This is a genomic window from Pseudomonas wenzhouensis (assembly GCF_021029445.1).
Taxonomy (GTDB): domain Bacteria; phylum Pseudomonadota; class Gammaproteobacteria; order Pseudomonadales; family Pseudomonadaceae; genus Aquipseudomonas; species Aquipseudomonas wenzhouensis.
The window spans coordinates 3,598,162-4,044,026 of the sequence record NZ_CP072610.1 but is presented as its reverse complement, the minus strand read 5'-3'; the positions used below and the strand labels follow the sequence as shown (position 1 = coordinate 4,044,026).

General features: G+C 62.1%; 437 protein-coding genes, 7 tRNA genes, 3 rRNA genes, 3 pseudogenes and 3 riboswitches (2 of these 453 only partly in view). Of the genes and pseudogenes, 253 read left to right on the top strand and 197 right to left on the bottom strand.

Going from position 1 to position 445,865, the window contains the following annotated elements; genetic code table 11:
* From J7655_RS18900 to istB, 6 genes are all read left to right on the top strand, one after another.
* Positions 1-165, top strand: partial view of a DUF262 domain-containing protein gene (locus J7655_RS18900; RefSeq protein ID WP_230925729.1) — the final stretch only. It extends 1,245 nt beyond the left edge of the window; only the last 165 of its 1,410 coding nucleotides appear in the window; its start codon lies off the left edge, out of view; its stop codon occupies positions 163-165.
* Entirely contained in the window at positions 158-2,131 is a 1,974-nt protein-coding gene (locus J7655_RS18895) for a GmrSD restriction endonuclease domain-containing protein (RefSeq protein WP_230925728.1), read from the top strand. The genes J7655_RS18900 and J7655_RS18895 overlap by 8 nt, the downstream gene beginning before the upstream one ends.
* A gap of 19 nt (positions 2,132-2,150) precedes the next feature.
* Positions 2,151-5,303, top strand: coding sequence for a type I restriction endonuclease subunit R (locus tag J7655_RS18890; protein WP_230925727.1), 3,153 nt, complete (start codon positions 2,151-2,153; stop codon positions 5,301-5,303).
* Complete coding sequence (locus J7655_RS18885; RefSeq protein WP_230925726.1) at positions 5,303-6,019, top strand: M48 family metallopeptidase; 717 nt, start codon at positions 5,303-5,305, stop codon at positions 6,017-6,019. Before J7655_RS18890 ends, J7655_RS18885 begins: the two co-directional genes overlap by 1 nt.
* An 837-nt stretch (positions 6,020-6,856) precedes the next feature.
* Positions 6,857-8,371, top strand: coding sequence for an IS21 family transposase (gene istA / locus J7655_RS18880; protein WP_230925725.1), 1,515 nt, complete (start codon positions 6,857-6,859; stop codon positions 8,369-8,371).
* A 17-nt stretch (positions 8,372-8,388) separates the two neighbouring features.
* Positions 8,389-9,144 carry an IS21-like element ISPpu7 family helper ATPase IstB gene (gene istB, locus J7655_RS18875; RefSeq protein ID WP_230925724.1) on the top strand — a complete coding sequence of 252 codons (756 nt, stop codon included), beginning with the start codon at positions 8,389-8,391 and terminating at the stop codon, positions 9,142-9,144.
* A gap of 801 nt (positions 9,145-9,945) precedes the next feature.
* Here istB and J7655_RS18870 read toward each other — a convergent pair.
* The 3 genes from J7655_RS18870 to J7655_RS18860 are packed head-to-tail and all read right to left on the bottom strand — an operon-like array spanning position 9,946 to position 11,533.
* On the bottom strand, positions 9,946-10,341 hold the full coding sequence (locus J7655_RS18870) for a DUF6957 family protein (RefSeq protein ID WP_230925723.1): 396 nt from the start codon (positions 10,339-10,341) through the stop codon (positions 9,946-9,948).
* A gap of 3 nt (positions 10,342-10,344) precedes the next feature.
* On the bottom strand, positions 10,345-11,070 hold the full coding sequence (locus J7655_RS18865; RefSeq protein WP_230925722.1) for a phage antirepressor N-terminal domain-containing protein: 726 nt from the start codon (positions 11,068-11,070) through the stop codon (positions 10,345-10,347).
* A 4-nt stretch (positions 11,071-11,074) separates the two neighbouring features.
* Positions 11,075-11,533: a hypothetical protein gene (locus tag J7655_RS18860; protein WP_074856358.1), complete on the bottom strand. Its 459-nt coding sequence runs from the start codon at positions 11,531-11,533 to the stop codon at positions 11,075-11,077.
* Between the two features lie 96 nt (positions 11,534-11,629).
* Between J7655_RS18860 and J7655_RS18855 the strand changes: the two genes are divergently transcribed.
* Positions 11,630-11,890, top strand: coding sequence for a helix-turn-helix domain-containing protein (locus J7655_RS18855; RefSeq protein WP_033981640.1), 261 nt, complete (start codon positions 11,630-11,632; stop codon positions 11,888-11,890).
* A 20-nt stretch (positions 11,891-11,910) separates the two neighbouring features.
* On the opposite strand, the gene J7655_RS18850 is transcribed toward J7655_RS18855, so the two are convergent.
* The 5 genes from J7655_RS18850 to rpsU all read right to left on the bottom strand — a co-directional run bounded on the left by J7655_RS18850 (position 11,911) and on the right by rpsU (position 17,100).
* On the bottom strand, positions 11,911-12,255 hold the full coding sequence (locus J7655_RS18850) for a hypothetical protein (protein ID WP_230925721.1): 345 nt from the start codon (positions 12,253-12,255) through the stop codon (positions 11,911-11,913).
* Between the two features lie 375 nt (positions 12,256-12,630).
* Positions 12,631-12,707, bottom strand: a tRNA-Ile gene (locus J7655_RS18845).
* A gap of 127 nt (positions 12,708-12,834) precedes the next feature.
* Entirely contained in the window at positions 12,835-14,682 is a 1,848-nt protein-coding gene (gene rpoD / locus J7655_RS18840) for an RNA polymerase sigma factor RpoD (protein ID WP_230925720.1), read from the bottom strand.
* A 67-nt stretch (positions 14,683-14,749) separates the two neighbouring features.
* Entirely contained in the window at positions 14,750-16,753 is a 2,004-nt protein-coding gene (dnaG, locus tag J7655_RS18835) for a DNA primase (protein WP_230925719.1), read from the bottom strand.
* Positions 16,754-16,884: 131 nt separating this feature from the next.
* Positions 16,885-17,100 (bottom strand): 30S ribosomal protein S21, encoded by a 216-nt coding sequence (rpsU, locus tag J7655_RS18830; protein ID WP_003290642.1) that lies wholly within the window; start codon positions 17,098-17,100, stop codon positions 16,885-16,887.
* Between the two features lie 203 nt (positions 17,101-17,303).
* Between rpsU and tsaD the strand changes: the two genes are divergently transcribed.
* Positions 17,304-18,329, top strand: coding sequence for a tRNA (adenosine(37)-N6)-threonylcarbamoyltransferase complex transferase subunit TsaD (gene tsaD / locus J7655_RS18825; protein ID WP_230925718.1), 1,026 nt, complete (start codon positions 17,304-17,306; stop codon positions 18,327-18,329).
* Between the two features lie 54 nt (positions 18,330-18,383).
* Here tsaD and plsY read toward each other — a convergent pair whose 3' ends face one another.
* The gene (gene plsY / locus J7655_RS18820; protein ID WP_230925717.1) at positions 18,384-18,953 is read right to left on the bottom strand and encodes a glycerol-3-phosphate 1-O-acyltransferase PlsY; all 570 of its coding nucleotides are present in this window, start codon (positions 18,951-18,953) and stop codon (positions 18,384-18,386) included.
* 74 nt (positions 18,954-19,027) lie between these two features.
* Between plsY and folB the strand changes: the two genes are divergently transcribed.
* Both folB and folK read left to right on the top strand, forming a co-directional pair.
* Complete coding sequence (gene folB, locus J7655_RS18815; protein ID WP_074856350.1) at positions 19,028-19,384, top strand: dihydroneopterin aldolase; 357 nt, start codon at positions 19,028-19,030, stop codon at positions 19,382-19,384.
* A complete protein-coding gene (folK, locus tag J7655_RS18810) occupies positions 19,375-19,908 on the top strand; it encodes a 2-amino-4-hydroxy-6-hydroxymethyldihydropteridine diphosphokinase (protein WP_084340927.1) in 534 nt (177 codons plus the stop codon). Before folB ends, folK begins: the two co-directional genes overlap by 10 nt.
* Positions 19,909-20,173: 265 nt before the next feature.
* On the opposite strand, the gene J7655_RS18805 is transcribed toward folK, so the two are convergent.
* The 11 genes from J7655_RS18805 to J7655_RS18755 all read right to left on the bottom strand — a co-directional run bounded on the left by J7655_RS18805 (position 20,174) and on the right by J7655_RS18755 (position 34,339).
* Positions 20,174-21,394, bottom strand: a complete 1,221-nt coding sequence (locus tag J7655_RS18805) for a multifunctional CCA addition/repair protein (RefSeq protein WP_230925716.1) — start codon at positions 21,392-21,394, stop codon at positions 20,174-20,176.
* Between the two features lie 112 nt (positions 21,395-21,506).
* The gene (locus J7655_RS18800) at positions 21,507-23,072 is read right to left on the bottom strand and encodes a SpoVR family protein (RefSeq protein WP_230925715.1); all 1,566 of its coding nucleotides are present in this window, start codon (positions 23,070-23,072) and stop codon (positions 21,507-21,509) included.
* A gap of 9 nt (positions 23,073-23,081) precedes the next feature.
* Complete coding sequence (locus tag J7655_RS18795) at positions 23,082-24,353, bottom strand: YeaH/YhbH family protein (RefSeq protein ID WP_230925714.1); 1,272 nt, start codon at positions 24,351-24,353, stop codon at positions 23,082-23,084.
* 74 nt (positions 24,354-24,427) lie between these two features.
* Positions 24,428-26,350: a PrkA family serine protein kinase gene (locus J7655_RS18790; protein WP_230925713.1), complete on the bottom strand. Its 1,923-nt coding sequence runs from the start codon at positions 26,348-26,350 to the stop codon at positions 24,428-24,430.
* A 283-nt stretch (positions 26,351-26,633) separates the two neighbouring features.
* Positions 26,634-26,963 carry a thiosulfate sulfurtransferase GlpE gene (gene glpE, locus J7655_RS18785; RefSeq protein ID WP_230925712.1) on the bottom strand — a complete coding sequence of 110 codons (330 nt, stop codon included), beginning with the start codon at positions 26,961-26,963 and terminating at the stop codon, positions 26,634-26,636.
* A gap of 32 nt (positions 26,964-26,995) precedes the next feature.
* The gene (locus J7655_RS18780; RefSeq protein WP_230925711.1) at positions 26,996-27,814 is read right to left on the bottom strand and encodes a symmetrical bis(5'-nucleosyl)-tetraphosphatase; all 819 of its coding nucleotides are present in this window, start codon (positions 27,812-27,814) and stop codon (positions 26,996-26,998) included.
* The gene (gene apaG, locus J7655_RS18775; RefSeq protein ID WP_230925710.1) at positions 27,814-28,194 is read right to left on the bottom strand and encodes a Co2+/Mg2+ efflux protein ApaG; all 381 of its coding nucleotides are present in this window, start codon (positions 28,192-28,194) and stop codon (positions 27,814-27,816) included. The genes J7655_RS18780 and apaG overlap by 1 nt, the downstream gene beginning before the upstream one ends.
* Positions 28,195-28,223: 29 nt before the next feature.
* Positions 28,224-29,033: a 16S rRNA (adenine(1518)-N(6)/adenine(1519)-N(6))-dimethyltransferase RsmA gene (gene rsmA / locus J7655_RS18770; RefSeq protein ID WP_230925709.1), complete on the bottom strand. Its 810-nt coding sequence runs from the start codon at positions 29,031-29,033 to the stop codon at positions 28,224-28,226.
* A 118-nt stretch (positions 29,034-29,151) separates the two neighbouring features.
* Complete coding sequence (gene pdxA, locus J7655_RS18765) at positions 29,152-30,144, bottom strand: 4-hydroxythreonine-4-phosphate dehydrogenase PdxA (protein ID WP_230925708.1); 993 nt, start codon at positions 30,142-30,144, stop codon at positions 29,152-29,154.
* A gap of 96 nt (positions 30,145-30,240) precedes the next feature.
* A complete protein-coding gene (locus J7655_RS18760; RefSeq protein ID WP_230925707.1) occupies positions 30,241-31,533 on the bottom strand; it encodes a peptidylprolyl isomerase in 1,293 nt (430 codons plus the stop codon).
* Entirely contained in the window at positions 31,514-34,339 is a 2,826-nt protein-coding gene (locus J7655_RS18755; protein WP_230925706.1) for an LPS-assembly protein LptD, read from the bottom strand. Before J7655_RS18755 ends, J7655_RS18760 begins: the two co-directional genes overlap by 20 nt.
* A gap of 124 nt (positions 34,340-34,463) precedes the next feature.
* Between J7655_RS18755 and J7655_RS18750 the strand changes: the two genes are divergently transcribed.
* Genes J7655_RS18750 through J7655_RS18740 form a run of 3 tightly spaced genes read left to right on the top strand, consistent with a single transcriptional unit; the run spans position 34,464 to position 36,919 of the window.
* On the top strand, positions 34,464-35,489 hold the full coding sequence (locus tag J7655_RS18750) for an aminoglycoside phosphotransferase family protein (RefSeq protein WP_230925705.1): 1,026 nt from the start codon (positions 34,464-34,466) through the stop codon (positions 35,487-35,489).
* Positions 35,486-36,157: an N-acetylmuramate alpha-1-phosphate uridylyltransferase MurU gene (gene murU, locus J7655_RS18745; RefSeq protein ID WP_230925704.1), complete on the top strand. Its 672-nt coding sequence runs from the start codon at positions 35,486-35,488 to the stop codon at positions 36,155-36,157. Before J7655_RS18750 ends, murU begins: the two co-directional genes overlap by 4 nt.
* Positions 36,158-36,919, top strand: a complete 762-nt coding sequence (locus tag J7655_RS18740; RefSeq protein ID WP_230925703.1) for a TerB family tellurite resistance protein — start codon at positions 36,158-36,160, stop codon at positions 36,917-36,919.
* Between the two features lie 2 nt (positions 36,920-36,921).
* Here J7655_RS18740 and J7655_RS18735 read toward each other — a convergent pair whose 3' ends face one another.
* Positions 36,922-37,911, bottom strand: a complete 990-nt coding sequence (locus J7655_RS18735) for an alpha/beta hydrolase family protein (protein ID WP_230925702.1) — start codon at positions 37,909-37,911, stop codon at positions 36,922-36,924.
* A gap of 113 nt (positions 37,912-38,024) precedes the next feature.
* Between J7655_RS18735 and J7655_RS18730 the strand changes: the two genes are divergently transcribed.
* The 9 genes from J7655_RS18730 (at position 38,025) to trpE (ending at position 49,229) form a co-directional block, all read left to right on the top strand.
* Positions 38,025-40,430, top strand: coding sequence for a PAS domain-containing sensor histidine kinase (locus J7655_RS18730; RefSeq protein WP_420850896.1), 2,406 nt, complete (start codon positions 38,025-38,027; stop codon positions 40,428-40,430).
* Positions 40,427-41,056: a response regulator gene (locus J7655_RS18725; protein ID WP_230925701.1), complete on the top strand. Its 630-nt coding sequence runs from the start codon at positions 40,427-40,429 to the stop codon at positions 41,054-41,056. The genes J7655_RS18730 and J7655_RS18725 overlap by 4 nt, the downstream gene beginning before the upstream one ends.
* 260 nt (positions 41,057-41,316) lie before the next feature.
* Positions 41,317-42,414, top strand: coding sequence for an ABC transporter ATP-binding protein (locus J7655_RS18720; RefSeq protein ID WP_230925700.1), 1,098 nt, complete (start codon positions 41,317-41,319; stop codon positions 42,412-42,414).
* Between the two features lie 53 nt (positions 42,415-42,467).
* Positions 42,468-43,499: an ABC transporter substrate-binding protein gene (locus J7655_RS18715; RefSeq protein WP_230925699.1), complete on the top strand. Its 1,032-nt coding sequence runs from the start codon at positions 42,468-42,470 to the stop codon at positions 43,497-43,499.
* Between the two features lie 154 nt (positions 43,500-43,653).
* The gene (locus J7655_RS18710) at positions 43,654-44,901 is read left to right on the top strand and encodes an ABC transporter permease (protein WP_230925698.1); all 1,248 of its coding nucleotides are present in this window, start codon (positions 43,654-43,656) and stop codon (positions 44,899-44,901) included.
* 168 nt (positions 44,902-45,069) lie between these two features.
* The gene (locus J7655_RS18705; RefSeq protein WP_230925697.1) at positions 45,070-45,897 is read left to right on the top strand and encodes an ABC transporter permease; all 828 of its coding nucleotides are present in this window, start codon (positions 45,070-45,072) and stop codon (positions 45,895-45,897) included.
* 294 nt (positions 45,898-46,191) lie between these two features.
* A complete protein-coding gene (gene rpe / locus J7655_RS18700) occupies positions 46,192-46,866 on the top strand; it encodes a ribulose-phosphate 3-epimerase (protein ID WP_075750042.1) in 675 nt (224 codons plus the stop codon).
* A complete protein-coding gene (locus J7655_RS18695) occupies positions 46,863-47,543 on the top strand; it encodes a phosphoglycolate phosphatase (RefSeq protein WP_338052677.1) in 681 nt (226 codons plus the stop codon). Before rpe ends, J7655_RS18695 begins: the two co-directional genes overlap by 4 nt.
* Positions 47,544-47,750: 207 nt before the next feature.
* Positions 47,751-49,229 (top strand): anthranilate synthase component I, encoded by a 1,479-nt coding sequence (gene trpE, locus J7655_RS18690; RefSeq protein WP_230925696.1) that lies wholly within the window; start codon positions 47,751-47,753, stop codon positions 49,227-49,229.
* 132 nt (positions 49,230-49,361) lie between these two features.
* On the opposite strand, the gene J7655_RS18685 is transcribed toward trpE, so the two are convergent.
* From J7655_RS18685 to J7655_RS18665, 5 genes are read right to left on the bottom strand one after another with little or no spacing between them, the layout of a single operon-like run.
* On the bottom strand, positions 49,362-51,095 hold the full coding sequence (locus tag J7655_RS18685) for an acetyl/propionyl/methylcrotonyl-CoA carboxylase subunit alpha (protein ID WP_230925695.1): 1,734 nt from the start codon (positions 51,093-51,095) through the stop codon (positions 49,362-49,364).
* Positions 51,092-52,705 (bottom strand): 5-oxoprolinase subunit B/C family protein, encoded by a 1,614-nt coding sequence (locus J7655_RS18680; protein WP_230925694.1) that lies wholly within the window; start codon positions 52,703-52,705, stop codon positions 51,092-51,094. Before J7655_RS18680 ends, J7655_RS18685 begins: the two co-directional genes overlap by 4 nt.
* Before the next feature lie 9 nt (positions 52,706-52,714).
* On the bottom strand, positions 52,715-53,521 hold the full coding sequence (locus J7655_RS18675) for a putative hydro-lyase (RefSeq protein ID WP_230925693.1): 807 nt from the start codon (positions 53,519-53,521) through the stop codon (positions 52,715-52,717).
* Positions 53,518-54,288: a LamB/YcsF family protein gene (locus tag J7655_RS18670; RefSeq protein ID WP_230925692.1), complete on the bottom strand. Its 771-nt coding sequence runs from the start codon at positions 54,286-54,288 to the stop codon at positions 53,518-53,520. The genes J7655_RS18675 and J7655_RS18670 overlap by 4 nt, the downstream gene beginning before the upstream one ends.
* Before the next feature lie 16 nt (positions 54,289-54,304).
* Complete coding sequence (locus J7655_RS18665) at positions 54,305-55,540, bottom strand: NRAMP family divalent metal transporter (RefSeq protein WP_230925691.1); 1,236 nt, start codon at positions 55,538-55,540, stop codon at positions 54,305-54,307.
* Between the two features lie 275 nt (positions 55,541-55,815).
* On the opposite strand from J7655_RS18665, the gene J7655_RS18660 reads away from it, so the two are divergent.
* The 5 genes from J7655_RS18660 (at position 55,816) to J7655_RS18640 (ending at position 60,739) form a co-directional block, all read left to right on the top strand.
* Positions 55,816-56,478: a GntR family transcriptional regulator gene (locus J7655_RS18660; RefSeq protein WP_230925690.1), complete on the top strand. Its 663-nt coding sequence runs from the start codon at positions 55,816-55,818 to the stop codon at positions 56,476-56,478.
* A gap of 270 nt (positions 56,479-56,748) precedes the next feature.
* On the top strand, positions 56,749-57,345 hold the full coding sequence (locus tag J7655_RS18655) for an aminodeoxychorismate/anthranilate synthase component II (RefSeq protein WP_004373486.1): 597 nt from the start codon (positions 56,749-56,751) through the stop codon (positions 57,343-57,345).
* Positions 57,342-58,388, top strand: coding sequence for an anthranilate phosphoribosyltransferase (gene trpD / locus J7655_RS18650; protein WP_230925689.1), 1,047 nt, complete (start codon positions 57,342-57,344; stop codon positions 58,386-58,388). Before J7655_RS18655 ends, trpD begins: the two co-directional genes overlap by 4 nt.
* A complete protein-coding gene (gene trpC / locus J7655_RS18645) occupies positions 58,385-59,224 on the top strand; it encodes an indole-3-glycerol phosphate synthase TrpC (protein WP_230925688.1) in 840 nt (279 codons plus the stop codon). The genes trpD and trpC overlap by 4 nt, the downstream gene beginning before the upstream one ends.
* Positions 59,225-59,326: 102 nt before the next feature.
* Positions 59,327-60,739: an IS1182 family transposase gene (locus J7655_RS18640; RefSeq protein WP_230925687.1), complete on the top strand. Its 1,413-nt coding sequence runs from the start codon at positions 59,327-59,329 to the stop codon at positions 60,737-60,739.
* Positions 60,740-60,863: 124 nt separating this feature from the next.
* Here J7655_RS18640 and crp read toward each other — a convergent pair whose 3' ends face one another.
* Complete coding sequence (gene crp, locus J7655_RS18635) at positions 60,864-61,508, bottom strand: cAMP-activated global transcriptional regulator CRP (RefSeq protein WP_230925686.1); 645 nt, start codon at positions 61,506-61,508, stop codon at positions 60,864-60,866.
* Between the two features lie 233 nt (positions 61,509-61,741).
* Between crp and J7655_RS18630 the strand changes: the two genes are divergently transcribed.
* On the top strand, positions 61,742-62,164 hold the full coding sequence (locus J7655_RS18630; RefSeq protein WP_160019906.1) for an OsmC family protein: 423 nt from the start codon (positions 61,742-61,744) through the stop codon (positions 62,162-62,164).
* Positions 62,165-62,210: 46 nt separating this feature from the next.
* On the opposite strand, the gene coq7 is transcribed toward J7655_RS18630, so the two are convergent.
* Positions 62,211-62,858 carry a 2-polyprenyl-3-methyl-6-methoxy-1,4-benzoquinone monooxygenase gene (coq7, locus tag J7655_RS18625; protein WP_230925685.1) on the bottom strand — a complete coding sequence of 216 codons (648 nt, stop codon included), beginning with the start codon at positions 62,856-62,858 and terminating at the stop codon, positions 62,211-62,213.
* Positions 62,859-62,919: 61 nt separating this feature from the next.
* On the bottom strand, positions 62,920-63,747 hold the full coding sequence (locus tag J7655_RS18620; RefSeq protein WP_230925684.1) for a formylglycine-generating enzyme family protein: 828 nt from the start codon (positions 63,745-63,747) through the stop codon (positions 62,920-62,922).
* A gap of 122 nt (positions 63,748-63,869) precedes the next feature.
* On the opposite strand from J7655_RS18620, the gene J7655_RS18615 reads away from it, so the two are divergent.
* Positions 63,870-65,351, top strand: a complete 1,482-nt coding sequence (locus tag J7655_RS18615) for an AAA family ATPase (RefSeq protein WP_230925683.1) — start codon at positions 63,870-63,872, stop codon at positions 65,349-65,351.
* Here J7655_RS18615 and J7655_RS18610 read toward each other — a convergent pair whose 3' ends face one another.
* From J7655_RS18610 to hemJ, 5 genes are all read right to left on the bottom strand, one after another.
* Positions 65,352-66,140 carry an SDR family NAD(P)-dependent oxidoreductase gene (locus tag J7655_RS18610; protein WP_230925682.1) on the bottom strand — a complete coding sequence of 263 codons (789 nt, stop codon included), beginning with the start codon at positions 66,138-66,140 and terminating at the stop codon, positions 65,352-65,354.
* 9 nt (positions 66,141-66,149) lie between these two features.
* Complete coding sequence (locus J7655_RS18605) at positions 66,150-67,118, bottom strand: DUF805 domain-containing protein (RefSeq protein WP_230925681.1); 969 nt, start codon at positions 67,116-67,118, stop codon at positions 66,150-66,152.
* 119 nt (positions 67,119-67,237) lie between these two features.
* Positions 67,238-68,500 carry an alanine racemase gene (locus tag J7655_RS18600; RefSeq protein WP_230925680.1) on the bottom strand — a complete coding sequence of 421 codons (1,263 nt, stop codon included), beginning with the start codon at positions 68,498-68,500 and terminating at the stop codon, positions 67,238-67,240.
* On the bottom strand, positions 68,497-69,459 hold the full coding sequence (locus tag J7655_RS18595; protein ID WP_230925679.1) for an NAD(P)H-dependent flavin oxidoreductase: 963 nt from the start codon (positions 69,457-69,459) through the stop codon (positions 68,497-68,499). The genes J7655_RS18600 and J7655_RS18595 overlap by 4 nt, the downstream gene beginning before the upstream one ends.
* A 10-nt stretch (positions 69,460-69,469) precedes the next feature.
* The gene (gene hemJ, locus J7655_RS18590) at positions 69,470-69,898 is read right to left on the bottom strand and encodes a protoporphyrinogen oxidase HemJ (RefSeq protein WP_128578658.1); all 429 of its coding nucleotides are present in this window, start codon (positions 69,896-69,898) and stop codon (positions 69,470-69,472) included.
* Positions 69,899-70,033: 135 nt separating this feature from the next.
* Here hemJ and argC point away from each other — a divergent pair, with 135 nt between their 5' ends.
* From argC to erpA, 4 genes are all read left to right on the top strand, one after another.
* Positions 70,034-71,068, top strand: coding sequence for an N-acetyl-gamma-glutamyl-phosphate reductase (gene argC, locus J7655_RS18585; RefSeq protein WP_230927754.1), 1,035 nt, complete (start codon positions 70,034-70,036; stop codon positions 71,066-71,068).
* Between the two features lie 62 nt (positions 71,069-71,130).
* On the top strand, positions 71,131-71,808 hold the full coding sequence (locus tag J7655_RS18580) for a DUF6776 family protein (protein ID WP_230925678.1): 678 nt from the start codon (positions 71,131-71,133) through the stop codon (positions 71,806-71,808).
* Complete coding sequence (locus J7655_RS18575) at positions 71,798-72,208, top strand: bactofilin family protein (protein WP_230925677.1); 411 nt, start codon at positions 71,798-71,800, stop codon at positions 72,206-72,208. The genes J7655_RS18580 and J7655_RS18575 overlap by 11 nt, the downstream gene beginning before the upstream one ends.
* 126 nt (positions 72,209-72,334) lie before the next feature.
* On the top strand, positions 72,335-72,685 hold the full coding sequence (erpA, locus tag J7655_RS18570; protein ID WP_230925676.1) for an iron-sulfur cluster insertion protein ErpA: 351 nt from the start codon (positions 72,335-72,337) through the stop codon (positions 72,683-72,685).
* 49 nt (positions 72,686-72,734) lie between these two features.
* Here erpA and J7655_RS18565 read toward each other — a convergent pair whose 3' ends face one another.
* Both J7655_RS18565 and J7655_RS18560 read right to left on the bottom strand, forming a co-directional pair.
* Complete coding sequence (locus tag J7655_RS18565; protein ID WP_230925675.1) at positions 72,735-73,826, bottom strand: anhydro-N-acetylmuramic acid kinase; 1,092 nt, start codon at positions 73,824-73,826, stop codon at positions 72,735-72,737.
* Positions 73,827-73,829: 3 nt separating this feature from the next.
* A complete protein-coding gene (locus tag J7655_RS18560) occupies positions 73,830-75,257 on the bottom strand; it encodes a peptidoglycan DD-metalloendopeptidase family protein (RefSeq protein WP_230925674.1) in 1,428 nt (475 codons plus the stop codon).
* 181 nt (positions 75,258-75,438) lie between these two features.
* Here J7655_RS18560 and tyrS point away from each other — a divergent pair, with 181 nt between their 5' ends.
* From tyrS to bfr, 56 genes are all read left to right on the top strand, one after another.
* Entirely contained in the window at positions 75,439-76,641 is a 1,203-nt protein-coding gene (tyrS, locus tag J7655_RS18555) for a tyrosine--tRNA ligase (protein WP_230925673.1), read from the top strand.
* 579 nt (positions 76,642-77,220) lie between these two features.
* Positions 77,221-78,756 (top strand): 16S ribosomal RNA (locus J7655_RS18550).
* An 85-nt stretch (positions 78,757-78,841) separates the two neighbouring features.
* Positions 78,842-78,918: transfer RNA gene (locus J7655_RS18545), tRNA-Ile, on the top strand.
* 22 nt (positions 78,919-78,940) lie between these two features.
* Positions 78,941-79,016, top strand: a tRNA-Ala gene (locus tag J7655_RS18540).
* A 261-nt stretch (positions 79,017-79,277) separates the two neighbouring features.
* Positions 79,278-82,171: ribosomal RNA gene (locus J7655_RS18535) — 23S ribosomal RNA — on the top strand.
* A 138-nt stretch (positions 82,172-82,309) separates the two neighbouring features.
* Positions 82,310-82,425: ribosomal RNA gene (rrf, locus tag J7655_RS18530) — 5S ribosomal RNA — on the top strand.
* Together the 16S, 23S and 5S rRNA genes with 2 tRNA genes alongside form the textbook arrangement of a ribosomal RNA operon.
* Positions 82,426-82,813: 388 nt before the next feature.
* On the top strand, positions 82,814-83,779 hold the full coding sequence (gene birA, locus J7655_RS18525; RefSeq protein ID WP_230925672.1) for a bifunctional biotin--[acetyl-CoA-carboxylase] ligase/biotin operon repressor BirA: 966 nt from the start codon (positions 82,814-82,816) through the stop codon (positions 83,777-83,779).
* Positions 83,769-84,515 (top strand): pantothenate kinase, encoded by a 747-nt coding sequence (locus J7655_RS18520; RefSeq protein WP_230925671.1) that lies wholly within the window; start codon positions 83,769-83,771, stop codon positions 84,513-84,515. The genes birA and J7655_RS18520 overlap by 11 nt, the downstream gene beginning before the upstream one ends.
* Positions 84,516-84,523: 8 nt before the next feature.
* Positions 84,524-85,204 (top strand): SPOR domain-containing protein, encoded by a 681-nt coding sequence (locus tag J7655_RS18515; RefSeq protein WP_230925670.1) that lies wholly within the window; start codon positions 84,524-84,526, stop codon positions 85,202-85,204.
* Between the two features lie 141 nt (positions 85,205-85,345).
* Positions 85,346-85,430, top strand: a tRNA-Tyr gene (locus tag J7655_RS18510).
* A 24-nt stretch (positions 85,431-85,454) separates the two neighbouring features.
* Positions 85,455-85,528 (top strand) — tRNA-Gly (locus tag J7655_RS18505).
* 6 nt (positions 85,529-85,534) lie between these two features.
* Positions 85,535-85,610: transfer RNA gene (locus J7655_RS18500), tRNA-Thr, on the top strand.
* A gap of 84 nt (positions 85,611-85,694) precedes the next feature.
* Complete coding sequence (tuf, locus tag J7655_RS18495; protein WP_230925669.1) at positions 85,695-86,888, top strand: elongation factor Tu; 1,194 nt, start codon at positions 85,695-85,697, stop codon at positions 86,886-86,888.
* A 53-nt stretch (positions 86,889-86,941) separates the two neighbouring features.
* Positions 86,942-87,017 (top strand) — tRNA-Trp (locus tag J7655_RS18490).
* Positions 87,018-87,059: 42 nt separating this feature from the next.
* Positions 87,060-87,428, top strand: coding sequence for a preprotein translocase subunit SecE (gene secE / locus J7655_RS18485; RefSeq protein ID WP_230925668.1), 369 nt, complete (start codon positions 87,060-87,062; stop codon positions 87,426-87,428).
* A gap of 9 nt (positions 87,429-87,437) precedes the next feature.
* On the top strand, positions 87,438-87,971 hold the full coding sequence (gene nusG / locus J7655_RS18480) for a transcription termination/antitermination protein NusG (RefSeq protein ID WP_004373446.1): 534 nt from the start codon (positions 87,438-87,440) through the stop codon (positions 87,969-87,971).
* 119 nt (positions 87,972-88,090) lie between these two features.
* Complete coding sequence (gene rplK / locus J7655_RS18475) at positions 88,091-88,522, top strand: 50S ribosomal protein L11 (protein ID WP_230925667.1); 432 nt, start codon at positions 88,091-88,093, stop codon at positions 88,520-88,522.
* Positions 88,522-89,217, top strand: coding sequence for a 50S ribosomal protein L1 (rplA, locus tag J7655_RS18470; protein WP_230925666.1), 696 nt, complete (start codon positions 88,522-88,524; stop codon positions 89,215-89,217). Before rplK ends, rplA begins: the two co-directional genes overlap by 1 nt.
* A gap of 211 nt (positions 89,218-89,428) precedes the next feature.
* Positions 89,429-89,929 (top strand): 50S ribosomal protein L10, encoded by a 501-nt coding sequence (gene rplJ, locus J7655_RS18465; protein ID WP_230925665.1) that lies wholly within the window; start codon positions 89,429-89,431, stop codon positions 89,927-89,929.
* 80 nt (positions 89,930-90,009) lie between these two features.
* The gene (gene rplL / locus J7655_RS18460; RefSeq protein WP_074861137.1) at positions 90,010-90,378 is read left to right on the top strand and encodes a 50S ribosomal protein L7/L12; all 369 of its coding nucleotides are present in this window, start codon (positions 90,010-90,012) and stop codon (positions 90,376-90,378) included.
* A 220-nt stretch (positions 90,379-90,598) separates the two neighbouring features.
* Positions 90,599-94,672, top strand: coding sequence for a DNA-directed RNA polymerase subunit beta (rpoB, locus tag J7655_RS18455; protein WP_230925664.1), 4,074 nt, complete (start codon positions 90,599-90,601; stop codon positions 94,670-94,672).
* A 63-nt stretch (positions 94,673-94,735) separates the two neighbouring features.
* Positions 94,736-98,935, top strand: a complete 4,200-nt coding sequence (rpoC, locus tag J7655_RS18450; RefSeq protein WP_230925663.1) for a DNA-directed RNA polymerase subunit beta' — start codon at positions 94,736-94,738, stop codon at positions 98,933-98,935.
* 146 nt (positions 98,936-99,081) lie between these two features.
* Positions 99,082-99,453, top strand: a complete 372-nt coding sequence (rpsL, locus tag J7655_RS18445; protein ID WP_004373429.1) for a 30S ribosomal protein S12 — start codon at positions 99,082-99,084, stop codon at positions 99,451-99,453.
* A gap of 104 nt (positions 99,454-99,557) precedes the next feature.
* The gene (gene rpsG / locus J7655_RS18440; protein WP_003246741.1) at positions 99,558-100,028 is read left to right on the top strand and encodes a 30S ribosomal protein S7; all 471 of its coding nucleotides are present in this window, start codon (positions 99,558-99,560) and stop codon (positions 100,026-100,028) included.
* 30 nt (positions 100,029-100,058) lie between these two features.
* Positions 100,059-102,194, top strand: a complete 2,136-nt coding sequence (gene fusA / locus J7655_RS18435) for an elongation factor G (RefSeq protein WP_230925662.1) — start codon at positions 100,059-100,061, stop codon at positions 102,192-102,194.
* Positions 102,195-102,224: 30 nt separating this feature from the next.
* Entirely contained in the window at positions 102,225-103,418 is a 1,194-nt protein-coding gene (gene tuf / locus J7655_RS18430) for an elongation factor Tu (protein WP_147810603.1), read from the top strand.
* A gap of 155 nt (positions 103,419-103,573) precedes the next feature.
* Positions 103,574-103,885 (top strand): 30S ribosomal protein S10, encoded by a 312-nt coding sequence (gene rpsJ, locus J7655_RS18425; protein WP_003243886.1) that lies wholly within the window; start codon positions 103,574-103,576, stop codon positions 103,883-103,885.
* Positions 103,886-103,968: 83 nt separating this feature from the next.
* Entirely contained in the window at positions 103,969-104,598 is a 630-nt protein-coding gene (gene rplC, locus J7655_RS18420; protein WP_148119084.1) for a 50S ribosomal protein L3, read from the top strand.
* Positions 104,599-104,612: 14 nt separating this feature from the next.
* Entirely contained in the window at positions 104,613-105,215 is a 603-nt protein-coding gene (gene rplD, locus J7655_RS18415) for a 50S ribosomal protein L4 (protein ID WP_230925661.1), read from the top strand.
* Positions 105,212-105,511 carry a 50S ribosomal protein L23 gene (gene rplW / locus J7655_RS18410; RefSeq protein ID WP_003243891.1) on the top strand — a complete coding sequence of 100 codons (300 nt, stop codon included), beginning with the start codon at positions 105,212-105,214 and terminating at the stop codon, positions 105,509-105,511. Before rplD ends, rplW begins: the two co-directional genes overlap by 4 nt.
* A gap of 14 nt (positions 105,512-105,525) precedes the next feature.
* Positions 105,526-106,350: a 50S ribosomal protein L2 gene (gene rplB / locus J7655_RS18405; RefSeq protein ID WP_159973770.1), complete on the top strand. Its 825-nt coding sequence runs from the start codon at positions 105,526-105,528 to the stop codon at positions 106,348-106,350.
* Positions 106,351-106,366: 16 nt separating this feature from the next.
* Entirely contained in the window at positions 106,367-106,642 is a 276-nt protein-coding gene (gene rpsS / locus J7655_RS18400) for a 30S ribosomal protein S19 (protein ID WP_003243896.1), read from the top strand.
* An 11-nt stretch (positions 106,643-106,653) separates the two neighbouring features.
* Positions 106,654-106,986, top strand: coding sequence for a 50S ribosomal protein L22 (gene rplV / locus J7655_RS18395; protein ID WP_003103908.1), 333 nt, complete (start codon positions 106,654-106,656; stop codon positions 106,984-106,986).
* Between the two features lie 13 nt (positions 106,987-106,999).
* Complete coding sequence (rpsC, locus tag J7655_RS18390) at positions 107,000-107,686, top strand: 30S ribosomal protein S3 (RefSeq protein WP_230925660.1); 687 nt, start codon at positions 107,000-107,002, stop codon at positions 107,684-107,686.
* Between the two features lie 12 nt (positions 107,687-107,698).
* Entirely contained in the window at positions 107,699-108,112 is a 414-nt protein-coding gene (gene rplP / locus J7655_RS18385) for a 50S ribosomal protein L16 (protein WP_003243901.1), read from the top strand.
* Complete coding sequence (gene rpmC, locus J7655_RS18380) at positions 108,112-108,303, top strand: 50S ribosomal protein L29 (protein ID WP_003243902.1); 192 nt, start codon at positions 108,112-108,114, stop codon at positions 108,301-108,303. The genes rplP and rpmC overlap by 1 nt, the downstream gene beginning before the upstream one ends.
* Before the next feature lie 2 nt (positions 108,304-108,305).
* Positions 108,306-108,572, top strand: a complete 267-nt coding sequence (gene rpsQ, locus J7655_RS18375) for a 30S ribosomal protein S17 (RefSeq protein WP_230925659.1) — start codon at positions 108,306-108,308, stop codon at positions 108,570-108,572.
* Between the two features lie 23 nt (positions 108,573-108,595).
* Entirely contained in the window at positions 108,596-108,964 is a 369-nt protein-coding gene (gene rplN / locus J7655_RS18370) for a 50S ribosomal protein L14 (protein ID WP_003243907.1), read from the top strand.
* A gap of 11 nt (positions 108,965-108,975) precedes the next feature.
* The gene (rplX, locus tag J7655_RS18365; RefSeq protein WP_003463290.1) at positions 108,976-109,290 is read left to right on the top strand and encodes a 50S ribosomal protein L24; all 315 of its coding nucleotides are present in this window, start codon (positions 108,976-108,978) and stop codon (positions 109,288-109,290) included.
* Positions 109,291-109,309: 19 nt separating this feature from the next.
* Positions 109,310-109,849, top strand: coding sequence for a 50S ribosomal protein L5 (rplE, locus tag J7655_RS18360; protein WP_230925658.1), 540 nt, complete (start codon positions 109,310-109,312; stop codon positions 109,847-109,849).
* A gap of 15 nt (positions 109,850-109,864) precedes the next feature.
* Entirely contained in the window at positions 109,865-110,170 is a 306-nt protein-coding gene (gene rpsN, locus J7655_RS18355) for a 30S ribosomal protein S14 (protein ID WP_003463288.1), read from the top strand.
* Between the two features lie 185 nt (positions 110,171-110,355).
* Positions 110,356-110,748, top strand: coding sequence for a 30S ribosomal protein S8 (gene rpsH / locus J7655_RS18350; protein WP_003243915.1), 393 nt, complete (start codon positions 110,356-110,358; stop codon positions 110,746-110,748).
* Between the two features lie 12 nt (positions 110,749-110,760).
* On the top strand, positions 110,761-111,294 hold the full coding sequence (gene rplF, locus J7655_RS18345; RefSeq protein ID WP_003463285.1) for a 50S ribosomal protein L6: 534 nt from the start codon (positions 110,761-110,763) through the stop codon (positions 111,292-111,294).
* A gap of 11 nt (positions 111,295-111,305) precedes the next feature.
* Positions 111,306-111,656 carry a 50S ribosomal protein L18 gene (rplR, locus tag J7655_RS18340; RefSeq protein ID WP_003463284.1) on the top strand — a complete coding sequence of 117 codons (351 nt, stop codon included), beginning with the start codon at positions 111,306-111,308 and terminating at the stop codon, positions 111,654-111,656.
* 3 nt (positions 111,657-111,659) lie between these two features.
* Positions 111,660-112,160, top strand: coding sequence for a 30S ribosomal protein S5 (gene rpsE / locus J7655_RS18335; protein WP_084342128.1), 501 nt, complete (start codon positions 111,660-111,662; stop codon positions 112,158-112,160).
* A gap of 2 nt (positions 112,161-112,162) precedes the next feature.
* The gene (gene rpmD / locus J7655_RS18330; protein WP_003243922.1) at positions 112,163-112,342 is read left to right on the top strand and encodes a 50S ribosomal protein L30; all 180 of its coding nucleotides are present in this window, start codon (positions 112,163-112,165) and stop codon (positions 112,340-112,342) included.
* 2 nt (positions 112,343-112,344) lie between these two features.
* Positions 112,345-112,776, top strand: a complete 432-nt coding sequence (rplO, locus tag J7655_RS18325) for a 50S ribosomal protein L15 (RefSeq protein ID WP_230925657.1) — start codon at positions 112,345-112,347, stop codon at positions 112,774-112,776.
* Positions 112,777-114,105, top strand: a complete 1,329-nt coding sequence (secY, locus tag J7655_RS18320; RefSeq protein WP_104730402.1) for a preprotein translocase subunit SecY — start codon at positions 112,777-112,779, stop codon at positions 114,103-114,105. It begins immediately after the preceding gene.
* A gap of 28 nt (positions 114,106-114,133) precedes the next feature.
* Entirely contained in the window at positions 114,134-114,250 is a 117-nt protein-coding gene (gene rpmJ, locus J7655_RS18315) for a 50S ribosomal protein L36 (RefSeq protein WP_002555468.1), read from the top strand.
* Positions 114,251-114,383: 133 nt separating this feature from the next.
* Entirely contained in the window at positions 114,384-114,740 is a 357-nt protein-coding gene (rpsM, locus tag J7655_RS18310) for a 30S ribosomal protein S13 (protein WP_012019780.1), read from the top strand.
* 30 nt (positions 114,741-114,770) lie between these two features.
* A complete protein-coding gene (rpsK, locus tag J7655_RS18305) occupies positions 114,771-115,160 on the top strand; it encodes a 30S ribosomal protein S11 (RefSeq protein ID WP_003243933.1) in 390 nt (129 codons plus the stop codon).
* A 17-nt stretch (positions 115,161-115,177) separates the two neighbouring features.
* Positions 115,178-115,798, top strand: a complete 621-nt coding sequence (gene rpsD, locus J7655_RS18300; RefSeq protein WP_024309654.1) for a 30S ribosomal protein S4 — start codon at positions 115,178-115,180, stop codon at positions 115,796-115,798.
* 22 nt (positions 115,799-115,820) lie between these two features.
* The gene (locus J7655_RS18295) at positions 115,821-116,822 is read left to right on the top strand and encodes a DNA-directed RNA polymerase subunit alpha (protein WP_003243938.1); all 1,002 of its coding nucleotides are present in this window, start codon (positions 115,821-115,823) and stop codon (positions 116,820-116,822) included.
* A 44-nt stretch (positions 116,823-116,866) separates the two neighbouring features.
* The gene (gene rplQ / locus J7655_RS18290) at positions 116,867-117,253 is read left to right on the top strand and encodes a 50S ribosomal protein L17 (protein ID WP_230925656.1); all 387 of its coding nucleotides are present in this window, start codon (positions 116,867-116,869) and stop codon (positions 117,251-117,253) included.
* 250 nt (positions 117,254-117,503) lie between these two features.
* Complete coding sequence (gene katG / locus J7655_RS18285) at positions 117,504-119,654, top strand: catalase/peroxidase HPI (RefSeq protein WP_230925655.1); 2,151 nt, start codon at positions 117,504-117,506, stop codon at positions 119,652-119,654.
* Between the two features lie 117 nt (positions 119,655-119,771).
* Positions 119,772-120,236 carry a bacterioferritin gene (bfr, locus tag J7655_RS18280; RefSeq protein WP_230925654.1) on the top strand — a complete coding sequence of 155 codons (465 nt, stop codon included), beginning with the start codon at positions 119,772-119,774 and terminating at the stop codon, positions 120,234-120,236.
* Positions 120,237-120,309: 73 nt separating this feature from the next.
* Here bfr and uvrA read toward each other — a convergent pair whose 3' ends face one another.
* Positions 120,310-123,144: an excinuclease ABC subunit UvrA gene (gene uvrA, locus J7655_RS18275; protein WP_230925653.1), complete on the bottom strand. Its 2,835-nt coding sequence runs from the start codon at positions 123,142-123,144 to the stop codon at positions 120,310-120,312.
* Between the two features lie 135 nt (positions 123,145-123,279).
* On the opposite strand from uvrA, the gene J7655_RS18270 reads away from it, so the two are divergent.
* Together J7655_RS18270 and J7655_RS18265 are read left to right on the top strand one after the other, a co-directional pair.
* The gene (locus J7655_RS18270; RefSeq protein WP_230925652.1) at positions 123,280-124,674 is read left to right on the top strand and encodes an MFS transporter; all 1,395 of its coding nucleotides are present in this window, start codon (positions 123,280-123,282) and stop codon (positions 124,672-124,674) included.
* A 9-nt stretch (positions 124,675-124,683) separates the two neighbouring features.
* Positions 124,684-125,175 carry a single-stranded DNA-binding protein gene (locus J7655_RS18265; protein WP_003463262.1) on the top strand — a complete coding sequence of 164 codons (492 nt, stop codon included), beginning with the start codon at positions 124,684-124,686 and terminating at the stop codon, positions 125,173-125,175.
* Between the two features lie 106 nt (positions 125,176-125,281).
* On the opposite strand, the gene J7655_RS18260 is transcribed toward J7655_RS18265, so the two are convergent.
* From J7655_RS18260 to J7655_RS18200, 13 genes are all read right to left on the bottom strand, one after another.
* Positions 125,282-125,983, bottom strand: a complete 702-nt coding sequence (locus J7655_RS18260) for a TadE/TadG family type IV pilus assembly protein (RefSeq protein WP_230925651.1) — start codon at positions 125,981-125,983, stop codon at positions 125,282-125,284.
* Positions 125,980-126,399 (bottom strand): tetratricopeptide repeat protein, encoded by a 420-nt coding sequence (locus tag J7655_RS18255; protein ID WP_230925650.1) that lies wholly within the window; start codon positions 126,397-126,399, stop codon positions 125,980-125,982. Before J7655_RS18255 ends, J7655_RS18260 begins: the two co-directional genes overlap by 4 nt.
* Complete coding sequence (locus tag J7655_RS18250) at positions 126,381-126,734, bottom strand: DUF192 domain-containing protein (protein ID WP_230925649.1); 354 nt, start codon at positions 126,732-126,734, stop codon at positions 126,381-126,383. Before J7655_RS18250 ends, J7655_RS18255 begins: the two co-directional genes overlap by 19 nt.
* On the bottom strand, positions 126,731-127,609 hold the full coding sequence (locus J7655_RS18245; RefSeq protein WP_230925648.1) for a type II secretion system F family protein: 879 nt from the start codon (positions 127,607-127,609) through the stop codon (positions 126,731-126,733). The genes J7655_RS18250 and J7655_RS18245 overlap by 4 nt, the downstream gene beginning before the upstream one ends.
* Position 127,610: 1 nt before the next feature.
* Positions 127,611-128,468: a type II secretion system F family protein gene (locus J7655_RS18240; protein WP_230925647.1), complete on the bottom strand. Its 858-nt coding sequence runs from the start codon at positions 128,466-128,468 to the stop codon at positions 127,611-127,613.
* Positions 128,461-130,119 carry a TadA family conjugal transfer-associated ATPase gene (locus J7655_RS18235; RefSeq protein ID WP_230925646.1) on the bottom strand — a complete coding sequence of 553 codons (1,659 nt, stop codon included), beginning with the start codon at positions 130,117-130,119 and terminating at the stop codon, positions 128,461-128,463. The genes J7655_RS18240 and J7655_RS18235 overlap by 8 nt, the downstream gene beginning before the upstream one ends.
* Positions 130,120-130,126: 7 nt before the next feature.
* Complete coding sequence (locus tag J7655_RS18230; protein ID WP_125835279.1) at positions 130,127-131,566, bottom strand: type II and III secretion system protein family protein; 1,440 nt, start codon at positions 131,564-131,566, stop codon at positions 130,127-130,129.
* Between the two features lie 65 nt (positions 131,567-131,631).
* Positions 131,632-133,662, bottom strand: a complete 2,031-nt coding sequence (gene cpaB, locus J7655_RS18225) for a Flp pilus assembly protein CpaB (RefSeq protein ID WP_230925645.1) — start codon at positions 133,660-133,662, stop codon at positions 131,632-131,634.
* 56 nt (positions 133,663-133,718) lie between these two features.
* Positions 133,719-134,693 carry a hypothetical protein gene (locus J7655_RS18220; RefSeq protein ID WP_230925644.1) on the bottom strand — a complete coding sequence of 325 codons (975 nt, stop codon included), beginning with the start codon at positions 134,691-134,693 and terminating at the stop codon, positions 133,719-133,721.
* A 2-nt stretch (positions 134,694-134,695) separates the two neighbouring features.
* Positions 134,696-135,361 (bottom strand): hypothetical protein, encoded by a 666-nt coding sequence (locus J7655_RS18215; RefSeq protein WP_125835282.1) that lies wholly within the window; start codon positions 135,359-135,361, stop codon positions 134,696-134,698.
* Positions 135,354-136,349, bottom strand: a complete 996-nt coding sequence (locus tag J7655_RS18210; protein WP_125835283.1) for a hypothetical protein — start codon at positions 136,347-136,349, stop codon at positions 135,354-135,356. The genes J7655_RS18215 and J7655_RS18210 overlap by 8 nt, the downstream gene beginning before the upstream one ends.
* Positions 136,346-138,358: a hypothetical protein gene (locus J7655_RS18205; protein ID WP_230925643.1), complete on the bottom strand. Its 2,013-nt coding sequence runs from the start codon at positions 138,356-138,358 to the stop codon at positions 136,346-136,348. The genes J7655_RS18210 and J7655_RS18205 overlap by 4 nt, the downstream gene beginning before the upstream one ends.
* 21 nt (positions 138,359-138,379) lie before the next feature.
* Complete coding sequence (locus J7655_RS18200; protein WP_230925642.1) at positions 138,380-138,637, bottom strand: Flp family type IVb pilin; 258 nt, start codon at positions 138,635-138,637, stop codon at positions 138,380-138,382.
* Positions 138,638-138,972: 335 nt separating this feature from the next.
* Between J7655_RS18200 and J7655_RS18195 the strand changes: the two genes are divergently transcribed.
* From J7655_RS18195 to J7655_RS18170, 6 genes are all read left to right on the top strand, one after another.
* Entirely contained in the window at positions 138,973-139,503 is a 531-nt protein-coding gene (locus J7655_RS18195; RefSeq protein WP_230925641.1) for a putative pterin-binding protein, read from the top strand.
* Complete coding sequence (locus tag J7655_RS18190) at positions 139,503-140,555, top strand: response regulator (RefSeq protein WP_230925640.1); 1,053 nt, start codon at positions 139,503-139,505, stop codon at positions 140,553-140,555. Before J7655_RS18195 ends, J7655_RS18190 begins: the two co-directional genes overlap by 1 nt.
* 59 nt (positions 140,556-140,614) lie before the next feature.
* Positions 140,615-141,907, top strand: a complete 1,293-nt coding sequence (locus J7655_RS18185; RefSeq protein WP_230925639.1) for a sensor histidine kinase — start codon at positions 140,615-140,617, stop codon at positions 141,905-141,907.
* Positions 141,908-142,056: 149 nt separating this feature from the next.
* Entirely contained in the window at positions 142,057-142,941 is an 885-nt protein-coding gene (locus tag J7655_RS18180) for a sugar nucleotide-binding protein (RefSeq protein ID WP_230925638.1), read from the top strand.
* Complete coding sequence (locus J7655_RS18175) at positions 142,934-143,854, top strand: NAD-dependent epimerase/dehydratase family protein (protein ID WP_230925637.1); 921 nt, start codon at positions 142,934-142,936, stop codon at positions 143,852-143,854. The genes J7655_RS18180 and J7655_RS18175 overlap by 8 nt, the downstream gene beginning before the upstream one ends.
* Positions 143,855-143,941: 87 nt before the next feature.
* The gene (locus J7655_RS18170) at positions 143,942-145,315 is read left to right on the top strand and encodes an IS1182 family transposase (protein WP_230925636.1); all 1,374 of its coding nucleotides are present in this window, start codon (positions 143,942-143,944) and stop codon (positions 145,313-145,315) included.
* A gap of 811 nt (positions 145,316-146,126) precedes the next feature.
* Here J7655_RS18170 and J7655_RS18165 read toward each other — a convergent pair.
* The gene (locus J7655_RS18165) at positions 146,127-146,819 is read right to left on the bottom strand and encodes an OmpW/AlkL family protein (RefSeq protein WP_230925635.1); all 693 of its coding nucleotides are present in this window, start codon (positions 146,817-146,819) and stop codon (positions 146,127-146,129) included.
* A 193-nt stretch (positions 146,820-147,012) separates the two neighbouring features.
* Here J7655_RS18165 and J7655_RS18160 point away from each other — a divergent pair, with 193 nt between their 5' ends.
* Genes J7655_RS18160 through J7655_RS18135 form a run of 6 tightly spaced genes read left to right on the top strand, consistent with a single transcriptional unit; the run spans position 147,013 to position 151,881 of the window.
* Positions 147,013-147,786 carry a DUF3450 domain-containing protein gene (locus J7655_RS18160; protein WP_230925634.1) on the top strand — a complete coding sequence of 258 codons (774 nt, stop codon included), beginning with the start codon at positions 147,013-147,015 and terminating at the stop codon, positions 147,784-147,786.
* Positions 147,783-149,132 (top strand): MotA/TolQ/ExbB proton channel family protein, encoded by a 1,350-nt coding sequence (locus J7655_RS18155; protein ID WP_230925633.1) that lies wholly within the window; start codon positions 147,783-147,785, stop codon positions 149,130-149,132. Before J7655_RS18160 ends, J7655_RS18155 begins: the two co-directional genes overlap by 4 nt.
* Entirely contained in the window at positions 149,125-149,673 is a 549-nt protein-coding gene (locus tag J7655_RS18150) for a MotA/TolQ/ExbB proton channel family protein (protein WP_230925632.1), read from the top strand. The genes J7655_RS18155 and J7655_RS18150 overlap by 8 nt, the downstream gene beginning before the upstream one ends.
* 11 nt (positions 149,674-149,684) lie before the next feature.
* Positions 149,685-150,095: an ExbD/TolR family protein gene (locus J7655_RS18145; protein ID WP_125874146.1), complete on the top strand. Its 411-nt coding sequence runs from the start codon at positions 149,685-149,687 to the stop codon at positions 150,093-150,095.
* Positions 150,095-150,781 (top strand): TonB family protein, encoded by a 687-nt coding sequence (locus J7655_RS18140; protein ID WP_230925631.1) that lies wholly within the window; start codon positions 150,095-150,097, stop codon positions 150,779-150,781. Before J7655_RS18145 ends, J7655_RS18140 begins: the two co-directional genes overlap by 1 nt.
* 2 nt (positions 150,782-150,783) lie before the next feature.
* A complete protein-coding gene (locus J7655_RS18135; RefSeq protein WP_230925630.1) occupies positions 150,784-151,881 on the top strand; it encodes a tetratricopeptide repeat protein in 1,098 nt (365 codons plus the stop codon).
* A gap of 182 nt (positions 151,882-152,063) precedes the next feature.
* Here the strand turns inward: J7655_RS18135 and J7655_RS18130 are convergent, their stop codons facing one another.
* The 4 genes from J7655_RS18130 to J7655_RS18115 form a co-directional block, all read right to left on the bottom strand.
* A complete protein-coding gene (locus J7655_RS18130; RefSeq protein WP_074858092.1) occupies positions 152,064-152,585 on the bottom strand; it encodes a DUF3299 domain-containing protein in 522 nt (173 codons plus the stop codon).
* A gap of 58 nt (positions 152,586-152,643) precedes the next feature.
* The gene (locus J7655_RS18125) at positions 152,644-154,050 is read right to left on the bottom strand and encodes an ABC transporter permease (protein ID WP_230925629.1); all 1,407 of its coding nucleotides are present in this window, start codon (positions 154,048-154,050) and stop codon (positions 152,644-152,646) included.
* A 1-nt stretch (position 154,051) separates the two neighbouring features.
* Positions 154,052-154,759, bottom strand: a complete 708-nt coding sequence (locus tag J7655_RS18120) for an ABC transporter ATP-binding protein (protein WP_230925628.1) — start codon at positions 154,757-154,759, stop codon at positions 154,052-154,054.
* Positions 154,760-154,834: 75 nt separating this feature from the next.
* On the bottom strand, positions 154,835-155,401 hold the full coding sequence (locus J7655_RS18115; protein WP_230925627.1) for a DUF2796 domain-containing protein: 567 nt from the start codon (positions 155,399-155,401) through the stop codon (positions 154,835-154,837).
* A 113-nt stretch (positions 155,402-155,514) separates the two neighbouring features.
* On the opposite strand from J7655_RS18115, the gene J7655_RS18110 reads away from it, so the two are divergent.
* On the top strand, positions 155,515-155,856 hold the full coding sequence (locus J7655_RS18110; protein WP_230925626.1) for a hypothetical protein: 342 nt from the start codon (positions 155,515-155,517) through the stop codon (positions 155,854-155,856).
* Positions 155,857-155,914: 58 nt separating this feature from the next.
* Here J7655_RS18110 and trxA read toward each other — a convergent pair whose 3' ends face one another.
* From trxA to J7655_RS18095, 3 genes are all read right to left on the bottom strand, one after another.
* Positions 155,915-156,787 carry a thioredoxin gene (trxA, locus tag J7655_RS18105; RefSeq protein WP_230925625.1) on the bottom strand — a complete coding sequence of 291 codons (873 nt, stop codon included), beginning with the start codon at positions 156,785-156,787 and terminating at the stop codon, positions 155,915-155,917.
* Between the two features lie 137 nt (positions 156,788-156,924).
* Positions 156,925-157,584 carry a class I SAM-dependent methyltransferase gene (locus J7655_RS18100; RefSeq protein ID WP_230925624.1) on the bottom strand — a complete coding sequence of 220 codons (660 nt, stop codon included), beginning with the start codon at positions 157,582-157,584 and terminating at the stop codon, positions 156,925-156,927.
* Positions 157,581-158,009, bottom strand: a complete 429-nt coding sequence (locus tag J7655_RS18095; RefSeq protein WP_230925623.1) for a hypothetical protein — start codon at positions 158,007-158,009, stop codon at positions 157,581-157,583. The genes J7655_RS18100 and J7655_RS18095 overlap by 4 nt, the downstream gene beginning before the upstream one ends.
* 145 nt (positions 158,010-158,154) lie before the next feature.
* Here J7655_RS18095 and nrdR point away from each other — a divergent pair, with 145 nt between their 5' ends.
* The 13 genes from nrdR (at position 158,155) to J7655_RS18030 (ending at position 167,997) form a co-directional block, all read left to right on the top strand.
* The gene (nrdR, locus tag J7655_RS18090) at positions 158,155-158,622 is read left to right on the top strand and encodes a transcriptional regulator NrdR (protein WP_003243991.1); all 468 of its coding nucleotides are present in this window, start codon (positions 158,155-158,157) and stop codon (positions 158,620-158,622) included.
* Positions 158,619-159,734 carry a bifunctional diaminohydroxyphosphoribosylaminopyrimidine deaminase/5-amino-6-(5-phosphoribosylamino)uracil reductase RibD gene (gene ribD, locus J7655_RS18085; protein ID WP_230925622.1) on the top strand — a complete coding sequence of 372 codons (1,116 nt, stop codon included), beginning with the start codon at positions 158,619-158,621 and terminating at the stop codon, positions 159,732-159,734. The genes nrdR and ribD overlap by 4 nt, the downstream gene beginning before the upstream one ends.
* A gap of 62 nt (positions 159,735-159,796) precedes the next feature.
* Positions 159,797-159,951, top strand: a riboswitch (FMN riboswitch).
* 127 nt (positions 159,952-160,078) lie between these two features.
* Complete coding sequence (locus tag J7655_RS18080; protein ID WP_230925621.1) at positions 160,079-160,741, top strand: riboflavin synthase; 663 nt, start codon at positions 160,079-160,081, stop codon at positions 160,739-160,741.
* A gap of 12 nt (positions 160,742-160,753) precedes the next feature.
* Entirely contained in the window at positions 160,754-161,833 is a 1,080-nt protein-coding gene (ribBA, locus tag J7655_RS18075) for a bifunctional 3,4-dihydroxy-2-butanone-4-phosphate synthase/GTP cyclohydrolase II (protein WP_230925620.1), read from the top strand.
* 280 nt (positions 161,834-162,113) lie between these two features.
* Positions 162,114-162,590, top strand: coding sequence for a 6,7-dimethyl-8-ribityllumazine synthase (gene ribH, locus J7655_RS18070; protein WP_074858119.1), 477 nt, complete (start codon positions 162,114-162,116; stop codon positions 162,588-162,590).
* Positions 162,587-163,066 carry a transcription antitermination factor NusB gene (gene nusB, locus J7655_RS18065; protein ID WP_230925619.1) on the top strand — a complete coding sequence of 160 codons (480 nt, stop codon included), beginning with the start codon at positions 162,587-162,589 and terminating at the stop codon, positions 163,064-163,066. The genes ribH and nusB overlap by 4 nt, the downstream gene beginning before the upstream one ends.
* A 90-nt stretch (positions 163,067-163,156) precedes the next feature.
* Entirely contained in the window at positions 163,157-164,110 is a 954-nt protein-coding gene (thiL, locus tag J7655_RS18060) for a thiamine-phosphate kinase (RefSeq protein ID WP_230925618.1), read from the top strand.
* 15 nt (positions 164,111-164,125) lie between these two features.
* Positions 164,126-164,653, top strand: coding sequence for a phosphatidylglycerophosphatase A family protein (locus J7655_RS18055; protein WP_090337659.1), 528 nt, complete (start codon positions 164,126-164,128; stop codon positions 164,651-164,653).
* Between the two features lie 14 nt (positions 164,654-164,667).
* Positions 164,668-165,396 carry a substrate-binding periplasmic protein gene (locus J7655_RS18050; protein ID WP_230925617.1) on the top strand — a complete coding sequence of 243 codons (729 nt, stop codon included), beginning with the start codon at positions 164,668-164,670 and terminating at the stop codon, positions 165,394-165,396.
* 18 nt (positions 165,397-165,414) lie between these two features.
* Positions 165,415-166,059, top strand: coding sequence for a retropepsin-like aspartic protease family protein (locus tag J7655_RS18045; protein ID WP_230925616.1), 645 nt, complete (start codon positions 165,415-165,417; stop codon positions 166,057-166,059).
* Positions 166,060-166,170: 111 nt separating this feature from the next.
* Positions 166,171-166,791, top strand: a complete 621-nt coding sequence (gene ribA, locus J7655_RS18040) for a GTP cyclohydrolase II (protein ID WP_230925615.1) — start codon at positions 166,171-166,173, stop codon at positions 166,789-166,791.
* Positions 166,788-167,201, top strand: a complete 414-nt coding sequence (locus J7655_RS18035) for an MFS transporter (RefSeq protein WP_074858134.1) — start codon at positions 166,788-166,790, stop codon at positions 167,199-167,201. Before ribA ends, J7655_RS18035 begins: the two co-directional genes overlap by 4 nt.
* Position 167,202: 1 nt before the next feature.
* On the top strand, positions 167,203-167,997 hold the full coding sequence (locus J7655_RS18030) for a cobalamin-binding protein (protein WP_230925614.1): 795 nt from the start codon (positions 167,203-167,205) through the stop codon (positions 167,995-167,997).
* Positions 167,998-168,061: 64 nt separating this feature from the next.
* On the opposite strand, the gene J7655_RS18025 is transcribed toward J7655_RS18030, so the two are convergent.
* The 7 genes from J7655_RS18025 to J7655_RS17995 all read right to left on the bottom strand — a co-directional run bounded on the left by J7655_RS18025 (position 168,062) and on the right by J7655_RS17995 (position 178,844).
* Complete coding sequence (locus tag J7655_RS18025; RefSeq protein WP_230925613.1) at positions 168,062-169,909, bottom strand: TonB-dependent receptor domain-containing protein; 1,848 nt, start codon at positions 169,907-169,909, stop codon at positions 168,062-168,064.
* An 88-nt stretch (positions 169,910-169,997) separates the two neighbouring features.
* Positions 169,998-170,203, bottom strand: a riboswitch (cobalamin riboswitch).
* A gap of 72 nt (positions 170,204-170,275) precedes the next feature.
* Positions 170,276-172,171: a 1-deoxy-D-xylulose-5-phosphate synthase gene (dxs, locus tag J7655_RS18020; RefSeq protein ID WP_230925612.1), complete on the bottom strand. Its 1,896-nt coding sequence runs from the start codon at positions 172,169-172,171 to the stop codon at positions 170,276-170,278.
* Positions 172,172-172,253: 82 nt separating this feature from the next.
* The gene (locus tag J7655_RS18015) at positions 172,254-173,204 is read right to left on the bottom strand and encodes an alpha/beta fold hydrolase (protein WP_230925611.1); all 951 of its coding nucleotides are present in this window, start codon (positions 173,202-173,204) and stop codon (positions 172,254-172,256) included.
* A 178-nt stretch (positions 173,205-173,382) separates the two neighbouring features.
* Positions 173,383-176,655, bottom strand: coding sequence for a carboxyl transferase domain-containing protein (locus J7655_RS18010; RefSeq protein WP_230925610.1), 3,273 nt, complete (start codon positions 176,653-176,655; stop codon positions 173,383-173,385).
* A 125-nt stretch (positions 176,656-176,780) separates the two neighbouring features.
* The gene (locus J7655_RS18005; protein WP_230925609.1) at positions 176,781-177,668 is read right to left on the bottom strand and encodes a polyprenyl synthetase family protein; all 888 of its coding nucleotides are present in this window, start codon (positions 177,666-177,668) and stop codon (positions 176,781-176,783) included.
* On the bottom strand, positions 177,665-177,907 hold the full coding sequence (locus tag J7655_RS18000) for an exodeoxyribonuclease VII small subunit (RefSeq protein ID WP_147812355.1): 243 nt from the start codon (positions 177,905-177,907) through the stop codon (positions 177,665-177,667). The genes J7655_RS18005 and J7655_RS18000 overlap by 4 nt, the downstream gene beginning before the upstream one ends.
* A 163-nt stretch (positions 177,908-178,070) precedes the next feature.
* Positions 178,071-178,844 carry a sulfite exporter TauE/SafE family protein gene (locus J7655_RS17995; protein ID WP_230925608.1) on the bottom strand — a complete coding sequence of 258 codons (774 nt, stop codon included), beginning with the start codon at positions 178,842-178,844 and terminating at the stop codon, positions 178,071-178,073.
* 146 nt (positions 178,845-178,990) lie between these two features.
* On the opposite strand from J7655_RS17995, the gene pcaQ reads away from it, so the two are divergent.
* The 24 genes from pcaQ to J7655_RS17875 all read left to right on the top strand — a co-directional run bounded on the left by pcaQ (position 178,991) and on the right by J7655_RS17875 (position 203,498).
* Positions 178,991-179,923: a pca operon transcription factor PcaQ gene (pcaQ, locus tag J7655_RS17990; protein ID WP_230925607.1), complete on the top strand. Its 933-nt coding sequence runs from the start codon at positions 178,991-178,993 to the stop codon at positions 179,921-179,923.
* A gap of 93 nt (positions 179,924-180,016) precedes the next feature.
* On the top strand, positions 180,017-180,736 hold the full coding sequence (gene pcaH / locus J7655_RS17985) for a protocatechuate 3,4-dioxygenase subunit beta (RefSeq protein ID WP_230925606.1): 720 nt from the start codon (positions 180,017-180,019) through the stop codon (positions 180,734-180,736).
* 12 nt (positions 180,737-180,748) lie between these two features.
* Positions 180,749-181,357, top strand: a complete 609-nt coding sequence (pcaG, locus tag J7655_RS17980; protein WP_230925605.1) for a protocatechuate 3,4-dioxygenase subunit alpha — start codon at positions 180,749-180,751, stop codon at positions 181,355-181,357.
* A complete protein-coding gene (gene zapE / locus J7655_RS17975; RefSeq protein ID WP_230925604.1) occupies positions 181,347-182,366 on the top strand; it encodes a cell division protein ZapE in 1,020 nt (339 codons plus the stop codon). Before pcaG ends, zapE begins: the two co-directional genes overlap by 11 nt.
* Positions 182,360-183,307, top strand: coding sequence for an AEC family transporter (locus tag J7655_RS17970; protein ID WP_230925603.1), 948 nt, complete (start codon positions 182,360-182,362; stop codon positions 183,305-183,307). The genes zapE and J7655_RS17970 overlap by 7 nt, the downstream gene beginning before the upstream one ends.
* 225 nt (positions 183,308-183,532) lie before the next feature.
* On the top strand, positions 183,533-184,378 hold the full coding sequence (locus tag J7655_RS17965) for an IclR family transcriptional regulator (RefSeq protein ID WP_230925602.1): 846 nt from the start codon (positions 183,533-183,535) through the stop codon (positions 184,376-184,378).
* A gap of 266 nt (positions 184,379-184,644) precedes the next feature.
* Complete coding sequence (locus J7655_RS17960; protein ID WP_230925601.1) at positions 184,645-185,601, top strand: AraC family transcriptional regulator; 957 nt, start codon at positions 184,645-184,647, stop codon at positions 185,599-185,601.
* Between the two features lie 259 nt (positions 185,602-185,860).
* Positions 185,861-187,222, top strand: coding sequence for a benzoate 1,2-dioxygenase large subunit (gene benA, locus J7655_RS17955; RefSeq protein WP_230925600.1), 1,362 nt, complete (start codon positions 185,861-185,863; stop codon positions 187,220-187,222).
* Entirely contained in the window at positions 187,223-187,711 is a 489-nt protein-coding gene (gene benB, locus J7655_RS17950; protein WP_230925599.1) for a benzoate 1,2-dioxygenase small subunit, read from the top strand. It begins immediately after the preceding gene.
* Positions 187,712-187,791: 80 nt separating this feature from the next.
* On the top strand, positions 187,792-188,802 hold the full coding sequence (gene benC, locus J7655_RS17945) for a benzoate 1,2-dioxygenase electron transfer component BenC (protein ID WP_230925598.1): 1,011 nt from the start codon (positions 187,792-187,794) through the stop codon (positions 188,800-188,802).
* 165 nt (positions 188,803-188,967) lie between these two features.
* The gene (locus J7655_RS17940) at positions 188,968-189,732 is read left to right on the top strand and encodes a 1,6-dihydroxycyclohexa-2,4-diene-1-carboxylate dehydrogenase (protein ID WP_230925597.1); all 765 of its coding nucleotides are present in this window, start codon (positions 188,968-188,970) and stop codon (positions 189,730-189,732) included.
* 130 nt (positions 189,733-189,862) lie between these two features.
* Positions 189,863-191,203, top strand: coding sequence for an MFS transporter (locus tag J7655_RS17935; protein WP_230925596.1), 1,341 nt, complete (start codon positions 189,863-189,865; stop codon positions 191,201-191,203).
* Positions 191,204-191,261: 58 nt separating this feature from the next.
* A complete protein-coding gene (locus J7655_RS17930; protein ID WP_230925595.1) occupies positions 191,262-192,383 on the top strand; it encodes a muconate cycloisomerase family protein in 1,122 nt (373 codons plus the stop codon).
* A gap of 16 nt (positions 192,384-192,399) precedes the next feature.
* Positions 192,400-192,690 carry a muconolactone Delta-isomerase gene (catC, locus tag J7655_RS17925; RefSeq protein ID WP_092377842.1) on the top strand — a complete coding sequence of 97 codons (291 nt, stop codon included), beginning with the start codon at positions 192,400-192,402 and terminating at the stop codon, positions 192,688-192,690.
* 30 nt (positions 192,691-192,720) lie between these two features.
* Entirely contained in the window at positions 192,721-193,662 is a 942-nt protein-coding gene (catA, locus tag J7655_RS17920; RefSeq protein WP_230925594.1) for a catechol 1,2-dioxygenase, read from the top strand.
* A gap of 233 nt (positions 193,663-193,895) precedes the next feature.
* A complete protein-coding gene (locus J7655_RS17915) occupies positions 193,896-195,110 on the top strand; it encodes a benzoate/H(+) symporter BenE family transporter (protein WP_230925593.1) in 1,215 nt (404 codons plus the stop codon).
* 199 nt (positions 195,111-195,309) lie between these two features.
* Positions 195,310-196,590 (top strand): OprD family porin, encoded by a 1,281-nt coding sequence (locus J7655_RS17910; protein ID WP_230925592.1) that lies wholly within the window; start codon positions 195,310-195,312, stop codon positions 196,588-196,590.
* Positions 196,591-196,734: 144 nt separating this feature from the next.
* Entirely contained in the window at positions 196,735-197,586 is an 852-nt protein-coding gene (locus J7655_RS17905) for a CoA transferase subunit A (RefSeq protein ID WP_230925591.1), read from the top strand.
* The gene (locus J7655_RS17900; RefSeq protein WP_230925590.1) at positions 197,586-198,368 is read left to right on the top strand and encodes a CoA-transferase subunit beta; all 783 of its coding nucleotides are present in this window, start codon (positions 197,586-197,588) and stop codon (positions 198,366-198,368) included. Before J7655_RS17905 ends, J7655_RS17900 begins: the two co-directional genes overlap by 1 nt.
* Complete coding sequence (pcaF, locus tag J7655_RS17895) at positions 198,365-199,570, top strand: 3-oxoadipyl-CoA thiolase (protein WP_230925589.1); 1,206 nt, start codon at positions 198,365-198,367, stop codon at positions 199,568-199,570. Before J7655_RS17900 ends, pcaF begins: the two co-directional genes overlap by 4 nt.
* Before the next feature lie 162 nt (positions 199,571-199,732).
* On the top strand, positions 199,733-201,085 hold the full coding sequence (locus J7655_RS17890; RefSeq protein WP_420850895.1) for a 3-carboxy-cis,cis-muconate cycloisomerase: 1,353 nt from the start codon (positions 199,733-199,735) through the stop codon (positions 201,083-201,085).
* A 9-nt stretch (positions 201,086-201,094) separates the two neighbouring features.
* Positions 201,095-201,883 (top strand): 3-oxoadipate enol-lactonase, encoded by a 789-nt coding sequence (gene pcaD, locus J7655_RS17885; RefSeq protein WP_230925588.1) that lies wholly within the window; start codon positions 201,095-201,097, stop codon positions 201,881-201,883.
* A gap of 87 nt (positions 201,884-201,970) precedes the next feature.
* A complete protein-coding gene (pcaC, locus tag J7655_RS17880) occupies positions 201,971-202,366 on the top strand; it encodes a 4-carboxymuconolactone decarboxylase (RefSeq protein WP_230925587.1) in 396 nt (131 codons plus the stop codon).
* A 262-nt stretch (positions 202,367-202,628) separates the two neighbouring features.
* Positions 202,629-203,498: a helix-turn-helix domain-containing protein gene (locus J7655_RS17875; protein WP_230925586.1), complete on the top strand. Its 870-nt coding sequence runs from the start codon at positions 202,629-202,631 to the stop codon at positions 203,496-203,498.
* A gap of 129 nt (positions 203,499-203,627) precedes the next feature.
* On the opposite strand, the gene J7655_RS17870 is transcribed toward J7655_RS17875, so the two are convergent.
* The 7 genes and pseudogenes from J7655_RS17870 to J7655_RS17845 all read right to left on the bottom strand — a co-directional run bounded on the left by J7655_RS17870 (position 203,628) and on the right by J7655_RS17845 (position 212,036).
* Complete coding sequence (locus J7655_RS17870) at positions 203,628-205,322, bottom strand: FAD-dependent oxidoreductase (RefSeq protein ID WP_230925585.1); 1,695 nt, start codon at positions 205,320-205,322, stop codon at positions 203,628-203,630.
* 227 nt (positions 205,323-205,549) lie between these two features.
* On the bottom strand, positions 205,550-206,413 hold the full coding sequence (locus J7655_RS21145) for a methyl-accepting chemotaxis protein (protein WP_420850957.1): 864 nt from the start codon (positions 206,411-206,413) through the stop codon (positions 205,550-205,552).
* A pseudogene (locus J7655_RS21140) lies at positions 206,405-207,403 on the bottom strand (methyl-accepting chemotaxis protein); the annotation flags it as partial. The gene J7655_RS21145 and the pseudogene J7655_RS21140, both read right to left, overlap by 9 nt.
* A gap of 178 nt (positions 207,404-207,581) precedes the next feature.
* Positions 207,582-208,847: an OprD family porin gene (locus tag J7655_RS17860; RefSeq protein WP_230925583.1), complete on the bottom strand. Its 1,266-nt coding sequence runs from the start codon at positions 208,845-208,847 to the stop codon at positions 207,582-207,584.
* Positions 208,848-208,968: 121 nt separating this feature from the next.
* Positions 208,969-209,970 carry a tripartite tricarboxylate transporter substrate binding protein gene (locus J7655_RS17855; RefSeq protein WP_230925582.1) on the bottom strand — a complete coding sequence of 334 codons (1,002 nt, stop codon included), beginning with the start codon at positions 209,968-209,970 and terminating at the stop codon, positions 208,969-208,971.
* A 68-nt stretch (positions 209,971-210,038) separates the two neighbouring features.
* Entirely contained in the window at positions 210,039-211,553 is a 1,515-nt protein-coding gene (locus tag J7655_RS17850; protein WP_230925581.1) for a tripartite tricarboxylate transporter permease, read from the bottom strand.
* Between the two features lie 12 nt (positions 211,554-211,565).
* The gene (locus J7655_RS17845; protein WP_230925580.1) at positions 211,566-212,036 is read right to left on the bottom strand and encodes a tripartite tricarboxylate transporter TctB family protein; all 471 of its coding nucleotides are present in this window, start codon (positions 212,034-212,036) and stop codon (positions 211,566-211,568) included.
* 548 nt (positions 212,037-212,584) lie between these two features.
* Here J7655_RS17845 and J7655_RS17840 point away from each other — a divergent pair.
* From J7655_RS17840 to J7655_RS17815, 6 genes are all read left to right on the top strand, one after another.
* A complete protein-coding gene (locus J7655_RS17840) occupies positions 212,585-213,361 on the top strand; it encodes an IclR family transcriptional regulator (RefSeq protein WP_230925579.1) in 777 nt (258 codons plus the stop codon).
* 290 nt (positions 213,362-213,651) lie between these two features.
* Positions 213,652-214,701, top strand: a complete 1,050-nt coding sequence (locus J7655_RS17835; protein WP_230925578.1) for a Gfo/Idh/MocA family protein — start codon at positions 213,652-213,654, stop codon at positions 214,699-214,701.
* Positions 214,702-214,714: 13 nt separating this feature from the next.
* Positions 214,715-215,530 (top strand): sugar phosphate isomerase/epimerase family protein, encoded by an 816-nt coding sequence (locus J7655_RS17830; protein WP_230925577.1) that lies wholly within the window; start codon positions 214,715-214,717, stop codon positions 215,528-215,530.
* A 127-nt stretch (positions 215,531-215,657) separates the two neighbouring features.
* Entirely contained in the window at positions 215,658-216,542 is an 885-nt protein-coding gene (locus tag J7655_RS17825) for a DMT family transporter (RefSeq protein WP_230925576.1), read from the top strand.
* Between the two features lie 184 nt (positions 216,543-216,726).
* Positions 216,727-218,634 carry a 3-dehydroshikimate dehydratase QuiC gene (gene quiC, locus J7655_RS17820; protein WP_230925575.1) on the top strand — a complete coding sequence of 636 codons (1,908 nt, stop codon included), beginning with the start codon at positions 216,727-216,729 and terminating at the stop codon, positions 218,632-218,634.
* Between the two features lie 98 nt (positions 218,635-218,732).
* A complete protein-coding gene (locus tag J7655_RS17815; protein ID WP_230925574.1) occupies positions 218,733-219,404 on the top strand; it encodes a TetR/AcrR family transcriptional regulator in 672 nt (223 codons plus the stop codon).
* 53 nt (positions 219,405-219,457) lie between these two features.
* On the opposite strand, the gene J7655_RS17810 is transcribed toward J7655_RS17815, so the two are convergent.
* From J7655_RS17810 to J7655_RS17790, 5 genes are all read right to left on the bottom strand, one after another.
* Positions 219,458-220,459: a Bug family tripartite tricarboxylate transporter substrate binding protein gene (locus J7655_RS17810; RefSeq protein ID WP_230925573.1), complete on the bottom strand. Its 1,002-nt coding sequence runs from the start codon at positions 220,457-220,459 to the stop codon at positions 219,458-219,460.
* A gap of 94 nt (positions 220,460-220,553) precedes the next feature.
* Complete coding sequence (locus tag J7655_RS17805) at positions 220,554-222,311, bottom strand: FAD-dependent oxidoreductase (RefSeq protein WP_106733457.1); 1,758 nt, start codon at positions 222,309-222,311, stop codon at positions 220,554-220,556.
* A gap of 66 nt (positions 222,312-222,377) precedes the next feature.
* On the bottom strand, positions 222,378-222,698 hold the full coding sequence (locus tag J7655_RS17800; protein WP_106733458.1) for an NIPSNAP family protein: 321 nt from the start codon (positions 222,696-222,698) through the stop codon (positions 222,378-222,380).
* Between the two features lie 3 nt (positions 222,699-222,701).
* A complete protein-coding gene (locus tag J7655_RS17795) occupies positions 222,702-224,444 on the bottom strand; it encodes an FAD-dependent oxidoreductase (RefSeq protein WP_230925572.1) in 1,743 nt (580 codons plus the stop codon).
* A gap of 10 nt (positions 224,445-224,454) precedes the next feature.
* Complete coding sequence (locus tag J7655_RS17790) at positions 224,455-225,264, bottom strand: shikimate dehydrogenase family protein (RefSeq protein WP_230927752.1); 810 nt, start codon at positions 225,262-225,264, stop codon at positions 224,455-224,457.
* Between the two features lie 144 nt (positions 225,265-225,408).
* On the opposite strand from J7655_RS17790, the gene J7655_RS17785 reads away from it, so the two are divergent.
* The gene (locus J7655_RS17785; protein WP_230925571.1) at positions 225,409-226,179 is read left to right on the top strand and encodes an IclR family transcriptional regulator domain-containing protein; all 771 of its coding nucleotides are present in this window, start codon (positions 225,409-225,411) and stop codon (positions 226,177-226,179) included.
* Between the two features lie 48 nt (positions 226,180-226,227).
* Here J7655_RS17785 and J7655_RS17780 read toward each other — a convergent pair whose 3' ends face one another.
* The 5 genes from J7655_RS17780 to J7655_RS17760 form a co-directional block, all read right to left on the bottom strand.
* Complete coding sequence (locus J7655_RS17780; protein ID WP_230925570.1) at positions 226,228-227,082, bottom strand: shikimate dehydrogenase; 855 nt, start codon at positions 227,080-227,082, stop codon at positions 226,228-226,230.
* A 5-nt stretch (positions 227,083-227,087) separates the two neighbouring features.
* Positions 227,088-227,528 (bottom strand): type II 3-dehydroquinate dehydratase, encoded by a 441-nt coding sequence (gene aroQ / locus J7655_RS17775; protein WP_230925569.1) that lies wholly within the window; start codon positions 227,526-227,528, stop codon positions 227,088-227,090.
* 316 nt (positions 227,529-227,844) lie between these two features.
* Complete coding sequence (gene ppa, locus J7655_RS17770) at positions 227,845-228,372, bottom strand: inorganic diphosphatase (protein WP_230925568.1); 528 nt, start codon at positions 228,370-228,372, stop codon at positions 227,845-227,847.
* Positions 228,373-228,450: 78 nt separating this feature from the next.
* A complete protein-coding gene (locus J7655_RS17765; protein WP_230925567.1) occupies positions 228,451-229,278 on the bottom strand; it encodes a M90 family metallopeptidase in 828 nt (275 codons plus the stop codon).
* Positions 229,279-229,359: 81 nt separating this feature from the next.
* A complete protein-coding gene (locus tag J7655_RS17760; RefSeq protein ID WP_106733470.1) occupies positions 229,360-229,815 on the bottom strand; it encodes a GNAT family N-acetyltransferase in 456 nt (151 codons plus the stop codon).
* A gap of 248 nt (positions 229,816-230,063) precedes the next feature.
* On the opposite strand from J7655_RS17760, the gene mpl reads away from it, so the two are divergent.
* From mpl to J7655_RS17745, 3 genes are read left to right on the top strand one after another with little or no spacing between them, the layout of a single operon-like run.
* A complete protein-coding gene (mpl, locus tag J7655_RS17755) occupies positions 230,064-231,419 on the top strand; it encodes a UDP-N-acetylmuramate:L-alanyl-gamma-D-glutamyl-meso-diaminopimelate ligase (RefSeq protein ID WP_230925566.1) in 1,356 nt (451 codons plus the stop codon).
* On the top strand, positions 231,420-232,049 hold the full coding sequence (gene ubiX / locus J7655_RS17750) for a flavin prenyltransferase UbiX (RefSeq protein ID WP_230925565.1): 630 nt from the start codon (positions 231,420-231,422) through the stop codon (positions 232,047-232,049).
* Positions 232,042-232,338, top strand: a complete 297-nt coding sequence (locus tag J7655_RS17745; protein ID WP_230925564.1) for a YceK/YidQ family lipoprotein — start codon at positions 232,042-232,044, stop codon at positions 232,336-232,338. The genes ubiX and J7655_RS17745 overlap by 8 nt, the downstream gene beginning before the upstream one ends.
* Positions 232,339-232,552: 214 nt before the next feature.
* Here the strand turns inward: J7655_RS17745 and J7655_RS17740 are convergent, their stop codons facing one another.
* A complete protein-coding gene (locus tag J7655_RS17740; RefSeq protein ID WP_147810360.1) occupies positions 232,553-233,032 on the bottom strand; it encodes a YbaK/EbsC family protein in 480 nt (159 codons plus the stop codon).
* Between J7655_RS17740 and J7655_RS17735 the strand changes: the two genes are divergently transcribed.
* The gene (locus J7655_RS17735) at positions 233,031-233,192 is read left to right on the top strand and encodes a hypothetical protein (RefSeq protein WP_230925563.1); all 162 of its coding nucleotides are present in this window, start codon (positions 233,031-233,033) and stop codon (positions 233,190-233,192) included. The genes J7655_RS17740 and J7655_RS17735 overlap by 2 nt on opposite strands.
* Before the next feature lie 5 nt (positions 233,193-233,197).
* Here the strand turns inward: J7655_RS17735 and J7655_RS17730 are convergent, their stop codons facing one another.
* The 5 genes from J7655_RS17730 to J7655_RS17710 form a co-directional block, all read right to left on the bottom strand.
* Positions 233,198-234,064, bottom strand: coding sequence for an MBL fold metallo-hydrolase (locus J7655_RS17730; RefSeq protein ID WP_230925562.1), 867 nt, complete (start codon positions 234,062-234,064; stop codon positions 233,198-233,200).
* Positions 234,065-234,102: 38 nt separating this feature from the next.
* Positions 234,103-235,281 (bottom strand): acetyl-CoA C-acetyltransferase, encoded by a 1,179-nt coding sequence (locus tag J7655_RS17725; RefSeq protein WP_230925561.1) that lies wholly within the window; start codon positions 235,279-235,281, stop codon positions 234,103-234,105.
* A 281-nt stretch (positions 235,282-235,562) separates the two neighbouring features.
* Positions 235,563-237,335: an acyl-CoA dehydrogenase C-terminal domain-containing protein gene (locus J7655_RS17720; RefSeq protein WP_230925560.1), complete on the bottom strand. Its 1,773-nt coding sequence runs from the start codon at positions 237,333-237,335 to the stop codon at positions 235,563-235,565.
* Between the two features lie 57 nt (positions 237,336-237,392).
* On the bottom strand, positions 237,393-238,766 hold the full coding sequence (locus J7655_RS17715; protein ID WP_230925559.1) for a solute carrier family 23 protein: 1,374 nt from the start codon (positions 238,764-238,766) through the stop codon (positions 237,393-237,395).
* Between the two features lie 100 nt (positions 238,767-238,866).
* Positions 238,867-240,486, bottom strand: a complete 1,620-nt coding sequence (locus J7655_RS17710) for an acyl-CoA synthetase (protein ID WP_230925558.1) — start codon at positions 240,484-240,486, stop codon at positions 238,867-238,869.
* 141 nt (positions 240,487-240,627) lie between these two features.
* On the opposite strand from J7655_RS17710, the gene J7655_RS17705 reads away from it, so the two are divergent.
* On the top strand, positions 240,628-242,553 hold the full coding sequence (locus J7655_RS17705; protein WP_230925557.1) for a sensor histidine kinase: 1,926 nt from the start codon (positions 240,628-240,630) through the stop codon (positions 242,551-242,553).
* A gap of 30 nt (positions 242,554-242,583) precedes the next feature.
* Positions 242,584-243,222 carry a response regulator transcription factor gene (locus tag J7655_RS17700; protein ID WP_230925556.1) on the top strand — a complete coding sequence of 213 codons (639 nt, stop codon included), beginning with the start codon at positions 242,584-242,586 and terminating at the stop codon, positions 243,220-243,222.
* 4 nt (positions 243,223-243,226) lie between these two features.
* Here J7655_RS17700 and J7655_RS17695 read toward each other — a convergent pair whose 3' ends face one another.
* The 6 genes from J7655_RS17695 to J7655_RS17670 all read right to left on the bottom strand — a co-directional run bounded on the left by J7655_RS17695 (position 243,227) and on the right by J7655_RS17670 (position 249,974).
* Positions 243,227-245,815 carry an EAL domain-containing protein gene (locus tag J7655_RS17695; RefSeq protein WP_230925555.1) on the bottom strand — a complete coding sequence of 863 codons (2,589 nt, stop codon included), beginning with the start codon at positions 245,813-245,815 and terminating at the stop codon, positions 243,227-243,229.
* Positions 245,816-245,923: 108 nt separating this feature from the next.
* A complete protein-coding gene (locus tag J7655_RS17690; protein ID WP_230925554.1) occupies positions 245,924-246,535 on the bottom strand; it encodes a class I SAM-dependent methyltransferase in 612 nt (203 codons plus the stop codon).
* A gap of 3 nt (positions 246,536-246,538) precedes the next feature.
* On the bottom strand, positions 246,539-246,883 hold the full coding sequence (locus tag J7655_RS17685) for a DUF5629 family protein (protein WP_230925553.1): 345 nt from the start codon (positions 246,881-246,883) through the stop codon (positions 246,539-246,541).
* 16 nt (positions 246,884-246,899) lie between these two features.
* Positions 246,900-247,541 carry an oxidoreductase gene (locus tag J7655_RS17680; RefSeq protein WP_230925552.1) on the bottom strand — a complete coding sequence of 214 codons (642 nt, stop codon included), beginning with the start codon at positions 247,539-247,541 and terminating at the stop codon, positions 246,900-246,902.
* A gap of 113 nt (positions 247,542-247,654) precedes the next feature.
* A complete protein-coding gene (locus tag J7655_RS17675; protein ID WP_230925551.1) occupies positions 247,655-249,379 on the bottom strand; it encodes a C13 family peptidase in 1,725 nt (574 codons plus the stop codon).
* A 139-nt stretch (positions 249,380-249,518) separates the two neighbouring features.
* Positions 249,519-249,974 carry a MaoC family dehydratase gene (locus J7655_RS17670; RefSeq protein WP_064494975.1) on the bottom strand — a complete coding sequence of 152 codons (456 nt, stop codon included), beginning with the start codon at positions 249,972-249,974 and terminating at the stop codon, positions 249,519-249,521.
* A 251-nt stretch (positions 249,975-250,225) separates the two neighbouring features.
* On the opposite strand from J7655_RS17670, the gene J7655_RS17665 reads away from it, so the two are divergent.
* Genes J7655_RS17665 through J7655_RS17655 form a run of 3 tightly spaced genes read left to right on the top strand, consistent with a single transcriptional unit; the run spans position 250,226 to position 251,946 of the window.
* Positions 250,226-250,585 (top strand): CidA/LrgA family protein, encoded by a 360-nt coding sequence (locus J7655_RS17665; protein WP_147810355.1) that lies wholly within the window; start codon positions 250,226-250,228, stop codon positions 250,583-250,585.
* Positions 250,582-251,298, top strand: coding sequence for an LrgB family protein (locus tag J7655_RS17660; RefSeq protein WP_230925550.1), 717 nt, complete (start codon positions 250,582-250,584; stop codon positions 251,296-251,298). Before J7655_RS17665 ends, J7655_RS17660 begins: the two co-directional genes overlap by 4 nt.
* Positions 251,299-251,358: 60 nt before the next feature.
* Positions 251,359-251,946 (top strand): LON peptidase substrate-binding domain-containing protein, encoded by a 588-nt coding sequence (locus J7655_RS17655; protein ID WP_230925549.1) that lies wholly within the window; start codon positions 251,359-251,361, stop codon positions 251,944-251,946.
* A 19-nt stretch (positions 251,947-251,965) separates the two neighbouring features.
* On the opposite strand, the gene J7655_RS17650 is transcribed toward J7655_RS17655, so the two are convergent.
* The gene (locus tag J7655_RS17650) at positions 251,966-253,282 is read right to left on the bottom strand and encodes a bifunctional DedA family/phosphatase PAP2 family protein (protein WP_230925548.1); all 1,317 of its coding nucleotides are present in this window, start codon (positions 253,280-253,282) and stop codon (positions 251,966-251,968) included.
* Positions 253,279-253,995 carry a DNA-3-methyladenine glycosylase gene (locus J7655_RS17645; protein WP_230925547.1) on the bottom strand — a complete coding sequence of 239 codons (717 nt, stop codon included), beginning with the start codon at positions 253,993-253,995 and terminating at the stop codon, positions 253,279-253,281. The genes J7655_RS17650 and J7655_RS17645 overlap by 4 nt, the downstream gene beginning before the upstream one ends.
* 233 nt (positions 253,996-254,228) lie before the next feature.
* Here J7655_RS17645 and J7655_RS17640 point away from each other — a divergent pair, with 233 nt between their 5' ends.
* The 11 genes from J7655_RS17640 (at position 254,229) to lipB (ending at position 264,373) form a co-directional block, all read left to right on the top strand.
* Complete coding sequence (locus tag J7655_RS17640; RefSeq protein ID WP_230925546.1) at positions 254,229-255,494, top strand: glutamate-5-semialdehyde dehydrogenase; 1,266 nt, start codon at positions 254,229-254,231, stop codon at positions 255,492-255,494.
* Positions 255,495-256,154: a nicotinate-nucleotide adenylyltransferase gene (nadD, locus tag J7655_RS17635; protein WP_230925545.1), complete on the top strand. Its 660-nt coding sequence runs from the start codon at positions 255,495-255,497 to the stop codon at positions 256,152-256,154. It begins immediately after the preceding gene.
* A gap of 65 nt (positions 256,155-256,219) precedes the next feature.
* Positions 256,220-256,573 (top strand): ribosome silencing factor, encoded by a 354-nt coding sequence (gene rsfS / locus J7655_RS17630; protein WP_026042034.1) that lies wholly within the window; start codon positions 256,220-256,222, stop codon positions 256,571-256,573.
* Complete coding sequence (rlmH, locus tag J7655_RS17625; RefSeq protein WP_230925544.1) at positions 256,573-257,040, top strand: 23S rRNA (pseudouridine(1915)-N(3))-methyltransferase RlmH; 468 nt, start codon at positions 256,573-256,575, stop codon at positions 257,038-257,040. The genes rsfS and rlmH overlap by 1 nt, the downstream gene beginning before the upstream one ends.
* 10 nt (positions 257,041-257,050) lie before the next feature.
* Positions 257,051-258,943, top strand: coding sequence for a penicillin-binding protein 2 (gene mrdA / locus J7655_RS17620; protein ID WP_230925543.1), 1,893 nt, complete (start codon positions 257,051-257,053; stop codon positions 258,941-258,943).
* A 38-nt stretch (positions 258,944-258,981) separates the two neighbouring features.
* The gene (gene rodA / locus J7655_RS17615; protein WP_230927751.1) at positions 258,982-260,085 is read left to right on the top strand and encodes a rod shape-determining protein RodA; all 1,104 of its coding nucleotides are present in this window, start codon (positions 258,982-258,984) and stop codon (positions 260,083-260,085) included.
* A gap of 19 nt (positions 260,086-260,104) precedes the next feature.
* A complete protein-coding gene (gene mltB, locus J7655_RS17610; protein ID WP_230925542.1) occupies positions 260,105-261,115 on the top strand; it encodes a lytic murein transglycosylase B in 1,011 nt (336 codons plus the stop codon).
* The gene (locus J7655_RS17605) at positions 261,112-262,125 is read left to right on the top strand and encodes a septal ring lytic transglycosylase RlpA family protein (RefSeq protein ID WP_230925541.1); all 1,014 of its coding nucleotides are present in this window, start codon (positions 261,112-261,114) and stop codon (positions 262,123-262,125) included. The genes mltB and J7655_RS17605 overlap by 4 nt, the downstream gene beginning before the upstream one ends.
* Before the next feature lie 108 nt (positions 262,126-262,233).
* The gene (locus J7655_RS17600) at positions 262,234-263,409 is read left to right on the top strand and encodes a D-alanyl-D-alanine carboxypeptidase family protein (RefSeq protein ID WP_230925540.1); all 1,176 of its coding nucleotides are present in this window, start codon (positions 262,234-262,236) and stop codon (positions 263,407-263,409) included.
* 62 nt (positions 263,410-263,471) lie between these two features.
* The gene (locus J7655_RS17595) at positions 263,472-263,750 is read left to right on the top strand and encodes a DUF493 domain-containing protein (RefSeq protein WP_003463006.1); all 279 of its coding nucleotides are present in this window, start codon (positions 263,472-263,474) and stop codon (positions 263,748-263,750) included.
* A 5-nt stretch (positions 263,751-263,755) separates the two neighbouring features.
* Positions 263,756-264,373, top strand: coding sequence for a lipoyl(octanoyl) transferase LipB (lipB, locus tag J7655_RS17590; RefSeq protein ID WP_230925539.1), 618 nt, complete (start codon positions 263,756-263,758; stop codon positions 264,371-264,373).
* A gap of 160 nt (positions 264,374-264,533) precedes the next feature.
* Here lipB and lipA read toward each other — a convergent pair whose 3' ends face one another.
* The 6 genes and pseudogenes from lipA to leuS form a co-directional block, all read right to left on the bottom strand.
* The gene (gene lipA, locus J7655_RS17585) at positions 264,534-265,586 is read right to left on the bottom strand and encodes a lipoyl synthase (RefSeq protein WP_230925538.1); all 1,053 of its coding nucleotides are present in this window, start codon (positions 265,584-265,586) and stop codon (positions 264,534-264,536) included.
* Positions 265,587-265,725: 139 nt separating this feature from the next.
* Positions 265,726-266,982 carry a lytic murein transglycosylase gene (locus J7655_RS17580; protein ID WP_230925537.1) on the bottom strand — a complete coding sequence of 419 codons (1,257 nt, stop codon included), beginning with the start codon at positions 266,980-266,982 and terminating at the stop codon, positions 265,726-265,728.
* 81 nt (positions 266,983-267,063) lie between these two features.
* A pseudogene (arfA, locus tag J7655_RS17575) lies at positions 267,064-267,210 on the bottom strand (alternative ribosome rescue factor ArfA); the annotation flags it as partial.
* Positions 267,211-267,431: 221 nt separating this feature from the next.
* Entirely contained in the window at positions 267,432-268,460 is a 1,029-nt protein-coding gene (holA, locus tag J7655_RS17570; protein WP_230925536.1) for a DNA polymerase III subunit delta, read from the bottom strand.
* Between the two features lie 54 nt (positions 268,461-268,514).
* Entirely contained in the window at positions 268,515-269,126 is a 612-nt protein-coding gene (locus tag J7655_RS17565; protein WP_230925535.1) for an LPS-assembly lipoprotein LptE, read from the bottom strand.
* Between the two features lie 54 nt (positions 269,127-269,180).
* Positions 269,181-271,793, bottom strand: coding sequence for a leucine--tRNA ligase (gene leuS / locus J7655_RS17560; protein WP_230925534.1), 2,613 nt, complete (start codon positions 271,791-271,793; stop codon positions 269,181-269,183).
* A 177-nt stretch (positions 271,794-271,970) separates the two neighbouring features.
* On the opposite strand from leuS, the gene J7655_RS17555 reads away from it, so the two are divergent.
* A complete protein-coding gene (locus J7655_RS17555) occupies positions 271,971-272,399 on the top strand; it encodes a hypothetical protein (RefSeq protein ID WP_230925533.1) in 429 nt (142 codons plus the stop codon).
* Positions 272,400-272,423: 24 nt separating this feature from the next.
* The gene (locus tag J7655_RS17550) at positions 272,424-273,194 is read left to right on the top strand and encodes a YdcF family protein (RefSeq protein WP_230925532.1); all 771 of its coding nucleotides are present in this window, start codon (positions 272,424-272,426) and stop codon (positions 273,192-273,194) included.
* Positions 273,195-273,374: 180 nt separating this feature from the next.
* On the opposite strand, the gene lnt is transcribed toward J7655_RS17550, so the two are convergent.
* From lnt to J7655_RS21135, 10 genes are all read right to left on the bottom strand, one after another.
* Positions 273,375-274,898: an apolipoprotein N-acyltransferase gene (lnt, locus tag J7655_RS17545; RefSeq protein WP_230925531.1), complete on the bottom strand. Its 1,524-nt coding sequence runs from the start codon at positions 274,896-274,898 to the stop codon at positions 273,375-273,377.
* A 192-nt stretch (positions 274,899-275,090) separates the two neighbouring features.
* Complete coding sequence (locus tag J7655_RS17540) at positions 275,091-277,244, bottom strand: phage tail protein (RefSeq protein WP_179574112.1); 2,154 nt, start codon at positions 277,242-277,244, stop codon at positions 275,091-275,093.
* Positions 277,234-277,473, bottom strand: coding sequence for a hypothetical protein (locus J7655_RS17535; RefSeq protein ID WP_230925530.1), 240 nt, complete (start codon positions 277,471-277,473; stop codon positions 277,234-277,236). The genes J7655_RS17540 and J7655_RS17535 overlap by 11 nt, the downstream gene beginning before the upstream one ends.
* Positions 277,470-277,712 carry a hypothetical protein gene (locus tag J7655_RS17530; protein ID WP_179574111.1) on the bottom strand — a complete coding sequence of 81 codons (243 nt, stop codon included), beginning with the start codon at positions 277,710-277,712 and terminating at the stop codon, positions 277,470-277,472. The genes J7655_RS17535 and J7655_RS17530 overlap by 4 nt, the downstream gene beginning before the upstream one ends.
* A 10-nt stretch (positions 277,713-277,722) precedes the next feature.
* Positions 277,723-278,544, bottom strand: a complete 822-nt coding sequence (locus J7655_RS17525; RefSeq protein ID WP_230925529.1) for a phage BR0599 family protein — start codon at positions 278,542-278,544, stop codon at positions 277,723-277,725.
* Positions 278,534-280,234, bottom strand: coding sequence for a hypothetical protein (locus tag J7655_RS17520; RefSeq protein WP_230925528.1), 1,701 nt, complete (start codon positions 280,232-280,234; stop codon positions 278,534-278,536). The genes J7655_RS17525 and J7655_RS17520 overlap by 11 nt, the downstream gene beginning before the upstream one ends.
* Positions 280,234-281,100, bottom strand: coding sequence for a hypothetical protein (locus J7655_RS17515; protein ID WP_179575905.1), 867 nt, complete (start codon positions 281,098-281,100; stop codon positions 280,234-280,236). The genes J7655_RS17520 and J7655_RS17515 overlap by 1 nt, the downstream gene beginning before the upstream one ends.
* On the bottom strand, positions 281,100-281,960 hold the full coding sequence (locus J7655_RS17510) for a hypothetical protein (protein WP_179575904.1): 861 nt from the start codon (positions 281,958-281,960) through the stop codon (positions 281,100-281,102). Before J7655_RS17510 ends, J7655_RS17515 begins: the two co-directional genes overlap by 1 nt.
* Entirely contained in the window at positions 281,960-285,433 is a 3,474-nt protein-coding gene (locus tag J7655_RS17505; protein WP_230925527.1) for a phage tail length tape measure family protein, read from the bottom strand. The genes J7655_RS17510 and J7655_RS17505 overlap by 1 nt, the downstream gene beginning before the upstream one ends.
* Before the next feature lie 85 nt (positions 285,434-285,518).
* Entirely contained in the window at positions 285,519-285,923 is a 405-nt protein-coding gene (locus J7655_RS21135) for a formyltransferase family protein (RefSeq protein ID WP_420850956.1), read from the bottom strand.
* On the opposite strand from J7655_RS21135, the gene J7655_RS17500 reads away from it, so the two are divergent.
* Entirely contained in the window at positions 285,843-286,076 is a 234-nt protein-coding gene (locus J7655_RS17500; protein ID WP_230925526.1) for a hypothetical protein, read from the top strand. The two genes, J7655_RS21135 and J7655_RS17500, sit on opposite strands and share 81 nt — an antisense overlap.
* Positions 286,077-286,123: 47 nt before the next feature.
* Here J7655_RS17500 and J7655_RS17495 read toward each other — a convergent pair whose 3' ends face one another.
* The 26 genes and pseudogenes from J7655_RS17495 to J7655_RS17370 form a co-directional block, all read right to left on the bottom strand.
* Entirely contained in the window at positions 286,124-287,248 is a 1,125-nt protein-coding gene (locus J7655_RS17495; protein WP_230925525.1) for a GNAT family N-acetyltransferase, read from the bottom strand.
* Entirely contained in the window at positions 287,245-287,394 is a 150-nt protein-coding gene (locus J7655_RS17490; RefSeq protein ID WP_230925524.1) for a hypothetical protein, read from the bottom strand. The genes J7655_RS17495 and J7655_RS17490 overlap by 4 nt, the downstream gene beginning before the upstream one ends.
* Positions 287,366-287,572 carry a Com family DNA-binding transcriptional regulator gene (locus J7655_RS17485; RefSeq protein ID WP_230925523.1) on the bottom strand — a complete coding sequence of 69 codons (207 nt, stop codon included), beginning with the start codon at positions 287,570-287,572 and terminating at the stop codon, positions 287,366-287,368. Before J7655_RS17485 ends, J7655_RS17490 begins: the two co-directional genes overlap by 29 nt.
* Positions 287,573-287,691: 119 nt before the next feature.
* Positions 287,692-287,868, bottom strand: a complete 177-nt coding sequence (locus J7655_RS17480; protein ID WP_230925522.1) for a hypothetical protein — start codon at positions 287,866-287,868, stop codon at positions 287,692-287,694.
* 157 nt (positions 287,869-288,025) lie between these two features.
* A complete protein-coding gene (locus tag J7655_RS17475; RefSeq protein ID WP_230925521.1) occupies positions 288,026-288,541 on the bottom strand; it encodes a DUF6631 family protein in 516 nt (171 codons plus the stop codon).
* A 2-nt stretch (positions 288,542-288,543) separates the two neighbouring features.
* The gene (locus J7655_RS17470) at positions 288,544-289,317 is read right to left on the bottom strand and encodes a phage tail tube protein (RefSeq protein WP_230925520.1); all 774 of its coding nucleotides are present in this window, start codon (positions 289,315-289,317) and stop codon (positions 288,544-288,546) included.
* An 11-nt stretch (positions 289,318-289,328) separates the two neighbouring features.
* Complete coding sequence (locus J7655_RS17465) at positions 289,329-289,538, bottom strand: DUF7210 family protein (RefSeq protein WP_230925519.1); 210 nt, start codon at positions 289,536-289,538, stop codon at positions 289,329-289,331.
* Positions 289,535-289,975: a phage tail terminator protein gene (locus J7655_RS17460; RefSeq protein WP_230925518.1), complete on the bottom strand. Its 441-nt coding sequence runs from the start codon at positions 289,973-289,975 to the stop codon at positions 289,535-289,537. The genes J7655_RS17465 and J7655_RS17460 overlap by 4 nt, the downstream gene beginning before the upstream one ends.
* The gene (locus tag J7655_RS17455) at positions 289,975-290,490 is read right to left on the bottom strand and encodes a gp436 family protein (RefSeq protein ID WP_230925517.1); all 516 of its coding nucleotides are present in this window, start codon (positions 290,488-290,490) and stop codon (positions 289,975-289,977) included. Before J7655_RS17455 ends, J7655_RS17460 begins: the two co-directional genes overlap by 1 nt.
* Positions 290,491-290,493: 3 nt before the next feature.
* Positions 290,494-291,282, bottom strand: coding sequence for an HI1506-related protein (locus J7655_RS17450; protein WP_230925516.1), 789 nt, complete (start codon positions 291,280-291,282; stop codon positions 290,494-290,496).
* A gap of 12 nt (positions 291,283-291,294) precedes the next feature.
* Positions 291,295-292,188, bottom strand: a complete 894-nt coding sequence (locus J7655_RS17445; RefSeq protein ID WP_230925515.1) for a Mu-like prophage major head subunit gpT family protein — start codon at positions 292,186-292,188, stop codon at positions 291,295-291,297.
* A gap of 14 nt (positions 292,189-292,202) precedes the next feature.
* Positions 292,203-292,610 (bottom strand): hypothetical protein, encoded by a 408-nt coding sequence (locus J7655_RS17440; RefSeq protein WP_230925514.1) that lies wholly within the window; start codon positions 292,608-292,610, stop codon positions 292,203-292,205.
* A gap of 3 nt (positions 292,611-292,613) precedes the next feature.
* Positions 292,614-293,720: a phage protease gene (locus tag J7655_RS17435; protein WP_230925513.1), complete on the bottom strand. Its 1,107-nt coding sequence runs from the start codon at positions 293,718-293,720 to the stop codon at positions 292,614-292,616.
* A 218-nt stretch (positions 293,721-293,938) separates the two neighbouring features.
* A complete protein-coding gene (locus J7655_RS17430; protein ID WP_230925512.1) occupies positions 293,939-294,502 on the bottom strand; it encodes a phage virion morphogenesis protein in 564 nt (187 codons plus the stop codon).
* 2 nt (positions 294,503-294,504) lie between these two features.
* The gene (locus J7655_RS17425) at positions 294,505-295,734 is read right to left on the bottom strand and encodes a PBECR2 nuclease fold domain-containing protein (RefSeq protein WP_230925511.1); all 1,230 of its coding nucleotides are present in this window, start codon (positions 295,732-295,734) and stop codon (positions 294,505-294,507) included.
* Entirely contained in the window at positions 295,724-297,295 is a 1,572-nt protein-coding gene (locus J7655_RS17420) for a DUF935 domain-containing protein (RefSeq protein WP_230925510.1), read from the bottom strand. The genes J7655_RS17425 and J7655_RS17420 overlap by 11 nt, the downstream gene beginning before the upstream one ends.
* Entirely contained in the window at positions 297,289-298,947 is a 1,659-nt protein-coding gene (locus J7655_RS17415; protein WP_230925509.1) for a hypothetical protein, read from the bottom strand. Before J7655_RS17415 ends, J7655_RS17420 begins: the two co-directional genes overlap by 7 nt.
* Positions 298,947-299,495, bottom strand: a complete 549-nt coding sequence (locus J7655_RS17410; RefSeq protein WP_230925508.1) for a phage protein Gp27 family protein — start codon at positions 299,493-299,495, stop codon at positions 298,947-298,949. Before J7655_RS17410 ends, J7655_RS17415 begins: the two co-directional genes overlap by 1 nt.
* 2 nt (positions 299,496-299,497) lie before the next feature.
* A complete protein-coding gene (locus J7655_RS17405) occupies positions 299,498-299,794 on the bottom strand; it encodes a VpaChn25_0724 family phage protein (RefSeq protein ID WP_230925507.1) in 297 nt (98 codons plus the stop codon).
* A gap of 7 nt (positions 299,795-299,801) precedes the next feature.
* The gene (locus J7655_RS17400; protein ID WP_230925506.1) at positions 299,802-300,137 is read right to left on the bottom strand and encodes a DUF2730 family protein; all 336 of its coding nucleotides are present in this window, start codon (positions 300,135-300,137) and stop codon (positions 299,802-299,804) included.
* On the bottom strand, positions 300,137-300,760 hold the full coding sequence (locus J7655_RS17395) for a septation ring formation regulator EzrA (RefSeq protein ID WP_230925505.1): 624 nt from the start codon (positions 300,758-300,760) through the stop codon (positions 300,137-300,139). Before J7655_RS17395 ends, J7655_RS17400 begins: the two co-directional genes overlap by 1 nt.
* Before the next feature lie 213 nt (positions 300,761-300,973).
* Positions 300,974-301,597, bottom strand: a pseudogene (locus tag J7655_RS17390) (transglycosylase SLT domain-containing protein); the annotation flags it as partial.
* Positions 301,598-301,677: 80 nt separating this feature from the next.
* Complete coding sequence (locus J7655_RS17385) at positions 301,678-301,980, bottom strand: putative holin (RefSeq protein WP_230925503.1); 303 nt, start codon at positions 301,978-301,980, stop codon at positions 301,678-301,680.
* Between the two features lie 163 nt (positions 301,981-302,143).
* Complete coding sequence (locus tag J7655_RS17380) at positions 302,144-302,461, bottom strand: hypothetical protein (protein ID WP_230925502.1); 318 nt, start codon at positions 302,459-302,461, stop codon at positions 302,144-302,146.
* Positions 302,462-302,476: 15 nt separating this feature from the next.
* Positions 302,477-303,046 (bottom strand): hypothetical protein, encoded by a 570-nt coding sequence (locus J7655_RS17375; protein WP_230925501.1) that lies wholly within the window; start codon positions 303,044-303,046, stop codon positions 302,477-302,479.
* Positions 303,047-303,049: 3 nt separating this feature from the next.
* Entirely contained in the window at positions 303,050-303,526 is a 477-nt protein-coding gene (locus J7655_RS17370) for a helix-turn-helix domain-containing protein (protein WP_230925500.1), read from the bottom strand.
* A gap of 83 nt (positions 303,527-303,609) precedes the next feature.
* On the opposite strand from J7655_RS17370, the gene J7655_RS17365 reads away from it, so the two are divergent.
* From J7655_RS17365 to J7655_RS17270, 20 genes are all read left to right on the top strand, one after another.
* Positions 303,610-303,822, top strand: coding sequence for a DNA-binding protein (locus tag J7655_RS17365; RefSeq protein WP_230925499.1), 213 nt, complete (start codon positions 303,610-303,612; stop codon positions 303,820-303,822).
* Between the two features lie 35 nt (positions 303,823-303,857).
* Positions 303,858-304,409 (top strand): hypothetical protein, encoded by a 552-nt coding sequence (locus J7655_RS17360; RefSeq protein ID WP_230925498.1) that lies wholly within the window; start codon positions 303,858-303,860, stop codon positions 304,407-304,409.
* Positions 304,410-304,509: 100 nt separating this feature from the next.
* The gene (locus tag J7655_RS17355) at positions 304,510-304,989 is read left to right on the top strand and encodes a hypothetical protein (RefSeq protein WP_230925497.1); all 480 of its coding nucleotides are present in this window, start codon (positions 304,510-304,512) and stop codon (positions 304,987-304,989) included.
* Positions 304,986-305,213: a hypothetical protein gene (locus tag J7655_RS17350; RefSeq protein WP_230925496.1), complete on the top strand. Its 228-nt coding sequence runs from the start codon at positions 304,986-304,988 to the stop codon at positions 305,211-305,213. Before J7655_RS17355 ends, J7655_RS17350 begins: the two co-directional genes overlap by 4 nt.
* The gene (locus J7655_RS17345; protein ID WP_230925495.1) at positions 305,210-305,518 is read left to right on the top strand and encodes a helix-turn-helix domain-containing protein; all 309 of its coding nucleotides are present in this window, start codon (positions 305,210-305,212) and stop codon (positions 305,516-305,518) included. The genes J7655_RS17350 and J7655_RS17345 overlap by 4 nt, the downstream gene beginning before the upstream one ends.
* 16 nt (positions 305,519-305,534) lie before the next feature.
* The gene (locus J7655_RS17340; RefSeq protein ID WP_230925494.1) at positions 305,535-305,810 is read left to right on the top strand and encodes a hypothetical protein; all 276 of its coding nucleotides are present in this window, start codon (positions 305,535-305,537) and stop codon (positions 305,808-305,810) included.
* Positions 305,810-306,763, top strand: a complete 954-nt coding sequence (locus J7655_RS17335) for a hypothetical protein (RefSeq protein ID WP_230925493.1) — start codon at positions 305,810-305,812, stop codon at positions 306,761-306,763. Before J7655_RS17340 ends, J7655_RS17335 begins: the two co-directional genes overlap by 1 nt.
* 3 nt (positions 306,764-306,766) lie before the next feature.
* Positions 306,767-308,542 (top strand): integrase, encoded by a 1,776-nt coding sequence (locus tag J7655_RS17330; protein ID WP_230925492.1) that lies wholly within the window; start codon positions 306,767-306,769, stop codon positions 308,540-308,542.
* Positions 308,542-309,741, top strand: coding sequence for an AAA family ATPase (locus J7655_RS17325; RefSeq protein ID WP_024308351.1), 1,200 nt, complete (start codon positions 308,542-308,544; stop codon positions 309,739-309,741). Before J7655_RS17330 ends, J7655_RS17325 begins: the two co-directional genes overlap by 1 nt.
* Positions 309,742-309,744: 3 nt before the next feature.
* Positions 309,745-310,170: a host nuclease inhibitor protein gene (locus J7655_RS17320; RefSeq protein ID WP_230925491.1), complete on the top strand. Its 426-nt coding sequence runs from the start codon at positions 309,745-309,747 to the stop codon at positions 310,168-310,170.
* A gap of 2 nt (positions 310,171-310,172) precedes the next feature.
* The gene (locus tag J7655_RS17315; RefSeq protein WP_125878660.1) at positions 310,173-310,523 is read left to right on the top strand and encodes a hypothetical protein; all 351 of its coding nucleotides are present in this window, start codon (positions 310,173-310,175) and stop codon (positions 310,521-310,523) included.
* Complete coding sequence (locus J7655_RS17310; RefSeq protein ID WP_024308348.1) at positions 310,520-310,774, top strand: hypothetical protein; 255 nt, start codon at positions 310,520-310,522, stop codon at positions 310,772-310,774. The genes J7655_RS17315 and J7655_RS17310 overlap by 4 nt, the downstream gene beginning before the upstream one ends.
* Positions 310,774-310,956, top strand: a complete 183-nt coding sequence (locus J7655_RS17305; protein WP_179577077.1) for a hypothetical protein — start codon at positions 310,774-310,776, stop codon at positions 310,954-310,956. Before J7655_RS17310 ends, J7655_RS17305 begins: the two co-directional genes overlap by 1 nt.
* On the top strand, positions 310,949-311,569 hold the full coding sequence (locus tag J7655_RS17300) for a DUF3164 family protein (protein WP_179577076.1): 621 nt from the start codon (positions 310,949-310,951) through the stop codon (positions 311,567-311,569). Before J7655_RS17305 ends, J7655_RS17300 begins: the two co-directional genes overlap by 8 nt.
* A 2-nt stretch (positions 311,570-311,571) precedes the next feature.
* On the top strand, positions 311,572-311,946 hold the full coding sequence (locus J7655_RS17295) for a hypothetical protein (protein WP_179577075.1): 375 nt from the start codon (positions 311,572-311,574) through the stop codon (positions 311,944-311,946).
* A 1-nt stretch (position 311,947) separates the two neighbouring features.
* The gene (locus J7655_RS17290) at positions 311,948-312,193 is read left to right on the top strand and encodes a hypothetical protein (protein ID WP_179577074.1); all 246 of its coding nucleotides are present in this window, start codon (positions 311,948-311,950) and stop codon (positions 312,191-312,193) included.
* Positions 312,190-312,411 (top strand): hypothetical protein, encoded by a 222-nt coding sequence (locus J7655_RS17285; RefSeq protein WP_179577073.1) that lies wholly within the window; start codon positions 312,190-312,192, stop codon positions 312,409-312,411. Before J7655_RS17290 ends, J7655_RS17285 begins: the two co-directional genes overlap by 4 nt.
* The gene (locus J7655_RS17280; RefSeq protein ID WP_179577072.1) at positions 312,411-312,977 is read left to right on the top strand and encodes a gp16 family protein; all 567 of its coding nucleotides are present in this window, start codon (positions 312,411-312,413) and stop codon (positions 312,975-312,977) included. The genes J7655_RS17285 and J7655_RS17280 overlap by 1 nt, the downstream gene beginning before the upstream one ends.
* Positions 312,977-313,525 carry a hypothetical protein gene (locus J7655_RS17275; RefSeq protein ID WP_179577071.1) on the top strand — a complete coding sequence of 183 codons (549 nt, stop codon included), beginning with the start codon at positions 312,977-312,979 and terminating at the stop codon, positions 313,523-313,525. The genes J7655_RS17280 and J7655_RS17275 overlap by 1 nt, the downstream gene beginning before the upstream one ends.
* Positions 313,522-313,890, top strand: a complete 369-nt coding sequence (locus J7655_RS17270; protein ID WP_230925490.1) for a Mor transcription activator family protein — start codon at positions 313,522-313,524, stop codon at positions 313,888-313,890. The genes J7655_RS17275 and J7655_RS17270 overlap by 4 nt, the downstream gene beginning before the upstream one ends.
* A 283-nt stretch (positions 313,891-314,173) precedes the next feature.
* Here J7655_RS17270 and J7655_RS17265 read toward each other — a convergent pair whose 3' ends face one another.
* The 4 genes from J7655_RS17265 to miaB form a co-directional block, all read right to left on the bottom strand.
* Complete coding sequence (locus J7655_RS17265; RefSeq protein ID WP_230925489.1) at positions 314,174-315,013, bottom strand: HlyC/CorC family transporter; 840 nt, start codon at positions 315,011-315,013, stop codon at positions 314,174-314,176.
* 6 nt (positions 315,014-315,019) lie between these two features.
* Positions 315,020-315,499 carry an rRNA maturation RNase YbeY gene (gene ybeY / locus J7655_RS17260; RefSeq protein WP_230925488.1) on the bottom strand — a complete coding sequence of 160 codons (480 nt, stop codon included), beginning with the start codon at positions 315,497-315,499 and terminating at the stop codon, positions 315,020-315,022.
* Positions 315,492-316,484 (bottom strand): PhoH family protein, encoded by a 993-nt coding sequence (locus tag J7655_RS17255; RefSeq protein WP_230925487.1) that lies wholly within the window; start codon positions 316,482-316,484, stop codon positions 315,492-315,494. Before J7655_RS17255 ends, ybeY begins: the two co-directional genes overlap by 8 nt.
* An 87-nt stretch (positions 316,485-316,571) precedes the next feature.
* Positions 316,572-317,915, bottom strand: coding sequence for a tRNA (N6-isopentenyl adenosine(37)-C2)-methylthiotransferase MiaB (gene miaB / locus J7655_RS17250; protein WP_230925486.1), 1,344 nt, complete (start codon positions 317,913-317,915; stop codon positions 316,572-316,574).
* A 169-nt stretch (positions 317,916-318,084) separates the two neighbouring features.
* Here miaB and J7655_RS17245 point away from each other — a divergent pair, with 169 nt between their 5' ends.
* On the top strand, positions 318,085-318,408 hold the full coding sequence (locus J7655_RS17245; RefSeq protein WP_004424773.1) for a DUF1820 family protein: 324 nt from the start codon (positions 318,085-318,087) through the stop codon (positions 318,406-318,408).
* Positions 318,409-318,498: 90 nt separating this feature from the next.
* Here the strand turns inward: J7655_RS17245 and J7655_RS17240 are convergent, their stop codons facing one another.
* From J7655_RS17240 to J7655_RS17215, 6 genes are all read right to left on the bottom strand, one after another.
* Entirely contained in the window at positions 318,499-319,047 is a 549-nt protein-coding gene (locus tag J7655_RS17240) for a tetratricopeptide repeat protein (RefSeq protein WP_230925485.1), read from the bottom strand.
* A 105-nt stretch (positions 319,048-319,152) separates the two neighbouring features.
* Positions 319,153-319,785 (bottom strand): DUF6962 family protein, encoded by a 633-nt coding sequence (locus J7655_RS17235; protein ID WP_230925484.1) that lies wholly within the window; start codon positions 319,783-319,785, stop codon positions 319,153-319,155.
* Positions 319,785-321,074, bottom strand: coding sequence for a glutamate-1-semialdehyde 2,1-aminomutase (gene hemL, locus J7655_RS17230; protein ID WP_230925483.1), 1,290 nt, complete (start codon positions 321,072-321,074; stop codon positions 319,785-319,787). Before hemL ends, J7655_RS17235 begins: the two co-directional genes overlap by 1 nt.
* Positions 321,075-321,086: 12 nt before the next feature.
* Positions 321,087-321,722, bottom strand: a complete 636-nt coding sequence (locus tag J7655_RS17225; RefSeq protein WP_230925482.1) for a PIN domain-containing protein — start codon at positions 321,720-321,722, stop codon at positions 321,087-321,089.
* A gap of 14 nt (positions 321,723-321,736) precedes the next feature.
* Positions 321,737-322,357, bottom strand: a complete 621-nt coding sequence (thiE, locus tag J7655_RS17220) for a thiamine phosphate synthase (RefSeq protein WP_230925481.1) — start codon at positions 322,355-322,357, stop codon at positions 321,737-321,739.
* Positions 322,354-323,151, bottom strand: coding sequence for a hydroxymethylpyrimidine/phosphomethylpyrimidine kinase (locus J7655_RS17215; protein WP_230925480.1), 798 nt, complete (start codon positions 323,149-323,151; stop codon positions 322,354-322,356). Before J7655_RS17215 ends, thiE begins: the two co-directional genes overlap by 4 nt.
* A gap of 143 nt (positions 323,152-323,294) precedes the next feature.
* Here J7655_RS17215 and J7655_RS17210 point away from each other — a divergent pair, with 143 nt between their 5' ends.
* The 5 genes from J7655_RS17210 to J7655_RS17190 all read left to right on the top strand — a co-directional run bounded on the left by J7655_RS17210 (position 323,295) and on the right by J7655_RS17190 (position 329,642).
* Positions 323,295-323,570 (top strand): hypothetical protein, encoded by a 276-nt coding sequence (locus J7655_RS17210; protein WP_230925479.1) that lies wholly within the window; start codon positions 323,295-323,297, stop codon positions 323,568-323,570.
* A gap of 178 nt (positions 323,571-323,748) precedes the next feature.
* Entirely contained in the window at positions 323,749-324,516 is a 768-nt protein-coding gene (locus J7655_RS17205; RefSeq protein ID WP_230925478.1) for an ABC transporter ATP-binding protein, read from the top strand.
* 311 nt (positions 324,517-324,827) lie between these two features.
* Positions 324,828-327,239, top strand: a complete 2,412-nt coding sequence (locus J7655_RS17200; protein WP_230925477.1) for a hybrid sensor histidine kinase/response regulator — start codon at positions 324,828-324,830, stop codon at positions 327,237-327,239.
* Positions 327,240-327,357: 118 nt separating this feature from the next.
* A complete protein-coding gene (locus J7655_RS17195; RefSeq protein ID WP_230925476.1) occupies positions 327,358-327,996 on the top strand; it encodes a TetR/AcrR family transcriptional regulator in 639 nt (212 codons plus the stop codon).
* A complete protein-coding gene (locus tag J7655_RS17190; RefSeq protein ID WP_230925475.1) occupies positions 327,993-329,642 on the top strand; it encodes an acyl-CoA dehydrogenase family protein in 1,650 nt (549 codons plus the stop codon). Before J7655_RS17195 ends, J7655_RS17190 begins: the two co-directional genes overlap by 4 nt.
* 106 nt (positions 329,643-329,748) lie before the next feature.
* On the opposite strand, the gene J7655_RS17185 is transcribed toward J7655_RS17190, so the two are convergent.
* Both J7655_RS17185 and J7655_RS17180 read right to left on the bottom strand, forming a co-directional pair.
* Entirely contained in the window at positions 329,749-330,696 is a 948-nt protein-coding gene (locus J7655_RS17185; protein WP_230925474.1) for an adenosine deaminase, read from the bottom strand.
* Between the two features lie 165 nt (positions 330,697-330,861).
* Complete coding sequence (locus tag J7655_RS17180; RefSeq protein WP_230925473.1) at positions 330,862-331,545, bottom strand: SDR family oxidoreductase; 684 nt, start codon at positions 331,543-331,545, stop codon at positions 330,862-330,864.
* Between the two features lie 153 nt (positions 331,546-331,698).
* Between J7655_RS17180 and J7655_RS17175 the strand changes: the two genes are divergently transcribed.
* Positions 331,699-332,802, top strand: a complete 1,104-nt coding sequence (locus J7655_RS17175) for an IS110 family RNA-guided transposase (RefSeq protein WP_230924828.1) — start codon at positions 331,699-331,701, stop codon at positions 332,800-332,802.
* Positions 332,803-333,155: 353 nt separating this feature from the next.
* Here J7655_RS17175 and J7655_RS17170 read toward each other — a convergent pair whose 3' ends face one another.
* The 4 genes from J7655_RS17170 to J7655_RS17155 form a co-directional block, all read right to left on the bottom strand.
* Positions 333,156-333,740, bottom strand: coding sequence for an IMPACT family protein (locus J7655_RS17170; protein ID WP_230925472.1), 585 nt, complete (start codon positions 333,738-333,740; stop codon positions 333,156-333,158).
* A gap of 71 nt (positions 333,741-333,811) precedes the next feature.
* Entirely contained in the window at positions 333,812-335,692 is a 1,881-nt protein-coding gene (locus J7655_RS17165) for a PhoX family protein (protein ID WP_230925471.1), read from the bottom strand.
* A gap of 54 nt (positions 335,693-335,746) precedes the next feature.
* Complete coding sequence (locus J7655_RS17160) at positions 335,747-336,412, bottom strand: TetR/AcrR family transcriptional regulator (protein ID WP_074855287.1); 666 nt, start codon at positions 336,410-336,412, stop codon at positions 335,747-335,749.
* 150 nt (positions 336,413-336,562) lie between these two features.
* Positions 336,563-337,480: a LysR family transcriptional regulator gene (locus J7655_RS17155; protein ID WP_084340245.1), complete on the bottom strand. Its 918-nt coding sequence runs from the start codon at positions 337,478-337,480 to the stop codon at positions 336,563-336,565.
* Between the two features lie 164 nt (positions 337,481-337,644).
* Here J7655_RS17155 and aptA point away from each other — a divergent pair, with 164 nt between their 5' ends.
* Together aptA and J7655_RS17145 are read left to right on the top strand one after the other, a co-directional pair.
* Entirely contained in the window at positions 337,645-338,991 is a 1,347-nt protein-coding gene (aptA, locus tag J7655_RS17150) for an omega-aminotransferase AptA (RefSeq protein WP_230925470.1), read from the top strand.
* Positions 338,992-339,088: 97 nt separating this feature from the next.
* Positions 339,089-340,585: a CoA-acylating methylmalonate-semialdehyde dehydrogenase gene (locus J7655_RS17145; RefSeq protein ID WP_230925469.1), complete on the top strand. Its 1,497-nt coding sequence runs from the start codon at positions 339,089-339,091 to the stop codon at positions 340,583-340,585.
* Positions 340,586-340,767: 182 nt separating this feature from the next.
* Here the strand turns inward: J7655_RS17145 and J7655_RS17140 are convergent, their stop codons facing one another.
* From J7655_RS17140 to J7655_RS17115, 6 genes are all read right to left on the bottom strand, one after another.
* Positions 340,768-341,001 (bottom strand): hypothetical protein, encoded by a 234-nt coding sequence (locus J7655_RS17140; RefSeq protein WP_230925468.1) that lies wholly within the window; start codon positions 340,999-341,001, stop codon positions 340,768-340,770.
* Positions 341,002-341,129: 128 nt separating this feature from the next.
* On the bottom strand, positions 341,130-341,819 hold the full coding sequence (locus J7655_RS17135) for a lipopolysaccharide kinase InaA family protein (protein WP_230925467.1): 690 nt from the start codon (positions 341,817-341,819) through the stop codon (positions 341,130-341,132).
* Positions 341,820-342,059: 240 nt separating this feature from the next.
* Positions 342,060-343,706, bottom strand: a complete 1,647-nt coding sequence (gene groL, locus J7655_RS17130) for a chaperonin GroEL (protein ID WP_230925466.1) — start codon at positions 343,704-343,706, stop codon at positions 342,060-342,062.
* Between the two features lie 48 nt (positions 343,707-343,754).
* Positions 343,755-344,048 carry a co-chaperone GroES gene (locus J7655_RS17125; protein WP_021700385.1) on the bottom strand — a complete coding sequence of 98 codons (294 nt, stop codon included), beginning with the start codon at positions 344,046-344,048 and terminating at the stop codon, positions 343,755-343,757.
* Positions 344,049-344,337: 289 nt separating this feature from the next.
* Complete coding sequence (locus tag J7655_RS17120) at positions 344,338-344,787, bottom strand: FxsA family protein (protein WP_230925465.1); 450 nt, start codon at positions 344,785-344,787, stop codon at positions 344,338-344,340.
* Between the two features lie 64 nt (positions 344,788-344,851).
* Positions 344,852-345,586, bottom strand: a complete 735-nt coding sequence (locus J7655_RS17115) for a HugZ family pyridoxamine 5'-phosphate oxidase (protein WP_230925464.1) — start codon at positions 345,584-345,586, stop codon at positions 344,852-344,854.
* Positions 345,587-345,694: 108 nt separating this feature from the next.
* Here J7655_RS17115 and J7655_RS17110 point away from each other — a divergent pair, with 108 nt between their 5' ends.
* Positions 345,695-346,453 carry an SDR family oxidoreductase gene (locus J7655_RS17110; protein WP_230925463.1) on the top strand — a complete coding sequence of 253 codons (759 nt, stop codon included), beginning with the start codon at positions 345,695-345,697 and terminating at the stop codon, positions 346,451-346,453.
* Positions 346,454-346,575: 122 nt separating this feature from the next.
* Here J7655_RS17110 and J7655_RS17105 read toward each other — a convergent pair whose 3' ends face one another.
* Positions 346,576-347,544, bottom strand: a complete 969-nt coding sequence (locus J7655_RS17105) for a polyprenyl synthetase family protein (protein ID WP_230925462.1) — start codon at positions 347,542-347,544, stop codon at positions 346,576-346,578.
* A gap of 246 nt (positions 347,545-347,790) precedes the next feature.
* Between J7655_RS17105 and rplU the strand changes: the two genes are divergently transcribed.
* The 5 genes from rplU to J7655_RS17080 all read left to right on the top strand — a co-directional run bounded on the left by rplU (position 347,791) and on the right by J7655_RS17080 (position 351,584).
* Complete coding sequence (gene rplU, locus J7655_RS17100) at positions 347,791-348,102, top strand: 50S ribosomal protein L21 (RefSeq protein ID WP_021445340.1); 312 nt, start codon at positions 347,791-347,793, stop codon at positions 348,100-348,102.
* Between the two features lie 36 nt (positions 348,103-348,138).
* Positions 348,139-348,396, top strand: coding sequence for a 50S ribosomal protein L27 (gene rpmA, locus J7655_RS17095; RefSeq protein ID WP_061240940.1), 258 nt, complete (start codon positions 348,139-348,141; stop codon positions 348,394-348,396).
* Between the two features lie 140 nt (positions 348,397-348,536).
* Complete coding sequence (gene cgtA / locus J7655_RS17090) at positions 348,537-349,757, top strand: Obg family GTPase CgtA (protein WP_230925461.1); 1,221 nt, start codon at positions 348,537-348,539, stop codon at positions 349,755-349,757.
* An 81-nt stretch (positions 349,758-349,838) separates the two neighbouring features.
* On the top strand, positions 349,839-350,957 hold the full coding sequence (proB, locus tag J7655_RS17085; RefSeq protein WP_230925460.1) for a glutamate 5-kinase: 1,119 nt from the start codon (positions 349,839-349,841) through the stop codon (positions 350,955-350,957).
* Between the two features lie 165 nt (positions 350,958-351,122).
* Positions 351,123-351,584 (top strand): CreA family protein, encoded by a 462-nt coding sequence (locus tag J7655_RS17080; protein WP_230925459.1) that lies wholly within the window; start codon positions 351,123-351,125, stop codon positions 351,582-351,584.
* Between the two features lie 56 nt (positions 351,585-351,640).
* Here J7655_RS17080 and mqo read toward each other — a convergent pair whose 3' ends face one another.
* A complete protein-coding gene (gene mqo, locus J7655_RS17075) occupies positions 351,641-353,140 on the bottom strand; it encodes a malate dehydrogenase (quinone) (RefSeq protein ID WP_230925458.1) in 1,500 nt (499 codons plus the stop codon).
* Positions 353,141-353,169: 29 nt separating this feature from the next.
* On the opposite strand from mqo, the gene J7655_RS17070 reads away from it, so the two are divergent.
* Entirely contained in the window at positions 353,170-353,586 is a 417-nt protein-coding gene (locus tag J7655_RS17070; RefSeq protein WP_230925457.1) for a hypothetical protein, read from the top strand.
* Positions 353,587-353,604: 18 nt separating this feature from the next.
* Here J7655_RS17070 and J7655_RS17065 read toward each other — a convergent pair whose 3' ends face one another.
* Positions 353,605-353,835, bottom strand: a complete 231-nt coding sequence (locus J7655_RS17065) for a hypothetical protein (protein WP_230925456.1) — start codon at positions 353,833-353,835, stop codon at positions 353,605-353,607.
* A gap of 164 nt (positions 353,836-353,999) precedes the next feature.
* On the opposite strand from J7655_RS17065, the gene J7655_RS17060 reads away from it, so the two are divergent.
* Positions 354,000-354,584, top strand: coding sequence for a YajG family lipoprotein (locus J7655_RS17060; RefSeq protein WP_230927750.1), 585 nt, complete (start codon positions 354,000-354,002; stop codon positions 354,582-354,584).
* Between the two features lie 61 nt (positions 354,585-354,645).
* Here the strand turns inward: J7655_RS17060 and J7655_RS17055 are convergent, their stop codons facing one another.
* A complete protein-coding gene (locus tag J7655_RS17055; RefSeq protein WP_230925455.1) occupies positions 354,646-354,852 on the bottom strand; it encodes a hypothetical protein in 207 nt (68 codons plus the stop codon).
* A 273-nt stretch (positions 354,853-355,125) separates the two neighbouring features.
* Between J7655_RS17055 and J7655_RS17050 the strand changes: the two genes are divergently transcribed.
* Positions 355,126-355,401: a hypothetical protein gene (locus J7655_RS17050; protein ID WP_230925454.1), complete on the top strand. Its 276-nt coding sequence runs from the start codon at positions 355,126-355,128 to the stop codon at positions 355,399-355,401.
* Positions 355,402-355,466: 65 nt separating this feature from the next.
* On the opposite strand, the gene J7655_RS17045 is transcribed toward J7655_RS17050, so the two are convergent.
* On the bottom strand, positions 355,467-356,630 hold the full coding sequence (locus tag J7655_RS17045) for a 1-acyl-sn-glycerol-3-phosphate acyltransferase (RefSeq protein ID WP_230925453.1): 1,164 nt from the start codon (positions 356,628-356,630) through the stop codon (positions 355,467-355,469).
* 100 nt (positions 356,631-356,730) lie between these two features.
* On the opposite strand from J7655_RS17045, the gene J7655_RS17040 reads away from it, so the two are divergent.
* Genes J7655_RS17040 through J7655_RS17030 form a run of 3 tightly spaced genes read left to right on the top strand, consistent with a single transcriptional unit; the run spans position 356,731 to position 357,818 of the window.
* The gene (locus J7655_RS17040; protein ID WP_230925452.1) at positions 356,731-356,913 is read left to right on the top strand and encodes a CPXCG motif-containing cysteine-rich protein; all 183 of its coding nucleotides are present in this window, start codon (positions 356,731-356,733) and stop codon (positions 356,911-356,913) included.
* Positions 356,913-357,173, top strand: a complete 261-nt coding sequence (locus tag J7655_RS17035) for a putative signal transducing protein (RefSeq protein WP_230925451.1) — start codon at positions 356,913-356,915, stop codon at positions 357,171-357,173. The genes J7655_RS17040 and J7655_RS17035 overlap by 1 nt, the downstream gene beginning before the upstream one ends.
* A gap of 27 nt (positions 357,174-357,200) precedes the next feature.
* Positions 357,201-357,818, top strand: coding sequence for an SOS response-associated peptidase (locus J7655_RS17030; RefSeq protein ID WP_230925450.1), 618 nt, complete (start codon positions 357,201-357,203; stop codon positions 357,816-357,818).
* Between the two features lie 69 nt (positions 357,819-357,887).
* Here the strand turns inward: J7655_RS17030 and J7655_RS17025 are convergent, their stop codons facing one another.
* Complete coding sequence (locus J7655_RS17025; protein ID WP_230925449.1) at positions 357,888-360,038, bottom strand: methyl-accepting chemotaxis protein; 2,151 nt, start codon at positions 360,036-360,038, stop codon at positions 357,888-357,890.
* Positions 360,039-360,230: 192 nt separating this feature from the next.
* Here J7655_RS17025 and J7655_RS17020 point away from each other — a divergent pair, with 192 nt between their 5' ends.
* Positions 360,231-361,052: a M48 family metallopeptidase gene (locus J7655_RS17020; protein WP_230925448.1), complete on the top strand. Its 822-nt coding sequence runs from the start codon at positions 360,231-360,233 to the stop codon at positions 361,050-361,052.
* 52 nt (positions 361,053-361,104) lie between these two features.
* Here the strand turns inward: J7655_RS17020 and J7655_RS17015 are convergent, their stop codons facing one another.
* From J7655_RS17015 to J7655_RS17000, 4 genes are all read right to left on the bottom strand, one after another.
* Positions 361,105-361,548 (bottom strand): ketosteroid isomerase-related protein, encoded by a 444-nt coding sequence (locus J7655_RS17015; RefSeq protein WP_230925447.1) that lies wholly within the window; start codon positions 361,546-361,548, stop codon positions 361,105-361,107.
* A 106-nt stretch (positions 361,549-361,654) separates the two neighbouring features.
* Positions 361,655-362,236: a TMEM165/GDT1 family protein gene (locus tag J7655_RS17010; RefSeq protein WP_230927749.1), complete on the bottom strand. Its 582-nt coding sequence runs from the start codon at positions 362,234-362,236 to the stop codon at positions 361,655-361,657.
* A 93-nt stretch (positions 362,237-362,329) separates the two neighbouring features.
* Positions 362,330-362,450: riboswitch (yybP-ykoY riboswitch) on the bottom strand.
* A 37-nt stretch (positions 362,451-362,487) separates the two neighbouring features.
* Complete coding sequence (locus tag J7655_RS17005) at positions 362,488-363,483, bottom strand: class I SAM-dependent methyltransferase (protein ID WP_230925446.1); 996 nt, start codon at positions 363,481-363,483, stop codon at positions 362,488-362,490.
* 113 nt (positions 363,484-363,596) lie between these two features.
* Positions 363,597-364,562, bottom strand: coding sequence for a 2-hydroxyacid dehydrogenase (locus J7655_RS17000; protein WP_230925445.1), 966 nt, complete (start codon positions 364,560-364,562; stop codon positions 363,597-363,599).
* 79 nt (positions 364,563-364,641) lie between these two features.
* Here J7655_RS17000 and J7655_RS16995 point away from each other — a divergent pair, with 79 nt between their 5' ends.
* Complete coding sequence (locus J7655_RS16995) at positions 364,642-365,271, top strand: LysE family translocator (protein WP_230925444.1); 630 nt, start codon at positions 364,642-364,644, stop codon at positions 365,269-365,271.
* 45 nt (positions 365,272-365,316) lie between these two features.
* Here the strand turns inward: J7655_RS16995 and J7655_RS16990 are convergent, their stop codons facing one another.
* A complete protein-coding gene (locus tag J7655_RS16990) occupies positions 365,317-366,492 on the bottom strand; it encodes a thiolase family protein (protein WP_230925443.1) in 1,176 nt (391 codons plus the stop codon).
* A gap of 191 nt (positions 366,493-366,683) precedes the next feature.
* Here J7655_RS16990 and J7655_RS16985 point away from each other — a divergent pair, with 191 nt between their 5' ends.
* The 6 genes from J7655_RS16985 (at position 366,684) to trfA (ending at position 378,417) form a co-directional block, all read left to right on the top strand.
* On the top strand, positions 366,684-368,366 hold the full coding sequence (locus tag J7655_RS16985; protein WP_230925442.1) for a fatty acid--CoA ligase: 1,683 nt from the start codon (positions 366,684-366,686) through the stop codon (positions 368,364-368,366).
* Between the two features lie 217 nt (positions 368,367-368,583).
* Positions 368,584-370,584, top strand: a complete 2,001-nt coding sequence (locus tag J7655_RS16980) for a DUF1302 domain-containing protein (protein ID WP_230925441.1) — start codon at positions 368,584-368,586, stop codon at positions 370,582-370,584.
* Positions 370,585-370,616: 32 nt separating this feature from the next.
* Positions 370,617-371,984, top strand: a complete 1,368-nt coding sequence (locus tag J7655_RS16975; RefSeq protein ID WP_230925440.1) for a DUF1329 domain-containing protein — start codon at positions 370,617-370,619, stop codon at positions 371,982-371,984.
* Between the two features lie 114 nt (positions 371,985-372,098).
* Positions 372,099-373,523, top strand: a complete 1,425-nt coding sequence (locus J7655_RS16970) for an IS1182 family transposase (protein ID WP_230925439.1) — start codon at positions 372,099-372,101, stop codon at positions 373,521-373,523.
* A gap of 223 nt (positions 373,524-373,746) precedes the next feature.
* Complete coding sequence (locus J7655_RS16965; RefSeq protein ID WP_230925438.1) at positions 373,747-376,491, top strand: winged helix-turn-helix domain-containing protein; 2,745 nt, start codon at positions 373,747-373,749, stop codon at positions 376,489-376,491.
* Between the two features lie 1,050 nt (positions 376,492-377,541).
* On the top strand, positions 377,542-378,417 hold the full coding sequence (gene trfA, locus J7655_RS16960) for a plasmid replication initiator TrfA (protein WP_230925437.1): 876 nt from the start codon (positions 377,542-377,544) through the stop codon (positions 378,415-378,417).
* A gap of 292 nt (positions 378,418-378,709) precedes the next feature.
* On the opposite strand, the gene J7655_RS16955 is transcribed toward trfA, so the two are convergent.
* Positions 378,710-379,489 carry a hypothetical protein gene (locus J7655_RS16955; protein ID WP_230925436.1) on the bottom strand — a complete coding sequence of 260 codons (780 nt, stop codon included), beginning with the start codon at positions 379,487-379,489 and terminating at the stop codon, positions 378,710-378,712.
* 593 nt (positions 379,490-380,082) lie between these two features.
* On the opposite strand from J7655_RS16955, the gene J7655_RS16950 reads away from it, so the two are divergent.
* The 4 genes from J7655_RS16950 to trbL are packed head-to-tail and all read left to right on the top strand — an operon-like array spanning position 380,083 to position 382,896.
* Entirely contained in the window at positions 380,083-380,475 is a 393-nt protein-coding gene (locus tag J7655_RS16950) for a plasmid mobilization protein (protein WP_230925435.1), read from the top strand.
* Positions 380,456-381,235: a P-type conjugative transfer protein TrbJ gene (gene trbJ, locus J7655_RS16945; RefSeq protein WP_230925434.1), complete on the top strand. Its 780-nt coding sequence runs from the start codon at positions 380,456-380,458 to the stop codon at positions 381,233-381,235. The genes J7655_RS16950 and trbJ overlap by 20 nt, the downstream gene beginning before the upstream one ends.
* Positions 381,236-381,245: 10 nt before the next feature.
* A complete protein-coding gene (gene trbK, locus J7655_RS16940; protein WP_230925433.1) occupies positions 381,246-381,485 on the top strand; it encodes an entry exclusion lipoprotein TrbK in 240 nt (79 codons plus the stop codon).
* Between the two features lie 4 nt (positions 381,486-381,489).
* On the top strand, positions 381,490-382,896 hold the full coding sequence (gene trbL, locus J7655_RS16935; RefSeq protein ID WP_230925432.1) for a P-type conjugative transfer protein TrbL: 1,407 nt from the start codon (positions 381,490-381,492) through the stop codon (positions 382,894-382,896).
* 45 nt (positions 382,897-382,941) lie between these two features.
* Here trbL and J7655_RS16930 read toward each other — a convergent pair whose 3' ends face one another.
* Positions 382,942-383,136 carry a hypothetical protein gene (locus tag J7655_RS16930; protein ID WP_230925431.1) on the bottom strand — a complete coding sequence of 65 codons (195 nt, stop codon included), beginning with the start codon at positions 383,134-383,136 and terminating at the stop codon, positions 382,942-382,944.
* Between the two features lie 123 nt (positions 383,137-383,259).
* Here J7655_RS16930 and J7655_RS16925 point away from each other — a divergent pair, with 123 nt between their 5' ends.
* Entirely contained in the window at positions 383,260-383,496 is a 237-nt protein-coding gene (locus tag J7655_RS16925) for a hypothetical protein (protein WP_230925430.1), read from the top strand.
* Positions 383,497-383,636: 140 nt separating this feature from the next.
* On the opposite strand, the gene J7655_RS16920 is transcribed toward J7655_RS16925, so the two are convergent.
* The 10 genes from J7655_RS16920 to hsdR form a co-directional block, all read right to left on the bottom strand.
* The gene (locus J7655_RS16920) at positions 383,637-384,644 is read right to left on the bottom strand and encodes an Abi family protein (RefSeq protein ID WP_230925429.1); all 1,008 of its coding nucleotides are present in this window, start codon (positions 384,642-384,644) and stop codon (positions 383,637-383,639) included.
* A 115-nt stretch (positions 384,645-384,759) separates the two neighbouring features.
* Positions 384,760-386,376, bottom strand: a complete 1,617-nt coding sequence (locus J7655_RS16915) for an MBL fold metallo-hydrolase (RefSeq protein WP_230925428.1) — start codon at positions 386,374-386,376, stop codon at positions 384,760-384,762.
* Positions 386,377-386,475: 99 nt separating this feature from the next.
* Entirely contained in the window at positions 386,476-386,865 is a 390-nt protein-coding gene (locus tag J7655_RS16910; protein WP_230925427.1) for a glycine-rich domain-containing protein, read from the bottom strand.
* A gap of 61 nt (positions 386,866-386,926) precedes the next feature.
* On the bottom strand, positions 386,927-387,622 hold the full coding sequence (locus tag J7655_RS16905) for a hypothetical protein (protein WP_230925426.1): 696 nt from the start codon (positions 387,620-387,622) through the stop codon (positions 386,927-386,929).
* Complete coding sequence (locus tag J7655_RS16900) at positions 387,612-387,983, bottom strand: hypothetical protein (RefSeq protein WP_230925425.1); 372 nt, start codon at positions 387,981-387,983, stop codon at positions 387,612-387,614. Before J7655_RS16900 ends, J7655_RS16905 begins: the two co-directional genes overlap by 11 nt.
* A complete protein-coding gene (locus J7655_RS16895; RefSeq protein ID WP_230925424.1) occupies positions 387,983-388,495 on the bottom strand; it encodes a hypothetical protein in 513 nt (170 codons plus the stop codon). Before J7655_RS16895 ends, J7655_RS16900 begins: the two co-directional genes overlap by 1 nt.
* A 50-nt stretch (positions 388,496-388,545) precedes the next feature.
* On the bottom strand, positions 388,546-389,637 hold the full coding sequence (locus J7655_RS16890; protein ID WP_230925423.1) for an endonuclease NucS domain-containing protein: 1,092 nt from the start codon (positions 389,635-389,637) through the stop codon (positions 388,546-388,548).
* A gap of 35 nt (positions 389,638-389,672) precedes the next feature.
* Positions 389,673-391,370 (bottom strand): restriction endonuclease subunit S, encoded by a 1,698-nt coding sequence (locus tag J7655_RS16885; protein WP_230925422.1) that lies wholly within the window; start codon positions 391,368-391,370, stop codon positions 389,673-389,675.
* Positions 391,367-392,836 carry a type I restriction-modification system subunit M gene (locus tag J7655_RS16880; protein WP_230925421.1) on the bottom strand — a complete coding sequence of 490 codons (1,470 nt, stop codon included), beginning with the start codon at positions 392,834-392,836 and terminating at the stop codon, positions 391,367-391,369. Before J7655_RS16880 ends, J7655_RS16885 begins: the two co-directional genes overlap by 4 nt.
* A 98-nt stretch (positions 392,837-392,934) precedes the next feature.
* Positions 392,935-395,304 carry an EcoAI/FtnUII family type I restriction enzme subunit R gene (hsdR, locus tag J7655_RS16875; protein WP_230925420.1) on the bottom strand — a complete coding sequence of 790 codons (2,370 nt, stop codon included), beginning with the start codon at positions 395,302-395,304 and terminating at the stop codon, positions 392,935-392,937.
* A 373-nt stretch (positions 395,305-395,677) separates the two neighbouring features.
* On the opposite strand from hsdR, the gene J7655_RS21130 reads away from it, so the two are divergent.
* On the top strand, positions 395,678-395,938 hold the full coding sequence (locus tag J7655_RS21130; protein WP_420850955.1) for an HNH endonuclease: 261 nt from the start codon (positions 395,678-395,680) through the stop codon (positions 395,936-395,938).
* Between the two features lie 71 nt (positions 395,939-396,009).
* Here the strand turns inward: J7655_RS21130 and J7655_RS16870 are convergent, their stop codons facing one another.
* A complete protein-coding gene (locus J7655_RS16870) occupies positions 396,010-397,719 on the bottom strand; it encodes an ATP-dependent nuclease (protein WP_420850894.1) in 1,710 nt (569 codons plus the stop codon).
* A 52-nt stretch (positions 397,720-397,771) separates the two neighbouring features.
* Positions 397,772-398,767 carry a tyrosine-type recombinase/integrase gene (locus J7655_RS16865; protein ID WP_230925418.1) on the bottom strand — a complete coding sequence of 332 codons (996 nt, stop codon included), beginning with the start codon at positions 398,765-398,767 and terminating at the stop codon, positions 397,772-397,774.
* A gap of 167 nt (positions 398,768-398,934) precedes the next feature.
* On the opposite strand from J7655_RS16865, the gene J7655_RS16860 reads away from it, so the two are divergent.
* From J7655_RS16860 to J7655_RS16840, 5 genes are all read left to right on the top strand, one after another.
* Positions 398,935-399,579, top strand: coding sequence for an MBL fold metallo-hydrolase (locus J7655_RS16860; RefSeq protein WP_230925417.1), 645 nt, complete (start codon positions 398,935-398,937; stop codon positions 399,577-399,579).
* A 64-nt stretch (positions 399,580-399,643) separates the two neighbouring features.
* The gene (locus J7655_RS16855; protein WP_230925416.1) at positions 399,644-400,312 is read left to right on the top strand and encodes a YiaD family glycine zipper/OmpA-like lipoprotein; all 669 of its coding nucleotides are present in this window, start codon (positions 399,644-399,646) and stop codon (positions 400,310-400,312) included.
* A 141-nt stretch (positions 400,313-400,453) separates the two neighbouring features.
* Positions 400,454-401,110 (top strand): YiaD family glycine zipper/OmpA-like lipoprotein, encoded by a 657-nt coding sequence (locus tag J7655_RS16850; RefSeq protein WP_230925415.1) that lies wholly within the window; start codon positions 400,454-400,456, stop codon positions 401,108-401,110.
* Between the two features lie 241 nt (positions 401,111-401,351).
* Positions 401,352-405,068 carry a response regulator gene (locus J7655_RS16845; protein ID WP_230925414.1) on the top strand — a complete coding sequence of 1,239 codons (3,717 nt, stop codon included), beginning with the start codon at positions 401,352-401,354 and terminating at the stop codon, positions 405,066-405,068.
* 45 nt (positions 405,069-405,113) lie between these two features.
* Complete coding sequence (locus J7655_RS16840) at positions 405,114-407,261, top strand: putative bifunctional diguanylate cyclase/phosphodiesterase (RefSeq protein WP_230927748.1); 2,148 nt, start codon at positions 405,114-405,116, stop codon at positions 407,259-407,261.
* Positions 407,262-407,276: 15 nt separating this feature from the next.
* Here J7655_RS16840 and J7655_RS16835 read toward each other — a convergent pair whose 3' ends face one another.
* The 4 genes from J7655_RS16835 to J7655_RS16820 all read right to left on the bottom strand — a co-directional run bounded on the left by J7655_RS16835 (position 407,277) and on the right by J7655_RS16820 (position 411,988).
* A complete protein-coding gene (locus J7655_RS16835) occupies positions 407,277-408,173 on the bottom strand; it encodes an acyltransferase (RefSeq protein ID WP_230925413.1) in 897 nt (298 codons plus the stop codon).
* A 242-nt stretch (positions 408,174-408,415) separates the two neighbouring features.
* Positions 408,416-410,509, bottom strand: a complete 2,094-nt coding sequence (gene pta / locus J7655_RS16830) for a phosphate acetyltransferase (protein WP_230925412.1) — start codon at positions 410,507-410,509, stop codon at positions 408,416-408,418.
* Between the two features lie 9 nt (positions 410,510-410,518).
* On the bottom strand, positions 410,519-411,703 hold the full coding sequence (locus tag J7655_RS16825) for an acetate kinase (protein WP_230925411.1): 1,185 nt from the start codon (positions 411,701-411,703) through the stop codon (positions 410,519-410,521).
* Positions 411,704-411,988 carry a DUF3565 domain-containing protein gene (locus J7655_RS16820; protein ID WP_230925410.1) on the bottom strand — a complete coding sequence of 95 codons (285 nt, stop codon included), beginning with the start codon at positions 411,986-411,988 and terminating at the stop codon, positions 411,704-411,706.
* Positions 411,989-411,999: 11 nt separating this feature from the next.
* Here J7655_RS16820 and J7655_RS16815 point away from each other — a divergent pair, with 11 nt between their 5' ends.
* From J7655_RS16815 to clpB, 4 genes are all read left to right on the top strand, one after another.
* Positions 412,000-412,485 (top strand): FKBP-type peptidyl-prolyl cis-trans isomerase, encoded by a 486-nt coding sequence (locus J7655_RS16815; RefSeq protein WP_004424467.1) that lies wholly within the window; start codon positions 412,000-412,002, stop codon positions 412,483-412,485.
* Positions 412,486-412,670: 185 nt separating this feature from the next.
* Positions 412,671-413,156 carry a glutathione peroxidase gene (locus J7655_RS16810; protein WP_072424280.1) on the top strand — a complete coding sequence of 162 codons (486 nt, stop codon included), beginning with the start codon at positions 412,671-412,673 and terminating at the stop codon, positions 413,154-413,156.
* 134 nt (positions 413,157-413,290) lie between these two features.
* Positions 413,291-414,028: a nitroreductase family protein gene (locus J7655_RS16805; RefSeq protein ID WP_230925409.1), complete on the top strand. Its 738-nt coding sequence runs from the start codon at positions 413,291-413,293 to the stop codon at positions 414,026-414,028.
* 119 nt (positions 414,029-414,147) lie between these two features.
* A complete protein-coding gene (clpB, locus tag J7655_RS16800) occupies positions 414,148-416,712 on the top strand; it encodes an ATP-dependent chaperone ClpB (protein WP_230925408.1) in 2,565 nt (854 codons plus the stop codon).
* Positions 416,713-416,838: 126 nt separating this feature from the next.
* Here the strand turns inward: clpB and dld are convergent, their stop codons facing one another.
* From dld to J7655_RS16785, 3 genes are all read right to left on the bottom strand, one after another.
* Positions 416,839-418,554 carry a D-lactate dehydrogenase gene (dld, locus tag J7655_RS16795; protein WP_230925407.1) on the bottom strand — a complete coding sequence of 572 codons (1,716 nt, stop codon included), beginning with the start codon at positions 418,552-418,554 and terminating at the stop codon, positions 416,839-416,841.
* Positions 418,555-418,558: 4 nt separating this feature from the next.
* Positions 418,559-419,698 (bottom strand): FMN-dependent L-lactate dehydrogenase LldD, encoded by a 1,140-nt coding sequence (gene lldD, locus J7655_RS16790; protein WP_230925406.1) that lies wholly within the window; start codon positions 419,696-419,698, stop codon positions 418,559-418,561.
* 84 nt (positions 419,699-419,782) lie between these two features.
* Entirely contained in the window at positions 419,783-421,474 is a 1,692-nt protein-coding gene (locus J7655_RS16785) for an L-lactate permease (RefSeq protein WP_230925405.1), read from the bottom strand.
* A 293-nt stretch (positions 421,475-421,767) separates the two neighbouring features.
* On the opposite strand from J7655_RS16785, the gene J7655_RS16780 reads away from it, so the two are divergent.
* Positions 421,768-422,535: an FCD domain-containing protein gene (locus J7655_RS16780; RefSeq protein WP_230925404.1), complete on the top strand. Its 768-nt coding sequence runs from the start codon at positions 421,768-421,770 to the stop codon at positions 422,533-422,535.
* Between the two features lie 86 nt (positions 422,536-422,621).
* On the opposite strand, the gene smpB is transcribed toward J7655_RS16780, so the two are convergent.
* A complete protein-coding gene (smpB, locus tag J7655_RS16775; RefSeq protein WP_106738989.1) occupies positions 422,622-423,104 on the bottom strand; it encodes an SsrA-binding protein SmpB in 483 nt (160 codons plus the stop codon).
* Positions 423,105-423,231: 127 nt separating this feature from the next.
* Between smpB and J7655_RS16770 the strand changes: the two genes are divergently transcribed.
* From J7655_RS16770 to J7655_RS16760, 3 genes are read left to right on the top strand one after another with little or no spacing between them, the layout of a single operon-like run.
* A complete protein-coding gene (locus J7655_RS16770) occupies positions 423,232-424,635 on the top strand; it encodes a sodium-dependent transporter (RefSeq protein ID WP_230925403.1) in 1,404 nt (467 codons plus the stop codon).
* Positions 424,636-425,070: a type II toxin-antitoxin system RatA family toxin gene (locus J7655_RS16765; RefSeq protein ID WP_230925402.1), complete on the top strand. Its 435-nt coding sequence runs from the start codon at positions 424,636-424,638 to the stop codon at positions 425,068-425,070.
* On the top strand, positions 425,063-425,383 hold the full coding sequence (locus J7655_RS16760; protein ID WP_230925401.1) for an RnfH family protein: 321 nt from the start codon (positions 425,063-425,065) through the stop codon (positions 425,381-425,383). The genes J7655_RS16765 and J7655_RS16760 overlap by 8 nt, the downstream gene beginning before the upstream one ends.
* 75 nt (positions 425,384-425,458) lie before the next feature.
* Here J7655_RS16760 and J7655_RS16755 read toward each other — a convergent pair whose 3' ends face one another.
* A complete protein-coding gene (locus J7655_RS16755; RefSeq protein ID WP_230925400.1) occupies positions 425,459-425,977 on the bottom strand; it encodes an outer membrane protein assembly factor BamE in 519 nt (172 codons plus the stop codon).
* A gap of 95 nt (positions 425,978-426,072) precedes the next feature.
* Between J7655_RS16755 and fur the strand changes: the two genes are divergently transcribed.
* Positions 426,073-426,477: a ferric iron uptake transcriptional regulator gene (gene fur / locus J7655_RS16750; RefSeq protein WP_003240531.1), complete on the top strand. Its 405-nt coding sequence runs from the start codon at positions 426,073-426,075 to the stop codon at positions 426,475-426,477.
* Between the two features lie 112 nt (positions 426,478-426,589).
* Here fur and recN read toward each other — a convergent pair whose 3' ends face one another.
* Entirely contained in the window at positions 426,590-428,266 is a 1,677-nt protein-coding gene (gene recN / locus J7655_RS16745; protein ID WP_230925399.1) for a DNA repair protein RecN, read from the bottom strand.
* Positions 428,267-428,424: 158 nt separating this feature from the next.
* On the opposite strand from recN, the gene grpE reads away from it, so the two are divergent.
* The 5 genes from grpE to J7655_RS16720 all read left to right on the top strand — a co-directional run bounded on the left by grpE (position 428,425) and on the right by J7655_RS16720 (position 433,934).
* Complete coding sequence (gene grpE / locus J7655_RS16740; RefSeq protein ID WP_230925398.1) at positions 428,425-428,994, top strand: nucleotide exchange factor GrpE; 570 nt, start codon at positions 428,425-428,427, stop codon at positions 428,992-428,994.
* Positions 428,995-429,093: 99 nt separating this feature from the next.
* Positions 429,094-431,010, top strand: a complete 1,917-nt coding sequence (gene dnaK / locus J7655_RS16735; protein WP_230925397.1) for a molecular chaperone DnaK — start codon at positions 429,094-429,096, stop codon at positions 431,008-431,010.
* Between the two features lie 135 nt (positions 431,011-431,145).
* Entirely contained in the window at positions 431,146-432,273 is a 1,128-nt protein-coding gene (gene dnaJ / locus J7655_RS16730; RefSeq protein ID WP_230925396.1) for a molecular chaperone DnaJ, read from the top strand.
* A 62-nt stretch (positions 432,274-432,335) separates the two neighbouring features.
* Positions 432,336-433,139: a 4-hydroxy-tetrahydrodipicolinate reductase gene (gene dapB / locus J7655_RS16725; protein WP_230925395.1), complete on the top strand. Its 804-nt coding sequence runs from the start codon at positions 432,336-432,338 to the stop codon at positions 433,137-433,139.
* A gap of 63 nt (positions 433,140-433,202) precedes the next feature.
* Positions 433,203-433,934, top strand: coding sequence for a PmeII family type II restriction endonuclease (locus tag J7655_RS16720; protein WP_230925394.1), 732 nt, complete (start codon positions 433,203-433,205; stop codon positions 433,932-433,934).
* A gap of 4 nt (positions 433,935-433,938) precedes the next feature.
* On the opposite strand, the gene J7655_RS16715 is transcribed toward J7655_RS16720, so the two are convergent.
* On the bottom strand, positions 433,939-435,351 hold the full coding sequence (locus tag J7655_RS16715; RefSeq protein WP_230925393.1) for a DNA cytosine methyltransferase: 1,413 nt from the start codon (positions 435,349-435,351) through the stop codon (positions 433,939-433,941).
* A 277-nt stretch (positions 435,352-435,628) separates the two neighbouring features.
* Between J7655_RS16715 and carA the strand changes: the two genes are divergently transcribed.
* From carA to J7655_RS16695, 4 genes are read left to right on the top strand one after another with little or no spacing between them, the layout of a single operon-like run.
* The gene (gene carA / locus J7655_RS16710; protein WP_108235179.1) at positions 435,629-436,777 is read left to right on the top strand and encodes a glutamine-hydrolyzing carbamoyl-phosphate synthase small subunit; all 1,149 of its coding nucleotides are present in this window, start codon (positions 435,629-435,631) and stop codon (positions 436,775-436,777) included.
* A gap of 36 nt (positions 436,778-436,813) precedes the next feature.
* Positions 436,814-440,035 (top strand): carbamoyl-phosphate synthase large subunit, encoded by a 3,222-nt coding sequence (gene carB / locus J7655_RS16705; RefSeq protein WP_230925392.1) that lies wholly within the window; start codon positions 436,814-436,816, stop codon positions 440,033-440,035.
* Positions 440,032-440,508: a transcription elongation factor GreA gene (gene greA, locus J7655_RS16700; RefSeq protein WP_230925391.1), complete on the top strand. Its 477-nt coding sequence runs from the start codon at positions 440,032-440,034 to the stop codon at positions 440,506-440,508. Before carB ends, greA begins: the two co-directional genes overlap by 4 nt.
* Positions 440,486-440,926, top strand: a complete 441-nt coding sequence (locus tag J7655_RS16695; protein ID WP_230925390.1) for a DUF4149 domain-containing protein — start codon at positions 440,486-440,488, stop codon at positions 440,924-440,926. The genes greA and J7655_RS16695 overlap by 23 nt, the downstream gene beginning before the upstream one ends.
* A 26-nt stretch (positions 440,927-440,952) precedes the next feature.
* On the opposite strand, the gene yhbY is transcribed toward J7655_RS16695, so the two are convergent.
* Positions 440,953-441,264, bottom strand: coding sequence for a ribosome assembly RNA-binding protein YhbY (gene yhbY / locus J7655_RS16690; protein WP_230925389.1), 312 nt, complete (start codon positions 441,262-441,264; stop codon positions 440,953-440,955).
* 90 nt (positions 441,265-441,354) lie between these two features.
* On the opposite strand from yhbY, the gene rlmE reads away from it, so the two are divergent.
* The 4 genes from rlmE to glmM all read left to right on the top strand — a co-directional run.
* Complete coding sequence (gene rlmE / locus J7655_RS16685; protein ID WP_230925388.1) at positions 441,355-441,978, top strand: 23S rRNA (uridine(2552)-2'-O)-methyltransferase RlmE; 624 nt, start codon at positions 441,355-441,357, stop codon at positions 441,976-441,978.
* A 173-nt stretch (positions 441,979-442,151) separates the two neighbouring features.
* Positions 442,152-444,065 carry an ATP-dependent zinc metalloprotease FtsH gene (gene ftsH / locus J7655_RS16680; protein WP_230925387.1) on the top strand — a complete coding sequence of 638 codons (1,914 nt, stop codon included), beginning with the start codon at positions 442,152-442,154 and terminating at the stop codon, positions 444,063-444,065.
* Between the two features lie 7 nt (positions 444,066-444,072).
* On the top strand, positions 444,073-444,924 hold the full coding sequence (gene folP, locus J7655_RS16675; protein ID WP_230925386.1) for a dihydropteroate synthase: 852 nt from the start codon (positions 444,073-444,075) through the stop codon (positions 444,922-444,924).
* A gap of 13 nt (positions 444,925-444,937) precedes the next feature.
* Positions 444,938-445,865, top strand: partial view of a phosphoglucosamine mutase gene (glmM, locus tag J7655_RS16670; RefSeq protein WP_230925385.1) — the 5' portion only. The gene runs 410 nt beyond the window's last position; only the first 928 of its 1,338 coding nucleotides appear in the window; it begins with the start codon at positions 444,938-444,940; its stop codon lies beyond the right edge, outside the window.

Here is a 445,865-nt window from a genome sequence, read left to right as displayed (position 1 = left end):
AGCATGGATAACTACGTGCTGGCGAACAATCTGTTCCGGCTGATCAAGGACGCCACTCGTCCGGCGGACGTTATCAATCAACCGCTGAAAGCACTCACCAGCAACAGTTCGACCAAAACCGAGGCAATCGAGGCGCTATTCAGGGAGATGAAATACCGTGAGTGAGGCCATCACCCAGCTTTCCATCCGGCAGCTACTCGGCGGCCGTGATGATTACGTTATCCCGATGTATCAGCGCAATTACGCCTGGGAAGAGGGTGAGATCACCCAATTGATTCAGGACGTAATCGACTACCTGCCGAAGCGTGGCGATCAAGCACGTAACTACTACATTGGCAGCCTGGTGGTGTATGAGCGCACGGACGGCAAAACGCCCGTGTTCGAAACCATCGATGGTCAGCAGCGGCTGACAACGCTGTCGTTGCTGACCTCCTACCTGAAGAACAGCAAGGCGGTTGACCTCGATTGGTATGCCAACCTGAGTATCCACTTCGATAGCCGCGAGCATTCGCGGGCGACCTTTGCCGCCATCTTCGAGGGGCGTTTCAAGGATGACCCTGCTGAGATACTGGCTGAACAGCAGATCAATACCGGCATCCTCAATGGCTATCGGCTGATCCATAAGGTGTTGCCGCACAAGCTCAAAGAGAACGACGTTTCACCCCAGCAGTTCGCGGATTTTCTGTTTCGCTATGTGCAGATCATGCGGGTGAAGGTGCCGGCGGATACTGACCTGAACCATTACTTCGAGATCATGAACAACCGTGGCGAGCAGCTAGAGAAGCACGAGGTGCTCAAGGCGCGGATGATGGAGAAGTTGCAGGGCTGCCAGCAGAGCCAGAACTGCCTGCACACCGTATGGGAAGCCTGCGCAAATATGGAGCGTTACGTGCAGATGGGCTTCACACCCGGCCAGCGCAGCAGCATTTTTGGTGAGCAGAATTGGGGCCGGTTTGAGCCCGCGAACTTTGATGAGCTTTCTGCTGCACTGCACCGTACGCAGGAATTTGTAGACCGGCAGGACGCACCATTAACCCTTGAGCAGATCATTGCCAGGACGTCTGTTGGTGTCGAGCAGGATAAGACGGGTGATGAGGCGCCCGAGCGCTTCAACACGGTGATCAATTTCCCGAACTTTCTGCTGCATGTGCTGCGTGTAGATACGCAAGCGGACATCCCCTTGGATGACAAGCGCCTGCTTGACACCTTTGAAGCCCATATTCTGAAGCAGCCTGACCCGGCTGCTGCGGTGAAGCGTTTTACCTTCAGTCTGCTGCGCAGTAAGTACCTTTTTGATCAGTTTGTGATCAAGCGCGAATTCATCAAGGGTGCGGACGGTTGGAGCCTTAAACGCTTCAAATGGAACGACGGCGGCGAGCGCAGCCGAGCGGGGCGCGGCAGCTATGTGAATACCTTTGGTGAAGAAGAAGGCAACGAAGGTATCAATCGTCGCATCTTGATGCTGCTGTCGGCGTTTCATGTGTCCACGCCAACGCTGGTTTACAAGCATTGGCTGAACGCGGCGCTGCATTACCTGTTTCATGCTGAGCAGGTTGAGGCTCAGGCCTACCTGCAGTACATGGAGTCAGTCGCGAAGGCATTTGTCTTTGACCGCTTTCTGGCTGCCGAGGCGGGCTTGGAATACTTCGCGATGATCTACGGGAACAAGGGCGTCTGTCAGACCCGTGGCGAAGACGTAACGGCAGAGGCGCTGAAGCCGCTTTTGAGCTTCGGCAATATCGAAAACAATCTGGTGTTCAACTTCCTGGATTATCTGCTTTGGCTTGAACATCAGGGTGATGAGAAGGTGAAACCTTACGAGTTCACCTTCCGCAGCTCGGTGGAACACTACTACCCGCAGCATCCATTGCCCGGGCATGCTCCGCTCGATGTCGAGACTCTGAACTCGTTTGGCAACCTGTGTCTGATCAGCCATGACAAGAACTCTCGTCTCAGCAATTTCATGCCGACGGCAAAGAAAGAGTTCTATCAGAACAACAGCATCGACAGCCTCAAGCAGCACCTGATGATGAAGGCCGAACCCTGGGATGCTCAGGCCATACGTAAGCATTACCAGCAAATGATGGACGTGCTGCTGAAGAGCCTCGCCAGCAAACACGTGACCGAGTAAACCCTGCAGGATGCACCCGATGACTCAGAAACCTCGCCCCGAACGCCATACCCAGAACCGAGTGGTGGCTTTGTTTACGGACAAAGCGCGGCTCGATTGCCTCGGTTACGACTACCTAGGCGAGTGGAGCAAGCGCGGGCAAAACCGCAACATTGAGGCTGAGCTGCTGCAGGCCAACCTGAAACGGCGTGGTTACACCGATGCGCAAATATCGGCGGCGCTGCAAAAACTGATGGCTGCGGCGGATGCCACCGGCATCACACTGTATCAGGCCAACCTGCGCACCTATCAGTTGCTACGTTACGGCGTGCCGGTGCAGGTGGCTGTTGGTCAGGCCCACGAGACAGTGCATCTGGTCGATTGGGAGCGCCCCGAGCGCAATGATTTTGCCATCGCCGAGGAAGTGACCCTTCGCGGTGGTCACGAGCGTCGCCCTGACCTGGTGATTTACTTGAATGGGCTCGCCATCGGCGTGATTGAGCTGAAACGCAGCTCGGTGGACGTGGCAGACGGTATCAACCAACTGATCACCAACCAGGAGGAAATCTTCAACCTGGGGTTCTTCACTACGGTGCAACTGGTGCTCGCCGGTAGCGACTCTCAGGGCTTGCGCTATGGCACTGCCACCACGCGTGCCGAGTTCTTTGTGGAGTGGAAGGCTGGCGCGTTAAAACCTGAGCCAGTTGAGCCGAATACTCAGCGTGAGATGCCGGCTGGCTATCAAGCGTTACCCGGTGCAGAGGCAGTGAAGTCGGGGTGTCTGCTGGATGGCCCACTGGCGCAGATGTGCGAGAAGTCGCGTCTGCTCGATCTGATCCGCAATTTCATCATCTTTGACGCTGGTATCAAGAAGGTGCCGCGCCCGCATCAGTACGCCGCAGTGAAGGCTGCGCAGGAGCGGGTGCGGCGTAAAGAAGGCGGGGTGATCTGGCATACTCAGGGCAGTGGCAAGAGCATCCTGATGGTGTTGATCGCCAAGTGGTTGCTGGAGCATGACCCTGAAGCGCGCATTCTGGTGATCACTGATCGCGATGAGCTGGATAAGCAAATCTCCGGGGTGATGCGCAATGCTGGTGTCATCGGCAATGACTCACCTTCGCCGCGCATCACTTCTCGTGCTGATCTCGTGCAGAAGCTGTCTGCCACTACCCCTCGACTGCTCTGCGCGTTGTTGCACAAGTTCGAGCCGGATCTGAGCGTACCGCCTCCACCCATACATGGGCGGTTCTATGTGTTTGTAGACGAATGCCACCGTACTCAGGGTGGCGACATGAACAAGCAGATGAAGCAGTGGCTGTCAGGTGCGCTGTTTATCGGCTTTACCGGTACGCCGCTTCTGCGCAAGGACAAACAGACCACGCGCGACGTGTTCGGCACCTATATCCACACCTATAAATTCCACGAGGCTGTCGCGGACAAGGTGGTGCTGGACCTCAAGTACGAAGCACGTGACGTGCCGCAGCGCTTGACTTCGCCAAAGGCCATCGATGCCTGGTTCGAGCAGAGAACCAAGGGGCTGAACAACTATCAGAAATCCATCCTCCGTAAGCGTTGGGCCACTATGGAATCGCTTATGAGTGCCGGCGAGCGCAAGCAGCGCATTATTGCCAGCATCATCGAGGACTTCAGTCTGAAACCTCGGTTGAACAACGACCGGGGCACGGCAATTCTGGTGGCTGCCAGCATCTACGACGCATGTCATTACTTCCGCCTTTTTCAGAACACCTCGTTCGGCCCTTACTGCGGCATCGTTACGTCCTATGAGCCGAACCACAACGCGATCTCCCGTGAGCCGCCACAAAGCGATGAGCGATATAAGTTCGATACCTATACGCGTTACGTGCTGAAGCCTGAGCAGACCACTACCGCGTATGAGGAAGAGACCAAGCGCCGTTTTATCGAGGAGCCAGCCAACCTCAAGCTGCTCATCGTGGTCAGCAAGCTGCTGACAGGCTTCGATGCGCCGAGTTGCTCCTATATCTATCTGGATAACGAGCTGCGTGATCACAACCTGTTCCAGGCAATATGCCGCACCAACCGACTCGACGGTGATGACAAGGACTTTGGCTATATCGTCGATTTCAAGGAGCTTTTTGGTGATGTGCAGGATGCTATTTCGGTCTACACCTCCGATGAGCTGGATATCGATGCCGGCAACGGTGGTAGCAACAATGTTGAGCTGAAGAACTGGCTGGTCGAGGGCAAGAAACAGCTGGATGCCGCCCGTGAGGCCCTGAGTTATCTATGTGCCCCTGTCGCACCGCCGCGTGAGGTTGAGCAGTTCATCCACTACTTTTGCGGCGCCGCCGCTGATGCCAATGCGTTGGATGAGACGGAGGCGCTGCGAGTGTCCTTCTACAAGGCAGTGGCCTCGTTTGTACGGGCCTTTGCTGATTTGGCGCAAAATCTGACCGAAGCAGGGTACTCGTTGGCTGAAGCTGAAAAGCTGCAGGCAGAAGTGCAGTTTTACGCCGATTTGCGTGAGGCGATCAAAAAGCACTCTGGCGAGGAGCTGGATATCAAGCCATTCGAAGCGGACATGCGGCATCTGCTCAATACCTATATCCAGGCTGACCCCGCTGATCCGTTGAGTACGGTCGATAACTTTTCATTGGTTGAGTTGATCATCCAGACTGGCGTTCACGATGCCATCGCCAAGAAGCTCAATGCCAAGGGCAATCTCTCCAAGGATGCGATTGCCGAAAGCATCATCAATAACGTGCGCAAGACCATCATCCGCGAGCAGTTGACTGACCCTAGGTTCTACGAGGGGATGTCTCGGTTACTGGAAGATCTGATCAAGCAGAGCCGGGATGATGCGGCTGCCTACGAGGAGTTCCTACGCAAAGCTGAGGCGTTGGTTCGGCAGATGGCGCAGAAGGGGGCAGGAGGCTCACCTGCGGCCCTTAATGGCCATCGCGAGGCCACTGTGTTGTTCAACAACCTCGATAGCATTGCTGCGAGCACCTTCCTGTGTCCGCAAGATGAGGCTGAAAAAGTGACGTTGGCCTTGGCTATTGATACCGCCATGCGCGGATCAGCCCCGGCGTCCTGGAGGGGGGACTCCGCGCGTGAGGCGCAGGTTCTGAATGCGCTGTTCCCGCTGATGGGGCGTGACCGTGAAGCAACCCTGGCCATTTTTGAAATCATCAAGAACCAACCGGGCTATTGATGCACGAGATTATTGAGCTGGGCGATATTTCTATTTCGGTGACCCGCAAGGACATCAAGAATGTCCACCTGACGGTTCATCCGCCAGAGGGCCGGGTCACGCTAGTCGCTCCCACCAGCACTCGGCTTGAGGTCGCGCGGGCTTACGCGATTTCAAAATTGGGCTGGATTCGTGATCAGCAGAGTAAGTTGGATGCTCAGGCCCGAGAGGAACCGCGTCAGTTTGTGGAGCGAGAGAGTCACTATATCTGGGGGCGTCGCTACCTGATGGTGTTGAATTACCTGGATGCCAAGCCTGCGGTGATGCTCGACCACAAACGCATCACCTTAACGGTGCGCCCCGGTAGCGATGCACTCAAACGGGCAGAGGTGATGCATGAATGGCACAAGAAGCAGCTGCATGCCGTGGTGCCTGCGCTGATCAAGAAGTGGGAGCGAAAGCTGCAGGTCAAGGTGGCTGGTTATTACCTGCAGCGAATGAAAACCAAGTGGGGTAGCTGTAACCACAAGGCTGGCAACATTCGCTTGAATACTGAGCTGATCAAGAAGCCGAAAGATCTCCTTGAATACGTGATCGTTCACGAGATGGTGCACCTGCTTGAGCCCACCCATAACGAGCGCTTCATCTCCATCCTCGGGGAGCATTTCCCAACCTGGCGTGAGGCGCGCGCTGAGCTGAATGAGCTGCCGCTCGCTGCGGAGGTTTGGAGGGAGTGAGGGCAACTGGAGGCCCTGCTTCATTCCTCCCTATTAGCCATGCTCTGCATCGAATGACCAGCCAGCCACTCACCTGCGGCGAGTCAAAAGCTGCTTTTTGACAACAAAGCCTGTCGCTGCGCGATGGCAGTTGGGCATTTTCCCTCTTCGCTCGGTTTGCTGCACATTCGTTTCGCAAACCATGGCTACGCGGGAAAACACCCAACTGCCCCATACTTGAGGGTTCAAGTATGGGGAGGAGGGGGCGTACTTGAAGATGCTCCTGGACGGCTGCTTCAAGTACGCCCCCTCCCTTGTATTTGTTGTCAAAGCTTAGCCAGCCCGGCTTGCCGGGCTGAATGAGGCGGTCTTGCTGGTGGGGCCTAAGCCTCCGGTTGCCTACGGCGTTTGTTTGTCATCAAAATCGAAAAGCAGCCAGCGCCAGGGCGCTGAAGGGACGAGCGGGGAGATGCGGAGCGGTGCCATGGCAAGTGTTCCGAAATGCCTGCATTCAAAAATGCTGGCCACTCAGCGATGATTTGGTTATGAAAAAAATCATAGAAATGTTTATTTTCAATGACTTATAAGAAAATATAACCGAAAAAAGTAGTGCCAGTACGGGCACTATTTGTGTCAAAAGTGGCAGGTCTAGTGTGCGGATTCCACGGTCATCTGGCCACCCATTCCATGAGCATCTGACCACCGATTCCACGGTGATCCGGCCACCCATTCCACGCGCATCCGGCCACTGATTCCACGGCCATCCGGCCACTCAACCGGGCAGGCAGTAACGCAGGATTTCTTCACTACCATCGACCTCTTTTTCGAAGCAGAGAGGTCGTCGTGGAGCATTTATCCATGCGTAAGATTCGCGAAGTACTACGTCTCAAGTTCGAGGTCGGACTATCGGCTCGCCAGATTGCGGTCAGCGTGCAGGTCGGTCGTGTCACCGTCGGCGACTACCTCAATCGTTTTGCCGCCAGCGGTCTCAGTTGGCCCTGTTCGTTGTCCGATGCCGAGTTGGAGCATCAGCTGTTCCCGCCACCGCCGGCGGTACCCAGCGAGCAACGACCGCTGCCCGATTGGGCCATGATCCACGCCGAGCTGCGTCGCCCCGGCGTGACCCTGGCGCTGCTCTGGCAGGAGTATCGCCTGAGCCAGCCGCAGGGCTTTCAATACAGCTGGTTCTGCGAGCACTACCGAGCCTGGCAGGGCAAGCTGGACGTGGTGATGCGCCAGGAGCATCGCGTCGGCGAGAAGTTGTTCGTCGACTACGCCGGGCAGACGGTGCCGGTGATCGACCGCCACAGCGGCGAGATCCGCCAGGCGCAGGTGTTCGTCGCGGTGCTTGGTGCATCCAGCTACACCTTCGCCGAAGCCACCTGGTCGCAGCAGTTACCTGACTGGCTGGGCTCCCATGCCCGCTGCTTCGCCTTCCTCGGCGGCGTGCCCGAGATCGTGGTGCCGGACAACCTGCGCAGCGCGGTGAGCAAGAGCCATCGCTACGAGCCGGACATCAACCCGAGCTACCGCGATCTGGCCGAGCACTATGGCGTGGCGGTGGTGCCGGCGCGGGCGCGTAAGCCGCGCGACAAGGCTAAGGCTGAGGTCGGCGTGCAGGTGGTCGAGCGCTGGATCCTCGCCGCGCTGAGGAACCGCCAGTTCTTCTCCCTGGACGAACTCAACAGCGCCATTGCCTTATTGCTGGAGCGGCTCAACCGACGACCGTTTCGCAAGCTGCCGGGCTCCCGGCACTCGGCCTTCGAAGCCCTGGATCGTCCAGCGCTGCGCCCACTGCCGGAGCAGCCCTACGTGTATGCCGAGTGGAAGAAGGCGCGGGTGCACATCGACTACCACGTCGAGGTCGATGGGCACTACTACTCGGTGCCGTACCAACTGGTGAAGAAACAACTGGAAGTACGCCTGACAGCGCGCACGGTGGAGTGCTTCCACGCCAATCAGCGGGTGGCCAGCCACCTGCGCTCACCGCACAAGGGCCGGCACAGCACACAGGCCGAGCACATGCCCAAGAGCCATCGCGAGCACGCCGAGTGGACGCCACAACGGCTGATCCGCTGGGCTGAGCAGACCGGGCCGAACACGGCCGGCGTGATCAGCCACATCCTCGAACGGCGCATCCACCCAACCCAAGGCTACCGGGCCTGCCTGGGCATCCTGCGCCTGGGCAAGACCCATGGCGAAGTGCGCTTGGAGTTGGCCTGCCGTCGCGCCCTCAGCCTCGGTGCGTGCAGCTACAAGAGCCTCGAATCGATCCTGCGCCAGGGGCTGGAAAACCTGCCGTTGGCTCAAGCCAACCTGCCCCTGCTGCCGGACGACCACGCCAACCTGCGCGGCCCCGGCTACTACCACTGAACACAAGGAATCCCACCATGCTGCCCCATCCGACCCTGGACAAGCTCCAGACCCTGCGCCTGCACGGCATGCTCAAGGCACTCGCCGAGCAACTGAAAACCCCGGACATCGACAGCCTGAGCTTCGAGGAACGCCTCGGCCTGTTGGTCGACCGCGAACTGACTGAACGCGACGACAAGCGCCTGAGCAGCCGCCTGCGCCAGGCCCGGCTCAAGCACAACGCCAGCCTCGAAGACATCGACTACCGCAGCCCGCGCGGGCTGGATAAGGCGCTGATCCTGCAACTGAGCGGCGGCCAGTGGCTACGCGACGGCCTCAACCTGATCATCGGCGGCCCCACCGGCGTGGGCAAAACCTGGCTGGCCTGCGCCCTGGCCCACCAGGCCTGCCGAGAGGGCTACAGCGTGCGTTACCTGCGCTTGCCGCGCCTACTGGAGGAGTTGGGCCTGGCTCACGGCGACGGGCGCTTCGCCAAGCTGATGAGCAGCTACGCCAAGACCGACCTGCTGATCCTCGATGACTGGGGTCTGGCCCCGTTCACCGCCGAACAGCGTCGCGACATGCTGGAGCTACTGGATGATCGCTACGGCCAGCGCTCGACCCTGGTCACCAGCCAGATGCCGGTGGACAACTGGCACGAACTGATCGGCGATCCGACCCTGGCCGATGCCATCCTCGACCGCCTGGTGCACAACGCTTATCGGATCAATCTGAAGGGTGAATCAATGCGCAAACGGACGCAGAAATTGACGACGCCAGCCAACCCGGACTAACAATGCCACCCCTGCGTCGCTGCGCTCCGACTGCCCGGCCGGATGGCCGTGGAACAGGTGGCCAGATGGCCGTGGAATGCCTGGCCAGATGAGCGTGGACTGGGTGGCCGGATGGCGTGGAATCCGCAGTCTAGTGTCGGGTTTGGCTGTTTTCGGTGCCATATTCGGCACTGAAAATGCCGTTAACGGCACGATAATCGTGTCGCATCCACCTGTTGCGACACTCCGGGTGTATCGCAAAAAACCGAGTGCGACACGCCTAGAGTGTCGCAGCAACTGCATACGACATGACCGGTGTGTCGCATGTGACTGTGCGACAGCCCAAGAGTGTCGCATTGATGTCCTGCGATACTCATGGCGTGTCGCAGCCAAGCCATGCGACACGACGGTCGTGTCGCAAATCGATGGCCGCATGGCCCGCTTAATGCAGTTGCCAGGGCTCTGGGTGAGACATAGTGAGCAGTCGCTGCAGGTAGTCATCAAGAGATTGTGCCCCCCTGAGGATGTTGAAGCTGAGGATGACGTAAAAGCTGCCCCTCAGCGTGTGCAGTACCCAGAACGGGCCCTCCCGCTCAACCTGAACGATGGCTGATGTATGAATAAAATCGCCATCGCTGAAACGGTCTGCTCTCACATGCTTATGGGTGATTCCAAACGCACTAGATCCACGTATATACGCATCGGTCAGGTATCCAGTAACGGGTCTGCTGAAAGGCAGATCGTCGAGCTGCTCAAGCAGCTTATGCAAAATGGGGTGTGTATACATAGCCATGTCGACAGAGAGTTATTGCTTCGGTTTGATCAGAAAATGCTCGCAACGGCTTCTGAGCTGACAGGTATGCGCGTGCCAGGGCCTAGCAACAGATAGACGGTGTTTAGCGTTTTGAAATGAAATCCATCATGTTGATGCAGGAGGGACGTGCGGACGAAGTCCCCAACGTCCCACCTTCTCTCGCTGTCATAAATGACCGTATGCGCGTAGATCAGGGCTGGTTGTCGTCCGGTTTTTGCTAGCAGTAGGCGCTGACTTTCAGTGGCCTCCAGATCGAGCCAACGCCAGTTCCGCACCAAGCAGTAGCCGCCATAAACCAAATGCTGCCGTGCATAGGCCAAGGCTTCATCGTCGCTCATGCAGCTACCTGGCATGGGTAAGCCTGCCGAGTACAGCGCGGCCATCACCTCTTCAAGTGTGGCCATGGTCTAGGGTTGTTCGTGCTGAGCGTTGCTGTGATGTTGTCCCTCCAGCTCAATGCTGCACAGCAGAGCTGCGAAGTCCGAGTCCTGCAAGTGGATGCGTTGGGGGCGGGCATCCACGATGGATTTGATGATCGCATCGACTCGCTGTGAGACAGGCATCCGGCTCGGCGCCCTTGCACGATCATGCTGATAGATGATCGTGCTGAGCGAAGCGACTGCGCCGCGCAGCTGGTGCTCTTGAGCCTCCGCAATTTCAAAACCGTTCTTTTCGCGAAACTGGCCAGTGATCTGCTTAGACAAGTCCGGACGGTCAGAAGGCTCAGTCTGCTGCAGGCGCCAGTTCAGAATGCGGCTCAGGACCTTAGGCGCAGCAGCTGCCAGTCCCTCTGGGTGCGTCTTCTCGGCTGGAGCATCTCCGAAGAAATGTGAGCGCAGCTGATCCACGCGCAATCGTGCCGCGGGGTTCACTTTGCGTGAGCTCAGTCCTTTGAGCCAGAACTCGAATTCTGCTTGTTGCAAACAGAGTGCCCGCTTCATCGGGGGCTGCCCTGGTAAACACACATCGTACTCACGAGCTGTATATCGAGGGGGGTGTAGTTTTGCAGCCTGACTGTGCCAGTTCAGTTCAATGGCTTCGCACAAGGGACGCATAGGCCAGTAGCGTTCCCCGTTACTGTCAGTCAGATAGGGAATAGTCATCGCATGGATTTTGATTTTGGACGTGCGCATGGACTTACAAGGCCCCCTGAGGGTTGTGGGCCGGAGTAAGCCCCTGCGAAGGTTTTAGGGCGATAACGTCACGAAGCAGATGGCTTGGATCAAATCCACCGGCTTCAGGCTTGTTAGCTGGCTTCAGAATGGTGACTAAGCGGACTACGTTCTCCATGATGCGGCTTCCGTCCCTAATCTGGATGGCTTCAGCTCTGTAGCCAGCAGTCAGTTGATCCAGGATCTGATCAATGAACTTTGGAATCAGTGAAACTGGCAGGTAGTGGAGTGGAAGCTTCGTGCCAGGATCTTCTTCGAGCAGGATGTTGCCTTCCCACTCAGCGATGGCAGCCTGAGCCTGGACGGTTGGTACGCCAAGCGAGCGTAGCAGGGCGTTCAGCTCCATCAGTACTTCCTGTGTTTTCAGGTCTAGCTGGAACTGCAGATTTTCACGGGCCGGTGAGGGACGAGTTGGGCTTTTCATGGGTGCTCCTGTAAAGCGAATACCTGAATATCTGTAAATCGGATATCCGAAGATTAGATATACCTTTGCAGCTTGTCAAGGAGCCGGGTGCGTCACGTGGAAAAGTCGGTGTATCGAGATGAGAACCTGATTCTGCTCAGGTTGCTGAAGCAGTGCCGCGTTGAGGCTGGTCTAACCCAATCTCAGTTTGCCCAGGCACTGGAGCGTCCGCAGTCATTTGCTAGCGATATCGAGCGTGGCTTGCGCCGTATCGATCTCGTCCAGCTTCGCGATATCTGCCAGGCGTTGAACATTGGCCTTGTTGAGTTTGTGCAACGATTTGAAGCTGAGCTGGCGTCAAAAGGAGCTGGCGACTAATGCCTGCTCCTGCCGCAAGGCTAGTGGCGCCCGTTCTGCAATGCTTGCCAGGCTCCGGCGTATAGAGCAGCTGCGTCTTCGCTGAGGATGCGAATGGCTTGGATGCAGTTCTGCAGGCTCGAAGTGCTTAGTTCGTTTAGGTCTGGCGCGCTGCTGAGTACACAAAGCACTCCAAGGACGGCGGAATGACGATGCGTTGCGGCATCGTAAAGATCGGGTGCAGCTGTATTGCTGGGGTAGCCGATAACGCAGAGAGGGTCAGTGCTATGCAGCGGGGTGAAGCCATCGATTGTGCCGGTATCGGCATGACTGCTACCGGAAAAAGACTCGGTGGTCTCGGTAGGGGAGGTGTTGGTTTCATTCATGGTGTGATCCTCAGAACGGAATAGTTCTGCCACCCAACGCCAACTGGGTGAGCAGACCGCGCGGGTTGGCGTACCGGTCTGAGGGCCGGCGCATCCGAAGATGCCCCGCACGGCCCGCCCATAAAGACACAGCCATGCTCAGAGCTAAGCCTTGCTTAGCCCTGTCTCAGACCGAAACGCCAATTCCGGCCCCTTTAGAAGGGGAGCACAAACCTATTGGAGTGCCGCCTGAGTGTCAATCTGCGAGAGGGCCGTTTTGCTGCGTTCCAAATCAGCAAAAATGAAACGGTACGCAAAACGGTACGCAAATTTTTTTATCGAGCCCATAAACGACAAAAGGCCAGCACGATGGCTGACCTAAGTCGTTGTTTCATATGGTGGGCCCACACGGACTCGAACCGTGGACCAAAGGATTATGAGTCCTCTGCTCTAACCAACTGAGCTATAGGCCCTCAGAGGTCGGCGGATTATACCGGCGCGTTCTCGCCAGCGCCAACCGCTTGATCTGGCTGGATAAAGGTTTCGTGTGCAATGTGCTTCACAAAGCAAAACCCCCGGTTTGGGCCGGGGGTTTTGGTATCACTCGTCGAGGAAGGAGCGCAGGTGCTCGCTTCGCGTCGGGTGACGCAGCTTGCGCAGCGCCTTGGCTTCGATCTGACGGATACGCTCGCGGGTGACGTCGAACTGCTTGCCCACTTCCTCGAGGGTGTGGTCGGTGTTCATGTCGATCCCGAAGCGCATGCGCAGCACCTTGGCTTCACGGGCGGTGAGGCCGGCCAGCACTTCGCGAGTGGCTTCCTTGAGGCTTTCGACCGTGGCTACGTCGATCGGGGACTGCATGGTGCTGTCCTCGATGAAGTCGCCCAGGTGCGAATCTTCGTCGTCGCCAATCGGGGTTTCCATGGAGATCGGCTCTTTGGCGATCTTCAATACCTTGCGGATCTTGTCCTCGGGCATTTCCATGCGCTCACCCAGCTCTTCCGGCGTGGGCTCGCGACCCATTTCCTGCAGCATCTGACGGGAGATGCGGTTGAGCTTGTTGATGGTCTCGATCATGTGCACCGGAATACGGATGGTGCGCGCCTGGTCGGCGATCGAGCGGGTGATCGCCTGGCGAATCCACCAGGTGGCGTAGGTCGAGAACTTGTAGCCGCGACGGTATTCGAACTTGTCCACCGCCTTCATCAGACCGATGTTGCCTTCCTGGATCAGGTCGAGGAACTGCAGGCCGCGGTTGGTGTACTTCTTGGCGATGGAGATCACCAGACGCAGGTTCGCCTCGACCATTTCCTTCTTGGCGCGGCGAGCTTTCGCTTCGCCGATGGACATGCGACGGTTGATGTCCTTGATCTCGGCCAGGCTCAGGCTGCATTCGGCTTCCAGGTCGGCCAGCTTCTGCTGGCAGCGCTGGATGTCGCCCTGCAGGTTGCCCAGGGCTTCGGCGTACTTGGCTTTACCCTTGGCCAGGTCGGCTGCCCAATCCATGTCGATTTCGTTGCCCGGGAACAGGCGCAGGAAGTCGGCACGCGGCATGCGCGCATCGCGGACGCACAGCTGCATGATGGCGCGTTCTTGTGCACGCAGGCGGTCGAGCGCGCCGCGTACATGGGTGACCAGGGCGTCGTATTGCTTGGGCACCAGCTTGATCGGCATGAACAGCTCGGCCAGGGCGGCCAGCTCTTCGGTGACCTGCTTGCTGCCACGGCCATACTTCTTCAGGGCTTTCTGGACTTTGTCCTGCTGCTCGGCCACGGCGGTGAAGCGGCGAGCCGCTTCTTCCGGGTCCGGGCCGCCATCGCCTTCTTCTTCCTCGTCGTCGCCGCTCTCGTCTTCTTCCTCGTCGTCGCTTTCTTCAGCGGCGGCGCCATCTTTGACGGGCACGGGGGCGGCGGCTTCGTCGGGTACGCTGCCGTCATCCGGGTCGATATAGCCACTGAGGACTTCGGCCAGGCGGCCGCCCTCGGTGGTGACGCGGGTGTACTCGGCAAGGATGCCGTCGACAGTGCCGGGGAAGTGAGCGATGGCGCTCATGACTTCGCGGATGCCTTCCTCGATACGCTTGGCGATTTCGATCTCGCCTTCGCGGGTCAGCAGTTCCACGGTACCCATTTCACGCATGTACATGCGCACCGGGTCGGTGGTGCGGCCAATATCGGTCTCAACGGCGGCGAGGGCGGCTGCAGCTTCTTCGGCTGCGGCTTCGTCGGTGTCGGCTTCGGCCAACAACAGGGCGTCCGCATCCGGAGCACTCTCGAATACGTTGATCCCCATGTCGTTGATCATGCGGATGATGTCTTCCACCTGTTCCGGATCGGAAATATCTTCCGGCAGGTGGTCATTGACCTCCGCGTACGTCAGGTAACCCTGCTCGCGACCGCGGCTGATCAATTCTTTCAAACGAGATTGCTGTTGCGCTTTTACGGACATAACACCCTATCCACTGAAGGTCTTGGCGGGCTGAAAACAAGCCGAGGATTATACCCCGGTTTTGGCTTTAGGCGCCAGTTGGGGACTTGCTGCTCGGCGAGGAGGTGATGCTGTAGTGCTCTCTGAGCAAGGTCTTTTCCTCGTCGGTGAGCTCGCTTGGGCTTTTATGAATGATGCTGCGGAGCGCCTTTTCACGCCGCCTCTGCGATTGACTGTGTGCAAGTGTAGTAATGGTGTCGAAAAACTGCTGTTCAAGGTTGTCGCCCTGAATCAGCCACTCCTTTTCTGCCAGCGCACGCAGCAGACGGCCCTGTTCGGTGCCGTGCCAGCGGGCGATCAGTTGCAGCGAGCGCAGGTTGGGCGTCTTCTGCAGGGCGCCGACCAGCGCGACGAGAAGCTGGGCATAGGTGTCTTCTTCGTCGGCGAAGTGGCTGACATCCTCGACCTTTTGCGCCAGGTGCGGATGGTGCAGCAGCGTGCGCAGGGCGATCAGATGCGGGGATTCGACGCTCACGGCCGTGCGCGGGGCACGTGGCGCGAAGTCGCCTTTACCTTTTTTGTGCCACTTGCCGCTGCCGTCCTTTTTCCAGCTACCTTTGCCGCTTTCGCTGCTGCGCTCGTAGTGCTGCCGGGGTGGCGCTGGCTGCTCGTAGCCGCCGACGTCCGGCAGTGAGTCGTAGTAGGCGCTATCGGGGATGTCGCCATAATCCGGGTAATCGCTGCTGGGCGTCTGGCTGCTGGCGCTCGGTGCGTGGCTGCGCGGTGCGCTGCCAGCGACCTGGCTCAGTGCTTCGCCGGAGAGACCGGTGATTTCGCTCAGGCGCTGGCGCATCAGGGCGCGCAGGTTGTTGCCGGGAATCTTGTCGATCAAGGGCGCGGCCAGGGTGACCAGGTGCGCCTTGCCTTCGAGCGAGCGCGGTTCGGCTTCTTCGCAGAGTTGCTGGAAGAAATAGTCGGCCAGCGGTTGTGCGTGCTGGTTGATGCGGGCGCGGAAGGCGTCGGTGCCTTCGGCGCGCACCAGGGTATCCGGATCTTCGCCGTCGGGCAGGAACAGGAAGCGCGCGCGGCGACCGTCCTGCAGGCTCGGCAGGGTCGACTCCAGGGCGCGCCAGGCAGCGTTGCGCCCGGCGGCATCGCCGTCGAAGCAGAACAGCACGCTGGGCACGATGCGGAACAGGCGCTTGAGGTGCTCTTCGCTGGTGGCCGTGCCGAGGGTTGCCACGGCGTTGCGCAGGCCTTGCTGGGCCAGGGCAATGACGTCCATGTAGCCTTCGACCACCATGATCTCGTCAAGGTCGCGGTTGTGCTTGCGTGCCTCGTACAGGCCATAGAGTTCCTGGCCCTTGTGGAATACCGGGGTTTCCGGCGAGTTCAGGTACTTGGGCTTGTCGTCGCCCAGTACGCGGCCGCCGAAGGCGATCACCCGGCCACGGCTGTCGCGGATGGGGAACATGATGCGGTCGCGGAAGCGGTCGTAGCGCCTGCCGTTCTCGGCGTTCTCGATCAGCAGGCCGGCGTCGATCATGACCTTCTGCTGCAGGGCGTCGGCGCCCAGATGCTTGAGCAGGTTGTCCCAGCCGGGCGGCGCGAAGCCGATGCCGAAGTCACGGGCGATTTCGCCGGTCAGGCCCCGGCCCTTGAGGTAGTCCACGGCGTACTTGCGCTGCGGATGGCTTTTTAGCGCCTGGCGGTAGTGTTCGGCGGCGGCATTGAGTAGCGGATAGAGCGGTGAGTCGACCGGCTGTCTGGGTTTGTGTCCACGGCCACTTTCTTCGCGTGGCACGTCCATGCCGGCGCGCTTGGCCAGTTCCTCGATCGCCTGGGGAAACTCCAGTTGATCGTGGTCCATGACGAAGCCGAGGGCATTACCACCGGCGCCGCAGCCGAAGCAGTAATAGAACTGTTTGTCCGGGCTGACGGTGAAGGAGGGGGTCTTTTCCTTGTGGAAAGGACAGCAGGCGCTGTAGTTCTTGCCGGTCTTCTTCAGTTGGATGCGCGAACTCACCACGTCGACGATGTCGGTGCGGTTGAGCAGGTCATCGATGAAGGATTGCGGGATCAGGCCGGCCATAGGTGCTCAGCATAGTCGCCCAGGTGGGCACTCAGAAAGCAGAAAACTCCGCTGTTCACCCGAGGTGAGGCGGAGTTCCTGAAAAAGCAATGCCCGGCACAGGCCGGGCATTCGGGCGTTGCGTGTACGGATTAGTACAGGCGAACGCTGCGACGCTGCTCGCGCTGCACTTTCTTGGCGTGACGCTTAACAGCGGCAGCGGCCTTGCGCTTACGCTCGGCGGTCGGCTTTTCGTAGAATTCGCGGCTACGGACTTCAGCCAGTACACCGGCTTTTTCGCAGGAGCGCTTGAAACGACGCAGGGCTACGTCGAAGGGTTCGTTCTCTTTAACTTTGACGGCTGGCATCCAGGTCGTACCTATTTTCAATTACCGGTTTCAACGCGTGCCCGGCAGTTGGCTCGGGATGCGTCGGTTTTCAAGGGTTGCGGATGTTACCGCCTCGCGCCGAGGAATGCAAAGGCCTCTGATCGAAAAGCGCTGGCCGCTCCGCCGGGCGGCGCTTATCATGCGCGCCTTTGTTCCACGCGGCAAATCAAGGCTCAAGCTCCATGCTCGTACTGGGATTGGAAACCTCCTGTGATGAAACCGGCGTCGCGCTGTATGACAGCGAGCGCGGTCTGCTGGCCGACGCCCTGTTCAGCCAGATCGACCTGCATCGCGTTTATGGCGGCGTGGTGCCCGAATTGGCGTCGCGCGATCACGTCAAGCGCATGCTGCCACTGATCCGCCAGGTGCTGGATGAGGCGGGCAAACAGCCCGGCGATATCGACGCACTGGCGTATACGGCAGGGCCGGGGTTGGTCGGCGCACTGTTGGTCGGCGCCTCCTGCGCGCAGGCGCTGGCCTTTGCCTGGGGCGTGCCGGCCGTGGGCGTGCATCATATGGAAGGTCATCTACTGGCGCCGATGCTGGAAGAGCGGCCGCCGGCCTTTCCGTTCGTCGCCTTGCTGGTCTCCGGTGGCCATACCCAACTGGTGCGCGTCGATGGCATCGGCCAGTACCAGTTGCTCGGCGAATCGCTGGACGACGCGGCCGGTGAAGCCTTCGACAAGACGGCCAAGCTGATGGGCCTAAATTATCCCGGCGGCCCGGAGATCGCCAAGCTGGCTGAACAGGGGACGCCGGGACGCTTCGTCTTCCCCAGGCCGATGACCGACCGTCCGGGGCTGGATTTCAGTTTCAGCGGTCTGAAGACCTTCGCCCTGAATACCTGGCAGCAATGCCGTGACAGCGATGACGACCTTGACCAGGCCCGCCGCGATATCGCCCTGGCCTTCCAGCAGGCGGTGGTTGAGACGCTGACCATCAAGTGCAAACGTGCGCTCAAGCAGAGCGGGCTCAATAGCCTGGTGATCGCTGGTGGCGTGAGTGCCAACAAGGCGCTGCGCGAGCATCTGGAGCGCATGTTGGGTGAGATGAAGGGCAAGGTGTTCTACGCACGGCCACGTTTCTGCACCGACAATGGCGCGATGATCGCCTACGCCGGGTGCCAGCGTTTGCTGGCCGGGCAGCATGAGGATCTGGCGATCAAGGTGCAGGCGCGCTGGCCGATGGAGTCGCTGCCGGCGATTTAAGTCGTTTATCGCGTGGGCAATGCTTGCGCCACGATTTGTGGTGAGAGCGCCTGCTTAGAAGCGCCGCTCGCGGCCGGCGAACAGATCGCGCAGGTTGCTGCGGTGACGCCAGACGATCAATCCGGTGAGTACGCAGGCCGCTAGCAAGGCCGCCGGTTGTTGCCAGGCCAGCAGCGGTAACGTCAGCGGCGTAGCGATCAGCGAGGCCAGCGAGCTGGTGCGCGTCAGCAGGAACACCAGCGCCCAGGCGGCCAGGGCGAGCAAGGCGGCGGGCGGGTAGAGGCCGAGCAGCATGCCGGCGGCAGTGGCAACGCCCTTGCCACCGCGAAAACGGAAGTACAGTGGATAAAGATGGCCGACGACTGCCGCCAGGCCGATCCAGGCTTGCTGATGCAGGCTGAGGCCGAACAACTTGGCGATCAGGATGGGCAGCACGCCCTTGAGCAGGTCGCCGAGCAGCGTCATGACGGCGAGTTTCTTGCCAGCGACGCGCAGCATGTTGGTGGCGCCGGGGTTGCCCGAGCCGCTGGCGCGCGGATCCGGCCCGCCGGCAAGTCGGCTGAGCAGGATGGCGAAGGACAGCGAACCGAGCAGGTAGGCAAGGATTGCCAGAAGCCAGAACATGGTGGCCATTCCAGGGCATGGGGTGGCCCGATTCTAACGAGGTGCAGCGCCCTTGTCGTGGCGCGGAGAGTGTGGTGGACAGAGTATTTATCGAGGGGCTGGAAGTCGATACGGTGATCGGCGCCTACGATTGGGAGCGCGACATTCGCCAGTGCCTGCGTCTGGACTTGCAGATGGCCTGGGATAACCGCCCAGCCGCCGCTGGCGACGACCTTAACCTGGCACTCGACTACGCCAGCGTGTCCACGCGCATTCAGGCCTTCGCCGCTGAATCGCAGTTCATCCTGGTCGAGACCTTCGCCGAACGGCTGGTGCAGACCCTGATGGACGAGTTCAACATTCCCTGGATGCGCCTGAAGCTGACCAAGCCCGGTGCAGTGCCAGCCGCACGCGGCGGCGTGGGCGTGGAGATCGAGCGCGGATGTCTCTGACACGGGTCTTTCTCGGCCTTGGCAGCAATATCGAGCGTGAGCCTCACCTCGTTGCCGGCCTCGATGCACTGGCGGGGCTGCTCAGTGATATGCGCTGTTCGCCGGTGTTCGAAAGCCATGCGGTGGGCATCAAGAGCGGCAACTTCTTCAATCTGGTGGTAGTTGGCGATACCGAGCTGTCACTGCTGGAGCTGGATCGCCGGCTGAAGTTTATCGAGGCCGACAATGGCCGCTATGCACCGGATCGCAAGGGCTTGCCGCTGGATATCGATGTGCTGCTGTTTGGCGAGCAGGTCGGCAACTTCAACGGCCTGATCCTGCCGCGCGCGGAGATTCTCAAGAACGCCTTCGTACTCTGGCCGCTGGCGCTGCTGGCGCCGCAACTGCAGCACCCTGTCGATGGTCGTTCGTTCGCCGAGCTGTGGGCTTCGGCGCAGATCGATCAGCAGTTGTGGCCAGCGGCATTCCAGTGGCGTGGCACCGAGTTGACGCCGCCAGAGTTGCTGCAGGCGCGCCCTGCGTAGGCGGCCTCAAATCGCCCCGGATTGCATCCGGGCTACGGCCTGTTTCTGTTTGATCGCGCGCCTGTGTAGGAGCCCCGCCCCGGGGGGCGAAAACGATTGTGGCCGTTCAGGCAGATTTGCGGCCTGGCCACGATTCGCCGCGAGGCGCGGCTCCTACAGGGAGGGCGCATATTGGTGTAGGAGCCCCGCCCCGGGGCGAAAGCGATTGTGGCCGTTTAGAAAGATTTGCGGCCTGGCTACGATTCGCAGCGCGGCGCCAACAAGGCTATTGGTCCTTGTAGATCTTGAGCGCTTGTAGGCGCTCGCGGTTGAGCGCTTCGCCTAGCTCCGCCCCTTTGAATCCCTTCTCCACGAGCGGTTTGACCGGCACCTGCCGCGCTGCTTCGGCCGCACCGAGCAGGTAAGCAGCTTGTGGATAATCGCGCTGCTCCAGACCCAGGCGACCACGCGCGTCCATCTCGCAGGCGGCGACGAATTCGACGAAGCGCTGCGGGCGGCGGAACACGTCGAAGCGTTGCAGCAGTTCCAGTAGTGTCGAGGGTCGCAACTCCAGCGCGCGATGCCCGTGGGTATGAAACTCACCGACCAGCATGGCCAGCTCGGCGCAGTCACGCGGTGCCTTGCAGCGTGCGTTGATCGCCTGGATCAGACGCAGCCCCTTGTGCTCATGGGCGATATGCCGTGGCCACTCGGCTTCCGGCGTCAGGCCTTTGCCGACGTCGTGCAGCAGGCAGGCCCAGCGCACGTTCAGCGGTTGGTCGTGCTCGGCACATTGCAGCAGCACGCTGAGTACATGCACGCCGGTATCGATTTCCGGGTGATGCGCTGCTGGTTGCGGTACGCCGAACAGGTCGTCCACCTCGGGTAGCAGGGCTGCCAGTGCGCCGCAATCGCGCAGCACCTGGATGAACACGTCCGGACGCGACTCCATCAGGGCGCGGGAGATTTCCTTCCAACTGCGTTCAGCGGTGAGGTGGGTCAGCTCGCCGGATTCTGCCAGCTCACGCATCAGTGCCAGGGTTTCGGGTGCGACGCTGAAACCGAGCGGCGCATAGCGGGCGGCGAAGCGGGCGACACGCAGTATGCGTAGCGGATCTTCGGCGAATGCCGGCGAAACGTGGCGCAGTATGCGGGCTTCAAGATCGTGCTGGCCACCATAGGGATCGATCAGGTTGCCGTGATCATCCTCGGCCATGGCGTTGACGCTGAGGTCGCGGCGGATCAGGTCTTGTTCCAGTGTGACCTCGGGGCTGGCATGGAAGGTGAAGCCGCCATAGCCGCGCCCGCTCTTGCGCTCGGTGCGGGCCAGTGCGTACTCCTCGCCCGTTTGCGGGTGCAGGAACACCGGAAAGTCGGCGCCCACCGGGCGATAGCCGAGCTCCAGCATCTGCTCGGCGCTGGCGCCGACCACGACCCAGTCCACTTCACTGACGGGGCGACCGAGCAGGCGATCACGCACCGCGCCGCCGACTTTGTATATCTGCATGTATGTTCCTCCACTGAGCGCAGAGGATACCGAAGATCGAGGTGGGGCGCGCCGTGCGGGTCGGTATATAGGTCAGGGCGTGGTCATGGCCGGCATCTGGACCAGCAACCGCTCAAATCGGCGGGATGATCAGATCCAGCCTCGGGTAGTCGCTGTCGCTCTCAGAACTGCCGCGCGGTGGCACATGCTGAGTGGTGATCAACTGATCGCCCTGGCACACCTCCAGATGGATATCGAAGCCCCACAGCCGGTGCAGGTGCTTGAGCACCTCGCCAGTGGAGTCGCCCAGTGGTTTGCGGTCGTGCTGCTGGTGGCGCAGGGTCAGCGAGCGGTCGCCACGGCGGTCGATGTTCCAGATCTGTACGTTGGGTTCGCGGTTGCCCAGGTTGTATTGTGCGGCGAGCAATTCGCGGATGGTGCGGTAACCAGGTTCGTCATGGATGGCCGGCACCAGCAGTTCGTCCTTCTGGTCGTCGTCGAGAATGCTGAACAGTTTGAAGTCGCGAATCACCTTGGGTGAGAGGAACTGCAGGATGAAGCTCTCGTCCTTGAAGCTGGTCATGGCGAACTTGAGCGTGGTCAGCCAGTCGCTGCCGGCGATGTCGGGGAACCAGCGCTTGTCTTCCTCGGTGGGGTTCTCGCACATGCGGCGAATGTCGCGGTACATGGCAAAACCCAGAGCATAGGGATTGATGCCGCTGTAGTAGGAGCTGTCGAACGGTGGCTGGTAGACCACGCTGGTGTGCGACTGCAGGAACTCCATCATGAAGCCGTCGGTAACCAGGCCTTCGTCATACAGGTCGTTCATCAGGGTGTAGTGCCAGAAGGTGGCCCAGCCTTCGTTCATCACCTGAGTCTGGCGTTGCGGGTAGAAATACTGGGCGATCTTGCGCACGATGCGGATCACCTCACGCTGCCAGGGTTCCAGCAGGGGCGCGTGTTTTTCCAGAAAATAGAGGATGTTCTCCTGTGGTTCGGCGGGGAAACGCTTGCTGTCCTTCTCGCCGCCCTTGTCAGCACTTTTGGGAATGGTGCGCCACAGATCGTTGATCTGCTTCTGCAGGTGTTCTTCGCGCTCCTTCTGCCGGCGCCGCTCTTCCTCGGCGGAGATGGGATAGGGTCGCTTGTAGCGGTCGACGCCGTAGTTCATCAGCGCGTGGCAGGAGTCGAGCAGTTCCTCCACCGCGTCGATGCCGTAACGCTCCTCGCACTGCATGATGTACTGCTTGGCGAACACCAGGTAGTCGATGATCGAGCTGGCGTCGGTCCAGGTGCGGAATAGGTAGTTGCCCTTGAAGAAGCTGTTGTGGCCGTAGCAGGCGTGGGCGATCACCAGCGCCTGCATGCAGATGGTGTTCTCCTCCATCAGGTAGGCGATGCACGGATCGGAGTTGATCACGATCTCGTAGGCCAGGCCCATCTGCCCGCGCTTGTAGCCTTTTTCGGTGGCGAGGAAGTGCTTGCCGTAAGACCAGTGATGATAGCCCAGCGGCATGCCGACCGAGGCGTAGGCATCCATCATCTGCTCGGCGGTGATCACTTCGATCTGGTTGGGGTAGGTGTCCAGCGCGTAGCGTTCGGCGATACGCGCGATTTCCTTGTCGTATTGGCGAATCAGGTCGAAGGTCCATTCCGAACCGGTGGAGATCGGTTGGCGTTTCTTGGCGGTGGCGCTCATGGCAGCTCCTCAACTCACCAGACGGCGCTGGAACAGTTCACGGAACACCGGGTAGATGTCCGCAGCGGACACCAGTTGCTGCTGGGCGAAGCTGTCGGCGAAGGCTCCGGCCACCTGCTCGTACTCGAACCACAGCGCCTGGTGCTCGCGCGGGGTGATCTCGACGTAGGTGAAGTACTGCACGAACGGCATGATCTGGTTGATCAATATATCCCGGCATACCGGCGAGTCGTCGTTCCAGTTGTCGCCGTCCGACGCCTGCGCGGCATAGATGTTCCACTCGTTGACCGGATAGCGCTCGGCCATCACCTCCTGCATCAGCTTCAGGGCGCTGGAGACGATGGTGCCGCCGGTCTCGCGGGAGTAGAAGAACTCCTCCTCGTCCACTTCCTTGGCACTGGTGTGGTGGCGGATGAACACCACGTCGATCTTGTCGTAGTTCCGTTTGAGGAACAGGTACAGGAGGATGAAGAAGCGCTTGGCCACATCCTTGGTGGCCTGGGTCATCGAGCCGGAGACGTCCATCAGGCAGAACATCACCGCCTTGGAGCTGGGGTTGGGCTGTTTGGTAAGCAGGTTGTACTTGAGGTCGAAGGTGTCGAGAAACGGCACGCGATGGATGCGTGCGCTGAGGCGTTCGATTTCCTCCTGGATGGCCTGGATATCGCCGAAGTTGTCCGGCTCTTCGCGGCGCAGGCGTTCCAGCTCGGCCTTGGCTTCGCGCAGCTTGGCGCGGCTGGAGCCTGACAGGGCAATACGCCGCGCGTGCGCCGAACGCAGCGTGCGGACGATGTTGATGCGCGAGGGGTTGCCCTCGTTACTGATGCCGGCACGCACCGTCTTGAAGGTTTCCGCACCCGTCAGGTGGCGCTTGACCAGATTGGGCAACTCCAGATCCTCGAACATGAAGTCGAGAAACTCCTCCTGGGTGATCTGGAACACGAACTCGTCCATGCCTTCGCCGGAGTTGCTCGCCTTGCCACTGCCTCGGCCGGCGCCGCCGCCTTGCGGGCGTGGAATGCGCTCGCCAGTGGTGAACTCCTTGTTGCCGGGGTGGACGATGGTCTGCTTGCCGCCACGGCCATGGTGCAGCACCGGCTCGTCGATATCACGGCCAGGAATGCTGATCTGCTCGCCGTGCTCCATGTCGGTGATGGAGCGCCGGCTGACGGCTTCCTCCACCGCCTTCTTGATGTGCTCACGGTAACGCCGCAGGAAACGCTGGCGGTTCACCGTGCTCTTGTTCTTGCCATTCAGGCGCCGGTCGATCACATAGCTCATGACATCTCCCTAGCCTGCCCCATAACAAAGGCAGACAGCGAATGACCCGGCGCGGGCTGCGCGCCGGACAGGGCTTACTGAGACTTGCGAACCCGCAGGTACCACTCCGACAGCAGGCGCACCTGCTTCTCGGTGTAGCCGCGCTCGACCATGCGTTTGACGAAGTCGTTGTGCTTCTGCTGATCCTCCTTGCTGCCCTTGGCGTTGAAGCTGATGACCGGGAGCAGGTCCTCGGTGTTGGAGAACATCTTCTTCTCGATCACCACGCGCAGCTTCTCGTAGCTGAGCCAGGTCGGGTTCTTGCCGTTGTTGTTGGCGCGGGCGCGCAGCACGAAGTTGACGATCTCGTTGCGGAAGTCCTTCGGGTTGCTGATGCCGGCCGGCTTCTCGATCTTCTCCAGTTCCTCGTTGAGCGCCACGCGGTTGAGGATCTCGCCGGTTTCCGGGTCGCGGTACTCCTGGTCCTGAATCCAGAAGTCGGCATATAGCACGTAGCGATCGAAGATGTTCTGCCCGTATTCGCTGTAGGACTCCAGGTAGGCGGTCTGGATTTCCTTGCCGATGAACTCGATATAGCGCGGCGCCAGGTATTCCTTGATGTAGCGCAGGTAGCGCTCGCGCACCTCGGCCGGGAACTGTTCCTGCTCGATCTGCTGCTCCAGCACGTACAGCAGGTGCACCGGGTTGGCGGCGATCTCGTGCGGGTCGAAGTTGAACACCTTGGACAGGATCTTGAAGGCGAAGCGGGTCGACAGACCATTCATGCCCTCATCGACACCGGCGCTGTCGCGGTACTCCTGGATCGACTTGGCTTTCGGGTCGGTGTCCTTGAGGTTTTCGCCGTCGTAGACGCGCATCTTCGAGTAGATATTGGAGTTGTCCGGCTCTTTCAGGCGCGACAGGACGGAGAACTGCGCGAGCATCTTCAGCGTGTCCGGCGCGCAATGGGCCTTGGCCAGAGAGCTGTTGATCAGCAGCTTGTCGTAGATGCGGATTTCATCGGTGACGCGCAGGCAGTAGGGCACCTTGACGATGTAGATGCGGTCGATGAAGGCCTCGTTGTTCTTGTTGTTGCGGAAGCTGTGCCATTCCGATTCGTTGGAGTGGGCCAGCAGGATGCCGCTGTAGGGAATCGCACCGAGGCCTTCGGTGCTGTTGTAGTTGCCTTCCTGGGTGGCGGTCAGCAGCGGGTGCAGCACCTTGATCGGCGCCTTGAACATCTCGACGAATTCCATCAGGCCCTGGTTGGCCCGGCACAGCGCGCCCGAGTAGCTGTAGGCGTCGGCGTCGTTCTGCGGGTATTCCTCGAGCTTGCGGATATCCACCTTGCCGACCAGCGCGGAAATATCCTGGTTGTTCTCGTCGCCCGGCTCGGTCTTGGCCACGGCAATCTGGTTGAGGATCGACGGATACAGTTTGACCACGCGGAACTGGCTGATATCGCCGCCGAACTCCTGCAGGCGCTTGGTGGCCCAGGGCGACATGATCGAGTTGAGGTAGCGGCGCGGGATACCGTAATCCTCTTCGAGGATGGCGCCGTCCTCGGTGGCGTTGAACAGCCCCAGCGGTGACTCGAATACCGGTGAACCCTTGATGGCATAGAAGGGCACCTTCTCCATCAGTTGCTTGAGCTTTTCAGCCAGCGAGGATTTACCGCCGCCCACCGGGCCCAGCAGGTAGAGGATCTGCTTCTTCTCCTCCAGCCCCTGCGCCGCGTGGCGGAAGTAGGAAACGATCTGGTCGATGCACTCTTCCATGCCGTGGAAGTCGGCAAAGGCCGGATAACGGCGGATCACCTTGTTGGAGAAGATGCGTGACAGGCGTGGGTCGCTGGAGGTGTCCAGCAGTTCGGGCTCACCGATGGCCATCAGCAGACGCTCGGCCGCAGTGGCATAGGCGCTGCGATCCTGCTTGCACAGTTCGAGGTACTCCTGCAGTGAGTACTCCTCCTGGCGGGTCGCCTCGAAACGTTGTTGGAAGTGACTGAAAATGCTCATGACTTCACCTCGCTCGATGCTGAAAGCTGGCTCGGGATCGGTCGTGCGTGCAGGTGCTGGGTGGCGCCGGCTCTGAAGAAGTCGGGAACAATCCCCCAAAACCCAAAAGTCGTTACCGATGGCCCGATGCCGGTTGGCCGGCTCTACCTTCAGTGGGATGGCCTGAGTAAGAGAATAGTTCGTTCTGCAGCGCGTCAAGGGCACAACAACGATAACGGGATGTTACCGTGCGTCGGGAAGTGGCGGCAGGCCAGGGCGGGCGCGGCCTGCCGTGTGAAGAAATTTATTCTTCGGCGCTTTGCGCCGTCTCGCCCGGGTAGGTGGCGCGCCACAGCTCGAAGCCGCCATCGAGGCTGTACACCTCGGAGAAACCCTGGCCTGCCAGATAAGCGGCAGCGCCCTGGCTGGAGTTGCCGTGGTAGCAGGAGACGATCAGCGGTGCGTCGAGGTCGGCGTGGCTGATGAAGTCATGCAGTGAGTGGTTGTCCAGATGGCGTGAGCCGCTGATGTGGCCATTGGCGAAGCTGTGTGGGTCACGAATGTCGACCACCACAGCGCCCTGTGCACGCAGTTCTTGTGCCTGTTGCGGGGAGATGCGTTTGAATTCGCTCATGTTCAGGAACCTTTACCGGATGAAGGCCAGGCTTATGCCTTGGGGCAGGTGCAGCGATGCAGGGCGCCACTGTCGACATCGAGCAGGGTCATCGCGCCGCCCCAGACGCAGCCGGTGTCCAGTGCGTAGAGGCCGGGCTCGGTGCAATGGCCTTCCAGTGCTGCCCAGTGGCCGAAGATGATTTTCTCGCCGCGCATCTTGCGCTGCGGGTGGCTGAACCAGGGCGCGAAGCCGGGCGGTGCGCTGCCCACGCCTTCCTTGGTCTTCAGATCCAGCGTGCCGTCTGCGGTGCAGAAGCGCATACGGGTGAAATAATTGGTGATCACCCGCAGGCGGGTGACGCCATGCAGCTCCTTGTTCCACTTGGCCGGCTCGTTGCCATACATGCCGTCGAGAAACAGTGGCAGACGGGCGTCGTCACGCAGCGCCTCTTCGACCTCGGCAGCACGGCGCAGTGCCTTGCTCAGTGTCCACTGCGGCGGGATGCCGGCATGTACCAGAGTTACCTTACGTTCGGCGTCGTGGTGCACCAGCTTTTGCAGGCGCAGCCAGTCGAGCAGGTCGTTGCGATCCGGCGCGTCGAGAATCTCGCGCAGGGTGTCGCCCTTCTTCAGGCGCTCGATATTGTGTGCGACGGCCAGCAGGTGCAGGTCGTGGTTGCCCAGCACAAAGGTGACCGCCTGGCGGATGGAGTAGACAAAACGCAGGGTTTCCAGCGACTGCGGGCCGCGGTTGACCAGATCGCCGACCAGCCACAGCTGGTCGTGCGCCGGATCGAAGGCCACCTGTTCGAGCAGGCACTTGAGCGGTTTCAGGCAACCTTGCAGGTCGCCGACGGCATACACCGCCATCAGTGAAGTGCCCCCGGCACAGCCAGGCGGAACGGCGCGATGGTCGCATCGAAGCGTTTGCCGTCCTCGGCGAGCATCTGGTAACTGCCCTGCATGGTGCCGACCTGAGTGGCCATGACCGTACCGCTGCTGTAGGTGTGGCTGGCGCCGGGGTCGATATGCGGTTGCTGGCCGATCACCCCGGCGCCGCGGACTTCCTGCACGCGGCCATCGCCGTCGGTGATGATCCAGTGACGCGACAGCAGTTGCGCCGGTAGCTCGCCGTTGTTGACGATCGTGATGGTGTAGGAGAACGCGTAGCGGTTCTGCTCCGGTTGCGATTGCGCAGCCAGGTAGCGGGTGGTGACGCTGACGTCGATCTGATAGCGAGGGTCGGACATGCGATGAATCCGTTGGGCGTGAATGCAGTTTAGTCCGCCGCAACCGAGGGCTGCAGGGCCAACTGGTCGGCCAGACGAACGAAGGCAGCCAGATCCAGCTGTTCGGGGCGCAGGCTGCCATCGACACCGGCAGCCTCGATGGCCTCGGCGGGCAGCAGCTGCTTGAGCGTGTTGCGCAGGGTCTTGCGGCGCTGGTTGAAGGCCTCACGCACCACGCGTTCGAGCAGGCGATGATCCTTGGCCGGATGCGGCAGGGTTTCATGCGGCACCAGGCGGACGATGGCCGAGTCCACCTTGGGCGGCGGGTTGAAGGCACCAGGGCCGACATTGAACAGGTGCTCCACGCGGCAGTGGTACTGCACCATGATCGACAGGCGGCCCCAATCGCCACCGCCTGGGCCGGCGGCCATGCGCTCGACCACTTCCTTCTGCAGCATGAAGTGCATGTCGCGAATCAGCGGCGCGTTGTCCAGCAGGTGGAAAATCAGCGGCGTGGAGATGTTGTACGGCAGGTTGCCGACAACGCGCAGGCTGCGCGGCGGCGCTTCGAGGCGGGCGAAGTCGAATTTCAGCGCGTCGCCCTGGTTCAGGCGAAAGCGCGGATTGTCGCCGAACTTGTTCTGCAGGATGGGGATCAGGTCGAGGTCGAGCTCGATCACGTCGAGCTGCGCACCGCTGCCGAGCAAACCCTCGGTAATGGCACCCTGGCCTGGGCCGATTTCCAGCAGGCGTTCGTCTTCCTTGGCGCGAATGGCGCGCAGGATACGGTCGATGACGCCGGCATCGTGCAGGAAGTTCTGGCCGAAGCGCTTGCGCGCGCGGTGTTGGTATTCGGACATGGAGCAGCTCCAGGCTTCAAGCTGCAAGCGTCATGCGAGAGCGTAAAGCGAAAAGATAAAGATGCGAAGCTTATCAGGTGAGGTTGTCTCCGGCATCCATGCCGGACGACTTGTGCCCTCAACGTGAGACCGTCGCCATTTGATAAGCCGTTTCCAGCGCCACTTGCAGGCTACCGGTATCGACCTTGCCGGTGCCGGCCAGATCCAGCGCGGTGCCGTGATCGACCGAGGTGCGGATGATCGGCAGGCCCAGGGTGACATTCAAGGCAGCGCCGAAGCCCTTGAACTTGAGTACCGGTAAACCCTGGTCGTGGTACATGGCCAGCACGGCATCGGCCTGTTCAAGATGTTTGGGAGTGAACAGGGTATCGGCCGGCAGCGGGCCGATCAGATGCATGCCTTCGCTGCGCAGACGCTGCAAGGTGGGCTCGATGATCTCGATTTCCTCACGTCCCAAGTGCCCGCCTTCGCCAGCATGGGGGTTGAGCCCGCACACAAGGATGCGCGGCTGGGCGATGCCGAACTTGCTTTGCAGGTCTGCATGGAGGATGCGCGTGACGCGCTCCAGACGCTCGACGGTGATGGCGGCGGCGACATCCTTAAGCGGCAAGTGCGTGGTCACCAGGGCCACGCGCAGACCATGAGTCGCCAGCATCATCACCACCTGCTCGGTGTGGGTCAGCTCGGCGAGAAACTCGGTATGGCCGGAGAAGGGGATGCCCGCTTCGTTGATCACGCCCTTGTGCACGGGCGCCGTGATCATCCCGGCGAAGGTGCCGTCCAGGCAGCCCTGGCCGGCGCGGGTGAGGGTCTGCAACACATAGGCAGCGTTGGCGGGGTTCAGCTCGCCGGGGCTTGTCGGAGCTGCCAGCGGTGTATCCCACACATACAGCGCCCCTGCAGCGGCAGGGTGGGTGGGCCACTGCTGCGGGCCGACCTCCAGCAAATCGATATTCAGCCCCAGCAGGGTGGCGCGCTCAGCCAGCAATTGTTGACTGGCAATGGCGACCAGAGGCGCGGGTTGGGCCTGGCGGGCTAGTAGCAGGCAGAGGTCGGGGCCGATACCGGCGGGCTCGCCAGGCGTGAGGGCAAAGCAGGGCTGCGCAGTCATGGTCGCTCTCTGTGCGGGCTGGGGCGTCAGTTTACGCTGCCGGGCCAATAACGAAAAAGCCCGGCGCTAGGCCGGGCTTTCGGTTCGAAACCGCTCTTACAGCTTGGTTTCGACGTAGGCTTCATCGCGGATCTGGCGCAGCCAGGCCTGCAATTCTTCATCGTACTTGCGATTACGCAGCAGATTGGCAGCCTGTTGCTCGCGGAACTGAGCGCTGTTATCGGTAGCGCGGCGGCCCATGACTTGCAGCACGTGCCAGCCGTACTGGCTCTTGAACGGCTTGGACAGCTCGCCGCTGGCGGTGTTGTTCATCACTTCGCGGAATTCGGGTACCAGCGCCTCGGGATCGATCCAGTTCAGGTCGCCGCCATTGAGTGCAGAACCCGGATCTTCCGAGAAGCTCTTCGCCAGCTCGGCAAAATCTTCGCCGGCGACGATGCGCTGATACAGGCGCTCGACCAGGCGACGGGTTTCTTCTTCGCTGCGGATTTCGCTGGGCTTGATCAGAATGTGGCGCACATGCACTTCGTCGCGCACCTGGGTATCGCCGCCGCGTTTTTCGATCAGCTTGAGGATGATGAAACCGCCCGGCGTGCGCACCGGCTCAGTGACTTCGCCCGGATTGAGCTGGCTGATCATGCTGTCGAACGGTGGTGGCAGTTGACCGGCCTTGCGCCAGCCCATTTCACCGCCTTCCAGCGCGGTTTCACTGGCGGAGCGGGCAATTGCCAGTTGCGCGAAGTCCGCGCCCTGTTGCAATTGCTGGTATAGCTCCTGCGCCTGGCGGTCAGCCGCCTGGATTTCGCTGGAGGATGCGCCTTCGGATACCGGAATCAGGATGTTGGCCAGACGGAACTCTTCCGACAGCTGCATCTTGCCCAGGTCGGAGGCGAGGAAGTTCTGCACTTCCTGATCGGTGACCTGGATGCGTTCGGCCACGCGGCGCTGACGCACGCGGCTGATGATCATCTCGCGGCGCACCTGGTCGCGGGCATCGGCGTAGGACAGGCCATCACGGGCCAGCGCTTCACGGAACTGCTCCAGGCTCATGCCGTTACGCTGGGCGATGGTGCCCATGGCCTGGTTCAGCTCTTCATCGGTGATGCGGATGCCGGAGCGATCACCGATCTGCAACTGGATGTTCTCGATGATCAGGCGCTCGAGCACCTGCTGGCTGAGCACGCTCTCGGGTGGCAGGGCGCCACCGCGCTTGTCGATGGTCTGTTGCACTTCACGCAGGCGAGCGTCGAGCTGGCTCTGCATGACCACGTCGTTGTCGACGATGGCCACGACGCGATCCAGTGGGCGAACCTGGGCCTGAGCCGTTGCCGCCAGCAGTGCTGCGCCCAACAGCATGGGGCGCAGGCGATCAGAAAGCTTGGTCTTCACGTTCACGGTAACCTTGAATGCCTTGGTCGAGGAAAGTTTCCACCTTGTTGCCCACAACGCCACCGAGGCCCTTGAGGACGATCTGCAGGAAGATGCCGCGATCCGGCTCGTCGTTGCGCGATGGGTCGAGGCTGACTTCGTCGTAATCGATCCAGTAACGGTTGATCAGGCGCAGCTTCCAGCAGCAGCTGTCGTACTCGAAACCGCCGAAGGCTTCCAGGGTGCGATTGCGGCCGTAGTCGTACTGCCAGCGCGAGATCAGGCTCCACTGTGGTGCCAGCGGCCAGATGACGGAGAAGTCATGCTGGTCGATCTTGTAGTAGTTCTTGATGTAGTTGGGGTTCGGCTGACCGTTGATTGTTGGGTTGCCGTAGTCCGGGTTGGTGGTCCAGGTACCGCTGTCGCGGTCATAGCGCACGGTGTCGTTACGATAGCGATAGCCGAAGTTGATCACTTTGTTCGGATTAGCTTCCGGCTGGTAATGGAACATCGCGCTGCCCGAGCGGGTGGCGTGCTGATCCGGATCCCAGTTGAAGGTCGAGGCGAAGCGCCAGTCGCGATTGAAACGATACAGATACTCCAGCGCATAAGGCGAAACGTCGGCGGTAGCTTCCTGGCGGGCGCGGTAGTCAATACCCGGCAGTTGAACCTTGCGGTCTTCGAAGTAGAAGGCCTGACCGATGCTGAAGCGTTGGCGCTCGAAGCCGTTCGGCTCGATCCAGCGGCTGGTCACGCCCAGCGACAACTTGTTCTCGTCGCCGATACGATCCTTGCCGCTGAAGCGGTTCTCGCGCCACAGCGAGGCGTAACTGAAGGTTGGCTCGCCTGTATCGAAGATTGGGATATCGCTCTGGTCTTCTTCCGGTACGTACAGGTAGAACGCGCGTGGCTCCAAGGTCTGGCGGAAATCCTTGCCGAACAGCTGGGTGTTGCGGTCGAAGTACAGGCCGCTGTCGACGCTGAACAGGCCGACACCGCGGTTGGGCGAGCCCTTGTAGTCGACGCCGAACCATTGGCGATTTGGGTCGTTAGCGGCATTCGTAGCGCTAGCGATGTCATCCCTACCTTGCCCGTCCAGATCAATCTGGTACTGAGTCTGCAAGTACTTGACCTGAGGCTTGATGAAACCCCAGTTCCAGTTCAGTGGCAGAGCAACGCCAGGCTCCAAGTGCAGACGTTCGCCGTCCGCACGGTCCAATCCGGTCAGACGTTCGTCGTACCAGAGGTCTTGAGGTCGGCCGGTTACCCCATCTTTGTCAGTGAAAAAGCCAGAGCGCAGGTTACGATCAAACCGCACGTACTCGGTGCCATAGGTGAAGTCCAGACCGCCCGGATTGAACGGCAGCTTGCCGTCCAGGGTGATCTGCGGCAGGCGATTGTATGGCGTTACATCCGTGATGTTGGCCAACTCGTATGCATGCACATTCAGGCGGGCGGTGTAGCTGTTGCCGCGATAGGTCAGCGTGCCACGCTGGTCGACGTAGGTTTGCTTGTCGATGCCCAGATCGGTATCGAGATCCTGGAAATAGTACGGATCGCTGATATCGGTGTAGTCGACTTCGGCGAGCAGGCGCGAGTTGAGGCCCTGCTTGTGCTGCCAGCTGTACATCCAGCGCTGGTCTTCGTACTCGGACTGCAGTTTGCGTTCGTCTTCGCTGTCGTTCAACCACGCGCCGCCGACCTGGCCTTCGCTGCTTTCGGTCAGGTAGCGGAATTCACCTTCCATCAACATGCCGCGCTTGGCCATGTAGGTCGGATACAGTGTGGCGTCGTAGTTTGGCGCCAGGTTGAAGTAGTACGGTGTTTGCAGCGAGAGGCCGTTGCTGCTCGACGTACCGAAGCTCGGCGGCAGGAAGCCGGACTGGCGACGATCATCGATCGGGAAGTAGATATATGGGGTGTAGAACACCGGAATGTCCTTGACCCGCAGCGTCACGTTGGTCGCGGTGCCGAAGCCGGTCGCCGGGTTCAGCGTGACGTTATTACCCTTCAGGTGCCAGGCATTGTCACCCGGTTCGCAACGGGTATAGGTGCCATCCTTGAGGCGGATGATGGCCGTCTCTTCGCGCTTGGCGTAGAGCGCGCTGCCGCGCACGTGAGCCTGGTGCAGGACGTATTCGGCATTGTCGATGCGGGCTTCGCCGTTATCCAGTTGCAGTTCGGCACGGTCACCGACTACCAGCATACCGCTGTCACGCAAACGCACATTGCCGACCAGCTCGCCACGGTTTTCCGTCTGGTGCAGGCTGGCTTCGTCGGCCTCGACCTGCATACCGGACTGGCGCAAAACGACGTCACCAGCGAGGGTGGCGATCTGTTTTTCCTGCTCGAAGCGCGACGCCTTGGCCGATACATACATCGGCGACTCGTCCAGCGGCGTGGTGTCATCCATGCCTGGACGCAGCGGCTCGACATAGGCGCCTGCGCAGTAGGGGCCGGCTTCGGCCAGTTGCGCTGCTGTCAGCTTCTCGCGCGGGACCCAGTCCAGATGGCTGTAGTCAGGGCTGCGCGAGGCGAGGGCGCGGCCCTTGCTCTCGGTGACCAGCACTGGTGCTGCTTCCTGCCTGGTGCTGGCCTCGCTGCTCGAGCCGCTGCTGCTGACAGCATCACGGCTGTGCACCGGGCGCGGTGGCAGGGCGCTGGCCGCCGATTTCGGCGCGCAAGCCCAGCCGCCCGTAGGCGAAGCCTGGCAATTGTATTGCTCAGCAGCGAAGGCCTGTAGGCTGAACGCGGGCTGTAAGGCCAGAAGGCTGCCGGTAACCAGCAGCGGAAATTTCTTGCGGAACGCGGGGTATTTTACTGCCATCTTGTTAGTCCGGGCTTCCTGCGCGCTATCGGCCCAGGGGCCGCACGCCTCTCGATGGGCTGAAAAAGATGCTGGATAATAAAGCATGACCCGCGCAACGGCTAGCGCCGTCGGAGACCCCTTGATGTCTGAACACGATGTACGTCTGCAACAGCTGCAAACCTGGCTCGCCGAGCAACTGCCTATCCTCTTCGCCGCTCGCGAATGGGGCGCTGTGCCTGAGGCTGAACTCACTCCTGCCAGCAGTGACGCCAGTTTTCGCCGCTATTTTCGCTGGCAGGCCGGTGAGCGCAGCCTGATTCTGATGGATGCGCCGCCGCCGCAGGAAAACTGCGAGCCCTTCGTGCGTATCGCGGCTCTGCTGGCCAGCGCCGGCGTGCATGTGCCGCAGGTGCTGGCTGCCGATCTCGAGCGGGGCTTCCTGATGCTCGATGATCTGGGCCGCCAGACCTACCTGGATGTAATCAACGAAGACAATGCCGACGATCTGTTCGCCGTAGCCATCGACGCCCTGCTGCTGCAGCAGCGCTTGCCGCTCGACAGCCATCTGCCGCATTACGATGACGCCCTGCTGCGGCGCGAGGTGCAGTTGTTCCCCGAATGGTACGTACAACGTCACCTGAGCCGCCGCTTTACCGCCGAGCAGGAGGCCGCCTGGCTGCGCGTCAGTCAGCTGTTGATCGACAGCGCCCTGGCCCAGCCCAAGGTGGTGGTGCATCGCGATTTCATGCCGCGCAACCTGATGCAGAGCACGCCCAATCCCGGCGTGCTGGATTTTCAGGATGCCGTCAACGGCCCGGTCACCTACGACATCACCTGCCTGTTCAAGGATGCCTTCCTCAGTTGGCCTGAGGCGCGCGTGCAGGCCTGGCTGCATGACTATTGGCAGCGTGCCAGGGCGGCGGGCATTCCGGTGCAGGCCTCGTTCGACGACTTTCTGCGTGCCAGCGACCTGATGGGCGTGCAGCGTCACCTCAAGGTCATCGGCATCTTTGCACGTATCTGTCATCGCGATGGCAAGCCCAAGTACCTCGGCGACGTGCCACGTTTCTTCACTTATATAAGGACTGTGCTGGCGCGTCGTCCTGAATTGGCCGAGTTGGGCGAGCTGTTCACCAGCTTGGGAATCGATGAAGGAACCTTTGCATGAAGGCGATGATCCTCGCGGCGGGCAAGGGCGAGCGCATGCGGCCGCTGACCCTGCATACGCCCAAGCCGCTGGTAAAAGCAGCGGGTGTGCCGTTGATCGAATACCACATCCGTGCCCTGGCTGCTGCGGGGTTTACCGAACTGGTGATCAACCACGCCTGGCTCGGTCAGCAGATCGAGGATTACCTCGGCGATGGTTCACGCTTCGGTGTGCGGATCGTCTATTCCGCCGAAGGTGAGCCGCTGGAAACCGGCGGCGGCATCTTCAAGGCGCTGCCGTTGTTGGGTGACGAGCCATGTTTGGTGGTCAATGGCGATGTGTTCACGGATTACGACTTTGCTGCCCTGCGCAAACCGCTCGCGGGTTTGGCCCATCTGGTGCTGGTGAATAATCCGGCGCATCACCCGCAGGGTGACTTCGTGCTGGCGGCTGGCCGGGTGCATGACGGTGAGGCGACAAGTGAGCGGATGACGTACAGCGGGCTCGCCGTGTTACACCCGCGTCTATTCGCCTCTTCTCGGCCTGGTGCTTTCAAGCTGGCACCGCTGTTGCGTGAGGCGATGACGGCCGGGCAGGTCAGTGGCGAGCACTACGCCGGCTGCTGGGTCGACGTCGGTACGCACGAGCGTCTGGCCGAAGTCGAGCGCTTGCTGCAGGAGGCGCGCTAGGTGCTCTGGCCGGCAACACTGCTCGGTGCTGCGGCTGGGCTCGCCCTGGCCAGCATCCCGGGTGCTCTGCTGGGCGGTCTGCTCGGGCAGGTGCTGGATCGCCGTCTGCGCCTGCAGGGCTGGGATAATCTGCGTGAGCGTCTGGGCGGTCGTGCGGCACCCACGGATGACGATTTGTTGTTTCTGATGCTGGGGCGTCTGGCCAAGAGTGATGGTCGGGTGGTGCAGAGTCATATCCAGCAGGCGCGCTCGGAAATGCAGCGACTTGGGCTGGACGCTGCAGCTCAGCGCCGCGCCATCGAGGCGTTTGCTCGGGGCAAGACCGGGCGTGACAACCTGCGTGCGCCACTGCAGCGCCAGCGCCAGCGCGGCGATGCGCTGTTGCGCGCCTGCTGGCGCATGGCCTGGGTCGATGGGCAGGTGTCGCCCGGCGAGCATGAGTTGATTCGGCTCTGGGGCAAGTGGCTCGGTTGGGACAGCGAGCGCCTGGAGAGCCTCAGTGCAGAGTATGCGCCGCGCCGTAGCCAGCAACCGACGCCGGCGGGCGGCAGTTACCAGGAGGCGCTGCGGCTGCTGGGCGTCAATGAAGGCAGTGAGCCCGAGCAGATCAAGCGCGCCTACCGGCGTCTGCTGAGCCGCCATCACCCGGACAAACTGGCCGGCTCTGGCGCTTCGCCTGAGCGTATTCGTGAAGCGACCGACACCACGCGTCAACTGCATCAGGCCTATGCGTTGATTCGTCAGCGCCGGGGTATCCGCTAGGGCTAGCTGCCGGTGGCGTTGGCATGCTTTTCTAGCCAGCCCCGCAGGCGGCGGTAGAGTTGTTCGTGCTGCACGTTCAGATTGCCCGGCAGAGCTTTCATCGCTACCTGAATGTAGTTGGGCAGTTTGGCCCGCTTGCTGGCCTGCAGGCGCTTGAGTGCGGCCGTGCGGTCAGTGGCTTGATCCTTGTAGAAGAAGTCGCCGGTTGCCGTGGGCAGTTGTGCAACCAGTTCATCCAGTGGCGGGTCGAAGCCGGTCGGCAGTTCGGCCGCCACCATCAGCAGGTTCTTCACGTTGTCCGGCTGGCGTTCGTTCAGGTAGCGCGCGGCCCAGTAAGCGCCACTGCCATGACCGAGCAGGACGATTGCCTTGGCCTGCTGCTGGTTGGCGAAGGCGATGGCGGCATCGATGCGTGCCATGACCCGCTCGGCATGCGCCAGACGCCTTTGCTCTGGGCTGATCGTGCCGCTGTCGGCTGGTTGTGTAGCCTCGTCTACGGTCGTTTCGGGCGCGCTTTCGTCGGCAGGAGGGCTCTCGGTAGCGGTGCTGTCGTCTGGTGATGTCACTGTTGCTGTGGCAGCTGTGCGTGGAGGCAGCGGGTCACCGTCCGGGTCTGGCAGGGTCAGGCTCAGGCTGTGCCAGCCGGCGTCGGGCAGTTTGCGCCGCAGCGGGCCGATAGCTGCAGCGCCATCGGCGTTTTCCACATCGCCGGGCAGCAGGATCACTGCTCCATTGGGTTCGCCGACATTGGCAGGCAGCCACAGGGCGAGAAAACTTTCGGCGCCGGCCTGCAGCATCTGCTGTTCACGTTTGTCCAGACGGTGCTCCAGCGTCTGCGCCTCGCTGACGCTGCGTTCGGGCAACAGCGGGCGTTCGCTCGCTGCGGGGGCGTCGGCGCTATCAGCCGGCGCATTCTCGGTCGGCTCCTCGGCCCAGGCCACGGAACAGGAGAGCAGGCAGAAACCGAGCAGTGCTAGTGAATGAAGGCGCATCGATGAGGCTCCTGATCGTCTGCTATAGAGCCTAATGCCGGGCTCCGCTTTTGTCAGGCGATTGGCGCAAGACTGGAGTAAGGTAGGGGGCCGCGTCACCGGATTCGCCGTGTATGAATTCCCTTCTTCGTTCCCTCGTCCTGCTGCTGATGCTGGCTGTTTCCACCGCCTGGGCCGAGAGCGCGCGCATGCCACTGCGCCCGGCGTTCGATGCCGCGCAACGTGCCTGGCTCAGTGAACATCCGGTTTTGCGCGTAGGCCTGATCCAGCAGGCACCCTGGGTGCAGCGCGGGCAGAACCGGCAACTGACGGGCGCCAATGTCGAGTTGATGCAGCGCCTGCTCGAGGGGATGGGCGTGGCGCCGGACTGGCGTCTTTATCCAAACCTGCAAGCGCTGGAGCAGGCGGCGCGTGCCGGTGAGATCGACCTGGCGCCCGGCCTGCAGCAAACACCGGCAGGTCTGCGCATCTGGCACTATTCCATGCCTTATCTGCGTGTGCCGCACCTGGTGGTTGGCGAACGTAACGGCAGCGGCGCAGTGGACCTCGACCAGTTACCGCTGGAACAGGTCGTCGCCCTGCGTTCACCCAGCCAGGCCGTTGAATACCTGGAAAGTACCCACAGCAATCTGCGCCTGCGCACGACACCGTCGGAGCGTGCTGCCTTGCTGCTGGTACTGAATCAGGACGTCAGTTACGCGGTGCTCGACGAGGCAAGTCTCAGCCTGTTGCTGCGCGAATCGCGTTTCGCCAGCCTGAGTATCGTTGGCGATATTGGTTTGCCGCAGTTGCTGCGCCTGGCCACGCGTCGTGATCAGCCGTTGCTGGCCGGCATCGTCGACCTGACCCTGCAGGCGTTGCCTGCGCGCGAGCTGGATGAGCTGCGCGAAACCTGGATGCCGCTGCGTTATCCGCAATCCACCGACTTCGTCGGCTTCTGGAAGACCCTTGCGCTGTTTCTCGCACTGTTGTTGTTGGTTGGCGCCACCGCGCTCTATCGCCAGCGTCAGCAGACGCGCACGCTCGAGCGCGGGCTGCTGGGCGCGCGCAGTGAGCTGGATCGTCACCAGCAGGCGGCCGAGGCATTGCGCCTGAGCCAGTTCTCCATCGACCACAGCACGGTCGGCATCCTCTGGGTCAACTGGGACAGCCACCTGCGCTATGCCAACCGCGCCGCCGAACGCATGCTCGGTTACGCCCCCGGTGAGCTGGTGGACAAGCCATTGAGTCAGCTGGAGCCCGGTCTGCATATGGACCGCTGGCTCAACCTGTGGAAGCGCGTGCGCGAGCAGGCCGAGGGCTCACCCAGCTTCGAGGTGGACTGTCTGCGTGCCGATGGCAGTCGCATGCCGGCGGATGTTTCCCTGAGTTTCCTGCGTTATCGCCAGGCCGAGTACCTGGTGGTGTTTCTCAGCGACGTCACCGAGCGCCGCCGAGCGCGTGCGGCGCTGGAGGAAAGCGAGGCACGCTTCAAGGGCATTGCTGGCAATGTGCCGGGCCTGGTGTTTCGTCTGGAGCGCGCCGGACCTGGAGCGGCGGTCAATTTCGCCTACATCAGCGAGGCCAGTCAGGACATGGTCGGCTGGCCGGCGCACGAGCTGCAGCGTGATGAACGGGGTATTCGCAGCCTGGTGCACCCGCAGGATCTGAGCAGCTACCTGAACAGTCAGACGCTGGCGCTGGAAAGCGAGAGTGACTGGTACTGGCAGGGGCGCATCCTCACCGCCGAGCAGGAGGTGCTGTGGGCCGATATCCGCACCACTGCTCGGCCGCTGGGCAATGGCCGGGTGGTGTGGGACGGCATCCTCTGGGATATCACCGAGAACAAGCTGGCCGAGTTGGCGCTGGCCGATTCGCGGGCGCGCCTGCGCCAGTTGTCGGCGCATCTGGAAAGCGTGCGCGAGGAGGAGAAGGCGCGCATCGCCCGCGAAGTACATGACGAGCTGGGTCAGGTGCTGACCGTGCTCAAGCTGGAAACGGCGATGTGCGAGCTGGTCTGCGCCGGGCAGATTCCCGAGCTGGACGAGCGCCTGACCAGCATGAAGCGCCTGATCGCCCAGTTGTTCCAGTTGGTGCGTGATGTGGCCACGGCGCTGCGCCCACCGATTCTCGATGCCGGCATTGCCTCGGCCATCGAATGGCAGGTACGCCGTTTCGAGGAGCGCACGCAGATTCCCTGTCTGGTCGAAGTGCCGGAGCATCTGCCACGCCTGCCCGACGCGCAGGCCATCGGCCTGTTCCGCATCCTCCAGGAGGCGCTGACCAACGTTATGCGCCATGCCGGCGCGCACAGCGTCGAGGTGCGCCTGTGGCTGGAGGACAGTGCCTTGTGTCTGTCGGTGGTCGACGATGGCAAGGGTTTCGATCCGACGCTGCGCAAGCCCGGGCAGTCGTTCGGCCTGGTTGGCATGCAGGAACGCATGCTCATGCTCGGTGGCCAGTTGCAGATTGACAGCCGGCCGGGCGAGGGCACTACCCTGTGTGCGCGCATCAATCTGGAAGAGGAGGTCGCAGCGTGATTCGGGTACTGGTAGCCGAAGACCACACCATCGTGCGGGAAGGCATCAAGCAACTGATCGGCATGGCCCGCGACCTCGAAGTGGCGGGTGAAGCCTGCAATGGTGAACAGTTGATCGAAGTGCTGCGGCGCACGCCTTGCGACGTGGTGCTGCTGGATATCTCCATGCCGGGCGTCAACGGCCTCGAGGCCATCCCGCGCATCCGCGCGCTGAGCGAGGCTCCGGCGATTCTGGTGCTGTCGATGCACGACGAAGCGCAGATGGCGGCCCGTGCGCTCAAGGCTGGCGCTGCCGGCTACGCGACCAAGGACAGCGACCCGGCGCTGCTGATCACCGCCATTCGCAAGGTGGCCAGCGGTGGGCGTTATATCGACCCGGCATTGGCCGACCGCATGGTCTTCGAGGTCGGCCTGACCGATTCGCGTCCGCCCCATGCGCAACTGTCCGAGCGCGAGTTTTCGGTGTTCGAGCGTCTGGTACGCGGCGAAGGCGTCAATGACATCGCCCAGCACCTGGCCATCAGCAACAAGACCGTGAGCACGCACAAGGCGCGCCTGATGCAGAAGCTCGGCGCTCATTCGATGGCCGATCTGGTGCGCTATGCGATGGAGCACCGTTTGGTCTGATCGGGTGCTTCGTCGGAGCGGCTGGGCGGCACTCCGCTTCAGCCGCGATGAATCGTCCGCCAGAGCTTCGCGGCTGAAGCCGCTCCCACGGTTTTCATGCGCTGTATAACCGATGCGATCACTCGGAATTTGTAGGGCAATCCCTACGCAAGAATTTCCTCGCGCCTGATATCAGCTTGTCATCCTGCCCGATTTTTCACCCGGTCTTGTCGACCTACTCTTGAGTCATCGGCCTGAGACAAGAACAAGGGTGTGGTGTGATGGCAAACGATGTACTGGTGAGCTTCCGTGGCGTACAGAAGAGCTATGACGGCGAAACGCTGATCGTCAAAGACCTCAACCTGGATATCCGCAAGGGTGAATTTCTGACCCTGCTCGGCCCGTCCGGTTCCGGCAAGACCACCAGCCTGATGATGCTGGCCGGTTTCGAGACGCCGACCGCTGGTGAGATCCTCCTCGATGGCCGCTCGCTGAACAAACTGCCGCCGCACAAACGCGACATCGGCATGGTGTTCCAGAACTACGCGCTGTTCCCGCACATGACCGTGGCGGAGAACTTGGCTTTCCCGCTGAGCGTGCGCGGCATGTCGCGCACCGATATCAGCGAGCGGGTCAAACGCGCCCTGTCCATGGTGCAGCTCGACAGCTTCCGCAACCGTTATCCGGGCCAGCTTTCCGGTGGCCAGCAGCAGCGTGTAGCGTTGGCCCGTGCGCTGGTGTTCGAGCCGCAACTGGTGCTGATGGACGAACCGCTCGGCGCGCTGGACAAGCAACTGCGCGAGCACATGCAGATGGAAATCAAGCACCTGCACCATAGCCTGGGCGTGACCGTGGTCTACGTGACCCACGACCAGGGCGAGGCGCTGACCATGTCCGACCGCGTGGCTGTATTCCATCAGGGCGAGATCCAGCAGATCGCCCCGCCGCGTGAACTCTACGAAGCGCCGCACAACACCTTCGTCGCCCAGTTCATCGGTGAGAACAATCGTCTGGCTGGCGAGCTGGTCAGCCGCGATGGCGAGCAGTGCGTGGTGCGCCTGGCGCGGGGTGAAGAAGTGCGCGCCACGGCGGTCAACGTCGGCGCTGTCGGTGAGGCGGTGAGCCTGTCGATCCGCCCCGAGCGCATTCGTCTCAACGGCCACAGCGAGGCCTGCCCGAACCGTTTCTCCGGGCGTATCGCCGAGTTCATCTACCTGGGCGACCACGTGCGTATCCGCATGGAGGTCTGCGGCAAATCCGATTTCTACGTCAAGCAACCCGTGGCCGAGCTCGATCCGGCGCTGACGGTTGGTGACCTGGTTCCGCTCGGCTGGTCTGTCGAGCATGTCCGCGCGCTGGATCCACTCCACATCGAGTGAGCCTTTCGCGCAGTGCTTCACCTTTACCCCGTAACACAGAGGAGCTGATAAGAATGACGAAATCCCTGAAGCTCGCGGCATTGGCCCTGGGCGTTAGCTGTGCCATGCCGGCACTGGCGGTGGATCTGACGGCGGTATCCTTCGGCGGCGCGAACAAGGCGGCGCAGGTCAAGGCGTTCTACGAACCCTTCGAGAAGGAAACCGGTAACAAGGTGCTGGGCGGCGAATACAACGGCGAAATGGCCAAGGTCAAAGCCATGGTCGACACCCGCAGCGTGAGCTGGGATCTGGTGGAAGTGGAGTCGCCGGAACTGGCCCGTGGTTGCGATGAAGGCCTGTTCGAGGAGCTCGATCCGGCGCAGTTCGGCGATGAGTCCAACTTCATCGACGGCGCCATCCAGCCGTGCGGTGTGGGCTTCTTCGTGTGGTCCACGGTACTGGCCTACAACGCCGACAAACTCAGCGCGGCGCCGACCAGCTGGGCCGATTTCTGGGACGTGGCGAAATTCCCCGGTAAGCGCGGCCTGCGCAAGGGCGCCAAGTACACCCTGGAATTCGCCCTGATGGCCGACGGCGTGCCGGTCAAGGACGTGTACGAGGTGCTGGCCACCAAGGAAGGCCAGGATCGCGCGTTCAAGAAACTCGACGAACTCAAGCCGAACATCCAGTGGTGGGAAGCTGGCGCGCAGCCGCCGCAGTACCTCGCCTCCGGCGACGTGGTGATGAGCTCGGCCTACAACGGGCGTATCGCCGCGGTGCAGGGCGAGAGCAACCTGCAGGTGGTGTGGAACGGCGGCATCTACGACTTCGACTCCTGGGCCATTCCGCGTGGCGCGAAGAATACCGAGCTGGCCAAGCAGTTCATCGCCTTCTCGGTTACGCCTGAAGCGCAGAAGACCTACTCCGAGAACATCGCCTACGGCCCGGCCAACAAGCAGGCCATCGAGCTGCTGGCGCCGGAGCGTCTGAGCCTGATGCCGACCACCCCGGAAAACATCGCCAACCAGGTGGCCATCGACGTGACCTTCTGGGCTGACTACGGCGAGCAGCTGGAGCAGCGTTTCAACGCCTGGGCGGCCCGTTAACCCGTGCGTCGCGCGGCGACGCCTTCCTCGTCCCCTTCTCCTGCGGGAGAAGGTGGCGCATAGCGCCGGATGAGGGGGCGGAGCTGCCCAATCGATGTTTGTCGTATCCCCGAATTTCTGCCGCCAGATGCGGCCTTAGCTTGCGGAGTTGTCCATGGCCGCCGTACTGCCTGCCAATGATTTGCCCGGGCCAAGCCTGAAGCAGCGACTGGCCCGTGCCGAGCGTTTCAATCGCCTGAAGTCCAAGGCACTGATCCTGCCGCTGTTGCTGTTTCTCCTGCTGACCTTCCTGCTGCCTATCGGCGCGCTGCTGATGCGCAGTGTGGATAACCCGGAGGTGGTCGGCAGTCTGCCGCGCACCGTCGAGGCGATTGCTGCCTGGGATGGCCGTGGCCTGCCGGACGAGGCGGTGTACCGGGCGATTGCCAGCGATATGCTCGAAGCTCGGCGCAATCAGAGCCTGGGCGATCTGTCCAAGCGCCTGAACATGGAACTGGCGGGCTTCCGCAGTCTGGTCAGCGCCACCGCACGCAAGCTGCCGCTGCGCGAGGAGCCGGCGTCCTACCAGGAAACCTTCCTCGACATGGACGAGCGTTGGGGTGACCCCGCCTACTGGCAGGTGATCCGCCGCAATGCTTCGTCGGTCACGCCTTATTACCTGCTGGCCGCGCTCGATCACCGCATCGACGACCTCGGCGAACTGGCCCAGGCCACGCCGGATCAGGCCATCTACCTGGACATCTTCGCCCGCACCTTCTGGATGAGCCTGGTGATCACCGCCATCTGTCTGGTGCTGGCTTATCCGCTGGCTTACCTGCTGGCCAACCTGCCGACGCGGCAGGGCAACCTGCTGATGATTCTGGTGCTGCTGCCGTTCTGGACGTCGATTCTGGTGCGTGTCGCCGCCTGGATCGTGCTGCTGCAGTCCGGAGGGTTGATCAACAGCGCGCTGATCTCGCTGGGCATCATCGAGCAACCGCTGCAATTGGTGTTCAACCGCAGCGGTGTGTACGTGGCCATGGTCCATATCATGCTGCCGTTCATGATCCTGCCGATCTACAGCGTGATGAAGGGTATCTCGCCCAGTTACATGCGCGCGGCGGTGTCGCTCGGCTGCCATCCGTTCGCCAGTTTCTGGCGGGTGTACTTCCCGCAGACCCTGGCTGGTGTCGGCGCCGGTTGCCTGCTGGTGTTCATCCTGTCGATTGGCTACTACATCACCCCGGCGCTGCTGGGCAGCCCGAACGATCAGATGATCAGCTACTTCGTCGCCTTCTACACCAACACCACCATCAACTGGGGCATGGCCACGGCCCTTGGCGGCCTGCTGCTGGCCGCGACACTGGTGCTGTACGTGGTGTACAGCTGGCTGGTCGGCGCCAGCAAACTGCGGCTTGGTTAAAAGCGGCCATAGAACACGCCTGCGTAGCAGGTCATCTGATGACCCTCTCCCGCTTGCGGGAGAGGGTGCCCGAAGGGCGGGAGAGGGCGGCTGTTTACCAAACCCTCTCCCCCAGCCCCTCTCCCGCAAGCGGTAGAGGGGAGCTAAAAGCTAAATGGAGTCACAGCCATGCTCAGCCCCTATATGTCACCCATCGAGCGCCTCTGGTACTACGGCCTGCGCATTCTCTGCGGCCTGGTGCTGCTGTTTCTGATCCTGCCGGTACTGGTGATCGTGCCGCTGTCGTTCAACTCCGGCACTTTTCTGGTCTACCCGCTGCAGGGCTTCTCGCTGCGCTGGTACGAGGACTTCTTCATGTCCGCCGACTGGATGCGCTCGCTGAAAAACAGCCTGATCATCGCCCCGGCCGCGACGCTGCTGGCGATGGTCTTCGGCACCCTGGCGGCCATCGGCCTGACCCGTGGCGAGTTCCGTGGCAAGGCGCTGGTGATGAGCCTGCTGATCTCGCCGATGATCGTGCCGGTGGTAATCATCGGTGTCGCCAGCTACCTCTTCTTCGCGCCGCTGGGCATGGGTAACAGCTACCTGTCGCTGATCCTGGTGCATGCCGTGCTCGGCGTGCCGTTCGTCATCATCACCGTGTCGGCGACGCTGCAGGGCTTCAACCACAACCTGGTGCGCGCCGCCGCCAGCCTTGGCGCCTCGCCGCTGACGGCGTTTCGCCGGGTGACCCTGCCGCTGATTGCGCCGGGGGTGATCTCCGGCGCGCTGTTCGCCTTCGCCACTTCGTTCGATGAAGTGGTGGTGACCCTGTTCCTCGCCGGCCCCGAGCAGGCCACCCTGCCACGGCAGATGTTCAGCGGCATCCGCGAAAACTTGTCGCCGACCATCGCCGCCGCCGCGACCCTGCTGATCGGCTTCTCCGTCCTGCTGCTGCTGACCCTGGAATGGCTGCGTGGGCGTAGCGAGAAGCTGCGTACCTCCACGCCGGAATAAATCGCTGCGCCTGCATTCAAAAGGCCTCGCCTGGGAAACCGGCGAGGCCTTTTGCTATGAGGCGAATTGGCGCGCCTGACTCAGTGGCGCTGCCAGCAACCGTTTCAACCGGTACAATGCGCGCCACCGTGATCCAGCACTACGAACCGTTTGCGATCTGCTGCGCGTCGGCCAGGCGTCGTTAAAAACAGGCTCGGAATGCTCATTTACACGCGTAAACTCCGCTTCCTCGCCTGTTTTTGCCTAGCCCGGCTCTAGCTCGCGAGATCCCAAATCGGTTCTCAGAGGTGCGCCATGCAACCCTTCGCCATCGCCCCGTCGATCCTTTCCGCCGACTTCGCCCGCCTGGGTGAGGAAGTGGACAACGTACTCGCCGCCGGTGCGGACATCGTCCATTTCGATGTCATGGACAACCACTACGTGCCCAACCTGACCATCGGCCCGATGGTCTGCGCGGCGCTGCGCAAGTACGGCATCACTGCGCCCATCGACGCGCATCTGATGGTCAAACCGGTGGATCGCATCATCGGCGACTTCATCGAGGCTGGCGCTTCGTACATCACCTTCCATCCGGAAGCCTCCGAGCACGTCGACCGCTCGCTGCAACTGATCAAGGCGGGCGGCGCCAAGGCAGGCCTGGTGTTCAACCCGGCCACTCCGCTGGACGTGCTCAAGTACGTGATGGACAAGGTCGACATGATCCTCTTGATGAGCGTCAACCCCGGCTTTGGCGGGCAGAAGTTCATCCCCGGCACCCTCGACAAGCTGCGTGAAGCGCGTGCGCTGATCGACGCCAGCGGTCGCGAGATCCGCCTGGAGATCGACGGCGGCGTCAACGTGCAGAACATCCGCGAGATCGCCGAGGCGGGCGCCGACACCTTCGTCGCCGGCTCGGCGATCTTCAACCAGCCGGACTACAAGGCCGTGATCGACGCCATGCGCGCCGAGCTGGCCCTGGTGCGTGGATGAAACCGCTGCGCGCGCTGTGCAGCGGCGAGCTGCCGCGCCTGGTGATGTTCGACCTGGACGGCACGCTGATCGACTCGGTGCCTGACCTGGCCGCAGCGGTCGATCGCATGCTGGTCGAGCTGGGACGCCCGCCGGCGGGTGTGGAGCAGGTTCGCGAATGGGTTGGCAATGGCGCGCGGGTGCTGGTGCGCCGCGCCCTGGCCGGTGGCTTGGATCACACGGTAGTGGGTGAGGCCGAGACGGAAGAGGCGCTGGCGCGCTTTCTCGATATCTATGCCGACTGCCATGACCTGACCGTGCTCTATCCCGGTGTGCACGAGCTGCTTGAGGCGCTCAGCACTGCAGCCGTGGAGCTCGCCGTGGTGACCAACAAGCCGGAGCGTTTCGTCGCGCCGCTGCTGGAGCAGGTGGGGCTCGGCGGTTATTTCCGCTGGATCATCGGCGGCGATACCCTGCCGCAGCAAAAGCCCGACCCGGCAGCGCTGCTGCAGGTGATGCGTCTGGCTGGCGTCGAGGCATCGCAGTCGCTGTTCATCGGCGACTCGCGCAATGATGTGCTGGCGGCCCGTGCAGCCGGCGTGCCTTGTGTGGCGGTGAGCTACGGCTACAACCACGGTCGGCCGGTGGCCGAGGAAGAGCCGCAGCTTGTGGTCGATAGCCTCGCCGAGCTGCTGTAGCGGCATTGGGTTGCTTGCGTCGAGCGGCTGCGCTACCTTGGCCGCTCGTTATTTCCCCTCTTCGAGATGCTCCCGTGGCGGTCACCTGCAAACTCTGGATGAAAGTCATCAAGGCCCTGGCCCGTTGGCGCTGGCGCGCCTGACATTTCCTGCCGCTGCGTGCGGCCCGTTTGCATCTGACTGATTTTTCACGCCACGAGGCTGATCATGATCCACGAAGAATTCCTGCGTTTAGCCGCTGAAGGCTACAACCGCATTCCGCTTGCCTGCGAAACCATCGCCGACTTCGACACGCCGCTGTCGATTTACCTGAAGCTGGCCGACGCGCCCAACTCCTACCTGCTCGAATCCGTGCAGGGCGGTGAGAAATGGGGCCGCTACTCGATCATTGGTCTGCCGGCGCGCACCGTGCTGCGCGTTCACGGCCACGAGGTGGTGATCACCACCGACGGCGTCGAAGTCGAGCGCCACCAATGTGCCGACCCGTTGGCCTTCGTCGAGCAGTTCAAGGCGCGCTACAAGGTGCCGACCATCGCCGGCTTGCCGCGCTTTAATGGCGGCCTGGTCGGTTACTTCGCTTACGACAGCGTGCGTTACGTCGAGCCCAAGCTGGCCGCCGGGGTGAACCCCGATGCGCTGGGCACACCGGATATCCTGCTCAACGTCTCCGATGCCGTGGTGGTGTTCGATAACCTGGCCGGCAAGATGATCGCTATCGTCCTGGCCGACCCGGCCGAGGCCGATGCCTTCGCCCGTGGTCAGCAGCAGTTGCAGGACATCCTGCACAAGCTGCGTCAGCCGTTCACCCCACGCCTGGGCGTGGACCTGAACAAGCCGGCGGGCGCCGAGCCGGCGTTCCGCTCCAGCTTCAGCCGCGAGGATTACGAGCGGGCGGTGGATTCGATCAAGGATTACATCCTGGCCGGTGACTGCATGCAGGTGGTGATTTCCCAGCGCATGTCGATCCCCTTTAAGGCCGCGCCCATCGATCTGTACCGCGCGCTGCGCTGCATCAACCCGACGCCGTACATGTACTTCTTCAACTTCGGCGATTTCCACGTGGTCGGCTCGTCGCCGGAAGTGCTGGTGCGTGTCGAGGACAACCTGGTCACCGTGCGGCCCATCGCCGGCACCCGCCCGCGCGGCGCCACCGAGGAACAGGACCTGGCGCTGGAGCAGGATCTGCTGGCCGATGCCAAGGAAGTTGCCGAGCACCTGATGCTGATCGACCTGGGCCGTAACGACACTGGCCGCGTCTCGGAAGTTGGCTCGGTGAAACTGACCGAGAAGATGGTCATCGAGCGCTATTCCAACGTCATGCACATCGTCTCCAACGTCACCGGCGAGCTGAAACAGGGCCTGAACTCGATGGACGCCCTGCGCGCCATTCTGCCGGCTGGCACGCTGTCCGGTGCGCCGAAGATCCGCGCCATGGAAATCATCGACGAGCTGGAACCGGTCAAACGCGGCGTCTACGGCGGTGCGGTCGGTTACTACGCCTGGAACGGCAATATGGACACGGCGATTGCCATTCGTACCGCTGTGATCAAGGACGGCGAGCTGCATGTGCAAGCTGGTGCCGGCATCGTCGCCGACTCGGTACCCGCGCTGGAGTGGGAAGAAACCCTCAACAAGCGCCGCGCCATGTTCAAGGCCGTGGCCTTGGCGGAGCAGGGTTCGCTCTGATCGCAGCGAATAACAAGAAGGGCAGCTCAGGCTGCCCTTCTTGCTTTCGATTTCCTGGTATCGCTGCGCTCAACGCCAGGCTACCTCGGCCACTGTAGCCTGGGTGGAGCGCAGCGATACCCGGGGCTGATCTCAGCCTTCCAGCTTTGCCAACGCCACACCCGCATCCAGATAAGCCCCTGCCTGTTCACGAATGCGTAAGGTGCCGTCCGTGGGGGCGATGACCTGGGTTTCCATCTTCATGGCTTCCATCACCGCGATCACCTCGCCGGCGTTGACCTGGGCGCCGTCCTCAACCAGCCAGGCGTGCAGGTTGCCGGAAATCGGCGCGCTGATCAGGCCTTCTTCGGCATCCGGTGCGGTAGCCAGAGGTGTTGCCTGGGCGCTGCCGCCCAACGGCGCCAACCCTTGTAGCAGGGCGCTCGGCAGGCCCAGTTCGTGGCGTTTGCCGTCGATCTCGATAAAGGTGCGCAGCACCGTATCGCCAGCAGCCGGCAAGGTGCGCGGTGCCAGGGTGATCTGCTCGGCGAAGTCGGTTTCTATCCAGCGCGTGTGCACGGCGAAGCGCTCGTGGCCGGTGAAATCGTCGTGATCCATCACCGCACGGTGGAACGGCAGCACCGAGGCGATGCCGTCGATCTGGAACTCGGCCAGGGCACGGCGCGCACGGACGATGGCCTGTTCGCGGGTGGCGCCGGTGACGATCAGCTTGGCCATCATCGAGTCGAAGGTGCCAGGCACGCTGGAGCCGCTTTCCACGCCGCTGTCCAGGCGCACGCCCGGGCCGCTCGGGGCGCGGAATTCGCTGATCTTGCCGGGGGTGGGCAGGAAGCCCTTGCCGGCGTCTTCGGCGTTGATACGGAACTCGAAGCTGTGGCCGCGCGGCGTCGGTGTTTCAGTGAACGAGAGCGGCAGTCCGTCGGCGACGCGCAGTTGCTCAATCACCAGATCGACCCCAGCGGTTTCCTCGGTGACCGGGTGCTCGACCTGCAGGCGGGTGTTCACTTCCAGAAACGACAGGGTGCCATCGGCGCTGAGCAGGTATTCCACGGTGCCGGCGCCGACATAGCCGGCCTTGGCGCAAATGTCGTGGGCGGACTGGTGAATGCGCTGGCGCTGCTCATCGGTGATGAAGGGGGCTGGCGCTTCTTCCACCAGCTTCTGGTTGCGGCGTTGCAGCGAGCAGTCGCGGGTGCCAACCACCACCACCTTGCCGTGAGTGTCGGCGATCACCTGCGCTTCGATATGCCGTGGGCGGTCGAGGAACTGCTCGACGAAGCACTCACCACGGCCAAAGGCAGCCTCGGCTTCACGCACCGCTGAGGCGTACAGCTCGGCCACTTCGTCCATGCGCCAGGCGACCTTCATGCCGCGCCCGCCACCGCCGAATGCGGCCTTGATGGCGATGGGCAGACCGTGCTGCTCGGCAAAGGCCAGCACCTCGGCGGCGCTCTGCACCGGGCCGGGGGTGCCGGCTACCAGGGGCGCGCCGACCTGCTGGGCGAGCTTGCGCGCCTCGACCTTGTCGCCGAGCACGTCGATGGTGTCCGGGTTCGGGCCGATCCAGATCAGCCCGGCGCCTTGCACGGCACGGGCGAAGTCGGCGCGTTCGGAGAGAAAGCCGTAGCCGGGGTGCACGGCATCGGCGCCAGCGCGCTTGGCGATGGCCAGCAGCTTGTCGATGTTCAGGTAGGTATCAGCCGGGCGCTCGCCGTCCAGTGCGTAAGCTTCGTCGGCGTGGCGCACGTGCAGGGCGTCGATATCGGCATTGGCGTACACGGCCACGGAGGCCACGCCGTAATCACGGCAGGCGCGGGCGATGCGCACGGCGATTTCACCACGGTTGGCGATCAATACTTTTTTCATGGGATCTCTTTCGCGTCGGCAGTGGAAAGGAGCACGTCGGCCTGCAGTTCGGCGAACGCCTCGATTGGGTTGAAGCGGATCTGCGCGTTGATCGGGATTTGCCCGGCCAGATCCAGATGGTGGGGCGCTACGGCAGCGATTACCGGGTAGCCGCCAGTCAGCGGGTGGTCGGCGAGAAACAGCACCGGTTGGCCGTTGGCGGGCACCTGGATGGCGCCCAGTGAGGTGCCTTCGCTGGGCAACTCGTCATGGTTGCAGCGCTCCAGCGGCACCTCGCCTTCCAGGCGAATGCCGACCCGGTTGGATTGTGGCGTGACGCGCCAGAGTTGGTTGCTCAGGCGCTCGATGGCGGCTTGGGTGAACCAGTCGCTGCGCGGCCCCATGACTACATCCAGGGTGATCACGTCCTTGGCGGTCGGCAGCTCGAATGCCGGGCCTTCGCTCATCGATACGCTGCTGCCGACATTGATCGTTTCGACGCCCAGGCGGTCACCGGCCTTCAGTGGCGTCGGGCCGACCTGGGCCAGGCTGTCGTAGGACAGGCTGCCCAGCACCGGCGTGACCTGAAAGCCGCCGCGAATCGCCAGGTAACTGCGCAGCCCGGCCTGGGGCGCGCCGAGGCTGACGCGGTCGCCGTCGTCCAGTTCGATGGGCTGATAATTACCCGGCTGCCATTGCAGGCCGCTGGCGGTGATGACGGTGATGGGCGTTTGCGCGCCGCTAACTGCGATGATCGTGCGGCCGTGGCAGACGAAGCTCAGGCCGCCGAGCACCACTTCCAGGCAGGCGCAGGCCGAGTCGTTGCCCACCACGCGATTGGCGGCGCGCAGGGCGCCGCGATCCAGCGCGCCAGACATCGACACGCCTTGGTCGGTATGGCCGGCGCGGCCCAGGTCCTGCAGCACGGTTTGCAGGCCGGGGCTGAGGATTTCCAGATAAGCGTCGGTTCGTATTCCACCGTTAGTTGGCTGCTCGTGCGTTGGCAGGCCGCCAGCCGGCAGCGGGCCGGCATCCTGAAAGCGCACTTTGTAGCCTGGGCGCAGCAGGGCTGGTTCATCACGGCCCAGGTCCCACATCTGCAAGGGCGTGACGCCGATGATCTGCCAGCCTCCAGGGCTGGCCTTGGGGTAGATGCCGCTGAAGTTGCCGGCCAACGCCACGGCACCGGCAGGAATGCGGGTGCGCGGCGTCTGCCGGCGCGGCACCTGGAAGTTGGCGCCGCCGGTCAGGTAACCGAAACCAGGGGCGAAGCCACAGAAAGCCACTTCGTAATCGGTGCTGGTGTGGCGGCGCACCACTTCCTCACGGCTGATGCCGAGCAGGCTTGCGACCTCGTCGAGATCCTCGCCGTTGTAATGCACGGGGATTTCGACACGCCGACTTTCGCGGGCGCTGCGCTGGCTCAGGTCGCGGCGGGCGATGTCATCGATCAGCGCCTGGCGCTCGATGGCGCAGGGCCGGTACTGGATCAGCAGGGTACGGGCCGCTGGGACGATTTCCTCGACGCCGGCGATGGGCTCGGCCTGCAGGGCAGCGAACAGCGCCAGGGTTTCATCGAGATCCTGCAGCTCGACGAGCAGCGTATCGAGGTTGGCGGGGAGAAAACGCAAGACAACCTCCTAGACGTGGTACGTGCTGTCGGGCACGTCGGTGATGAACATATGCCCCGGCGAATGGGTGATGGCGAAGGGTACGCCGGAGGCCATGACCGCCGCCTGGGGCGTCACGCCGCAGGCCCAGAACACCGGCACCTCACCGGGCTCGATACGCACCGCGTCGCCGAAATCCGGCTTGTGCAGGTCTTTGATGCCCAGCCGCTCCGGCTCGCCGATATGCACCGGGGCGCCGTGCACCGAGGGATAGCGCCCGGAAATGCCAGCCGCCTCGGCGACGCGATCCGCCGGGATCGGCCGCATCGACACCACCATCTCGCCATGCAGGCGACCCGCCGGGCGGCAGGCGCGGTTGCTGCGGTACATCGGCACGTTGCAGCCATCGGTGATATGCCGCACGTCGATGCCGGCTTCCTGCAGGGCTGTCTCGAAGGTGAAGCTGCAGCCAATCAGAAACGCCACCATATCCGGGTATTCGGCCCAGGCGGCGGTGGCGTCGCTGACTTCCTCGGCGAGCTTGCCGTCACGCCAGATGCGGTACATCGGCAGGTCGGTGCGCAGGTCGGCGCCTTCGGCCAGTACCGTGTGCGGGCTGCCGGCGTCGCTCACGTCGAGCACCGGGCAGGCCTTGGGGTTGCGCTGGGCGTAGAGCAGAAAGTCATAGGCCCAGTCACGGGGCAGGGCGATCAGGTTGGCCTGGGTCATGCCCGGCGCGATACCGGCCGTAGGCGCGACGCGGCCGTTGCGGTACTCGGCGCGGGCCTGGCGGGCGGCGGCAATGGCCGCCTGTTGGGCGCGTTGGAGGGCGTTCATCGGGCGGCTCCGGCGAAAGATTGTAGGGATACGCCGGACTGCTCCAGCAACTGGCGCACCTCGCGGGCCATCTGGATGGCGCCGGGGCTGTCGCCGTGCACGCAGATGGAGTCGGCTTCGATGCGGGTGACGCTGCCGTCGATGGCTTCGACCTCGCCGCTTTGCACCAGGCGCAGCATACGTTGCGCCACCTGATCGGCGTCGTGCAGCACGGCGCCCGGCTCGCGGCGCGACACCAGGGTGCCTTGCGGCGTGTAGGCGCGGTCGGCGAAGGCTTCGGCGATGCAGGTAAGGCCTTCGCCACGGGCCAGTTCGATCAGCTTTGAGCCGGCCAGGGCGACCAGCACCAGGTTCGGGTCGACGGCGCGGATCGCCTCGATCACCGCCAGGGCCTGGCGCCTGTCGTGGGCAATGGTGTTGTACAGCGCGCCGTGGGGTTTCACGTAGCGCACCGATGTACCGGCGGCAGTGGCCAGGGCCTGCAGGGCGCCGATCTGGTAGATCACGTCGGCGCTCAGCTCGTCGCTGGCGATATCCATGTTGCGGCGCCCGAAGCCGACCAGGTCCGGGTAGGCGACATGGGCGCCGATGGTCACGCCCTTGGCCGCGGCGGCCTTGAGGGTACGCAGGATGCCGGCCGGGTCGCCGGCGTGGAAACCACAGGCGACGTTGGCGCTGGTGACGATATCGAGCATCGCGGCATCGTCGCCCATGCACCACTGGCCGAAGCTCTCGCCCAGGTCGCTGTTGAGGTCGATGGTTGGCATGTCGGGTCTCCTGAAGTCAGGCCACGTTGAGGAAGGCGAAAATCGGACCGACCGATTTGGCCGCCATGTACCAGGTCAGGATGCAGGTAACGGCACCCAGGATCAGCAACCAGCGCGGATAGTGGTAGCCGCCCATCAGGTCGGACCGACGCCAGCCGACGTAGACGAAGATGCTCAGGCCAATCGGCAGAATCAGGCCGTTGAAGCCGCCCGCGAACACCAGCAGAGCGGCTGGCGCAGTGCCGAGCATGAGATAAACGCTCAGCGACAAGGCAATGAACAACACCGTAGCGCGGTTACGCCCGCGTTCGCTGATGCCAGGCATGAAGGCGGTGATGAAGGACATCGAGGTATAGGCCGCGCCGATCACGCTGGTGATGGCCGCAGCCCAGAGTACCAGGCCGAAAGTCCGCAGGCCGAGTTGGCCCGCCGCCGCCTGGAAGGCCTGCGCCGCCGGATTGGCGCCCTGGCCGGAGGTATCGATGACCACACCGCTGGCAGCGACGCCGAGAATCGCCAGGAACAGCACGTAGCGCATCACGCCGGTGACCGCGATGCCACTCAGCGCTGCCTTGGTGACTTCCTGCACATGCTCCTCGCCAACCAGGCCGCGATCGAGCAGGCGGTGCGCGCCGGCGTAGGTGATATAGCCACCCACGGTGCCGCCGACGATGGTAGTGATGGTGGCGAAGTTGATCGTGTCCGGCCACACGGTCTGGCGCAGCGCCTCGCCAAGCGGCGGATTGGAGGCGAAGGCGACGAACAGGGTGAGCAGGATCATCAACAGGCCCAGCACCACGATCAGGCGGTCGACGGCGATGCCGGCGCGCTTGGACAGGAAGATGCCGATGGCGATGAGCGCACTGAGGCCGCCACCCCATTTCGGATCCAGTCCCATCAGCGCATTTAGGCCCAGGCCGGCACCAGCGATGTTGCCGACGTTGAACACTAGCCCGCCGAAGATCACCAGCACCGCCAGCAGGTAGCCGCTACCGGGAATTGCCGCGTTGGCCAGATCCGAGGCGCGCATGCGGGTCAGGGTGACGATACGCCAGACGTTCAGCTGGACCACGAAGTCGATGAGGATCGAAGCGAGGATGCCGAAGGCAAAGGCGGCGCCCATGGTCGCGGTGAAGGTGGCGGTCTGGGTGATGAAGCCGGGGCCAATGGCCGAAGTGGCCATCAGGAAAATGGCCGCGATCAATGATGAGCGGCGTGAGCGGGCGAAGTCAGCGGTGGTCTGGGCTTGCATGGGGCGCTCCTGGATGGGGGAGGATCTGTTGTCCATGACAAGGCAATCACTGTGCCAATACCCTTCGAATCGGCCTGAGTTGTTGATTAATGCTGATCATATTGTTCAACAATAAATATTTTATGGTTCATCAATATGCACTATTTTGTTACCTAATTACTCGCTTGTGTTCCATTGCTGTGCATCTGGTGACACCCGGCAGCGCTTGCTTCAGGGGGCGGACTCATGGAGCATCTGCGGGCCCCGCAGCCCCGCCAACCGTAATGGACGGAACGATGAGCAAAGACACGCCTGACAATCCGCGCACTCTTGGCGAAACAGTGACGGCCGAAATCCGCCGCAAGCTGGTCGATGGTGAGCTGGTGCCTGGTCAGCGCCTGTCCGAGGCGGCGCTGAGCGAGAGCCTGGATATTTCCCGCAATACCCTGCGCGAGGCCTTCCGTGTGCTGACCCAGGAAGGTCTGCTCAAGCACGAGCCCAATCGTGGCGTGTTCGTCGCCGTACCGGATATGGCTTCGATCATCGATATCTACCGGGTGCGCCGGTTCATCGAATGCCAGGCACTGGCTCAGGCCTACCCCAAGCATCCCGCCGTGCAACGCATGGCGCAGGCCGTAGCCGCAGCCGAACGTTGTCGTGAAGCGCAGGACTGGAGCGGCGCGGGGACCGCCAACATGGCGTTTCACGCCGCCATCGTCGAACTGGCCGACAGTGAGCGCCTCAATACCTTCTATGCTCATCTGTCCGCCGAGCTGCGCCTGGCCTTCGGTCTGCTCAACGATGCCGAGTTCCTCCATTCGCCCTACATCGACATGAATGCGGCAATTCTCCAGCGCCTCGAAGCCGGGCAGGCTCAGGAGGCTGCGCAGGCGCTTGATGCCTACCTGGTGCAGTCCGAACGCACCGTACTGGCTGCCTATGCGCGTCGCGCACGTTGATCCGCCGCTCACGGTTGCGCACGGCCATGAGCTGGGCTACTGTGCGGCAATCGTGACGCGAGATACCCCTGTGACCTTCAGCAGCACCCTTCTGATGCGTGTCCTCAAGGCCCTGGCCCGTTGGCGCTGGCGCGCCTGACCTTTCCCTTGCCGGCCCGGCCGGTTCGTTATCGTTCGCCCCCGTTGTTTCCCCTGTCATCGAGCCGTGCTCGGGCGTGAAACCTGTTATTCGGGGCTACCAAGGCAGTACATCAAGAGGCAATGCATACCATGCTGCTGATGATCGACAACTACGATTCCTTTACCTACAACGTCGTGCAGTACCTAGGTGAGCTGGGCGCTGACGTGCACGTGATTCGCAACGACGAATTGAGCATCGCCGAGATCGAAGCACTGAAGCCCGAGCGCATCGTCGTCTCGCCGGGGCCGTGCACGCCGACCGAAGCGGGCGTGTCCATCGAGGCCATCCTGCATTTCGCCGGCAAGCTGCCGATCCTCGGCGTCTGCCTCGGCCACCAGAGCATCGGCCAGGCCTATGGCGGCGACGTGGTGCGCGCGCGCCAGGTGATGCACGGCAAGACCAGCCCGGTGTTCCATGCAGACAAGGGCGTGTTCGCCGGCCTCAACAACCCGCTCACAGTGACCCGCTATCATTCCCTCGTGGTCAAGCGCGAGACCCTGCCGGACTGCCTGGAAATCACCGCCTGGACGCAGCATGAAGACGGCTCGGTCGACGAGATCATGGGCCTGCGCCACAAGACCCTGAACGTCGAGGGCGTGCAGTTCCACCCCGAGTCCATCCTCACCGAGCAGGGCCACGAACTGTTCGCCAACTTCCTCAAACAGACCGGAGGCGTGCGCGCATGAATATCAAGGAAGCCCTCAACCGCATCGTCGCCCAGCTCGACCTGACCACCGAGGAAATGCAGGCGGTCATGCGCGAGATCATGACCGGCCAATGCACCGACGCGCAGATCGGCGCCTTCCTCATGGGCATGCGCATGAAGAGCGAGACCATCGACGAGATCGTCGGTGCCGCCAGTGTCATGCGTGAGCTGGCTGCGCCGGTGGTGATCGATGCCGAGCGCCTGGTCGACACCTGCGGTACCGGCGGCGATGGTATGAACATCTTCAACGTCTCCACTGCGGCGGCCTTCGTCGTCGCGGCGGCGGGCGGCAAGGTGGCCAAGCACGGCAACCGCGCGGTGTCCGGCAAGAGCGGTAGCGCCGATCTGCTCGAAGCGGCCGGTGTCTACCTGGGGCTCAAGCCCGAGCAGGTGGCGCGCTGCGTCGAAAGCGTCGGGGTCGGCTTCATGTTCGCCCCGTCGCATCACGGCGCGATGAAGCACGCTATTGGCCCGCGCCGCGAGCTGGGCCTGCGCACCATTTTCAACATGCTCGGCCCGATGACCAATCCGGCTGGCGCCAAGCATCAGGTCATCGGCGTATTCAGCCAGGCGCTGTGCCGGCCGATGGCCGAGGTGCTGCAGCGTCTGGGCAGCGAGCACGTGCTGGTGGTGCATGCGCAGGACGGCCTGGACGAGATCAGCCTGGCTGCACCGACCTTCGTCGCCGAGCTCAAGGACGGCAAGGTCAGCGAGTACCGCATCCAGCCCGAGGATTTCGGCATCAAGAGCCAGAGCCTGATCGGGCTGACCGTCGACAATGCCGAGCAGTCGCTGGAGCTGATCCGCGATGCCCTGGGCCGACGCAGGACCGACAATGGCCAGAAGGCTGCCGACATGATCGTGCTCAATGCGGGCGCCGCACTCTATGCTGCCGACCATGCCAGCAGCCTGCGCGAAGGCATCCAGCTGGCGCATGACGCCCTGCATACCGGCCTGGCGCGTGAGAAGCTGGAGGAGCTGGTGTCCTTTACTGCGGTATTCAAACAGGAGAACGAAGGGTGAGCGTACCAACCGTACTGGAGAAGATCGTCGCCCGTAAGTTCGAGGAAGTGGCCGCGCGGCGTGCCCAGGTCAGCCTGGCCGAGGTCGAGGCTGCTGCACGCAGTGCCGACGCACCGCGAGGCTTCGCCCGCGCACTGCTCGAGCAGGCGGCGCGCAAGCAGCCGGCGGTGATCGCCGAGATCAAGAAGGCCTCGCCGAGCAAGGGTGTGCTGCGCGCCGACTTCGTCCCGGCAGATATCGCCCGCAGCTACGAGTCAGGTGGCGCCACCTGCCTGTCGGTGCTGACCGATATCGACTTCTTTCAGGGTGCCGACCAGTACCTGCAACAGGCGCGCGCGGCCTGTGCGCTGCCGGTGATCCGCAAGGACTTCATGGTCGATCCGTACCAGATCGTCGAAGCCCGTGCGCTCGGCGCCGATTGCGTGCTGCTGATCGTTTCCTGCCTGGATGACGTGCGCATGGCCGAGCTGGCCTCGGTGGCCAGGGACGTCGGCCTCGACGTGCTGGTCGAGGTGCATGACGGCAACGAGCTGGAGCGGGCGCTGAACACGTTGGACACACCACTGGTGGGCATCAACAACCGCAACCTGCACACCTTCGATGTCAGCCTGGAAACCACCCTCGACCTGCTGCCGCGCATTCCGCGTGACCGCCTGGTGGTCACCGAGAGTGGCATTCTCAATCGCGCCGATGTCGAGCTGATGGAGATCAACGAGGTCTACGCCTTCCTCGTCGGCGAAGCCTTCATGCGTGCGGAAAGTCCGGGCAGCGAATTGCAGCGCCTGTTCTTTCCCGAGCGCGGGCGGCCAGCCGTGATCGGCACCGACCCCGAATAGCACGCATAAAAAAGCCGGCAATCACAGACTGTGTGAAAACCTAGCAGTCTGAGTGCAAGGTGAAGACAATGCCTCTATCGGTCGATAGGGGCATTGTTGTTTATGGGCTACATCAAGGGCGAAGGTCGTCAGCAAAGCAGCCTGTTTCCTCCCACATTGGAGGAGCTGGTACCGGAGGATCATCTGGTACGGGTGATCGAGGCCTATGTCGCTCGTCTGGATCTGCAGGCTCTGGGTTTCAGCAAGGCCGAGCCGCTCAAGACCGGACGTCCTGGCTATGATCCGGCGGATCTACTCAAGCTTTATCTATACGGTTACTTCCAGCGCATCCGCTCCTCCCGGCGCCTGGAAGCCGAGTGCCAGCGCAATGTCGAGGTGATGTGGCTGCTGGGCCGATTGGCTCCGGATTTCAAGACCATTGCCGATTTTCGCAAGGACAACAGTGCTGCTTTTCAAGCGACCTGCCGCACCTTCGTCCAGTTCTGTCGCCAGGTGGGACTGATCAGTGGGCAACTCGTGGCCATCGATGGCAGTAAGTTTCAGGCGGTTGCGTCGCAACGCAAGCATCTGAGCCTGACGAAGCTCAAGCGCCAACAAGCCAAACTGGAGGCGCAGATAAGCCGTTATCTGGCAGAACTGGACGAGGCTGACCGCAGTGAGGCGACTGAAGGGGTTGATCGCAGTGCGGTCAAGGCTGCGCTGCAGCACCTGAAGAGTCGACATGCCGATAACCTGACAGCCCAGGCGTTGATGGAGGTACAGGGGCTGGATCAGTTCGTCATGGGTGAGGATGAGGCCCGCATGATGCGTACCCACCAGGGGGCTCGCGTGGCTTATAACGTGCAAAGCGCGGTAGATGGCGAGCATGGGCTGATCCTGCATCATGCCGTCACTCAGGACGGTTGCGATAACCAGCAACTGGAACCGATGGCCAAGGCGATCCTAGAACAGGAAGAGCTGACGGTTACAGCCGATGCCGGCTACTCCAATGGTGAGCAGTTTCAAGCCTGTGATGATGCTGGGATTACGGCTTATGTGCCGGAGAATCGAGGCATCAATAACAAGGGCGACGACACGCCGCTATTCGATCGCAGCGCCTTCACCTACGACGCAAAAAACGACCAGTACCAATGCCCTGCGAGCCAGTGGCTAACACTCAAACAGGTCAGTGGCCTACAACGTATCTATGCCGCGCAAGGTGACTGCGAGGGCTGTCCATTGAAATCACGCTGCACCAAGGCCAAGCGCCGATACGTGACTCGGCATGTCCATGAAGCCGCATTCGAGCGCATGCATCAGCGGATGCAGGCGCATCCAGAGATGATGGTCAGGCGCCGATCCATCGTCGAACATCCCTTCGGCAATCTGAAGCAGTGGATTTTGGGTAATGGTCGCTTCCTGCTCCGACAACTGCGGGGAGCGCGGACGGAAATGGCCCTGGCGGTCAACGCCTACAACCTGAAACGAGCCATCAATGTGCTGGGTGCCCGTCGGTTGATCGAACTGTTGGGATAAGTCCCATCTTCTATTTCCAAACATCAAAAACACCAACGCCCCGAACCAGTCGGGGCGTTGGATTTGCCTACGGTCAGGGCGTTTTCACACAGCCTGATCAAGCCGGCTTTTTTGTGGGGCTGGTTCAGCGTGTGCCGAAAACCACCATGGTCTTGCCTTTGACGTGCACCAGACCCTGTTCCTCCAGGGACTTGAGTACACGGCCGACCATCTCCCGCGAGCAGCCGACGATGCGGCCGATTTCCTGACGGGTGATCTTGATCTGCATGCCATCCGGGTGAGTCATGGCGTCCGGTTGCTTGCACAGGTCGAGCAGGGTGCGCGCGACGCGGCCGGTGACATCGAGAAAGGCCAGGTCGCCGACCTTGCGCGTGGTATTGCGCAGGCGCTCGGCCATCTGACTGCCGAGGGCGAAGAGGATGTCCGGATCCTGCTGGGTCAGCTCGCGGAACTTGGCGTAGCTGATTTCCGCGACCTCGCATTCGGTCTTGGCGCGAACCCAGGCGCTACGCTCCTTGTCCGAGCCATCTTTCTCGAACAAGCCCATCTCGCCGAAGAAATCGCCGGCGTTGAGGTAGGCGATGATCATCTCGCGACCATCGTCATCTTCGATGAGGATGGTGACCGAGCCTTTGACGATGAAGAACAGGGTTTCGCAGCGATCGCCCGCGTAGATGATGGTGCTTTTGGCGGTGTAGCGACGACGATGACAATGCGCGAGGAGTTTATCGAGGTTCTTGATTTTAGGTGTAAGGGTAATAGCTACCATGCCCGAGTCCCGAATATGAAAAGTGAAGGCCTTTGTCCAACGGCAATTTCTTATTTGTTATCCGGCAAGTGTGCCAGCATTCCGGCGTCAGCTTAACAGACGCGATATAGGTGGGGGCTTTTTTGCGATATGCATAACACAACCTAAGGAAACATTAGCCCAATTGATGCACTCCGGGCTGCCTTGCGCCTGTGCTAATCTGCCGCACTTTGTAACTCAGGGAGCTAATATCGATGAAAGCGCGTGTGCAGTGGGCCGGTGAAGCTCTGTTCCTCGGCGAGTCTGGTAGTGGCCATGCCGTGGTGATGGATGGTCCGCCCGATGCCGGTGGCCGTAACCTCGGCGTTCGGCCGATGGAGATGTTGCTGATCGGCCTCGGTGGCTGCAGCAACTTCGATGTGGTCAGTATCCTGCGCAAGGGTCGCCAGCCGATAGAAAGCTGCGAAGTGTTCCTCGATGCCGAGCGTGCAGACGAGGAGCCCAAGGTGTTCACCAAGATTCACCTGCATTTCGTGGTCAAGGGCCGTGGGTTGAAAGAGGCCCAGGTGAAACGTGCGGTGGAGTTGTCGGCGGAAAAATACTGCTCGGCCTCGATCATGCTGGGCCGTGCTGGTGTCGATATCAGCCACGACTACGAAATCGTCGAACTGGGCTGAAGCCTGCTGGAAATGACGAGGGCGCCGATTGGCGCCCTCGTTCGTTTCAGATGCGGTAGGTGCTCTTGGTCATGACCTTCGATAGCAAGGTCATGCCGAACTTCACCGGCGTCGGAAAGCGTACACCACCGGCAGCCAGCGCGCTGTTGGCGTGCTGCTGCTCGTCGATACGCATCTGCTCGAGGATGGCGCGGGACTTGGCGTCATGCTCGGGCAGTTGCTCCAGGTGCTCGTCGAGGTGTTTGCACACCTGGTCTTCGGTGGCAGCGACGAAGCCCAGGCTGACGCGATCACTGACCAGCCCGGCTACTGCTCCCACGCCGAATGACAGGCCATAGAACAAGGGGTTGAGCACGCTCGGGTGGCTGCCCAGTTCACGAATGCGCTGTTCGCACCAGGCCAGGTGGTCGATCTCCTCATCGGCTGCATGTTCCATGGCGCTACGCACTTGCGGCAGCTTGGCGGTCAGCGCCTGCCCCTGATAGAGCGCCTGGGCGCAGACTTCGCCGGTGTGGTTGATACGCATCAGACCGGCGACATGGCGCGATTCCTCACTGCTCAGTTCCGCGTCATTCTGCACGATGGCAGGCGATGGCCGGCCTGACGCGCCGCTGAATGGCAGCAGCGTGCGCAGCGCAGCATCGGCTTGCAGCAGCAGGCGGTCGACGGGGGAATACTGGCGTTCGCTGGCCATGGGGCACCTCCAGAGGTCACAACAGCGCTAGTCTACTGCAAAGTCGCCAGATCGTCCGCGCTCAAGGTAATTCGCGCAATACGCGAAAGCCCAGGGCGTAGTCGCGATGCTGGGGTTGCTTGAGATCACGCAGGCTGCTGCGCAGGTAGCTGGGGCCGCTGTTCCAGGCGCCCCCGCGTACTACGCGCGGGCTGTTGTCGAGCAGGCTGGCACTGTGCAGTTCGCTGCCATCGAAACCTTGGGTGTAATTCGAGGCCGTCCACTCCCAGACATTGCCCGCTGTATCGTGCAGGCCGAAGCCATTGGCCGGGAACTGACCGACGGTGGCCGTCTTGTTGCGCGAGCTGGTGCAGCCACGGCAGTGAGCGCGTGGTGCCTGTTCGTTGCTATCGAGCTCGTCGCCCCACCAGTAGTAGCTCTGGCTGCCGCCACGCGCCGCATACTCCCATTCGGCTTCGGTCGGCAGGCGATAGCGCGCGCCGGTCTCGCGTGAAAGCCATTGCGTATAGGCGTGGGCATCGCGCCAGGATATGTGGATGACCGGGCGTTGCGCGGAAAGCCCCCAACCCTCGTTATCGGGCATGGGCAACTTGTTCGCTTCGGCGTACTTCTGCCAGTCGGCAAAGGTGACTTCGTAGCGACCGATGGCGAAGGGCTGATCGAAGACGATGAGGCGCGGCGGGCGCTCGTTGTCGTTGCCGCGACCGCTGGCATCGCCCATGGCAAACTCGCCAGCGGGAACAATCACCATTTCAGGGCCTTGGCCGCCGCTTGATAGCGGATCGCTGATGGCCTCAATGGCGACGGCCGCTCGGTTCACCAGCAGCGCACCAGTGACGATGGCAATGGAGACGACGGCTGTGACGCAGCGCGCTTTCAGCACTTGCACGGCGTGAGACCTGCGGCGACGATCTGTCCGTTCAGACGGTCCATGCTGTGAGCTCCGATTCTGCGAAATCGCGGATGGTAACCCTGCTTGTCCGGCTGGCCAAACTTCACAAGGAGCGGGTGTTGAAGAACGATATTCATGATCTCGGGCTGGTGCTCGATTCCAAGGTCAAGCTGGTGGTGATTGAGTCCTGGGACGAGTTGCGCGTGCTGGAAACCCTGACTGGCCTGGCGGTCAGGCGTGGCCTCGGCCTGCATACCTGGTCGGTGACCGAGGGCTTGCAGCGCCTGGGCTTCGGCGGCGCACCGGTCGACGCGTCGCCGACCCTGGAGCCGGAAGCGGCGCTGCGCATGATCAAGGCAGACCCGCAGCCGAACCTCTACGTGATGTGCGATCTGCATCCCTTTCTCGATGACAACCCCCTGCTGGTGCGCCTGCTCAAGGAAATCGCCATGAGCGAGGCGGCCCACAAGCCGACACTGGTGCTGGTGTCGCATGCGCTCAAACTGCCGGCCGAGGTGCAGCGTTACGCGGCGCGCTTCAGTCTCGCGCTGCCGTCGGAGGACGAGCTGCTGAGCATCGTGCGCGACGAGGCGACGCGCTGGAGCGAAGGCAATCGCGGTGCGCGCGTGCGCACCGACAATCGTACCCTGCAGCAGGTGGTCAAGAACCTGCGTGGCCTGAGTCATGCCGAGGCGCGGGCGCTGGCGCGCAATGTCATTTGCGACGACGGGGCGATCACTCAGGAAGACCTCCCCGAGCTGAACAAGACCAAGTTCCAGTTGCTGGATCTGGAGGGCGTGCTCAGCTTCGAATACGACACCGCGCGCTTCGCCGAAGTGGGAGGCCTGCTCAACCTCAAGCGCTGGCTGGCCGAGCGTCAGGCGGGTTTTCTCGAGGGCAAGGGCATCGATGCACCCAAGGGTGTGATGCTGGTCGGCGTGCAGGGCGGCGGCAAGAGTCTGGCCGCCAAGGCTGTTGCCGGGCTCTGGGGCCTGCCGCTGCTGCGCCTGGATTTCGCCTGCCTGTACAACAAGTTCTTCGGCGAGACCGAGCGCAACCTGCGCGAGGCGTTGCGCCTGGCCGAACAGATGGCGCCCTGCGTGCTGTGGATGGACGAGGTGGAGAAGGGCCTGGCCAGTGGCGAGCATGACGGAGGGGTGAGCCAGCGTGTATTGGGCACCCTGCTGACCTGGATGGCCGAGCGCAAGGCGCCGGTATTCGTCGTCGCCACGGCCAACGCCATCGATCGTCTGCCGCCAGAACTGGTGCGCAAGGGACGTTTCGATGAGCTGTTTTTCGTCGACCTGCCCAATGCCGAAGTACGTGCCGATATTTTCCGCATTCACCTGCAGCGCCGTGAGCTGGAACCATCGGGCTTCGATCTGGCACAACTGGCGGCTGCCAGCGAAGGTTATTCCGGGGCCGAGATCGAACAGGCGGTGGTCAGCGCGTTGTACGCCGGCCAGGCACAGCAACAGGCGGTCGATCAGGCGTTGTTGCTGCGCGCGCTACAGACCACCGCGCCGCTGTCGGTGGTGATGGCCGAGCGCTTGGCTGCGCTGCGCGCCTGGGCGGCTGGGCGGACGGTCAACGCTAGTTGATCAGGCGCCGGTGAAGGGACGGATCAGGCGAGCACTGAGTTTGCGCACCAGCCAGCGCGGCGCCAGGCGTGGGCTCAGGGTCAGCAGGCGATTGCGCCAGCCTGGGATGATAAGGGCGCGGTTCTTTTCCAAGGCACGAACGGTGATCAATGCGACTTCTTCGGCGCTCATCATCAGTTTGCCGGCACTGAGGCGTGTGACGTCCATCTGCGCACTGCGGAAAAAAGCACTATGCGTCGGGCCGGGGCAGAGCACCGAAACGCGCACGCCACGGCCTTTCAATTCTTCGCGAAGGCCTTCGGAAAAATGCAGGACATAGGTCTTGCTGGCGCAGTAACTGCTCATCCAGGGCCCCGGTTGAAAGGCTGCGACCGAGGCGACGTTGAGGATCTGCCCACCGCCGTGTTCGGCCATGCGCAAACCGAGCGCGTGACACAGTCGGGTCAGCGCCAGCACGTTGACTTCCAGCTGCTCCCGCTCGCGAGTCCAGTCCTGCTCCACGAAAGCGCCGGCGCAGCCCAGGCCGGCGTTGTTCACCAGCAGATCGATAGGCCACTGGCCTTCCTCCAGCTCCAGTAACAGGCCGGACAGCTGCAGGGGCTCGCTGAGGTCACAGAGACGAAACAGCACCTCGACGCCGAAGCGTTGGGCCAGTTCACAGGCGATACTCTCCAGGGCGTCACGTCGGCGGGCCACCAGAATCAGGTTGCGCCCCCGGCGCGCCAGGGCTTCGGCCAGCGCCAGACCGATGCCACTGGAGGCGCCAGTGATCAATGCATAACTGCGCATGGTCGGAGATTATTGCTCCTGATACTCGGCGGCCCGCTCGACATAGCTCTGATACTGGGGCAGGGCAATGGCAGCGACGATGCCGCTGATGGGCACCAGCAGGAACAACCAGGCCAGAACCTTGACGCCGGTGCTGTTCGGCGGTGGTGGCGGGCCGTAACGGTTGACGCCCTGGGTACCGGGAATGATCAGCATCAGCAGGGCGAATACGCTACCGATGACGGGGACAAAATTGAGCAGCCAGAGCCAGCCGGACCAGCCCATGTCGTGCAGGCGCTGGACGCCGATGAATACACCGATGACGATCATGGCGATCACCCCGACAGCCATGACCAGTGTGCCCAATGCACTGGACATGACCGAGACGCCGGCGAACAGCAGCGCCAGCGGCAACATGCACAGCAGCATGGCCATGGTCCAGCCCAGGTAACGTACCCGGCCGATCCGACCGTTGACGCTGAATACCTTGAGCTCCGAATACTGCGGCAGTTGTTCGGCGACATTGGCCTGTGGCGGTGCATACGGCGATGCGCCAGCCGCAACTGCTGCGACAACTGGCACTGGTGCAGCCTCGGCCAACTGTGCCTGACGCGCGAGGTATTTCTCGATGATGATGCCGCAGGCGGAACATTCAGCCGCCTTGGCTTGTTCATGGCCGCACTTCGGACAGCGCATGTTTGGCGTAGCGGCCTGATCAGCCTCGACGATTTCCGCCTCGGTCGGCACCAGGCTAAGGCTGGCCGCCTGATCCAGCTCCTTGCGTACATGGGCGCCGGCCTTCTGCAGGGCGTTCAGGTACTGCTCCGCCTCGCTCTCGCCTAGATCACGCTTGAGCGCGACCGAGGCTCCGCTGAACAGGCTGTCGATGCGTGCCCGGTCGCTTTTGAACAGGCGAGTCAGGTTTTCCTTGACTGTTTCCAGTGAGGCTTCGGGCATCAGCTGGCCGTCGAACACTATCTTGTAGCGCGGTTGGTTCATGCGGGCTTCCTTGTCGGCGGGAAGAGGGGGAATGGCGCGTCCTGTTGGCAGGCGAGGCATAAGCCTAGAGTGCCGCACGGCCAATATACAAGCAGCCTGACGTGCCGCAGTTGGGAAATTCAGGCGTTGCCAATTGTGCCCCAACGGCCGACCAGCTGGCCGCGGCGTAGTAGACGTAATTCGCTGAAATCATCGAGCAGGCCTTCGCTGATCGCCGGGCGCAGAAATACCCAGTCCCGGTCAGTCAGCTGTGTGGTCGCGCTGCCGATCAGGCGCTCCTGATTGGCGCTGCGACCGTACAGCTTGTCGTAGTCGAGCCCGGCGGGTGAAACCGGTTGTGCCGGCCAGCGACCGCCGTACAGGTAGTAGGCGTGCTGGCGGTTGGGGTTCCAGGCCTTCAGTAGTGGTTGCAGCGACTGCGCATAGGGCAGGGCGCCATCGAGTGCCTTGAGCACGGGGCTGGCAATCCACAGCGCGGGCTGATGCTCGTCCAGTAGCGCTGTATCGAACGCTGCAGGTTTGAGCAGGGCGGAGCCGACGGCAACCTCGTTCAGGGACGTCTGCTGCTGGGCGTGCAGCCGGTAAGTCAGGCTGCCGCCACCATTGAGCAGCGGCTCGGCCGGCCATAGCTCGGTGAATGTCTGTGCGCTGCTGATGAATTGGCGATAGCGCGCATCCGCATCGCGCAGTGCTTGTAACTGGCCCTGCCAGGGCGGGTTGTTGGCGACATGCGCGTCATAACCCATCAGCCCTTGCAGCGTCAGTGCCGGTAGGTGGCGCAACTGCTGCATGGCCTCAGCCAGTGCCTGTGGCGTGCCGAAACCGCCGCGCTTCAGGCCGATGTCGATTTCCAGAGCGATGCGCAGCGGTCGCCCCAGTGCCTTGGCCAGCTCGACATACTCCATCAGGCGCTGCTGGCTGTCGATCAGCCAGGTCACCTGACGGTCGGGGTCGAAATCCAGATGGTGCGGTAGCTGGCGATAGAAATTCAGTGCAGCAGCAACCGGCATGGGCTTGCCGAGCAGCAGATCAGCCTGGGCAAAGCTTCTGGCCAGACGATTGAGCTGTGGTTGATGAAAGACCATGAAGCGCTGAGTCTGAAGGCGCTTGGCCAGGTACTCCAGCAGGCCAATGCTGGCCAGCGACTTGGCCACCAGGCGCAACTGAAGACGGCCACCCAGTCGGGCAGCCAGCAGATCGGCGTTGGCGTCGAGCCTGTCCAGATCGAGCAGCAGCGTGGGCAGGCCATCGCCATCACGTTGCAGATGCCGGTTGAGCGCGGCGAAATAGACATCATGCTCGCGGCCTCGATCAGTTGGCCGCAGAGCCCAGCCGCCAAGCAGGCCGAGCGCACCCAACCCGAGCAGGTGGCGACGTTTCATCGCGGCCAGCGTTGGCCCAGTTGCTGGCTGCGTGTCAGGGCGGCACGGTATTCGCTATCGAGCCGCGTGACCAGCGCCTGCACCGAGGGCAGATCGTCGATGCCGCCGACGCCCTGGCCGGCCGACCACACGGTTTTCCAGGCTTTGGCTTCTTCGTCCATCGGCTTGAGCTTTTCGCCGTAATTGATATCGGCCTTGTTCTGCAGCTGTTTCAGGTCGTAGCCGGCCTGTTCCAGGCTCTGGCGCATAAAGCTGGCTGGCACGCCGGACACGGCTGGCGTATGGATGATGTCGGCAGCCCGCGCTTCGAGAATCATCGCCTTGTAATCGGCTGACGCATTGTTCTCGGTCGTGGCGATAAAGCGCGTACCCATATAGGCCAGGTCGGCGCCGAGCAACTGCGCCGCGAGGATTTCGTGGCCGTGATTGAGGCAACCGGACAGCAGTACGGTCTTGTCGAAGAACTGACGAATCTCGGCCAGCAGAGCGAAGGGGCTCCAGGTACCGGCGTGGCCGCCCGCGCCAGCGGCTACGGCAATCAGTCCGTCGACGCCCGCTTCGGCGGCTTTCTCGGCATGTCGACGGGTGGTTACGTCATGGAATACCAGGCCACCGTAGCTATGCACCGCGTCGACTACTTCCTTTACCGCGCCCAGGCTGGTGATAACGATGGGCACGCGGCGCTCGACGCAGATGGCCAGATCCGCCTGCAACCGTGGGTTGCTGTTATGCACGATCAGGTTGACGGCGAAGGGCGCGGCGTCAGCCGAGAGGCGGGCTTCGATCTCGTCGAGCCAGGCGGCGAAACCGGCGCTCTCGCGCTGGTTCAGGGCTGGAAAGCTGCCAACGATACCACTGTTGCAGCAGGCACTGACCAGGACCGGGTTGGACACCAGGAACATCGGTGCAGCCACCAGCGGCAGGCGCAGACGTTGTTCGAGCAAGGCAGGCAGCGACATGGCGAAGTCCTCAGAAGGGGCGCACGACAACCAGAATGACGATACCCAGCAGTGCTAGTACCGGAGCCTCATTGAACCAACGATAGAACACGTGACTGCGGCTGTTCTCGCCGCGAGCGAAGCGTTTGAGCTGAGCACCGCAGAGATGGTGATAAATCACCAGCGCCACCACCAGGGTGAGCTTGGCGTGCATCCAGCCTTGCGTGAAGTAGTACGCCGAATTGAGGCTGAGCAACCAGATGCCCAAGCCCAGGGTGGCGATCATCGACGGGATCATGATGCCGCGATACAGCTTGCGTTCCATGATGCAGAAGCGCTCGTGGCTGGTGGTGTCGTTGCTCATGGCGTGATAGACGAACAGGCGCGGCAGGTAGAACAGGCCGGCGAACCAGCAGACCATGGCGATGATGTGCAGGGCCTTGAGCCAGAGATAGAGCATTTTCACGTCTCACACTGAAAAAACGTTCTCGATAGTAGAGCTAGGCGACGGTCTGCGTCACCTCTGAGGTTGGAGCTTGGCCGATGCGGCTTTATCATCGGCAGCTTTCCAATGGATTTTGCAAAGGGGCAAGTGATGATCAAGGTCGGTATCGTCGGCGGCACGGGCTACACCGGTGTCGAACTGCTGCGTCTGCTGGCGCAACACCCGCAGGCAGAGGTGACCGTGATCACTTCCCGCTCCGAGGCCGGCCTGCGTGTCGACGAGATGTATCCCAATCTGCGCGGCCACTACCCTGATCTCGCCTTCAGCGTGCCGGACGTTGCGACGCTGGGCGCTTGCGATGTGGTGTTCTTCGCCACCCCGCATGGTGTGGCCCATGCCCTGGCTGGTGAGTTGCTCGCTGCCGGTACGCGGGTGATCGATCTGTCCGCCGATTTTCGTCTGCAGGACGCCGAGGAGTGGGCCAAGTGGTACGGCCAGCCGCACGGCGCCCCCGAGCTGCTGAGCGAGGCGGTGTATGGTCTGCCCGAGGTCAATCGTGAGGCAATCAAGACTGCGCGCTTGATCGCCGTACCCGGCTGCTACCCGACCGCTACTCAGCTGGGGCTGATCCCGTTGCTCGAAGCGGGCCTGGCCGAAACGAGTAGTCTGATCGCCGACTGCAAAAGTGGTGTCAGTGGTGCCGGTCGTGGCGCCAGTGTTGGCTCGCTGTTCTGCGAAGCGGGCGAGAGCATGAAGGCCTACTCGGTCAAGGGCCATCGCCACCTGCCGGAAATTCGCCAGGGTCTGCGCCAAGCTGCAGGTCATGATGTCGGTCTGACCTTCGTCCCGCACCTGACGCCAATGATTCGTGGCATCCACGCGACCCTCTATGCGCGCGTGGCCGATACCTCGGTCGATCTGCAGGCGTTGTTCGAGCAGCGTTATGCGGATGAGCCCTTCGTCGATGTAATGCCCGCGGGCAGCCACCCGGAAACCCGCAGCGTACGTGGCTGCAACGTGTGCCGCATCGCCGTGCATCGCCCGCAGGGCGGTGATCTGGTCGTGGTACTGTCGGTAATCGACAACCTGGTCAAGGGCGCTTCCGGTCAGGCGGTGCAGAACATGAATATCCTCTTCGGCCTCGATGAGCGTCTTGGTTTGTCACACGCGGCCTTGCTGCCGTGACACCGGGCTGGGAGGTTCGCCTCAGCGATCCGCGGCGTGAACGCAGGCGCCGCTGGTGGCTGTTGCTGCTGGCGTTGTGCATTCCGGCGGCCTTTGCCCTGGGATGGTACTGGCCGCAATCGCAGCCCCTGCACGCGCCCGAGGACACGCAGGCGTTACTGACCCGGCTTGCCGAGCAGGAGCAGGAGCTGGAGTTGCTGCGTCAGCGTCTTGCCGTAGTGGGTAGCAGTGACAAGGTCACGCAACAGGCCATGGAGCAGAATCGGCGCACCATCAAGTTGCTCGAGGAGCAAATTTTCAAGCAGCAGCAGGATCTGGCTTTCTACAAGGGCGTACTGGCTCCCGCCAGTCGTCGTGAAGGTATCCGGATTCGAACGTTTGAGTTGCAAGCCACAGATGAACCGCAGCTTTTTCGCTACAAGCTACTCATGAGTCGCGTCGGAAGCGGTGACGAAGCACTGCAGGGTCATTTACGCATTACTGTCGAAGGGCAGCACCATGGCAAAGCGGCCGCGCTGGAGCTGGCTGCGCTGTCTGACGAGGTGAGCGAGGAGAGCATTGCCTTCTCGTTCAAGCATTTTCAGTCCTTCCCAGATGCAGGGCGTTTTGGCGAGCTACGCCTGCCCGAAGACTTCGAGCCGCGTCAGGTCAAGGTGCAGGCGCAGGTCAAGGGTGACAAGGCGCTGACCCGTACATTCGAATGGATACAATCAGGAGCAACAGCCCCCCATGTGGAGTAAAGACAAGACCAAACCCGACTTGCAGCGTTTCAGTGGCAAGACCAGTCTCATTGCTGCTGGCGCCGAACTGATCGGCGACATGCGTTTTCAGGGCGCGGTGCAGGTAGACGGTCGAGTCAGCGGTAATTTGCTGGCCAGCGAAGGGCTGGTGCGTGTCAGTGTAGGGGGCCTGGTTGAAGGTGAGATACGCGCGCCCCACATCATCATTGACGGCGAGGTCAATGGTGACGTCTTCGCCAGTGGCCATCTCGAGCTGGGTTCACGCTCCAGAGTGCGTGGCAACCTGCATTACGGTCTGATGGAAATGGCCATGGGCGCACAGATCGAAGGGCGGCTGTGCCACCTCAAGGACGGCGAACGGCCGCTTGAGCTTCCGCCTGCACTGGAAAATGAGCAATAGTTGACCAATTTCGTAGGGCAAGCGGATAATGCGTGCCTATCAGGCCATCTTTCGTGCTGGCCCAGTATGCTGGTAGTTTTAACAGTCTGCTAAGGCAGTGTGGCGCATGGCGCCGGGAGTTATAGCATGAGCGTCGAAACCTTCACCCCTGCCCCCTTGCACTTTACCCAAGGTGCGGCCAGCAAGGTGAAGACCCTGGTCGATGAAGAAGGTAATCCGCGCCTGAAGCTGCGCGTGTTCGTCACGGGCGGTGGTTGCTCGGGCTTTCAGTATGGCTTCACCTTCGATGAGGATTTGGCCGAGGACGACACCATCGTCGAGCGTGAGGGCGTAAGCCTGGTGGTCGATGCCATGAGCTTCCAGTATCTGGTGGGTTCAGAAGTCGACTATCAGGAGGGGCTGGAGGGGTCGCGGTTCGTGATCAAGAATCCCAATGCCACCACCACCTGTGGTTGCGGCTCGTCCTTCTCGATCTGAAGTCTTGCCTGCATGATCAACGCCGCGCCCGAAGCGCGGCGTTTTCGTTTCAGGCTGGATAGATGGCGCCGAGAACGCGCAGTCCCCTCGCTCCGGTAACGCTCGGGCGATTGCCCGCAATCCCTTCGAGTGCGCAATGGGCGAGCCAGGCGAAGGCCATCGCTTCGACCCAGTCCGGATCCACCCCGGCGCTCGCAGTGCTGCTGACCTCGGTTTCGATCAGCATCTCGCTCAAGCGCTTCATCAGGCAAGTGTTGTGGGCGCCGCCACCACATACCAGCAATACATCGGTATGCGCTTGTGCATTGCGCAAGGCACCGATGATGCTGCATGCGGTGAGTTCTACCAGCGTCGCCTGAACATCTTCGCTGGGCAGCGTTGGCAGGGCCCGCAGGTGGCCAAGAAGCCAGTCTAGATTGAACAATTCGCGTCCGGTGCTCTTCGGCCCCTGGGTGGCGAAAAACGGATCGCTCAGCAGCCGTTTCAGCAGTTCTGCATTCACCTGGCCGCTGGATGCCCAGGCGCCGTTACGGTCAAAGGCCAGTCCCTGACAATATTGAATCCAGGCATCGAGCAAGACATTGCCGGGGCCGCTGTCGAAACCGAGTACCTCATGGCCAGGTGAAAGCAGGCTGAGGTTGCTGAAACCGCCAACGTTGAGCACGGCCACGTGCTTGTGACTATGGCTGAATAATGTCTCATGGAAGGCTGGAACCAGCGGAGCGCCCTGGCCACCGGCTGCCACGTCGCGGCGCCGAAAGTCGCCTATGACGCAAATGTCGGTCAGCTCTGCCAGGAGTGCCGGATTGCCGATCTGGATGGTGAAGCCACGTAGCGGCTCATGGCGTACGGTCTGACCATGGCTGCCAATGGCGCGAATCTGCTTTGCGCTCAGGTTTTGTTGCAGCAGTAATTCGTTGATGCCGGCAGCAGCCAGCTCGACCCAGCGCTGCTCGGCGATAGCTGCGCGGGCCAGCTCATCGTCGCCAGGGGTACACAGCGCCAGCAGTTCGCTGCGCAACTGTTCGGGCATTGGGCGGTAGAGCGTGGCGAGCAGATGAGGCCGCTGATTCTGATCGATCAGGGCGATGTCCAGCCCATCCAGGCTGGTGCCGGACATCACGCCAATATAAAGAGGCACGGCTTACTGCTGGTTAGCGGCGAGCATGGTGGCCTTTTCCTGGTCCATACGTGCCATCAGCGGTTTGCTCAGTTGCATGAAGCGTTGTTTCTCGCTTGCCGCAATGGGGTCGGCCATTGGCAGTTTCTGGCTAAGCGGGTCAACGTGTACGCCGTTTACCTGAAATTCGTAGTGCAAGTGCGGCCCGGTGGACAGGCCGGTGGTGCCGATGTAACCGATGATCTGCCCTTGCTTGACGTTGGCACCATTGCGAATGCCTTTGGCGAAGCCCTGCATGTGCGCGTAGAGGGTGCGATAGCGCTGGCCGTGCTGGATGATCACGGTATTACCGTAACCACCATTACGTCCTGCGAGGGTCACGCGACCATCGCCGGCAGCCTTGATTGGCGTGCCGCGCGGTGCGGCATAGTCAACGCCCTTGTGTGCACGGATCTTGTTGAGGATCGGGTGCTTGCGGCCAGTGGAGAAGCGCGAGCTGATGCGGGCGAAGTCCACGGGGGTGCGGATGAAGGCCTTGCGCATGCTTTCGCCGCTGGCGCTGTAGTAACTGGTGGTGCCTTGCTTGCTGGTGTAGCGCACCGCAGTGTAGGTCTTGCCGCGATTGGTGAAGCGTGCCGAAAGAATGTCGCCAGTGCCGACGCGTTTGCCGTTCACCACCTTCTCTTCGTAAATCACTTCGAACTCGTCGCCCTCACGAATATCCATGGCGAAGTCGATGTCGTAACCAAAGATATTGGCCAGATCCATGGTCAGGCCGTGTGACAGACCTGCACGTTTGGCAGAAAGAAACAGAGAGCTGTTGATCACACCACGGCTGTAGGAGCTGACCACTTCAGGTTTGACCAGATCGCGCTGGAAATCGAAGCCTTTATCGGTGCGGCTCAGGCGAATGGTTTCCAGATCGCTGAGCTTGCTCTGCAGGCTTTTCAGCTTGCCGTCTTCATTTAGTTCGAAGTCCAGTACCTGGCCCACTTTGAGGCGGCTGAATTGCTTGGCGTCCTTACTGCTATTGAGCGCTTCATGCAGATCATTGGCGTTCAGGCCGACCTTGGCGAACACGGTAGAAAGCGTATCGCCATTGCTGACTGTGATGTTGTGGTGGTTGGGGGCGGAGGGAGATGTGGTGTCGGCTGTTTCTAGGGCGTTTTCATCAGCGTCTTCTGCGCTGTTTTCGGCAGTGTTCGCGCTTTGCTCGATCTTGGCGAATGGCGAACCGGTGCCGGGTACTGGCAGGTCCGCTCGGAGGTCGTCTTTTTCCTGCAAGACCTGCTCGGTGTCGTTACCAAGGTCGAGGTCCAGGAAGGTTTTCTGCGCTTCGACTTCACGCGAAGGAAACACCAGCAGAGCCAGGCTCAGCAGCGCAGCGACACCGCTAGCAGCCAGGATATGGCTTTTAGGGTAGGGCGGGGCTTTAGGGATATTTTGCGTCATGGCGTGAGGCGTTTTCTTGGAATGTGCATTAACTGTATAAAATATAACCAAAATCGGCCTGGGGCAACCCTTGATATACCGAGTGGCTGCTGAGGGCGCTTACCCTGGGCAAAACTTGTAATTAGTTCGCGATCTTGTATGGTTGGTTCCCTTTCAATTTCCAGTGGTTGCGGGTTCTGTCATGAAGTCGGTCGAAGAGCAGCTGGCGCTGATCAAGCGCGGTGCAGAAGAGGTTCTGGTTGAGGCTGAGCTGGTCGAAAAGCTCAAGCGTGGTCAGCCCCTGCGGATCAAGGCGGGTTTCGACCCCACGGCACCGGATCTGCATCTTGGGCATACCGTTCTTATTAATAAGTTGCGTCAGTTTCAGGAACTCGGTCACCAGGTGATCTTTCTGATTGGGGACTTTACCGGAATGATTGGCGACCCCAGCGGCAAGAGTGCTACGCGTCCGCCGCTGACCCGCGAGCAGGTGCTGGATAATGCCGAGACCTATAAACAGCAGGTTTTCAAGATTCTTGATCCGGCCAAGACCGAGGTGGCATTCAACTCCACCTGGATGGATCAGATGGGGCCTGCCGATTTCATTCGTCTGACCTCGCAGTACACCGTGGCGCGCATGCTCGAGCGTGATGACTTCGACAAGCGCTACAGCAGCAACCAGCCGATCGCCATTCACGAGTTTCTCTACCCGCTGGTGCAGGGTTATGACTCCGTGGCGCTAAAGGCCGATGTCGAGTTGGGCGGTACCGATCAGAAATTCAATCTGCTGATGGGGCGCGAGTTGCAGCGCGCCTATGGGCAGGAGTCGCAGTGCATCGTCACCATGCCGTTGTTGGAAGGTCTCGATGGCGTGAAGAAGATGTCCAAATCCCTGGGCAACTACGTCGGCATTCAGGAAGCGCCGGGTGTGATGTACAACAAGCTTGTCTCCATGCCCGATGCGCTGATGTGGCGCTATTTCGAGCTGCTTAGTTTCCGCTCCATGGAAGAGATCGAGCAGCTCAAGCGTGACGTCGAGCAGGGCGCCAATCCACGTGACATCAAGATCAAGCTGGCAGAGGAGCTTGTCGCGCGTTTCCATGGTGAGGAGGCGGCTGCCAATGCCCATCGTTCGGCGGGCAACCGTATGAAGGATGGTGAACTGCCGGAAGATCTGCCGGAGGTCGTTTTGGCTTCTGCTGAAGATATGCCGATCTCGTCCGTCCTTAATAAGGCGGGGCTGGTAAAGAATGCGGCGGTTGCGCGTGATCTGCTGGGCTCTAGTGGTGTGCGCGTAGATGGCGAGGTGGTTGACCGTGCGTTCCTATTCAAGGTGGGGGCTACTCACGTTTGCCAGGCCGGAAAGAAGGCCTTCGCGCGCATCACCCTCAAAGCTGAGTCATAAAACTGCAATATAAGCTTGACGCGCATTCTGCTGGATGTAGAATGCGCGCCACTTCAGCGATGAAGTGCTTCAAAAACTTCTTGTTAATCAATAAGTTAAGTTCAATGAAGGGCTTGTAAAGCTGAATCTGGCGTGTAGAATGCGCGTCGGTCGACAGGGTGGAGGTTTGGCTCTGTTGGTGGTTCGGTCGAATGAATCGAAAGTGGTAGAAAAGAGGTGTTGACAGTGGTTTTGAACGCTGTAGAATGCGCCTCCCGCTGGAGAGAAGAAGTTCTGATCGAAAGCGCAAGTGGTTGAGTAGAAAAGAGTTTCTCCGGAAACAAAATCGAAAAACAGCTTGACAGGTAGAAAGGCTGCTGTAGAATGCGCGGCCTCGGTTGAGACGAAAGGCTTAACCAACTGTTCTTTAACAACTGAATCAAGCAATTCGTGTGGGTGCTTGTGAGGTAAGACTGATAGTCAACTGATTATCAGCATCACAAAGCAACACTCGTTAATTCGAGAGTTACCTTTCATTAATTTGAAAGTTTTGCGATTGCTGAGCCAAGTTTAGGGTTTTCTCAAAACCCAAGCAGTATTGAACTGAAGAGTTTGATCATGGCTCAGATTGAACGCTGGCGGCAGGCCTAACACATGCAAGTCGAGCGGATGACGGGAGCTTGCTCCCTGATTTAGCGGCGGACGGGTGAGTAATGCCTAGGAATCTGCCTGGTAGTGGGGGATAACGTTCCGAAAGGAACGCTAATACCGCATACGTCCTACGGGAGAAAGCAGGGGACCTTCGGGCCTTGCGCTATCAGATGAGCCTAGGTCGGATTAGCTAGTTGGTGAGGTAAAGGCTCACCAAGGCGACGATCCGTAACTGGTCTGAGAGGATGATCAGTCACACTGGAACTGAGACACGGTCCAGACTCCTACGGGAGGCAGCAGTGGGGAATATTGGACAATGGGCGAAAGCCTGATCCAGCCATGCCGCGTGTGTGAAGAAGGTCTTCGGATTGTAAAGCACTTTAAGTTGGGAGGAAGGGCATTAACCTAATACGTTAGTGTTTTGACGTTACCGACAGAATAAGCACCGGCTAACTTCGTGCCAGCAGCCGCGGTAATACGAAGGGTGCAAGCGTTAATCGGAATTACTGGGCGTAAAGCGCGCGTAGGTGGTTCAGTAAGTTGGATGTGAAATCCCCGGGCTCAACCTGGGAACTGCATCCAAAACTGCTGAGCTAGAGTACGGTAGAGGGTGGTGGAATTTCCTGTGTAGCGGTGAAATGCGTAGATATAGGAAGGAACACCAGTGGCGAAGGCGACCACCTGGACTGATACTGACACTGAGGTGCGAAAGCGTGGGGAGCAAACAGGATTAGATACCCTGGTAGTCCACGCCGTAAACGATGTCAACTAGCCGTTGGAATCCTTGAGATTTTAGTGGCGCAGCTAACGCATTAAGTTGACCGCCTGGGGAGTACGGCCGCAAGGTTAAAACTCAAATGAATTGACGGGGGCCCGCACAAGCGGTGGAGCATGTGGTTTAATTCGAAGCAACGCGAAGAACCTTACCTGGCCTTGACATGCTGAGAACTTTCCAGAGATGGATTGGTGCCTTCGGGAACTCAGACACAGGTGCTGCATGGCTGTCGTCAGCTCGTGTCGTGAGATGTTGGGTTAAGTCCCGTAACGAGCGCAACCCTTGTCCTTAGTTACCAGCACCTCGGGTGGGCACTCTAAGGAGACTGCCGGTGACAAACCGGAGGAAGGTGGGGATGACGTCAAGTCATCATGGCCCTTACGGCCAGGGCTACACACGTGCTACAATGGTCGGTACAAAGGGTTGCCAAGCCGCGAGGTGGAGCTAATCCCATAAAACCGATCGTAGTCCGGATCGCAGTCTGCAACTCGACTGCGTGAAGTCGGAATCGCTAGTAATCGTGAATCAGAATGTCACGGTGAATACGTTCCCGGGCCTTGTACACACCGCCCGTCACACCATGGGAGTGGGTTGCTCCAGAAGTAGCTAGTCTAACCTTCGGGGGGACGGTTACCACGGAGTGATTCATGACTGGGGTGAAGTCGTAACAAGGTAGCCGTAGGGGAACCTGCGGCTGGATCACCTCCTTAATCGAAGACATCAGCTTCTTCATAAGTATCCACACGAATTGCTTGATTCATAGTCGAAGACGATGCTGTAACGCGACCCTGTTATAGGTCTGTAGCTCAGTTGGTTAGAGCGCACCCCTGATAAGGGTGAGGTCGGCAGTTCAAATCTGCCCAGACCTACCAATTGCTTGGTGCAGAAGAATACGGGGCCATAGCTCAGCTGGGAGAGCGCCTGCCTTGCACGCAGGAGGTCAGCGGTTCGATCCCGCTTGGCTCCACCACTCTCTACGCGGTTACGGTGTGAAGATAAAGAGTTCAGAAATGAGCGCTTCAGGGTAGATCTTGCGAGTGCTGATTTCTGGTCTTTTGACCGGTACGAATATCGTTCTTTAAAAATTTGGATATGTGATAGAAGTGACTGATTAATTGCTTTCACTGGCAATTGATCTGGTCAAGGTAAAATTTGTAGTTCTCAAGACGCAAATTTTCGGCGAATGTCGTCTTCACGATTGAGACAGTAACCAGATTGCTTGGGGTTATATGGTCAAGTGAAGAAGCGCATACGGTGGATGCCTTGGCAGTCAGAGGCGATGAAAGACGTGGTAGCCTGCGAAAAGCTTTGGGGAGTCGGCAAACAGACTGTGATCCAGAGATCTCTGAATGGGGGAACCCACCCGGCATAAAGCCGGGTATCTTGTACTGAATCCATAGGTGCAAGAGGCGAACCAGGGGAACTGAAACATCTAAGTACCCTGAGGAAAAGAAATCAACCGAGATTCCCTAAGTAGTGGCGAGCGAACGGGGACTAGCCCTTAAGTTGATTTGAGTGTAGTGGAAGGCTCTGGAAAGTGCCGCCGTAGTGGGTGATAGCCCCGTACACGAAACGCTCTTATCAATGAAATCGAGTAGGACGGGGCACGAGAAACCTTGTCTGAACATGGGGGGACCATCCTCCAAGGCTAAATACTACTGACTGACCGATAGTGAACCAGTACCGTGAGGGAAAGGCGAAAAGAACCCCGGAGAGGGGAGTGAAATAGAACCTGAAACCGTATGCGTACAAGCAGTGGGAGCCTACTTTGTTGGGTGACTGCGTACCTTTTGTATAATGGGTCAGCGACTTATATTCAGTGGCGAGCTTAACCGAATAGGGGAGGCGTAGCGAAAGCGAGTCTTAATAGGGCGCTTTAGTCGCTGGGTATAGACCCGAAACCGGGCGATCTATCCATGGGCAGGTTGAAGGTTAGGTAACACTGACTGGAGGACCGAACCGACTACCGTTGAAAAGTTAGCGGATGACCTGTGGATCGGAGTGAAAGGCTAATCAAGCTCGGAGATAGCTGGTTCTCCTCGAAAGCTATTTAGGTAGCGCCTCGTGTATCACTGCTGGGGGTAGAGCACTGTTTCGGCTAGGGGGTCATCCCGACTTACCAAACCGATGCAAACTCCGAATACCAGCAAGTGTCAGCACGGGAGACACACGGCGGGTGCTAACGTCCGTCGTGAAAAGGGAAACAACCCAGACCGTCAGCTAAGGTCCCAAAGTTATGGTTAAGTGGGAAACGATGTGGGAAGGCTTAGACAGCTAGGAGGTTGGCTTAGAAGCAGCCATCCTTTAAAGAAAGCGTAATAGCTCACTAGTCGAGTCGGCCTGCGCGGAAGATGTAACGGGGCTCAAACCATACACCGAAGCTACGGGTTCATCCTTTGGATGAGCGGTAGAGGAGCGTTCTGTAAGCCTGTGAAGGTGAGTTGAGAAGCTTGCTGGAGGTATCAGAAGTGCGAATGCTGACATGAGTAACGACAATGCGAGTGAAAAACTCGCACGCCGAAAGACCAAGGTTTCCTGCGCAACGTTAATCGACGCAGGGTTAGTCGGCCCCTAAGGCGAGGCAGAAATGCGTAGTCGATGGGAAACGGGTTAATATTCCCGTACTTCTAGTTACTGCGATGGAGGGACGGAGAAGGCTAGGCCAGCACGGCGTTGGTTGTCCGTGTTTAAGGTGGTAGGCTGAGATCTTAGGTAAATCCGGGATCTTAAGGCCGAGAGCTGATGACGAGCGTTCTTTTAGAATGCGAAGTGGTTGATGCCATGCTTCCAGGAAAAGCTTCTAAGCTTCAGGTAACTAGGAACCGTACCCCAAACCGACACAGGTGGTTAGGTAGAGAATACCAAGGCGCTTGAGAGAACTCGGGTGAAGGAACTAGGCAAAATGGCACCGTAACTTCGGGAGAAGGTGCGCCGGTGAGGGTGAAGTATTTACTACGTAAGCCCATGCCGGTCGAAGATACCAGGCCGCTGCGACTGTTTATTAAAAACACAGCACTCTGCAAACACGAAAGTGGACGTATAGGGTGTGACGCCTGCCCGGTGCCGGAAGGTTAATTGATGGGGTTAGCGCAAGCGAAGCTCTTGATCGAAGCCCCGGTAAACGGCGGCCGTAACTATAACGGTCCTAAGGTAGCGAAATTCCTTGTCGGGTAAGTTCCGACCTGCACGAATGGCGTAACGATGGCGGCGCTGTCTCCACCCGAGACTCAGTGAAATTGAAATTGCTGTGAAGATGCAGTGTATCCGCGGCTAGACGGAAAGACCCCGTGAACCTTTACTATAGCTTTGCACTGGACTTTGAGCTTGCTTGTGTAGGATAGGTGGGAGGCTTTGAAGTGGGGACGCCAGTTCTCATGGAGCCATCCTTGAAATACCACCCTGGCAACCTTGAGGTTCTAACTCTGGTCCGTTATCCGGATCGAGGACAGTGTATGGTGGGTAGTTTGACTGGGGCGGTCTCCTCCCAAAGAGTAACGGAGGAGTACGAAGGTGCGCTCAGACCGGTCGGAAATCGGTCGTAGAGTATAAAGGCAAAAGCGCGCTTGACTGCGAGACAGACACGTCGAGCAGGTACGAAAGTAGGTCTTAGTGATCCGGTGGTTCTGTATGGAAGGGCCATCGCTCAACGGATAAAAGGTACTCCGGGGATAACAGGCTGATACCGCCCAAGAGTTCATATCGACGGCGGTGTTTGGCACCTCGATGTCGGCTCATCACATCCTGGGGCTGAAGCCGGTCCCAAGGGTATGGCTGTTCGCCATTTAAAGTGGTACGCGAGCTGGGTTTAGAACGTCGTGAGACAGTTCGGTCCCTATCTGCCGTGGACGTTTGAGATTTGAGAGGGGCTGACCTTAGTACGAGAGGACCGGGTTGGACGAACCTCTGGTGTTCCGGTTGTCACGCCAGTGGCATTGCCGGGTAGCTATGTTCGGAAAAGATAACCGCTGAAAGCATCTAAGCGGGAAACTTGCCTCAAGATGAGATCTCACTGGAGCCTTGAGCTCCCTAAAGGGCCGTCGAAGACTACGACGTTGATAGGTTGGGTGTGTAAGCGCTGTGAGGCGTTGAGCTAACCAATACTAATTGCCCGTGAGGCTTGACCATATAACACCCAAACAATCTGCCCTCGTGCAGAGGGTGTCGATGGTGAAGTCGACAGAAAGCCGAAAATTTGCAAGAACTACAAAGCATCTATCACGTATCCAAGGGATAGCGTCTCACGACGACATCCCAACCGAATTGCTTGACGACCATAGAGCGTTGGAACCACCTGATCCCATCCCGAACTCAGTAGTGAAACGACGCATCGCCGATGGTAGTGTGGTGCTTCACCATGTGAGAGTAGGTCATCGTCAAGCTCCTATACGAAACCCCCGCTTCGAAAGAGGCGGGGGTTTATTCTTTGGGGCGCGGAAAATGGCGCATGGCGGTGAGAGTCCCGGAGCGCCGGCCGACGGGACGCCAACCGAGCCTTCGTCAAGCTCCTATACGAAACCCCTGCGTCGAAAGAGTCGGGGGGGCTGCTTTGTGGTCCCGGAAATAATGCTGCGCGCACCGGCACCAGCATCGCGTGACCTCACTCCACAGGTGATATGTCGGCGTTTGGCTGGGTTGGGGTGTTGCGGTAAGTGTTGCGCATTCTGCAATGGCGCTTGGTGGGCATTCCTTGTTCTTCAGTCCCCACGTTTCTATGCAAGTCCTGACCTCATCGTTATCATGCCAGCCTTGTTCTTGGCGGGGCCTGGCATGCTGGAATTGTTGAAACTTCTACAGGATGGCCGATTCCATTCCGGTGAGGCTCTCGGAGCGCATCTGGGGATAAGCCGCAGTGCTGTCTGGAAGCAGTTGCAAGGCCTGGAGGCTGAGTTGGGCATCGGCGTGTTCAAGGTTCCTGGGCGCGGCTACCGATTGTCGTCGCCGATGGTCTTGCTGGATGCTGAACGTCTTTCCCGTGAAACAGCATTGCTGCAATGGCCAATCTTCGTTGAGACCAGTGTTGACTCGACCAACGCTGAAATTTTCCGGCGCCTTGATGCAGGGGTAAAAGCCCCCTTCGTGCTGCTTGCTGAGCGGCAGATGGCTGGACGTGGCCGGCGTGGCCGGGCCTGGGTGAGTCCTTTTGCCGAGAATCTATATTGCAGTCTCGTGTTGCGTGTCGACGGCGGTATGAGCCAGGTTGAGGCGTTGAGCCTCACGGTGGGGCTTGCTGTTGCAAAGACGCTGCAGGATTCGGGTTTAGGTGATGTAGGGCTCAAGTGGCCGAATGACGTGCTGTGTGCCGGGCACAAGATCTCCGGGATACTTCTGGAACTTGCAGGTGACCCGGCTGATGTCTGCCATGTGGTCATAGGGATTGGTATCAACGTCAATATGATGATCGATGCGACTATCGCCATCGACCAGCCGTGGACTTCGGTGCGGCAATGTATCGGGCGAATGGTCGACCGTAATGAATTGGCTGTGCGCCTGTTGCTGCAGTTGCGGGAGTGTCTGTCTCGTCACTGGCAGGGTGGATTTGCCAGCCTGCGAGATGAGTGGGAGGCCCTACACGCCTGGCGCGGGCGCAATGTGGCCCTGACGGCGGGCAACAATGCCACCTTGGGTACGGTCGTTGGTGTTGATGAGCGTGGCGCTATACGGCTGAGCGTCGAGGGTGTTGAGCATGCGTTCAGTGGCGGTGAGTTGAGCCTGAGGCTGCAGCATGATTCTTGAGCTCGACTGCGGGAACAGCTTTATAAAGTGGCGAGTGATTTCCGAAGACGGACGCCGTTTGCTGGCGGGCGTAGTGGACTCGGATGCTGCGCTCTTCGACGCGTTGGCGAATGCCTCGGCAGTGTGTGTAACGCGCTGCCGCCTGGTCAGCGTACGCAGTGATGTCGAGACGGAGCAGTTGTTGGTGCGTCTGAGGGACTCTCTGGGTGTCGATGCCGTATGTGCGCAGTCGGCTCGTCAGGTTGGTGTCGTGTGCAATGGTTACGAGGATTTCCAGCGCCTTGGCCTTGATCGTTGGCTGGCTGTCCTGGGCGCCTATCACCTGGGGCGGTGTGCTTGTCTGGTGCTCGATCTTGGGACGGCAGTGACGGCTGATTTTATTTCCGCTGATGGCCGGCATCTTGGTGGGTTCATTTGCCCAGGTCTGCCATTGATGCGTGATCAACTCAGCACCCATACCCGACGCATACGCTATGACCGGGAGGTTGCGCTGGCGGCGCTGCAGGAGCTGGAACCTGGGCGTTCCACTGCAGAGGCCGTCGAGCGTGGTTGTGTAATGATGCTGCGAGGTTTTGTTGCTGAGCAGCTGCGGCAGGCGCAGGTGCATTTCCCTGATGGCTTTGAGGTTTTTCTCACCGGAGGCGATGCCGAGTTGGTGCGCGACGTGGCTCCGGGTGCGCAGGTTGTTCCTGATCTGGTATTTGTTGGGCTGGCCATCGCCTGCCCCATGAGCTGAGGCAAGTCATGCGCTGGATTCTGCTATTGCTTCTACTGCTGAATGCCTTTTATTACGTCTGGCATCAGCAGCAGGCGCCCTTGCGTGCCAAGGAGGTGGCGCCGGCAGCTGCTTACCAGACGGCGCGCAAGGATATACAGCTCCTGAGTGAGGCGGATGCGTCTGGCGCTCGGGTGCATGCGCCGTCCACTGCGGCTCCTGTCGAGGCTGCTGTATGTCTCTTTCTGGGGAGCTTCGAGCAGGAGGAGAGGGCGCGTGTGGTGGAGCAGCGTCTGCTGAGCCTGGATATCGAGGCCGACGTGCGCAGTGTCGATGCTGCTGCCGGTGTCGAATACTGGGTTTATCTGCCGCCCCTGGCTTCGCGTCAGGCTTCATTGAGGCAACTGCGCGAGTTGCAGGCCCGGCGCATTGATAGCTACATCATCACCCAGGGCGAGCTGGCCAATGGTATATCGCTTGGTATTTTCCCGCGTAGCGATTCGGCCGCCAGCGTCATGCAGCGCTTGCGTAATGCGGGTTATGAGCCGCAAGTGCGGGAGCTGTCGCGTGCGCATCGTAGTTTTTGGGTGCGTGTATCCCCGGAAAGCCGGCGACTGGCCGATGAATTTTTGCTTGGCCAGCTCGCGGGAGACTTCGCGGGTTTGCAGCATCAATTAATGCCATGTGAAGGCGTTGCATTGCCTCAGTAGTTTGCATAGAATGGCGCCCGCTTCGCAGGGTGGTCAAAGTTGTTTCCCGACGAAGATGCTGTCGAATTAGCTAACCTCAAGATTTTAATGAGAAAAAGCTTGACAGTAGGGTGGCAGATCTAGAAAATGCCGCCTCACTTTGGAGGGGTTCCCGAGCGGCCAAAGGGAGCAGACTGTAAATCTGCCGTCACAGACTTCGAAGGTTCGAATCCTTCTCCCACCACCAGATTCAGCGTGAGCTGCAAGCTCCGCGGGTATAGTTCAGTGGTAGAACCTCAGCCTTCCAAGCTGATGATGCGGGTTCGATTCCCGCTGCCCGCTCCAAGATGTGCTGATATGGCTCAGTTGGTAGAGCACACCCTTGGTAAGGGTGAGGTCAGCGGTTCAAATCCGCTCATGAGCTCCATCTAATGAAGGCAGATATGAAAGTATCTGCCTTTGTTTTAATGGCGGCATGGCTTGCTCAATTCTTCGCTAGGAGACGGTCAAGATGGCTAAAGAAAAATTTGAACGTTCAAAACCGCACGTTAACGTTGGTACTATCGGCCACGTTGACCACGGTAAAACTACTCTGACCGCTGCTCTGACCCGTGTCTGCTCCGAAGTATTCGGTTCGGCCCGTGTTGACTTCGACAAGATCGACAGCGCGCCGGAAGAGAAGGCTCGTGGTATCACCATCTCTACTTCTCACGTAGAGTACGATACTCCACCTCGCCACTACGCACACGTAGACTGCCCAGGACACGCCGACTATGTTAAAAACATGATCACAGGTGCTGCACAGATGGACGGTGCAATCCTGGTTGTTGCTGCGACTGATGGCCCAATGCCACAAACTCGTGAGCACATCCTGTTAGGTCGTCAGGTTGGCGTTCCTTACATCATTGTGTTCCTGAACAAATGTGACATGGTTGACGACGCTGAGCTGCTGGAGCTGGTCGAGATGGAAGTTCGCGACCTGCTGAGCACCTACGATTTCCCGGGTGACGACACTCCGATCATCATCGGTTCCGCGCTGATGGCGCTGAACGGCGAAGACACCAACGAGATGGGCACCACTGCCGTCAAGAAGCTGGTTGAAACGCTGGACACCTACATCCCTGAGCCGGTTCGTGCAATTGACCGTCCATTCCTGCTGCCAATTGAAGACGTATTCTCAATCTCCGGCCGCGGTACTGTTGTGACCGGTCGTGTAGAGCGCGGTATCGTCAAGATCCAGGAAGAAATCGAAATCGTTGGTCTGCGTCCGACCACCAAAACCACCTGCACCGGCGTTGAGATGTTCCGCAAGCTGCTGGACGAAGGTCGTGCTGGTGAGAACTGCGGCGTGCTGCTGCGCGGCACCAAGCGTGATGAAGTCGAGCGTGGTCAGGTTCTGGCCAAGCCGGGCACCATCAAGCCGCACACCAAGTTCGAAGCTGAAGTGTACGTGCTGTCCAAGGAAGAAGGTGGTCGTCACACCCCGTTCTTCAAGGGCTACCGTCCGCAGTTCTACTTCCGTACCACTGACGTGACCGGTTCGTGCGAACTGCCGGAAGGCGTTGAGATGGTAATGCCTGGCGACAACATCAAGATGGTTGTCACCCTGATCAAGCCGATCGCCATGGAAGACGGCCTGCGCTTCGCGATTCGCGAAGGTGGTCGTACCGTTGGTGCCGGCGTGGTTGCCAAGATCATCGAATAATCGGTTGATCTGTCCCTCTCAGGCCGGCATAATGGTCGGCCTGATTTTGTTCTAGGTCAGTAGCTCAATTGGCAGAGCGGCGGTCTCCAAAACCGCAGGTTGGGGGTTCGATTCCCTCCTGACCTGCCATTTTCTAACGAATTTGGCGTGTCTTTCACAGGATCCTCTCGAATGAATGTTAAGGCTGAAGCCAAAGACTCTCGCTTTGATCTGGTCAAGTGGCTGGTTGTCGCTGCCCTGGTTGTAGTGGGTGTGGTGGGTAATCAGTACTTTTCTGCAGAGCCTGTTCTGTATCGTGTTCTGGGTTTGGTCGTGCTGGGCGCTGTTGCTGCATTCGTGGCGTTTCAGACTGCTCGCGGTCAGGCTTTCGCGGTACTGCTGAAAGAAGCGCGCGTCGAGATTCGTAAGGTTGTTTGGCCGACTCGCCAGGAGACCACTCAGACTACTCTGATCGTGGTCGCTGTGGTGTTGGTCATGGCGCTGCTGTTGTGGGGGCTCGATTCCCTGCTCGGCTGGCTGATTTCGCTGATTGTTGGTTAAGGGTGTCTCGTGGCTAAGCGTTGGTACGTCGTGCATGCTTACTCCGGTTACGAGAAGCATGTCATGCGCTCGCTCATCGAGCGCGTGAAACTGGCTGGGATGGAAGATGACTTCGGCGAGATTCTCGTGCCCACTGAAGAAGTGGTCGAGATGCGCAATGGTCAGAAGCGCAAGAGTGAGCGCAAGTTCTTCCCTGGCTATGTTCTTGTGCAGATGGAAATGAACGAGGCGACTTGGCACTTGATCAAGGATACCCCGCGCGTCATGGGTTTCATTGGTGGTACGGCTGACAAGCCGGCGCCAATTACCGAGAAAGAAGCTGAGGCCATTCTGCGTCGTGTTGCCGATAGTGGCGACAAGCCCAAACCGAAAACGTTGTTCGAGCCGGGCGAGATGGTTCGTGTTGTCGATGGCCCGTTCGCTGATTTTGGCGGTGTCGTCGAAGAAGTGAATTACGAGAAAAGCCGCATCCAGGTTGCTGTGACCATTTTCGGTCGCTCAACCCCGGTCGAGCTGGAGTTCAGTCAGGTCGAGAAGGCATAACTGACATAGGCATCCCCCACCCCGCAGTCCTAGGCTGCGGGGTTTTGTCGTCATTGGGATAAATGCGTAAGTAACCTCGGGGAGCCGTAAGGCGTTCGAACCCGAAATTGGAGTAGCTAATGGCTAAGAAGATTCAGGCTTATATCAAGCTGCAGGTTAAAGCCGGTCAGGCAAACCCGTCGCCACCCGTTGGTCCTGCTCTGGGTCAACACGGTGTAAACATCATGGAATTCTGCAAGGCGTTCAACGCCAAGACTCAAGGCGTCGAGCCGGGTCTGCCGACTCCTGTGATCATCACTGTATACAGTGACCGCAGCTTCACCTTTGAAACCAAGAGCACCCCGGCCGCTGTGCTGCTGAAGAAGGCTGCTGGCCTGGCCAGCGGTTCCGCGCGTCCGAACACCGTCAAAGTAGGCACCGTTACCCGTGCTCAGTTGGAAGAGATCGCCAAGACCAAGCAGGCCGATCTGACTGCCGCTGACCTGGATGCGGCCGTGCGCACCATCGCCGGCTCCGCTCGTAGCATGGGCCTCAACGTGGAGGGTGTGTAATGGCTAAGTTGACCAAGCGCCAAAAGGCCATCGCCGAGAAAATCGAAGCAGGCAAGGCCTACAGTTTCGAAGAAGCGGCAACTCTGCTGGCTTCGCTGCCTGCTGCCAAATTCGTAGAGTCCTTCGACGTCGCGGTGAACCTGGGTGTAGACCCGCGTAAATCCGACCAGGTCGTACGTGGTGCCACCGTTCTGCCGAACGGCACTGGCAAGACCGTACGCGTTGCCGTGTTCACCCAAGGTCCGGGCGCTGAAGCTGCCCTGGCTGCCGGTGCCGACAAAGTCGGTATGGACGATCTGGCTGCCGAAATGAAGGCCGGCGATCTGAACTACGACGTGGTCATCGCTTCTCCGGACGCCATGCGCGTTGTTGGCCAGCTGGGCCAGGTACTGGGCCCGCGCGGCCTGATGCCGAACCCGAAAGTCGGCACCGTGACTCCGGACGTCGCTACCGCTGTCAAGAACGCCAAGGCCGGTCAGGTGCGTTTCCGTACCGACAAGAACGGCATCATCCACACCTCCGTTGGCAAGGTCGGCTTCGAAGCCGCTGCGCTGAAGCAGAACGTGGAAGCCCTGCTGGCTGACCTGAAGCGTCTGAAGCCGTCGACTTCGAAAGGTATCTACGTCAAGCGTGTGACCCTGAGCACTACCATGGGTCCGGGTCTGCTCATTGATCAGGCTTCGCTCGACGCGTAAGTGATTGGGTCGGTGGTCGTGTGCCGCCGGCTTTGAAAGATTGGGGTCCCTGCCTGGCGGGGGCTATCCAAGACCGTAGGTGACGCACGTTTTAAATATCAGGCTTGCCTGATGGCCTACGCAGATGGTGCTCCCGATTCGTTACCGAATCAGACACCAAAACGCCGCCAAGCTTCGGTTTGGCGATACGGTAAAAACCAGGAGTAAACCCGTGGCAATTAAACTCGAAGACAAGAAGGCCATCGTCGCTGAAGTCAACGAGGCTGCCAAAGCCGGTCTGTCCGCTGTCGTGGCTGATGCCCGTGGCGTGACCGTCGGCGCAATGACCGGACTCCGTAAAGAGGCCCGCGAAGCTGGTGTGTACGTGAAAGTCGTGCGTAACACCCTGCTCAAGCGCGCCGTTGAAGGCACTCAGTTCGACGTGCTCAACGACGTGTTCAAAGGCCCGACCCTGATCGCTTTCTCTAACGAACACCCGGGCGCTGGCGCTCGTCTGTTCAAAGAGTTCGCCAAGGGTCAGGACAAGTTCGAGATCAAGGCAGCTGCGTTCGAGGGCAAGTACCTCGCAGCAAACCAGATCGACGTGCTGGCAAGTCTGCCGACTCGCGACGAGGGCATCGCCCAGCTGATGAGCGTTATTCAAGGCGCCACCAGCAAACTCGCTCGCACCCTGGCAGCCATTCGCGACCAGAAAGAAGCTGCTGCTGCCTAAGGCGGCGTGAGCACTTTCGAAATCAAACGTTTAATTTGATGGTCGCCTAGGCCGTCACCCCAATACAGGAATTGATAGTCATGTCTCTGACTAACGAGCAAATCATCGAAGCTATCGGCCAGAAATCCGTTATGGAAATCGTCGAGCTGATCAAAGCGATGGAAGAAACCTTCGGTGTAACCGCTGCCGCTGCTGTTGCCGCTGGCCCGGCTGCTGCCGCTGCTGCTGTTGAAGAGCAGACCGAGTTCAACGTCGTTCTGGCTGAAGCTGGCGACAAGAAAGTGAACGTGATCAAGGCCGTTCGCGAGCTGACCGGTCTGGGCCTGAAAGAAGCCAAGGAGAAGGTCGACACCGCTCCTCAGGTTATCGCTGAAGGTCTGAGCAAAGAAGCTGCTGAAGACGCCAAGAAGAAGCTGGAAGAAGCTGGCGCCAAGGTCGAGCTCAAGTAAGCCCGCACCTTGCGTCTACAGCCCGCGCGACTCGCACAAGGCTGATGGCTGGTGGCTTTTGCCACCGGCCTTTTTCCGTTCTAGGTCGACTGTACGTCAGTTGGCCTGGAGCCGGGAAATCCCGCCCGAGAGGCGGTTGCAAACCGAGGGTTTGCACGATTTTCTGGTCACCGCCGCCGGCGTTGACCAAATAAGCAGGTGACCAAGCTGGGGAACGCTGATGGCTTACTCATACACTGAGAAAAAACGTATCCGCAAGGACTTTAGCAAGTTGCCGGATGTCATGGATGTGCCTTACCTCCTGGCCATCCAGCTGGATTCCTATCGCGAATTCCTGCAGCAAGGGGTGAGCAAGGAACAATTCCGCGACATCGGCCTGCATGCGGCCTTCAAATCGGTATTCCCGATCATCAGCTACTCCGGCAACGCTGCCCTGGAGTACGTCGGCTATCGCCTGGGCGAGCCGGCGTTCGACGTCAAGGAGTGCGTCCTGCGTGGCGTGACCTTCGCCGTGCCGCTGCGCGTAAAAGTACGCCTGATCATTTTCGACAAAGAATCGTCGAACAAAGCGATCAAGGACATCAAAGAGCAGGAAGTGTACATGGGCGAAATTCCGCTCATGACCGAGAACGGTACCTTCGTCATCAACGGTACCGAGCGTGTGATCGTGTCCCAGCTGCACCGTTCGCCGGGTGTGTTCTTCGACCACGACCGTGGCAAGACCCACAGCTCGGGCAAGCTGCTGTACTCCGCTCGCATCATTCCTTACCGCGGTTCCTGGCTGGACTTCGAGTTCGACCCGAAGGACGCGGTATTCGTGCGTATCGACCGTCGCCGCAAACTGCCGGCGTCCGTCCTGCTGCGCGCACTGGGCTACAGCACTGAAGAAGTACTGGATGCCTTCTACGACACCAACGTCTTCCATGTTAAGGGCGAAGGCCTGAGCCTGGAGCTGGTACCGCAGCGCCTGCGTGGTGAAGTCGCGGTTCTGGATATCAAGGACGCCAGCGGCAAGGTGATCGTCGAGCAGGGCCGCCGTATCACCGCCCGCCACATCAACCAGCTTGACAAAGCTGGCATCAAGGAGCTGGAAGTTCCGCTCGATTACGTCATTGGCCGTACCACTGCCAAGGCCATCGTGCACCCGGCTACCGGTGAGATCATCGCCGAATGCAACACCGAGCTGACTGCCGACCTGCTGGTCAAGATGGCCAAGGCACAGGTGGTTCGCTTCGAGACTCTGTACACCAACGACATCGACTGTGGTCCGTTCATCAGCGACACCCTGAAGATCGACAGCACCACCAATCAGCTGGAAGCGCTGGTCGAAATCTACCGCATGATGCGTCCTGGTGAGCCGCCAACCAAGGATGCTGCCGAGACCCTGTTCAACAACCTGTTCTTCAGCGCCGAGCGTTACGACCTGTCCGCCGTGGGCCGCATGAAGTTCAACCGTCGTATCGGTCGCACCGAGATCGAAGGTTCGGGCGTGCTGAGCAAGGAAGACATCGTTGCCGTATTGAAGACCCTGGTCGACATCCGTAACGGCAAGGGCATCGTCGACGATATCGACCACCTGGGTAACCGTCGCGTGCGTTGCGTCGGCGAGATGGCCGAGAACCAGTTCCGCGTTGGCCTGGTGCGCGTCGAGCGCGCGGTCAAGGAACGTCTGTCGATGGCCGAAAGCGAAGGCCTGATGCCGCAGGACCTGATCAACGCCAAGCCGGTTGCGGCGGCGGTGAAGGAGTTCTTTGGTTCCAGCCAGCTGTCACAATTTATGGACCAGAACAATCCACTGTCTGAAATTACGCACAAACGTCGTATCTCTGCATTAGGCCCAGGTGGTCTGACTCGTGAGCGCGCGGGCTTCGAAGTACGTGACGTACACCCAACTCACTACGGTCGTGTATGTCCAATCGAAACGCCTGAAGGTCCAAACATCGGTCTGATCAACTCGCTGGCTGCCTACGCCCGCACCAACCAGTACGGCTTCCTGGAAAGCCCGTACCGCGTGGTCAAGGAAGGTCAGGTCACCGACGAGATCGTATTCCTGTCCGCCATCGAAGAAGCCGATCACGTGATCGCTCAGGCGTCCGCGACCCTGAATGACAAAGGTCAGCTGATCGACGAACTGGTCGCCGTACGTCACCTGAACGAATTCACCGTCAAGGCGCCGGAAGACGTCACCCTGATGGACGTGTCGCCGAAGCAGGTCGTTTCCGTCGCCGCCTCGCTGATTCCATTCCTTGAACACGATGACGCCAACCGTGCATTGATGGGTGCGAACATGCAACGTCAGGCTGTACCGACCCTGCGCGCCGACAAGCCGCTGGTCGGTACCGGCATGGAGCGCAACGTCGCCCGTGACTCCGGTGTCTGCGTCGTGGCCCGTCGTGGTGGTGTGATCGACTCGGTCGACGCCAGCCGCATCGTGGTTCGCGTCAACGATGACGAAGTCGAAACTGGCGAAGCTGGTGTCGACATCTACAACCTGACCAAATACACCCGCTCCAACCAGAACACCTGCATCAACCAGCGTCCGCTGGTGAGCAAGGGTGATCAGGTTTCGCGTGGCGACATCATGGCTGACGGCCCGTCCACCGACATGGGTGAACTGGCGCTGGGTCAAAACATGCGCGTGGCATTCATGCCATGGAATGGTTATAACTTCGAAGACTCCATCTGCCTGTCCGAGCGCGTGGTTCAGGAAGACCGCTTCACCACCATCCACATCCAGGAACTGACCTGTGTGGCGCGTGACACCAAGCTCGGCCCAGAGGAAATCTCCTCTGATATCCCGAACGTCGGTGAAGCTGCGCTTTCTAAACTGGATGAATCCGGTATCGTTTATATCGGTGCAGAAGTGAAAGGCGGCGACATTCTGGTTGGTAAAGTAACACCGAAAGGTGAAACTCAGTTAACCCCAGAAGAGAAACTGCTGCGTGCTATCTTCGGTGAAAAAGCGTCAGACGTGAAGGACACCTCCCTGCGTGTGCCGACTGGCACCAAGGGCACCGTCATCGACGTACAGGTCTTCACCCGTGACGGCGTCGAGCGCGACAGCCGCGCGCTGGCTATCGAGAAGCAGCAACTGGACGAGATCCGCAAGGATCTGAACGAAGAGTTCCGCATCGTCGAAGGCGCGACCTTCGAACGTCTGCGTTCCGCTCTGGTTGGTGCCATCGCCGAAGGCGGCGCTGGTCTGAAGAAAGGCACCGCGATTACCGACGAGTTCCTCGACGGCCTCGAGCGTGGTCAGTGGTTCAAGCTGCGCATGGCCGACGACGCCCTGAACGAGCAGCTGGAGAAGGCTCAGGCCTACATCTCCGACCGCCGTCAGATGCTCGACGACAAGTTCGAAGACAAGAAGCGCAAGCTGCAGCAGGGCGATGACCTGGCGCCGGGCGTACTGAAGATCGTCAAGGTCTACCTGGCCATCCGCCGTCGCATCCAGCCGGGTGACAAGATGGCCGGTCGTCACGGTAACAAGGGTGTCGTCTCGGTGATCATGCCGGTCGAAGACATGCCGCACGACGCCAACGGTACTCCGGTCGACATCGTGCTGAACCCGCTGGGCGTACCATCACGTATGAACATCGGTCAGATCCTCGAAACCCACCTGGGCCTCGCGGCCAAGGGCCTGGGCGAGAAGATCAATCGCATGCTCGAAGAGCAGCGCAAGGTCGCTGAACTGCGCAAGTTCCTCGCCGAGATCTACAACGAGATCGGCGGTCGTCAGGAAAACCTCGACGAGTTCTCCGACAACGAGATCCTCGAGCTGGCGAAGAACCTCAAAGGCGGTGTGCCGATGGCGACTGCCGTGTTCGACGGCGCCAAGGAAACCGAGATCAAGGCCATGCTGAAGCTGGCTGATCTGCCGGAGAGCGGCCAGATGCGCCTGTTCGACGGTCGTACCGGTAACCAGTTCGAGCGTCCGACCACCGTCGGCTATATGTACATGCTGAAACTGAACCACTTGGTTGACGATAAGATGCACGCCCGTTCAACAGGTTCTTACAGCTTGGTTACTCAGCAACCGCTGGGTGGTAAAGCGCAGTTCGGTGGTCAGCGTTTCGGGGAGATGGAAGTGTGGGCACTGGAAGCATACGGTGCAGCCTATACTCTTCAAGAAATGCTTACAGTTAAATCGGATGACGTTAACGGCCGTACGAAGATGTATAAAAACATCGTCGATGGCGATCACCGTATGGAGCCGGGCATGCCCGAGTCCTTCAACGTACTGATCAAAGAGATCCGTTCGCTCGGCATCGATATCGATCTGGAAACCGAATAACACGACGTGAATCGGCAGCGGGGCTAACCCAGCCCGCTGCCCGCTCCGCCAGGAGGAAAGGCCTTGAAAGACCTACTGAATTTGCTGAAAAACCAGGGTCAGATCGAAGAGTTCGACGCCATCCGTATCGGATTGGCCTCGCCTGATATGATCCGTTCATGGTCATTCGGTGAAGTGAAAAAGCCAGAAACGATTAACTACCGTACGTTCAAACCTGAGCGCGATGGCCTGTTCTGCGCCAAGATCTTTGGCCCGGTCAAGGACTACGAGTGCCTGTGCGGCAAGTACAAGCGCCTCAAGCACCGCGGTGTGATTTGTGAGAAGTGTGGCGTTGAAGTCGCCCTGGCTAAGGTTCGTCGTGAGCGCATGGCGCACATCGAACTGGCCTCGCCGGTCGCCCACATCTGGTTCCTCAAGTCGCTGCCGTCCCGTATCGGCCTGCTGATGGACATGACCCTGCGTGACATCGAACGCGTGCTCTATTTCGAGAGCTACGTGGTCATCGACCCGGGCATGACCACCCTCGAGAAAGGTCAGCTGCTCAACGACGAGCAGTACTTCGAAGCCCTCGAAGAGTTCGGTGACGACTTCGATGCGCGCATGGGCGCCGAGGCCGTTCGTGAGCTGCTGCACGCCATCGACCTGGATCACGAGATCGGCCGCCTGCGTGAAGAGATTCCGCAGACCAACTCCGAGACCAAGATCAAGAAGCTATCCAAGCGCCTGAAGCTGATGGAAGCCTTCAAGGACTCTGGCAACCTGCCTGAGTGGATGGTGCTGACCGTTCTGCCGGTGCTGCCGCCGGATCTGCGCCCGCTGGTACCGCTCGATGGTGGCCGTTTCGCAACATCAGATCTGAACGATCTGTATCGTCGCGTGATCAACCGTAATAACCGTCTGAAACGTCTTCTGGATCTGGCTGCGCCAGACATCATCGTACGTAACGAAAAACGTATGTTGCAAGAAGCGGTTGATGCGCTGTTAGATAACGGTCGTCGTGGTCGTGCTATCACAGGTTCTAACAAACGTCCTCTGAAATCTTTGGCTGATATGATCAAAGGTAAACAAGGTCGTTTCCGTCAGAACTTACTTGGTAAGCGTGTTGACTACTCAGGTCGTTCTGTTATCACCGTAGGTCCATACCTGCGTCTGCATCAGTGCGGTCTGCCGAAGAAAATGGCTCTTGAGTTATTCAAACCATTTATTTTCGGCAAGCTGGAGGCCCGTGGTCTGGCGACCACCATCAAGGCCGCGAAGAAGATGGTCGAGCGTGAGCTGCCGGAGGTTTGGGACGTTCTCGCTGAAGTTATCCGCGAACACCCAGTCATGCTGAACCGTGCACCAACACTTCACCGTCTGGGTATCCAAGCGTTCGAACCAATTCTGATCGAAGGTAAAGCTATCCAATTGCACCCACTCGTTTGTGCGGCATACAACGCCGACTTCGATGGTGACCAAATGGCGGTACACGTTCCTCTGACTCTGGAAGCTCAGTTAGAAGCACGTGCGTTGATGATGTCAACCAACAACATCCTGTCACCTGCAAGTGGTGAGCCTATCATCGTTCCTTCTCAGGACGTTGTATTGGGTCTCTACTACATGACTCGTGAAGCCGTGAACGCCAAGGGCGAAGGTCGCGTCTTCGCCGACCTGCAGGAAGTCGATCGCGTGTTCCGCGCCGGCGAAGCGTCCCTGCACGCCCGCGTGAAAGTGCGCATCAACGAAACCATCAAAGAGAAAGATGGTTCGATCACCACGAACACCCGCATTGTCGACACCACCGTCGGCCGCGCGCTGCTGTTCCAGATCGTACCGGCTGGCCTGTCCTACGACGTGGTCAACCAGTCGATGAAGAAGAAGGCGATCTCCAAGCTGATCAACCAGTGCTACCGCACCGTGGGTCTGAAGGACACCGTCATCTTCGCTGACCAGCTGATGTACACCGGTTTCGCCTACTCGACCATCTCCGGTGTGTCGATCGGCGTGAACGACTTCGTCATCCCGGACGAGAAGGCGCGCATCATCGACGCCGCCACCGAGGAAGTGAAGGAAATCGAATCGCAGTACGCCTCCGGCCTGGTCACCCAGGGCGAGAAGTACAACAAGGTGATCGACCTCTGGTCGAAGGCCAACGATGAAGTGTCCAAGGCGATGATGGCCAACCTGTCGAAAGAGGCAGTGGTCGATCGTGAAGGCAAGACCGTTGAGCAGGAGTCCTTCAACTCCATGTACATGATGGCGGATTCCGGTGCTCGTGGTTCCGCCGCTCAGATCCGTCAGTTAGCGGGTATGCGTGGTCTGATGGCTAAGCCAGATGGCTCCATCATCGAAACACCAATCACGGCAAACTTCCGTGAAGGTCTTAACGTTCTCCAGTACTTTATTTCGACGCACGGTGCGCGTAAAGGTCTTGCCGATACCGCATTGAAAACAGCGAACTCTGGTTATCTGACTCGTCGTTTAGTCGACGTGGCGCAGGATCTGGTGGTGACCGAGATCGATTGCGGTACCGAGCACGGTCTGCTGATGACGCCGCACATCGAAGGCGGCGACGTGGTCGAACCGCTGGGTGAGCGCGTACTGGGTCGAGTGATCGCCAAGGACGTGTTCAAGCCTGGCACCGAGGACGTCATCGTTCCGGCCGGCACCCTGATCGACGAGCAGTGGGTCGAGTTCATCGAGCTGAACAGCGTCGACGAAGTGGTGGTGCGTTCGCCGATCACCTGCGAAACCCGCTACGGCATCTGCGCCAAGTGCTACGGCCGTGATCTGGCTCGTGGTCACCAGGTCAACATCGGTGAGGCGGTTGGCGTTATCGCGGCACAGTCAATCGGTGAGCCAGGTACACAGTTAACGATGCGTACGTTCCACATTGGTGGTGCTGCAAGCCGTACTTCGGCTGCCGACAGCGTCCAGGTGAAGAACGGTGGTGCGATCCGTCTGCACAACCTGAAGTACGTCGAGCGTGTCGATGGCAACCTGGTAGCGGTTTCCCGTTCCGGCGAGCTGGCTGTGGCCGACGAGTTCGGTCGTGAGCGTGAGCGCTACAAGCTGCCGTACGGTGCCGTGATCTCGGTGAAGGAAGGTGACAAGGTCGACGCTGGCGCCATCGTCGCCAAGTGGGACCCGCACACCCACCCGATCGTGACCGAAATGAAGGGTATCGTGACCTTCGTCGGCATGGAGGAGGGCATCACCATCAAGCGCCAGACCGACGAACTGACCGGTCTGACCAACATCGAAGTTCTCGATCCGAAGGATCGCCCGGCTGCTGGCAAGGACATCCGTCCGGCCATCAAGATGGTCGACGCCAACGGCAAGGAGCTGCTGCTGCCGGGTACCGATGTTCCCGCCCAGTACTTCCTGCCAGCCAACGCCCTGGTCGGGGTGGCGGATGGTGCGCAGATCGCGGTCGGTGACGTTATCGCCCGTATCCCGCAAGAGACCTCGAAAACTCGCGACATCACCGGTGGTCTGCCGCGCGTTGCCGACCTGTTCGAAGCCCGTCGTCCGAAGGAAGCGTCGATCCTGGCGGAAATCAGCGGCACCATTTCGTTCGGTAAAGAGACCAAGGGCAAGCGCCGTCTGGTCATCACCCCGACCGATGGTAGCGATCCATACGAGGAGCTGATTCCGAAGTGGCGTCACCTGAACGTCTTCGAAGGCGAACAAGTGAACCGCGGCGAAGTCATCTCCGACGGTCCGAGCGACCCGCACGATATCCTGCGTCTGCTGGGTGTCAGCGCGCTGGCCAAGTACATCGTCAACGAGATCCAGGACGTTTACCGTCTGCAGGGTGTGAAGATCAACGACAAGCACATCGAGACCATTCTGCGTCAGATGCTGCGCAAGGTTGAGATCAGCGAGTCCGGCGATTCGTCCTTCATCAAGGGCGACCAGATGGAGCTCACCCAGGTTCTGGGCGAGAACGAGCGTCTGGCCGAAGAGGACAAGTTCGTCGCCAAGTACACCCGTGTACTGCTGGGTATCACCAAGGCGTCGCTGTCCACTGAGTCGTTCATCTCGGCGGCGTCCTTCCAGGAAACCACTCGCGTCCTCACCGAGGCAGCGGTTACTGGCAAGCGCGACTACCTGCGTGGTCTGAAAGAGAACGTGGTCGTGGGTCGCCTGATCCCGGCCGGTACCGGTCTGGCCTATCACAGCGAGCGCAAGCGCAAGCGTGATGCCGACAAGCCGGTACGTGTCAGCGCCAGTGAGGTGGAAGCCGCACTGACCGAAGCGCTGAATTCCAGCGGAAATTGAGTCGAAGCCCCGTTAGTTCGCTAGCGGGGCTTTGCCTTGACTGGGGGCTTGAGTCTCTTTAGACTCATGCACCCCTAAATTTGGCAGGGCGCTTGGCTCTGCCATCTTTATTTGTGAGCGTCGAAAGACAACAGTGGAGCTAGTAGATGGCAACTATCAACCAGCTGGTACGTCAGCCGCGTAAGCGTATCGTCGAGAAATCCGACGTGCCTGCGCTGCAGAACTGCCCGCAGCGTCGTGGCGTGTGCACCCGTGTGTACACCACTACGCCGAAGAAACCTAACTCGGCACTGCGTAAAGTGTGCCGCGTGCGTCTGACCAACGGCTACGAAGTGTCTTCGTACATCGGCGGTGAAGGCCACAACCTGCAAGAGCACAGCGTCGTGCTGATCCGTGGCGGTCGTGTAAAGGACCTTCCGGGTGTGCGCTACCACACCGTGCGTGGTTCGCTGGATACCTCCGGCGTCAAAGACCGCAAGCAGGGTCGTTCCAAATACGGTACCAAGCGTCCGAAATAAGGCCGCTTGATCCTTTTTATTTAGTTGAGTCGATAAGAGTAAGGTCGGGCGCGGTGTTTACCGTCAGTCCCGGGCTAACCTGAAGACCGTTTGAGGGCTTATCAATGCCAAGACGTCGTGTAGCAGCAAAGCGTGAGATCCTGGACGATCCGAAATACGGAAGCCAGATCCTCGCCAAATTCATGAACCACGTGATGGAAAGCGGCAAGAAGGCCGTGGCCGAGCGCATCGTTTACGGTGCTCTGGACACTGTCAAGGCGCGCAAGAACAGCGATCCCCTGGAGATCTTCGAGAAAGCTCTCGACGCCATCGCTCCGCTGGTCGAAGTCAAGTCCCGCCGTGTAGGCGGTGCTACCTACCAGGTTCCGGTCGAAGTTCGTCCATCCCGTCGTAATGCTCTGGCCATGCGCTGGCTGGTGGACTACGCGCGCAAGCGTGGCGAGAAGTCCATGGCTCTGCGTCTGGCTGGCGAGCTGCTGGATGCTGCTGAAGGCAAAGGTGCTGCGGTCAAGAAACGTGAAGACGTTCACCGTATGGCAGAAGCTAACAAGGCTTTCTCGCACTACCGCTTCTAATCTCAGCGACACTAACTTTGCGAGGGCTTTATGGCTCGTACTACACCGATCAATCTCTACCGTAACATCGGTATTTGTGCACACGTGGATGCGGGTAAAACAACTACCACAGAGCGCGTGTTGTTCTATACCGGTGTAAACCACAAGATGGGTGAGACCCACGATGGCGCTTCGACCACCGACTGGATGGAGCAGGAGCAAGAGCGTGGTATTACTATCACTTCCGCTGCGGTAACCGCCTTCTGGGCTGGTTCGCAGAAGCAGTACAAGAATCACCGTGTAAACGTTATCGATACCCCCGGTCACGTTGACTTCACCATTGAAGTAGAGCGCTCGCTGCGCGTGCTCGATGGTGCTGTCGTTGTGTTCTGCGGTACCTCGGGCGTTGAGCCGCAGTCCGAAACCGTATGGCGTCAAGCCAACAAGTACGGTGTTCCGCGTATCGTCTACGTGAACAAGATGGACCGTCAGGGTGCCAACTTCCTGCGCGTTGTCGAGCAGATCAAGAAGCGCCTGGGTCACACTCCGGTTCCGCTGCAGCTGCAAATCGGCGCGGAAGAGAACTTCGTGGGCCAGGTTGACCTGCTGCGCATGAAGGCTATCTACTGGAGCGACGACGACAAGGGTATGACCTTCCGTGAGGAAGAGATTCCTGCTGAGCTGCAAGATCAGGCTGCTGAGTATCGTTCGAATCTGGTTGAAGCTGCGGCTGAAGCCAATGAAGAGCTGATGAACAAGTACCTGGAAGAGGGCGACCTCTCCCTGGAAGAGATCAAGGCCGGTCTGCGTCAGCGCACCATCGCCTGTGAAATCGTTCCGGCCGTACTGGGTTCCTCCTTCAAGAACAAGGGCGTGCCTCTGGTTCTCGATGCTGTTATCGACTTCCTGCCGGCTCCGACCGACATCCCGGCGATTCAGGGTATCCATCCTGATCACGTGGAGCAGGGCGACGATGCGCCGAAAGATGAGCGTCCGGCTTCTGACGATGCTCCGTTCGCGGCGCTGGCGTTCAAGATCGCTACCGACCCCTTCGTTGGTACTCTGACCTTTACCCGTGTTTATTCCGGTGTTCTCGCTTCCGGCGACTCCGTGATCAACTCGGTCAAGGGCAAGAAGGAGCGCGTTGGTCGTATGGTGCAGATGCACGCCAACCAGCGTGACGAGATCAAGGAAGTGCGTGCCGGTGATATCGCGGCTCTGATCGGCATGAAGGATGTGACCACGGGTGACACCCTGTGCGATATCGAGAAGCAGATCATCCTTGAGCGTATGGACTTCCCTGAGCCAGTAATCTCGGTTGCTGTCGAGCCGAAGACCAAGGCCGACCAGGAGAAGATGGGTATCGCGCTGGGTCGTCTGGCTCAGGAAGACCCGTCCTTCCGCGTCAAGACTGACGAAGAAACCGGCCAGACCATCATCTCCGGTATGGGTGAGCTGCACCTAGACATCCTCGTTGACCGCATGAAGCGTGAATTCAACGTTGAGGCCAACATCGGCAAGCCGCAGGTTTCCTATCGTGAAACCATCTCCAAGGACAATGTCGAGATCGAAGGCAAGTTCGTTCGTCAGTCCGGTGGTCGCGGTCAGTTCGGTCACTGCTGGATTCGTTTCTCGACTCCGGACGTGGACGACAAGGGCAACATCACCGAAGGTCTGGTGTTCACCAACGAAGTCGTGGGCGGTGTGGTTCCGAAGGAATACATCCCGGCGATCCAGAAGGGTATCGAAGAGCAGATGAAGAACGGCGTCGTTGCCGGCTATCCGCTGATCGGCCTGAAGGCTACCGTGTTCGATGGTTCCTACCACGACGTCGACTCCAACGAGATGGCGTTCAAGATCGCTGCCTCCATGGCAACCAAGCAGCTGGCCCAGAAGGGCGGCGGTAAGGTGCTTGAGCCGATCATGAAGGTGGAAGTGGTAACTCCTGAGGATTACATGGGCGACGTGATGGGTGACCTGAACCGTCGTCGTGGTCTGATCCAGGGTATGGAAGATTCGGTGTCCGGTAAGGTTATCCGTGCCGAAGTTCCGCTGGGCGAGATGTTTGGTTACGCTACCGACGTCCGTTCCATGTCCCAGGGTCGCGCCAGCTACTCCATGGAATTCTCCAAGTACGCAGAAGCTCCGTCGAACATCGTCGAAGCGCTGGTTAAAAAACAAGGCTAATCCCGCCCTTTAAGTAAGAGGTTTACTGTCGTGGCTAAGGAAAAATTCGAACGTAACAAACCGCACGTCAACGTTGGCACCATCGGTCACGTTGACCACGGTAAAACCACTCTGACCGCTGCTCTGACCCGTGTCTGCTCCGAAGTATTCGGTTCGGCCCGTGTTGACTTCGACAAGATCGACAGCGCGCCGGAAGAGAAGGCTCGTGGTATCACCATCAACACTGCCCACGTAGAGTACGATTCCACCATTCGTCACTACGCGCACGTTGACTGCCCGGGTCACGCCGACTACGTGAAGAACATGATCACCGGTGCTGCCCAGATGGACGGCGCGATCCTGGTCTGCTCGGCTGCCGACGGCCCCATGCCGCAAACCCGTGAGCACATCCTGCTGTCCCGTCAGGTTGGCGTACCGTACATCGTTGTCTTCCTGAACAAGGCTGACATGGTTGACGACGCTGAGCTGCTGGAGCTGGTCGAGATGGAAGTTCGCGACCTGCTGAGCACCTACGATTTCCCGGGTGACGACACTCCGATCATCATCGGTTCCGCGCTGATGGCGCTGAACGGCGAAGACACCAACGAGATGGGCACCACTGCCGTCAAGAAGCTGGTTGAAACGCTGGACACCTACATCCCTGAGCCGGTTCGTGCCATTGACCGTCCGTTCCTGATGCCGATCGAAGACGTATTCTCGATCTCCGGCCGCGGTACTGTTGTGACCGGTCGTGTAGAGCGCGGTATCGTCAAGATCCAGGAAGAAATCGAAATCGTTGGTCTGCGTCCGACCACCAAAACCACCTGCACCGGCGTTGAGATGTTCCGCAAGCTGCTGGACGAAGGTCGTGCTGGTGAGAACTGCGGCGTGCTGCTGCGCGGCACCAAGCGTGATGAAGTCGAGCGTGGTCAGGTTCTGGCCAAGCCGGGCACCATCAAGCCGCACACCAAGTTCGAAGCTGAAGTGTACGTGCTTTCCAAGGAAGAAGGTGGTCGTCACACCCCGTTCTTCAAGGGCTACCGTCCGCAGTTCTACTTCCGTACCACTGACGTGACCGGTTCGTGCGAACTGCCGGAAGGCGTTGAGATGGTAATGCCTGGCGACAACATCAAGATGGTTGTCACCCTGATCAAGCCGATCGCCATGGAAGACGGCCTGCGCTTCGCGATTCGCGAAGGTGGTCGTACCGTTGGTGCCGGCGTGGTTGCCAAGATCATCGAGTAATCGACGATCCGCTTGAGAGAAAAGGGCCCTTCGGGGCCCTTTTCTTTTGAACTGGTTAAAAGTTGACACCCCTGGGGGGCATCCGTACAATTGCGCCTCCCTCGAGCGGGCGTAGTCCGTCTGTGGGGATTAGCAGCTTGGAATCTGAGGTCAAAATGCAAAACCAACAAATCCGTATTCGGTTGAAGGCTTTTGACCATCGCCTGATCGATCAATCTACCCAGGAAATCGTGGAAACCGCGAAACGTACTGGTGCTCAGGTGCGTGGTCCGATTCCTCTGCCTACTCGTAAGGAGCGGTACACCGTTCTGATTTCTCCGCACGTTAATAAAGATGCGCGTGATCAGTACGAAATTCGCACTCATAAGCGTGTCCTGGACATCGTCCAGCCGACGGATAAAACCGTTGATGCGCTGATGAAGCTCGACCTTGCGGCAGGCGTGGAAGTGCAGATCAGCCTCGGCTAAAACCTGGCGGTTTTAGTCGTGTAACGCTCTGAAATGGGCGGCCATAGCGGGTGAAAGCCCCGTACACTCATGAGGTTTACAACATGACTATTGGTGTAGTCGGTCGTAAGTGCGGCATGACCCGCATTTTCACCGAAGAAGGTGTCTCCATTCCGGTCACGGTCATTGAGATCGAGCCGAATCGCGTCACCCAGTTCAAAAGCGAGGAGTCCGATGGCTACCGTGCAGTGCAGGTCACTGTCGGCGAGCGCCGTGCCTCCCGTGTCAGCAAGGCTCAGGCCGGCCACTTCGCCAAGGCGAACGTCGCGGCAGGTCGTACCGTCATGGAATTCCGTCTTGAAGAAGGCGACTACCAGGCCGGCGATCTGATCAACGCTGAAATTTTCCAAGCTGGTCAACTGGTGGATGTCACCGGTCAGTCCAAAGGTAAAGGCTTTGCCGGTACCATCAAGCGTTGGAACTTCCGCGGCCAGGACAACACTCACGGTAACTCCGTTTCTCACCGTGTACCGGGTTCCATTGGTCAGTGCCAGACCCCGGGTCGTGTATTCAAGGGCAAAAAGATGTCCGGTCACATGGGCGCTGAGCGCGTGACCGTGCAGTCCCTGGAAGTCGTTCGCGTAGACGCCGAGCGTAATCTGCTGCTGGTCAAGGGTGCCGTTCCGGGCGCTACTGGCGGCGACGTTATCGTTCGTCCGGCTGTCAAGGCGTAAGGGGAGAATCTGAGATGCAATTGAATGTAAATGGCGCTCAGGCGATCGAAGTGTCCGAAGCGACCTTCGGTGGCGAGTTCAACGAGACCCTGGTACACCAAGCAGTCGTGGCCTACATGGCTGGCGGTCGTCAGGGCACCAAGGGCCAGAAGTCCCGTTCCGACGTTTCCGGTGGCGGCAAGCGCCCGTGGCGTCAGAAGGGTACCGGTCGTGCTCGTGCCGGTACCACTCGTGGTCCGATCTGGCGTGGCGGTGGTGTGACCTTCGCAGCGTCCACCCGTAACCATGAGCAAAAGCTGAACAAGAAGATGTACCGCGCAGCAATGCGCTCCATTCTTGCTGAGCTGGTTCGTACCGACCGTCTGGTCGTGGTCGAAGACTTCGCCGTTGATGCGCCGAAGACCAAGACCCTGCTGGCCAAACTCAATGGCCTGGGCCTGACCGACGTGCTGATCGTATCCGATGCGGTCGACGAGAACCTGTACCTGGCTGCCCGCAACCTGCCGCACGTTGATGTACGTGACGTTCAGGGTTCCGATCCGGTCAGCCTGATCGCGTACGAGAAGGTGCTGGTCACCGTTTCGGCCGTGAAGAAATTCGAGGAGCTGCTGGGATGAACCAGGAACGCGTATTCAAAGTGCTGCTTGGCCCGCACATCTCCGAGAAGGCCACGGTTCTGGCTGACAAGCAAGGTCAGTTCGTTTTCAAAGTCGCTACCGATGCGACCAAGCTGGAAATCAAGAAGGCCGTCGAAAGCCTGTTCAACGTGAAGGTTGAGCGCGTGACTACCCAGAACGTTCTGGGTAAGAGCAAGCGCACCGCTCGCGGTCTGGGCAAGCGTAACGACTGGAAGAAGGCGGTTATCTCCCTTCAGCCGGGCCAAGATCTCGATTTCACCAGCAGTGCTGAGTAAGGAAGGGGTGCATCATGGCAATCGTTAAATGCAAACCGACTTCCGCTGGCCGCCGTTTTGTGGTCAAGGTGGTCAATCAGGAGCTGCACAAAGGCGCTCCGTACGCTCCGCTGCTCGAGAAGAAGTCGAAGTCTGGCGGTCGTAACAACAACGGCCGTATTACCACCCGTCATATCGGTGGTGGTCACAAGCAGCATTACCGTCTGGTCGACTTCCGTCGCAACGACAAGGATGGCATTCCTGCCACCGTCGAGCGCGTGGAATACGATCCGAACCGTACTGCTCACATCGCTCTGCTGAAGTACGCTGACGGCGAACGTCGCTACATCATCGCGCCGAAGGGCGTGGTCGCTGGCGATCAGCTGGTTGCGGGCATCATGGCCCCGATCAAGCCGGGCAACAGCCTGCAGCTGCGCAACATTCCGGTGGGTTCGACCGTTCACGGTATCGAGCTGAAGCCGGGCAAAGGCGCACAGATCGCTCGTTCCGCTGGTGCTTCCGCTCAGCTGATCGCGCGTGAAGGTGCCTACGTGACTCTGCGTCTGCGCTCCGGCGAAATGCGCAAAGTCCTGGCTGAGTGCCGTGCGACCCTGGGCGAAGTCTCGAACTCCGAGCACAGCCTGCGTTCGCTGGGTAAGGCTGGTGCCAAGCGCTGGCGTGGCGTTCGTCCGACCGTTCGTGGTGTTGCCATGAACCCGGTTGATCACCCGCACGGTGGTGGTGAAGGTCGTACCTCCGGTGGTCGTCATCCGGTGTCGCCATGGGGCTTCCCGACCAAGGGCGCGAAGACCCGTGCTAACAAGCGCACCGACAACATGATCGTCCGTCGTCGCAAGTAAATAGAGGGATACGACAGTGCCACGTTCTCTGAAAAAAGGTCCTTTTATCGATCTTCACCTACTGAAGAAGGTCGAAGCGGCGGTGGAAAAGAATGATCGCAAGCCGGTTAAAACCTGGTCGCGTCGTTCCATGATCCTGCCGCAGATGGTCGGTCTGACCATCGCTGTCCATAATGGTCGTCAGCATGTCCCGGTTCTCGTGAACGAAGACATGGTCGGCCACAAACTGGGCGAATTTGCCGGCACGCGTACCTATCGTGGTCACGTTGCCGACAAGAAAGGCAAGCGTTAAGGGGTTTGGAAATGGAAGTAGCCGCTAAGTTGTCGGGCGCTCGCATCTCCGCCCAGAAAGCTCGCCTGGTCGCCGACCAGATCCGCGGGAAGAAGGTGGGCGAAGCGCTCAACCTGCTGGCTTTCAGCAGCAAGAAAGCCGCCGAGATCATGAAGAAAGTGCTGGAGTCGGCCGTTGCCAACGCCGAGCACAACGAAGGCGCAGACGTTGATGACCTGAAGGTCAGCACCGTTTTCGTCAACGAAGGGCGTTCGCTTAAGCGCATCATGCCGCGTGCGAAAGGCCGTGCAGATCGCATCGTCAAGCGGTCTTGCCATATCACTGTCAAGGTTGCGGACAAGTAACGGAGTCGATCAGATGGGTCAGAAAGTACATCCCGTTGGCATCCGCCTGGGAATCGTCAAGGATCACACTTCGGTCTGGTACGCAGATGGTCGCAATTATGCCGACTACCTGAACGCCGACCTGAAGGTTCGTGCATACCTGCAAGACAAACTAAAAAGCGCGTCCGTTAGCCGTGTCGACATCGCTCGTCCGGCTCAAACCGCACGCATCACCATCCACACCGCTCGTCCCGGCATCGTGATCGGCAAGAAAGGTGAAGATGTTGAGAAGCTGCGTCAGGACCTGACCAAGCAAATGGGTGTGCCGGTGCACATCAACATCGAAGAGATCCGCAAGCCGGAGCTCGACGGTATGCTGGTTGCGCAGAGCGTAGCTCAGCAGCTGGAACGTCGTGTTATGTTCCGTCGTGCTATGAAGCGTGCAGTACAGAACGCAATGCGCATTGGTGCCAAGGGCATCAAGATCCAGGTGAGCGGTCGTCTTGGCGGTGCTGAAATCGCTCGTACCGAGTGGTATCGTGAAGGCCGTGTGCCACTGCACACATTACGTGCTGATATCGATTACGCCACCTACGAAGCGCACACCACTTACGGTGTGATCGGCGTCAAGGTTTGGATCTTCAAGGGTGAGGTCATTGGTGGCCGCACTGAAGAGCTGAAGCCGCAAGCGCCCGCTCCTCGTAAAGCTGCTAAGAAATAAGGAGTACGCATCATGTTGCAACCAAAGCGTACGAAGTTCCGCAAGCAGATGACCGGCCACAACCGTGGTCTGGCTCAGCGCGGTAGCAAGGTCAGCTTCGGCGAATTCGCGCTGAAGTCTGTCGCCCGCGGTCGTCTCACCGCTCGTCAGATCGAGTCCGCTCGTCGTGCTCTGACCCGTCACGTTAAGCGTGGCGGCAAGATCTGGATCCGCGTCTTCCCGGACAAGCCGGTTACCAAGAAGCCTCTCGAAGTGCGGATGGGTAAAGGTAAGGGTGGCGTTGAATACTGGGTAGCCCAGATCCAGCCAGGCAAAGTCCTGTACGAGATCGAAGGCGTATCCGAAGAGCTGGCGCGCGAGGCATTCGCCCTGGCTGCTGCAAAGCTGCCGCTCGCCACCACCTTTGTTAAGCGGACGGTGATGTGATGAAAGCGACCGAACTTCGTGAAAAAAGCGCACAACAGCTGAACGAGCAACTGCTCGAGCTGCTGCGCGACCAGTTCAATCTGCGTATGCAGAAGGCGACTGGCCAGCTGGGGCAGTCTCACCTGCTCTCGCAAGTGAAGCGCGACATCGCTCGCGTCAAGACTGTCCTCAGCCAGCAGGCAGGTAAGTGATCATGGCCGAAGTTGAAAAAACAGTCCGTACGCTGACCGGCCGTGTTGTCAGCGACAAGATGGACAAGACCATCACCGTTCTGATCGAGCGCCGTGTAAAGCACCCGATCTACGGTAAATACGTCAAGCGTTCGACCAAACTGCACGCTCACGACGAAACCAACCAGTGCAAGATCGGCGACAAGGTTTCCATTCGCGAAACCCGTCCGCAGTCCAAGACCAAGTCCTGGGCTCTGGTTGAAGTCGTTGAACGTGCCGTTGACGTCTAAGGGCTAGGGGTCGGAGAAATTTTATGATTCAGACTCAATCCATGCTCGATGTGGCTGACAACAGTGGTGCACGTCGCGTAATGTGTATCAAGGTTCTAGGTGGCTCGCACCGTCGCTACGCCGGCATCGGCGACATCATCAAGGTCACCGTCAAGGAAGCAATTCCGCGCGGCAAAGTGAAGAAAGGTCAGGTCATGACCGCAGTGGTTGTTCGCACCCGTCACGGCGTTCGTCGTGCCGACGGTTCGATCATCCGCTTCGACGGCAATGCTGCTGTTCTGCTGAACAACAAGCAGGAGCCGATCGGTACCCGTATCTTCGGGCCAGTGACCCGTGAACTGCGTTCCGAGAAGTTCATGAAGATCGTCTCGCTCGCCCCTGAAGTGCTTTAAGGAGATCCGACATGCAAAAGATTCGTCGTGACGACGAGATCATCGTGATCGCCGGTAAAGACAAAGGTAAGCGCGGTAAGGTGCTCAAGGTTCTCGCTGACGACCGTCTGGTCGTCGGTGGCATCAACCTGGTGAAGCGTCATACCAAGCCGAACCCGATGTCGGGCGTTCAAGGCGGTATCGTCGAGAAAGAAGCGCCGCTGCACGCTTCCAACGTTGCCATCTTCAACTCTGAGACCAACAAGGCTGACCGCGTTGGCTTCAAAGTCGAAGACGGCAAGAAAATTCGTGTCTTCAAGTCCACCCAGAAGCCGGTTGGCGCTTGAGAATCCGTAGGTAAATACCATGGCACGACTGAAAGAGATTTACCGGAAGGAAATCGCGCCCAAGCTGAAGGAAGAACTGAAGCTGGCGAACGTGATGGAAGTTCCGCGCATCACCAAGATCACCCTGAACATGGGCCTGGGCGAAGCGATCGGTGACAAGAAGATCATCGAAAACGCTGTTGCCGACCTCGAGAAGATTACCGGTCAGAAAGTTGTTGTGACTCATGCCCGCAAGTCGATCGCTGGTTTCAAGGTTCGTGAAGGCTGGCCGATTGGCGTCAAGGTCACTCTGCGTCGCGAGCGTATGTACGAGTTCCTGGATCGTCTGCTGTCCATCTCCCTGCCGCGCGTGCGTGACTTCCGCGGCCTGAATGCCAAGTCTTTCGATGGTCGCGGTAACTACAGCATGGGTGTTCGTGAACAAATCATCTTCCCTGAAATCGATTACGACAAGATCGATGCGCTGCGTGGTCTGGACATCACCCTGACTACCACTGCCCGTAACGATGATGAAGGCCGCGCTCTGCTGCGTGCTTTCAACTTCCCGTTCCGCAACTGATCGGAGTCCTGGACAATGGCCAAGACAAGCATGAAGAACCGCGAGCTGAAGCGTCAGCAAACGGTTGCCAAGTACGCCAAGAAGCGTGCCGAGCTGAAAGCCACCATCGCTAATCCGAACACCAGTCCGGAAGCGCGTTGGGAAGCTCAGGTCGCACTGCAGAAGCAGCCGCGTGACGCCAGCGCCTCGCGCCTGCGTAACCGCTGCCGCATCACCGGCCGTCCGCACGGCGTTTACCGCAAGTTCGGTCTGTCGCGTAACAAGCTGCGCGAAGCTGCCATGCGTGGTGACGTACCGGGCCTGGTGAAAGCCAGCTGGTAAGCAACAAACAAAACCGGCCTTGTGCCGGTTTTGTCTTTTTATGAACAAGCCCCTTTTGGGGCTTGCTTCATTTTTGCTCGGTCTCTAGAATGTCCGGCTCTCCTGAGCCTGGTATTTTGATGCCGAGCTTTTGGATGATCCCACAGCCTTCGGGCTGTTCTTTTTGTATCAGGAGCGTCTAGCCCATGAGTATGCAGGACCCGTTAGCGGACATGCTAACTCGTATCCGTAATGCCCAGATGGCTGAAAAGTCCGTCGTAAGCATGCCTTCTTCCACTCTGAAGGTAGCAGTAGCCAAAGTTCTGAAAGACGAAGGTTACATTGCGGGTTATGAAGTCAATGGTGAAGCCAAGCCACAACTGTCCATCGAGCTGAAGTACTTCGAAGGCCGTCCGGTCATCGAGGAAGTCAAGCGCGTGAGCCGTCCTGGCCTTCGTCAGTACAAATCCGTCGATGACCTGCCGAAGGTACGCGGCGGTCTCGGTGTTTCCATCGTCTCCACCAACAAAGGTGTGATGACGGATCGCGCTGCGCGCGCTGCCGGTGTCGGCGGCGAAGTGCTTTGCACCGTGTTCTAAGGGGGGATAAGCATGTCTCGCGTTGCTAAGAACCCCGTTGTGCTGCCTGCCGGTGTCGAGATCAAACTCGCCGGTCAGCAGCTCTCGGTCAAGGGCGCCAAGGGCACCCTCGAACTGAACGTTCACTCCTCCGTGGAAGTGATCCAGGAAGGCAGCGAACTGCGTTTCGCCGCCCGTAATGGCGATCAGCAGAACCGCGCCATGGCCGGCACCACTCGTGCTCTGGTCAACAACATGGTGATCGGTGTCAGCCAAGGCTTCGAGCGTAAGCTGCAGCTGGTCGGCGTGGGCTACAAAGCCCAGGCCAAAGGCCAGGTGCTGAACCTCGCGCTGGGCTTCTCCCACCCGATCGACTACGAACTGCCGGCAGGCGTCGTGGCCGAAACCCCGAACCAGACCGAAATCCTGATCAAGGGTATCGACAAGCAACTGGTGGGTCAGGTGGCTGCGGAAATCCGTGACTTCCGTCGTCCTGAGCCCTACAAGGGCAAAGGCGTTCGTTACGCGGATGAGGTTGTCCGTCGTAAAGAAGCCAAGAAGAAGTAAGGGGCTGAAAAATGACCGACAAAAAAGTTACTCGTCTGCGTCGCGCTCGCAAAGCACGCCTGAAAATGCACGAGCTCGAAGCCGTGCGTCTGTGCGTGTACCGCTCTTCGCAACACATCTACGCCCAGGTCATCTCGGCCGACGGCAGCAAGGTTCTGGCCAGCGCCTCTACCTTGGACAAAGCTCTGCGTGATGGCGCCACCGGCAACATCGACGCAGCCAAGAAAGTTGGTGCGCTGGTTGCCGAGCGTGCGAAAGCCGCTGGTGTAACCCAGGTGGCATTCGACCGTTCTGGCTTCAAGTACCACGGCCGCGTCAAGGCGCTGGCTGATGCTGCTCGTGAAGGCGGGCTGGAGTTCTAAGTTATGGCAAATAACGACCAAAAGCGCGACGAAGGCTACATCGAGAAGCTGGTTCAGGTGAACCGCGTTGCCAAGACCGTAAAAGGCGGCCGTATCTTCACCTTCACTGCGCTGACCGTGGTGGGTGATGGCAAGGGTCGCGTTGGTTTCGGCCGCGGCAAGTCCCGTGAAGTGCCGGCCGCCATCCAGAAAGCGATGGAAGCTGCGCGTCGCAACATGATCCAGGTGGATCTGAACGGCACCACTCTGCAGTACCCGATCAAGTCCGCTCATGGCGCCTCCAAGGTGTACATGCAGCCGGCTTCTGAAGGTACCGGTATCATCGCCGGCGGCGCCATGCGTGCCGTGCTGGAAGTGGCTGGTGTGCAGAACGTTCTGGCCAAGTGCTACGGCTCGACCAACCCGGTGAACGTGGTACATGCCACCTTCAAGGGTCTGAAGACCATGCAGTCTCCGGATTCCGTTGCAGCCAAGCGTGGCAAGAGCGTCGAGGAGATTCTCTAACCATGGCTAATACCGTCAAAGTGACTCTGATCAAGAGCACCAATGGCCGCCTGGCCAATCACAAAGCTTGCGTCAAGGGTCTCGGCCTGCGTCGCATTGGTCACACCGTAGAGGTTCTGGATACTCCGGAAAACCGCGGCATGATCAACAAGGCTTACTACCTGCTCAAGGTGGAGGGTTAATCATGCAACTGAACGATCTGCGTTCCGCGCCGGGTGCCCGTCGCGAGAAGCACCGTCCGGGCCGTGGCATCGGTAGCGGTCTGGGTAAAACTGGCGGACGTGGTCACAAAGGTCAGACTTCCCGTTCCGGTGGCTCCATTGCTCCGGGCTTCGAGGGTGGTCAGCAGCCGCTGCACCGTCGTCTGCCGAAGTTCGGCTTCGTCTCCCTGAAGGCTATGGATCGCGCCGAATTGCGTACCTCCGAGCTGAACAAGGTAGAGGGCGTTGTGACTCTGCAGGCTCTGAAGGATGCCAATCTGGTTGGCCATCACGTACAGCGTGTGAAAGTCATGCTGTCCGGTGAGGTTACCCGTGCGGTCACCCTGAAAGGTATCGCCGCCACCAAGGGTGCGCGTGCGGCTATCATCGCGGCTGGCGGTAAGTTCGAGGACTAAATGGCTAAGCAAGGTGCTCTCTCAGCGCTGGCAGGTGGCGGGTTGTCCGAACTCTGGGCTCGTCTGCGCTTCCTGTTCCTGGCGATCATCGTCTACCGGATAGGTGCGCACATCCCGGTTCCTGGCATCAACCCAGACCGACTGGCGGATCTGTTCCGGCAGAATGAGGGGACCATTCTTAGCTTGTTCAACATGTTTTCCGGCGGCGCGCTGGAGCGGATGAGCATCTTTGCACTGGGGATCATGCCGTACATCTCGGCATCGATCATCATGCAGCTGATGACTGCCGTCAGCCCGCAGCTGGAGCAGTTGAAGAAGGAAGGTGAAGCTGGCCGTCGCAAGATCAGCCAGTACACCCGCTACGGCACTCTCGTCCTGGCGTTCGTTCAGGCCATCGGCATGTCCGTTGGTCTGGCTAGCCAGGGCGTCGCGTTCTCGGTCGATTTCGGCTTCCATTTCGTGGCGATCACCACTTTCGTGGCGGGCGCGATGTTCATGATGTGGCTGGGCGAGCAGATCACCGAGCGCGGTGTCGGCAACGGTATCTCGATGCTGATTTTTGCAGGCATCGTGGCCGGTCTGCCGGCGGCGATCGGGCAGTCTTTCGAGTCTGCTCGTCAGGGCGATATCAACATCTTCGCTCTGATCGCCATCGGCCTGCTGGCAGTAGCGATCATCGGTTTCGTGGTGTTCATCGAGCGTGGTCAGCGTCGCATTGCGGTGCATTACGCCAAGCGTCAGCAGGGCCGCAAGGTTTTCGCTGCGCAGACCAGCCACTTGCCGTTGAAGGTGAACATGGCGGGCGTAATCCCGGCCATTTTCGCCAGCAGCCTTCTGCTGTTCCCGGCCTCGCTGGGTGCCTGGTTCGGTCAGTCCGAGGGTTTGGGCTGGCTGCAGGACATTTCGCAGGCTATCGCTCCTGGTCAGCCGTTGAACATTCTGCTGTTTAGTGCAGGGATCATTTTCTTCTGCTTCTTCTATACAGCGCTGATGTTCAACCCGAAAGACGTAGCGGAAAACCTGAAGAAGTCCGGTGCCTTTATTCCGGGCATCCGTCCGGGCGAGCAGTCGGCGCGCTATATCGATGGCGTTCTGACCCGCTTGACCATGTTCGGTGCTCTGTACATGACGGCCGTGTGCCTGTTGCCCCAGTTCCTGGTGGTGGCAGCCAACGTTCCGTTCTACCTTGGCGGGACCTCGTTGCTGATCGTGGTCGTGGTTGTAATGGACTTCATGTCCCAAGTGCAATCGCACCTCGTGTCTCACCAGTACGATTCCCTGATGAAGAAAGCCAACCTGAAGGGCTATGGCAGCGGCATGCTCCGCTGATCCACCCGTAAGGTTCGAGGAGTTGGTAATGAAAGTTCGTGCATCGGTGAAAAAGCTGTGCCGTAACTGCAAAATTATCCGTCGCGAAGGTGTCGTGCGGGTGATCTGCAGCGCAGAGCCGCGTCACAAGCAGCGCCAAGGCTGAGTGTGAACCACGCGTGATAAGCCCGGCAGCTAGTGCGCTGCCGGGTTGATTATTTGTTTTTACAGCGTTAATATCTCGCGCCCTATTTCTTGGCTTCCGGGGCGTAGGTAGCTGTCAATTGGAGTTCCACTGAATGGCCCGTATTGCAGGCGTTAACATTCCGGATAACAAGCACACTGTTATCTCGCTGACCTACATCTACGGTGTTGGTCGCACCACTGCACAGAAAATCTGTGCCGCTACCGGTGTAAATCCGGCTGCGAAAATCAAGGATCTGACTGACGAGCAGATCGAACAGCTCCGTGGCGAAGTAGCCAAGGTGAATACCGAAGGCGACCTGCGTCGTGAAGTGAATATGAAGATCAAGCGCTTGATGGATCTGGGCTGCTACCGCGGTCTGCGTCATCGTAAAGGTCTGCCGGTTCGCGGTCAGCGCACCAAGACCAACGCTCGCACCCGTAAGGGCCCGCGTAAGCCGATCCGCAAGTAATCGCATTCGCGAATCGACAGGAATTTAGTCATGGCAAAACCTGCTGCTCGTACTCGTAAAAAAGTCAAAAAGACGGTGGTTGATGGCATCGCCCACATCCACGCGTCTTTCAACAACACTATCGTGACCATTACCGACCGTCAGGGTAACGCCCTGTCCTGGGCTACCTCTGGTGGTTCGGGTTTCCGCGGCTCGCGTAAGTCCACTCCGTTCGCTGCACAGATCGCCGCCGAGCGCGCTGGTCAGGCTGCGCTGGAATATGGCCTGAAGAACCTCGACGTCAACGTCAAGGGCCCAGGTCCGGGTCGCGAATCTGCCGTGCGTGCTCTGAACGCCTGCGGCTACAAAATCGCCAGCATCACCGACGTGACGCCTATCCCGCACAACGGGTGCCGTCCGCCGAAGAAGCGTCGCGTGTAAACAGGAGACAGTGAGAAATGGCTCGTTACATTGGTCCCAAGTGCAAACTGTCTCGCCGTGAAGGCACCGATCTCTTCCTGAAGAGTGGTGTTCGCGCGCTTGAATCTAAGTGCAACATCGAAGCAGCTCCCGGTATTCACGGTCAGCGTCGCGGTCGCCAGTCCGACTACGGCACCCAGCTGCGTGAAAAGCAAAAAGTCCGCCGTATCTACGGCGTTCTGGAGCGTCAGTTCAGCGGTTACTACAAGCAAGCTGCCAGCCAGAAGGGCGCCACCGGCGAAAACCTGCTGCAACTGCTGGAGTGCCGTCTGGATAACGTGGTTTACCGTATGGGCTTTGGTGCTACCCGTGCCGAATCCCGTCAGCTGGTTTCGCACAAAGCAATCAGCGTCAACGGTCAGACCGTAAACGTACCGTCCTACCAGGTTAAAGCTGGCGACGTCGTTGCTGTTCGCGAGAAATCGAAGAACCAGCTGCGCATCGCTCAGGCTCTTGAGCTCTGCGCCCAGCGCGGCCGTGTTGAGTGGGTAGAAGTAGACGCTGAGAAGAAGTCTGGTGTGTTCAAGAACGTACCGGCTCGTAGCGATCTGTCCGCTGACATCAACGAGAGCCTGATTGTCGAGCTCTACTCCAAGTAAGGGCTAGAAAATAGGTGCATCCATGCAGATTTCGGTAAATGAGTTCCTGACCCCCCGTCACATTGATGTGCAGGAGGTCAGTCCGACCCGTGCCAAGATCACCCTCGAGCCTCTCGAGCGTGGTTTTGGCCATACCCTGGGCAACGCGCTGCGTCGCATCCTGTTGTCCTCCATGCCTGGCTGTGCAGTAGTCGAGGCCGAGATCGACGGCGTACTCCACGAGTACTCCGCGATCGAAGGTGTGCAGGAAGATGTCATCGAGATCCTGCTCAACCTGAAAGGTCTGGCTATCAAGCTGCACGGCCGTGACGAAGTGACCCTGACTCTGGCTAAGAAGGGCCCGGGCGTAGTTACCGCTGCCGATATTCAGCTGGATCACGATGTCGAAATCGTCAATGGCGACCACGTCATTGCCAACCTGGCCGCCAATGGCTCGCTGAACATGAAGCTCACCGTAGCTCGTGGTCGCGGCTATGAGCCGGCCGACGCTCGCCAGAGCGACGAAGATGAAAGCCGCAGCATTGGTCGTTTGCAGCTGGATGCTTCGTTCAGCCCTGTGCGTCGGGTTGCTTACGTGGTGGAAAACGCCCGTGTCGAGCAGCGCACCAACCTGGACAAACTGGTTATCGACCTGGAAACCAACGGTACCCTGGATCCTGAAGAGGCCATCCGTCGTGCCGCGACCATCCTGCAGCAGCAGTTGGCCGCGTTCGTCGACCTCAAGGGTGACAGCGAGCCGGTGGTGGTCGAGCAGGAAGACGAGATCGATCCGATCCTGCTGCGTCCTGTCGATGACCTGGAACTGACCGTACGTTCGGCCAACTGCCTCAAGGCAGAGAACATCTACTACATCGGTGATCTGATTCAGCGCACTGAAGTAGAGCTGCTCAAAACCCCGAACCTGGGCAAGAAATCCCTGACTGAAATCAAGGATGTTCTGGCTTCTCGCGGTCTGTCCCTCGGTATGCGCCTCGACAACTGGCCGCCGGCAAGTCTGAAGAAAGACGATAAGGCCACTGCCTGATCGTCATCATCACCGAACGAACAAGTTTGGTAAGGAATTGAACCATGCGTCATCGTAAAAGTGGCCGTCACCTCAGCCGCACCAGCGCTCACCGCAAGGCCATGTTCCAGAACATGGCGGTCTCGCTGTTCGAGCACGAGCTGATCAAAACTACCCTGCCGAAAGCCAAGGAACTGCGTCGCGTTGCCGAGCCGCTGATCACCCTGGCCAAGGAAGACAGCGTTGCCAACCGTCGTCTGGCCTTCGACCGTACCCGTTCGAAAGCCATCGTCGGCAAGCTGTTCAACGATCTGGGCAAGCGCTACGCCACCCGTAATGGCGGCTACCTGCGCATCCTCAAGTGCGGTTTCCGCGCTGGCGACAATGCTCCGATGGCCTACGTTGAGCTGGTTGACCGTCCGGTCGCCGGTGCAGCTGTAGACGCCGAGTAAGTTGCTGGTTGTACAAGAAACCGGGCCTTGTGCCCGGTTTTTTGTTGCCCTGAAGAAAGCGCCATTCTTTACATGCGCTGTCTTCCGAGCCAGATATGGCTGAGCTTTTGCCGGGCGATGGGGTGCGAAAGAAAATAACTATCGTACTGTTACGCTTGATGAATTGGTTCGCTTGGCAAAGCGGGTCTAGGCTTGTCCCATCGTTGGTTGCACATGCTGTGACCGACCCGATGAGGAAAAGGAGAGAACCATGTCGAACCAAGGTAAATGTCCGTTCAATCACGTTGCCGGTGGGGGCACGACCAATCGGGATTGGTGGCCGAACCAGCTACGTGTGGATCTGCTCAACCAGCATTCGAATCGTTCCAACCCGCTGGGTGAAACATTCAACTATGCCGAAGCGTTCAAGAAGCTCGACTACAAGGCATTGAAAGCCGATCTGGTCAGGCTGATGACCGATAGCCAGGACTGGTGGCCGGCCGACTTCGGTCACTATGGCCCGCAGTTCATTCGCATGGCCTGGCACTCCGCCGGTACCTACCGCACCACTGACGGCCGTGGCGGCGGTGGCCGTGGCCAGCAGCGTTTCGCCCCGCTGAACTCCTGGCCAGATAACGTCAACATCGATAAGTCGCGCCGTTTGCTGTGGCCGATCAAGCAGAAATACGGCCAGGCCATTTCCTGGGCCGACCTGTACATCCTTGCCGGCAACGTTGCGCTGGAGTCCATGGGCTTCCGTACCTTCGGCTTCGGTGCCGGCCGTGAAGACGTCTGGGAACCGGATCAGGACGTCAACTGGGGCGCAGAAATGGCCTGGTTGGGTGTCGATCCCAAGCGTGTGAATGATGACCGCGAGTTGTCCGGGCCCTTTGGTGCCACGCACATGGGCCTGATCTACGTGAACCCGGAAGGCCCGAACGCCAGCGGCGATTACCTGGCTGCTGCCAAGGATATTCGTGCCACCTTCTATCGCATGGCCATGGACGACGAAGAGATCGTCGCACTGATTGCCGGCGGCCACACTTTCGGTAAGGCGCATGGCGCCGCGCCGGAGTCGCACAAGGGGCCTGAGCCGGAAGCCGCACCTATCGAGGCGCAGGGGCTTGGCTGGCACAGCGATTATGGTTCGGGGCATGGCAAGGACACCGTTTCCAGTGGCCTCGAGGTGACCTGGACGAAGACGCCGGCGCTGTGGAGCAACAACTTCTTCGAGAACCTGTTCAAGTTCGAGTGGGAGCTGACCAAGTCGCCGGCCGGCGCCAAGCAATGGGTCGCCAAGGACGCGCCGGAGATCATCCCGGACGCGCATGTGCCGGGTAAATTCCACAAGCCGACCATGCTCACCACTGACCTGACCCTGCGTTTCGATCCGGAGTTCGGCAAGATTTCCAAGCGCTTCTATGAGGATCCGCAGGCCTTTGCCGATGCCTTCGCGCGTGCCTGGTACAAGCTGACCCACCGCGACATGGGGCCGAAAGCGCGTTACCTCGGCCCGGAAGTACCGAAAGAGGATCTGATCTGGCAAGACCCGCTGCCGGCTGCCACGCACAACCCGACGGCCGCCGACATCGCCGATCTCAAGGCGAAGATCGCGGCATCCGGCTTGTCGGTCGGTGACCTGGTGTCCGTGGCCTGGGCTTCGGCCTCGACCTTCCGTGGTGGTGACAAACGCGGCGGTGCCAATGGTGCTCGTCTGGCCCTGGCGCCTCAGAAGGACTGGGCCGTCAACCAGCGCGCCATCAAGGTGCTGCCGAAGCTGCAGGCCATCCAGCAGGCATCGGGCAAGGCTTCCCTGGCCGATGTGATCGTGCTGGCAGGCAATGTCGGTGTCGAACTGGCGGCCAAGGCCGCTGGCGTGACAGTGGACGTGCCGTTCGCACCGGGTCGCGTCGATGCGCGCCAGGATCAGACCGATGTCGAGTCTTTCGCTGTGCTGGAACCGGCTGCCGATGGCTTCCGTAACTACAGCAAAGGCAACCTAGGGGTACCCACCGAGGCGATACTGATCGACAAGGCGCAACTGCTGACCCTGACTGCTCCGGAGTTGACGGCCCTGATCGGTGGCCTGCGTGTGCTGGGCGCCAACCATGATGGCAGCCAGCATGGCGTGTTCACCGACCAGGTCGGCGCATTGTCCAATGACTTCTTCGTCAACCTGCTGGACATGGGCATCGAGTGGAAGGCCGTGGACAGCGCGAGCGAAGTGTTCGAGGGACGCGACCGCAAGACCGGGGCCGTGAAGTACAGCGCCACGCGCAACGACCTGGTATTTGGCTCCAACTCGGTGTTGCGTGCCTACGCCGAGGTTTATGCCAGTGCCGACGGTAAGCAAAAGCTGGCCGAGGACTTCGTCGCCGCCTGGACCAAGGTGATGAACCTGGATCGCTTCGATCTGGCCTGATGGCTAAGCCTTGAATCGCAGCGCCTCCTTCGGGAGGCGTTGTGCTTTTGCTTGACCGATTCTGGTGTGAGGCGGAGCATTGCTCCCTGTTCATGAATGCAACAAGGAAAGCCGGGCATGAAAGGCCATAGCGAAGTCGTCGACTATCTCAAGTATCTGCTCAAGGGCGAGCTGGCTGCTCGCGATCAGTATTTCATCCATTCGCGTCTGTATGAGGATTGGGGCTTCAGCAAGCTCTACGAGCGTATCAACCACGAAATGGAAGAAGAAACCCAGCATGCCGATGCCTTGCTCAAGCGCATCATCTTCCTCGAAGGGGTTCCGGACATGGTGCCCAACGCTTTCACCTACGGGCAGACCGTGCCTGAAGCACTGAAGCTGGATTTGCAGCTGGAATACGAGGTACGTGCGGCCCTGAGCAAGGGCATCGAGTTGTGCGAGAAGCACCAGGATTACCCGAGCCGCGACATTCTCCTGGCGCAGCTCAAGGACACCGAGGAAGACCACGCCTACTGGCTGGAGATCCAGCTGCAGTTGATCGACAAGCTGGGCCTGGAGAAGTACCTGCAAAGTCAGATGTGACATTTGCCGCGCATGGCGCACCTTACGCGTCGTCCATCATGAAAGAGCCCCGCATCAGCGGGGCTCTTTCGTTTCAGGCGCGGTCGCGTTCCAGCAGCGGCTTGAGGAAGTGCCCGGTATGCGAGGCCGGGTTGGCGGCCACCTCTTCCGGTGTGCCGGTGGCGATGATCATCCCACCCTTGGAGCCGCCCTCGGGGCCGAGATCGACCAGCCAGTCGGCGGTCTTGATCACGTCCAGATTGTGCTCGATTACCACCACGGTGTTGCCGTGGTCGCGCAGGCGGTGCAACACGTCGAGCAGTTGCTGGATGTCGGCGAAGTGCAGGCCGGTGGTCGGCTCGTCGAGGATGTACAGGGTCTTGCCGGTGTCGCGCTTGCTCAGCTCGCGACTGAGCTTGACTCGCTGCGCCTCGCCGCCGGACAGGGTGGTCGCGCTCTGCCCCAGCTTGATATAGGACAGGCCGACGTCCATCAGCGTCTGCAACTTGCGCGCGATGGCCGGCACGGCGTCGAAGAAGGCGCGGGCTTCCTCGATGGTCATGTCCAGCACCTCGGTGATGCTCTTGCCCTTGTACTTCACTTCCAGGGTTTCGCGGTTGTAGCGCTTGCCCTTGCACACGTCGCAGGGCACGTAGATGTCCGGCAGGAAGTGCATCTCCACCTTGATCACGCCGTCGCCCTGGCACGCCTCGCAGCGCCCGCCCTTGACGTTGAAGCTGAAACGCCCCGGGCCATAACCGCGCGAGCGCGATTCCGGCACGCCGGCGAACAGCTCGCGGATCGGTGTGAACAGGCCGGTGTAGGTCGCCGGGTTGGAACGCGGTGTGCGGCCAATCGGGCTCTGGTCGATGTCGACCACCTTGTCCAGGTGTTGCAGGCCGTCGAAGGAATCGTGCGGCGCCGCTTCCAGGGTGGTGGCACCGTTCAGCGCGGTGGCGGTCAGCGGGAACAGGGTGTTGTTGATCAGTGTCGATTTACCCGAACCGGACACGCCGGTGACGCAGGTGAGCAGGCCCACCGGAATTTCCAGGTCGACATTGCGCAGGTTGTTGCCGCGTGCGCCCTTGAGCTTGAGCAGTTTCTTCTTGTCGCGCGGCGTGCGCTGCGCCGGATAGCGGATCTTCTCGCGGCCGGACAGGTATTTGCCGGTCAGCGAGTCGGGGTGGTTCATCACCTCGTCCGGCGTGCCTTCGGCGACGATGCGGCCGCCATGCACACCAGCACCCGGGCCGATATCGACCACGTAATCGGCCATGCGGATGGCGTCCTCGTCGTGCTCGACGACGATCACCGTATTGCCCAGGTTGCGCAGATGGTTGAGGGTACCGAGCAGGCGCTCGTTGTCGCGCTGGTGCAGGCCGATGGACGGCTCGTCGAGAATGTACATCACGCCCACCAGGCCGGCGCCGATCTGGCTGGCCAGGCGGATGCGCTGCGCTTCGCCACCGGACAGGGTGTCGGCGCTGCGGTCCAGGGTCAGGTAGTCGAGGCCGACGTTGACCAAAAACTGCAGGCGCTCGCGGATTTCCTTGAGGATCTTCTCGGCGATTTCGCCGCGGCGGCCGGTCAGGTGCAGGTTGGCGACGTAATCGCAGGCATCGCCGACCGGCAGGCCGGTGACCGCCGGTAGGGTCTTCTCGCCAACCCAGACATGTCGCGCCTCGCGGCGCAGGCGCGTGCCACGGCAATCGGGGCAGGGCTGGGTGCTGAGGAACTTGGCCAGCTCCTCGCGCACGCTGGCCGACTCGGTCTCGCGGTAGCGGCGCTCGAGGTTGGGGATGATGCCTTCGAAGGGATGCGAACGTTTGACGATGTCGCCACGATCGTTGAGGTACTTGAAGTCGATGTTCTGCGTACCACTGCCGAACAGAATGACTTTCTGGTGCTCGGCGGCCAGCTCGTCGAACGGCACTTCCAGGCTGAAGCCATAGTGGCTGGCCAGTGAACCGAGCATCTGGAAGTAGTAGACGTTGCGTCGATCCCAGCCGCGGATGGCACCTTCGGCCAGGGTCAGCTCGCCATTGACCAGACGCTTGACGTCGAAGAACTGCTTCACGCCCAGGCCGTCACAGGTCGGGCAGGCGCCGGCCGGGTTGTTGAAGGAGAACAGCTTGGGTTCCAGCTCGCTGATCGAGTGGCCGCAGTGCGGGCAGGCGAAGCGCGCGGAAAAGATGATTTCTTCGCCTTCTTCGTCATCCATCGGGGCGATCAAAGCGATACCGTCGGCCAGGCCGAGCGCGGTCTCGAAGGACTCGGCCAGGCGCTGCTGCAAGTCTTCACGGACCTTGAAGCGGTCCACCACCACGTCGATGGAGTGCTTCTTCTGTTTATCCAGCTTGGGCAGCTCGTCCAGCTCGTGCAGCTTGCCGTTGACCCGTGCACGGACGAAACCCTGGGCGCGCAGCTCCTCGAATACCGAGAGGTGCTCGCCCTTGCGTTCGCGAATCACCGGTGCCAGCAGCATCAACTTGCGGCCTTCTGGCAGAGCCAGCACCTGGTCAACCATCTGGCTGACGGTTTGCGCTTCCAGTGGCACGTCATGGTCCGGGCAGCGTGGAATTCCGGCGCGGGCATACAGCAGGCGCAGGTAGTCGTAGATTTCGGTGATGGTGCCGACGGTCGAGCGCGGGTTGTGCGAGGTGGACTTCTGCTCGATGGAAATCGCCGGTGACAGGCCTTCGATGGTGTCGACGTCGGGCTTTTCCATCATCGACAGGAACTGCCGGGCGTAGGCCGACAGCGACTCGACGTAGCGGCGCTGGCCCTCGGCATAAAGCGTGTCGAAAGCCAGGGAGGATTTGCCGGAGCCGGACAGGCCGGTGATCACGATCAGCTTGTCACGCGGCAGGGTCAGGTCGATGTTCTTCAGGTTGTGGGTACGGGCCCCACGAATCAGAATCTTGTCCACTTACAACGGGCCTCGCTGGGCGGGCGGAAAACGGACGAGTATAGGGGGAGGCGGTACCCTGCGGCAAAGTGTGCGCCTGTGCCGAAACGGCGCCGGCTGCTAGAATCGCCGACCGATTTCCTCAGGGTATATTCGATGCACGATCCGCACAGTGAGCGCATGAGCCGCGGCGAGGCCCGCGCGGCCGGTGGCCTGGCCATGGTGTTCGCGTTTCGTATGCTGGGCATGTTCATGGTGCTGCCGGTGCTGGCCACCTATGGCATGGATCTGGCTGGCAGTACCCCGGCGCTGATTGGTCTGGCTATCGGTGCCTATGGCCTGACCCAGGCCGTGCTGCAGATTCCTTTTGGCATCATCAGCGACCGTATCGGCCGCCGCCCGGTGATCTATGCCGGCCTTTTGATTTTCGCGGCTGGCAGCGTGCTGGCGGCCAATGCCGATTCGATCTGGGGTGTGATCGCCGGGCGCGTGCTGCAGGGCGCTGGCGCGATCTCTGCGGCGGTGATGGCGCTGTTGTCAGACCTGACCCGCGAGCAGCACCGCACCAAGGCCATGGCCATGATCGGCATGAGCATCGGCCTGTCGTTCGCCGTGGCCATGGTGGTTGGCCCGCTGCTGACCCGTGCCTTCGGCCTGTCCGGTCTGTTCTGGGCGACAGCGGCGATGGCCTTGCTCGGCATCCTGATCGTCGCCGGTATCGTGCCGAAGGATGCCGGGCCGCTGCAGCATCGTGAATCCGGTGTGGCGGCGCAGGCGCTGTGGCCGACGCTCAAACACGTCGACCTGCTGCGCCTGGACTTCGCCATCCTGGCCTTGCATGCGGTGCTCATGGCCAGCTTCGTCGCGCTGCCGCTGGCGCTGGTGGAGCAGGGCGGGCTGGTCAAGGAGGAGCACTGGTGGGTCTATCTCACCGCGCTGTTGATCGGCTTCTTCGGCATGGTGCCGTTCATCATCTATGGCGAGAAAAAACGCCAGATGAAGCGCGTGCTGCTCGGTGCCGTCAGCGTATTGCTGGCCTGTGAGCTCTACTTCGCCTTCTTCGGCAGCAGCCTGCGCGCGCTGGTGCTGGGGATCGTGGTGTTCTTCACGGCCTTCAACCTGCTCGAAGCCTCGCTGCCGTCGCTGGTCAGCAAGGTGGCGCCGGCCGGTGGCAAGGGCACGGCGATGGGTGTCTATTCCACCAGCCAGTTCCTTGGCGCAGCGCTGGGCGGCATTCTTGGCGGCTGGCTGTATCAGCACGTTGGCCTGGGCGGTGTCTTCATCGGCTGCGCAGCGCTCTGTGCAATTTGGCTGGCTATTGCTGTTACTATGCGCGAACCGCCGTACGTGACCAGTTTGCGCCTGCCGCTCGATGCCGCGGCACTGGCCGATGTCGGACTGGTCGAACGCCTCAAGGCGACGCCGGGAGTGGCGGACGCCGTGGTGGTGGTCGACGAAGCGGCCATCTATATCAAAGTCGATACCCAACAAGTGGATCGCACGACGCTGGAAAGCCTGATCACATCGGCGCCAGCGGCGTGCCGAGTCTAGGAGAACGTTATGGCCCGTGGGGTTAACAAAGTCATTCTGGTCGGTACCTGCGGCCAGGACCCGGAAACACGCTACCTGCCCAGCGGCAACGCGGTCACCAACCTGAGCCTGGCCACCAGCGAGCAGTGGACCGACAAACAGACCGGGCAGAAGGTAGAAAAGACCGAGTGGCACCGCGTCGCCCTGTTCGGCAAGGTCGCCGAGATCGCCGGCGAGTACCTGCGCAAGGGTTCGCAGGTGTACATCGAAGGCAAGCTGCAGACCCGCGAGTGGGAAAAGGACGGCATCAAGCGTTACACCACCGAGATCATCGTCGACATGCAGGGCACCATGCAGCTGCTGGGCGGTCGTCCGAGTGGTGATGAAGGTGGCGCTCCGCGTCAATCGCGTCCGGCCCCGCAGCGTGAGCCGCAACAGGCTCCGCGTCAGGAGCGTCCTGCTCCGCAGCAGGCCCAGCCAGCGCCTGACTACGACAGCTTCGATGACGATATCCCTTTCTAGCGCATGCGAGCGGTGTGAAAAAGCCCGGCCTGCCAACGCTCGCCGGGCTTTTTCATGCGCGTGACCTGGCGCCGTTCGGTCAGATGCCGGCAAGCCGGCGCACGCCTCAGGGGCAGAGCATGCGATTGCCGCAATAGTCCTCGTCGTAGGACGCGGGGCTCTGCATGCGCACCGTGGCCTCGGACGTCACGACGAAGCCGCGCCGGCCCCGGCAGACGGCTTCGTATTCGCTGGTGGTCTCGCGCGATACCTCGCGGAAGCTGGCGACGGTCTGCCGGTGATTGAATGCCGAGGCGGAGCTGAGCAGGTGCTCGACCATCGGCACTATCAGGCGCATGCAGTACTGCACGCGGATTTTCAGCAGGTTGGCATCCTGCAGGCTGAGGTCGCTGTCGTCGTTCCGGTGGTACATCAGGTTGCTGTTACGGATTGCCAGACGTGTTTCGCCATCACCGAGCAGGTCCTCATGATCTTCTTCGTAGTCCGCGAACATCGCGGTGCTTGGACTGACGCGAGTGATCAGCACGAAATTGTCGACCTCCAGGGCCGTCCGCTCCATGCGCTCGTTTTCCGGGAACTGGCTGAACATCGGGTACATGCCACGCAGCAGGCCGCGGCGCATGTCGTTGTACTGCGCGCTGTTCATCGAGCCGATACGGGCGGCCTGAAACGCGGCGTAGTTCAGGCCGTTCTTGGCCGAATAGATCAGCGCGGCCTGCACGGCACCGAAGATCAGGATGATCAGCACCGGGATGATGATCAGAAACTCCACCATTGCCTGGCCATGTTCGGTGCTGCGCGGACTCATGGGCTCGCCTCCAGCAGCCGCTCGGCACGTTTGAGCGCCAGGTCGGCATGCGGGCTCTGCGCGCTGAGATAGCGCTGCATCTCGCTGGCGGTCAGCCGGGCTTCCTGAAGCTGTACCTGAAGCAGGTTGTGCCAGGCACGCGCGTGCTGCGGATCGCGGGTCAGCGCATCGCGGTAACTGGCGATGGCGCCGGCGTGATCACCCTGGCGCGCCAGGCTGTTGCCACGCTGGAAGCGCACGCCCGCGTCGGTGGGCAGGGCTCTGGCCAGACGTTCGTAAAGTTCGCTGGCGCGGGCGTAGTCCGCGTCGCTATAGGCGCTGTCGGCCTGGCGTTGCAGCTCTACCAGGTCGCCGCTCGCCAGAGTGGCGCAGCCGGTCAGGGTGAGCAGGATGAGGGTCAGCGATAGTGCTCGCATTGCACGATGTCTCCAGGTTGGATACCGAGGCGCTGGCATTCGCCAGCGGCCAGTTCGATAACGCTTCGCGCCTGCCAGCACAGGCTCAGGCTCCAGGGCTTCAGAGCATGGCGTACGGCGATCACGCGTTGCTGGTCGTCCAGATACAGCAGGTCGATGGCGAAGCGCATGAAAAAGCAGTGCACCGAATTGCACGGTGCTATCCACAGGCCGCTGGCGGGCGCCAGACGGCTGCGGCCAAGCAGGCCTTTCATCCGCGCCCACGGGCTGAAGGCCTGCTCCAGACTCAGCTGCAGCTTGCGGCCATCGCGACCCAGCAGGTGCGCTGCGATCATGCTTCCCCCAGGAACTTGACCACGATGGGGAACAGCAGGATGACGAAGGTCAGCGGGAAGATGAACACGATCAGGGGGATGATCAGCTTCACTGGCGCTTGCATGGCGGTTTTTTCCGCGCGCTGAAAACGTTCCTCCAGGCGCTGCTGAGCCTGAATCTGCAAGGTGGTGCGCAGGCTGCTGCCCATCTTTTCGGCCTGGATCACCGAACGCACGAAGGTCGAAACATCCTTGAGGTTGATCCGTTGCTCCATGCGCGCCAGCGCTTCGGAGCGCGGCAGGCCGGAGCGGATATCGCGCAGGACTATGCGGAACTCGTTTTTCATCGCGCCATCGGGGCCCTTGTCCACAGCCTGTTGCAGCGCGCCGAGGAAGTTGAGGCCGGCGTCGACGCACATGGTCAGGTATTCGAGAAACACCGGCAGGTTGCGGGTGATGTCCTGGTCGCGGCGCTTGTGCGTGTCATGAATCCACATCACGGGCAGCAGCGCCCCCATGGCCACCATGAGGGCTACTACCGACCAGATGATGCCGCTCTTGCCCGTGGCCATCGGCAGAATCGCCAGCAGCGGCAGGAGCAGGCTCATGGTCAGGCAGAGGGCGATGAAATCCTCGGCAGTCAGGACATACAGCGCGCCGGTTTTCTGCAGCTTGGCATCGACCTTGTCCATCAGGCGGGGCGGAAGGTTGCTGCAGAGGAAATGGTTGATCAGTCGCACCAATGGCCAGATCGGTCGGACCCAGCTCGGCACCGGGTCCATGTAGGCGCGGTTTTCCTCCGGTAGCAGCGAGAGCAGGGAGATCAGCAGCAACAGGAAGCAGGTGACGGTGATGCCAAGGCTGGTGCTGCTGAGCAGGGCCAGTAGTTCGCTCATGTCAGGCGTCGATCCGGGTAATTTTTCTGATAAAGATGAAGCCCATGATCTGCATGATGATCATCACGCTGAGCACGATCAGGCCGTTACGTGTGGTGTAGAGCTGGCTCATGGCTTCCGGCTCGATGAAGCTGAGGATCACCGCCAGGAAGATCGGCAACATCGCCATGAAGGTGCCCTGGGCCTTGCCCTGGGCCGTGAGGCTGTCGATCTTGCCTTCCATGACCTTCTTGCGGCGCAGCATGGAAGCCAGTGTGTTGATGGTTTCCACCAGGTTGCCGCCGACCTCGCGGCTGATGCGGATTGCCGAGCTGGCCATGACGAACGAGGGCAGGGGCAGGCGCTGCTCCAGTTTGACCAGCGCGTCTTCCAGCGTTACTCCCAGGCGGATGTTCTTCACCAGCAGGCCGAATTCCTGGCTCAGCGGCGCCGGAGACTGCTGCACCACGTTTTCCAGCGCCATGTTGAGGCTGGCGCCCGATTGCAGGCTGCTCGACAGGAGCATGAAGGCATCGGGCAGTTGCTCCTCGAACTGGCGCAGTCGCTTCTTGCGAATCTGCCCGATCACCAGCTTGGGGACGAACACCATCAGGATGGCGCCGGCCGCGGTGACCAGAGTGATGTTGAACACCACGTGGAGAAACAGCGGCACCAATATCAGGAGCATCGCGTTGACGATGAACAGTTGCTTGCCACTGGCGAAGATGAACATGTCCGCCATGTCCAGCTCGGTGCTGCGACTGAACTGGGCCCGGTAGAAGGCCAGGTGTTCGGCCACACGTTCCGACAGCAGCATGGCCAGGGCGAAGCCAGCGAGTGCCAGCAGGGCTGCGCACAGGTAGAGCAGCAACTCAGACATCATGCGCTCCCGGACGGAAGATGCCCATGTTCACGCCAATGCCCCGCTTGTTCAGCTCTTCATAGAATTCCGGTACCTGACCGGTGGCGTGGTAGTAACCGCTGACCCGACCCTTGTCATCGAAGCCCTGCTGCTGGAAGGCGAAGATCTCGTTGAGCTGGATGGTGCTCTGCTCCATGCCGGTGATCTCGGTGATGCTGGTGATGCGCCGCGAGCCGTCACCGAAGCGTGTCTGCTGCACGATGATCTGCACCGCCGAGGCGATCTGCTCGCGGATGGCCTGCACCGGCAGGTCCATGCCCGCCATCAGCACCATCACCTCCAGGCGGCGGAGCATGTCGCGCGGGCTGTTGGCGTGGCCGGTGGTCAGCGAGCCGTCATGGCCGGTGTTCATTGCCTGGAGCATATCCAGCGCCTCGCCACCACGGCACTCGCCGACCACGATGCGGTCGGGGCGCATGCGCAGGCAGTTGCGCACCAGATCGCGGATGGTCACCTGGCCCTTGCCTTCCATGTTTGCCGGACGCGCTTCCAGCGCCACCACGTGCGGTTGCACCAGCTTCAGTTCGGCGGCGTCCTCCACTGTCACCACGCGTTCTTCCATGGGGATGAAGTTCGACAGAATGTTGAGCAGGGTGGTCTTGCCTGAACCGGTACCGCCGGACACAACGATATTCATGCGCTGTTCCACCGCCGTACGGAGGAACTCCACCATTGGCTCGTTGATCGAGCCGAAGCGGATCAGGTCATCGGTGGTGAGCTTCTTCTCGGAGAACTTACGGATGGTCAGACACGGCCCGCGCAGTGCCAGCGGCGGGATGATGGCGTTGACCCGCGAGCCGTCCTTGAGGCGTGCGTCGACCATCGGCGAGCTTTCGTCGATGCGTCGGCCCAGCGGCGAGATGATCCGTTCGATGGTCGACAGTACAGCCGCGTTGGAGCTGAAGTTGATCGGGGTTTTTTCCAGGCGTCCGGCCCGCTCGACGTAGATGTCATCGTGGGCGTTGACCATGATCTCGCTGACGCTTTTATCCGCCAGGAGGTCCTCCAGCGGGCCGAGGCCGGTGGCCTCGTCCAGCACGATCTTGTGCAAAACTTCGCGCTTGACCGTTGGCGGCAGACGCCCGGCAATCTGGCCCAGCAACTCCTCGACCAGTTCCGACAGCGTCGCGCGGACCTCCTCGGGGCCCATGCTGTCGAGGTTCATGCGGCGCAGGTCGAGGGCGCGGAACAACTCGAGCTGAACGAACTGAGCCCACTCCATGTAGGCCTCGCGGCCGTCATCGGCCGCCTCCTCGGCGGCCGCTGGCGCATCGCCCTCGACGGCAGGCTCGGGGATCAGCGTCTCGTTCTGCGTGCTGAGGGCACGAACCCGCACCAGGTAACCGCCGATTGCGATCACATCGTCCGGGGTCAGCGGACCGTGGCGGCTGACCGCGCGATCATTGACGCGAACCTCGTAACCGCGGCTGACATCCTCGACGAACAGCCCGGCCAGCGACTGCTCGATGCGCGCGTGGATCGGTGCGACCTTCCAGCCGCGCAGGCGTATCAGCCCGGTACGCGCCTTGCCCAGCTCGCAGATGGCGCTGGTGCAGGTCAGTTTGTCGACCGGTTGGCCGTCCTTGTAGGTGACTTCGATCTCGAACATGGGCGCCTCAGTCGATCAGTTCGATGGCGCCATAGGCGGCCTGGTACTGATCGACCATGCGCTGCTGGCGCTGGAGTTCTTGCTCGGTCGGGTTGCCGGCGCCGGGGGTGAGCAGGCGCGGCGTGATGAAGATCACCAGCTCGGTGCGGTTGCCCTTGCCGCTCTTGTTGCTGAACAGCGTGCCGATTATCGGAACGTCCTTGAGGAAGACGATGCCCTCGCGGGTGATCTGACTGTCCTCGGTGACCAGGCCGGACAGCACCAGGGTTTCGCCGACCTTGAGCTGCACCTCGTTTTCGGTGCGGCGGGTCTTGAACGCCGGGTACTCGCCGACCTGGTTGGCCTTGTCCAGTTGACTGATCTCGGCCAGCACGTGAGTGGCGATCTGGTCGCTACCGTACAGTTGCGGGGCGATGTTGAGCAGGATGCCGAAATCCTTGTACTCCACCGATGGGCCGTTGATGCTGCTGGTCACCACCGGCACCTGGCCGCCGACGGTCAGCTCGGCCTTGCCGCCGCTGCGTGCCGACAGGCGTGGGGAGGCCAGCGTCAGCGCCGAGCCGTTCTTCTCCAGCAGGTTGATGCGTGAGCTGATCTCGCTGGCGATGCCCCAGTTGCCCTGCCAGCCGTTCACCGTCTGGCCTGCACTGCTGCCGCCGTCGGCGGCGAATTCGACGTAAGGGCCGGCGATGCTGGTGCTCCAGTTGATACCCAGTTCTTCGACGTCGTCCTTGGCAAATTCGGTGATGCGTACGTCGAAGTAGATCATCGGTGCAAGGAATTCCGACATCGGCTGAGCCAGCACCAGAATGTCCGGGTAGCGCTCCTTGAGCAGTTCGATACGACTCATGTCGACTGCATGCAGGTCGCCGTCGATGACGATCTGCCGGCCAACAGCCTTGATCTTGATTCCAGGAATCTGTCCGAGCATGGCCTGGACTTCCTCCAGGACCTCGGCCGAATCGGCCTTGGTCGCCGCGCCACTCTGCTCTTCGGCCAGTACCAGCACGTTGTCGTAGAACTTGGCTGCCTCCTTGACACGGCTCAGGTATTCGCCGCTGAGGCGACCCTCGAGCACCACCTGACGGCCGACAGTACGGATCTTCAAGCCCGGGATGTCACTGAGTAGCGCTTTCAACTCGCCAAACTGACGGTAGCCGTTGGCCTTGGCCACCACCACACTCATCTGTTTGCGGGTGTTGTCGTCGAACCAGACTTGCACCGTGGTTTCGCCGGGCTGCTGGGCGGTTACCACGATTTCCTCGTTCTTCAGCATGGTGGCGCTGATGATTTCCACATTGCCTACCGCGACGCGCTCGACTCCCGGCGCTTCCAGAACGCGAACGTCGCCGTCGTAGAGCACGACTGCATTGGGCAGCTCGGCGGCCTGACCGGCACTGCACAGGCACAAGGCGCAGAAGGCGCCGAATACGCTTTGTCTTTTCATGATTGCCCCAGCAAAACTTCTTGTATGGTGGTCACGTGCCGCGGCGCGGCACGTTGAGGTTCGGGTTATTCCAGGCGCAGCGTCTGAACCGGAATCACGCCATTGCTGCCGGTGCCTCCGGGAATGAACTGGATCATCCGGTTGGCTTCGCGCTTCGGCGCGCTGCCGCTGTCGCGCGGGGTCTCCAGGCCGACAGTGACGCCGCGGTAGAGCACGTTGCCGTTGGCGTCGATCACCTTGCCGTCGACCAGGCGGCCGATCAGCTTGCCGTCGGCGCCGTAGACGCGGTCGCCGCGCAGGGTGCCGATGACGTTGCCCTGGGCGTCGCGGACGATCTGCACGACGTCCTGCTGCACATCCAGGCTGGCGCCTTCGATGGCCTTGCCGCTGGTGTCGACGGCCTTGCCGTCCTTGATCGAGCCGACGGTACGGCCCTGGGCATCTATGATCTGGTCACCGACCACCGTGCCGATGACGTTGCCGCTGGCATCGCGCACCACCTGAGCGGCGTCTGCCAGTGGTTTGCCATCGGCACCGAGCAGCGCCTGTTCGACCTCGCCCAGGACCTTGCCGCTGGCATCGACCACCTTGCCGTCCTTGACGGTGCCGAGCACCTTGCCGTCGGCATCGACCAGCTTGCCGTTCTGAATGGTGCCGAGGATATTGCCGTCGGCGCCGCGGACCACTTCGCCCATCTCGCCGACCAGATTGCCGTTGGCGTCGAACAGGGCAGTGCTCAGGGTGCCGAGAATCTGGCCGTCCAGGCCGATGGCCTTGCCGTCTCTGACGTGGCCGATGAGTACGCCGTTGGCATCCTTGATTTCTTCGCCCTCGACGAAGCCGATGACCCTGCCACTGGCATCGCGCACGACCGGCCGCTCGTGGGTCTGCGCGGCAACGGCGGTTTGTACCTGCGAACTGCGCATGTCGATGACCTGGCCGCTGGCGTCCAGGGCAACATTCTCCTCGACGCGCCCCAGGCTCTGGCCATCGAGGCCAATAGCCTTGCCGTCCTCATATTTGCCGATGACCTGGCCGTTGCGGTCGACCACCTGGCCGTTGACGACCTTGCCAATCACATTGCCGGCCTCGTCACGGACGACGGTGGCCTGTTCACGCATGCGCAGCAGCGGGTCATCGGCTGCAAGGCCGCGCACGATCCGGCCCATGACCTTGCCATCGAGGCCGATGGCCTTGCCGTCGATGATCTGACCGATGATGCGACCGTCGAGGCCGACCACGTTGTCGCCAATGATGCGGCCGAGCAGATTGCCGTTGGCATCGAGTACCACGTCGACGGTTTCCGCCGGCAGCGGGTCGAGCAGGCTGGCGACGGTGATCTGGTCGAGCGAGGCGTTGCTCGTATCCTTGGGATTACGCAGTACGGCAACCAGTTCGCCAGCCTTCTCCGCGACTTCAACCCGCGCCGCCTGGGCGGGCGAGAGCATCAGCGAAAGGGTGGAGAACCCCATGTTGAAACCGTCGGCGGAATTGCGGTCGTAGTGTTTCTCGTACTTCTTGCCCTTGGCGTCCTCGCGCCCAGCGGCCAGTACCTCGACATTTTCCAGCACGGTCATGACGACCTGGTCGGAGTAGTTCGGTTGCTGTTGCAGGCCGACATCACCCGCGGAGAAGCTGCCCAACAGGTCGATGCGATCACCCGGGCGGAGCATGCCGTCGAAGGAGTTGATCTTGTTGACCTGCACGGTCTTGATACGCTTGCCCAGCTCGACGTTTTCGGAAAGGCGCGAGACGCGGGTGCTTTCCACCGCGTCCCAGGTAATCGGCCGGCCGCGCTGCAATGGGGTGATCACCATGCGGTTCTCTACCCGCGGCCAGTCCTCAGCCAGCACCGCGTTGGAGGGCAGATATTCGCGTGGCACGTCCATGGCCGCGACATTTTCCCGTGACAGGGTCTGGGACTTGCCGATGTCTTCCTTGGGGACAACTACTGCAACCATGACCTGCGTGGCAGGTTTGTAGGCAGCCTTGTACTGGGACTCCTTGGCCTTCAGGTACGCCCAGCCCAGAACTGCGGCCAGCAGCCCGCAGGCGACCGCGATTATCAGTAGTTTTTTACCTGAAACCGATGACATGTTGCTCCCCGTTTCCTAAAGATGCCCGCTACTGCAGGGCGATCGCGATGTGCTTGTTATTTGTCTGATACGACCCAGTGCCCGCCCGGATAAAGCGTGGCCTGCTTGGCTGCGTTGCAGGCCGCCGCAGTGGTTCTAACGTTGCGCAGCGAGGCCGGATCCGCCAGAGCCTGCTTGCCCGAGGTGCCCAGCGTGGCCACCGGCGTGCTGAAGCCGCCTACGGCGATGATGTCGATGTCGGCCATTTGCGCGTTGCTCATGACCACGCACGGCGAGATGCCTTCCCAGCCCGTTGGCGGGGTGGTGTAGGCCACGCTGAGCAGTTGTTCGGCGCTGGCGCTGATGCCGCCGGCGCCGAGGGTCGTCTGTGCGTAAACGCTGGCAAGGCCGAAGATCTTGCCGCGCGTCTCGAAACCTGCGGCCTGCTTGCCATCGCCGACGTACACCGTATTGGTGGGCTCGCGCTTGTCGACGGTGACGCCGGCGGGCAGGGTCAGCGGTCGATAGCTGCCGGGATGGTAGTAGCCGCCATTCATGTAGTAGGCGAAGCCCAGCAGATTGCCATTGGCGTCATACAGCGCCTGAAGGGTCAGCGCGTTGCCGCGGTCATCGATCGGCGTGACGCTTACCGGCTTGCCGTCGTTATCCACGCACAGACCGGTAAGGTCACAGGTGGCGACGGTCTCTCCGTCCTTGTCGACGTAGCGGTCGCCGTCCTGGATGGCGATGAGGTTGCCCAGTTCGTCGAAGATCCCGGTGGGCAGGCTGGCTGCCGGCAGGTCGAGATCGGGTGTCCCTGCATCGGTCGAGCCGTCGTCGTAGTCCTCGCCGGGCACCACATCGTTGAAGCGCACGCGATGGCTGTCATACAGCTGCACGCGGTTCATCTCGCGCGACTGGGTGGCGTAGTTGTCCTGCATGGCCTCGAAGATGCTCTCGACGTCGGCCATGGTGGCCACCATCACCGCACCGGTTACGCCCAGTACCACCAGGTACTCGGTCATCGACTGACCGTTCTGCCATTTGCGCATGATCAATGATCCATCCGGGTCAGCAGAACCTGAGTATTGGTTTCGTGGCGCAGCAGCCCGATGGTCATAAGCTCGCGGCCCTTGGCGTAATTGAGCACGACGCTGCCGGCGAGGGTGCTGCGGTGTTCCAGTTGCCAGCCCTGGTGCAGCATTTCGCTTTCATACCAGGCACGAGTACGGTGGATGTCGTCGGCTATCAGCAGCAGGGTCAGGCGACCCTTGCGCAGAGGGTCATCACTGCGCATGTCGCTGACCACCTGGGCATCGGCGGGCATCGGCACGCCTTCGCCCAGCGCTCGATCACTGGCGTTCGGCGCGGGCGGGTTGGTCAGCAGCAGCTTGCCGTAGCTGTAGCGCTCGTTCTGCGCCTGTACTTGCACCATCATCATGCAGCGCTCGTTGAGGTGCAGTATCTGCTCCCAGGGGCCGAAGGTGGTGTAGTCGACGGCGTCCTTCCATTGCTTACCGTAAAAACTCTTCACCTGCTCCGGCGTAGCCGGGACGCGGAAGCTGCGCACATTCATGGCGTTGTTGTTCCACTGCATGCCATCGGCAACCATGCCGAGCAGCATGGAATCCATGCGCGGGAAATCATCGTAGTCGCAGGCGCCATGCGCCTGGCTGCTGAGCAGTGCGAGCATGGCGACGAGAGGAGTGAGCTTAATCATCGAGATAGCAGAAGCCGGTTCGGGGGTTGCACTTGACGTCGCTGTCGGGGATCGGTGCGGTGTTCACCGGGGCCAGATCAATGTGTTTGAACGACGGCTCCATGATGCTGACGGCGGTCTTGATACCGTCCCATAACGGGTTGTCTTCCAGGCCGGTACCGAGGACGAAATCGTCGGATTTCTCTCGCATGTGCAGTTCGTCCTGCGCCACCCAGGCATCGGCCAGGATCGCTGCGCGGGCGTTGACCGAGAGCGGGGCATCGCCGACCAGCGGCTTGTTGCCCAAAGTGCTGCCGGCCAGTGATACCGGTATGCGTACGTCGCTGCTGTAGAGGTTGCGGCGCGGATGGGCGATCTGCAGCAGGTCTTCATCGCCCTGGCCGAAACTGAGGATGTTCACCACCTTGGCGATGGGGTTCATCAGGCTGTTGTAGCCGCCGACCAGGGTGTTGGCGAGCGAGGCGGGTGCGCTGTTGCTCATACTGGAGCCTTCAGCGCTGGCTCCGGGCAAGGTCATGGCGCGACTTTCGCCGCTGGTCCAGCGCCAGAAACGATTGGTATCGGCGTTGCCTGCGGCGGAGATGTCGTCGTCGCTGAACAGACGCGCCTTCTGCTCGTACGTCAGCAGACGCTTTTCGGCACTGTTGAAAATGTCTTCGTTGCTGCGGGTCGGCAGTCCCTCCACCGTGTCGAGCTGCGCATAGAGGCTGCGGTCGGCTGGCGAAATAGACGATATCTGGCTGCGGTCATACTGCGACGGGCTGTAATCGCGACTGTTCTGCCCGAGGTGATCCTCGGCGGTGCCATACCAGACGGTGCGTTCCCAAGCGGCATAACGCGCCATTTCCTGCGACTTGAAGGCCATGTCGGTGAGCTTGCCGACCACCGGTACGGCGACGAACATCAGCAGCACGCAACCGGCAACCATGACCACGAACTCGGCCATCGCCTGTCCACCGATGCGGTGGGGCATGCTGGTGCTTTTCATTGCAGCGTGTCCAGCATGCCGGCCTTGACCTTGTCGAGCGCATTGCCGCTGATTTCGTTGATCACCGGCTTGGCGACCGGGGCGATCACCGGCGGCAACTTTTCCAGGGCACGGTCGATGCCTGGCAGGATCAGGTAGTCGGTCGCCACATCCATCAGCAGACCGACCACGGTCGCCGGGCCGAAGTCTGACAGGTTCAGCACGTCGGCGAGATCGATTTCGCCAGACGCGATCATTTGCACGACCTTGCTCGGCTCGCGCAGGCGGGCATCCCACCAGGGACTGTACTGATTGGGCGATTCGTCCCGGCCAGGTGGCGGGGCGAAGTAGGTCTCGGCCGAGGAGATGGTCATCATGCGCTCGGAATCGCCGCCCCAGGCAAAGTCCATCGGGTTATTGCGTGTGTCGGTATCCAGTGCGAAGCGACCCTGACGAATATTCAGGCCATTGGGGTTGTCGCTGGTTTTTACCGCGGACAGAGGCTTGGAAACGGCAACGGTGAACTCCTTGCTGCGTCCGCTTTCGGCGTGGGCTTCACCTAGGGCGAAGAACGAGGGCGAGCCGCTATAGCCATTGGTGACGTCTTCGGCACGGTTCAGACCATAGATGCTCAGCACGTTGCCCCAGGCCCAGGTGGCGGCGTGGATTGGGTCCATGGCGTCGCCATAAGGCGTCTTCGATATCAGGCCGGCTTCGACTGGCGTTCCCCACTGCGGGCCGAACAGCTTTTCGTCGCCGACGTTGGTGACCAACTGGTGCGTCGCGCCGCCTAGCGGGATGCCCATGCCAAAGCCGAACTGCAGCGGGGGAACATCGACGCAGCCGAGTACCGGCAGGCAGATGCGGATCTGCAGGCCGACATCGATCTGGAAGCCGATCGAGCTGTGATCCACCGAGGCCCATCCGTAAACCGGTGTCTTGCTGCCGACGGAAGAGGTGCTGAGCGGGTTGTAGACGTAGGCGGTGCCGCCTTCGTTGCCCACGCCGACGAAGGCCGACAGGTTCAGCTTGATCTCGAGGAAGCCCAGGGAAAAATTCAGCGAGAGGTCCAGCGACGGACCGAAGTTGAAGTCGCGCTGATTCAGCCAGGTGTTGCGCTGAGTGTTGACCAGCGCTGCGTATTCGCGCCCGGCGTTGCGCGAGTCGATATCGTTGGGCGTACCGCTCTTGCTGTGCATCTCCGGGGCGACATTGACCAGCATCGAGCTGGGCACCAGATCACCGGTCTTGGAGCCGAGGAAGTCGGCAAGGAAACCTTGATCGTCAGGCTCTTCCAGCCCTCCGGCGTCATTGGGCGGGGTTGGCAGCGTTCCGCCTGGGGCGGGCTCGCTGGCCACCAGTTGGGTGAGCAGATCCTGCACCGGCAACATGTCGGCGAAGTAGGTCAGGATGAAGTTCTGAATCAGCAGCGCGGTGCTCAGCGGCGCCACTTCGAGTGTGTCGCCGCCGGGTTTGTCCATCACGTGCCGGCCGACCACGTCTGCGGCGATTTTCGTCTGCGCCTCGAAGGTGGCGATGGCGAAGGCCTTCTGAAAGAAGCCCATGATGGTGTTGAAGCTGGAAACCACCTGTGGATAGACATTGACCACAGGCAGAGAAACGAAGCGGGCGCCAATGCCCAGAATCTGCCACGGCAGCGTGGCGATGCTGACCACGTCACCAATGGTCGGGCGCGGAATGATGATGGCGATCGGTAGCTGGTAGATCGGGAAACTGTTGATCCAGCGCGGCATGTTGGCGTAGCGCTTGCCCCAGGAGGCCAGTGCCACGACCTGACCGACCGACAGTTCGTTGGCGACGATGGCGCGGTTGGTGTAGGCGATCAGGTTCTGGTGACGGGCAAACAGCTTGGCCTGTGAGTAGGCCGCGGCATCGGCGGCGTTTTCCACCTGCACGCGATCACGGGTGAGAATGCCCTGGTTGAAAAGCAGGATCATCCCCAGCCCGATCAGGCCCATGAACAGCAGGCCAAATACCATGGCCTGCCCGTTCTGCTGCTTGCACTTCACGGCGTGCGTCCAGCGCTAGCGTTACTGGCGCTCGTCTTGCTTGAAACTGCCGAGATTATGAGCGGTGCTGCCCGCCTGTTGAGCCTCGGTACCGGTCGCCTTGGCCGCCTGCGTGGCTTCTCCGCCGCCCAGTTCGGCGGCCATGTCACCGACCTGCTCACGTACCGTGCTGCCGAACAGGTTGTAGACGACGATGGCGGAAATGGCGATCAGCGCAACGATGATGATGTACTCGGTCATGCCTTGGCCAAGCTGGCGAGCGCGGGACTTCATGGACATGGTGGTGCTCCTGAGAGTGGGGGCCGGTGTGCAGTGAATCCAGCAGGCCTCCGCCACCGAAGGGGCAGGAGCTGCGAGTTCATATTTCTCGGAACTTTAATTGGCGTCGAATGTCGGTCGCCCCCTTCGTTCTGATAGGTTTCGCTGCGCGCCTTGAAAATGGACTTTGCATTTATTCACGATATGTCGCGTATCCTGTTCGAAAGAACCTGCGAAAAGGCCATGGGGAGTCACGTCTATCGAAACGGTGCTTGGCTGGTCGGTCGGGTGCTGCTGCCAGAAACCAACTAGAAAAAAATGAGCCGTACGCGGCTTGAACAGCGAGGTGGCGGTAAATGGTGTTGAAAGCGGATCGTTGCGGCGCTCTTGTGCGGGCGGGGGGGCAAGTCGGCCGCGCCGTGTTGGCGTTGCTGCTGATGGTGTGGGCTGCTGCGGTGCATGCAGAAGAATTGTTCTCGCCGATGCTGACACTGCATTTGGGTGATCAGGTAGTGACGCTCGACCGTGAGCAGCTCAATGCGATGGTCCAGGCCGAGTTGCAGACCAGCACCACGCTGCAGCCCGAGGTCGGCCGCTGGCAAGGTGTGCTGGGTCGTGATCTGCTGGCTCGTCTGGGGGTCGAGGAAGGGCAGGTCAGACCCATGACCATGCGTTCCTGGGACGATTACCGTATCGACATGACCACCGAGGACTTTTATCTCTGGGATGTTTTGATTGCCACCCGGCTCAATGGCGAGCCCCTCGAAGTGGAAGATCTCGGGCCGTTGCGCGTGATCTATCCGCGCGACCAGCACCAGGAACTTCAGGACTCCCGCTTCGATCACCGCTGGGTGTGGCTGTTGCGCAGCATCGAGGTGACTCCCTGATGGGTTCGCCAGGCAAGGTCCGTGTGCTGTGTATTGAAGATGAGCGATTGCTGCTGGACGACCTGCATGACGAGCTGCGTGCTGCAGGCTACGAGGTAAGTGTGGCGGAATCCGCGCAGCGGGCATTCGAGCAACTGGACGCGTTCACCCCTGATCTGATCCTGTGCGACGTGATGTTGGGGGGCGACGACGCCGCGGACGGCTATGCGGTGCTGCGGCACGTGCGCGAGCAGCGCCCTGATCTGGCGATTACGCCGTTCATCTTTCTCACGGCGCTGGGCGAACGTGACGACCTGCTCCAGGCAAAGCTGCAGGGGGTCGATGACTATCTGGTCAAACCTGTGGATTACGATCTGTTACTGGCGACGCTGGCCGCACGCCTACAGCAGGTCGACCGGTTGAAAGGCACCCGCAGAAACTCGCGCGACGAGCAGGCGGAACGCTTGCGCAGCGTCCTGTCACAGCTGCCGGGGGCAGTGCTGCTGTGTGACGGTCACGGGCAACTGCTTTACGCCAATCAGCGCTCGCAGCACCTTCTTCAGGAGCAGGCGCTATGGCGGGTCAACAGTGCCGGTACGGTGATCTGGCCGCATGCCATGGCCGAGTCCGTACGCCAGCTGCACCTGAATCTGCAACAGATGTCCGCCGAGCCCGGAGAAGCGCGTCGGGTGCAGACTCTGGAAATGCGCAACTCGGGCGACAATGCCTTGGTCAGCCTGATCAAGATCGACTGCAGGGATGCGGCAACGGACGCCGCCGGTCAGCTGTTCGTGCTGTTCATCTGCAATGCCCAGAGCCGGCCTGTTCCGGATGAGGAAGCGCTGCGCATGCTGTTCGGTCTGACGCGCACTGAAGCGAAGGTTGCGCGGCTCCTGGCGCTCGGCAAGCGTAGTGAAGAAGTCGCAGAAACCTTGTTTGTGTCGGCTACCACTGTCGCCTTTCACCTGCGTAATCTCTTTCAGAAAACCGGCGTTTCTCGGCAGAGTGACCTGGTGGCACTGGTCCTCGCTGCTGGCTGGACTTTGCCGAATCTCGGTGGGGAGCAGTTGTGAGGGCAGCAAGGTGGCTGCGAGCGCTGGCGCTTTTGCTGGTGGTATTTTTCGGCGGGCTGTTGAGCTACAGCCTGATTGCGCTGCTGGATCTGCAAGAGGAACTTGCCGAGGACCTGGGGGAGAACATGGTCTGGGCTGCAGCTCAGGCCACCTATCAGGCCAGTCTGCTACTGCAGGCGAGTCAGTTGCCCAGTGAGGGGCATCGGGGCAATGCTGCATTGCAGCGACATCTTTTGCGGGCGCGGCTGGAGGTGCTGCTGTCCCCTAGCCAAGCCCATTTCATGCAGCGCGCCGGTGTGCTCGAACAGCTGAAGCAGGCCAGAAATCAGCTTGGGGAGGCCGACGTCGACCACGCGGCGATGCAGGCGCTGCTTCACGATATCGGTCGCAAGATCATGCAGGTCGAGCGCGAGCAGGCCGGTGAGCGTCGCGACGCCTACAAGCGACTGATGCATCAACTTATTTTGTCGATTCTCTGCGTCATGGCCGCTGGCGGGGTGTTGTGCTGGCAGTTACTGCGCAGCATGTGGGCGAGCCAGCGAGCTCACGACCAGATTGCCGAGCAGCATCGCCACACCCGTAAGCTGCTCAGTGACCTGGAGCACGAGCGCTCGGTGCGATTGCGCTATCGCGATTTCGTCTCGTTGATGTCACATCAGTTGCGTACTCCCTTGTCGGTCATCGACTCCAGTGCTCAGCGACTGATGCGCCAGAGTGAAAGCGAGTCGGGCCCGGTGGCCGAGCGGTCGCAGCGCATCCGTTCGTCGGTGGGGCAACTCAACCGCCTGGTTGGGCGCCTGCTCGACGGGCTGCGGCTGGACGAGACCGGTACCTTGGTACAGAGCTCCCTGGTACTGTCGCGCTGCCTCTGGCGGGATATCGTCGGCGAGGCTATCGAACGCTTCGCTGACACGCTGGCGGGGCGGCAGGTACAGCAGGAGTGGGCCCCAGAGTGTGAAGGGCAACTGCTTTGCGACCGCCTGTGGAGCGTGGAGATTCTCGTCAACCTGCTGTCGAACGCGCATAAGTACAGTCCGCCGGACCAGCCGATCCTGATCAGGGTATGGCGACGAGACAACTGGTTATATTGCGCCGTACGTGATTTTGGCGCTGGCGTGCCGGAGGCGGAGCATGCGCAGATCTTCGAGCGCTTCTATCGCCGCGCCGGTACCCAGCATCTGAGCGGTGTTGGGTTGGGACTGCCGATTGCCCGCACGCTGGCGCAGTGGCAGGGTGGTAGTCTAAGCGTGCGCAACGCCGAGGGTGGCGGCGCCGTATTTACCCTGGCACTTCCCATCGGTAGGGGCGATGACGATATCGCCCAGAGTACGGCCCTGGTGCTTCCCGCCTGATCGTGCGACCGCGATAGCCCTCGCCCGGCTGCGGGGTACGACGTGGCGCGTTATAGTGACGTGCGTGATCGAAAACCGCAGAATGGCGCCTTCGCTCTGTTGTTCGGGGTGTATCTCTTATGCTTTTTTGGTAGGTTGCTAAACCAATCATGCGAATGCGGTTGTTACTTTTGGGGGGCGGCAACGCCTTGGGAAAGGCCCTGGTGCATCAGGGTGCCGAGGAGGGCATCGGCTTTCTCGCGCCTCGTCCACTCCAAGATGGCTGGGATGCGAAGAGCCTGACCGAGTTGCTTGACGACACCCGCCCGGATGCCGTGATCAACCTCGCCTATTACTTCGACTGGTTTCAGGCCGAGTCGGTAGCAGAGCCGCGTCTGCACACTCAGGAGCGTGCCGTGGAGCGCCTGGCCGAGTTGTGCCAGCATCACTCCATCGTGCTGCTGCAGCCATCCAGCTATCGTGTTTTCGATGGTTCACGGGTCACCGCTTACAGCGAAAAGGAAGAGTCGATCCCTCTCGGGCCGCGTGGCCAGGCGTTATGGAGACTGGAGCAGAGCGTGCGCGCGATCTGCCCGCGGCATGTGCTGCTGCGCTTCGGCTGGTTGCTAGATGACAGCCGCGAAGGGTTGCTGGGGCGCTTTCTGCAGCGGGCCGAGCGCGATGATGCGCTGTATCTCGCCGATGACCGTCGCGGCAATCCCACGCCGGTGGACGATGCTGCGCGGGTGATTCTGGCGGTGCTCAAGCAGCTGGACTGCGAGTCGCCCTTGTGGGGCACCTATCACTACGGTGGTCATGAGGCCAGTACATCGCTGAGCCTGGGGCAGGCGGTACTGAGCGAGGCGCGCCACTATCGCAGCAATCTGGTCGAGGATATCGCGCCCCAGGCGCATGCCGCCCGCCCGGATGCAGCCGATGAACCGCAACATGCCGTGCTGGCTTGCAAGAAGATTCTTCACACCTTCGGCATCAAACCGCGCGCCTGGCGCTCCGGTCTGCCGAGCCTGCTGGACCGTTATTATCGTCATGGCTGAAATTCTCGTAACCGGCGGCGCCGGCTTCATTGGTTCGCACCTGGTCGATGCCTTGCTGGCCGCCGGCCACGGCGTGCGTGTGCTGGACAACCTGTCCATGGGCAAGCGCAGCAATCTGCCGCTGGATAATCCGCGTTTGTGCTTCATTGAGGGCGATGTCGCCGATGCCGGGGTGGTCGCCCGCGCGATAGTGGGTTGTTCGGCCGTGGCGCATCTGGCCGCGGTGGCTTCGGTACAGGCCTCGGTAGACGACCCTGTCGCGACGCATCAGAGCAACTTCATCGGCACCCTGAATGTCTGCGAAGCGATGCGCCAACACGGTGTGCGGCGTGTGGTCTACGCCTCCAGCGCGGCGATCTATGGCAACAACGGCGAAGGCGTGGCGATCGACGAGACCACTGCCAAGGCGCCGTTGACGCCCTATGCGGCGGACAAGCTGGCCGGCGAATACTATCTGGATTTCTATCGCCGCCAGCATGCGCTGGAGCCGGCGGTGTTCCGTTTCTTCAATGTCTTCGGGCCGCGCCAGGATCCATCCTCGCCTTACTCCGGGGTGATCAGTATCTTCACCCAGAGGGCGCAGCAGGGGCTGCCGATCAGCGTCTTCGGCGATGGCGAGCAGACCCGGGATTTTTTCTATATCAGCGATTTGATCGAGCTGCTGCTGCAGGGGCTGCTGGGTGAGTTCGTCGAGCAGCCGGTCAATGTCGGCTGGAACCAGGCGGTAAGCCTCAATCAGTTGCTGGCGGAGATCGGTGCGCTTTGCACGGGCTTGCCGCTAGTCACCTACTCGCCTGCACGAGCTGGCGACATCCGTCACTCTCGTGCCGACAATACGCGTTTGCAGGCTCATTACCGTATGCCGCCGCAAACGCCTCTGCGTGAAGGGTTACGTCAGTTGCTCGAACAGTGAATCGGGCACATGAAAAAGCCGGCTTTCCAGACTGTGTGAAAACCTAGCAGTCTGAGAGCAAGCTAAAGACAATGCCTCCATCAGTTGATGGGGGCAGAGGAGCTGGTACCGGAGGATCATCTGGTACGGGTGATCGAGGCCTATGTCGCTCGTCTGGATCTGCAGGCTCTGGGTTTCAGCAAGGCCGAGCCGCTCAAGACCGGGCGTCCTGGCTATGATCCGGCGGATCTACTCAAGCTTTATCTATACGGTTACTTCCAGCGCATCCGCTCCTCCCGGCGCCTGGAAGCCGAGTGCCAGCGCAATGTCGAGGTGATGTGGCTGCTGGGCCGATTGGCGCCGGATTTCAAGACCATTGCCGATTTTCGCAAGGACAACAGTGCTGCGTTTCAGGCGACCTGCCGCACCTTCGTGCAGTTCTGTCGCCAGGTGGGACTGATCAGTGGGCAACTCGTGGCCATCGATGGCAGCAAGTTTCAGGCGGTTGCGTCGCAACGCAAGCATCTGAGCCTGACGAAGCTCAAGCGCCAACAAGCCAAACTGGAGGCGCAGATAAGCCGTTATCTGGCAGAACTGGACGAGGCTGACCGCAATGAGGCAACTGAAGGGGTTGATTGCCGTGCGGTCAAGGTAGCGCTGCAGCACCTGGAGAGCCGACATGCCGATAACCTGACAGCCCAGACGTTGATGGAGGTACAGAGGCTGGATCAGTTCGTCGTGGGCGAGGACGAGGCCCGCATGATGCGTACCCACCTGGGGGCTCGCGTGGCTTATAACGTGCAAAGCGCGGTAGATGGCGAGCATGGGCTGATCTTGCATCATGCCGTCACTCAGGACGGTTGCGATAACCAGCAACTGGAACCGATGGCCAAGGCCGCCCAGGCGATCCTAGAACAGGAAGAGCTGACGGTTACAGCCGATGCCGGCTACTCCAATGGTGAGCAGTTTCAAGCCTGTGATGATGCTGGGATTACGGCCTATGTACCGGCAAACCGGGGGATCAACAATCAGGGTGACGATACACCGCTGTTCGAGCGTGACGCCTTCACTTATGACGCCACCCATGACCAGTACCAATGCCCGGCGGGCAAATGGCTACTGTTCAAGCAGGTCAGTGGCCTACAGCGCATCTATGCCGTGCAGGATGACTGCGCGGGCTGTCCATTGAAAACACGCTGCACCAAGGCTAAACGTCGACACGTGAGTCGGCATGTCCATGAATCCGCGTTCGAACGCATGCATCAGCGGATGCAGGCGCATCCAGAGATGATGGTCAGGCGCCGATCCATCGTCGAACATCCCTTCGGCAATCTGAAGCAGTGGATTTTGGGTAATGGTCGCTTCCTGCTCCGACAACTGCGGGGAGCGCGGACGGAAATGGCCCTGGCGGTCAACGCCTACAACCTGAAACGAGCCATCAATGTGCTGGGTGCCCGTCGGTTGATCGAACTGTTGGGATAAATCCCGTCTTCCATTTCCAGCCATCAAAAACACCAACGCCCCGAACCAGACGGGGCGTTGGGTTTGCCTATGGTCAGGGCGTTTTCACACGCTCTGTAGTGCGGGCTTTTTCGTTGTGCGCCAGGCATGGCGCGTAGCGCCGTGACTGGCGCTGTTCGGTTCACTGTGGTGGTGGACTGGACGACTTGGAGGTGAAAGTCCTCTACACACCCGGCAAGGGGAAGTGTTAGCCAGAGGCAAGGGTGTCGCGGGCGACTGCGAATCTGAAGGAAGCCCGAGGCAAAATGCTGGCCTGACGAACAGGAAGCGGATAGAGGCGGCGTAGCGGGGTGAGGTAGCAACGATTGCCAAAGCCCGATACTTGCACGGAACGCTACGACGTAAATCCGACAGGCATAAGCAGGAAGGTCGCGCGAATTACCCTGGGAGATCTGTTTGGCCTGCCATGTGCTACCGGCCCCGAGAGGTGACGGGATGGGCGAACAGAAGTCAGCAGAGGCCGTAGTAGTTGCTCGAAACCGGAGCGATGAAGGGCTGAACCTGCCATGAGTGGATAGTCAGGTGTGCTCTCTGTTGGAGCGTAAAGCAGAAACGCCGTGAACAGCGGTGGTCGAGACCATCAGGAGGTAGGAGTCGGAAACTCCGAGGGCCGGTCTGGGCGCTTAGCTACCGCAGGCGACACATCAACGGAACCAAGCTCGCTGATGCTGTTTGTCAGTAGGCAGGAACCGCCGTATACGGAACCGTACGTACGGTGGTGTGGGAGGACGGCGGGGGTGACCCCGCCTCCTACCCGATTCTGTGAGGGCTGTCAGAACTTGTAACCCAGGCCAACCATGTAGATGAAGGGGTCTACGTCCACATCAACCTTGGCGCGCACGCCGAGGGCGTTGTTGTCGACATAGGCAGTAGTGTCGATGTCGATGTAACGCACTTGGGCGTTGAGCATCAGGCTGTCGGTCAGCATGTAGTCGGCGCCCACCTGCCAGGCCAGGCCCCAGGAGTTCTTGGCGCGGAAGTTGTCGAAGCCGTTGGCGCTGGCGGCGCTGCCGACGTGCTCGTCGAAAATCCAAGTGTAGTTGATGCCTGCTCCGACATAGGGCTGGAAGGCTGACTTGGCGTCTAGTGGGTAATACACAAGGCTCAGAGTCGGCGGCAGATGCTTGAGGGTACCCAGCTTGCCATTGGCTGCATCGAGGACGGTGCCCTTGATCTTCACATCATGCTCGAACGGCGTTGCCGCCAGCAACTCGATGCCCAGATTGTCGGTGAGCATATAGGCGAAGTTCAGGCCCAGCTGTGTGTCACTGCTCATGGTTGCCTTTCCGCCGAGGTTGGCACCGGCGAGGCCACCGCGATCGACCTTGACGCTGGAGGAGTCGGCCTCCGGGTTGACGGTGATGGCCCCGGCGCGGATGAGGATATCGCCAGCCTGGTGGGCTTGAGCGATGGGGGCGGCGACGGCCAGGGCCAGCAGTGAGGCAGTGAACAGTGACTTGTACATAGCGAACTCCAGTTCGAGTCGGTTGTGTGTCTTGGCTGGAATTAATGCTAAGCCAAGCAACAATCCACTTTTTGACCTGGCTCAATAGATCGACGGGCTCTGCTGCGGTGTTTTGTCCATTGCTTCAAATGCATCTCTAGATGATAATGTTTCTCTTTTTGAAGCAAGCCTGTCTGTCGAGGACCCTCTGCGCATGAATCGCTTCCCCCTCCGTTCCCTGGCTGTGGCCCTGATGTTGGCCAGCGGCTCGCTGGCTGCCGCGCCGCTGGATGCCGCGCTGGATGAAAGTCAGCGCCTGGCCGCCGAGGCGAAAGCCTCGCAGGGTCGTATCGAGCAACTGGATGACGCCAGCCGTGAGATGCTCACCGAGTACCGCAATGCCCTGCAGCAGGCTGAGGCTTTGAAAGGTTATAACAGTCAACTGCGTGACCTGGTCGAAGCCCAGCGCCAGGAGCTGGCCAGTTACCAGAAGCAGCTCGATGGTATTGAACGCACCCAGGAAGCGGTGAGCCCGCAGATGGTCAAGATGGTCGAGGTGCTGGGTGAGTTTATTGCCGCCGACCTGCCGTTCCTGCCCGAAGAGCGTGAAGACCGCCTGGCCCAGTTGCAGGATCTGCTGCCGCGCGCCGATGTCAGCCTGGCTGATAAATATCGCCGCATTCTCGAGGCCTACCAGATCGAGAGCGACTACGGTCGTACTCTGGAAGCCTGGCGTGGCGAGTTGAACCAGGCCGATGGCGGCTCGCGCAGCGTCGAATTCCTGCGCCTGGGCCGCAGCATGCTCTATTACCAGACCCTCGACGCGCATGAGAGTGGCTGGTGGAACCCGCAAACCAAGGCCTGGGAGGTGCTCGACGGCAGCGCCCGTCGTCCGCTGACTCAGGCTATCGCCATCGCCCGCCAGCAGCAGGCGCCCGCCGTGCTGTCCCTGCCGATCAAGACCCTGGCCGAGGAGGCCGCACAATGAGTCGTCGTGTTGTAGCCGTACTGGCGCTCAGCCTGTTGCCGGCACTGGCCGCCGTGGCCGAAACCCTCAACCCCGATCAACTGCTGCAGCGCATCCGCAGCGAGCGCGCTGCCGAAGTCAGCGCCATGCAGGAGCGCGAACAGGCGTTTCTCGCCAAGCGTGGTGAGCAGGCCCAGTTGCTGGCGGCCGCGCGTTCGGCGCTGAATACCCAGAAAGCCGAAAGTGAACGTCTGAAAGCCGAATTCGACCGTCAGGAGGCCGAGCTGGCCGAGCAGGAAAAACTGCTGGCGCAGCGTGTCGGTCACCTTGGCGAGCTGTTTGGCGTGGTGCGCCAGAGCGCCGGTGACGTTGCCGGGCAATGGCAGGACAGCCTGCTCAACGCCCAGTACCCGGAGCGTCTGAAGCGCCTCAAGGCACTGGCTGAGAGCCGCTCGCTGCCCTCCGCCGAAGACCTTGACGGCTACTGGATGCTGCTGCTCGAAGACCTGGCCGCCAGCGGTCGTATCGAGCGCCTGCAACTGCCAGTGGTGAATGCTGATGGCTCGCGTAGCGAGCAGCAGGTGCTGCGCGTGGGCGCCTTCGCCGTGTATGGCGAGGATGCCTTCCTGCGTTACGACGCCGATGCCGGGCAACTGCTGGCGCCGCCGCGTCAGCCGTCCGGCCTGGGGCAGGTCAAGGACTACCTGAGCAGCACCGATGCGCTCGCCACGCTGCCCATCGACCCGAGCCGTGGCAGCCTGCTGGCGCAGCTGCAGCAGCAGCCAACCCTGTGGGATCGTCTACAGCAGGGTGGCCTGGTTGGCTGGGTGATCGTCGTGCTGGGAACCTTTGGTCTGCTCCTGGCGCTGTGGCGGATGATTTATCTGAGCCGCGTCGGCCGTCTGGTCAAGGCGCAGATGCACAACCTCAGCGTGCCGCGTGATGACAACCCGCTGGGCCGTGTGATCGGCGTACTGGGTGCCAAGCCGCAACTGGCAGACCTGGAGACTCTGGAGCTTAAGCTCGACGAGGCGATCCTGCAGGAAACACCGCCGCTGGAAAAAGGCCAGGGCCTGCTCAAGCTGCTCGCCGCCGTGGCACCGCTGCTCGGCCTGCTGGGTACCGTGACCGGCATGATCGTGACCTTCCAGGCCATCACCCAGAGCGGCGGTGGTGACTCGAGGATGATGGCCGACGGGATTTCCCAGGCGCTGGTGACCACCGTGCAGGGGCTGGTGACCGCCATCCCGCTGCTGTTCCTGCACAGCTTGCTGGCCAGCCGCAGCAAGGGCCTGATCCAGATTCTCGAGCAGCAGAGCGCCGGCCTGATTGCCCTGCACCTGTCGGGAGCGCCGCGCCGTGACTGATCTGTTCGCCTTCTGGCTGCGTGTGGTCGACAGTGCCCATGCACTGCTCGACTTCATGAGTGCCGGCGGCGTGGTGATGTGGGCGCTGGCGGTGCTCTGCGTGGTGTTCTGGACCCTGGTGTTCGAGCGCTTCTGGTACATGCGGCGGATCTTTCCGCGTTGGGTGCAGGAGCGTCGCGAGGCCTGGCAACAGGTACTCGCCGACGACAACGGCAACTGGCAGCGCGCCGTGCGCACGGCCTGGTTGGCGCAGGCACGTCAGCAATTGGCCGCGCCGCTGCGCCTGGGCAAGACCCTGGTGGCGCTGTATCCGCTGCTGGGCCTGCTTGGCACGGTGCTCGGCATGATCGCCGTGTTCGATGTGCTCGCCCTCAACGGCGCCGGTAACCCACGCGGCATGGCCGCAGGCGTATGGCAGGCGACCCTGCCGACCATGGCCGGCATGGTCCTGGCCATTCCCGGATTGTTCAGCCTGGCGCGCCTCGAACGCGAAGCCAGCCAGGCCATCGAGCGGCTGGCCGACCAGCTGCGTCACGACTGAGATCGCCCAACATGAGAATGCGTCGTCACCACCAGCAGGACGAAGACACCGGCATCGACCTCACGCCGATGCTCGACGTGGTCTTCATCATGCTGATCTTCTTCATCGTCACCAGCTCCTTTATTCGCGAGTCCGGGGTCGAAGTGCAGCGCCCGCAGGCGGAAACCGCCAACCCGCAGGACAAGGGCAATATCCTCATCGCCGTCACTGCCGACGGGCAGATCTGGATGGACAAGCAGCCGGTGGATATCCGCAGCGTGCGCGCCCATGTCGAGCGCATGCGCGTCGATCAGCCCGACGGCGCGGTGGTGGTGCAGGCCGACCAGGATGCGCGTACCGGCCTGGTGGTTCAGGTGATGGATCAGGCACGTCTGGCCGGTGTGCAGGATGTTGCCCTGGCCGCCGGTAGCGGAGTCAACTGATGCGCCTGCCGCTGTCTTTTCTTGGCGCCTGCCTGATGGCCCTGGGGTTGTTCGCCCTGATGCTGTACATGGTCGCGCCGCCGAGTGCCAAGGTGAGCCAGGATCCGGTCAGCGTGGCCAACTTCGTGCGCATGGATGGTAACGCCAGCGAGACCGCCAGCCGCACCCGTCAGCAGGCACCGCAGCCGCCGCAACCGCAAACGCCGCAGCCACCCACGCCGCCGACGCCGCAAAGCGCCACGCCAAATGCCAACCTGCCGGCGCTGGACATCCAACTGCCCAGTCTTCTGGCCAGCGGCATTGCCGTCAACAGCGCGCCGGCACCGAGTCTGTCCGGCCTGGCCCCCGGCGCATCCGCGCCGACGCCATCGAGCGAGGCTGCCGAGGCCGGCGGGCAGATGGGCGGCATGGAAAGCGAAGTCATGCCGCTTAATGATGTGCGCCCGGATTATCCGCGTTACGCGCTGCAGCGTGGCATCGAAGGGTTCGTCAAACTGGCGTTCACCATCAATCGCTCCGGCAGTGTAGAGAATATCCGCGTGCTGGAGGCCAACCCGCGTAACGTCTTCGAGCGCGAAGCGCGTCGTGCTGCGGCACGCTGGCGCTTTGCACCGCGCACCGAGGGCGGCCTGGCGGTGGATCGCGAAGCGGTGAAAACCCTCTACTTCCGTCTGGAAAGGAGCTGACCATGTACCGTTGGTTGTTGCTCGTGATGCTCAGCGCTGCAGCCGTGCCCGGCATGGCCCAACAGACCGTTGATCCGGCCGTGTTCAAGGCGTTGAATGCGGCACAGGTTGCGCAGCAGAAGGGCGATCATGCCGCTGCACGACGCGCGCTGGATGATGTCCAGGCCAAGAGCGGTAGTCTCGAAGAGGCGCTGGTCTGGCGCAGCAAGGCCTATGTGGCCTGGTCGGCCGGCAGCAATGCTCAGGCCATCGACTGGTTGGACAAGGCCGTGCGCAGCGGCAAGCTGGACGCTGAAATGCTGGCCGGCGAGCGCCTCAATCTAGCCAAGCTCAACCTGGGCGAGCGCCGCTACGCCAAGGTCGTCGAGTTGCTGGCGCCGAATCAGGGCAGTGCCTCCGAGGAGGTGTTGCAGATGCTGGTGCAGGCCTATCAGGGCATGAACCAGCCGGCCAAGGCGCTGCCCCTGGCCGAGCGTTACGTGCAGGTCAATCCCAAGGCCGCCGATATCTGGCTGCAGTTTCTGGTGGGGGCCAATGCTGATCTGAAACGTTATGCCCAGGCCGAGCGCTGGCAGCGCCAGTTGCTGGCGCGCCAACCGAACGATGCCAAGAGCTGGCGTCAGCTGGCCGCCCTGCAGCAGATGGCCGGCAGCAACGACAAGGCGCTGGCGACCCTGCGTGCAGCGCGCAGCAAGGGCCTGCGTTTCAGTGAAGCGGAGCTGGACAATCTGGTGCTGCTCGCCGGTGCTGCCGATCAGCCCTGGCAGGGCGCCAAGCTGCTGGCCGGGATGCTCGACAGTGGCCTGCTGGCCAACACCGCCGCACGTCAGGAGCGCCTGGGCCTGTTCTGGTGGCAGGCGCGTGATCGTGCGGCTGCGGTGCGCGTGCTGCGTCCGTTGGCCGAACGCAGCGGCAATGGCAAACACTGGCTGTACGTCGCCCAGCTGGAACTGGAACAGTCGCGCTGGCAGGCTGGCCTGGATGCGCTGGCGCGTGCCGAGCGTGGTGGCGCCGAGCGCGGCAAGGTGCGCTCCTGGCGGCAGTGGGCGGAAAGCGAACTGCGCTTCGAGCGGGAAAATCACGTCGCCAGTCGTAGCTGACGATGGCGACGCCGGATATGAAAAAGCCAGACGCGATGTCTGGCTTTTTCTTGGGGGCGTATCGGTAGGCGCTTGTGTAGGAGACGCGCCTCGCGGCGAATAGGGCTAACAGCGCAGGTCTTTCTGGATGACCACGACCGCTTCGCCCCGAGGCGGGGCTCCTACAAGCACCCCGGCTGGGCTCAGCTGTCGGGCAATTCGTAAGCGTAGATCTTGTCCGCTGCCATCTGGTAGCCGACTTCGGCCAGCTCGCTGCTAACGTGCTCGGTTTTCAGTGGGCCTTCCACCCAGAACGGTTGGTACAGCGCATCGAGCAGCACGCCCAGCTCGCTGGTGACGTGGACGATCTGGTTCGAGGGCGGCGGTGGTACGTGAATGCAGGCGCCGAAGTAGGGCACCAGCAGAAACTCCACCACGCGGCCTTCGTCGGTCACGTCCAGCGGCACGATATAGCCGGGCAGTTTCACCTGCTGACCATCGAGTGCCTTGACCACTGGAGCGGCGGGCGACTGTTGCATGGCGGCCGGGCCGGCTTCTGACAAAGCGTCGGCCAGTTGCGAGAGGTCGTGAATCGGCGTCGGATCGACCACCTGCGGCGGCGCATCCGGCGGGATCAGGTCTGACCAATTGAGTTCGCGCACATCCGCAGCAGCCAGTGGCAGGGCCAGGGTCAGCAGCAGGGTGGCGAGCAGGGGGCGGGACATGAGAAACCTCTTGGTAAAAGCGCCTGCGCAGTGTACGACAGGCGCTCTCAACTTTGCCTCAAAGCCTGATCGACAGCCCATCGGCCAACGACTGCCGATAAGCCCGCCAGGCCGGCACGCTGCCCATCGCCACGGCTGCTGCGAGAATGCTGCCCAGCAGTTTCCACTCGTAGCTCGACGGGGCACTGAGTGCCAGGTACAGGCCATAGTTGGCCTGGACGAAACCCTGGCTGCCGGTGATGCCCAGATAGAGCAGCGCGACACCTAAAGCCACGCCGGCCAGTGCCAGGGTGAAGGCTTCCAGCACTAGCAGGCTGGCGATATGCCAGGGACGGGCGCCCACCGAACGCAGAATGGCCATTTCCCGGCGGCGTTCGTTGAGGCTGGTGAGAATCGCCGTGAGCATGCCGATCAGGCCGGTCAGCACGACGAACAACGAAACCACGAACAACGCCTGCTCGGCGGTGCCCATCAGGCTCCACAGCTCCTGCAGCGCGACGCCCGGCAGAATCGCCAGCAGCGGCTCGCCACGAAACTCGTTGATCTCGCGCTGCAGGCTGAAGGTCGCGATCTTGCTGTTGAGGCCCAGCATAAAGGCGGTGATCTGCTTAGGCTGCAGCGCCTGTCCACAAGCTACTGCGCTTGACGCTGCTGCGTTGAAAGCGGGCTCGGAATGCTCATTGAGACTCGACTCAACTGCGCTTCCTCGCCCGCTTTCGCCTTGCCCCGTCTGCGCTCGCGACGCTTGTGAACAGGCACTTGCCCACTCTCGCACCTGATCTGCGCTGATCTGCGCCGCGCCGCGTGCCGGCATGCCGTTTTGCCAGTCGATGTGCAGCGCCTCCATGCCGGCCAGGGAAATGTGCAACGTGCGGTCGACCGGTGTGCCGGTGCGTTCGAGGATGCCGACCACGGTGAACGGCTTGTCGTCATGCTTGACCAGGCTGATGGTGGCGACGCCGTGTGCCAGAACGATGTTCTCGCCGAGGCCGTAGCCAAGCGCCTGGGCCACTTCCGCACCGAGTACTACCTCGAAGGGATCGTCAGCAAAAGCACGGCCCTGGGCCAGGTGCAGCGCCTGGCTGCGCGCATAGCGGTAGTGCTCGAAATAGGCAGTGCTGGTGCCCATCACCCGGTAGCCACGGTGCGAGTCGCCTAGGGAAATGGGGATGGCCCACTTCACCTGACGGTGATTGGCAAAGTGCTCGAAGCTGTCCCAGCGGATGTTGTTGGTGGCGTTGCCGATGCGAAACACCGAGTAGAGCAGCAGGTTCACGCTGCCCGAGCGGGCGCCAACGATCAGGTCGGTACCGCTGATGGTGTTGGCGAAGCTGGCGCGGGCTTCGGTGCGCACACGCTCCACGGCCAGCAGCAGGCAGACCGACAGGGCGATGGCGAATACGGTGAGCAGGGCAGTGAAACGGCGGTTGGCCAGGCTTGCCAGGGCTATACGCAGAAGATGCATCTCAGACCTCGACGGGCTTGGCGGCGCGGTTCAGTTCGCTCAGCGACAGGCTGCGGTCGAACAGGGGAGCCAGGCTCTGGTCGTGGCTGACGAACAACAGGCTGGCGCCGGAGGCGCGGCATTCGGCGAAGAGCAATTGCAGGAAGGCCTCGCGGGCGTCGAAGTCCAGTGCGGAAGTGGGTTCGTCGGCGATCACCAGCTCCGGCTGGCCGATCAGCGCGCGGGCGGCGGCGACCCGCTGTTGCTGGCCGATGGATAGTTCATCGGCGCGCCGGCCAAGCAGCTCGGCGCGTAGCCCCAGGTGATCGAGCAGCGCAGCGGCGGCGGCATCGATGCTGCCGTGGCGCTGGCGTGCACGTTCGGCACGCAGGCGCGAGAAGCGGCAGGGCAGCTCGACGTTCTCGCGTACGGAGAGAAACGGCAGCAGGTTGAACTGCTGGAAGATGTAGCCGGTGTGATCGACGCGGAAACGGTCGCGGGCGCTGGCCGAAAGTGCTGCCAAGTCCTGGCCGAGCAGGCGGATATGACCGTGCTGTGCGCGTTGTACGCCGCCAAGCAGGCCGAGCAGGGTGGTCTTGCCGCTGCCGCTGGGGCCTTTCAGAAACAGGGTTTCACCGCGCGCCAGGGTGAAGGTGGGGATATCCAGCAACGGTGCCTGGCCGGGCCAGGCGAAGCCGAGATTGGCGAGTTCGATCAGGGGTTCGGTCATGGTCTGCTGCGTGTCGGGAGAAGACGTTTATTGCCGAAGCAAGCGGCGCTCGCCCCGGCAATGAGACGTGGCAGTTCAGAAGCTCAGGCGTGGCTGCGCCGGCGTCAGCTCCACGCCCTGCTGGCCGTTCGGGCCGATCAGTTGTACCTGAATCTTCTTGGTGGCGGGGAAGCGTTTGAACAGCTCGGCGAGGTCCAACTGTTTCAATTCATTGGCCTTGGCGCATTCGAAGCGATAGTGCGCGTGGATGTCGCTGTGTTCGCCTTCGTGAGCATGATGGTCGTGGTCGGCGTCGCCGAACAGCGGGCTTTGCAGTTCCACCTCGGTGGCCTTGCAGTCACCGCTGTTGAGGGCGAACAACGTGATGGGCTGCTCCAGTTCGCGTTTGACCGCAGCGACCTTGGCCTTGTCGGCGTCGCTCTTGGCGGCATGCTCGAAGCCGACCAGATTCATCGCCGGGCTTTCGAATTGCAGCTCCAGCAGGTTACCGTCCAGCGCGGCATTGAGGCTGGCGGTACCGTGTTCATGGGCGCCCAGGCTGTCGTGGGAATGTGCATGGCCGTGATCATGGTCGTGCTCATGAGCCTGGGCGGCGACCAGGGGCAACAGGGCGAAGGGCAGGGCGAGCAGCAGGTGGCGCATGGTGGTCTCCAGCATGAGTGCGGTTTGATTGTTACGTTATAACAACTTTTGTGGCGGGCTGGCCAGCCCGCTTCCGCCATGGGAGCATGCGAATTCCTGACTGGAGGCTGAACATGGTGCGAATACGCGGGCGCATTGGCGACTGGCCGGTGGATCTGACGCTGGAACTGGACGCCGAGGATTGGGCGCAACTGGCGCAGCATGTGGCGCTGGCGCCGACAGCCAGCACCCCGGCACCAGAGCTCAAGGCTGATGCAGGGGACGCCCTGTGGCAGACCGCCTTGCAACTGGTCCGCGATGCGGGGCAGGTGGAAGGGCCGAAACTGATGGCGCAGTTGACCGCGCTGGCCGGTGGCGAGGCCGCTGGCAAGCGCCTGCTGGTGCGTCTGCGCCACTGTGCACAGATCCGCATGGAGACCGGCGCGGATGCGCCGATCTATCACTGGCAGGGGTAGCCGCAAGCGGCAAGATAGAGCGTGGCATCTGGCATTTGCCTGAGGCTTGCCGCTGCTCTTAGTAGATCGCCTGATACAGCTTGCGCCGATAACTGGTGACCAGCGGGTGATCGCCGCCGAGCAGGTCGAACACTCGCAGCAGAGTCTTGTGCGGCAGGCCTTCGCTGTAGCTGCGATTACGCACGAACAGCTTGAGCAGGCCGTCCAGCGCCGCTTCGTACTGCTGGCGCGCCAGTTGCTGCACGGCCAGCTGGTAGACCGCCTCGTCATCCTCGGCGTTCTGTGCCAGGCGGCTTTTCAGCGTGGCCACTTCCGGCAGATCGGCAGCCTGGCGCAGGAAGGTCAGTTGCGCCCTGGCGCCGGCCAGCGCCTGCTTGTGTTCGTCACCCTTGACCGCATCGAGCACCACCTGGGCTTCGCCCAGTTCGCCGCGCTCGGCCAGGCAGCGCGCGTAGAGAATCAGCGCCGCGCCGTTCTCGTTGTTCTCGGTCAGCACCTGCTTGAGCAGCGCTTCGGTCTCACTGAAACGTCCTTCGGCGAACAGCGCCTGGGCTGCTTCCATCGGGTCGGCAGAGGCGGGCGCCGGTTCGGCGACATGCGGCTTGAGCATCTCGCGGATTGCCGCTTCCGGCTGGGCGCCGGCAAAACCGTCGACCGGCTGACCGTCCTTGAACAGCACCACGGTGGGCAGGCTGCGGATACCGAAGCGCATGACGATGTCCTGCTCGATATCGCAGTTGACCTTGGCCAGCAGCAATTCACCGGCGTATTCCTCGGTGATCTTCGCCAGCATCGGCATCAGCGCCTTGCACGGCGCGCACCATTCGGCCCAGAAATCCACCAGCACCGGCTTGTGGAAGGAGTTCTCGATCACCAGTTGCTCGAAGTGGGCGGCGCCGGAGATATCGAAGATGTAAGGGGAGTCGCTCATGGTCGGTCTCGAAAAGCAGGGCAATGGTCTATTAATGCGGGCAGGTGGCCGGCGAAACAAGGGGGCGCCGCTTATTGCCTGTAGCCCGGATGCAATCCGGGGAATGCTGGCACCTTGTTTCCCGGATTGCATCCGGGCTACGTCGGTCGTTGTGCATGATACAGGCTGACCTCGCGAAACTCTGCCGGCTCGGCCAGATCCGGCCAGGTACAGCCATCGAGCAGGGCCAGACGCTGGTACAGCGGATGCTGAAAATCCTTGACCCGCGAATCGGCCACCAGCGCCTGATGTCCGCGACTGAGAAAGTGATCGAGCAACGGCAGGTTGGCGCGGTCGTAGAGCACGTCGGCTACCAGGATCAGGTCGTAGCGGTCGGCTTCGGCGAAGAAGTCCGGCGAATAGCTCAGTGTCACGCCATTGAGCTCGGCATTGGCACGGCAGGCGGTCAGCGCCAGTGGGTCGAGGTCGCAGGCCACGACTTCGGCGGCGCCGGCCTTGGCCGCCGCGATGGCCGCGGCGCCGGAGCCTGCGCCGAAATCCAGCACGCGCTTGCCGCGCACCCACTCGGGGCGCTCGGCCAGCCAGCGCGCCAGCACCAGGCCGCTGGCCCAGCAGAAGCACCAGTAGGGCGGCTCTTCGAGAATGCGCCGGGTTTCCTCGGGGTTGAAGGCGCGATCCATATTGCTGGCGTCGATCAGCCACAGGGCGATATCGGTGCCTGGCAGGTTTTCGGCTACCAGGCGGGCATCGCCGAGCAGTTCGCTGAGTGCCTGCTGCAACGCTTCGGATGGCCTCATGGCGCCGGCACCAGCTGCAGCGCGCCAAGATCCTGATCGCTCAGTTCGGCGATGCTGCGCGCCGGCAGGCGCTGCACCAGGCGTCCGGACTGGCTGACGCGGCCGCGCAGCTCCAGGCGCAGATCCTGCGGCACGGGCTGCAGGTTCAGCGGCAGATGAAAGGGCAGCGCTTCGCCGTTGCCACGCAGATGAACCTGGCCCAGCAGGGCGCGCGGCCGGCCACGCATATCCACGCCCAGCAGCGCCAGATCGACATCGGCGCCGGCGGCAACGCCGCTCAGCTCACCGCGCAGGGCTGGGCCCTGGATGGGGGCAGGGCGCACTTCGTTCTGCGTCGGGCCGGGGGCAGGCGCTACGGGTTCGTTGGCGCAGGCAGCGAGCAGGGCGCTCAGTGCCAGTGGCAGCATGGTCAGGTATCGGTTCATGGCAGGGTTACTTTTCGGCGATGCATGGGCATAGCTTAATTTGTCTTGCTGCCTGTAGGCAGGCCTTCTCAAGGCGCCTTGGATTTTTCAACGGCGTGCTATGCGCTACCATGGCGCCTTTGCCGCCAATCAGTCAGCGCCTGCCATGCATTGTCCCTTCTGCGCCGCCAACGACACCAAGGTCATCGATTCCCGTCTGGTCGCCGAGGGCGATCAGGTGCGCCGCCGCCGCGAATGCGTGGCCTGTGGTGAGCGTTTCACCACCTTCGAAACCGCCGAACTGGTGATGCCGCGCCTGATCAAGCAGGACGGTAGCCGTCAGCCCTTCGATGAAGAGAAATTGCGCGCCGGCATGCAGCGCGCGCTGGAAAAACGCCCGGTGAGCGTCGAGCGCCTGGAAGAAGCAATCGCCCGCATCAAGCAGCAACTGCGAGCTACCGGCGAGCGCGAGGTGAAGTCGCTGGTGCTCGGTGAGCTGGTGATGACCGAATTGAGCAAGCTCGATGAGGTGGCCTACATTCGTTTCGCCTCGGTCTACCGGCGTTTTCAGGATCTCAACGAGTTCCGCGAAGAAATCGAGCGCCTGGCCCGCGAGCCGTCGAAAAGCCGATGAGCGAGCGCGATCACCTGTTCATGGCGCGCGCCCTGCGGCTGGCGCGCAAAGGTATTTACTCCACCCATCCGAACCCGCGTGTCGGCTGCGTCATCGTGCGTGATGGCGAGATCGTCGGCGAGGGCTGGCATGCCCGCGCTGGCGAACCGCATGCCGAAGTGCATGCCCTGCGTCAGGCCGGCGAACGGGCGCGCGGTGCTACCGCCTACGTCACGCTGGAGCCCTGCAGCCACCATGGGCGTACGCCGCCGTGCGCTGATGCGCTGGTCGCCGCCGGTGTCGACCGGGTGGTTGCGGCGATGCAGGACCCCAATCCGCAGGTCGCCGGGCGTGGCCTGTTGCGCCTGGCCAATGCTGGTATCGAAGTGTTGTCCGGCGTGCTGGAGGCCGAGGCACGGGCACTCAATGTTGGTTTCATCAAGCGCATGGAGAGCGGGCTGCCTTTCGTACGGGTCAAATCGGCGATGAGCCTGGATGGCCGCACGGCCATGGCCAGTGGCGAAAGTCAGTGGATCACCGGCCCGGCAGCCCGTGCCGAGGTGCAGCGTTTGCGCGCGCAGTCCAGCGTGGTGCTCAGCGGCGCCGACACCGTGCTGGCCGACGATGCCCGCTTGACCGTGCGCCCTGACGAGCTGGGACTGGGGGTCGAAGCTACCTTCATGGCCGCTTCACGGCCGCCGCTGCGGGTGTTGGTCGATGGCCGGCTGCGGGTGCCGCTGAGCAAGGCCTTCTTCCAGGTTGGCCCGGCGCTGGTGGCGACCTGTGCGGCGGCCACCGCGCGTGATCGTTACCTGGCCGATGGTCATGAACTGCTCGCCGTGCCCGGCAGCAATGGTCATGTCGACCTGCGCAAGCTGTTGCAGGAGTTGGCCGGGCGTGGTGTCAATGAAGTCCTGGTCGAGGCCGGGCCGCGCCTGGCCGGTGCCTTCGCGCGTGCCGGGCTGGTCGACGAATACCGCATTTTCGTCGCGCCCAAGCTGCTGGGCTCCCATGCGCGGCCACTGTTCGAACTGCCGCTCAACCGCATGGCCGAGGCGCCGGAATTGCAGATTCTCGACATGCGCGCCGTCGGCGACGACTGGCAGATCACGGCGGTACCCAAGGCCCGATAGTGCGGGCCATGCAGCGCGGCGATAAATATGGTAAAACGCCACGCGGCCATTTGATCTGGCCGTAACGTTCTCAGGGCGGGGTGGAATTCCCCACCGGCGGTAATGGTTCGCAGAACCTAGCCCGCGAGCGCTCGCCACGGCTCCTGCCGCGCGAGGTCAAGCAGACCCGGTGCGATTCCGGGGCCGACGGTATAGTCCGGATAAAGAGAGAGCGGGATTCCCTCCATGGGCGCCTTCTTGCGCGTCCGTGAAATCCCTATCGATCGGCATTGCCCTGTTTTTGACCAAAACAGGAGTTCGTCCATGCTGTTCAGCAATATCCTCAACGTGAAACCGGAGGGCGTATGTTCACCGGCATAATCGAAGCCATCGGCAGTATCCGCGCCATGACGCCCAAGGGTGGCGATGTGCGCGTTTATGTGGCTACCGGCAAGCTCGATCTGGGCGACGTCAAGCTTGGCGACAGTATCGCGGTCAACGGCGTGTGCCTGACTGCCGTGGAGTTGCCCGGCGATGGCTTCTGGGCCGACGTCAGCCGCGAGACGCTGGCGCGTACCGCCTTCGTCGACCTCAAGCCCGGCAGCGCCGTCAATCTGGAGAAAGCCCTGACACCCACCAGCCGCCTCGGCGGGCACCTGGTCAGCGGTCACGTCGACGGTGTCGGCGAGATCGTCGCGCGTGCCGAAAACGCCCGTGCCGTGCAATTCACGGTGCACGCCCCACGCGAGCTGGCCAAGTACATCGCGCACAAGGGTTCGATCACCGTCGACGGTACCAGCTTGACCGTCAACGCGGTCAATGGCGCCGAATTCGAGCTGACCATCGTCCCGCATACCCTGGCCGAGACCATCATGGTCGACTACCAGGCCGGGCGTAAGGTCAACCTCGAGGTCGACCTGCTGGCGCGTTACCTGGAGCGCCTGCTGCTCGGCGACAAGGCTGCAGAACCCAAGGCTTCTGGCTTGACCGAAAGCTTTCTCGCCGAACACGGCTACCTGAAGAATTGAGGAGACGCCCCGATGGCGCTCAACACCGCTGAAGAACTGATCGAAGACATCCGCGCCGGCAAGATGGTCATCCTCATGGATGACGAAGACCGCGAGAACGAGGGCGATATCATCATCGCCTCGGAATGCGTCACCGCCGAGCACATCAACTTCATGGCCCGCTTCGCCCGTGGCCTGATCTGCATGCCGATGACCCGCGAACGCTGCGAGCTGCTCAAGCTGCCGCTGATGGCGCCGCGCAACGGCTCCGGTTTCGGCACCAAGTTCACCGTGTCCATCGAAGCCGCCGAGGGCGTGACCACCGGCATCTCCGCCGCCGACCGTGCCCGCACCGTGCAGGCTGCCGTGGCGCGCAATGCCGTGGCGGACGATATCGTCAGCCCCGGTCATATCTTCCCGCTGATGGCTCAGCCCGGTGGCGTGCTGGCGCGTGCCGGCCATACCGAAGCGGCCTGCGATCTGGCGCGTATGGCCGGCTTCGAGCCGAGCGGAGTGATCTGCGAGATCATGAACGACGACGGCACCATGGCGCGTCGCCCGGAGCTGGAAAGGTTCGCTGCAGAGCACAACCTCAAGATCGGCACCATCGCCGACCTGATCCACTACCGCCTGATCCACGAGCGCACCGTCGAGCGCGTCAGCGAACAGCCGCTGGACACCGAGTTGGGCCAGTTCAACCTGGTGACCTACCGTGATGGCGTCGAGGACACCGCGCACATGGCGCTGACCCTGGGCACCATCTGCGCCGAAGAGCCGACCCTGGTGCGCGTGCATAACATGGACCCGTTGCGTGACCTGTTCATGGTCAACCAGCCGGGGCGCTGGAGCATGCGTGCCGCCATGGCGGAAGTGGCCAAGGCCGGTAGCGGCGTGGTGCTGCTGCTGGGCAATCCGCTGACCGGGCCGGAGTTGCTGGCCCTGATCAGCCGGCAGCAGCCGTCCAGTCCTGCCACCTACAGTACAGTAGGTGCCGGCTCGCAGATTCTGCGCGATCTGGGCGTGCGCAAGATGCGCCTGATGAGCTCGCCGATGAAGTTCAACGCGATATCCGGCTTCGACCTCGAGGTTGTAGAATACCTGCCGGCTGATTAAAGGCGGCCCGAAGGGCCAAAGCTGATGACCCTCTCCCATTTATGGGAGAGGGTGCCCGAAGGGCGGGAGAGGGTGTTGTGGCCAACGCCGACCCTCTCCCTACGCGGGCCGCCCCAACCCCTCTCCCATAAATGGGAGAGGGGAGCTAAAGCACGTAGCCCGGATGCAATCCGGGGAGATCGGCACACTGGCCCCGGATTGCATCCGGGCTACGCCGACAAACGAATTTTATTTTCGGAGCGCAAGGCGCTCCGGCTCTTTAACCCATGTGAGACCCGTCATGACCCTGAAGACCATCGAAGGTACCTTCATCGCCCCGCAGGGCAAATACGCCCTGGTGGTAGGCCGTTTCAACAGCTTCGTCGTCGAGAGCCTGGTCAGCGGCGCCATCGACGCCCTGGTGCGCCATGGCGTGCAGGAAAGCGACATCACCATCATCCGTGCGCCGGGTGCCTTCGAGATTCCGCTGGTCACCCAGAAGGTCGCTCAGCGTGGCGAGTACGCGGCGATCATCGCCCTCGGTGCGGTCATCCGTGGCGGCACCCCGCACTTCGAATACGTGGCCGGCGAGTGCACCAAGGGCCTGGCCCAGGTGTCCATGGAATACGGCGTGCCGGTCGCCTTCGGTGTGCTGACCGTCGACTCCATCGAACAAGCCATCGAACGTTCCGGCACCAAGGCGGGTAACAAGGGTGCCGAAGCTGCGCTGTCTGCCCTGGAAATGGTCAGCCTGCTGGCGCAGTTGGAGGCCAAGTGAGCAACTCCGGTAACGGCCAGCCGGCCAAGAAAGCTCCCAGTGGCAAGATCCTCGCCCGTCGCGAAGCCCGTACCCTGGCCATGCAGGCGCTGTACTCCTGGCATATTGCCGGGCAGCCGCTGAACGAGATCGAAGCGCAGTTTCGTGTCGACAACGATTTCAGCAAGGTCGATGGCGCCTACTTCCATGAAATCCTGCATGGCGTGCCACGGCAGAAGACCGAGTTGGACGGCGCCTTCGCGCCGCTGCTCGATCGCCCGCTGGAAGAGATCGACCCGGTCGAACTGGCCATTCTGCGCCTGTCCACCTACGAGCTGAAGAACCGCGTCGACGTGCCCTACAAGGTAGTGATCAACGAAGGTATCGAGCTGGCCAAGGTGTTCGGTGCTACCGACGGGCACAAGTTCGTCAACGGCATCCTCGATAAGCTCGCACCCACGCTGCGCGCCGCCGAAGTCAACGCCAACAAGCGTTGAGGCCCATGGGGATGCTCGATTCACGATCCTGCGCTCCCGTGCCCTGCCTGTACTGTGCAGGGCCGGCACACGGCAGATCGTTGCCGCCTCATGGGTGAGTTCGAGCTGATCCGTCGCTATTTCGCCGCTGCCCCCTGTGCGCAGGGTGGTGACGGCGTGGTTCGCGGCATCGGTGATGACTGCGCGCTGCTGGCAGTGCCGGCGGGTGAGCAGTTGGCGGTGTCCACCGACACGCTGGTTGCCGGGATACATTTCCCCGATGCCTGCGACGCCTTTCTTCTCGGACAGCGTGCGTTGGCCGTCTCCGCCAGTGATCTGGCTGCCATGGGCGCGACGCCGCTGGCTTTTACCCTCGCCCTGACCTTGCCAGCCGCCAGTGAAACCTGGCTGGCCGAGTTCGCGCGTGGTCTGCAACGGATGGCCGAGCATTGCTCCCTGGCCCTGGTCGGTGGTGACACCACACGTGGCCCGCTGAGCCTGACGCTGACCGTGTTCGGTCGTGTGCCGGCCGGGCAGGCGCTGCTGCGCAGCGGCGCGCAGGTCGGTGATCTGCTCTGCGTCGATGGCGAGCTGGGTGATGCCGCCGGTGCCTTGCCGCTGGTGCTCGGCCAGCGTGAAGCGGCGGCGGATATCCGTGAGGCGCTGCTGGCGCGCTACTGGTCGCCGCAACCGCAGTTGGCGTTGGGGCAAGCGCTGCGTGGCCGCGCCACCGCTGCGCTGGATATTTCCGATGGCCTGCTGGCCGACTGCGGGCATATCGCCAGGGCTTCACAGGTTGCCCTTGAGATCGAGCTGGAACAGGTGCCGCTGTCTGCGGCGCTGCGGGCGTTTGCTGGTGAAGAGCAGGCGCGGCTCTGCGCTTTGGCTGGCGGCGACGATTACCGTCTGGCCTTTACCCTGCCGCCAGCCCGGCTCGCCGAGCTGCAGGCCGCCTGGCCCGGGATACGGGTCATCGGCCGTGTGCAGGCCGGCTCTGGGGTACGGTTGCTGGACGCCGCTGGCCAGGCCATCGAAACGCCGCGTGGCGGCTATCAACATTTCTGACAGGACGGAATACGTGTGACCGATCACCCCAACCAGGTTCCCGCCGAATACGTACCGCCTTCGGTGTGGCGCAATCCCTGGCATTTCATCGCTTTCGGTTTCGGCTCCGGCACTCTGCCCAAGGCGCCAGGCACCTGGGGCTCGCTGGTGGCACTGCCCTTCGTGCCGTTGTGGCAGATGCTGCCGGACTGGGGGTATTGGCTGATGCTCGGGGTGACCATGCTGTTCGGCTTCTGGCTGTGCGGCAAGGTCGCCGACGACCTGCGCGTACATGATCATGAAGGCATCGTCTGGGACGAAATGGTCGGCATGTGGATCACCCTTTGGCTGGTACCTGAAGGTTGGGTCTGGTTGCTGCTAGGCTTTCTGATGTTCCGTCTGTTCGACATCGTCAAACCCTGGCCCATCCACTGGGTTGACCGGCATGTGCATGGCGGAGTCGGCATCATGCTCGATGACGTGATTGCCGGGGTATTCGCCTGGCTGGCGATGCAGGGGCTGGTGTGGGGTTGGGATCGTTATGCAGCGCTGTTGGGCTTTTAGAGAGGCAAGCAAAGATGGCTGCGAGGCTGTTGGCATTGCTGCTGGGCATGAGCGTAATCCTGACGGCGCATGCCGAACTGCAGCCGCCGGACGAGATTCAGGTGGCCAGCGAAGTCTGGGAGGGGCATACCAATGCCGACGGCACGGGAATGGCCTGGGATATCCTGCGTGAGGTGTTCGAACCGGTCGGGGTACGCTTGCATGTGCAGAGCGTGCCTTACACCCGTGCGGTGGGTCTGGTTCAGCGTGGCAGTGCCGATGCCTGGGTGGGTTCCTACCGCGACGAGGTAGATGAAGGTGTGCTGTATCCGCGCTGGCATTACGACGGCGAGCGCGTCAGTGCACTCGGTCTGCGCGGCAAGCCGGCCCCCACGCTGGAGTCGCTCGGTGAACTGCATCTGGTCTGGAAGCGCGGCTACGAATACCAGCGCTATCTGCCGAATGTGCGGCATTACCGGGAAGTTCGGCAGCATAGCGATATTCTTGGCATGCTCGATCAGGGGCATGCCGATTTCCATATCGACTCCCATTCGGAACTCGAGCTGCTGCTGGCGAATGTTGCGCGACGCGGCCGCTATCAGTTGGTCGAGCTGACCTGGTTGCCGCTTTACATCGGTTTTGCCGATAACGTCAGAGGCCGCGCCCTGGCCGAGCTGTTCGATCAGCGCATGGCGCTGCTGGTCAAGGCCGGGACGTTACGGCCAATCTTCGCGCGCTGGCAGCAGCCTTATCCCTTCGATTGAGCCGGGAGGCCGTCCTACATGCAGTTTCGTCACTGTCTCGCCGTGTTGGCGCTGTTGGGGTCGAGTATTGTCTGCGCTGCTTCTCAGGTTCAGGTGGTTGGGCTGTTCCCCGGTGCCGCAGTGGTCAACGTCGATGGCCAGCGCAAACTGGTCCGCGTAGGAAGCACCGGCCCTGGCGGGGTACAGGTCGTCAGTGTCGACAAGCAGAGCGCGGTGCTGCGCGTCGAGGGCGTCGAGCGTGTCTATCCCCTGAGCCGCGAATACAGCGCCGGGTTTGCCGAGCCGGTCAGGAAGCGTCTGAGCATCGCCAGGGGTATCGGCAACCATTATTGGGTAGCCGGTTCGGTCAATGGTCAGAGCGTGCAGTTTCTGGTCGATACCGGGGCCACCTCGGTGGCGCTCAATGATGCCCATGCCAAGCGTCTGGGACTCGATTATCGGGTCATCGGCCGGCCTCTGCAGGTCAATACCGCCAGCGGCGTTACCCGTGGCTGGCGGGTGATGCTCGACCGGGTCAAGGTTGGCGATCTGGAGGTTCTGGGCGTCGAGGCCGTGGTGCTGGAAGGTGGCGCACCGCATGAGGCACTGCTGGGCATGAGTTTCCTCAGTCGGGTGGGCTGGCGCGAGGAGCAGGGCATGCTGGTGCTCGAATCCAAACTCTGAGACGTTCATTAAGCGTTTCGATACCGATGATCGGCAATTCTGTCTGACCCGGTAGCTGGGCCTGCTGATACAATGCCGGCCCTGTTTCGTACTCATTGCCAGGAGCATCCGGTGTCCGTCGTGTTCGTCGCCGCCTCCCAATTACCCACGCCCTTCGGTGTGTTCACCATGCATGGTTTCCTCGATGAGGCCACTGGCAAGGAACATGTCGCCCTGACTTTCGGCGATGTTGCCGATGGTGCCCCGGTGCTCGGCCGTCTGCACTCCGAATGCCTGACCGGCGATGCCCTGTTCAGCCTGCGCTGCGACTGTGGTGCCCAGCTGCAGGCGGCGCTGCAGGCCATTGCCAGCGAAGGTCGCGGCGTATTGCTGTACCTGCGCCAGGAAGGCCGTGGTATCGGCCTGCTGAACAAAATTCGCGCCTATGAGCTGCAGGACGGCGGTGCCGATACCGTGGAAGCCAATGAGCGCCTTGGCTTCGGCGCCGATCAGCGCGACTACGCCATCTGCCGGCCGATGCTCGAACACCTGGGCATCGATAGCCTCAAGTTGATGACCAACAACCCGCGCAAGGTCAAGGCGCTGGGCGAGATGGGCATCACCGTGGATCATCGCGTGCCGCTGCAGATCGCGCACAACCCCTACAACAAGCGTTACCTCGCCACCAAGGCCGGCAAGCTCGGCCATATGCTGGGCAATCAGCATCAGGGCGAGACCGAGGGCAGTCTGTGACCCGTGCTCAGGTCAAGCGCCGCCTGGCCCTGGCCTGGTGGCGTCAGCTGGCTGTGGCGCTGGCGCCTCTGTTCATGTTCAACCTGTTGTTCGGCGGAGGTAACGCCACGGTTCTGAGCATGCCGCTGTTCATTGCCGGCCTGGCCTCGATGTTCGTCAGCCTGCCGTTGTTCTCCGCCTACAAGCGCGCCCTGATCGCCACCGATAAGGCCCTCGACAGCGACGACGAACCAGCCGCCTGGCTGGAACTGGATCGTGTGCGTTTGCGCGCCTTGCTCGGCGCGGCACTGCCAGCCTGGATCGCCGCACTGGCCGTGCTGGTTGGCCTGGAGGCGATACCGCTGGTGCTGCTGGCGCTGTCCTCCATCGTTCTGCACAGCCTCTACCGCATACCTCGTCAACTCGGCTGAGATGCGTACGTGGCTGCTCGCCCTGTGCCTGTTGGCGCTGCCGTTGGCTGCCGCCGAACGGGTGATCAGCCTGGCGCCTTCGCTCAGCGAAATCATGCTCGATCTGGATGCGGCCGACCTGCTGGTGGGCGTGCTCGAAGGGGATGCGCAGCCTGCTGCGCTGGCGCATCTGCCCGCTGTCGGTCGTTATGGCCAGCTGGAGTTCGAGCGTTTGCTGCAATTGGCGCCGGATCTGATCCTGATTGCGCCCGGTAGCGTACCGCCGGCGCAACAGGCGCAGTTGCAGCGTTTCGGTATCGAGCTGCTGAGCGTCGAACCGCGGCGTCTTGATCAACTCGGTGATGCTTACGTACGCATTGCTCAGCGAATTGGCCGCGTGCAGCAAGGCGAGCGGCTGGCTGCCGAATTTCGCGCCGAGCTGCGCGCACTGCGCCATCGCTATCGGCGCGAGCATCCCCTGACGGTGTTCTATCAGGTCTGGCATCAGCCGCTGTACACCATAGGTGGCGAGCAACTGATCGGTGATGCCTTGCAGGTGTGCGGTGCGCGCAACCTGTTCGATGATCTACCGCAGCCGGCGCCGCAGGTCAGCGTCGAGGCGGTGCTGGCGCGCGACCCGGATGTGATACTCGGCGGCAGCAATGCCGAGCTGAGCGCCTGGCAGGCCTGGCCGCAGTTGCATGCGGTGCGTGAACATCAGCTCTGGGCGGTGCCGGACAAGGGGCTGGAACGGCCCAGCCGGCAGATGCTGGGCGCCATCGAGCAGTTATGTGAGCGGATGGCGGCTGCGCGGTAGCCCCTTCAGGCGGTGCGCACGGCGCACCCTACAGCGATGCTAGGGTGCGCCGTGCGCACCGAGGTCAGAGTTGCGGCGTCCAGGTGACGGCGAATAATGCGGTGCGGCCGGCGCTGTTGTAGCCGAAACGGCCATTGGGTGTGCTGTAGGTTGCTTCTGCGTAGTCCTTGTCCAGCAGGTTATCCAGCTTCAGGCTCAGCCCGAGTTCCTCATTGGCCTGCCAGGCGGCGCGCAGGCTGAGCAGGCCATAGCCGCTCATCTCGATTTCGTTGTCGGCATCATCATAGCGACCACTGATCGCACGCCAGCCTGCGCCAAGCGACACATCGCCGAAGCGGCGGTCAAGGTCCAGACTCAGCGTGCGTTTGGCCCGGCGCAGCAGGGTATGACCGCTGTCGCGGTCACGTGGGTCGATCAGGGCCAGAGCGAGATTGCTCTGCCAGCCGAACAGCTCCTGTTGCATGGCGGCCTCGAAGCCATTGATCCGGGCTGTCTGGATGTTCTGTGGAATGAAGCTTTCGTCGAAGACGATGGCATCTTCGATTTCGGTTCGATACACGGAAGCCTGCAATGAACCTGTGTCGCTATAGCGGCTACGCCATTGCAGCTCGTAGCTTTCAGAGCGCTCGGCTTGCAGCTCGGGATTGCCATACCACGGGTCGTAGAGGTCATTGAAGGTCGGCGCACGGAAGCCTTCGCTATAGGACAGAATCAGGTCGTTGGCATTATCCAGTGGCAGGGTCAGCGCCGCGTTCCAGATGTTCTCGCTACCGAACTGCTGGTTTTTGTCGTGACGAAGCCCCAGCTCGGTCGAGAAGGTGTCGCCGATGTAGCGGTGTTGCGCGAAGGCCGCTTGGTTCCAGCGCGAGTCCTCGGCGAAGGTTGTACTGCTGTGCAGGCGATCCTCGTACCAATCAGCACCGACCAGCACTTGCTGGTTATCGGTGAGCGTCAAGGTGTTTACCCAGTTCACAGCGTCGCGATAGGTGGTGTAGGTAAAAAATGAATAGTCTGGCGCTGCCGACGAGCCATCCCCCGTTTCGCGCTGGTCTTTGCTGTGACCCAGTTCCAGGCGGCTGCTCCAGTGCTCGTTGAAGCGGCCATCGATGAACCCGGAAAGGCTGCTGAGCTGAAAGTCCGTTGTCGGTAGCAGGCCGGTAAAGACATCGTCGTATTCCACCTGCCCGCGCTGATCGAGCGCATTGAAGCCAACCTGCAGTGTTTCATCGAAGCGGTGCGAAAGATTCAGGCTGAGCGAGCGGTTACGGTAGGCGTCGTCGTCGCCATTGGCACCGAAACCGTCGCGGGTGGCGTCGATGCCGGCCGTCTCGTCCAGGGCCGCACCCAGGTGAAAGCGAGTGCGCTGGTCGCCGCCGGCCAGACCAAGGCTGCGCTGGTAAGTGCTGTCGCTGCCTGCCGCCAGGCGCGCGTAAGGCTTGAGGCTCCGGCCATCGCCCTGACGGGTGAAGATCTGAATTACCCCACCAATGGCGTCGGAGCCATACAGCGCGGAACGGGCGCCGCGTACCACTTCGATACGCTCGATCTGCTCGGGGGCGAGAAACTCCAGGCTGCTGGTGCCGCTTGAGGCTGCCGCGATGCGTTGTCCATCGACCAGTACCAGAGTCTGTGCAGTGCTTGTGCCGCGCAGAAAGACGCCCGTCTGGCTGCCGGCGCCGCCCGTGCGGACGACGCTGATACCGGGGACGCGTTCGAGCAACTCGGCGACGCTACTGACCTGCAGACGTTCGATGTCGGCCCGCTGGAATACTGTGGTGGCGGCAGTGGCCTGCGCCAGTGGTTCGGCCTGGCGCCCGGAGGTCACCACCAGAGGCTCGCTCAGATAGGGCTCGGCCGCCCATGACAGAGCGGGCGCGAGAGTAATGGCCAGGGCCAGGCGTGACAGTTTCATTTTCTTTCCTCAAAGGTCGGCAGACGTTCGAGGAGGGCAGGCGCAAGCGCGCGGACAGGCGGCGCTTGACCGTGTCGCCCTCCGCAACACCAGTCGCACCGCCTTGGCCGGTCTCCGGGCTCTCGACCCAGATCCGCCTTCCCAGGTTGCCCCAGTGGCTGTTGGACGTGGCGCAAGCACCGAGGCTTGCAGTCGATTACCGTTGCGGGGGCAGCGTCGGCATTGCTCGTGATGAGCGCACCGACTTCCCGTTTAACACTGCTTGCGCAGCGCACCCTGGCGGAACATGAATGGCGCGCACCTTAGTGTGCGCGCGTATGAATGACAAGCAAGCTCCGCTCATTCAACGATGAGCGGGCTTCATGCTCAGGCTTGCAGCAGGCTGAGACGCTCACGTACCGCACGTTCGATGCCGGCTTCGTCGAGGCCGCACTCGGCAAGCATCTGGCTCGGCTTGGCGTGCTCGACGTAGTAGTCCGGCAGGCCGAGGTGCAGCATCGGTACCTGGCGGTTCTCGGCGGCGAAAAATTCGCTGACCGCGCTGCCGGCGCCACCCATGATGCTGTTTTCCTCGAGAGTCACCAGCAGTCCATGGCTGTCTGCCAGTTCGCGCAGCAGGGCTTCGTCCAGCGGTTTGACGAAACGCATGTCGACCACGGTGGCATCCAGCGTTTCACCGACGCGCAGGGCTTCGGCCAGTTGCACGCCGAAGGCCAGCAGGGCGACGCCCTGGCCCTGACGACGCACCACCGCCTTGCCGATCTCGAGCGGCTCCAGGCCAGCATCGAGCGGCGCGTTGGGGCCGCTGCCGCGCGGGTAGCGCACGGCGGCCGGGCCGTCGAACAGGTGGCCGGTGGTGAGCATGCGGCGCAGCTCGTTCTCGTCGCTCGGGGTCATCACCAGCATGCCGGGGATGCAGCGCAGGTAGGACAGGTCGAAGCTGCCCGCGTGGGTCGGGCCGTCTTCGCCGACCAGGCCGGCGCGGTCGATGGCGAACAGCACGTCGAGGTGCTGCACGGCGACGTCGTGGATCAGTTGGTCATAGGCACGCTGGAGGAAGGTGGAGTAGATTGCCACCACCGGCTTGGCACCTTCGCAGGCCATGCCGGCCGCGAGGGTGACGGCGTGCTGCTCGGCAATGGCGACGTCGAAGTAGCGCTCGGGGAAGCGCTCGCTGAACGCCACCAGATCCGAGCCTTCCTTCATCGCCGGGGTGATGCCGACCAGGCGCGCGTCCTGCTCGGCCATGTCGCACAGCCACTGGCCGAACACGTTGGAGTATTTCGGGCCGCTGGGTTTCTTGGGCGCGGCGACGGGCGTTACCGGCTCCAGCTTGGTGATGGCGTGGTAGCCGATGGGGTCAAGCTCGGCCGGGGCGAAACCCTTGCCCTTCTTGGTCACCACATGAAGGAACTGCGGGCCGTCGAGGTCGCGCATGTTGCGTAGTGTGGTCACCAGGGTGGGCAGGTCGTGGCCGTCGATCGGGCCGACGTAGTTCCAGCCCAGTTCTTCGAACAGGGTGCCGGGCACCAGCATGCCCTTGGCGTGTTCCTCGACCTTGCGCGCGATTTCCCAGGCGCCGGGCAGGCGCGAGAGGATCTTCTTGCTGCCCTCGCGCATGCTGGCGTAGGTGCGGCTGGAGATGATCTTGGCCAGGTAGTTGGACAGGCCGCCGACATTCTTGGAGATCGACATGTCGTTGTCGTTGAGGATCACCAGCATGTTGGCGTTGACGTCGGTGGCGTGGTTGAGCGCCTCGAAGGCCATGCCGGCGGTCAGGGCGCCGTCGCCGATCACCGCCACGCTCTTGCGCTTCTCGCCCTTGAGACGGGCGGCGATGGCCATGCCCAGCGCCGCGCTGATGCTGGTGCTGGAGTGGCCGACGCCGAAGGTGTCGTACTCGCTCTCGCTGCGTCGCGGGAAGGCGGCCAGGCCGTCCTTCTGGCGCAGGGTGCCCATGCGTTCGCGACGACCGGTGAGGATCTTGTGCGGGTAGGCCTGGTGGCCGACGTCCCACACCAGGCGGTCATCGGGGGTGTCGAAGACATAGTGCAGGGCGATGGTCAGCTCGATCACGCCGAGCCCGGCACCGAAGTGCCCGCCGCTCTGGCCAACGCTGTAGAGCAGGTATTGGCGCAGTTCGTCAGCGAGGGTTTCCAGGTCCGCTTCGGCCAGGCGGCGCAGTTCGTCGGGCGTGTTGGCGCTGTCGAGCAGCGGCGTCAACGGGCGCTCGCGGGGGATCTCGTGGAAAGTGGTCGGCATCAGGCGAATCGTTATAGGTGTAAAAGATGCGGCAGTTTACCTGATGCCGGGAAAACAGCCCAATCTGCTGACCACATCGGCGTTACCGGTAGTTTCGTGCGAGGAAATCCAGCAGCAATGCACTGACCCGTGCGCCGCATTCGGCCTGCAGCCAGTGGCCGGCGCCGGGCAGGTCGTGGCGTTCCAGGTGCGGCACCTTGTCGCCCATGCGCTTGAGCGTCGGCGCTTCGAAGCGGCCGACCGGGTCGTTTTCCCCGAGCAGGAACAGCGTCGGCTGCATCACCTGCAGCCCAGCCAGATGCTCGGTGCGTTGCCAGTTGCGTTCGAAGTTGCGGTACCAGTTCAGCGCGCCGCGAAAGCCGTGGCGCTCGAAGGTGCGCAGGTAGTGGGCGAACATCGCCTTGCTGCACCAGGCCGGCAGTGGCAGGTCGTCCGGCATGCCATCGAACAGCCGCGCATCGGCCGGTTTGTCCGTCGCCAGCAGGGCATCGCCGAGGCCGCCAAGCAGCAGACGCAGGCTGCGGGCGATGTCGTCGTCCAGCTCGGCCTCGGCCAGCCCCGGTTGCTGGAAGTAGAGGATGTAGTGGAAGCGCCCGGCATAGGCCTCGCGCATCATCTCGATGGCGGGGCGTTTCGGCCGGCCACCGAAGGGCACCGACAGCGCGCCGAGCACCTTGACCCGCTCGGGCTCCAGCAGCGCCAGGTGCCAGGCCACCGGCGCGCCCCAGTCATGGCCGATCACTGCCACCTCACGCTGGTCGAGCATGTCCATGGCCGCCTGGATATCACCGCACAGAGTGATCAGGTCATAGGCCGCCGGATCGGCCGGCGCGCTGCTGGCGCCGTAGCCGCGCATCTCCGGGGCGAACACCCGGTAGCCGGCGGCGGCCAGCGCCTCGATCTGCGGATGCCAGGCGTACCAGCACTCGGGGAACCCGTGCAGCAGCCACACCGGCTTGCCGTGCTCGGGGCCGGCGCTGTACAGGCTGAGTTCGATGCCGTTGACGGCGAGCAGGCGGTGATCGAGGTGCATGGATAATTCCTTGGCATGTCTGAGTTAAGTGTTGGGGGGTAAAGGGCCGTAGGGTGGGCCGGGCGGCGCTCCGCTTCAGCCCACCACCGACGGTCAGCGTGGGCTAAAGCCCACCCTACAAGGCTCCGAACCTTCCCGGAACTGCTTGGCAACAGCTAACGCGGACATCGCCAATTCCTTACCAGGTGTCGATGAAGGGACGTTTCTTGCCGTCGCGTCGCGGCGGACGCGGCGCCGCATTGAGCCCGCGCAGCAGCCAGGCGCGGCTGTCGGCCGGGTCGATCACGGCGTCGATCTCAAGATAGCTGGCCATGTTCAGCGCCTTGCCGTTGTCGTAGGCCTTGGCCACCAGCTTGTCGAACAGTGCCTGGCGCGTGGCGTCGTCCGGCTGCGCTGCCAGCTCCTTGGCGAAGCCCAGGCGCACTGCACCCTCCAGACCCATGGCACCGAATTCGCCACTGGGCCAGGCCGCGGTGAACAGCGGCGAATGGAAGCTGCCGGCCGCCATGGCTTGGGCGCCGAGGCCATAGCCCTTGCGCAGCACCAGGGTGAAGAAGGGCACCGTGAGGCTGGCGGCGGTGACGAACAGGCGCGAAACGTGGCGCACCGTGGCCTGTTTCTCCGCCTCCGGGCCGACCATGAAACCGGGGGTGTCGCACAGCGAGACGATGGGCAGGTCATGGGCCTCGCACAGTTGCAAAAAACGCGCGGCCTTGTCGCCGGCCACCGCATCGATGGCGCCGCCCAGGTGCGCGGGGTTGTTGGCGATAAGGCCGAAGGGCTTGCCTTCGATACGAATCAGCGCGGTGATCAGGCCGGGAGCGAACTGGCGACGCAGCTCCAGCACGCTGCCGTCATCGGCCAGCAGCTCGATCACCTTGCGGATGTCGTATACGCGCAGGCGGCTTTCCGGGGTCACATGGCGCAGCGCGCGGGGATCGCTGCACTGCCAGTCGCTCAGCGGGCCCTGGAAATAGCCCAGGTACTGCTTGGCCACGGCGACCGCTGCGGCTTCGTCCTCCACCAGCACGTCGATCACCCCGTTGGGGCCTTGCACGTCGGTCGGGCCGACCTGTTCGGGGGTGAAACTGCCGAGGCCGCCGCCTTCGATCATCGCCGGGCCGGCCATACCGATAGTCGCGTTCCTCGTCGCGATGATCACATCGCAGCAGCCGAGCAGCGCGGCGTTGCCGGCGAAGCAGCGGCCGGAGACCACGCCCACCGTCGGTACCAGGCCGGAGAGTTTGGCCATGGCGACGAAGGTGTGGCAGTCCAGCCCGGCCACGCCAACGAAGTCGGTATCCCCCGGTCGGCCGCCGCCGCCTTCGGCGAACAGCACCACGGGCAGGCGCCATTGCTCGGCCAGGGCCAGCATGCGGTCGGTCTTCTTGTGGTTCATCACCCCCTGGGTGCCGGCGAAGACGGTGTAGTCGTAGGCGATGGCCATGCAGCGCGCGGCCTCGCTGCCGAAACTCGCGGCGTTCACCGTGCCGATACCGGCGACCAGGCCATCGGCCGGGCTCAGTTCCAGCAGTTCCTCGGGCGAACGTCGGCGGCGCTGGGCGGCCAGGGCCATGGCGCCGTATTCGATAAAGCTGTCTGCATCGAGCAGGTCGGCCAGGTTTTCCCGCACCGTGCGCTGGCCGGTCTTGCGCCTTTTCGCCACGGCTTCGGGGCGGCGTGCATCGGTTAGGCGGGCATGGCGCTCGAGCACTTCGGCCAGATCGGCGCGGATATGCGCCAGATCGACTACCTGTTCGCCGTGCTCGGTGAGGCCATCCACCTCGGCTGGCTGCAGGAACGCCAGCGCCTGGCCCTCACCGATGGCGTCACCGGGGGCCACGGCCAGCGCGCGGACGATGCCGCTGTGCTCGGCCTTGACCTCGAATTCCATCTTCATCGCCTCCAGTACGGCGATGACCTGACCGGTGGCTACGGTGTCGCCGTCGGCCACGGACAGGCTGACCAGCACGCCGGCGCTGGGCGCATTCAGCGCCAGGGTGCCGGGCGGCGCGTCGACAGTGGTCTTGGCGCTATGCAGCGAGGCGTCAGTGGCGAAGTAGCGGTGTGGATGGGCCTGCTCGCGAGGGGCCAGCAACTCGCCCAAGTGGCGCTCGACATAAGTGGTGTCGACCTGATTGGCGATCACCGCCTCGCAGTGCAGTAGGTTTTGCAGCAGGTGCAGGTTGCTCGCCACGCCGTCGAGGCGGAACTCGCACAGCCCCCGATAGGCACGGCGCAGGGCGCTGGGATAGTCGTTGGCGCTGGCGATCAGCTTGGCGATCAGCGAATCGTAGGCCGGGCTCACGACATAACCGGCATAGCCGCAGCCATCCACCCGCAGGCCCGGGCCAGAGGGCGGCTGATAGGCGGCGAGCACGCCGCTGGCCGGGCGCGCGCTGCCATCGGCGAGCAGGGTTTCCAGATTCAGGCGCACCTGCACGGCATAGCCCTTGGTCGCGGGCGGTGTGAGCAGGTTCAGCTCGGCCAGGCTTTTGCCAGCGGCCAGGTGCAGTTGCGTGTGCAGCAGATCGACGCCGGTGACCTGCTCGGTGACGGTGTGCTCCACCTGCACGCGCGGGTTGGCTTCCATGAAATAGAAGCGCCCCGGCTGGTCGAGGTCGAGGAGGAATTCGAAGGTGCCGATACCCTGGTAGCGCACCTCGGCGGCCAGGCGCAGGGCGCTGGCGGTGATCGCGTCACGGGTGGCCGCATCCAGATCGGGGCTGGGCGCGATTTCCACCAGTTTCTGGTGACGGCGTTGCAGGCTGCAGTCACGCTCCCACAGGTGGCTGACTGTGCCGCTGCCGTCACCGAGCACCTGCACTTCGATATGCCGGGCACGGCGCACACGCTTTTCCACGTACAGCGCGCCACTGCCGAAGGCGCCCTGGGCTTCGGAGGTGCAGCGGGTGAAGGCCTCGGCCAGTTGCGCCGGATCATCCACCGCACGCATGCCGCGCCCACCACCGCCGGCCAGGGCCTTTAGCATCACGCTGCCGTGTTCGGCGAGAAAGGCGCTTGCCTGCTCCAGCGTCACCGCCTGGTTGATGCCGGGCACCAGGGGCACGTCGCAGCGCTCGGCCAGCTCTCGGGCGGCGGCCTTGTCGCCGAACAGTTGCAGCGTCTCGGGCGTCGGGCCGACGAAGGTCAGCCCGGCCTCCTGGCAATGGCGGGCGAACTCAGCGTTCTCGGCGAGAAAACCGTAGCCAGGGTGGATGGCCATGCAGCCCTGCTCACGGGCAATGCTGATCAGCTGATCCATGTCCAGATAGGCCGCGACGCCGCGACCGGCCAGCGCCACGGCCAGGTCGGCCTTGCGTGTATGCAGGCTGGCGCTGTCGTCTTCGGCGTACACCGCCAAGCTGCGGATACCGAGGTCGGCGCAGGCCTGGGCGATGCGAATGGCAATTTCGCCACGGTTGGCGATCAGCAGGGCGGGGAAGGGCATGGCGGCTCCGGACGTCTTGTCGTTATGGAGCCCATCTTAGGTGGCTGGTGGCCGGGGTAAAGCAAGCCTCATATGGCGATCATGCCGGCATAGATTGCAATGATGACGCGCCAGGGCGCATCGAATCAGCTACGCCGCTCGACGATATAGCGCGCCAGCTCGCGCATCGGTTCGGCACTGTTGCCGAACGGGCGCAGCACGTGCAGCGCCTGGTCGCGCAGTTCCAGAGCGTAGTCCTTGGCGGCATCGAGGCCGAGCAGGGCGGGGTAGGTGGGCTTGTCGTGAGCTTCGTCCTTGCCCTGGGTCTTGCCCAAGGTGGCGGTATCGCTTTCCACGTCGAGGATGTCGTCCTGCACTTGGAAGGCCAGGCCGATGGCGCGGGCGTAGTGCAGCAAGGCCTTGCACGCCAGTTCATCGGTATTGCCACTGGCCAGGGCACCGAGCCCGACACTGGCCTCGATCAGTGCGCCGGTCTTGTGCCGGTGCATGACTTCCAGCGCCTGCTGGTCGAGTTGCAGGCCGACCGAACCAAGGTCGATGGCCTGGCCACCAACCATGCCGGCCGGGCCTGCGGCCTGGCTGAGCAATTCGATCATCTGCAGGCGCGTCTCGGCATTCTGTGGATTGCGCCTGCGGTCGACGAGCACGCCGAAGGCCAGGCTTTGCAGGGCGTCGCCAGCGAGGATGGCGCTGGCTTCGTCGAAGGCCTTGTGCGTGGTTGGCTGGCCGCGTCGCAGGTCATCGTCGTCCATGGCCGGCAGGTCGTCATGCACCAGCGAATAGGCATGGATCAGCTCCACTGCGCAGGCGGCGCCGTCGGCGCGCGCGATATCGCCTTCCAGTGCTTCACAGGCGGCATAGACCAGCAGCGGGCGCACCCGCTTGCCACCGTTCATCACGCTGTAGCGCATGGCCTGGTAGAGCCGGTCGAGTTCTGTGCGTGGCGCCTGGAACAGGGCGTCCAGGGCCGCATCGACGCGCGTCTGGCAGCGCTTCTGGTACGCGGCGATCATGCCGTTTCGTCCGTGTCGAAGGGCGCTGCCTGCAGCTCACCGTCGCGCTCCAGCAGGATCTGCACCTTCTGCTCGGCCTGGGCCAGGGCGGCCTGGCATTCGCGGGTCAGGCCGATGCCCTGCTCGAAAGCGGTCAGCGAGTCTTCCAGCGACAGTTCGCCGCTCTCCATGCGCTCGACCAGCGTCTGCAACTCGGCGAGGGAGTGTTCGAAGTCGGGGGCGGCTTTCTTGCGGGCCATGGTGCGGGTTCTCGCTGATTCCGGATCGGGCGCGACACTAGCAGAGCCGCGCCACTCGGGCAAATCAGCGGGCCCCGGAGTGTGCTCCGGAATTGGGCTCTGCGTAGGGGGGCGCTGTGCGCACCAACAAGACCGCGATGGTGCGCACAGCGCACCCTACGGCCTATCCCAGATAGGTGGCCCAGAAGTAGTACAGCGTCATCGTGCTGCCGACCAGAATGACGAAGCTGCGCAACAACGCAGGTGGCAACTTCTCGCCCAGTGCACCACCGGCGTAGCCGCCGATGGTGGCGCCGGTAAGCAGGATCGCCAGCTCGTACCAACTGACCCGGCCGGCGATCACGAAGGTCAGGGTGGCGATGCTGTAGATCACCGCCGAGATCAGGTTCTTCAGGGCGTTGGCGCGGGCCAGCGGATGACCTTCGATGGAAAATGCAGCCAGCTGCAGGATGCCCATGCCGGCGCCGAAGTAGCCGCCGTAGATCGACACGCCGATATGTGCGCCCAGCGACAGCGGCGTGTGCGGCGGGTGTGCGGATGCCTTGCTCTTGCGCCGCTCGGCCAGCCAGCGTCCCAGCCAGGGACTGGCGGCGAACAGCGCAGTGGCGGCCAGTAGCAGCCAGGGGATCAGTACGCGGAACACGTCATCGCCGCCGGCCAGCAGCAACAGACCGCCGAGCAGGCCTCCAGCCAGGCCGGCCAGCAACAGCGGAATCAGGTAGCGGCCCAGCGGTCGCAGCGAGGCGCGCGCGGCCCAGGCGCCAGCAAGACTGGCCGGCCACAGCGCCACGGCGTTGGTGGCGTTGGCCGTCACCGGCGGCAGGCCGGCAGCGAGCAGGGCCGGGAAGGAGAAGAAGGTGCCGCCGCCGGCCAGGGCATTCATGCCGCCAGCAGCGAAACCGGCGAGGGCCAACAGCAGCAGGTCGAACAACGTCATCGGTCAGGCTCGCACAAAAAGGGTGCAGCATAGGCCTGACCTTACGGTCAGCCAAGTGCGACCAAAGTGACGATCCGGCCAATTGTCGTCTGTGCCGGGTCTGTGCTTTGCGGCATCATCGCAGGCATCTGCCTTTGGTGCCTGCGATGAACATCGACACCCGAATCAAGTTTCGTCACCTGCTGTGCTTTCTCGAAATTGCCCGCCAGCGCAGCTTCGCCAAGGCCGCCGATGCCCTGGCGGTGAGCCAGCCGGCGATTTCCAAGACACTCAGGGAGCTGGAGGAAATCCTCGCTGCCAGCCTGTTCGAGCGCGGCAAACAGGGCGTCAGCCTGACCAGCGCCGGGGTCGCCTTTATGCGTTACGCCGGCCCCTGCGTGCAGGCGCTGCGCGATGGCGTGAACAGCCTGCGTGAAGGCGAACACGAGGCCGGGCAGGTGCGTGTCGGCGTGTTGTCGACGGTGGAGAGCCTGCTGATTCCCGAAGTGGTCAGGCGTTTGCACGAGCGTCACAGCGCGCTGGTGGTCAGCGTCGCTACCGGGCCAGGTGCTTATCTGTTGAGCCAGTTGCGCGTGGGCGAACTGGATCTGGTGATCGGCCGTATGACCGACAGCCCGGATATCCAGGGGCTGACCTTCGAGCATCTGTACAGCGAAGCCATGACCCTGGTGGTACGTCCCGGGCATCCGCTGCTGGCTGCCGGTGATGAGGGGCTGGGGCGGCTGGGCGATTACCCGCTGGTATTGCCGACGGCGGGCACCACCATTCGCAAGCATGCCGACAGCCTGTTCGTGCAGTGCGCGGTGACGCCCTCGCGCCAGCGTCTGGAAACCCTGTCGCCGGCGTTGAGCCGCCGCTACGTGCTGTGCAGCGATGCGCTGTGGGTGGCGCCGCAGGACGCGGTGTGCCTGGATGTGCAGCGTGGCGAGTTGGTCGAGTTGCAACTGCCGGTACGCGAACCGGGTGGCTCGGTGGGCATTTGTCGCAATGGCGCGCTGAGCCTGCCGCTGGCTGCCGAACGTTTCTGCGATGCACTGCGCGAGGTGGCGCTGGCCTATCGTGAGGGTGTTTTTCCATAACCATTTGGTTATGGATTGTCGGCGTCTTTTCAATGTTCCGGCTGTGCGTTTTGCCAGACACTGTGGTGACAAAACCCACAACAGGAGCGCGCCATGCCTGCCGAGGATAATCGCCGTTTCGTCATCCGTGACCGCAACTGGCACCCGAAAGCCTTCACCCCCGACTACAAGACCTCCATCGCCCGCTCGCCGCGCCAGGCGCTGGTGAGCATCCCGCAGTCGGTTTCCGAAACCAGCGGCCCGGACTTCTCGCACCTGAAGTTCGCCGAGCACGACAACGACCTGCTGCTCAACTTCAACAATGGTGGCCTGCCCATCGGCGAGCGCATCATCGTTTCCGGGCGGGTGATGGATCAGTACGGCAAGCCGATCCCGCATACCCTGGTGGAAATGTGGCAAGCCAACGCCGGTGGCCGCTACCGGCACAAGAACGACCGCTACCTGGCACCGCTCGACCCCAACTTCGGTGGCGTCGGCCGTGCCCTGACCGACAGTGAAGGTCGCTATATCTTCCGCACCATCAAGCCCGGCCCCTATCCGTGGCGCAACAACCCCAACGATTGGCGACCGGCGCATATCCACTTCTCCATCAGTGGACCGTCGATCGCCACGCGGCTGATCACCCAGCTGTATTTCGAGGGGGACCCACTGATTCCGCTGTGCCCCATCGTCAAATCCATCGCCAACCCGGACGCGGTGCAGACGCTGATCGCCAAGCTGGACATGAGCACCGCTAACCCGATGGATTGCCTGGCCTATCGCTTCGATATCGTGCTGCGTGGCCAGCGCCAGACCCATTTCGAGAATAAATAAGGAGTGATGGCCATGCCTGTTGAATTGCTGCCGGAAACCCCTTCGCAGACCGCCGGCCCCTACGTACATATCGGCCTGGCCCTGGCCGCCGCCGGCAACCCGACCCGCGAGCAGGAAATCTGGAATCAGATGGCCAAAGCCGACGCGCCGGGTGAGCACATCGTCCTGCTTGGCCATGTCTATGACGGTAACGGCCACCTGGTGCGCGATGCCTTCCTCGAATTGTGGCAGGCCGATCACCAGGGCCAGTACGACGAGGACTACGACCAGGCCAAAGCCTTCAACGGTTTTGGCCGCACCGCCACCACCTTCGATGCTGGCAGCGAGTGGTTCGCCTATACGGTCAAACCGGGTGTGGTGAACAACGCCGCTGGCGTACCGATGGCGCCGCACATCAACGTCGCGCTGTTCGCTCGTGGTATCAACATCCACCTCAACACCCGTCTGTATTTCGAGGATGAAGCCGAGGCCAACGCCAAGGACCCGGTGCTCAATCTGATCGAGCAGCCCGAGCGTCGCCAGACGCTGATCGCCAAACGCTGCGAAGTCGATGGCAAACCGGCCTATCGCTTCGATATCCGCATCCAGGGTGAGGGCGAGACGGTCTTCTTTGACTTCTGAGTTGCAGGCACAGGCCGCGCGCTCGATCGATGCGCGCGGCCTGCAGTTGGACGCTGCCCAGCAGCGCATGCTCGCGCGCCTGGCCACTTGGCTGCAGGCGCGCTTGCGGCCGTCTGTCTGGCGCCGGCCGGCGTCTGGCGTGTACCTCTGGGGCGGTGTCGGGCGCGGCAAGAGTCTGTTGCTGGAGGCGCTGTTTCAGGCTGCCCCCTGTCAGACCAAGCGCCGCGTGCACATTCACGCCCTGTTGCAGGAGGTGCAGCAGCGCATGCTGCACCATAGCGGGCACAGCGACCCCTTGCAGCGGGTCGCCGAGGAGCTGGCCGGCGAAGCGCAGCTGCTCTTTGTCGATGAGTTTCACGTCCACGATATTGGTGATGCGATTGTGCTTGGGCGCCTGTTGCAGGCGTTGCTCGAGCGCGACTGCATCCTGCTGCTGAGCTCCAACTACGCGCCGCCGCAGCTATGCCCGAATCCGCTGTATCACAGCCGTTTCAAACCCTTCGCCACGCTGCTGGAAAAACGCTGCCTGGTGCTGCAAATGGAGGCCGGCAGCGACTATCGCACGCTCGGCGCCCAGCACTGGGGGCGCTATCTGCAAGGCCCCGCGAGCCTGCTGGGTGCGTGCCTGGCGCACTTGCCGGCCACTGCACAGTTGCTGGTGCAACGCCGTGCCCTGACACTGCGTGGCATGGATGAACGCACGATCTGGCTGGATTTTCCCGCACTCTGTCGCCAGCCGCTGGCCAGCAGTGATTATCTGTATCTGTGCCAGCGCTTTGCTCACATCGCCATTGGCGAGTTGCCGCTGTTGGCGCGCTGTTCGCTGGACGAACAGCAGCGTCTGCTCAACTTCATCGACATCGCCTACGACCAGGGCTGCGAGCTGTGGCTGCAGGCCGAACACAGCCTTGAAGCCCTGTGTGCGGGTGTCGCTCACCATGACTTTTCCCGTACGCGCAGCCGCCTGGCGCAACTGCGCCAGGAGCAGGCGGAGTGCCTGGCATGTTAGCGGTGTTGAGCATCACGGCGCCGATCTTCGTCCTTATCGGTCTCGGGTTTTTCTCGGCGCGCATCGGCCTGGTCAACCGCGAACAGGCGCGCGGCATGGGCGCTTTCGTCATCCACTTCGCGCTGCCCGCGCTGGTGTTCAAGGCGTTGGCCGAGCGCAGCCTGGACGAGGTGCTCAACTGGCCCTACCTGGGTGCCTATGCCCTGGCCTCGCTGAGCCTGTTTGGTTTCGGCTTGCTACTGGCATGGCGCTGGCGTGGGCAGAGCCTTTCGCAGAGTGCGATTCTGGCCATGGGCATGTCGGTGCCCAACAGTGGCTTCATCGGCTACCCCATCGCGGTGATGGTGATTGGCCCCACGGCGGGGCTGGCCATGGCGCTCGGCATGCTGGTGGAAAACCTGCTGATGGTGCCTCTGGCGCTGGCTCTGGCCGAAGCCGGGCAGCAGCAGGGCAGGGCGCTGACGGTGCTGCGCGAGACGGCGCGGCGCCTGCTGCGCAACCCGCTGATCATCGCCATCGTGCTGGGCCTGGCCATGTCGCTGTCGGGCCTGCGCCTGCCGCTGGTGCCTGCGCGGGTGGTCGAGATGCTCGCCGCGGCTTCGGCGCCGGTGGCGCTGTTCGTGATCGGCGCCACCCTCTACGGCATGAAAATCGGCGGCATGGCGGCGGATCTGGCGCAGACCGCGATCGGCAAGCTGATCCTGCACCCCTTGCTGATGTTGGCGGCGTTGATGCTGGTGCCGGGTGTCGACCCGCTGTTGATGGTGGCCGGCCTGCTGTTCGCCAGCGCGCCGATGATGAGCGTGTTCCCCATTCTCGGGCAGCGCTTTGGTCTTGAGCAGCGTTGCGCCGCCGCGCTGGTGGGCTGCACGGTGCTGGCCTTCTTCAGCGTCAGCGCGGTGCTGGCGCTGCTGCGTTGGCAGGGGCTGTTGCCGGGGTGAGTGGCTTGGCTGGGTAGCCCGGATGCAATCCGGGAAATCGTCCGGCACCTTAAGGCTGCCCCGGATTGCATCCGGGCTACGCATTGGTGCTAGGTGCGTTAGCGGTAAAATCATCGACAGCAGTCGCGACTAAAGCCCTCCCACGGATGTGTCATCGCCTATTTACGATAACCGCACACTGGTTCGATAATCGCCAGGCGCTGTCCATCCAGCTTCGGAGGCCCCATGAGTGAATCCCGTCCGCCACTGACCAGTCTTGCGCCGCCGCCCTATGTGTCGCCGGCCAAGCGTATCGAGGAGTTCGCTGGCGATCCCAACTTCATGACCTCCCTGGCCCGTGGCCTGGCGGTGATCAATGCCTTTCAGGAGCGCAAGCGCCACCTGACCATCGCGCAGATCAGCCACCGCACCGAGATACCCCGCGCCGCCGTGCGTCGTTGCCTGTACTCGCTGATGAAGCTGGGCTACGTCACCACTGACGGGCGCACCTATTCGCTGCTGCCCAAGGTGCTGACCCTCGGCCACGCCTACCTGTCGTCGACGCCATTGGCGGTGTCCGCGCAGCCGTTTCTCGACCGCCTCAGCGAGCAACTGCACGAGGCCTGCAACCTGGCTACGCTGGAGGGTGAGCAGGTGCTCTACATCGCCCGCTCGGCGATTCCGCAGCGGCTGATCTCGGTGGATCTCAGCGTCGGCAGCCGCCTGCCGGCCTATTGCACGTCCATGGGTCGCATCCTGCTGGCTGCGCTGGACGATGACCAATTGCAGGACTACCTGGCCCACGCCGACCTGCAGGCCAAGACCAGCCGCACCCTGCACACCCCCGAAGCGCTGTGGGAATGCCTGCAGCGCGTGCGCCACCAGGGCTGGTGCGTGGTCGATCAGGAGCTGGAACAGGGCCTGCGCTCGCTGGCGGTGCCAGTCTACGACTCGGCCGGGCATGTGCTGGCGGCGATGAACGTCAGCACCCACGCCGGCCGCGTCCCCGTCAGCGAGTTGGAGAAGCGCTACCTGCCGCTGATGCTCAGTGCCAGCCGCGAACTCAGCAGTCAGCTGTTTCATCCGGCCTGAGCCGCTGGCTAGACGCTGGTTCGTAGGCGCCTCGCCCTGCGTGCCTGCTGCAGCCATTCATGAAAGCGGGCGGTAATCGCCCGCTGCGATATTCGCCCAAGGTCCGATTGCCTAAGCTCGTCACATCGCTAACCTCTGCGGTCAACCGTTGATCGGTTTGTGATCAGATATGGGCCATTTGCCTGTATCAATGGTCGAGCGAGGAGGGCTGCCGTGGCCCGTCAGTACTCGCCACCCGAATAACAAAGATAAGAGTGCCTTGAGTCATGGACTGTCGCCTGCTGAACGAGAAGAGCCGGCTGTTCGCCAATGCCGACCCCTATGCGGTATCCGACTATGTCAACCAGCATGTCGGCTCGCACTGCATTCGCCTGCCCCGCAGCGGCCGCCCCGCCGCCAGCCTCAGCCATCGCAGCTTCGCCAGTCTCGATCTGTGTCGCATCAGCTACGGCGGTAGCGTGCGCGTCACGTCGCCGGCGCTGGAGACCATCTATCACCTGCAGGTGTTGCTGCAAGGCCATTGCCTGTGGCGTGGTCATGGTCAGGAGCACTACTTCACTCCCGGCGAGCTGCTGTTGATCAACCCGGATGATCCGGTCGACCTGACCTATTCCGACGACTGCGAGAAGTTCATCGTCAAGTTGCCAAGCCAACTGATCGAGCGCGCCTGCCACGACAACCACTGGCAACGCCCGGCCGACGGCGTGCGCTTCGCCTCGCGTCACCAGTTGCAGCAGCTCGAGGGCTTTACCAACCTGCTGGGGCTGGTGTGTGACGAGGCCGAGAGCGAGCAGTCGCTGCCTTCGGTGCAGGAGCATTACACGCGTATCATCGCCAGCAAGCTGCTCGGTCTGCTCGGCAACAACGTGAGCCGCGCGGAGCTGGCCGAGAGCAACCCGTCGTTCGAGCGTCTGGTGCAGTTCATCGACGATAACCTCAAGCAGGACATCAGCCTCGAGCAACTGGCACAACTGGCGCACATGAGCCCGCGTTCGCTGTATGCCCTGTTCGACAAGCACCTGGGTACCACGCCCAAGCACTACATCCGCCAGCGCAAGCTGGAGCGCGTGCATGCCTGCCTGAAGGATCCTGCGGCCCGGGTACGCAACGTCACCGAGGTGGCGCTGGACTACGGCTTCCTTCACCTCGGCCGCTTCTCCGAGAGCTACAAGAGCGCCTTCGGTGAATTGCCATCGGATACCCTGCGTCGCCGCGAGTCCTGATCCCACGCGTTTTCGGTGCGCACGGCGCACCCTACGAGCGGGTAGCTTGTCCACCGATAAAACACGCGCCGTATCTCTTCCGGTTGGCTACTCCGATACCCTGCGTCGCTGCGAGGGGGAGGGTCATCAGAAGGCCGCATGGCGGCCGTTTATTGGTACTGCAGAAAACGGATAAAGGTCCTGCATTAACTGGATATTGTCCGACAGTCCTACGCCATAGCCTTCATACCGTTGAAACAATAACAACGGAGCCATGGCTATGACCCTGGGACTCGATTACCTCAACAGCCTGCTTGAAGAAGACAAGGACAAGGGCATCTTCCGCTGCAAGCGCGAGATGTTCACCGACCCGCGCCTGTTCGATCTGGAGATGCAGCACATCTTCGAGGGCAACTGGCTGTACCTGGCTCATGAAAGCCAGATCCCCAACGTCAACGACTACTACACCACCTACATGGGGCGTCAGCCGATCTTCATCGCGCGCAACAAGGACGGTGAACTCAACGCCTTCATCAACGCCTGCAGCCATCGTGGCGCCATGCTCTGCCGCTTCAAGAGCGGCAACAAGGCCAGCTACACCTGCCCGTTCCACGGCTGGACCTTCAACAACAGCGGCAAGCTGCTCAAGGTCAAGGATCCCAGGGACGCCGGCTACCCGGACAGCTTCAACTGCGACGGCAGCCATGATCTGAAGAAGGTCGCGCGCTTCGAGTCCTATCGCGGCTTCCTGTTCGGCAGCCTGCGTGAGGACGTGGCGCCGCTGGAGGACTTCCTCGGCGAGTCGAAGAAGATCATCGACATGGTCTGCGACCAGTCCAGCGAAGGCCTGGAAGTGCTGCGCGGCTCCAGCACCTACGTCTACGAAGGCAACTGGAAACTGCAGGCGGAGAACGGCGCCGACGGCTACCACGTCACCGCCGTGCACTGGAACTACGCCGCCACCCAGCAGCAACGCAAACTCAAGGAAGCCGGCGACGACATCCGCGCCATGAGCGCCGGTGGCTGGGGCAAGAAGGGCGGTGGTTTCTACTCCTTCGAGAACGGCCACCTGCTGCTCTGGACGCGCTGGGACAACCCCGAGGATCGCCCGCTGTTCGCCGACCGCGAGCGCCTGGCCGCCGAGTTCGGCGAGGCCCGCGCCGACTGGATGATCGGCCATTCGCGCAACCTCTGCCTGTACCCCAACCTGTACCTGATGGACCAGTTCGGCTCGCAACTGCGCGTGGCCCGCCCGCTGTCGGTGGACAAGACCGAGGTGACCATCTACTGCATCGCGCCCAAGGGCGAGAGTGCCGAGGCGCGTGCCCGGCGTATCCGCCAGTACGAGGACTTCTTCAACGTCTCCGGCATGGCCACCCCCGATGACCTGGAAGAATTCCGCGCCTGCCAGCAGGGCTTCGCCGGCCGCGCCATGGAGTGGAACGACATGTCCCGCGGCGCCAGGCACTGGATCGACGGCGCCGACGACTCGGCCCGCGAGATCGACCTGCAGCCGCTGATGAGTGGCGTGCGCACCGAGGACGAAGGCCTGTTCGTGCTGCAGCACCACTACTGGCAGCAGCAGATGATCGAGGCGCTGAAGAAACAACAGGATCAGCTGATCCACGTGGAGGGCGCGTAAATGAGCCTGACTTATGACGCCGTGCGCGACTTCCTCTACCGCGAAGCGCGCTACCTGGACGACAAGCAGTGGGACGAATGGCTGGAGCTGTACGCGCCGGACGCCGAGTTCTGGATGCCGGCCTGGGATGACCACGATCAGCTGGTGGAAAACCCGCAAACCGAGATCTCACTGATCTGGTACGGCAACCGCAGCGGCCTGGAAGACCGGGTGTTCCGCATCCGTACCGAACGCTCCAGCGCCACCATTCCGGACACCCGGACTTCGCACAACATCAACAACATCGAGATCGTCGAGCAGGGCGAGGGCGTGAGCAAGGTGCGCTTCAACTGGCACACCCTGAGCTTTCGTTACAAGACCGTCGACCATTTCTACGGCACCAGCTTCTACACCCTCGATACACGCGGCGAGAACCCGCTGATCAAGGCCAAGAAGGTCGTGCTGAAGAACGATTACGTGCGCCAAGTCATCGACGTTTATCACATCTGAATCCGCTGCTGCGTTGTTGGTGGGGCCATGGGCTCCCGCCTCGGGTCGCTGCACGCCAAAATTGCTTAGCGAGGTGCGCCATGAGCCACAAGATCGCACTGAATTTCGAAGACGGGGTGACCCGTTTCATCGATGCCAACCTGGGTGAGACGGTGGCCGACGCGGCCTACCGCCAGGGCATCAACATTCCGCTGGACTGCCGCGACGGCGCCTGTGGTGCCTGCAAGTGCTTCGCCGAAGCGGGGCAGTACGACCTCGGCGAGGAATACATCGAGGATGCCCTGAGCGAGGCCGAGGCCGAGCAGGGCTATGTGTTGACCTGCCAGATGCGCGCCGAGAGCGACTGCGTGATCCGCGTGCCGGCGTCCTCGCAGGTGTGCAAGACCCAGCAGGCCAGCTTCGAGGCCGCCATCAGCGCGGTGCGCAAGCTCTCCGACAGCACCATCGCGCTGTCGGTCAAAGGGGAGGCGCTCAATCAGCTGGCGTTCCTGCCCGGGCAGTACGTCAACCTCAAGGTACCGGGCAGCGAGCAGACCCGCGCCTACTCCTTCAGCAGCCTGCAGAAGGACGGCGAGGTCAGCTTCCTGATCCGCAACGTGCCGGGCGGGCTGATGAGCAGCTTTTTGAGCAACCTGGCCAAGACCGGCGACAGCATCAGCCTGGCCGGCCCGCTGGGCAGCTTCTACCTGCGCGAGATCAAGCGCCCGCTGCTGCTGCTGGCTGGTGGCACCGGCCTCGCGCCCTTTACCGCGATGCTGGAGAAGATCGCCGCCGAAGGCTGCGCGCATCCGCTGCACCTGATCTACGGCGTGACCCACGACCAGGACCTGGTCGAGCTGGACAAGCTGGAGGCCTTCGCCGCGCGCATCCCCGGCTTCACCTTCAGCGCCTGCGTGGCCAGCCCCGAGAGCAGCTACCCGCACAAGGGCTACGTCACCCAGCACATCGAGCCCAGGCACCTCAACGAGGGCGAGGTGGACATCTACCTGTGCGGCCCGCCACCGATGGTTGAGGCGGTCAGCGCCTACATCCGCGAGCAGGGCATCGCCCCGGCCAATTTCTATTACGAGAAGTTTGCCGCCAGCGCCTAGCTGCGAGCAGGGCATTGGTAGCCCGGATGAAATCCGGGGGAAGCCCGCGCATCAGCCCCGGATTGCATCCGGGCTACGGGCCGAGTCTCCCCTCTCCCGCTTGCGGGAGAGGGGGCAGATCGCGAATACCCCCGGATCCTGTCCGGGCCTTAACCGAGGTGGGTTATGCATAAGCGTTTCCAAGACAAGGTCGCCGTGGTCACCGGCGCCGCCCAGGGCATCGGCCGCCGCGTCGCCGAGCGGTTGCTGGAGGAGGGCGCGCAGGTGGTGGCGGTGGATCGTTCCGAGCTGGTCTTCGAGCTGGCCGAGCATGCAGGCGTGCTGTGCCTGACCGCCGACCTGGAACAGGCCGGCGACTGCCAGGGCGTGATGCGCTCTGCCGTCGAGCGCTTCGGCCGCCTCGACATCCTGATCAACAACGTCGGCGGCACCATCTGGGCCAAGCCCTTCGAGCACTACGAAACGGCGCAAATCGAGGCCGAGGTGCGTCGCTCGCTGTTCCCTACTTTGTGGTGCTGCCATGCCGCGCTGCCGCAGATGCTGGCGCAGGGCGCAGGCGCCATCGTCAACGTCTCCTCCATCGCCACCCGTGGGGTCAACCGCGTGCCCTACGGCGCGGCCAAGGGCGGCGTCAACGCGCTGACCGCCTGCCTGGCGTTCGAGACCGCCGAGCGCGGCATTCGGGTCAACGCCACCGCCCCCGGTGGCACCGAGGCGCCCCCCCGGCGCATCCCGCGCAACAGTGCCGAGCAGAGTGCCGAGGAGAAAGGCTGGTATCAGCAGATCGTCGACCAGACCGTGCACAGCAGCCTGATGAAGCGCTACGGCACCATCGACGAGCAGGTCGGCGCGATCCTCTTCCTGGCCTCCGACGAAGCCTCCTATATCACCGGTGTGACCCTGCCGGTGGGCGGCGGCGATCTGGGCTAGCACAACCTCGTAGGCGCTTGGGGGACGCCTGGTTCTTGCCGGCGATCCATCAAGAGCAGCGCCGGCAAGCCGGCTCCTACGCCAAACAACCGAACCGTTCACAACAAAAACAACAGAGAGAACCCCTGCCATGCGACAGATAGACGTTCACCCGGTTATCGACAACGCGCGTTTCAGCCGCTTCCATTGGATGGTCATGGCGCTCTGCGCGCTGCTGCTGATCTTCGATGGCTACGACCTGTTCATCTTCGGCGTGGTGCTGCCGTCGATCATGCAGCAGTGGAACCTCACCCCCATTGAAGCCGGTGCCCTGGGCAGCTACGCGCTGTTCGGCATGATGTTCGGCGCCCTGGCGTTCGGCACCCTGGCCGACCGGATCGGGCGCAAGAAGGGCATCGCCATCTGCTTCGTGCTGTTTTCCACGGCGACCATTCTCAATGGCTTTGCTAGCAGCCCGACCGAGTTTGGCATCTTCCGCTTTATCGCCGGGCTGGGCTGCGGCGGGCTGATGCCCAATGCCGTGGCGCTGATGAACGAGTACGCGCCCAAGCGCCTGCGCAGCACCCTGGTGGCGGTGATGTTCAGCGGCTACTCGCTGGGCGGCATGCTCGCCGCCGGCGTGGGCATCTACATGCTGCCGCGCTTCGGCTGGGAGTCGATGTTCTTCGCCGCCGCCGTGCCGCTGCTGCTGTTGCCGCTGATCCTGTGGAAACTGCCGGAGTCGGTGGGCTTTCTGGTGCGCCAGGGCCGTCATGAGCAGGCCCGTGCGGTGCTGGCCAAGGTCGAACCGGGCCTGCGGCTGGAGGCGAGCGACCAACTGCAGATGAGCGATGGCAAGGGCCAGGGCGTCGGTGTCTTCGAGCTGTTTCGCGAGGGCCGCGCGCTGCGCACCCTGTGTCTGTGGCTGGCGTTCTTCTGCTGCCTGCTGATGGTCTACGCGCTCAGTTCCTGGCTGCCCAAGCTGATGGCCAATGCCGGCTACAGCCTGGGTTCGAGCCTGTCGTTCTTGCTGGCGCTGAATTTTGGCGGCATGGCCGGGGCCATTCTCGGCGGCTGGCTGGGTGATCGCTTCAACCTGGGCAAGGTGATGGTGGCGTTCTTCGTCGCCGCTGCCGTGTCGATCAGCCTGCTCGGCTTCAAGAGCCCGACGCCGGTGCTCTATCTGCTGATCTTCGTCGCCGGCGCCACCACCATCGGCACGCAGATCCTGCTCTACGCCGGTGCCGCGCAGTTCTATGGCCTGTCGATCCGCTCCACGGGCCTGGGCTGGGCCTCCGGTATCGGCCGCAACGGCGCCATCGTCGGCCCGCTGCTCGGCGGCGCGCTGATGGCCATCAACCTGCCGCTGCAACTGAATTTCATCGCCTTCGCCATCCCCGGTGCCATCGCCGCCCTGGCCATGGCGCTGTTCACCCTCAGCGGGCAGCGGCGCCAGGCGGCGAACGCAGCGCTGACGGCGGCCAAGGCCTGAGCCTTTAACCCTCGACCCTCCCCGTGTTCAGGGGAGGGCGACTGATTGGAAGAGTGAAATGAGCCACGTCCTGATCGAAAGCCTGACGGCGACCATCGTCGACCTGCCGACCATCCGCCCGCACAAGCTGGCCATGCACACCATGCAGCAGCAGACGCTGGTGATCATCCGCCTGCGCTGCAGCGACGGCATCGAAGGCATCGGCGAGGCCACCACCATCGGTGGCCTGGCCTACGGCAACGAAAGCCCGGAGAGCATCAAGCAGAACATCGACAGCCACCTGGCGCCGGTGCTGCTCGGCCAGGACGCGGCCAACGTCAACGCCTGCATGCAGCGCCTGGACAAGATTGCCAAGGGCAACACCTTCGCCAAATCCGGTATCGAAAGCGCATTGCTCGATGCCCAGGGCAAGCGCCTCGGCCTGCCGGTCAGCGAGCTGCTCGGCGGCCGCGTGCGTGACAGCCTGGAAGTGGCCTGGACATTGGCCAGCGGCGACACCGCCAAGGACATCGCCGAAGCCGAGCAGATGCTGGATGTGCGCCGCCACCGCATCTTCAAGCTGAAGATCGGTGCCAACGAGGTCAATGCCGACTTCAAGCACGTTATCGCCATCAAAAAAGCCCTGGGCGAGCGCGGCAGTGTGCGCGTCGACGTCAACCAGGGCTGGGACGAGTCCCAGGCCATCCGCGCCTGCCAGGTGCTGGGTGACAACGGCATCGATCTGATCGAACAGCCGATTTCCCGCATCAACCGCGCCGGTCAGGTGCGTCTGAATCAGCGCAGCCCGGCGCCGATCATGGCCGACGAATCCATCGAAAGCGTCGAGGACGCCTTCAGCCTGGCGGCCGACGGCGCCGCGTCTGTCTTCGCCCTGAAGATCGCCAAGAACGGCGGCCCGCGCGCCGTGCTGCGCACCGCCGCCATCGCTGAAGCCGCCGGTATCGCCCTGTACGGCGGGACCATGCTCGAAGGCGCCATCGGCACTCTGGCCTCGGCCCACGCCTTTCTCACCCTCAAGCAACTGACCTGGGGCACCGAGCTGTTCGGCCCGTTGCTGCTGACTGAGGAAATCGTCACCGAGGCGCCGCAATACCGTGATTTTGCCCTGCAGGTGCCGCGTACCCCCGGCCTGGGCCTGACCCTGGACGAAGAGCGCCTGGCGTTCTTCGCCCGTAAGTGAAACGGAGGCAATCCCCATGCTGTTCCACGTCAAGATGACCGTAAAACTACCGGCCGATATGGACCCGGCCCGCGCCGCGCAGATCAAGGCCGAGGAGAAGGAACTGGCCCAGCGCCTGATGCGCGAGGGCACCTGGCGCCACCTGTGGCGCATTGCCGGGCACTACGCCAACTACAGCGTATTCGACGTGGCCAGCGTCGAGGCGCTGCACGACACCCTGCTGCAACTGCCGCTGTTTCCCTACATGGATATCGAGGTCACGCCGCTGTGCCGGCATCCCTCGTCGATCCATGCCGACGACCGCTGATCTCTCAGAACAACAACGAGGTACGCCATCATGACCGTTAAAGTTAGCCACACTGCCGCCATGCAAGCCCTGTTCAAGGAGGCTGCCGGCCTAAACAACGACCAGGGCAGCCCACGGGTCAAGCAGATCATGCTGCGTCTGATCAACGATGCGGCCAAGCTAATCGAAGATCTGGAGATAAGCGAAGATGAATTCTGGAAGACCGTCGATTACCTCAACCGCCTCGGTGGCCGCAATGAAGTTGGCCTGCTGGTGCCGGGCCTGGGTCTGGAGCACTTCCTCGACGTGCTGCAGGATGCCAAGGACGCCGAGGCCGGCCTGACCGGCGGCACCCCGCGCACCATCGAAGGCCCGCTTTATGTTGCTGGCGCTCCGCTGGTCGAAGGTGAGGCGCGGATGGATGATGGCAGCGAGCTGGATCGCGCCACGGTGATGTTCCTCGACGGCGTGGTGACCGATACCCAGGGCAAGCCGGTGGCTGGTGCGGTGGTCGATCTGTGGCACGCCAATACTCAGGGCAACTATTCCTACTTCGACAAGAGCCAGAGCGATTACAACCTGCGTCGGCGCATCGTCACCGACAGTGAGGGCCGCTATCGCGCCCGCAGCATCGTGCCCTGCGGCTATGGCTGCGCCCCGGACGGCCCGACCCAGGAATGCCTCGATCTGCTCGGCCGCCATGGCCAGCGCCCGGCGCATATCCACTTTTTCGTTTCCGCGCCCGGCCATCGCCACCTGACCACGCAGATCAACCTGGCCGGTGAAAAGTACCTGTGGGACGACTTCGCCTATGCCACCCGCGACGGCCTGGTCGGCGATATCCAGTTCGTCGAGGACGAAGCGGCCGTCCGTGACCGTGGTCTCGACGGCAAGCGCTTCGCCACCCTGACCTTCGACTTCGTGCTGCAACAGGCACCCAGCGCCAAGGCCGAACAGCGCAGCGCGCGGCCACGGGCCTTGCAGGGGGCGTGATCGCTGACACCCTCTGCCCCAACCCCTCTCCCGGAGGGAGAGGGGAGACAAGCGCCGCGCGCGGATGTGAACGCTGCATCCAGCTCCCTCTCCTCTTGGGAGAGGGGTGGGGAGAGGGCAAGGCAGGCAACGCAGTGTTGCCTGCCACCCTCATTCTCAAGAGCCTCTCCTTATGGGATAGGCCACAACAAGAGCGTTTCCCAAGAAACGCCTGCCTGACCTTGCGAGGGATCATGAAAGCCCTGCTCAACGATTTCAGCCTGCCGGCCCTGGTGGCCGGGCTGCTCGCCACCACCATCTCCTACGCCGGGCCACTGGTGCTGATCTTTCATGCGGCGGAAAGCGCCGGCCTGTCGCAGGCACTGTTGTCGTCCTGGGTCTGGGCCATTTCCATCGGCAGTGGCGTGCTGGGTCTCGTGCTCAGCCTGCGCTACCGCACGCCAGTGGTGATCGCCTGGTCGATCCCCGGCAGTGCGCTGCTGGTGGGGGCGCTGCCCACGCTGGGGCTGAACCAGGCCATTGGTGCCTATCTGGTGGCCAACCTGATCCTGCTGCTGATCGCCCTGAGCGGCAGCTTCGACCGTCTGCTGGCGCGCCTGCCCGGTTCCATCGCGGCAGGGTTGCAGGCCGGCATCCTCTTCGCCTTCGGCATCGAGGTGTTCAAGGCACTGCCAGAGCAGCCGCTGCTGATTGCCTGCATGTTCGTCACCTACCTGCTGCTGCGCCGGGTGGCGCCGCGTTATGCGGTGGCCGGCGTATTGGCCGTGGGCGCGGCGCTGACCCTGTTCGGCGGACAACTGCGTAGCGAGGCGCTGGTGTTGGAGCTGGCCACGCCGCAGTGGATCGCCCCCGAGTTCAGCCTCGCCGCCACCCTCAACCTGGCGCTGCCGCTGGTGCTGGTGGCGCTGACCGGACAATTCATGCCGGGCATGGCGGTGTTGCGCAATGCCGGCTATGCCACCCCGGCCAGCCCCATCATCGGTGCCAGCGCCATTGGCGGAGTGCTGCTGGCGCCCTTCGGCTGCCATGGCCTGAACCTGGCGGCGGTCACCGCCAGCCTGTGCACCGGGCGCGAAGCCCATGAAGACCCCAAGCGCCGTTATGTCGCCGCAGTGGCCGGCAGTCTCGCCTACCTGGTGTTCGGCATCGCCGGCGCCACGCTGGTGTCGCTGTTCGCCGCCTTTCCCGCGGCGTTGATCGCCGCCCTGGCCGGGTTGGCCCTGTATGGCGCCTTCAGCGAGGCCCTGGCGCGCAGCCTGAGCGAGCCACAGGAGCGTGATGCCGGGCTGTTCACCTTTCTGGTGACGGCTTCCGGAGTGACCTTGCTCGGCTTGTCGGCAGCCTTCTGGGGGCTGTTGTTCGGCCTGGCTGCGCATCTGTTGCTGCGGGCAAGGCGGCAAGCGCCAAGTGCCACGAATGCCCCGCGGGCCGCGCCGCTGCGCGAGTGAGACGGCCGTAGGGTGCGCCGTGCGCACCGCTAGCAACGGCAATACCTGGTACGCACAGCGCACCCTGCACGCTGAAACCTCGGCCTTCGTAGGGGGCGCTGCGCGCACCCCATCCAGACCCGATTCATCCTCCCAACCGGCTGCCCCCTGGCTGCCGGATGGGTTTCTGCAACCTCGATAACAACAAAGAGTACGAGCCATGACCCACACCCCACGTCTTTGCCTGCTGTCCACCGCCATCGCCGCCTGCCTGCCGAGCCTGAGCCAGGCCGGCGAGGGCGGTTTCATCGACGATGCCAGCGCCACCCTGACGGCGCGCAACTACTACTTCAGCCGCGACTTCTCCGACATCGTCGGGCCGAACCGGCAATCCAGGGCCGAGGAGTGGGCGCAGGGCTTTATCCTCAACGTCAAATCCGGCTACACGCCGGGGCCGGTAGGGTTTGGCGTCGATGCCATCGGCCTGCTCGGCATCAAGCTCGACAGCAGCCCCGATCGGGTCAACAGCGGCCTGTTGCCCACTCGCGAGAGCGGCAAGGCAGCAGATGACTACAGCCGCCTGGGTGTGGCGGCAAAGATGCGGGTGTCCAAGACCGAGCTGAAGGTGGGCGAGCTGCAACCCAACCTGCCGGTGCTGAGCTTCTCCGACATTCGCCTGCTGCCGCCCAGTTACCAGGGCGTGAGCCTGGTCTCCAACGAGTTCGCCGGCCTGACCCTGCAGGCCGGCCACCTCAATTCCACCAGCCTGCGCAACGAGGCCGGCGACGACAAGATGCTGGCCATGCTCGGCCATCTGCCGCAGCGCGGGGCAACCAGCGATGCCTTCAACTATGCCGGCGGCGACTATGCCTTCAATAGTGCACGCAGCTCGCTGAGTGCCTGGTACGGCCAGCTCGAGGACATCTACCAGCAGCGCTTCCTCGGCTTCAAGCACAGCGAGCCGCTGGGCGCCTGGACGCTGGGCGCCAACCTCGGCTTCTACGACTCCAGCGAAGACGGCAAGGGCCTGCTCGGCGATATCGACAACCAGGCGCTGTTTGCCCTGCTTTCGGCCAGGTACGGCGGGCATACCTTCTATGCCGGTTACCAGGCGATGTTCGGCGATACGGCTTTTCCCCGCGTGTTCGCCAATGTCACGCCGCTGGGCAACGAGGTGCCCACGTTCGAGTTCGCCTCCGCCGACGAGCGCTCCTGGCAACTGCGCTACGACTACGACTTCACCGCCATGGGCGTACCCGGTCTGGTGGCCGGAGTGCGTTACATCCGTGGCGACAATGTCGACGCCCAGGCCACCAATCGCGGCGGCCCGCGCTACGAGGGGCAGGATTGGGAGCGTGATCTGGACATTGGCTACACCCTGCAAAGCGGTTCGCTCAAAGGCCTGAATGTGCGGGTGCGCAATGTCGTTGCCCGCTCCAACTACCGCAGCGATATCGACGAGAACCGGCTGATCCTCAGTTACACCTGGAATCTGCTGTAAGGCGCTGGCGTATGCATTCAGGAATTGTTCGATAATCGCACGATAAGGCGATTATCGGATTGTTTGGCCGGATGCACCGCCCTAATCTGGGCTCACTCGCCACCCTGGAACGGTGGCACCTGCAACCTGAAGAGACCTCCAACGATGGCCGACATCATCACCCTGCGCGAGGCCATTTCGCGCCATGTCCACGACGGCGATTGCGTCGCCCTCGAAGGCTTCACTCACCTGATTCCCACTGCCGCCGCGCACGAGATCATCCGCCAGGGCAAGCAAGACCTGCACCTGGTGCGCATGACTCCGGACTTGGTCTATGACCTGCTGATCGGCGCCGGTTGCGCGCGCAAGCTGACCTTCTCCTGGGGCGGTAACCCCGGTGTCGGTTCGCTGCACCGCCTGCGCGACGCGGTGGAGAAGCACTGGCCGCACAAGCTGGAAATCAGCGAGCACAGCCACGCCGCCATGGCCAACGCCTACGTGGCCGGTGCCTCCAACCTGCCGTTCGCCGTGCTGCGTGGCTACCAGGGTTCCGACCTGGTCAAGGTCAACCCGGACATCAAATTCATCGACTGCCCGTTCAGCGGCGAGAAGCTGGCCGCGATCCCCAGCGTGCGCCCGGACGTCACCGTGATCCACGCGCAGAAGGCCGACCGCAAAGGCAATGTGCTGATCCAGGGCATCCTCGGTGTGCAGAAGGAAGCCGCCCTGGCGGCCAAGCGCTGCATCGTCACGGTGGAAGAAATCGTCGACGACCTGCAGGCGCCGATGAACGCCTGTGTGCTGCCGACCTGGGCCATCAGCGCGGTCTGCGTGGTGCCTGGCGGCGCCCATCCGTCCTACGCCCATGGCTACTACGAGCGTGACAACCGCTTCTACCAGGCCTGGGACCCGATTGCCCGCGACCGCGACACCTTCACCGCCTGGATCGATGAGTACATCCGTGGCACCGAGGATTTTGCGCAGTACCAGGCGAAAGTGAATGGGGAGGCCAAGTGATGAGCGCGTTCAACACCAATGAAATGATGACCGTGGCTGCCGCACGCCGCCTCGGCAATGGCAGCGTCTGCTTCGTCGGCATCGGCCTGCCATCCAAGGCCGCCAACCTGGCGCGCCTGACCCATGCCCCGGAAGTGGTACTGATCTACGAATCCGGCCCTATTGGCGCCAAGCCGAGCGTGCTGCCGTTGTCCATCGGTGACGGCGAACTGGCCGAAACCGCCGACACCGTGGTACCGACCGGCGAAATCTTCCGCTACTGGCTGCAGGGCGGGCGCATCGATGTCGGCTTTCTCGGCGCCGCCCAGGTCGACAAGTACGGCAACATCAACACCACCGTGATCGGCGATTACCACGCGCCGAAAGTGCGCCTGCCGGGCGCCGGTGGCGCGCCGGAAATCGCAGGCTCGGCGAAGAAGGTGCTGATCATCCTCAAGCAGGGCCATCGCACCTTCGTCGACAAGCTGGCCTTCATCACCTCGGTCGGCCATGGCGAAGGCGGCGATCATCGTAAGCGCCTCGGCCTGCCGGGCGAAGGCCCGGTGGCGATCATCACCGACCTGTGCATCATGGAGCCGGAAGCCGGCACCAACGAATTCATCGTTACCTCGCTGCATCCGGGCGTGACCCGCGAGCAGGTGATCGAGAACACCGGCTGGCAGATTCGTTTCGCCGACAGCGTGGGCACCACCGAGGCGCCGACCGCCGCGGAACTGGCCGCCCTGCGTGATCTGGAAGCGCGCACCGCTGCCGCCCACGGCCAGGCTGGGGGTGAAGAATGAGCCGCGACGTATTCATCTGCGACGCCGTGCGCACGCCGATTGGTCGCCTCAATGGCGCGCTGTCGGCGGTGCGCGCCGACGACCTGGCGGCGATTCCGCTCAAGGCGCTGGTCGAGCGTAACCCGCAGGTCGACTGGTCGGCAGTTGATGAAGTGTTCATGGGCTGCGCCAACCAGTCCGGCGAGGACAACCGCAACGTGGCGCGCATGGCCCTGCTGCTCGCCGGTCTGCCGGAAACGGTGCCGGGCGTGACCCTCAACCGCCTGTGCGCCTCGGGCATGGAAGCGGTGGGCGCCGCCTTCCGCGCCATCGCCTCGGGCGAGATGGAGTTGGCCATCGCCGCTGGCGTCGAGTCGATGACCCGCGCGCCCTACGTGATGGGCAAGGCCGACAGCGCCTTTGGCCGTAGCCAGAAGCTGGAAGACACCACCCTGGGCTGGCGCTTCGTCAACCCGCTGATGAAAGAGCAGTACGGCGTCGATCCGATGCCGGTCACCGGTGACAACGTCGCCGAGGATTACGGCGTCAGCCGCGCCGACCAGGACGCCTTCGGCCTGCGTAGCCAGCAGCGTGCGGCAGCCGCTCAGGAGAGCGGTTACTACGCCGAGGAAATTGTCCCGGTGGTGATCAAGACCAAGAAGGGCGAGATCGTCGTCGAGCGTGACGAGCACCCGCGTGCCGACACCACCGCCGAAGGCCTGGCCAAACTCAAACCGGTCAACGGTGACGGCAAGACCGTCACCGCCGGCAACGCCTCGGGCCTCAACGACGGCGCCTCGGCGATGATCCTGGCGTCCGCTGAAGCGGTGCAGAAGTACGGCCTCAAGCCACGCGCCAAGGTGTTGGGCATGGCCAGCGGCGGCGTGGCTCCGCGCATCATGGGCGTCGGCCCGGTGCCGGCGGTGCGCAAGCTGCTGGCGCGGCTGAACCTGAGCATCGAGCAGTTCGATGTGATCGAGCTGAACGAAGCCTTCGCCGCCCAGGGCCTGGCCGTCACCCGCGACCTCGGTCTGCCGGACGACAGCCCCAAGGTCAACCCGAACGGCGGCGCCATCGCCCTCGGTCACCCGCTGGGCATGAGCGGCAACCGCCTGGTGCTTACCGCCGTGCATCACCTGGAAAAGACCGGCGGCAAGCTCGGTCTGGCGACCATGTGCGTGGGCGTCGGCCAGGGCCTGGCGCTGGCCATCGAGCGGGTGTGAGGCCTGTCGAGCACTGTAGGGTGGGCTTCAGCCCACCATTTACGGCGGTGGGCTAAAACGGATCGCCGCCCGGCCCCCCCTACGCCCCTCCCACGGTGCCGTGCGCGGCGCCGCCGGTTGATGCCACACTAGCCGTACATTTTTCCCAGGAGCGTTGCGCGCGTGAGCAACCAACTTTTCGATGCCTATTTCACCGCGCCGGCCATGCGCGCGATCTTCTGCGACGCCGGGCGGGTGCAGGGCATGCTCGACTTCGAGGCCGCCCTGGCGCGGGCTGAGGCGCGCGTGGGGCTGATCCCCGCCGAGGCCGTGGCGCCCATCGAGGCCGCCTGCAAGGCCGAACTCTATGATTACCCGGCGCTGGCCCAGGCCATCGCCACGGCGGGTAATTCCGCCATCCCGCTGGTCAAGGCATTGGGTAAGCGCATCGCTGTCACTGCCCCTGAGGCCGAACGTTATGTGCACCTCGGTGCCACCAGCCAGGACGCCATGGACAGCGGCCTGATGCTGCAACTGCGCGCTGCCATCGGCCTGCTGGAAAGCGATCTGGCGAAGCTGGGCGATGCCCTGGTGGCGCAGGCCGAGCGCCATATCGACACTCCGCTGGCCGGGCGTACCTGGCTGCAGCAGGCCACGCCGGTCACCCTCGGCATGAAGTTGGCCGGTGTGCTCGGCGCCGTTACCCGCCATCGCCAGCGCCTGAGCGAACTCAAGCCGCGCCTGCTGAGCCTGCAGTTCGGCGGCGCCTCCGGCAGCCTGGCGGCACTGGGCGAGGCTGGCTGGTCGGTCAGCGGTGCGCTGGCGCAGGAGTTGGAGCTGACCCAGCCCGAGCAACCCTGGCACACCCAGCGTGATCGCCTGGTGGAATTCGCCAGCCTGCTGGGGATGATCGCCGGCAGCCTCGGCAAGCTGGGCCGCGACCTCAGCCTGCTGATGCAGACCGAAGCCGGCGAAGTCTTCGAGCCGGCTGCGCCGGGCAAGGGCGGCTCGTCGACCATGCCGCATAAGCGCAACCCGGTCAGCGCTGCCGTGCTGATCGGCGCCGCCACGCGCGCGCCGGGCCTGGTGGCGACCATGTTCGCCGCCATGCCGCAGGAGCACGAGCGCAGCCTCGGCCTGTGGCACGCCGAGTGGGACACCCTGCCGGAGCTGTGCTGCCTGGTCTCCGGCGCCCTGCAGCAGGCGCTCTTGGTGGTGCCGGGGCTGGAGGTGGATGCCGCGCGTATGCGCGCCAATCTTGAGCTGACCCAGGGGCTGGTGCTGGCCGAGGCGGTGAGCATCGCCCTGGCGCAGAAGATCGGTCGCGATGCTGCCCATCACCTGATCGAACAGTGCTGCAAACAGGCCGTGCGCGAGGGCGTTCACCTGCGCGCCGTGCTCGGCGCCAACGCCGAGGTCAGCGCACAACTTTCTGCTGCCGAGCTTGATCGTCTGCTCGATGCGGCGCATTACCTGGGCCAGGCTCGCCGTTGGGTCGAGCGGGCCGTTGCCGAACACAACCAATTGTCGCGTTAGGAGTCATTCATGCCTGCCGTACGTCTCGCCGATGGCGATTTGAACTACCTGCTCGAAGGGCCGGCCGGTGCGCCGGTGCTGGTGCTGTCCAACTCGCTGGGCACCGACCTGCACATGTGGGACGCGCAGATCGCGGCCTTCACCCAGCACTTCCAGGTGCTGCGTTACGACACCCGTGGTCATGGCGCTTCGCTGGTGACCGAAGGCCCGTACAGCATCGAACAGAACGGCCGCGACGTGCTGGCCCTGCTCGATGCGCTGGGCATCGCCAAGGCGCATTTCTGTGGGCTGTCCATGGGCGGGTTGATCGGCCAGTGGCTGGGCATCAACGCGCCCGAGCGCATCGAGCGCCTGGTGCTGTGCAACACCGCCGCCAAGATCGGCACGCCGGAGGTGTGGAACCCGCGCATCGAAACCGTGCTGGCCGGTGGCGCTCAGGCCATGCGTGATCTGCGTGATGCGTCGATCTCGCGCTGGTTCACCGCTGACTTCGCCGAGGCCAATCTGGACAAGGTCGAGCCCATCGTCGGCATGCTGGCGCAGACTTCGCCCGAAGGCTACGCGGCCAACTGTGCAGCGGTGCGTGATGCCGATTACCGTGAGCAACTCGGCGCCATCCGCGCACCGACCTTGATCGTCTGTGGTAGCGGCGACCCGGTGACCACCACTGAGCATGGCCGCTTCATGCAGGAGCGCATCGCGGGTGCCGAGTTAGTTGAGTTCCACGCCGCGCACCTGTCCAACGTGCAGGCGGGCGATGACTTCAGCCAGCGCGTGTTGGATTTTCTGCGCGCCTGAGCCTGTCATGGTGCGCACGGCGCACCCTACGGTGTGTGTGGAACAGTAGGGTGCGCCGTGCGCACCGCTTCTTTTGGGAGTGATGCTATGGACGAGAAACAACGCTACGAAGCCGGCATGCAGGTGCGCCGTGCGGTACTGGGCGATGCCCACGTCGACCGCAGCCTGCAGAATCTGACGCCGTTCAACGAAGAATTCCAGGAGATGATCACCCGTCACGCCTGGGGCGATATCTGGACGCGCCCCGGCCTGCCGCGCCACACCCGCAGCCTGATCACCATCGCCATGCTCATCGGCATGAACCGCGAAGGCGAACTGAAGCTGCACCTGCGTGCGGCGAAGAACAACGGGGTGAGCCGCGAAGAGATCAAGGAAGTGATCATGCAGAGCGCCATCTACTGCGGCATCCCGGCGGCCAATGCCACCTTCCACCTGGCCGAAGCCGTGTGGGACGAGCTGGGTGTCGAGTCCCAGCAGGACTGAACCCGCGAGTAATGCAGCGCCGCACGGACCACGCATCCGGGCGGCGCTTTTTATGCCTGATGCGCGTGACTGAGGGGGGGCTTCGCCAATCACAACCCTCCCAGTGATCATCTCTCCCATAATGCCTGTACGATGATTTTTCCGAGAGGTGGCGCTGTATGCGGGCCTATGCCCGAGTCTGCCTTCTTATGGATCAAAGCCTGCTTGCAGGGCAGTATCTGGCAAGTGCCATTGGATTTTTCGAGGGTTCCGGAGTCCTGCCATGATTGCTTCGAAAGCGCCCCTGGTGCCGGTGTTCAAACTCTACGGTGAGACTGCTGCGTGGCCGACACCTGACCTGATCCATTGCGAGTCGATTCCCGAGCGCAGTCAGTTGCACGGCTGGGAGATCAAACCGCACCGGCATGCGGATCTGTTGCAGTTGCTCTATGTACAGGCAGGGGTGGCGGAGCTGGAGGTCGAGGGCCAACTACGTCAGGTGCGTAGCGCATCGCTGCAGATCGTGCCGGCGCTGTGCGTGCACGGTTTTCGCTTCTCGCATGACATTCAGGGGTATGTGCTGAGCCTGGCGCGTCCGTTGGTTGAACGGCTGGCCGCACCACTGGGGCAGCAGGCACTGCAGAGCCCCATGTACTACGAAGTGGGTGAGCAGCGCCGTTATCTGGATGCCCTGTTCGAGTCGATCGCCCAGGAGTACGGCCGCTTCGAACCCGCGCGGGAGCTGATGCTGCAATTGCTGATCAGTGTCCTGCTGGTGACTATCGCACGTCGTCAACTGGCGCACACTCAGGCGCAGGAACCTGCCGATGCCAGAGGGCGCGAGCATGTGCAGGCATTCGTGCAGTTGCTCGAAGTCCATTTTCGCGAACATCTGCCCATCGAGCACTACGCCACGCGCCTGGGCATCAGTGCTGCGCACCTCAATGCGCTGTGCCGGCGGCTGGCCGGGCAGTCCGCCTTGCAACTGGTCAATCAGCGGCTGCTGTTCGAGGCCAAACGGTGCCTGGTGTATACCACCATGACGGTGAGCCAGGTTTCAGACAGCCTGGGCTTTTCCGAACCGGGCTACTTCTCGCGCTTCTTCAAGCGTGGCACCGGCATGGCGCCTAAGGCGTTTCGGCTGCATCGCTGAACTGTCCGGTTGCATCAACAGCATGCGCCACAGCTGAAGAGGGTGTCCGGCGATTGCGACTTTGATCGCTGCCCGTTTGCCATGCGCTTTACCGCGATATTCACGCCCGCCACCCATGGCTACTGCAGTTCAGAGCGTGGCCGCGTGGCGTCCGGCGATATAGCCGAAGGTAAGCGCCGGCCCGAGGTTGATCCCGCCTGACGGATAATGTCCACCCAGGGGGCTGGCCATATCCGTCCCCGCTGCATAGAGCCCTGCAATCGGTTGGCCAGCAGCATCCAGCACTCGCGCCAGGCCATCGGTGCGTAAACCAGCGAAGGTGCCGAAGCAGCCGGGCTGTACCTTCACCGCATAGAACGGGCCGTGCTCGATGGGCGCCACGCAGGGGTTAGGGCCGGCGTGCTGGGCGTCGCCACTGCGGCGATTGAAGGGCGTGCTGCCACGGCCGAATTGCGGGTCTTCACCGAGGCGCGCGTGGCGGTTGAAGTCATTGACGGTGGCAACCAGGCCAAGCGGATCGATGCCGCAGGCAACGGCCAGCTCTTCCAGGGTGGCGCCGCGCTTGAGGTAGCCGTTGCGGATATGCGGCGCCACCGGCAGCGGCGCCGGGCGGGCGAAGCCGAGGCCATAACGACGCTGGAAGCGGTGGTCGCAGATCAGCCAGGAGCAGGCCTCCTGATCCTCGGGGATTGCCTTGAGCATGGCGTCGACGTAGTCGTAGTAGCCGCCGGCCTCGTTGACGAAGCGCTGGCCGTTTTGCAGCACGCCGATGATGCCGGGCTTGCCGCGGTCGATGATGTGGGGGAAGTGACCGACGCTGCCGTCGGGGTAGGGCACCTTCGACACCGGCGCCCAGGCCACCGGCGAGCGCAGGTCGTCGGCCACACGTCCGCCAACGCTTTCGCCCAGGCGCAGGCCGTCACCGGAGCAACTGAGCGGCGGCAAGGCGAGGTTGTCATGGCCGCTGGCATCGCGCGGGAACATCGCCTGGCGCCGCTGCGGATCATTGGGGAAGCCGCCGGCTGCCAGCACCACGGCCTTGGCGCGGATAGTCATGTCCTCGCCGGCATGCAGCACCACGGCGCCACATACGCTGCTGTTCTCGACGATCAGGCGCTGCGCGGGCGTGGACTCCAGCATCTGCACACCGAGATCCTGCGCCGAGCGGGCCAGACGGGCGATCAGTGCCACGCCGTTGACCAGGTGCATGGCGCGACCATAGCGGGCCAGGTGGTAGAGGTGGCGGGTGAAGCGGCGGATGACGTGCAGCAGCGCCTTGGGCGAGCGGGTCATGTTGAGGAAGGCGGCCAGATCGGCACCGGCCATGATCGGCATGCCCATGAAGGAGGTCTCGCGCATGGTCTTGCGCAGGCGTGGTAGCAGGTCGAGCACCTCGCGGCCATCGTAGGGCGCGGCGATCACCTGATGACCGCCGGTGGCGGCGCCTGGTGTGTCGCCGTGCATGTCGGGAATACCGTTGCCATCGACGAACTGCAGCGCGGTGTGCTGCTCGAAGAAGGCGACCATCTCCGGGCAGTGCTGCAGAAAGGCGTCCACCAGCTCGGGGCGATAATGCTCGCCCAGCTCGTTGCGCAGGTAGGTGCGCGGCTGCTCGATGTCTTCAATGATGCCGGCGCGCTGGGCCAGCGGGTTGCGTGGCGCCCACAGCCAGCCGCCGGACCATGCAGTCGCGCCGCCCAGCACCGCGTCCTTCTCCACCAGGATCACCCGTTTGCCCAGGTGCGCGGCGCTGACAGCGGCCGCCAGCCCGGCCGCGCCGGAACCGACCACCAGCAGATCGCAGTCGAGTGAGGCGTTGGGCATGGCTGATCTCCGCATTTGTTATTTATTGGAACTTGGTTCCGGATTTTATGTGATGAATGTCGAGGCGCCAAGCACTGTCGGATGATTCGCCCGGGAAGTCGTGCGGTTAGCGGTCAATTATTGAAGGTGTAGCGCAGATGCAATCCGTGAAAGGGCAGTGACTGCGTCTTGCGCATGAGCCGCGATGGTGGACAAGCCGCGGGTTGTCCACCCTACGGCTGGGATGTTCAGGTACGAAAACGGCCGATGCGCAGCTGCAACTCGCCCCCCAGCCTGGCCAACTCGGCACTGGACAGTGCAGTTTGTTCGGTCGCGTTGGCGCTTTGTTCACCGATGCTGCGCACGTTGTCCAGGCTACGGTTGATGTCCATCGCCACCGCACTCTGTTGCTCGGCGGCACTGGCGATCTGCTGGTTCATCTGCTCGATCAGCGCAACGGCCTGATTGATCTGCGTGAGGCTCTGGCCGGCCCGCTCGACGCTGCTTACTGCGTCATGGCTGAGGCTCTGGCTGGCCTGCGTCTGAGCGACGGCCTGCTGCACGCGATGCTGCAGGCTGGCAATCAGCGCTTCGATCTCGCGAGTCGAGTCCTGGGTGCGGCGCGCCAGGGCGCGTACTTCATCGGCGACCACGGCGAAGCCGCGGCCTTGTTCACCGGCACGCGCCGCCTCGATGGCGGCATTGAGCGCAAGCAGGTTGGTCTGCTCGGCGATGGATTTGATCACATCCAGCACACTGCCAATGCGTTGGCTCTCGCCTTGCACCTGGCTGACGGTCTGCCCGGTGTGCGCCACTTCGGTGGCCAGGCGCTCGATCTGCTCGACGACCTGGCGCACCTGGAGATCACCGTCGCGGGTTTGCGCTTCGGCCTGTTGCGCGGCTTGTGAGGCGTGCTCGGCGTCACCGGCTACCTGTTGCACGCTGGCGACCATTTGCTGCATGGCACAGGCCGTCTGGCTGGACTCTTCGCTCTGTTCGCGCACGCCGGCGCGGGTCTGTTCGCTGACGGCAGACAGCTCCTCTGCGGCAGCGGCGATCTGCGTCGCGCTACCGCCAATCTGCCCGATCAATTCGCGCAGGTGGTCACGCATGCTCTGCAGTGCACCAAGGAGTTGACCGACTTCGTCGCGCCTCGTGACGCTGCGAGTGCCACTGAGATTGCCGTCTGCGACCTGTTGGGCCAGTTGCAGGCACGTGTGCAGTGGGCCGACGATCATTCGGCGTATCAGCCAACTGGCCAGCAGCGCCAGAAGCAAGGCGGCAGCGGTCAGCAGGGCCAGAGCTTGCAGGGACTCGCGGTTGCCCTCGCGCATGTTCTGCTGCTGGCGTTTCTGCAAGGCGTCGCCGTGCTCAAGCATGCCCCGCGCCAGCTCGGTCAGTTGCTGACGACTCTGCTGTTCGGCCTCATGGCTCTGCCGGTAATGTTCGAAGGATTCGCGATAGCTGTCGAGCGCGCGCAGTGCTTCGTCCAGCGATGCCTGCTGCAGTGCGGCGAGTTGTGCACGCAACTGTTGCGCTGCTTCGGTCATGCTGCTGAAGCGTGCCTGCCATAGAGCAGCATCGGCAGCGTCGTGGTGGGTGATGAAGCGGCTTTCTGCCTGGCGCAGTTGCAGCAGGCTCTGACTCAGGCGCGCTGCAGCCTCGGTCTGATCGACGCTACTCTGAGTACCCGCTGCGCCTTCGAACAGTTGATTGCGAAGCAGGTTGAACAAATCCTGAGTGACCATCTCGAACTGGATCAGCGCTTCGTCAGCACGTATCGCCATGCCGGTCTGCGCGGTGCTGGCCTGTGACTGCGTCGCTCGCAGCAGAGCGAACTGCTGCAGATAAGCGCTGTTGTCCTGCTGCAGTTGTTCGGTGTCGGTGGTGAGGGTGGTCAGTTGTTCGGTGATGGCGGCGTGCTGATCGGCTATCAACGCTGCGTGAGCGGCCTGCGGAGTCAGCAGGTAATCCTTTTCGGCGAGGCGCAGTTGCACAATCTGCTGCTTCAGATCGGCCACCTGGAGTGATTGTCCGGCATGCCCGAGGATGTCGCTGGCGGTGCGCCAGCCACCCAGGGCGACAGCCAGGGTCAGCAGCATGACCAGTGAAAAGCCCAGCAGAAGCTTGTGCCCGACCTTGAGGTCGGCGCAGCGTTCGATGATCCAGCGCATGGGGGTATTTCCTCGAACAGGTGCACATGAAAAAAAGCCCGTCACGAGGACGGGCTGAACGTGCCGTAACACTAGGAGTCACTTGTGCAGCAATGTCGCGTGATGCTTACAGGATCGACAGCGGATAGTTGATGATCAGGCGGTTCTCGTGGATGTCCTGAGCCGTGCCATCGCGGCGTACATCAGAGTTGCGCCAGCGAATGCTCAGGTTCTTCAGGTTGCCTTCCTGAATGGTGTAGGCCAGCTCGGATTCACGGCCCCACTCTTCGGAATTTTTACGGCCATTGATGGTGGCGTTATCGCCGCTGACGTAACGGTTCATCAGGGTCAGGCCGGGAATGCCGAGGCCGGCGAAGTTGTAGTCATGGCGGATCTGCCAGGAGCGTTCTTCCGGGTTGTCATAGCTGTTGGTGAAACCGTCGTTGACCAGGGTGCCGCCGCTGGCACCGTCGATACGCATGAACTTGGTGTCGCCGCTGAGCTTTTGGTAGGCAACCATGAAACTGTTGTTGCCGGTCTTGGCAGTGAGCGCACCCTGGTAGACCTTGTTGTCCAGGTTGCCGGCCTTGGCCGCGCCTTCTTCCTTACCGGTGACGTAGCCGAGATTGGCGCCCAGCACCCAGTCACCGACCGCTTGGCTGTGGGTCAACTGCACGTAGCTCTGCTGATAGACGTCTTCCAGGCGTGCGTGCCAGACGCCGACCATGGTGTTGTTGCCGTTGAAGCGGTATTCACCACCGCCGAAGTTGAAGTCATCACCCTCTACGCCGCTGAAAGACATCTCCTCACGGCTGGCGTCGTTACGCTGGCTGTTCTTCCAGAACTGGCCACCGTACAGGGTCAGGCCGTCGATCTCGTTGGAGGTCAGCTGTGCGCCCTGGAAGGTTTGCGGCAGCGAACGGCCGTCGTCGGCACGCAGGATCGGCAGTACGGCGAACCACTCGCCGACCTTCAACTCGGTCTTGGAGAGCTTGGCTTTGGCGGCCACGGCGGTGCGGCCGAACTGATCAGCCGCCTGGCCGTCATCGTGGATCGGCATCAGTTGGGTATTGGCGGCGCCACGGTTGCCGTCCAGCTTGAGGCTGTACAGACCGAGCACGTCCAGGCCAAAGCCGACGGTGCCTTCGGTGAAGCCGGAGCGGGCATCGAGAATGAAGTTCTGCGTCCAGCCTTCGGCCTGGCCCTGGCGCTCGCCCTGAATTCGCGGATCGGTACTGTTCAGGTAGTTACGGTTGAAGTAGTAGTTGCGCAGGCCGAGGGTGACCTTGGCGTCTTCGACGAAGCCGGCGGCGTGGACGCTGCCGACCGGCAGTGTGGCGATGACGGCCAGAGCCAGAGCACTGGGCAACAGATGGTTAAGAGTGGATTTCATTGTTGTTGTACCTCTTCGTTGACAGATTCTTCGGGGCGCACGAATCCCTCCGCGTGCGCAGATACAGCAGAAATGAGGGAGAGGGCCGCCGGTTCAACCTGACCGGCGGCGTTTCATGGCATCAGGGTTGGGCGATGCCGACCGAGTCCGGGGACATTTCGATGGCCTTGGCCTTGTACATCGACCAGGTGGTGACCGACTGCCAGCGCTTGAGGAACTCTTCGGCTTCAGCGCCGCTGAGGTTCAGGCTCTGTGCGCCGAAATTCTTCAGGAAGCCCTGGAACTCGGGGTTGGCGATGGCCTTGGCGTAGGCATCGACCAGCTTCTGCTTGACGTCATCCGGGGTGTCCTTGTGCACGAAAGCGCCCCAGAACGGCCCCCACGGCAGGTACTCGGCAATGGCCGGCAGCGACTTGGTGATCGGCTCCACGCCCGGCAGTTCCGGGGTTTCCTCGGTGGCGAACACGGCCAGTGCCTTGAGCTTGCCACTGCGTACCAGTTCGCGCGCGGCGGCCAGGCTAAGCGGCATGAAGTCGATGTGGTTGCCCATCAGTGCAGTGATGCCGGGACCGTCGCCGCCGAAGGTCACTTCACGCACTTTCAACTCGTCCACTGCGTTGATCATGGCGCTGACGGTGCTCGGCAGGCCACCGGCACCGGTGGAGCCCATACGCAGGGTGTCCGGGTTGGCTTTGGCAGCGGCCATCAGTTCGGCCATGTTGTTGAACGGCGCGTCGGCGTTGGCGGCGATCACCACCACGTTCTGGCCGATGATGCTGACCGGGTAGAAGTCGGCGTAGTCGAAGTCGGCCAGTTTCAGCACCTTGTACAGCTGCGGGTTCTCGGCGCCGAGCAGTACGGTGTAGCCGTCGGGGCGCTGGGTCTTGACGAAGGTACTGCCGATCACGGCGGTACCGCCCGGGCGGTTGTTGAGGATGAACTTGCCGCCCAATTCCTTCTCCACGTACGGGGTCAGGCTGCGCATGACGTTGTCGGTGGCGCCACCTGCACCCCAGGGAATGACCGCCTGGATGCTGCGCTCGGGGTATTCGGCGTGGGCTGGCAGAGCCATGGTGAGGGCGCTGAGTCCGAGAGCGGCGCCAGTCAGTAGCGATTTGAACATGTGGAGACTCTCCATCGGTTGTTGTTGTGAGCCCCTGTAGGCCGGGGCACGCCTGGTGAAATCGGCTATCAGCCGCGCGCCGAAGCCGGGCTGAACCTGTTCTTGAGTTTCTTCAGTAGCGGCGTGTTGCCCAGCAGGATCAGCACCACGGCACTGCTCAGAATGAGCGATAGCGGGCTGGTGACCAGCCCCTGCAGCAGCTCCACCGGGTTATCGCCGGCCGAGGACATGGCCTGGCGGTACGAGGTGTCCATCAGCGGGCCGAGAATGGCACCGAGGATGATCGGGCCCATCTGGAAACCGAAGATCTTCAGCAGGTAACCCAGTACGCCGAAGCCGAGCATCCAGTACACCTCGGTCATGCTGCTGTTGATCGAATAGGTACCGACCACGCACAGCACCAGGATCAGCGGAATCAGCACGGCCTTGGGCATTTCCACGAACTTGGCGAACAGCTTGATGCCCATCAGGCCGAAGATCAGCAGGAAGATGTTGGCCAGCAGCAGGTTGCCGACGGTGAAGTAGAAGATGTGCGGGTTCTCCACCATCAGCATCGGGCCGGGGTTGAGGCCGTGAATCACCAGTGCGCCGATGATCACTGCGGTCACTGCATCGCCCGGCATGCCCAGGGTCAACATGGGCACGTAGGCGCCGCCGACGGCCGCGCTGTTGGCGGTTTCCGGTGCGACCAGGCCTTCATAGGCGCCCTTGCCGAATGGCTTGCTTGGATTCTTCACGGTGCGCTTGGCATGGTCATAGGCCATCAGCGCAGCGATGTCGCCACCTACGCCCGGCAGGACACCCACGACCACGCCGATGATCGAGGTGCGGATCGACAGCGGCAGGAACTTCAGCACCATGGCGAAGGACGGAATGATCTTGTCGACGACCTGGCGCTTCACCGGCGCATCCAGGTTGTGCAACTGATAGAAGACTTCGGCGACACCGAACAGGCCGATCATCAGCACTACATAATGGATGCCACCCATCAGTTCGACCTGGCCGAGAGTGAAGCGACCTTGGGCGGTGACCGGATCCATGCCCACCAGGCCGATGATCGCACCCAGCGCCGCGGCGAAGATGCCCTTGGCCAGCGAGCCTTCAGCCAGGCTGCCAACCAGCAGCAGGCCAATGGCTGCGACCAGGAAGTAGTCGCGCGGGGCGAACTTCAGAGCCAGGTCACCGATCATCGGCGCTGCGCTGGCCAGGACAATGGTGCCCACCAGGCCGCCCACCACCGACATCACGGTGCTCAGACCGATGGCACGACCGGCCTCGCCTTGCTGGGCCAGCGGATAACCATCGAACGACGTGGCGACCGACGACGGGCCGCCGGGAATATTCAGCAGGATGGCGCTGCGTGAGCCGCCATACACGCCACCAATGAAGATGCCGACGATCAGTGCCAGGGCGTCGTTGACGTCCCAGGCGAAGGTGAAGGACACCAGGATGGACACCGCCATGGTCACCGACAGGCCAGGAATGGCGCCGATATAAATGCCGGCGAAGGTACCCAGCGCCGTCAGCATCAGCAGCTGCGGATCGCTCCAGGCCATCAGCAGGTAGGAAAAGTTATCGCTCATCTCGGTGCCTCGTTATGGCAGGTAAACGCTGAAAGCCAGGGTGAACATCAGGTAGATCACGGTCAGCAGCAGTACGGCTACGCCAGCGGCGTTCAACACACGGCCGCCGCGCAGGTAGACGATTGCCAGTACCAGGAAAAAGAAGGTGCTGATGTAGAAGCTGGCCCACTGGATGGCGGCCAGGTAGAGCACGGCCAACAGGCCGAAGATCAACGTACGCCTGGGAAAATGCTGAAGACGAAATTGCCGGGCTGCATCAAGCCAGCCGCTGCAGTCGGGCCGTGCCTTGCCGATCAATTCAAAGGCAATCTTCACGGCCGAGAGGATCATCACCAGCGCTACACCGATGGGAAAGGCACCCGGAGAGTTGGCCGAGGAAAAGCCGGAAATCTGGTAAGCCAGGTAGAAGATCGCCAGGCTGAATACCAGCAGCAGGGCGCAGAAGGTGCGCTCGCCGACCAGCATCTTGTCTGTCTTGTTCATGCTATCGCTCCGACAGAATGGGGGAGGGTAAGGGGCTGAGTCAGGCTTGGCGTGCACGCAGCAGCCTGGCAAGCCACGAGCTGATCATGCGCGGCCGTGAGCCTCTGTCATGACGGGCAGGGGCAAGGGCGGGCATGGCTGGCGTCGACAGGGAGGACCGGTCGTCGAGTAACGAGCGGGTAGCCGGGCGGGGAATGGCCCTGGCTGTGGCATGGGCGGCCGGGACACGCAGGTGCATGGGCTGTGACATGACAATTGACCTTCTTATATTTATTGGCTGCTGAAACAAGCGAAGCGTGATGCACCAGGCAGAGGATCACTTCGTTTTCAGGCGTGGTCACAATAGTGGGCTGACCACGCCGGCCATTTCAATTCGCTAAATGGGGTTTTGTTCGATAATCGAACAAGAACGAACTGGTTAGTACATTACGCGTTGCGTTGGCAGTATCGCGCGTCCGCGTCCGTGCATCCAGAGCCAGGTGTGCGCTCGACTCGCATCGCCACGTACTTGTCTCTTAGAATCGGCGCAAATTTTCCAGGACGCTCTTATGGCCGGCAGTCAGATCGAACGTGCGCTTAGTCTTCTCGAAAGCCTTACGCGTGATGCCCGCGGCGTGCAGATGCAGGCGCTGGCCGATGAGCTGGGTATTCCCAAGAGCGCCACGCATCGCATGCTTGCCGAGCTGATGCGCCTGGGCTACGTACGCCAGGATGCGTTGACCAGCCGTTATCGGCTGTCCACCAAACTGGTGGCGCTGGGCTTCCGCTACCTGGCCAACAGTGGCGCAGACGTGGTGCAGCCGATTCTCGATGGCCTGGCCGAACGCAGTGGCGAGCTGGTGCGTCTGGGCGTGATCGAAGGCGAGCGTCAAACCTGGATCGCCAAGAGCCAGGGGGCGCGCTCCGGTCTGCGCTACGACCCTGATATGGGGCGTGACGCACCGCTGTTTTACACTGCCTCCGGGCATGCCTGGTTGGCCAGCATGAGCGATACCGAGGCCCTGGCGCTGGTTGCCCGGCAGGGTGTTGCCGATCCCGCCGACTTCGGCCCCAATGCGCCGCGCAATGAGCAGGCGCTGCTGCAACGCCTGGTTCTGGCGCGTCAGCAAGGCTATGCCTGGGTCATGGAGAGTTCATCGATTGGCACCGCAGCGTTGGCGGCCGTGGTGCGTCACCCTGTCGAAGACCGGGTGATCGGTGTACTGAGCATTGCCGGGCCCAGTGCGCGTCTGCCGCTGGCGCGAATCGAGCAACTGGCGCCAGAGTTGCTGGCCGCCGCCAGCGAACTCTCCGCCGCCAGCCCAGCCTCCGAGTTGTTTGCCTGAACACATAGCAAGCGACACGCCCAACTCGTTTCGCGCAGGTCTCAGCCGCGACTCAACAAGCGTCGCTGCAGCGCCGCGCCTGCTGGTAATCCGCAGGTCTGATCCCAGATCCGCGAGTGCTCCTGTAAACGTGATGCGCACAGCCCTCACAGGCAATCATGCGTCGATGCCTGCGCCATGCGCTGCATTTCGGCTTGCGTAAATTTTGGAACTAAGTTCTAAATATTAAAAAGGTTTGCGCCTGATGCGTTCGGCGCCGCCATACAAGAAGACAATGAGAGGGCTTCCGAGTGACCGTTCCCCTGCGTATTGCCTTGATCGGCGCTGGCGTCATGGGTCGCCAGCACTGTCAGTACCTGCAGCATCTGGCTCAAGTGCAGCTGTGTGCCATCGCCGACCCAGGCCCGCAGGCAGGCGAATTCGCCGCTGGATGCAACGTGCCCTGTTTCGCCGATCATCGGCAGATGCTGGCGCAGGTGCAGCCTGAAGCAGTGATCGTCGCCAACCCCAACGCCCTGCATGTCAGCACTGCGCTTGAGTGCATAGCCGCCGGTGTGCCGGTGTTGCTGGAAAAACCGGTGGGCGTGCACCTGGATGAAGTGCGCGAGCTGGTATCGGCCAGCGAGCGCACGGGCGTACCGGTGCTGGTCGGTCATCATCGCCGGCACAATCCGCTGGTCGCCCGTGCCCGCGAGCTGATCGAGCAGGGCACGCTGGGACGGCTGACCACGGTGACCGCGTTGTGGCAGGTGCAAAAGCCCGACAGCTATTACGACATTGCCTGGCGCCGCGAGGCTGGTGCCGGCATGTTGCTGACCAACCTGATCCATGACCTCGATCTGCTGCGGCACCTGTGCGGCGAGGTGCGTCAGGTGCAAGCCATCACCAGCAATGGCGTGCGTGGCTTTGCCAACGAGGACTGCGCGGTGGTGCTGTTGCAGTTCGAGAGTGGTGCGCTGGGCAGCCTTACCGGCTCTGACGCCAGCGCCGCGCCCTGGAGTTGGGAGCTGACCTCGGGCGAGAACCCGGTCTACCCACGCCAGGCCGATCAGCCCTGTTACCTGCTCGCCGGCACACGCGGAGCCCTGAGCGTTCCGCAGCTCAGGCACTGGCACTACGCCGAGCCTGGAGCCGGCTGGCAGCAGCCGCTGCAGCAGGTGCAGGAGGGTTTCGATGCCGATGAAGCCTTGCGTCGCCAGCTGCTGCATTTCGTCGAGGTTGTCCGTGGCCGGGCGCAACCGCTGGTCAGCGCTGCCGATGCCGGGCGTACCCTGGCGCTGGTCGAGGCCATTCGTCAGGCAGCGGAACACCGCCAGGCCATCACCCCTGAAACCCTCTGAGCAGAGACTCATCATGAGCGAACGTATCCTATCCCTAGCAGCCCTCACTGTCCTCGAAGTGTCACCGCCGGAAATGGTCGATGTCGCTGCGCGCACTGGCTATAGCCATGTGGGCCTGCGCCTGGTGCCGGCCACGGCCGAGGAGCACCACTTTCCGTTGATGGCTGATGCTGGATTGCGTGCGCAGACGCTCAAGCGCCTGCGCGATACCGGGATCAAGGTGGCGGATATCGAGATTCTGCGTCTGAAGCCCGATACCCAGGTCAGCGACTTCGAAGCCATTTTCGACGTAGGTGCTGAGTTTGGTGCTACAGACGTGCTGATCGCCGGCAATGACCCAGACGAAGCGCGTCTGACCGAGAACTTCGCAGCAGTCTGTGACCTGGCTGCGCCATTTGGTTTGTTCCCGCACCTAGAATTCATGCCCTGGACCAACGCGCGCGACCTGACCCAGGCCAAGCGCATCGTCGATGCGGCCAACCGGCCCAACGGCTGTATCCTGGTCGATGCCTTCCACTTCGATCGCTCGGGCTCGAGCCTGACGGACTTGGTGCAGGTGCCGGCTGCACGCATGCGTTACGCTCAACTGTGCGACGTTAACGGTCCGTGCCCGGACGACATGGACGAGATCTTGCGCCAGGCGCGCAACGAACGACGTTTCCCCGGTGATGGCGATAGCGACTTGCTCGGTCTGCTGCGTGCTCTGCCGTCGAACATTACCCTGAGCCTGGAAATACCTACGCGTCAGCTGCTCGAACAGGGCGTCAGCGCGCTGGAGCGGGCGCAGATGGCCATGGACAAGACCCTGCGACTACTGGGGCGCTTGTAGCTCCTTGATGCCGCCCTTCATCCGCGGGTCAAATACCGTCATGCGGGTCATAGGCGGCAGGATAGGGAGACCTGTATATTTAGCTACCTATCTATGGTTTCGCGGCTTGCCGCATGCCGAGTACCTCATGAGCTCCAAACCGCTATCCGGCATCAATCACCCGCTCAAGGGGATCGGCCTGATGGTGCTGGCGACCTTCCTGTTCGCCAGTCACGATGCCATGTCCAAGTACCTGTCGGGTTTCTACCCGATCATCCTCATCGTCTGGGCGCGCTACCTGGTGCACACCCTGTTGATGGCCGGCATCTTCCTGCCGCAATCCGGCCTGCGCGTGTTGCGCACCAAACGTCCTGGCCTGCAGATACTGCGGGCGCTGAGTCTGCTGGGCGTCAGCCTGCTGTTCACTGCCGGACTGATGTACATGCCACTGGCCGAAGCAACCTCGGTGATCTTTCTCGCGCCACTGCTGGTGACGGCACTCTCGGTGCCACTGCTCGGTGAGCGCGTCAGCGCGGGCCAGTGGGCGGCGGTGGTCGTCGGTTTCGTCGGGGTGCTGATCATCGTCCATCCCGGCGGCAGCCTGTTTACGCCGGCGGTATTGCTGCCGTTGAGCGCCGCACTGTGCTTCAGCTTTTACCAGATACTCACCCGGCGGCTGAGTGAAGTGGATAGCGCGACCACCAGCAACTTCTTTGCCGGTCTGGTCAACACCCTGGTGATGAGCCTGCTGGTGCCGTTCTTCTGGCAGATTCCAAGCGTCACCCATGGCCTGATGATGCTGGCGCTGGGCGGCTTTGGCATGGCGGCGCACCTACTGCTGACCCATGCCTTTCGGCATGCTGCTCCGGCTTTGCTGGCACCGTTCGGTTATGTGCAGATCGTCTTCGCCGGTCTGTTGGGTTTGCTGGTGTTCCAGCACACGCCCGATAGCACGGCGCTGATCGGCATCTTCATCATCTGTTGCAGTGGCTTTGCGGCGGCCTGGCAGAGTCGGCGACAGTCACGCAAATGAAGATGTTCGATTATCGAACAGAAAACTAACCAGTTCGTCCATTTTGCATTGCCGGCAGTCCCAACCCTGCCAATAATCCAGGCTACGAACAATCCATGAGCGCCGACCAACCGGCCGAGTGAGGCTCTGGAGCATCTCGACCTCACTTTGCCTGCCACGGCGCCGCTTAAGCCCGGAGCCGACTATGCAGCGTTCAATTGCCACCGTTTCCCTCAGCGGTACCCTGCCCGAGAAGCTCGAAGCCATCGCCGCTGCGGGTTTCGACGGTGTGGAAATCTTCGAGAACGACCTGCTCTATTACGACGGCAGCCCCAGCGAGATTCGCAAGCGCTGCGCCGACCTGGGCCTGGCCATCACCCTGTTCCAGCCGTTCCGTGATTTCGAGGGCTGCCGCCGCGATCGTCTGCAGCGCAACATCGACCGTGCCGAGCGCAAATTCGACCTGATGCAGGAGCTGGGTACCGACCTGGTGCTGGTGTGCAGCAACGTCGCCGCCGACTCGCTGGGTGACGAAGAAATCCTCATCGATGACCTGCGCCTGCTCGGCGAGCGTGCAGGCGCGCGCGGCCTGCGTATCGGTTACGAAGCGCTGGCCTGGGGCCGTCATGTCAACACCTACCAGCAGGTGTGGAACCTGGTGCGCCAGGCCGACCATCCGGCCGTCGGAGTCATCCTCGACAGTTTCCATACCCTGTCGCTCAAGGGTGACCCTCGCGCCATCGCCGATATTCCGGGCGACAAGATTTTCTTCGTACAGATGGCCGATGCACCGATCCTGGCCATGGACGTGCTGGAGTGGAGCCGCCACTTCCGCTGCTTCCCGGGGCAGGGCGAGTTCGACCTGGCCGGTTTCCTCGCGCCGATTCTGCGCACCGGCTATCGCGGCCCGCTGTCGCTGGAAATCTTCAACGACGGCTTCCGCGCCGCGCCGCCACGGCAGAACGCTGCCGACGGCCTGCGTTCGCTGCTCTACCTGGAAGAAAAGACCCGCAAGCGCCTGGAGAAGGAGGGCTATCAGATCGAGCCCGGCGTGCTTTTCGCCCCGCCTGTGGCGCACCGCTACGACGGTGTGGAGTTTCTCGAGTTCGCCGTCGACGAGGCCGTCGGTGCGCGCCTGTCCGGCTGGTTGGAGCGCCTGGGGTTCGCCCATGCCGGGCAGCATCGTTCCAAGGCTGTCAGCCTGCTGCGTCAGGGCGATATCAATATCGTGCTCAACGCCGAGCCCTATTCCTTCGCCCACAATTTCTTCGAGTCGCACGGCCCGTCACTCTGCGCCACGGCCCTGCGGGTAAGGAATGGCGCCGAGGCGCTGCAGCGCGCATGTGACTATCGCGGCCAGCCCTATCGTGGTCTGGTCGGCCCCAACGAGCGGGAAATCCCGGCTGTACGCGCTCCGGACGGTAGCCTGATCTACCTGGTGGAGCAGGCTGCCGAGGAGCAGACCATCTACCACAGCGACTTCACTCTGGATGCCAGCGTCCAGGCCAGTGGCGGGCTGCAGCGCATCGACCATATGGCGCTGGCACTGCCGGCCGACTCCATGGACAGTTGGGTGCTCTTCTACAAGAGCCTACTGGACTTCGAGGCCGATGACGAAGTGGTGCTGCCCGATCCTTACGGTCTGGTGAAAAGCCGCGCGATCCGCAGCCGTTGCAGCTCGATCCGTCTGCCGCTGAACATCTCCGAGAACCGCAACACCGCGATTGCTCATGCCTTGTCCAGCTACCAGGGCTCCGGCGTGCATCACATCGCGTTCTCCTGCGAGGACATCTTCGCCGAAGTGGCGCGGGCCAAGGAGGCCGGCGTGCCGCTGCTGGAGATCCCGCTGAACTACTACGATGATCTGGCTGCCCGTTTCGACTTCGACGACGAGTTTCTCAGCGAGCTGGCCTACTACAACGTGCTGTATGACCGCGATGCTCAGGGTGGCGAGCTGTTTCACGTCTACACCGAGCCGTTCGAGGAGCGTTTCTTCTTCGAAATCATTCAGCGCAAGGGTGGCTACGTGGGCTATGGCGCGGCCAACGTCGCGGTACGCCTGGCGGCCATGGCCAAGGCGCGTAGCGGCGGTTTGAAGCGGCCGCGGTTGTAAGGCGGGCGATGCGGCAACCCTTCGGTTGCCGCTGCACGACGTCTGTGCGGCCTGCCATAATCCGCACTACCCATACCTATAAAAAAGACCATTGCCGTATGACCGAAGCCGTTGCCAACCTGGCCAGCCAACCTCCTGAGGTGGTGCGCAAGGTACGTAAGAACAATCCGGAGAAGACCCGCGAAAGCATTCTCCAGGCTGCCATCACCGAGTTCGTCCAGCAGGGGCTGTCCGGGGCGCGTGTGGACGCCATTGCCGAGCGCACCGCCACGTCCAAGCGGATGATCTACTACTACTTCGGCAGCAAGGAGCAGCTCTACCTCGAAGTGCTGGTCAAGCTCTACGGCGATATTCGCGGCACCGAGAGTCGCCTCGACCTGGCCTCGCTGCCGCCGGTCCTGGCGATTCGTCGGCTGGTGGAGTTCACCTTCGATCACCATGACCGCAACGTCGACTTCGTGCGCATCGTCAGCATCGAGAACATCCACTACGGCGAATACGTCAAGCAGTCGCCGGTCATCCGCCAGATGAGCAACGTGGTGCTCGATACCCTCGGCAAGACCCTGCGCCGCGGCGAGGAAGAGGGCGTGTTCCGCCCAGGCATCAATGTGCTGGACGTACACTTGCTGATGAGCTCGTTCTGTTTTTACCGCGTATCGAACCGGCATACCTTTGGGCATATTTTTGCCATCGACTTTCAGGGTGATGAGATAAAACAGCGTCACAAAGACATGATCTGCGAGGCTGTGCTGCGCTTCGTGCAGCGTTAGTTCGCGCATCCCAGGAGCCCCTGTCATCTCACTGACAGGGGCTTTTTTGTCCTCTATGGTTTGGCGATGCCGACCGACTCCGGCGAGATTGATACCGCCTTGGCCTTGTACATCGACCAGGTGGTGACTGACTGCCAGCGGTTGAGGAAGGTTGCGGCATCGTCTCCGTGGATGTTCAGGGTTTGGGCGCCGAAGTTCTTCAGGAAAGCCTGGTAGTCATCGCTCGCCACCGCATTGGCGTAAGCCTTGACCAGCACTTGCTTGATCTCGTCCGGGGTGTCCTTGTGGACGAACACGCCGTAGAACGGGCCCCATGGCAGGTACTGCGCCAAGTCCGGCAGGGTTTTGGTGATTGGCTCAACGCCTGGCAGTTCTGGCAGCTCATCCGTGGAAAATACTGCCAATGCGCGGAATTTCCCTGACGCAACCATCTCTTTGCTGGCGGCGAAGGACAGTGGCGTGAAGTCGATATGCCCACCAAGCAGAGCACTGACGATCGGGCCTTCGCCTTGGAAGTTGACTTCTCGAACCTTGAGATCTTCAACTGCACGGAACATCGAGAAAACGGTGTTCTGTAACGCTCCAACGCCGGTACTGCCCATACGGATATTGCCCTCGCCCTGGCGGATGGCATCGAGCAGGTCGTCCATGGTTTTCCATGGGCTGTCGGCTTTGACTGCGATCAGAACGTTGTTCTGGGCAATGATGTTGATCGGGTAGAAGGCGCTGTAGTCGAAGTCCGCCAGGCCCATCACTTGATATAGCTGCGGGTTTTCTGCGCCCAGCAGCAGGGTATAACCGTTGGGGCGTTGCTGCCTGACGTAGGTGCCACCGATGAGCGCGGTGCCGCCAGGACGGTTGGTGATGACCAGCTTGGTGCCAAGTTCTTTCTCGACATGAGCGCTCAGGCTGCGCATCACGTTATCGGTGGCGCCACCGGCACCCCATGGGACTATGGCCTGGATACTGCGTTCGGGGTAGGTGGCGTGAGCCGGTAATGTGATGCTGAGGGCGCTGAGTCCGAGAGCTGCGCCGGTCAGTAGGGATTTGAGCATGTGGATGTTCTCCATCGGTTGTTGTTGTGAACCCCTGTTCAGGCCGGGGTATACCTTGTCTTGCTGGTGAGTCGAGAGCAGACGAGGCGCCCAGCTACAGCGCCTGTGCCTCCTGCCGGGTGAGAGTGAGGTGGCAGGATGTGCTGGCGTTGGCCAGCGCCAGGCCGGCCAGGTAACCGAAGGTCAGCGCGGGGCCAAGGGTGATGCCGCCGCTGGGGTAATGGCCGGCCATCACGCTGTTCATATCGTTGCCCACGGCGAACAGTCCGCTGATTACGTGGCTGTCACCGTCCAATACGCGCGCGTCGGCATCGGTGCGCAGGCCGGCAAAGGTGCCCAGGCTGCCGGGGTGCAACTTCACCGCGTAGAGGCGTCCGCGCAGGGCGCGCAATGAGGCATTGGGCTGCTGTAGCACCTCGCCCTGGGCTCGGTTGTAGGCCGAGCGACCGCGCTGGAAATCGGGGTCTTCACCTTGGCTGGCGAAGCGATTGAAGCGCTCCAGCGTGGCTTGCAGTGCCGGCGCATCGATGGCGCAGCGGGCCGCGAGTTCGGCGCTGTTGGTGCCGCTGTGCAGATAGCCACAACGCTGGTAGTAGCCATCGCTGAATGGCAGGGGCTTGGCCCAGCCAATGCCGTAGCGCCAGCGCGCCCTGGCGTCGCAGATCAGCCAGGCTTCGATGGGCTCGCCAGCGGGCGTGGCCTCGATCAGCGCGTTCATGAAGTCGTGATAACAATCGGCTTCGTTGGTGAAGCGCTTGCCATCACGACGCACGGCGATGAAGCCCGGTTTGGCCCGGTCGACCAGATGCGGGAAGTTGCCGATGCTGCCATCACGACGCGGCACGCGCGAGACCGGTGCCCAGGCGCCGGCATGCGCCAGGTCTGCAGCGACCACGGCCCCTACCGCTTCGCCCAGGCGCAGGCCATCGCCACTGTTTTCCAGCGGGGCGGCGCTGTGATGTCCGGTACCGGTGGGGGCGTGCGCGATCAGTTGGGCGATGCGCTGGCGATCATGGGGAAAGCCGCCGCAGGCCAGTACCACGCCGCGGCGCGCATTGACCAGCAGTTCGCCCTGCGCCTGTTGCAGCACGGCGCCGTAGACCCGACCGTTTTCGTGCAACAGTTGGCGAGCGGGACTGGCACATAACAGCTCAACTTGGCGATCCAGGGCGCTACGTAGCAGGCGCGCCACCAATGCGTTGCCGTTGACCAGTTGCATGCCGCGACCTTGTAGCAGGCAGTCGCGCATATGACGCAGCAGACGGCTGGCCACATGCAGGGCGGCGCGTGGTGAGCGTCGGGTGTTGAAGAAGGCCGCCATGTCGGCGCCGCCGGCGATGCCCATGCCGAAAAGGCTGACGATATCCAGCGGTGCGCGCATCCGTTTAAGTTCGTCGCCGAGTAGGCGTCCGTCGAACGGCTGGGCGCACAACGAGCGCCCGCCGGCTGCCGAACCATCGCCATCGCGCATGTCCGGCATGCGGCTGCCTGAGTAGAACTGCACGGCAGTACGCTTGTGGAAGAACTCGACCATCTCCGGGCCGCGTTGCAGGTAGGCCTGCTGCAGCGCGTCGAGTCGCTGACAATGGGTCTGCTCGCGCAGGTAGCGCTCTGGCGCATCGCCTTCTTCGACCATACCTTCAGCCTTGGCCAGCGGGTTGCGCGGTATCCATAGCCAGCCGCCGGACCAGGCGCTGGTGCCGCCGAGTTGTTCGGCCTTTTCCGCGACCACCACGCTCAAACCATGCTCTGCCGCGGTCACTGCCGCTGCCAGCCCGGCAGCGCCGGAGCCGATCACCAGTACGTCACAGTCGAGCGTACGCCTAGCCTGCTTGTTCTTGTCGTTTTGCATGGGCGAGCGAGTCCTGCGCAGGCACCGTGGCGCCTGCGTTTGTAGTGGGTAGGAAGCTAGGTCAGGTCACTGCAGGGGCGAGAACCCGGTCGGTCGCAAGATGCGCGACTCCAGGGTGACGACCGCATCCAATTCCTTGTTCTTGCGGCCGAAGGCAGCCCAACGCGGGTCGGCAGCCATGGCGGCGCGGCGCTTGCTGCGATCATCTAGGCTGTCGTAAGCCCAGATGTGCACCACCTGATTGGCTTCACCGAACTCGGTGGTGAAGAAACCGACGAGTTGCCCCAGGTGCTCGCTCTGTACGGCCAGCGCATCGCTCTGATACAGGGCCAGCCAATCGGCCATGCGGGTAGGTTTGAGGGTGTAGGTGCGCATTTCGTAGAACATGAATTACTCCTTGGGCGTCGTGGTGGCCGAGGCGAGGCGCTCGGCGATATGGGTGGCGGCGATGTAGCCGAAGGTCAGGCCCGGGCCGAGGGTGATGCCGGGGCCGGGGTAGGTACCGTCCATGATCGAGTTCATGTCGTTGCCGCCGGCGTACAGGCCTTCGATGGGCTTGCCGTTGTTGTCCAGTACGTTGGCGAAACGGTCGGTACGCAGGCCGCGTGCCGAGCCGAGATCGCCGGTATGGATCTCGATGGCGTAAAACGGGCCACGTTCCAGTGGCGCCAGGCATGGGTTCGGGCGGCGGGCCGGGTCGCCCATGTAGCGGTTATAGCTGTTGCCGCCTTTTTCGAACGCACGGTCGACGCCTTGGCGAGCGTCCTGGTTGTAGCGCTCGAGGGTCTGGCGCAGGGCGAGCGGGTCCAGGCCAATGCTCTGCGCCAGTTGCTCGATGGTTTTGCCTTGCTTGAGGTAGCCGGAGGCAACCAGTGCGCTGTTGTCCACCGGGCTTGGCCGAGCCAGGCCCATGCCATAGCTGCTCATCGCGGTGGCATCACAGATCAGCCAACAACGGGTGTTGCCTGTGGCGAACATGGTCTGCACGAAGTGGTGGTAGGAGTTGGATTCGTTGACGAAGCGCTGGGCGGCCTGGTTGACCGCAATCACGCCGGGCTTGGCGCGGTCGGTCACCAGATGCGGGAAGCGCTCGCGTTCGCCATTGGCATGCACTGCTTCGGAAACCGGAGCCCAGAAGAAATTCGCTGCCAGGCCTTCTCCAGCTGCGGCATTGGCCGCTGTGCTCAGGCGCAGGCCGTCGCCGATGTTGCTGGCCGGCGACATGCTCAGATGCGGATCGGGGCTGGGCGGGCGGAAGTCGGCAGCCATGGCGCTGGCAGCAAAACCTCCCATGGCGCAGACCACGCCGCCACGCGAGCGTACGTCCTGCGTGCGGCCATCGCGGGTGATACGGGCGCCGCGCACGGCGCCGTCCTCGATGATCAGTTCCTGCGCCTGGCTGTCCAGCCACAGCTCCACGCCATTGGCGAACGCGGTGGTGGCCAGGCGAGCGATCAGTGCGTTGCCAGTGGTCAGGCGGGTGCCGCGCGGGTGGCGCAGGCGATCCAGCACATAGCGGCTCATCAGTTTGATGCAGTGCCACAGCGAGGCGGGCGAGCGACGGAAGCTGAGAAAATGCTGGATGTCGACGCGGTTCACCATCATGCCGCCGAACAGCAGCATGCCTGGTGGCGGCATGCGCAGCTTGGCGAAGTGTTCGCCCAGACGATTGCCGTCGTACTCGTCGATTTCCAGCGCGCGGCCGCGCTCGGTGCCGCCGGGAGCATCTGGGTAATAGTCCGGCGAATGCGGGCGCAGGCTATAGCTCAACTCGGTGTTGGCATGCAGCCAGCGCATCGCCTCATGGCCTCGCTCGATGAAGGCGTCGATCAGTTCTGCGTCGTAGCCGGCACCGATCACATGCTGCAGGTAGCTGCGCATCGCCTCGGCGCTGTCCTTGGCTCCAGCGGCCTTGGCCTGGTCTGTGCCATAGATCCATACGGCGCCACCGGAAATCGCCGAGGTGCCGCCGAAGGTGGAAGCCTTCTCCACCATCAGCACCTTTAAGCCACGGCAGGAAGCGGTGGTGGCGGCGGCAAAACCGGCTGCGCCGCTACCCAGCACGATCAGGTCGTAGACCTGCGCGTTGCCTGGAGTGGTTTGAGTGGTGGCAGTTTGAATGGCTGCGTTCATCCTATTCTCCTCACAGAACCAGCGCGGTTGCGCCCATGAAGTGGCCGAGGTTGCCAGCTTGTGCCAGGGCCATCTGCGGGCCGGTTTGGATGCTGCAACCACGGGCTTTGGCCAGGGCCAGCAGGGGTGTGATTTCCGGGGCCGTCACCACATCTGCTACGTGCGCGCTGGCCGGCAGGCTCTGTAGTAATGCTTGCGGTAGCGGCAACTCGCCGCTGTCGCCCATGCCCACCGGGGAGGCGTTGGCGATCAGGTCGAACGCGCTCAGGCTGTCGACTCGGGTACTGACCGGCAGCTCGGGGAAGGCGCTGCGTAGCAGTTGTGCCAGCGCCTCCACACGCTCATGGCTGACGTCGGACAGGCTCAGGGCGGAAACGCCGGCCTGGCACAGCGAATAGGCGATGGCGCTGCCGACGCCTCCGGCACCGATGACTAACGCACGTTTGCCCTTGGCATCGAAACCCTGCTGGCGGCCGGCGTTGAGGAAGCCTTCACCATCGACGTTGTCGCCGATCAGGCGGCCGTCAGCCTCGCGGCGAATCACGTTGACCGAGCGCAGGGCGCTGGCGCGCTCGCTGAGTTCGTCGAGGTGCTCGACCACCTGCTGCTTGTAGGGAATGGTCACCACGCAGCCGCGCAGGTTCTGCCAGCCGCGCAGGGTATCGATGAAGGAGGATAGTGCCTGGGCGCTGATGTCGATTGGCAGCATCACCCGGTTCAGAGCGTTGCCTTCGAACCAGCGATTGAAGTTTTCCGGGGATTTGACCTGGGCGATGGGCGAGCCGACGATCGCGACCAGTTCTGTGGAGCCGTTGACCATGCAAGGTGCCTGCGTATTGGAGTTGTTGTTGGCCAGCATGGTGCGGCGAGCATTGCCCCCCTCACAACGCGGCAGATCGAGTTTTTGGTTGTTTATCGCAGTGCTAGTGCGATAATCGCAGTGTTTGCATGAATTGAGGCCGATATGAAGAGTCCGGTGATCCATCCGCGTGATCTGATTGCTGGGTTACAGAAGGGCCTGGCGCTGATGCAGCTGTTCAGCGTGGAGACGCCTCGGCTGACGGTGCCCGACGCGGCACGGCGCTGCGACATGACCAGCAGTGCGACGCGGCGCTTTCTGCTGACGCTGGTGCACGAAGGGTTCGCCGAGACGGATGGGCGCCACTACTGGCTGACGGCCAAGGCATTGCGTATTGGCCAGGCGTATGTGGACTCGGCGCAATTGCCGCTGATGCTGCGGCCAATCGTTGAGCAGGTGGCGCGCATTACTGGTGAGCACATCTCGGTTGGCGTGCGTGACGGCGACGACATCGTGCATATCGTGCGTAGCCGCTACAGCCATATTTCGTCGTTGTCGATTCGCCCTGGCGCGCGCATGCCGCTGTACTGCACGGCCAGTGGGCGGATCTGGCTGGCCAACTTGCCAGCAGAGGAACTTGATCAGTATCTGCAGCGTATCGAGCTGCGCAATCTCACGCCTTACACTCAAATCGATCCCGAGCAGTTTCGTGAAGAACTGCAGAGGATCAATCGTCAGGGTTATTGCACGGTCGACGGCGAGTATGAAGTGGGGATGCGCGTTCTGGGGGTGCCGCTACGGGATCGCAAGGGTGAGCTGAAGGCGGCGATGGCGCTGACCACTCACGCCTCGCGGATGGCGATCGACGAGATGCGTCAGCGCTATCTCACCCCGCTGTACGAGGCGCAGGCGCTGTTGAAGCCGATTCTCGGCTAGCAGGATGAGAGGCGGAGGGGCGTATGATGCGCCCCGCCTGGGGCAAGCTCAGCGGAAACTAGCGAAGTGCGCCTGCATACGCTCGGCATCGGCTGGGCGGCCGCTGAACAGCTCGAACGCCTTGACCGCCTGGAATACCGCCATATTGCCGCCGTCCAGGGTGCGGCAACCCAGCGCGCGGGCGTGGCGCAGCAGCTCGGTTTCCAGCGGGAAGTAGATGATCTCGGCTACCCACAACCCGCTGTGCAGCAACTCAACCGGCAGCGGTGTGCCGGGCAGTTTGGCCATGCCCACCGGCGTTGTGTTGACTAGACCGTCGGCTGCTGCCACTTCGGCAGCCAGGTCGGTGCCTGCCACGGCACGCTCGCTGCCGAAGTGTGCGTTGAGATTGTCCGCCAGGGCCTGGGCGCGGCCGGGTTCCACTTCGAAAATGCACAGTCGCTCGACACCTTCTGCCAGCAGTGCATGCGCCACGGCGGCACCGGCACCGCCCGCGCCCATCTGCACCACGCGTCGACGGGATACATTGGGCAGGCCACGGCGAAAACCCTCGGCGAAGCCCAGGCAGTCGGTATTGTGACCGACACGCTTGCCGTCCTTGAGTACCACGGTGTTCACCGCGCCAATGCCACGCGCCTCGCTCGACAGCTCATCGAGCAACGGGATGATCGCCTGCTTGGCCGGAAAGGTGATGTTGAGGCCGGTAAAGCCCATCTGCTGCGCGGCATCGAGCAGGCTCGGCAACGCGTCGATATCCAGGCCGAGCTTGTCCAGGTCGATCAGTCGATAGAGATAACGCAGGCCCTGTGCATCGCCTTCCCGTTCGTGCAGGGCGGGCGTGCGGGAGGCCTGAATGCCTTTGCCAATCAGGCCGGCAAGAATGCCATGGGTAACGGATGACATGTTGCTTAATCCTTGAGCGAGTGAGCGAAGTACTGCAGGCCCAGGCGGTAGCCCTGGCTGCCGAGCCCGCAGATCACGCCCACGGCGATGGGCGAGACGAAAGAGTGATGACGGAACGCTTCGCGCTTGTGCACATTGGACAGGTGCACCTCGATCACCGGCAGCTCGCTGGCCACCAGCGCATCGCGAATGGCTACCGAGGTGTGGGTCCAGGCTGCCGGATTGATCAGAATGCCGGCGCAGCGCCCACGCGCTGCATGAATCCAGTCGAGCAGTTCACCTTCGTTATTGGTCTGACGAAACTCGATCTTCAAGCCGTGTTCGGCGGCCGTGTCTGCGCAGAGTTGGGAAATATCGGCGAGGGTCTCATGCCCGTAGGTGGCCGGTTCGCGCGTGCCGAGCAGGTTCAGATTGGGGCCATTGAGTACCAGAATGCAGGGCGTCATGGGCTGTCTCTTGTTGTTGTGACGTGACAGCGAGAGAAAATGTACTAACTGGTTAATCCAGTCAATTGCGCGGCCTGCTCAGGGCCACTGACGAGCGCCGAAAAATATCTGAATAAAGTCTGAAAGCCAGGAATGGCAAGGCTTGTAAGCATCCAAGCCTGGATGATGTCTGTGCACAAAATGGTGCGATTATCGGATGCGGTAGGTGTGAGATGCAGGCGGCTGCATGGAAATGAACGCTGTAAGCCTTGTTCAGGGCGGGACTGCAGGCATAAAAAAGCCGGCTTGTGGCCGGCTTTTCGGAGGTTGTCAGGGCTTATTTTTGATAAGCCGCGACTGCCTTGTTGATCAGGCCACGGGCTTCTTCAGCGTTGCCCCAGCCTTCTACCTTGACCCACTTGCCCTTCTCGAGATCCTTGTAGTTCTCGAAGAAGTGCTTGATCTGTTCGATCAGCAGTGCGGGCAGGTCGGTGTATTCCTGAACGTCCTTGTACAGAACGGTCAGTTTGTCGTGTGGTATGGCAACCAGCTTGGCGTCGCCGCCGGCTTCGTCGCTCATGTGCAGGACGCCGACCGGACGGGCGCGGATCACCGAACCCGGAGCAACCGGGTAAGGGGTCACGACCAGCACGTCGAGGGGGTCGCCGTCATCGGCCAGGGTGTGCGGGATGAAACCGTAGTTGGCCGGGTAGAACATCGGAGTGGCCATGAAGCGATCGACCATCAGGCAATCGGTATCGTGGTCGATCTCGTATTTGATCGGCGCGTGATTGGCCGGGATTTCGATGGCAACGTAGATGTCGTTCGGCAGGTCTTTACCAGCCGGGATCTTGCTGTAGCTCATGGGGGAAACTCCCAGGGAGGGCCAAAAAAGTGGGGCGCATTATAGGCGTATTCGCAGTGCGTTACTACGGCGTCCTACTCAGCCATTGGTCGCGTTTTCGACCTCCTGGTAATCGGGGTGTTGCGCCTGCAAACGCTGCAATCGGGCGAGTGTGTCCTGACGGTAGAACAGCGCCAGTTGCCGGTAGACATCCGGGAAGGCGTCGGCCAGTAGGTCCGGGGCGGTGAAGAAGTATTCGCTGGTGACGGCAAAGAATTCCGCCGGGTCTTCGGCGGCGTAAGGGTCGATGGCGGTTTCGGCCTCGGGGTTGGCGTCCAGCTCGGCGTTCAGGGCGTCATAGGCGCTCTGCATGGCGTGGGCCCAGTCCTGCACGCGCATGTCGCGGTGCAGCGGCGGCAGGCCATTGGCGCCGCCTTCGAGCATGTCCAGCTTGTGTGCCAGTTCGTGGATCACCAGGTTGTAACCTTCCCAGCCGCCACTGGCCTCGACCCCGGGCCAGGCGAGGATCACCGGGCCCTGTTGCCAGGCCTCGCCGCTGCGCGCGTCGTCCCATTCGTGTTCGATGCCGCTGGCGTCGCGGTGGCGCTGCGGGCTGATGAAGTCATCCGGGTAGAGGACGATTTCGTGAAAACCCCGGTACCAGTCCAGATCGCCCAGGTGCAGCAGGGGCAATTGCGCCTGAGCCGCCAGCAGCAGGTGTTCGACCAGGCCGAGTTCGAGGCCGGGCAGTGCTGTCAGGTGCTTGTCATGCAGGAACAGCACGGCGCGTTCGCGCAGGTGCTGCTCTTCGTGTTCTTCGAGGCCATCAAGGATGGGCAGGCGCTTGCGAACCTCGGCCCAGTGAGTCGGATCGACGGGGTTGCGTTCGAGAATGCGACGACGGCGCCAGGCCTTGAGTGACCACATGGGGAATGCTTCGTGGCGGAAAACCCGGCCACCATAAGGGCGGTGGCCGTTCGCGGCAAGCCGTGGCGAGCGCTCGCTGGCTCAGTCGACGTTGATCGGCAGCACGTAGTTCTTGAATTGCTCGTCCTCGACGAAGCCGATGGACTCGTAGACTTTCTGCGCCACTTCGTTGTCGCGGCTGGTGGCTACGCGCATGCGCACGGCGTTGGTGTCCTTGGCCATCTGTTTGGCCGTGTGCAGCAGACGGTCGGCCACCAGTTGGCGGCGAGCGTCTTCGGCTACATAAATGTCGTTGAGAATCCACACGCGTTTGAGCGACAGCGAGGAATAGCTGGGGTAGAGCTGGCAGAAGCCGAGCAGCTTGTCTTCGTCGTCGGCCAGGGCCAGGTAGATCACCGACTCCTTGCGGCGCAGGCGCTTCTCGAGAAACTTGCGCGACGACTCGGGGTAGGGCAGCTCGTTGTAGAACTCGCGGTATTTGACGAACAGCGGGGTCAACAGATCCAGGTGCTCCAGGGTGGCTTGGACGATGCGCATGGTGGGCCTCGGCTTCTCTTTGTGGTGGGCAGCAGCGGCGATGCAGCTGTATATGCCAGCGACTCGGTCGATGCTGCCTCAAAGCCAGTTGAATGCGCAATCCAAGCAAGCGTTTGATTTTTACCGGCCGGGCAACTTGGTTTTCGCGTCCTGGTCTGAACAGGGCGCAGCAGCCGCCCGTCGGACGCTGTGCTAACCTGCCGCCATCGCGTTAAGCCCGGTGAATAGGGCACCTCAAGAGGTCATTCATGCATATCCATATTCTCGGCATCTGCGGCACCTTCATGGGTTCGCTCGCGGTGCTGGCCAAGGAGCTTGGCCACCGCGTCACCGGCTCCGATGCCAACGTTTACCCGCCCATGAGCACGCAATTGGAGGCTCAGGGCATCGAGCTGATGCAGGGCTATGACCCCGCGCACTTGCAGCCGGCGCCGGATCTGGTGGTGGTGGGCAACGCCATGAGTCGTGGTAATCCCGCCGTCGAATACGTACTGAACAAGGGCTTGCCCTATGTATCCGGCCCGCAGTGGCTGGCTGACCACGTGCTGCAGGGCCGTTGGGTGATGGCGGTGGCCGGCACCCATGGTAAGACCAGCAGTTCCAGCATGCTGGCCTGGGTGCTGGAGCACGCCGGCATGGCGCCAGGCTTTCTGATCGGCGGTGTGCCGCAGAACTTCGGCATTTCCGCGCGCCTGGGCGAGACACCCTTCTTCGTGGTCGAGGCCGACGAGTACGACAGCGCCTTTTTCGACAAGCGCAGCAAGTTCGTCCACTACCGTCCGCGCACGGCGATCCTCAATAACCTGGAATTCGATCACGCAGACATCTTCCCGGATCTGGCTGCTATCGAGCGGCAGTTCCACCATCTGGTGCGGATCATTCCCAGCGAAGGCCTGGTCATCCACCCGGCCAGCGAAACCGCGTTGGCGCGGGTGATCGAGATGGGCTGCTGGACGCCCGTGCAGACCACTGGTGAAGGTGGCCAGTGGCAGGCGCGTTTGCTCAGCGCCGATGGCTCGCGCTTCGAGGTGAGCTTCGACGGCAAGGTCGAGGGTACCGTGGAGTGGAACCTGACCGGCCAACACAACGTCGCCAACGCCCTGGCCGTACTCGCTGCGGCGCGCCATGTCGGCGTGGTGCCGGCGCTGGGCATCGAGGCGCTGGGCCGGTTCGTCAACGCCAAGCGGCGCATGGAGAAGGTCGCCGAGGTCAATGGCGTGACCATTTTCGATGATTTCGCCCACCACCCCACGGCCATCGCTACCACGCTCGACGGCCTGCGCAAGCGTGTCGGCGACGATACCCAGGTGATTGCGGTGATCGAGCCGCGCTCCAACTCGATGAAGCTCGGTGCGCACCGTGACGGTCTGGCCGAATCGGCCGGGCAGGCCGATGCGGTGTTCTGGTATGCGCCGCCGAATCTCGGCTGGGACCTGGCCGCCACCGTGGCGCAGGCGCCGAACCCGACGCGCGTGTGCGACTCGCTGGAGTCGATCATCGACGGCGTGAAGGCGCTGGTGCGACCGGGTACGCAGGTGGTGGTCATGAGCAACGGCGGTTTTGGCGGTTTGCACGGCAAGCTGGCCGCTGCACTGGAGGGTTGAATGTCAGGTCCGGAACGCATAACGCTGGCGATGACCGGCGCCTCGGGCGCGCAATACGGCCTGCGCCTGCTCGATTGTCTGGTGCAGGAAGAACGCGAGGTTCATTTCCTGATTTCCAAGGCGGCACAACTGGTGATGGCCACCGAAACCGACGTGGCGCTGCCGGCCAAGCCGCAGGCCATGGCGCAGTTTCTTACCGAGTACACCGGTGCGGCGGCGGGGCAGATCCGCGTCTATGGCAAGGAAGACTGGATGGCCCCGGCCGCTTCCGGCTCCGGCGCGCCAACGGCCATGGTGGTGGTGCCGTGCAGCACCGGCACCTTGTCGGCCATCGCTAGCGGTGCCTGCAACAACCTGATCGAGCGTGCCGCCGACGTAGCGCTGAAGGAGCGTCGCCAGTTAATCGTGGTGCCGCGCGAGGCGCCGTATTCGAGTATCCATCTGGAAAACATGCTCAAGCTGTCGAATCTGGGCGTGACCATCCTGCCGGCTTCGCCCGGCTTCTATCACCAGCCGCAGACGCTGGATGATCTGGTGGACTTCGTTGTCGCGCGCATCCTCAATTGCCTGAACATCCCGCAGGACATGCTGCCGCGCTGGGGCGAGCATCATGTGGTGTCGGATGACTAACTCCGTGCGGCTGTTCGTTTGCGCTGTGGCGCTGCTGAGCCTGAGCGGCTGTGCCACGGTGCGCACGCTGGATGCGGCCAAGCCCGGTGCGCCGGTGGTTTACGCCGGTACGCGGCTGGATTGGTACACGATCAATGGCGGCTGCTGCCCGCTGGATCGTTTCGGCGCCGAGGCACCGCGTTACGCGGGGCTGGATCTGCCGGCCAGCGCGCTGCTCGATACCCTGCTGTTGCCGTTCTCGCTGGCCACCGCGCTGGGCTTCAGCCTAGGCGTCAGCGGCGGGTTGTAGGCCAACGAGATACGCCACTTTCTGATAACTGGCCCCGGATTGCATCCGGGCTACGGAAGGCTGCGGTGTCTGGAAATCTGTAGCCCGGATGCAACCCGAGATGGTGCCAGGGCGCCGTAGGGTGCGCTGTGCGCACCGGTTTTTGGGGGCGGTGCGTAGCCTGGAGTTAATCCGCAAACGCCCCGGGGCGCGGGGTGCACCCGACGTCGCCCGTTCAGCAGGTTGCCGTTTCCACTTCCTGGCACACGTCGATCCACTCGGCACCGACCAGTTCGGCCATGCGCTGCGGGGCGATGCGTACCGCGCTGTGGGTGGCGCCGGCCGCTGGCAGCACTTCATCGAAAGCCAGCAGCGAGCGGTCGCAGTAGACGCTCAGGGGCGTGGCCAGGCCGAATGGGCAAACGCCGCCGACCGGATGGCTGGTCAGTTCGACCACCGTTTGCGCATCGAGCATGCGTGCCTTGGTGCCAAAGCATTCCTTCATCTTGCGATTGTCGATGCGCGCATCGCCACGGGCGACGATCAGCACGTCACGCTCGGCGATGCGGAAGGCCAGGGTTTTGGCGATCTGCCCTGGCGCCACGCCATGCGCTTCGGCCGCCAGCGCCACGGTGGCGGTGCTGGTCTGCAATTCGATGATCGTGATGTCGGGCGCCTTGGCGGCGAAGAAGGCGCGTACAGAGGCCAGGCTCATGAAGCGATTCCCCCAGGGCTGTCGAGGTGGGTACGGCACCACGGCCAGTCTCACGCTGGCCAGGCACAACCCCCTCCTTGGGGATGCTGGTGTGGTCGTGACCACGGCGAAAAAACAAGCGGCCATGCTCGCGCTGCATGGCCGGCTCGTCAAGGGCTGATGGCGTCAGTTTGCCAGCAGATGCGCTGCTTTTACCGCTGCATCGAGCCCGTAGCGGCCTTTTGCGTCTCGCGTTACCCGACCCATGGCCACGTCCGGGTCGTGGGTGAATACCAGCCGGCCGCCGCGAGCATGCAGGTCGCTCAGCAGTGCTTCCTTCTCCTCGATCAGGCCTTCGGGGAAGCGGTCGTAGCCCATGGTGATCGGCAGGTGCACCCAGGGTGCGCCGGGAATCAGGTCGCCGGGAAACACCACCGGCCCGCCCGGCATGGCCACTTCCGGCAGCAACTGGCCGGGCGTGTGGCCGTCGCTCCAGTGCAGGCGCCAGTCGCTACCGAGCAATTCGCAGTGCTCGGTTTCATCGATCAGATGCAGGCGTCCGCTTGCCTCCAGCAGAGCCAGTAGTTCCGGGATATAGGAGGCCTTATCGCGGGCGTGTGGCGTGCAGGCTCGCTGCCACTGACGTCGACCGGTGACGAAGCGCGCGTTGGGAAACAGCAGGCGTGCCGGCTCGCCATCCTGCCAGGCGGCGAGCAGGCCGCCGGCGTGGTCGAAGTGCAGGTGGGTGAGCACGACGATATCGATATCGGCATCGCTCAAACCGACCTTCGCCAGTTCGTCGAGCAGCACGTGCTGGTCTTCCTGCACGCCGAAGCGCTGCTTCAGCTCGGGGCTGAAGAAGGCGCCGATACCGGTTTCCACCAGGATGTTGCGCGCGTCTTCCTGCACCAGCAGGGCGCGGCAGCCGAGGTCGATGCGGTTCAGTTCGTCGGCCGGCATCCAGCGTTGCCAGAGGGCCTTGGGCGCGTTGCCGAACATGGCGCCGCCATCGAGTTTCTGGCTGTTGCCGGTCAGGGTGGTCAGGGTTCGCATGGGGATTCTCTTGTTCTTGTGCAGTGGCGGCGATTGTTTCAGCGTTCGATGGCCAAGGCCACACCCTGGCCGCCACCGATGCACAGGGTGGCCAGGCCACGGCGGGCATCGCGACGCTGCATTTCGTGCACCAGGCTGACCAGGATGCGGCAGCCGGAGGCGCCGATGGGGTGGCCGAGGGCGATGGCACCGCCGTTGACGTTGACCTTGGCACTGTCCCAATGCAGCTCGCGGCCAACGGCGATGGCCTGGGCGGCGAAGGCTTCGTTGGCCTCGATCAGGTCGAGCTGTTCCAGGCTCCAGCCGGCACGCTCCAGCGCCTTGCAGCTGGCGAATACCGGGCCGATGCCCATCACTGCCGGGTCGACCCCGGCGCTGGCGTGGGCGGCGATACGGGCCAGCACCGGCAGTTGCAGCTCGGCGGCTTTCTCGGCGCTCATCAGCAGCACAGCGGCGGCGCCATCGTTGAGCGTCGAGGCGTTGCCGGCAGTTACCGTGCCGTCATTCTTGAACGCCGGGCGCAGCTTGCCCAGGCTATCCAGGCTGGTGCCGGCGCGCGGTTGTTCGTCCTGGGCAAAACGCAGCGGCTCGGCACCGCGCTGGGGAATGTCCAGCGGGACGATCTCATCGGCGAAGCGACCGGCCTCGATGGCGGCCTGGGCGCGCTGTTGCGAGCGCAGGGCGAAGGCGTCCTGTTCGGCACGGGTGACGCCGTACTGCTCGGCCAGGTTCTCGGCGGTGATACCCATGTGGTAGTTGTTGAAAGCGTCCCACAGGCCGTCCTGAATCATGGTGTCGACCAGTTGCGCATGGCCCATGCGCAGGCCGCTGCGGGCGCCGGGCATGACGTAGGGCGCCAGGCTCATGTTCTCCTGGCCGCCGGCAATGATGATCTCGGCATCGCCGCCACGAATGGCCTGCGCGCCGAGAATCACCGCCTTGAGGCCGGAGCCGCAGACCTTGTTCAGGGTCATGGCCGGTACCGTGTGCGGCAGGCCGGCGAGCAACACGCTCTGCCGCGCCGGGTTCTGCCCGCTGCCTGCGGTGAGCACCTGGCCGAGGATCACTTCGTCGACCTGCTCACCCTCGATTCCCGTGCGGGCCAGCAGTTCACGGATCACCGCCGCGCCCAGTTGTGGCGCGGGAATGCGGCTCAACGCACCCTGAAAGCTGCCGATGGCGGTACGGCAGGCAGCGACGATTACGACTTCACGCATAAGGGCTCCTCGTCGGCTGGGCAGGGGCCAGCCGAGGCTCGAATAAAAAAGCGCGGCGCCGAAGCGCCGCGCAACACGCTCAACCTTGTGGAACCGCCGATTCGGCGGTGGCGGGTTGCACCCGCCCTACGTTTAAAACTGCTCGGCAGTCAGGCCATACAACGACTGGCTGCCGGCGCGAATGCTCGCTTCCAGACTACGGTCTTGTAGGGTGGGCTTTAGCCCACGCGGCTGTTCGGTCCACCCCATGAGCTCCGGCACAGATAACGCAGACACAGTCTTCAAAATTGCTCGGCAGCCAGACCATAAAGCGGCTGGCTACCACCCCGAATGCTCGCCTCCAGGCCCAGGGTGCGCGGCAGCAGGCGGGCGAAGAAGAACTCGGCGGTGGCGAGCTTGCCGCCGTAGAAGGCTTCATCCTCTGCCTGCTTGTTCTGCGCCACTGCGGCCATGCGTGCCCACATGTAGGCGTAGGCGACGTAGCCGAACAGGTGCAGGTACTCCACCGAGGCGGCGCCGACCGAGTTCGGGTCAACCTTGGCCTGCTCCAGCAGCCAGCCGCTGACCGCTTCCAGGCGTTCCAGCGCTTCCACCAGGCGATCACCGAAGGGCGATTCATGGGCATGGGCGAAGTCACGGACTTCGCTGGCGAACAGGCGCAGCGCGGCACCGCCGTTGGCTACTACCTTGCGCCCGAGCAGATCGAGCGCCTGGATGCCGTTGGTGCCTTCGTAGATCTGCGCGATGCGCACGTCACGCACCAGTTGTTCCTGGCCCCATTCGCGGATATAGCCATGGCCGCCGAACACCTGCTGGCCGTGCACGCAGCTTTCCAGCCCGGTGTCGGTGAAGAAGGCCTTGGCCACCGGAGTCAGCAGGGCGACCAGCGCTTCGGCGTTCTGCCGCTCGCTGGCGTCCTCGGCGTACTTGGCCAGATCGAGCTGCTGGCCAACGTAGCAGGCGAAGGCACGACCGCCTTCGTTCAGTGCCTTCATGGTCAGCAGCATGCGGCGCACGTCGGCGTGCACAATGATCGGGTCGGCGATCTTGTCCTGATTGACCGGACCAGTGGCGGCGCGGCTCTGGATACGTTCACGGGCGTAGGCCACCGCCGACTGGTAGGACGCCTCGGCGCAGCCGATGCCCTGGATGCCGATGGACAGGCGCTCGTAGTTCATCATGGTGAACATCGCCGCCAGGCCCTTGTTGACCTCACCGATCAGGTAGCCGGTGGCGCCGTCGAAATTCATCACGCAGGTGGCTGAGGCCTTGATGCCCATCTTGTGCTCGATGGAGCCGCAGCTTACGGCGTTGCGCTCGCCGAGGCTGCCATCGGCGTTGACCATTACCTTGGGTACCAGAAACAGCGAGATGCCCTTCGGCCCGGCCGGCGCGTCCGGCAGTTTGGCCAGCACCAGGTGGATGATGTTCTCGGTCAGATCCTGCTCGCCACCGGTGATAAAGATCTTGCTGCCAGTGACCTTGTAGCTGCCATCGGCCTGTGGCTCTGCCTTGGTTCTGATGATGCCCAGGTCGGTGCCGGCATGGGCCTCGGTCAGGCACATGGAGCCGGCCCAGCGGCCTTCGTACATTGGCGGTAGATAGGTGGTTTTCAACGCTTCGCTGGCGTGGGCATCGATGGCCAGGCAGGCGCCGGAACTCAGTGCCGAATACAGCGCGAAGCTGGAGCCGGCGGCGTAGAGCATTTCCTCGAAGGCCACGGCGAGCATCTTGGGCATGCCCATGCCGCCGTACTCTGGGTTGCCGGACAGGCCGACCCAGCCGCCTTCGATATATGTGGCGTAGGCCTCGCGGAAACCGGTCGGGGTACGCACGTCGCCGCCTTCCCACTGCGCGCCTTCCTCGTCGCCGCTGCGATTGAGCGGGGCGATCAGATTGCCGGTGACCTTGGCCGCCTCTTCGAGGATGGCATCGGCGGTGTCGGCATCGACGGTGTCCGCCAGGGCCGGCAGGCGTGCCCACAGGCTCGGCGCCTGGAACACGTCATGGAGGACGAAGCGCATGTCGCGCAGCGGGGCGTTGAATTCGGGCATGGTGCAACCTCGACAGCAGGGGCGCCGCGACAAGCGCGGCGCATGGAACGAAAGGTGTCAGTCGGCTTCGGTCGTCTCGCGCCGCTGGTCTTTGACACTGGTGAATTTAAGCAGATGGGTGCGCTCGACCAGGATGTACAGCGCCGCGCCTGCGGCCAGGCCCCAGCCCGCGCCGTAGACGGCGAGCACCACACCCATGGTGCCGGCGATGCCACGTTCGGTGTTGTTGTTCAGTTGTTCGAAGCCGACCATCAGGCAGATGTAGCCGGTCAGGATCAGCGTCAGCGACAGGGCAATCGGCAGCACCGGCTGGAAGAAACTGACCAGCGGCAGCATGAACAGCGCGGCGAAGCCAGTGATCCAGAAGGTGCCGGCGCCGCTGTAGATCGAGTCCATCGCCTTGCGCCCGTACTTGTAGCGTTCGGCCATGGTCGCCGCCACGGCTGTCCACAGCGGGCCGGCCAGGCCCGGGTAGGGCGCGAAGAAGGCGTGCAGGGCGTTGCGGATGGCGGTGACCAGGTGGATGCGGTCGACGTTGTTTTCGATCACCTCGTCGGTGCGCAGCTCATCGGCGCGCTGCATCAGCGACTGGCCGACGATGATGTCGCCGAAGGCGATCACATAGGCGATCACTGCGGTGGGCACGGCCAGCAGGAACACGTCGAGGCTGGGGAAGCCGACGTTGAACGGCAGGTAGTTCCACATCTCGCCGAAGGCCGGCGCGGTGATGCCCCATTTCAAATCCGGCATCTTGTACTCGCCCACGGCGATGCCGATGAAGATGGCGATCAGCATGCCCGGCACCATGCCGTAGTTGACGATCTTGCGGGCGAAGGGCACGCGCTCGGTCAGGCCCTTGAACGACACTGAGAACATCAGGTACAGGCAGATCAGACTGCCCAGCACCAGGGAGATCGGCGTGTTGGCCAGACGGCCGCCGGCGCTGATTTCGCCCATCAGCGCGGCGATACCGGCACCGATGATGATGCCGCCCTTCATCGAGTTGGGGATCAGTCGCACCAGGACACTGCCCAGGCGGGTGACGCCGAGGAACAGGAAGATCACGAACACCAGAAACTGCAGGGCGAACAGCGCCTGAATGGCCGCAGGGCCCGGCTCGTAGTTGCCGAGAAACAGCAGCACCACGGGGATGCCGGGGGTGATCCAACCCGGCACCAGCGGCACACCGAGCAGCGCCGGCAGCATGAAGCCGATGCCGCACACCACTACATAGGCCAGGGCCACGTCATAGGGCAGGCCGAGGTATTTCTCCAGCAGCGGGATCATCGCCAGGCTGACCACGAACATGATCAGCGCCTGCAGCATCTCGGCGGTTTCCCAGCGGTAATGCACGAAGGGTAGACGCACCTTGAACGGACCGAAGGGCCAGTAAGGTTGTTCGTCGCCGTCACGGCGCTTGAAAATTTGCATGAAGGTTCTCCGTCGGCCGCCAGGGCCGGTTCTTGTTGTTGTGAAAACGGTTCATTCACCCCTCTCCCTGCGGGAGAGGGGCCGGGGGTGAGGGCCGCTTCTACAGCGCCTTGGCCATATCGCGCAGGACGAACTTCTGGATCTTGCCGGTGCTGGTCTTCGGCAGCTGGGTGAAGACCACGGTCTTGGGCACCTTGAAGCCGGCCAGGTGCTCGCGGCAGAAGGTCATGATCTCGCTGTCGCTGGCCTGCTGGCCGGTCTTCAGGGTGATGAAGGCGCAGGGCGTCTCGCCCCATTTCTCGTCCGGGCGGGCGACCACGGCCGCTTCCAGCACCGCCGGGTGGCGATAGAGCACGCCCTCGACCTCGATGGTGGAGATGTTCTCGCCGCCGGAGATGATGATGTCCTTGAGACGATCGCGGATTTCCACGTAGCCATCGGCGTGGCACACACCGAGGTCGCCAGTGTGGAACCAGCCGCCCTCGAAGGCCTCGGCGGTGGCGCTGGGGTTCTTCAGGTAGCCCTTCATCACGGTGTTGCCGCGCATGAAGATCTCGCCGATGGTCTGGCCGTCACGCGGCACCGGCTCGAGGGTTTTCGGGTCGGCGACCATCACCCCTTCCAGGGTCGGGTAGCGCACGCCCTGGCGCGCCTTGATGGTGGCGCGTTCTTCCAGCGGCAGTTCGTCCCATTCGGCGTGCCAGGCGCACAGGGTCACCGGGCCGTAGACCTCGGTCAGGCCGTAGACGTGGGTCACGGCGATGCCCATTTCCTCTACCGCGCCGATCACCTTGGCGGGTGGCGCGGCGCCGGCGACCATGGCCTTGACCGGATGGTCGATGGCTGCCTTGGCCTCGGCCGGCATGTTCACCAGGGCGTTGAGCACGATGGGTGCGCCGCACAGGTGGGTGACCTGCTCGTCGCGGATCAGGGTGAGGATCTTCGCCGGGTCGACGCGGCGCAGGAACACATGCACGCCCGCCAGGGCGGTGATCGTCCAGGGGTAGCACCAGCCGTTGCAGTGGAACATCGGCAACGTCCACAGGTAGACCGGGTGGTTGCCCATGTTCCAGGTCATCTGGTTGCCCATGGCGTTGAGGAAGGCGCCACGGTGGTGATAGACCACGCCCTTGGGGTTGCCGGTGGTGCCGGAGGTGTAGTTGAGGCTGATGGCCTGCCACTCGTCTTCCGGCCACTGCCAGGCAAATTCCGGGTCGCCTTCGGCGAGGAAGGCCTCGTAGTCTAGATCGCTGACTGCCTGGCCTTCGCCGTACTCGGGGTCGTCGACGTCGATCACCAGCGGCGGGTGATCGAGCATGCCGATGGCGGCGTGGATCACATCGAAGAACTCGCGGTCGGCGATCACCACCTTGGCTTCGCCGTGCTGCAGCATGAAGGAGATGGCTTCGGCATCCAGGCGCACGTTGAGGGTGTTGAGCACCGCGCCGATCATTGGCACGCCGAAATGCACTTCGAGCATCGCCGGGATGTTCGGCAGCATCACCGCCACCGTGTCGCCCTGTCCGATGCCACGGCCGGCCAGGGCCGAGGCCAGGCGCCGGCAGCGCGCGTAGGTCTCGGCCCAGTTACGGCGAATCGAGCCATGCACCACCGCCGGGTAGTGCGGGTAGACCGCCGCCGTACGCTCGATGAAGCTCAGGGGGCTGAGGGCAACATGGTTGACGGCGGCGCGGCCGAGGCCCTGCTCGTAGATCGACATGGCGGATACACCTTTGGCTGATTGTTAGCTCTGGTTATTCCGGTAATGATGCAGGCATTACCGAAGCTTGCTGGCGGCAATTTATAGGTCATTTCTATTTTTTATGGAAGTTGTACCAAGGTTTTATAGAATAATTACTATATGAATATCGACGCTCATCTTTCCGCTGTTCCCCTGCAGTCCTGGCTGCGCATCCAGCGTGAGGCACCGCCGCTGGGGGTGCGTGCCGAGGCGTTGCGCCAGGCCTTGCTGGGGTGCCCGCAGGTGCGCCAGGCCTGGTACCTCACCTGGCAGCCGGCCAGTCGCACCTATGCCCAGGTCGATGACGGCCCGCGCCTGCCACCCGGCATGGGCGATCCGCTGGAAGCCAGTGACGAGACACTGTTCACCGCGCTTGGCGTGCAGGCCAGCCTGACCTTCGACGCCCTGCGCCAGCTACCGTGCTGGCTGGCCGGGCGTTTGCGTCGTGCCGCGCTGCATCATGGCCAGGCGCTGGCCCTGCAACTGCAGCCTGGCCAACCGGGCGTGCTGCTGTTGCAGGTCGACGAGGCGGCCGGGCTGGAGTGGCTGCCCTGGTTGCGCGAGCTGCTGCTGCAGATGGTCGAGCTGGCCTCGGGACTGGCGCGCAGCGCACCGCTTCTGTCGGCCGACCCGCAGCCGGCGCTGCTGCTCGACGCCGAGGCGCGTCTGCTGGAGAGCAACGCGGCGTTGCAGGGGCTGCTCGGTGAGCGCGCGCTGGCGCAGGTGGGCGAGTTGCTGCCGGTCAATCATCTGCCGCTGGTGCGCGCCTGCCTGGAGCAGGCACGGGCCATCGAGGCCGTGGAGGCACAGGACGGCGCGCGCATCCTGATCTGGAGCTTCATCCCCGATGTGACAGAGCAGCGGGTGCTGGCGCGTTGCCGTGAGGCCACCCGCGAAGTCCTTGAGCAGCGCGAGGCGACGCGCGCCCGGCGGCTGTATCGGCTGATCACCGAGAACACCACCGACCTGATTTCCCGGCATACCCCGGATGGCGTGTTTCTCGACGCCACACCCGCCAGCTGGACATTGCTCGGCTATTGGCCGGAAGAGCTGCGTGGCATGGCCGTCGACAGCCTGCTGCATCCGCAGGATCAGTTGCAGCAGGCCAAGCAGGCGCGCGAAGCACTGGAGCAGGACGGCTACCACACCATGACCTATCGCATCCGGCATCGCGACGGGCGCTATCTCTGGTTCGAGACCGCCAGCCGCGCGATTCGCGAGACCTACACCGGCGCGGTGGTGGAGGTGGTCAGCGTGTCGCGTGACATCAGTGCACGCATCCAGGCCGAGGAAAACAAGCGCCGCCTGGAGGACGAGCTGGCGCATACCACGCGGCTGATCACCCTGGGTGAACTGGCTTCGGGCATCGCCCACGAGATCAATCAGCCGCTGGCGGCAGTGGTCAACTACGCCAGCGCCAGCCAGCGCTACCTGCAGGGCGTCGGCGGCGATCAGGCCGCTGTCGACAAGGTGGCGCAGGGGCTGGCGCGTATCACCGAGCACGCCAACCACGCCTCGGCCGTGATCAGGCGCCTGCGCGCCTTCCTGCGCAAGGGGCAGCGGCGCATGCAGGCGCTGAACCTGGCCGAGGTGGCGCGCGAAGCGGTGCGCCTGTGCAACTGGGAAGCGGGCGCGGCGCAGGTGGTGGTCAGCGACGGCTTGCCGGACAATCTGCCGGCGGTATTCGCCGACCGCGTGTTGCTCGAACAGGTGTTGCTCAACCTGCTGCGCAATGCCATCGAGGCCAACCGTGATCAACATTCGGGTGCGCCATCGCAGATTCGTCTGCAGGCGCAGGAGCGTGACGGCAACCTGATCATCCAGGTCATCGATGAGGGGCCGGGCGTCAGCGACGAACAACTGGGCAAGCTGTTCACGCCCTTTTACACCAGCAAGGTCGATGGTCTGGGGCTTGGGCTGTCCATGAGTCGCAGCATCGTCGAGGGCTTTGGCGGTGCGTTGGAGGCATTGCCGGCCGAGGGTGGCGGGCTCTGCCTGGAGTGCCGCTTGCCGCTGGGGCGAGACGATGAGTCGTCGGGCAACTAGCGCCATAACTACAAGAGGAGCTGCATACGGATGCAACAGTTGGTTTATGTGGTCGATGACGATCAGGGCATGCTCGATTCGACGCTCTGGCTGCTGGAGTCGGTAGGGCTGAGCGGTGTGCCCTTCACCAGCGGTCGCGCCTTTCTCGAGGCCTGCGACCGGACGGCCAACGCCTGCGTGTTGCTCGATGTGCGCATGCCGGGCATGGGCGGGTTGAACGTGCAGGAGGAGATGCGTGCACGGGGTATCGACCTGCCGGTGATCTTCGTCAGCGGCCATGCCGACGTGCCCATCGTGGTGCGGGCGTTCAAGGCTGGCGCGTTGGATTTCATCGAGAAACCCTATAACGAGCAACTGCTGCTCGACAGCGTGCAGCAGGCGCTTGCACGTCGCGCGCCGCAGGCCCGGCACGACCCGCGTCTGGTCGAAGTGCAGGCCCGACTCGAGCAACTGACCCCGCGGGAGCGTGACGTGCTGCTGCCACTGGTGCGCGGCTACACCAATCGCGAAGTGGCCGAGCAGCTCGATATCAGCGTGAAGACCGTCGACCTGTACCGCTCGCGGGTGATGAAGCGGATGCAGGCCGAGACCCTGGCCGAACTGGTGGGGATGGTCATCGCTGCCGGGCTGGTCGATGGGCTGGCGCTGCGCGAGCCGGCGCGCACCTGAGCCTTCAGGCGGAGCTCTGGTGCAGGTCGAGGGTGGCTCGACCGTGGGCGCCGATCTGTTCTGCCGCCTGGGGTACGCCGTACAGGTAGCCCTGGAAGTGGCGGCAGCCCAGCTGCAGCAGGGCATCGCGCTGGGCAAGGCTCTCCACGCCTTCGGCGATGACGCGCAACTCCAGCGCCTGGCCCAGGGCGAGGATGGTCCTCACGATGGCAGTATCGCTGGTGTTGTCGAGCAGGTCGTGGACGAAGCTGCGGTCGATTTTCAACTGATCGAGCGGCAGACGCTTGAGGTAGCTGAGCGACGAGTAACCGGTGCCGAAATCATCCAGCGAGAAGCGCACGCCATGGGCCTTGAGTTGCGCCATCTTGTCGATCAGCGCTTCGATATCCTGCACCAACTGGCTTTCGGTCAGCTCCAGCTCCAGCCGCTGCGGATCGGCGCCAGTCTCTTTCACGGCCGTGAGCACATCGCGGACGAAATCCGGGTGATGAACCTGGCGGGCGCTGATGTTGATCGCCACGGTCAGCCCGGCGCGCAGCAGGTCATTGCGCCATGCGGCAAGTTGCCGGCAGGCGGTATGCAGGATCCAGCGGCCCATGGGCAGGATCAACCCGGTATTTTCCGCCAGTGGAATGAAGTCGCCAGGTGGCACCAGGCCGCGTTGCGGATGCTGCCAGCGCACCAGTGCTTCGACGCCCAATAGCTGCCCCTGCGCATTGACTTGTGGTTGGTAATGCAGCAGCAACTGCGCCTCGTTCAGTGCCTGGCGCAGCTCGTGCTCCAGGGTGGCACGGGCCGCCAATGCCTGCTGCATGCGCGGATCGAAGAAGCGCAGCGTGTTACGCCCGGCAGCCTTGGCTTCATACATCGCCAGATCGGCATGCTTGAGCAGTTCCTCAGGTTTGTCGTGAGGCTGGGAAAACAGTGCGACACCGATGCTGGCGCTGCTGCTATGGCTGTGCCCGGGCAGCTCGAATGGCCTGGCCAGGGCGTGCAGCAGTTTGTCCGCGACATGTTCGATGGTGGCGATGGCGGTCTGCGGATCGGGGTCGAGGTTTTCCAGTATCAGCACGAACTCATCGCCGCCCAGGCGCGACAGGTTGTCTTCCCGGCGTATCTGATTGAGCAGACGCTCGCTGACCTGTTGCAGCAGCAGGTCACCCATGTCGTGGCCGAGGGTGTCGTTGAGTTGCTTGAAGTTATCCAGATCGATGAACAGCAGTGCGCCCTCACGTCGACTGCGCGCGCTGCGGGCCAGGGCGAACTGCAGATGTTCGAGCAACAGGCGGCGATTGGGCAGGCCGGTAAGCGCGTCGTAATAGGCGAGTTGATGAATCTGTTCGAGGTTCTTCTTGTGCTCGGTGATGTCGGTGGAGATGCCACACAGCGCATAGATGCTGCCGTCGGCTGCGCGCAACGGCAGCTTCACCGAGAAGTAGGTGCGTTCGTTGCGGCCGTGGCGATCACGGTTGGTTTCCTCGCTTTCGATGCGTTCGCCAGCCAGCACGCGTCGGTCGTTGTTGCCCAGGGCCAGCGCCGTGTCGTTGTCGAAGAAGTCGGCATCGCTATGGCCGATGACCTGCTCGGCGCTGCGGCCGAACAGCTCGCAAACCTTGCGATTGGCGTACTGATAACGCAGTTGCGGGTCCTTGATGTAGATATGCGCCTCGACGCTGTCGAGGATGGTATTGAGGCGCGCCTCGCTGGCCTTGAGGTGGCGGGTCTTGTCCGCGACCTGACGGCGCAGCAGCAGGCTGCCGCCGATGGCCAGCGTCAGCAATATGGCCAGCAGCACCAGCCCCCACCAGAGCAGGGCGGGAGCGTCGCGCGCCGGCGTTTCACCGCGCCAGCGCTGCAGCACCTGAAAGTAGGTGGAGCCGGGCGCGGCCTGCCAGCTTTGCAGGTGTCGGTCGATGGCGCTGAGCAGGTCGGCGTTTTCGCCTTTGCGGGTGGCGTAGAACAGCTGCACCGGCTGGAACATGATCGGTGTGGCGCTCAGGCGGTAGCTGGCGGCGTGGTAGTCACCGAACAGCTGGTTGGCCACCACGGCATCGGCCTGTCCGGCGCGCACCATGGCAAAACCCTGGCTCAGGTCGCTGAGCGCAATCATCTGCGCTTGCAGGCCGAAGCTGTCGAGCAGGCTGTGCAGATACTGGAACTGGATCGAGCCTTCCAGCGCAACGATGCGCAGGCCGCGCAGATCGAGCACGCTCTGCAGGCTCAGGGTCTGGCGGGCGTATAGCTGCGACCAGCTGAACAGCGAAGGTGTTTGATGGAAGTCAATCAGGCGTGCGCGTTCCTCGCTGAAGGCGACGTCCGGTAGCAGGTCGATCTCGCCGTCCTGCAGCAGTTGCAGGCATTGCTGCCAGGCGCAGGGCAGCGTTTGTAGTTGCCAGCGTTCCTCGTTGGCAATCGCCTGCAGCAGTTCACCGAGGATGCCCGAAGGCTGTGCGTTGGCATCGGCAAAGATCTTTGGCTCGTTGGCATAGACGCCAACCTTGACCGTGCGTGCTTCGGCGAAGGTGTTGCAGGCGCAGCACAGCAGGCACGCATACAGCAGCAGGTGAGCGAAACCGGGTGAGGGGAGCTTCATGCGCGCGTCGACGTCCATTCGCAGAATGCCTGCAAGTGTTCTGCAGTATGGCTGTGTATGCCGAGTATGCGAGTTTGCTGAGGTGCTTGGCCGATAGTTACCGCCTGCTCAGTCGGCCCAGCCGCGAAAGACATGGGTCATCGGCCTGGGGCCCTTGAGATAGCCGGTATCCAGTTGGCGGATATGAAAGCCTCCAGCCTCGATCAGTGCGGGTATGTCGCGATCCAGATGGCAGCCGCCGGCCAGCGGTTTCCACAGCGGCGTCAGGCGTTTCTGCCAGCGTAGCACCGGCAGGTCTGGCGCCAGGCCGTGTTCGCAGAAAAGCAGACGTCCGCCAGGCTTGAGCACGCGGCGCATCTCGCGCAGGGCGCCGAGCGCATCGGGGATGGTGCACAGGGTGAAGGTGCAGACGATGTCGTCGAAGCTGGCGCTCTCAGCCTGAATCTGCCCCAGTTCCAGGGCGATCATCTCCACCGGCACCTGGCAGCACGCGGCACGTTCGCGCGCCAGACGCTGCAACTCGGCGGACGGGTCGACGCCAACGACCTTCTCGACCCGCTGTGGATCGTAGAAACTCAGGTTGAGGCCGCTGCCGATACCGATTTCCAGCACACGGCCCTGCGCCAGTGGCACGAGTTGCGAGCGCGCCTTCATCACCGCGCCCATGCCGCAGGCGAAATCGATCAGGTGCGGCAGGATATAGCGGTCATAGACGCGCATGGTTCAGGCTTCGTCTTGCTCGTCGTCGTCCTCATCATTGTCGCCGCGATAGGCGGCGAAGCATTTGAGGGCGTGGCTGGCGTCGTTGCCTGCGATCAGCCAGCTGTCGTCCGCTTCGCTGTAGCGCGCAGCCTGTACCGCAGCCAGGGAGAACGTCCATTGGCGGCGTTCGCGACCATCGATGCAGTGCACCTGCAACAGCGGTTTGGCGGCGCTGTCGCTGCCAGCCGTGCCGGCGCTGATCTGCGCCAGCAGTTCGGTGTCGAGGTCGAACTGCCAGGCATACAGACTGTCGATCTCGAGCATGTCGGCGTCTTGCAGGGCCTCGATCAGGCTTGTCGGTTTCATCGCTTCATCCACGGCATCAGCGCCCCAGGCGGCGCAGGTCGGCAGACTCTATCACGCGCACACCGTCTTCCTCTTCCAGGGCCAGGCGCCACAGGGCGCGAGCCAGGGCACAGGCGTCGATGCCACGGTACCTGCCCGGCAGCCAGCGCAGCAGCGGTGCCGCCAGGCGCTCGCCAAGACGAAACTCATGGCGCTTTCCGAGCAGCAGCGACGGGCGGGCGATGGTCAGTTGTGGCCAGTCCATGGCTTTCAGCGCTTCTTCGGTCTCGCCTTTGACGCGGTTGTAGAACACCGAAGAGTCGGGGCTGGCGCCCAGAGCGCTGATCACCACCAGATGCCGCGCGCCCAGCTCGCGAGCGCGGCGGGCGAAAGCCAGCACGAGATCGTGGTCGACAGCACGAAAGGCCTCCTGCGAGCCGGCCTGCTTGATGGTACTGCCCAGGCAGCAGAAGGCGGTATCGACCTGGCCGGACAGTTGCGGCAGTAGCGCCTGCAGGTCGCCCACCGGGTTTTCCAGATGCGGATGGGCGGCCAATGGGCGGCGGGTCGGCGCCAGCACGCGGGTGACCGTCGGCTCGCTGAGCAGACGATCGAGCAGGTGCTCACCGGTGAGTCCGGTGGCACCGGCGATAAGGATGTGCTGCGGGGTCAGGTACATGCGGTTGTCTCTTGTCCGTTACAGTTCAGGTTAACAGGCCGTGGCAAAACTAACCTGGCCTTGCCCGCCTGCGGCGCTCCGATTTCTGCAGTCAGGCAATGATCTGCGACCTGTCAGTCCTTTGCCGGGCTGCTGGCCACGGCGCCGAGCGCGCGTTCGGCCTGGCTCTGACGCAGTTCACGCCAATGCTGGAGTACGCCGCGTGGCGCCCAGATCTGCGGTTCGGAAGGTTCGAAACCGTCGATCTGCTCGCGCTCGGCGACGCGTTCCCTGGCCAGCTCGAAGGCCCGTTCCAGGTTATCGGTTTCGCCCAGCGCTTCGGCGAACAGGGCGCGGCCGAAGTAGGTGAAGTTGTTCTCCTCGCTGCAGCCGAAGGACACCCGGTCGGCACGGGCGGCGGTCATCACCAGGGTTTTCTCATCCTTGAGCGGCGGGATGAAGCCGCCGGAGTAGCAGGCCGAAACCACCACCACCTTGTTGCGTTGTTTGAGTGGCGCCAGCAGCGCGGCCAGCTCGCTGGCCGGCAGATCGGCCAGTTGCAGGCGCGGCTGGTCGAGATTGAGTTCGTGGCGGCTTGAGCCATGGCTGGTCAGGTAGATGAAGATCAGGTCTTCCTCGCCGCTGCGTTCGGCCAGCGCCTGCACCACGCGGGTGAGGTTCTCGCGGGTGGCCAGTGGGCGGTCGGCAAGGTGGTCGCGGTGGTTGATCAGGCTGACGCTGCCATGAGCACCGAAGCGCTCGCGCATTAGCCGGCTGACATAGTCGGCCTCGCGCATGAACACACTCTGCTTGCCGTCGCCGGCCAGGGTCAGTGCATACAGCTCACGCGCCGAGGTTGAGGGCGCAATGGCGGCGATGGCTTCATCGAGCAGTTGCCCTTGCAGCAGCAGGCCCAGCTCGAGGCTGTCGGGCAGCATCCGGCCCTGTTCATCGCGGAGCAGGCGCCCGCGCTGCCAGGTGCCGGACTGACGGCTGCCGTCAGCCAGGGTCAACGTGCCCTTGCCACTGTACTCACCCGCAGAAAAGCGGCCCTGGTAGGCGCTGCCATCGGCCAGGGTGAGCAGGCCTTCGCCATCATATTGCCAGTCGGCGAACTCACCAAGGTAGCGGGTGCCCTGGCCATCGGTGTATTCCCCCGCGCCCTGCATCACCCCGGCAACGAACTCGCCGGCCCAGGTCTCGCCACTGGCGCTCTGGTAGCGGCCCTTGCCGTGGAACTGGTCATTCTGGAAGCCGCCGCTGTAGTGGTCGCCATCGGCATTCTGGTAACTGCCCTGGCCATTGAGCAGCCCCTGGACGAATACGCCGCTGTACTGGTTGCCGTAGGCATCGCTGCGCACCCCCTGACCCTCGGGCTGGCCCTTGACGAACTGGCCCTGAAAGCTGCTGCCATCAGCCATCTCCAGCTTGCCCAGGCCATGAAAGCGGTCGTTGAGAAATTCGCCCTGGTAACGCTGGTCGCCCTGTTCGAGCAGGCCGACGCCGCTGAAACGGTTGCGTTCGAACGTGCCTGTGTAGCGACTGCCGTCGCTGTAGGTCAGGGTGCCCTGGCCATGGAACATGCCCTGATGAAATTCCCCCAGATAGTGCTCGCCTCCCGGGCCTTGCCATTCACCGCTGCCTTCGAGCATGCCGTCCTTGAACTGGCCGACGAACCAGCTGCCATTGCGGTAGTCCAGGCGTCCCGGCCCTTGCAGCAGACCATCGACGATCTCGCCTCGATACTGGCCGCCATCGGGTAGGGTGGCGTTGGCGGGTAACAGTGGGCGTGCGTCGTCGCAGCCGGCGAGCAGCAGGGACAGGCAAACAGGCAGCAGGCGCTGGGCAAGCGGATTCATGGCAGACATCCAGGTCGGTGCTTTGCGCCGCAGTATGCCGCAAGCCTGGATGTTTGCGCTGTCTGAACGCACGCTTTGCGGCAACGCTCCCGTTCCGGCGCCTGGGCGGGAAACGGGAGCGGACGGGTTGCGCGGTGGGTCAGACGAAGCAGAGGGTCAGCGGTTCGGCGATATAGGCCGGTTTTTCCTGGCCTTCGATCTCCAGCACGGCGCGTGCCTTGAGCAGCCACTGGCCAGGGTTCTTCTCGGTGGCGTCGGTCAGCGTCACCACCAGGCGCACCCTGGAGTTGACCTTGACCGGCTGAATGAAGCGTACGCTGTCCAGACCGTAGTTCACCGCCATCTTCAGATCCTTGGGCATGATCATGATCTTTTCCATCAGCATCGGTATCAGCGACAGCGAGAGGAAACCATGGGCGATGGTGGTGCCGAAGGGCGTCAGCTTGGCTTTTTCCGGGTCGACGTGGATGAACTGATGGTCGCCGGTGCATTCGGCGAACTGGTTGATACGCTGCTGATCGATGGTCAGCCACTCGGACTTGCCGAGTTCCTTGCCAACATGATCCTTGAGTTCTGCTACGGGTACGAACGGCATAGTTCCTCCTTGAGGACGCGGGTGTTTTTATTGTGTGCGTGAAACCGTTGCGGCCTAGATCATCATGGGGGCGGCAGCGGGTCAAGCCTGCCTTGATCGACTGAATGGCACGGCATAGGCCGCATGGCTGAGGCAATACAGAGGCCAGCGGCCTGTCATCACGCCTATAATGGCCGGCATGCCTTCAAGATTGCCCGGATACCCCTGCTGTTGGCAGCGGTGCCGTGCATCGTTCGTTTCGGAGATTGCTCATGCTACTTCGCGGCCTTTCCTGGCTGGTGTTGTGCCAGTTGCTCGGCACCGTCATCAACGTTCTGCTGTTGCCGATGCTGCCCGGGCCGATCATCGGCATGTTGCTGTTGTTCGGCTTTCTCATCGTGCATGGTGAGGTGGGCGAGCCGCTCAGCGTGGCGTCCAGCAGCCTGCTCAAGTACCTGCCGCTGATCCTGGTGCCGCCCGCTGTGGGCGTGATGGCCTATGCCAGTGATATCGCCGCCGATTTCTGGGCGGTGGTTGGCGCGTTGGTGTTGTCGCTGCTGATCTCGCTGGCTTTCGCCGGCTGGCTGATGCAGAAACTGATCGAGCGCCAGCAGCGCCGGGAGGATGTATGAGCCTGGATTGGCAGGGTGCCTGGCAGGCGCTGACCCATCACCCGCTGTTCGGCATTGGCATCACCCTGGGCGCCTATCAGTTGGCCATGGCCGCTTACGAGCGCACGCGCTGGGTGTTCCTGCAGCCGGTGCTGGTGTCGATGCTCACGGTGATCGGCATCCTGCTGCTGTGCGGCCTGAGTTTCGCCGAATACCGCAGCAGTGTGGCACCGCTGACCCTGCTGCTTGGCCCGGCCACCGTGGCCCTGGCGGTGCCGCTGTACCTCAACCTGCGGCGGATTCGCCAGCTGTTCTGGCCCATCATCCTGACCTTGCTGATCGCCGGCACCTTCGCCACCGTACTCGGGGCCGGGCTGGCCTGGCTGTTCGGCGCCGAGCGGCCGATGCTGATGAGCATGGCGCCCAAATCGGTGACCTCGCCGATCGCCATGCTGGTGGCCGATCAGATTGGCGGTATCGCTGCATTGGCGGCGGTGTTCGTGATGATCACCGGGGTCATCGGCGCTATCGTCGGGCCATCCATTCTGCGATTGTGCCGGGTGCACCATCCGGCGGCGCAGGGTATGGCGCTGGGCATCACCGCGCATGCCGTGGGCACGGCGCGGGCGCTGCAGGAAAGTGACGAATGCGGTGCTTTTGCCGCCCTGGCGATGAGCCTGATGGGGGTGATCACCGCCGTGCTGTTGCCTCTGGCGATTGTCCTGTTGCTGTGAGAGCCTGCCAGGCGATTGGCGATGCCTTGGCACCTTGCATGAATAACAGGTCATGAACTGATGAATCTGCCGCTGTTCCCCCTTAACACCGTACTGTTTCCCGGTTGCGTGCTCGATTTGCAGATATTCGAGGCACGCTACCTGGACATGATCAGCCGCTGCATGAAGCAGGGTTCAGGCTTTGGCGTGGTGTGCATCATCGAGGGTGCCGAGGTCGGCGATGCGGCCAGCCATTTCGCGGCTATCGGCTGCGAGGCGCGGGTCTGCGATTTTCAGCAGCGCCCCAATGGCCTGCTGGGCATTCGCGTGGAGGGTGGTCGGCGCTTCAGGGTCGAGCGCGCCCAGGTGCTGCCGGATCAATTGACCATCGCCGACGTGCAATGGCTCGACGCCCCCGAGGAGCGACCACTGCGCGGCGAACATGCCGATCTGGCGGCGCTGCTCCTGGCTCTGGCTCAGCATCCGCTGGTCGCAGGTCTGGGTATGACCGAGCTGCCTGAAGGGCAATGGCAACTGGCCAATCGACTGGCCTACCTGCTGCCGCTGGAGCCGCAGCAGAAACTGCAGTTGCTGCAGATGGACGATCCCGAGCAGCGCCTCGATCAGTTGCAGGCCATGGTCGAGCGTCTGCAGGGTGACGGTGGATAGATTGCCCGTCACGCCTTGTTCAATAGCGATAGCGCAGCAGGGCCGTCGATAGCTCCCAGGTGACCATGGCACCGAACAATGCGGCGCATGCCGGAATCACCAGCCACCACACTCTGGCCGGCAGGGCCTGCATCGGCGCGGCGCGCTGAACCAGAGCCAGGCTGAGGGCGCAACTGGTCAGGGCTACCAGGGCGCCAGCGATGATGTCGCTGGGCCAGTGCACGCCCAGGTAGACCCGCGACAGGGCGATGGCCAGGGCCGGTAGCGTGGCTACCACCAGCCAACTCAGACGTGTCCGTGCCGCGCTGCCGCGTCCTGCAAGTACACCCAGGGCCAGAAAGAACGCGAACGCCGCCGAGGTATGGCCGCTCGGCAGGCTGTAGCTCTCCAGGGGGTGTAGCAGGACATCCGGGCGTGTGCGCTCCAGCAGGTGCTTCAGGATGGTGGTGGCGGTGGCGGCCAGCAGCAGGCTGGCCGTGACGAACAGGCCGGCCTGCCAGCGACGTGCTGCCAAAAGCAGCACGATCAGCAGGGTGCCGGTAGCCAGTTGCACATGGAAGTCGCCGAGGCGGGTGATCAGCACCGCGATGGCATCGAAGGCACGGCTGCGTTCGTCCTGCACCAGGGTCATCAGTCCCTGATCGAGGCTGTCCAGATGGGGAAAGCCGATCAGCAGCGCGGCCAGGGCGATGGCGCCGAGCAATGCGGCCAGGCTGGCGGCCCAGCGCCTTTCACGCAGGCTGGCCTGGATGATCAGCAACACCACCACCGCCAGGCCGGCACAGACGATGCCGGCAGCGCCCCAGAAGCCTTCCGGTAGCGGCAGGCGCAAGGCCGCGCCAGTGGCCCAGCCAGGCAGCATGTAGGCGACTGCCCAGCCGGCAGCGGCAAGTATGCTGACCAGCGCGAAGCGCACTGCAGGCATATCCAGCATGCCGGCCACCAGTGGCAGCATCGGCCGCAGTGGGCCGATATAGCGGCCGACCAGCAGGCTGATTACTCCGTAACGCTGGAAGTAGTTCTCGGCGCCGATCAGCCACTCGGGATGCTCGCGCAGCACCGGCAGGCGCCGGATACCCTGATGGAAACGGCGACCCAAGGTGTAGGAAATCGCATCACCGAGCAGGCCACCTGCATAGGCGAGCAACAGCGTTTGCCACAACTCCAGGGCGCCATTGCCGGCCAGCGCTGCGAGAGTGAACAGCACCACGGTGCCGGGGATGATGATGCCGGCGATTGCCAGGCACTCCAGGCAGGCGACCAGGAAAATGGCCAATGCCAGCCACTGCGGGCTGGCTTGCAGCCAGGTGTTCATGCTGTCGAACCACTGCATCATGATGGGCTGGGCTCCAGCGCATGGTGTTGATAGTCACGTCCTTCGACCTGCCCACGACGCAGCGGGTTGCGCGTGCAGTGGCGTGCGTACTGCGCGTCGACGAAACGGTAGGGCAGATGTTCGTCGCGGCCCTTGGGGATGCCCAGGCGCGCGCACTGGATGATCGACTGCGGCTGCTGGCCAACGTCCTCGACGAACAGCCGTTGCAGGTCGAAGCGGCGTGCATCCCAGTCCGGCACTTTCAGGCCCAGCGCCTTGCATAGCAGGGTTTGCCCGGCACACAGTCGTTCGGGGGCGCGGGGCCGGCCCTGGGTGTCCGGGTTGTTGCATTGCATGGCCGCGAGTGCCTCGGCACCGCTGACCGCATCCAGCCACGGATGGCCGGATTTGATCAGCACGGCATTGCCTGCGCCCCGAGCGCTGAAGTTCAGCGAGTCGCCACCGCGCGCGTAATACATATAGATGTGCCCGCCGTCGGCGAACAGTGCCTTGCGTTTCTCGGTGTAGCCGAGCGAAGCGTGGCTGCCCTTGTCGACCAGGTAGTAGGCCTCGGTCTCGATGATCCGGGCGCTCAGCCATAGCCCGGCGACGCGATGGCGAATCACCTTGCCGAGCAGCTCACGGGCGAGCAGCTGAGCGTCGCGGTCGAAGAAGCTATCCGGCAATGGCCTGGCGCCGGGCCAGGGCAGGTTTGAGGGCGGTGTGGCGGGCATGATCTATGCGCAGGGCTCGAAGTGGGCTGATTCGGGCGGCGAGCATAACAACAAGCACCTTAAAATTGCCTGAATGGGTCTGTATCGGGTTTGGCTGGCCGGGGTGGCGTGTTCGGCCTGTCGTTGCCGCGTTTCAGGTCGGCATCCTGTACCGCTTGCCAGACGCCGCTGGGCGCAGCCTCGCGAGCCCGCTATAATCAGCCCCTTTTTCCAACTGCCAGACCTCCGCCGCCATGACCGAGTCCGTGCACGACTACATGACCCGCCTGGGCCGGGCCGCCCGCCAGGCATCAAAGGTGCTCGCCCGTGCCAGCACCGCGCAGAAGAATCGCGCGTTGCAGGCTGCTGCCAATGCCCTCGACGCCGCGCGCGCCGAGCTGGCTGCTGCCAATGAGCTGGACCTGGCCGCTGCTCGCGCCAGCGGCCTGGAGCCGGCCATGGTCGACCGCCTGGCGCTGACGCCGAAGGTGATCGACAGCATGATCGAAGGCCTGCGCCAGGTGGCGACCCTGCCTGATCCGATTGGCGAGATTCAGGGCATGCGCTACCTGCCGTCCGGTATTCAGGTGGGCAAGATGCGCGTGCCGCTGGGCGTGATCGGCATCATCTACGAGTCGCGGCCGAACGTGACCATCGATGCCGCCAGCCTGTGCCTGAAGTCCGGCAACGCCACTATCCTGCGTGGTGGTTCCGAAGCGATTCATTCCAACCAGGCGATTGCCCGCTGCATTCAGCAGGGTCTGGCCGAGGCTGATTTGCCGGCGGCTGCCGTGCAGGTGGTGGAAACCACCGACCGCGCTGCGGTGGGCGAGCTGATCGCCATGCCGAAGTTCGTCGACGTGATCGTGCCGCGCGGTGGCAAGGGGCTGATCGAGCGCATCAGCCGCGACGCCAAGGTGCCGGTGATCAAGCACCTGGACGGCGTTTGCCACGTTTATGTCGATGTCGCGGCCGACCTGGACAAGGCCATTCGCGTCTGTGATAACGCCAAGACCCAGCGTTATTCGCCGTGCAACGCCATGGAAACCTTGTTGGTACACGCTGCCGTGGCCGCCAAGGTGCTGCCGCCGCTGGCGGCCATCTACCGCGACAAGGGCGTTGAGCTGCGCGGCGATACCGCCACCCGCGAACTGCTCGGCAGCGATGTGCTGGAAGCGAGCGAAGACGACTGGTTCGCCGAATACAACGCGCCGATTCTGGCGATTCGCATCGTCGACTCGCTGGAGGCGGCCATCGAGCACATCAACCACTACGGTTCGCAGCACACCGATGCGATCATCACCGAGAACTTCAGTGATGCGCGGCGCTTCCTTACCGAGGTTGACTCCGCGTCGGTGATGGTCAATGCCTCGACCCGCTTCGCCGATGGTTTCGAGTACGGCCTGGGCGCGGAGATCGGCATTTCCACCGACAAGCTGCACGCCCGTGGCCCGGTCGGCCTGGAAGGGCTGACCAGCGAGAAGTACGTGGTCTTCGGCGACGGACACATTCGCACATAAATGAAACGGATCGGCGCCCGACGCATCGGCCTGCTCGGCGGTACCTTCAACCCGGTGCACAACGGGCACCTGCGTGCGGCGCTGGAAGTGGCCGAGTTCATGGTGCTGGACGAGCTGCGGCTGATCCCCAGCGCCAGGCCGCCGCACCGTGATCTGCCGCAGGCCACGGCCGAGCAGCGCTTGGCGATGGTCGAGCTGGCGGTAGAGGGGGAAACGCTGCTGACGGTCGATGACCGCGAGCTGCGTCGCGACAAGCCGTCCTACACGGTGGATACGCTGGAGTCGATACGCGCCGAACTGGCAGCGGACGATCAGCTGTTCTTGTTGCTCGGTTGGGATGCCTTCTGCGGCTTGCCCAGTTGGCATCGCTGGCAGGAATTTCTGCAGCACGGCCACCTGTTGGTGCTGCAACGGCCGGATGCCGACAGCGAAGCGCCGGAGGCGCTGCGCGATCTGCTGGCCGCGCGCAGTGTCAGCGACCCGCTCAGCCTGCAGGGTGCAGGTGGGCAAATCAGTTTCATCTGGCAGACTCCGCTGGCGATTTCCGCCACGCAGATCCGCCATTTACTGGCATCCGGCCGCTCGGCGCGCTACCTGCTGCCCGATGCGGTATTGGCCTATATTCAGGCGCACGATCTGTACCGTGCGCCTAATGCTTGAAACGCCGCGCAGGTGCGCTGGCGTCCATTACACGAGGCAAATGAGTTTTTATGAGCAAGCAGAATATGCCCAGCGACGAGCTGGTCAAGATCGCCGTGGCGGCGCTGGAAGAGATCAAGGCGACCGACATCACCGTGATCGACGTCAAGGACAAGACCAGCATCACCGACTTCATGGTGATCGCCAGCGGTAGCTCCAGCCGTCAGGTCAAATCCCTGGTGGAAAACGTGCTGGAGAAGGTCAAGGAGCAGGGCGTGCGCCCCATCGGTAGCGAAGGTCTGGACAGCGGCGAATGGGCCCTGCTCGACCTGGGCGACATCGTCGTACACGTGATGCTGCCGACCGCGCGTCAGTTCTATGATCTCGAGCGCCTGTGGCAGGGCGCCGAGCAGAGTCGCGCCCAGCACAGCGCCGAGTAATGCGGATCAAGCTGATCGCTGTCGGTTCGCGCATGCCGCGCTGGGTCGAGGAGGGCTGGCAGGAGTACGTCAAGCGCCTGCCGGCCGAGCTGCCGCTGGAACTGGTGGAAATTCCCCTCAACACCCGTGGCAAGAATGCCGATTTCGCCCGCCTGATCCGTCAGGAGGGCGAGGCCATGCTGAGCAAGGTGCAGCCCGGCGAACGTATCGTCACGCTGGAGGTCCATGGCAAGCCCTGGAGCACCGAGCAACTGGCAGCGGAGCTGGAGCGCTGGCGTCTCGATGCGCGCAACGTCAACCTCATGGTCGGCGGCCCGGAAGGGCTGGCGCCGGAAGTGTGCGCGCGCAGTGAGCAGCGCTGGTCGCTGTCGCCGCTGACCCTGCCCCATCCGCTGGTGCGTATCCTGCTTGGCGAGCAGATTTACCGCGCCTGGACCGTATTGTCCGGCCACCCGTACCACAAGTGATCACTTAGTCATGCCGCAGCCGATTCGCCTCAAGGATCATGAAAAGGATGCTCGCCTGGTCAAGCGCCGGGTGCTCGTTGGCGGCGCCGTGATCATCCTGCTGACCTGCGTGCTGATCATGCGCATGTACTACCTGCAGGTGATTCAGTACGAGCATCACAGCACCCTTGCGGAAAACAACCGCATCCACGTGCAGCCGATCCCGCCGACCCGCGGGCTGATCTTCGACCGCAACGGCGTGATCATCGCCGACAACCGCCCCAGCTTTAGTCTGACCGTGACCCGCGAACGCGCCGGTGACTGGCCGAGCGTGCTCGATGCGGTGGTCGAGGTGCTGGAACTCAGCGAGGATGATCGTGCCCTGTTCGAGCGCCGCGTGCGCCAGGGGCGGCGTCCGTTCGAGCCGGTGCCGATTCTGTTCGAGCTGTCCGAGGAGCAGATCGCCCGCATCGCGGTCAATCAGTTCCGCCTGCCGGGTGTCGAGGTGGCTGCGCAGTTGGTGCGGCATTACCCGCAGCAGGAGCATTTCGCTCATTCGGTCGGCTATGTCGGGCGGATCAACGAGCAGGAACTCAAGCGTCTCGACCCAACCGATTACGCCGGCACCCACCATATCGGCAAGACGGGTATCGAGCGCTTTTACGAAGATGAGCTGCACGGCGAAGTAGGCTACGAAGAGGTCGAGACCAACGCGCGTGGTCGTGTCCTGCGTGTGCTCAATCGCGTCGATCCGAAACCGGGCAAGGACATCGTCCTCGGTCTCGATGTACACCTGCAGGAGGCGGCCGAGAATGCCCTCGGCGGGCGTCGTGGCGCGGTGGTGGCCCTTGATCCGAACAATGGCGAAGTGCTGGCGATGGTCAGCCAGCCCAGTTTCGATCCGAATCCCTTCGTCACCGGCATCAGTTTCAAGGCCTATGGCGAGCTGCGCGACTCCATCGACCAGCCGCTGTACAACCGCGTATTGCGTGGCCTCTATCCGCCGGGCTCGACCATCAAGCCGATGGTGGCCGTAGCCGGTCTCGATGCTGGCGTGGTCACGCCGCAGAGCCGGGTGTTCGACCCCGGCTTCTATCAGTTGCCCAATCACAGCCACAAGTACCGTAACTGGAACCGCAGCGGTGATGGCTGGGTCGATCTCAACCTGGCCATCGCCCGTTCCAACGACACCTACTTTTACGATCTGGCGCACAAGATGGGCATCGATCGTATGCACGACTACATGAGCCGTTTCGGCCTCGGTCAGCGCGTGGCGCTGGACATGTTCGAGGAAACCGCCGGCCTCATGCCTTCGCGCGACTGGAAGCGGGCGCGTTACCGCCAGCCCTGGTACCCGGGCGAGACGCTGATTCTCGGCATTGGCCAGGGTTATATGCAGACCACACCGCTACAGCTGGCGCAGGCCACGGCGCTGATGGCCACACGCGGCAAGTGGATTCGTCCGCACCTGGCCAGGAGCGTCGGCGGGCACTTGCCCGTGGATCCCAACCCGATGCCGGATATCGTCCTGCGTGATCCGAAGTTCTGGGAGTACGGCATCCATGGCATGGAAGAAGTGCTGCATGGCCCCCGTGGCACGGCGCGCAAGGTCGGCGACAGCTCGGTCTATCGCATTGCCGGTAAGAGCGGTACGGCGCAGGTGGTGGCGATCAAGCAGGGCGAGAAGTACGACCGTGAAAAACTCCAGGAACGTCACCGCGACCATGCCCTGTTCGTCGGTTTTGCGCCTGCGAACAACCCGCAGATCGCCGTCGCGGTGATGGTGGAAAACGGTGAGTCCGGCTCTGGCGTCGCCGCGCCAGTGGTCAAGCAGGTCATGGACGCCTGGCTGCTGGACAAGGAAACCGGTCAGCTCAAGGCCGAGTTCGCGATGCCCAAGCCTGCCGAGGTCAGCCAGCGATGATCAGTAATTTCGACCGTACCCTGTCCGACGAGGATGTGCTGCGCCGTCGCGCCACCCTGTTGCAGCGCATGCATATCGATGGCTGGTTGCTGTTACTGCTGCTGGTTCTGGGGGCCGGCAGCCTGTTCATCCTGTATTCGGCCAGTGGCAAGAACATCGATTTGCTGCTCAAGCAGGCGTCCTCCTTCGGTATCGGCATGGTCGGGGTGGTGGTGATCGCCCAGTTCGACCCGCGCTTCATGGCGCGCTGGGTGCCGCTCGCCTATCTCATTGGGGTTGCCCTGTTGGCGGTAGTGGAGGTGATGGGACACACGGCGATGGGCGCGACGCGCTGGATCAACATCCCCGGCGTGATCCGTTTCCAGCCGTCAGAGCTGATGAAGATCATCATGCCGATGACCATCGCCTGGTACCTGTCGCGGCATAACCTGCCGCCGCGCTTCAAGCACATCGTCATCAGCCTGGCGATGATTGGCGTGCCTTTCGTGCTGATCCTCAAGCAGCCGGATCTCGGCACTTCGCTGCTGGTACTGGCGTCGGGCGCTTTCGTCGTGTTCATGGCCGGTCTGCAGTGGCGCTGGATTGTCGGTGCAGCGGCGGCGGTGGTGCCGATTGCGATAGGCATGTGGTACTTCGTCATGCACGACTACCAGAAGCGCCGCGTGCTGACCTTCCTCAATCCGGAGAGTGATCCGCTGGGGGCAGGCTGGAACATCATCCAGTCCAAGGCGGCGATCGGCTCCGGGGGCGTGCTGGGCAAGGGCTGGCTGCTGGGCACGCAGTCGCACCTGGATTTTTTGCCGGAAAGCCATACGGACTTTATCATTGCCGTGCTTGCGGAGGAGTTCGGCCTGGTTGGCGTCTGTTTGTTGCTGTTGTTGTACCTGCTGTTGCTTGCTCGCGGTCTGGTGATTACCGTCCAGGCTCAGACGCTGTTCGGCAAGTTGCTGGCGGGTGCGTTGACCATGACCTTCTTCGTCTACGTATTCGTCAACATCGGTATGGTCAGCGGACTGTTGCCGGTGGTTGGGGTGCCGTTGCCCTTCATTAGCTACGGCGGAACCCATCTGGTCACGCTGTTGTCAGGCTTCGGGATATTGATGGCGATCCACACCCACAGAAAGTGGATCGCTCAGGTTTGATTTGGGGGTTTTGAGTTAAATGCATGCATTGCGCAGTTGGGCCGCTCGGGCATTCATGGGCGTAGGTCTGGCCGGGGTGCTCGGTGGCGGCGCCCAGGCGTTGGCTGCCGATTACCAGAACTCGCCGCAGGTGACCGAGTTCGTCGAGGAAATGACCCGTGACTACGGTTTCGCCAGCGAGCAGCTGTACGCGCTGTTCGCCGATGTCGAGCGCAAGCAGGCGATTCTCGATGCCATCTCGCGTCCGGCCGAGAAGGTCAAACCCTGGAAGGAATACCGGCCGATCTTCATTACCGACAAGCGCATCGCCCAGGGTGTGGAATTCTGGAAAAACAACCAGGCTGCACTGGAGAAGGCCGAAGCCGAGTACGGTGTACCGCCGCAGTTCATCGTCGCCATCATCGGCGTGGAAACCTTCTATGGCGGCAACACCGGTAGTTGGCGGGTGATGGACGCCCTGTCGACCCTGGCCTTCGATTATCCGCCGCGTGCGCCGTTCTTCCGCAAGGAGCTGCGCGAGTTTCTGCTGCTGACCCGTGAGGAGCAGGTCGACCCGATTACCCTCAAGGGTTCTTACGCCGGCGCAATGGGTTTGCCGCAGTTCATGCCGAGCAGCTTCCGCGCCTATGCCGTGGACTTCGACGGTGACGGCCATATCAACATCTGGAGCAACCCGACCGATGCCATCGGCAGTGTCGCCAGCTATTTCAAACGTCACGGCTGGCAGGCCGGCGGCCAGGTGGCCAGTCGCGTCGAGGTCAGCGGTGCGCGCGTCGACGAAGGCCTGACCCAGGGCCTGGATCCGGTGAAGAATGTTGCCGAGCTGCGCGCACTGGGCTGGCAGAGCCAGGACAAGTTGGCCGAAGATCTGCCGGTGACCGCATTTCGTCTGGAAGGTGCGCAAGGCGACGAATACTGGTTCGGTTTGCCCAACTTCTACACCATCACCCGCTACAATCGCAGCGTGATGTATGCCATGGCGGTCAACCAACTGGCTGAGCTGCTGGTCGAAGCGCGGAGTAAACAATGAGTGCGCACAAACTGCTGCCGCTGGCTGCCTGCATAACGGCAGCCCTGCTGCTGGCGAGTTGCTCGTCCAATCGGGCACCGCAGCCCGCTGTGGTGCCCGGTCAGTCGACGGGCATCTCCGGGCCTGATGATTACAACCGGCCGCACAAGGATGGCGCGCCCTGGTGGGATGTCGACGTCTCGAAGATTCAGGACGCCATTCCCATGCCGCACTACGGACCGGTCAAGGCCAGCCCCTATGTGGTGTTCGGCAAGCAGTATTTCCCGATTCAGGATGCGCGGCGCTACCAGGCGGTCGGCCCGGCCTCCTGGTACGGTACCAAGTTCCATGGCCAGGCCACGGCCAATGGCGAGACTTACGATCTGTACGGCATGACGGCGGCACACAAGACGCTGCCGCTGCCCAGCTACGTACGGGTGACCAACCTGGAAAACGACAAGGTGGTGATCCTGCGGGTCAACGACCGTGGGCCGTTCTACTCCGACCGTATCATCGACCTGTCCTTTGCCGCGGCCAAAAAGCTCGGCTTCGCTGAAAAAGGCACTGCGCGGGTCAAGGTCGAAGGCATCGACCCGCATGAGTGGTGGGCGCAACAGGGCCGTCCGGTGCCGCTGGTACTGGCCAACAACCAGCCGGCCAGGGCAAGCGCGGTGCAGACCGTTGCGCAACCCGTGTCGCAGCCCATCGAACACTACTCGCCGCCGCCCACGCAGCACGCCGCTGCGGTGGTGCCGGTACAGATCGACGCAAAAAAAAACGATTCACTCGCAGCCTCTGGCCTGTATCTCCAGGTGGGAGCCTTCGCCAATCCGGACGCTGCGGAACTGCTCAAGTCCAAGCTGAGCCAGACCAGCAGTGTGCCGGTATTCATCAGCTCAGTGGTGCGCGACCAGCAGATACTGCACCGCGTCCGCATGGGGCCGATCAGCAATCAGGGCGAGGCTGAGCAGCTGCAGAGCAGCGTGCGTCTGGCCAACCTCGGCCAGGCCACGCTGGTGCGCGCCGACTGATGGCAACTTAACCGGCCTTTGCCGGACTAAATCCGAGGCTTGCCTGGTGCGAGTCGAAAGATGGCCCTGTGGGGCCGTACAACCCAAGCAATGATTTTCGAGAGACGGATGAACATCACCAGCTTCGTGCAACGTGCTTCACTGGTTCTTACCCTTCTGGCCGCACCCCTGGCCATGGCCAACCCGCAGGTGGTGCCGGCGCCGCCGCAACTGGCCGCGAAATCCTACGTGCTGATGGACGCCGCCAGCGGCAATATCCTGGTCGAGAACAACGCTGACGAGCGCCTGCCGCCCGCCAGCCTGACCAAGCTGATGACGGCCTACATCGCGACCCTGGAAATCCGTAATGGCAAGATCGGCGAGCAGGATCTGGTGACCATCAGCGAGCACGCCTGGCGCACAGGTGGTGCTGCGTCCGGTGGTTCCACCATGTTCCTGCCGGTGAACAGCCAGGCCACGGTCGACGACTTGCTGCACGGCATCATCATTCAGTCCGGTAACGATGCCAGCATCGCCATCGCCGAATACATCGCCGGCAGCGAAGATGCCTTCGCGGACATGATGAACGCCACCGCCGAGCGTCTGGGCATGAAGAACAGCCACTTCATGAACTCTACCGGCCTGCCGCATCCCGAGCACTACTCCAGCGCCCATGACATGGCGATTCTGGCCCGCGCGATCATCAATGAAGATGCCGAGCACTACGCGATCTACTCGCAGAAAGAGTTTCTCTGGAACAACATCAAGCAGCCCAACCGCAACCTGCTGCTGTGGCGTGACCGCACCGTCGATGGCCTGAAGACCGGCCACACGTCGGAGGCTGGCTTCTGCCTGGTCGCCTCGGCCGTGCGTGATGGTTCGCGCATGATTACCTCGGTATTCGGTACTGACAGCGAGCAGGCCCGCGCAGCGGAAACCCAGAAGCTGCTGACCTATGGTTTCCGTTTCTTCGAAAGCCGCACCTTCTATCAGAAGGGCGCTGAACTGGCCCAGGCCACCGTGTGGAAAGGCGCGGCGAGTCAGGTCAAGGCCGGTCTGGCGGAAGATCTGACCATGACCATGGCCAAGGGGCAGTTGGAAAAGCTGCAGGCCAGCATGACCCTCAATCCGCAACTGATCGCCCCGATCCAGCAGGGCGATGTGATCGGCAAGGTCGACGTCAAACTGGGTGACGAGGTGGTGCGCAGCACCGACCTGGTGGCTCTGGAATCGGTGGACGAGGGCAGCCTGATGCGCCGTCTATGGGACAGCATTCGCCTGTTCTTCTTCGGCCTTTTCAACTGACAAGCCTGGCCGCTCCTGATGGAGCGGCCCTTTTCTGGACGGGTCGCGAGCCCGCTGACGCCATGACCGATAACGACGTTCAAGCCCCTAAAATCGAATTTCCCTGCGAGCGTTACCCGATCAAGGTAATCGGCATTGCGGGTGAGGGTTTCTCCGATCTGGTGATCGAGGTGATCCAGCGCCATGCGCCGGATCTGGATGCCTCCACGCTGGTGCTGCGTGACAGCCGTAACGGCAACTTCCTCTCCGTGCAGGTGCTGATCACCGCCACCAGCGTCGAGCAGTTGCAGGCGATTCATGTCGATCTGCGTGCCACTGGCCGCGTGCACATGGTGCTGTGATCCTCATGCCCGAACTCGTCGTTCGTCACCTCGGGCTGGTCGACTATCAGCCGACGCTGGAGGCCATGCGCCAGTTGACCCGTGAGCGCGATGAGCAGACGCCGGATGAAGTCTGGCTGCTGCAGCACCCCCGGGTCTTCACTCAAGGGCAGGCCGGCAAGGCCGAGCATGTGCTGGCGGCGGGCGATATTCCGGTGGTGCAGGTCGAGCGCGGCGGCCAGGTGACCTATCACGGCCCTGGCCAACTGGTGGCCTACCTGATGCTCGATCTGCGCCGCCTCGACCTTGGGGTGCGTGAACTGGTCACGACCATGGAGCAAAGCCTGGTCGATCTGCTGGCCGGCTACGGTATCGAGGCTGCGCCGAAGGCGGATGCGCCGGGCGTGTATGTGGCCGGCGACAAGATCGCCTCACTGGGCCTGCGCGTCAGTCGTGGTTGTTCCTTCCACGGCCTGGCGCTGAACGTCGACATGGACTTGTCGCCCTTCCTGCGCATCAATCCGTGCGGCTTCGCGGGGCTGAAGATGGTGCAGATGCGTGATCTGCTGCCAGCGCCGCCAGCATTCGACGAAGTGGCGCAACGCCTGGAGCAGGTGCTGCGTGGCCGTCTGGGTTACGTGTAGGCTAATGCGAGAGAACGTGTAGGTGCGGCGCCTCGCCGCCAACCGTAGAACGCTTCGCCCCGGTGCGGGGTTCCTGCACAGGCGCGTCGCCACGCATACATACTGACAGCAACGAAAAGGGACGCCGAGGCGTCCCTTTGGTTTTCCCAGAGGAACTGTCTCAGTTCAGATTCAGCGCCGGAATCAGGCTGGCATTGACTTCCTGGCCGGGCACCGGAACCGGTGCGGCAAGCCCCAGGTTGTTCTTCTCGAACACGCGGTCAGCGCGGTAGCTGGAACGTACCAGCGGGCCGGCGGCGACTTCCATGAAGCCTTTCTCCAGGCCGATATCGCGCAGGCGATTGAACTCTTCCGGGCTGACCCAGCGCTGCACCTTGAGGTGGTTGCGCGTCGGCTGCAGGTACTGGCCGAGGGTGAGGATGTCCACGCCGATGGCGCGCAGGTCATCCATGGTTTCGAGAATTTCCTCGTCGGTTTCACCCAGGCCGAGCATCAGGCTGGTCTTGGTCAGTACGTCCGGGCGGTGCTTCTTGGCGTGCTCGAGCACCTTGAGGGTCTTCTCGTAGCCGGCGCGCGGATCGCGAACCACGTGGGTAAGACGTTTGACTGTCTCAACGTTCTGCGCGAAGACTTCCAGGCCGGAGTCGACGACGCGCTCGATGGCCTGGTGATCACCGTCGAAATCCGGGGTCAGGGCCTCGACCACCACCTGCGGGGTGTTTGCCTTGATGGCGCGCACGCAGGCGGCGTAGTGGCCGGCGCCGCCGTCTTCGAGGTCGTCACGGTCCACCGAGGTCAGCACGATGTAACGCAGGGCCATCAGCTCCACCGACTTGGCGGTGTTCTGCGGCTCTTCCAGATCCAGCCAGCCATTGGGGTTGCCGGTGTCCACGGCGCAGAAACGGCAGGCGCGGGTGCACACCGAGCCCATCAGCATGATGGTGGCCGTGCCGTTGGACCAGCACTCACCCATGTTCGGGCAGTGTGACTCCTGGCAGACGGTGCTCAGGCGGTGTTCGCCAACGTTGCGCTTGACGGCCTCGAAACGGCTACCGCCAGGTGCCTTGACCCGCAGCCACTTGGGCTTGGGCTCGAACACCTGAGGTTCGGCCGAGGCGCGACGCTTCTGGCCATCCTTGATGGCGGTGATGCCTTGGGCGGTGCGAAATTTTTCGCCGCTGGCGACGGATTTGGGCGGGGAGGTGTCGGACATCGGGAATCAGGGCTCCGCTAGAGGCTCCGTGGGCAGGTGGCTTGTGGCCGCTGGCCAGTCTATCACAGAAGGCTCATGGGCACGCTGAGACCGCCTGTCGGCCAAGGGGCGACGAGGCAGCGTTCAGCGAGGCCCAGGCTTAGCGTGCGCGCAGCTGTTGCAGCAGCTCGGTATTGGGGTAGCCATCGGCAGGCCAGTTCAATTGCAGCTGCAGGGCGCGGATGGCCTTGCGCGTGTTGGCGCCGATGATGCCGTCGGCCGGGCCCGGGTCGAAACCGGCCTGGGCCAGCAGCTCCTGCAGCTCGACGCGCTCGCTGCGACCGAGCTGGCGTTCGCCGCGTGGCCACTGGCCCTGCACTTCGCTGGGGCGCACCAGGTTGTCGGCGAGCAGGCCGATGGCCAGCGCGTATGAGGTGGAGTTGTTGTACTTGAGGATGCTGCGGAAATTGTCCAGCAGCAGGAAGGCCGGGCCTTTGTGTCCGGCCGGTAGCTGCAGGCTGGCGCGCGCGCTGGCGGCGGCGCCGGTCGGTGCCAGCGGGCGCACGCCGAGTTCGGCCCACTCGGTCAGGCTGCGACGCTGGTCCGGGTCAGCCAGGGCGTAGTCGAAGTCGCTCGGCAGGCGCACCTCGAATCCCCAGGGCTGGCCGCGCTGCCATCCTGACGCTTGCAGGTAATGAGCCGCCGAAGCCAGGGCATCGGCCGAGGAGTTCCACAGGTCGCGCTTGCCGTCGCCGTCGAAATCCACCGCATGCTGGTTGTAGGTAGTGGGCATGAACTGGGTCTGCCCCATGGCGCCGGCCCAGGAGCCGATCATGCGTTCGCTGGGCACATCGCCGTTCTGCAGAATCTGCAGGGCAGCCAGCAACTGCGCACGCCAGAAGCCCTGGCGACGACCGTCGTAGGCCAGGGTGGCGAGAGAGCGGATAACGCTGTGGCTGCCGATATTGTTGCCGAAGTTGCTCTCCAGACCCCAGATGGCCACCAGGATCGGGGCCTCGACGCCGTACTGCTGCTCGATGCGTTGCAGCACCAGGCTGTGCTGCGCCAACAGCACTCGGCCACGACCGATGCGGCTGGAGGACACGGCGCCGTCGAGGTATTCCCACACCGGGCGGGTGAATTCGGGCTGGCTGCTGTCGGCCTTGAGCACCGCCGGGTCAGGGGTGACGCCGGCGAATATGCGATCGAACAGCGCGGCGTCAATGCCGGCGGCAAGCGCTTCGTCACGCAATGCCTGGCGCCAGTCGGCGAAACTGGTCAGTGCATCTGCAGGTGCAGCCTGCGCCGTGGCCGGCGCGTTGGCTGTGGGCAGGTTTTCCGCTGGGGCCTGGGCGCAGGCCGCCAGCAGCAGGAGAGGAAGCAGGGCCAGGGCGCGACGAGGAAACTGGTGTGGCATGTCTATCTCAGGGCGTTTAAGCAGGTGGCTACCTTATCACGCTCGGGCTGGAATCTGGGCGATCAGCGCAGTGAGCAAGCCCATAAAGCAAGAAGCCTCCCAATTGTGGGAGGCTTCGCGGCGGTAGCTGCCTTTGCCTTTCTGTGGTCGTTCCTGGCGGCAGCGAAACAGTGGCTGGGCGACGATGGATTTGGCCTTGTTCGGCCGTTTGCCGGTTTTCTTGCTCATAGGGGTTCCTCGCTAGAGCCTGCTTCCAGCGCAGGCGCGCGGACTATGCGCCGCTGTACGGAAAATGTCCAGATTGCGGTCTGAATGGGGCGTAGGAGCGAGCTCTGCTCGCGAAGCCTTTCAGTGCGGAGTGTGGGCCGGGCGGCGCTCCGCTTTAGCCCACCAACGGTGGTGGACGTGGGCTAAAGCCCACCCTACGAGAAAGGAAGAGGCCGCAACACTTACAGGCGCAGGCGCTGCCCGGCCAGTTGCAGGGTCAGCATGGCCAGCTCGCTCCACGGATCGCCAGCCGCCTGGCCCTTGATCTGTGCATCGATCAACTGCGCCTGCTGCAACAATTGGCCCCAGCGCTTGCTGCTGTGACGCTGCAGCGCCTTGGAAATCAGCGGCCGGCGCTTGTCCCACACTGGCGGACGCGCGCTGGAGAAGGCCTTGTCCAGGGGTATGCCCTGGCTTTGCTGGTGGGCGATGCCGGCCAGCAGGCGAATTTCGCGTGCCAGCGCCCAGAGGATTACCGGGGTTTCCACACCCTCGCCGCGCAGGCCTTCGAGCACGCGCAGGGCATGGCTGGCATCGCCAGTCAGGGCGCAATCGATCAGGCCGAACACATCGAAGCGGGCGCTGTCGGCCACGGCGGCCTGCACGGTTTCGGCGTCCACCTGATTGCCTTCGGCAAGTAGCTTGAGCTTTTCCACTTCCTGGGCGGCGGCCAGCAGGTTGCCTTCTACCCGCGCGGCGATCATGTCCACGGCATCGGCGCTGGCGCTCAGGCCGGCCTGAGCGAGGCGCTGGCGAATCCACTGCGGCAACTGGTTGGCGTCCACCGGCCAGATCTGGATGAACTGGCAAGCCTGACCGTCGATCAGCGCCTTGGCCCATTTGGATTTCTGTGTGCTGCCGTCGAGCTTGGGCAGGCTCAGCAGCAGGACGGTATCTTCAGGCGGCCGTGCCAGGTATTCCAGCAGTGCTGCGGCGCCTTTATCCCCCGGTTTGCCGGAGGGCAGGCGCAGTTCCAGCAGGCGCTTCTCGGCGAACAGCGAGAGGCTGGCGCCGGCCTGTAGCAGATTGCCCCAGTCGAAGTTGGCTTCGGCGTTGAACACCTGACGCTCGCCAAACCCCTGCTGGCGGCAGGCGTTGCGGATGGCATCGGCCGCTTCCTGGCAGAGCAGCGGCTCGTCACCGCTGATCGCATAGACAGGCGCCAGTGCGCCCTGCAGGTGTTTGCCGAGTTGCGCGGGGGCGAGCTTCATCGAGGTGAGGTCATGAGGCGAACGGGCAGGGGGCCGCAATGCGGCCCCGGCACCTTACTGAATCGGCAGTTCGATCGGCGACTGCTGCGGGGCGACCTGGCTCTCACGAACCCGGCGAGCGGCTTCCAGTGCCTCGGCTTCAGCCTTGGCGCGGGCTTCGGCGGTCTGCTGCAACTGGTCGAGCTGCGCCGGGGTAATCTGCTGCAGGGTGAGCATCAGTTGCTGGATCATTTCCCGGCGCAGTTCGCTGCGCAACTGAGCGGCTTCCTGATCGGAGCCGGCCAGGTTGTTGTCGTCCTGCTGGTAGTAGTTCTGCACTTCCACCTTGTTGCCGGTCAGCAGCAGGTTCTGCGTGCCACGGATCTCATACTCCAGGGCCATGGTCAGCTCGTACTCGGCGGTACGTGCACCGCTGCTGTAGCTGGCGCTACGACGATTCTCGCTTTCGCGGGTGATGACCAGCTTGTAGGGCGCGCCGGCATAAACGCGAACGTCGTTTCTCTCCAGCACTTCGCGTACCTGCTGCACGGTATCACCGTAGGCATCGCGCGCACTGACATCGAGCTCCTGGAGGGCGAACTGCACATCGCCGGTGCCGCGCAGCTGGAAACCGCAGGCGCTGAGCAGACCGGCCAGGCCGATGATCAGTAGATTCCGTTTCATCATTCTCATATCCCCTTGGCGGATCGCGGCGCCACGTCGTGGTGGCGCCGAGCTTAATCAGTTGGCGACTATGTTGACCAGCTTGCCTGGCACCACGATGACCTTGCGAATGCTCAGGCCCTCGGTGAAGCGCAGGACGTTCTCGTTGGCACGAGCGGCGGCCTCGACTTCCTCGCGCGATGCGCTGGCCGGCACTTCGATCTGCCCGCGCAGCTTGCCGTTGACCTGCACCACCAGGGTCAGGCTGTCCTGCACCAGGGCGGATTCGTCGACCTGCGGCCACTGCGCGTCGATCACCGCATCGGCATGCCCCAGGCGCTGCCACAGCTCGTGGCTGATGTGCGGAGTGATCGGCGCCAGCAACAGGGTGACAACTTCCAGGCCTTCGTGCACCAGCGCGCGGTCCTGTTCGGTGGCGGTAGCGGCCTTTTCCAGCACGTTCATCAGCGTCATCACCTGGGCGACGGCGGTGTTGAACTTGTGGTGCTGGCCGATATCGTTGCTGGCCTGCTTGATGGCCAGGTGGATGGCGCGGCGCACGGCTTTCTGCTCGTCATTCAGGCTGGCGACATCCAGCTTGCCCGGCAGGCCGGCGCTGACATGGCCGTGAGCCAGACGCCAGACGCGGCGCAGGAAGCGGTTGGCGCCCTCGACGCCGGCATCCGACCATTCGCAGCTCTGGTCGGGCGGCGAGGCGAACATCATGAACAGGCGGCAGGTATCGGCACCATAGGCATCGATCATGTCCTGCGGGTCGACGCCGTTGTTCTTCGACTTGGACATCTTCTCGGTGCCGCCGATTTCCACCGGCAGGCCGTCGCTCTTGAGCTTGGCGCCGATGACCTTGGCCTTGGCATCACGCTCGACTTCCACGTCGGCCGGGTTGAACCAGTCCTTGCCGCCGTTTTCCAGGGTGCGGTAATAGGTCTCGGCGACCACCATGCCCTGGGTCAGCAGGTTCTTGAACGGCTCGTTGGACGACACCAGGCCTTCGTCACGCATCAGCTTGTGGAAGAAGCGCGCGTAGAGCAGGTGCAGGATGGCGTGTTCGATGCCGCCGATGTACTGGTCTACCGGCAGCCAGTGGTTGGCTGCAGCTGGGTCGACCATGCCCTTGTCGTAGTTCGGGCTGGCGTAGCGAGCGAAGTACCAGGACGACTCGACGAAGGTGTCCATGGTGTCGGTTTCGCGCTTGGCATCGGCACCGCACTTCGGGCACTTGCACTGGTAGAACTCGGGCATGCGCGCCAGCGGCGAGCCTGCACCGTCCGGCACCACGTCTTCGGGCAGCACCACCGGCAACTGGTCTTCCGGTACCGGCACGTCGCCGCAGGCGTCGCAGTGGATGATCGGGATCGGGCAGCCCCAGTAGCGCTGGCGGCTGATGCCCCAGTCGCGCAGGCGGAACTGGGTCTTGCGCGCGCCATGGGCGCTAGCTTCCAGGTCGGCGACGATGGCGTCGAAGGCGGCGCTGAAGTCCAGGCCGTCGTACTTGCCGGAGTTGAGGGTGGTCAGGCCGGCCTTGTTGCCGTACCAGTCCTGCCAGGTGCTGGTGTCGTAGTCCTTGCCTTCGCCGGTGTAGACCTGCTTGATCGGCAGGTCGTACTTGTTGGCGAATTCGAAGTCACGCTCGTCATGCGCCGGCACGGCCATCACCGCGCCTTCGCCGTAGCCCCAGAGCACGTAGTTGGCGACGAATACCGGCAGCTTGTCGCCGGTCAGCGGATGGATGACGAACTGGCCGGTGGCAACGCCCTTCTTCTCCATGGTGGCCATGTCGGCCTCGGCCACGGAACCGGCCTTGCACTCGGCGATAAAGGCGGCGATGGCCGGGTTGGATTCGGCGGCGCGCTGGGCCAGCGGGTGCTCGGCGGCCACTGCCACGTAGGTGGCGCCCATCAGGGTGTCCGGGCGGGTCGAGTAGACCTTGAGCTGGCCATCGATGCCGATGCTGGCGACGTCGTAGTCGAACACGATGTCGGCACCGAAGCTCTTGCCGATCCAGTTGCGCTGCATGGTCTTGACCTGCTCGGGCCAGCCATCCAACTCATCCAGGCTGCTCAGCAGCTCTTCGGCATAGGCGGTGATCTTGAAGTAGTACATCGGGATTTCGCGCTTCTCGATCAGCGCGCCCGAACGCCAGCCACGGCCGTCGATGACCTGCTCGTTGGCCAGCACGGTCTGGTCGACCGGGTCCCAGTTGACGGTGCCGTTCTTGCGGTAGATCACGCCCTTCTCGAACAGGCGGGTGAACAGCCACTGCTCCCAGCGGTAGTAATCCGGCTTGCAGGTGGTGACTTCGCGCGTCCAGTCGATGGCCAGGCCCAGCGATTTGAGCTGGGACTTCATGTAGGCGATGTTCTCGTAGGTCCACTTGGCCGGCGCCACCTGGTTCTTCATCGCGGCGTTTTCCGCCGGCATGCCGAAGGCGTCCCAGCCCATCGGTTGCAGCACGTTCTTGCCCTGCATGCGCTGGTAGCGGGCGATCACGTCACCGATGGTGTAGTTGCGCACGTGCCCCATGTGTAGCTTGCCGCTGGGGTAGGGGAACATCGACAGGCAGTAGAAGGTGTCCTTGCCCGGCTGTTCGCTGACGACGAAGGATTTCTGCGCGTCCCAGTGGGACTGCGCGGCGGCTTCTATTTCACGGGGCGAGTACTGTTCGTGCATGGCTCTGGCGCTGAAGGAATGGGGCTTGCGGAAAACGTCGTAGCATACATGAGCGCCGTCTATCGAGGGAAACCCAGATTGCATGCGCACGCCGTTGGTCGCGGCGCAACGCTGCTTGCAGCGTCTTCGCTAAGCTTTAGTCATGGCTCGCACATGTCGGCTATCGTGAGGTGTCAAATGGCTGTTGCACGGCAAGCGGAGAGGGGAGATGGCCTCTATGGGCGACTGCTGCAGCGCCTTGCGCTGGCGCTGGAAGAGGCCGATACCGCCAGTCGCCTGCATGCCGAACCCCTTCGCGAACTGGAGCTCGATGGGCTTAGCCCGGCGGAGCTGGAGCTGATCCGCGCCTATCTCAACCGTGACCTGCACTGGCTGCGCGGCTGGCACGCGGCAGCCGAAGAGCTGGCGTTGATTCAGCGTCAGCCATTGCGCAGCGGCAAGGCGGCAGGCAGCAAGCCGATGGGCAGACCCAAACCCCTGATGAAGCGTCGCCAGGCGCTCTGTTGCGCGTTTTGTGGGACGTCGGTGAGCTGGCATCGCGGGCAGGATGCGCAGGCGTGCCAGGCCTGTGGTTCAAAGCTGTTTCGCAGCGGCAATACCCGCTAGGATCAGGCGCCCCGGAGGTGCCTGATGCCGATTCGCTACATTCTCAAACAACTGCTGATGCCGCCCGGCATCCTGCTTCTGCTGATGTTGCTGGGTTGGTGGTTGCGTCGCCGTTTTCCCCGCTTGGCTATGGCCTGTTTGCTGACGGGCTTCGGTGGGCTGTGGCTGATGAGCTTGCCAGCGGTGATGCAATGGAGTGCAGGCCTGCTCGAACGTGAGCCTGCGCTTGAAGAGGCGCAGTGGGCGACGCTGGCGCAGCGTGCCGATGCCATCGTGATTCTTGGCGCCGGACGTGAGCAGAACGATCCAGGCTGGGGTGCAACCGATCAGCCGGGGCTGATGGCCCTGGAGCGCCTGCGCTATGCCGCTCGCCTGGCGCGTGCATCCGGCCTGCCGATGGCGGCCAGCGGTGGCCTGCATTACGGCCAGCCGCCCAGTGAAGCGGCGCTGATGGCTGATGCCATGCAGCGTGATTACGGCCTGGAGATTCGCTGGCTGGAGGAGCAGAGCCGCACGACTTGGGAAAACGCGCTGCTGAGTGCTGAGTTGCTGCAGCCGCAGGGCGTGCGTCGTGTGGTGCTGGTCACCCAGGCCTGGCATATGCCGCGTGCGCGCTGGTGTTTCGAGCAGGCTGGCTTCGAGGTGATCACGGCACCGATGGGCTACCTCAGCGCAGGTTACGAGCGCCCGCTGGGCGGCTGGCTGCCGGAGTCGCGGGTGATCTGGCAGAGCAGCCTGTTGCTCAACGAAGCCATCGGGCTGCTGGCGTATCCCATCGTCCACGGCAAGCAGTAGGGCGTACTCGCCGCAGGCAGTACGCCTGCGGATTCTGCGTTACGAGAGCTGGCGGGCCGCTCTCTGCTCTCGCGAAACCGCCCTATAAATCCTGGCCAGCCCGTAGCCCGGATGCAATCCGAGGCGTCGTGACGGCTTACTCCCGGATTTCATCCGGGCTACGTTCGCTTGCCGCCGCGTTTAGACCGTCTTGGCCATGCGGCTGGCCAGCAGCGCCCAGCCCAGCAGCAGGGCGCAGAGAATCGCCAGTGGCCAGATGCGCCATTGCAGGTAGGGCGTCAGCCCCTGCATCGGCACGACTTCGCCGTAGAGCACGCCGCGCTCGAACTGCGGCAGGGCAAACTGGATGCGCCCCTGCGGGTCGATGATCACCGTCATGCCGTTGTTGGTGGCGCGGATCATCCAGCGTCCGGCTTCCAGGGCACGCATCTGCGCCATCTGCAGGTGCTGCAGGGGGCCGATGGAGGTGCCGAACCAGGCGTCATTGCTTACCGTCAGGAGGATTTCGCTGTCTGCGGCCAGTTCTGCGGCGAACTCCGGGTAGACCACTTCGTAGCAGATGAACGGCGCAATGCGCTGCCCCTTGGTCAGCAGTGGCGGTTGCCCGGCCGGGCCTCGGGCGAAGTCGGACATGGGCAGGTCGAAGAAGGCGATCAGCCCGCGCAGAAGCTCCTGCAGCGGCACGTATTCACCGAAGGGCACCAACTTCTGCTTGAGGTAGGTGCCCTGAGCGTCGCCGAAGCTGGTGATCGCATTGTAATAACGAACCTCGCCGCGCTCGTTGGACTGGCGTACCGGCACGCCGGTGATCAGCGCGCTGTTACGGTCGCGGGCGAAACGATCCATCACGCCGATATAGCCCTGGGCCAGGTCCTTGAGTAGCGGTATGGCCGTTTCCGGCCAGACCAGCAGATCGACGCGTTCGGCGCTGAAACTGAGATCACGGTACAGCGCCAGCTGCGCGTTGAGTTGCTCCGGATCCCATTTCAGATTCTGTTCGACATTACCTTGCACGGCGGCAACGCTCAGGCTGTTGCCGGCCGGCCGCGTCCAGCTGTGATCATTCAGCGCCAGGCCGGCGACCCAGGGGCTCAGCAGCAGGAGCAGGGCGCAGGCATAGCGCGGTTTGTGCTTGCGCAGTTGCTCCAGGTTGATGATCAGCGCGGCTGACAGGGCGATGACGAAGGAGGCCAGCCAGACGCCGCCGACCGGCACCAGCCCGCTCAGTGGGCCTTCGAGTTGGCTGTAGCCAGCATAGAGCCAGGGAAAGCCGGTGAGGAACCAGCCACGGAACACTTCCTGGGCGACCCACAGCGCGGCGAAGGCCAGGGCGTCGGCCAGCGGCGCTTCGCTGCGGCGGATCCAGCGCGCCCAGAGCGCGGCCATCAGGGCGAAGAACAGGCCCAGACCGGCGACGAAACCCAGGGTGAGCAGGCCGGCCAGTGCCGGCGAGGCGGCGCCGTAGTCATGGATACTGACGTACACCCAGCTGGTGCCGGCGGCGAACAGGCCGAAACCATAGCTCCAGCCGCGCACTGCGGCCTGGCCAGGGCGCAAATGGCGCAAGCTGAAATAGAACAGGGCAATGGACAACACGGCCAATGGCCAGAGGTCGTACGGGGCGAGCGCCAAGGTGGTGATGGCGCCTGCGCCGCAGGCGAGCAGATGACCGGGCCAGCCCGGACGGGTGATCCATTGCAGCATGAGCAGATCCTTGGAAGCGGGGTGGCGCAAGGGTAGGGGCAGGTAGTGGCAGGCGGCAAGTGCTGAGCTCTGTACGAAAAGTGCCTGCGCTCGGTGATGCTGCGTTGTGTAGCGCCGCGCGAAAAACTGGTGCCGTTTGCGCGATAAATGCAGTGAGCTGACATTTTCACGCATGGCAACGGAATTGCCAAATCACGGCACCGGGTCCGTCCTGCTGAACTGGACTCGGTGCCGCTGCCAACTGTTCAACCCTCCCCGAACCGACCAGACCTCCAGAATGACCTGGCCCACATAGGTGGTGGTCAGCGTAGCGGTCGTGCCACTGATACCGGTCTGGCTTGCCAGCACGCTGCTGTTATCAGCCCTGAGCAACCTGCAGCTGTAAGTGGTACCTGGTTCAGGGCCGATATCGCCTGTCGTGGTGTCGATCAACTGGTCGGCCTGGACGATGCGATCACGGTGCGCCCAGCTGGCAACCACATCACCAACGACCGAGGCCGGATAGCTGGCGCCGCCGATAAGCAGCCGGCCCGGTGGGTACGGCAGCGCCTGACGCCCAACCAGTGCCAGGGTATCGATCGGAGCCAGCTCTGGAGCCAGCATGCCGCTGCTAGTGATGCTGCGCAGCCGCATCTGCACGCTGACACCAGCGGAGTACTCCGTAGGGTCAGCCCCTGCATAGTCATCGAAGAACCACACGCGCGCGCCCGCAAGGTGAGAGCCTGGCACGGTGTCCACGCAGCCACGGGCGATGGTCACTACCAACGTGCCGAGGTCGACCGCCACAACCCGGATGATCTCGTCATCGATCAACGCAGCAGTACCTACCTCGACCAAGTCGATGCTTTCGACCGATGTCAGCTGAATGCTGGTCTCAGTACGCCCAATCGCCACAACCAGTAGACCTGACGGACAAAAGTCCCCGCTCTCGGCACTAGCAAAGGCCGCGCTGCCGACCCTCGACTCGATCCCGAAGCCCAGCGACAAGGGCGTAGGCTTTAGCGCTAAGGCGGCAATGAACGCGCTGGTTTGATCGAACAACGCTAGGTTAGCGGGGTCGACGGTTTGCACCAGGTCGCGCCATGTAACCTCTGTCAGTCGCCGGACAGTAGCTGGGGCCGGCGCTGTGTTCGGTGGCACCCAGCCTGGAGGCTGTGGAGGCGTCATGCTGGTGGCCGGCAACCCGAACACGTCTTGCACAGCCGTGACCGTGATCACACCACTGCCGAGGGTGCCATCCTCGAAACGGCCAGCCCTGACCACCATCATCTCGATGCCACGGCTCAGGCTGCGGATGCGGAATGCGCCACCCGGCTTGATGTCGCGGCCGCGCCGGTCGAGCTGCACCTTGAAGCGCTTCAGCCCGACCGACCTGGCCCGCAGATCACGAACAGCCACTCGGCCGGCTAGCTCATCAGTGGGAATGCCTGGGTACTCGATGGTGGTCGAGAGGATCTGGCCGGCGCCTTGGATCGCAGCGAGATTGCGCTCGCGCTTCTGCCTGTTCGTGTTATCGATTGGGCTGCGCCACTTGATGATGACCTCATTCGCTGCACCTGCCGTCGCGGCGTTGTCATCCTCCATGATCGACAGCAGGCCGCTGTCCTCGTCGAACAACGGGAGCAACTCAGGATCGTAGTCATCGCGTACCAGGGTCAGCTCAAACAGCCCCGTCCTGCGACTGATAAAGAGATTGCCGCCGATGTGATCGAGCACGTGGCTGACAAAGGTCGAGAGGCTGTCCTGGCGAACCCAGCGCAGGCACAGCCCGAAACCTTCAGCGTGTAACGTCGTTGCCGCAGCGCGAAAAGAGGCGTCATCGATCCGGCTACGATCCATGCCACCACCCCAGTCGCGGTTCGTCAGGCACTCATAGATGATGTGCGCGGGGTTCATCGCCTTGATCGCACCGCTGGCCATATCGATAACGCAGCGCTCTGGGTACCAGAGTGCGCCATCCCAGCCCTTCAATGCGCGCCGTACACGGAACGTCCAGGCCTTCGGGTAAGGGTTCAAACTGGTCACCAGGCCGTCATAGAACAACGTGCACACGCCACGGAAGGCCGGTACCAGCCCGCCCAGCATGGCCGCCAAGCGCCCATTGAGCGGCTGATCAGGCGCGCCCATCATCACGTCGAGCGTTCCCTGGATGCCCCCCTCGCCGTTGTCGCCTCCAAACAGCTCCGGGGCGTTGATGTTGATGGTTTGGTTGCTGGTAACGCTGCCAGACCAAGCACGCTTCTCACCGACCTTGATCTCGACCAACTCATCGATCGCCTTGCCGACACCCATGTGGATACCGAACAAGTAGCGATAGCCAACCTTGACGGCCTTCTTACTGCCCATTGCCCACCTCCCGACGCGCGAACTCGACCAGGTGCAGTGCCATGGCATCGCCTGTGGCGACCAGCTTGCTGGCCACGATGCCGCCATCGCTCACAATCTGCCCCCAGTCGAGGCCGTACCTTGCAGCCAACGCGCGCCCGCCCTTGTGGCAGTAGCCGGCCCGACCATTGAATGCCGGCACGCTGTGCATGTGCTCCAGGGTCACGAACAGTTCGTCGTCGCTGATCATTTCTTGCCGCTCTTCGTCTTGATCGGTTGGGTGCGATAGTTGCCGTAGGAGAGCACCATCCAGTCCGGCGTCCAGTTGTCCCCGAAAAACACACACTGGGGAGTGCCTTCTTCGAATTGCGGAAAGCTGAAGTCCTCGAAAGCCACCGGCTTCGGTGCAACAGACTTGGGGCGATTCTTGTATGAGACGTAGGCACTGATCGCCATGATGGCGATATACGCCCAGGTATACGGGTCCATGACTTACCCCCTAGAAAACCGGATTGCCATCGAACGGCGAGCGGCCTGCGAGGTGCGGGATGCCGCCATGGTTGGGTATGTTGCCGAACTTGTCGTTGCACATCTGAGTGGTCTGATTGCAGCCGGGATAGACGCGGATCGCCTGACCAGGTTGAAGCCCTGCTGTCCCACCCAGCATGGCCAGGTTGCTGCCGGTGTGCCGCTCGATAGCTCTCCGATCGAATTCACCTGAACCGACTGACCACTCGACCCAACCAGCTGTGAAATAGCCGTCCGGGTAACTCGCGAACGCGCCACTACTGATGACCAGTCCGCTCTTGCTCTGAATCTCGGTTGTGACGCGGTATAGGTCTCGATTGACGCCACAGCCGATGCCAAAGAGCGCGTGATGACAGGCCCGCTCCCAGCCCTGCCGCAGCCCCTGCATCGTCATGCGCGCTGATAGCGGCTGGCAAACCAACTGAGCCTGGTCGCGCTTCGGCCAGGTCACGCTCTGAATGCTGCCCACCCAGCTGACGACCTGCTCGTCCTCTCCCGCATGCCTGTCGAATATCGTCAGGGCGACCTCGTTCGACGGCGGTACCCCTCGATAGAGCGTCGCCACGGCGAGATCGGCCGGCACGGTGATCTTGAGCAGCTCGACGCTGGCCTCACCTGTCTGGCGAATCCCGTCGTCCGAGATACCGCCGCGAAGCGTGCGGAATATCTGCGTACCCACGACCGCGTCTCGGTCTGCACTGGTGTAGAGCCAGCGCATGACACCTCGGCTGAACTGGTACAGCCTGATTGGCGCTCCATCAGCCAGCGAGTTCTCACGACTGTTAAAACTCATCGTCGCGCTCCTCGCGAAATACAGCTGTCCAGCCGGCAACGCCTTGGCTGTCTGTCATGTGCTCGATCTCCTGGGTGTCGCTCTCGAACCGCATCAGGTTCATCCAACTGATCCGCGCGATGTCGCCAGGCCGTACCTCGATACCAAGGGGGGCATCGAGCACCAGGCGTTCGGTTTGAGTATCCAGTTCGGTAGCGCCAGTGATGCGGCGCATCAGCACCGTGCCGTTCCACAGCTCGATGCGAATATCGCGCCGGCCGGGCTTGCCATTGCTGAAGCGGGTGTAGCCGATATTCATAATGTCGAGGATGGTGGCCAACGCAGATGTGGTAGCGACGACAGTCAGGTCATCCATATGGCTCGGTACCCAAACCACCTTCTGCCGACCACGCATGCCATAGATGAACGAGCGCACCAGGGCCCGAGCTTCGCGACCGAGGTCGAGATGGCGTTGGCTCAGCACCTGGAAGGCGCGTCGGGCTGTGTCGGTTATCAACGGCTGGGCGAACCCACTGTCGAGCGTCGAACGCAAGCGCTCGGCCGCATGGGTGAGATTCTCGGTGTCATCCGGACGGCGATCCCAAACCGGCCGCCCTCTATATAAGGTGGCCGGCAGCCACTCAGGCCAGTCACAGGCCTCAACTACCAGGAAGCGCACCTCGGCCTCGATCAGTCGATCGGTCAGCTTGCTAAGAGATGGCTCCTCGAGCAGTTGCGCGGCACGCGCAGGATAGATCCTGGAGCCGGCAGGCCAGGCCAACTGAGTGTTGCGCTTCAGCTGCAGGCCATTGGTGAGTACTTCGAGTATCTCGACGGTCTCGCTGGTGAAAGCATCCTCGCCACGCAGCATCGCCAGTCCGCCGGCACGAAAGTCCAGGTGCTGAGTGCTGCAGGGGATGAAGTCGACGTCAGCGCCGATGCCGGCATCGAGCAGTTGGATATCGGGCCAGATCGGGATCGACCATATCCGATCGCTCCAGCCAAACAGGGAGAGATCGAGCAACTGGCGCTCGCGCCCCTCGGCATACATTGGGCCATTGAACTCACGACGTGGCGCGCCGCGCAGCTTGCGCCGCTGGCTGACACCCGATTCGCTCTGCAGGATGTCGGTTGCTGCTGTCAGCCGTTCGCGGATGCCATCGCCCCAATCGGGCACGAACGTCCAGGCGATAATGCGGTTGGCAGTTACGCGTACAGAGGGGCTTTGTCCGTTGTCAAACTGCCAGCCAATCACCGTGTCGAGCACGGGCACCCCTTCAGGTGTCACTGAGACTGACCAAGTCAGTTCCTTGAGGCCGGGGAACAGAAGCGGCGGTAATGGCTGGCCGCCGACCTCTATTCCTTCGCCGAGACCAGTGATGGCAGCCAATGTCCTGGGCTCCAGATAGGCATTCCAGATCCGTACCGGAAACGACTGGGCCGAGACGACGTTCCCAAGATCAACCGCCGCAGGTGTGATGTGGAATCGGTTGTAGTAGTCATCCACATATGAACCGCCGATATAGCCATCCAACTCGCGGTCTGCAACAGGAGGCCAGACCTGGGTTTTAACCGCCAATCCTTGAACCTTCAGAGCACTGGTACCGCCAGGAATACTGATCCACTCGATCGTATTGAGGTCACTGGATAGGTTTGGGTTATCTATTCCCGCCATCGCAGGCTGGGCGTGATATCCAGAGATGATGGCCATCAGGGCTCCTCATAGCGGATAGCCCAGCCGAACGTGCCGGTGTGATCAACGTTCACACCACCATTACGCGCACTCATGTTCTTTCGGTAACCAGGGAAGACTTTCCACTTGTCGTAACCGAGCGTGACGACCTCTCCAGGCGAGTGATTGTCGATCCGCGTAATGCGCGCATGCTCCATCTCCATTACCAGCGAGACCTTCGAAGATCCGCGCGAGTAGTAGGCACGGGCTGGTAGCAGCACAGCCTCGTTATTCCAAGAGTTCGGGAGCAGGTTGATTAGCTGCGAGGCGCTATAACCTACCCCCAGGACAGACCCCCCAGTTGACCAGGTGCCGCCATCGAGGCCGTGATGCATCCGGAAATTATCGGAATTGTTCCCGCTGCCTGGGCTCCATACCGGCAGGCCGGATGGATAGGTGGTCGAGTTCGTCCTTAGCCCGTTTGTAAGGCCAGTTACTACGGTTTCGCTAGCAGTGGCGGCCAACCACAAGCCTGTCCCAGGTAAGGAGATCCTTGATTTACCAAATGCGCACCACTGATAGCGGTCAACGCTATGGTTGAGTACCAAGTAGACTTCACTGTCGAATACAAAAATCTCGTAACTGGCGGGCCAGGTCACTGCCAGCGTGCCGCTGCCAAGCATCCTTACTCCCTGAGCAAGCCCCCCAGTTAAAGCACCGCCGCCGTCTACGCCCGTACCGCCACGCAAGCGCCACGTTAGGCCAGCGGCAGATATCTCAATGAACATGACTCCCTTCGAAATCACATCACTGCCCGACAAAACCCATCCCTCACCGACGCATGCCGCTATCAGGGCAGCCTTGAGGTCAGCAAAGCTCGATACAGCCCCGTTGTAGTAAGCCATCAGTCGTCGAGCCTCATCGCATAGTGATCAGTGAAGTCGGTGCGAAATGCGTCCTGGATCACTACGTAATCGTGGCCATCGACGCTCAACGTGTTCTCGGCGTTGTTGTTGAAACCGCTGATGTAGTAGATGCCATCCAGCGCGCCGTAAAGGTTTGCCAGGTTGTCATGCAGCTCAACAGGTAGGAGTGGATAAACGCCGTCTGTATCTCGCAACTGAGAGGCTGGAACCTGGGTCGTTCCAGCGAGGTCAGCGCTGTCCCAGGGATAACAGAAAGGCGTATTCCAAGCGGCTATCGTTCGGAAGCTGATCCTGTTGCTATTGCCCTTGTAGCCCATGGAGTGGTTAGCACTTATATCTGTGAAGCGAGTGCCGGAGAACGCAGCGAGCGTCCCGACGCAGGCGACGGGATAGGGGTACTGAGTTGGGCGCGCGTATGGAAGAAACTTGCCTACATACAGCGACTCGTAGACTGAGGTTCCTACTTTCATCGCCAACGCGATGCGCTGAGGATTCACCGTCAACCAATAGTCAATCCTCAGATCATGAGCACAGCAAGACGTAGGCCGGTAGCCAGGCTGCTGCGAGAATGTTGAGCCAGGCACATACCCGGTAAAGACTGCGCCAGCTAGGTTGTAGATGCTCGTTCCTGCATTCTGATAAGTCTGAAAGCCTATGAAGATCTCCTCTTCGCCCGTGTGACCACTGCCGCGCAAGATCAGCTCTCGGTTGACCGATGCAGTGTCATACCGCAGCACCGTCCAGCCGTTGGCCGAGGCGAAGTCGCGGATGGTCTCCAGCATCTTGTAGTGGGCGAGCACGCCGCCCGAGTTGTCGACGAAGCCGATTTGATGAGGCATCAGGGATTCAGTCCTAGGATTTGGCGGAACTTGCCGGGCTCACGGGAGATAGCAACGGCGATCGACTCGCTGCCGACCGGGCCGGACATCACGTCGCCGATCCGCTGCGGATCGTCGATCAGATAGAAGTTCTGGCTGTTCTTGAGCGTGGTACCCGACTCCTTAGCCGGCTCGGCCAGGCGAGTGTTTGCCAGCCCAGGCGACGGCAAGGCCGGTGCCGGCACGCCGGCCAGGCCGCCGGTGTTGTGGTGGTAGGCGGACTGGAAGGCCCAGTCATGCAGCGCCTGCATGCCGCGCGCGTTGAAGTCCAGGAGGAAGTCGGTCGCACCTGGTTGCATGGCCGAGGCGGCGCGGATGACGACTTCCTCAGTCGAGAGTGCGGCCAGGATTGAGTCACTGGTGGGCGTGCCAGGCCCCTTGACCTTCCCGCCCTCGGCGAAACCATAAGCACCGGTGTAGGTACTGGCCCCAGCAGCACCGCCAGCGCCACCGCCGAAATAGGCACTGGCGCCCGAGGCGATAAGCCCCAACCAGCCGGAACCGCCCGACGAGCCCGAGCCGGTAGCGCCGCTGACTCCATTGGCCGCAGCCAGGCTGGCTGCAGCGGTTTGAATAGCCGCTGCACCGGTCATCAACGTGGCACCTGCTGCGCTAAGCGCGCCGGCTGATGTCGTCACTGCCGCAGCGCCAGTCGCGAGACCCGCGCCATCCTGGCCACCGCCACCGAAAAGCCCCATCACGCCACCAGTGATGGACTGGGCAAGGTTCTCGGCCGCCATGCGAGTGAGCGCATCGAGCACGCTCTGGCCGAGAGCGGTTACGGCCTCGCGCAGGGTCATGGTACCGCGCGCCAGGCCAGTAAGGGCTTCGGTCAGGCCCGTGGTCAGGCCATCACGCAGCGTCTCCTGCAGGAGCGTGGTGGTGGCCATCAGGCGCTGGGCTTGGGAGTCGAGGGCGTACAGCGCCTGCGCGGCCGCTTCACCCACTGCACCAGGTTGCGCAGCCAGCTCGGCCAGCACCGGGCGGATCTGTTCGAGCTGGGCGTAGGTCTGGCGGTGGATCTCCAGGATGCGTTCACGCGCCTGCAGCTCGGTGATCAGGCCGGCATCCTGTTGCACGTTGACCGACTGCTCCTGGCGCTGCTGCTCGGCCAGGATGCGGTCCATCTCGCGCTGCACGTCGTCGACGCGCACCTTGGCTTCGGCTACCGGGATCAGCTTGTCGAGCCAGGCCAGGCCGGCTTCGTTGCCGGCTTTCTCGAACTCGGTACGCATGCCGGCGAACTTGGTGCGGATCTCCAGCAGCACGGCATCTGTCTCGCGCCCGGCAGCGCGCAGGAACTCAGCCTCAAGGCCGACATTGGTGCGGGCGTTGGCGTCGGCCTGGCGCTGTGCCTCAGCGGCATCGATCAGAGCCAGCGCAGCATCGGCCCGCGCACGCATGGCGCCGGTCAGGCCTTTCTCGGCCAGCTCGTACTGGCGCACTTCGGCAGCGGTCAGGCCGATCTTGGCGGCCTGATCCTCCAGGCCCTGCACGTAACTCAGCTGCTGGCGAACGCTCTGCTCGGTTGCACGCAGTGCGGCCTGGGCGGCGCGTTCTTGCTCGCGCAGTGCGGCAGTGGCCTTGCGCTGCTCTTCGGTGGCTGCACGCTTGGCATCGGCTTCGGCCTGGTTGGCCTCGCGCTGCTTATCGGTGGCTTCAGCCGCCTCCAGCATGCGCTTGCCCAGTTCACTGGTAGCCTCGATGTTCTGTTCCTGCATGACCCGCTGTGCGCGCTCTACGCTGGTCAGGTTCTGCAGGCTCTGCAGCTGAGCCTCGGCGCCTTTGACGAAGGCGTCGGCAGCCTTGGTGCGCTCCTGGGAGGTTGCGATGGCCTCGCGCTCGGCCTCTGCCGCCTCTGCCGTCTGTTTCGCCTGCTCGTCACGCAGGCGAATCTGCTCGCGCAGGCCTTCTTCCTCGGCAGCCAGGCGCGCTTCCAGCGCCGGATCGATGCCACCGCCGACTCGGTCTCCACGCACGCCGAACATAGCGGTCTGCCGTTGACGCGCCACCTCGGCGAGTTTGTCTTCCAAGGTGTCAGCTCGGCCAATGTCGAGCATCGCATCCCAGGCTTCTGCGGCCACATTCTTGACCGCCTGCCAGGCAGATTCCACCAGCCCCAGGTTGCCAGCGATATCGGCAGCCCGACTCTGCATGGCTTCGGCCAGGGCCTCCATCGCCACCTGTGCCGCACCCGCCTGATCGCCCTGGGCTTCCAGCGCAGCGATCTGCTCGTACACCGCCAACGTCAGGTAGTTGTACTGCTCGTTGAGCTTGGCGGATGCCTCGGCCGGCTCCTCGGCCAGCTTCTTGAACTCGTCGACTGTGGCGCTGACAGCGCGGCCGATGCTGTTCTCCATCACAACCGCCGTGGTGGCGATCAGTTGGATCTGGTCGGCGGTGAACTTGCCTGCAGCAGTTACTTCAGCCAGCGCTGCTGCAGCTTGGCGCTGGGTACCGGATACCGCATCAATCTGGCGGGCCATTGCCGCCAACTGGTCAGCCGAGACGCCCGCCGAGTTTCCCGTCAGGGCAATGGCCTTTTCATACTCGTAAGTCTCAGCCGCGCCCTGGACGGCCGCGATCACCGTCGCACCAATCGCAGCAGTGACACTGGCGATGGCCAGCGTCAGCGGATTGATGGTGCTGACCAGGGCACGCCCGGCGTTGGCCCAGCCGCCGAAGCTGTCGCGGATCTGCCCGCCTTGCTGAACGGCCACCAGCCAGACCGGCATGCCGCTGGCCAGGCTGGTGGTGATGTCGGTGATCTGCATCGGCAGCTGACGCATGGCCTGCTGGTACTGGCCGGCAGTGATGCCGGCGACGCGCATCGCGTCCGTGGTACCGCCCAGGCGCTGACGCTGCTCCTGCAGCTTGGTATTGAAGTCGTCGAAGGTGTCGAGGTCGATCTGGCCGGAGGCGCGCGCGCGGCGCAGTTGCTGCTCCATGTTGTCCAGCTCGTCCAGCTTGCGGATCACCGGATCGATCTTGCCGAGCAGCTGCTGCAGCTCCTGGGCCTCTTTCTCGGTAGCCGCTGCGGCTTGAGCGGCGGCCTCGGCAGCACGCAGATCGGCCTGGGCCTTCTCCTGGGCGGCGCGCTCGGCGGCGTGGTAGGCGCGCATCGACTCGTTCTGAGCCGCAGCGTTTTCCTGCCAGTTTGCGCCCGCCAGGCGCGTGGCGTTGGCGCTTTCCATCATGCTGGCCGCAGCAGCGTCGGCGGCGACCTTTTGCTGTACCGCCGCCTCGGCGATGCCGCGCAGGCGCGCGGCTGCCTGGTCTGCGGTCTCGCCTAGGTGATTGAGTTCAGCGCTTGATGTTGCTGCGCCGGCACCGACGCCCTCGACGGTCTGAGCAAGCCCCTGCAGCTCGCGCTGGCCTTGTTCAAGCTCAGTGCGAAGCCGCAGGGCAAACTCGATATCACCGCGATTGTTCATCGGTCAGCATCCAGATGGGTGGGATGCCGACATGCTCGCGCGCGCGGGGCAGGATGTAATTTTGACGAGGCAAAAACCGATATAGCTAGGCCTTGGAGAGCGCCCCCGGCGACCAAGCTGGCTCCCAGGTGGCCAGCTCTGGCGCCTGGGCGGCGCCCGCACATGGGTCGCCCGCAAGCAGCCTGCGCAAGACCTGGTCAAACAACGCAAGGCCCATCGGTGCAAGGTCGCGGCGCCAGAGGGTGACTGCGGTATCGCCCGGCCTGATATGGCAGCAGTCCTGCGCCACAACCGGCCCTGTGTCGGCGCCGTCATCCATCCAATACAGCGAGCCGCCCGTTACAGGCTCCCTCATGTGTAGCGCCCAGTGGATTGCATCGCGGCCACGGTGACGCGGGAGTAGCGAGGGGTGATAGCCGAGCGCGCCGAGCCGGGCCTTGGCGCGGGCCTGGCTGCATATGAACGCATGAGCATGGGCGGCCAGAATCACATCACAAGCTGGCACCTGATCGACCGCGACCCGGCGACCCGCCCGGCAGGTCGGAATGCCGAGCACAAGCGCAGCCCGCTCCAGGCTGTCAGGGTCTGCGCCCGGCTGCGGTTCGGGGGCGATAACCTGCGCAACCTCTATGCCCAGCGCTAGGCAGCGCTCCAGGAGTTGAACGGCTAGCCATTTCTGGCCAACTAGCACTACTCGCATAGCCCAGGCTCCCCCAGGTAGCGGAAACCCTGGACCGCACGGAAGTGGCCGCCAAAGCCCGACCCCATGCGCTTCTGTCCTAGCTTGCGCGCTGTTGCTGCCAGGGTTGCCGCTGACTTGGCCTTGTTGCCGCCCAGCAACTGCGCCGAGACCTGTGTCCACTTTGGATCGCGGCGCAGTGCCGCAGCCAGCCCAGGGTGGCTGGTGTGGAACAGCGTGCGCAATTGCAGCCCGTAGCGGTTCTGACCCGCCAGCCAGCGGTCGCAAACTGCGTTCAGAAAGCGCATTCCTACCCCAGCGCCTTGCCACTCGGGCATGACTACAAGCCGGCAGGCCCGCGCCTCAACCAGGCCCGGACGGGTGGAAAAGGCAATGTGCGCGACCGGCTCATCATCAACCCACCCGATGTAGTGTCTGCCAGCAACCATGGGCGGCAGGCTCAGATAGTGATGCGGCTCAAACAGGGCATAGTCGCGCTGCGCAGCCTCGCGGACTTCCAGCTCGATGCGGGGCCTTGGCCGATGCCACCCCCATTGGAAAGTGCCGCTGGCCGTGTCATACACCCAATCGGGCTGCACCCAATCGAGGACGTCGTAGTGGCAAGACAGCAGGACGGCCCGGCCGCGCGTTCGTCTCCAGGACTTGGCGAACGCGCCGGCGCCAATACGGGCAATCTGGCGGTCGACCACCGAGCTGAACTCGTCGACCACCACCAGCTCGGGCGCCTCACACACCAGGCGGGCCAGGTTGGCGCGGAACTGTTCTCCGTTCGACAGCACCTGGTGCGGCCGCAGCCAGGCCGGCACGCTACCGAGGCCAACTGCGGATAGCGCGCCGGCCACGGCGTCAAAGCAGCCGTCAGGGTCGATAGCGTCGATGATGGGCCGGTTCTTCGGCCATTGCGGCTGATACAGGTGGCCGATTGAGCGGCCGATGCTGGTTTTGCCGCTGCCAGATGGGCCGACGACCACGCCGATCTGCCACGGTTGGGCCTCGATCGGCAGGTCGGCCGTGATATCGACGTTGCAGCCTTGCTCCACATTGAAAAGCGACTTCACGCGGGCGGCGCGGTAACTGTCGAAATCGCTGCAGCGGTGTGCGATATCAATCCTCATACGCACACCACCCGCGCTTTCACGCCTTGCGCCTTGAGCTGGGCGAACAGCTTCTGCTGATCCTGCTCGTCGCGGCAGGGGATGATCAGGCCGAAACGCGGCCGGTACTTAAAGCCGTTACGGCCGGGTGCTGGTTTTTGCGACATCGTTGCCCCCCAGGGCAGCGCCCGAGGGCGCTTGCGGGAGGCTCTTGGCCTTCAAATGGTTAATGGCCCGGCAGCGCGGGCATTTGATCTGCAGCAGGTCGAAGTGACCGGCCTTTGCCAGCAGGCGCTGGCAGGTACCGCATCGAATCTCTTTCACTCTCGGCAAAACCTTTACCATTTGCTAGGCTCGCCCGGCTCACGCGTGAGCGGAGGGCCTTGGCTGGACTGGCATGGTGTTGCCTGTTTGGCGCCTGCTCCTGGTGTTAGCGCACCAGGAGCAGGAGCCCTCTTTCTTTATCAGTCGCCTGCAGGCGACTGTTCGCATCCCTTCAACTGCTCGATCGCCTCACGGCATTCCTGCGAGGTGGTGCGCTGCAGCTCGGCCTGGGCGACGTCGCCGGCCTGCTCGCTGTAGGGCTGGTTATGTTCGGCAATCTCTGCAGTACGCTGCAGCTCGGCAATGGCCTGTTTCATGGTGCCTCCTACGGCAACAGCTCTTTGAAGTGCTTATCAGCGGCCTCGCCACCGGCGAAGGCCAGGTTCATGTCCTTCAGCATCTCGGCACGTTCCGTGCGCCGGTGGCGCTTTTCAGCCTCGAACAGCAGCAGGATCTGCCGCTCGGTATATCGGCCTATTCGTTCGACGTCGCCATAGCCGGCGCGGATGAGGCAGGCGTAGACGTCTGCCCAGCGCGCTGCTTTTCCGCCTCGGCCGCGCGATAACGCTCGGCCAGAATCCGGCTTAGGGCGCGCCGATAGAAAAAAGGGCCGTTGGCCGTCCACCACTTGTAAAGCAGGGCATCGCCTTCGTCCTGGTCCTTCAGCGTGCGCAGCTCCTCGACCTCGATGTCGGCCGAGGTGGCTACCGCCTGCAGGACGTCGCCCAGGTGGGCAACGACCAGCTCCATGATCTGCTCCAGGGGCGGCACCGAGTCGGCCTTGATCAGCTCGTACAGCCCCTCCAGGAACGGCTTGAGCTGCTGGCGAACCTGCAGGCCCTCGACGAAGCCGTACTCACGCACGGTGACGATGCGGCCGTTCAGCTTCGCCTCCAGGTTGGGGTGAAGTTTCTGCAGGTCATCCGCGCCCTCGGCCGCTGGGGCCTCGGGCGCGGTGATGATGCCTTGCTTCTTCTTGCGCTCAGCCATGGTCAGGCAGCCATTTCAACGAAGCGGCCGAACTGACCGAGATCGCCCGAGGCCGGCTTGCTGGAATCCAGCAGCGTGGTGAAGGTCACCGGCGAGCCAGCCAACTGGTTGCCACTGGTGATCAGCGAGAGTTGCTGCAGCAGGCCAGCGCTGGTCTTGTACAGCTCGACCAGGATCGGTGCACCGTTCTCGGCAAGGTTGATGCCCTTGTACTTCAGCGCGTAGTTCTTGTCGGTACCGGCCAGGAACGCTGCTTGCTTGGTGGCGCCATGGCTGTAGGCGGCTTTCAGCGGTTGGGTCGGTGCCGGCGAGGTCGGCAGGGTCAGGATCTCGACATCGCCGAAGATGTCGTAGTCGTAGTGAGTGCCGCGCACCAACGTAGCCGGGGTCGGCGTCACGCTGTCGGTAATGACCAGGTCGGTCACGTTCATGTGATCGAGCGAGATCAGATCACCATTGGCCACCGGGTTCGGCAACTCCTCACCGGTCACAGTGCCGGCGATTTGCGCACTCATGCGCGAGCGGGTGAAGCGGCCAACGTTGTCGGCATCGAGTTGGTGCATGGTGGCGTTCCAGGTCATGCCCAGCTCTTTGCCGAAGTCACGAACCATGGCATTGACGCCACTGAATGACTCACGGTGTTGAACGCGGGTTTCGGCGCCCTGGCCAGTCAGCTCAGACACATCACCCAACCATACCCAGTCGCCCAGGACACCGCCTGCGCCGATCTCGGCAATCCACAGCTTGCCTTGGCCGAAGTAGTAAGACTCAGACATTGTGCACCTCGTTATTCGGCAGCCGGAGCGGCGGCGTCGGTAGTTTCAGGTTTCTCGACCACACCCGCGCGAATCAGGAAGTCGCGCTCAGGGGCGGTCACGTCGATGGTCGCGCCTTTGGGGTGATCCTGGCCGGCATGCTTGTGCGGCTTGGCCAGTTTCACCTTGTGCAGCTCGGGCTTGGCAGCCGGCTTGGCTGCAGTTTCGGGTTGCTTGCTCACGGGTTGCCCCCTAGTACGTGGGTGGTGGTGTAAATGTCGATCCAGAGCACACGGTCGCTGTCGCTATCGAGCACCTGGCCCTTGAGCCAGATGCAATCCTTCCAGCCGGCTGGGGCCCAGCCGATAAGTGCCTCTCGGGACTTACCGACATAAGCCATCACTTCATCCTTGGCCGCGTCCGCATGCACATCGCGGTAGTTCTTGGCGCAGATCACCACGCCGAACACGGCAGCAGCTGCCGCCTTGCGCCGAGGCTGGCCGCCATCGGCTGCCGGGTTGGTCTCGGCAGCCAGCACCACCCAGCAATCGCCGGTGCGGAAGTCCTGCAGGCCCTTGAGCGTGTGATACGCGGCGGCGCCGTTGACCTGGTCGAAGTCCGGCACCTGGTCGCGCAGGCGATTCTCGACGAGCGTGGTATCCAGGGGCGCGAAGTTCATCAGTACGCCCTCCGGCTCTTGCGATCGAACACGCTCGGGGCGGACTCGAAGCGCACGTCGAGCAGATCCGGGTTGCTGGCGATCGGGTCTTCAGCGCCCAGGCTGAACTTGCCCTCGGCGACCAGGCCCAGGAACTTCAGCGCATCCTTGTAGTTGCGCACGATCGGGTCGTTGTCCTCTTTACCGCCGCGATCCTTGTGCAGCAGGTACCGGGCGATGTCGCGTGTCCAGCCGGTGACCAGCTTCGGTACCGGGCTGAGCGGCAGCGGGTAGCTGCGCTTGGCCAGGTAGCCGTCAATCAGGCTTTCAGCCTCGGTGACGGCGTCCTGGATGCGCTGCAGGGCATCATCCGCAACGGCGACCAGGTCAGGCTCCCAGGCGCTGCGGTCAGCGCCGCGCAGGGTGGCCTCCATCAGATCGGTGGCCACCGCACGCACGCCTTCCTTGGTGGCCACCTGGGCCAGCTCGCGTGCGCCTGGGCGTTCGGCCAGGTCGTCGAGGGTGATGTAGTTCATAGGTCAGTACACGCGCTCGCCGACACGGCCGGAGAAGATGCCGCGCTCAACCTTGAGGTTGGGCTCGGTCTCCAGCTGCTCGATCTGCTCGGCCGTCAGGGCGTCCAGGGCGATGCCGAAGCCCTCGCGGGTGAAGCGAAAGCCGCAGCGGCGGAAGCCCTGTTCGGGAATCGCCACCACCCACAGACCTTCGATATCGCCGTCATCGTCCAGGCCATCAACAGCATCAGTGGCATTGCCACCTGCAGGCGATGCTGCTGCCTGCGCCTCCGCACCTGGTTGATTCACCACGGCATCGCCCACAGACGCCTGGGGCGCGGCAGATGCCGGTTGGCTGGTTGCGGCCGCCGTATCAGGCGCGGCCGGAGCGGTATCAGGGTCGCCAGTGGACGGCGCAGGCGTTACCGCTGCGCCGATACCCACCTTGGCCTCGATCTGCATAGCCAGTTGCTCAGTCGGCAAATCGGCAAAGCCCTCGATCTCGACGAACTGGCCGACCTGGCGCAGCAGCGGCTCATCGAGCTGCGACAGCGGGATCAGGTCGCCCAGGTTCTCCCCAGCGGCTTTGAGCTTGGCCAGATACGCGCCAATCTCATCACCGCCCAGGATCACGACAGGGTGGGCTTCCTGCCCGCTCGAACCGGCGTCCGAGCCGGGTGCCTCGCTCTTGGTAGGTGCCGCCGGCTGGTTGTCCAGCTTTTCGGCGGCAGCAGGGGCAGCCGCTGGGGCTGCCTTATCTGCGCTCTTGGTGGACGCCTTTGCAGGCGCCTTGGTGGTCGATTTACCAGCCATGGTTGACCTCCATCAGGCCAGCCACGGGGTGACGAGCACGTCGACCACGTCGCGGTTGATGTTGGTGGCGCCGGCCGCGTTGCGCTCGGCCTTGACCACTTCCAGGGCGGTAGCACGCATGCTTGGCGGCACTACCAGCAGCTTCGGACGGATACCCAGCGGGCGGGCGTTGTCGCCCTTGAGTTCCTGCATGGCGGCATAGGCCGCGTTGAAGCTGTCGGCATCCAGCGCTTCCTTGGAGGCGTAGGCCAGCTGCCACAGGCCATAACCGACGTTCAGGCGTGCATCCACGCCCCATACGAACTCCTTGCGGTCGAACACGTTGGAGTCGGTCTCACCGGTCTTGGAAACGAACTGATAGTTCTTGCGCTTCTGCAGGATGATCGGCCGCATCATGCGAGTGACGTCCAGCAGGAACCACGGCGTACCGCTGCCGCCCTGGAAGTTGCTCACCGAGGCTTCCTGGCCATTGGCGCCGATCACCGGGTGGTCGGTATCGAAGAAGAACTGGCCGTCGTAGCACTTGCCGGTGAAACCGTTTTTCAGATGGGCATAAACCAGCTCGGCCGGGTGCTCCTTGGCGTCCTGGCCCAGTTGCGCCATCAGGGTGTTGTAGGTGCCGTACTGATCGTCCTCGATCGCCTCGCGGGGCACGCCCACGGTGTTCTCGAAGGTCTTGTTCTTGATGCTGTAGTCATGCAGCGCCAGGTTCTGGATCACGCGGTCGCCCAGCCACTCACGGAAGCGGGTGGTAGCGCCCAGCCAGCCGTAGGTTTCGATGGCGGTGCCGGACTGCACTTCCATCACGATCTGGTCATAGTCGATCACTGCGCCCTGAAATGCGCCTTGGAACGACGCCTTATAGCCGGTATGCAGGATGGAGAGGTTTTGCTTGTTGATGATCATCTGAGTCTTGCTCCTTAGATCTCGACCCAGACGCCATCGCTATCCACATCGCGGATAACGCCGGCAACCGAGCGGGTGTTGGTGGCGGAGGTCTTGGCGACCGTCTGGTCGTCGACGATGTAGGCCGTGGCGCCGATATCGGCACGAGTGATCTCGTCGGCCGAGGCGCTGTTGACGAACGGGAACACGCCACGGCGGGTTTCCACGCGCAGATCACCGGCGGCACCGGCGGAGTTGTCGACGTACTCCTGTGCAACCCCACGGGCTTTCAGGGTGGCGGAGGTGCTGCCCGGTACGGCAAAACCCGAGGCGTTGATGCACACCAGAGCACCAGCGAAAACCTTGGTGCTGGCGGCTACCGGGTCGGAGTACTGCACGCCATCACGGCGCTTGGTGTTGCGGTCTTTGGCTAGCGCGGTCATGGCTTATTGCTCCTCTGCCTTGGCGGCCTTGAATTGCTCGGTGGTCAGGCCCATGGCCGAGCAAACAGCCAGCTCGTCCTGGGTCAGGCCAGTCTTCTCGTCTGCCACCGGCGGTTTGCCTCCGGTCTGGCTACCGGTGATGGCCGCGATGGGCTGAGCCTTGTCCAGGTAGGCAGTCAGCGCTGCGCGGTTGTTCTTGCCGAGGTCGCGCGCCCATTCCTCCATGGTCTTGTGCAGGCGACCGTCTTCCAGGGCGGCGTTGATCTCGCTGTCGAGATCCTTCTCGTCACGCTCACCCAGGCGGGCGGTCAGGGCGGCCATCTCGGCTTTCAGCCCGTCGACGACCGAGAGCGGCACGAACTGCGCCGGGTCGACACTGGCAGAGGCCTTGGCCTTGAGGCCGGTGCAGGCTGCCAGGACGGCCTTGCCATCAGAGGCTTCGCCTTCACCCAGCAGCTTGCGCAGGTCGTTGTTGAATGCAGTGAGCGCGGCGATTGCCTGCTCTTCGGTGGTTTTATCGGCCTGCAGGCCGAGCGCGGCACAGACCGCCAGCAGCAGTGGGTTCACGGGGTTTTCCTCTGGGGAGTCATCGAAACAGCCGAACGACGCGGCGGCGCGCAGGCTGAGTTCCTGCATGCCGTCGATTGCCGGGGCATTGGTGAGCGCGCCCATCTGCACGTCCAGGACGTCGCCGGTGGTCGGGTGGTAAAGGAACACGGGGGAGAAATACTGGTACTCGCCCTCGGCGATGTACTGCGCGGCGCGAGCGGTCAGTTGCACCTGGGCGAACAGGCCTTCACCTTCACGCCACTCCAGGTCGGTGTACCAACCAGCGGCGGGCGCCGGCTGGCCGTTCTCTTCCTTACGCAGGGTCTGGTGTTCGTAGTCGACCACGCGCTTGTTCTTGGTGGCGTGGAAACGCTCGATGACCTTGGTGGCCACCGCCTGGTTGATATGCCAGGACGGCACCTTGATTTCACGGCCATCTGCTGGCTTGAAGTGCCCGGCCGGGGTCACCTGCAGCCAAATGGTGTTGTCAGCAGCAGGTGCCCCCAGCGAATAACTGCAGGCGGCGAGTGCAACGGCGAGAGGGAGGCGTTTTGTCTTCATGCCGGCAGCTTGGCGCGGCAGGCCGGGCAAGTAATTTTGACGGGGCAAAAATCTTTCAGCGGGGGGATTTGCAGCGATTCGCGCGAAGGTGTGTCACTGCCACCCCGCCTACCGTGTTTATAAACGCCCAAACAGCCCCGGAAAGGGCCAGAGGCAGCCCGACGCGTACAACGGCAGCCCCCAAACGCCTCCAGGGGCCTTCCTGGCGCGTTTTGGCGTTATGCGGAATTTGGCATCAGGTAACGGGTGGCAATGCCGGCGATGGCGTAGTTGTCGTCGTCGCTGATACCCAGCCAAGGGCGCGCCGGGATCTGGATGGTGTAGGCACCGATGGTGACCCACTGGGCAAAGTTGGATTTGCGCTTGCTGACGAACTGGTTGCCTACGTCGCCGGTTTTGCCGTCCTGGCGGAAGTAGGCCTGCTGGCTGCGGGCGGCGACGTCGATGCTGCCGCCGAAGTGCATCATGGCGCCATAGATGCGGTTGGTGCCGAACAGCAGCTCGTTGTTGTTCACCTGGTAACGCAGGGTGTTCTTCAGGAAGCCATCGAGCACCAGGATCTTGTCGCGGTTCTTCTTCTTGCGCTTGAGGTAGGCCGGCGACAGCGCCTGCCACGGCGTGCCGTCCGGCGACGCCTGGCTGGCAAAGCGCTGGTCATGGGCGATCAGCAGGAACTCGCCGATATCGCGCAGCATCGGCGCCGGGTCGGCCAGCGCGGCGGCGGCCTCATTGACCACCGCCAGCGCGGCAACCGCATCGAACTCAAGCGTAACGCCGGCCATGATCAGTCCTCGCGCCGGTACAGGCGCACGCCCTGGCGCAGCAGCTCGGCCAGGCCTTCGCGGTCTGCCTCGATATCCCAGCTCCAGGCGTTGCCGGCCAGCTCGATGACCACCAGCTGCGTCAGCTGCTGGCCCAGGTTGAAGCGGCCGAGGTAGCGGCGCAGCACCTGGGATTTGCGCAGCGGTTCGGAGTACTCCAGGCGCGTCCAGATTTCGTCTGGCTGTAACAGCGTTTCCGCCAGCAGCGGCAGCAGCTCGCCCTGGCCCTGCACGGCCGGCGCGCCGCTGGGCTCCTGGAACATGGTCGGGCCGACAGCAATGCGCTCGCCCAGGACGTCGGTGAGCAGCTCGGCGGCATCGAGCTGGGCGCCAAAGGCATCGAGCGCGCGGCGGGCGTACTCGGCATCGCTCATGCCTGCAGGCGGCAGGATCTCGGGGTCGATCACGCGCGGTACCGGCAGCGCATCCGGCGCCGGGCGATTGGGCAGGCCAGGCGCGGCGGACGGGATCAGCTCCTCACCCAGGCGCGGTACCGGCACATGGCTTTCCAGCCGCGACTGGCCGGGAATGTGCTCGAAGCCGGGGTCGATGCCCACCGGCACCGTCACCGTGCGCGGGCCTTGCGGGCTGCGCTGGCCGATGGTGCGTTGCTCGTACACGATCGGCGGCGCTGTGTCCGGCCCGGTCTTGCCCATGCGCACCAGGTCGTCATAGCTCAGCGCCCGCACGCTGCACTGGCAGCCCCAGGCGTTGATCGGGAAGTGGTATTGCCACCACGGGTCATCCCAGCGCAGCACCATGCCGTTCCAGGCTTCGTGCTCCTCACGCGGGAACTCGACCGCATCGCTGTGCAGGTACTGCCAGTAAGGGCGCTCCTCGCGCACGGCCAGCAGCTGCTCATAGCGGCCGGCCATGTAGCTGCTGCGCATGTTGGTTTCGTAGATCACCCGCGAGCGCCAGTTGCGGCCGCCGTTGTAGCTCCAGCCGTACTTGGCCACGATGCGGTCGAAGTCCTGGCGGAACGCCTCCAGGGTGGTACCGCCCTCGATCGCCCGCTGCACCGCCTGGTGGAAGTCGGCTACCAGGTCGTTGCGGTTGGCGCCAGCCACGACGAACGCATAGTCGTTCTCGCGGCCGTACACATCCGTCCAGCCGTTGGTGGGCAGGTTCAGCTTGCGGCGCAGGAACTCGTTCTGCTCGCGGAACGGCAGCGACGTGGCGCTAACGGCCATTGGCGGCCTCCTGGACGATGTCCAGGCGCCCCTGCAGCGCAGCAGCGGCCAGCGCCTGCGCCATGGCCTCGGCGTACTGCTCCAGGGTCATGTCCGGCAGCAGCTCGGCCAGGCCATCGCGGATCTGCTCCAGGCTTTCGGCCTGCTCCACCAGCTGGCGGATGCGCGTGATCCACTGGCCGGTGATGGGCTGCAGGTCATCGTCCAGGCGCTGCGCGGCAGTGGTGGCTGGCTTTTGCTGCGCGGTGGCTACCGCAACACCTGCAGGCGGCTCCGGCTCGGCCGGCGCCGATGGTTCGGCCTGCAGCTGCAGCACGTCCTCTTTCTCGGCCGGCTCGGGGATGCCCACTTTCTCCTGGGCCCACTGGCGGCTGATCCTGAAGCCCATCTTGACCAGCTGCGGCAGCGATTGAGCGTAGGCCTGCAGATCCTCCGGTTCATCGGTGGGGAACACCAGGCGCGGGCAGCGCTTCCAGCTGTCAGCCAGGCCGTTGAGCACGGCGATCGGGTACACCAGGTCACGGCTTATGGTGGCGGCCAGCTGCTTGGCGTCGGAGTCACGCAGATCGAGGCGCACCTCGTTGTGCACGTTGCCCAAAGCGTTGGTGTTGGTGCCATCGCCGGTACCGCTGGTGAGCGTGCCGCCCAGGATGGCCTTGCTCTGAGTGCGCTCGCACCAGTCGATCATCAGCTTGAACGCAGCCGGGTCACCCTCAGCGGCGTTGAGGAAGTCCATCTCCATGCCGATCGGGATGATGCCTGCCGCACTGTGGCCGAGCTGGGCCAGCGCACGCAGAAGGGTCAGCTTCTCCTTCTCGGTGGCGCCGCCTGGGTACTTGCCCACGCGCATGGGGATGCCGTAGATCTCCAGGAACTCGGCCAGGTCGCCCACGCTGTAGTTCTTGAACAGGTACGGCCAGACCAGCACGCGGAATAGTGCGCTGCGCTCCAGGTAGCCGCTCTTGGACTTATGCACGTGGGTGATCCAGCCGAATGGCTGCAGGGGCTCACCGCCCATCGAGCCGCGTAGGCGGATCTCCTGGCGACGCTCGCCACGGGTCAGCTGGAACCAGGTCTGCGGCCGGTGATCAACCGCGCGCGGCAGCCAGTCACCGTCTACACGGTGCCAGCCGTCGAACTCAAGGCAGGCAAAGCCTTTGCCGATTGCGTCGGTCACGTCGAACAACATCAGCTCGAAGTCATCCAGCCCGGCCAGCAGCGACTGCAGGGCAGCGGCGGCTTCCTTCTCCTTGGCCGTGGGGTTGTCCGGCGGCACGATCTGCCATTCGAGCTGGGCGACGGCACGGCGGCGCTTGTCCATCTCGGCGAACACGTGGCCGTCCTTCTCCTCGATGTCCTCGAACAGCTCGTATTGGGCGATCACGTCACCTTGCTCGGCCTGATCGAGGATCTGCGCCAGCTTGCTCGGCGTCAGCCCGCGCGAAGGGTGGTTACCCACTTCGTGGTGCAGGCTGGTGATGTGGGCGGTCTGCGGCTCGCGGATCTCGGCCAGGCGGATCGGCTGGCCGTCTGGGCCCAGGATGCGGGATGTGGTCACCATGCTGAAGGTTCCGGGAGAGTGAGGTCAGTGTCGTTGTCGTCGACGTTGTCGAAGCCACGGCTGTGGCGCGGCAGAGCGGTGAACTCGATGGCGCCGCCTTCCATAAAGCTGGCCCGCACCGCCATGGCCAGCGATACAGCACTGTCGCCGTGGCGCTTGGCTTTGCTGTCCTGCGCCTGCAGATCCTTGGTGCGGCCCTTCTCGATAACCGGCACGCCCTTGTCCACCTTGATCGACAACAGATCGTCGAGGCGGGTCTGGTGGCGGGCGATCTGCAGGTTGAAGGCCTCCAGTTCACCTTTGAGTTTGGGCATCCACAGCGCGTACCAGGCCAGGCTGAGCTGCACCTGGTCGACCAGGCCGGCGCCGTAGCGCAGCGCCGCCTGCTCAGCCAGGTACCCGCCGTTGCCGGTGGCATCGAACGCCAGGCCACTCAGGCGTGGCAGGCGATCGCAGATGAAGAACATCACCTGGCGCTGCGCTTCATAGGTGAGGTTGCGCAGTTCGACCTCGAACGGCACGCGCTTGCGCAGCAGCGGATCGATCTGCAGTGGCGTGAACACAGTCAGGTCGCCACGGCGGGCGAAGTCTTCACCGAAGGTATGGCGGTTGCGCGCGTTCAGGCGCGCTAGCTCGGGCGCAAGGTTCTCCTCGCACCAGGCGCGCACCTCGGCCTCGCGCATCTCAGGCGTCCACTGCTCGAAGCCTTCGGGCGCCTCATAGCGGTAGATACGGATCGAGTGGTCATTGACCATCGCCTGCTCGATCAGTACCCGGCTCAGGTAGGTACCGCCCGATTTCTTCGGTACGCAGCCGTACTCTTCCTCGGCCGACTCGACGTTGGGGGCGTTCTTGTAGAGCTTGTCGCGCCATTGCTTCTCGGCTTCGGGCGACCATTCCTGGTTGGTCACGTAGCAGATGCGCTTATACAGCCCCTGGGCCAGGGCATCGTCCAGGGTGATGCGATGGATGCTGTAGTCCTTGCGGCCCTCGCGGGCGTCCTGGATGTAACTGTTGAAGGCGTTATCCACGCCGTTGTGGGTGCTGATCAGGCGCACCTTGTTGCCCCACATGGTCAACGCCAGGGCTGCCTTCAGCAGCTCTTCCAGGGATTCATGGAACGCCGCCTCGTCGATCACCACATCGCCCTGCAGGCCGCGCAGGTTGCTTGGGCGCGAGCTGAGTGCCTGGATTTTGAAGCCGCTCTTCGGGAAGCGGATCATGTACGCCAGGATCTCCTCGCGGCGCCCGTCATCCCAGAAGGTTTGCTCGTAGACGTCGGCCTGGGCCATTTCGTTGAAGGCGCGGGCGAACAGCGCGCAGGCGGCGATGTACTCCAGCGCCATCTCCTGCTTGCTGCCCACGTAGAAGGTATTGCACCCGCCACGGCGCCGGGGCTTGGCGGCGTTGATCACGTTGCGCCCGGCCTCGGCCCAGGTCAGGCCGGTACGGCGCGACTTCTCGGCGATCATGATCTGGCTGGTATCGTCGAACCACCGCTGCTGGTACGGCAGGAATACGCCCTCGGCTTCCGGTACTGCATCGGCCATGTCCTGGGGCACGACTACGCCATGCAGTTCCAGCTCGGCGGCGAGATCGATCTTGCGGGGCTTGGTCAGGGCCTTGAGTGCTTTGCCTTCTTGCTCGCTCATCAGGCTTTACCCATCAGGACGCGGCGGATGCGGTCTTCGAACTCTTCGCTCATGCCGTCGCTGCCGCGCATCTCTTCCAGACGCTGCTCCTGCTCGGCCAGCAGTGCTTCGCGGGCTTCACGCTCGATCGCCTTGCGCTCCTCGCGGCTGGCCTTGCTGGCCTGCAGCACGTCCTTTGCGGCACGGGCGAGCTTGCGCACGTCGTCGATGGTGGTCTCGTCATCGACCTGAGCGCCCAGGGCGGCGTGCGTGGTCAGCGTCTGGATCGACTGCACCATCAACGCGCCGGCCTTGTCGTTGGGGTTCTCGCCCAGCTCCTCGACCAACAGGCTGGCCATGGCCTGCTGCTCACGCAGCCGCTTGGCCATCTCGTCGAAGCTGACCTTGTAGCGGCCGATCGCCGAACGGCTGGGCTTGTCCGCGCTGGGGAAGTGCTCGTGCAGATCCTCGATCAGCTCGTCCAGGGTGAGGCGCCGCTCGCGCAGGCGCTTCTCGATGTGGGTGCGGACTGCCGGATCTAGCCGGTCGATGCTGGACTTGCGGCCCATGCTCAGGGCCTCGGCTTGCTGACGCCCGGTACCGAGGCGCGGCCAGCGGCCACGTCGCCACCACGCTCGGTCAGGGTCACGACCAGGACGGAGCCGATATCGTCGATCGACACCAGCCCCTGTTCGCCGAGCCAGGTCAGGTCTCCCTTCACCTGGTCGCGGCTCGGGTGGTGCCCAAACTGGCCCAGCAGGTTGGCGATCACCGAAGAGTTGGAGCGGTACTGCGGCAGCTCAGAGAGGATGCGCAGCATCACCAGGCGTTGATCCTGGCGCAGAAAGTCGGCGTATTGAGTGCTCATCGCGGCCTCACTTGTTGTTCAACAGGTATTCGTTCATGCGCTCGACGGCGCGGGCCAAAGGGTCGAGCGCCTTGGTTACCCCCGCGATCTCGACCTTGATCGCCTTCATGTCGCCCGCCAGCTCGGCCAGTTCGCCGGCCAGTTCGGTGAACTGGTCACTGGTGGGCAGGTGCTTCATCTGCTGCTCCAGCACGGTCAGTCGGTTGTCCTGCCCGGCAAGGCGCTTGGCCAGCGCCTCGGCTTCGACCTTCGAGCTGGCTCGGCGAGCAGCCATCAGTGAAAACAAGCCCACCACCACGGTGAACAGGAACTGGCCGAGGCGCAGCAGGTAGTCGAAATCCATCAGGGCTTGTCCTTGTTGTGTAGGTCGATCAGCGCGTTCAACTGCGCAAGGTTGGCGAGCGCCCAAGCGCCGTAGTCACGCGCATGGGCCAGGATGTCTGCGGCGGTAACGCCGCTTTCCAGTAGTTCGGCGTCAGAGCCGGGGGCGGGCCAGGCCGCTTCTTGAGCGCCGGCGTAGGCTCGACAGCTGTCGGGAGCTGGGGCAGTGGCTCCAAGCGCTGCGTTGAAGTCGCGCAGCCAGCCACAAGTGACAACGAAGCGAGGAGCAGCCACAGGGGCAGCGCCGCGCGCCGGGGTGTATTGAGTCGAGACACGGTTGATGCGCTCCTGTGTGAGTTGCTGCTTGAGCCGGCCGATCTCGTCCTGGGCATCCAGGAACACCAGCTCGGCCTGGTTGGCGCGCTCCACCTGCTGGCGGTAGAGCACCAGGTTCTGTTCGGCGGCATCGGCGCGCAGCTTCTGGTGCTCCTCGCGCAGATCGGCAACGGCCTTGTCGCCCTTGGCCTGAGCGGCGCTGTGGCCCCGGTCATACTGGCTCTCGCCGTAGGCGTACATCAGGTATGCCATCACCACGAAGATCGGCACGTGCCAGTAGTCAGCGATCCAGCCGATGACGTTCTTCATCACCGCCCCTTACGCTTGAGCCGGCGCCGCAACCAGCGCGGCATGGGTGGTCGTTTGTCCACGCGCTCGGGCGGCCAGAGCTGGGCCGGTCGAACGCGGGGCGGCGGCGATGCGAACAGCTCGGCGGCAGCCAACCAGTTCCGGGAGCAGGCGGCAGGCGAACTGGTGGTCAACGTGGCGAGCAGAAACAGCGTTGGGATCTTCATGGCGGCTATACCTGTCGGCGCAAACGCCAGGCCCCCAGCCGGCAGCCGCATACATGGGCTCCCAGCGCAGCAGGATGGCGCGCGGGTAATGGCGGTTCTCGCGGAAGTTGGCGATCGAGCGGCCAGCGTTGTGCCGCTCGACGGAATCGAACCAGGCCAGCGGATCGGCGCCCTTTGCCGATGCCAGCCTGCGGTCACGATTCACCCAGCCATTGCCGCCGTTGTATCCGGCCAGCACGAAGGCCCAGCGGTCACACTCGCTCACGGCCTGGTTTCGTTCGTAGAGCCAGCGGTCGAACGCCACCATCGCCCGCAACGCCCAGCCAGGGTTATACGGCTGCGCCGGGCCCAGGCTGCGCGGGTAGATCTCGGCCATCCAGTCGGCAGTCGCGGGCATGAACTGCGCCAAGCCCTCGGCGCCGACGGGCGAGCGAGCATTCACGCGCCAGGCGCTCTCCTGGTGAACCTGGGCGGCAAAGGTCGCCACAGGCGCCCCCAGGCCCCATTCGGCATGGGCGGCGCGCACCAGGGTGCGGCGGTGCTGCTCGGCGGCGGTCGGGATACTGGCGGCATCTGCCTTGGGCACGATGAAGATGCCGATGGCGAACACCAGCAGGATCAGCGGAAACAGGAACAGACGCGGTTCGACCATCCAGATGATCGCCAGGTCATTGCCGGCCTCGGCCAGCCAACGCTTTAGGCGGTTCACGACTACAGCCCCAGCGTCAGGCCGAGGATGCAGGCCAGCACGATCAGGGCTCGCCGCAGCCAGGCCCCAACGATATGAATGCCCCCGATGCACTCATGCGGCCGGGCTTCGGTGAGAAACACCGCGCGGTCGATGTAGTAGCCCAGCACGGCGCCGAGCGTCACCAGGCTGGCCTTGTACAGCACCACCTGCAACTGCTCGGGCCGCACGTACCAGATGGCCAGCAGCAGGAGGATGGAGATAACAGCGAAAACGGTCATGCGCGGCAGGAAGCGGCGCTTGGGCTTGTTCTGGCAGGCGGCCATGGGGTGCGCTCCGAGGTTGGCCAATCCCTGGCCGTTGCTGTGCTCATACCGGCAGTCCGACCGGGGGAGAGATCACAGCTTCGCCTCGCGCGCGCGCGGAGTAATTTGGACGCGGCAAAAACAACCAGGGCGCCATTGCGGCGCCCGGTGATACCTCACTTAATCATGGCTCCCGATTGTATTTAGCTCGAAACTTGGTGCGCAGCTGCTCGCAGGCCCCAGCAACGATGGGATTGGCCACCGACTTCTTCATTTCGTCCATGCACAGCTCGTAAGCCGCGCGATCCTGGCGCATTTGGGCAACCTGGGGGTCGTTGCCACGCACCACGCTGTACCAGACGAAGCCGGCGAACAGAATCAGGATCGTCCAAAGCCATGCATAACTCTTCGGCTCCCTCAGCGCCTTTGCACCACAACCAGGGCAAACCTTAGCCTGGTCGGATATTTCCTTCTTGCATTCGTGGCATTCAATCAGCGCCATCGGTAACCCTCCTAGTTAAAAGACCTTCCCAAGCAATGCACCCACCGCAAACACCGCAGTGAAGTGCCATGGGTGCCGCACGGCAAGCATCCGAAAGCCCGCCACGGACAGTGGCGCCACCAACGGCGCCGGTGGCTGGTACTCGTCGACGTAGCGTAGCGCCTGAGTCAGCTGCTTGATGCTCAGCCCGGCCAACGACTGCTCACCGAACTCGCGCAGGCAGTAACGTGCCAGCTGCTTGGCCATGCTGCGTTCAAGGGCGGCTTGCTCAAGCTCCTTGATCAGCAGCTCGGCGCGGGCCTTCTCCAGGTGCCGTTCGCGCACCGCCTGCAGGGCGGCCATGGCGTCCTGGAATTGGTCCTTCTTCACCTCACCGATCGTCTTGACGCCCGCACTCTCATGCACGCTGCGCCAGAGCATTCGCGGGTCCAGGCTCAGCTCATCGGCGAGCCTGGCCACTTCCTCGTTCAACCGCGCCCGCTGCGCCTGGGCCAGGGGCTCACGCTCCGGTGTGGCCAGGTTGATCTCGACGTAGTCCCTTCCAGCTACTCGATTCTGATCGCCATCCAGCTCGATCCCGCTCACGTACTACTCCTTCTCGTGATAGTCCCTGCCAGCGACCCTGTGGCCGCTTCCTGAAACTTTGATACCTGCTGATTCACTTGGCGCCTTTGGCTTTTTGCCTCCAGTGAGCAACTCAGCCAGAACCTTCTTGCGCGCGGTCGCCGTCAGGCTTCGATACGCCTCCAGCAATAGCTGCTCTTCTGCCGTAAGCGCTTCGCGCATCGCATAGGCAGTTACCTCGGCAATGCTCGCCGGCTGCCCTGGGTGGTCGCGCTCGTAGCGCATGCGGGCGGTCTCGCCACGCAGCACGTACTCCACGTCGATAGGCAGATCCGGGCGGCGCTGCGCCAGCGCCCGCAGCTTCTCCTCGGGGAAGGAGTCGCGCTTCTTCCTGTCCGAGAACGCCGCCTTGCTCATATCCAGCAGTGCGGCCACGTCCTGATCGCCCGTGACACCGAGCATGGACTTGAGCCGCATCAGCTGCTGATCGAATTGCTTCATTCTCACCTTGACTCAGTCAAGATATCTTGACTATATTCAGATCACTTCAAAAAACTTCAAACATCCGCCGAGGAGCCACCGCCATGGCAACCCAGCAAAAACCCAAGACCGCCGAGCAGGTAAAGGCCGAGTTCAAGGCCAAGGGCCTGACCGTCACCAAGTGGGCCAAAGACAACGGCTTCGAGCCCACCTCCGTTTCTCAAGTGCTCAACGGCTTCGCCAAAGGCAACTACGGCAAAGCCCATGACATTGCCGTTGCTCTCGGCATCAAGTCCCGCGAGCCGGTCGCCGCTTAACCCCACCAACCACAACAGCAGCGAGGGTCACTGCCATGACCGACAAGCCGCAAGTTGCGCTCGAAGAGATCGAGCTGATTCCCCACCCCATGGACGCCTGGCGTGCATCGCTCGACGCACTGATCGCCTGCGCACCTGGTGATGGCCCAGCCATCGCCGCACACCTGGCCGAAGCCCGCCAGCAGGCCCTGATGTTCGTCGATCGCACCCCGGCCACGGCCGGTACCCGCAAGCTGGTCGACTACCTGATGCTGATCGGCGCCGGCCGCTTGGTCGGGCAGAAGCTGGACAGCCGCAACGCCCTGGGCTTCAGGCCGCAGGCCGAGGTCATTGGCATTGACTTTGCCGCCTCTCACGGGCGCCAGCCAGCTGCTCAACTAGCGCCTGCATCATCGTCTGCGCATGCGGCTCAACCTGCGCATCAGGCCAGCTCGTCCCCAGCATCGAGCGCTCCAGCGGCGCAGGGTCCACGCCCTGCAGCTCCAGCTGAGCCGCAAGGTAAAGCCAGCTCCGCGCAAGCGCCTGAATCTGCCCCTCAACCTGCAGTAACCGAACCTCGTCCATCGGGTGACTCCCCATGCCTGTGAATGTACCCCAACAGGCTGGCCTTTTGGTAACACCATTGCCAATGGGCAAAAAGCCTATTTGTTTGCACGCCGCCTCCTGCGCAGCTGGGAGGGCCTTCCAATGAAGCGCCGCTCTTGGAAGAACGCCCAGCCCAGCAGTATCCGCCAGGCCATGGAGTGGTCGCTGGAGTTCGCCAAGGAGCGCCACAACCTCGGCGTCGAGCGCATTGCCGAGCGCATGGGCCAGGCCAACCATTGGGCTCTCTACAAGTGGATCAGCGAGGGCCGCATGCCGGCTGTGCTGATCCCGGCCTTCGAGCATGCCTGCGGCATCGCCCTGGTCAGCCGCTGGCTGGCCTCAACCAGCGGCAAGCTGCTGATCGACATCCCGTCCGGCCGCACCTGCAGCGCCCAAGATGTGAATGAGCTGCAGGCCGTGCTCAACACCACCATCGGCTCGGTGATCGCCTTCTACCAGGGCCAGGCCGATGCCGCCGACACCCTTGCCGCGCTGCAGAGCGGGCTCACCAGCCTGGCCTGGCACCGCGCCAACGTGCAGCAGCACGCCAACCCACAGCTGGATCTAGGAGAGCAGGCATGAACGCCATAGAGCTGGCTCAGGTGATGGACGTGCACGAAGCCTTGGAGCCGTTCGCCGGCTTCACCGACTGGTGGTGTGGCTCGCGCCAGAAGCTGTTCGCAGAGCGCGCCATGGCGCTGGGCAAGCCCCTGCGCGACCTCACCGTTGGCGAGCTGCGGGACATCGCAGCCGAGGTGAGCGCCGAGATGAAACCGTTCTACACCTCCACCGGAGCCCAAGCATGACCACCCCACGCACCTCCGACAGCGGCGCGCGAATCCTGCGCGTGCTCAAGGCCCTCAAGGGCTACAGCCTCACCGGCATCAGCAACGGCGAGTTGGCCAAGGGGCTCGGGGAGAGCCCGTCCGCCATCAACCGCGCCATCAACACCCTGATCGCCGAAGGCCTGGCCGTGAAGCTCGACAACGGCCGCTTCGCCCCGTCCATCGCGCTGCTGCAGATCGCCCAGGCTCACGCCAACGAGATGGGCGCAGCGCAACACCGCATCAACGAGATCAACCAACGCGTGCTGGCCGGGGCCAGCCGCTAACAACAAGGAGCACGCCATGAAATACACCAAATTGGCCCAGCGCCTGCTGCGCGGTGGCGAACGCCACAGCAGCACCTATGTCGAGGGGCTTTGCGCCGCGCTCAAGCTGCGCATCGAGGGTGAGCCCACCATCGTCAACTACCCGCAGGGCAGCCTGGAACGCGACGCCTACTACTACGGCTGCCGCCGTGGCGCCGACGAGTTCCGCAACGCCCTGGTAGAAGCCAACGGCAACCGCGCCGAGGCCATCGAGCGCCTGCGCGCAATGGCCAACCTTCGGGAGGCCGCGTAATGCCTCGTAAAGCCGCCCCAACCGCCGAGCTGGTGCAGGACGCTCCAGTCAACGAAGAGGCCGTCAACGTCATCCAGAACCTGGGCGCCATCGCACAGGGCCTGCAGGACGAGCGCGACCTGGTCAACCAACTGCTTGGCCAGGCTCAGATGGCCGGCGCCTTCGAGGAATTTTCCCGAACCGTTCGGACTTCCAAACTCGCTTACGTCAAGGAAAACAAGCTCTACCGCGCCCTGGCCGGCAAGAAAGCTCCGAACGGTTCGGAGTTTTCCGGCACCTGGGCTGAGTTCTGTTCGGTGCTCGGCATCTCGGTCGACAAGGCCGATATGGACATCGCCAACCTTCGCGCCTTCGGCGAAGAAGCCCTCGAATCCATGACCCGCATGGGCATCGGCTACCGCGAGCTACGCCAATGGCGCCGCCTGCCCGAAGACGCCAAGTCCGCGCTGATCGAGGCCTCCAAGCAGGGCAACCTCGACGCAGTGCAGTACCTGGCCGAAGAGCTGATCCACACCCACACCAAGGAAAAGGACGAGCTGCAGAAGAAGCTCACCGACACCCAGGCCGACTACGACGCCCTTGGCGAGGTGCTCAGCAAGAAGAGCGCCGAGCTGGATCGCACCAAGCAGGATCTGGAGAAGGCCAAGCGCCGCATCGAGACCATGTCGGCCGACGACGCCGCCAAGGAGCTGCGCCAGGAGGTTGTCGGCATCGCCTTCGAGGCCGAGGCCGACATCAGCGGCAAGCTGCGCGCCGCCTTCGCCAGCCTGGAGCAGCACGGCAGCGAGACCGGCAGCGACCACCGCAACTTCCAGGCCCAGCTGATCGCCCACCTGCAGCGCCTGCTCGGCGAGCTGAAGGCCGAGTTCCAGCTGCCCGAGGTGGGCGAAGAGGAGGACTTCTCCTGGATGCAGCAGGACGGCCTCAAGCCCATCACGGATGCAGAGGCCTAACCCATGAGCGCCGTCATTACCCAACGCCTGGTCGACCTGGACCGCTCGCTGCAACGCGCAGCGCGCGGCCAGCGTACCGCCCTGTGCCGGGCTGCGGCGCAGGAGCTGGGCCTGAGCCTGGCAACCCTATACCGCAAACTGGAGGAAGTGACCGTGGCCGCTGCTCCCCGTAAACGCCGCGCTGATGCCGGCCAGAGCGCGCTCACCCGCGAGGAGGCGCTGACCATCAGCGCCACCTTGATCGAGTCCGCCCGCCGCAACGAAAAGCGCCTCTATTCCCTGGGTGATGCCGTCGAAGCGCTGCGCGCCAGCGGCATGATCCGCGCCGAAGCCGTCGACAAGGTCAGCGGCGAGATCCGGCCGATGTCGCTCAGCGCCATCAGCCGCGCCCTGTATGCCTACAAGCTGCACCCTGACCAGCTGCTAGCCCCGGCGCCGGTGACCGAGCTGCAGAGCCTGCACCCCAACCACATCTGGCAGGTGGACGCCTCGCTGTGCGTTCTCTACTACCTCAAGCCCACCGCCGAGAAGAACGCCAACGGCCTGCGCGTGATGGAGGCCGACCAGTTCTACAAGAACAAGCCGAAGAACCTCGCGCGCATCGCTGCCGATCGCGTCTGGTCGTATGAAATCACCGACCACGCCAGCGGCTGGATCTACCTCCAGTACGTGATGGGCGCCGAGAGCGGCGAAAACCTCAACAGCGTGCTGATCAACGCTATGCAGGAACGCGGCGGCGCCGACGTCATGCACGGCCGGCCCTTCGGTCTGATGATGGACCCAGGCTCAGCCAACACCGCCGGCATGACCAAGAACCTCTGCCGCAGCCTGGGCATTCAGATGATCGTCCACGCACCTGGTGCTGCTCGCGTCACCGGCCAGGTGGAGAACGCGCGGAACATCATCGAGCGCAAGTTCGAGGCTGGCCTGCGCTTCCAGCCGGTGGCTGACCTGGACGAGCTGAACGCCCTGGCAGCCAAGTGGCGCATGCACTTCAACGCCACCGCCAAGCACAGCCGCCACGGCAAGTCGCGCACCGACGTGTGGCTGACCATCCGCCAGGAACAGCTGATCAAGGTGCCCAGCGTCGAAGTCTGCCGCCAGCTGGCCGTGGCCGAGCCCGAGAGCCGCAAGGTCAACACCAAGATGCGCGTCAGCTTCCAGGGCCGCGAGTTCGACGTATCGGTGGTGCCGGATGTCATGGTCGGCGACAAGATCATGGTCACCCGCAACCCCTGGAACGATCAGGCCGCCCAGGTGGTGACCGTCGATGCCCACGGCCACGAGGTGTACTACGTCGTGCCGGTGGTCGAACGCAACGAGCTGGGCTTCGACGTAACCGCCCCGGTGATCGGCGAAGCCTTCAAGCGCATGGCCGACACCCCGGCCCAGGTGGCACGCAAGGAGGCCGCCAAGCTGGCCATGGGCGCCGACACCGAGGAAGACGTGGCAGCGGCCCGCAAGGCCAAGGCCATCCCGTTCGGTGGCCAGCTGCAGCCCTATAAGCACATCGACGATGCCCAGCTGCCCACCTTCATGCCGCGCCGTGGCACTGAGCACGAACTGGCCGCGCCTACCGTCGTCGCGCCGCCGCTCAGCATCTTCGCCGCTGCCAAGCGCCTGCAGGGGCGCTTCACCGACTGGAGCCCGGAGCACTACGCCTGGCTGAGCCAGCACCACCCGGCCGGCATCCAGGAAGAAGCCCTCGATAGCGTCGAGGCCAGCCTGCGCGCCGCCTTCACCCGCCGACCAACCCTTTCTGTCGTAGGAGGTGCGTGATGCTCAAGCTCAAAGCACTGCTGCGCTACCACAACCTGGGCCAGGCCGACCTGGCCCGCGAGTTGGGCCTGAGCCGCCCGACCATTTCCCAGCTGATCAACCACAGCATGTGGCCCAAGACCATCCCGCAGGAGGACTTGAAGGCGCGCATCGTCGCCTGGCTGGAGAGTTTCAACGTCACCGGCATGCAGCTGGTGGGCATTTTCGAAGAGGAGGAGAACCAGGAGCAGAACACCAAGGTGGCCGCTGGGCGCTGCAACGCCCAACGGCCTGAGCACCGCAATCCCAAGAAGCCAATCGAGGAGCCCGACACAATGCTACTACGCGCAACCAAACTGACACAGCAGGCACGCCAGCACTTCGGCATGTTCGGCGACCCGTTCGCAGACCCGCGCACCAGCGCTGATCTGTTCGTCTCGCCGGATATCCGCTACGTGCGCGAAAGCCTCTACCAGGTCACGCGCTACGGCGTGTTCCTGGCGATCCTGGGCGAGTCCGGCTCGGGTAAGTCCACCATCCGCAAGGATCTGCACGAACGCCTGCGCACTGAAGACAAGCCGGTGATCGTCATCGAGCCCTACGTCATCGGCATGGAAGACGACGACTTCAAGGGCAAGACCCTAAAGGCTATGCACATCTGCGAGGCCATCCTGGCCACCGTAAGCCCCGGCAGCAAGATGCCGCGCGGCCTGGATGCCCGGTACCGCGCCGTGCACAACGTGCTGCGCGAGTCGCACCGCATGGGCAACCGCCACGTCCTGGTGATCGAGGAGGCGCACGCCATCCCGGTGCCGACCCTCAAGCACCTCAAGCGCTTCTTCGAGCTGGAGGACGGCTTCGAGAAGCTGCTCAGCATCGTGCTGATCGGCCAGAGCGAGCTGGCCAACAAGCTCAGCGAGAAGCGCGCCGACGTGCGCGAGGTGGTGCAGCGCTGCGAGGTGGTGAAGCTCAACCCGCTCGACCAGCACCTGGGCGACTACCTCAAGCACCGCTTCAAGCTGGTCAACAAACCGCTGGAAGAGGTGATGGACGAACCGGCCATCGAAGCCCTGCGCAGCAAGCTGACCGGCACCGGCTCCAAGGAGAACGGCTCGGTGCTGTACCCGCTGGCCGTGCACAACATGCTGGCCGCTGCCTTCAACCAGGCCGCCCTGGTCGGCGCCACCCGCCTGTCGGCGGACATCATTGCGGAGGTGTGAGCCATGGCCATCACCATCGAACAAATCATGGAGCAGGCTCAGGTGTACGCCTCGGCCTGGAGCCTGGTCGGCGGGCCGTTCGACCAGGGCAACCTGCTGCTGCAGGCCGATCTGGAGAAGCAAGTGCTACTGGAGCCGCTGATCGCCTTCGAGGACGAAGCCCATACCGCTGGGGCCCAGGAAGCGCAGCTCGACCTGGCTAAGCCGCTGATCGAGTGGCACCAGCACCGCATTGGCAACCTCAGCAAGTTGCAGCAGGCGGTAGAGGGCACTGAGATCCGCCTCGGCGAGGCTGATGCCAATCCCATCGTCCTGCAGGGCGCGATGCTAAAAGGCTGGCGCTTCGCCTTGGCGATTGCCGAGCAGCAGTTCGAGAAGTTCCCGCTGTCCATCGAACGCACCGCCCCGGCCAGCGACGAGGAGGAATGACCATGCGCGCTCCGAACGTAATCCCACTCAGCGCCAAGATCGCCGCCGAGATCTCCATCCAGCACGCGCTACCGATATGCACCGTGCTGACCCCGGAACTGGCCGACAAGCTCCGCGCCCTCAACGACATGACCCGCCGCCTGCGCGCGGCTGGCGTGCGCATCGAGGCCGCATCGCCGCTCGACGCCAAGATCTTCATCAAAGCCGAGGACTCCGATCAGCTCGCCGCATCGTTCAAGCACGAATGGCGCAGCCCGAGCTGGAGCACCAAAGGCGTCCACACCATCAACTGCGTCCGCCTCGGCGGCTGCCAAGTCTGCTGGCTGACGCCGGCAAAGGGGCTGCAGTCATGAGCCAGGCCGAACAACTGCAGCAGGAGCTGACAGAGATGCGGGAGTCCATGCAGCGCATGGATGATCGCTACAACCAGCTGTCGCTCGCGCTGCACCACCTCACCCAGGCCAGCAATCTGCTCTGCGCTCAGATCGCTGTGATGTGCGAGGCCCACATGGCCGGCGATAAAGCGCTGGTCATGCGCCAGGTCGAGCAGTTCACCCAGGCCTACCGCGCCAACCTCAAGCCCGCTGACGGGAGGGTGCATTGATGAACCTCGAAGCACGCCTGCGCGAAGCCCTGGAGCTGCTCAAACGCAGCGCCGGCTACGCCTCGGCCTATCCGACCATCGGTGGCCACAAGCTCAACGACGAGATATGCCGCTTCCGCGAGGCGGTACAGGCCGAACTCGAAATCAATACCCAACAAGCCGAGGAAGAAACCCATGGCTGACCAAATCCAAGTCCCTGAAGGCTTTCGCCTCGACGCCCAGGGCCGTCACGTACCTGAATCCATGATCAAGCCGCTCGACCTGATGCGCGACGAGCTGGTGATGGCCATCGTCGGCAAGACCCAGGAACTCAACCAGGCGCTGGTCGACTTCAAGGCCAAGGTGTTCGGTGAGGTTGACGCCCTGGTGGCTGTCGCGGCCGACGAGTACGGCGCAAAGCTGGGCGGTACCAAGGGCAACGTCACGCTGTTCAGCTACGACGGCCGATTCAAGGTGGTGCGGGCCAAGGCGGACAACATCCGCTTTGACGAACGCCTGCAGGGCGCCAAGGCGTTGATCGACGAGTGCCTGCAGGAGTGGGTGAAGGGCTCGCGCCCCGAGATCATCACCCTGATCAACGACGCCTTCAAAGTCGACCAGGCCGGCAACATCCGCACCGGCAGCGTCCTGGCACTGCGCCGCCTGGAGATCACAGACGAGCGCTGGATTCGCGCCATGCAGGCCATCAGCGACGCCGTCACCGTCGTCACCACCAGCTCCTACGTCCGAGTGTACGAGCGCGTCGGTGATACCGACCGGTACGAGCCCATCAGCCTCGACATTGCGAAGGTGTGACCATGGTTGCCTACAACTTCATGGCCCGGTTCGCGCCCTCGGTAGAGGACGGCACCAAGCGCCAGACCATCCGCGCATGCGGCAAGCGCCGCCCGCCACGCCGTGGCGAGCAACTGCAGCTGTACACCGGCATGCGCACCCGCAACTGCCGCCTCCTGCGCACCGCACCCTGCACGGCGGTTTATCCAATCGCCATGGATCTGGCCGCCCGGCGCGTTCGCGTTCAGACCGGCGACATCATCTCCACGCTCAGCCGTCTGGATGTCCGCCGGCTGGCCGTGGCCGACGGTTTCGCCAATGAAGCCGACTTCTTCGAGTATTTCACCGCAACCCACGGCCAGACCTTCGCTGGCCACCTTATTAAGTGGGAGGTCTGACATGGCACTATCTACCGAAGACCGCGCGCGCCTGATTGACCGCCTGGATCGCAGCTTCCAGGCCATGCCGCGCTGGGCAAGAACTGCGACCAAGCATGCGATGGGGGCTCCCTCGCACCATCCCGTAACTGGCAAGGAGTTCGAGAGCTTCCGCGAGGTCATCGAGGCAGCTTCCGACGAGTCACTGCTGATCCTCAAGGAGGACTTCGAGGACAACGACGATCTGGCGCCGGAGGTTCTGCAATGAAGAACCTCGAATGCACCGTGAAGTACTACATGGGTGCCTACCAGACCAACACCGTGCGCAGCCAGCGCGCCAGCTGCAGCCACTCCGAGGACGAGGCCGTGCGCCACCTGGGCGTCAAGCTGTTCGGCGAGCAGCTCGACCACGTCGAACGCATCGACCTCAAACCCGGCGATAAGCCGGGCATGAGCCGCTGGCTGATCGTTGGCCGGGAGGCGTGATGTCTATCTCGAAAGGCGTACTCAGCAAGATCCACATCGCCAAGGGCCAGTTGGGCATGGACGACGACAGCTATCGCGCGCTGCTGCGCCGCGTGGCGGGCGTCGAGTCGGCAAAAGACCTGAACACCCGCCAGGTCGGGCGCCTGATGGTCGAGCTGGAGCGGCTCGGGTTCAAGCCGCAGCCCAGCAGCAAGGCCAAGGGCAAACCGCACAACGCCCAGCAGCTCGGGCCGCGTATCGACAAGATCGAGGCCCAGCTCGCTGACATGCGCCTGCCTTGGGCCTATGCCGACGCGCTGGCCCGGCAGATGTTCAAGGTCGAGAAGGTGGCGTGGCTGAAGAAGGCCGAGCAGCTCGACGCCCTGATCGCCGCGCTGCACGTCGAGCAGGAGAAGCGCCAACTGCTCGACCAGGTGGAAACCCTGTGCAAGCGCCTCGGGGTGGACACTCCAGAACGCCTGGAGGGTTTGGAAGAACTGCCCGAGGGGTGGCGCAGGCAGCGTCCAATCCTCAAGGCCCTGGTGGATGCCCTGAATGCGGCGGTCAACGCGCAGGAGGGCGACTGATGCAGCTGCAATGCCCTTGCTGCGGCGAGCAGTTTCCGATCGAGGCCGGCTTCGCAGACGCGGACGGCAAGAAGCTGGCGGCAATGCTCGCCGGCCTCGATCCGAAGCTGGGCCGGGCGGTACTCAACTACCTGCGCCTGTTCAGCCCGGCCAAGCGCGGCCTGCGCATGACCAGAGCGATCAAGCTGGTGGAAGAGCTGCTCGACCTGGTCAATGCCGGCACGGTGCAAAAGGACGCCCGCACCAACGATTCCAAGCCGGCGCCGCCCAGGATCTGGACGGCCGGCATCGAGCAGATGCTGATCGCCCGTGATCGCCTGTCGCTGCCGCTGGATAACCACAACTATCTGCGCACGGTGGTCTACGGCATCGCCAGCGATCCCGTACAGGTTCAAGCAACCGCGCCGGCCAAGCCGGCCCGCGCGGCTGCCACCACTCAACAGATCCTGCAGGACGCCCTCGGCCGCATCGAAGCCGATCGCCGCCTGGGCCTAATAGATGAAGAGGAAGCCGATCGCCGCATTCAGGCGGCAAGGGGGAACGCATGAGCACCAAGCCCACAGCGATGGCGGAGAAGCGCCACGAACTACTCAGCGATATCGCCGACCACGTCGCGGCTGTGGTTTCTGAGCACGGTGTCGACGCGAAGATCGCCGAGCAGGCCGGCGCGGCGGTGGTTGAGCATCTTTCGAACACCTGGGCCGGTTCGTGCGTGACATTTCCGAAGGATTTCCGCTGGCGGATCACCCAGCGGGATCTGGAGATCCTGGGCAAGTTCAACGGCCGCAACCACCACGCGCTGGCCGTTGAGTACGACATGACAGAGAATGCGATCTACAAGCTGCTCAAGCGGACGCAGGACAGGAAGTTCGACCGCGACCAGCACAAAATCGACTTCGGCGACGGCCTGTAACCCAGGTCGCCGCCGTTTCACCTACGGCAACACTGTTACAAACCCCATCCCGCTATTTTCCCCTTCGTTCCTTTATATCCCGCCTTTATCGCGCTTTCCCTGTGTTATTTTTCTCAAGCCTGCACAGCGTTGAAACCCCTCTCAGAATGCTCATTTACAATACGTAAACTGCGCTTCTTCGAGTGCTTTCGCCTTGCCTGACCATCGCTCGGCGACTTTTCGTACAGAGCCATGCCCGGATGCAATCCGGGGAGGCTCGCCAGCCATCCCCGGATCTCTGCCATCAGCGGCTGATCGGCGTCAGGCGCAGCAGGTGGATGCGGCGGCTGTCGGCGTTGAGTATGCGGAAGCGAAAGTCGCCGATCTCGGTGACTTCATTGCGCTTGGGCAGATGGCCGAAGGCGTTCATCACCAGGCCGCCGACGGTGTCGTACTCGTCGTCGGAGAACTGGCTGTCGAAGGCTTCGTTGAAGCTGTCGATGGGCGTCAGCGCCTTGATCAGGTAGTCGCCGGAGGGCAGCGGCTTGATGTAGCTGTCTTCCTCGACGTCGTGCTCATCTTCGATATCGCCGACGATCTGCTCGAGCACGTCCTCGATGGTCACCAGGCCGGCGACGCCGCCGTATTCGTCGATCACCACGGCCATGTGGTTGTGGTTGGCACGGAACTCGCGCAGCAGCACGTTGAGGCGCTTGGATTCTGGCACGAAGGTAGCCGGGCGCAGCAGATCCTTGATGTTGAAGTTGGGCTGCTCGCCCTGCAGCACCAGCGGCAACAGATCCTTGGCCAGGAGGATGCCAATGACGTCATCGAGGCTTTCGCCGATCACCGGGTAGCGCGAGTGCGCAGCCTCGATGATCGCAGGGAGAAACTCCTGCGGCGTCTGCGTGGCCTTGATACTGATCACCTGCGAGCGCGGCACCATGATGTCGCGTACCTGCAGGTCGGCGACCTGGATGGCGCCTTCGACGATGGCCAGCGCCTCGGTGTCGAGCAGCTTGTTCTGGTGGGCTTCGCGCAGGACTTCCAGCAGCTCCTGGCGGTTTCTCGGCTCATGAGCAAAAGCCTGGGTCAGCTTGTTGAACCAGGACTTTTGCTCGTTGCTCGATCGGTCTTCGCTCATGGCGTTTTACTCGGGATCCTTTTCATTAGGCGGTTCATCGCCGGCATACGGGTCGGGATGACCCAATTCGGCGAGCAATTGTCGTTCCAGATCTTCCATCTCGAGGGCTTCGTCGTCCTCGATATGGTCATAGCCCAGCAGGTGCAGGCAGCCGTGGATCACCAGGTGCGCCCAGTGCGCCTCCAGTGCCTTGCCTTGCTCGGCTGCTTCGCGCTCGACTACCGGCACGCAGATCACCAGATCGCCCAGCAGCGGGATGTCGAGAATCCCATCGGGAATCTCGGCGGGGAAGGACAGCACGTTGGTGGCGTAGTCCTTGTGCCGCCAGGTGTGGTTCAGCTCGCGACCTTCGGCTTCGTCGACCAGGCGAATGGTCAGCTCGGAATCGGCCGTGCGCTGGCGCAGGGCCAGTTCGCACCAGCGGCGCAATTGGGCCTCATCCGGATGCTGGCCGTCAGTGGCCAGTTGCAGGTCGAGCTCAAGCATCGTTGCCGTCGCCCTTGCCGTTCAGGCGTGCGTCGTGGCGCTCGTAGGCTTCGACGATGCGCTGTACCAGCGGGTGGCGCACCACGTCCTTGGGCTTGAAGTGGGTGAAGCTGATGCCGGGTACGTCACGCAGTACCTCGATCACATGCGCCAGGCCGCTCTTGGTGCCGCGTGGCAGGTCGACCTGGGTGATGTCGCCGGTGATCACGGCAGTGGAGCCGAAACCGATACGGGTGAGGAACATCTTCATCTGCTCGACGGTGGTGTTCTGACTCTCGTCGAGAATGATGAAGCTGTTGTTAAGCGTGCGGCCGCGCATGTACGCCAGCGGTGCGATCTCGATCACCTGTTTCTCGATCAGCTTGGCGACGTGTTCGAAGCCGAGCATTTCATAGAGCGCGTCGTACAGCGGGCGCAGGTAGGGGTCGATCTTCTGCGCCAGGTCGCCGGGCAGGAAGCCGAGCTTCTCGCCGGCCTCGACCGCCGGGCGAACCAGCAGGATGCGTCGCACCTGCTCGCGCTCCAGCGCGTCCACCGCACAGGCCACGGCCAGGTAGGTCTTGCCGGTGCCGGCCGGGCCGATGCCGAAGTTGATGTCGTTGTCGAGGATCGCCTTGACGTAGCGCTGCTGGTTGGCGCCGCGCGGCTTGATCACGCCCTTTTTGGTGTGCAGGGTCACCTGCGGCAGGTTGCTGGGGTTGACCAGCTCCTCAACGCCGGATTCCTGCAGATACAGGTGCACCAGGTCCGGCGACAGTTCGGTGGCCTTGGTTTCGCGGTACAGCTTGCGCAGCAGAGTTTCGGCGGCCTGGGTCTTGTCGGCGGCGCCGAGCATCTCGAACTGGTTGCCACGATTGCGGATTTCCAGGCCGAGGCGCTCTTCGATCAGGCGCAGGTGCTCGTCGAACTGGCCGCAGAGGTTGGCGAAACGGCGGGCCTCGAAAGGTTCGAGGGTGAAACGATGAGGTTCTTGGGAGGCGTTCAAGGTGATGGTGTGATCGTCACGTGTCTTAAGATGGAAACGCAGCATAACGCCGGGCGCCGACAACGCAAAGTCTGGGCGCCCGCGACGTTAGTGGAGGGGGGCAGCATCCAGCAGGGTGCCGCGCAGCGAATGCGGCAGGGCGTTGTCGATGTGCACGTCGACGAACTGGCCGATCAGGCGCGGATTGTCACAACGGAAGTTGACGATGCGGTTCTGCTCGGTGCGGCCCTGGAGCATGCCCGGGTCCTTCTTCGAGTAGTCGCTGACCAGAATGCGCTGCACCGTGCCGACCATACGCCGGCTGTTCTCGAAGCCGTTCTGGTTGATGCGGTGCTGCAGCAGGGCCAGGCGCTGCTTCTTCACTTCTTCCGGGGTGTCGTCGACCAGATCGGCGGCCGGCGTGCCGGGGCGCGAGCTGTAGATAAAGGAGAAGGAGAAGTCGAAACCGACGTCCTCGATCAGCTTCATGGTCTGCTCGAAATCTTTTTCCGTTTCCCCTGGGAAGCCGACGATAAAGTCCGAGCTGATCAGGATGTCCGGCACCGCCGCGCGTAGTTTGCGGATGCGCGACTTGTATTCCAGCGCGGTGTGGTTGCGCTTCATCGCCGCGAGGATGCGATCCGAGCCGGACTGCACCGGCAGGTGCAGGTATTTCACCAGCTGCGGAATCTCGGCGTGAGCGGCGATGATGGCGTCGGAGAACTCCAGCGGGTGGCTGGTGGTGTAGCGGATACGCTCGATACCGTCGAGGGCGGCCACGGCATGCAGCAGCTCGGCGAAGTCGGCGATATGGCCGTCCGGCGCTTGCCCACGATAGCCGTTGACGTTCTGTCCGAGCAGGGTGACTTCCTTCACGCCCTTCTCGGTCAGGGAGGTGATTTCCATCAGCACGTCGAGCAGCGGGCGGCTGACTTCCTCGCCGCGGGTGTAGGGCACCACGCAGAAGGTGCAGTACTTGCTGCAGCCTTCCATCACCGAGACGAAGGCGCTGGGGCCGTCGACGCGCGGCTCGGGCAGGCGGTCGAATTTCTCGATCTCGGGGAAGCTGATGTCGACCTGCGCGGTCTTGGTGGTGCGCGCGGCGTCGATCATTTCCGGCAGGCGGTGCAGGGTCTGCGGGCCGAATACCACGTCGACGTAGGGCGCGCGATCACGAATCGCCGCGCCTTCCTGGCTGGCCACGCAGCCGCCGACGCCGATCACCAGATCCGGGTTGGCCAGTTTCAGCTCGCGCCAGCGGCCGAGCTGGGAGAACACCTTGTCCTGCGCCTTCTCACGGATCGAGCAGGTATTGAGCAGGATCACGTCGGCGTCTTCGGGCTTTTCCGTGACCTCCAGGGCCTGATGCTCGCCCAGCAGGTCGACCATGCGCGAGCTGTCGTACTCGTTCATTTGGCAACCGTGGGTTTCGATATAGAGCTTCTTGGTCATGGCACTGTCTGAGGTGTTTAAAAAATGACCGCGCATTATAGGGGAGCGGCAGGCGGCAGGCTACAGGCCATGAGCAAGCGCGTCATCGCCTATCCCCGGATTGCATCCGGGCTACGTGTGCGGCGCTGTGCTATTCTGCTCGCCCCGTTTTTCCTGACTTCGAATCTCCATGAGCAAGCGTGATCCCATCTACAAGGTGATTTTTCTCAACCAGGGCCAGGTATACGAGATGTATGCCAAGCAGATCTTTCAGAGCGATCTGTGGGGCTTTCTGGAGGTTGAAGAGTTCGTCTTCGGCGAGCGCAGCCAACTGGTGGTCGACCCCAGCGAGGAGAAACTCAAGGCACAGTTCGAGGGCGTGGTGCGCAGCTTCGTGCCGATGCACGCGATCATCCGCATCGACGAGGTCGAGCGCCTGGGCACGGCGAAGATCAGCGAAGCCAAGGGCGGCGGCAACGTGATGCCATTCCCCATGCCGATGCCGGACAAGTAAGCGTAAGGTTACAGCTGTAGGGTGGGCCGGGCGGCGTTCCGCTTCAGCCCACCGGCGGTATATTTGGTGGGCTGAAGCCCACCCTACGGGTCAGGGCAGCGGCGCGAAGGGCGAGCGACCTTCGGCGGTCTGCAGCTCCAACAGATAGCTGCGGAAGATCTGCCCCAGCACCTGGCTGGCGATTTCCAGTTCATCGCGGCGCATCTGCGCCGACACCAGGTCGGCGCTGTCCATGGCTTCGTCGGAGCCATTGACCGAGGCCATCTTCAGGACGATGTAGGCCTGCACGTTGTTGGCCGGTACGCCTTCACCACGAAAGAACATGGTGCCGAGGCGCAATTGGGCTTCGGCATGGCCCTGCAGCGAGGCGCGCTCGAACCAGGTCAGTGCCTGTTTGAAATCACGCGGCGTGCGTTTGCCATCGTAGTAGTACTCGCCCAGTTCATAGGCCGCCTGCATGTTGCCGGCACGCGCCATCTCCTGACAGCCAGCCAGGGCGTCGGGCATTTCTTCAGTGGGAACATTCAGCGTGCAGCTGCCGCTGGCGGGAATCAGCAGAGAATTGCCGCCTGCGAATGCAAACAGCGGGAGAAAGAGCAACAGGCAGCCCAGGGACAGGGTGCGGCCGGTGCGGTTCATCTGGATAACAGGGCCTCGGCAGTTCAGGGCGGGTGACGTGCCCGGTCGGCGCAGAGCGCGCCGACCGGCGCATTATGGAATAACCGCGCGCTTGTTACAAAGGCTTTACCCGGTCTGTCGCTTCGCGCTACCTGGCAGGCTCAGCAGCAGCCAGGCCAGCAGCGGATAAGCCGGCGTCAGCAGCACATGGAACAGGTCGATACGGCGCAGTGGGCCGATCACGCCCTCGGTGCCCACCGCCACACCGGCCAGCAGAAACAGGCCTACTACCGTGGCAGCGACTAGCACTGGCGCGCGGCGTGGCCACTGCACGATACCGGCATAGAGGATCAGCACCAGCGTGGCCAGATTCAGCGCCAGGCGGTAGTCGTCCAGGTGATTCATCTGCCGGAACAGCTCGAAGAAGGCGCACAGGCCCAGCAGGATGCGTCCCCAGTTCGGCCGGCTCCAGGCCCAGCCACGGCCCAGTGCCAGTGCTGCGGCGCCGAGCAGGGGCAGGCCAAGAAAGCTGCTGGCCTGCGACAGCCACAGGTGCGCGGCCTGCCAGCTTGGGTCGAAGCCGTAGCGAATCACGCCGACGCTGGCCGCCGCAGCCGGCAGCAGGAAGCCGAGCAGGGCGCAGAACAGCGCCGGCTGATCGCCCTCGCCGTAGCGACCGCGTGCCCGGCCGATCAGCCACACACAGGCAGCGCAGGCCAGGGCCAGCAACGCATCACTGAAGGCGGTGCTGTACTGCATCAGGCTTTTTTCAACTCGGCGAAGGCGAGCTCGGCGGCGGCGAAGGTGATGTCCAGCTCCTTGTCGCCATGGGCGATGGAGGTGAAACCGGCTTCGAAGGCGCTCGGAGCCAGGTACACACCGCCGTCCAGCATCAGGTGGAAGAAGCGGTTGAAGCGCGTGCTGTCGCTGGCCATCACGTCGGCGAAGGTGACGATATCGTCGGCGCCGCTGAAATACAGGCCGAACATACCGCCCGCCTGGGTGGTGACGAAGGGGATGCCGGCGGCATCGGCGCGCTGCTGCAGGCCATCGAGCATGCGCGTGGTGTAGTCGGTCAGCTCGCTGTGGAAGCCCGGGCGGCTGATCAGCTTCAGCGTGGTCAGGCCGGCGGCCATGGCCAGCGGGTTACCCGACAGGGTGCCGGCCTGGTAGACCGGGCCGAGTGGGGCGATGCACTCCATGATCGCGCGCTTGCCGCCGAAGCAGCCCACCGGCATGCCGCCGCCGATGATCTTGCCGAAAGTGGTCAGGTCCGGGGTGACGCCGTAGTGCGCCTGTGCGCCGCCGAGGGCGACGCGGAAACCGGTCATCACTTCGTCGAAGATCAGCACCACGCCATGCTTGTCGCACTGCTCGCGCAGGCCTTCGAGGAAGCCCGGCGCCGGTGGTACGCAGTTCATGTTGCCAGCCACCGGCTCGACGATGATGCAGGCGACTTCCTGGCCAACCTGCGCCAGGCACTCGGCCACGGCGTCGATGTCGTTGAACGGCAGGGTCAGGGTGTGTTTGGCGAAGGCTGCCGGCACGCCAGCGGAGTTCGGCACGCCCTGGGTCAGGGCGCCGGAGCCGGCCTTGACCAGCAGGCTGTCGGAGTGACCGTGGTAGCAGCCCTCGAACTTGATGATGCTGTCGCGGCCGGTAAAACCACGGGCCAGACGGATGGCACTCATGGTCGCCTCGGTGCCGGAGCTGACCATGCGCACCATCTCCATCGACGGCACCAGCGAGCAGACCAACTCGGCCATTTCGGTTTCCAGCGCGGTCGGCGCGCCGTAGGACAGGCCGTGCTGCAGCTGGCGACGCACCGAGTCGAGCACGTCCGGATGGCTGTGGCCGAGGATCATCGGGCCCCAGGAACCGACGTAGTCGACATAGCGCTTGTCGTCTTCGTCCACCACGTAGGCGCCTTCGGCATGCTTGAAGAACAGCGGCGTGCCGCCAACGCTGCGGAAGGCGCGCACCGGCGAGTTGACACCGCCGGGGATATGTTTCTGGGCGTTGGCGAAGAGGATTTCGGAGCGGGACATGACGGGTTCCTTCTAAGCGTTTAGCTTGTAGGTGATCGAGCCTTGGTTGTCGATCACGACACCTTGTTTGCAGAGTTCATGGATCAGGTCATCGATCATGAGGTCACTGAGTTTCTTTTGAAAAATCGACGCCAGGGCGGTGGCCAGGGTCTTGCGTTTGGCCGGCTTGGCTTTACCTGCTTTTTGTAGATAGTGTCTGGCGAACTTGATCCGTTCGGCCATAGTCATTTGGGCAGGTGTTTTTTGGCTGGCGCTGTTCCTGGGCGGCGTGGGCTGGGTGGGGGGCGTTGGTGCATTGACTGCAGCGGCGCTGCGGTTCGCTTTGATTCCCAGATCACGCATATGCTTCAGCAGTGGGTCATAGCCAGTGTCTTTGGATATGACCAAAAACTGGCATCCGATTTCGTCTTTGGACAGTTGCCCCAAGTAGAAGGCGATATGGAAGTCGAGCGCGTTTTTGCCACTATTCTGCAAGCGAATGTATTGGGCGTTCTCGCCAAATTGTTGGATTTCCTCGGCTAGCTCGACACTAATCTTCGCTTGGTTGGCGCCTACGAATACCTTCAATTGGTAGTTCTCGTTTTTGAGCTTTTGCAAGGAGGCAGGCTGGATATTTTCCAGATCGATAAATGCGTACTTATTAGCCATGGCGATCCTTCGCGTCAGAACAGCGCGGCAAAGGCGCGGGCGTGGTCTTCCACCTCTTGGGCGGAGTCCGCGGCGAACAGGGCGTGGATCACGGCGACCATGCTGGCGCCACGGGCGATCAGGTCGGGTGCGGTATCCAGGGTCACGCCACCGATGGCGACGATGGGCTGGGCAAAGTGCGTGCGGGCCTGACCCAGCAGCTCCAGGGTGGCAGCCGGGGCGCCAGGTTTGGTGTTGGAGTTGAAAAAACGGCCGAAGGCGATGTAACTGGCGCCTTCGGCGACGGCGCGTTCGGCCAGCTCAAACTGGGCGTGGCAGGTGCCGCCGATCACGGCATCAGTGCCGAGATGGGCGCGGGCGGCGGCCAGCGATCCGTCGCTCTGGCCCAGGTGCAGGCCGACGCCCAGGCGCGCGGCCAGCTCCAGGTCATCGTTGATGATCAGCGTGGCGCCATGGCGCTGGCACAGTTCGGCCAGCGCCTGGGCTTCATCGAAGCGGCGCACAGTATCGCCGGATTTATCGCGGTACTGCAGCAGCCGTGCACCGCCGATCAGCGCGGCTTCGGCGTAGGGCAGCAGCTTGCCGCCTGCCAGCAGCGGCGTATCGGTGATGGCGTAGAGGCCGCGCAGGCTCATTGGCCGTAATCCAGCGGCAGGCGGCGTGGCACGTACTGGCCGTGGCCGGGTTGCTCGGCATCACGCAGGGTGCGCCAGGTGTAGTCGAGGGCGCTGCGTACCGCGCTGACCAGCTCCTCACCCAGGGCCAGGCGTCCGGCCAGGGTGCTGGCCAGGGTGCAGCCGGAGCCATGGTAGCTGCCGGGCAGGCGGGCGCAGGTGAAGGTGTGGCGGCTGCCGTCACGGCAGTACAGGCGGTTGTGCACTTCGGCTTCGTCGCCGTGGCCGCCGGTGATCAGCAGGTGCTCGATGAACGGCAGCAGCTTCTCGGCGCATTCGTCAGCGCTGCCGTCCGGCAGTTCAGCGAGGATACGCGCTTCCGGCAGGTTCGGCGTGGCGATGGTGGACACGGCGAACAGGCGCTCGCGCATGGCATAACCGACGTCGTCCTTGCCCAGCGAGCCGCCACCGCCGGCGCGCAGCACCGGGTCGCAGACCAGTGGTACGCCGGGTAACTGGCTCATTACCTCAAGTACGGTGTCGACCATGCCCACCGAGCCGAGCATGCCCAGCTTGACGGCGGCCACCGGCATGTCGGCGATCACCGCGCGTGCCTGGGCCAGCACCCAGTCGTGGTCGAGCACGCGGAAGTCGGAAACGTTGACGGTATCCTGCACGGTCAGGGCGGTCACCGTCGGGGCGGCGTGACAGCCTTGGGCCAGCAGGGCTTCGATATCGGCTTGCAGACCAGCACCACCACTGGGGTCGTGACCGGACATGCACAGCACTACGGGGCGGAAGTTTGGCGTTTTCATGGTGCGCGAGCTTATCACTAACCGCCCGTCGGTCGCTGCATGGCATGCCGCTTGGTAGTCTTTCTGATTCACGTCCGTATGGGGATTGGCTGATCTGGAAATGGCCTCATGCGCAGCCCTGCTGCCATGCCCGATTACCTCAGATGGCGCTACGTACCTGCCTGATCATGATGGCCGCGCTGGCGCTGGTCAGCCTGGTGGTGATGGCGCTGTTCCCGCACTGGAACAGCGAGATGGCTGCCGGCTTCGTCTATGCGTTGTCCGGCGCCGTGGCCGCCTTGGCGTTGTGGTGGGGACGCCGCGCGAGCCAGCAGGGCAACACTCGCGACGGCACTCTGGCCGGCTTGTTGCTGGGCGCGGCGGCCACCTTCATTGTTCCCGTTATTGGTGCACAAACCCCGCGCGATCTGAGTCTTTAATGGCGAATGATAATTTGATGCATCTGCGTGTCGATGATTAAATTCGTCCTCCGTCACTGCCGTCGTCGTCCGGGTTCACCGCGATGCAAGATCTCCATCCGCTTGATGTGATTCGTCCCAGCCTGCCCTGGCGTGTCGGCTATCGCCGGGCACCGATTGGCCTGCCCAAGGAGCTGGCATGCTGACATTGCGTGATATCGAGGTGCGTCGTGGTGAGCGGGTGACACTGGCTCTGGACGAGCTGCATCTCGAAGGCGATCGCTTTACGGTGATCCTCGGCCACAATGGCTCGGGCAAATCGACTCTGATGAACCTGCTGGCACGACAGCTGGAGCCGACCCAGGGTTCGCTGCAGCTGGACGGGTGTACCCTGGCCGATTTTTCCGCCCGTGACTTCGCCCGGCGTGTGGTCTTTCTGCCGCAGCATTTGCCCGACGTCGCCGGCCTGACCGTACGCGAGCTGGTGCGTCTGGGGCGCTTTCCCTGGCGTGGCCTGCTGGGTCGCTGGCGCGCCGAGGATCACGCGGCCGTCGATGAGGCGCTGGCGCAGACCGATGTCGCCCATTACGCCGAGCATCTGGCCGACAGTCTCTCCGGCGGTGAGCGCCAGCGCGCCTGGATCGCCATGCTGCTGGCTCAGCAATCACCACTGCTGTTGCTCGATGAGCCGACCTCAGCGCTGGACCTGGCTCATCAGTACGAGCTGATGGGCCTGCTGCGTCAGCTCAACCGTGACAGCGGTCGCGGCATCGTCGCCATCCTGCACGACATCAACCTCACCGCTCGGCATGCCGACCGGGTGATTGCGCTCAAGCAGGGGCGGATCTTCTTCGATGGCAGCCCGGACGAGTTGCTCAGTGGGCCGTTGCTCAGCCAGCTCTACGACATCGATATCGAACTGATCGAACAGCCCGGCAGCGCCCGCAAGATTGCTGTGGTGGTCTGAGCATGGCGGCCGATCTTGATTCGTTCGAACCATGGGCGATGCCTGCTTATGCCGAGCACAGCTTCGCGCTTTTGCAGTTGTAGCTGTTCGCCTCGCCGCGATGCCTTCGACCCGGATCTATGGCCGCGTGTTTTCCCTGCAGTATCTGACCGAGGCCATCGGTGAAGCACTGCCTAAACTGCCGTCCGAATCTGGAAAAGCGCCCCAACAGTCCCTAGAGTAGGGGGATTCGAATATAAGTCTGCCGTGCGTGACGACATCATCGAAGGGATATGGGGTCCCGATGTCGTGCGACAGGGCTGTGGGGATCTATGTACCGGCTGCTCCTGTTGTTGTTGAGCCTCGTTTTTTCCTCGCTCGCGGGCGCCGTGACTTTCGACGAACATGTCCGTGCGCTGCCGTTGGGACAGGGCATGTACGTCTTCGAGGACGTGCGCGGCGATGCCAGCATCGATGATGTCGATTCGCCGGCCGTGCAGGGCAGTTTTCGTCTGCATGACAAGCCGGTGCTCAATGCCGGTTATTCGCGGTCGGTGTTCTGGTTGCGACTCGATCTGCACTATCTGCCACAGCAGGCCGAAGGACCGCGCAACTGGCTGCTGGAGTTGGCCTATCCACCGCTCGATCATCTCGAACTCTATCTCCCGGATGCCGATGGCGGTTTCGCCCTGGCGCAGCGCACGGGGGATGCGCTGCCGTTCGACAGCCGGCAGATCCGCCAGAACAACTACCTGTTTGAGCTGAATGTGCAGCCGAACCAGAGCAAGCGTATCTACCTGCGCCTGGAAAGCCAGGGGTCTATCCAGGCGCCGCTGACATTGTGGTCGCCCAACGCCTATCTGGAAGCGCAGCCCGGGCGCATCTATGTGCTCGGGATCATCTATGGCGTGTTGCTGGTGATGCTGGTGTACAACCTGTTCATCTTCCTCAGCGTGCGCGACACCAGTTACCTCTATTACATCCTCTACATCGCCTCGTTCGGGCTGTATCAGGTCTCGGTCAATGGCGCCGGCATCGAGTATTTCTGGCCTGACAGCCCCTGGTGGGCCAACGCCGCCACACCCTTTCTGATCGGTTCGGCGGCGCTGTTCGGCTGCCAGTTCGCGCGCAGCTTCCTGCATACGGCCGAGCACAGCCCCTGGATCGACCGCCTGTTGCTCTTGCTCATGGTCTGCGGTGCTGCGGTGATGATCCTGGCGCTGAGCGTCAGCTATGCCACCGCGCTGCGTCTGGCGACCTATCTCGCGCTGCTGTTCACCGTGGTCATCTTCGCCGCGGGCGTGCTCGCCTGGCTGCGTGGCATGCGTGTGGCGCGTTATTTCATTTTCGCCTGGAGCGCCTTTCTCATCGGCGGCATCGTCAACACGCTGATGGTGCTGGGGTATCTGCCCAACGTCTTCCTCACCATGTACGCCAGCCAGATCGGCTCGGCGCTGGAGGTAGGTCTGCTGTCGCTGGCGCTGGCCGACCGCATCAACGCCATGAAGGAGGAGCGCACGCGCATCCTCCAGGAGGCCGGACGCAAGCTCGAGTCGCTCAACCAGGAGCTGGCCGACAGCAACCGCTTCAAGGATGAGTTCCTCGCCACCGTCACCCACGAACTGCGTACGCCGATGAACGGGGTGATCGGTTCGCTGGAGCTGATGCAGACGGTGAAGATGGATATCGAACTGGAGCAGTACCAGAAGACCGCTGCCGCCTCGGCGCGCGACATGATGCGCATGGTCAACGACATCCTCGTGCTGACCGAATTGCAGGCCGGCAAGCTCTATCCGCGGCGAGAGGTGTTCAGCCTGCGCGGTCTGTTCGATGGTTTGCGTGTCCACCATGCCGCCCGCGCCGAAGACAAGGGGCTGACCTTCACCCTGGAGTTTGATGAAAGTCTGCCCGACACCCTCGAAGGCGACGCCGGCAAGCTCGCTCAGGCACTGGGTTACCTGTTGGACAATGCCATCAAGTTCACCCACGAAGGCGGGGTGACCCTGCGTGTCAGCAGTGCTGCCAGCGTGGGCGGCTGTCTGCCGCTGAGCATTATGGTCAGCGATACTGGCATCGGTTTCGAGCAGGGCGAGGGTGACCTGTATCAGCGCTTCCACCAGCTCGATGGCTCGATGACGCGCAAGTACGGTGGTTTGGGGATCGGTCTGGCGATCTGCCGGTATCTGGTCGATCTGCTCGGCGGCAGCCTCGGCCACGAGTCACAATCGGGCGTCGGCAGCCGCTTCAGCCTCAACCTACCACTGACCCTGCCGGCGCAGCCGCCGGCTTCGCCTGCCCGATCATTGCGGGCATCCAGCGCGGCGGCGCAACGTCAGGCGCAGCAATGCACGGTGCTGATTGTCGAGGATAATGCGATCAACCAGTTGGTGACGCGCGGCATGCTGCTCAAGCTCGGCTACCGCGTGCGCACGGCTGACAACGGCGCCGAGGCGCTGCAGTTGCTGCGCAGCGAACGCGTCGATGCCGTGCTGCTGGACTGCCAGATGCCGGTGATGGACGGTTTCGCCACCTGTCGGGCGATCCGTGCGCTACCCGGGTGCAGTGACTTACCGGTGCTGGCGATTACTGCGCACAGCCACAGTGGTGATCGTGAGCGCTGCCTGGCTGCCGGCATGAGCGATTACCTGGCCAAGCCGGTGAAGTTCGAGGAGTTGCGCGTGCTACTGCATGACTGGGTGCTGTGCCGCCCGGCAACGCTTGACGGTGGCGTTGCGCCGGTCTGAGCAGCGGCCGGCTGCTGTGCGTTTCGCTCCCGATTCAGCGGCAGATTTGGCCGATTCGTCCCTTTAGCCATGGTCTGAATCCTGATTCACTTTAATGCAGTGAATCAGGATTCAGACCATGGCTTATCGCATCACCGAAGCGCGACTCGACCGCGACCAGGCACAGCGTCAGCGCATTCTCGACTGTGCCCTGCGGCGTGTAGCCGAGGGTGGTTTCGCCGCCCTGACCATGCAGGCGCTGGCTGATGATGTCGGCATCGCCACCGGCAGTCTGTACCGCCATTTTCGCAGCAAGGGCGAGCTGGCGGCCGAGGTCTTCGCCAGTGCCAGTCAGCGTGAGGTGGATGCCCTGGCTGCTGCCTTGCGTGGCCCCGGTAGCGCCAGTGAGCGCCTGCGCATCGGCCTCGAGCAGTTCGCTGCACGCGCCTGGCACAGCCGCCTGGCCTTTGCGCTGATCGCCGAGCCGGTCGACCCGGAAGTCGACGAGCAGCGCCTGCTCTATCGCGAAGCCTACGCCGAACTGTTCATCGATCTGCTGCAGGAGGGCGTCGCGGCCGGCGAGTTTCGCCTCGAGCAGATCAGCCTGACCGCAGCCTGCCTGGTCGGTGCCATCGCCGAGGCGCTGGTCGGGCTTCTTTCGCCACCGGCCCGTGCTGCTCGTGAAGCGGGACGACCTGCCCTGGAACTGGCACAGGTCAGTGCCAGCCTTGCTACCTTCTGCCTGCGCGCCGTTGGCGCCGAGGAATCCACGCGATGAAACCCAGCCTGCACGCCGAAACCCATGAAGTGTTCAACCAGGTGCCGAGCCTGGATGGCGCCAACCTCTATCGTCTCGACCTGCCGTTGCAGGAGTGGATTCGCCGTTACGACGGCGCCTGGGCGGATGAGCGCCTGAGTGCCTACGGTGCGCTGGCCGGTGGCGCGCTGATGCAGGCCGGTTTTCTCGCCAACGAGAACAAGCCGGTATTCAAGAGCCATGACCGCTATGGCAACCGCATCGACCTGGTGGAGTTCCATCCGGCCTATCACGAACTGATGCGCACGGCCGTCGAACATGGCTTGCCCTCACTACCCTGGATCGACCCGCGTGCCGGCGCGCATGTTGCCCGCGCCGGCCTCACCTACCTGCACAGCCAGGCTGAAGCCGCCAGCGGTTGCCCGCTGACCATGACCTTCGCCGCCGTGCCGGCCATCCGTCTGCAGCCCAATGTGGCCGAGCAGTGGCTGCCGAAGATCCTCGCCAGCGAATACGACCCACGCAACCTGCCGATGGAGCAGAAAGCCGGCGTCACCATCGGCATGGCCATGACCGAAAAGCAGGGCGGCACCGACGTGCGTGCAAACACCACCCGCGCCTACCCCATCGGCCTCGGCGGGCCTGGGCAGGGCTACGAGCTGGTCGGCCACAAATGGTTCTGCTCGGCGCCGATGTGCGATGCCTTCCTGACCCTGGCCTACACCGACAAGGGCTTGTCGTGCTTCCTGCTGCCGCGTCACCGCCCGGACGGCACGCGTAACGCGTTCTACATCCAGCGCCTGAAGAACAAGCTGGGCAACTGGGCCAACGCCTCCAGCGAGGTGGAGTACCGTGGCGCCTTCGCCTGGATGCTCGGCGAAGAAGGGCGCGGCGTGCCGACCATCATCGAGATGGTGGCGATGACCCGTTTCGACTGCATGGTCGGCTCCAGCAGCCTGATGCGCCAGGCGCTGACCCAGGCCGCGCACCACTGCGCGCATCGCCAGGTCGGTGGCAAGCGACTGGCCGACCAGCCGCTGATGCAGAACGTGCTGGCCGACCTGGCGCTGGAAAGCGAAGCCGCGCTGGCGCTGTGCATGCGCATGGGCCGCGCGCTCGACCACGCGCATGATGCGCAGGAAGACAAATTCGCCCGGCTGGTCACCGCCGTGGGCAAGTACTGGATCTGCAAGCGCGCCCCGGAAATGGTGTATGAGGCCAGCGAATGCATGGGCGGCGCCGGTTACGTCGAGGAAACCATCCTGCCGCGCCTGTACCGCGAAGCGCCGGTCAACTCGATCTGGGAAGGCTCGGGCAACGTACAGTGCCTGGACGTGTTGCGTGCCCTGTCCAAGGAGCCGGGCGTGCTCGATGCGCTGTTCAGCGAGCTGGGCGACGGCCACGGTGATGCACGGCTGAAGGCGCATATTCAGAGACTGAAAACCGATTTCAGCGACACCGCCGACATCCAGTACCGCGCCCGCCAGCTCACCGAAGACATGGCTGTGGCACTGCAGGCCAAGTTGCTGCTGGAGGCGGACAATAGTGTGGTCAGCGACGCCTTTATCGGCAGCCGCCTGGAAGGCCGTGGCCGGGTTTATGGCACCCTGCCGCGTGGTGTCGACGTCGAGGCACTGCTGGCGCGTAGCATGCCGCATCTGTTGTGATGCCGGCATGAGCGTCAGCAGATAGGCTGTTGGTCGCCCTGTTCGTCATGCGCCGCGGAAGCGCAAGAGGCTCGTCACTACGCCGCAGTGACGAGCCTCGCAGCCCTCAGACCAGGCGGGCGTCCAGGCTGTTCTGTGCCAGGCGTCTGGCCTGGTCTTCGGTCATGCCCAGGTGCTCGTGCAGGGCTGCGAAGTTCTCCCCGACATAGCCGCCGAAGTAGGCCGGGTCGTCCGAGTTCACCGTCACCTTCACACCCCGCTCGAGCATCTCGAGGATGTTGTGCTGGCCCATGTGCTCGAACACGCACAGCTTGATGTTCGACAATGGGCAGACGGTCAGCGGAATCTGCTCGTCGATGATGCGCTGCATCAGCCGCTCGTCCTCGATGGCACGTACGCCGTGGTCGATGCGCTTGACCTTGAGCAGATCCAGCGCTTCCCAGATGTACGCGGGCGGGCCTTCCTCGCCGGCGTGTGCGACGGCATGTAGGCCTTCGCTGCGGGCCTTGGCGAAAACCCGCTCGAACAGGCGCGGCGGAAAGCCTTTTTCCGAGCTGTCGAGGCCGACACCGATAAAGGCATCGCGAAACGGCATGGCCTGTTCCAGGGTCTTGAACGCCTCTTCTTCGGGCAGGTGACGCAGGAAGCTGAGGATCAGACCATGGCTGATGCCCAGCTGTCGCTCGCCGTCGCGCAGCGCCTGCTGGATGCCGCGCAGCACCACCTCGAAGGGAATGCCACGGTCGGTGTGGGTCTGCGGGTCGAAGAAGGGTTCGACGTGGATGACGTTCTGCGCCTTGCAGCGTTGCAGGTAGGCCCAGGTCAGGTCATAGAAGTCCTGCTCGGTACGCAGCACGTTGGCGCCGGCGTAGTACAGGTCGAGAAACTCCTGCAGGTTGTTGAAGGCATAGGCCGCGCGCAGGGTCTCGACATCGGCCCAGGGTAGAGCGATCTGGTTGCGTTCGGCCAGGGCGAACAGCAGTTCAGGCTCCAGCGAGCCTTCCAGGTGCAGATGCAGTTCGGCCTTGGGCAGGGCGTTGAGCCATTCGGGCATGGTCGGTTCTCGTATGAGGCTGAGGTGCGGCAAAGTTTAACCGCTGGGACAGGATCGTGCTCTACCGCGCGACAGCATGGGCACCTCCCCATGCTGTCGCGCGAGCTTTCAGGCGTCGAAGACAAGCATTGCGCTTGCCTGCCCGGCGCCGCGCGCGCATGGCACTCACCAGGGCAGTGGATTGCCCTGGTAGTCGAGATAACGCAGCCCGGGTTGGCCGACGGCGGCGCTGACCTGTTCGACCATGCCCTTGCAACTGCTGTCGATATCCAGCGGGGCGTCGGCGCCACCCATGTCGGTGCGTACCCAGCCCGGATGCATCAGCACTACGCCGAGTTTTGGGTTGTCCTGAGTGCGCACGAAGCACTGCACGAGGTGGTTGAGCGCAGCCTTGCTGGCGCCGTACAGCGGCATGCCCATGCCGGCGCCGGTTTCGATGCTGCCCAGGATCGAGCTCATGAACACGATCAGCCCGTGCTCGGCGGCCAGGTTCGGCAGCAGGCGCTCGGCCACGCGCAGCGGCGCGACGGCGTTGGTCAGGAACAGCTGGCCCATTTCCTCGGCGCTGGCCTGGGCGGTGCTGTGGTGGTCGGGGCCGGCCACGCCGGCGTTGACGAAGATGACGTCGAAGCGTTGTCCGCTCAGGCGTCCGGCCAGCTGTTCGAGGCTGGCCGGATCGGTCATTTCCAGTGACTCGACCTGCACGCCGAGCTCTTGCCGGGGGGCTTGTTGCGCGGCGCTGCGTACGGTGGCGGTCACCGTCCAGCCCTGGGCGACGAATGCTTTGGCCAGGCCAAGGCCGAGGCCGCGTGAGGCACCGATGATCAGAATGGAACGGGGCGCAGTCATATCAGGCTCCATGAAGGTTTACAGAGGTGGGCAGCATAGCGAATGTCGATCCGATAAGCCCGGCACGGCTGTAATTACATGGACTCGCCCACGCCGAGGCGTCAATGCGCCACGGTGGCAGTCTAAGAAGCCAACGGCAGCGAGGGCGAGTCAATGAAAAAGCATACAGCAACTAATCAATCCCAGGCCTTAAACGATCTATCGGCCTGCACGACAGTGGCAGTCGATCTTGCCAAGCGGGTCTTTCAGGTGGCGGGAGAAGACGTTCTTGGTCAGGTGCGTTACGAGGCGCGGATCAAGTCGCGTGAGGCGTTCTACGAGTTTCTGTGCAAGTTGCCGCCGAGTGTCGTCGTGCTGGTTGAAACTGGCCCAGGTGCTCAGGCGTGGGCACGGCAGCTACAGGGGCAAGGCAACCTGGCGCGGATTCTTCCGGCTCGTCTCGTCGAGGGTCACCGCAGCGGTGCGAAGAATGATCGTAACGATGCCCTGTCGATCTTGCGCGCCGGTCGCGATAGCAAGATTTCAGCCGTGCCCATCAAAAGCGCTGCCTCGCTGGCCATGCAGGCGCTGCATCGCGCTCGGCAGGGTTATGTGCGTCGGCGTACGGCGATGAGTAATCAGATGCGCGGTTTGCTGCTGGAGCACGGCGTGGCTCTGGCGCAAGGCGATGCGGCTATCAGCCACGTGATACCGAGGGTGCTGGAAGATGCAACGCAGCCACTGCCGGAGATACTGCGGGAGTTGATCGACGAATTGCTGGGTGAATGGCGGCAATTGGGCGAACGCATCAACGTCTTGAGCGGGCGCTTGGAAGCTGCTGCGAACGCGGACAAGACCGCGAAACGACTGATGACGGTGCGCGGAGTCGGCCCGATCATCGCCACCGCGCTGCTGGCCAAGCAAACCGAACCTGAACGTTTCGCCAATGCCCGCTTATATGCGGCTTACTTCGGCATGGTGCCTGATCAGCACAGCAGCGGAGAAAAGATCCGCCTGGGCAAGATGAGCAAGCGAGGCGATGGCTACATGCGCAGCCTGATGATCCAGGGCGCGCATGCGGTCCTCCGACAACTACGGCCTGATTCGCAGCAACCGGATGATCGCCGCTTGCTGGGCTGGCTGAGTCGCCTGGGGCGCAAAGAGGCGGCGGTGAGGTTAGCCAACCGCAACCTACGGATCGCCTGGGTGCTGCTACAGAATGAACAGACTTATCAACGCCAGCCAGTTAATGACAGGCAGGCGGAAATGAGTCACTGATCCACCGAGTTCTGCCACCGGGGCGCGAAGTCGCTCCAACCTCTGCTAGAAAACATTGACCCCAGGTAAGACCGTTGCGGATTGATGCCTTGGCTCCTACTGGCCTTCGAGGTCTGAATGTAATAGGCATACCGCAAGCTCACACAATGTTGGCCAGAAGCTGATGACAGCTTCCTCGAATAGGCCTGATACATAGATGCAGCCGGGTAGCAGTGTTGAAAAGCAGGTTTGACAGTGGGGGCGAGTCCATACATAGGAGCCCCGCCTCGGGGCGAAGCTTTTCGAGTGCATCCCGCCACGATTCGCGGCGGGGCGCCGCTCCTACATTAGTAGCAGGGCAATGATCGTGCGTTTCATGGCGACCTCAGGCGCTCGCGGCCCCGGCTGATATCGCCCAGCAGCCGTTCCAGCGCCACACGCTCGGCTGGCGCCACGGCCAGGTGCAGATGGGCGCCGGTGGCGTCGTAGTCTTCGCCTTCGATCAGGCTGTCGAAGTCGTTCAGGCGTGCCTTGAACAGCGATAGTTCGGCGAACTGCAAATGGCAGGTGAAGGCCTGGCGCACGATCAGTTCGCGGCGCTCGCCGGCCTGCAGGCATTTGGCGGCGCTGCCGCCGTAGGCGCGGGCCAGGCCGCCGGTGCCGAGCTGGATGCCGCCGTACCAGCGGATCACCAGCACCACCACCTGGTCACAGTCCTGCCCTTCGATGGCGGCGAGGATGGGCCGCCCAGCGGTGCCGCCGGGTTCGCCGTCATCATTGAAACGGTACTGATTGCCGACCTTCCACGCCCAGCAGTTGTGCGAGGCCGCCAGGTCGCTGTGACTGTCGATGAAGGCTTGCGCCTCGGCTGCGCTGCTGACTGGTGCGGCGAGGGCGAGGAAGCGGCTCTTGCGGATTTCCTCGCGGTACTCGCAAGGGCCGAGCAGGGTAGTGGGCATGGCATGCGGGTCTGCAAACGAAAACGCCCGCCAGTATAAGCCTGGCGGGCGTCATTTCATGCAGCGCGGGTTCAGGCGCCGATCACGCCGCCATCGTCACGGCGAACTACCACCACCGAGGAGCGTGGGCGCATGCCCGGCTGATGGTCGGGGAAGCTCGAGTCGCCGCCTTCACCCGGATGCTGCACGCCGATGAACAGCGCGCGGTGATCCGGGCTGAAGGCCACACCGGTAATCTCGCAGCCCCTGGGGCCGACCAGGAAGCGACGAATCTCACCGCTGACCGGGTCGGCGCAGAGCATCTGGTTGTTGCCCATGCCGGCGAAGTCGCCGCTATTGCCATAGTTGCCGTCCGTCTGGATCCACAACCGGCCATCCTGGTCGAAGGCCAACCCGTCCGGGCTGTTGAACATGTTGTCGGCGTTGACGTTGGCCGACCCGGCGTTGGCGCTGCCGGGATGCACCACCGGGTTGCCGGCGACTACGAACAGATCCCAGTCAAAACGTTCGGCGGCGGCGTCGTCAGCCGCTTCGCGCCAGCGCAGTATCTGCCCGTAGAGGTTGTTGGCGCGCGGGTTGGCGCCGTCCACCGGCTGACCTTCGCTGCCACGCTGCACATTGTTGGTCAGGGTGCAGTAGACCTGGCCGTCCTGTGGGCTGACGGCGATCCATTCCGGGCGGTCCATGCGGGTTGCGCCCACATGGCTGCCGGCAGCGCGGGCGCGAATCAGCACATCGCCCTGGTCGCTGAAGCCGTTTTCCGGGGTCAGGCCATTGTGGCCGAAGCTCAGTTTGATCCAGCGGCCGGAGCCACGCGGCTGCTGCGCGTCTGCATCCAGCTGGGCAACGTACAGGTCGCCATGATCGAGCAGGTGACGGTTGGCCTTGGGGTTGTTCTTGTCGAGGCGGTCGCGGCTGACGAATTTGTAGATGAACTCACCGCGCTCATCATCGCCCATGTACACCACCACACGGCCATCGCGGCTGAGGGTGATGGCCGCATTCTCGTGCTTGAAGCGGCCCAGCGCGGTGCGTTTGATCGGCTTGGATGCGGGATCGAAGGGATCGATTTCGGTGACCCAGCCGTGGCGGTTCAGCTCGTTGGGGGTGCGGGCGATATCGAAGCGCTCATCGAACAGGTGCCAGCGGTTGTCGCTGGCACCTTCGAGTTTGACGCTGTAGCGCTTTTGCGCAGGCGTCAGTTGCAGCGCGGCGTCGGTGCTGCCGAAGCAGTCGCTGAAGTTCTCTTCGCAGGTCAGGTAAGTGCCCCAGGGCGTCATGCCGTTGGCGCAGTTCTGGAAGGTGCCGAGCACTTCGATACCGGCCGGATCAGCGGCGGTCTTCATCGACGCGTGGCCGCGCGCCGGGCCACTGATTTCCATGGGCAGGTTGGCGTGGATGCGGCGGTTGTACGCCGAGCCCTGGACGAACTGCCAGGCGCCGTCCGCATCGCGCTTGACCTCGATGACGGTGACACCCACGGCAGCCTGCGCCTTGCGCACGTCTGCCAGTGACTGCGGCGGCTTGCCGTGTGCCAGCAGGTAAGGGTAATTGCAGTATTCGTTGTTGATCGCCATCAGCGCGCGGTTGGCATCGCCCGGCCAGGGGAAGAAGCTCATGCCGTCGTTGTTCTCGCCGAACTGGCCAAGCTGCTCCTCGGCGCTGTTGCTGCCGTCGCCACGATAGGCTGCGGAGTCCTGGTGCAGCGGCTGGCCCCAGCTGATCAGCACGTCGAAGCGATAGCCCGGCGGCAGGGTGATGGTGTCTGCGGTGCTGGCGGCAATGTTGTCGAAGCCCAGCAGCGGCCTGGCACTGATGGCGTTGGCCAGTGACGTGCGGCCCAGCGGGCTGCCCGCCAGGAACAGGGCAGCACCGGCCAGGGCGCCGGTGCCGATGAAGCGGCGGCGGCTAAGTACCAGGCGCTGCAGGTCAGTCAGATCGTGGTTGTCCATCAGGCATGTCTCCTCCAGAAATGGAGGGCAGCCTAGTGCGCGGATGTGACGAATCTATGAAGCTTTGTTGACGGGCGTCAGGCCGCAGCCCTTGAGGATGATCTGCACCAGTTGATCGGCGGCCTCCTCGAAGTCCTGCTTGGTCAGGCGTGAACACTGCTTGACGCGGCAGATTTGCGAGGCGAAGTCGGCGTAGTGCTGGGTGCTGCCCCAGAGCAGGAAGATCAGGTGCATGGGGTCGACCGGATCCATCTTGCCGGCGGCGATCCAGGCCTCGAACACGGCAGCGCGGCCACGGAACCAGTCCAGGTAGTGCTGGTTGAAATACTGCGACAGGCAGTCGCCGCCGCTGATCACTTCCATGGCGAAGATGCGCGAAGCCTTCGGCTGGCGCCGGGAAAACTCCATCTTGGCGCGGATGTAGCGCTCCAGCGCCTCGGCCGGATCATCATCGACGCTCAGGGTGTTGAAGGTGCTGTCCCACAGTTCGAGGATATTGCTCAGCACCGCCAGGTACAGGCCCAGCTTATTGTTGAAGTAGTAGTGCAGGTTGGCCTTGGGCAGGCCGACGTTCTGCGCGATGGTGTTCATGCTGGTGCCCTTGAAACCATGGCGGGCGAACTCTTCCTCGGCGGCCTTGATGATGGCTTCTTCATTCTTCTGGCGAATGCGCCCGGCAGGTTTGTCGCTGGTGTGATGGGCGGGTACTTCGAAGGTCATAGAGCAATTCCATGCTGATCGGGGAGCGGCGCGCCTGCACTGATACCCCAGCATTGCCTGGGTGACAAGTGCGCTACGTGGAAAAACGCTGGGGCAGGGCTCAATTGCCCCGAGAGGCGGCTGTGTGGGGGCTTTTCCGGCATCTGGCACTCAGCCATCGGCCAGTGCTTCGAGAAAACTCTCCAGTACCAGATGGGCACGCCGTCCTTTGCGCGTGACCGCTGCCAGGTTGATGTCGTAGTAGCGGCTGCTGGCCTTGAGCGCGCGCAAGCGCCCCTGCTGCACCCAGGCCTGGGCGTAATGATCCGGCAGGTAGCCGATGTAACGTCCGGTGAGGATGAGAAAGGCCATGCCTTCGCGATCCGAAGCGCTGGCCGTGCAGTTCAGTGCCTGGTAGTGGCTCTGCACCTCGGATGGTACGCGGAAGGTCGGCGCGATGGCTTCCTGGGCGTTGAGCCTGTCGTCTTCGAGCTGTTGGTCGTCGACATAGAACAATGGGTGACCGACCGCGCAGTACAGCAGCGAGCGCTCGTCATACAGCGGCTGATACTCCAGGCCGGAGAGGGCGCCGACCTGCGGCACCACGCCGATGTGCAGGCGGCCATCGAGCACGCCCTGTTCCACCTCAGAAGGCGGCGTCATACGGATGTGAATGCGCACATCCGGCCCCTGTACCTTGAGCCGCGCCAGGGCGTTGGTGATGCGCATGTGCGGGATGGTCACCAGGTTATCGGTCAGGCCGATGTTCAGCTCACCGCGCAGGTGCTGGTGCAGGCCATTGACCTCGGTGCGAAAGCTCTCCAGCGCCGCCAGCAGCTGCAGGGTGCTCTGGTACACCTCGCGGCCTTCCTCGGTGAGGGCGAAGCCGGCGCGGCCACGTTGGCACAGGCGCAGGCCGAGGCGCTGCTCCAGATCGCTCATCTGCTGGCTGATAGCCGAGCGGCCTATGCCCAGGGCACTTTCGGCCGCAGAAAAGCCGCCGCATTCGACCACGCTGCGAAACAGCTTGAGCAGGCGGATTTCAAAGTCGCTGACCTGTGCCAGCGGATCGGGGCGACGGCTGCTCATTAGTTTAGTAAGCCTTGAACTGAAGATAAGAAGAGTGCTGTTTTACTGACTCTATGCCCGTGGCACCTTGGCTGGCAACTACCCTGTAGGAGCCGGCTTGCCGGCGATCATCGCCCGCAAGCGTGCTCCTACATCCGATTGCCTGCCCGAGTGAGGCCACCCCGATGAACATGCCGCAGACCGCAACCCCGTCCCTGGCCAGCCAGCTCAAGCTGGATGCGCACTGGATGCCGTTCTCCGCCAACCGCGCCTTCCAGCGTGACCCGCGTTTGATCGTGGCGGCCGAAGGCAACTGGCTGATCGATGATCAGGGCCGCAAGATCTACGACAGCCTGTCCGGCCTGTGGACCTGCGGCGCCGGCCACTCGCGCAAGGAAATCCAGGAAGCCGTGGCCAAGCAACTCGGCACCCTCGACTACTCGCCCGGCTTCCAGCACGGCCATGCGCTGTCGTTCAAGCTGGCCGAACAGATCGCTGACCTGATGCCGGGCGAGCTGAACCATGTGTTCTTCACCGGCTCCGGCTCCGAGTGCGCCGACACCGCGGTGAAAATGGCCAAGGCCTACTGGCGCCTGAAAGGCCAGCCGGCCAAGACCAAGTTCATTGGCCGCGCCCGTGGTTACCACGGCGTCAACATCGCCGGCACCTCGCTCGGCGGCATCGGCGGCAACCGCAAGATGTACGGTCAGTTCATGGACGCCGACCACCTGCCGCACACCCTTCAGCCGCACCTGGCCTTCACCAAGGGCATGGCCGAAACCGGCGGCGTGGAGCTGGCCAACGAGCTGCTCAAGCTGATCGAACTGCACGACGCCTCCAACATCGCCGCCGTCATCGTCGAACCGATGTCCGGCTCGGCGGGCGCCATCGTGCCGCCGGTGGGCTACCTGCAGCGCCTGCGCGAAATCTGCACGCAGCACAACATCCTGCTGATCTTCGATGAAGTGATCACCGGCTTTGGCCGCATGGGCAAGTGGAGTGGTGCGGAGTTCTTCGGCGTCACCCCGGACCTGATGAACGTCGCCAAGCAGATCACCAACGGCGCCATCCCGCTCGGTGCGGTGGTGGCCAGCAGTGAGATCTACACCACTTTCATGCAGCAGCCGTCGCCGGAGCACATGATCGAGTTCACTCACGGCTATACCTACTCGGCGCACCCGGTTGCCTGTGCCGCCGGCCTGGCCACGCTGGAGCTGCTCAAGCGCGAGAATCTGATCCAGCAGTCCGCCGAGCTGGCGCCGAAGTTCGAGGCTGCCCTGCATGGCCTCAAGGGCACCAAGCATGTGGTCGACATCCGCAACTGCGGCCTGGCTGGCGCGTTGCAAATCGCCCCGCGTGACGGCGACGCCGTGGTACGCCCGTTCGAGGCTGGTGTGGCGCTGTGGAAGGCTGGTTTCTACGTGCGTTTCGGCGGCGACACCATCCAGTTCGGCCCGACCTTCAACGCCAGGATGGAAGACCTCGACCGCGTGTTCAACGCCGTCGGTGACGTATTGAACAAACTGGATTGATCGCGCCCCCATTCCTGTAGGAGCCCGCTTGCGGGCGATTAAAAAAGATCGCCGGCAAGCCGACTCCTACCACATGCATTACGTTCAGGAGCTACCCATGAGCCACATCCCGCACTTGATCAACGGCGAACGCGTTGCCGGTACCGGCCGCACCGCTGCGGTATTCAACCCGTCCACCGGCGACTCCACCAGCGCCGTCGGCCTGGCCGACCGCGCCACCCTGCAACTGGCCATCGACGCCGCCAAGGCGGCTTTCCCGGCCTGGCGCAACACCCCGCCGGCCAAGCGCGCGCAGATCATGTTCCGCTTCAAGCAACTGCTGGAGCAGCACGAGAACGAAATCGCCGCGCTGATCAGCGCCGAGCACGGCAAGACCCTCGAAGACGCCGTCGGCGAACTCAAGCGCGGCATCGAGAACGTCGAGTTCGCCTGCGCCGCCCCGGAAATCCTCAAGGGCGAATACAGCCGCAACGTCGGCCCGAACATCGACGCCTGGACCGACCTGCAGCCGGTCGGCGTGGTCGCCGGCATCACCCCGTTCAACTTCCCGGCCATGGTGCCGCTGTGGATGTACCCGCTGGCCATCGTCTGCGGCAACTGCTTCATCTTGAAGCCGTCCGAGCGTGACCCGAGTTCCACCCTGTTCATCGCCGAGCTGCTGCAACAGGCCGGCCTGCCCAAGGGCGTGCTCAACGTGGTCAATGGCGACAAGGACGCGGTCGACGGCCTGATCGAAGCGCCTGAGGTCAAAGCCCTGAGCTTCGTCGGCTCAACGCCGATTGCCGAGTACATCTACAGCGAAGGCACCAAGCGCGGCAAACGCGTGCAGGCTCTCGGCGGCGCCAAGAACCATGCCGTGCTGATGCCCGATGCCGACCTGGACAACGCCGTCAGCGCGCTGATGGGCGCTGCCTACGGCTCCTGCGGCGAGCGCTGCATGGCCATCTCGGTGGCCGTGTGCGTGGGCGACCAGATCGCCGATGCGCTGGTGGAGAAAATCGTTCCGCAGATCCAGGCGCTGAAAATCGGTGCCGGCACCTCCTGTGGCTTGGACATGGGCCCGCTGGTCACCGCTGCGGCGCGTGACAAGGTCAAGGGCTACATCGACGCCGGCGTGGCGCAGGGCGCCAAGCTGGTGGTCGACGGTCGCGACTTGGTCGTACCAGGCAATGAAAACGGCTTCTTCGTCGGCGGCACCCTGTTCGACCAGGTCTCCCCGGAGATGACCATCTACACCGACGAAATCTTCGGCCCGGTGCTGTGCATCGTCCGCGTCGGCAGCCTGGAACAAGCCATGCAGCTGATCAACGATCACGAGTACGGCAACGGCACCTGCATCTTCACCCGCGATGGCGAAGCCGCGCGCCTGTTCTGCGATGAGATCGAAGTGGGCATGGTCGGCGTCAACGTGCCGCTGCCGGTGCCGGTGAGCTACCACAGCTTCGGCGGCTGGAAGCGCTCGTTGTTCGGCGACCTACATGCCTACGGCCCGGATGGTGTGCGCTTCTACACCCGTAAGAAGGCTATCACCCAGCGTTGGCCGGCACGCAAGAGCCACGAAGCGGCGCAGTTCGCCTTCCCCAGCAATGGTTGAGTGAGCGCAAGTGGTAAACCAAAGGCCGGTCGCAAGACCGGCCTTTTTCGTTGCTGGCGTATTCGATCGCACCCGCGCTCTGGGTGGGTGCGCTTGTCGCTACGGCCGGAGCATGGCGACGATCAATTGACGAGTCCCCGAACCCTTTGTCGGCCCGGAGCACAGTCCGGGCAGGCAGTACCTTATTGCTCGCCTTTCATGGCCGTGCGCAGACCAAGCATGAACAGCAGCAGGTTGGCGTCAGGCTCTATTTCTGGTTGTGCCTGTTTACGTACCGGCACGATGGGGCAGGGCGTCATGCCGCAATTACGGCTCTCCAGTACCCGTGGGCCGGGCTGCTCCCAGGCGGCTGCAGCGACAGCTGTCAGGCCCAAGGCCGCGACGAGGAATAAACCTCTAGCGATTTCTAGTTTCATCTTGCTAAGCCTTTGAAAGTGCTGGCGACGTGTTTGGATAACCCTAGTCGAAGCGGATCAAGCTCAAGAGTTTCCTGACGAATGGTTACGCTTTGATGAGCCGAGCGCCGCAGATGCCTGTGTACGTTTCAGAGCTTGTCCGGGCCGCCGGGGAATATGTGTGCATAGCCCGTCAGTATCTGTGCCCAGTCGCTATCGCTCCACGGGCTGTGCCGACGTAGTTGGCGCAAGTCGTGGCGTGCCGCGCGCCGGCTACTCCAGCGCCGACGGCTTTTTTCCAGATCGAGCAGGGCTACCTGGGGTTCACCATCGCTCAGCTTGACGAAGATGTGCTTGGCATACAGACAGCCATGCTGCCAGCGCCCCCGGTGCATACGCGCCAGGGTTGTGCCGATTTTCTGTAGCAGCCTGGCATGCGCCGCCTCACCGCAGAGCTGGCGTCCACCCTGGGCATACCAGTGTTCGATATCCTCGAAGCCCTGCAGGGCTTCGGTTACCAGCAGCCCGCGCCAGCCCTGTTGCGGATCATGCTCCACGCCGCAGTAGACGAGATGTGGCACGGAGACGCCGAGTGCATCGAGAGCCTGCAGTGCATTGCGTTCGCGTAATACCGTCGGGCGGCCTCCGGGGTGCAGCAGGCTACGGTAGATATGGCCGATCTGGCGTTTGGCGTAGAGCACGCCACTGTGATCGAGCAAGCGCTGCACGCCGCTTTCGCCGCCGCGCCGTGCGTTTGGGGGTTCGACCCAGTCGCCTTGTCGTTGCCACCAGTGCTGGAAGGCCTGCTGTGGAATATCGTTCGCGCTATCAAGGGGCATTTTTTGCTCTTCTTATGCTTATTTTCAGGAGGCGCCAGAGGTTCAACTACCAAAATGGCATTCTGACCTTCGGAGTTGTAACAAAAAATAAGCCAGCACGATGCCTGTATCGGGCGCTGCTGTCCATGCTGGCTTTAGACCATTAGCCGATACGGCGACATGACGGTTTCACTGAACGGCGCGCATAAAAAACCCCGCGACGAGCGCGGGGTTCTGGGTACAGCGAGGGAGCCGGTCGGCTTACATCATGCCGCCCATTCCACCCATGCCGCCCATGCCGCCCATATCAGGCATGGCCGGAGCCTTGTCGTCAGCCGCGTCGGCCACCATGGCCTCGGTGGTGATCATCAGGCCGCCGATGGAGGCAGCAGCTTGCAGGGCCGAACGGGTCACCTTGGCCGGGTCGAGAATACCCATCTCGATCATGTCGCCGTAGGTGTCGGTCGCGGCGTTGAAGCCGAAGTTGCCCGAACCCTGCTTGACCTTGTCGACCACGACGCTCGGCTCGCCGCCGGCGTTGGAGACGATCTGACGCAGCGGCGCTTCGACAGCGCGACGCAGCAGCGCGATACCAACGTTTTGTTCTTCGTTGTCGCCTTTCAGGCCGTCGATGGCCTGCAGGGCGCGAACCAGAGCAACGCCACCGCCAGGCACCACGCCTTCTTCCACTGCGGCGCGGGTGGCGTGCAGGGCGTCTTCAACGCGGGCTTTCTTCTCTTTCATCTCGACTTCGGTGGCAGCGCCAACCTTGATCACGGCAACACCGCCGGCCAGTTTGGCCAGACGCTCTTGCAGCTTCTCTTTGTCGTAGTCGGAAGAGGTTTCTTCGACCTGCTTGCGGATCTGTGCAACGCGGGCTTCGATGTCGACCTGAGCGCCAGCACCATCGATGATGGTGGTGTTGTCCTTGTTCAGGACGACGCGCTTGGCGTTACCCAGGTGCTCCAGAGTGGCGCTTTCCAGGGACAGGCCAACTTCTTCGGAGATCACGGTGCCGCCGGTCAGGATGGCGATGTCCTGCAGCATGGCCTTGCGACGGTCGCCGAAGCCCGGAGCCTTGACGGCTGCGACTTTGACGATGCCGCGCATGTTGTTGACGACCAGGGTAGCCAGGGCTTCGCCTTCGACGTCTTCAGCCACGATCAGCAGCGGACGGCCAGCCTTGGCAACGGCTTCCAGAACCGGCAGCAGTTCGCGGATGTTGCTGATCTTCTTGTCGACCAGCAGCAGCAGCGGGCCGTCCAGTTCGGCCACCATGGTGTCCGGCTTGTTGATGAAGTAGGGGGACAGGTAGCCACGGTCGAACTGCATGCCTTCTACGACGGACAGTTCGTTTTCCAGGCCCGAGCCTTCTTCAACGGTGATGACGCCTTCCTTGCCGACCTTGTTCATCGCTTCGGCGATGATGTCACCGATGGAGTTGTCGGAGTTGGCGGAAATGGTGCCGACCTGGGCGATGGCCTTGGAGTCGGTGCACGGCTTGGCCAGATCTTTCAGTTGAGCAACGATGGCCGCGGTGGCCTTGTCGATGCCGCGCTTCAGGTCCATCGGGTTCATGCCGGCAGCGACGGACTTCAGGCCTTCGTTGACGATGGCTTGAGCCAGAACGGTGGCGGTGGTGGTGCCGTCACCGGCAGCGTCGTTGGCCTTGGAGGCAACGTCTTTGACCAGTTGGGCGCCCATGTTTTCGAAGGCGTCTTTCAGTTCGATTTCCTTGGCAACCGACACACCGTCTTTGGTGATGGTCGGGGCGCCGAAGGATTTGGCCAGCACCACGTTACGACCTTTCGGGCCGAGGGTGGCTTTGACGGCGTCGGCCAGTACGTTGACGCCAACGAGCATTTTCTTGCGGGCGGAATCGCCAAACTTGACTTCTTTAGCAGCCATTTTGATCAGTCCTCAAATTCTTGAAGGTTAAACGGAGATGCGTGGGAATCAGGCTTCGATGACAGCGAGGATTTCGTGCTCGCCCATGACCAGCAGGTCTTCGCCGTCGACCTTGACGGTGTTGCTGCCGGAGTAGGGGCCGAATACCACCTTGTCACCGACCTTGACGGCCAGCGGACGGACTTCGCCGTTATCCAGAACCTTACCGGTACCGACGGCAACGACTTCACCCTGGTTCGGCTTTTCGGCGGCCGAACCCGGCAGCACGATGCCGCCTGCGGTTTTGGTCTCTTCTTCGCTGCGACGGATCACGACGCGGTCATGCAGAGGACGAAGCTTCATTGTCGATCTCTCCTAACAATTGATGGCCAACTTGCCGACTCTGTGTGGTCGGCGGGTTTGTAAAATCCGGCGAGGCCGGGTGCGGCACGCTGGGCGTACTGCGAAAGTTGGACTGCCTCAGCGGGCAGGTACCTTGCGGTGACTGCTACATGTGGGCGGGCAAGGGTATTTCAAGGGGCGGGGGTGAAATTTTTTGTGCTGCAGGGGGCGGATTTGCGTAGGAGCCGGCTTGCCGGCGATCAGTCCAAGAGAGATCGCCGGCAAGCCGGCTCCTACAGCGCTGTATGGATCAGTCGCGGCGCTCGTACTCGCCTTCGAGCACGTTGGGGTTGGTCTTGCCGCTGCGGGCGGCCTGGTCGTCGAAGAAGGCGCGCTGGCGCATGGCTTGTTCCTGGGCGCGGCGACGAATCTTGCCGACCAGCAGGCGGCGGGTGAAGGGGAACAGGCAGAGCACGCCGAAGATGTCGCTGATGAAGCCTGGCAGCAGCAGCAGGCCACCACCGACGGCAATCAGCAGGCCTTCGAGCATTTCCTGCTCGGGCAGCTCGCCACGCGAGAGTTTTTCACGGGCGCACCAGGCAGTGGCGACTCCGGCGACGCGCAGCAGCACGCTGCCGAGAATCGCGGTGCCGATGATCAGCAGCAGGGTGGGCAGCACGCCAATCGCGCTGCCGACCTTGATCAGCAGGGCCAGCTCTATGATCGGGAACAGCAGGAAGAGAAACAAAAAGGCGCGCATTTCAGTGGGTCCTTGGCGGAAGTGGGCTTCCAGTAGGAGTTAAGTATGGGGCGGTGGCCTGAATTCAAGCTGAAGGTGCACCGCTGGTCGGCCAGCTCTCGGCGCGAGCCAGCGTTACCAGGGCTTCGCGTACTTGCCCCGGGTTGTTGCAGGATGTTGGAAAGGCCAGCCAGTAGAGGCTCTGGCCGATGCGCAGGTGAAAGCCTTCACTGTCGACACCGACCATCTGCGCCGGTTCGTGCTGCGGCAGGCCGGCCAGTTCGACGTAATGGGCGATGGCCTTGGCGTGATCTTCATTCATGTGCTCGACCATGCTCGCTTCGCTACCGTCTGTCGCGAAGGGATTGGCCAGGGTCACCTGGTCGAGCCAGTGAATGGCGCCGAAGCCGCCGATGAAACGCCAGCGCACCGGCTCCAACCGCCAGAAATCGAAATCATGCGCCCGGTGGTAGTCGCGCGACTGGGGGAAAAAGCGGTAATAACGCTGGGCGGCCGCTTCGATTTCGCTCTCGTCATGCAACTGTCGTGCTTCGGCGAGCAGAGTGAGGCGACCGACCGCCTGCACATCCTCTGCGCCACGTTCGCCGACCAATAGCGAACATTTGGCGTCCTGCCCGAGATTATGGGTGTGCTGGGCGATACGGCTGATCAGGATCAGCGGCCGGCCTTCGGCGTCCAGGCAGTAGGGCACTACCGATCCGAAAGGGAAACCCGGCATGGCCTTGGAGTGGGTGCTGAGCACGCCACGGTATTCCTTGAGCAGCAATTCTCGTGCATGCTTGCCGGCTTTCACGCTCACCTTATGACTCCTCGCAAAGAATCCGTCAGAAACGGACAGACGCCCTAGCATAGCGGTTAGCGGGCATCAGCGGGGTCGGTAAATGCTGCACCTTGAGGGGATAAAGCGATGCAACTGAAAGACAAAGTCATCATCATCACGGGCGGTTGCCAGGGGCTGGGTCGCGCCATGGGTGAGTACCTGGCGGCCAAGGGCGCCAAGCTGGCGCTGGTCGATCTGAACCAGGAAAAACTCGACGAAGCCGTGGCTGCCTGCAAGGCCGCTGGTGGTGACGCCCGTGCCTATCTGTGCAATGTCGCCGATGAAGAGCAGGTGAACCATATGGTTGCCCAGGTGGCCGATGACTTCGGCGCCATCAACGGCCTGGTCAACAATGCTGGCATCCTGCGTGATGGCCTGACCATCCGCGTGAAAGATGGCGAGATGACCAAGATGAGCCTGGCGCAGTGGCAGGCGGTGATCGACGTCAACCTGACCGGCGTGTTCCTCTGCACCCGTGAAGTGGCGGCGAAGATGATCGAGCTGAAGAACGAAGGCGCGATCATCAATATCTCCTCCATTTCCCGGGCAGGCAACATGGGCCAGGCCAACTACTCCGCCGCCAAGGCCGGCGTCGCTGCCGATACCGTGGTCTGGGCCAAGGAGTTGGCGCGCTACGGCATTCGCGTCGCAGGCGTGGCGCCGGGCTTCATCGAAACCGAGATGACCGGCAGCATGAAGCCGGAAGCCCTGGAGAAGATGACTTCGGGTATTCCGCTCAAGCGCATGGGCAAGCCGGCCGAGATCGCCCATTCGGTGGCCTACATCCTGGAAAACGACTACTACACCGGTCGTATTCTGGAGCTGGACGGCGGCCTGCGTCTGTAATCCGCCAGGCCTGAACGAAAAACGCCCCGACTGGTTCGGGGCGTTTTTGTTTCTGTCAGTGCACACCCTGCGAGCGGCGGCCTGTACTTGGACTTTAGGGTGCGTCACGCGCACCGCTGGGCTTAATGCGTACGAGCGACGGCGAAACGGCTCAATTCGATCAGTGCATCGCGATATTCGCCGGCCGGCAGCACTTCCAGGCAGGCAATGGCGCGTTCGGCGTAATCGCGAGCGAGTTGTGCGGTGTACTCCAGGGCGCCGGCGGCATCCACTGCGGTGCGGATGCTTTCCAGGTCTTCGATGCCGCCTTTCTGAATGGCGCGGCGTACCAGGGCAGCCTGTTCTTCGGTGCCTTCGCGCATGGTGTAGATCAATGGCAGGGTCGGCTTGCCTTCGGCGAGATCGTCACCGACGTTCTTGCCCAGCTCGGCTGCATCGCCCTTGTAGTCGAGCAGGTCGTCGACCAACTGGAAGGCGATACCCAGATGGTCGCCGAAGGTACGCAGGGCTTCGCGCTGTGCCTCGTTGGCTTCGGCTAGGGCGGCGGCAGCGTGAGTCGAGGCCTCGAACAGCATCGCGGTCTTGCCGCGGATGACTTCCATATAGGTCTCTTCGGTGGTGCTGGCGTCGCGTACCTTGGATAGCTGCAGCACTTCGCCTTCGGCGATCACGCGGGTGGCGTGGGAGAGAATCTTCATCACGGGCATGGAGCCGAGCTCGACCATCATTTCGAACGAGCGTGAATAAAGGAAGTCGCCCACCAGTACGCTTGGTGCGTTACCCCACTGCGCATTGGCGGTGCTGCGGCCGCGGCGCATGTCGGACATGTCGACCACGTCGTCATGCAGCAGGGTGGCGGTGTGCAGGAATTCGATGGTGGCGGCCAGCAGGCGCAGATCGTCTGCCTGGTAACCCAAGGCGCGACCGCTGAGCAGCACCAGCAATGGGCGCAGGCGCTTGCCGCCAGCGGAGATGATATAGTCGCCGATCTTCTCCACCAGCGGCACGCGGGAAACCACCTGTTGGCGAATGATGCCATCGACGGCGGTGAAATCGTCCGCTACCACGCGGTAGAAAGCCTGGGGTTGCATCGGCGACTGGTGCTCCTTTGAGGTTGCGCGGCATGCTAGGTGGCGGGGTGGGGGCTGTCAAGGCGAGCACTTGCGGCCCTTGCGCGGCGTTCGGCGCTTGCGTACAATCGCGCACCCTGAACTTCCCCCTGGGCATTTCCCTGCCTTACGCAATTGCAAGGGTGTCACTTCCGGCCCCAAGCAGCCATGCCAGCCAATAACGACTTTTCTAAAGCGCTGGGTGAGCAGGATCAACGGAGATTTACCATGTACGCAGTAATTGTTACTGGTGGCAAGCAATACAAAGTCACCGAAGGCGAATTCCTCAAGATCGAGAAGCTCGAAGTCGCCACCGGCGAAGCCGTGACTTTCGATCGCGTTCTGCTGATCGGCAACGGCGACGACGTTAAAATCGGCGCTCCGGTCGTAGACGGCGCTAAAGTGGTTGCCGAAGTCGTGTCGCAAGGCCGTCACGACAAAGTGCGCATCATCAAGTTCCGCCGTCGTAAGCACCACATGAAGCGTCAGGGCCACCGTCAGTGGTTCACTGAGATCAAAATCACCGGTATCCAGGCCTGATTCGTCGGCCCCGATCCTTTTTAGGAGTATTGACTCATGGCACATAAAAAAGCTGGCGGTTCTACCCGTAACGGCCGCGATTCCGAAAGTAAACGCCTTGGCGTGAAAATGTACGGTGGTCAGGTCATCAAGGCCGGTAACATCATCGTTCGTCAGCGCGGCACCGAGTTCCACCCGGGTTTCGGCGTGGGCATGGGCAAAGATCACACCCTCTTCGCTAAAGTCGAAGGCGTGGTCAAGTTCGAAGTGAAGGGCGCTTTCGGCCGTCGCTACGTGAGCGTCGTTCAGGCCTAATCGCCTACGCGCTGGAAAAGCCCTGTCCGTAGGACGGGGCTTTTTTGTTTATGTATCTTTGGTTCGCTTGCCCGATCCGCTAGTTTTGGATGATCCGGCAAGCGTTCCCCCAGCCCGCAGATGAAGCGGGAGGCATACCCATGAAATTCGTCGACGAAGTTTCTATTTTTGTAAAAGCCGGTGACGGCGGTAACGGCATGATGGCCTTCCGTCGCGAGAAATTCATCGAGAAAGGCGGCCCCAACGGTGGCGACGGTGGCGACGGTGGCTCGGTATTCCTCGAGGCCGATGCCAACCTCAACACCCTGATCGACTATCGCTATACCCGCAAATTCCACGCGCAGAATGGCGAGAAGGGCGGCAGTACCGATTGCACCGGGGCCAAGGGCGAGGATCTGATCCTGCCGGTGCCGGTCGGCACCACGGTGATCGACGTGGCCACCCAGGAAGTGATTGGTGATCTGGTCAAGCCCGGTCAACGCCTGATGGTTGCCCAAGGCGGCTGGCACGGCCTGGGTAATACCCGCTTCAAGTCCAGTACCAACCGGGCGCCGCGCCAGACCACGCCGGGCAAGCCGGGTGAGTCGCGCGATCTCAAGCTGGAGCTGAAAGTGCTGGCCGACGTCGGCCTGCTCGGTCTGCCCAATGCCGGCAAGAGCACCTTCATTCGCGCGGTTTCCGCGGCCAAACCCAAGGTTGCCGACTACCCCTTCACCACCCTGGTGCCGAACCTGGGTGTGGTCAGCGTCGATCGCTTCAAGAGCTTCGTCGTCGCCGACATTCCGGGGCTGATCGAAGGCGCCTCCGACGGTGCTGGTCTGGGTATTCGCTTCCTCAAGCACCTGGCGCGTACCCGCCTGTTGCTGCATCTGGTGGACATGGCGCCGCTGGACGAGAGCGACCCGGCTGAGTCGGCGCAGGTGATCATCGACGAGCTGGCGCGTTTCAGCCCGGCGCTGGCTGAGCGCGATCGCTGGCTGGTGCTGAACAAGATGGACCAGGTGCCTGAAGACGAGCGCGAGGCGCTTAAGGCCGATATCGTTGCCCGCCTGAACTGGCAGGGTCCGGTTTATGTGGTCTCGGCCATCAGCCGCGACGGCACCGAGCGTATCAGTCGCGACATCATGCATTACCTGGAAGTGCGCGCCGAGCGCATCGCCGAAGACCCGGTCTTCGCCGAGGAGCTGGCCGAGCTGGATCAGCGTATCGAGGACGAGGCACGTGCCCGTCTGCAGGCGCTGGACGATCAGCGTGCGCTGCGTAAGTCCGGTGTGCGCAGCGTCGACGATATCGACGAAGACGATGATTTCTTCGACGAAGAAGACGACGACGGCCCGGAAATCATTTACGTCCGGGATTAAGCAAATTTCCAACGCCGCTTAATTGCGGCGTTTTTGTAGGTGGGGCGGGCCCCATCATTTTCTGGCTAAGGTTGGAAGATCATGCGTGACAAGGTGACCGGCGCGCGGCGCTGGGTGGTGAAGATCGGCAGTGCGCTGCTGACCGCTGACGGGCGTGGCCTGGATCGTGCGGCCATGGCGGTATGGGTCAAGCAGATGGTGGCGCTGCGTGAGCAGGGCGTCGAGCTGGTGCTGGTGTCTTCCGGTGCGGTGGCGGCGGGCATGAGCCGCCTGGGCTGGACCAGCCGACCTAGCGCGATGCACGAGCTGCAGGCCGCTGCTGCGATTGGCCAGATGGCCCTGGTGCAGGCCTGGGAGTCGAGCTTCGCCGAGCATGGCATGCGTACCGCGCAGATCCTCCTGACCCATGATGATCTGTCCGACCGCAAGCGCTACCTCAATGCACGCAGCACCTTGCGCACGCTGGTGAATCTCGATGTGATCCCGGTGATCAACGAGAACGACACCGTGGTCACCGATGAAATCCGCTTCGGCGACAACGATACCCTGGCAGCGTTGGTGGCCAACCTGGTGGAAGCCGACCTGCTGGTAATCCTCACCGACCGCGACGGCATGTACAACGCCGACCCGCGCCACAATCCCGATGCCGAGCTGATCTTTGAAGCCCGTGCCGATGACCCGGCGCTGGATGCCGTGGCCGGTGGTGTCGGTGGTGCGCTGGGACGTGGCGGTATGCAGACCAAACTGCGTGCCTCGCGCCTGGCGGCGCGTTCCGGCGCGCATACGGTGATCGTCGGCGGTGCCATCGAGCAGGTGCTGGCCCGCCTCAAGGGCGGCGAGCGCCTGGGCACGTTGTTGGCCCCTGAGCGTGGCCTGCTGGCGGCGCGTAAGCAGTGGCTGGCTGGCCATTTGCAGACCCGTGGCACCCTGGTGCTGGACGCTGGGGCGGTGAAGGCGCTGAGCCAGGATCGCAAGAGCCTGCTGCCGGTCGGCGTGAAGGCGGTGCAGGGTAGCTTCCGCCGTGGCGAGATGGTGGTCTGCGTATCGCCTGATGGTCGCGAGATTGCCCGTGGCCTGGTCAACTACAGTGCGCTGGAAGCGCAGAAGATCATCGGCCAGCCGTCCGATGCCATCGAGAAGCTGCTGGGCTATGTCGATGAGCCGGAGCTGGTGCACCGCGACAATCTGATCCTCGTCTGAGAACCGGTACACGATTTGCTGCGCGTCGGCCCTACTGCGTTAAAAACAGGCTGGAGCGCCAGCCCGGTCGAATGCTCATGTACAGAAGTACACTCCGCTTCCTCGCCTGTTTTTGTCTTGTATGGCACTAGCTCGCGAAATCGTGAACAGGTTCTAGGAGCATGTATGCGTCCGTTCAAGGCAGTAGTGCTGGGGCTGCTTATGCTGCCCGGTCTGACATTGGCTGAAACCATCGGCGAGGTGTCGACGGTGTTCAAATGGGTCGGGCCGAACGACAAGATCGTCGTCGAGGCCTTCGATGATCCCAAGGTCGAGGGTGTGACCTGCTATCTGTCGCGCGCCAAGACAGGTGGCGTGAAGGGTGGTCTGGGCCTGGCCGAGGATCGTGCCGAGGCTTCCATCGCCTGTCGCCAGGTCGGCCCCATTGCCTTCAAGGGCACACTCAAGGACGGTGAGGAGGTGTTCAAGGAACGCACTTCGCTGGTGTTCAAGACCATGCAGGTGGTGCGTTTCTTCGACGCCAAGCGCAACACGCTGGTGTATCTGGTCTACAGTGACCGGGTGATCGAGGGCAGCCCGCAGAATGCGGTGACGGCCATCCCGATTCTGCCGTGGGCTCAGCCGTAACCCGATCAGCGTTCATAAAAAAACCGCCCCGAAGGGCGGTTTTTTGTGCGTGACGATCAGGCGCTGGGGGTATCGAGTTGCAGGCGCTGGTTCGACTGCTTCTGCACCGCATGGAAGCGCTCGGCATCCTGCGACAGGACGTCGGCCATGGCCGGGAAGATCTCGTCCAGCTTGCTGCGCCATTCTTCGCTCTTGGCCTGCTCGGGGAAGCAGCGGCGAATCAGGTCGAGCATGATCGACACCGTCACCGAAGCGCCCGGCGAGGCGCCGAGCAGGGCAGCGATGGTGCCGTCAGCAGCCGCTACCAGTTCGGTACCGAATTGCAGGATGCCGCCTTTCTTCGGATCCTTCTTGATGATCTGCACGCGCTGGCCGGCCACTTCCAGGCGCCAGTCCTCGGCCTTGGCTTCGGGGTAGAAGCCGCGCAGGGTTTCCAGGCGCTGCGCTTCGGACTGCATCACTTCCTTGATCAGGTAGCGGGTCAGGTCCATGTTGTCGCGCGCCACCGCCAGCATCGGGCCGAGGTTGTTGGGGCGTACCGATAGCGGCAGGTCGAGGAACGAGCCGTATTTGAGGAACTTGGTGGTAAAGCCGGCATACGGGCCGAACAGCAGGGACTTCTTGCCATCGACCACGCGGGTGTCGAGGTGCGGCACCGACATCGGCGGCGAGCCCACGGCAGCCTGGCTGTAGACCTTGGCCTGGTGCTGCTTGACGATTTCCGGGTTGTCGCAACGCAGCCACTGGCCACTCACCGGGAAGCCGCCGAAGCCTTTACCTTCGGGGATGCCGGATAGCTGCAGCAGCGGCAACGCGCCACCGCCGGCACCGAGGAAGACGAACTTGCTTCTGAGCTGGCGCGTGGCACCGGAGCGGGTGTCCTTGATGTCCACCAGCCAGCCTTTGCCATCACGCTTGAGGTCGGTGACTCTCTGGTTGCAGGTGACCTTGGCGTTGGGCTGATTGGTCAGGTAGGCGAGCATCTGCTCGGTGACGGCACCGAAGTTGACGTCGGTACCGGCCTGTACGCGGGTCATCGCCAGTGGCTCGTTGGCGTCACGGCCTGGAATCAGCAGCGGTGCCCATTCGGCGATGGTGGCGCGATCCTCGGTGTATTCCATCTCAGCAAAGGCGTGATGTTGCCGCAGCGCCTCGAAGCGCTTCTTGAGGAAGGCAATACCACTGTTGCCGCGCACGAAGCTCATGTGCGGCACCGGGTTGATGAAGGTCTTCGGCGCGTTGATCGCACCTTTCTCGATCAGGTAGGCCCAGAACTGCTTGGACTCCTCGAACTGGGCGTTGATGCTGACCGACTTCTTGATGTCGATACTGCCGTCAGCACCTTCCGGGGTGTAGTTCAGCTCGCACAGCGCGGCGTGACCGGTGCCGGCGTTGTTCCAGGGGTTGGAGCTTTCCACTGCGCCGGACTCGCGCAGCTCTACCACTTCCAGCGTGAGGCCGGGATTGAGTTCCTTGAGCAATACGCCCAGGGTCGCGCTCATGATGCCGGCGCCAACCAGCACCACATCTACGCTTTGGGAATCGTTGTGCGCCATTAACCTCTCTCCAAGAAAAACTGCACCAGATGGACGGCCATTCGGCCTTTCAGGGCGATACCGACAGAATCAGGCGTGATGCCACGTTGTTCGGTGGTGAGGGTCAAGGCTGGGATTTGCGGACGCAAAACTGTTCATCTGTTCGCCACACTCTTGTGAAGTTTGTAAAAACCGTTTTTTTCACGCTCTTTTGGAGCGGTGAACCTCAAAAGCTCGACTGCCTCGGCGCGCTTTTGCCCGTGCAAAACATGCAATGCATGGCTGCTATCGGCTCTGCATATGGGCTAAAAAGCGACTGGCCGGAATGGCAGCGCGAAGTGGGCGACTCTCTGGGGCGGGGCGATGACGTTGCATCGGCGAGGTCGTGCGGCCCGATCAGGAGACGTCCTTATAATCGGGGCGCGATTATAACGGTGAATGAGGGGAAATTGATCGCCCCTGTGTGACTTTTATTCTTCCATCGGTCAGGCCGCCAACGGGCGATTGGACGATGCGTGTGTGACGACCGGTGTGATCAGTGCGCCACTGGGCAGAGGGGCGCCTAGCCAGGAAGCGTTCGGCTCGCGTACTTCCACCCAGCCGGCCTGACTTGGCGGCTCCTGCATCTGGCGCAGGGCGCGACACAGACCCTGTGCATCGATGAGGGCGAAATGGCGCATCGGACGAGTGCGGCTGAACAGGTGGCGCAACAGCATGATGAAGGCTCCAGCGGGTGGCACCTGCCTTTATGTCAGAGTGCGTTGACAGGCTGATGACAGGAACCGCAATGCCCCCGAGCGGTCTCATTCGGCACTACTGTCGGCCTCAGGCCACGCTGGGTATACTGCCGGCCACTTTTACCTCACTCGGAGAGATGAGCATGCTGCACCGTGCGTTGATCGCCCTGCTTGCTGCCGCCAGCCTGTCGCTGGCCGGTTGTGCCCTCAGCCCTCAGCAACTCACCCCGCAACCCAAACTCACCAGCTCGCTGACCGCAGTGGGTCAGGGCCAGCCGGTGGTGGTGCGCGTGGTCGATGGCCGTGCCTCGCCGGTGCTTGGTACGCGCGGTGGCCTGTATCCGGAAACCAGCTCGATCAGTGTCAGTGCCGAGCATGTGCTGCCCAGGTTGCAGGCCGAGGCCGAAGCAGCCGTGCGCCTGCTGGGTTTTACCCCGTCGCCGAACGCCTACAATGCGCCGCAACTGACCATTACCCTGGCGGAGCTGAAGTATCAGTCGCCGAAAGAGGGCATGTACGTCACCGAGGCAGACATCTCCGCCTCCATTCGTGCTGACGTACAGGGCGGCAGCCGCCGCTATACCGGCCGCTACGGCGCCTCGCTGAATCAGCGCTTCGGCACTGCCCCGAATCAGCAGACCAACAGCAAGCTGGTGAGCGACGTGCTCAGCGATGCGCTGACCCGCGCCTTCAAGGATCCGACCATTGGCCAGGTTCTGCTGCAGTAATTCATGACGCTGCCATAAACAACGCCCCGCATTGCGGGGCGTTTTCGTTTGTCTCAGCGCTTCAAGCCGCTTCGGCGTAAAACTCCGGCAGGCTCATGCCGGTGCGGTTGTCGATGTCCGGCAGGTCGTAATGCTCATGGCCACCCAGGGCGCAGTACACCAGCCAGTGCTGGTCCTGGACGTTGAAGGAGAGTTCGTCGACCACTTCGTCCACTTCATCCAGCGAGTCGATCAGATAATCGCGATCCAGCGGTTGAGAATTGAGCATGGCAAGTCCTCCGGGGACGTTGGGGTTGGGCTCCAATAACAGTCGTGACTGCTTGGTCACTAATGGAGATACAAACCCTAGGCCAGGCAGATGACAGTTTTCAGACGATTTAGGGATAGCGGGCTGCGTTCGTCGGAAACGAACCTTATAAAAGCAGGATTTCAGTACACTGCGCGGCGACTTTTTGGGGGCTGAAACGCACCAGTTTCAGCCGTAATCCCCATTCTGGTGCGGTGGCAGGGTTGCTGCACCATGCTGTTTTCGAGGTGTTGCATGTCGTTGCAGGTGTTGTGGTTACTGTTCCTCGCTCATCCGGCCAGCGCGGTCAATTCGCTGGCATTGTTCTTCGCTGTGGCCGGTGCCTGGCTGTGTCTGATGACCCGTGTGCGTGAGCAGCGCGGCATGGCACGGGTTCTGGCTCAGGGTGAGCTGGATGAGGCGGAGGTGCTGGATGAACGTACCTTGCGCATCAATCGCTTCTTCTACCGCTTCGGCGGCATTTGCCTGGGTGCAGCCTTGGTGCTGTCCTGGTTCAGTACGCGGCTTTGACGCTTGAGCGATAAATGAAAACGGCAGCCATCGGGCTGCCGTTTTCGTTTGTGGCTATAGCTGCCTTACAGGGGCAGATCCGCCTTGATCCGATACTGGTTACGCACCGGATTGGCGTATTGCAGGATCAGGAAGGGCTTTTCTTCGGCGCTGCAGGCGGCCAGGCGCTTCTGCCACTCGGCTTCGGCCTTGGCCAGTTCTGCGGCCGGGAACAACTCGCTTGCCGCTGGCACATTCAGCTCGGCCTCGCGGCCTTCCCACATGGCGTAGGCCAGGTAGTGCACGGGGAACAGGCGATACTGGCCGAGAATGCGGCGGTCCATCTCCTGGGCCAGCTGCTTGGTGTCCTCCAGGCCTGCTACCGGTGGGCCGAAGTGCAGGTGCACACGGCCTTTGTAGCCGGTGATACCCAGAGCGATACTGGCGTCGTCTTCGCCCGGCGCCTTGGTGTAGCAGCCAGTGGCGGCGCGTACGCTCAGCTCGCGGGCCTTGGCCAGGTCGCAGGGGTCGTACTCGTAGCTGATCGATACCGGGATCAGATTCAGCGAGTCGATGACCTCGGCGAAAGGCTCGTCCTTGCGACTCATGTGGAACATCTTGAGGATGGCCGAGTCGGTGCGATCATCACCATCCTTGGCGCGGCCTTCGGCCTGGGCGATCCAGATCGACTCGCCGTCTTCACGGATCGAGTGATTGATATACGCCGACAGCAGCTGATAGGCCGCCAGCTTTTCGCGTCGGCCGCTGATCGAGCGGTGCACGATGAAACTCTTGTTCAGGCGCATCAGGTCGCTGACGAAGGGGCGCTGCAGCAGGTTGTCGCCGATGGCGATACGCGGCGTCTGCAGGCCGGCATGGTAGACGGCGTAGTTGACGAAGGCCGGGTCCATGACGATATCGCGGTGGTTGGCCAGGTACAGGTACGGCTTACCGGTTTGCAGGTGTTCCAGGCCGGAGTAGCTGATGCCGTCGCTGGCATGTTCGATGGTGCGATCGATATAGGGTTCGATCTTCTCCTGCAGCTTGGCCACCGAGTCGACGCTGGCGAACTCGCTGCGCAGGCGCGCGGCGATCAGCGGCTTGAGCAGCCAGCCTAAAGGCCCAGCCAGGCGCGGAAAGCGAAAACGGGTAAGGGTGCCGAGAAACGCCGGATCGGCGAGCAGGCGCGCCAGCACGGGGCGTACTTCTGCGTCGGCATAGGGTCGGATGGCATCGAATGCGCCCATCATGCTCTCTTGTGTTCTGGAACGGCTAAGGTTGAAGTGATGTCTGCTTAACAGAGTGAGCAGTAGACCGGCGATTATACCGCCAAGTCACAAGGAGGCCGCGATGCTGGAAAGCGAGTCGTATTATTGCCCTTACTGTGGAGAGTCAGCCGAGGCGTTGCTGGATCTGTCCGGCGGTGATCAGGCTTATATCGAGGACTGCCCGGTGTGCTGCCGACCGATCGAGTTCGAGCTGCGTACCGATGGTGTCGACTGGCAGCTGGACGTGCGTGCGGAGAACGACTGATGCAGCGAATCTACGAGCCGGAAAATCTGCTGGAAGGTCAGATGTTGGTGGATATGCTGGCCAGCGAAGGGATCGAGGCGCACTTGCTCGGCCAGCACCTGGTCGGCGCGATGGGCGAGCTGCCGGCCTGCGGTCTGCTCGGCATGGTGGTCGCGGATGACGATGCAGGGCGGGCGCGGATGCTGATCGCTGAGTACAATGCGGCGCAACCCGTACCTGGCGACGAGCCAGAGTTCTTTCAGGGCGTATTGCTTTGTTGATGCGCCCCCTGTCTGTCGAGTCGTTTCATGTGTGGACGTTATGCCCTGTTTCGCTGGTCGCCCGCTTTTGCAGCGCTGCCCGGCTTCCCCGCTGACCAGAAACCGCACTGGAATCTGGCGCCCGGTATGCAGGTGTTGATGCTGCGTGCTGGCGAGCAGGGCCCGCAAGCGGCAGCGGCGCGTTGGGGGCTGACGCCGGCGTGGCTCCAGGATCTGTCCAGGACACCGGTCCATGCCCGCGCCGAAACGCTGGCCGAGCAGCCGATGTTTCGCGAACCTTTTCGCCTGCGCCGCGCGCTGCTGCCGGCCAATGGTTTCTACGAATGGCGCGGTGGTGCGCGCAAGCGTCCGTACTGGATGAGCAATGGCGATTCGCTGATGCATTTCGCGGCGTTGTGGGAGCTGTATCCGGTGGGCGGGCATGAATACCTGAGCGTGGCGCTGATTACTCAGGCGGCTGCTACGCTGCGCCGGCCCTTGATTCTCGGCGCGCATGAGCAGGCGCTGTGGTTGAGCCCTGACACGCCTCCCGAGCAACTGGCGGCGCTGCTGGCCAAGCCGCAGGGTGCCCTGCGTGAGCGCGCGCTGGCAACGCTGGTCAACGACCCGAAGCTGGATGCGCCGGAGTGCCTGACGCCGGCTTGAGCCAGTGCAGCACTGCGGGCGGAGCTTGGCCTGACATACCTTGGTGCAGCCCCTGCCCGATGCAGTGCCTCATACCTTGAACTGATTGATCAGCCGGCGCTGCTGTTCGGCCAGTTTGGTCAATTGGGCGCTGGCCTGGCTGGCTTCATCGGCGCCGCCAGCCACTTCGTTGGCGACCTGGCCGATATTGGTGACGTTGCGGTTGATGTCCTCGGCTACGGCGCTTTGTTCCTCGGCGGCGCTGGCGATCTGTGTGTTCATGTCGTTGATCACCGATACGGCCTGAGTGATGGACTCCAGGGTTTGCGCGGCCTGGTTGGCGTGCGCCACGCTATCGTCGGTCTTGCTCTGGCTCTGTTCCATCACCTTGACCACTTCGCGTGTGCCTTGCTGCAGTTGCTGGATCATGTTCTGGATTTCTTCGGTGGCCTGCTGGGTCTTCTGCGCCAGGTTGCGTACCTCGTCGGCGACCACGGCAAAGCCGCGACCCTGTTCGCCGGCGCGGGCGGCTTCGATGGCCGCATTGAGGGCCAGCAGGTTGGTCTGTTCGGCGATGCCACGAATGGCGACGAGGATGGCGTTGATGTTTTCGCTGTCCTTGGCCAGGTTCTGCACCACACCGACGGCACGGCCGATCTCGCTGGCCAGCACGGCGATGGCGGTGGAGGTTTCCTGTACCACCTGTTTGCCCTGGCTGGCCGCCCGGTCGGCGTGATTGGCGGCTTCGGCAGCATGGGTGGCGTTGCGTGCGACATCCTGCGCAGTGGCGGTCATTTGGTGCACGGCCGTGGCCACCAGCTCGATCTCGGCCAACTGCTTTTGCACGCCCTGATTGGTGCGGATGGCGATGTCGGCCGTGTGTTCCGAGGAGTCGCTGACCTGCTGCACCGAGGTCACCACGGAGGCGATCATGGCCTGCAGCTTGCTCAGGAAGGCATTGAAGCCGGCTGCAATCTGGCCCAGTTCGTCCTGGCGGTCGACATGCAGGCGTACGGTCAGGTCGCCGTCGCCCTTGGCCATGTCGTCGAGCATGTCAACCATCTGCCGCAGCGGGCGGGCGATGCCGTAGCCGACGAACCAGATCACCAGCAGGCCCAGGCCAGCGATGAGCAGGCCGACCAGTGCCATGCCCAGGGTGTCGCCGTCGCGTTGTGCAGTCAGGTCTGCCTGCAGCGTATGCAGCTCAGCCATCACGGCCTCGAGTGGCAGCAGCAGCATCAGTACCCAGCGTGTATCGCTCTGGCCGATGTTGAAGCTGAGGAACAGTTCGATATGGCTGTGTGCAGGATCATCCTGAGCGTCTATGGAATACAGCACCTGGCCCGGCTGCAAGCTCCCGAGATTGTTCACTTCGTTGCTATCGAGCAGGGCGGTGGCTGGCTCGCCGAGTTTTTCCGGGGCCGCGGTCGAGGCAACCAGGCGGCCGTTGCTGGCAATCAGAGCCATCTCGCCAGCACCGCCATAGAGCTGTGCATTGGCCTTGAGCAATAGGTCCTGGATGAAGTTCACTGCCAGATCGGCGCCGGCGATGCCGCGAAACTCGCCATTGACCAGAATTGGTGAGGTAAAGGACGCGAGCATGGTCATTTTGCCGCCGACATCGTAGGGGGCCGGATCGATCACGCAGGGGCGTTTGCGTTCCTTGGGACACAGGTAGTATTCGCCAGCCCTGACGCCGGTCGGCAGTATTTCCTCGCTTTCCATCGTGCCGATGGCATCGACGCCGAGGCTGCCGTCGGCATTGCGGTACCACCAGGGCAGGAAGCGCCCGCTGCCGTCGTAGCCGTTTTCCTTGCTGCCGGCGTACAGGTCGTCGCTGGCATCGAACGCGTCAGGTTCCCAGCCGATATAGCTGCCGAGCAGCTTGGGGTTCTGCGCCGTGGTTTCGCGTACCAGGTTGGCCAGTTCTTCGCGGCTGATGCTGAGCAGCGGGCTGCCATTGCTATCCGTCATACCGAGCATGGCATTGACGCGAGCCAGGTCAGCGGTGATCTGCAGGGGCGGTTCCAGTTCCCGCTGGATTTCGCTGACCTGGGCCAGCGCCAGTGAGGAAAGACGCTGCTCGATGATCTGTTCGAGCAGGGCCTGCGTACGCTGCTGTACCAGTTGCTGGGTGCGGTCGCTGGCGAACAGGGCGTACAGCACCAGGGCCACAACCACGGCCAGCACGCTGGCGCCGGCGAGAAAGGCGACGGAAAACTGGATCGACTTGAACTTCATGTGAGCTCCCGGACGCAATGTGGCCAGTCACGGGTTGTCGGCCACGACAAGGCAAAACCTTAGGGCCAGAGGTCAAGGTTCTGGCTGCTGTTGCATTGAGCAAAGATGGCGCGTGGCCATTGTGCAAGTGCTGCGGTTGCTCGTCGTGCGGGAGCGGCCTAGCATAAGTGTCCGATTCAAGGAGATGGCTCGATGAGCAAGGTTCATTATTTGAGTGGCCTGGCGGCTGCCCTGCTGCTGGCGGGATGCCAGGCCGTCAATACCACCAGTGGTGGTGCGGTGGGGGTTGAGCGTAAGCAGTACATGTTCAGCATGCTGTCAGCTGATGAAGTCAACCAGATGTACGCACAGTCCTATCAGCAGACGTTGAGCGAAGCATCGAGCAAGGGCGTGCTGGACAAGACCAGTGCCAATGCCAAGCGTCTGCAGACCATTGCCGGGCGGCTGATTCCGCAGGCACCGCGTTTTCGCCCGGATGCCGCCAACTGGCAGTGGGAGGTCAACCTGATCAAGAGCCCGGAGCTCAATGCCAACTGTGGGCCGGGCGGCAAGATCATTTTCTACAGTGGCATCATCGAGAAGCTGAAGCTGACCGATGACGAGATCGCCGCGATCATGGGCCACGAGATGGCGCATGCGCTGCGTGAGCACAGCCGTGAAGCGATGTCCAAGGCGTATGGTATTCAGGTCGCCAGGCAGGGGGCCAGCGCCCTGCTGGGGTTGGGTGAGACGAGCATGGCTCTGGCCGATACCGTGGTGCAGTACAGCCTGACCTTGCCCAACAGTCGTGGCAATGAAAACGAGGCTGACCTGATTGGTCTGGAGCTGGCAGCGCGTGCAGGCTATGACCCCAATGCAGCCATCAGCCTGTGGCAGAAGATGGAGGCTGCCGGTGGTGGTGCACCGCCCGAGTTCATGAGCACTCACCCATCGTCCAGCAGTCGGATCGCCTCGCTACAGGCAGCCATACCCAAGGTGATGCCACTCTACGAGCAGGCCAGGGCCGGGCGCTGAGTTCGCTATGAAAACGGCGCGGCGTGAGACTGCACGCCGCGCTGTTGGCGTTTCAGGGTTGCGCGGTTTCGGCAAGCGGGCGGGTCTGCATGCCCAGTTGAGCACGAAAACTTTCCATGTCGAACATGGTGCAGATTTCCTGAATCTCATTGCTGGGGTTCAGTGTCCAGAATGCCATGGCTGAAATGCTCAGCGCCTTGTCGCTCGGGGCGTAGCCCAGTGCCGGTTTCTGGATGGTGCCGATCAGCGTACTCCAGGTCACCACCTTGTAGCCTTCGGCGATGCAGTCTTCGACCACTATCTGCAGATCCGGCATCGCCAGGCGTATGCTCTGTACCAGTTGCACGAAGCCGGCGCTGTTCAGCGGATGGCCGACGAATGAACTCTTGTAGATGAAGTCGCGGCTGTGCAGCTGTTCTGCCAGCGCCAGGTGGCCCCTGTTCCAGGTGAGGTCGATGTGCTGGCACACCATTCTCTTGCGATCATCCAATGACATGCTGCCTCCTGACTGCTGACCGAAGTTGCGTGACGTGCACATACTCTAGCAGCAGTCAGGACGCTGGGATTGGCCAAGGTGTCCGAGTGTCGGCGTCGGCAATCGGTCAGGCCAGTCCGCTCAGTTTCAGCGCCTGGTAGCCAGCATAGATTGCCAGTGCAGCGAAGGCGCAGGCGGCCAGGCGGCGGATCAGCGTCAGCGGCAGGCGATCGGCGGCGAAATTGCCCGCCAGCACCACCGGTACGTTGGCGATCAGCATGCCCAGGGTGGTGCCAATGACCACCAGGATGAAGTGCGGGTACTGCGCGGCCAGCATCACGGTCGCGACCTGGGTCTTGTCGCCCATCTCGGCGAGGAAGAAGGCGATCAGCGTGGTGAGGAAGGGGCCGTATTTCTTCAGGCCGGATGCTTCATCGTCGTCGAGTTTGTCCGGCACCAGGGTCCAGGCTGCCACGGCGACGAAACTCGCAGCGAGAATCCAGCTCAGCGTGGCAGGCGAGAAGAAGCCGGCAACCCAATTACCCACGGCGCCGGCAGCGAAATGGTTGGCCAGGGTGGCGACGACGATGCCCCAGATGATCGGCCAGGGCTTGCGAAAACGTGCGGCCAGCAGCAGAGCGAGCAACTGGGTTTTGTCACCGATTTCGGCGAGGGCGACGATCAGGGTGGGAACGAACAGGGATTCCAGCATCAGGTTTCCTAAAGGGGCGGGTCGACACGGCTTATGACACGAACGACCTTCCCGCCCCGGGTATAGGTTGTGCGTGTCATAGGTCTTGTCAAACCGCAGGCCTCTCTGTGAAGGCCTTGGGTCGTATACGCCATGCTCTGCGGAGCAAGTGTGTTGACGCATACCGGGCGAGCAGGGCGCTCGCGGGAGACTACTCCCCTAGGACGGGCGCAATTGTGCCCAAGCGTTGCGTTGGGAGCAAGCCCAATTCAGCGACGGGTACTGTAGATGCGAAAACCCTCTGCCTCGGCCAGGGTGCGGCAAGGGCCGAGATGGCGCTCGATCAGAGGCGGATACTTGAGGAAGCTGTTGGCCACCAGACGCAACTCGCCACCTTTAACCAGGTGGCGCGCAGCCTGGCTCAGCAGGTTCTCGCTGGCCTGGTAATCGGTATGCACACCTTGATGGAACGGCGGGTTGCTGACGATGGCGCTGAGTCCCTCGGGTGCCGATTCGATCCCCGTACCGGCGATCAGGTTGGCTGACAGGCCGTTACGTGCCAGGGTCAGGCGGCTACTTTCCAGGGCGAAGGCGTCAACATCCAGCAGGCTCAGCTCGCTGTCTGGGTAACGCCTTTTGAGCGCAGCGCCGAGTACGCCGGCACCGCAGCCGAAATCGAGCAGGTGGCCGCTGGGCAGGTCATCCAGATGCTCGAGCAGCAATGCGCTGCCGCGATCCAGGCGGCCATGGGCGAACACGCCGGGCAGGGTGACGATCTCCAGGGCACCGTCGGCCAGCGGCAATGAGTAGCTCTGCGCCAGGGCGTGCAGATCCGGCACAGACGGCGCCTGCTCCACCTCGACGCACCAGAGTTGGCAGTGCCGCGCGCTGTCGAGCTTGCGTGGCTTGCCATAAGCTGCCAGCTGTTTTGCCGCACGTTCGATACCGCCACGTTTTTCACCGACCAGGTACAGCGGCTTGCCGCCCAGGCGCGAGGCCAGCGCTTGCAGCAGGTAATCGGCCAGTTCGCGGGATTTGGGCAGGAACAGCACGGCAGCGTGGTAGTCGCCATCGGGCATGCCTGTGGCGAAGTGAGTGCGACCGGCAAAGCGTGCGGTAAGCAATGCCTGGTCGCCCGCATGCCAGTTCCAGCCGCGTGCCTGAGGCAGGGCGCCGAGCAGATCGTCAGCCGGCAGGCCGGCCAACAGCAGTTCGCCACCGAACAATTCAGCCTGGCGCAGGAGAACTTCGCTTCGCGGATCCATGGTGCTTCCTACAAATCTGTGATGCGGAAAAGTAAGAGGGCCGGGAGAATGAAACCGAGGCATTGCTACCAAAGCGCAGCGCCGGCCCGCCGCTTCCTGAAAAGCTGCGCAGCTTACCCGACGACTCGCAGCGGCGCACCGGCGAAGAAGCCGGCTGCGTTCTCGACCATCTGCCCGACGATGCGCTGGCGAGCTTCCTGGCTGCCCCAGGCGCTGTGTGGGGTGATGATCAGACGCGGGATGTCAGCGTCCAGTAGCGGGTTGCCATCTTTCGGTGGCTCCTGAGTCAGTACGTCGGTTGCCGCACCGCCCAGATGGCTGCTGCGCAAGGCATCGGCTAATGCCTGTTCATCGACCAGACCGCCGCGTGCGGTATTGATCAGGAAGGCGCGCGACTTCATCAGCGCCAGTTCCTGCGCACCGATCATGTTGCGCGTCTGCTCGTTGAGCGGGCAGTGCAGGGTCAGGGCATCGACCTGTGGCAACAGTTCGTGCAGCGGCAGGCGATCGGCGCGCGCCGGGCGGCCGGGCAACTGGCCGAGCAGCACGCGCATGCCGAAGGCTTCGGCCAGGCGGGCAACGGCGCCGCCCAGTTCGCCATGGCCGAGCATGCCCAGGGTCTTGCCTTCCAGCTCGACGATGGGGTGGTCGAGCAGACAGAACTGACTGGCTTGTTGCCAGCGTCCTGCGGCGATGTCGCGCTGGTAATCGGGCAGGCGCGTGGCCAGTGCCAGCAGCAACATCAAGGTGTGTTGTGCCACTGATGGCGTGCCGTAGCCCTGGCAGTTGCACACGGTCACACCGTGGGCGCTGGCGGCTTTGAGGTCGATATTGTTGGTGCCGGTGGCGGACACCAGCACCAGCTTCAGCTCGGGGCAGGCGGCGAAGGTGGCGGCGTCCAGCGGTACCTTGTTGCTGATGGCAACCTGAGCGCCCTGCAGGCGTTCGGCGACCTGATCCGGACGCGTATGCGCGTGCAGGGTCAGCTCGGCGAAGGCCTGATGCAGCGGTTGCATATCGAGGTCACCCAGGTCGAGGGAGGCGTGGTCGAGGAAGACGGCGCGTGGGCTGTTGCTCATCAGCTGTACCTTTTCGCAGGAAGATCGCAGGAGTAGATTGGCGAGCCTACCAGACCTTCATCGTCGATGCGGAGCCGCCATGTACTGGAGTGAATTTCTCACCGTTGCCCTGATTCATCTGCTGGCAGTGGCCAGTCCGGGGCCGGATTTCGCCATCGTCGTGCGTGAGAGCGTTGGCTTCGGTCGCCGTGCCGGGGTGTTCACGGCGTTGGGGGTGGGCAGCGGGATTCTGGTGCACGTCACTTATTCGTTGCTCGGTATCGGCCTGATCGTGTCGCAGTCCATCGTGCTGTTCAATGCCTTGAAGTGGCTGGCAGCGGCTTACCTGCTGTACATCGGCATCAAGGCGCTGCGCGCGCGCCCGGCTGACCCGGCCAGCGCCGAGTTGAGTCTGGCGGCAGGTGCGCGTAGCGGTCGTGGGGCTTTCGTCACGGGGTTCATCACCAACGGCCTGAACCCCAAGGCGACGCTGTTCTTCCTGTCGCTGTTCACCGTGGTGATCAACCCGCATACGCCAGTGGCGGTGCAGGCCGGTTATGGCCTCTATCTGGCATTGGCGACGGCGTTCTGGTTCTGCCTGGTGGCCTGGCTGTTCAGCCAGCAGCGCGTGCGCGCCGGTTTCGCCCGCATGGGCCACTGGTTCGACCGGCTGATGGGCGCAGTGCTGGTGGGGATTGGTGTGAAGCTGGCGCTGAGCGAAATGCGCTAAACGAAAGAGCCCCGCAACTGCGGGGCTCTTTGGTGATGGGCTGGTTTACAGCAGTTCGATGGCCACTGCTGTCGCTTCGCCGCCGCCGATGCACAGCGAGGCGATACCGCGTTTGCCACCTTTTATCTGCAGGGCGTTGATCAGGGTGAGGATGATCCGCGAGCCGGTAGAGCCGACCGGGTGACCCTGGGCGCAGGCACCGCCGAAGACGTTGACCTTGGCGTGATCCAGGCCGTGTTCGCGTATGGCCAGCATGGTCACCATGGCGAAGGCTTCGTTGATCTCGAACAGATCGACTTCGTCTTTGCTCCAGCCGGTCTTCTTCAGCAGGTTGCTCATGGCACCGATGGGGGCCAGGGTGAACTCGCTCGGGTCCTGACTCTGGGTCGCATGGGCAACCACCTTGGCCAGGGGCTTGAGACCGCGCTTGGCGGCTTCATCAGCAGTCATCAATAGCAGTGCGCTGGCGCCGTCGGAGATCGAGCTGGCGTTGGCGGCGGTGATGGTGCCGTCTTTCTTGAAAGCGGGCTTGAGTGTCGGGATCTTGTCCAGGTTGGCCGTCAGCGGCTGTTCGTCATCCTTGACCACCACTTCGCCCTTGCGCGAAGTAACGGTGATCGGGACGATTTCGGCGTCCAGGGAACCATCCTTGATCGCCGCCTGCGCGCGACGTAGCGATTCGATGGCATAGGCGTCCATTTCCTCGCGGGTGATGCCGTATTTATCGGCAGTCTCTTGAGCGAAAGAGCCCATCAGGCGACCAGTGCGCGCGTCTTCCAGGCCATCGAGGAACATATGATCCTTGATCTCGCCATGGCCCATGCGCAGGCCGGTACGGGCTTTTTCCAGCACATAAGGCGCGTTGGACATGCTTTCCATGCCGCCGGCGATCATCACCTGATTGCAGCCGGCTTTAAGCGAGTCGAAAGCCATCATGACCGCCTTCATGCCCGAGCCACACAGCTTGTTGATGGTGGTGCAGCCCGTGGCGGCGGGCAGGCCGGCATTGAGCGATGCCTGACGGGCCGGGCCTTGTTTGAGGCCGGCGGGCAGCACGCAGCCCATGATCACTTCCTGCACGTCGGCCGGCTCGATACCGGCACGGTTGACGGCTTCACGGATGGCGGCGGCACCCAGTTCGACAGCCGGCACGCTGGCCAGGCTGCCCTGGAAACCGCCCATGGGGGTGCGTGCACCGCTGACGATGACGATATCGGACATGTTGCTACCTCGAATTGAAAATGTCGTGGGATACAGTCTTTTTCAGGACTGGCAGGTTGGCTTGATTCTAACCTGTGACTAAAAGTGGTCATAGGGTCACATGGCAAATCATTCTTTGGGCTGATTTAGCGCTGCGCGAGCCCCTCTAGAGTCACCGCATAACCATTCCTCGCGTGCCTCAAGGTGATTTCATGCTGCAAACCCGACTGATTCCTCCCGCCGAAAATGCTCATGCCTATCCGTTGCTGATCAAGCGCCTGCTGTTATCTGGCAGTCGTTACGAGAAAACCCGCGAAATCGTCTATCGCGACAAGCTGCGCTACAGCTATGCCACCTTCAACGAGCGTGTCGCCCGTCTGGCCAATGTGCTCAGCGAGGCGGGGGTCAAGGCCGGCGATACCGTGGCGGTCATGGACTGGGACAGCCACCGTTATCTCGAGTGCATGTTCGCCATTCCCATGCTTGGCGCGGTACTGCACACCATCAACATTCGCCTGTCGCCGGATCAGATCCTCTACACCATGAACCACGCCGAGGATCGCTTCGTGCTGGTCAACAGCGAGTTCGTGCCGCTGTACAACGGCATTGCCGGGCAACTGACCACGGTCGAGAAGACCTTGCTGCTGACCGATGGCGAGGACAGGAGCGCCGAGTTGCCGAACCTCGTCGGCGAGTACGAGAGCCTGCTAGCGACGGCCGATTCGCACTACGACTTCGCCGATTTCGACGAAAACTCGGTGGCCACTACCTTCTATACCACCGGCACCACCGGTAATCCCAAGGGCGTGTACTTCACGCATCGGCAACTGGTGCTGCACACGATGTCCATGGCGACCACCATGGGCGGCCTGGACAGCATCCGCCTGCTCGGCAACGACGATGTCTACATGCCGATCACGCCCATGTTCCACGTGCATGCCTGGGGCGTGCCTTACGTGGCCACCATGCTCGGGGTCAAGCAGGTGTATCCCGGTCGCTATGAGCCGGATCTGCTTTGCCGTCTGATCAAGGAGGAAAAGGTCACCTTCTCCCACTGCGTGCCGACCATTCTGCAGATGGTGCTGGGCGCGCCAGGTGCGCAGGGCCATGACTTCGGCGGCATGAAGATGATCATTGGCGGCAGCGCGCTCAATCGCTCGCTGTACGAAACGGCGAAAGAGCGGGGTATTCAATTGACGGCGGCTTATGGCATGTCCGAGACCTGTCCGCTGATCTCCTGTGCCTACCTCAACGAGGAACTGCGCGCGGGTAGCGAGGACGAGCGCACCACTTACCGGATCAAGGCCGGTATTCCGGTGCCGCTGGTCGAGGCCGCGATCATGGACGCCGACGGTAAGCTGCTGCCGAGCGACGGCGAGGCGCAGGGTGAGCTGGTGTTGCGTGCACCCTGGCTGACCCAGGGCTATTTCCGTGAGGCGGAGAAGGGCGAAGAACTCTGGGCGCACGGTTGGCTGCACACCGGCGATGTGGCAACCATCGATGGTATGGGCTTCATCGAGATTCGTGACCGTATCAAGGATGTGATCAAGACCGGGGGGGAATGGATTTCGTCGCTGGAGCTGGAAGACCTGATTAGCCGCCACCCGGCAGTGCGCGAAGTGGCGGTGGTGGGGGTGCCTGATCCGCAATGGGGCGAACGTCCGTTCGCACTGCTGGTGCTGCGCGAAGAGCAGGGGCTGGATGCCAGGGGGCTGAAGGAGCACCTCAAGCCTTTCGTCGAGCAGGGTCATATCAACAAGTGGGCGATTCCCACGCAGATCGCCCTTGTTACTGAAATTCCCAAGACCAGTGTCGGGAAACTGGACAAGAAGCGCATCCGCGTCGAAATCGCCCAGTGGCAGGAGGCTGGCAGCGCGTTCCTGTCCACGCTGTGAGGTGCGAGTTGACTGGCTGGTTAAAGTGACTGGTCAGTCAAACAAGCGTTTGGCTTGCTAATTGCTGTTTCCCGTCCATGCTTGACTGGGTGCAGGGTCTGAAACCTGCGCGCCAGAGTGTCTGGGGGCTGCAAATCACACTTTCGAGGGATCAAGCAGTACCACCTGCTGGCTATAGTCAAAGCATCCATAACAAAAAACACATGGAGTAGCGTCGATGACAAAAACAACACCCTACTGGCGCTTGGCAAAACTGCCGCTGGCCGTCAGCCTCGCTTCCACCCTTGCCGCTCCGGCATTCGGCGTCACTTTCAATATCGGTGAAATCGAAGGGCAGTTCGACTCGTCGCTGTCGGTCGGTGCTAGCTGGTCGACTTCAAAGCCTAATAAGGACCTGATTGGCGTGAACAACGGCGGTCGCGGTCTCTCCCAGACCTCCGATGATGGTCACCTCAACTTCAAACGTGGTGAAACCTTCTCGAAGATCTTTAAGGGTATCCACGATCTGGAATTGCGCTATGGCGATACCGGAGTGTTCGTGCGCGGCAAGTATTGGTACGACTTCGAATTGAAGGACGAGGGGCGTGAGTTCAAGGACATCAGCGATAGCAACCGCAAGGAGGGGGCAAAGTCTTCCGGCGGTGAAATCCTCGACGCATTCGTCTATCACAACTACGCCATCGGCAATCAGCCTGGTTCGGTGCGCTTGGGCAAACAGGTCGTTAGTTGGGGCGAAAGTACCTTTATTCAGAACGGTATCAACGCCATCAACCCCGTTGATGTGGCTGCCTTTCGTCGCCCTGGTGCTGAGATCAAAGAGGGCTTAATTCCGGTCAACATGTTCTATATCGCCCAGAGCCTGACAGACAACCTTTCCATGGAGGCCTTCTATCAGCTTGAGTGGGATCAGACCGTGGTGGATAACTGCGGAACGTTCTTTTCCCAGGCTGATATCGTCGCCGATGGATGTGACCAGAACCTTAACGTCCTAGCATCTCTGTCACCGGCTCAACTGGCTCAAATCAACGGCAGTCTGACAAATCTTAATACGTTGTTGGGCGGCAATGCGGCGCTGGTTTCTTCTACTTCTGAAGGGGTGGTTGTTCCGCGCTATGGCGATAAGGATGCGCGAGATGACGGTCAGTGGGGACTTGCCTTCCGGTATATGTTCGAGCCGTTGGACACAGAGTTTGGCGCTTACTTCATGAACTACCATAGTCGGGCACCTATTTTCAGTGGTAAAGGCCAGAGTGCTTCTTCTTTGCGTTCCATCGATGCATTGGTTCAAGGTACCTTTGACCAGACCTATGCGGCACTAACCGGTGGTGGCTTAGGCCCGGTGGCCGCAGCGGGGCAAGCTGGCGCTAGCGCTGCAAATGTCGGCGCCCTGGCTTATGCAGCCAACGGCGGTTATTTCATAGAGTATCCTGAAGACATCAAACTCTATGGTTTGAGCTTCTCCACAACGTTGCCAACCGGAACAGCCTGGAGTGGCGAGATCAGCTATCGGCCTAATGCACCGGTGCAGTTGAACTCCACTGATGTGCTCTATGCCGGACTGCGGGGTATCAACTTCAACCTACCGGTCGCTCTGGGTGGGACCAATAGTACGCCTTATGCGGCGGTGTCTCCGCTCGGTCCGGACGCTGACGGTCTGCTTCATGGCTACAAGCGTAAGGAAATCACGCAGATTCAAACTACATTCACGCATTTCTTTGATCAGGTCATGGGGGCATCGCGCTTGACCCTGGTGGGTGAAGTAGGTTGGACCCATGTCGGTGGCTTGGAGAGCAAAGATGATATCCGCTACGGTCGCGATCCGATCTATGGCACTGCGGGTGATATGTGCGGACCTGTGAACGCCAGTACCGGTGGCGGTCGGAGCTCGGCCAGCATGCTCGGCAAGGCATGTGATAAGGATGGCTTTACCACTGCCAACTCTTGGGGTTACCGCGCTCGTGCCATCTGGGATTATCCCAATGCTTTGGCAGGTGTGAACCTGCGTCCGAGCGTAGCTTGGTCACATGACGTAGAAGGTTATTCGCCCGGCCCAGGGGCTAACTTCGAAGAAGGCCGTAAAGCTATCAGCCTCGGACTGGATGCGGATTATCAGAACACCTACACCGCCAGTCTGTCCTACACCAACTTCTTTGATGGCAAGTATTCCACCATTGATGACCGTGACTTCGTTGCGCTCAGCTTCGGTATGAGCTTCTAAGCGGCCAGGAATTTCGAGGAATCATGATGCAAATGAAAACAACAAAAAAACTGTGGCAAAGCGGTGTCCTGACCCTGTCTCTGCTGGCGACCGGCGTGATGGCGGCAGTGTCGCCTGACGAAGCTGCGAAGTTGGGCAGTACTCTGACTCCGGTCGGTGCCGAAATGGCAGGTAATGCCGATGGGTCGATCCCTGCTTGGACCGGTGGTCTGCCAGCCAACGCCGGCGCGGTCGATCCGCGAGGCTTCCTGGCCGATCCGTTCGCCAACGAACAGCCGCTGTTCACCATCACTGCGCAGAACGTCGACCAGTACAAGGACAAGCTGACCCCCGGCCAGCTGGCGATGTTCAAGCGCTACCCAGAAAGCTACAAGATGCCGGTCTACCCAACTCACCGCTCCGCCAGCCTGCCGGCTGCGGTGCTGGAGGCGACCAAGCAGAACGCGGTGAACACCAGGATGGTAGAGGGTGGTAACGGCCTGGAGAACTTCCAGACCGCCAACCCCTTCCCGATTCCGCAGAACGGCCTGGAAGCAATCTGGAACCACATCACCCGTTACCGTGGTGGTAGCGTGCGTCGCCTGGTAACTCAGGCGACTCCGCAGCCGAACGGTTCCTACTCGCTGGTCTACTTCCAGGACGAGTTCACCTTCCGTGATGCGCTGACCGACTTCGATGCGAGCAAGGAAAGCAACGTCCTGTTCTACTTCAAGCAGCGCGTAACTGCTCCGTCTCGCCTGGCTGGTAACGTGCTGCTGGTGCACGAAACCCTCAACCAGGTGAAGGAGCCGCGTCTGGCGTGGCTGTACAACGCCGGTCAACGTCGCGTGCGTCGTGCTCCGCAGGTGTCTTACGATGGCCCGGGTACCGCCGCTGATGGTCTGCGTACTTCCGACAACTTCGACATGTTCAACGGTGCGCCGGATCGTTACGACTGGAAACTGGAAGGCAAGAAGGAGATCTATATCCCCTACAACGCCTACAAGCTCGATTCGCCCAGCCTGAAGTACTCCGATATCGTCAAGGCTGGCCACATCAACCAGGACCTGACTCGTTACGAGCTGCACCGTGTATGGCACGTGACCGCGACCCTGAAGTCGGGCGAGCGTCACATCTATGGCAAGCGTGACTTCTACATCGATGAGGACACCTGGCAAGCCGCTCTGATCGACCACTACGACGGCCGTGGCACCCTGTGGCGCGTAGCTGAGGCGCATGCCCAGTACTACTACGACAAGCAAGTGCCGTGGTACACCGTGGAGACTCTGTACGACCTGCTGTCCGGTCGCTACCTGGCCCTGGGTATGAAGAACGAGGAGAAACAGGCCTACGACTTCAACTACAAGGCATCCAGCAGCGACTACACTCCGGCTGCTCTGCGTCAGGCCGGCGTTCGCTAAAACCTGTCCCGTGCAACACGATGAAGCCGGCCTTGTCAGACTGTGTGAAAACCTAGCAGTCTGAGTGCAAGGTGAAGACAATGCCTCTATCGGTCGATAGGGGCATTGTCGTTTATGGGCTATATCCAAGGTGAAGGTCGGCAACAAAGCAGCCTGTTTCCGCCGACATTGGAAGAGCTGGTTCCTGAGGATCATCTAGTTCGAGTCATCGAGGCCTATGTGGCTCGTCTGGATCTGAAGGTACTGGGGTTCAGCAAGGCTGAGCCGCTCAAGACTGGGCGCCCTGGCTACGATCCAGCTGATTTGCTCAAGCTATACCTATATGGCTACTTCCAGCGCATTCGCTCCTCTCGTCGATTGGAGGCGGAGTGCCAGCGCAATATCGAGGTGATGTGGTTGCTGGGTCGTCTGGCGCCGGACTTCAAGACCATCGCGGATTTTCGCAAAGACAACAGCATGGCCTTTCAGGCGACTTGCAAGGCTTTCGTCCAGTTCTGTCGCCAGGCGAGCTTGATCAGTGGGGAGCTGGTGGCCATCGATGGCAGCAAGTTCCAAGCGGTAGCTTCGCTGCGCAAGCACGTGAGCGTGGAGAAGCTCAAGCGTCAACAAGCGAAGCTGGAAAAACACATTGCCCAGTACCTGGCCCAGCTTGATGAGGGTGATGCACAAGACGCGCAAGAGACGATTGACCGGGCAGCGGTGAAACAGGCGCTACGCCAGCTACAGGATCGCCATGCCGATAACTTGACCGTAAAAGCGCTGATGGAGGCGCAGGGCCTGGAACAGTTCGTCGAAGGCGAAGCGGATGCCAAGAAGATGCGCTGCTCAGGCAAGAGCCCTTGCGTGGCCTACAACGTGCAGAGCGCTGTCGATGCCGAGCATGGCCTGATCGTGCATCACGAAGTGACCAATGACTGCACCGACAACCAGCAGTTGGAGCCGATGGCCAAAGCGACTCAGGCGGTTCTGCAGCAGCCTGAGCTGACCGTCACGGCTGATGCAGGTTATTCCAACGGGGCGCAGTTTCAGGCCTGCGAAGAAGCGGGCATTACGGCTTTCGTCCCCGTGAATCGCGCGCCCAACAATCAGGGCGGCGGCACGCTGTTTGTGCGTCAGGACTTCACTTACGATCCTGCGACCGACAGTTTCCAATGTCCTGCGGGTAAGACCCTGTCGCTCAAACAGCTCAATCGTGGCACTCGCCTTTACGCAGCCCGTGCCGAGGACTGCGGGAACTGCCCATTAAAAGCCAAGTGCACACAGGCCCAACGGCGTCATATCAGCCGCCATCCCAACGAAGAGGCGTTCGCGCGGATGGAGAAACGACTCGAAACTCACCCTGAGATGATGGGACGGCGACGAGCAATCATCGAGCACCCTTTTGGCAATCTCAAACAATGGATTCTGGGCAACGGTCGTTTTCTAGTGCGCCATTTCAGCGGGGTGAGAGCTGAGATGGCGATGGCCGTACAAGCCTACAACCTCAAACGTGCTATTTCGGTACTCGGGGCACGCCGCATGATCGAGCTGCTGACCTGAGCGCTGCACTTTGCATCATTGCACCAGTAAAAACACAAACGCCCCGAATCAATCGAGGCGTTTGTATTGAACCGGTTAAGTTCAGAGCGTTTTCACACAGCCTGCTTGTGCCGGCTTTTTCGTTACGGACTGTAGCGGGTGCTTCAAATGCCCGTAACAACTCGTTAGTCTGGGTTCAGCCAGAACCCGCCGATGCAGACAGAAGATTTTCAAGAACAGGCTGATGACAGACCTTTCTCGCTCGCCAGGTTGCCCTTTTACGCCGGCCACGCCGTTGGAAGCGCGTTTCTATCGTCCTCCGCTGCCTGAGGGGCATGTACCACGCCCCCGGCTGTGCGAGCGTCTCGAAGAGGGACTGCAGGGGCGCCTGTTACTGGTTAGCGCTCCGGCAGGGTTTGGCAAGAGTTCACTGGCTATCGAATTTTGTGAGCGCTTACCCGATCACTGGCACAGCCTCTGGCTCGGGCTCAGCGAACGCGACCATGATCCGGGGCGTTTTCTCGAGCGTTTGCTGCAGGGCTTGCAGCAGTTTCATCCAGGTTTGGGCGAGGATGCTCTCAGCCTGCTGAAAATGCGCCAGCGTCACCAGCCCTTCGCCTTCGAGCAATGGCTCGACGGTTTGCTCGATGAACTCACTCAACGGCTTGACGATGGCCAGCCGCTGTTGCTGGTGCTGGATGACTATCACCTGGCGCAGGGGCCGGTGCTCGATCGCTGCCTGCAATTCTTCCTCAATCATCTGCCGCCTGGTGTATTGCTATTGGTCACCAGCCGCCAGCGTCCTGACTGGCATCTGGCCCGTTTGCGCCTGTCACGGCAATTGCTCGAGTTGAACGAGCAGGATCTGCGCCTCACGGCTGCCGAGCTCGATGCCCTGCTGGTGAGTCAGGGCGCGTGCCTGGAGCGGCAGCAGGCCATCGGCATTCTGCAGCGCAGCGAGGGCTGGATTGCCGGTTTGCGCCTCTGGTTGCTGGCGCTCGAAGAGCACAGGGACGCTGGCGATGGGCTGCGGTTGTACGGTGGTGACGGGCTGATTCGTGAATACCTGCTTGAGGAGGTCATCGAGCGTCAGCCCGCTGATGTGCAGCACTTTCTTTACGATACCGCCTGCCTGGAACGCTTTTGCGCTGAGCTGTGCGATGCCGTGCGGGACAGCCATGACAGTGCCGCGATCATCCGACAGTTGCAGGCCAATCAGGTCTTTCTGGTGCCGCTCGACGAGCATGGCCACTGGTTCCGTTACCACCACCTGTTTTCCGACCTGCTCAATGCCCGTCCGGCTGAGCGTCTGAGTCATTCCCGTGGCCATGCTCACCTGCGAGCCTGTCGCTGGTTCGCGGCGCAGGGCATGCTCGACGATGCCATCGAACAGGCGCTGCTGGCGGGGCAGGTGGATGTGGCCGCCAGCCTGGTGCAGAACCTCTCCGAAGAGCAGATGCTGGCCGAGCAGAACATTGCCATGCTGCTGCGCTGGAAAACCAATCTGCCGGACGATTTGCTGGCCAGCACGCCACGTTTGATCATGATCTACGGCTGGGCGCTGGCACTGGCCTGTCAGCTTGATGCTGCGCAGGAGTTGCTCGGTCAGCTCGGGCGATTCCTGCCGGCGGCCGATGCCACGACCCAGCGCAGCATGCTGGCCCAGTGGCAGGCGCTCGATGGTGTCATCGCGCGTGGCCGTGGTGATGGCGAGCGTGCCGAGCAGCAGTGCAGCGAGGCGCTTGCATGCTTGCCTGTGGAACGTTACGGCCCCCATTTCATGTGCCTGTCCACCCTGTCCAATCTGGCCATGGTGCGGGGGGATCTCTGGCGCGCACGCGGGCTCAATCGTGACGCCCTGGAGTTGGCGCAGCGTATCGGTAATCCACTGTTCGAGGCCCTGGCGCACTATGAACGCGCTCGGGTGTTGCAGGCTCGCAGCGAAATAGCGCGGGCGCAGGATGAGGTGCACCAGGGCTTGCTGCTGGCGCAGCGTCTGCCAGCCCAGCGGCATTACTCGGTACGGGCACGCCTGACCATTTACGAGGGCTATCTGCTCAGCCTGCGACTGCAGCCTCAAGCCGCCGAACAGGTGCGCGCCGGGGTTGCTGAAGCCAGAGGCTGTCGCGATGTCGCGGCATTGATCGGTTACTGCGTGCTCGCTAGCCTGGAAGGCCGTGAAGGCCGCTCTGCCGAGGCATTTGCCCTGCTCGGTGAGGCCGAGCGGCTGATGCATATCTGGGATGTGCCGGCGATTTATTACTTGGCGATGATCACCTTGATGAAGTGCGAGTTGTGGTTACGCCAGGGCCAGGTTGAACTGGCCGCCGCCTGGCTACCGCAACTGGCGGAAACCTATGGCGAACAAGGGCGTGCCCTGGCTCCCGAGTTTCACCCGCAACTGGCATTGCACATCGACTTGCAACTGGCGGCTCTGGAGCGCCTGACCGGCGGGCTGGAGCAGGCCGAGCGCCGCCTGCGGGCGTTGCAGCAGCGAGCCCACGGGCTGGGAGGGCAACTGGTGGGGCTGATGGCGCAGGCTCAGCTCGCGCAGTTGCTTAAGCAGACTGGCCGTGAGCGAGAGGCCCGTGAGTTGCTCGACAGCTGTCTGGATCTGGCTCAGGGGGGCGCGCTGCTGCCTTTCGTCGAGTTGCTGCAGCACCAGCCGCAGTGGCTACGAGAGAGCCTGCTGGCGCGGAGCGTTTCATGTCCGGTTCGGGATAGCCTGCTCGCTGCACTGCCACAGGATCAGCCGGTCGCGGAGTCACCTGAACTCGAGGCAGGAGCGCCGAGCGAAAAACTCAGTACGCGTGAGCTGGCAGTTTTGCAGCTAATCGCCCGTGGCTACTCGAACCAGCAGATCAGCGAACGCCTGTTCATCTCCCTGCATACGGTCAAGACCCATGCGCGGCACATCAACAGCAAGCTCGACGTCGAGCGCCGCACTCAGGCCGTGGCACGCGCCAAGGCGCTTGGCCTGTTGCACTGAGGCTGCAGTGCGGCTGTAAGCATCCCACATTCAGGTGTTCAGCATGCTTCCGGGGCTGGCCAGCATTGCAGCCATGACAGGGTAAACTGCTGATCATTTCGTTATGAGGTCTTCTGATGACTACCACCGAACGCCCCGCCTTGATCCGTGAAACCTTTCCCGTCGGCCCCTTGCAGTGCAACTGCAATAAGTGGTGGTGGGCTAGGGTTATGAAATTTAAGGGTTTTTATTAAAAATTCCTTAAATTTCATATGCTTGTGGTGTTGCAGTTGTTTGCATAGTTAGGCGCATGGTTGCAGTATTTTGCATGCTTACTGTGCCAAATTTGTGCCGATGGTTCCTTTCCATGGAGGCCACATCAATATGCTCAGATGCTAGTGGGTTCCCGGCCGCGCCCGAGCATTCAATACCTGCTACCCATTCAGTAATGCCGTGTAGGCTGCGTCGCAAGGGATGCGCTCGATGGTTGGTCCTGTCTTCTGGGTCGTAGCCAGGCTGGCGAACTCAACGTAAGCCTTGGCTGAGCGCAATTCGTGAGTAGTTAATACATACCATTTGTGATGCAGTGCTTTGCGCCGTGTACTCAATATATTGCGTTGCTAATCAATGTTGTGCGGTTGTCAAGGTAAAATAATCAGTAATCTTCAACCTTCTAACCATTCACTGATCCCTGGAACCTGAGTGCATTCAATAAGTGCACAGGCATGTCGTAAAGGGCGTGCTATTAGGAGGTCAGATGAGTGTTCTGCTAACTGTCGAGGAACTATCCAGTTACCTTCACAAGTCCGTTTCAAGTATTCGCAGTGACGTTACACGCAACCCGCAGTCATTGCCTCCGATCTGCCGCCTTCCGGGCACCAAGCGTCTTCTTTGGCGTAGAGAGGATGTCGAGTTCTGGTTGGCAGATCATGTGATGGTCAGTGCTGCTGGTAATGCGGCGGGAGCTCTCATCGTTGCGAATACTAAGCCGGGTAGACCGACAAAGGCCGAACAAGTCAAACGGCAGAAGTTACGCTCGTCACAACGCAATGGGCCTATTGAGGCTTAATAGTGACAAGCCACGTTCCTTCCACGTCGCTTAGTAAGCTAGCACTTCGGGTTGCAAAAATATCTGGCGACAACGCTGATACAACCGCGTGTGTTCCTGGGGCGCTATATGTACAGCTTCCTCTATGGCCAGAGTCGGCTCGTGGAGTTCCAAATGCTCTAGTTCGTGGGTCTTTATTTGCTGCCATACAAGGGAAAGATCGTCAGGTACTGGATAGGGCGATTTTGGCATCTATCGACGGTTTGGAAATTCGATTCACTGGCCGGCAACTTGATCAGTCCGATTTGGATGTTTGGGAGACACTGATTCATTTGGCGAGGAAATATCGGACTGGTAACCGTGTGGTGCTTAGTGAAATTCAGATTTTAAAGTCGCTGCGCAGATCAACTGGGTCGAGTGATCGTTGCTGGTTAAAAGAGTCATTTATTCGGCTTGCAGCAGCCTGTGTTGAGCTGAAGTTTGGACCGGATGAAGCATTCGGAGCAATGTTAAAAGGGAAGCGGAACGGTATTAGTCGAACGTACTCTCTTGAATTGGAACCACTGCTGGAAGCCATTTATATGACAGGCTGGACGCAGATTGATTGGGCTCAGAGGCAGATGTTACGACGTAAGCCACTTGCGCAGTGGCTGCACGGATGGTTTTGCAGCCATGCCCAGCCGTTTCCGATGACTATTGAAACTATTCAGAGGCTGAGCGGCAGTACAAATTCGCACCCCGGAAGTTTCAAAAGGCAGTTGATAAAAGCGCTGGACGACTTGGTTTCAGTCAGCGCCTTGATGTCATGGGAGCTAAGCGGCCAGCGTGTCATGGTTCAGCGAACCCCAAGCGCAAGCCAGCAGCGGCATCTTGCAAAGCGTAGGCGTTCTCCCGCATGAGTCGGGGTGGGATACGATGCACTACTCCGTGGGATACGGTGCATACGAAGTGGGATTCGGTGCACTGAAAAATGGGATACGGTGCACTGGCATATGGGATACGGTGCACGCTATCCACAGGGTCGTTTTGGCCGGAGGCATAGTGCTGCAAGGCTTAGCGCGATTCGGTGAAGTGGCGCTAATCTTTTTATAATCCTTATCTAATCAAATACAGCGCTGTCGGTCCCTCAAGTGTCAACGTGCAGGGCTATTTCGTACGTATTTCGCCTCTGGCTGGCTCTGCCGTGCTTGGCTACCAATCTTCGTTGACACTTGGGGGATTCTTTCGAATCGTCGCCATGCTGAGTTCCCGCTTTTCATTCTCCCGAAGTGCGGCTATTCGTTGCTCGGTCGTGATGATTTGGTTTCTCATGAAAACTGAGTGTGCAATATCCTTGATGCCAATAGCGTCATTGTATTGCTTGTCACTATTTAGTCTGTTGATTTCTTGCTCGCTTAAAATAGATATAACTTCATACTCAATCCCGTAATATGCAAGCAGTGCAGACACTCTACAGTCTTGCTGGCAGGCGCGGACACACCTGTAAACGCCTCTCACGTCTACATCTAAGGGGGCTAAATCCCTGAGGGTGGCGTGTAGTCGATATAGAGCTATTGCTTCGACGAAATCTTCTGGTTCTATTTGCCTATTTGAGGTTAATAGCCTTTTTTCGAACTCATGTATCGCTTGTTCTACAGAGCTATTTCCCTCGTGGTGTAGAGCCCACAGTTCACGTTCAGGCGAAAATAAAGCCTGCCATATTCCCCAGGGTCCGTCGTCATAGAATTTTCGCGCTCTAGGAAAGGCTTGTTCAATCCAGTTCAATTTGTACGGTGTCAGTGCTTTTTGGCCTGTTATTAAATGACGCCACTCCGTTGGGCTAAACAACTCAAAGTGAAGCTCGTCTAAAAGAGCTTTGTATAAAAAATCCCAGCTGTCCGACTCCGTAGTGAATAGCAACTGTTTGAGTAGTGCTTTGGTTCGTCCAGCTTCCTCAAGCTGCTGTCTTTCTGTGCGAGCTGTTCTGGCCATTTTGTTTTGTCAATGGTGATTAATTTGGGTTTGTTAGGCTCGAATCTATACCAATCGTCGCTAATCTGTACATATCTAAATTTCATTTAGTGTGTCGGGTTTTGATGTGTTCGTTATATCGAAACTCAATTTGTTGGATATATCGAATTTTATGAAATCTACATCTGATCACTTGTTAGAAAAATATGGCCCGCTGATGACTGTCGAGCAGTTAGCCCAAGTTTTAAGCCGCAAGGGTTCAGGGCTTCGCGGAGTGTTACAGAAACCAACGGAGCCCTGGATGTTCGAGCTTAATCGGGTAAAGCGTCGTATTGGGCGAAGGATTTACTTTCCCACGGACGCAGTTGCTGCGTTGCTGAACGGTGATTTCGATAGGTGTAGTAACGGCATGGAATCGATATCTGATAGGCCTGTAATCGGTAAAGAGTTGGACATCTGTAGTGAATAAATCGGCATGAAATGCCGGGCAAGACAGGTGAAGTACCTGTACCGGCAAGCCGGCACTGGTTCTTCACTGCCCTTAATCGCGCTTCGCGCTCTACGGGTGTCTTGCCCTGCGGGACAAGCGGCTACCGCCGCAAATGGAGTTCGCCATGACCAGCCAGAGAGCCACAACCAGAAAAGGGAATACGCCGATCAATGTCTGGGTTACGCCAGAGGAAAAGGCCCGGATAGAACAACTTGCTGAGCAGACCGGACACAGCATGTCGTCGCTACTGCGCAGCTTGGGTATGGGACATATGCCGACCAGCCTTCTTGATCACCAGTCGATTCTTGAGCTGGCCAAGATCAACGGCGACCAGGGGCGCTTGGGCGGGCTGCTGAAGATGTGGTTGAGCAATGACGAGCGTTTCGCTGGCTTCGAGGAAGCACAGATGCGCCAAACCATCCAGGTAGTGCTGTCGAGGATTGAGGAAACGCAGCAGGTAATGCTGCAGATGCTCATAAAGGTGCAAGGAGGAGACGATGAAAATTCTAGCGGCTAAAAAACTGTGGCTTCTGGCTTGCCTCACCAGCTCGTTCATCAGTTTGAACGCCGAGGCGGGCATTCCCGTCATTGACGGCGGCAATCTCACCCAGAACGTACTGACTGCCATGGAGAGCGTGGCACAGACATTAAAACAGATAGAGCAGTACCAGACCCAGCTGCAGCAATACGAAAATATGCTGCAGAACACGGCCGCACCCACGGCTTATATCTGGGACCACGCCAGCCAGACGATGGACAAGCTGCGCAGTGCCATCGATACCCTGGACTACTACAAGCGCAACTTGGGTAGCATCGACGGCTACCTCGGCAAGTTCCAGGACGTCGCCTACTACAGAGCATCACCTTGCTTCTCCAACGCCGGCTGCAGCGAAGCCGAGTGGGCGGCGATGAACGAGAACCGGCGCCTTGCCTCCGAGTCGCAGAAGAGGGCCAACGACGCGCTGTTTCGTGGCCTGGATCAGCAGCAGGCTGCGCTGCAGCATGACGCCGATACGCTGCAGCAATTGCAACGCCAGGCTCAGGGCGCGACCGGCCAGATGCAGGCCATCGGGTACGCCAACCAACTGGCCAGCCAGCAAGCCAATCAGCTGCTGCAGATTCGCGGCCTGCTAGTCGCCCAGCAAAACGCCATTGCCACACGCATGCAGGCCGAGGCCGACCTGGAGGCCAAGCAGCAAGCCGCCCACGCCGCCTCGACCGAGGGGCGCATAGCGCCCACCCAGGCCCCCAAGAACTGGTTGGACATGAACCGCTAAGGAGAGCCCGATGAAAAAACTAACCCCGCTGCTGCTCACCCTTCTGGCGCTTGTCGGATGCGATGACCAGCCAAACGGCCAAGCCATTCCCGAAGTCAGCGATACCAACTGCACCCTGGAGGTGATCAACCAGATCAAGGACAGGACGGCCCGGGCAGAGTTTGCCGGCCAGTGCTCCAGACGTTCGGGCGCCATCCAGCCTACCGAGCAACCGAAGAACTGGCTCGACCTGAACAGCGCTCAGGGGTGATCGCATGAAAACGCTCAAGAACACCAGCCTGATCGGCTGCTGTCTGCTGTTTGTCCTTTACTCCGGTAGCGCCGCAGCTCAACTCACCAACCAGGGCATGCTGGATCAGGTCATTACCGAGTTCAGCAGCCGTGCTTCCACTTGGCAGGCTGTCATCCTCAGTGCTGCGTCCTGGTTGTTCTGGACGCTGGGTACCATATCCCTCGCTTGGACATTCGGCATGATGGCCTTACGCAAGGCCGACCTGGCCGAGTTCTTTGCCGAGTTCTGCCGTTTCATCCTGTTCTTCGGCTTCTACCTGTGGCTACTCAGGAACGGGCCGGAGTTTGCGTCCTCGATCATTCGATCGCTGCAGAAGCTGGGCGAACAGGCATCCGGCATAACCTCGGTTACGCCATCCGGCATCGTAGATATTGGATTCATGCTGTGGAAGCAGACGCTCGCCGCGCTATCGGCTTGGAGTCCAGTAGATAGCCTGATCGGTGTCCTCTTGAGCCTGGCCATCACGGTCATGCTTGCGCTCATTGCGATCAACATGCTCATCCTACTGGTGTCCGGTTGGGTGCTGATCTACGCCGGCATATTCTTCCTGGGCTTCGGCGGCTCACGCTGGACGTCCGACATGGCCATCAACTACTACAAGACTGTTCTGGGTGTGGCCATCCAACTGTTTGTCATGGTGCTGTTGGTTGGTATCGGTAGCGATCTGCTCACCGGCTTCTACGCCAAGATGACCAAAGGCACCCTCAATTTCGAGGAGCTGGGCGTCATGCTGATTTTCTGCCTCTGCCTGCTGCTCCTGACCAACAAGGTGCCGTCCATGCTCGCCGGCATCATCACAGGAAGCAGTGCGGGGGCAGGAGGCATTGGCAACTTCGGGGCTGGCGCAGCGGTCGGCGCAGCAATGGGTGCAGCCGGCATGGCCTCTGCCGCCATGAGTATGGCAGGCGCCACTGCCATGGCCGGAGCGCAGAACATGGCCGGGGGCATTTCAGCCATCAAGGCAGCCGTTGAGAAGGCACAAGGCTCAATTGAGGGCAGCAGCATGCCTAACTTCAACGGCAGCATGCTGCAGAGCGAAGGTGGCATGCCTTCCGGTTCCGAAAGCGGCAGCCCGCTTGCGGCCGCCATGGGTAATCCTGAGCGCAGCTCACTACAACAAGCCGCCAGGGCCGCTGCACACACCACCGCCGAACTTGCCAAAGGCGCAGGTGCAGTGATCGGAGAGAAAGCCGCCAAGCTCGGCAGCGACTTCATGGAGAGAGCCCAGGAAACCCTCGGCGGCCAGATGGCAGCAGCCATTCGGGGCCAGGAGGACGATCAACCCAATAGCATCGGCCCTGGAAGCGAAAGCGGTGGTTCGCCGGAGGATGAGATTGCCGAGTTCGTTAATCGCGGCCGCCGCGACTAGAAATTTTAGCGGCTAAAATTCGGGTGGCCCCTGTAGGGGCTACCGCTATGCCAGTGGAATTGATTTCCAGCGAGATGAGCCTTTCGCTGAGGGCTCTTGGCGCAGGGGACGCTGTCTTGACCCGTACCGCTCAGATTTACCTAGCCCGAGATTATGATTTTCAACAATGGCATCAGCTACCGCCTGTTCCATCAGGGTGTTTGCTTGCTCGCGTCCGATAGCGTCGATCAGTGATTTCATGAGTGCTGCCTGCGTATCAAGCTTGGAAAATTTAGCGGCTAAAATTAATGCCATTGATCCTAGGCCACCCGTGTCACACGAACTTTAGCCGCTAAAACTCCAGGTATCCACGGAGAAACCTGCATGACGAATCTTCAAAGTGATCACCAAGAGGCGAAGGCCTGGGGCTATATCGACAAGCGTGATCGGGCATGCGATGCCGGCATCTGGATTGGTGTCGAGCCCTGTTACAGCGAAGAGCAAGGCAAGGCCCGGGCTGCTGAGCTAGAACAAGCTGATCCCAGCCATGAATACACGGCTGAACCTTTTTTGGAACCGCCGACATGGATCAGCCGCAGGGCATGCTCCCCAGATGTCTGATGGCCAAGGTCGGGCAGTTTTTGACGCCAGACGGCGGTTGACGCAATGGCGTAGCTGCCTATAATCGTCAGCAACACGGCCCCTGTCGGTTGATGCGCTCCGGCGCTGAGATTGCTCAGGGGTTTTTTATTGCTTGCGATTTACCAATCTCTCGCCTTCCAGTCATCGTCCACGCCCATCCGGTCAAGCCCAAGATCCAGGTGTGTCAGGTCTGGAAAGTCATTTTCCAGCAACGTTTTCAGCCGAGCACCCCAGCTCGATGAGGGATTGATGATTTTCATCAGGTGTTGGGTCATGCACAGCAGCATGAAGGGACGCGCCTGCCGCTGAGGATCGTTATGAAACGCTGCCAGTGAAGGTACTTGGCCCACTGGCGGTAGTTTCGGCTGATCAACGATGTTGCGATTCCACAGCCGGCTGTGATGTGCGCATACGTTGCGCAGGTAGTTCAGGCTGCGCAGCCAACTTGCGAAGATGCGGCCATTGCTGATGTTGTACTGCGACGAAATGGCGTCCTGATCCGCTTCGGTCATGCCGTCGAATAGCGTCGACAGTGTGCCGAAATCCCAAACCTCGCACGCTACCCACACGGCCAACGGCAGGCCGTACTTCTCTTTGTTATGGCGTATGAAGTCTTCTTTGGAGCGGTTGATCAGCGTTGCATGCTTGATCAGCCAACCATGGTGTTTGGTCAAGCCTGTTTGGCCATCCAGCTTGCTGGAGAAGCTCTCGTGAAACAGCTCCGGTTGCAGGTAGGCGAACTTGTGATGCTTACCCAGGCCATGGGAGATGTCTACCCGCAGGGCGATTTCAATGCGTTCCAGTGCATCCAGCACGAGCAACCGCAGTTTCTTATCAAACACATACAGGTCGACAGCGTTCTGGAAGGTTGTACCTGGGCGAAAGTCGTCGAGCGGTAGCCGGTCTTGTCTGACCTTTTGGGGCTTTTTCCCGCTATGCGGATCGAGAGGGCAGCAAAGTTCTGTACGCTCGCGGAAAGCAAACCAATAGCCGCTCAGCCGGTAATAGCCGATGCGCTCCAGGTAATCCAATGCCCTGGCATTGTCCGTGACGGTCATGCCGCGGTCTATGAGCTGGTCGAGCTGTTCCTGGTAGCTTTTCCAGGGCTTTGGATAGGTCTGGGTCACGAGTGCAGGCAAGCCATCACGATTGATTAGCGCCTACTGTACCTGAAAGTACGACAGGCTCAGATTCAGAGCCTGTCGTACTCAATTGCTGCGTAGCCGACGTGTGGCTATTGAACTAGTCAGTGAGAAGCTCAACCTGCCGCCGCAAAGCCTCAAGTTCGCTGAGCAGTGCTTGCTCTGCGTGGCTTTGCTCAATCACTTCGCCAGTATCAAGGTTCAGCCAGCGTGCATCGGCAATTCTCACTTCTTTGATTTGGCGATCATTTTCCTTTCGACTGTCCGAGCGCATCTGCACGGCTTTGCGCAGTTCGTACTTGCTCGCCGGGTTGCCGTGGTTGATGAGTAGCGTCGCAGGCTTGTTGCAGCCAAAGCCATCGGTACGGAACAGGAAATCCAGCAGCATCTGTTGATCGGCATGGGCTGAGTAATAAGGCGACATATCAATCACCTCTGCCTGATCAGGTGACAGGCTATCCATGGGGGCAGGGGATGCTGCAGCACGCTGCATCAGCTCGGCTCCTTTTGAGCCGGCAGACTGGTAGCCGGTAAGAATCACGGTGTTGCGTGGATCATTACCCCAGCGCTCCAGATAGCTGACCACCGGGCCGTTGTCGCACATACCAGAGCTGGCGATCACGATATCAGCCTCAAAATTGGAGGGCTGCTTGGGCTTTGCCATGCTCAAATATCCGCCATCACCTACCTTGAATCGGCCATGTTCTACCAGACGCTGCAACATGGACTGAATCTCGTCGGCGTGCATGGCCAGTGACTCACACAGTTCAGTATTCAGGTACTTGAACTTGCCGTTAGGCGACGTGCTGCACAGGTGTTTTGCATACACCTGAGTCACCGCGTGGCCCAGTGGTGCGTGAACATTGGCTGTGATGGGGCGCGTATTGCCGCCATAACCGGGAGATTGTCTGCTCGCAGGCAGGCTAACTTTCACCCAATGCAGAACGTCCATCAGCAGCTCCTGAGCACGGTGCAACGAGAAGGCCGGCAGCAAAACCTTGCCGCCCTTAACAAACAGGGTGTGGGCGATGATTTCTGCCAGGCGTGCCAGCCGCAGTTGGGAATCCTGATGCTCTTGTGCCCGCACGCGTCCGCCGTAAGTGGACTCAACAACGATGTAGTCCGTGTCAGGAAATGGATGTTGACCGCTCTTCATCAGCGGTAGATAGGCGTTCTCATCCGTCTGGCAACCCACGTCACCGCTGAAGCAAATAGAGCGATTACTGCCATTCACCTTCCAGCCAATGCTGATCAAGCAGGCACCCAGGATGTGGCTGCTGCGCAGGTAGGCCATCCAGATCCCTTCAGCCAAGCGAATGCTGCGACCCCACTTGAAACCGAGGTCGTCATCCAGAACGCTCCAGCGAATCTGCTTTACCTCGTGTTCAGAAAACATGCCGCTCACCCGTGCTGCGTCCAGCAGCATCAGTTCGGTAAGTTCACGGGTTGCACGGGTTGCGTAAACCAAACCGGTAAAACCTTCACGTACTAGCCGGGGCAGCAGGCCACAGTGATCGATGTGTGCATGCGTGAGCAGTACATATTTAAGGCGCGCAGCCTGGAAGGGAAACGCTTGGCTATTAGCCCATTCCTCACGCTCATCGCCTTGGTGCATACCGCAGTCCACCAGAAACTGCGTGTCAGAGTCGGTGTGATGCAGCCAGGTGCACGAGCCACTGACACCTTCGATTGCGCCAACAAATTTGATTTTCAACATGACTATTTCCTTTCTTGGGGCGACAGCAGGCGTTGCTCTCGGGCATTGAGCCGGGCTGTCTGAATTAAGTTTTTTAGGTGTGGCGAAGCGTGATGAGGCTCAGTCGCTCAAGGCCAATGCACTGCCCGCAGAGGAGTAGTGCCGGGCATACAGCCCCTGATACAGCTGCTCGGCGAAATGCCTTTCGCGCCGGTCAGCCGTACTGTCATGACCGAGGTAGGGGAAGTGATCGATAAAGCGGCCAAACAGGCGCTCGCAATCGCTGCGGTAACGACGGGTATCCAGAATGTGCGCTTGCCACAACTGCCAGGCTGCACCAGAAGGCATCAGCAGTTGATTGGGGTAGCACTTCTTCAGGTTAAGAAAGCGCCGGTACTCCAGCTCGGCACTGGCCCAGTCCGGGCATTGCGCCTGGGGTGCGAAGTGCAGAGCAAATAGATCCAATTGCTCGATAGCGGGGTCGAAGGGAAGTGGTTGAAGGTTTGTCATGACGGGCTCCTCTGTGATGACGGAGCCAGTTTCGATGTGTGGATTCCACAACCAAGACCGTTTATCGCCAATCGTCGAGTAGCGCCTTCACGGCTTTTGAGTCGCGATAATCGCGAATAATCAGGTCACGATATTGCTCAAGTGCGGGAGTATCGCTCTTGATCTCTAAGGCCGTCTGGTAGGCCTTTTCGACATCACCATTCAAGTAGTACGCCATCATGATGTACCCCTGAGACAATGCCGCTGCCTGTAAGGCGGCTAAGTGCAGAAGGCTTGTACAGTGAGCGGGGCCAATACCCATTTGCGGCAATGTGTCGGCAAAAGGGTTGGGCAGCGGCTCGCTTTTCAGATCGCAGCCTCCCGCCAGCATGTCCAGAAAACCAGTCAGCTGAGAAGGGATGAATCCTTGGCCGGCTTGGCTCTGTTGGTCGATCAGCAGCGTCTTAGCCCAAGCTGCATAGCTGGCCCGAATTGCGGCATCGGTGAACAGTTTGAGCACGACCTTCGGCTCGGCGAACACGCCCTGCAGCAATACCGCGTTTACCAGGCATGTGCGATCCGCAGCGTTAAAGCTCCAGCGCTTTTTCTCGCTGGAACTGTATTCAAAGCTTTCCTTCTGCAGCGTGATCAATTCCGCCGTCGCCAACACCTTGACCAACGTATTGACCGCATTACGCAATTTAGGGTGCTTAGCTAGAGGGATGCCAAGCGGGTCGCCAACGGCTTGTTGCAGCGTTACCCAGCGTTCAGCGGCCACAGGATGCTTCCAGCAAACGATCAACCGAATGTTGGCTGGCATAATCTGTCGAGTAACTGGCAACCTGCTGCGCTTGGCTGAACCAGTCCGGCTGATTACAGCGCTGATGGCTTGACCATTGCGCTACCGCTCGTAATTCATCATTGCGCCGGTACTCAACAATAACGCCCCGGCAGTAGCCCGCCTGCATCCCCTCAGAAACCGAACCAAACCAGCTGACCAGCTTGTTCTCCTGGCCACTACGGTCGTACATCGCCACGAGTTCATTGCAGGCGTTAACAAGCTTGACTGACTCCGGCTCAGATGACCTGGCCAGGGCGCAAGCGGGCAGCAAAAAGAGGAGGGTTAGATAGCGCAGCATCACGACTTGGACTCCATGTCAGGTGTATTCAACGTAGGTTCAACAGCATCGGCGCGAGGACTGTTCTGCGCCGTATGGTCGATAAGCGCGGCTGGGGGGCACAGGTACAAGGCCAGCAGGTAGGTGCTCAACCAGAGAGGCTGTAGCAAGATAGGTTCAATCGCCGAAGTAAGCCCCCCGCTTAGCAAAGCACCTACGCAGACGATTAATGAGGCAACGCCCAACACCCTGAGTAGCCTGACCAATCCCTGCCAGAAGCTGTAGCCAAAGAGTCGGCAGTAGTAAGTGAAACGTCGCTCCAGAACGATAAACAGTACAAAAGCGATGATTTCAAAGCGCGACAACTCCAATATTCCCCGGCCGTGCTCGAAGCAGCTTTCGTAGGTGACTACAAGTCCAATCACGCCCAGCACGGGCAAGAGTGAGGCCAGCATGAGCAGCAGCAGTTTTTGCAGCCCGTAGGTCAGGCCGGAATCAAGAACTACCAGTAATGAAACAGGGGATTTGGCCATAGTCAGGCATCCTTTCCAGTCAATCTTTTATTCAGTACACAGGCGTGGTTTTAGGTTTTATCGAAGTGCGGCAAGCGCGCTTTCAGCCGTTCAATCGTCCAGCGCCACTTGGGCGTAGTGGGCCGGCAGACGGTGTTCTGATTGCCGAACAGGCCGACTTCTTTGATGGCCTGTTCAACTGGCACGGTTTGCAGCCACTCCACCGCCACGAAGTATTCGCACAGTGTTGGGTCGTTGCGCTGTTCGGCGTGGTAGGTGCCGCGTGTGGCGGCTTGCAGCACCGGGATGTCGACGCCGTTGTGCATCACGGTGAAGTCTGCCGCCGCCGTGGCCCGTCCAGTGACACGGCCGACGCCAACATAGCCTTGCTGCGGAATGTTGACCCACACCCGGTCGCCAGGGGCGAGCATCTTCAGGCTGTTGCTGTACCAGGTGCCGCCACCGCCACAGATGAAGCCGAATTCCTGTGCATCCAGCCAGGAGCGCGTCGAGCTGTGGCCAAACGAGCAATAGAATTCACCATTCCACGGCTCACTCGGGCCGTCGCTGCGGGTGTTGCTGGCATTGGCCTGGGTTTCCACCGGGTCGAGCAGCCAGGCGCGGCTGATCAGTTGCTGTTCGCCCAGCTGGAACACCTGGAAGCACAGCACGTTGATGGCGATGTCGCGCTCGCTCAAATACGCCACGATGCGCTCGGTGCTGGCGTCCAGGCCGGACGCGACGATGATGATCTGGTGGCTCTGGTTGAGCGCCTCTTCATCCAGCGGCAGGCCGAAGTAAGCCTGAAAGTCCGCCGCCAGATCGGCGTCCTGGCGGTAGCGCTTGTAGATGGCGGCAATATCCTCGGCGGCCAGTTTTTCCACCCAGGAGGCATAGTCCAGCGCCTGCGCCACCACATCGCGCGGGGTGCGGTCACGCTTGAGCTCGATCAACACCAGCGAGGCATCCGGGGCAATGGCCAGCAGATCGATTCGCCCGCCCAGCCCGGTGCTTTCCTGCCGGCCGATCAGCATCCACTCCTCCGACAGCAGCCGTGGTGCGCTGACGATCATGTCTTCCAGCAACTGCTCGCTGGGCAGAATGCATTCATGCAACTGGCTGGGTTGACCACCGACCGTCCAGATTTGCGTTTTGATGGGCATGGGGTTGTCCTTAACGTGATGCAGCCGGCGAGCCGCTAGGCCACCGCCTGCTGGACCAGGGTGCTGGCCAGTTGCTCGTGGAGTTGACGGGCCTGGGTCAGGCGGGTTTTCAGTTGGTCGCAGAGGGTCATCAGCTGATCGAGCTTGGCGACGATACGGTGTTGTTCGGTGAGGCCTGGTAACGGAAGGGGGATAGCCTCCCACTTTCCTTTGTTCAAAATCGCAATGGTTGTACTGGATGACTCGCTCCAAGCTTTGGCTTGGAAGTATGCGGAACGTGCGGCAAACCGCAGATATTGTGGGAGACCTTTGTACAGGGTTGCCGAGTTGATTTGTTGATTGAAGGAGCAGTCCCGCTCAATCAGGTTGCACTTACCAATAGTGCCGATGCAAACCATCAGTAGAGAGCCAGCCTGTGCTATTCGGCCGCCTTGAGATGCGCCTAGGGACGACAAACCTTCGCCGCTGTAGTCAATTTTATTGGGGTAGATGTCGCCGGGTTTTATGAATGGAACGTCAGAGCCGAATAGTTCGGGTTGGCTTTTACTGGGCGTTGTACCTGTTTGAGTGAGAGAAATATCACCAAGGCGAGTCCACACCCATCCAGTAGGTAATACAAACGGCTTTTCATCGTCCGATATTTTCGCTAGCGGCTTCTGCTTCTTGATCTTCCCCTCAGCCACTAAGCGCGCCTTTTCCTCTGCAATCCGTTTAAGCAACTCACTGGCCGGCTCATCGCTAGGATCTTGCGGCACGAGCTTTCCCATCACCGCCAGTTGCAGCAGGGTTTGTTTGAGGGCGTCGATGCTGGATTCGGTGGTGAAGAGGGTGTGGAAGTGTTCGGCCAGGCGTTGCCAGTTCTGGGAAAAGTCTTCGGCATCGCTGGCTTGGGTCAGGCTGTCGAGCAGCGCTTGCACCAGTTGGGTGTGGGCGATTTCGGCGTCGGCCTGCTGGGCTTCCAGGCGGTCGCACAGGGCCATCAGTTCATCGACTTTGGCGACGATGCGATGTTGTTCGGCGAGCGGCGGGAAAGGTATTAGAAACTGGGCCAGTTTCCCAATGCTGAGACCTTCACGCGAAACGCCGACCTGCACATCCATTACGGTCTGCTGGACCAGTTGCGAGACCAGCACCACATGAAGGAACGGCTGAGTGTCGCTTGAAACTGGCCGAATAATAGTTACGTGCTGACTAACGTTACCCGTATCAAAGTCAGAAGGAACTGTGGCACAGCGTCCAATAGACGCACCTGTGATATTGAAAAGCAGGTCACCTGCTTCAACATGTGTTCCCGACATTTTTTGGTGTGTTGCTTCAGGTATGAAAGCAACGTCATTAAGGCGAAGCCCTTCATTCCAAACGTTCTGAGATCGAAGAAATTTGACCCCGTCAGCCACGTAAGCCTGTTTCCCACCTAATGGAGTGCTACCAGCCCCAATTTTCTTAAGCAGTGAATCAAGCCGTACCCACTCCCAATGAGTGGGTATGACAAAAGGTGTTTCCTCTTTCGCAATCTCCGCCAGCGGCTTCTGCTTCTTGATCTTCCCCTCCGCCACCAACCGCGCCTTTTCCTCGGCAATCCGCTTTAGCAGCTCACTGGCCGGCTCATCACTCGGATCTTGCGGCAACAGCTTGCCACGCACCGCCAGTTCCAGAATCAGCTCGCGCAACTTCTTGATGCCATTGGGCGCACCGGCCAGCAGTGGCAGATTGTCGGTGAGCAACGCCGTCATACCTGGCGCTCCAGGGCTTCTGCCAGCACGGCCTTGAGCTGGTCGCGCAGGCTGTTGATCTCGCCTTGCAGGCTGGCGTAGTTGCGCAGCAGTTCGTCCGGGTCGTGGCTGACCTGCTCGCCGATGTGCGGGTTCTTGCAGTCCAGGTTCCAGTTGCGTGCTTGCAGCTCCTCGATGCCGACCTTCCAGGCGAACTGGTTTTCCACCCGGGCGGCAAAGCCATCGGCTTCGCTGCCCCACCAGGCTTCCTCCACCGCGAACTCTTCGATGCGCATGGGCTTGGTCTTGGAGTAGCTCTTGTAGCCGGCCGGGTACTGGTGCTCGTAGAACCACACGTCTTTGGTCGGTGTGCCCTTGGTGAAGAACAGCAGATTGGTCTTGATGCCGGTGTAGGGGTTGAACACGCCGTTGGGCAGGCGAACGATGGTGTGCAGGTTGCACTCGGTGAGCAGCTTTTCCTTGATGCGGCTCTTGATGCCTTCACCAAACAGAAAACCATCGGGCAGCACCACGGCGGCGCGGCCGCCGTCCTTGAGCAGCTGCATGATCAGCACCAGAAACAGGTCGGCGGTTTCGCGGGTGCGGAAGGCGGCGGGGAAGTTGGTTTCGATGCCGTCTTCTTCCATGCCGCCGAAGGGCGGGTTGGCGACGATGCAGTGCACGCGCTCGCTCGGGCCCCAGCTGATCAGCGGTTTGCTCAGGGTGTTGTCGTGGCGGATCTGGCTCGGCACCTCGATGCCGTGCAGGATCATGTTGGTGGTGGCCAGCAGGTGTGGCAGCGGCTTTTTCTCCACGCCGAAGATGCTGGCCTGGAGGATGCGTTCGTCCTCGGCGGTTTTCACGTAGCGGCTGCGCTTGTGCTCGATGGCACAGGTGAGGAAGCCGCCGGTGCCGCAGGCCGGGTCCATGACCTTTTCGTCCAGCTTGGGATCGACCATGCGCACCATGAACTCGGTGACCGGGCGCGGGGTGTAGAACTCCCCGGCGTTACCGGCGCTCTGCAGGTCGCGCAGCAGCTGCTCGTAGAGGTTGCCGAACTCGTGGCGTTCCTGGGCCTTGTTGAAGTCCACGCCTTCCTGAATCTTGTTGATGACCTGGCGCAGCAACTGGCCGGACTTCATGTAGTTGTAGGCGTCTTCAAACACGCTGCGCACCACGAAGGCGGCCGGCGTGGTGCTGTATTCGTGCAGGTTCTGCAGCTGCGGGAAGAGGTTGTTGTCGATGAAGTCCTTCAGCGCATCGCCGGTCATGCCTTCCGGGTCGGCGGCCCAGGTACGCCAGCGGCAGCTGTCGGGGATGGGCGAGCGGTAGTTGTCGTCCAGCAGCTCCCACTCCAGCTCGCGGTCATCGAAGATCTTGAGGAACAGCAGCCAGACCAGCTGGCCGATGCGCTGTGCGTCGCCGTCGACGCCCACGTCCTTGCGCATGATGTCCTGGATGGATTTGATGGTTGAGCTGATGGACATAACAAATTCTCGATAGGTGCGGCAAAGCTGGGGATTGTAATGATGTCGGTGGGTCAGGTGGGCAAGGCTGCGCCGTTGCCCACCCTACAAGGCCATGGCTAACTGGCGTATAGCTCGTCTTCCAGCTCATGAATGGCCTTGTTGTAGCCAGCCTTGCCGCCAAAGGCTTTCACCAACTCGATGGGTGCACCAATCTGGCTGAACGGATCGAGCTGGAGGATTTTGATGTCCTCGATATGCTCGATGCCGGTGTCGGCGTATTTATCCAGCAGTGCTTCCAGCACCTGGCGGGCTGCGCCAGAATACTTGGCGAAGTAGTTGCGCTTTTTCACCTGCTCGGCGCGCTCCTTGCGCGACAGCGGTGGCTGGTCGAAGGCGACATGACAGATCAGGTCGAACGGATCGAGGGGCTTGCCCTGTTTCTTTTCCACTTCTTCGGCCAGGGCTTCCCACATCACGCCCTGGGTGGCCATTTCGTCGATGATGGCCTTCTTCTGCTCGGCATCGCTCCAGCGACGCAGGAAGTCATCCAGCGAGGCGAACTGCTTTTGTACGCAGGCGCGGGTGTAGTCGTGCAGCGATTCGGTGATCAGTCGGCCATCCGGGCCGTAGTACTGCACGCGCTCGGCGATGACGAAGACTGGAACTCCTGCTACGACATATTTGATGCGTGGGTTTTCGCCACCACCACCTTCGCCAGGCCCTGCAGTGGTGGGATCGTCTTCTCCACTACCTGATTGCTCGGTGTCGCTACCCTCAGGCTCCTCGGGCGGTACGGGTGGCTCGTCTGACCCTGGCTCGTAAATCACAACTGGGTCGCCATCAAAGGCCGGGTCGGCGAACAGCTCGGTGGCCTTCTTCAAGTCCATGATGGTGAACCAGTACTTGCCGAAGTCCTCGTTGATGCGGGTGCCGCGACCGATGATCTGCTTGAACTCGGTCATCGACTTGATGTGCTGGTCGAGCACGATCAGCTTGCAGGTCTGGGCATCGACGCCGGTGGTCATCAGCTTGCTGGTGGTGGCAATTACCGGGTAGCGCTCTTCCGGGTTGATGAAGTTATCCAGCTCGGCCTTGCCTTCCTGGTCATCACCGGTGATGCGCATGACGTACTTGCGGTTCTCGGTCACGCGCTCGGGGTTGAGGTTGACCAGGGCTTGGCGCATGCGCTCGGCGTGATTAATGTCGTCGCAGAAGATGATGGTCTTCTGGAATGGATCGGTGGCTTTGAGGAACTCGGTGACCTTCTGGGCGACCAGTTGGGTGCGCGCCTCGATGACCAGGGTGCGATCCATGTCCTTGAGGTTGTAGATGCGGTCTTCGATCAGCTCGCCATTCTTGTCGAGCATGCCCTTGGGTGGCCGCCAGCCTTGCAGGTCTTTGTCGAAGTCGATGCGCACCACTTTGTAGGGCGCGAGAAAGCCATCTTCGATGCCTTGCTTCAAGGTGTAGCTGTACACCGGCTCACCGAAGTAGGTGGTGCTGGAAACGTCCTTGGTTTCCTTCGGCGTGGCGGTGAGGCCGACGTGGGTGGCGCTGGAGAAGTAGTCGAGAATCTCGCGCCAGGCGGAATCCTCGGCGGCGCTGCCGCGGTGGCATTCGTCGATAACGATCAGGTCGAAGAAGTCGCGGGAGAACTGCTTGTAGACGTTCATCTCTTCTTCAGCGCCGGTGACGGCCTGATAGAGCGACAGGTAGATCTCGTAGGAGGTATCGATCTGCCGTTTGGCGATTTTGGTCATCGCCTGGCCGAAGGGCTTGAAGTCGTTGTTCTTGGTCTGGTCGACCAGGATGTTGCGGTCAGCCAGGAACAGGATGCGTTTCTTCTGTTTGGACTTCCACAGCCGCCAGATGATCTGGAACGCGGTGTAGGTTTTCCCGGTGCCGGTGGCCATGACCAGCAGCACCCGGTCCTGCCCACGGGCTACTGCTTCAACCGTGCGGTTGATGGCATTCATCTGGTAGTAACGCGGCATGCGCCCAGAGCCGTCGTCGTAATAGGGCGCGGCAACCTTGTGCTGGGCCTGGTCATCCAGGCCCTTCCACTGGCAGTAGCGCTGCCAGAGTTCATCCGGGCCGGGGAACTGGTTGAGGGGCAGTTCGGTTTCTAGCTGGCTACCGGTGCGGCTGCGGTCATGGAACAGAAAGCCATCGCCATTGCTGGAGAACACAAAGGGCACATCCAGCGCCTCTGCATAACCCAGCGCCTGCTGCATGCCGGAGCCAATCGAGTGCTTGTTGTCCTTTGCCTCAATCACGGCGAGCGGCAGGTTGGCCTGGTGGTAGAGGATGAAGTCGGCCCGGCGGGATTCGCCCCGACTGTGCAGCTTGCCCCGGACGATGATGCGGCCCTTGGTGAAGCTGACTTCCTCGCGCACCTGCTTGTGCATGTCCCAGCCAGCCTGCTGGATGGCAGGGGCGATGTATTTGCTGCAGATGTCCCGTTCGGAAAGCGACTTTTTGTCCATAACCCCAATTCCCTTTCAAGCCGGCATGGTCGCTCCATTCCGGCACTGCTGATCGTGCTCGATTGGCGCAAATGTACCTTGTTTGGCGTTGATTGGGTGGGGCAGGCAGGGCAGACGGATTTTAGCGGCTAAAGTTCGAGGGCTTGCCGATCATGAGCTGGAGGGCGTAGATTTCCCTTGTCGTGACCCAGAAGGGCCGATGTTGGGCCAGTACGAGTGACTCGACTGGTACCGTGTGTAGCTCAGAAGAGCACAGCGGACTTCCTTAGTTTATTAGGAGGCCGCCGTGCCTACTCAATCGAAAACTCTCATCAAGTCCCGCTCTACAGCCTTCGAACGCCAAGGTGGTCGCTGCTATTACTGCGGCTTTCCAATGTGGCGAGGTTCCATCGAGCACTTCGCTCGCCTTCACGGTATTACTCTTGGTCAGGCTAGGCAGTTCCAGTGTACTGCTGAACATCTGCTTGCTCGGCAAGATGGGGGTGGGGATGGGCGGAGCAATATCGTTGCCGCTTGTCTTGTGTGTAATCAGCGGCGACATAAGCGCAAACAGCCACCTAAGCCTGAAATATTCAGGCTGTTTGTTCGGCGGCGTTTGGGGCAAGGGAGGTGGCATGTTCTCAAAGTGACGTGAGTTGCAAGTTTGATAGCCAAAGGATGGAAGTTAGGTCTGTCCTAGCGCACATGCTGGGTTTGGTAAGATAATTACGAAGTAATCTTTTTGCTTTTGACTTCTGCTTCAATTAAGGCGCGAAGATCTTCGTGTATGGGAAAGCTTGGTATGGCTAGCCTGCTTAGACCAGAAAGTTTTGCTGCTTCAGAAGTTCCTTCGTAGCGTTTTTTGGCAGTGGCTTTAATTGCTTCAAGTAATACTTTGCCCTTTATCGTTTTTACGCCGTACTCACCTAAATCCTTCCATCGTTTGGACGGGAACTCAACAGATTCTTTAGGTAAGCCTCCAATTGCTGATTGGTAAGCGGAGTTGAAGTCGCGCTCGACTTCTGTGCTGTTTAAGGATTTTAAAGCATCGTCTAAAAGTGACTCTGCAGTATGCAGGTCAATCGAAAATACATTGGCTATATGTTGTGGTTTGCATAGTTCTGATTCTATGTCAGAGCCTTCGGGCATCCATAGCGGGATTTTGTGGGTGTCATACTCCATTTTCTTTTCCCACTGAATTTTATCTGAGTCGGACATGAAGTCGCGGTCGCGGTGAATAAGTGCGCCGATTGACATGGCTTCTTTTAGTTTAATAATTGATCCGCCGCGCTGAAGGCCGCTTGAACCGAAGGTGGGCCATATTAAAACCTTTCTGGCTAGGTCTGGCCATTGATTGACAATATTTTTCATGTATTTCATGTTGCCATCTTCGGTGAAAAGAATTATCTCTTTGTCTAGGGCTCCCCAGCCCATGCGCTGTCTAATTGTGTCTTCTTTTTCTTGTCGGAGTTTCCCGTCACTTATCCAGTTTACTTTAGATACAGATCCTGATGCCCTTACTAGGCTTGGTGAGTGTGTCGTTAATAGAAATTGAGTGTCAGGGAATTTTAAAGCAGCCTCTTCGATTGCTTTTATCAGAAGTTCTTGGGTGCCTGGGTGGAGATGTGAGTCGGGTTCGTCTATGAGAAGTAATTTTGGTTTGAAGTGTAGTAGATAGGCGAATATTTGTACTACCTGAAGGAAGCCGGTGCCAGCCATTTCCAGTGGTCTCCACTGGGAGTCCAGGGTGCGTTTGCTGGTCTTCATTTCGGGTGTTAAGAATTTTGCTTCTATATGAATATCACGTAAGCGATCAAACTTTACCCAAAATCGTGTTCCGGGAAATACTTTTCCTACCCAGTGATTGAGATCTGTGAGTTCCGCGGGCTCCTCTAGGCTTTCATTCCCTTTTAGTCCTAGGCCGAGCAGTATGTGTCGTAAAACTGAACCGCCTTCTCCCGAGGCCGCTCTGCGGTGGAGGACGGGGGTGGCAAGAAGAGTTTCGGTCTCAGCAAGGCCGGCAAGCCCTGGAATGTATGCGGTGAGTTGTTGGTCGGCGGTAAAGCTTGATGCCATTGGTCCTGTGATTGACGTTTTGGTTCCTGCATCGTTTCTTGCGGAGTACACGCCAATAGTCGTGTCGCCATTTGTTGTGCTAAATGTGACTTTGATGCGCGGTGCGCTTTCTCCGCTCTGAAGTCTCTTCTTGTGTGGCAGTTGTAGGAAATCGCGACTCGGGGTGTAGTCCATTTGTTCTAAGGTGGTTTTTTGGTTTGGGTCTCTTAGAACTGCACACCTTACTGACCAGTGGACGGCTTTGAGTATTGATGACTTGCCTGATCCATTTTCACCGACTAATAGAGTCACTGGCCCCAGTGGTATGGTGGTTGCATTGTCGATGCGCATGAAATTTTCAATTGTTATTGAATTTATCATCTTTGTCCCTGATTTTTGCGGGTCGGTGCGAGGTTTGTCTGTGGTGACTTTGCTATGAGAGTTTTTTAGCTAAGTCTTCAGTCTTTGGGTGGTAGTACCGCATCAGCATTCGAGTGTCTTGGTGTCCTGTGATCTTGGTCAGTTCGTGCAGTGGGAAAATTTCGGCCATGCGCGAGGTGGCTTCATGGCGTAGGTCATGGAAGCGCAAGTTCATCAGAAACGGATCGTCGCTGATGTGCTTGTCGATCTTGGCCTGAGAAAGCTTTTTCTGTTTGAGGTGAAGGCTTAGCCCTTCTGCGTAGGCACTGCGTGCATCGACGATGGCGTCCGCGAAGGCCTTGGTGATTGAATCTGGCCGGCTTCTAAAACAGCGGCCATCGTCGCGTTTGGTGAGACTTTCCATTATCTCCACCGCCTTGCTGGATAGGGGGACGCCACGGGCGGTTCCGTTCTTGGTCATGGGCAGTAGGGCGACCCGCTTGGCCAGGTTTACGTTGCTGCGCAGCAGGCCGGTTATCTCGCTTCGGCGCATCGCCGTTTCCACGGCGAAGGCGACGATCTTCGGCAGCTCGGCCGAGCGCGAGTAGCGGTAAATCATTTCCAGCTCATCGAGGTGCTCGCAAATCAGTACGCCGTCGCGCAGTGTCCAAACGTCTGCGCTCAAGATGCGCCTATCTCTGGCGTCATCAACACTGGGCTGGCGAATCAGCTCCACGGGGTTGCTCAAGGACTCCATACGCCACTCTTTGCGAGCGATGGTGAAGACATGAGAAATCAAAGCAAGCTCGCGACGGACTGTGGCCGCTGCCAGCCCCTCTGCGAGGCGTTGATCGCGGTAGCTGGCCATGTCGGCGCCACGGATACTGGCGAGTGATCGTAGGGCCAGCGGATGGCGTTGCAGAGCCTGGATGCGGGATAGCTCGGAGTCGCTACTGCGCTTCTTGCTAGTAACCTGCTCGGCGTACATCTCCAGGGCTTTGGCGAAGGAGGTCGATTCCGCTTCGTTACGGCTGACGAAGATGCCGGCGTCCATTTCGCGCTCGATCATCGTTGCCCAAGCTTTCGCTTCAGCCTGGGTGTTGAAAGTGCGGGTCTGTTGGGGCCACCCTTTACGCCTGATTTGGGCGTGCCACTGGTATGGACCTTTCTTCCTGATCGTCGCCATCGTCAATCGCACTGTGCCAAAAATGTGCCATTAATCCTACAGGAATACCCATGGAACCCGCAAAAACCGCGCTAATACGCGAAACCTTCCCCGTTGGCCCTTTGCAGTGCAACTGCACGATCATTGGCGACTCTGTGACGAAGCAGGCCATCGTGGTCGATCCGGGCGGTAATCCCGATCTGATCATGGCGCGCCTGGAGGCTCATGGCCTCAAGGTGGTGAGCATCATTCACACGCACGCTCATCTCGATCACTTCCTCGCTTCCGGGCAGATGAAGGAGAAAACCGGCGCTACGCTGCATTTGCATAAGGCAGATCAGTTCCTCTGGGACAACCTGGAGATGCAGTGCAACATGTTCGGTGTGCCTTACACGCCAGTGCCGGCACCGGACAGATGGCTGGCCGATGATGAAGAGCTGGCCTGCGGTTGTGGGGTGGCGCTGCACACACCCGGGCATACGCCGGGTTCGATGAGTTTCTGGTTCGAAGACGCCAAACTGCTGATCGCCGGTGACACCCTGTTCCGGCGCGGTATCGGGCGTACCGACCTGTGGGGCGGTGATTACGCCAGTATCGAGCGCTCGATCAGGCAGCGGCTGTACAGTCTCGATGAAGATGCCACCGTGGTCACCGGTCATGGCCCGGATACCCGTCTGGGCGACGAGATGCGCGAGAACCCTTTTATCCGAGCGTGACAGGGCACTATTGGGCAAGTGATGACTCAAATGGCCATCACTCACTGTTCATGGAGATGCCTTCATGTTCCGCCTGTCCCTGATCGCCCTGTGCACCTCTGCGCTGCTGCTCACCGGCTGCGCCTCTCGCAACCCTTATGAGCAGAGTGCGCCAAGCTCCAATCGCACTGCTACCTACGGCGGCCTGGGCGCGCTGGCCGGTGCGGCGGCTGGCGCCCTGATCAATCATGACGACCGTGGCAAGGGCGCGCTGATTGGCGCCGCCGTGGCGGGTGCCGCTGCCGCCGGTTACGGCTACTACGCCGACCAACAGGAACAGGAGTTGCGCCGCAGCATGCAGGGTACTGGCGTCGAGGTGCAGCGCCAGGGCGATGTGATTCAGCTGATCATGCCCGGCAACATCACCTTCGCCACTGATTCGGCAGAGATCGCCAGCAGCTTCTATCAGCCGTTGAATAACCTGGCCAACTCCTTCCGCCAGTACAACCAGAACAGCATCGAGGTGGTTGGGCATACCGACAGCACGGGCTCGCACAGCTACAACATGGGGCTGTCGCAGCGCCGTGCACAAAGCGTGGCAGACTATCTGCTGGCGCAAGGGGTCGATCCGAGCCGGGTGAGCACGCGTGGCATGGGGCCGGATCAGCCGGTAGCGAGCAATGCCACGGCCGAGGGGCGAGCACAGAACCGGCGTGTCGAGGTGACACTGCGCCCGCTGCCAGGCGTGCAATAACCACAGACGTTGCAGCGACCGGCCGCAGCTCGCAGTCCTCAACCGCCCGGGCTGATAAGCTTGGGCGGAACTTCGTCGCCCCTTGGCGGCTCGAAGACCGTGGCATGTCTGCCCCATACCAAGAATCTGCAAGGAAACCTTATGAAGACCAGGCGTAATCTGATCGCAGCGACTGCGCTCATGGCCCTGCTGGCCGGCTGTACCACCAACCCCTATACCGGTGAAAGCCAGGCTGGCAAAGCCGGTATCTATGGTGGCATCGGTGCTGCGACCGGTGCAGTGATCGGTGCGGCCACGTCGAGCAAGAAGGATCGCACCAAGGGGGCACTGATCGGTGCGGCCGTTGGTGGCGCGGCCGGTGGTGGTTATGGCTATTACGTCGACACCCAGGAGGCCAAGCTGCGTCAGACCCTGCAGGGCACTGGCGTGCAGGTGCAGCGCAACGGCGATGATCTGAAACTGATCATGCCGGGCAACATCACCTTCGCCAGTAATTCGGCGGATATCTCCAGCAGCTTCTATCCGACCCTCAACTCGCTGGTGCTGGTGTTCAAGGAGTTCAACAAGAACGGCGTGAACATCGTCGGTCATACCGATAACACCGGTTCCCTGGAGCTGAACCAGAGCCTGTCGCAGCGCCGTGCGCAAAGCGTGGCCAACTACCTGACCGCCAATGGTGTGCCGGGTCAGCGTATCTCCGCATATGGTGCCGGGCCGAGCCAGTCGATTGCCAGCAACACCAGCGAAGCGGGGCGCGCGCAAAATCGCCGCGTCGAGATCAACCTGCGTCCGCTTTAAAGCCGTATCGCGTTGTACGAAGCCTCCCTTCGGGAGGCTTTTTAATGCCTGCAATCATCGTTGTGCGGGCGTTCGGAGCCTTATCCGCAGGCATTTCTGACAACCTATACGACCGACTGTCGCATCTCTTCTGGCAAAAGGCCACCTGTTCCAATCCTGACTAGACTGCTTGCTGTGGTTCTGTGAAGTCCGCGTGCGGATGACTCGTGCGCGTTGGTTCTGGATGACCGAAGGAGAGCGAATGGACGACAGAGCTGTCGCACGGCCACCGCGGCCCTGGACGCCACTGCTGGTCGCGATTGCCTTGCTGCTAGGGTTGGGTGGGTTGATCTTCTGGCAATGGAACTCCCTGCAAGTGCTGGAGCAGGAGGAAAGCCAGAGACGTTTTCAGCTGGAATCGCAGGAGATCGGCCAGCGGGTGCTGGCCCGCATGCGCACCTATGAAATGGTGTTGCGTGGCGTATCCGGCCTGATGATTGGCAGTGACCAGGTTTCGCAAAGTGAGTGGGGCCGTGCGCTCGACCAGTTGCAATTGCAGGATCGTTATCCGGGTATTCAGGCTGTTGCCTGGTCGCGTTATCTGCAGCCGGAGCAGCTCGCTGACTTCGCGGCTGAGGTGAAGGCCGAGGGGCGGCTCGATTACCAGATTTTCCCTCCCGGCGAGCGAGAGCATTATCTGCCCATCGATTACGTCAGCCCGCTGGACTGGCGCAACCGGCGTGTGCTCGGCTTCGACATGCTCAGTGATGCGGTACGGCGCGCTGCCATCGAGCGCAGCCTGGAAACCGGTGACGCCAGTTTGAGCAGGCCGTTGGTGTTACGCCAGGAGGTGGACGTCAATGTGCAGTCAGGCGTGCTGCTGTACTTGCCCGTGTTCCGCCCGGGGCTGCCCATCAACACCCTCGAGCAGCGCCAGGCGGCGCTATTGGGGATGGTGCACGGCGCATTCCGCAGCCAGGACTTGATGGATGGCATTCTTGGTGCGCAGACGCGGCTGTTCGACATCATCCTGCAGGACATGCAGGCAAGTGATCTGCAACTGCTCAGCGGTGAGGCACTGGCCAATGGTTGGCGTCCGCTTTTTCGCAGCCAGCAGACCTTGTCGCTGTATGGGCGCAGTTGGACGCTCGAGGTCATCGGGACGCCCGAATACGAGCGCAATCTGGTTGATCGCACCGGTTCATTCGGGCTCTGGGCCGGTCTGCTCGCGACGCTTTTGCTGTCGATGCTGGTCGGTGGCTTCCTTTACCAGCGCGAGCGCAAGTTACAGCTCACCGAGCGTGCCGCTGCCGCCTTGAGCGAGCGTGAAGAGCGCTTTCGCCTGCTGGTCGAGCGTCTGCCGGTTGCCACCGTGCTGTGTGATGCCAGGGGCCGTATCGAGATGGCCAACCGCAGTGCCGCCGAACTGTTCGACTGTCCGCTTAATGCCTTGCCAGGGGAAACCGTGCAGCGTGTGCTGCCAGACATCGCGTCGCCGCATGAGCTGCAGGCGCAACTGGCTGAAGGTGACGAGCGTACCGTGCGTACGCTGCGCGGCGAGTCGATTCCGGTCAGTATCAGTCTCAACCCGCTGCACGAAGGCAGCAGTTACCTGATCAACCTGGTCGACCTGCGTGCCCGCAAGGTGGCCGAGGAGCGTTTCCGCCTGGTGGTCGAGGCTTCGCCCAATGCCATCGTGCTGGTCGATGGTCAGGGGCGTATTGCCATGGTCAACCGGCAGACCGAGCTGCTCTTCGGCTACGAGCGGCAGATACTGCTCGGTGAGCCGGTAGAAATGCTCCTGCCCGCAGCGCAGCGCGGCGGTCACGTGGCGCTGCGTCGCGGTTACCAGGCGCTCCCGGAACCGCGGCGCATGGGCGGTAATCGCGAGTTGTTCGGGCAGCACCGCGAAGGCCACATGATTCCCCTGGAAGTGGGGCTGTCGCCGATACGTACAGGCAGCGAGACGCTGGTGCAGGCGGTGATCATCGACATCAGCGAGCGCAGGGCCGCTGAGCACAAGCTGCGCGAACAGGCCGAGCAACTGCTGCTGGCCAACCGTTACAAGTCCGAATTCCTCGCCAATATGTCCCATGAGCTGCGCACGCCGCTCAACAGCATCCTGATACTCAGCGATCAGCTGCGCCAGAATCTGGCCGGTAATCTCACCGAGAAACAGGCCAAGCATGCCGATATCGTGCACCGCGCCGGTGGTGATCTGCTGCAACTGATCAACGATGTGCTCGACCTGGCCAAGGTCGAGTCCGGGCGAATGCAGCTCAAGCTCGAACCGATCAACATGCAGGATGTGCTGGTGGAGCTCGATGCCAGCCTGCGGCCGATGGCCGAGCTCAAGGGGCTGCGCCTGCATACCGAGCTGGAGGCGGGGGTGCCGCGCGTCATCCACAGCGATCGCGTGCGTCTGCATCAGATCCTGCGCAACCTGTTGTCCAACGCGCTGAAGTTTACCGACCGGGGCGAAGTCACTCTCACGGTCAGCAGTCAGGGGGCGCAGGTGGATGGGCGCGAACTGCTCTGTTTCAGCGTGCGCGACAGCGGTATCGGTATTGACCCGGCGCAGCACGAACAGGTCTTTCACGCCTTTCAGCATATCGACGGCTCCACCAGCCGGCGGTTTGGCGGTACCGGGCTGGGGCTGGCCATCACCCGGCAACTGGTGCTGGCTCTGGAGGGGGACATCAGCCTGCAAAGCGCGCCAGGGCAGGGCTCGACCTTTACGGTCAGGTTACCGGCGCAGGTCGCCTCGCTCAGTCTCGAGACGCCTGCCGAAGGGCCGCAGCGGGCTGGCGAGGGGCCGCCGTTGCTGATCATCGAGGATGACGCCAATTTCGCGACCGTGATCGCCGAGGAGGCCCACGCCCATGGTTTCTCCAGCGTGCATTGTCGTACCGGGCAGCAGGCATTGGGGCTGTTGCAACAGGAGTCGTTCCATGCGGTGATCCTCGACATCCTCTTGCCTGACCTCAGTGGTTGGCAGCTGTTTCGCCGTTTGCGTGCCCAGCCAGCGCATCGGCATACGCCGGTGCATATCATTTCCTGCGTGCCGCAGCCGGCAGGCTGGAACGATGACGGCACGCGCTATCTGGTCAAACCCATCGGCCGCGATGAGCTGGAGCAGGTGTTCTTCGAGCTGCAGCAAGGCACGCAGCAGGAGCAGACCGTGTTGCTGGTCGAAGATGTCGAGGTGGAGCGTGAGCACTATCGCGCGCAACTGGCCGCGCTGGGTTTTCAGGTGGTCGCCTGCGCCGACGGCGAGCAGGCACGCGCAGCCTATGCGCAGGGCCGGTTCTGCGCGCTGGTGATCGATCTCGACCTGCCGGATCAGGACGGTTTCGCCCTGCTCGACACCCTCAATCAGATACGTTCGCTGCAGGGTGTGCGTGTGGTGATCAATACCGGGGTTGACGTTACCCAGCAGACCCTGCAACGGCTGCGGCGCTACAGCGCCGTGGTGGTGCGCAAGCATGGCGACGATACCGATGCGTTGTGCCAGGCGGTGCAGGGCTTTCTCGTCGACGTGCGGGCGCCACAGGCGGCTCGTGGGTTATCCGGCCCGTTTGAGGGTAAACGCATTCTGCTGGTGGATGACGATGTGCGTAACGTCTATGCGCTGACGGCACTGCTCGATGAAGTGGGGCTGCACATCAGCTCCGCCGGTGATGGCCTCGAAGCCATTGCCAGCTACCAGCGCGACCCCTTCGACCTGATCCTGATGGACATGGCCATGCCCAACATGGATGGCTACACGGCCACGCGGCTGCTCAAGCAGGAGCATGGCTGTACGATCCCGATCATTGCGCTTACTGCGCATGCGATGAAGGGGGACCGCGAGAAGTGCATCACCGCCGGTGCTGATGACTACATGGCCAAACCGATCAAGCGTGATGAGCTGCTGGCGCTGCTGGAGCGCTGGCTGGGCATGCCGCCCGTGCCTTCGTCGGGTAATCGACTAACCTGAACGCAGGAGTAACTGAGGCAAGGGCAGATGGACAGGGGGATGACGATGGCCCAGGCGCAGAGCAAGACCGCCGCCTTACCCGCCAAGCAGGTGCTGCTGGTGGTCGATGATCGTATGGAAAACCTCGAGGCCATGCAGGCGCTGCTCGAGGATGGCGAGTGGCAACTGCGGTGCGCCAGTTCCGGCGAGCAGGCCCTGCGCTGCCTGCTCGAAGAGGATGTCGGGCTGGTGTTGCTCGATGTACAGATGCCGGGCATGGATGGCTTCGAGGTCGCCCGGCTGATGCGCGGCAATCCGCACACGCGGCTGACGCCGATCATCTTCGTGTCTGCCATCGCCCAGACCCACGACGCGGTGCTGCGCGGTTACAGCACCGGGGCTGTGGATTTCGTACTCAAACCCTTCGATCCCAGCGTGCTGCGGCACAAGATTCAAAGCCTGCTGGAGCACGAGCACAATCGCTTTGAACTGCAGGCGCTGACCTTGCAGCTAGAAAGTGCCAGAGCCTTCAACGCCTCGGTGTTGGCCAACGCTGCCGAGGGCATTCTGGTGGTGGGCGAGGACGGGCGTATCCAGTACGCCAACCCTGCCATGGCGCAGATGCTCGAGGGTGACGTGAGCGATATGGAGGGCGCCGAGCTGCTCGCGTTTCTCGACAATCCTCTTTGCGCAGACGGTTGGCTGCACTCCGAGTTCTACCTGCACTTCAGGCGCGGCGCGACCTATCGCGTACATGAGGCGATGATGCGTACCCTCAAGGGCGGCTGTCTGCCGGTAGCGCTGTCCTGCTCGCCGCTGCCGCGACAACAGCACGCCATGGTGGTGATCGCCCTGGACATGTCGGTGGTGCGCAACCTGCACGCGCAACTGGAGTCGCAAGCCGTTACCGATGCGCTGACCGGCCTGCTCAATCGTCGTGGCTTTCATCGCGCTCTGGAGTCGTCACTGGCGCGCATCGAACGCAGCGGTCAGCGCGTGGCGGTGCTGTATCTGGATCTCGATGGCTTCAAACGCATCAACGACTCGCTCGGCCATGATGTCGGCGATCAGTTGCTGCGCCGCGTCGGCGAACAGCTCAAGGCCTGCCTGCGCCCCTATGACAGCCTGGCACGCATCGGCGGCGATGAGTTCACCGCGCTGCTGGACAATCTCAACCATCCCGAGGATGCCGCCAAGGTTGCGGAAAAACTGATCGAACTGGTCTCGGTACGCCACACCCTCGATGGCGTGGATTTTACCCTCGGTGCCAGTGTGGGTATTGCCTGCTTTCCCGAGTGCGGGCAAAGCGTCGAAGGCTTGCTGCGTGCCGCCGACATGGCGATGTATGAAGCCAAGCGCGCCGGTCGCCAGCAATACCGCTTCTTCTCGCAAGAGATGAACGGCCGTGCGCGCTCGAGGCTGATGCTCGAAGAAAGCCTGCGCCATGCCATCGAGAACGATGACTTCGTGCTGGTCTACCAACCGCAGTTCCACCTGGGCACGGGGCGCCTGCGTGGTTTCGAGGTACTGCTGCGCTGGCAGCACCGCGTTGCCGGCATCGTCGCGCCGAACGTGTTCATTCCGTTGCTCGAAGAAACCCGCCTGATCAACCGCCTCGCTGACTGGATTTTCCGCGAGGGAGCCATGCAGCTGGCCGCGTTCCGGCAGCAGTTCGGCGCAGACATGGTGCTCAGCATCAATGTCAGCCCGGTGCAGTTCGGCATGCCGCAGTTGGTCGCCGATCTGCAGCGCGTACTCGACGCCCACGGCCTTCAGCCCGGTCAGTTGGAGGTGGAGGTGACCGAGAGTGCGCTGATGCAGGATCTGGAGCTGACCCAGGCGCAGTTGCGTCATCTGCGCGAGCTGGGGGTGAAGATCGCCATTGACGACTTCGGCACTGGCTACTCGTCACTGGCGTATCTGCGTCATTTCGAGCTGGATACGCTGAAGATCGACCGCCTGTTCATTGCTAACATGCTCGACTCACCGCGCGACGCGGCGGTGGTCAGCACCATCATCGATCTCGGGCGTCATCTGGGCCTGGAGGTTATCGCCGAAGGCGTTGAAACCCAGGCGCAGCGCGAGTGGTTGACGCGCCATCACTGCAACATCATGCAGGGCTTTCTGGTAGCGCCAGGGGTGCCCGCCAGCACGGCCATGCAGATGCCGGCGCAACTGGATTGGAGTACGTTGCCCCAGCCGCGCAGCCCCTGAAGCGCCGCAGGCGCTTTAGGCTTGCTGATGCAAAGCCGCGAGTTCGGCGTCCTTCTCTTCCCACAGACGGTTGACCCACTGCTGGAAAGCCAGGCGGTAGTCATCGTCCTGGTCGTAGTTGCGGCCGATGAACTCGCGGGGGATATCGACCTGTCTGAAGTTCACCTGCACGGCATCCAGGCGCCCACAGAGCAGATCCCAGAAACCGGGTACGCCATGGGGGTAGTGGATGGTGACGTTGACGATGGCGTTCAGCTGTTCACCCATGGCGTCGAGCACGAAGGCGATACCGCCAGCCTTGGGCTTGAGCAAATGCTTGAACGGCGACTGTTGCTGGGCATGTTTGGCCGGCGTCAGGCGCGTGCCTTCGAGGAAGTTGAACACCGCCACCGGATTGCTCTTGTAGCGTGCACAGGCCTTGCGTGTGGTGGCCAGATCCTGCCCACGTTTTTCCGGGTGCTTGGCCAGGTACTCCTTGCTGAAGCGCTTCATGAAGGGAAACTCCAGCGCCCACCAGCACAGGCCGATCACCGGCACCCAGATCAACTCCTGCTTGAGGAAGAATTTCAGCAGTGGCATGCGTCGGTTGAGCAGGTACTGCAGCACCAGAATGTCCACCCAGCTCTGGTGGTTGCTGGTGACCAGGTAGGAGTGGCGGGTATCGAAGTGCTCAAGCCCCTGAACCTGCCAGTTGATACGACCCACCAGGCGCACCCAGAATTTGTTCACGCCGATCCAGCTTTCCGCGATGCCATGCATGACGAAGCGCAGCGCCCGTTGTATCGGCGCGAAGGGCAATAGCAGTTTGAGCAGGGCGACGAAGAACAGCGGCCAGCACCAGAACAGGGTGTTCAGCGCCAGCAGCAGGCTTGCGATCAGGCCGCGCAGCGGCGCGGGAAGAAAGTGCAGCATCGGGCGAAAGCCTCCGTAAGCAGGCTATACGCCCGTTGGGCAGCCTGAGAATGGGGGCGTTCTCTGCGCCCCGTATCGGTCGAAAGTGCTGCGGCGTTCCGTGCTGCGAGCGGGTTCGGCGCCAAGGTTAACGAATGTGCACTGACCTGCAAGTGCCAGCCATGACCAGTGGGTGCCATGGTGTGGCGCGCCGAGCGCACCGTAGGCAACGCCTGTGTGCCACGGCGCACCCGGCAGGCGCTTCAGTTCGGCAGGTTGGCCGCCTGAATCGCCGTCAGCGCGATGGTGAAGACGATATCGTCGACCAACGCCCCGCGTGACAGATCGTTTACCGGCTTGCGCAGCCCCTGCAGCATCGGGCCGACGCTGATGCAGTCGGCGCTGCGCTGCACGGCCTTGTAGGTGGTGTTGCCGGTGTTCAGGTCAGGGAACACGAACACCGTGGCGCGGCCGGCCACCGGGCTGTTCGGCGCCTTCTGCCGGCCGACGCTTTCGATGGCGGCGGCGTCGTACTGCAGGGGGCCATCGAGTGGCAGATCCGGGCGTTTTTCCCGGGCCAGACGAGTGGCGGCGCGCACTTTTTCCACTTCCTCGCCACTGCCGGAGTCGCCGGTGGAGTAGCTGAGCATGGCCACACGCGGGGCGATGCCGAAGGCCTGTGCCGAGCTGGCGCTCTGCAGGGCGATCTCCGCCAGTTGCTCGGCGTTCGGGTCCGGGTTCACCGCGCAGTCGCCATACACCAGCACCTGGTCCGGCAGCAGCATGAAGAACACCGAGGACACCAGGTTGTAGCCCGGTGCGGTCTTGATCAGTTGCAGGGCTGGGCGAATGGTGTTGGCGGTGGTGTGGATGGCGCCGGAGACCAGGCCGTCCACTTCGTCCAGTGCCAGCATCATGGTGCCGAGTACCACGGTGTCTTCCAGCTGCGCTTCGGCCATCGGCGCATTGAGGCCCTTGCCCTTGCGCAGTTCGACCATCGGCTCGATGTAGCGACCGCGAATCAGGTCCGGGTCGAGAATCTCCAGACCTTCCGGCAGCTCGATACCTTGCGCGCGGGCGACTGCCTGTACCTCTTGCGGTTTGGCCAGCAGCACGCAGCGGGCGATGCCGCGTGCCTGGCAGATGGCGGCCGCCTGTACAGTGCGCGGTTCGCTGCCCTCGGGCAGGACAATGCGCTTGGCCGCTGCCTTGGCCCGTTGCACCAGTTGGTAACGGAACGCCGGTGGCGACATGCGCAGCTCGCGGGGCGTGCCGCAGCGGGTGGTCAGCCAGTCGTGATCGATATGCCCGGCGACGAAGTCGGCAACCTTTTCCGCGCGTTCACGGTCATCCAGCGGGATTTCCTTGTTCAGGCGGTTGAGGTGGGTGGCGGTGTCGTAGGAGCCGGTGCTGACGGTCATCACCGGCAGGCCACTGGCCAGGGCACCCTGGCACAGTTCCATGATGCGCGGATCAGGAGCGAAGTCGCTGCACAGCAGCAGACCGGCCAGCGGCACGCCATTCATCGCCGCCAGGCTGGCGGAGAGGATGATGTCGTCGCGGTCCCCGGGTGTCACCACCAGGGTGCCGGGCTTGAGCAACTGCACGCTGTTGGCCACGGCGCGGGCACAGAGCACGATCTTCAGCATGCGCCGCTGTTCGTAGTCGCCGGCATTGAGGATGCGTGCGCCGAGCAGCTCGGCAATGTCCTTGGTGCGCGGCGCATTCAGCTCGTCCTGCCAGGGAATGCAGCCGAGCAGGCGGAAGTCCTCGGTCTTGAGCAAGGGTGAGAACTCCTGCAGGCGTTCGGCGAAGGCCTCGATGCCGTCTTCGCTGCGCACCTTGTTGAGGATCACGCCGAGTACCTTGGGATCCTTCGGGCCGCCGAACAGCTGCGCCTGGATCTCGATACGATCCGACAGCTCGGTGAGGCTCTCATCCTCCGGTGCGCTGACCAGAATCACGTCGGCATCCAGGCTCTTGGCCAGGTGGAAGTTGACCCGCGCGGCGTAGCTGGCGTGGCGCGTTGGCACCATGCCTTCGACGATGACCACGTCCTTGTCGACGGCGGCCTGCTGATAGAGGCTGATGATCTCTTCCAGCAATTCATCCAGTTGGCCGTCGCCGAGCATGCGCTCGACATGGCTCAGCGGCAGCGGCTTGGGCGAGTGCAGACCGTGGGTGCGGGCGATCAGTTCGCTGGAGCGCTCCGGGCCGAGGTCGCCGGCATGCGGCTGGGCGATGGGCTTGAAGAAGCCGACCTTGAGACCGCTGCGCTCCAGCGCACCGACCAGGCCGAGGCTGATGGAGGTAAGGCCGACACCGAAACCGGTGGGGGCGATGAAGAAGGTATGCATGTAAAGGCCTCAGTCGAGCAGGGCAAGGGTATCGAGGGCGATCTGCCGCTCTTCGTTGGTTGGCACCACCAGTATCCGTGGGCCGTGCGCTGCCTGGATCGGCCCGCCGACGCCACGAATGCAGCGCGCATTGGCCGCAGGGTCGAGGGTAAAGCCGACCAGGCCGAGGTGGTCGAGCGTCTTGCTGCGGATCAGCGCCGAGTTCTCGCCAATACCGCCGGTGAAGATCAGGCCGTCGAGCCGGCGCAGCGCACAACTCATCGCCGCCAGCGACTTGGCCAAGCGGTAGCAGAACACCTCGATGGCCAGCGTGGCGCCGGCGTGGCCCTGTTCGCAGGCCTGTTCCAGGGTGCGCATGTCGTTGGACAGACCGGACAGGCCGAGCAGGCCGCTGTCCTTGTTGAGCATTGCGTCGATCTGCTCCAGGCTCCAGCCCAGGGTGCGCGCCAGGTGGCTGTGCAGGTTGGGGTCGACGTCACCGCTGCGCGTGCCCATCACCAGGCCTTCCAGGGGGGTCAGGCCCATGCTGGTATCGCGGCTGTGGCCGTTCTCCACGGCGCAGGTCGAGCAGCCATTGCCCAGGTGGGCCACCAGCCAACTGCTGTCCTCTGGCGGCAGACCGGTCATCTGTGCCGCTTGCTGGCTGACGTAGCGATGGCTGGTGCCATGAAAACCGTAGCGGCGCACACCATGCTCACGGTACAGCGCGGCCGGTAAGGCGTAGCGATAGGCGTGTTCGGGCAGACTCTGGTGGAAGGCGGTATCGAACACGGCAACCTGCATCAGGCCGGGAAATAGCTTCATCGCCGCTTCGATGCCCAGCAGGTTGGCGGGGTTGTGCAGGGGCGCCAGCGGCGCGACCTGGCGGATAGCCTGCAGGCTGATAGTGTCCAGGCGCGTGGCCCCGGAGAAATACTCGCCGCCGTGTACCACGCGATGGCCGATGCCATGCAGTTCGCCAGCGGCGACGCGCTGCACGATAGGCAGCAGGTGCGACAGCGCCAGGCGATGGTCGGCGCCGGCAATCACCAGGCTGTCGCGCTCATCACCCTGCTGCCAGTGCAGGATGGCTTCGGGGCTGCCCAGGCGTTCGGCCAGGCCACTGAGGGGGAAGTGCTCCTGGGCTTCGTTGACCAAGGCGAACTTGATCGACGAACTGCCGCAGTTGATCACCAGAATGTTGCGTGCAGGCATTTAGATTTCCTTGAATTCATCGTGCGACCGCTCCCCGGCACACCAGCCGCAGACGAAGGGGCTGCCCAGTCTGGCCTGGCGCTGTTCGGGGTCGAGTACCCAGGGCCGATTCTGCCAGGGTGGTCGGTGGCGCACATGCTGAGTGTGACCACAGGACAAGACTGCCACCCAGTCGCCGTGCTCGTCCTGACGAAAATCAACGATACGCACAGCCCGTTTGTCCGGGCTCGGGTCGCAATCGTGGGCGGCCTTGGTTAAACTTGACCGTTCATTTCTCTTTTGCAAAAGGTCTCCCCATGCTGATCGCCGCCAACAAGGCCGTCTCCATCGACTATACCCTGACCAACGATGCCGGTGAGGTGATCGACAGCTCCGCTGGCGGCGCGCCGCTGGTGTATCTGCATGGTGCCGGCAACATCATCGCTGGCCTGGAGAAGGCTCTGGTCGGCAAGCAGACCGGCGATGAGCTGGACGTTTCCGTCGAGCCGGAAGAAGCCTACGGCGAATACAGCGCCGAGCTGGTCGCCACCCTGAGCCGCGCCATGTTCGAAGGCGTCGATACCCTGGAAGTGGGCATGCAGTTCCACGCTTCCGGCCCGGACGGCAGCATGCAGATCGTCACCATCCGCGACATCGATGGCGACGACGTGACCGTCGACGGCAACCACCCGCTGGCCGGCCAGCGCCTGAACTTCAAGGTCAAGGTCGTAGGTGTGCGTGACGCCAGCGAAGAAGAAGTGGCTCATGGTCACATCCATGGCGAAGGTGGTCACCACCACTAACAGGCTGAGTCGCCCGTCAGGCGACTTGCGGTCGTTCCGAACGGAGCAACCGCTGCTAAGCTCAAGCTTGCGATCAAGGCGCCTCACGGCGCCTTTTTCATGTATCCAGGCGTGCTCATTCGCAGCCGCCTTGAAGGTTGACGGGCCTTGCGCCCGTTGCACTGGATTCGCCGAGGAAGTTCGTCATGAGTGCCTTTCACGATCTCAATCTACGCGCGCTGGACGGTCAGGAGCTGCCGCTTGCGCCCTACAAGGGTCAGGTAGTGCTGGTGGTCAATGTTGCCTCCAAATGCGGCCTGACACCTCAATACGCCGGGCTGGAAAAGCTCTATCAGCAATACAAGGGCAATGGTTTCACCGTGCTCGGCGTGCCCTGCAACCAGTTCGCCGGGCAGGAGCCGGGCAGCGAGGACGAGATCCGTTCGTTCTGTAGCCTCAACTATGGCGTGAGCTTCCCGCTGGGCAGCAAGCTGGAGGTCAACGGCCCCGGTCGCCATCCGCTGTATCGTCTGCTGGCTGGCGAGGGCGCGGAATTTCCCGGCGATATCACCTGGAACTTCGAGAAGTTTCTGGTCGGCCAGGACGGGCGTGTGCTGGCGCGTTTTTCGCCGCGTACCACACCGGACGATCCGGCACTGATCCAGGCCATCGAGAAAGCCCTCGGCCTGTAAGCGTTTGACACCTGCGTTCTCGAACCGAGAAGCAGGTGAGGCGAATCAGCCAAATTGACGGCCATTTCCTCTTTTGCTCTTGTTCGCGTGGTCGCCCGCTTGCTTAATCGGGCGACTTGCCGAGGAGTGTGCCGATGACCCGCTTTGCCAACGAGCAACTACCTGCCATGGCCACGCCGGCCGAGTTGCGCGCGCTGATCGAAAGTCGCCGCGCCGTGCGTCGCTTCACGCCCGAGCCGGTGCCCGAGGATGTGATCCGTGATTGTCTGCAACTGGCCGTGCTGGCGCCCAATTCCTGCAACCTGCAGCCCTGGAGCTTTCAGGTGATTCGCGATGCGGCGCTGCTGGCGCAGTTGCATCCAGTCTGCATGAGCCAGAACGCTGCCCGTGCGCCGCTGATCATCGCCGTGCTGGCGCGTCCGGATACCTGGCGCCAGGCCTGCCAGAACATTATCGAACAGTGGCCCGAGGCCGACGTGCCGGCGCGCATCCGCCACTTTTACAGTAAGACTGCGCCGTTTCAGTACAACCAGGGGCCGCTGGGCCTGTTGGGGCTGTTCAAGCGTCAGCTGGTGCGGCTGATGGCGTTGCGCAAGCCGCTGATGCGCACGCCCAACAGCAAGGCCGACATGCGCCTGTGGGCGGTAAAATCCACCGCGCTGGCGGCGCAGAACCTGATGCTGGCCTTCCAGAGCCATGGTTATGCCACTTGTCCGATGGAAGGCTTCGACGAGCCGCGTTTGCGTCGTGTGCTGGATATCCCGCGCCAGGCCATCCCCATCATGCTGCTGGCCGTCGGGCGGCAGGGCGAGAAGGGCGTGTACAACCCGCGTTTGCGCTTCCCGCTGGAGCAGCAGGTGATCTGGCGCTGATCTGGATCAAGTCACCGTCTCTTGAATACGGCGTAATCGTCCTTATCTAGTCTGCATCTGAGCGAGTTTCTTTTTTCGGGGAAGTGGTCCCGGCTCGCCATCCTGGAGGAAGGACATTTATGCGTATCGATCGTTTGACCAGCAAGTTGCAACTCGCACTCTCCGACGCCCAATCCTTGGCCGTGGGCATGGATCACGCTGCCATCGAACCGCTGCACCTGATGCAGGCGCTGCTCGAGCAGCAGGGCGGCTCGATCAAGCCGTTGCTGATGCAGGTCGGCTTCGACATCAACAGCCTGCGCCAGGGCCTGACCCGCGAACTGGATCAGCTCGGCAAACTGCAGAACCCCACCGGCGACATCAACCTGTCGCAGGATCTGGCACGCCTGCTCAACCAGGCCGACCGCCTGGCGCAGCAGAAGGGTGACCAGTTCATTTCCAGCGAGCTGGTGCTGCTCGCCGCCATGGACGAGAGCACCAAGCTGGGTAAGTTGCTGCTCGGCCAGGGCGTCTCCAAGAAGGCCCTGGAAAACGCCATCGCCAACCTGCGCGGCGGCCAGGCGGTGAACGATCCCAATGTGGAGGAGTCGCGCCAGGCGCTGGACAAGTACACCGTCGACCTGACCAAGCGCGCCGAAGAAGGCAAGCTCGACCCGGTGATCGGTCGTGACGACGAGATTCGCCGCACCATCCAGGTGCTGCAGCGCCGTACCAAGAACAACCCGGTGCTGATCGGCGAGCCTGGCGTCGGCAAGACCGCCATCGCCGAAGGCCTGGCCCAGCGCATCATCAACGGCGAAGTGCCCGATGGTCTGAAAGACAAGCGCCTGCTGTCGCTGGACATGGGCGCGCTGATTGCTGGCGCCAAATTCCGTGGCGAGTTCGAAGAGCGCCTGAAGGCGGTGCTCAACGAGCTTTCCAAGCAGGAAGGGCGCATCATCCTGTTCATCGACGAGCTGCACACCATGGTCGGCGCCGGCAAGGCCGAGGGCGCCATGGATGCCGGTAACATGCTCAAGCCGGCCCTGGCTCGCGGTGAGCTGCATTGCGTTGGCGCCACCACGCTGGACGAGTACCGTCAGTTCATCGAGAAGGACGCTGCCCTGGAACGCCGTTTCCAGAAAGTGCTGGTGGACGAACCCGGCGAGGAAGACACCATCGCCATTCTGCGTGGCCTGAAAGAGCGCTACGAGGTGCACCACGGCGTGACCATCACCGACGGCGCGATCATCGCGGCGGCCAAGCTCAGCCATCGCTACATCACCGACCGCCAGTTGCCGGACAAGGCCATCGACCTGATCGACGAGGCCGCCAGTCGTATTCGTATGGAGATCGACTCCAAGCCCGAGGCGCTGGACCGTCTAGATCGCCGTCTGATTCAGTTGAAGATCGAGCGCGAGGCGCTGAAGAAGGAAGACGACGAGGCGACCAAGAAACGCCTGGTCAAGCTGGAAGAGGATATCGCCAAGCTGGAGAAGGAATACGCCGACCTGGAGGAAATCTGGAAGTCGGAGAAAGCCGAAGTGCAAGGTTCGGCGCAGATCCAGCAACGTATCGAACAGGCCAAGACCGAGCTGGAAGCCGCGCGGCGCAAGGGTGATCTCAACCGCATGGCCGAGCTGCAGTACGGCATCATCCCCGATCTGGAACGCAGCCTGCAGATGGTCGATGCGCACGGCAAGAGCGAGAATCAGCTGCTGCGCAACAAGGTCACCGATGAGGAAATTGCCGAGGTCGTGTCCAAGTGGACGGGCATCCCGGTGAGCAAGATGCTCGAAGGCGAGCGCGAGAAACTGCTGAAGATGGAAGGCCTGCTGCACCAGCGCGTGATCGGCCAGAACGAGGCGGTGGTCGCTGTTTCCAACGCCGTGCGCCGTTCGCGTGCCGGTTTGGCCGACCCGAACCGGCCGAGCGGCTCGTTCCTCTTCCTCGGCCCGACCGGGGTGGGCAAGACCGAGCTGTGCAAGGCGCTGGCCGAGTTCCTCTTCGACACCGAGGAGGCGCTGGTGCGTATCGACATGTCCGAGTTCATGGAGAAGCACAGCGTGGCGCGCCTGATTGGTGCACCGCCCGGTTATGTCGGCTATGAAGAGGGGGGATACCTGACCGAGGCCGTGCGTCGCAAGCCGTATTCGGTGGTGCTGATGGACGAGGTGGAAAAGGCGCATCCGGACGTGTTCAACGTGTTGCTGCAGGTGCTGGAGGATGGCCGTCTGACCGACAGCCATGGCCGCACCGTGGACTTCAAGAACACCGTGATCGTGATGACCTCCAACCTCGGTTCGGCGCAGATTCAGGAGCTGGTGGGCGACAAGGAAGCGCAGCGCGCGGCGGTGATGGATGCGGTGAGCAGCCACTTCCGTCCCGAGTTCATCAACCGTATCGACGAGGTGGTGGTATTCGAGCCGCTGGGCCGCGAGCAGATCGCCGGCATTGCCGAGATCCAGATGGGCCGTTTGCGTGCTCGCCTGACCGAGCGCGAACTGAGCCTGGAGCTGACCCCGGAGGCGCTCGACAAGCTGATCGCCGTCGGTTACGACCCGGTGTACGGCGCGCGTCCGCTCAAGCGCGCGATTCAGCGCTGGATCGAGAACCCGCTGGCGCAGCGCATCTTGGCGGGCGACTTCGCGCCGGGGGCGGTGGTACATGCCAAGGTCGAAGGTGAGGAAATCGTCTTCGCCTGATCGAGTGTCGCGTTAAAACAAAGGCCCGCCAAATTGGCGGGCCTTTGCGGTTTTAGCCCGGATGCAATCCGGGAAGTCAGCGTCAGGTTGCTCCGGATTGCATCCGTGCTACGGGGTTTCAGCGTTTCAGCAGCAACCACCCCAATGCTTCTTCTTCGAGGTATGGCCAATGCCGGGGTTGAAGGTGTTGGTCGGGTCGAGCTCGCGGTAAAACCCCGCCAGTGCCGGCTTGGCCACGTAGAGATGGCCGACGTTGTGCTCGGCTGGGTACTCGGCGCGGCGTTCGTCCAGCAGCTTCCACATGGCATGTTCCATGGCGAGCGGGTCATTGCCCTTCTTGACGATGTAGTCCTGATGGAACACATGGCAGAAGAAGTGCCCGTAGTAGAGCTTGTGGATGATCCTGTCTTCCAGCGCCTGCGGCAGCGTTTCGACCCAGTCACGGTCGTTGCGGCGCAGGGCGATATCCAGGGCGAGGATATCCTCGACGCTGCTGCGGTGCGCCTCGCGGTAGCGAATCGCCGCGCCGGCGATGGCGAAGCGATGCAGGAAGGCCTTGCGCCCTTCCTCGGCGTCACACTCGAAGTAGGCGCCGCTGGCGCTGCCGCTGAAGTACTCGGTGAGGAAGGTACGGGTCTGCTCCAGCGTGTCGTTCGATACCCGCACCAGCAGGTGATGCTCGTAGCGGTCGCGATACTCGCGCATGCGCGCCGGCAGGTGGCTGGGCAGCAGGTTCATCAGTGCCTGGATCACCTTGTCGGTCACCCCGCGCAGGCCGAAGCGCTCGAAGAAACCGTCGACCCGGCTTTTCATGGCGAAGGCGGCCGGCACTTTGGCGGTGCCGAATTTATCGATCACCAGGAAGGTGTCCTTGCCGTATTTCTCGCCGATATCGAAGGCCGTGCGGTGGATGTACTCACCGGCAATCGGCAGGCGTGGCAGCTTGGCCAGCAGGTGGCGGCGCACTTCAGTGAGGTCGTGCGGATCGTTGCTGCCAATGTAGAACACCGTACTCGGCTCTTTCGGGAAGGTATCCAGACGCACGGCGAACAGGCACAGCTTGCCGGCCGAACCGGAGGCTTCGAACAGACGCGAGGGGTCGGCATTGAAACGCGCCGGGGTGTCGGCGTCGACATCGCGCACATGCTCGCCGTAGCGCGCGTCGGATGCCTTGGCCGTTTCCTCGTTGCGCACCTGCTGCGGCGTGTAATCGCCGTTCTGCAGGCGGGTAAGAATATCCTCCGGGGTGTCGCCCAGCTCGATTCCCAGGTGGTTGACCAGTTCCAGCGAGCCGTCATCCTTCACCTGCGCATACAGCGCCAGCTCGGTATAGGCCGGGCCACGGCGTACCAGGGCACCGCCAGAGTTGTTGCAGATGCCGCCGAGCACCGAGGCGCCGATGCAGGATGAGCCGATCACCGAATGCGGTTCGCGATTCAGCGGCGCCAATGCCTGTTCCAGGCGATCCAGGGTCGCGCCCGGCAGGCACACCACCTGCTGGCCATCGTTGATCAGTTGTACGCCGGTGATGCGCAGGGTGCTGATCAGCACGATCTCGCGGTCGTAGTCGTCGCCATCGGGCGTCGAGCCGCCGGTCAGGCCGGTGTTGGCCGCCTGCATGATGACGATGCGGTCGGCCGCCACCGCCGCCTGCAGGATGCGCCACTGCTCCAGCAGCGAGCCTGGGCGTACCACCGCCAGGACATTGCCCTCACCGGTGCGGTGGCCCTTGCGAAAGCGCCGTGTGGCGTGATCGTCGGTCAGTACATGGCTGCTGCCGACGATCTGGCGCATCTGCGCCAGCAGGGCTTCACGGGTGACGGTGGTTGCGGCAGCAGTCATGGGATCAGCGCTCCTTGACCAGCAGATCCGAGGTGATCTCGGCGATGGACTTGGCGCCAGTCAGCACCATGGCCACGCGCATTTCCTTCTCGATCAGATCGAGCAGATTGCTCACGCCGGCGCCACCGGCAGCGGCCAGGGCATAGAGGAAGGCGCGGCCGAGCAGCACGGTGTCGGCACCCAGAGCAATCATGCGCACCACGTCCAGGCCGGTACGGATGCCGGAGTCGGCGAGGATTTTCAGGTCACCCTTGACTGCGTCAGCGATGGCCGGCAGGGCGCGAGCGCTGGACAGCACGCCGTCGAGCTGACGACCGCCATGGTTGGAAACGATGATGCCGTCGGCGCCGAAAGTCACTGCGTCGCGGGCGTCTTCCGGGTCGAGGATGCCCTTGATCACCATCGGGCCGTCCCAGAAATCGCGGATCCATTCCAGGTCCTTCCAGGAGATCGACGGGTCGAAGTTGGCACCCAGCCAGCCGATGTAGTCGGCCAGGCCGGTCGGGTTGCCGCGGTAAGCAGAGATGTTGCCAAGGTCGTGCGGCTTGCCCATGAGGCCGACGTCCCAGGCCCACTGCGGATGAGTCATGGCCTGCAGCATGCGGCGCAGCGCCGCGTTCGGGCCGCTCATGCCGGAGTGGGCGTCACGGTAGCGGGCGCCGGGCACGGGCATGTCGACGGTGAACACCAGGGTTGAGCAGCCAGCGGCCTTGGCGCGTTCCAGGGCGTTCTTCATGAAGCCGCGATCTTTCAGCACGTAGAGCTGGAACCACATCGGCCGGTCGATTGCCGGGGCGACTTCCTCGATCGGGCACACCGAGACGGTGGACAGGGTGAAGGGAATGCCCTTGGCCGCTGCCGCCTTGGCAGCCTGCACCTCACCGCGACGGGCGAACATGCCGGTCAGACCGACCGGTGCCAGGCCGACCGGCATGGACATCTTCTCGCCGAACAGCTCGGTGGACAGGTCCAGCTCGGACATGTTCTTCAGCACGCGCTGGCGCAGTTCGATGTCCGACAGGTCGGCGACATTGCGGCGCAGGGTGTGCTCGGCATAAGCACCGCCGTCGGCGTAGTGGAACAGGAAGGGCGGCAGCTTGCGCTGCGCGGCGGCGCGATAGTCGGTAGAGGCAGAAATGATCATGGGCTCATCCTGTTACTGAAAAGAGAAAGCGTAGCCTGACGGAAAATGCCCCGACAGGGTCGGGGCGCTTTCGCGTGACGAGGTTCAGTGCATCAGCGGGTCAGTCACACCCAGCACGTAGATCGCGATCATCGCGATGATGCCGGTGAACAGTACGTAGTACAGCGTCGGCCAGATGGTCTTGCGCAGGGTGCTGCCTTCGCGCCCGAGCAGACCGACGGTGGCCGAGGCAGCAACCACGTTGTGAATCGCCACCATGTTGCCGGCCGCGGCGCCGATGGCCTGAACGGAGACGATCAGTGCGCTGGAGATACCCAGGCTGCTGGCCACGCCGAACTGGAACTGGCTGAACATCATGTTGCTGACGGTATTGGAGCCGGCGATGAAGGCGCCCAGTGCGCCGATACTTGGCGCCAGCAGTGGGTAGATGCCACCAACGCTCTCGGCTACCCAGCCAGCCATGAGGATGGGCATGCTGGCCAGCTCGGCGCCATTGACGCCGGAGTTGATCAGGATGCGTACCATCGGCACGGTGAACAGCAGCACGAAGCCGGCGCTGAGCAGCACGCTGGACGATTCCTTCACGGCCTTGCCCAGGTCACGTGCTTTCATGCCATGCAGGAAGAAGGTGGCCAGCACCACGGCCACCAGAATACCGCCCGGCAGGTACAGCGGCTGGAAATTGGCACTGACGCCGGCCTCGCCGAGCAGATCGGGGAAGTTCACCACCACGGCTTTCAGTGCATTACCCACTTCCGGGAATACGCGGCTGATCACCAGCAGGGCGCCAACCAGTACGTAGGGCAGCCAGGCACGCAGCGCGCTCATGGGCTTGGCGGTCAGCTCGTCCAGTTTCATCTCGACACTGCCCAGCCACTCGCTCGGCCATTTGTCCGCCGGCGCGAAGTCCCAGGTCTTCTTCGGCACCAGGAAGCCAAAACGCGCGGCGCTGGTGACGATGGCCAGGCCGATCAGGCCGCCCAGCAACGACGGGAATTCCGGACCAAGGAAAATACCGGTAGCCGCGTAGGGCAGTACGAAAGCCAGGCCACCGAAGATAGCAAATGGCAGCACTTCCAGACCCGCTTTCCAGCTTTTTTCCTGACCGAAGAAGCGTGTCAGCATCATGACCATGATCAGTGGCATGACCACGCCAACGGTGGCATGAATGATCGCTACCTGGCTGGTGATCAGCTGCAGGAATTGCCCCCAGGACGAACCCTGCTCGACCAGTTGTGCGCCAATGCTCGCGGTATCCAGGCCGGTGTTGATGCCAACGATGATCGGCGTACCGACAGCGCCGAAGGAGACCGGTGTGCTTTGCACCAGCATGCCCAGCAAAACGGCGGCCATGGCTGGAAAGCCGATCGCCACCAGCAACGGCGCGGCGATGGCGGCGGGTGTGCCGAAGCCCGATGCGCCTTCGATGAAGCAACCGAACAGCCAGGCGATGATGATGGCCTGGATGCGGCGATCAGGGCTGATGGTGGCGAAGCCGGCCCGGATCGCGGTAATACCGCCGGAATGCTTGAGGGTGTTCAGCAGCAGAATTGCACCAAAGATGATCCACAGCAGGCCGAGGGTGATCAGCAAACCCTGCACGGTGGAAGCCAGAACGCGGTTGAGGGTCATGTCCCAGGCGAACAGGCCGACAGCGGCAGTGACCAGGTAGACCAGTGGCATGGCGTGTTTGGCCGGCCAGCGCAGACCGATCAACAAGATTGCAGCAAGCAGGATCGGCGAGAACGCCAGCAGGGCGAGAATTCCGTTGGACATCAGGGCTTACTCCACACGAGTGCGCGTCTGGCGCGGCAGGGATGAGGCGTTATCGAACTGGCTGGCAGCGTGTCGGGCTGTCATGGCGAACCTCGAAGGATTGTTATTCTTGTGGGTTTAATTGGTAAGACCAATTTACAAAGTGACGGGGTCAGGTTAAAAGTTGCTCAGCAGGCTGTCAAATCGAGCCATTAAGACTTTGGTCGTATGGTGCTTGCTTGTTCAGTGAGGACGGGCGCTATAGGCTTGCGCCTCAGACTTCTGGTCTGGTCAAACCAATGGAGATACGGGTGATGGAAGTAGGTCAGGTGCGGCAGCGACGTCTTTCGGATGACATCGTCGCGCAGCTGGAAACCATGATTCTCGAGGGCACCTTGCGTGCCGGCGAGCGGCTGCCTGCCGAGCGTGCGCTGGCCGAGCAGTTCGGCGTTTCCCGCCCGTCCCTGCGCGAAGCGATCCAGAAACTGGTGGCCAAGGGCTTGCTGGTCAGTCGCCAGGGCGGCGGTAACTACGTGGCCGAATCACTCGGCTCGACCTTCAGTGATCCGCTGCTGCAACTGCTGGAGCACAAGGAGGATGCCCAGCGTGACCTGCTGGAGTTTCGTCACACGCTGGAAGGCTCGTGCGCCTACTACGCGGCCAAGCGTGCCACCGATATCGACCGACAGCGTTTGACCGAGGCCTTCGCGGCCCTGCAGGACTGCTATGCGCGAGCCGGCAAGGTGACACGTGCCGAGGAGGGGGCGGCCGATGCGCGTTTTCACCTGGCGATTGCCGAGGCCAGCCACAACGCCGTACTGCTGCATACCATTCGTGGTCTGTTCGACCTGCTCAAGCGCAACGTGGTGACCAATATCGGTGGCATGTACGCTCAGCGCGAGGAAACTCGCGACATGCTGATCGGCCAGCACCGTGCGTTGTACGAGGCAATCATCGAGGGGCGTGCGGAAGACGCGCGCAATCTTTCCAACCAGCACATCGACTATGTGCAGGAAGTGCTCTCGGAAGTGCAACTGGAAGCCCGGCGCGTAGCGCGCGCGCAACGACGCCTGGGCATATAGGCTGAAGGCTGCAATCGGCAGGTTGCATATCAAAGACAGGCGCCAGGGGCGCCTGGCCTGCAGCTTGAAGCAGCCTGGCGCGGCTCTTAGTCTTCCTTGCCCTTGCTGCGCATGGCGCGCTGAACTTCGCGGTCGGCGTCACGTTCCTTCTCGGTGTGGCGCTTGTCGAAGTCCTTCTTGCCCTTGGCCAGGGCAATTTCGCATTTGATCAGGTGCTGCTTCCAGTAGAGCGACAGCGCCACGGCGGTGTAGCCCTTCTGCTGCACGGAGCCGAACAGCTTTTCCAGCTCGCGCTTGTTCAGCAGCAGTTTGCGCGTGCGGGTCGGGTCGGCGATGACGTGGGTACTGGCGGTTTTCAACGGGCTGATGTGGCAGCCCATCAACCAGGCCTCGTCGTCCTTGAGCAGCACGTAGCTGTCGACCAGTTGTGCCTTGCCGGCACGCAGACTTTTGACTTCCCAACCGGACAGCACCAGCCCGGCCTCGAACTTGTGTTCGATGAAATAGTCATGCAACGCCTTCTTGTTCAGCGCGATGGTGCCTTGGGGATGTTTCTTTTGCTTAGCCATAGGGCGCGCATTATAGGGAGTCGCCCGCGCCTGCGCCATGGGGCGTTACCCTGCCAAACTTGAGCCAATGCCGTGAATCTCCGACAATGCGCGATCTTTTTTCCCGCATGATGGGGGCTTGGCCGCAATGGCGAGCGACAACGTTTCAATTCATGGTGCCTGGGCCAGTCGCTGGGTGTTCATTCTGGCGGCCACCGGCTCCGCCGTAGGCCTTGGCAATATCTGGAAATTCCCCTACATGACCGGGGTCTACGGCGGCGGTGCATTCGTCGTCATGTACCTGTTCTGTATCGCCCTGGTCGGGCTACCGATCATGCTGGCGGAAACCCTGATCGGCCGGCGTGGCCGGCAGAGCCCGGTCAATGCGATGAAGAGCCTGGCGATTGAGGCCGGAGCCTCGAAGCACTGGTCGCTGGCTGCGTTGATCGGCATGGTCGCTGCGCTGCTGATCCTGTCCTTCTACAGCGTGGTCGCAGGCTGGTCGCTGGATTACATTCTCGGCATGGGACGTGGCGACTTCACCGGCATCAGCGCCGAGGGCGCAGGTGCGGCGTTCGGTGGGCTGACGTCTGATCCCTGGCGGCTGACCCTGTGGCACAGTCTGTTCATGGTGATTACTGCCTTCGTCATTGCCAAGGGTGTGGTGGCCGGGTTGGAGCGCAGCCTGCGCATCATGATGCCGCTGCTGTTCGTGCTGCTGCTGGTACTGCTGGGTTACAGCTTTACTACCGGTCACTTCCGCGAAGGCTTCGACTTCCTCTTCCATTTCGATCCGAGCAAGGTACAGGATGGCATTCTCGCCGCGATGGGCCATGCCTTCTTCACCCTGAGCGTGGGTATCGGTTCGATCATGGTCTATGGCGCCTATATGCCGAAGAAAGCCTCGATTGGTGCCACTGTGCTGACCGTTGGTGTGCTCGATACGCTGGTGGCGCTGACCGCCGGTCTGGCGCTGTTCCCCATCATCTTTGCCGCCGGCCTGGAGCCGGGCGGTGGTCCGGGACTGATGTTCGTCACCCTGCCGATTGCCTTCGGCAATATCGCTTTCGGTCAGGTGATGGGTTTGGTCTTCTTCGTGCTGGTGGCTGTCGCCGCATGGAGTTCGTCGATCTCCATGCTGGAGCCGGCCGTGGCCTACTTCGTCGAGAAAACCGGGCGCAGTCGTGCCAAGGTCACGGCTGTGCTGGCATTGTTCTGCTGGCTGGTCGGGATGGGCACGGTGCTGTCGTTCAACCTCTGGGCCGAGGCCAAGTTCTTTGTCTTCGCAGAAGATGGTTTCCATCTGCTGCAGTGGGGCGCCGAGGGTGGCAAGACCTTCTTCGACAGCATCGATTACCTCACCAGCCGTATCCTGCTGCCACTGGGCGGTCTGTCCTTTGCCCTATTCGCTGGCTGGGTGTTGAGCCGCGCCACCGTGCGCGACGAGTTGGCCATCAGAAGCCCGCTGCTGTTCAATCTGGCACTCTGGCTGATTCGCGTCGTGGCACCAATCGGCGTGCTGATCGTGTTCATTGCGGAGCTGAGCAAGTAAATGGCTACTCGAATCCAGCGTTCGGCCTTGCTGCCTTATCCGGCGCAGGCGCTGTTTGACCTCGTCAACGATGTGGCCAGCTACCCGCAGTTTCTGCCCTGGTGCCGGGCCAGTGAGGTGTTGGAAGTCAGCGAAACGCATATGCTGGCCAGCCTTGAGGTTGCCAAGGGCAGCATCGGTCAGCGCTTCGTTACGCGTAACGTACTGCTGCCTGGGCAGCGTATCGAGATGAATTTGCAGGAAGGCCCATTTACCAGTCTCAACGGCGTCTGGGAGTTCAAGGCGCTGGGCGACAAGGCCTGCAAGATCAGCCTGGATCTGACCTTCGACTACGCCGGGCCACTGGTGCGCGCGACGCTGGGGCCGTTGTTCAATCAGGCGACCAATACCATGGTCGACGCCTTCTGCCAGCGAGCCAAGCAACTGTATGGATAAGCCGAGCATCGCCGTTGAAGTGGTGTATGCCCTCGCCGAGCGGCAGAAGCTGTTGCGCCTGTCGGTACCGCAGGGCACCACGGTGCGTGAGGCTGCATTGCGTTCCGGCTTGCAGCAGTTCTTCCCGGGCCTGGATCTGAGCCAGGCGCCGCTGGGCATTTTCGGCAAGGCGGTAAGCAAGCCGGAAGAGCGTGTGTTGGAGGAGGGCGAGCGGGTCGAGATCTATCGGCCGCTGATTGCCGATCCGAAGGAAGTGCGTAAACAGCGTGCGGCTAAAGCAAAAGCGCGGGAAGAGGGCGAGGAGTCAGCCTGACTTCCGCGAGGCTGCTCGGCAGGGCACAGATATGAAAAAGCCCGGATTCGCTCCGGGCTTTTTTGTGTGCATCTGTTACTGCGGGTCGGTGTCCAGCGGCTCGGGAGTCGGCACCGGAACGGTCTCGACCTGATCCACTTCGCGCTGAATCTGCTCCAGCAGCGAGCCGGGTGCGGGCGGCGTTTCATCCTGCGCTTGGGCTTGCGGCTGAGCGCTGCTGGTATCGCTACTCTGGCCCATGATGGCCTGATCACGGCTGACGCCGGGCATGAAATCACCGGCCAGGCCGACCAACTGGTCATTGCCGTCGAACACCAAGCTCACGCGCTCCTGAAAGCGCTGCCCACCACCTGGCTGGATGCTGTACAGATAGTCCCAGCGATCAGCATGGAAGGTATCGGTGATCAGCGGGTTGCCCATGATAAACCGCACTTGGCGTCGGGTCATTCCAGGGCGCAGCTGGTCTATCATGTCCTGTGTCACGACATTGCCCTGTTGAATGTCGATCTTGTAAACCCCGGGGAATGAACAACCGGCGAGTGCGAAGAGCCCGGTCAGCGACAGGCTGGTCAGCAAGAGCTTGGTTTTTTGCATCGGAGGGTGACTTCCACTATCTTGGGCAACTTGAACCCCGGATCATACCCGTATTAAGGGAGGCTGCGAAAGCAGCCCCTACGAGAAAGCAGACCATGGTTGAAAATAACGAACTGCGCAAAGCTGGACTGAAGGTGACTCTGCCACGAGTCAAAATCCTGCAGATGCTGGATAACGCCGAACATCGGCACATGAGCGCCGAGGATGTCTACAAGGCGCTGATGGAGGCTGGCGAGGATGTCGGTCTGGCCACCGTATACCGCGTGCTGACTCAGTTCGAGGCTGCCGGCCTGGTGGTGCGTCACAACTTCGATGGCGGCCATGCCGTATTCGAGCTGGCCGACAGCGGCCATCACGATCATATGGTCTGCGTCGACTCGGGCGAGGTCATCGAGTTCTTTGACGCCGAGATCGAGAAGCGCCAGAAAGAGATCGTTAAAGAACACGGTTTCGAGCTGGTCGATCACAACCTGGTGCTGTACGTACGCAAGAAGAGCTGATGCTTCTGCTGCAATCAGAAAGGCGACCCTCGGGTCGCCTTTTTACTTTGTCGTGGCCTGGATGCAATCCGGGTGGCTTGAGGCTCCCGGATTGCATCCAGGCTACGTCGCTTCAGGCTGCCTGGGCGCTGGTAACCATCTTGCGCGCGTGGGCCAGGGATTCCTCGGTCAGGTCGACGCCGCCGAGCATGCGGGCGATTTCTTCGACGCGGCCGCTCTCGTCCAGCTTGCTGACTGCCGTGGAGGTGGCGTCCTCGCCGCGCCGCTTGTGCACGAACAGGTGCTGATGGCCCTGCGCAGCCACCTGCGGCAGGTGGGTGACGCACAGCACCTGACCGCGCTCGCCGAGGCGGCGCAGCAGTTGGCCGACCACTTCCGCCGTAGGCCCGCCAATGCCGACGTCCACTTCATCGAAGACCAGGGTTGGTACGCGCGAGGTCTGCGCGGTGATCACCTGGATGGCCAGGCTGATGCGTGACAATTCACCGCCCGAGGCCACCTTGGCCAGGCCGCGTAGCGGCTGGCCGGGGTTGGCGCTGACCAGAAACTCCACGCTCTCCAGGCCGTTGGCATGGGGTTCTTCGCTGTTCAGTGCCTGCAGTTGAATATTGAAACGCCCGCCCGGCATGCCCAGCGCCTGCATTTCCTGCTCGACGGCGGCGGCCAGGCATGCGGCAGCCTTACCGCGTAGCGTGCTGAGTTCGCCGGCCTTTTCCTGATAGTGGCGCTCGTAGGCGGCCAGCTCCTCGCTCAGGCGTTCGCTGGCCTGATCATCGGCATTCAGACCTTCCAGTTCATCGAACAGTTGCTGCTGCAGGGCGGCCAGTTCGGTGGGCTGAATACGGTGCTTGCGTGCCAGGGTGTAGATGCTGTCCAGGCGTTCTTCGAGAAACTGCTGGCGCTGCGGGTCGGCATCGAAGTGATCGACGAAGCGGTTCAGTTCGCCCACGGCCTCCTCGATCTGGATCTGTGCGCTGGCCAGCAGGTTGCTCGCTTCACTCAGTGCGCCGCCCTGGCCGCCGAATGCGCCAAGGCGATTGAGGCTGGCGGTGAGTGCCGACAGTAGGTTGCCGGCGTCGCTCTCACTGCACAGATCCAGTACCTGACGACAGGCGCCGAGCAGGGCTTCGGCATTGCTCAGTGCCTTGTGCTCCTGTTCCAGCTGCTCCAGTTCATGCTCGCCCAGCGCCAGATTTTCCAGCTCTTCCAGTTGATAGCTAAGCAGTTGATGGCGAGCGCGCTGCTCGTCGCCCTGGCTGGAGATACGCTCCAGTTCGTTGCGCGTCTGCTTCCAGCGCTGCGCGGCGAGTTGCACCTGGCGCGCCAGCTCCTGGCTGCCGGCGTACTCGTCGAGCAGGCGGCGGTGGGTGTCGGTCTTGAGCAGCGATTGGTGTTCGTGCTGGCTGTGGATATCGATGATCAGCTCGCCCAGTGCCTTGAGGTCGGCCTGCGGGCAGGGACTGCCGTTGATGTAGCCGCGCGAGCGGCCCTCGGCGGTGATCACCCGGCGCAGGATGCATGGGCCGTCGTTGTCCAGATCGCGCTCGGCAAGCCAGGCGCGGGCTTCGGGAATGTCCGCCAGGTCGAAGCTGGCGAGGATATCCGCCTTGTCGGCGCCGGGGCGCACCACGCCGCTGTCGGCACGATCACCCAGGCACAGGCCAAGGGCGTCGAGCATGATCGACTTGCCGGCGCCGGTTTCGCCGCTGATGGCGCTCATGCCGGCATCCAGCTCGAGGTCCAGGTGGTCGACGATGGCGTAGTTGTGAATGGACAGGTGCACCAGCATGGCGAACGCTCCCGAGTTGATGTCTGGTTATTTATACAGTGTTTTTTCTTTTCCTGGCAATCCTCGTCTATCGCCCCTTGAAACCTGTGGAATTGACTCCATATAGGCGGCAGGTGCGCGGGCTGGAGCCGCGCTGATTGATTCGAGAGGAGATAGGCATGGCTGACGAACAGAACCTGGACACGCAGAACCCCGAACCTCAGGCGGCCGAGAGTGCCGCGCCGAGCGATGACCTGGCGGCTCGCGTACAGGCCCTGGAAGAGCAGCTGGCCGCCGCGCAGGATCAGTCGCTGCGCGTAGCGGCCGAGTTGCAGAACGTGCGCCGTCGCGCCGAACAGGACGTGGAAAAGGCGCACAAGTTTGCCCTGGAGAAATTCGCCAACGACCTGCTGCCGGTGGTCGACAGCCTGGAGCGTGGTCTGGAGTTGTCCAGCCCGGACGACGAAGCGCTCAAGGCTGTGCGCGAGGGCATGCAACTGACCCTCAAACTGTTCCTCGACACCCTGGCGCGCCACCAGTTGGAAGCGATCGATCCGCATGGGGCTCCGTTCAATCCGGATCATCATCAGGCCATGGCCATGGAGGAAAGCATCCATACCGAGCCGAACTCGGTGCTCAAGGTGTTCCAGAAGGGCTATCTGCTCAATGGTCGCCTGCTGCGCCCGGCCATGGTCGTGGTCAGCAAGGCGCCGACCACACCGCCGCCGTCCATCGACGAGCAGGCTTGAAATTTCTGGGGGCGACCCCATTTTTGAGTCAAGCGTTTTAGTGCTACCGGCGCCCGCGACAGGCGGCGACGGAATAATCAAAGTTTCGGGAGAATTTTCATGGGTAAAATCATCGGTATCGACCTGGGGACCACCAACTCCTGCGTCTCCATTCTGGAAAACGGCAGCGTCAAGGTGCTGGAGAACGCCGAAGGCGCTCGCACCACGCCGTCCATCATCGCCTACGCCAACGACGGCGAGATTCTGGTTGGCCAGTCGGCCAAGCGTCAGGCGGTGACCAACCCCCACAACACTCTGTTCGCCGTCAAGCGCCTGATCGGTCGTCGCTTCGAAGAAGACGTCGTGCAGAAAGACATCAAGCTGGTGCCTTACAAGATCGTCAAGGCCAGCAACGGCGACGCCTGGGTTGAGGCCGCCGGTAAGGAAATGGCACCGCCGCAGATCAGCGCCGAAGTGCTGAAGAAAATGAAGAAGACCGCCGAGGATTACCTGGGCGAGCCGGTCACCGAGGCGGTGATCACTGTGCCGGCCTATTTCAACGACAGCCAGCGTCAGGCCACCAAGGACGCCGGTCGAATCGCCGGTCTGGACGTCAAGCGCATCATCAACGAGCCGACCGCCGCAGCGCTGGCCTATGGCATGGACAAGGCTAAGGGCGACCACACCGTAATCGTCTATGACCTGGGTGGCGGTACCTTCGACGTGTCGGTCATCGAGATCGCTGAGGTCGATGGTGAGCACCAGTTCGAAGTGCTGGCGACCAACGGGGACACCTTCCTCGGTGGTGAGGACTTCGACATGCGCCTGATCGACTACCTCGTCGACGAGTTCAAGAAAGAGTCCGGCATGGATCTGAAGAATGATCCGCTGGCGCTGCAGCGTCTGAAGGAAGCCGCCGAGAAGGCCAAGATCGAGCTGTCGTCCGCTCAGTCGACCGACGTCAACCTGCCGTACATCACGGCTGACGCCACAGGCCCCAAGCACCTGAACGTGAAGCTTTCCCGCGCCAAGCTGGAGTCGCTGGTCGAAGATCTGGTCGCCCGTACCATCGAGCCTTGCCGTATCGCGCTCAAGGATGCCGGCATCGATGCGAGCAAGATCGACGACGTGATCCTGGTTGGTGGTCAGACCCGTATGCCACTGGTGCAGAAAGCCGTGGCCGAATTCTTCGGCAAGGAAGCGCGCAAGGACGTCAACCCGGACGAAGCCGTGGCCATGGGCGCTGCCATTCAGGGCGCGGTACTGGCCGGTGACGTCAAGGACGTGCTGCTGCTCGACGTGTCCCCGCTGACCCTGGGTATCGAAACCATGGGCGGCGTGATGACTGCGCTGATCGAGAAGAACACCACCATCCCGACCAAGAAGTCGCAGGTGTTTTCCACCGCTGACGACAACCAGAGCGCCGTGACCATTCACGTGCTGCAGGGTGAGCGCAAGCAGGCTGCGCAGAACAAGTCGCTGGGCAAGTTCGACCTGGCCGAGATTCCGCCGGCGCCGCGCGGCGTGCCGCAGATCGAAGTGACCTTCGATATCGATGCCAACGGCATCCTGCACGTGTCCGCCAAGGACAAGGCCACTGGCAAGCAGCAGTCCATCGTGATCAAGGCCAACTCCGGTCTGTCCGAGGAAGAAATCGAGCAAATGGTGCGTGATGCCGAGGCCAACGCCGAGGAAGACCGCAAGTTCGAAGAGCTGGCTACTGCGCGCAACCAGGGTGACCAACTGGTGCATGCCACCCGCAAGATGCTCACCGAAGCCGGCGACAAGGCCACGGCTGACGAGAAAGCGGCCATCGAGAAGGCCATTGGCGAACTGGAAGCGGCCGTGAAGGGCGATGACAAGGCGACCATCGAAGCCAAGATGAACGCGCTGTCCGAAGCCACCACGCCGCTGGCGCAGAAGATGTACGCCGAGCAGCCGCAAGGTGGTGCCGCGCAAGCTGACGCTGGCGAAGCCAAGGATGCCGGTGACGACGTGGTCGACGCTGAGTTCGAAGAGGTCAAGGAGAACAAGTAAGGGGTGCGGCCTGCTCGGCGGGCCGCTTCTTCTTTACGCTCCACCGTCGCTCGCGACGGGCAGGATTAGCCGCGCGGGAGCCATCTCCCGCGTCGGCGTATCTGGAGCTCACGAATCTGAGAGTGCAGCACAACTATGGCAAAACGTGACTATTACGAGGTCCTGGGGGTCGAGCGCGGCGCCAGTGAGGCCGAGCTGAAGAAGGCCTATCGACGCCTGGCGATGAAATACCACCCGGACCGCAACCCGGATGACAAGGACGCCGAAGAGAAATTCAAGGAGGCCAACGAGGCCTACGAAGTGCTCTCCGACGCCAGCAAGCGTTCGGCCTACGACCAGTACGGCCACGCCGGGGTCGATCCGCAGATGGGCGGTGGCGGCGGTGCCGGTTTTGGTGGCGCCAACTTCTCCGACATCTTCGGCGATGTCTTCAGCGATTTCTTCGGTGGTGGTCGTGGTGGTTCGCGCGGTGGCGCCCAGCGTGGCAGTGACCTGCGCTACACCCTGGAGCTGGATCTGGAAGAAGCGGTACGCGGCACCACCGTGACCATCCGCGTGCCGACCCTGGTTGGTTGCAAGACCTGCGATGGTTCGGGCGCCAAGAAGGGCACCAGCCCGGTGACCTGTACCACCTGCGGCGGTATTGGCCAGGTACGCATGCAGCAGGGCTTCTTCTCCGTACAGCAGACCTGCCCGCGTTGTCACGGCAGCGGCAAGATGATCACCGACCCCTGTGGCAGCTGCCACGGCCAGGGCCGTGTGGAGGAGAGCAAGACGCTGTCGGTCAAGGTGCCGCCGGGCGTCGATACCGGCGACCGCATTCGTCTGTCTGGCGAAGGCGAGGCAGGGTCTCATGGTGGCCCGGCTGGCGATCTGTATGTGGTGGTCAACGTCCGCGAGCATGCGATCTTCCAGCGTGACGGCAAGCACCTGTACTGCGAAGTGCCGATCAGCTTCGCCGATGCCGCCCTGGGTGGCGAGCTGGAAGTGCCGACCCTCGATGGTCGGGTCAAACTGAAGATCCCGGAAGGGACGCAGACCGGCAAACTGTTCCGTCTGCGCGGCAAGGGCGTGGCGCCGGTGCGCGGTGGTGGTGCCGGCGATCTGATGTGCCGGGTGGCGGTGGAAACGCCGGTCAACCTGAACAAGCGTCAGCGCGAGCTGCTCGAAGAGTTCCGCAAGTCGCTGCAGGGCGACGACTCCCACTCGCCCAAGGCCAGTGGCTGGTTCGAAGGCGTGAAGCGCTTCTTCGGCGACGTATAAAACAGCGTATCGGGCGCGGATCCCGTCCGCGCCTCGATGCGTCAGCTTGGAGCTGAATTGCTATGCAACGTATCGCAGTAATGGGCGCCGCCGGGCGCATGGGCAAGATTCTGATCGAAGCCGTACAGCAGGCCGAGGGCGCCGAGCTCAAGGCCGCCATCGATCGTCCCGACAGCAGCCTGATCGGCGCTGACGCCGGTGAGCTGGCCGGTCTGGGCAAGATCGGCGTGAAACTGGTTGGCGATCTGGCGTCGGCGGTTGCCGATTTCGACGTGCTGATCGACTTCACCCACCCCTCGGTAACCCTGAAGAACCTGGAAGTCTGCCGTCAGGCCGGCAAGGCCATGGTCATCGGTACCACCGGTTTCTCTCCTGAGGAAAAACAACTGCTGAATGAGGCTGCCAAGCAGATTCCCATCGTCTTTGCCGCCAACTACAGCGTGGGCGTCAATCTGTGCCTGAAGCTGCTGGATACCGCCGCCCGTGTGCTGGGCGACGACGTGGATATCGAAATCATCGAAGCCCATCACCGGCACAAGGTCGATGCGCCGTCCGGCACTGCGCTGCGCATGGGCGAAGTGGTGGCCGATGCGCTGGGGCGCGATCTGCACAAGGTTGCCGTGTACGGCCGTGAAGGCCAGACCGGCGCGCGTGAGCGTGAAACCATCGGCTTCGCCACCGTGCGCGCCGGCGATGTGGTGGGCGATCACACCGTACTGTTCGCCGCTGACGGCGAGCGTGTGGAAATCACGCACAAGGCCTCCAGCCGCATGACCTTCGCCAAGGGTGCGGTGCGTTCGGCGCTGTGGCTACGGGGGCGTGATGCCGCTCTGTACGACATGCAGGACGTGTTGGGCCTGAGGTAGGACTATATGGGTGCGGGAGATTGATCTCCCGCTCGTGCATGGATGTTGTGGGGTAGGTTACTGATGACGCCTTTGAAGCTGGATGATGTCGCCCGCTACGTCGAGTTGAATATCGGTTCTTTTCATGAGAAGCGTATTGCCAGTCTGGGGCGCCTGAAACTCAAGGATGTCCTGAAGCGCAAGAATCCCTATATGTATAGGGCCAAGTATGTACTGACTGCTGAACAGATCATTCGCGGTATCGTGGATGCGCATATCTCCTCCAATGAGGAGACTCTTTTCGGTGACTGGATCGAAGGGCTAGCCATTTTTATCAATGGCCAGGTCTATGGTGGCTGGAAGTCCGGGATCACCGGTGTTGACCTCGAGTTCGACCGGGACGGAAGGCGCTATATCGTGGCTATCAAGTCTGGTCCGAACTGGGGTAATAGCTCCCAGATCGGTCAGATGAAGACCAATTTTCTGACAGCGCAGCGCACCTTGCGAACGGGGAACTCGGGGTTGCAGGTGGTGGCCGTCAATGGCTGCTGTTATGGTCGCGACAACAACCCGGACAAAGGCAGCTACTACAAGTACTGCGGCCAACGTTTCTGGTCGTTTATCTCGGGTGACGATCAGCTTTATGTTGAGCTGATCGAGCCGCTGGGCTTCAAGGCGCGCGAGCGCAATGACGAGTTCGCCGAAAACTACGGGCAGATGATCAACAAATTTACCCGTGAATTTACCCTTGAATTTTGCGACGAGCAGGGTGCCATCGACTGGACGCGCCTGCTGCGTTTCAATTCAGAGGCCTGAGGTTTCAGCCAATTGCCAGTTCGAGCTGGGTCTTGCGCCGTTGTTGCTCGAACGCCTTGCGCCATTCGTCATGGCAGGTGGCCTGGTAGCGCGAGAAGCGGAAACTGCGTGGCGCTTCCTGCGCCTTGCCTGCAAGCAGGTCTCGTAGCAGTTTTCCGACGGCATGGCCCAGACTGATCGGTACGGCATTGCCGACCTGCTTGTATTGTTGAATGAGTGGGCCAGCCAGTTGCCAGTCATCTGGAAACTCCTGGATTCGTTTGTATTCCTCGATCGACAGCGGGCGATCCGCTTCCGGATGCGCCAGATCCGTTGCCGGCATGGCGGGGTGCGTCACCAGTGTCGGTGATGGCTTGTCCCAGGCAAGGCGGCGCAAAAAGCCGGTCTTGCCGCCTCCTGAGAAGAAGGATTTGCCTAGCGCTTCGCGCTGCAGATCCGGGGCAAGATCACGCCAGTTCTGTCCAGCTTTGAGCAGGCGGTAGAAGCGCAAGCGCTTTTCCGGGAAGCTAAGGTGGTGATGGTTGTTGAGCCCTTCAAGTGCTTGGCGTACGGTGCGCCAGGTTGGTAACCCCAAGGCACCATCTTCGCTATGCGTTGGGGTGAGAAATGGCGCTGTTTTCCCGTCCCGTGAGCAGATGATTATGACGCGCTCACGAATTTGCGGGGTGCCGAAGTTGGCCGAGTTGTAAAGGTTGAACGAGCTGGCGTAGCCGGCGTTGCTCAATTTGCTCAGCACGAAGTTGAGTGCGCCGCCTTTCATCTCGTCTAGGGAAAGATCCGGGAAGTCCGGGCCACGTTGATCATGCGGACGGTGATCCATCGGGCAAGACAGCAGGCCGCGCACGTTCTCGATCACGATGTAGGGTGGCCTGATCTCCAGGGCCAGGTCGATAAACTTCAAGAAAGCATTGCCGCGCTCGTCATTAAACGCTTTGCGCTTTCCTGCGGTGCTGAACGCTTGGCAGGGAGGGCCACCGATAATGACGTCGATTTCTTCACGAGAAACGCCGGCAGCCTCGATCACCTGCTCGGCCGTGCAGGTATTGATGTCGCCTAACAGCGCCGTATTGGGGCGATTCAGGGCGATGGTCTGGCGGCAGTATTTGTCGAACTCGCAGGCCAGGCGGATATCGAAACCGGCCTTTTCCATGCCCAGATCAAGCCCCATGGCGCCGGAAAAGAAGCTCAGGGCGATGGGGGCGTTCTTGTCGCGCTTGGGCGCGTGATAGGCAGGATGATCCTCTGCAATCATGTGTGCTGTTTTCAATCCGTATTGGGTCACGCTTTGCGGGTCGATTATCCAGGTCTTGCCGACTCGCTCTGCGTCAAGCAGTTGGGTTCTGCAGAGCGTTCGGGTGCGCTGCGGGCTTATCTGAAGCTGGCGCGCCGCTTCTTCGATGCTGAGCTTGGTACTCATGTGGGGTTTCTCATACGAAACCTGCAGGAGGTACCAATGGTTTCCCGGCATCTTGTAGCTGTCAACCCTGAGCTGGGAAAACCATGGTGGGAGTGAAAGCCTTTTTGGTCTTTGCGCCTTTCGATTTCGAGGGTTTTCCTGTAGGCTTCCTGTTTTAGTGTGTCCACTAAAAGTTACGCAGAATGGCTCAAATAAAAAAGCGGGATGACCTTCACACGTCATCCCGCTTTTTTACAACCTGCGTTTGCTTCAAGCCTTGATCGAGACGGAGGTCTTCTTGACTAAGCCAGCCCCCAAACCTGCCATTTTGGCCCTTGCTGACGGCAGCATTTTTCGCGGCGATTCCATCGGGGCCGATGGCCAGACGATCGGAGAGGTGGTGTTCAACACCGCCATGACCGGCTATCAGGAAATCCTTACCGATCCATCCTATGCCCAGCAGATCGTTACCCTGACTTACCCGCACATCGGCAACACCGGCACCACGCCGGAAGATGCCGAGTCCAACCGCGTCTGGGCCGCTGGCCTGATCATTCGCGACCTGCCGCTGATTTCCAGCAACTGGCGCGACAAGCAACCGCTCGATGAGTACCTGAAGGAAAATGGCACCGTCGCCATCGCCGGTATCGACACGCGTCGCCTGACCCGCATCCTGCGTGAGAAAGGCTCGCAGAACGGCTGCATTCTGGTCGGTGACGATGCCACCGAAGAAAAGGCCCTGGAACTGGCGCGCAGCTTCCCCGGCCTCAAGGGCATGGATCTGGCCAAGGAAGTCACCTGCGACAAGCCATACGAATGGCGCTCCAGCGTGTGGAATCTGGAAAACGACAGCCACCCGGAAGTCGCTGCTGCCGAGCTGCCGTACCACGTGGTTGCCTATGACTACGGCGTCAAGCTGAACATCCTGCGCATGCTGGTTGCTCGTGGCTGCCGCCTGACCGTGGTACCGGCACAGACTCCGGCCAGTGACGTGCTGGCGCTGAATCCCGATGGTGTGTTCCTCTCCAACGGTCCGGGCGATCCTGAGCCGTGCGACTACGCGATCAAGGCGATCAAGGAAATTCTCGAGACTGATATTCCGGTGTTCGGCATCTGCCTCGGCCACCAACTGCTGGCCCTGGCCTCCGGCGCCAAGACCCTGAAGATGGGCCACGGCCACCACGGCGCCAACCACCCGGTACAGGATCTCGACACGGGCGTGGTGATGATCACCAGCCAGAACCACGGTTTTGCCGTGGACGAGAGCAGCCTGCCGAGCAATGTGCGGCCGATCCACAAGTCGCTGTTCGACGGCACCCTGCAGGGCATCGAGCGTACCGACAAGGACGCTTTCAGCTTCCAGGGTCACCCCGAGGCCAGCCCCGGCCCGCACGATGTGGCTCCATTGTTCGACCGCTTCATCGAAGCCATGGCCAAGCGCCGCTAAGCCTGCCGACTGACCCAAGGATTCGAGAGTAAGAAAATGCCAAAACGTACAGACATCAAAAGCATCCTGATCCTCGGTGCCGGCCCCATCGTCATCGGCCAGGCCTGTGAGTTCGACTACTCCGGCGCCCAGGCGTGCAAGGCGCTGAAGGAAGAAGGTTTCCGCGTCATTCTGGTGAACTCCAACCCGGCCACCATCATGACCGACCCGTCGATGGCCGACGCCACCTACATCGAGCCGATCAAGTGGGCCACCGTGGCCAAGATCATCGAGAAGGAGCGCCCGGACGCCCTGCTGCCGACCATGGGCGGCCAGACCGCGCTGAACTGCGCGCTGGATCTGGAGCGTCATGGCGTGCTGGAGAAGTTCGGCGTCGAGATGATCGGTGCCAACGCCGACACCATCGACAAGGCTGAAGACCGCTCGCGCTTCGACAAGGCGATGAAGGACATCGGCCTGGCCTGCCCGCGTTCGGGCATTGCCCACAGCATGGAAGAAGCCTACGGCGTGTTGGAGATGGTGGGTTTCCCCTGCATCATCCGCCCGAGCTTCACCATGGGTGGCACCGGCGGCGGCATCGCCTACAACCGTGAAGAGTTCGAGGAAATCTGCGCCCGTGGTCTGGATCTATCGCCGACCAACGAGCTGCTGATCGACGAATCGTTGATCGGCTGGAAGGAATACGAGATGGAGGTGGTCCGCGACAAGAAGGACAACTGCATCATCGTCTGCTCCATCGAGAACTTCGACCCGATGGGCGTGCACACCGGCGACTCGATCACCGTCGCGCCGGCGCAGACCCTGACCGACAAGGAATACCAGATCCTGCGCAACGCCTCGCTGGCGGTGCTGCGTGAGATCGGCGTGGAAACCGGCGGCTCCAACGTGCAGTTCGGCATCTGCCCGAACACCGGCCGTATGGTCGTGATCGAGATGAACCCGCGTGTGTCGCGTTCCTCGGCACTGGCCTCCAAGGCCACCGGCTTCCCGATCGCCAAGATCGCTGCCAAGCTGGCTGTCGGTTACACCCTGGACGAGCTGTCCAACGACATCACCGGCGGTCGTACCCCGGCGTCGTTCGAACCGGCCATCGACTACGTGGTGACCAAGGTTCCGCGCTTCGCCTTCGAGAAATTCCCCAAGGCCGACGCCCGCCTGACCACTCAGATGAAATCCGTCGGTGAAGTCATGGCCATCGGCCGTACCTTCCAGGAATCCATGCAGAAAGCCCTGCGCGGCCTGGAAGTCGGCGTTGCCGGCTTCGATCCGAAGCTCGATCTGAATGACCCGGAAGCCGAGAGCACCCTGCGCCGCGAGCTGACCGTGCCCAGTGCCGACCGCATCTGGTACGTGGCCGATGCCTTCCGTGCCGGCAAGACCGTGGCCGAAGTGTTCGAGCTGACCCGTATCGACGAGTGGTTCCTGGTGCAGATCGAAGATCTGATCAAGGACGAAGCCACCGTACAGACTCTCGGTCTGTCGGCTATCGACTACGACCTGATGTTCAAACTCAAGCGCAAGGGCTTCTCCGATGCGCGTCTGGCCAAGCTGCTGGGCGTTTCCGAGAAGAGTCTGCGCGCGCACCGCCACAAGCTGAAAGTGCTGCCGGTGTACAAGCGCGTCGATACCTGTGCCGCCGAATTCGCCACCGACACCGCCTACATGTACTCGACCTATGAGGAAGAGTGCGAGGCCAACCCGAGTGGTCGCGACAAGATCATGATCCTCGGTGGCGGCCCCAACCGTATCGGCCAGGGCATCGAGTTCGACTACTGCTGCGTACACGCGGCGCTGGCCATGCGTGAAGACGGTTACGAGACCATCATGGTCAACTGCAACCCGGAAACCGTTTCCACCGACTACGACACCTCCGACCGCCTGTACTTCGAACCGGTGACCCTGGAAGACGTCCTGGAAATCGTCCGCGTCGAACAGCCGAAAGGCGTCATCGTCCAGTATGGCGGCCAGACGCCGCTGAAGATCTGCCGCGCCCTGGAGGAAGCGGGCGTACCGATCATCGGCACCAGCCCTGAGGCCATCGACCGCGCCGAAGACCGCGAGCGCTTCCAGCAGATGGTGCAGCGCCTGAACCTGCGTCAGCCGGCCAACGCCACTGCGCGCAGCGAAGATGAAGCCCTGGCTCTGTCGAAGAACATCGGCTACCCGATGGTGGTGCGTCCGTCCTACGTACTGGGCGGCCGCGCGATGGAAATCGTCTATCAGGAAGAAGAGCTCAAGCGCTACATGCGCGAAGCGGTGAAAGTGTCCAACGACAGCCCGGTGCTGCTCGATCGCTTCCTCAACTGCGCCATCGAGGTGGACGTGGATGCGGTGTGTGACGGCGAGACTGTGGTGATCGGCGCGATCATGCAGCACATCGAACAGGCTGGCGTGCACTCCGGTGACTCCGCCTGCTCGCTGCCGCCGTACTCGCTGCCGATGCACATCCAGGACGAGATCCGCGAACAGGTCAAGAAAATGGCCCTGGAACTCGGCGTCGTCGGCCTGATGAACGTGCAGATGGCGGTGCAGGGCGAGGACATCTACGTCATCGAAGTGAATCCGCGCGCTTCGCGTACCGTGCCGTTCGTCTCCAAATGCGTTGGCGAGTCGCTGGCCAAGGTCGCTGCGCGCGTCATGGCCGGCAAGAGCCTGGCCGAGGCCGGTTACAGCAAGGAAATCATCCCGCCGTTCTTCAGCGTCAAGGAAGCGGTGTTCCCCTTCGCCAAGTTCCCGGGTGTCGACCCGATCCTCGGCCCAGAGATGAAATCCACCGGTGAGGTAATGGGCGTCGGTGATACCTTCGGCGAAGCCTTCGCCAAGGCGCAGCTGGGCGCCAGCGAGATCCTGCCGAACTCCGGTTGTGCGTTCATCAGCGTACGTGAAGACGACAAGGCCGAGGCCGTTCAGGTCGCCCGTGACCTGGTAGCGCTGGGCTTCGAGGTGGTCGCCACTGCCGGCACCGCCAAGGTGATCGAGGCTGCCGGTCTGCCGGTACGCCGTGTGAACAAGGTGACCGAAGGTCGTCCGCACGTGGTCGACATGATCAAGAACGACGAAGTCACCCTGATCATCAATACCACCGAGGGGCGTCAGTCCATCGCTGACTCCTACTCGATCCGTCGTAACGCTCTGCAGCACAAGATCTACTGCACCACCACCATCGCGGCGGGGCAGGCGGTCTGTGAGGCGCTCAAGTTCGGTCCCGAGAAGACCGTGCGCCGGCTGCAGGATCTGCATGCAGGAATCAAGGCATGAACAAGTACCCCATGACCGTCCAGGGCGCTCGTGCCCTGGAAGAAGAGCTGGCGCACCTGACCAAGGTGCGTCGTCCCGCACTGAGCCAGGCGATTGCCGAGGCGCGTGAACTGGGCGATCTCAAGGAAAACGCCGAATACCACGCCGCGCGTGAAGAGCAGGGCATGGTCGAGGCGCGTGTGCGTGATATCGAGGGTCGTCTGCAGAACGCGGTGATCATCGATGTCACCACCATCGAACACACCGGCAAGGTGATCTTCGGTACCACGGTGGAAATCGCCAACGTCGAGACTGACGAAAGCGTGACCTACCAGATCGTTGGCGAAGACGAAGCCGACATCAAGCAGGGTAAGATCTCTGTCGGTTCACCTATCGCTCGTGCCCTGATCGGCAAGAATGAGGGTGATGTGGTGGCAGTGCAGACCCCCAGTGGCCTGATCGAGTACGAGATTGTCGAAGTCCGCCACATCTAAGCCACAGCAGCCGTCGCGGGCCGCTGCCGTTAGCTGGCAGCTGGCCCAGACTCTCTGGGTCGGTGGTTTGTGGTTGCTGCAGTTCGTCATTTTGCCGGCCATCGGCCAGATTGGCCTGGCGCCTCTGCTGGTAGAGGAAATTGCTACGCGTCTGGTGCCGTTGCTGGTTGGCATGACAGCCGTATGCATTGCGCTGCAGGCCTTTGCCCTGTTGCGCAGTGACGGTTTATCGAGTCTTTGGCGGGATATGCGCGGACAGTTGTTGTTGACCGTTGCGGTCATGGCTCTGAGCTATTTTGCCGTGCTGCGTTACTGGCCCGATGCTGAGCGCCTGCTGCGTTTCAGCTATCTGGTGATGGCCTTTTGCGGGCTGTTACTGGTGCTGCAGCCCGTTCCGGGTAAATTGCGCGGCGCCTGACGTCTGACAGGCGCTGCACGCAGCCGTCAGCCCTGGTAACGAATCACGTTGGACAGGTTGCGATTGGGCTTGGGGGTCTTGCGATAGAGCAGGGCGACCTTGCCAATCGACTGAACCAGTTCGGCACGTCCACTTGCGCACAGGGCAGCGATGGCGGCCTGGCGATCCTCGCGTTCGGTGAGGCGCAGTTGTACCTTGATCAGCTCGTGATCGTTCAGGGCGCGATCCAGTTCGGCCAGTACGCCCTCGGTCAAACCATTGTCCGCCACGATCAATACAGGTTTCAGGTGGTGGCCGATAGATTTGAATTGTTTCTTCTGCTCTTGAGTGAGCGGCATAATCGTCAGTACCTAATTCGGTCAGGAAAACGGCGCTTATCTTACCCGAGCCCGCGCAGTTATTCATGACCCGTTGAATCCGAGGTTTCAGTGGCACGTTCCAAGACCAGCCAGCGTTGGCTGAAAGAACATTTCGACGATCCTTACGTGAAGATGGCGCAGAAGGATGGCTATCGTTCGCGCGCCAGCTACAAGTTGCTGGAAATCCAGGAGAAGGATCGCATCCTGCGTCCCGGCATGACCGTGGTCGACCTTGGTGCCGCGCCGGGTGGCTGGTCGCAGGTCACCAGCCGGGTGATCGGCGACAAGGGCCGTCTGATCGCGTCCGACATCTTGGAAATGGACAGCATCCCCGACGTTACCTTCATTCAGGGCGATTTTACCGACGATGCGGTGTTCGCGCGGATTCTCGAGGCTATCGGTGAAAATCCGGTCGACCTTGTTATTTCCGATATGGCCCCCAATATGAGTGGGGTAAGGACTGCCGACCAGGCGCGCGCGATGTACCTGTGCGAACTGGCGCTGGATCTGGCTGGGCGGGTTTTGCGCCCGGGTGGCGATTTCCTGATCAAGATTTTCCAGGGCGAAGGTTTCGATGCGTATCACAAGCAGGTGCGCGAGACCTTCGACAAGGTGCAGATGCGCAAGCCGCTGTCGTCGCGCGATCGCTCGCGCGAGCAGTACCTGCTGGCGCGTGGTTTTCGGGGTGCATGACACGAAACTGAGGCCTGCTCTGCCGGTCTCAGTGTGGGAAACCTCATAAAGGGTTACAGACAGTGCCTGCGGGATGCAGGCGTTTGGTGTAAGTTAGGTCGGTATATCACTGGTCGTCATGGGAAGCCTGCTTCGCCAAGAGGCCTGCTTCAGAGGGTAGCTAATTGAACGACATGGCAAAGAATCTGATTCTGTGGCTGATCATCGCGGCGGTGCTGGTCACCGTGATGAACAACTTTTCCAGCCCGAGCGAGCCGCAGACCCTGAGCTACTCGCAATTCATCGAGCAGGTGAAGGAAGGGCGTGTCGAGCGCGTGACCGTCGACGGTTACGTGATCACCGGCAAGCGTACCGACGGCGAGGGCTTCAAAACCATCCGTCCGGCGATCCAGGACGGCGGTCTGATCGGTGATCTGATCGACAACAACGTGGTGATCGAAGGTAAGCAGCCTGAGCAACAGAGCATCTGGACTCAGCTGTTGGTAGCCAGTTTCCCTATTCTGGTGATCATCGCCGTATTCATGTTCTTCATGCGCCAGATGCAGGGCGGTGCCGGTGGCAAGGGCGGGCCGATGAGCTTCGGCAAGTCCAAGGCGCGTTTGCTCTCCGAAGATCAGGTCAAGACCACCTTCGCTGACGTCGCCGGCTGCGATGAGGCCAAGGAAGAGGTCAGCGAGTTGGTCGAATTCCTGCGTGATCCGGGCAAGTTCCAGCGCCTGGGTGGCCGCATCCCGCGTGGCGTGCTGATGGTCGGCTCGCCAGGTACCGGTAAAACCTTGCTTGCCAAGGCCGTTGCCGGTGAAGCGAAAGTACCGTTCTTCACTATTTCCGGTTCCGACTTCGTCGAAATGTTCGTCGGCGTGGGTGCGTCCCGCGTGCGTGACATGTTCGACCAGGCCAAGAAGCATGCGCCGTGCATCATCTTCATCGACGAGATCGACGCCGTTGGTCGCCATCGTGGCGCCGGCATGGGCGGTGGTCACGACGAGCGCGAGCAGACCCTCAACCAGTTGCTGGTGGAGATGGACGGCTTCGAAATGAATGACGGCATCATCGTCATTGCCGCCACCAACCGCCCCGACGTTCTGGATCCGGCGCTGCTGCGTCCCGGCCGTTTCGACCGCCAGGTGGTCGTTGGTCTGCCGGACATTCGTGGTCGCGAGCAGATTCTGAAAGTGCACATGCGCAAGGTGCCGATGGGCGATGACGTCAATCCGGCGGTCATTGCGCGTGGTACGCCGGGCTTCTCCGGTGCCGACCTGGCCAACCTGGTCAACGAGGCTTCGCTGTTCGCAGCACGTGCCGGCAAGCGCCTGGTGGAAATGAAGGAATTCGAGCTGGCCAAGGACAAGATCATGATGGGCGCCGAGCGCAAGACCATGGTCATGTCCGATAAGGAGAAGCTCAACACCGCTTACCACGAGGCGGGCCACGCCATCGTCGGTCGCCTGGTGCCCGAGCACGATCCGGTCTACAAGGTGTCCATCATTCCGCGTGGTCGTGCTCTGGGCGTGACCATGTTCCTGCCGGAAGAGGATCGTTACAGCCTGAGCAAACGTGCACTGATCAGTCAGATCTGCTCGCTGTTCGGTGGCCGTATCGCCGAGGAAATGACCCTGGGCTTCGACGGCGTCACCACGGGTGCATCCAACGACATCATGCGCGCCACCCAGTTGGCCAAGAACATGGTGACCAAGTGGGGCTTGTCCGAGAAGCTGGGCCCGCTGATGTATGCCGAAGAAGAAGGTGAAGTATTCCTCGGTCGCAGCATGGGCAGCCAGAACAGCAATGTCTCCGGCGAAACCGCCAAGCAGATCGATGAAGAAGTGCGCCGCATCATCGATGAATGCTACGCCACGGCCAAGAAGCTGCTGGTGGAGAATCGCGACAAGCTGGACGCCATGGCTGAAGCGCTGATGAAGTATGAAACCATCGACGCCGATCAGATCGATGACATCATGAATGGTCGTCAGCTCCGTGAACCGCGTGGCTGGGATGGTGGCGGTGATTCCGGCGCGCCGCAGGCCAAGGCCGACGAGTCTGATCGTCCGGAAACGCCCATTGGTGGGCCGGCTGCCGAGCACTAAGGTTTCTATGTCCCAGCAGCAACACCCAAGCCGGCTGCCCTGTGGCAGCCGGCTTCTTGATTTGTCCCGTCCGCAGGTGATGGGCATCCTCAATGTCACGCCTGATTCCTTTTCCGATGGTGGTCGCTTCGTCGCGCGCGATGCAGCGCTGCGTCATGCCGAGCAGATGGTTGCTGCTGGTGCGACGCTGATCGATGTAGGGGGCGAGTCGACTCGCCCAGGCGCCCGTGCCGTTTCGCCGACCGAGGAGCTGGAGCGGGTCGTGCCCGTGGTCGAGGTCATTGCGCGTAATCTGGACGTGATCATCTCCGTGGATACCTCGACTCCGGCCGTCATGCGCGAAAGTGCGCGAGTGGGCGCGGGGCTGATCAATGACGTGCGCTCGTTGCAGCGCGATGGCGCTCTTGATGCGGCCGCTGATACCGGTCTGCCTGTGTGTCTGATGCACATGCGCGGTGAGCCGGGCAACATGCAGGACAATCCGCAGTACCCGGACATCGTCAGCGAGGTGCGTGATTTTCTTGTCGAGCGCATGGCAGCGTGCGCGACAGCCGGTATTCCCGCCGAGCGGATCGTGCTCGATCCAGGCTTTGGCTTCGCCAAGACCCTGGAGCACAATCTGGCCTTGTTCAGGCGCATGCATGAGCTTTCAGCCCTTGGGCGTCCCTTGTTGGTGGGTGTTTCGCGCAAAAGCATGATCGGCAAGGTGCTCGGTCATGAGGTTGGCGAGCGTCTCTACGGGAGCCTGGGATTGGCGGCACTGGCCCTGACCAAGGGCGCACATATTCTGCGTGTGCACGACGTTGCTGAAACGGTCGATGTGGTGCGCATGATCGCTGCGGTCGAGGCAGCGCAATAACAAGGAAAGCGTTATGGCTAGAAAGTACTTCGGCACCGACGGTATTCGGGGTCGCGTCGGGCAGTACCCCATCACCCCGGATTTTATGCTCAAGCTCGGCTGGGCTGCCGGCATGGCGTTTCGCAAGCAGGGCAAGTGCCGCATCCTGATCGGTAAGGACACGCGCATTTCCGGCTACATGTTCGAGTCTGCCCTTGAGGCGGGTCTGGCTGCAGCGGGCGCTGACGTACAGTTGCTCGGGCCGATGCCAACGCCGGCCATTGCGTATCTGACGCGGACTTTTCAGGCTGATGCCGGCATCGTCATCAGCGCTTCGCACAATCCGCACGACGACAACGGCATCAAGTTCTTTTCGAGCGAGGGCACCAAGCTGCCTGATGATGTGGAACTGATGATCGAGGAGCTGCTCGACCAGCCGATGACCGTGGTGGAGTCTGCTGCCATTGGCAAGGCATCGCGCATCAACGATGCGTCCGGCCGCTATATCGAATTCTGCAAGGGCAGCGTACCTACGGGTACCAACTTCAAGCACCTGAAAATCGTCGTCGACTGCGCCCATGGCGCCGCCTACAAGGTTGCTCCCAGCGTATTTCGCGAGCTGGGGGCTGAAGTCAAGGTCATGGCGGCGCAGCCGGACGGCCTCAATATCAACCATGAGTGCGGTTCGACGCATATCGCCGGGCTGCAGGCCGAGGTTCTCGCGCAGGGTGCTGACCTTGGCATTGCCTTCGATGGTGATGCCGACCGCGTATTGATGGTCGATCACACGGGGACTGTGGTCGATGGTGATGAGCTGCTGTTCATCATCGCCCGTGATTTGCAGGAGCGCGGGCGCCTGCATGGCGGCGTGGTCGGTACCTTGATGAGTAACCTGGGGCTGGAGTTGGCGCTGGCCGAGTTGAACATCCCCTTTGTGCGGGCCAAGGTTGGTGATCGTTATG

What these genes read in the sequence shown, in the direction of transcription:
- J7655_RS18890 (WP_230925727.1), top strand. Translation starts at nt 2,151, where the DNA reads ATGACTCAGAAACCTCGCCCCGAACGCCATACCCAGAACCGAGTGGTG.
- J7655_RS18885 (WP_230925726.1), top strand. Translation starts at nt 5,303, where the DNA reads ATGCACGAGATTATTGAGCTGGGCGATATTTCTATTTCGGTGACCCGC.
- istA (WP_230925725.1), top strand. Translation starts at nt 6,857, where the DNA reads ATGCGTAAGATTCGCGAAGTACTACGTCTCAAGTTCGAGGTCGGACTA.
- istB (WP_230925724.1), top strand. Translation starts at nt 8,389, where the DNA reads ATGCTGCCCCATCCGACCCTGGACAAGCTCCAGACCCTGCGCCTGCAC.
- J7655_RS18870 (WP_230925723.1), bottom strand. Translation starts at nt 10,341, where the DNA reads ATGGCCACACTTGAAGAGGTGATGGCCGCGCTGTACTCGGCAGGCTTA.
- J7655_RS18865 (WP_230925722.1), bottom strand. Translation starts at nt 11,070, where the DNA reads ATGCGCACGTCCAAAATCAAAATCCATGCGATGACTATTCCCTATCTG.
- J7655_RS18860 (WP_074856358.1), bottom strand. Translation starts at nt 11,533, where the DNA reads ATGAAAAGCCCAACTCGTCCCTCACCGGCCCGTGAAAATCTGCAGTTC.
- J7655_RS18850 (WP_230925721.1), bottom strand. Translation starts at nt 12,255, where the DNA reads ATGAATGAAACCAACACCTCCCCTACCGAGACCACCGAGTCTTTTTCC.
- rpoD (WP_230925720.1), bottom strand. Translation starts at nt 14,682, where the DNA reads ATGTCCGTAAAAGCGCAACAGCAATCTCGTTTGAAAGAATTGATCAGC.
- dnaG (WP_230925719.1), bottom strand. Translation starts at nt 16,753, where the DNA reads ATGGCCGGCCTGATCCCGCAATCCTTCATCGATGACCTGCTCAACCGC.
- rpsU (WP_003290642.1), bottom strand. Translation starts at nt 17,100, where the DNA reads ATGCCAGCCGTCAAAGTTAAAGAGAACGAACCCTTCGACGTAGCCCTG.
- tsaD (WP_230925718.1), top strand. Translation starts at nt 17,304, where the DNA reads ATGCTCGTACTGGGATTGGAAACCTCCTGTGATGAAACCGGCGTCGCG.
- plsY (WP_230925717.1), bottom strand. Translation starts at nt 18,953, where the DNA reads ATGTTCTGGCTTCTGGCAATCCTTGCCTACCTGCTCGGTTCGCTGTCC.
- folK (WP_084340927.1), top strand. Translation starts at nt 19,375, where the DNA reads ATGTCTCTGACACGGGTCTTTCTCGGCCTTGGCAGCAATATCGAGCGT.
- J7655_RS18805 (WP_230925716.1), bottom strand. Translation starts at nt 21,394, where the DNA reads ATGCAGATATACAAAGTCGGCGGCGCGGTGCGTGATCGCCTGCTCGGT.
- J7655_RS18800 (WP_230925715.1), bottom strand. Translation starts at nt 23,072, where the DNA reads ATGAGCGCCACCGCCAAGAAACGCCAACCGATCTCCACCGGTTCGGAA.
- J7655_RS18795 (WP_230925714.1), bottom strand. Translation starts at nt 24,353, where the DNA reads ATGAGCTATGTGATCGACCGGCGCCTGAATGGCAAGAACAAGAGCACG.
- J7655_RS18790 (WP_230925713.1), bottom strand. Translation starts at nt 26,350, where the DNA reads ATGAGCATTTTCAGTCACTTCCAACAACGTTTCGAGGCGACCCGCCAG.
- glpE (WP_230925712.1), bottom strand. Translation starts at nt 26,963, where the DNA reads ATGAGCGAATTCAAACGCATCTCCCCGCAACAGGCACAAGAACTGCGT.
- J7655_RS18780 (WP_230925711.1), bottom strand. Translation starts at nt 27,814, where the DNA reads ATGGCGGTGTATGCCGTCGGCGACCTGCAAGGTTGCCTGAAACCGCTC.
- apaG (WP_230925710.1), bottom strand. Translation starts at nt 28,194, where the DNA reads ATGTCCGACCCTCGCTATCAGATCGACGTCAGCGTCACCACCCGCTAC.
- rsmA (WP_230925709.1), bottom strand. Translation starts at nt 29,033, where the DNA reads ATGTCCGAATACCAACACCGCGCGCGCAAGCGCTTCGGCCAGAACTTC.
- pdxA (WP_230925708.1), bottom strand. Translation starts at nt 30,144, where the DNA reads ATGACTGCGCAGCCCTGCTTTGCCCTCACGCCTGGCGAGCCCGCCGGT.
- J7655_RS18755 (WP_230925706.1), bottom strand. Translation starts at nt 34,339, where the DNA reads ATGGCAGTAAAATACCCCGCGTTCCGCAAGAAATTTCCGCTGCTGGTT.
- J7655_RS18750 (WP_230925705.1), top strand. Translation starts at nt 34,464, where the DNA reads ATGTCTGAACACGATGTACGTCTGCAACAGCTGCAAACCTGGCTCGCC.
- murU (WP_230925704.1), top strand. Translation starts at nt 35,486, where the DNA reads ATGAAGGCGATGATCCTCGCGGCGGGCAAGGGCGAGCGCATGCGGCCG.
- J7655_RS18735 (WP_230925702.1), bottom strand. Translation starts at nt 37,911, where the DNA reads ATGCGCCTTCATTCACTAGCACTGCTCGGTTTCTGCCTGCTCTCCTGT.
- J7655_RS18730 (WP_420850896.1), top strand. Translation starts at nt 38,025, where the DNA reads ATGAATTCCCTTCTTCGTTCCCTCGTCCTGCTGCTGATGCTGGCTGTT.
- J7655_RS18720 (WP_230925700.1), top strand. Translation starts at nt 41,317, where the DNA reads ATGGCAAACGATGTACTGGTGAGCTTCCGTGGCGTACAGAAGAGCTAT.
- J7655_RS18715 (WP_230925699.1), top strand. Translation starts at nt 42,468, where the DNA reads ATGACGAAATCCCTGAAGCTCGCGGCATTGGCCCTGGGCGTTAGCTGT.
- J7655_RS18710 (WP_230925698.1), top strand. Translation starts at nt 43,654, where the DNA reads ATGGCCGCCGTACTGCCTGCCAATGATTTGCCCGGGCCAAGCCTGAAG.
- J7655_RS18705 (WP_230925697.1), top strand. Translation starts at nt 45,070, where the DNA reads ATGCTCAGCCCCTATATGTCACCCATCGAGCGCCTCTGGTACTACGGC.
- rpe (WP_075750042.1), top strand. Translation starts at nt 46,192, where the DNA reads ATGCAACCCTTCGCCATCGCCCCGTCGATCCTTTCCGCCGACTTCGCC.
- J7655_RS18695 (WP_338052677.1), top strand. Translation starts at nt 46,863, where the DNA reads ATGAAACCGCTGCGCGCGCTGTGCAGCGGCGAGCTGCCGCGCCTGGTG.
- trpE (WP_230925696.1), top strand. Translation starts at nt 47,751, where the DNA reads ATGATCCACGAAGAATTCCTGCGTTTAGCCGCTGAAGGCTACAACCGC.
- J7655_RS18685 (WP_230925695.1), bottom strand. Translation starts at nt 51,095, where the DNA reads ATGAAAAAAGTATTGATCGCCAACCGTGGTGAAATCGCCGTGCGCATC.
- J7655_RS18675 (WP_230925693.1), bottom strand. Translation starts at nt 53,521, where the DNA reads ATGAACGCCCTCCAACGCGCCCAACAGGCGGCCATTGCCGCCGCCCGC.
- J7655_RS18670 (WP_230925692.1), bottom strand. Translation starts at nt 54,288, where the DNA reads ATGCCAACCATCGACCTCAACAGCGACCTGGGCGAGAGCTTCGGCCAG.
- J7655_RS18665 (WP_230925691.1), bottom strand. Translation starts at nt 55,540, where the DNA reads ATGCAAGCCCAGACCACCGCTGACTTCGCCCGCTCACGCCGCTCATCA.
- J7655_RS18660 (WP_230925690.1), top strand. Translation starts at nt 55,816, where the DNA reads ATGAGCAAAGACACGCCTGACAATCCGCGCACTCTTGGCGAAACAGTG.
- J7655_RS18655 (WP_004373486.1), top strand. Translation starts at nt 56,749, where the DNA reads ATGCTGCTGATGATCGACAACTACGATTCCTTTACCTACAACGTCGTG.
- trpD (WP_230925689.1), top strand. Translation starts at nt 57,342, where the DNA reads ATGAATATCAAGGAAGCCCTCAACCGCATCGTCGCCCAGCTCGACCTG.
- J7655_RS18640 (WP_230925687.1), top strand. Translation starts at nt 59,327, where the DNA reads ATGGGCTACATCAAGGGCGAAGGTCGTCAGCAAAGCAGCCTGTTTCCT.
- crp (WP_230925686.1), bottom strand. Translation starts at nt 61,508, where the DNA reads ATGGTAGCTATTACCCTTACACCTAAAATCAAGAACCTCGATAAACTC.
- J7655_RS18630 (WP_160019906.1), top strand. Translation starts at nt 61,742, where the DNA reads ATGAAAGCGCGTGTGCAGTGGGCCGGTGAAGCTCTGTTCCTCGGCGAG.
- coq7 (WP_230925685.1), bottom strand. Translation starts at nt 62,858, where the DNA reads ATGGCCAGCGAACGCCAGTATTCCCCCGTCGACCGCCTGCTGCTGCAA.
- J7655_RS18610 (WP_230925682.1), bottom strand. Translation starts at nt 66,140, where the DNA reads ATGCGCAGTTATGCATTGATCACTGGCGCCTCCAGTGGCATCGGTCTG.
- J7655_RS18605 (WP_230925681.1), bottom strand. Translation starts at nt 67,118, where the DNA reads ATGAACCAACCGCGCTACAAGATAGTGTTCGACGGCCAGCTGATGCCC.
- J7655_RS18600 (WP_230925680.1), bottom strand. Translation starts at nt 68,500, where the DNA reads ATGAAACGTCGCCACCTGCTCGGGTTGGGTGCGCTCGGCCTGCTTGGC.
- J7655_RS18595 (WP_230925679.1), bottom strand. Translation starts at nt 69,459, where the DNA reads ATGTCGCTGCCTGCCTTGCTCGAACAACGTCTGCGCCTGCCGCTGGTG.
- hemJ (WP_128578658.1), bottom strand. Translation starts at nt 69,898, where the DNA reads ATGCTCTATCTCTGGCTCAAGGCCCTGCACATCATCGCCATGGTCTGC.
- argC (WP_230927754.1), top strand. Translation starts at nt 70,034, where the DNA reads ATGATCAAGGTCGGTATCGTCGGCGGCACGGGCTACACCGGTGTCGAA.
- J7655_RS18575 (WP_230925677.1), top strand. Translation starts at nt 71,798, where the DNA reads ATGTGGAGTAAAGACAAGACCAAACCCGACTTGCAGCGTTTCAGTGGC.
- erpA (WP_230925676.1), top strand. Translation starts at nt 72,335, where the DNA reads ATGAGCGTCGAAACCTTCACCCCTGCCCCCTTGCACTTTACCCAAGGT.
- J7655_RS18560 (WP_230925674.1), bottom strand. Translation starts at nt 75,257, where the DNA reads ATGACGCAAAATATCCCTAAAGCCCCGCCCTACCCTAAAAGCCATATC.
- tyrS (WP_230925673.1), top strand. Translation starts at nt 75,439, where the DNA reads ATGAAGTCGGTCGAAGAGCAGCTGGCGCTGATCAAGCGCGGTGCAGAA.
- birA (WP_230925672.1), top strand. Translation starts at nt 82,814, where the DNA reads ATGCTGGAATTGTTGAAACTTCTACAGGATGGCCGATTCCATTCCGGT.
- J7655_RS18520 (WP_230925671.1), top strand. Translation starts at nt 83,769, where the DNA reads ATGATTCTTGAGCTCGACTGCGGGAACAGCTTTATAAAGTGGCGAGTG.
- J7655_RS18515 (WP_230925670.1), top strand. Translation starts at nt 84,524, where the DNA reads ATGCGCTGGATTCTGCTATTGCTTCTACTGCTGAATGCCTTTTATTAC.
- tuf (WP_230925669.1), top strand. Translation starts at nt 85,695, where the DNA reads ATGGCTAAAGAAAAATTTGAACGTTCAAAACCGCACGTTAACGTTGGT.
- secE (WP_230925668.1), top strand. Translation starts at nt 87,060, where the DNA reads ATGAATGTTAAGGCTGAAGCCAAAGACTCTCGCTTTGATCTGGTCAAG.
- rplK (WP_230925667.1), top strand. Translation starts at nt 88,091, where the DNA reads ATGGCTAAGAAGATTCAGGCTTATATCAAGCTGCAGGTTAAAGCCGGT.
- rplA (WP_230925666.1), top strand. Translation starts at nt 88,522, where the DNA reads ATGGCTAAGTTGACCAAGCGCCAAAAGGCCATCGCCGAGAAAATCGAA.
- rplL (WP_074861137.1), top strand. Translation starts at nt 90,010, where the DNA reads ATGTCTCTGACTAACGAGCAAATCATCGAAGCTATCGGCCAGAAATCC.
- rpoB (WP_230925664.1), top strand. Translation starts at nt 90,599, where the DNA reads ATGGCTTACTCATACACTGAGAAAAAACGTATCCGCAAGGACTTTAGC.
- rpsL (WP_004373429.1), top strand. Translation starts at nt 99,082, where the DNA reads ATGGCAACTATCAACCAGCTGGTACGTCAGCCGCGTAAGCGTATCGTC.
- rpsG (WP_003246741.1), top strand. Translation starts at nt 99,558, where the DNA reads ATGCCAAGACGTCGTGTAGCAGCAAAGCGTGAGATCCTGGACGATCCG.
- fusA (WP_230925662.1), top strand. Translation starts at nt 100,059, where the DNA reads ATGGCTCGTACTACACCGATCAATCTCTACCGTAACATCGGTATTTGT.
- rpsJ (WP_003243886.1), top strand. Translation starts at nt 103,574, where the DNA reads ATGCAAAACCAACAAATCCGTATTCGGTTGAAGGCTTTTGACCATCGC.
- rplC (WP_148119084.1), top strand. Translation starts at nt 103,969, where the DNA reads ATGACTATTGGTGTAGTCGGTCGTAAGTGCGGCATGACCCGCATTTTC.
- rplD (WP_230925661.1), top strand. Translation starts at nt 104,613, where the DNA reads ATGCAATTGAATGTAAATGGCGCTCAGGCGATCGAAGTGTCCGAAGCG.
- rplW (WP_003243891.1), top strand. Translation starts at nt 105,212, where the DNA reads ATGAACCAGGAACGCGTATTCAAAGTGCTGCTTGGCCCGCACATCTCC.
- rplB (WP_159973770.1), top strand. Translation starts at nt 105,526, where the DNA reads ATGGCAATCGTTAAATGCAAACCGACTTCCGCTGGCCGCCGTTTTGTG.
- rplV (WP_003103908.1), top strand. Translation starts at nt 106,654, where the DNA reads ATGGAAGTAGCCGCTAAGTTGTCGGGCGCTCGCATCTCCGCCCAGAAA.
- rpsC (WP_230925660.1), top strand. Translation starts at nt 107,000, where the DNA reads ATGGGTCAGAAAGTACATCCCGTTGGCATCCGCCTGGGAATCGTCAAG.
- rplP (WP_003243901.1), top strand. Translation starts at nt 107,699, where the DNA reads ATGTTGCAACCAAAGCGTACGAAGTTCCGCAAGCAGATGACCGGCCAC.
- rpmC (WP_003243902.1), top strand. Translation starts at nt 108,112, where the DNA reads ATGAAAGCGACCGAACTTCGTGAAAAAAGCGCACAACAGCTGAACGAG.
- rpsQ (WP_230925659.1), top strand. Translation starts at nt 108,306, where the DNA reads ATGGCCGAAGTTGAAAAAACAGTCCGTACGCTGACCGGCCGTGTTGTC.
- rplN (WP_003243907.1), top strand. Translation starts at nt 108,596, where the DNA reads ATGATTCAGACTCAATCCATGCTCGATGTGGCTGACAACAGTGGTGCA.
- rplX (WP_003463290.1), top strand. Translation starts at nt 108,976, where the DNA reads ATGCAAAAGATTCGTCGTGACGACGAGATCATCGTGATCGCCGGTAAA.
- rplE (WP_230925658.1), top strand. Translation starts at nt 109,310, where the DNA reads ATGGCACGACTGAAAGAGATTTACCGGAAGGAAATCGCGCCCAAGCTG.
- rpsN (WP_003463288.1), top strand. Translation starts at nt 109,865, where the DNA reads ATGGCCAAGACAAGCATGAAGAACCGCGAGCTGAAGCGTCAGCAAACG.
- rpsH (WP_003243915.1), top strand. Translation starts at nt 110,356, where the DNA reads ATGAGTATGCAGGACCCGTTAGCGGACATGCTAACTCGTATCCGTAAT.
- rplF (WP_003463285.1), top strand. Translation starts at nt 110,761, where the DNA reads ATGTCTCGCGTTGCTAAGAACCCCGTTGTGCTGCCTGCCGGTGTCGAG.
- rplR (WP_003463284.1), top strand. Translation starts at nt 111,306, where the DNA reads ATGACCGACAAAAAAGTTACTCGTCTGCGTCGCGCTCGCAAAGCACGC.
- rpsE (WP_084342128.1), top strand. Translation starts at nt 111,660, where the DNA reads ATGGCAAATAACGACCAAAAGCGCGACGAAGGCTACATCGAGAAGCTG.
- rpmD (WP_003243922.1), top strand. Translation starts at nt 112,163, where the DNA reads ATGGCTAATACCGTCAAAGTGACTCTGATCAAGAGCACCAATGGCCGC.
- rplO (WP_230925657.1), top strand. Translation starts at nt 112,345, where the DNA reads ATGCAACTGAACGATCTGCGTTCCGCGCCGGGTGCCCGTCGCGAGAAG.
- secY (WP_104730402.1), top strand. Translation starts at nt 112,777, where the DNA reads ATGGCTAAGCAAGGTGCTCTCTCAGCGCTGGCAGGTGGCGGGTTGTCC.
- rpmJ (WP_002555468.1), top strand. Translation starts at nt 114,134, where the DNA reads ATGAAAGTTCGTGCATCGGTGAAAAAGCTGTGCCGTAACTGCAAAATT.
- rpsM (WP_012019780.1), top strand. Translation starts at nt 114,384, where the DNA reads ATGGCCCGTATTGCAGGCGTTAACATTCCGGATAACAAGCACACTGTT.
- rpsK (WP_003243933.1), top strand. Translation starts at nt 114,771, where the DNA reads ATGGCAAAACCTGCTGCTCGTACTCGTAAAAAAGTCAAAAAGACGGTG.
- rpsD (WP_024309654.1), top strand. Translation starts at nt 115,178, where the DNA reads ATGGCTCGTTACATTGGTCCCAAGTGCAAACTGTCTCGCCGTGAAGGC.
- J7655_RS18295 (WP_003243938.1), top strand. Translation starts at nt 115,821, where the DNA reads ATGCAGATTTCGGTAAATGAGTTCCTGACCCCCCGTCACATTGATGTG.
- rplQ (WP_230925656.1), top strand. Translation starts at nt 116,867, where the DNA reads ATGCGTCATCGTAAAAGTGGCCGTCACCTCAGCCGCACCAGCGCTCAC.
- katG (WP_230925655.1), top strand. Translation starts at nt 117,504, where the DNA reads ATGTCGAACCAAGGTAAATGTCCGTTCAATCACGTTGCCGGTGGGGGC.
- bfr (WP_230925654.1), top strand. Translation starts at nt 119,772, where the DNA reads ATGAAAGGCCATAGCGAAGTCGTCGACTATCTCAAGTATCTGCTCAAG.
- J7655_RS18270 (WP_230925652.1), top strand. Translation starts at nt 123,280, where the DNA reads ATGCACGATCCGCACAGTGAGCGCATGAGCCGCGGCGAGGCCCGCGCG.
- J7655_RS18265 (WP_003463262.1), top strand. Translation starts at nt 124,684, where the DNA reads ATGGCCCGTGGGGTTAACAAAGTCATTCTGGTCGGTACCTGCGGCCAG.
- J7655_RS18260 (WP_230925651.1), bottom strand. Translation starts at nt 125,983, where the DNA reads ATGAGTCCGCGCAGCACCGAACATGGCCAGGCAATGGTGGAGTTTCTG.
- J7655_RS18255 (WP_230925650.1), bottom strand. Translation starts at nt 126,399, where the DNA reads ATGCGAGCACTATCGCTGACCCTCATCCTGCTCACCCTGACCGGCTGC.
- J7655_RS18250 (WP_230925649.1), bottom strand. Translation starts at nt 126,734, where the DNA reads ATGATCGCAGCGCACCTGCTGGGTCGCGATGGCCGCAAGCTGCAGCTG.
- J7655_RS18245 (WP_230925648.1), bottom strand. Translation starts at nt 127,609, where the DNA reads ATGAGCGAACTACTGGCCCTGCTCAGCAGCACCAGCCTTGGCATCACC.
- J7655_RS18240 (WP_230925647.1), bottom strand. Translation starts at nt 128,468, where the DNA reads ATGTCTGAGTTGCTGCTCTACCTGTGCGCAGCCCTGCTGGCACTCGCT.
- J7655_RS18235 (WP_230925646.1), bottom strand. Translation starts at nt 130,119, where the DNA reads ATGTTCGAGATCGAAGTCACCTACAAGGACGGCCAACCGGTCGACAAA.
- J7655_RS18230 (WP_125835279.1), bottom strand. Translation starts at nt 131,566, where the DNA reads ATGAAAAGACAAAGCGTATTCGGCGCCTTCTGCGCCTTGTGCCTGTGC.
- cpaB (WP_230925645.1), bottom strand. Translation starts at nt 133,662, where the DNA reads ATGTCATCGGTTTCAGGTAAAAAACTACTGATAATCGCGGTCGCCTGC.
- J7655_RS18220 (WP_230925644.1), bottom strand. Translation starts at nt 134,693, where the DNA reads ATGCGCAAATGGCAGAACGGTCAGTCGATGACCGAGTACCTGGTGGTA.
- J7655_RS18215 (WP_125835282.1), bottom strand. Translation starts at nt 135,361, where the DNA reads ATGATTAAGCTCACTCCTCTCGTCGCCATGCTCGCACTGCTCAGCAGC.
- J7655_RS18210 (WP_125835283.1), bottom strand. Translation starts at nt 136,349, where the DNA reads ATGAAAAGCACCAGCATGCCCCACCGCATCGGTGGACAGGCGATGGCC.
- J7655_RS18200 (WP_230925642.1), bottom strand. Translation starts at nt 138,637, where the DNA reads ATGTCCATGAAGTCCCGCGCTCGCCAGCTTGGCCAAGGCATGACCGAG.
- J7655_RS18195 (WP_230925641.1), top strand. Translation starts at nt 138,973, where the DNA reads ATGGTGTTGAAAGCGGATCGTTGCGGCGCTCTTGTGCGGGCGGGGGGG.
- J7655_RS18190 (WP_230925640.1), top strand. Translation starts at nt 139,503, where the DNA reads ATGGGTTCGCCAGGCAAGGTCCGTGTGCTGTGTATTGAAGATGAGCGA.
- J7655_RS18180 (WP_230925638.1), top strand. Translation starts at nt 142,057, where the DNA reads ATGCGAATGCGGTTGTTACTTTTGGGGGGCGGCAACGCCTTGGGAAAG.
- J7655_RS18175 (WP_230925637.1), top strand. Translation starts at nt 142,934, where the DNA reads ATGGCTGAAATTCTCGTAACCGGCGGCGCCGGCTTCATTGGTTCGCAC.
- J7655_RS18170 (WP_230925636.1), top strand. Translation starts at nt 143,942, where the DNA reads ATGGGGGCAGAGGAGCTGGTACCGGAGGATCATCTGGTACGGGTGATC.
- J7655_RS18165 (WP_230925635.1), bottom strand. Translation starts at nt 146,819, where the DNA reads ATGTACAAGTCACTGTTCACTGCCTCACTGCTGGCCCTGGCCGTCGCC.
- J7655_RS18160 (WP_230925634.1), top strand. Translation starts at nt 147,013, where the DNA reads ATGAATCGCTTCCCCCTCCGTTCCCTGGCTGTGGCCCTGATGTTGGCC.
- J7655_RS18155 (WP_230925633.1), top strand. Translation starts at nt 147,783, where the DNA reads ATGAGTCGTCGTGTTGTAGCCGTACTGGCGCTCAGCCTGTTGCCGGCA.
- J7655_RS18145 (WP_125874146.1), top strand. Translation starts at nt 149,685, where the DNA reads ATGAGAATGCGTCGTCACCACCAGCAGGACGAAGACACCGGCATCGAC.
- J7655_RS18140 (WP_230925631.1), top strand. Translation starts at nt 150,095, where the DNA reads ATGCGCCTGCCGCTGTCTTTTCTTGGCGCCTGCCTGATGGCCCTGGGG.
- J7655_RS18135 (WP_230925630.1), top strand. Translation starts at nt 150,784, where the DNA reads ATGTACCGTTGGTTGTTGCTCGTGATGCTCAGCGCTGCAGCCGTGCCC.
- J7655_RS18130 (WP_074858092.1), bottom strand. Translation starts at nt 152,585, where the DNA reads ATGTCCCGCCCCCTGCTCGCCACCCTGCTGCTGACCCTGGCCCTGCCA.
- J7655_RS18125 (WP_230925629.1), bottom strand. Translation starts at nt 154,050, where the DNA reads ATGCATCTTCTGCGTATAGCCCTGGCAAGCCTGGCCAACCGCCGTTTC.
- J7655_RS18120 (WP_230925628.1), bottom strand. Translation starts at nt 154,759, where the DNA reads ATGACCGAACCCCTGATCGAACTCGCCAATCTCGGCTTCGCCTGGCCC.
- J7655_RS18115 (WP_230925627.1), bottom strand. Translation starts at nt 155,401, where the DNA reads ATGCGCCACCTGCTGCTCGCCCTGCCCTTCGCCCTGTTGCCCCTGGTC.
- J7655_RS18110 (WP_230925626.1), top strand. Translation starts at nt 155,515, where the DNA reads ATGGTGCGAATACGCGGGCGCATTGGCGACTGGCCGGTGGATCTGACG.
- trxA (WP_230925625.1), bottom strand. Translation starts at nt 156,787, where the DNA reads ATGAGCGACTCCCCTTACATCTTCGATATCTCCGGCGCCGCCCACTTC.
- J7655_RS18100 (WP_230925624.1), bottom strand. Translation starts at nt 157,584, where the DNA reads ATGAGGCCATCCGAAGCGTTGCAGCAGGCACTCAGCGAACTGCTCGGC.
- J7655_RS18095 (WP_230925623.1), bottom strand. Translation starts at nt 158,009, where the DNA reads ATGAACCGATACCTGACCATGCTGCCACTGGCACTGAGCGCCCTGCTC.
- nrdR (WP_003243991.1), top strand. Translation starts at nt 158,155, where the DNA reads ATGCATTGTCCCTTCTGCGCCGCCAACGACACCAAGGTCATCGATTCC.
- ribD (WP_230925622.1), top strand. Translation starts at nt 158,619, where the DNA reads ATGAGCGAGCGCGATCACCTGTTCATGGCGCGCGCCCTGCGGCTGGCG.
- J7655_RS18080 (WP_230925621.1), top strand. Translation starts at nt 160,079, where the DNA reads ATGTTCACCGGCATAATCGAAGCCATCGGCAGTATCCGCGCCATGACG.
- ribBA (WP_230925620.1), top strand. Translation starts at nt 160,754, where the DNA reads ATGGCGCTCAACACCGCTGAAGAACTGATCGAAGACATCCGCGCCGGC.
- ribH (WP_074858119.1), top strand. Translation starts at nt 162,114, where the DNA reads ATGACCCTGAAGACCATCGAAGGTACCTTCATCGCCCCGCAGGGCAAA.
- thiL (WP_230925618.1), top strand. Translation starts at nt 163,157, where the DNA reads ATGGGTGAGTTCGAGCTGATCCGTCGCTATTTCGCCGCTGCCCCCTGT.
- J7655_RS18050 (WP_230925617.1), top strand. Translation starts at nt 164,668, where the DNA reads ATGGCTGCGAGGCTGTTGGCATTGCTGCTGGGCATGAGCGTAATCCTG.
- J7655_RS18045 (WP_230925616.1), top strand. Translation starts at nt 165,415, where the DNA reads ATGCAGTTTCGTCACTGTCTCGCCGTGTTGGCGCTGTTGGGGTCGAGT.
- J7655_RS18030 (WP_230925614.1), top strand. Translation starts at nt 167,203, where the DNA reads ATGCGTACGTGGCTGCTCGCCCTGTGCCTGTTGGCGCTGCCGTTGGCT.
- J7655_RS18025 (WP_230925613.1), bottom strand. Translation starts at nt 169,909, where the DNA reads ATGAAACTGTCACGCCTGGCCCTGGCCATTACTCTCGCGCCCGCTCTG.
- dxs (WP_230925612.1), bottom strand. Translation starts at nt 172,171, where the DNA reads ATGCCGACCACTTTCCACGAGATCCCCCGCGAGCGCCCGTTGACGCCG.
- J7655_RS18015 (WP_230925611.1), bottom strand. Translation starts at nt 173,204, where the DNA reads ATGCACCTCGATCACCGCCTGCTCGCCGTCAACGGCATCGAACTCAGC.
- J7655_RS18010 (WP_230925610.1), bottom strand. Translation starts at nt 176,655, where the DNA reads ATGCCCTTCCCCGCCCTGCTGATCGCCAACCGTGGCGAAATTGCCATT.
- J7655_RS18005 (WP_230925609.1), bottom strand. Translation starts at nt 177,668, where the DNA reads ATGATCGCCGCGTACCAGAAGCGCTGCCAGACGCGCGTCGATGCGGCC.
- J7655_RS18000 (WP_147812355.1), bottom strand. Translation starts at nt 177,907, where the DNA reads ATGGCCCGCAAGAAAGCCGCCCCCGACTTCGAACACTCCCTCGCCGAG.
- J7655_RS17995 (WP_230925608.1), bottom strand. Translation starts at nt 178,844, where the DNA reads ATGACGTTGTTCGACCTGCTGCTGTTGGCCCTCGCCGGTTTCGCTGCT.
- pcaQ (WP_230925607.1), top strand. Translation starts at nt 178,991, where the DNA reads ATGAACATCGACACCCGAATCAAGTTTCGTCACCTGCTGTGCTTTCTC.
- pcaH (WP_230925606.1), top strand. Translation starts at nt 180,017, where the DNA reads ATGCCTGCCGAGGATAATCGCCGTTTCGTCATCCGTGACCGCAACTGG.
- pcaG (WP_230925605.1), top strand. Translation starts at nt 180,749, where the DNA reads ATGCCTGTTGAATTGCTGCCGGAAACCCCTTCGCAGACCGCCGGCCCC.
- J7655_RS17970 (WP_230925603.1), top strand. Translation starts at nt 182,360, where the DNA reads ATGTTAGCGGTGTTGAGCATCACGGCGCCGATCTTCGTCCTTATCGGT.
- J7655_RS17965 (WP_230925602.1), top strand. Translation starts at nt 183,533, where the DNA reads ATGAGTGAATCCCGTCCGCCACTGACCAGTCTTGCGCCGCCGCCCTAT.
- J7655_RS17960 (WP_230925601.1), top strand. Translation starts at nt 184,645, where the DNA reads ATGGACTGTCGCCTGCTGAACGAGAAGAGCCGGCTGTTCGCCAATGCC.
- benA (WP_230925600.1), top strand. Translation starts at nt 185,861, where the DNA reads ATGACCCTGGGACTCGATTACCTCAACAGCCTGCTTGAAGAAGACAAG.
- benB (WP_230925599.1), top strand. Translation starts at nt 187,223, where the DNA reads ATGAGCCTGACTTATGACGCCGTGCGCGACTTCCTCTACCGCGAAGCG.
- benC (WP_230925598.1), top strand. Translation starts at nt 187,792, where the DNA reads ATGAGCCACAAGATCGCACTGAATTTCGAAGACGGGGTGACCCGTTTC.
- J7655_RS17940 (WP_230925597.1), top strand. Translation starts at nt 188,968, where the DNA reads ATGCATAAGCGTTTCCAAGACAAGGTCGCCGTGGTCACCGGCGCCGCC.
- J7655_RS17935 (WP_230925596.1), top strand. Translation starts at nt 189,863, where the DNA reads ATGCGACAGATAGACGTTCACCCGGTTATCGACAACGCGCGTTTCAGC.
- J7655_RS17930 (WP_230925595.1), top strand. Translation starts at nt 191,262, where the DNA reads ATGAGCCACGTCCTGATCGAAAGCCTGACGGCGACCATCGTCGACCTG.
- catC (WP_092377842.1), top strand. Translation starts at nt 192,400, where the DNA reads ATGCTGTTCCACGTCAAGATGACCGTAAAACTACCGGCCGATATGGAC.
- catA (WP_230925594.1), top strand. Translation starts at nt 192,721, where the DNA reads ATGACCGTTAAAGTTAGCCACACTGCCGCCATGCAAGCCCTGTTCAAG.
- J7655_RS17915 (WP_230925593.1), top strand. Translation starts at nt 193,896, where the DNA reads ATGAAAGCCCTGCTCAACGATTTCAGCCTGCCGGCCCTGGTGGCCGGG.
- J7655_RS17910 (WP_230925592.1), top strand. Translation starts at nt 195,310, where the DNA reads ATGACCCACACCCCACGTCTTTGCCTGCTGTCCACCGCCATCGCCGCC.
- J7655_RS17905 (WP_230925591.1), top strand. Translation starts at nt 196,735, where the DNA reads ATGGCCGACATCATCACCCTGCGCGAGGCCATTTCGCGCCATGTCCAC.
- J7655_RS17900 (WP_230925590.1), top strand. Translation starts at nt 197,586, where the DNA reads ATGAGCGCGTTCAACACCAATGAAATGATGACCGTGGCTGCCGCACGC.
- pcaF (WP_230925589.1), top strand. Translation starts at nt 198,365, where the DNA reads ATGAGCCGCGACGTATTCATCTGCGACGCCGTGCGCACGCCGATTGGT.
- pcaD (WP_230925588.1), top strand. Translation starts at nt 201,095, where the DNA reads ATGCCTGCCGTACGTCTCGCCGATGGCGATTTGAACTACCTGCTCGAA.
- pcaC (WP_230925587.1), top strand. Translation starts at nt 201,971, where the DNA reads ATGGACGAGAAACAACGCTACGAAGCCGGCATGCAGGTGCGCCGTGCG.
- J7655_RS17875 (WP_230925586.1), top strand. Translation starts at nt 202,629, where the DNA reads ATGATTGCTTCGAAAGCGCCCCTGGTGCCGGTGTTCAAACTCTACGGT.
- J7655_RS17870 (WP_230925585.1), bottom strand. Translation starts at nt 205,322, where the DNA reads ATGCCCAACGCCTCACTCGACTGCGATCTGCTGGTGGTCGGTTCCGGC.
- J7655_RS21145 (WP_420850957.1), bottom strand. Translation starts at nt 206,413, where the DNA reads ATGCGTGACCACCTGCGCGAATTGATCGGGCAGATTGGCGGTAGCGCG.
- J7655_RS17860 (WP_230925583.1), bottom strand. Translation starts at nt 208,847, where the DNA reads ATGAAATCCACTCTTAACCATCTGTTGCCCAGTGCTCTGGCTCTGGCC.
- J7655_RS17855 (WP_230925582.1), bottom strand. Translation starts at nt 209,970, where the DNA reads ATGTTCAAATCGCTACTGACTGGCGCCGCTCTCGGACTCAGCGCCCTC.
- J7655_RS17850 (WP_230925581.1), bottom strand. Translation starts at nt 211,553, where the DNA reads ATGAGCGATAACTTTTCCTACCTGCTGATGGCCTGGAGCGATCCGCAG.
- J7655_RS17845 (WP_230925580.1), bottom strand. Translation starts at nt 212,036, where the DNA reads ATGAACAAGACAGACAAGATGCTGGTCGGCGAGCGCACCTTCTGCGCC.
- J7655_RS17840 (WP_230925579.1), top strand. Translation starts at nt 212,585, where the DNA reads ATGGCCGGCAGTCAGATCGAACGTGCGCTTAGTCTTCTCGAAAGCCTT.
- J7655_RS17830 (WP_230925577.1), top strand. Translation starts at nt 214,715, where the DNA reads ATGAGCGAACGTATCCTATCCCTAGCAGCCCTCACTGTCCTCGAAGTG.
- J7655_RS17825 (WP_230925576.1), top strand. Translation starts at nt 215,658, where the DNA reads ATGAGCTCCAAACCGCTATCCGGCATCAATCACCCGCTCAAGGGGATC.
- quiC (WP_230925575.1), top strand. Translation starts at nt 216,727, where the DNA reads ATGCAGCGTTCAATTGCCACCGTTTCCCTCAGCGGTACCCTGCCCGAG.
- J7655_RS17815 (WP_230925574.1), top strand. Translation starts at nt 218,733, where the DNA reads ATGACCGAAGCCGTTGCCAACCTGGCCAGCCAACCTCCTGAGGTGGTG.
- J7655_RS17810 (WP_230925573.1), bottom strand. Translation starts at nt 220,459, where the DNA reads ATGCTCAAATCCCTACTGACCGGCGCAGCTCTCGGACTCAGCGCCCTC.
- J7655_RS17805 (WP_106733457.1), bottom strand. Translation starts at nt 222,311, where the DNA reads ATGCAAAACGACAAGAACAAGCAGGCTAGGCGTACGCTCGACTGTGAC.
- J7655_RS17800 (WP_106733458.1), bottom strand. Translation starts at nt 222,698, where the DNA reads ATGTTCTACGAAATGCGCACCTACACCCTCAAACCTACCCGCATGGCC.
- J7655_RS17795 (WP_230925572.1), bottom strand. Translation starts at nt 224,444, where the DNA reads ATGAACGCAGCCATTCAAACTGCCACCACTCAAACCACTCCAGGCAAC.
- J7655_RS17790 (WP_230927752.1), bottom strand. Translation starts at nt 225,264, where the DNA reads ATGGTCAACGGCTCCACAGAACTGGTCGCGATCGTCGGCTCGCCCATC.
- J7655_RS17785 (WP_230925571.1), top strand. Translation starts at nt 225,409, where the DNA reads ATGAAGAGTCCGGTGATCCATCCGCGTGATCTGATTGCTGGGTTACAG.
- J7655_RS17780 (WP_230925570.1), bottom strand. Translation starts at nt 227,082, where the DNA reads ATGTCATCCGTTACCCATGGCATTCTTGCCGGCCTGATTGGCAAAGGC.
- aroQ (WP_230925569.1), bottom strand. Translation starts at nt 227,528, where the DNA reads ATGACGCCCTGCATTCTGGTACTCAATGGCCCCAATCTGAACCTGCTC.
- ppa (WP_230925568.1), bottom strand. Translation starts at nt 228,372, where the DNA reads ATGAGCTACAGCAAGATCCCGGCTGGTAAAGACCTGCCGAACGACATC.
- J7655_RS17765 (WP_230925567.1), bottom strand. Translation starts at nt 229,278, where the DNA reads ATGTGGTCACTCAAGGCCTGGCGCCGTCGTCGCATTCTCGAACGCAAC.
- J7655_RS17760 (WP_106733470.1), bottom strand. Translation starts at nt 229,815, where the DNA reads ATGCGCATCGTCCAAGCCACCCTGGAGCACCTGGATCTGTTGACCCCG.
- mpl (WP_230925566.1), top strand. Translation starts at nt 230,064, where the DNA reads ATGCATATCCATATTCTCGGCATCTGCGGCACCTTCATGGGTTCGCTC.
- ubiX (WP_230925565.1), top strand. Translation starts at nt 231,420, where the DNA reads ATGTCAGGTCCGGAACGCATAACGCTGGCGATGACCGGCGCCTCGGGC.
- J7655_RS17745 (WP_230925564.1), top strand. Translation starts at nt 232,042, where the DNA reads ATGACTAACTCCGTGCGGCTGTTCGTTTGCGCTGTGGCGCTGCTGAGC.
- J7655_RS17735 (WP_230925563.1), top strand. Translation starts at nt 233,031, where the DNA reads ATGAAGCGATTCCCCCAGGGCTGTCGAGGTGGGTACGGCACCACGGCC.
- J7655_RS17740 (WP_147810360.1), bottom strand. Translation starts at nt 233,032, where the DNA reads ATGAGCCTGGCCTCTGTACGCGCCTTCTTCGCCGCCAAGGCGCCCGAC.
- J7655_RS17730 (WP_230925562.1), bottom strand. Translation starts at nt 234,064, where the DNA reads ATGCGAACCCTGACCACCCTGACCGGCAACAGCCAGAAACTCGATGGC.
- J7655_RS17725 (WP_230925561.1), bottom strand. Translation starts at nt 235,281, where the DNA reads ATGCGTGAAGTCGTAATCGTCGCTGCCTGCCGTACCGCCATCGGCAGC.
- J7655_RS17720 (WP_230925560.1), bottom strand. Translation starts at nt 237,335, where the DNA reads ATGCCCGAATTCAACGCCCCGCTGCGCGACATGCGCTTCGTCCTCCAT.
- J7655_RS17715 (WP_230925559.1), bottom strand. Translation starts at nt 238,766, where the DNA reads ATGCAAATTTTCAAGCGCCGTGACGGCGACGAACAACCTTACTGGCCC.
- J7655_RS17710 (WP_230925558.1), bottom strand. Translation starts at nt 240,486, where the DNA reads ATGTCGATCTACGAGCAGGGCCTCGGCCGCGCCGCCGTCAACCATGTT.
- J7655_RS17705 (WP_230925557.1), top strand. Translation starts at nt 240,628, where the DNA reads ATGAATATCGACGCTCATCTTTCCGCTGTTCCCCTGCAGTCCTGGCTG.
- J7655_RS17700 (WP_230925556.1), top strand. Translation starts at nt 242,584, where the DNA reads ATGCAACAGTTGGTTTATGTGGTCGATGACGATCAGGGCATGCTCGAT.
- J7655_RS17695 (WP_230925555.1), bottom strand. Translation starts at nt 245,815, where the DNA reads ATGAAGCTCCCCTCACCCGGTTTCGCTCACCTGCTGCTGTATGCGTGC.
- J7655_RS17690 (WP_230925554.1), bottom strand. Translation starts at nt 246,535, where the DNA reads ATGCGCGTCTATGACCGCTATATCCTGCCGCACCTGATCGATTTCGCC.
- J7655_RS17685 (WP_230925553.1), bottom strand. Translation starts at nt 246,883, where the DNA reads ATGAAACCGACAAGCCTGATCGAGGCCCTGCAAGACGCCGACATGCTC.
- J7655_RS17680 (WP_230925552.1), bottom strand. Translation starts at nt 247,541, where the DNA reads ATGTACCTGACCCCGCAGCACATCCTTATCGCCGGTGCCACCGGACTC.
- J7655_RS17675 (WP_230925551.1), bottom strand. Translation starts at nt 249,379, where the DNA reads ATGAATCCGCTTGCCCAGCGCCTGCTGCCTGTTTGCCTGTCCCTGCTG.
- J7655_RS17670 (WP_064494975.1), bottom strand. Translation starts at nt 249,974, where the DNA reads ATGCCGTTCGTACCCGTAGCAGAACTCAAGGATCATGTTGGCAAGGAA.
- J7655_RS17665 (WP_147810355.1), top strand. Translation starts at nt 250,226, where the DNA reads ATGCTACTTCGCGGCCTTTCCTGGCTGGTGTTGTGCCAGTTGCTCGGC.
- J7655_RS17660 (WP_230925550.1), top strand. Translation starts at nt 250,582, where the DNA reads ATGAGCCTGGATTGGCAGGGTGCCTGGCAGGCGCTGACCCATCACCCG.
- J7655_RS17655 (WP_230925549.1), top strand. Translation starts at nt 251,359, where the DNA reads ATGAATCTGCCGCTGTTCCCCCTTAACACCGTACTGTTTCCCGGTTGC.
- J7655_RS17650 (WP_230925548.1), bottom strand. Translation starts at nt 253,282, where the DNA reads ATGATGCAGTGGTTCGACAGCATGAACACCTGGCTGCAAGCCAGCCCG.
- J7655_RS17645 (WP_230925547.1), bottom strand. Translation starts at nt 253,995, where the DNA reads ATGCCCGCCACACCGCCCTCAAACCTGCCCTGGCCCGGCGCCAGGCCA.
- J7655_RS17640 (WP_230925546.1), top strand. Translation starts at nt 254,229, where the DNA reads ATGACCGAGTCCGTGCACGACTACATGACCCGCCTGGGCCGGGCCGCC.
- nadD (WP_230925545.1), top strand. Translation starts at nt 255,495, where the DNA reads ATGAAACGGATCGGCGCCCGACGCATCGGCCTGCTCGGCGGTACCTTC.
- rsfS (WP_026042034.1), top strand. Translation starts at nt 256,220, where the DNA reads ATGCCCAGCGACGAGCTGGTCAAGATCGCCGTGGCGGCGCTGGAAGAG.
- rlmH (WP_230925544.1), top strand. Translation starts at nt 256,573, where the DNA reads ATGCGGATCAAGCTGATCGCTGTCGGTTCGCGCATGCCGCGCTGGGTC.
- mrdA (WP_230925543.1), top strand. Translation starts at nt 257,051, where the DNA reads ATGCCGCAGCCGATTCGCCTCAAGGATCATGAAAAGGATGCTCGCCTG.
- mltB (WP_230925542.1), top strand. Translation starts at nt 260,105, where the DNA reads ATGCATGCATTGCGCAGTTGGGCCGCTCGGGCATTCATGGGCGTAGGT.
- J7655_RS17605 (WP_230925541.1), top strand. Translation starts at nt 261,112, where the DNA reads ATGAGTGCGCACAAACTGCTGCCGCTGGCTGCCTGCATAACGGCAGCC.
- J7655_RS17600 (WP_230925540.1), top strand. Translation starts at nt 262,234, where the DNA reads ATGAACATCACCAGCTTCGTGCAACGTGCTTCACTGGTTCTTACCCTT.
- J7655_RS17595 (WP_003463006.1), top strand. Translation starts at nt 263,472, where the DNA reads ATGACCGATAACGACGTTCAAGCCCCTAAAATCGAATTTCCCTGCGAG.
- lipB (WP_230925539.1), top strand. Translation starts at nt 263,756, where the DNA reads ATGCCCGAACTCGTCGTTCGTCACCTCGGGCTGGTCGACTATCAGCCG.
- lipA (WP_230925538.1), bottom strand. Translation starts at nt 265,586, where the DNA reads ATGTCCGACACCTCCCCGCCCAAATCCGTCGCCAGCGGCGAAAAATTT.
- J7655_RS17580 (WP_230925537.1), bottom strand. Translation starts at nt 266,982, where the DNA reads ATGCCACACCAGTTTCCTCGTCGCGCCCTGGCCCTGCTTCCTCTCCTG.
- holA (WP_230925536.1), bottom strand. Translation starts at nt 268,460, where the DNA reads ATGAAGCTCGCCCCCGCGCAACTCGGCAAACACCTGCAGGGCGCACTG.
- J7655_RS17565 (WP_230925535.1), bottom strand. Translation starts at nt 269,126, where the DNA reads ATGATGAAACGGAATCTACTGATCATCGGCCTGGCCGGTCTGCTCAGC.
- leuS (WP_230925534.1), bottom strand. Translation starts at nt 271,793, where the DNA reads ATGCACGAACAGTACTCGCCCCGTGAAATAGAAGCCGCCGCGCAGTCC.
- J7655_RS17555 (WP_230925533.1), top strand. Translation starts at nt 271,971, where the DNA reads ATGGCTGTTGCACGGCAAGCGGAGAGGGGAGATGGCCTCTATGGGCGA.
- J7655_RS17550 (WP_230925532.1), top strand. Translation starts at nt 272,424, where the DNA reads ATGCCGATTCGCTACATTCTCAAACAACTGCTGATGCCGCCCGGCATC.
- lnt (WP_230925531.1), bottom strand. Translation starts at nt 274,898, where the DNA reads ATGCTGCAATGGATCACCCGTCCGGGCTGGCCCGGTCATCTGCTCGCC.
- J7655_RS17540 (WP_179574112.1), bottom strand. Translation starts at nt 277,244, where the DNA reads ATGGGCAGTAAGAAGGCCGTCAAGGTTGGCTATCGCTACTTGTTCGGT.
- J7655_RS17535 (WP_230925530.1), bottom strand. Translation starts at nt 277,473, where the DNA reads ATGATCAGCGACGACGAACTGTTCGTGACCCTGGAGCACATGCACAGC.
- J7655_RS17530 (WP_179574111.1), bottom strand. Translation starts at nt 277,712, where the DNA reads ATGGACCCGTATACCTGGGCGTATATCGCCATCATGGCGATCAGTGCC.
- J7655_RS17525 (WP_230925529.1), bottom strand. Translation starts at nt 278,544, where the DNA reads ATGAGTTTTAACAGTCGTGAGAACTCGCTGGCTGATGGAGCGCCAATC.
- J7655_RS17520 (WP_230925528.1), bottom strand. Translation starts at nt 280,234, where the DNA reads ATGGCCATCATCTCTGGATATCACGCCCAGCCTGCGATGGCGGGAATA.
- J7655_RS17515 (WP_179575905.1), bottom strand. Translation starts at nt 281,100, where the DNA reads ATGGCTTACTACAACGGGGCTGTATCGAGCTTTGCTGACCTCAAGGCT.
- J7655_RS17510 (WP_179575904.1), bottom strand. Translation starts at nt 281,960, where the DNA reads ATGCCTCATCAAATCGGCTTCGTCGACAACTCGGGCGGCGTGCTCGCC.
- J7655_RS17505 (WP_230925527.1), bottom strand. Translation starts at nt 285,433, where the DNA reads ATGAACAATCGCGGTGATATCGAGTTTGCCCTGCGGCTTCGCACTGAG.
- J7655_RS17495 (WP_230925525.1), bottom strand. Translation starts at nt 287,248, where the DNA reads ATGAGGATTGATATCGCACACCGCTGCAGCGATTTCGACAGTTACCGC.
- J7655_RS17490 (WP_230925524.1), bottom strand. Translation starts at nt 287,394, where the DNA reads ATGTCGCAAAAACCAGCACCCGGCCGTAACGGCTTTAAGTACCGGCCG.
- J7655_RS17485 (WP_230925523.1), bottom strand. Translation starts at nt 287,572, where the DNA reads ATGGTAAAGGTTTTGCCGAGAGTGAAAGAGATTCGATGCGGTACCTGC.
- J7655_RS17480 (WP_230925522.1), bottom strand. Translation starts at nt 287,868, where the DNA reads ATGAAACAGGCCATTGCCGAGCTGCAGCGTACTGCAGAGATTGCCGAA.
- J7655_RS17475 (WP_230925521.1), bottom strand. Translation starts at nt 288,541, where the DNA reads ATGGCTGAGCGCAAGAAGAAGCAAGGCATCATCACCGCGCCCGAGGCC.
- J7655_RS17470 (WP_230925520.1), bottom strand. Translation starts at nt 289,317, where the DNA reads ATGTCTGAGTCTTACTACTTCGGCCAAGGCAAGCTGTGGATTGCCGAG.
- J7655_RS17460 (WP_230925518.1), bottom strand. Translation starts at nt 289,975, where the DNA reads ATGAACTTCGCGCCCCTGGATACCACGCTCGTCGAGAATCGCCTGCGC.
- J7655_RS17455 (WP_230925517.1), bottom strand. Translation starts at nt 290,490, where the DNA reads ATGAACTACATCACCCTCGACGACCTGGCCGAACGCCCAGGCGCACGC.
- J7655_RS17450 (WP_230925516.1), bottom strand. Translation starts at nt 291,282, where the DNA reads ATGGCTGGTAAATCGACCACCAAGGCGCCTGCAAAGGCGTCCACCAAG.
- J7655_RS17445 (WP_230925515.1), bottom strand. Translation starts at nt 292,188, where the DNA reads ATGATCATCAACAAGCAAAACCTCTCCATCCTGCATACCGGCTATAAG.
- J7655_RS17440 (WP_230925514.1), bottom strand. Translation starts at nt 292,610, where the DNA reads ATGACCGCGCTAGCCAAAGACCGCAACACCAAGCGCCGTGATGGCGTG.
- J7655_RS17435 (WP_230925513.1), bottom strand. Translation starts at nt 293,720, where the DNA reads ATGAAGACAAAACGCCTCCCTCTCGCCGTTGCACTCGCCGCCTGCAGT.
- J7655_RS17430 (WP_230925512.1), bottom strand. Translation starts at nt 294,502, where the DNA reads ATGGCCGGCGTTACGCTTGAGTTCGATGCGGTTGCCGCGCTGGCGGTG.
- J7655_RS17425 (WP_230925511.1), bottom strand. Translation starts at nt 295,734, where the DNA reads ATGGCCGTTAGCGCCACGTCGCTGCCGTTCCGCGAGCAGAACGAGTTC.
- J7655_RS17420 (WP_230925510.1), bottom strand. Translation starts at nt 297,295, where the DNA reads ATGGTGACCACATCCCGCATCCTGGGCCCAGACGGCCAGCCGATCCGC.
- J7655_RS17415 (WP_230925509.1), bottom strand. Translation starts at nt 298,947, where the DNA reads ATGAGCGAGCAAGAAGGCAAAGCACTCAAGGCCCTGACCAAGCCCCGC.
- J7655_RS17410 (WP_230925508.1), bottom strand. Translation starts at nt 299,495, where the DNA reads ATGGGCCGCAAGTCCAGCATCGACCGGCTAGATCCGGCAGTCCGCACC.
- J7655_RS17405 (WP_230925507.1), bottom strand. Translation starts at nt 299,794, where the DNA reads ATGAGCACTCAATACGCCGACTTTCTGCGCCAGGATCAACGCCTGGTG.
- J7655_RS17400 (WP_230925506.1), bottom strand. Translation starts at nt 300,137, where the DNA reads ATGGATTTCGACTACCTGCTGCGCCTCGGCCAGTTCCTGTTCACCGTG.
- J7655_RS17395 (WP_230925505.1), bottom strand. Translation starts at nt 300,760, where the DNA reads ATGAAGAACGTCATCGGCTGGATCGCTGACTACTGGCACGTGCCGATC.
- J7655_RS17385 (WP_230925503.1), bottom strand. Translation starts at nt 301,980, where the DNA reads ATGGCCGCCTGCCAGAACAAGCCCAAGCGCCGCTTCCTGCCGCGCATG.
- J7655_RS17380 (WP_230925502.1), bottom strand. Translation starts at nt 302,461, where the DNA reads ATGGCGCTGATTGAATGCCACGAATGCAAGAAGGAAATATCCGACCAG.
- J7655_RS17370 (WP_230925500.1), bottom strand. Translation starts at nt 303,526, where the DNA reads ATGAAGCAATTCGATCAGCAGCTGATGCGGCTCAAGTCCATGCTCGGT.
- J7655_RS17365 (WP_230925499.1), top strand. Translation starts at nt 303,610, where the DNA reads ATGGCAACCCAGCAAAAACCCAAGACCGCCGAGCAGGTAAAGGCCGAG.
- J7655_RS17360 (WP_230925498.1), top strand. Translation starts at nt 303,858, where the DNA reads ATGACCGACAAGCCGCAAGTTGCGCTCGAAGAGATCGAGCTGATTCCC.
- J7655_RS17355 (WP_230925497.1), top strand. Translation starts at nt 304,510, where the DNA reads ATGAAGCGCCGCTCTTGGAAGAACGCCCAGCCCAGCAGTATCCGCCAG.
- J7655_RS17350 (WP_230925496.1), top strand. Translation starts at nt 304,986, where the DNA reads ATGAACGCCATAGAGCTGGCTCAGGTGATGGACGTGCACGAAGCCTTG.
- J7655_RS17345 (WP_230925495.1), top strand. Translation starts at nt 305,210, where the DNA reads ATGACCACCCCACGCACCTCCGACAGCGGCGCGCGAATCCTGCGCGTG.
- J7655_RS17340 (WP_230925494.1), top strand. Translation starts at nt 305,535, where the DNA reads ATGAAATACACCAAATTGGCCCAGCGCCTGCTGCGCGGTGGCGAACGC.
- J7655_RS17335 (WP_230925493.1), top strand. Translation starts at nt 305,810, where the DNA reads ATGCCTCGTAAAGCCGCCCCAACCGCCGAGCTGGTGCAGGACGCTCCA.
- J7655_RS17330 (WP_230925492.1), top strand. Translation starts at nt 306,767, where the DNA reads ATGAGCGCCGTCATTACCCAACGCCTGGTCGACCTGGACCGCTCGCTG.
- J7655_RS17325 (WP_024308351.1), top strand. Translation starts at nt 308,542, where the DNA reads ATGCTCAAGCTCAAAGCACTGCTGCGCTACCACAACCTGGGCCAGGCC.
- J7655_RS17320 (WP_230925491.1), top strand. Translation starts at nt 309,745, where the DNA reads ATGGCCATCACCATCGAACAAATCATGGAGCAGGCTCAGGTGTACGCC.
- J7655_RS17315 (WP_125878660.1), top strand. Translation starts at nt 310,173, where the DNA reads ATGCGCGCTCCGAACGTAATCCCACTCAGCGCCAAGATCGCCGCCGAG.
- J7655_RS17310 (WP_024308348.1), top strand. Translation starts at nt 310,520, where the DNA reads ATGAGCCAGGCCGAACAACTGCAGCAGGAGCTGACAGAGATGCGGGAG.
- J7655_RS17305 (WP_179577077.1), top strand. Translation starts at nt 310,774, where the DNA reads ATGAACCTCGAAGCACGCCTGCGCGAAGCCCTGGAGCTGCTCAAACGC.
- J7655_RS17300 (WP_179577076.1), top strand. Translation starts at nt 310,949, where the DNA reads ATGGCTGACCAAATCCAAGTCCCTGAAGGCTTTCGCCTCGACGCCCAG.
- J7655_RS17295 (WP_179577075.1), top strand. Translation starts at nt 311,572, where the DNA reads ATGGTTGCCTACAACTTCATGGCCCGGTTCGCGCCCTCGGTAGAGGAC.
- J7655_RS17290 (WP_179577074.1), top strand. Translation starts at nt 311,948, where the DNA reads ATGGCACTATCTACCGAAGACCGCGCGCGCCTGATTGACCGCCTGGAT.
- J7655_RS17285 (WP_179577073.1), top strand. Translation starts at nt 312,190, where the DNA reads ATGAAGAACCTCGAATGCACCGTGAAGTACTACATGGGTGCCTACCAG.
- J7655_RS17280 (WP_179577072.1), top strand. Translation starts at nt 312,411, where the DNA reads ATGTCTATCTCGAAAGGCGTACTCAGCAAGATCCACATCGCCAAGGGC.
- J7655_RS17275 (WP_179577071.1), top strand. Translation starts at nt 312,977, where the DNA reads ATGCAGCTGCAATGCCCTTGCTGCGGCGAGCAGTTTCCGATCGAGGCC.
- J7655_RS17270 (WP_230925490.1), top strand. Translation starts at nt 313,522, where the DNA reads ATGAGCACCAAGCCCACAGCGATGGCGGAGAAGCGCCACGAACTACTC.
- J7655_RS17265 (WP_230925489.1), bottom strand. Translation starts at nt 315,013, where the DNA reads ATGAGCGAAGACCGATCGAGCAACGAGCAAAAGTCCTGGTTCAACAAG.
- ybeY (WP_230925488.1), bottom strand. Translation starts at nt 315,499, where the DNA reads ATGCTTGAGCTCGACCTGCAACTGGCCACTGACGGCCAGCATCCGGAT.
- miaB (WP_230925486.1), bottom strand. Translation starts at nt 317,915, where the DNA reads ATGACCAAGAAGCTCTATATCGAAACCCACGGTTGCCAAATGAACGAG.
- J7655_RS17245 (WP_004424773.1), top strand. Translation starts at nt 318,085, where the DNA reads ATGAGCAAGCGTGATCCCATCTACAAGGTGATTTTTCTCAACCAGGGC.
- J7655_RS17240 (WP_230925485.1), bottom strand. Translation starts at nt 319,047, where the DNA reads ATGAACCGCACCGGCCGCACCCTGTCCCTGGGCTGCCTGTTGCTCTTT.
- J7655_RS17235 (WP_230925484.1), bottom strand. Translation starts at nt 319,785, where the DNA reads ATGCAGTACAGCACCGCCTTCAGTGATGCGTTGCTGGCCCTGGCCTGC.
- hemL (WP_230925483.1), bottom strand. Translation starts at nt 321,074, where the DNA reads ATGTCCCGCTCCGAAATCCTCTTCGCCAACGCCCAGAAACATATCCCC.
- J7655_RS17225 (WP_230925482.1), bottom strand. Translation starts at nt 321,722, where the DNA reads ATGGCTAATAAGTACGCATTTATCGATCTGGAAAATATCCAGCCTGCC.
- thiE (WP_230925481.1), bottom strand. Translation starts at nt 322,357, where the DNA reads ATGAGCCTGCGCGGCCTCTACGCCATCACCGATACGCCGCTGCTGGCA.
- J7655_RS17215 (WP_230925480.1), bottom strand. Translation starts at nt 323,151, where the DNA reads ATGAAAACGCCAAACTTCCGCCCCGTAGTGCTGTGCATGTCCGGTCAC.
- J7655_RS17210 (WP_230925479.1), top strand. Translation starts at nt 323,295, where the DNA reads ATGGCGCTACGTACCTGCCTGATCATGATGGCCGCGCTGGCGCTGGTC.
- J7655_RS17205 (WP_230925478.1), top strand. Translation starts at nt 323,749, where the DNA reads ATGCTGACATTGCGTGATATCGAGGTGCGTCGTGGTGAGCGGGTGACA.
- J7655_RS17200 (WP_230925477.1), top strand. Translation starts at nt 324,828, where the DNA reads ATGTACCGGCTGCTCCTGTTGTTGTTGAGCCTCGTTTTTTCCTCGCTC.
- J7655_RS17195 (WP_230925476.1), top strand. Translation starts at nt 327,358, where the DNA reads ATGGCTTATCGCATCACCGAAGCGCGACTCGACCGCGACCAGGCACAG.
- J7655_RS17190 (WP_230925475.1), top strand. Translation starts at nt 327,993, where the DNA reads ATGAAACCCAGCCTGCACGCCGAAACCCATGAAGTGTTCAACCAGGTG.
- J7655_RS17185 (WP_230925474.1), bottom strand. Translation starts at nt 330,696, where the DNA reads ATGCCCGAATGGCTCAACGCCCTGCCCAAGGCCGAACTGCATCTGCAC.
- J7655_RS17180 (WP_230925473.1), bottom strand. Translation starts at nt 331,545, where the DNA reads ATGACTGCGCCCCGTTCCATTCTGATCATCGGTGCCTCACGCGGCCTC.
- J7655_RS17175 (WP_230924828.1), top strand. Translation starts at nt 331,699, where the DNA reads ATGAAAAAGCATACAGCAACTAATCAATCCCAGGCCTTAAACGATCTA.
- J7655_RS17170 (WP_230925472.1), bottom strand. Translation starts at nt 333,740, where the DNA reads ATGCCCACTACCCTGCTCGGCCCTTGCGAGTACCGCGAGGAAATCCGC.
- J7655_RS17165 (WP_230925471.1), bottom strand. Translation starts at nt 335,692, where the DNA reads ATGGACAACCACGATCTGACTGACCTGCAGCGCCTGGTACTTAGCCGC.
- J7655_RS17160 (WP_074855287.1), bottom strand. Translation starts at nt 336,412, where the DNA reads ATGACCTTCGAAGTACCCGCCCATCACACCAGCGACAAACCTGCCGGG.
- J7655_RS17155 (WP_084340245.1), bottom strand. Translation starts at nt 337,480, where the DNA reads ATGAGCAGCCGTCGCCCCGATCCGCTGGCACAGGTCAGCGACTTTGAA.
- aptA (WP_230925470.1), top strand. Translation starts at nt 337,645, where the DNA reads ATGAACATGCCGCAGACCGCAACCCCGTCCCTGGCCAGCCAGCTCAAG.
- J7655_RS17145 (WP_230925469.1), top strand. Translation starts at nt 339,089, where the DNA reads ATGAGCCACATCCCGCACTTGATCAACGGCGAACGCGTTGCCGGTACC.
- J7655_RS17140 (WP_230925468.1), bottom strand. Translation starts at nt 341,001, where the DNA reads ATGAAACTAGAAATCGCTAGAGGTTTATTCCTCGTCGCGGCCTTGGGC.
- J7655_RS17135 (WP_230925467.1), bottom strand. Translation starts at nt 341,819, where the DNA reads ATGCCCCTTGATAGCGCGAACGATATTCCACAGCAGGCCTTCCAGCAC.
- groL (WP_230925466.1), bottom strand. Translation starts at nt 343,706, where the DNA reads ATGGCTGCTAAAGAAGTCAAGTTTGGCGATTCCGCCCGCAAGAAAATG.
- J7655_RS17125 (WP_021700385.1), bottom strand. Translation starts at nt 344,048, where the DNA reads ATGAAGCTTCGTCCTCTGCATGACCGCGTCGTGATCCGTCGCAGCGAA.
- J7655_RS17120 (WP_230925465.1), bottom strand. Translation starts at nt 344,787, where the DNA reads ATGCGCGCCTTTTTGTTTCTCTTCCTGCTGTTCCCGATCATAGAGCTG.
- J7655_RS17110 (WP_230925463.1), top strand. Translation starts at nt 345,695, where the DNA reads ATGCAACTGAAAGACAAAGTCATCATCATCACGGGCGGTTGCCAGGGG.
- J7655_RS17105 (WP_230925462.1), bottom strand. Translation starts at nt 347,544, where the DNA reads ATGCAACCCCAGGCTTTCTACCGCGTGGTAGCGGACGATTTCACCGCC.
- rplU (WP_021445340.1), top strand. Translation starts at nt 347,791, where the DNA reads ATGTACGCAGTAATTGTTACTGGTGGCAAGCAATACAAAGTCACCGAA.
- rpmA (WP_061240940.1), top strand. Translation starts at nt 348,139, where the DNA reads ATGGCACATAAAAAAGCTGGCGGTTCTACCCGTAACGGCCGCGATTCC.
- cgtA (WP_230925461.1), top strand. Translation starts at nt 348,537, where the DNA reads ATGAAATTCGTCGACGAAGTTTCTATTTTTGTAAAAGCCGGTGACGGC.
- proB (WP_230925460.1), top strand. Translation starts at nt 349,839, where the DNA reads ATGCGTGACAAGGTGACCGGCGCGCGGCGCTGGGTGGTGAAGATCGGC.
- J7655_RS17080 (WP_230925459.1), top strand. Translation starts at nt 351,123, where the DNA reads ATGCGTCCGTTCAAGGCAGTAGTGCTGGGGCTGCTTATGCTGCCCGGT.
- mqo (WP_230925458.1), bottom strand. Translation starts at nt 353,140, where the DNA reads ATGGCGCACAACGATTCCCAAAGCGTAGATGTGGTGCTGGTTGGCGCC.
- J7655_RS17070 (WP_230925457.1), top strand. Translation starts at nt 353,170, where the DNA reads ATGGACGGCCATTCGGCCTTTCAGGGCGATACCGACAGAATCAGGCGT.
- J7655_RS17065 (WP_230925456.1), bottom strand. Translation starts at nt 353,835, where the DNA reads ATGCTGTTGCGCCACCTGTTCAGCCGCACTCGTCCGATGCGCCATTTC.
- J7655_RS17060 (WP_230927750.1), top strand. Translation starts at nt 354,000, where the DNA reads ATGCTGCACCGTGCGTTGATCGCCCTGCTTGCTGCCGCCAGCCTGTCG.
- J7655_RS17055 (WP_230925455.1), bottom strand. Translation starts at nt 354,852, where the DNA reads ATGCTCAATTCTCAACCGCTGGATCGCGATTATCTGATCGACTCGCTG.
- J7655_RS17050 (WP_230925454.1), top strand. Translation starts at nt 355,126, where the DNA reads ATGTCGTTGCAGGTGTTGTGGTTACTGTTCCTCGCTCATCCGGCCAGC.
- J7655_RS17045 (WP_230925453.1), bottom strand. Translation starts at nt 356,630, where the DNA reads ATGATGGGCGCATTCGATGCCATCCGACCCTATGCCGACGCAGAAGTA.
- J7655_RS17040 (WP_230925452.1), top strand. Translation starts at nt 356,731, where the DNA reads ATGCTGGAAAGCGAGTCGTATTATTGCCCTTACTGTGGAGAGTCAGCC.
- J7655_RS17035 (WP_230925451.1), top strand. Translation starts at nt 356,913, where the DNA reads ATGCAGCGAATCTACGAGCCGGAAAATCTGCTGGAAGGTCAGATGTTG.
- J7655_RS17030 (WP_230925450.1), top strand. Translation starts at nt 357,201, where the DNA reads ATGTGTGGACGTTATGCCCTGTTTCGCTGGTCGCCCGCTTTTGCAGCG.
- J7655_RS17025 (WP_230925449.1), bottom strand. Translation starts at nt 360,038, where the DNA reads ATGAAGTTCAAGTCGATCCAGTTTTCCGTCGCCTTTCTCGCCGGCGCC.
- J7655_RS17020 (WP_230925448.1), top strand. Translation starts at nt 360,231, where the DNA reads ATGAGCAAGGTTCATTATTTGAGTGGCCTGGCGGCTGCCCTGCTGCTG.
- J7655_RS17015 (WP_230925447.1), bottom strand. Translation starts at nt 361,548, where the DNA reads ATGTCATTGGATGATCGCAAGAGAATGGTGTGCCAGCACATCGACCTC.
- J7655_RS17005 (WP_230925446.1), bottom strand. Translation starts at nt 363,483, where the DNA reads ATGGATCCGCGAAGCGAAGTTCTCCTGCGCCAGGCTGAATTGTTCGGT.
- J7655_RS17000 (WP_230925445.1), bottom strand. Translation starts at nt 364,562, where the DNA reads ATGAGCAACAGCCCACGCGCCGTCTTCCTCGACCACGCCTCCCTCGAC.
- J7655_RS16995 (WP_230925444.1), top strand. Translation starts at nt 364,642, where the DNA reads ATGTACTGGAGTGAATTTCTCACCGTTGCCCTGATTCATCTGCTGGCA.
- J7655_RS16990 (WP_230925443.1), bottom strand. Translation starts at nt 366,492, where the DNA reads ATGTCCGATATCGTCATCGTCAGCGGTGCACGCACCCCCATGGGCGGT.
- J7655_RS16985 (WP_230925442.1), top strand. Translation starts at nt 366,684, where the DNA reads ATGCTGCAAACCCGACTGATTCCTCCCGCCGAAAATGCTCATGCCTAT.
- J7655_RS16980 (WP_230925441.1), top strand. Translation starts at nt 368,584, where the DNA reads ATGACAAAAACAACACCCTACTGGCGCTTGGCAAAACTGCCGCTGGCC.
- J7655_RS16975 (WP_230925440.1), top strand. Translation starts at nt 370,617, where the DNA reads ATGAAAACAACAAAAAAACTGTGGCAAAGCGGTGTCCTGACCCTGTCT.
- J7655_RS16970 (WP_230925439.1), top strand. Translation starts at nt 372,099, where the DNA reads ATGGGCTATATCCAAGGTGAAGGTCGGCAACAAAGCAGCCTGTTTCCG.
- J7655_RS16965 (WP_230925438.1), top strand. Translation starts at nt 373,747, where the DNA reads ATGACAGACCTTTCTCGCTCGCCAGGTTGCCCTTTTACGCCGGCCACG.
- J7655_RS16955 (WP_230925436.1), bottom strand. Translation starts at nt 379,489, where the DNA reads ATGGCCAGAACAGCTCGCACAGAAAGACAGCAGCTTGAGGAAGCTGGA.
- J7655_RS16950 (WP_230925435.1), top strand. Translation starts at nt 380,083, where the DNA reads ATGACCAGCCAGAGAGCCACAACCAGAAAAGGGAATACGCCGATCAAT.
- trbJ (WP_230925434.1), top strand. Translation starts at nt 380,456, where the DNA reads ATGAAAATTCTAGCGGCTAAAAAACTGTGGCTTCTGGCTTGCCTCACC.
- trbK (WP_230925433.1), top strand. Translation starts at nt 381,246, where the DNA reads ATGAAAAAACTAACCCCGCTGCTGCTCACCCTTCTGGCGCTTGTCGGA.
- trbL (WP_230925432.1), top strand. Translation starts at nt 381,490, where the DNA reads ATGAAAACGCTCAAGAACACCAGCCTGATCGGCTGCTGTCTGCTGTTT.
- J7655_RS16930 (WP_230925431.1), bottom strand. Translation starts at nt 383,136, where the DNA reads ATGAAATCACTGATCGACGCTATCGGACGCGAGCAAGCAAACACCCTG.
- J7655_RS16925 (WP_230925430.1), top strand. Translation starts at nt 383,260, where the DNA reads ATGACGAATCTTCAAAGTGATCACCAAGAGGCGAAGGCCTGGGGCTAT.
- J7655_RS16915 (WP_230925428.1), bottom strand. Translation starts at nt 386,376, where the DNA reads ATGTTGAAAATCAAATTTGTTGGCGCAATCGAAGGTGTCAGTGGCTCG.
- J7655_RS16910 (WP_230925427.1), bottom strand. Translation starts at nt 386,865, where the DNA reads ATGACAAACCTTCAACCACTTCCCTTCGACCCCGCTATCGAGCAATTG.
- J7655_RS16900 (WP_230925425.1), bottom strand. Translation starts at nt 387,983, where the DNA reads ATGCTGCGCTATCTAACCCTCCTCTTTTTGCTGCCCGCTTGCGCCCTG.
- J7655_RS16895 (WP_230925424.1), bottom strand. Translation starts at nt 388,495, where the DNA reads ATGGCCAAATCCCCTGTTTCATTACTGGTAGTTCTTGATTCCGGCCTG.
- J7655_RS16890 (WP_230925423.1), bottom strand. Translation starts at nt 389,637, where the DNA reads ATGCCCATCAAAACGCAAATCTGGACGGTCGGTGGTCAACCCAGCCAG.
- J7655_RS16885 (WP_230925422.1), bottom strand. Translation starts at nt 391,370, where the DNA reads ATGACGGCGTTGCTCACCGACAATCTGCCACTGCTGGCCGGTGCGCCC.
- J7655_RS16880 (WP_230925421.1), bottom strand. Translation starts at nt 392,836, where the DNA reads ATGTCCATCAGCTCAACCATCAAATCCATCCAGGACATCATGCGCAAG.
- hsdR (WP_230925420.1), bottom strand. Translation starts at nt 395,304, where the DNA reads ATGGACAAAAAGTCGCTTTCCGAACGGGACATCTGCAGCAAATACATC.
- J7655_RS21130 (WP_420850955.1), top strand. Translation starts at nt 395,678, where the DNA reads ATGTGGCGAGGTTCCATCGAGCACTTCGCTCGCCTTCACGGTATTACT.
- J7655_RS16870 (WP_420850894.1), bottom strand. Translation starts at nt 397,719, where the DNA reads ATGATAAATTCAATAACAATTGAAAATTTCATGCGCATCGACAATGCA.
- J7655_RS16865 (WP_230925418.1), bottom strand. Translation starts at nt 398,767, where the DNA reads ATGATCGAGCGCGAAATGGACGCCGGCATCTTCGTCAGCCGTAACGAA.
- J7655_RS16860 (WP_230925417.1), top strand. Translation starts at nt 398,935, where the DNA reads ATGGAACCCGCAAAAACCGCGCTAATACGCGAAACCTTCCCCGTTGGC.
- J7655_RS16855 (WP_230925416.1), top strand. Translation starts at nt 399,644, where the DNA reads ATGTTCCGCCTGTCCCTGATCGCCCTGTGCACCTCTGCGCTGCTGCTC.
- J7655_RS16850 (WP_230925415.1), top strand. Translation starts at nt 400,454, where the DNA reads ATGAAGACCAGGCGTAATCTGATCGCAGCGACTGCGCTCATGGCCCTG.
- J7655_RS16845 (WP_230925414.1), top strand. Translation starts at nt 401,352, where the DNA reads ATGGACGACAGAGCTGTCGCACGGCCACCGCGGCCCTGGACGCCACTG.
- J7655_RS16840 (WP_230927748.1), top strand. Translation starts at nt 405,114, where the DNA reads ATGGCCCAGGCGCAGAGCAAGACCGCCGCCTTACCCGCCAAGCAGGTG.
- J7655_RS16835 (WP_230925413.1), bottom strand. Translation starts at nt 408,173, where the DNA reads ATGCTGCACTTTCTTCCCGCGCCGCTGCGCGGCCTGATCGCAAGCCTG.
- pta (WP_230925412.1), bottom strand. Translation starts at nt 410,509, where the DNA reads ATGCATACCTTCTTCATCGCCCCCACCGGTTTCGGTGTCGGCCTTACC.
- J7655_RS16825 (WP_230925411.1), bottom strand. Translation starts at nt 411,703, where the DNA reads ATGCCTGCACGCAACATTCTGGTGATCAACTGCGGCAGTTCGTCGATC.
- J7655_RS16815 (WP_004424467.1), top strand. Translation starts at nt 412,000, where the DNA reads ATGCTGATCGCCGCCAACAAGGCCGTCTCCATCGACTATACCCTGACC.
- J7655_RS16810 (WP_072424280.1), top strand. Translation starts at nt 412,671, where the DNA reads ATGAGTGCCTTTCACGATCTCAATCTACGCGCGCTGGACGGTCAGGAG.
- J7655_RS16805 (WP_230925409.1), top strand. Translation starts at nt 413,291, where the DNA reads ATGACCCGCTTTGCCAACGAGCAACTACCTGCCATGGCCACGCCGGCC.
- clpB (WP_230925408.1), top strand. Translation starts at nt 414,148, where the DNA reads ATGCGTATCGATCGTTTGACCAGCAAGTTGCAACTCGCACTCTCCGAC.
- dld (WP_230925407.1), bottom strand. Translation starts at nt 418,554, where the DNA reads ATGACTGCTGCCGCAACCACCGTCACCCGTGAAGCCCTGCTGGCGCAG.
- lldD (WP_230925406.1), bottom strand. Translation starts at nt 419,698, where the DNA reads ATGATCATTTCTGCCTCTACCGACTATCGCGCCGCCGCGCAGCGCAAG.
- J7655_RS16785 (WP_230925405.1), bottom strand. Translation starts at nt 421,474, where the DNA reads ATGTCCAACGGAATTCTCGCCCTGCTGGCGTTCTCGCCGATCCTGCTT.
- J7655_RS16780 (WP_230925404.1), top strand. Translation starts at nt 421,768, where the DNA reads ATGGAAGTAGGTCAGGTGCGGCAGCGACGTCTTTCGGATGACATCGTC.
- smpB (WP_106738989.1), bottom strand. Translation starts at nt 423,104, where the DNA reads ATGGCTAAGCAAAAGAAACATCCCCAAGGCACCATCGCGCTGAACAAG.
- J7655_RS16770 (WP_230925403.1), top strand. Translation starts at nt 423,232, where the DNA reads ATGGCGAGCGACAACGTTTCAATTCATGGTGCCTGGGCCAGTCGCTGG.
- J7655_RS16765 (WP_230925402.1), top strand. Translation starts at nt 424,636, where the DNA reads ATGGCTACTCGAATCCAGCGTTCGGCCTTGCTGCCTTATCCGGCGCAG.
- J7655_RS16760 (WP_230925401.1), top strand. Translation starts at nt 425,063, where the DNA reads ATGGATAAGCCGAGCATCGCCGTTGAAGTGGTGTATGCCCTCGCCGAG.
- J7655_RS16755 (WP_230925400.1), bottom strand. Translation starts at nt 425,977, where the DNA reads ATGCAAAAAACCAAGCTCTTGCTGACCAGCCTGTCGCTGACCGGGCTC.
- fur (WP_003240531.1), top strand. Translation starts at nt 426,073, where the DNA reads ATGGTTGAAAATAACGAACTGCGCAAAGCTGGACTGAAGGTGACTCTG.
- recN (WP_230925399.1), bottom strand. Translation starts at nt 428,266, where the DNA reads ATGCTGGTGCACCTGTCCATTCACAACTACGCCATCGTCGACCACCTG.
- grpE (WP_230925398.1), top strand. Translation starts at nt 428,425, where the DNA reads ATGGCTGACGAACAGAACCTGGACACGCAGAACCCCGAACCTCAGGCG.
- dnaK (WP_230925397.1), top strand. Translation starts at nt 429,094, where the DNA reads ATGGGTAAAATCATCGGTATCGACCTGGGGACCACCAACTCCTGCGTC.
- dnaJ (WP_230925396.1), top strand. Translation starts at nt 431,146, where the DNA reads ATGGCAAAACGTGACTATTACGAGGTCCTGGGGGTCGAGCGCGGCGCC.
- dapB (WP_230925395.1), top strand. Translation starts at nt 432,336, where the DNA reads ATGCAACGTATCGCAGTAATGGGCGCCGCCGGGCGCATGGGCAAGATT.
- J7655_RS16720 (WP_230925394.1), top strand. Translation starts at nt 433,203, where the DNA reads ATGACGCCTTTGAAGCTGGATGATGTCGCCCGCTACGTCGAGTTGAAT.
- J7655_RS16715 (WP_230925393.1), bottom strand. Translation starts at nt 435,351, where the DNA reads ATGAGTACCAAGCTCAGCATCGAAGAAGCGGCGCGCCAGCTTCAGATA.
- carB (WP_230925392.1), top strand. Translation starts at nt 436,814, where the DNA reads ATGCCAAAACGTACAGACATCAAAAGCATCCTGATCCTCGGTGCCGGC.
- greA (WP_230925391.1), top strand. Translation starts at nt 440,032, where the DNA reads ATGAACAAGTACCCCATGACCGTCCAGGGCGCTCGTGCCCTGGAAGAA.
- yhbY (WP_230925389.1), bottom strand. Translation starts at nt 441,264, where the DNA reads ATGCCGCTCACTCAAGAGCAGAAGAAACAATTCAAATCTATCGGCCAC.
- ftsH (WP_230925387.1), top strand. Translation starts at nt 442,152, where the DNA reads ATGGCAAAGAATCTGATTCTGTGGCTGATCATCGCGGCGGTGCTGGTC.
- folP (WP_230925386.1), top strand. Translation starts at nt 444,073, where the DNA reads ATGTCCCAGCAGCAACACCCAAGCCGGCTGCCCTGTGGCAGCCGGCTT.